Source organism: Marinobacterium maritimum, from assembly GCF_039523155.1.
Classification (GTDB): Bacteria; Pseudomonadota; Gammaproteobacteria; order Pseudomonadales; family Balneatricaceae; genus Marinobacterium; species Marinobacterium maritimum.
The window spans coordinates 237937-699309 of sequence record NZ_BAAAET010000002.1 but is presented as its reverse complement, the minus strand read 5'-3'; the positions used below and the strand labels follow the sequence as shown (position 1 = coordinate 699309).

413 protein-coding genes, 9 tRNA genes, 1 other RNA gene, 1 pseudogene and 3 riboswitches (2 of these 427 cut by a window edge) are annotated in these 461373 nt (G+C 57.7%); of the genes and pseudogenes, 165 read left to right on the top strand and 259 right to left on the bottom strand.

Going from position 1 to position 461373, the window contains the following annotated elements:
• Nucleotides 1-669: the 3' portion of a SphA family protein gene (locus ABD013_RS09590; protein ID WP_343805246.1), read on the top strand. Its footprint begins 144 nt before the window's first position; only the last 669 of its 813 coding nucleotides appear in the window; its start codon lies off the left edge, out of view; it ends in the stop codon at nucleotides 667-669.
• Nucleotides 670-735: 66 nt separating this feature from the next.
• Here ABD013_RS09590 and ABD013_RS09585 read toward each other — a convergent pair whose 3' ends face one another.
• The 4 genes from ABD013_RS09585 to ABD013_RS09570 are packed head-to-tail and all read right to left on the bottom strand — an operon-like array spanning nucleotide 736 to nucleotide 7271.
• Complete coding sequence (locus tag ABD013_RS09585; RefSeq protein ID WP_343805243.1) at nucleotides 736-2052, bottom strand: DUF1329 domain-containing protein; 1317 nt, start codon at nucleotides 2050-2052, stop codon at nucleotides 736-738.
• Between the two features lie 30 nt (nucleotides 2053-2082).
• Entirely contained in the window at nucleotides 2083-3735 is a 1653-nt protein-coding gene (locus tag ABD013_RS09580; RefSeq protein ID WP_343805241.1) for a DUF1302 family protein, read from the bottom strand.
• Between the two features lie 20 nt (nucleotides 3736-3755).
• On the bottom strand, nucleotides 3756-6230 hold the full coding sequence (locus ABD013_RS09575; protein ID WP_343805239.1) for an efflux RND transporter permease subunit: 2475 nt from the start codon (nucleotides 6228-6230) through the stop codon (nucleotides 3756-3758).
• 21 nt (nucleotides 6231-6251) lie between these two features.
• A complete protein-coding gene (locus tag ABD013_RS09570; protein ID WP_343805237.1) occupies nucleotides 6252-7271 on the bottom strand; it encodes a WD40/YVTN/BNR-like repeat-containing protein in 1020 nt (339 codons plus the stop codon).
• 516 nt (nucleotides 7272-7787) lie between these two features.
• Here ABD013_RS09570 and ABD013_RS09565 point away from each other — a divergent pair.
• Together ABD013_RS09565 and ABD013_RS09560 are read left to right on the top strand one after the other, a co-directional pair.
• Nucleotides 7788-9041, top strand: a complete 1254-nt coding sequence (locus ABD013_RS09565; protein ID WP_343805235.1) for a YeeE/YedE family protein — start codon at nucleotides 7788-7790, stop codon at nucleotides 9039-9041.
• A gap of 87 nt (nucleotides 9042-9128) precedes the next feature.
• Nucleotides 9129-10181 carry an alkene reductase gene (locus ABD013_RS09560; RefSeq protein WP_343805233.1) on the top strand — a complete coding sequence of 351 codons (1053 nt, stop codon included), beginning with the start codon at nucleotides 9129-9131 and terminating at the stop codon, nucleotides 10179-10181.
• Nucleotides 10182-10351: 170 nt separating this feature from the next.
• Here ABD013_RS09560 and ABD013_RS09555 read toward each other — a convergent pair whose 3' ends face one another.
• From ABD013_RS09555 to ABD013_RS09520, 8 genes are all read right to left on the bottom strand, one after another.
• A complete protein-coding gene (locus ABD013_RS09555) occupies nucleotides 10352-11275 on the bottom strand; it encodes a catechol 2,3-dioxygenase (protein ID WP_343805231.1) in 924 nt (307 codons plus the stop codon).
• A 23-nt stretch (nucleotides 11276-11298) separates the two neighbouring features.
• A complete protein-coding gene (locus tag ABD013_RS09550; protein WP_343805229.1) occupies nucleotides 11299-11664 on the bottom strand; it encodes a 2Fe-2S iron-sulfur cluster-binding protein in 366 nt (121 codons plus the stop codon).
• 169 nt (nucleotides 11665-11833) lie between these two features.
• Nucleotides 11834-12895 carry an NADH:ubiquinone reductase (Na(+)-transporting) subunit F gene (locus ABD013_RS09545; RefSeq protein ID WP_343805227.1) on the bottom strand — a complete coding sequence of 354 codons (1062 nt, stop codon included), beginning with the start codon at nucleotides 12893-12895 and terminating at the stop codon, nucleotides 11834-11836.
• 11 nt (nucleotides 12896-12906) lie between these two features.
• Entirely contained in the window at nucleotides 12907-13269 is a 363-nt protein-coding gene (locus ABD013_RS09540; protein ID WP_343805225.1) for a phenol hydroxylase subunit P4, read from the bottom strand.
• A gap of 82 nt (nucleotides 13270-13351) precedes the next feature.
• Nucleotides 13352-14854 carry an aromatic/alkene/methane monooxygenase hydroxylase/oxygenase subunit alpha gene (locus ABD013_RS09535; RefSeq protein WP_343805223.1) on the bottom strand — a complete coding sequence of 501 codons (1503 nt, stop codon included), beginning with the start codon at nucleotides 14852-14854 and terminating at the stop codon, nucleotides 13352-13354.
• A 16-nt stretch (nucleotides 14855-14870) separates the two neighbouring features.
• Nucleotides 14871-15140: an MmoB/DmpM family protein gene (locus tag ABD013_RS09530; RefSeq protein ID WP_343805221.1), complete on the bottom strand. Its 270-nt coding sequence runs from the start codon at nucleotides 15138-15140 to the stop codon at nucleotides 14871-14873.
• Nucleotides 15141-15176: 36 nt separating this feature from the next.
• Nucleotides 15177-16160 carry an aromatic/alkene monooxygenase hydroxylase subunit beta gene (locus ABD013_RS09525; RefSeq protein ID WP_343805219.1) on the bottom strand — a complete coding sequence of 328 codons (984 nt, stop codon included), beginning with the start codon at nucleotides 16158-16160 and terminating at the stop codon, nucleotides 15177-15179.
• 27 nt (nucleotides 16161-16187) lie between these two features.
• Nucleotides 16188-16499: a phenol hydroxylase subunit gene (locus tag ABD013_RS09520; protein ID WP_343805217.1), complete on the bottom strand. Its 312-nt coding sequence runs from the start codon at nucleotides 16497-16499 to the stop codon at nucleotides 16188-16190.
• Between the two features lie 395 nt (nucleotides 16500-16894).
• On the opposite strand from ABD013_RS09520, the gene ABD013_RS09515 reads away from it, so the two are divergent.
• The 4 genes from ABD013_RS09515 (at nucleotide 16895) to ABD013_RS09500 (ending at nucleotide 22372) form a co-directional block, all read left to right on the top strand.
• Complete coding sequence (locus ABD013_RS09515; protein WP_343805215.1) at nucleotides 16895-18610, top strand: sigma 54-interacting transcriptional regulator; 1716 nt, start codon at nucleotides 16895-16897, stop codon at nucleotides 18608-18610.
• A gap of 59 nt (nucleotides 18611-18669) precedes the next feature.
• The gene (locus ABD013_RS09510; RefSeq protein ID WP_343805213.1) at nucleotides 18670-19389 is read left to right on the top strand and encodes a 16S rRNA (uracil(1498)-N(3))-methyltransferase; all 720 of its coding nucleotides are present in this window, start codon (nucleotides 18670-18672) and stop codon (nucleotides 19387-19389) included.
• Nucleotides 19390-19576: 187 nt separating this feature from the next.
• A complete protein-coding gene (locus ABD013_RS09505; RefSeq protein WP_343805211.1) occupies nucleotides 19577-20602 on the top strand; it encodes a Fe(3+) ABC transporter substrate-binding protein in 1026 nt (341 codons plus the stop codon).
• Nucleotides 20603-20680: 78 nt separating this feature from the next.
• The gene (locus ABD013_RS09500) at nucleotides 20681-22372 is read left to right on the top strand and encodes an ABC transporter permease (RefSeq protein ID WP_343805209.1); all 1692 of its coding nucleotides are present in this window, start codon (nucleotides 20681-20683) and stop codon (nucleotides 22370-22372) included.
• A 27-nt stretch (nucleotides 22373-22399) separates the two neighbouring features.
• Here the strand turns inward: ABD013_RS09500 and ABD013_RS09495 are convergent, their stop codons facing one another.
• Nucleotides 22400-23962, bottom strand: coding sequence for an HD domain-containing phosphohydrolase (locus ABD013_RS09495; RefSeq protein WP_343805207.1), 1563 nt, complete (start codon nucleotides 23960-23962; stop codon nucleotides 22400-22402).
• Between the two features lie 255 nt (nucleotides 23963-24217).
• Between ABD013_RS09495 and ABD013_RS09490 the strand changes: the two genes are divergently transcribed.
• Nucleotides 24218-24364 carry a hypothetical protein gene (locus ABD013_RS09490; protein WP_343805205.1) on the top strand — a complete coding sequence of 49 codons (147 nt, stop codon included), beginning with the start codon at nucleotides 24218-24220 and terminating at the stop codon, nucleotides 24362-24364.
• Between the two features lie 181 nt (nucleotides 24365-24545).
• Here the strand turns inward: ABD013_RS09490 and ABD013_RS09485 are convergent, their stop codons facing one another.
• The 5 genes from ABD013_RS09485 to ABD013_RS09465 all read right to left on the bottom strand — a co-directional run bounded on the left by ABD013_RS09485 (nucleotide 24546) and on the right by ABD013_RS09465 (nucleotide 28245).
• Nucleotides 24546-24995 carry a YiiD C-terminal domain-containing protein gene (locus ABD013_RS09485; protein ID WP_343805203.1) on the bottom strand — a complete coding sequence of 150 codons (450 nt, stop codon included), beginning with the start codon at nucleotides 24993-24995 and terminating at the stop codon, nucleotides 24546-24548.
• Nucleotides 24996-25146: 151 nt separating this feature from the next.
• On the bottom strand, nucleotides 25147-25704 hold the full coding sequence (locus tag ABD013_RS09480) for a nitroreductase family protein (RefSeq protein ID WP_343805202.1): 558 nt from the start codon (nucleotides 25702-25704) through the stop codon (nucleotides 25147-25149).
• Between the two features lie 17 nt (nucleotides 25705-25721).
• Nucleotides 25722-26546, bottom strand: a complete 825-nt coding sequence (gene queF / locus ABD013_RS09475; protein ID WP_343805200.1) for an NADPH-dependent 7-cyano-7-deazaguanine reductase QueF — start codon at nucleotides 26544-26546, stop codon at nucleotides 25722-25724.
• A complete protein-coding gene (locus ABD013_RS09470; protein ID WP_343805198.1) occupies nucleotides 26543-27316 on the bottom strand; it encodes an ABC transporter permease in 774 nt (257 codons plus the stop codon). Before ABD013_RS09470 ends, queF begins: the two co-directional genes overlap by 4 nt.
• Nucleotides 27313-28245, bottom strand: a complete 933-nt coding sequence (locus ABD013_RS09465; RefSeq protein ID WP_343805196.1) for an ABC transporter ATP-binding protein — start codon at nucleotides 28243-28245, stop codon at nucleotides 27313-27315. Before ABD013_RS09465 ends, ABD013_RS09470 begins: the two co-directional genes overlap by 4 nt.
• Nucleotides 28246-28319: 74 nt before the next feature.
• On the opposite strand from ABD013_RS09465, the gene ABD013_RS09460 reads away from it, so the two are divergent.
• Nucleotides 28320-28826, top strand: a complete 507-nt coding sequence (locus tag ABD013_RS09460; protein ID WP_343805194.1) for a PA2817 family protein — start codon at nucleotides 28320-28322, stop codon at nucleotides 28824-28826.
• Between the two features lie 654 nt (nucleotides 28827-29480).
• Here ABD013_RS09460 and ABD013_RS09455 read toward each other — a convergent pair.
• The 8 genes from ABD013_RS09455 to ABD013_RS09420 all read right to left on the bottom strand — a co-directional run bounded on the left by ABD013_RS09455 (nucleotide 29481) and on the right by ABD013_RS09420 (nucleotide 33041).
• A tRNA-Gly gene (locus tag ABD013_RS09455) sits at nucleotides 29481-29556 on the bottom strand.
• A gap of 2 nt (nucleotides 29557-29558) precedes the next feature.
• Nucleotides 29559-29634 (bottom strand) — tRNA-Glu (locus tag ABD013_RS09450).
• Nucleotides 29635-29656: 22 nt separating this feature from the next.
• Nucleotides 29657-29732 (bottom strand) — tRNA-Gly (locus tag ABD013_RS09445).
• 2 nt (nucleotides 29733-29734) lie between these two features.
• Nucleotides 29735-29810: transfer RNA gene (locus ABD013_RS09440), tRNA-Glu, on the bottom strand.
• Between the two features lie 22 nt (nucleotides 29811-29832).
• Nucleotides 29833-29908, bottom strand: a tRNA-Gly gene (locus ABD013_RS09435).
• A 2-nt stretch (nucleotides 29909-29910) separates the two neighbouring features.
• Nucleotides 29911-29986 (bottom strand) — tRNA-Glu (locus ABD013_RS09430).
• A gap of 81 nt (nucleotides 29987-30067) precedes the next feature.
• A complete protein-coding gene (locus tag ABD013_RS09425; RefSeq protein ID WP_343805192.1) occupies nucleotides 30068-32161 on the bottom strand; it encodes an EAL domain-containing protein in 2094 nt (697 codons plus the stop codon).
• A gap of 106 nt (nucleotides 32162-32267) precedes the next feature.
• Nucleotides 32268-33041, bottom strand: coding sequence for a hypothetical protein (locus ABD013_RS09420; protein ID WP_343805190.1), 774 nt, complete (start codon nucleotides 33039-33041; stop codon nucleotides 32268-32270).
• A gap of 132 nt (nucleotides 33042-33173) precedes the next feature.
• Between ABD013_RS09420 and ABD013_RS09415 the strand changes: the two genes are divergently transcribed.
• Together ABD013_RS09415 and ABD013_RS09410 are read left to right on the top strand one after the other, a co-directional pair.
• Nucleotides 33174-33249: transfer RNA gene (locus ABD013_RS09415), tRNA-Glu, on the top strand.
• A 2-nt stretch (nucleotides 33250-33251) separates the two neighbouring features.
• Nucleotides 33252-33327 (top strand) — tRNA-Gly (locus tag ABD013_RS09410).
• A 118-nt stretch (nucleotides 33328-33445) separates the two neighbouring features.
• Here ABD013_RS09410 and ABD013_RS09405 read toward each other — a convergent pair.
• Nucleotides 33446-35365 (bottom strand): putative bifunctional diguanylate cyclase/phosphodiesterase, encoded by a 1920-nt coding sequence (locus ABD013_RS09405; protein WP_343805188.1) that lies wholly within the window; start codon nucleotides 35363-35365, stop codon nucleotides 33446-33448.
• A gap of 142 nt (nucleotides 35366-35507) precedes the next feature.
• On the opposite strand from ABD013_RS09405, the gene ABD013_RS09400 reads away from it, so the two are divergent.
• From ABD013_RS09400 to galU, 4 genes are read left to right on the top strand one after another with little or no spacing between them, the layout of a single operon-like run.
• Nucleotides 35508-36407, top strand: coding sequence for a LysR family transcriptional regulator (locus ABD013_RS09400; protein ID WP_343805186.1), 900 nt, complete (start codon nucleotides 35508-35510; stop codon nucleotides 36405-36407).
• 29 nt (nucleotides 36408-36436) lie between these two features.
• Nucleotides 36437-36610, top strand: a complete 174-nt coding sequence (locus ABD013_RS09395) for an oxidoreductase-like domain-containing protein (RefSeq protein ID WP_343805184.1) — start codon at nucleotides 36437-36439, stop codon at nucleotides 36608-36610.
• Between the two features lie 51 nt (nucleotides 36611-36661).
• Nucleotides 36662-37723, top strand: coding sequence for an LPS O-antigen chain length determinant protein WzzB (locus ABD013_RS09390; protein ID WP_343805182.1), 1062 nt, complete (start codon nucleotides 36662-36664; stop codon nucleotides 37721-37723).
• Nucleotides 37720-38610: a UTP--glucose-1-phosphate uridylyltransferase GalU gene (gene galU / locus ABD013_RS09385; RefSeq protein ID WP_343805180.1), complete on the top strand. Its 891-nt coding sequence runs from the start codon at nucleotides 37720-37722 to the stop codon at nucleotides 38608-38610. Before ABD013_RS09390 ends, galU begins: the two co-directional genes overlap by 4 nt.
• Before the next feature lie 107 nt (nucleotides 38611-38717).
• Here galU and ABD013_RS09380 read toward each other — a convergent pair whose 3' ends face one another.
• The 6 genes from ABD013_RS09380 to ABD013_RS09355 form a co-directional block, all read right to left on the bottom strand.
• Entirely contained in the window at nucleotides 38718-39425 is a 708-nt protein-coding gene (locus ABD013_RS09380; RefSeq protein ID WP_343805178.1) for a hypothetical protein, read from the bottom strand.
• Nucleotides 39422-40153 carry a tyrosine-protein phosphatase gene (locus ABD013_RS09375; protein ID WP_343805176.1) on the bottom strand — a complete coding sequence of 244 codons (732 nt, stop codon included), beginning with the start codon at nucleotides 40151-40153 and terminating at the stop codon, nucleotides 39422-39424. The genes ABD013_RS09380 and ABD013_RS09375 overlap by 4 nt, the downstream gene beginning before the upstream one ends.
• Nucleotides 40154-40157: 4 nt before the next feature.
• Nucleotides 40158-42395 (bottom strand): GumC family protein, encoded by a 2238-nt coding sequence (locus tag ABD013_RS09370; RefSeq protein ID WP_343805174.1) that lies wholly within the window; start codon nucleotides 42393-42395, stop codon nucleotides 40158-40160.
• A gap of 2 nt (nucleotides 42396-42397) precedes the next feature.
• Entirely contained in the window at nucleotides 42398-42940 is a 543-nt protein-coding gene (locus tag ABD013_RS09365) for a polysaccharide biosynthesis/export family protein (RefSeq protein WP_343805172.1), read from the bottom strand.
• A 75-nt stretch (nucleotides 42941-43015) separates the two neighbouring features.
• On the bottom strand, nucleotides 43016-44185 hold the full coding sequence (locus tag ABD013_RS09360; RefSeq protein WP_343805170.1) for an outer membrane beta-barrel protein: 1170 nt from the start codon (nucleotides 44183-44185) through the stop codon (nucleotides 43016-43018).
• Between the two features lie 78 nt (nucleotides 44186-44263).
• The gene (locus ABD013_RS09355; protein ID WP_343805168.1) at nucleotides 44264-44767 is read right to left on the bottom strand and encodes a hypothetical protein; all 504 of its coding nucleotides are present in this window, start codon (nucleotides 44765-44767) and stop codon (nucleotides 44264-44266) included.
• Between the two features lie 268 nt (nucleotides 44768-45035).
• On the opposite strand from ABD013_RS09355, the gene ABD013_RS09350 reads away from it, so the two are divergent.
• Nucleotides 45036-46562 carry an O-antigen ligase family protein gene (locus ABD013_RS09350; RefSeq protein WP_343805166.1) on the top strand — a complete coding sequence of 509 codons (1527 nt, stop codon included), beginning with the start codon at nucleotides 45036-45038 and terminating at the stop codon, nucleotides 46560-46562.
• 86 nt (nucleotides 46563-46648) lie between these two features.
• On the opposite strand, the gene ABD013_RS09345 is transcribed toward ABD013_RS09350, so the two are convergent.
• The 26 genes from ABD013_RS09345 to ABD013_RS09220 form a co-directional block, all read right to left on the bottom strand.
• Complete coding sequence (locus ABD013_RS09345) at nucleotides 46649-48595, bottom strand: polysaccharide biosynthesis protein (protein ID WP_343805164.1); 1947 nt, start codon at nucleotides 48593-48595, stop codon at nucleotides 46649-46651.
• Between the two features lie 123 nt (nucleotides 48596-48718).
• The gene (locus tag ABD013_RS09340; RefSeq protein WP_343805162.1) at nucleotides 48719-49993 is read right to left on the bottom strand and encodes a nucleotide sugar dehydrogenase; all 1275 of its coding nucleotides are present in this window, start codon (nucleotides 49991-49993) and stop codon (nucleotides 48719-48721) included.
• A complete protein-coding gene (gene pgi, locus ABD013_RS09335) occupies nucleotides 49990-51630 on the bottom strand; it encodes a glucose-6-phosphate isomerase (protein ID WP_425543400.1) in 1641 nt (546 codons plus the stop codon). Before pgi ends, ABD013_RS09340 begins: the two co-directional genes overlap by 4 nt.
• A gap of 142 nt (nucleotides 51631-51772) precedes the next feature.
• A complete protein-coding gene (locus ABD013_RS09330) occupies nucleotides 51773-52789 on the bottom strand; it encodes a DUF2235 domain-containing protein (protein ID WP_343805158.1) in 1017 nt (338 codons plus the stop codon).
• Nucleotides 52790-52852: 63 nt separating this feature from the next.
• The gene (locus ABD013_RS09325; RefSeq protein WP_343805156.1) at nucleotides 52853-54040 is read right to left on the bottom strand and encodes a DegT/DnrJ/EryC1/StrS family aminotransferase; all 1188 of its coding nucleotides are present in this window, start codon (nucleotides 54038-54040) and stop codon (nucleotides 52853-52855) included.
• A 65-nt stretch (nucleotides 54041-54105) separates the two neighbouring features.
• Nucleotides 54106-54540 (bottom strand): MaoC family dehydratase, encoded by a 435-nt coding sequence (locus ABD013_RS09320; protein ID WP_343805154.1) that lies wholly within the window; start codon nucleotides 54538-54540, stop codon nucleotides 54106-54108.
• 1 nt (nucleotide 54541) lies between these two features.
• Complete coding sequence (locus ABD013_RS09315; RefSeq protein WP_343805152.1) at nucleotides 54542-55204, bottom strand: NeuD/PglB/VioB family sugar acetyltransferase; 663 nt, start codon at nucleotides 55202-55204, stop codon at nucleotides 54542-54544.
• A complete protein-coding gene (locus ABD013_RS09310; protein ID WP_343805150.1) occupies nucleotides 55204-55812 on the bottom strand; it encodes a sugar transferase in 609 nt (202 codons plus the stop codon). Before ABD013_RS09310 ends, ABD013_RS09315 begins: the two co-directional genes overlap by 1 nt.
• Before the next feature lie 43 nt (nucleotides 55813-55855).
• A complete protein-coding gene (locus tag ABD013_RS09305; RefSeq protein WP_343805148.1) occupies nucleotides 55856-57019 on the bottom strand; it encodes a glycosyltransferase in 1164 nt (387 codons plus the stop codon).
• The gene (wecB, locus tag ABD013_RS09300; protein ID WP_343805146.1) at nucleotides 57019-58149 is read right to left on the bottom strand and encodes a non-hydrolyzing UDP-N-acetylglucosamine 2-epimerase; all 1131 of its coding nucleotides are present in this window, start codon (nucleotides 58147-58149) and stop codon (nucleotides 57019-57021) included. Before wecB (ABD013_RS09300) ends, ABD013_RS09305 begins: the two co-directional genes overlap by 1 nt.
• 59 nt (nucleotides 58150-58208) lie before the next feature.
• The gene (gene wbjC / locus ABD013_RS09295) at nucleotides 58209-59333 is read right to left on the bottom strand and encodes a UDP-2-acetamido-2,6-beta-L-arabino-hexul-4-ose reductase (protein ID WP_343805144.1); all 1125 of its coding nucleotides are present in this window, start codon (nucleotides 59331-59333) and stop codon (nucleotides 58209-58211) included.
• A 3-nt stretch (nucleotides 59334-59336) separates the two neighbouring features.
• Nucleotides 59337-60371 carry a polysaccharide biosynthesis protein gene (locus tag ABD013_RS09290; protein ID WP_343805142.1) on the bottom strand — a complete coding sequence of 345 codons (1035 nt, stop codon included), beginning with the start codon at nucleotides 60369-60371 and terminating at the stop codon, nucleotides 59337-59339.
• 21 nt (nucleotides 60372-60392) lie between these two features.
• Nucleotides 60393-61409, bottom strand: a complete 1017-nt coding sequence (locus ABD013_RS09285; RefSeq protein ID WP_343805140.1) for a glycosyltransferase family protein — start codon at nucleotides 61407-61409, stop codon at nucleotides 60393-60395.
• 17 nt (nucleotides 61410-61426) lie between these two features.
• Nucleotides 61427-62455 carry an EpsG family protein gene (locus ABD013_RS09280; RefSeq protein ID WP_343805138.1) on the bottom strand — a complete coding sequence of 343 codons (1029 nt, stop codon included), beginning with the start codon at nucleotides 62453-62455 and terminating at the stop codon, nucleotides 61427-61429.
• A 129-nt stretch (nucleotides 62456-62584) separates the two neighbouring features.
• The gene (locus ABD013_RS09275) at nucleotides 62585-63832 is read right to left on the bottom strand and encodes a glycosyltransferase family protein (RefSeq protein WP_343805136.1); all 1248 of its coding nucleotides are present in this window, start codon (nucleotides 63830-63832) and stop codon (nucleotides 62585-62587) included.
• Between the two features lie 24 nt (nucleotides 63833-63856).
• Nucleotides 63857-65104, bottom strand: a complete 1248-nt coding sequence (locus ABD013_RS09270) for an O-antigen translocase (protein ID WP_343805135.1) — start codon at nucleotides 65102-65104, stop codon at nucleotides 63857-63859.
• Nucleotides 65105-65107: 3 nt separating this feature from the next.
• A complete protein-coding gene (locus ABD013_RS09265; protein ID WP_343805133.1) occupies nucleotides 65108-66229 on the bottom strand; it encodes a DegT/DnrJ/EryC1/StrS family aminotransferase in 1122 nt (373 codons plus the stop codon).
• Nucleotides 66229-66465 (bottom strand): acyl carrier protein, encoded by a 237-nt coding sequence (locus ABD013_RS09260; protein WP_343805131.1) that lies wholly within the window; start codon nucleotides 66463-66465, stop codon nucleotides 66229-66231. Before ABD013_RS09260 ends, ABD013_RS09265 begins: the two co-directional genes overlap by 1 nt.
• Before the next feature lie 23 nt (nucleotides 66466-66488).
• Nucleotides 66489-67412 carry a ketoacyl-ACP synthase III gene (locus tag ABD013_RS09255; protein WP_343805129.1) on the bottom strand — a complete coding sequence of 308 codons (924 nt, stop codon included), beginning with the start codon at nucleotides 67410-67412 and terminating at the stop codon, nucleotides 66489-66491.
• Nucleotides 67413-67415: 3 nt separating this feature from the next.
• Entirely contained in the window at nucleotides 67416-67991 is a 576-nt protein-coding gene (locus ABD013_RS09250; protein ID WP_343805127.1) for a hypothetical protein, read from the bottom strand.
• Nucleotides 67988-68869 carry an LbetaH domain-containing protein gene (locus tag ABD013_RS09245; RefSeq protein WP_343805125.1) on the bottom strand — a complete coding sequence of 294 codons (882 nt, stop codon included), beginning with the start codon at nucleotides 68867-68869 and terminating at the stop codon, nucleotides 67988-67990. Before ABD013_RS09245 ends, ABD013_RS09250 begins: the two co-directional genes overlap by 4 nt.
• Complete coding sequence (locus ABD013_RS09240; RefSeq protein WP_343805123.1) at nucleotides 68856-69257, bottom strand: sugar 3,4-ketoisomerase; 402 nt, start codon at nucleotides 69255-69257, stop codon at nucleotides 68856-68858. The genes ABD013_RS09245 and ABD013_RS09240 overlap by 14 nt, the downstream gene beginning before the upstream one ends.
• Nucleotides 69254-70126, bottom strand: coding sequence for a glucose-1-phosphate thymidylyltransferase RfbA (rfbA, locus tag ABD013_RS09235; RefSeq protein WP_343805121.1), 873 nt, complete (start codon nucleotides 70124-70126; stop codon nucleotides 69254-69256). The genes ABD013_RS09240 and rfbA overlap by 4 nt, the downstream gene beginning before the upstream one ends.
• 30 nt (nucleotides 70127-70156) lie before the next feature.
• Entirely contained in the window at nucleotides 70157-71227 is a 1071-nt protein-coding gene (gene rfbB / locus ABD013_RS09230; RefSeq protein ID WP_343805119.1) for a dTDP-glucose 4,6-dehydratase, read from the bottom strand.
• Nucleotides 71224-72354 (bottom strand): non-hydrolyzing UDP-N-acetylglucosamine 2-epimerase, encoded by a 1131-nt coding sequence (gene wecB / locus ABD013_RS09225; RefSeq protein ID WP_343805117.1) that lies wholly within the window; start codon nucleotides 72352-72354, stop codon nucleotides 71224-71226. The genes rfbB and wecB (ABD013_RS09225) overlap by 4 nt, the downstream gene beginning before the upstream one ends.
• A gap of 33 nt (nucleotides 72355-72387) precedes the next feature.
• A complete protein-coding gene (locus tag ABD013_RS09220; protein WP_343805108.1) occupies nucleotides 72388-73815 on the bottom strand; it encodes an MBL fold metallo-hydrolase RNA specificity domain-containing protein in 1428 nt (475 codons plus the stop codon).
• Nucleotides 73816-74368: 553 nt separating this feature from the next.
• Here ABD013_RS09220 and pyrC point away from each other — a divergent pair.
• On the top strand, nucleotides 74369-75406 hold the full coding sequence (gene pyrC / locus ABD013_RS09215) for a dihydroorotase (protein WP_343805104.1): 1038 nt from the start codon (nucleotides 74369-74371) through the stop codon (nucleotides 75404-75406).
• A 118-nt stretch (nucleotides 75407-75524) separates the two neighbouring features.
• On the opposite strand, the gene ABD013_RS09210 is transcribed toward pyrC, so the two are convergent.
• A complete protein-coding gene (locus ABD013_RS09210; protein WP_343805102.1) occupies nucleotides 75525-75995 on the bottom strand; it encodes a Dps family protein in 471 nt (156 codons plus the stop codon).
• A 248-nt stretch (nucleotides 75996-76243) separates the two neighbouring features.
• On the opposite strand from ABD013_RS09210, the gene ahpC reads away from it, so the two are divergent.
• A complete protein-coding gene (gene ahpC / locus ABD013_RS09205) occupies nucleotides 76244-76801 on the top strand; it encodes an alkyl hydroperoxide reductase subunit C (protein WP_425543406.1) in 558 nt (185 codons plus the stop codon).
• Between the two features lie 120 nt (nucleotides 76802-76921).
• Here the strand turns inward: ahpC and ABD013_RS09200 are convergent, their stop codons facing one another.
• The 5 genes from ABD013_RS09200 to ABD013_RS09180 form a co-directional block, all read right to left on the bottom strand.
• On the bottom strand, nucleotides 76922-77473 hold the full coding sequence (locus ABD013_RS09200) for a PH domain-containing protein (RefSeq protein WP_343805098.1): 552 nt from the start codon (nucleotides 77471-77473) through the stop codon (nucleotides 76922-76924).
• 80 nt (nucleotides 77474-77553) lie between these two features.
• A complete protein-coding gene (locus tag ABD013_RS09195; RefSeq protein ID WP_343805096.1) occupies nucleotides 77554-78582 on the bottom strand; it encodes an AI-2E family transporter in 1029 nt (342 codons plus the stop codon).
• 43 nt (nucleotides 78583-78625) lie between these two features.
• Entirely contained in the window at nucleotides 78626-79024 is a 399-nt protein-coding gene (locus ABD013_RS09190) for an acyl-CoA thioesterase (RefSeq protein WP_343805094.1), read from the bottom strand.
• Nucleotides 79025-79105: 81 nt separating this feature from the next.
• Nucleotides 79106-79786, bottom strand: a complete 681-nt coding sequence (locus ABD013_RS09185; RefSeq protein WP_343805092.1) for a general secretion pathway protein GspB — start codon at nucleotides 79784-79786, stop codon at nucleotides 79106-79108.
• A gap of 9 nt (nucleotides 79787-79795) precedes the next feature.
• Nucleotides 79796-81628, bottom strand: a complete 1833-nt coding sequence (locus tag ABD013_RS09180) for an AAA family ATPase (RefSeq protein WP_343805090.1) — start codon at nucleotides 81626-81628, stop codon at nucleotides 79796-79798.
• A 219-nt stretch (nucleotides 81629-81847) separates the two neighbouring features.
• Here ABD013_RS09180 and ABD013_RS09175 point away from each other — a divergent pair, with 219 nt between their 5' ends.
• Both ABD013_RS09175 and ABD013_RS09170 read left to right on the top strand, forming a co-directional pair.
• On the top strand, nucleotides 81848-83260 hold the full coding sequence (locus ABD013_RS09175; RefSeq protein ID WP_343805088.1) for a sigma-54 dependent transcriptional regulator: 1413 nt from the start codon (nucleotides 81848-81850) through the stop codon (nucleotides 83258-83260).
• Between the two features lie 826 nt (nucleotides 83261-84086).
• Nucleotides 84087-84161: riboswitch (cyclic di-GMP riboswitch) on the top strand.
• Nucleotides 84162-84234: 73 nt separating this feature from the next.
• Nucleotides 84235-85584: an Ig-like domain-containing protein gene (locus ABD013_RS09170; protein ID WP_343805086.1), complete on the top strand. Its 1350-nt coding sequence runs from the start codon at nucleotides 84235-84237 to the stop codon at nucleotides 85582-85584.
• A 62-nt stretch (nucleotides 85585-85646) separates the two neighbouring features.
• Here ABD013_RS09170 and ABD013_RS09165 read toward each other — a convergent pair whose 3' ends face one another.
• Both ABD013_RS09165 and ABD013_RS09160 read right to left on the bottom strand, forming a co-directional pair.
• Nucleotides 85647-88535 carry an MSCRAMM family protein gene (locus ABD013_RS09165; protein WP_343805084.1) on the bottom strand — a complete coding sequence of 963 codons (2889 nt, stop codon included), beginning with the start codon at nucleotides 88533-88535 and terminating at the stop codon, nucleotides 85647-85649.
• Between the two features lie 77 nt (nucleotides 88536-88612).
• The gene (locus ABD013_RS09160; RefSeq protein ID WP_343805082.1) at nucleotides 88613-89971 is read right to left on the bottom strand and encodes a hypothetical protein; all 1359 of its coding nucleotides are present in this window, start codon (nucleotides 89969-89971) and stop codon (nucleotides 88613-88615) included.
• A gap of 722 nt (nucleotides 89972-90693) precedes the next feature.
• On the opposite strand from ABD013_RS09160, the gene ABD013_RS09155 reads away from it, so the two are divergent.
• Both ABD013_RS09155 and ABD013_RS09150 read left to right on the top strand, forming a co-directional pair.
• Nucleotides 90694-91666, top strand: a protein-coding gene (locus tag ABD013_RS09155) for an IS5 family transposase (RefSeq protein WP_343805080.1) whose coding sequence is annotated in 2 segments (ribosomal slippage) — nucleotides 90694-91428 and nucleotides 91430-91666 — 972 coding nt in all. Because the reading frame shifts where the segments join, the coding sequence is not laid out codon by codon here.
• 655 nt (nucleotides 91667-92321) lie between these two features.
• Nucleotides 92322-92423, top strand: a riboswitch (cyclic di-GMP riboswitch).
• Nucleotides 92424-92486: 63 nt separating this feature from the next.
• The gene (locus ABD013_RS09150) at nucleotides 92487-95117 is read left to right on the top strand and encodes an Ig-like domain-containing protein (RefSeq protein ID WP_343805078.1); all 2631 of its coding nucleotides are present in this window, start codon (nucleotides 92487-92489) and stop codon (nucleotides 95115-95117) included.
• Between the two features lie 68 nt (nucleotides 95118-95185).
• Here ABD013_RS09150 and ABD013_RS09145 read toward each other — a convergent pair whose 3' ends face one another.
• From ABD013_RS09145 to ABD013_RS09135, 3 genes are all read right to left on the bottom strand, one after another.
• Nucleotides 95186-96019 carry a thioredoxin domain-containing protein gene (locus tag ABD013_RS09145; RefSeq protein WP_343805076.1) on the bottom strand — a complete coding sequence of 278 codons (834 nt, stop codon included), beginning with the start codon at nucleotides 96017-96019 and terminating at the stop codon, nucleotides 95186-95188.
• 161 nt (nucleotides 96020-96180) lie between these two features.
• Nucleotides 96181-98370, bottom strand: coding sequence for a prealbumin-like fold domain-containing protein (locus ABD013_RS09140; protein ID WP_343805074.1), 2190 nt, complete (start codon nucleotides 98368-98370; stop codon nucleotides 96181-96183).
• Nucleotides 98371-99009: 639 nt separating this feature from the next.
• Complete coding sequence (locus ABD013_RS09135) at nucleotides 99010-99894, bottom strand: DsbA family protein (RefSeq protein ID WP_343805071.1); 885 nt, start codon at nucleotides 99892-99894, stop codon at nucleotides 99010-99012.
• 664 nt (nucleotides 99895-100558) lie between these two features.
• Nucleotides 100559-100657, top strand: a riboswitch (cyclic di-GMP riboswitch).
• A gap of 64 nt (nucleotides 100658-100721) precedes the next feature.
• On the opposite strand from ABD013_RS09135, the gene ABD013_RS09130 reads away from it, so the two are divergent.
• Complete coding sequence (locus tag ABD013_RS09130) at nucleotides 100722-103430, top strand: Ig-like domain-containing protein (RefSeq protein WP_343805069.1); 2709 nt, start codon at nucleotides 100722-100724, stop codon at nucleotides 103428-103430.
• A gap of 177 nt (nucleotides 103431-103607) precedes the next feature.
• Here the strand turns inward: ABD013_RS09130 and ABD013_RS09125 are convergent, their stop codons facing one another.
• The 12 genes from ABD013_RS09125 to gspE all read right to left on the bottom strand — a co-directional run bounded on the left by ABD013_RS09125 (nucleotide 103608) and on the right by gspE (nucleotide 117947).
• The gene (locus tag ABD013_RS09125; RefSeq protein ID WP_343805067.1) at nucleotides 103608-106958 is read right to left on the bottom strand and encodes a DUF7507 domain-containing protein; all 3351 of its coding nucleotides are present in this window, start codon (nucleotides 106956-106958) and stop codon (nucleotides 103608-103610) included.
• Nucleotides 106959-107513: 555 nt separating this feature from the next.
• Nucleotides 107514-109718 (bottom strand): type II secretion system secretin GspD, encoded by a 2205-nt coding sequence (gspD, locus tag ABD013_RS09120; protein ID WP_343805065.1) that lies wholly within the window; start codon nucleotides 109716-109718, stop codon nucleotides 107514-107516.
• On the bottom strand, nucleotides 109711-110346 hold the full coding sequence (locus ABD013_RS09115) for a hypothetical protein (protein ID WP_343805063.1): 636 nt from the start codon (nucleotides 110344-110346) through the stop codon (nucleotides 109711-109713). The genes gspD and ABD013_RS09115 overlap by 8 nt, the downstream gene beginning before the upstream one ends.
• Nucleotides 110346-110942 (bottom strand): type II secretion system protein GspM, encoded by a 597-nt coding sequence (gspM, locus tag ABD013_RS09110; RefSeq protein WP_343805061.1) that lies wholly within the window; start codon nucleotides 110940-110942, stop codon nucleotides 110346-110348. The genes ABD013_RS09115 and gspM overlap by 1 nt, the downstream gene beginning before the upstream one ends.
• A complete protein-coding gene (locus ABD013_RS09105; RefSeq protein ID WP_343805059.1) occupies nucleotides 110939-112024 on the bottom strand; it encodes a PilN domain-containing protein in 1086 nt (361 codons plus the stop codon). Before ABD013_RS09105 ends, gspM begins: the two co-directional genes overlap by 4 nt.
• Nucleotides 112024-112977 (bottom strand): type II secretion system minor pseudopilin, encoded by a 954-nt coding sequence (locus tag ABD013_RS09100; RefSeq protein WP_343805057.1) that lies wholly within the window; start codon nucleotides 112975-112977, stop codon nucleotides 112024-112026. The genes ABD013_RS09105 and ABD013_RS09100 overlap by 1 nt, the downstream gene beginning before the upstream one ends.
• Nucleotides 112952-113680, bottom strand: a complete 729-nt coding sequence (locus ABD013_RS09095) for a prepilin-type N-terminal cleavage/methylation domain-containing protein (protein WP_343805054.1) — start codon at nucleotides 113678-113680, stop codon at nucleotides 112952-112954. Before ABD013_RS09095 ends, ABD013_RS09100 begins: the two co-directional genes overlap by 26 nt.
• Nucleotides 113677-114081 (bottom strand): type IV pilus modification PilV family protein, encoded by a 405-nt coding sequence (locus ABD013_RS09090; protein ID WP_343805052.1) that lies wholly within the window; start codon nucleotides 114079-114081, stop codon nucleotides 113677-113679. Before ABD013_RS09090 ends, ABD013_RS09095 begins: the two co-directional genes overlap by 4 nt.
• On the bottom strand, nucleotides 114074-114556 hold the full coding sequence (locus ABD013_RS09085; protein WP_343805050.1) for a GspH/FimT family pseudopilin: 483 nt from the start codon (nucleotides 114554-114556) through the stop codon (nucleotides 114074-114076). The genes ABD013_RS09090 and ABD013_RS09085 overlap by 8 nt, the downstream gene beginning before the upstream one ends.
• Nucleotides 114537-114974, bottom strand: coding sequence for a type II secretion system major pseudopilin GspG (gspG, locus tag ABD013_RS09080; protein ID WP_343805048.1), 438 nt, complete (start codon nucleotides 114972-114974; stop codon nucleotides 114537-114539). Before gspG ends, ABD013_RS09085 begins: the two co-directional genes overlap by 20 nt.
• A gap of 30 nt (nucleotides 114975-115004) precedes the next feature.
• Nucleotides 115005-116222, bottom strand: a complete 1218-nt coding sequence (locus tag ABD013_RS09075; protein ID WP_343805046.1) for a type II secretion system F family protein — start codon at nucleotides 116220-116222, stop codon at nucleotides 115005-115007.
• Between the two features lie 6 nt (nucleotides 116223-116228).
• A complete protein-coding gene (gene gspE, locus ABD013_RS09070) occupies nucleotides 116229-117947 on the bottom strand; it encodes a type II secretion system ATPase GspE (RefSeq protein WP_343805044.1) in 1719 nt (572 codons plus the stop codon).
• A 345-nt stretch (nucleotides 117948-118292) separates the two neighbouring features.
• Here gspE and ABD013_RS09065 point away from each other — a divergent pair, with 345 nt between their 5' ends.
• On the top strand, nucleotides 118293-119282 hold the full coding sequence (locus ABD013_RS09065) for a porin (protein ID WP_343805042.1): 990 nt from the start codon (nucleotides 118293-118295) through the stop codon (nucleotides 119280-119282).
• A 444-nt stretch (nucleotides 119283-119726) separates the two neighbouring features.
• Nucleotides 119727-120587: an alpha/beta fold hydrolase gene (locus ABD013_RS09060; protein WP_343805040.1), complete on the top strand. Its 861-nt coding sequence runs from the start codon at nucleotides 119727-119729 to the stop codon at nucleotides 120585-120587.
• A 187-nt stretch (nucleotides 120588-120774) separates the two neighbouring features.
• On the opposite strand, the gene ABD013_RS09055 is transcribed toward ABD013_RS09060, so the two are convergent.
• The 13 genes from ABD013_RS09055 to ABD013_RS08995 form a co-directional block, all read right to left on the bottom strand.
• Nucleotides 120775-122523, bottom strand: coding sequence for a SulP family inorganic anion transporter (locus tag ABD013_RS09055; protein WP_343805038.1), 1749 nt, complete (start codon nucleotides 122521-122523; stop codon nucleotides 120775-120777).
• 101 nt (nucleotides 122524-122624) lie between these two features.
• Nucleotides 122625-123659, bottom strand: coding sequence for a TAXI family TRAP transporter solute-binding subunit (locus ABD013_RS09050; RefSeq protein WP_343805036.1), 1035 nt, complete (start codon nucleotides 123657-123659; stop codon nucleotides 122625-122627).
• 19 nt (nucleotides 123660-123678) lie between these two features.
• Nucleotides 123679-125568 carry a TRAP transporter permease gene (locus ABD013_RS09045; protein ID WP_343805034.1) on the bottom strand — a complete coding sequence of 630 codons (1890 nt, stop codon included), beginning with the start codon at nucleotides 125566-125568 and terminating at the stop codon, nucleotides 123679-123681.
• Nucleotides 125569-125606: 38 nt separating this feature from the next.
• On the bottom strand, nucleotides 125607-127181 hold the full coding sequence (locus ABD013_RS09040) for an alkaline phosphatase family protein (RefSeq protein ID WP_343805031.1): 1575 nt from the start codon (nucleotides 127179-127181) through the stop codon (nucleotides 125607-125609).
• Between the two features lie 133 nt (nucleotides 127182-127314).
• Nucleotides 127315-128109 (bottom strand): IclR family transcriptional regulator domain-containing protein, encoded by a 795-nt coding sequence (locus ABD013_RS09035; RefSeq protein WP_343805029.1) that lies wholly within the window; start codon nucleotides 128107-128109, stop codon nucleotides 127315-127317.
• A 93-nt stretch (nucleotides 128110-128202) separates the two neighbouring features.
• Nucleotides 128203-128697, bottom strand: coding sequence for a universal stress protein (locus ABD013_RS09030; RefSeq protein WP_343805027.1), 495 nt, complete (start codon nucleotides 128695-128697; stop codon nucleotides 128203-128205).
• A gap of 44 nt (nucleotides 128698-128741) precedes the next feature.
• Nucleotides 128742-130070, bottom strand: coding sequence for a TRAP transporter large permease (locus ABD013_RS09025; protein WP_343805025.1), 1329 nt, complete (start codon nucleotides 130068-130070; stop codon nucleotides 128742-128744).
• Nucleotides 130071-130097: 27 nt separating this feature from the next.
• On the bottom strand, nucleotides 130098-130613 hold the full coding sequence (locus tag ABD013_RS09020) for a TRAP transporter small permease (RefSeq protein ID WP_343805023.1): 516 nt from the start codon (nucleotides 130611-130613) through the stop codon (nucleotides 130098-130100).
• Between the two features lie 3 nt (nucleotides 130614-130616).
• Entirely contained in the window at nucleotides 130617-131660 is a 1044-nt protein-coding gene (locus ABD013_RS09015) for a TRAP transporter substrate-binding protein (RefSeq protein WP_343805021.1), read from the bottom strand.
• A 205-nt stretch (nucleotides 131661-131865) separates the two neighbouring features.
• Nucleotides 131866-133194: a TRAP transporter large permease gene (locus ABD013_RS09010; protein ID WP_343805019.1), complete on the bottom strand. Its 1329-nt coding sequence runs from the start codon at nucleotides 133192-133194 to the stop codon at nucleotides 131866-131868.
• A 25-nt stretch (nucleotides 133195-133219) separates the two neighbouring features.
• Complete coding sequence (locus tag ABD013_RS09005) at nucleotides 133220-133738, bottom strand: TRAP transporter small permease (protein WP_343805017.1); 519 nt, start codon at nucleotides 133736-133738, stop codon at nucleotides 133220-133222.
• Nucleotides 133739-133741: 3 nt separating this feature from the next.
• Nucleotides 133742-134761, bottom strand: coding sequence for a TRAP transporter substrate-binding protein (locus tag ABD013_RS09000; protein ID WP_343805789.1), 1020 nt, complete (start codon nucleotides 134759-134761; stop codon nucleotides 133742-133744).
• Between the two features lie 147 nt (nucleotides 134762-134908).
• The gene (locus ABD013_RS08995; RefSeq protein ID WP_343805015.1) at nucleotides 134909-135298 is read right to left on the bottom strand and encodes a 5-carboxymethyl-2-hydroxymuconate Delta-isomerase; all 390 of its coding nucleotides are present in this window, start codon (nucleotides 135296-135298) and stop codon (nucleotides 134909-134911) included.
• A gap of 319 nt (nucleotides 135299-135617) precedes the next feature.
• Between ABD013_RS08995 and hpaH the strand changes: the two genes are divergently transcribed.
• From hpaH to ABD013_RS08900, 19 genes are all read left to right on the top strand, one after another.
• On the top strand, nucleotides 135618-136421 hold the full coding sequence (gene hpaH / locus ABD013_RS08990; protein ID WP_343805013.1) for a 2-oxo-hept-4-ene-1,7-dioate hydratase: 804 nt from the start codon (nucleotides 135618-135620) through the stop codon (nucleotides 136419-136421).
• A 62-nt stretch (nucleotides 136422-136483) separates the two neighbouring features.
• Nucleotides 136484-137290: a 4-hydroxy-2-oxoheptanedioate aldolase gene (hpaI, locus tag ABD013_RS08985; protein WP_343805011.1), complete on the top strand. Its 807-nt coding sequence runs from the start codon at nucleotides 136484-136486 to the stop codon at nucleotides 137288-137290.
• Nucleotides 137291-137319: 29 nt separating this feature from the next.
• The gene (locus ABD013_RS08980; protein WP_343805009.1) at nucleotides 137320-137988 is read left to right on the top strand and encodes a fumarylacetoacetate hydrolase family protein; all 669 of its coding nucleotides are present in this window, start codon (nucleotides 137320-137322) and stop codon (nucleotides 137986-137988) included.
• 3 nt (nucleotides 137989-137991) lie between these two features.
• The gene (locus ABD013_RS08975; RefSeq protein ID WP_343805007.1) at nucleotides 137992-138774 is read left to right on the top strand and encodes a fumarylacetoacetate hydrolase family protein; all 783 of its coding nucleotides are present in this window, start codon (nucleotides 137992-137994) and stop codon (nucleotides 138772-138774) included.
• A gap of 19 nt (nucleotides 138775-138793) precedes the next feature.
• Nucleotides 138794-140329: a 5-carboxymethyl-2-hydroxymuconate semialdehyde dehydrogenase gene (hpaE, locus tag ABD013_RS08970; protein ID WP_343805005.1), complete on the top strand. Its 1536-nt coding sequence runs from the start codon at nucleotides 138794-138796 to the stop codon at nucleotides 140327-140329.
• Nucleotides 140330-140425: 96 nt separating this feature from the next.
• Nucleotides 140426-141352: a 4-hydroxyphenylacetate catabolism regulatory protein HpaA gene (gene hpaA / locus ABD013_RS08965; RefSeq protein WP_343805003.1), complete on the top strand. Its 927-nt coding sequence runs from the start codon at nucleotides 140426-140428 to the stop codon at nucleotides 141350-141352.
• 20 nt (nucleotides 141353-141372) lie between these two features.
• Nucleotides 141373-142698: a hypothetical protein gene (locus ABD013_RS08960; RefSeq protein WP_343805001.1), complete on the top strand. Its 1326-nt coding sequence runs from the start codon at nucleotides 141373-141375 to the stop codon at nucleotides 142696-142698.
• A gap of 41 nt (nucleotides 142699-142739) precedes the next feature.
• Complete coding sequence (hpaR, locus tag ABD013_RS08955) at nucleotides 142740-143162, top strand: homoprotocatechuate degradation operon regulator HpaR (protein ID WP_343804999.1); 423 nt, start codon at nucleotides 142740-142742, stop codon at nucleotides 143160-143162.
• A gap of 196 nt (nucleotides 143163-143358) precedes the next feature.
• On the top strand, nucleotides 143359-144210 hold the full coding sequence (gene hpaD / locus ABD013_RS08950; RefSeq protein WP_343804997.1) for a 3,4-dihydroxyphenylacetate 2,3-dioxygenase: 852 nt from the start codon (nucleotides 143359-143361) through the stop codon (nucleotides 144208-144210).
• A gap of 92 nt (nucleotides 144211-144302) precedes the next feature.
• Entirely contained in the window at nucleotides 144303-145733 is a 1431-nt protein-coding gene (locus ABD013_RS08945) for an aldehyde dehydrogenase family protein (protein WP_343804995.1), read from the top strand.
• A 53-nt stretch (nucleotides 145734-145786) separates the two neighbouring features.
• The gene (locus ABD013_RS08940; RefSeq protein WP_343804993.1) at nucleotides 145787-146992 is read left to right on the top strand and encodes a multidrug effflux MFS transporter; all 1206 of its coding nucleotides are present in this window, start codon (nucleotides 145787-145789) and stop codon (nucleotides 146990-146992) included.
• A 53-nt stretch (nucleotides 146993-147045) separates the two neighbouring features.
• On the top strand, nucleotides 147046-147972 hold the full coding sequence (gene hpaD / locus ABD013_RS08935; protein ID WP_343804991.1) for a 3,4-dihydroxyphenylacetate 2,3-dioxygenase: 927 nt from the start codon (nucleotides 147046-147048) through the stop codon (nucleotides 147970-147972).
• Between the two features lie 189 nt (nucleotides 147973-148161).
• On the top strand, nucleotides 148162-149343 hold the full coding sequence (locus ABD013_RS08930; RefSeq protein WP_343804989.1) for a Bcr/CflA family multidrug efflux MFS transporter: 1182 nt from the start codon (nucleotides 148162-148164) through the stop codon (nucleotides 149341-149343).
• Nucleotides 149344-149572: 229 nt separating this feature from the next.
• Nucleotides 149573-150742 (top strand): p-hydroxyphenylacetate 3-hydroxylase oxygenase component, encoded by a 1170-nt coding sequence (locus ABD013_RS08925; RefSeq protein WP_343804987.1) that lies wholly within the window; start codon nucleotides 149573-149575, stop codon nucleotides 150740-150742.
• 164 nt (nucleotides 150743-150906) lie between these two features.
• The gene (locus ABD013_RS08920; protein WP_343804985.1) at nucleotides 150907-151845 is read left to right on the top strand and encodes a p-hydroxyphenylacetate 3-hydroxylase reductase component; all 939 of its coding nucleotides are present in this window, start codon (nucleotides 150907-150909) and stop codon (nucleotides 151843-151845) included.
• Between the two features lie 185 nt (nucleotides 151846-152030).
• Nucleotides 152031-152798, top strand: coding sequence for a LuxR C-terminal-related transcriptional regulator (locus tag ABD013_RS08915; RefSeq protein WP_343804983.1), 768 nt, complete (start codon nucleotides 152031-152033; stop codon nucleotides 152796-152798).
• A gap of 207 nt (nucleotides 152799-153005) precedes the next feature.
• Nucleotides 153006-155312: a putative bifunctional diguanylate cyclase/phosphodiesterase gene (locus ABD013_RS08910; RefSeq protein ID WP_343804981.1), complete on the top strand. Its 2307-nt coding sequence runs from the start codon at nucleotides 153006-153008 to the stop codon at nucleotides 155310-155312.
• A gap of 141 nt (nucleotides 155313-155453) precedes the next feature.
• Nucleotides 155454-156335 carry a DMT family transporter gene (locus ABD013_RS08905; protein ID WP_343804979.1) on the top strand — a complete coding sequence of 294 codons (882 nt, stop codon included), beginning with the start codon at nucleotides 155454-155456 and terminating at the stop codon, nucleotides 156333-156335.
• A gap of 51 nt (nucleotides 156336-156386) precedes the next feature.
• Nucleotides 156387-157154, top strand: coding sequence for a DUF4197 domain-containing protein (locus tag ABD013_RS08900; RefSeq protein ID WP_343804977.1), 768 nt, complete (start codon nucleotides 156387-156389; stop codon nucleotides 157152-157154).
• A 48-nt stretch (nucleotides 157155-157202) separates the two neighbouring features.
• Here ABD013_RS08900 and ABD013_RS08895 read toward each other — a convergent pair whose 3' ends face one another.
• Nucleotides 157203-158123, bottom strand: coding sequence for a sensor domain-containing diguanylate cyclase (locus ABD013_RS08895; RefSeq protein WP_343804975.1), 921 nt, complete (start codon nucleotides 158121-158123; stop codon nucleotides 157203-157205).
• A 49-nt stretch (nucleotides 158124-158172) separates the two neighbouring features.
• Nucleotides 158173-158976 carry a 3'(2'),5'-bisphosphate nucleotidase CysQ gene (gene cysQ / locus ABD013_RS08890; protein WP_343804973.1) on the bottom strand — a complete coding sequence of 268 codons (804 nt, stop codon included), beginning with the start codon at nucleotides 158974-158976 and terminating at the stop codon, nucleotides 158173-158175.
• A 366-nt stretch (nucleotides 158977-159342) separates the two neighbouring features.
• On the opposite strand from cysQ, the gene ABD013_RS08885 reads away from it, so the two are divergent.
• From ABD013_RS08885 to ABD013_RS08870, 4 genes are all read left to right on the top strand, one after another.
• Nucleotides 159343-160191 (top strand): formate/nitrite transporter family protein, encoded by an 849-nt coding sequence (locus ABD013_RS08885; RefSeq protein WP_343804971.1) that lies wholly within the window; start codon nucleotides 159343-159345, stop codon nucleotides 160189-160191.
• 71 nt (nucleotides 160192-160262) lie between these two features.
• Entirely contained in the window at nucleotides 160263-161990 is a 1728-nt protein-coding gene (locus tag ABD013_RS08880; protein ID WP_343804969.1) for a bifunctional protein-serine/threonine kinase/phosphatase, read from the top strand.
• A gap of 26 nt (nucleotides 161991-162016) precedes the next feature.
• On the top strand, nucleotides 162017-162460 hold the full coding sequence (cynS, locus tag ABD013_RS08875; protein ID WP_343804967.1) for a cyanase: 444 nt from the start codon (nucleotides 162017-162019) through the stop codon (nucleotides 162458-162460).
• A 128-nt stretch (nucleotides 162461-162588) separates the two neighbouring features.
• Nucleotides 162589-163776, top strand: a complete 1188-nt coding sequence (locus ABD013_RS08870) for an acetyl-CoA C-acyltransferase family protein (protein WP_343804965.1) — start codon at nucleotides 162589-162591, stop codon at nucleotides 163774-163776.
• 124 nt (nucleotides 163777-163900) lie between these two features.
• On the opposite strand, the gene ABD013_RS08865 is transcribed toward ABD013_RS08870, so the two are convergent.
• The 4 genes from ABD013_RS08865 to ABD013_RS08850 are packed head-to-tail and all read right to left on the bottom strand — an operon-like array spanning nucleotide 163901 to nucleotide 168497.
• Nucleotides 163901-165418, bottom strand: coding sequence for a thymidine phosphorylase family protein (locus ABD013_RS08865; RefSeq protein WP_343804963.1), 1518 nt, complete (start codon nucleotides 165416-165418; stop codon nucleotides 163901-163903).
• Between the two features lie 38 nt (nucleotides 165419-165456).
• Complete coding sequence (locus tag ABD013_RS08860) at nucleotides 165457-165810, bottom strand: cation transporter (protein ID WP_343804962.1); 354 nt, start codon at nucleotides 165808-165810, stop codon at nucleotides 165457-165459.
• 14 nt (nucleotides 165811-165824) lie between these two features.
• Complete coding sequence (locus ABD013_RS08855; protein WP_343804960.1) at nucleotides 165825-166178, bottom strand: cupredoxin domain-containing protein; 354 nt, start codon at nucleotides 166176-166178, stop codon at nucleotides 165825-165827.
• Nucleotides 166179-166193: 15 nt separating this feature from the next.
• Nucleotides 166194-168497 carry a heavy metal translocating P-type ATPase gene (locus ABD013_RS08850; RefSeq protein ID WP_425543399.1) on the bottom strand — a complete coding sequence of 768 codons (2304 nt, stop codon included), beginning with the start codon at nucleotides 168495-168497 and terminating at the stop codon, nucleotides 166194-166196.
• A 190-nt stretch (nucleotides 168498-168687) separates the two neighbouring features.
• On the opposite strand from ABD013_RS08850, the gene ABD013_RS08845 reads away from it, so the two are divergent.
• Together ABD013_RS08845 and ABD013_RS08840 are read left to right on the top strand one after the other, a co-directional pair.
• Nucleotides 168688-170100 carry a heavy metal sensor histidine kinase gene (locus tag ABD013_RS08845; protein WP_343804958.1) on the top strand — a complete coding sequence of 471 codons (1413 nt, stop codon included), beginning with the start codon at nucleotides 168688-168690 and terminating at the stop codon, nucleotides 170098-170100.
• Nucleotides 170101-170117: 17 nt separating this feature from the next.
• Nucleotides 170118-170795 (top strand): heavy metal response regulator transcription factor, encoded by a 678-nt coding sequence (locus ABD013_RS08840; RefSeq protein ID WP_343804957.1) that lies wholly within the window; start codon nucleotides 170118-170120, stop codon nucleotides 170793-170795.
• Between the two features lie 3 nt (nucleotides 170796-170798).
• On the opposite strand, the gene ABD013_RS08835 is transcribed toward ABD013_RS08840, so the two are convergent.
• From ABD013_RS08835 to ABD013_RS08795, 9 genes are all read right to left on the bottom strand, one after another.
• The gene (locus ABD013_RS08835) at nucleotides 170799-171680 is read right to left on the bottom strand and encodes a copper resistance D family protein (RefSeq protein WP_343804955.1); all 882 of its coding nucleotides are present in this window, start codon (nucleotides 171678-171680) and stop codon (nucleotides 170799-170801) included.
• 98 nt (nucleotides 171681-171778) lie between these two features.
• The gene (locus ABD013_RS08830; protein WP_343804954.1) at nucleotides 171779-172021 is read right to left on the bottom strand and encodes an SHOCT domain-containing protein; all 243 of its coding nucleotides are present in this window, start codon (nucleotides 172019-172021) and stop codon (nucleotides 171779-171781) included.
• 67 nt (nucleotides 172022-172088) lie between these two features.
• Nucleotides 172089-172436 (bottom strand): copper resistance CopC family protein, encoded by a 348-nt coding sequence (locus ABD013_RS08825; RefSeq protein ID WP_343804952.1) that lies wholly within the window; start codon nucleotides 172434-172436, stop codon nucleotides 172089-172091.
• Nucleotides 172436-175630 (bottom strand): efflux RND transporter permease subunit, encoded by a 3195-nt coding sequence (locus tag ABD013_RS08820; RefSeq protein ID WP_343804950.1) that lies wholly within the window; start codon nucleotides 175628-175630, stop codon nucleotides 172436-172438. The genes ABD013_RS08825 and ABD013_RS08820 overlap by 1 nt, the downstream gene beginning before the upstream one ends.
• Nucleotides 175627-177516, bottom strand: a complete 1890-nt coding sequence (locus ABD013_RS08815; protein WP_343804949.1) for an efflux RND transporter periplasmic adaptor subunit — start codon at nucleotides 177514-177516, stop codon at nucleotides 175627-175629. Before ABD013_RS08815 ends, ABD013_RS08820 begins: the two co-directional genes overlap by 4 nt.
• Before the next feature lie 2 nt (nucleotides 177517-177518).
• Entirely contained in the window at nucleotides 177519-178847 is a 1329-nt protein-coding gene (locus tag ABD013_RS08810) for a TolC family protein (RefSeq protein ID WP_343804947.1), read from the bottom strand.
• Between the two features lie 100 nt (nucleotides 178848-178947).
• A complete protein-coding gene (locus tag ABD013_RS08805; protein WP_343804945.1) occupies nucleotides 178948-179355 on the bottom strand; it encodes a hypothetical protein in 408 nt (135 codons plus the stop codon).
• 211 nt (nucleotides 179356-179566) lie between these two features.
• Nucleotides 179567-181192, bottom strand: a complete 1626-nt coding sequence (locus tag ABD013_RS08800) for an acyl-CoA synthetase (protein ID WP_343804943.1) — start codon at nucleotides 181190-181192, stop codon at nucleotides 179567-179569.
• 57 nt (nucleotides 181193-181249) lie between these two features.
• Nucleotides 181250-182671 (bottom strand): NAD-dependent succinate-semialdehyde dehydrogenase, encoded by a 1422-nt coding sequence (locus ABD013_RS08795; RefSeq protein ID WP_343804942.1) that lies wholly within the window; start codon nucleotides 182669-182671, stop codon nucleotides 181250-181252.
• A gap of 61 nt (nucleotides 182672-182732) precedes the next feature.
• Between ABD013_RS08795 and ABD013_RS08790 the strand changes: the two genes are divergently transcribed.
• Nucleotides 182733-182807: non-coding RNA, sX9 sRNA (locus ABD013_RS08790), on the top strand.
• A gap of 13 nt (nucleotides 182808-182820) precedes the next feature.
• Here the strand turns inward: ABD013_RS08790 and ABD013_RS08785 are convergent.
• From ABD013_RS08785 to ABD013_RS08775, 3 genes are read right to left on the bottom strand one after another with little or no spacing between them, the layout of a single operon-like run.
• Nucleotides 182821-184593 carry an acyl-CoA dehydrogenase gene (locus ABD013_RS08785; protein WP_343804940.1) on the bottom strand — a complete coding sequence of 591 codons (1773 nt, stop codon included), beginning with the start codon at nucleotides 184591-184593 and terminating at the stop codon, nucleotides 182821-182823.
• Between the two features lie 14 nt (nucleotides 184594-184607).
• A complete protein-coding gene (gene phbB, locus ABD013_RS08780; RefSeq protein WP_343804938.1) occupies nucleotides 184608-185357 on the bottom strand; it encodes an acetoacetyl-CoA reductase in 750 nt (249 codons plus the stop codon).
• A gap of 27 nt (nucleotides 185358-185384) precedes the next feature.
• A complete protein-coding gene (locus ABD013_RS08775; protein ID WP_343804937.1) occupies nucleotides 185385-186755 on the bottom strand; it encodes a malonyl-CoA decarboxylase in 1371 nt (456 codons plus the stop codon).
• A 172-nt stretch (nucleotides 186756-186927) separates the two neighbouring features.
• On the opposite strand from ABD013_RS08775, the gene ABD013_RS08770 reads away from it, so the two are divergent.
• From ABD013_RS08770 to ABD013_RS08755, 4 genes are all read left to right on the top strand, one after another.
• Nucleotides 186928-187359, top strand: coding sequence for a MaoC family dehydratase (locus ABD013_RS08770; protein WP_343805785.1), 432 nt, complete (start codon nucleotides 186928-186930; stop codon nucleotides 187357-187359).
• Nucleotides 187360-187389: 30 nt separating this feature from the next.
• Nucleotides 187390-187935 carry a hydrolase gene (locus ABD013_RS08765; protein WP_343804935.1) on the top strand — a complete coding sequence of 182 codons (546 nt, stop codon included), beginning with the start codon at nucleotides 187390-187392 and terminating at the stop codon, nucleotides 187933-187935.
• A 107-nt stretch (nucleotides 187936-188042) separates the two neighbouring features.
• Nucleotides 188043-189563, top strand: coding sequence for an ATP-binding protein (locus tag ABD013_RS08760; protein ID WP_343804933.1), 1521 nt, complete (start codon nucleotides 188043-188045; stop codon nucleotides 189561-189563).
• Between the two features lie 6 nt (nucleotides 189564-189569).
• Nucleotides 189570-190205 (top strand): response regulator transcription factor, encoded by a 636-nt coding sequence (locus tag ABD013_RS08755; RefSeq protein ID WP_343804931.1) that lies wholly within the window; start codon nucleotides 189570-189572, stop codon nucleotides 190203-190205.
• Nucleotides 190206-190267: 62 nt separating this feature from the next.
• Here ABD013_RS08755 and ABD013_RS08750 read toward each other — a convergent pair whose 3' ends face one another.
• The 3 genes from ABD013_RS08750 to ABD013_RS08740 are packed head-to-tail and all read right to left on the bottom strand — an operon-like array spanning nucleotide 190268 to nucleotide 192362.
• Nucleotides 190268-191035, bottom strand: coding sequence for an SDR family NAD(P)-dependent oxidoreductase (locus ABD013_RS08750; RefSeq protein ID WP_343804929.1), 768 nt, complete (start codon nucleotides 191033-191035; stop codon nucleotides 190268-190270).
• Between the two features lie 27 nt (nucleotides 191036-191062).
• Nucleotides 191063-191854 carry an SDR family NAD(P)-dependent oxidoreductase gene (locus ABD013_RS08745; RefSeq protein WP_343804927.1) on the bottom strand — a complete coding sequence of 264 codons (792 nt, stop codon included), beginning with the start codon at nucleotides 191852-191854 and terminating at the stop codon, nucleotides 191063-191065.
• Nucleotides 191844-192362 carry a 2,4'-dihydroxyacetophenone dioxygenase family protein gene (locus ABD013_RS08740; RefSeq protein WP_343804925.1) on the bottom strand — a complete coding sequence of 173 codons (519 nt, stop codon included), beginning with the start codon at nucleotides 192360-192362 and terminating at the stop codon, nucleotides 191844-191846. Before ABD013_RS08740 ends, ABD013_RS08745 begins: the two co-directional genes overlap by 11 nt.
• A gap of 132 nt (nucleotides 192363-192494) precedes the next feature.
• Between ABD013_RS08740 and ABD013_RS08735 the strand changes: the two genes are divergently transcribed.
• On the top strand, nucleotides 192495-193493 hold the full coding sequence (locus ABD013_RS08735; protein ID WP_343804923.1) for a helix-turn-helix domain-containing protein: 999 nt from the start codon (nucleotides 192495-192497) through the stop codon (nucleotides 193491-193493).
• Nucleotides 193494-193569: 76 nt separating this feature from the next.
• Here ABD013_RS08735 and ABD013_RS08730 read toward each other — a convergent pair whose 3' ends face one another.
• The 8 genes from ABD013_RS08730 to ABD013_RS08695 form a co-directional block, all read right to left on the bottom strand.
• Entirely contained in the window at nucleotides 193570-193740 is a 171-nt protein-coding gene (locus ABD013_RS08730; RefSeq protein WP_343804922.1) for a hypothetical protein, read from the bottom strand.
• Between the two features lie 27 nt (nucleotides 193741-193767).
• The gene (locus ABD013_RS08725; protein ID WP_343804921.1) at nucleotides 193768-196212 is read right to left on the bottom strand and encodes an efflux RND transporter permease subunit; all 2445 of its coding nucleotides are present in this window, start codon (nucleotides 196210-196212) and stop codon (nucleotides 193768-193770) included.
• 2 nt (nucleotides 196213-196214) lie between these two features.
• The gene (locus tag ABD013_RS08720) at nucleotides 196215-197399 is read right to left on the bottom strand and encodes a WD40/YVTN/BNR-like repeat-containing protein (protein ID WP_343804919.1); all 1185 of its coding nucleotides are present in this window, start codon (nucleotides 197397-197399) and stop codon (nucleotides 196215-196217) included.
• A gap of 223 nt (nucleotides 197400-197622) precedes the next feature.
• On the bottom strand, nucleotides 197623-198975 hold the full coding sequence (locus ABD013_RS08715; protein ID WP_343804917.1) for a DUF1329 domain-containing protein: 1353 nt from the start codon (nucleotides 198973-198975) through the stop codon (nucleotides 197623-197625).
• A 37-nt stretch (nucleotides 198976-199012) separates the two neighbouring features.
• Nucleotides 199013-200560, bottom strand: a complete 1548-nt coding sequence (locus ABD013_RS08710) for a DUF1302 domain-containing protein (RefSeq protein WP_343804915.1) — start codon at nucleotides 200558-200560, stop codon at nucleotides 199013-199015.
• A gap of 555 nt (nucleotides 200561-201115) precedes the next feature.
• Entirely contained in the window at nucleotides 201116-202264 is a 1149-nt protein-coding gene (locus tag ABD013_RS08705) for an alpha-hydroxy acid oxidase (RefSeq protein ID WP_343804913.1), read from the bottom strand.
• 235 nt (nucleotides 202265-202499) lie between these two features.
• Entirely contained in the window at nucleotides 202500-203276 is a 777-nt protein-coding gene (locus ABD013_RS08700; RefSeq protein WP_343804912.1) for an enoyl-CoA hydratase-related protein, read from the bottom strand.
• A gap of 64 nt (nucleotides 203277-203340) precedes the next feature.
• Nucleotides 203341-204558: a CaiB/BaiF CoA transferase family protein gene (locus ABD013_RS08695; protein ID WP_343804910.1), complete on the bottom strand. Its 1218-nt coding sequence runs from the start codon at nucleotides 204556-204558 to the stop codon at nucleotides 203341-203343.
• 321 nt (nucleotides 204559-204879) lie between these two features.
• Here ABD013_RS08695 and ABD013_RS08690 point away from each other — a divergent pair, with 321 nt between their 5' ends.
• Nucleotides 204880-206034 carry a hypothetical protein gene (locus ABD013_RS08690; RefSeq protein WP_343804909.1) on the top strand — a complete coding sequence of 385 codons (1155 nt, stop codon included), beginning with the start codon at nucleotides 204880-204882 and terminating at the stop codon, nucleotides 206032-206034.
• A gap of 111 nt (nucleotides 206035-206145) precedes the next feature.
• Nucleotides 206146-206601, top strand: a complete 456-nt coding sequence (locus tag ABD013_RS08685) for a MaoC family dehydratase (protein ID WP_343804907.1) — start codon at nucleotides 206146-206148, stop codon at nucleotides 206599-206601.
• 470 nt (nucleotides 206602-207071) lie between these two features.
• Here ABD013_RS08685 and ABD013_RS08680 read toward each other — a convergent pair whose 3' ends face one another.
• Nucleotides 207072-208088 carry an AraC family transcriptional regulator gene (locus tag ABD013_RS08680; RefSeq protein WP_343804905.1) on the bottom strand — a complete coding sequence of 339 codons (1017 nt, stop codon included), beginning with the start codon at nucleotides 208086-208088 and terminating at the stop codon, nucleotides 207072-207074.
• A gap of 151 nt (nucleotides 208089-208239) precedes the next feature.
• Here ABD013_RS08680 and ABD013_RS08675 point away from each other — a divergent pair, with 151 nt between their 5' ends.
• Together ABD013_RS08675 and ABD013_RS08670 are read left to right on the top strand one after the other, a co-directional pair.
• On the top strand, nucleotides 208240-209616 hold the full coding sequence (locus ABD013_RS08675) for a GntP family permease (protein WP_343804904.1): 1377 nt from the start codon (nucleotides 208240-208242) through the stop codon (nucleotides 209614-209616).
• 96 nt (nucleotides 209617-209712) lie between these two features.
• The gene (locus ABD013_RS08670; RefSeq protein WP_343804902.1) at nucleotides 209713-210468 is read left to right on the top strand and encodes an enoyl-CoA hydratase/isomerase family protein; all 756 of its coding nucleotides are present in this window, start codon (nucleotides 209713-209715) and stop codon (nucleotides 210466-210468) included.
• Between the two features lie 263 nt (nucleotides 210469-210731).
• Here ABD013_RS08670 and ABD013_RS08665 read toward each other — a convergent pair whose 3' ends face one another.
• From ABD013_RS08665 to ABD013_RS08650, 4 genes are all read right to left on the bottom strand, one after another.
• Nucleotides 210732-211883: an NAD(P)/FAD-dependent oxidoreductase gene (locus tag ABD013_RS08665; protein ID WP_343804900.1), complete on the bottom strand. Its 1152-nt coding sequence runs from the start codon at nucleotides 211881-211883 to the stop codon at nucleotides 210732-210734.
• 44 nt (nucleotides 211884-211927) lie between these two features.
• Entirely contained in the window at nucleotides 211928-212782 is an 855-nt protein-coding gene (locus ABD013_RS08660) for an ABC transporter ATP-binding protein (protein WP_343804898.1), read from the bottom strand.
• Between the two features lie 145 nt (nucleotides 212783-212927).
• The gene (locus ABD013_RS08655) at nucleotides 212928-213932 is read right to left on the bottom strand and encodes an ABC transporter permease (protein WP_425543398.1); all 1005 of its coding nucleotides are present in this window, start codon (nucleotides 213930-213932) and stop codon (nucleotides 212928-212930) included.
• Between the two features lie 53 nt (nucleotides 213933-213985).
• Nucleotides 213986-215368, bottom strand: a complete 1383-nt coding sequence (locus tag ABD013_RS08650) for a CmpA/NrtA family ABC transporter substrate-binding protein (RefSeq protein ID WP_343804896.1) — start codon at nucleotides 215366-215368, stop codon at nucleotides 213986-213988.
• 488 nt (nucleotides 215369-215856) lie between these two features.
• On the opposite strand from ABD013_RS08650, the gene ABD013_RS08645 reads away from it, so the two are divergent.
• Nucleotides 215857-218499, top strand: a complete 2643-nt coding sequence (locus ABD013_RS08645; RefSeq protein ID WP_425543397.1) for a nitrate reductase — start codon at nucleotides 215857-215859, stop codon at nucleotides 218497-218499.
• On the top strand, nucleotides 218496-219035 hold the full coding sequence (locus ABD013_RS08640; protein WP_343804892.1) for a molybdenum cofactor guanylyltransferase: 540 nt from the start codon (nucleotides 218496-218498) through the stop codon (nucleotides 219033-219035). Before ABD013_RS08645 ends, ABD013_RS08640 begins: the two co-directional genes overlap by 4 nt.
• Nucleotides 219036-219111: 76 nt before the next feature.
• On the opposite strand, the gene ABD013_RS08635 is transcribed toward ABD013_RS08640, so the two are convergent.
• The gene (locus ABD013_RS08635) at nucleotides 219112-220410 is read right to left on the bottom strand and encodes a DUF2254 domain-containing protein (protein WP_343804891.1); all 1299 of its coding nucleotides are present in this window, start codon (nucleotides 220408-220410) and stop codon (nucleotides 219112-219114) included.
• Between the two features lie 558 nt (nucleotides 220411-220968).
• On the opposite strand from ABD013_RS08635, the gene ABD013_RS08630 reads away from it, so the two are divergent.
• The 5 genes from ABD013_RS08630 to hflC all read left to right on the top strand — a co-directional run bounded on the left by ABD013_RS08630 (nucleotide 220969) and on the right by hflC (nucleotide 224381).
• On the top strand, nucleotides 220969-221280 hold the full coding sequence (locus ABD013_RS08630; RefSeq protein ID WP_343804890.1) for a BON domain-containing protein: 312 nt from the start codon (nucleotides 220969-220971) through the stop codon (nucleotides 221278-221280).
• 22 nt (nucleotides 221281-221302) lie between these two features.
• Nucleotides 221303-221467, top strand: a complete 165-nt coding sequence (locus tag ABD013_RS08625) for a DUF1328 domain-containing protein (protein WP_343804889.1) — start codon at nucleotides 221303-221305, stop codon at nucleotides 221465-221467.
• A gap of 279 nt (nucleotides 221468-221746) precedes the next feature.
• Nucleotides 221747-221989: a hypothetical protein gene (locus ABD013_RS08620; RefSeq protein ID WP_343804887.1), complete on the top strand. Its 243-nt coding sequence runs from the start codon at nucleotides 221747-221749 to the stop codon at nucleotides 221987-221989.
• 371 nt (nucleotides 221990-222360) lie between these two features.
• On the top strand, nucleotides 222361-223401 hold the full coding sequence (gene hflK, locus ABD013_RS08615; protein ID WP_343804885.1) for an FtsH protease activity modulator HflK: 1041 nt from the start codon (nucleotides 222361-222363) through the stop codon (nucleotides 223399-223401).
• The gene (hflC, locus tag ABD013_RS08610) at nucleotides 223398-224381 is read left to right on the top strand and encodes a protease modulator HflC (protein WP_343804883.1); all 984 of its coding nucleotides are present in this window, start codon (nucleotides 223398-223400) and stop codon (nucleotides 224379-224381) included. The genes hflK and hflC overlap by 4 nt, the downstream gene beginning before the upstream one ends.
• A 155-nt stretch (nucleotides 224382-224536) precedes the next feature.
• On the opposite strand, the gene ABD013_RS08605 is transcribed toward hflC, so the two are convergent.
• Nucleotides 224537-224953: a GFA family protein gene (locus tag ABD013_RS08605; protein ID WP_343804881.1), complete on the bottom strand. Its 417-nt coding sequence runs from the start codon at nucleotides 224951-224953 to the stop codon at nucleotides 224537-224539.
• Between the two features lie 43 nt (nucleotides 224954-224996).
• Entirely contained in the window at nucleotides 224997-225620 is a 624-nt protein-coding gene (locus tag ABD013_RS08600; protein ID WP_343804879.1) for a helix-turn-helix domain-containing protein, read from the bottom strand.
• 150 nt (nucleotides 225621-225770) lie between these two features.
• Here ABD013_RS08600 and ABD013_RS08595 point away from each other — a divergent pair, with 150 nt between their 5' ends.
• From ABD013_RS08595 to ABD013_RS08585, 3 genes and pseudogenes are all read left to right on the top strand, one after another.
• Entirely contained in the window at nucleotides 225771-227012 is a 1242-nt protein-coding gene (locus tag ABD013_RS08595; RefSeq protein ID WP_343804877.1) for an NAD(P)/FAD-dependent oxidoreductase, read from the top strand.
• Between the two features lie 89 nt (nucleotides 227013-227101).
• Nucleotides 227102-227277, top strand: a pseudogene (locus tag ABD013_RS08590) (IS5/IS1182 family transposase); the annotation flags it as partial.
• A gap of 251 nt (nucleotides 227278-227528) precedes the next feature.
• Nucleotides 227529-228392, top strand: a complete 864-nt coding sequence (locus ABD013_RS08585; RefSeq protein ID WP_343804875.1) for a LysR family transcriptional regulator — start codon at nucleotides 227529-227531, stop codon at nucleotides 228390-228392.
• 617 nt (nucleotides 228393-229009) lie between these two features.
• Here ABD013_RS08585 and ABD013_RS08580 read toward each other — a convergent pair.
• From ABD013_RS08580 to ABD013_RS08520, 13 genes are all read right to left on the bottom strand, one after another.
• A complete protein-coding gene (locus tag ABD013_RS08580) occupies nucleotides 229010-229909 on the bottom strand; it encodes a porin (RefSeq protein ID WP_343804873.1) in 900 nt (299 codons plus the stop codon).
• 47 nt (nucleotides 229910-229956) lie between these two features.
• The gene (locus tag ABD013_RS08575; protein WP_343804871.1) at nucleotides 229957-231561 is read right to left on the bottom strand and encodes a BCCT family transporter; all 1605 of its coding nucleotides are present in this window, start codon (nucleotides 231559-231561) and stop codon (nucleotides 229957-229959) included.
• Between the two features lie 163 nt (nucleotides 231562-231724).
• Nucleotides 231725-232504, bottom strand: coding sequence for an enoyl-CoA hydratase-related protein (locus ABD013_RS08570; protein ID WP_343804869.1), 780 nt, complete (start codon nucleotides 232502-232504; stop codon nucleotides 231725-231727).
• Nucleotides 232505-232555: 51 nt separating this feature from the next.
• Complete coding sequence (locus ABD013_RS08565; protein ID WP_343804867.1) at nucleotides 232556-234190, bottom strand: acetate--CoA ligase; 1635 nt, start codon at nucleotides 234188-234190, stop codon at nucleotides 232556-232558.
• A 907-nt stretch (nucleotides 234191-235097) separates the two neighbouring features.
• Nucleotides 235098-236315, bottom strand: a complete 1218-nt coding sequence (locus tag ABD013_RS08560) for a molybdopterin molybdotransferase MoeA (RefSeq protein WP_343804865.1) — start codon at nucleotides 236313-236315, stop codon at nucleotides 235098-235100.
• On the bottom strand, nucleotides 236312-236848 hold the full coding sequence (moaB, locus tag ABD013_RS08555; protein WP_343804863.1) for a molybdenum cofactor biosynthesis protein B: 537 nt from the start codon (nucleotides 236846-236848) through the stop codon (nucleotides 236312-236314). Before moaB ends, ABD013_RS08560 begins: the two co-directional genes overlap by 4 nt.
• Nucleotides 236849-236876: 28 nt before the next feature.
• Nucleotides 236877-237869: a GTP 3',8-cyclase MoaA gene (gene moaA / locus ABD013_RS08550; protein ID WP_343805781.1), complete on the bottom strand. Its 993-nt coding sequence runs from the start codon at nucleotides 237867-237869 to the stop codon at nucleotides 236877-236879.
• A gap of 40 nt (nucleotides 237870-237909) precedes the next feature.
• Complete coding sequence (gene nirD, locus ABD013_RS08545) at nucleotides 237910-238251, bottom strand: nitrite reductase small subunit NirD (RefSeq protein ID WP_343804861.1); 342 nt, start codon at nucleotides 238249-238251, stop codon at nucleotides 237910-237912.
• The gene (gene nirB / locus ABD013_RS08540; RefSeq protein WP_343804859.1) at nucleotides 238251-240767 is read right to left on the bottom strand and encodes a nitrite reductase large subunit NirB; all 2517 of its coding nucleotides are present in this window, start codon (nucleotides 240765-240767) and stop codon (nucleotides 238251-238253) included. Before nirB ends, nirD begins: the two co-directional genes overlap by 1 nt.
• Before the next feature lie 267 nt (nucleotides 240768-241034).
• Nucleotides 241035-242570, bottom strand: coding sequence for an MFS transporter (locus ABD013_RS08535; protein ID WP_343804857.1), 1536 nt, complete (start codon nucleotides 242568-242570; stop codon nucleotides 241035-241037).
• Nucleotides 242570-243079, bottom strand: coding sequence for a DUF934 domain-containing protein (locus ABD013_RS08530; protein ID WP_343804855.1), 510 nt, complete (start codon nucleotides 243077-243079; stop codon nucleotides 242570-242572). The genes ABD013_RS08535 and ABD013_RS08530 overlap by 1 nt, the downstream gene beginning before the upstream one ends.
• Entirely contained in the window at nucleotides 243076-244755 is a 1680-nt protein-coding gene (locus ABD013_RS08525) for a nitrite/sulfite reductase (RefSeq protein ID WP_343804853.1), read from the bottom strand. Before ABD013_RS08525 ends, ABD013_RS08530 begins: the two co-directional genes overlap by 4 nt.
• Before the next feature lie 94 nt (nucleotides 244756-244849).
• The gene (locus tag ABD013_RS08520) at nucleotides 244850-246256 is read right to left on the bottom strand and encodes an aminotransferase-like domain-containing protein (protein ID WP_343804851.1); all 1407 of its coding nucleotides are present in this window, start codon (nucleotides 246254-246256) and stop codon (nucleotides 244850-244852) included.
• 200 nt (nucleotides 246257-246456) lie between these two features.
• Here ABD013_RS08520 and ABD013_RS08515 point away from each other — a divergent pair, with 200 nt between their 5' ends.
• Nucleotides 246457-247839, top strand: coding sequence for a cytochrome ubiquinol oxidase subunit I (locus ABD013_RS08515; protein ID WP_343804849.1), 1383 nt, complete (start codon nucleotides 246457-246459; stop codon nucleotides 247837-247839).
• 2 nt (nucleotides 247840-247841) lie between these two features.
• The gene (cydB, locus tag ABD013_RS08510; RefSeq protein WP_343804847.1) at nucleotides 247842-248846 is read left to right on the top strand and encodes a cytochrome d ubiquinol oxidase subunit II; all 1005 of its coding nucleotides are present in this window, start codon (nucleotides 247842-247844) and stop codon (nucleotides 248844-248846) included.
• A gap of 21 nt (nucleotides 248847-248867) precedes the next feature.
• Here the strand turns inward: cydB and ABD013_RS08505 are convergent, their stop codons facing one another.
• Complete coding sequence (locus tag ABD013_RS08505; protein WP_343804845.1) at nucleotides 248868-250157, bottom strand: nitrate- and nitrite sensing domain-containing protein; 1290 nt, start codon at nucleotides 250155-250157, stop codon at nucleotides 248868-248870.
• 217 nt (nucleotides 250158-250374) lie between these two features.
• Between ABD013_RS08505 and cobA the strand changes: the two genes are divergently transcribed.
• The 3 genes from cobA (at nucleotide 250375) to ABD013_RS08490 (ending at nucleotide 252594) form a co-directional block, all read left to right on the top strand.
• Nucleotides 250375-251226: a uroporphyrinogen-III C-methyltransferase gene (gene cobA / locus ABD013_RS08500; protein ID WP_343804843.1), complete on the top strand. Its 852-nt coding sequence runs from the start codon at nucleotides 250375-250377 to the stop codon at nucleotides 251224-251226.
• A gap of 111 nt (nucleotides 251227-251337) precedes the next feature.
• Nucleotides 251338-252036: a HupE/UreJ family protein gene (locus tag ABD013_RS08495; protein WP_343804841.1), complete on the top strand. Its 699-nt coding sequence runs from the start codon at nucleotides 251338-251340 to the stop codon at nucleotides 252034-252036.
• A 12-nt stretch (nucleotides 252037-252048) separates the two neighbouring features.
• Complete coding sequence (locus tag ABD013_RS08490) at nucleotides 252049-252594, top strand: hypothetical protein (protein ID WP_343804839.1); 546 nt, start codon at nucleotides 252049-252051, stop codon at nucleotides 252592-252594.
• Here the strand turns inward: ABD013_RS08490 and ABD013_RS08485 are convergent, their stop codons facing one another.
• The 4 genes from ABD013_RS08485 to ABD013_RS08470 form a co-directional block, all read right to left on the bottom strand.
• Entirely contained in the window at nucleotides 252595-253140 is a 546-nt protein-coding gene (locus ABD013_RS08485) for a DUF411 domain-containing protein (RefSeq protein WP_343804837.1), read from the bottom strand.
• A gap of 82 nt (nucleotides 253141-253222) precedes the next feature.
• The gene (locus tag ABD013_RS08480) at nucleotides 253223-253606 is read right to left on the bottom strand and encodes a hypothetical protein (RefSeq protein ID WP_343804835.1); all 384 of its coding nucleotides are present in this window, start codon (nucleotides 253604-253606) and stop codon (nucleotides 253223-253225) included.
• A gap of 145 nt (nucleotides 253607-253751) precedes the next feature.
• The gene (locus tag ABD013_RS08475; RefSeq protein WP_343804833.1) at nucleotides 253752-254084 is read right to left on the bottom strand and encodes a DMT family transporter; all 333 of its coding nucleotides are present in this window, start codon (nucleotides 254082-254084) and stop codon (nucleotides 253752-253754) included.
• 116 nt (nucleotides 254085-254200) lie between these two features.
• Nucleotides 254201-255115 carry a porin gene (locus ABD013_RS08470; RefSeq protein ID WP_343804831.1) on the bottom strand — a complete coding sequence of 305 codons (915 nt, stop codon included), beginning with the start codon at nucleotides 255113-255115 and terminating at the stop codon, nucleotides 254201-254203.
• A gap of 573 nt (nucleotides 255116-255688) precedes the next feature.
• Here ABD013_RS08470 and ABD013_RS08465 point away from each other — a divergent pair.
• The 6 genes from ABD013_RS08465 (at nucleotide 255689) to ABD013_RS08440 (ending at nucleotide 263270) form a co-directional block, all read left to right on the top strand.
• Nucleotides 255689-256945, top strand: coding sequence for an alkaline phosphatase family protein (locus ABD013_RS08465; RefSeq protein WP_343804829.1), 1257 nt, complete (start codon nucleotides 255689-255691; stop codon nucleotides 256943-256945).
• A gap of 60 nt (nucleotides 256946-257005) precedes the next feature.
• Nucleotides 257006-258481: an ABC transporter substrate-binding protein gene (locus tag ABD013_RS08460; protein ID WP_343804827.1), complete on the top strand. Its 1476-nt coding sequence runs from the start codon at nucleotides 257006-257008 to the stop codon at nucleotides 258479-258481.
• Nucleotides 258482-258623: 142 nt separating this feature from the next.
• Nucleotides 258624-259571, top strand: coding sequence for an ABC transporter permease (locus tag ABD013_RS08455; protein WP_343804825.1), 948 nt, complete (start codon nucleotides 258624-258626; stop codon nucleotides 259569-259571).
• 10 nt (nucleotides 259572-259581) lie between these two features.
• The gene (locus ABD013_RS08450; protein ID WP_343804823.1) at nucleotides 259582-260475 is read left to right on the top strand and encodes an ABC transporter permease; all 894 of its coding nucleotides are present in this window, start codon (nucleotides 259582-259584) and stop codon (nucleotides 260473-260475) included.
• A 35-nt stretch (nucleotides 260476-260510) separates the two neighbouring features.
• The gene (locus tag ABD013_RS08445; RefSeq protein WP_343804821.1) at nucleotides 260511-262532 is read left to right on the top strand and encodes a dipeptide ABC transporter ATP-binding protein; all 2022 of its coding nucleotides are present in this window, start codon (nucleotides 260511-260513) and stop codon (nucleotides 262530-262532) included.
• Nucleotides 262533-262622: 90 nt separating this feature from the next.
• Nucleotides 262623-263270 carry an HAD family hydrolase gene (locus tag ABD013_RS08440; RefSeq protein ID WP_343804820.1) on the top strand — a complete coding sequence of 216 codons (648 nt, stop codon included), beginning with the start codon at nucleotides 262623-262625 and terminating at the stop codon, nucleotides 263268-263270.
• A gap of 8 nt (nucleotides 263271-263278) precedes the next feature.
• On the opposite strand, the gene ABD013_RS08435 is transcribed toward ABD013_RS08440, so the two are convergent.
• Nucleotides 263279-264193 (bottom strand): LysR substrate-binding domain-containing protein, encoded by a 915-nt coding sequence (locus ABD013_RS08435; RefSeq protein ID WP_343804818.1) that lies wholly within the window; start codon nucleotides 264191-264193, stop codon nucleotides 263279-263281.
• A gap of 351 nt (nucleotides 264194-264544) precedes the next feature.
• The gene (locus tag ABD013_RS08430; RefSeq protein WP_343804816.1) at nucleotides 264545-265477 is read right to left on the bottom strand and encodes a DMT family transporter; all 933 of its coding nucleotides are present in this window, start codon (nucleotides 265475-265477) and stop codon (nucleotides 264545-264547) included.
• Nucleotides 265478-265608: 131 nt separating this feature from the next.
• On the opposite strand from ABD013_RS08430, the gene ABD013_RS08425 reads away from it, so the two are divergent.
• From ABD013_RS08425 to ABD013_RS08400, 6 genes are all read left to right on the top strand, one after another.
• Nucleotides 265609-266490: a LysR family transcriptional regulator gene (locus ABD013_RS08425; protein WP_343804814.1), complete on the top strand. Its 882-nt coding sequence runs from the start codon at nucleotides 265609-265611 to the stop codon at nucleotides 266488-266490.
• A gap of 257 nt (nucleotides 266491-266747) precedes the next feature.
• Nucleotides 266748-267821: a TRAP transporter substrate-binding protein gene (locus tag ABD013_RS08420; RefSeq protein ID WP_343804812.1), complete on the top strand. Its 1074-nt coding sequence runs from the start codon at nucleotides 266748-266750 to the stop codon at nucleotides 267819-267821.
• A 128-nt stretch (nucleotides 267822-267949) separates the two neighbouring features.
• Nucleotides 267950-268561 (top strand): TRAP transporter small permease subunit, encoded by a 612-nt coding sequence (locus ABD013_RS08415; protein WP_343804810.1) that lies wholly within the window; start codon nucleotides 267950-267952, stop codon nucleotides 268559-268561.
• A 9-nt stretch (nucleotides 268562-268570) separates the two neighbouring features.
• A complete protein-coding gene (locus ABD013_RS08410; RefSeq protein WP_343804808.1) occupies nucleotides 268571-269926 on the top strand; it encodes a TRAP transporter large permease in 1356 nt (451 codons plus the stop codon).
• A gap of 79 nt (nucleotides 269927-270005) precedes the next feature.
• Nucleotides 270006-271169 (top strand): iron-containing alcohol dehydrogenase, encoded by a 1164-nt coding sequence (locus ABD013_RS08405; RefSeq protein WP_343804806.1) that lies wholly within the window; start codon nucleotides 270006-270008, stop codon nucleotides 271167-271169.
• A 10-nt stretch (nucleotides 271170-271179) separates the two neighbouring features.
• A complete protein-coding gene (locus ABD013_RS08400) occupies nucleotides 271180-272676 on the top strand; it encodes a CoA-acylating methylmalonate-semialdehyde dehydrogenase (protein WP_343804804.1) in 1497 nt (498 codons plus the stop codon).
• Nucleotides 272677-272769: 93 nt separating this feature from the next.
• On the opposite strand, the gene ABD013_RS08395 is transcribed toward ABD013_RS08400, so the two are convergent.
• Both ABD013_RS08395 and ABD013_RS08390 read right to left on the bottom strand, forming a co-directional pair.
• Nucleotides 272770-273555, bottom strand: a complete 786-nt coding sequence (locus ABD013_RS08395; protein WP_343804802.1) for an IclR family transcriptional regulator — start codon at nucleotides 273553-273555, stop codon at nucleotides 272770-272772.
• Nucleotides 273556-273719: 164 nt separating this feature from the next.
• Nucleotides 273720-274436 (bottom strand): Crp/Fnr family transcriptional regulator, encoded by a 717-nt coding sequence (locus tag ABD013_RS08390; protein WP_343804800.1) that lies wholly within the window; start codon nucleotides 274434-274436, stop codon nucleotides 273720-273722.
• 196 nt (nucleotides 274437-274632) lie between these two features.
• On the opposite strand from ABD013_RS08390, the gene ABD013_RS08385 reads away from it, so the two are divergent.
• From ABD013_RS08385 to phnP, 11 genes are all read left to right on the top strand, one after another.
• Nucleotides 274633-275424: an HpcH/HpaI aldolase family protein gene (locus ABD013_RS08385; RefSeq protein ID WP_343804799.1), complete on the top strand. Its 792-nt coding sequence runs from the start codon at nucleotides 274633-274635 to the stop codon at nucleotides 275422-275424.
• An 81-nt stretch (nucleotides 275425-275505) separates the two neighbouring features.
• Complete coding sequence (locus tag ABD013_RS08380; RefSeq protein ID WP_343804798.1) at nucleotides 275506-277233, top strand: IlvD/Edd family dehydratase; 1728 nt, start codon at nucleotides 275506-275508, stop codon at nucleotides 277231-277233.
• A gap of 349 nt (nucleotides 277234-277582) precedes the next feature.
• Nucleotides 277583-278053 carry a phosphonate C-P lyase system protein PhnG gene (gene phnG, locus ABD013_RS08375; RefSeq protein ID WP_343804796.1) on the top strand — a complete coding sequence of 157 codons (471 nt, stop codon included), beginning with the start codon at nucleotides 277583-277585 and terminating at the stop codon, nucleotides 278051-278053.
• Nucleotides 278053-278679, top strand: a complete 627-nt coding sequence (gene phnH, locus ABD013_RS08370; protein ID WP_343804795.1) for a phosphonate C-P lyase system protein PhnH — start codon at nucleotides 278053-278055, stop codon at nucleotides 278677-278679. Before phnG ends, phnH begins: the two co-directional genes overlap by 1 nt.
• The gene (locus tag ABD013_RS08365) at nucleotides 278679-279803 is read left to right on the top strand and encodes a carbon-phosphorus lyase complex subunit (RefSeq protein WP_343804794.1); all 1125 of its coding nucleotides are present in this window, start codon (nucleotides 278679-278681) and stop codon (nucleotides 279801-279803) included. The genes phnH and ABD013_RS08365 overlap by 1 nt, the downstream gene beginning before the upstream one ends.
• Nucleotides 279800-280711, top strand: coding sequence for an alpha-D-ribose 1-methylphosphonate 5-phosphate C-P-lyase PhnJ (locus ABD013_RS08360; protein WP_343804793.1), 912 nt, complete (start codon nucleotides 279800-279802; stop codon nucleotides 280709-280711). Before ABD013_RS08365 ends, ABD013_RS08360 begins: the two co-directional genes overlap by 4 nt.
• Complete coding sequence (phnK, locus tag ABD013_RS08355; protein WP_343804792.1) at nucleotides 280708-281592, top strand: phosphonate C-P lyase system protein PhnK; 885 nt, start codon at nucleotides 280708-280710, stop codon at nucleotides 281590-281592. The genes ABD013_RS08360 and phnK overlap by 4 nt, the downstream gene beginning before the upstream one ends.
• 9 nt (nucleotides 281593-281601) lie before the next feature.
• Nucleotides 281602-282297, top strand: a complete 696-nt coding sequence (gene phnL, locus ABD013_RS08350) for a phosphonate C-P lyase system protein PhnL (RefSeq protein ID WP_343804791.1) — start codon at nucleotides 281602-281604, stop codon at nucleotides 282295-282297.
• Between the two features lie 37 nt (nucleotides 282298-282334).
• Nucleotides 282335-283486, top strand: coding sequence for an alpha-D-ribose 1-methylphosphonate 5-triphosphate diphosphatase (gene phnM, locus ABD013_RS08345; protein WP_343804790.1), 1152 nt, complete (start codon nucleotides 282335-282337; stop codon nucleotides 283484-283486).
• The gene (phnN, locus tag ABD013_RS08340; protein ID WP_343804789.1) at nucleotides 283486-284058 is read left to right on the top strand and encodes a phosphonate metabolism protein/1,5-bisphosphokinase (PRPP-forming) PhnN; all 573 of its coding nucleotides are present in this window, start codon (nucleotides 283486-283488) and stop codon (nucleotides 284056-284058) included. Before phnM ends, phnN begins: the two co-directional genes overlap by 1 nt.
• 21 nt (nucleotides 284059-284079) lie before the next feature.
• The gene (gene phnP / locus ABD013_RS08335; protein ID WP_343804788.1) at nucleotides 284080-284826 is read left to right on the top strand and encodes a phosphonate metabolism protein PhnP; all 747 of its coding nucleotides are present in this window, start codon (nucleotides 284080-284082) and stop codon (nucleotides 284824-284826) included.
• A gap of 418 nt (nucleotides 284827-285244) precedes the next feature.
• Here the strand turns inward: phnP and panP are convergent, their stop codons facing one another.
• From panP to ABD013_RS08315, 4 genes are all read right to left on the bottom strand, one after another.
• Nucleotides 285245-286873, bottom strand: coding sequence for a pyridoxal-dependent aspartate 1-decarboxylase PanP (gene panP, locus ABD013_RS08330; RefSeq protein ID WP_343804786.1), 1629 nt, complete (start codon nucleotides 286871-286873; stop codon nucleotides 285245-285247).
• 451 nt (nucleotides 286874-287324) lie between these two features.
• Nucleotides 287325-287690 (bottom strand): hypothetical protein, encoded by a 366-nt coding sequence (locus ABD013_RS08325; protein ID WP_343804785.1) that lies wholly within the window; start codon nucleotides 287688-287690, stop codon nucleotides 287325-287327.
• Nucleotides 287691-287934: 244 nt separating this feature from the next.
• The gene (locus tag ABD013_RS08320; protein ID WP_343804783.1) at nucleotides 287935-289227 is read right to left on the bottom strand and encodes an amidase; all 1293 of its coding nucleotides are present in this window, start codon (nucleotides 289225-289227) and stop codon (nucleotides 287935-287937) included.
• Between the two features lie 510 nt (nucleotides 289228-289737).
• Nucleotides 289738-289986 (bottom strand): hypothetical protein, encoded by a 249-nt coding sequence (locus ABD013_RS08315; RefSeq protein WP_343804781.1) that lies wholly within the window; start codon nucleotides 289984-289986, stop codon nucleotides 289738-289740.
• Between the two features lie 144 nt (nucleotides 289987-290130).
• On the opposite strand from ABD013_RS08315, the gene ABD013_RS08310 reads away from it, so the two are divergent.
• The 3 genes from ABD013_RS08310 to ABD013_RS08300 all read left to right on the top strand — a co-directional run bounded on the left by ABD013_RS08310 (nucleotide 290131) and on the right by ABD013_RS08300 (nucleotide 291417).
• On the top strand, nucleotides 290131-290628 hold the full coding sequence (locus ABD013_RS08310; protein WP_343804779.1) for an FKBP-type peptidyl-prolyl cis-trans isomerase: 498 nt from the start codon (nucleotides 290131-290133) through the stop codon (nucleotides 290626-290628).
• 39 nt (nucleotides 290629-290667) lie between these two features.
• Entirely contained in the window at nucleotides 290668-290988 is a 321-nt protein-coding gene (locus ABD013_RS08305; RefSeq protein ID WP_486336248.1) for a peptidylprolyl isomerase, read from the top strand.
• Between the two features lie 81 nt (nucleotides 290989-291069).
• Nucleotides 291070-291417, top strand: coding sequence for an FKBP-type peptidyl-prolyl cis-trans isomerase (locus ABD013_RS08300; RefSeq protein WP_343804775.1), 348 nt, complete (start codon nucleotides 291070-291072; stop codon nucleotides 291415-291417).
• A 107-nt stretch (nucleotides 291418-291524) separates the two neighbouring features.
• Here the strand turns inward: ABD013_RS08300 and ABD013_RS08295 are convergent.
• From ABD013_RS08295 to ABD013_RS08250, 10 genes are all read right to left on the bottom strand, one after another.
• A tRNA-Pro gene (locus ABD013_RS08295) sits at nucleotides 291525-291601 on the bottom strand.
• 146 nt (nucleotides 291602-291747) lie between these two features.
• Entirely contained in the window at nucleotides 291748-292107 is a 360-nt protein-coding gene (locus ABD013_RS08290) for a MerR family transcriptional regulator (RefSeq protein ID WP_343804773.1), read from the bottom strand.
• Nucleotides 292079-292390: an integration host factor subunit alpha gene (ihfA, locus tag ABD013_RS08285; protein ID WP_343804771.1), complete on the bottom strand. Its 312-nt coding sequence runs from the start codon at nucleotides 292388-292390 to the stop codon at nucleotides 292079-292081. Before ihfA ends, ABD013_RS08290 begins: the two co-directional genes overlap by 29 nt.
• A 21-nt stretch (nucleotides 292391-292411) precedes the next feature.
• Complete coding sequence (gene pheT, locus ABD013_RS08280; protein ID WP_343804769.1) at nucleotides 292412-294787, bottom strand: phenylalanine--tRNA ligase subunit beta; 2376 nt, start codon at nucleotides 294785-294787, stop codon at nucleotides 292412-292414.
• 39 nt (nucleotides 294788-294826) lie between these two features.
• Nucleotides 294827-295810 carry a phenylalanine--tRNA ligase subunit alpha gene (pheS, locus tag ABD013_RS08275; protein WP_343804767.1) on the bottom strand — a complete coding sequence of 328 codons (984 nt, stop codon included), beginning with the start codon at nucleotides 295808-295810 and terminating at the stop codon, nucleotides 294827-294829.
• Nucleotides 295811-295937: 127 nt separating this feature from the next.
• Complete coding sequence (gene rplT / locus ABD013_RS08270) at nucleotides 295938-296294, bottom strand: 50S ribosomal protein L20 (RefSeq protein WP_181740365.1); 357 nt, start codon at nucleotides 296292-296294, stop codon at nucleotides 295938-295940.
• A gap of 43 nt (nucleotides 296295-296337) precedes the next feature.
• Nucleotides 296338-296532 (bottom strand): 50S ribosomal protein L35, encoded by a 195-nt coding sequence (rpmI, locus tag ABD013_RS08265; RefSeq protein WP_091821403.1) that lies wholly within the window; start codon nucleotides 296530-296532, stop codon nucleotides 296338-296340.
• Between the two features lie 104 nt (nucleotides 296533-296636).
• Nucleotides 296637-297128, bottom strand: coding sequence for a translation initiation factor IF-3 (gene infC, locus ABD013_RS08260; protein ID WP_425543405.1), 492 nt, complete (start codon nucleotides 297126-297128; stop codon nucleotides 296637-296639).
• Nucleotides 297129-297196: 68 nt separating this feature from the next.
• Nucleotides 297197-299113, bottom strand: a complete 1917-nt coding sequence (gene thrS / locus ABD013_RS08255; protein ID WP_343804760.1) for a threonine--tRNA ligase — start codon at nucleotides 299111-299113, stop codon at nucleotides 297197-297199.
• Between the two features lie 157 nt (nucleotides 299114-299270).
• On the bottom strand, nucleotides 299271-299945 hold the full coding sequence (locus tag ABD013_RS08250; RefSeq protein ID WP_343804758.1) for a FadR/GntR family transcriptional regulator: 675 nt from the start codon (nucleotides 299943-299945) through the stop codon (nucleotides 299271-299273).
• Nucleotides 299946-300064: 119 nt separating this feature from the next.
• On the opposite strand from ABD013_RS08250, the gene ABD013_RS08245 reads away from it, so the two are divergent.
• From ABD013_RS08245 to ABD013_RS08235, 3 genes are read left to right on the top strand one after another with little or no spacing between them, the layout of a single operon-like run.
• Nucleotides 300065-300856, top strand: a complete 792-nt coding sequence (locus tag ABD013_RS08245) for a (Fe-S)-binding protein (protein ID WP_343804756.1) — start codon at nucleotides 300065-300067, stop codon at nucleotides 300854-300856.
• Nucleotides 300857-300865: 9 nt separating this feature from the next.
• Complete coding sequence (locus ABD013_RS08240) at nucleotides 300866-302284, top strand: LutB/LldF family L-lactate oxidation iron-sulfur protein (RefSeq protein WP_343804755.1); 1419 nt, start codon at nucleotides 300866-300868, stop codon at nucleotides 302282-302284.
• A complete protein-coding gene (locus ABD013_RS08235; RefSeq protein WP_343804753.1) occupies nucleotides 302281-302952 on the top strand; it encodes a LutC/YkgG family protein in 672 nt (223 codons plus the stop codon). The genes ABD013_RS08240 and ABD013_RS08235 overlap by 4 nt, the downstream gene beginning before the upstream one ends.
• A gap of 68 nt (nucleotides 302953-303020) precedes the next feature.
• Here ABD013_RS08235 and astB read toward each other — a convergent pair whose 3' ends face one another.
• From astB to ABD013_RS08205, 6 genes are all read right to left on the bottom strand, one after another.
• Nucleotides 303021-304346, bottom strand: coding sequence for an N-succinylarginine dihydrolase (astB, locus tag ABD013_RS08230; protein WP_343804752.1), 1326 nt, complete (start codon nucleotides 304344-304346; stop codon nucleotides 303021-303023).
• A gap of 21 nt (nucleotides 304347-304367) precedes the next feature.
• Nucleotides 304368-305834 carry a succinylglutamate-semialdehyde dehydrogenase gene (gene astD / locus ABD013_RS08225; protein WP_343804751.1) on the bottom strand — a complete coding sequence of 489 codons (1467 nt, stop codon included), beginning with the start codon at nucleotides 305832-305834 and terminating at the stop codon, nucleotides 304368-304370.
• Between the two features lies 1 nt (nucleotide 305835).
• Nucleotides 305836-306864 (bottom strand): arginine N-succinyltransferase, encoded by a 1029-nt coding sequence (gene astA, locus ABD013_RS08220; protein ID WP_343804749.1) that lies wholly within the window; start codon nucleotides 306862-306864, stop codon nucleotides 305836-305838.
• 123 nt (nucleotides 306865-306987) lie between these two features.
• On the bottom strand, nucleotides 306988-308001 hold the full coding sequence (gene astA, locus ABD013_RS08215) for an arginine N-succinyltransferase (RefSeq protein ID WP_343804747.1): 1014 nt from the start codon (nucleotides 307999-308001) through the stop codon (nucleotides 306988-306990).
• Nucleotides 308001-309230: a hydrolase gene (locus ABD013_RS08210; RefSeq protein ID WP_343804745.1), complete on the bottom strand. Its 1230-nt coding sequence runs from the start codon at nucleotides 309228-309230 to the stop codon at nucleotides 308001-308003. The genes astA (ABD013_RS08215) and ABD013_RS08210 overlap by 1 nt, the downstream gene beginning before the upstream one ends.
• A 139-nt stretch (nucleotides 309231-309369) precedes the next feature.
• On the bottom strand, nucleotides 309370-310584 hold the full coding sequence (locus ABD013_RS08205; protein ID WP_343804743.1) for an aspartate aminotransferase family protein: 1215 nt from the start codon (nucleotides 310582-310584) through the stop codon (nucleotides 309370-309372).
• A gap of 273 nt (nucleotides 310585-310857) precedes the next feature.
• Here ABD013_RS08205 and ABD013_RS08200 point away from each other — a divergent pair, with 273 nt between their 5' ends.
• Nucleotides 310858-311895, top strand: a complete 1038-nt coding sequence (locus ABD013_RS08200) for a GlxA family transcriptional regulator (RefSeq protein ID WP_343804741.1) — start codon at nucleotides 310858-310860, stop codon at nucleotides 311893-311895.
• Nucleotides 311896-311904: 9 nt separating this feature from the next.
• Here the strand turns inward: ABD013_RS08200 and ABD013_RS08195 are convergent, their stop codons facing one another.
• Nucleotides 311905-312978, bottom strand: a complete 1074-nt coding sequence (locus ABD013_RS08195) for an alanine/ornithine racemase family PLP-dependent enzyme (protein WP_343804740.1) — start codon at nucleotides 312976-312978, stop codon at nucleotides 311905-311907.
• Between the two features lie 92 nt (nucleotides 312979-313070).
• A complete protein-coding gene (gene nhaC / locus ABD013_RS08190; protein WP_343805777.1) occupies nucleotides 313071-314495 on the bottom strand; it encodes a Na+/H+ antiporter NhaC in 1425 nt (474 codons plus the stop codon).
• 422 nt (nucleotides 314496-314917) lie between these two features.
• On the opposite strand from nhaC, the gene ABD013_RS08185 reads away from it, so the two are divergent.
• Both ABD013_RS08185 and ABD013_RS08180 read left to right on the top strand, forming a co-directional pair.
• The gene (locus tag ABD013_RS08185) at nucleotides 314918-319717 is read left to right on the top strand and encodes an NAD-glutamate dehydrogenase (RefSeq protein WP_343804738.1); all 4800 of its coding nucleotides are present in this window, start codon (nucleotides 314918-314920) and stop codon (nucleotides 319715-319717) included.
• A gap of 81 nt (nucleotides 319718-319798) precedes the next feature.
• Complete coding sequence (locus ABD013_RS08180; RefSeq protein WP_343804736.1) at nucleotides 319799-320011, top strand: hypothetical protein; 213 nt, start codon at nucleotides 319799-319801, stop codon at nucleotides 320009-320011.
• A 178-nt stretch (nucleotides 320012-320189) separates the two neighbouring features.
• On the opposite strand, the gene ABD013_RS08175 is transcribed toward ABD013_RS08180, so the two are convergent.
• The 12 genes from ABD013_RS08175 to ABD013_RS08120 all read right to left on the bottom strand — a co-directional run bounded on the left by ABD013_RS08175 (nucleotide 320190) and on the right by ABD013_RS08120 (nucleotide 334865).
• On the bottom strand, nucleotides 320190-320717 hold the full coding sequence (locus ABD013_RS08175; protein WP_343804735.1) for a retropepsin-like aspartic protease family protein: 528 nt from the start codon (nucleotides 320715-320717) through the stop codon (nucleotides 320190-320192).
• An 86-nt stretch (nucleotides 320718-320803) separates the two neighbouring features.
• Nucleotides 320804-323161, bottom strand: a complete 2358-nt coding sequence (locus ABD013_RS08170) for a DNA polymerase II (protein ID WP_343804733.1) — start codon at nucleotides 323159-323161, stop codon at nucleotides 320804-320806.
• Nucleotides 323162-323173: 12 nt separating this feature from the next.
• A complete protein-coding gene (gene mvaD / locus ABD013_RS08165) occupies nucleotides 323174-324166 on the bottom strand; it encodes a diphosphomevalonate decarboxylase (RefSeq protein ID WP_343804731.1) in 993 nt (330 codons plus the stop codon).
• Nucleotides 324153-325094, bottom strand: coding sequence for a mevalonate kinase (gene mvk / locus ABD013_RS08160; protein ID WP_343804729.1), 942 nt, complete (start codon nucleotides 325092-325094; stop codon nucleotides 324153-324155). The genes mvaD and mvk overlap by 14 nt, the downstream gene beginning before the upstream one ends.
• The gene (locus tag ABD013_RS08155) at nucleotides 325072-326079 is read right to left on the bottom strand and encodes a mevalonate kinase family protein (protein WP_343804727.1); all 1008 of its coding nucleotides are present in this window, start codon (nucleotides 326077-326079) and stop codon (nucleotides 325072-325074) included. Before ABD013_RS08155 ends, mvk begins: the two co-directional genes overlap by 23 nt.
• Complete coding sequence (locus ABD013_RS08150) at nucleotides 326079-327245, bottom strand: hydroxymethylglutaryl-CoA synthase (protein WP_343804725.1); 1167 nt, start codon at nucleotides 327243-327245, stop codon at nucleotides 326079-326081. The genes ABD013_RS08155 and ABD013_RS08150 overlap by 1 nt, the downstream gene beginning before the upstream one ends.
• Before the next feature lie 15 nt (nucleotides 327246-327260).
• Nucleotides 327261-328289 (bottom strand): type 2 isopentenyl-diphosphate Delta-isomerase, encoded by a 1029-nt coding sequence (fni, locus tag ABD013_RS08145; RefSeq protein ID WP_343804723.1) that lies wholly within the window; start codon nucleotides 328287-328289, stop codon nucleotides 327261-327263.
• Nucleotides 328289-329326, bottom strand: a complete 1038-nt coding sequence (locus ABD013_RS08140) for a hydroxymethylglutaryl-CoA reductase (RefSeq protein WP_343804721.1) — start codon at nucleotides 329324-329326, stop codon at nucleotides 328289-328291. Before ABD013_RS08140 ends, fni begins: the two co-directional genes overlap by 1 nt.
• Nucleotides 329327-329429: 103 nt before the next feature.
• Entirely contained in the window at nucleotides 329430-330770 is a 1341-nt protein-coding gene (locus ABD013_RS08135) for a TolC family outer membrane protein (RefSeq protein ID WP_343804719.1), read from the bottom strand.
• A complete protein-coding gene (locus ABD013_RS08130) occupies nucleotides 330760-331398 on the bottom strand; it encodes a response regulator transcription factor (RefSeq protein WP_343804717.1) in 639 nt (212 codons plus the stop codon). Before ABD013_RS08130 ends, ABD013_RS08135 begins: the two co-directional genes overlap by 11 nt.
• 2 nt (nucleotides 331399-331400) lie before the next feature.
• Nucleotides 331401-332735, bottom strand: a complete 1335-nt coding sequence (locus ABD013_RS08125) for an HlyD family type I secretion periplasmic adaptor subunit (RefSeq protein WP_343804715.1) — start codon at nucleotides 332733-332735, stop codon at nucleotides 331401-331403.
• Nucleotides 332736-332744: 9 nt separating this feature from the next.
• Complete coding sequence (locus ABD013_RS08120) at nucleotides 332745-334865, bottom strand: type I secretion system permease/ATPase (protein WP_343804713.1); 2121 nt, start codon at nucleotides 334863-334865, stop codon at nucleotides 332745-332747.
• 138 nt (nucleotides 334866-335003) lie between these two features.
• On the opposite strand from ABD013_RS08120, the gene ABD013_RS08115 reads away from it, so the two are divergent.
• Nucleotides 335004-335375, top strand: a complete 372-nt coding sequence (locus tag ABD013_RS08115; protein ID WP_343804711.1) for a hypothetical protein — start codon at nucleotides 335004-335006, stop codon at nucleotides 335373-335375.
• Here ABD013_RS08115 and ABD013_RS08110 read toward each other — a convergent pair.
• The 3 genes from ABD013_RS08110 to ABD013_RS08100 form a co-directional block, all read right to left on the bottom strand.
• Entirely contained in the window at nucleotides 335367-336968 is a 1602-nt protein-coding gene (locus ABD013_RS08110; protein ID WP_343804709.1) for a tetratricopeptide repeat protein, read from the bottom strand. The genes ABD013_RS08115 and ABD013_RS08110 overlap by 9 nt on opposite strands.
• A gap of 133 nt (nucleotides 336969-337101) precedes the next feature.
• Nucleotides 337102-338328, bottom strand: a complete 1227-nt coding sequence (locus ABD013_RS08105; protein WP_343804708.1) for an argininosuccinate synthase — start codon at nucleotides 338326-338328, stop codon at nucleotides 337102-337104.
• A 119-nt stretch (nucleotides 338329-338447) separates the two neighbouring features.
• Entirely contained in the window at nucleotides 338448-339302 is an 855-nt protein-coding gene (locus tag ABD013_RS08100) for a flagellar protein MotY (protein ID WP_343804706.1), read from the bottom strand.
• A 161-nt stretch (nucleotides 339303-339463) separates the two neighbouring features.
• Between ABD013_RS08100 and rnt the strand changes: the two genes are divergently transcribed.
• Nucleotides 339464-340084 carry a ribonuclease T gene (gene rnt / locus ABD013_RS08095; RefSeq protein ID WP_343805775.1) on the top strand — a complete coding sequence of 207 codons (621 nt, stop codon included), beginning with the start codon at nucleotides 339464-339466 and terminating at the stop codon, nucleotides 340082-340084.
• 65 nt (nucleotides 340085-340149) lie between these two features.
• Here the strand turns inward: rnt and ABD013_RS08090 are convergent, their stop codons facing one another.
• Together ABD013_RS08090 and grxD are read right to left on the bottom strand one after the other, a co-directional pair.
• On the bottom strand, nucleotides 340150-340752 hold the full coding sequence (locus ABD013_RS08090) for a peroxiredoxin (protein ID WP_343804704.1): 603 nt from the start codon (nucleotides 340750-340752) through the stop codon (nucleotides 340150-340152).
• An 84-nt stretch (nucleotides 340753-340836) separates the two neighbouring features.
• Nucleotides 340837-341172, bottom strand: coding sequence for a Grx4 family monothiol glutaredoxin (gene grxD, locus ABD013_RS08085; protein WP_343804702.1), 336 nt, complete (start codon nucleotides 341170-341172; stop codon nucleotides 340837-340839).
• 289 nt (nucleotides 341173-341461) lie between these two features.
• Between grxD and ABD013_RS08080 the strand changes: the two genes are divergently transcribed.
• From ABD013_RS08080 to ABD013_RS08055, 6 genes are all read left to right on the top strand, one after another.
• Nucleotides 341462-342661 (top strand): aspartate aminotransferase family protein, encoded by a 1200-nt coding sequence (locus tag ABD013_RS08080; RefSeq protein ID WP_343804700.1) that lies wholly within the window; start codon nucleotides 341462-341464, stop codon nucleotides 342659-342661.
• Between the two features lie 60 nt (nucleotides 342662-342721).
• Nucleotides 342722-343630 (top strand): ornithine carbamoyltransferase, encoded by a 909-nt coding sequence (argF, locus tag ABD013_RS08075; protein WP_343804698.1) that lies wholly within the window; start codon nucleotides 342722-342724, stop codon nucleotides 343628-343630.
• Between the two features lie 111 nt (nucleotides 343631-343741).
• The gene (locus tag ABD013_RS08070; protein ID WP_343804696.1) at nucleotides 343742-344656 is read left to right on the top strand and encodes a LysR family transcriptional regulator; all 915 of its coding nucleotides are present in this window, start codon (nucleotides 343742-343744) and stop codon (nucleotides 344654-344656) included.
• A gap of 155 nt (nucleotides 344657-344811) precedes the next feature.
• The gene (locus ABD013_RS08065; RefSeq protein WP_343804694.1) at nucleotides 344812-346170 is read left to right on the top strand and encodes a class II 3-deoxy-7-phosphoheptulonate synthase; all 1359 of its coding nucleotides are present in this window, start codon (nucleotides 344812-344814) and stop codon (nucleotides 346168-346170) included.
• Complete coding sequence (locus ABD013_RS08060) at nucleotides 346167-346493, top strand: YqcC family protein (protein ID WP_343804693.1); 327 nt, start codon at nucleotides 346167-346169, stop codon at nucleotides 346491-346493. The genes ABD013_RS08065 and ABD013_RS08060 overlap by 4 nt, the downstream gene beginning before the upstream one ends.
• Before the next feature lie 24 nt (nucleotides 346494-346517).
• Nucleotides 346518-347423: a potassium channel family protein gene (locus ABD013_RS08055; protein ID WP_343804691.1), complete on the top strand. Its 906-nt coding sequence runs from the start codon at nucleotides 346518-346520 to the stop codon at nucleotides 347421-347423.
• On the opposite strand, the gene ABD013_RS08050 is transcribed toward ABD013_RS08055, so the two are convergent.
• Together ABD013_RS08050 and ABD013_RS08045 are read right to left on the bottom strand one after the other, a co-directional pair.
• Complete coding sequence (locus ABD013_RS08050) at nucleotides 347424-348986, bottom strand: cation:proton antiporter domain-containing protein (RefSeq protein ID WP_343804689.1); 1563 nt, start codon at nucleotides 348984-348986, stop codon at nucleotides 347424-347426.
• Nucleotides 348987-349059: 73 nt separating this feature from the next.
• Nucleotides 349060-350763, bottom strand: a complete 1704-nt coding sequence (locus tag ABD013_RS08045; protein WP_343804687.1) for a potassium/proton antiporter — start codon at nucleotides 350761-350763, stop codon at nucleotides 349060-349062.
• A 144-nt stretch (nucleotides 350764-350907) separates the two neighbouring features.
• On the opposite strand from ABD013_RS08045, the gene ABD013_RS08040 reads away from it, so the two are divergent.
• Nucleotides 350908-351972 carry a DUF3549 family protein gene (locus ABD013_RS08040; protein ID WP_343804684.1) on the top strand — a complete coding sequence of 355 codons (1065 nt, stop codon included), beginning with the start codon at nucleotides 350908-350910 and terminating at the stop codon, nucleotides 351970-351972.
• 11 nt (nucleotides 351973-351983) lie between these two features.
• Here ABD013_RS08040 and ABD013_RS08035 read toward each other — a convergent pair whose 3' ends face one another.
• From ABD013_RS08035 to purU, 4 genes are all read right to left on the bottom strand, one after another.
• Complete coding sequence (locus tag ABD013_RS08035; protein WP_343804682.1) at nucleotides 351984-352643, bottom strand: replication protein P; 660 nt, start codon at nucleotides 352641-352643, stop codon at nucleotides 351984-351986.
• Between the two features lie 58 nt (nucleotides 352644-352701).
• Nucleotides 352702-353574, bottom strand: a complete 873-nt coding sequence (locus ABD013_RS08030; protein ID WP_343804680.1) for a DnaT-like ssDNA-binding domain-containing protein — start codon at nucleotides 353572-353574, stop codon at nucleotides 352702-352704.
• Nucleotides 353575-353594: 20 nt separating this feature from the next.
• Nucleotides 353595-354008 (bottom strand): CBS domain-containing protein, encoded by a 414-nt coding sequence (locus ABD013_RS08025; protein WP_343804678.1) that lies wholly within the window; start codon nucleotides 354006-354008, stop codon nucleotides 353595-353597.
• A gap of 84 nt (nucleotides 354009-354092) precedes the next feature.
• Nucleotides 354093-354947: a formyltetrahydrofolate deformylase gene (gene purU / locus ABD013_RS08020; protein WP_343805773.1), complete on the bottom strand. Its 855-nt coding sequence runs from the start codon at nucleotides 354945-354947 to the stop codon at nucleotides 354093-354095.
• Nucleotides 354948-355107: 160 nt separating this feature from the next.
• Here purU and ABD013_RS08015 point away from each other — a divergent pair, with 160 nt between their 5' ends.
• The 6 genes from ABD013_RS08015 (at nucleotide 355108) to ABD013_RS07990 (ending at nucleotide 360393) form a co-directional block, all read left to right on the top strand.
• Nucleotides 355108-356652 carry a thymidine phosphorylase family protein gene (locus ABD013_RS08015; protein ID WP_343805771.1) on the top strand — a complete coding sequence of 515 codons (1545 nt, stop codon included), beginning with the start codon at nucleotides 355108-355110 and terminating at the stop codon, nucleotides 356650-356652.
• The gene (locus ABD013_RS08010) at nucleotides 356649-357539 is read left to right on the top strand and encodes a ribose-phosphate pyrophosphokinase (protein ID WP_343804676.1); all 891 of its coding nucleotides are present in this window, start codon (nucleotides 356649-356651) and stop codon (nucleotides 357537-357539) included. The genes ABD013_RS08015 and ABD013_RS08010 overlap by 4 nt, the downstream gene beginning before the upstream one ends.
• Nucleotides 357526-358110 (top strand): alpha-ketoglutarate-dependent dioxygenase AlkB family protein, encoded by a 585-nt coding sequence (locus ABD013_RS08005; RefSeq protein WP_343804674.1) that lies wholly within the window; start codon nucleotides 357526-357528, stop codon nucleotides 358108-358110. The genes ABD013_RS08010 and ABD013_RS08005 overlap by 14 nt, the downstream gene beginning before the upstream one ends.
• 31 nt (nucleotides 358111-358141) lie before the next feature.
• Nucleotides 358142-358879, top strand: a complete 738-nt coding sequence (nfsA, locus tag ABD013_RS08000; protein WP_343804672.1) for an oxygen-insensitive NADPH nitroreductase — start codon at nucleotides 358142-358144, stop codon at nucleotides 358877-358879.
• Between the two features lie 111 nt (nucleotides 358880-358990).
• Nucleotides 358991-359314, top strand: a complete 324-nt coding sequence (locus tag ABD013_RS07995; RefSeq protein WP_343804670.1) for a hypothetical protein — start codon at nucleotides 358991-358993, stop codon at nucleotides 359312-359314.
• Nucleotides 359315-359376: 62 nt separating this feature from the next.
• On the top strand, nucleotides 359377-360393 hold the full coding sequence (locus ABD013_RS07990; protein WP_343804668.1) for a CobW family GTP-binding protein: 1017 nt from the start codon (nucleotides 359377-359379) through the stop codon (nucleotides 360391-360393).
• Nucleotides 360394-360424: 31 nt separating this feature from the next.
• On the opposite strand, the gene ABD013_RS07985 is transcribed toward ABD013_RS07990, so the two are convergent.
• A complete protein-coding gene (locus ABD013_RS07985) occupies nucleotides 360425-361273 on the bottom strand; it encodes a sulfurtransferase (protein ID WP_343804666.1) in 849 nt (282 codons plus the stop codon).
• A gap of 141 nt (nucleotides 361274-361414) precedes the next feature.
• Here ABD013_RS07985 and ABD013_RS07980 point away from each other — a divergent pair, with 141 nt between their 5' ends.
• Together ABD013_RS07980 and ABD013_RS07975 are read left to right on the top strand one after the other, a co-directional pair.
• Entirely contained in the window at nucleotides 361415-362899 is a 1485-nt protein-coding gene (locus ABD013_RS07980; RefSeq protein WP_343804664.1) for a glutamate-cysteine ligase family protein, read from the top strand.
• Complete coding sequence (locus tag ABD013_RS07975; protein ID WP_343804662.1) at nucleotides 362896-363936, top strand: M14 family metallopeptidase; 1041 nt, start codon at nucleotides 362896-362898, stop codon at nucleotides 363934-363936. Before ABD013_RS07980 ends, ABD013_RS07975 begins: the two co-directional genes overlap by 4 nt.
• A gap of 109 nt (nucleotides 363937-364045) precedes the next feature.
• Here the strand turns inward: ABD013_RS07975 and ABD013_RS07970 are convergent, their stop codons facing one another.
• The 5 genes from ABD013_RS07970 to ABD013_RS07950 all read right to left on the bottom strand — a co-directional run bounded on the left by ABD013_RS07970 (nucleotide 364046) and on the right by ABD013_RS07950 (nucleotide 367612).
• On the bottom strand, nucleotides 364046-364411 hold the full coding sequence (locus tag ABD013_RS07970) for a hypothetical protein (protein ID WP_343804660.1): 366 nt from the start codon (nucleotides 364409-364411) through the stop codon (nucleotides 364046-364048).
• 66 nt (nucleotides 364412-364477) lie between these two features.
• Nucleotides 364478-365431: a phage exclusion protein Lit family protein gene (locus ABD013_RS07965; protein ID WP_343804658.1), complete on the bottom strand. Its 954-nt coding sequence runs from the start codon at nucleotides 365429-365431 to the stop codon at nucleotides 364478-364480.
• Nucleotides 365432-365519: 88 nt separating this feature from the next.
• Nucleotides 365520-365879, bottom strand: coding sequence for a hypothetical protein (locus ABD013_RS07960; protein WP_343804656.1), 360 nt, complete (start codon nucleotides 365877-365879; stop codon nucleotides 365520-365522).
• Between the two features lie 95 nt (nucleotides 365880-365974).
• Nucleotides 365975-366775, bottom strand: coding sequence for a restriction endonuclease (locus ABD013_RS07955; protein ID WP_343804654.1), 801 nt, complete (start codon nucleotides 366773-366775; stop codon nucleotides 365975-365977).
• Nucleotides 366776-366832: 57 nt separating this feature from the next.
• Complete coding sequence (locus ABD013_RS07950) at nucleotides 366833-367612, bottom strand: hypothetical protein (protein WP_343804652.1); 780 nt, start codon at nucleotides 367610-367612, stop codon at nucleotides 366833-366835.
• 360 nt (nucleotides 367613-367972) lie between these two features.
• Here ABD013_RS07950 and ABD013_RS07945 point away from each other — a divergent pair, with 360 nt between their 5' ends.
• Both ABD013_RS07945 and ABD013_RS07940 read left to right on the top strand, forming a co-directional pair.
• On the top strand, nucleotides 367973-368536 hold the full coding sequence (locus ABD013_RS07945) for a phage integrase N-terminal SAM-like domain-containing protein (protein WP_343804650.1): 564 nt from the start codon (nucleotides 367973-367975) through the stop codon (nucleotides 368534-368536).
• 206 nt (nucleotides 368537-368742) lie between these two features.
• Nucleotides 368743-369327 carry an HAD family hydrolase gene (locus tag ABD013_RS07940; RefSeq protein WP_343804648.1) on the top strand — a complete coding sequence of 195 codons (585 nt, stop codon included), beginning with the start codon at nucleotides 368743-368745 and terminating at the stop codon, nucleotides 369325-369327.
• 55 nt (nucleotides 369328-369382) lie between these two features.
• Here ABD013_RS07940 and ABD013_RS07935 read toward each other — a convergent pair whose 3' ends face one another.
• The 4 genes from ABD013_RS07935 to ABD013_RS07920 form a co-directional block, all read right to left on the bottom strand.
• A complete protein-coding gene (locus ABD013_RS07935) occupies nucleotides 369383-370741 on the bottom strand; it encodes a TRAP transporter large permease (RefSeq protein WP_343804646.1) in 1359 nt (452 codons plus the stop codon).
• Nucleotides 370731-371372, bottom strand: coding sequence for a TRAP transporter small permease subunit (locus ABD013_RS07930; RefSeq protein ID WP_343804644.1), 642 nt, complete (start codon nucleotides 371370-371372; stop codon nucleotides 370731-370733). The genes ABD013_RS07935 and ABD013_RS07930 overlap by 11 nt, the downstream gene beginning before the upstream one ends.
• Before the next feature lie 589 nt (nucleotides 371373-371961).
• A complete protein-coding gene (locus tag ABD013_RS07925) occupies nucleotides 371962-373011 on the bottom strand; it encodes a TRAP transporter substrate-binding protein (RefSeq protein WP_343804642.1) in 1050 nt (349 codons plus the stop codon).
• An 81-nt stretch (nucleotides 373012-373092) separates the two neighbouring features.
• Nucleotides 373093-374592, bottom strand: coding sequence for a CoA-acylating methylmalonate-semialdehyde dehydrogenase (locus tag ABD013_RS07920; RefSeq protein ID WP_343804640.1), 1500 nt, complete (start codon nucleotides 374590-374592; stop codon nucleotides 373093-373095).
• Nucleotides 374593-374735: 143 nt separating this feature from the next.
• Between ABD013_RS07920 and ABD013_RS07915 the strand changes: the two genes are divergently transcribed.
• Nucleotides 374736-375683, top strand: a complete 948-nt coding sequence (locus ABD013_RS07915) for a LysR family transcriptional regulator (RefSeq protein WP_343804638.1) — start codon at nucleotides 374736-374738, stop codon at nucleotides 375681-375683.
• A gap of 74 nt (nucleotides 375684-375757) precedes the next feature.
• Here ABD013_RS07915 and ABD013_RS07910 read toward each other — a convergent pair whose 3' ends face one another.
• Together ABD013_RS07910 and ABD013_RS07905 are read right to left on the bottom strand one after the other, a co-directional pair.
• Complete coding sequence (locus ABD013_RS07910; protein ID WP_181740479.1) at nucleotides 375758-375970, bottom strand: cold-shock protein; 213 nt, start codon at nucleotides 375968-375970, stop codon at nucleotides 375758-375760.
• Nucleotides 375971-376198: 228 nt separating this feature from the next.
• The gene (locus tag ABD013_RS07905) at nucleotides 376199-376531 is read right to left on the bottom strand and encodes a hypothetical protein (RefSeq protein WP_343804636.1); all 333 of its coding nucleotides are present in this window, start codon (nucleotides 376529-376531) and stop codon (nucleotides 376199-376201) included.
• A gap of 193 nt (nucleotides 376532-376724) precedes the next feature.
• On the opposite strand from ABD013_RS07905, the gene ABD013_RS07900 reads away from it, so the two are divergent.
• Together ABD013_RS07900 and cfa are read left to right on the top strand one after the other, a co-directional pair.
• Nucleotides 376725-378701, top strand: coding sequence for a methyl-accepting chemotaxis protein (locus tag ABD013_RS07900; protein WP_343804634.1), 1977 nt, complete (start codon nucleotides 376725-376727; stop codon nucleotides 378699-378701).
• Between the two features lie 172 nt (nucleotides 378702-378873).
• Entirely contained in the window at nucleotides 378874-380031 is a 1158-nt protein-coding gene (cfa, locus tag ABD013_RS07895; RefSeq protein ID WP_343804632.1) for a cyclopropane fatty acyl phospholipid synthase, read from the top strand.
• An 11-nt stretch (nucleotides 380032-380042) separates the two neighbouring features.
• Here cfa and ABD013_RS07890 read toward each other — a convergent pair whose 3' ends face one another.
• From ABD013_RS07890 to mtgA, 3 genes are all read right to left on the bottom strand, one after another.
• Nucleotides 380043-382283, bottom strand: coding sequence for a YgiQ family radical SAM protein (locus ABD013_RS07890; RefSeq protein WP_343804630.1), 2241 nt, complete (start codon nucleotides 382281-382283; stop codon nucleotides 380043-380045).
• A 171-nt stretch (nucleotides 382284-382454) separates the two neighbouring features.
• Nucleotides 382455-383774 carry a Na+/H+ antiporter NhaC family protein gene (locus ABD013_RS07885; RefSeq protein ID WP_343804628.1) on the bottom strand — a complete coding sequence of 440 codons (1320 nt, stop codon included), beginning with the start codon at nucleotides 383772-383774 and terminating at the stop codon, nucleotides 382455-382457.
• A gap of 206 nt (nucleotides 383775-383980) precedes the next feature.
• A complete protein-coding gene (gene mtgA, locus ABD013_RS07880) occupies nucleotides 383981-384742 on the bottom strand; it encodes a monofunctional biosynthetic peptidoglycan transglycosylase (RefSeq protein ID WP_343804626.1) in 762 nt (253 codons plus the stop codon).
• A gap of 68 nt (nucleotides 384743-384810) precedes the next feature.
• Here mtgA and ABD013_RS07875 point away from each other — a divergent pair, with 68 nt between their 5' ends.
• The 4 genes from ABD013_RS07875 (at nucleotide 384811) to ABD013_RS07860 (ending at nucleotide 388081) form a co-directional block, all read left to right on the top strand.
• Complete coding sequence (locus ABD013_RS07875) at nucleotides 384811-385143, top strand: hypothetical protein (protein WP_343804624.1); 333 nt, start codon at nucleotides 384811-384813, stop codon at nucleotides 385141-385143.
• A 65-nt stretch (nucleotides 385144-385208) separates the two neighbouring features.
• The gene (locus ABD013_RS07870; protein ID WP_343804622.1) at nucleotides 385209-387176 is read left to right on the top strand and encodes a copper resistance system multicopper oxidase; all 1968 of its coding nucleotides are present in this window, start codon (nucleotides 385209-385211) and stop codon (nucleotides 387174-387176) included.
• An 11-nt stretch (nucleotides 387177-387187) separates the two neighbouring features.
• Nucleotides 387188-387901: a copper resistance protein B gene (locus ABD013_RS07865; protein ID WP_343804620.1), complete on the top strand. Its 714-nt coding sequence runs from the start codon at nucleotides 387188-387190 to the stop codon at nucleotides 387899-387901.
• Between the two features lie 9 nt (nucleotides 387902-387910).
• Nucleotides 387911-388081 (top strand): hypothetical protein, encoded by a 171-nt coding sequence (locus ABD013_RS07860; protein WP_343804619.1) that lies wholly within the window; start codon nucleotides 387911-387913, stop codon nucleotides 388079-388081.
• A gap of 48 nt (nucleotides 388082-388129) precedes the next feature.
• Here ABD013_RS07860 and ABD013_RS07855 read toward each other — a convergent pair whose 3' ends face one another.
• Genes ABD013_RS07855 through ABD013_RS07835 form a run of 5 tightly spaced genes read right to left on the bottom strand, consistent with a single transcriptional unit; the run spans nucleotide 388130 to nucleotide 391603 of the window.
• On the bottom strand, nucleotides 388130-388924 hold the full coding sequence (locus ABD013_RS07855; RefSeq protein WP_343804618.1) for an EAL domain-containing protein: 795 nt from the start codon (nucleotides 388922-388924) through the stop codon (nucleotides 388130-388132).
• Between the two features lie 46 nt (nucleotides 388925-388970).
• The gene (locus tag ABD013_RS07850) at nucleotides 388971-389579 is read right to left on the bottom strand and encodes a flavodoxin domain-containing protein (protein ID WP_343804617.1); all 609 of its coding nucleotides are present in this window, start codon (nucleotides 389577-389579) and stop codon (nucleotides 388971-388973) included.
• Nucleotides 389576-390385: a DUF4198 domain-containing protein gene (locus ABD013_RS07845; RefSeq protein ID WP_343804616.1), complete on the bottom strand. Its 810-nt coding sequence runs from the start codon at nucleotides 390383-390385 to the stop codon at nucleotides 389576-389578. Before ABD013_RS07845 ends, ABD013_RS07850 begins: the two co-directional genes overlap by 4 nt.
• Nucleotides 390386-390412: 27 nt before the next feature.
• A complete protein-coding gene (locus ABD013_RS07840) occupies nucleotides 390413-390931 on the bottom strand; it encodes a DUF2271 domain-containing protein (RefSeq protein WP_343804614.1) in 519 nt (172 codons plus the stop codon).
• A 9-nt stretch (nucleotides 390932-390940) separates the two neighbouring features.
• Entirely contained in the window at nucleotides 390941-391603 is a 663-nt protein-coding gene (locus ABD013_RS07835; protein WP_343804612.1) for a PepSY-associated TM helix domain-containing protein, read from the bottom strand.
• Nucleotides 391604-391790: 187 nt separating this feature from the next.
• On the opposite strand from ABD013_RS07835, the gene ABD013_RS07830 reads away from it, so the two are divergent.
• The gene (locus ABD013_RS07830; protein WP_343804610.1) at nucleotides 391791-394073 is read left to right on the top strand and encodes a TonB-dependent receptor domain-containing protein; all 2283 of its coding nucleotides are present in this window, start codon (nucleotides 391791-391793) and stop codon (nucleotides 394071-394073) included.
• A 106-nt stretch (nucleotides 394074-394179) separates the two neighbouring features.
• On the opposite strand, the gene ABD013_RS07825 is transcribed toward ABD013_RS07830, so the two are convergent.
• The 16 genes from ABD013_RS07825 to ABD013_RS07750 all read right to left on the bottom strand — a co-directional run bounded on the left by ABD013_RS07825 (nucleotide 394180) and on the right by ABD013_RS07750 (nucleotide 410004).
• The gene (locus ABD013_RS07825) at nucleotides 394180-395559 is read right to left on the bottom strand and encodes a sodium-dependent transporter (protein WP_343804608.1); all 1380 of its coding nucleotides are present in this window, start codon (nucleotides 395557-395559) and stop codon (nucleotides 394180-394182) included.
• A 60-nt stretch (nucleotides 395560-395619) separates the two neighbouring features.
• Nucleotides 395620-396867 carry a tetratricopeptide repeat protein gene (locus tag ABD013_RS07820; RefSeq protein WP_343804606.1) on the bottom strand — a complete coding sequence of 416 codons (1248 nt, stop codon included), beginning with the start codon at nucleotides 396865-396867 and terminating at the stop codon, nucleotides 395620-395622.
• Between the two features lie 3 nt (nucleotides 396868-396870).
• Nucleotides 396871-397533, bottom strand: coding sequence for an energy transducer TonB (locus ABD013_RS07815; protein WP_343804604.1), 663 nt, complete (start codon nucleotides 397531-397533; stop codon nucleotides 396871-396873).
• Complete coding sequence (locus tag ABD013_RS07810; RefSeq protein ID WP_343804602.1) at nucleotides 397533-397946, bottom strand: ExbD/TolR family protein; 414 nt, start codon at nucleotides 397944-397946, stop codon at nucleotides 397533-397535. Before ABD013_RS07810 ends, ABD013_RS07815 begins: the two co-directional genes overlap by 1 nt.
• Complete coding sequence (locus ABD013_RS07805; RefSeq protein WP_343804600.1) at nucleotides 397943-398440, bottom strand: MotA/TolQ/ExbB proton channel family protein; 498 nt, start codon at nucleotides 398438-398440, stop codon at nucleotides 397943-397945. Before ABD013_RS07805 ends, ABD013_RS07810 begins: the two co-directional genes overlap by 4 nt.
• Nucleotides 398430-399776 (bottom strand): MotA/TolQ/ExbB proton channel family protein, encoded by a 1347-nt coding sequence (locus tag ABD013_RS07800; protein WP_343804598.1) that lies wholly within the window; start codon nucleotides 399774-399776, stop codon nucleotides 398430-398432. The genes ABD013_RS07805 and ABD013_RS07800 overlap by 11 nt, the downstream gene beginning before the upstream one ends.
• Nucleotides 399773-400555: a DUF3450 domain-containing protein gene (locus ABD013_RS07795; protein WP_343804596.1), complete on the bottom strand. Its 783-nt coding sequence runs from the start codon at nucleotides 400553-400555 to the stop codon at nucleotides 399773-399775. The genes ABD013_RS07800 and ABD013_RS07795 overlap by 4 nt, the downstream gene beginning before the upstream one ends.
• A gap of 198 nt (nucleotides 400556-400753) precedes the next feature.
• Nucleotides 400754-402262 carry a fumarate hydratase gene (locus ABD013_RS07790; RefSeq protein WP_343804594.1) on the bottom strand — a complete coding sequence of 503 codons (1509 nt, stop codon included), beginning with the start codon at nucleotides 402260-402262 and terminating at the stop codon, nucleotides 400754-400756.
• Between the two features lie 163 nt (nucleotides 402263-402425).
• Nucleotides 402426-403328 carry a prenyltransferase gene (locus ABD013_RS07785; protein WP_343804592.1) on the bottom strand — a complete coding sequence of 301 codons (903 nt, stop codon included), beginning with the start codon at nucleotides 403326-403328 and terminating at the stop codon, nucleotides 402426-402428.
• Between the two features lie 197 nt (nucleotides 403329-403525).
• A complete protein-coding gene (gene trhP / locus ABD013_RS07780) occupies nucleotides 403526-404899 on the bottom strand; it encodes a prephenate-dependent tRNA uridine(34) hydroxylase TrhP (RefSeq protein WP_343804590.1) in 1374 nt (457 codons plus the stop codon).
• Nucleotides 404900-404946: 47 nt separating this feature from the next.
• Nucleotides 404947-405504, bottom strand: a complete 558-nt coding sequence (gene thpR / locus ABD013_RS07775) for an RNA 2',3'-cyclic phosphodiesterase (protein WP_343804588.1) — start codon at nucleotides 405502-405504, stop codon at nucleotides 404947-404949.
• Nucleotides 405505-405538: 34 nt separating this feature from the next.
• Nucleotides 405539-406153, bottom strand: a complete 615-nt coding sequence (locus ABD013_RS07770; protein ID WP_343804586.1) for a glutathione S-transferase family protein — start codon at nucleotides 406151-406153, stop codon at nucleotides 405539-405541.
• 20 nt (nucleotides 406154-406173) lie between these two features.
• The gene (locus tag ABD013_RS07765; RefSeq protein ID WP_343804584.1) at nucleotides 406174-407031 is read right to left on the bottom strand and encodes a hypothetical protein; all 858 of its coding nucleotides are present in this window, start codon (nucleotides 407029-407031) and stop codon (nucleotides 406174-406176) included.
• Between the two features lie 111 nt (nucleotides 407032-407142).
• Entirely contained in the window at nucleotides 407143-408792 is a 1650-nt protein-coding gene (gene groL, locus ABD013_RS07760; RefSeq protein ID WP_343804581.1) for a chaperonin GroEL, read from the bottom strand.
• A gap of 78 nt (nucleotides 408793-408870) precedes the next feature.
• Nucleotides 408871-409164 (bottom strand): co-chaperone GroES, encoded by a 294-nt coding sequence (locus tag ABD013_RS07755; RefSeq protein ID WP_343804579.1) that lies wholly within the window; start codon nucleotides 409162-409164, stop codon nucleotides 408871-408873.
• 351 nt (nucleotides 409165-409515) lie between these two features.
• Nucleotides 409516-410004: an FxsA family protein gene (locus ABD013_RS07750; protein ID WP_343804577.1), complete on the bottom strand. Its 489-nt coding sequence runs from the start codon at nucleotides 410002-410004 to the stop codon at nucleotides 409516-409518.
• Nucleotides 410005-410303: 299 nt separating this feature from the next.
• On the opposite strand from ABD013_RS07750, the gene ABD013_RS07745 reads away from it, so the two are divergent.
• The 3 genes from ABD013_RS07745 to ABD013_RS07735 all read left to right on the top strand — a co-directional run bounded on the left by ABD013_RS07745 (nucleotide 410304) and on the right by ABD013_RS07735 (nucleotide 412817).
• Nucleotides 410304-411065, top strand: coding sequence for an SDR family oxidoreductase (locus ABD013_RS07745; protein ID WP_343804575.1), 762 nt, complete (start codon nucleotides 410304-410306; stop codon nucleotides 411063-411065).
• Nucleotides 411066-411184: 119 nt separating this feature from the next.
• The gene (locus ABD013_RS07740) at nucleotides 411185-412525 is read left to right on the top strand and encodes an AmpG family muropeptide MFS transporter (RefSeq protein ID WP_343804573.1); all 1341 of its coding nucleotides are present in this window, start codon (nucleotides 411185-411187) and stop codon (nucleotides 412523-412525) included.
• A 76-nt stretch (nucleotides 412526-412601) separates the two neighbouring features.
• The gene (locus tag ABD013_RS07735; RefSeq protein ID WP_343804571.1) at nucleotides 412602-412817 is read left to right on the top strand and encodes a hypothetical protein; all 216 of its coding nucleotides are present in this window, start codon (nucleotides 412602-412604) and stop codon (nucleotides 412815-412817) included.
• 43 nt (nucleotides 412818-412860) lie between these two features.
• On the opposite strand, the gene ABD013_RS07730 is transcribed toward ABD013_RS07735, so the two are convergent.
• A complete protein-coding gene (locus ABD013_RS07730) occupies nucleotides 412861-413343 on the bottom strand; it encodes a YajQ family cyclic di-GMP-binding protein (protein WP_343804569.1) in 483 nt (160 codons plus the stop codon).
• Between the two features lie 92 nt (nucleotides 413344-413435).
• On the opposite strand from ABD013_RS07730, the gene ABD013_RS07725 reads away from it, so the two are divergent.
• The 3 genes from ABD013_RS07725 to ABD013_RS07715 are packed head-to-tail and all read left to right on the top strand — an operon-like array spanning nucleotide 413436 to nucleotide 415733.
• Entirely contained in the window at nucleotides 413436-414344 is a 909-nt protein-coding gene (locus ABD013_RS07725) for a ketopantoate reductase family protein (RefSeq protein ID WP_343804567.1), read from the top strand.
• Nucleotides 414345-415154: a polyphosphate kinase 2 gene (gene ppk2, locus ABD013_RS07720; RefSeq protein WP_343804565.1), complete on the top strand. Its 810-nt coding sequence runs from the start codon at nucleotides 414345-414347 to the stop codon at nucleotides 415152-415154.
• Between the two features lie 18 nt (nucleotides 415155-415172).
• Nucleotides 415173-415733: a cob(I)yrinic acid a,c-diamide adenosyltransferase gene (locus ABD013_RS07715; RefSeq protein ID WP_343804563.1), complete on the top strand. Its 561-nt coding sequence runs from the start codon at nucleotides 415173-415175 to the stop codon at nucleotides 415731-415733.
• 26 nt (nucleotides 415734-415759) lie between these two features.
• On the opposite strand, the gene ABD013_RS07710 is transcribed toward ABD013_RS07715, so the two are convergent.
• A complete protein-coding gene (locus ABD013_RS07710) occupies nucleotides 415760-417292 on the bottom strand; it encodes an HDOD domain-containing protein (protein WP_343804561.1) in 1533 nt (510 codons plus the stop codon).
• 308 nt (nucleotides 417293-417600) lie between these two features.
• On the opposite strand from ABD013_RS07710, the gene ABD013_RS07705 reads away from it, so the two are divergent.
• Nucleotides 417601-418143 (top strand): Z-ring associated ZapG family protein, encoded by a 543-nt coding sequence (locus ABD013_RS07705; protein ID WP_343804559.1) that lies wholly within the window; start codon nucleotides 417601-417603, stop codon nucleotides 418141-418143.
• Nucleotides 418144-418190: 47 nt separating this feature from the next.
• On the opposite strand, the gene ABD013_RS07700 is transcribed toward ABD013_RS07705, so the two are convergent.
• Nucleotides 418191-418952: a Nif3-like dinuclear metal center hexameric protein gene (locus ABD013_RS07700; RefSeq protein WP_343804557.1), complete on the bottom strand. Its 762-nt coding sequence runs from the start codon at nucleotides 418950-418952 to the stop codon at nucleotides 418191-418193.
• An 81-nt stretch (nucleotides 418953-419033) separates the two neighbouring features.
• Here ABD013_RS07700 and ABD013_RS07695 point away from each other — a divergent pair, with 81 nt between their 5' ends.
• The gene (locus tag ABD013_RS07695) at nucleotides 419034-420182 is read left to right on the top strand and encodes a Do family serine endopeptidase (RefSeq protein WP_343804555.1); all 1149 of its coding nucleotides are present in this window, start codon (nucleotides 419034-419036) and stop codon (nucleotides 420180-420182) included.
• A gap of 75 nt (nucleotides 420183-420257) precedes the next feature.
• Here the strand turns inward: ABD013_RS07695 and hisD are convergent, their stop codons facing one another.
• The 9 genes from hisD to ABD013_RS07650 form a co-directional block, all read right to left on the bottom strand.
• Nucleotides 420258-421562 (bottom strand): histidinol dehydrogenase, encoded by a 1305-nt coding sequence (gene hisD / locus ABD013_RS07690; protein WP_343804553.1) that lies wholly within the window; start codon nucleotides 421560-421562, stop codon nucleotides 420258-420260.
• Nucleotides 421559-422209, bottom strand: a complete 651-nt coding sequence (gene hisG / locus ABD013_RS07685; protein ID WP_343804551.1) for an ATP phosphoribosyltransferase — start codon at nucleotides 422207-422209, stop codon at nucleotides 421559-421561. Before hisG ends, hisD begins: the two co-directional genes overlap by 4 nt.
• A 26-nt stretch (nucleotides 422210-422235) precedes the next feature.
• A complete protein-coding gene (murA, locus tag ABD013_RS07680) occupies nucleotides 422236-423498 on the bottom strand; it encodes a UDP-N-acetylglucosamine 1-carboxyvinyltransferase (RefSeq protein WP_343804549.1) in 1263 nt (420 codons plus the stop codon).
• Nucleotides 423499-423517: 19 nt separating this feature from the next.
• The gene (locus ABD013_RS07675) at nucleotides 423518-423757 is read right to left on the bottom strand and encodes a BolA family protein (RefSeq protein WP_343804547.1); all 240 of its coding nucleotides are present in this window, start codon (nucleotides 423755-423757) and stop codon (nucleotides 423518-423520) included.
• Between the two features lie 79 nt (nucleotides 423758-423836).
• Nucleotides 423837-424142: an STAS domain-containing protein gene (locus ABD013_RS07670; RefSeq protein ID WP_343804546.1), complete on the bottom strand. Its 306-nt coding sequence runs from the start codon at nucleotides 424140-424142 to the stop codon at nucleotides 423837-423839.
• The gene (locus tag ABD013_RS07665) at nucleotides 424123-424782 is read right to left on the bottom strand and encodes an MlaC/ttg2D family ABC transporter substrate-binding protein (RefSeq protein WP_343804544.1); all 660 of its coding nucleotides are present in this window, start codon (nucleotides 424780-424782) and stop codon (nucleotides 424123-424125) included. The genes ABD013_RS07670 and ABD013_RS07665 overlap by 20 nt, the downstream gene beginning before the upstream one ends.
• 1 nt (nucleotide 424783) lies before the next feature.
• Nucleotides 424784-425242 (bottom strand): outer membrane lipid asymmetry maintenance protein MlaD, encoded by a 459-nt coding sequence (mlaD, locus tag ABD013_RS07660; RefSeq protein WP_343804542.1) that lies wholly within the window; start codon nucleotides 425240-425242, stop codon nucleotides 424784-424786.
• A 2-nt stretch (nucleotides 425243-425244) separates the two neighbouring features.
• Nucleotides 425245-426027 (bottom strand): lipid asymmetry maintenance ABC transporter permease subunit MlaE, encoded by a 783-nt coding sequence (gene mlaE, locus ABD013_RS07655; protein ID WP_343804540.1) that lies wholly within the window; start codon nucleotides 426025-426027, stop codon nucleotides 425245-425247.
• 2 nt (nucleotides 426028-426029) lie between these two features.
• Nucleotides 426030-426839, bottom strand: a complete 810-nt coding sequence (locus tag ABD013_RS07650; RefSeq protein ID WP_343804538.1) for an ATP-binding cassette domain-containing protein — start codon at nucleotides 426837-426839, stop codon at nucleotides 426030-426032.
• Between the two features lie 184 nt (nucleotides 426840-427023).
• Between ABD013_RS07650 and ABD013_RS07645 the strand changes: the two genes are divergently transcribed.
• From ABD013_RS07645 to yjgA, 12 genes are all read left to right on the top strand, one after another.
• On the top strand, nucleotides 427024-427995 hold the full coding sequence (locus tag ABD013_RS07645) for a KpsF/GutQ family sugar-phosphate isomerase (RefSeq protein WP_343804536.1): 972 nt from the start codon (nucleotides 427024-427026) through the stop codon (nucleotides 427993-427995).
• Nucleotides 427995-428540, top strand: a complete 546-nt coding sequence (locus ABD013_RS07640; RefSeq protein WP_343804534.1) for a KdsC family phosphatase — start codon at nucleotides 427995-427997, stop codon at nucleotides 428538-428540. The genes ABD013_RS07645 and ABD013_RS07640 overlap by 1 nt, the downstream gene beginning before the upstream one ends.
• Nucleotides 428534-429097 (top strand): LPS export ABC transporter periplasmic protein LptC, encoded by a 564-nt coding sequence (gene lptC / locus ABD013_RS07635; RefSeq protein WP_343804532.1) that lies wholly within the window; start codon nucleotides 428534-428536, stop codon nucleotides 429095-429097. The genes ABD013_RS07640 and lptC overlap by 7 nt, the downstream gene beginning before the upstream one ends.
• Complete coding sequence (gene lptA / locus ABD013_RS07630) at nucleotides 429087-429593, top strand: lipopolysaccharide transport periplasmic protein LptA (RefSeq protein WP_343804530.1); 507 nt, start codon at nucleotides 429087-429089, stop codon at nucleotides 429591-429593. The genes lptC and lptA overlap by 11 nt, the downstream gene beginning before the upstream one ends.
• Nucleotides 429593-430330, top strand: coding sequence for an LPS export ABC transporter ATP-binding protein (gene lptB, locus ABD013_RS07625; RefSeq protein WP_343804528.1), 738 nt, complete (start codon nucleotides 429593-429595; stop codon nucleotides 430328-430330). The genes lptA and lptB overlap by 1 nt, the downstream gene beginning before the upstream one ends.
• Nucleotides 430331-430378: 48 nt before the next feature.
• Nucleotides 430379-431887, top strand: coding sequence for an RNA polymerase factor sigma-54 (locus ABD013_RS07620; protein WP_343804526.1), 1509 nt, complete (start codon nucleotides 430379-430381; stop codon nucleotides 431885-431887).
• Nucleotides 431888-431940: 53 nt separating this feature from the next.
• Nucleotides 431941-432231, top strand: a complete 291-nt coding sequence (gene hpf, locus ABD013_RS07615) for a ribosome hibernation-promoting factor, HPF/YfiA family (RefSeq protein WP_343804524.1) — start codon at nucleotides 431941-431943, stop codon at nucleotides 432229-432231.
• Nucleotides 432232-432252: 21 nt separating this feature from the next.
• Nucleotides 432253-432714 (top strand): PTS sugar transporter subunit IIA, encoded by a 462-nt coding sequence (locus ABD013_RS07610; protein WP_343804522.1) that lies wholly within the window; start codon nucleotides 432253-432255, stop codon nucleotides 432712-432714.
• 1 nt (nucleotide 432715) lies between these two features.
• Nucleotides 432716-433600, top strand: a complete 885-nt coding sequence (gene rapZ, locus ABD013_RS07605; protein WP_343804520.1) for an RNase adapter RapZ — start codon at nucleotides 432716-432718, stop codon at nucleotides 433598-433600.
• A complete protein-coding gene (locus tag ABD013_RS07600; RefSeq protein ID WP_343804518.1) occupies nucleotides 433593-433862 on the top strand; it encodes an HPr family phosphocarrier protein in 270 nt (89 codons plus the stop codon). The genes rapZ and ABD013_RS07600 overlap by 8 nt, the downstream gene beginning before the upstream one ends.
• A gap of 68 nt (nucleotides 433863-433930) precedes the next feature.
• On the top strand, nucleotides 433931-435280 hold the full coding sequence (gene mgtE, locus ABD013_RS07595) for a magnesium transporter (protein WP_343804516.1): 1350 nt from the start codon (nucleotides 433931-433933) through the stop codon (nucleotides 435278-435280).
• A gap of 11 nt (nucleotides 435281-435291) precedes the next feature.
• Nucleotides 435292-435810, top strand: a complete 519-nt coding sequence (yjgA, locus tag ABD013_RS07590; RefSeq protein ID WP_343804514.1) for a ribosome biogenesis factor YjgA — start codon at nucleotides 435292-435294, stop codon at nucleotides 435808-435810.
• 2 nt (nucleotides 435811-435812) lie between these two features.
• On the opposite strand, the gene ABD013_RS07585 is transcribed toward yjgA, so the two are convergent.
• The 6 genes from ABD013_RS07585 to ABD013_RS07560 form a co-directional block, all read right to left on the bottom strand.
• On the bottom strand, nucleotides 435813-439379 hold the full coding sequence (locus tag ABD013_RS07585; protein WP_343804512.1) for a YhdP family phospholipid transporter: 3567 nt from the start codon (nucleotides 439377-439379) through the stop codon (nucleotides 435813-435815).
• 12 nt (nucleotides 439380-439391) lie between these two features.
• Nucleotides 439392-440861 (bottom strand): ribonuclease G, encoded by a 1470-nt coding sequence (gene rng, locus ABD013_RS07580; RefSeq protein ID WP_343804510.1) that lies wholly within the window; start codon nucleotides 440859-440861, stop codon nucleotides 439392-439394.
• Nucleotides 440862-440898: 37 nt separating this feature from the next.
• Nucleotides 440899-441477 carry a Maf family protein gene (locus ABD013_RS07575; RefSeq protein ID WP_343804508.1) on the bottom strand — a complete coding sequence of 193 codons (579 nt, stop codon included), beginning with the start codon at nucleotides 441475-441477 and terminating at the stop codon, nucleotides 440899-440901.
• Nucleotides 441478-441482: 5 nt separating this feature from the next.
• Nucleotides 441483-441971: a rod shape-determining protein MreD gene (gene mreD, locus ABD013_RS07570; protein WP_343804506.1), complete on the bottom strand. Its 489-nt coding sequence runs from the start codon at nucleotides 441969-441971 to the stop codon at nucleotides 441483-441485.
• Nucleotides 441964-442770 (bottom strand): rod shape-determining protein MreC, encoded by an 807-nt coding sequence (mreC, locus tag ABD013_RS07565; RefSeq protein ID WP_343805769.1) that lies wholly within the window; start codon nucleotides 442768-442770, stop codon nucleotides 441964-441966. The genes mreD and mreC overlap by 8 nt, the downstream gene beginning before the upstream one ends.
• A gap of 123 nt (nucleotides 442771-442893) precedes the next feature.
• Nucleotides 442894-443931: a rod shape-determining protein gene (locus ABD013_RS07560; protein ID WP_343804504.1), complete on the bottom strand. Its 1038-nt coding sequence runs from the start codon at nucleotides 443929-443931 to the stop codon at nucleotides 442894-442896.
• Nucleotides 443932-444130: 199 nt separating this feature from the next.
• On the opposite strand from ABD013_RS07560, the gene gatC reads away from it, so the two are divergent.
• Genes gatC through gatB form a run of 3 tightly spaced genes read left to right on the top strand, consistent with a single transcriptional unit; the run spans nucleotide 444131 to nucleotide 447360 of the window.
• Nucleotides 444131-444418: an Asp-tRNA(Asn)/Glu-tRNA(Gln) amidotransferase subunit GatC gene (gatC, locus tag ABD013_RS07555; protein WP_343804502.1), complete on the top strand. Its 288-nt coding sequence runs from the start codon at nucleotides 444131-444133 to the stop codon at nucleotides 444416-444418.
• A gap of 27 nt (nucleotides 444419-444445) precedes the next feature.
• Nucleotides 444446-445903: an Asp-tRNA(Asn)/Glu-tRNA(Gln) amidotransferase subunit GatA gene (gene gatA / locus ABD013_RS07550; protein WP_343804500.1), complete on the top strand. Its 1458-nt coding sequence runs from the start codon at nucleotides 444446-444448 to the stop codon at nucleotides 445901-445903.
• Between the two features lie 2 nt (nucleotides 445904-445905).
• Nucleotides 445906-447360, top strand: coding sequence for an Asp-tRNA(Asn)/Glu-tRNA(Gln) amidotransferase subunit GatB (gatB, locus tag ABD013_RS07545; RefSeq protein ID WP_343804498.1), 1455 nt, complete (start codon nucleotides 445906-445908; stop codon nucleotides 447358-447360).
• A 105-nt stretch (nucleotides 447361-447465) separates the two neighbouring features.
• Here the strand turns inward: gatB and ABD013_RS07540 are convergent, their stop codons facing one another.
• Nucleotides 447466-448176 carry a phosphoglycolate phosphatase gene (locus ABD013_RS07540; protein ID WP_343804496.1) on the bottom strand — a complete coding sequence of 237 codons (711 nt, stop codon included), beginning with the start codon at nucleotides 448174-448176 and terminating at the stop codon, nucleotides 447466-447468.
• Nucleotides 448176-448850 (bottom strand): ribulose-phosphate 3-epimerase, encoded by a 675-nt coding sequence (gene rpe / locus ABD013_RS07535; protein ID WP_343804494.1) that lies wholly within the window; start codon nucleotides 448848-448850, stop codon nucleotides 448176-448178. Before rpe ends, ABD013_RS07540 begins: the two co-directional genes overlap by 1 nt.
• Before the next feature lie 136 nt (nucleotides 448851-448986).
• On the opposite strand from rpe, the gene ABD013_RS07530 reads away from it, so the two are divergent.
• The gene (locus ABD013_RS07530; protein WP_343804492.1) at nucleotides 448987-450015 is read left to right on the top strand and encodes a DUF3530 family protein; all 1029 of its coding nucleotides are present in this window, start codon (nucleotides 448987-448989) and stop codon (nucleotides 450013-450015) included.
• 1 nt (nucleotide 450016) lies between these two features.
• Here the strand turns inward: ABD013_RS07530 and djlA are convergent, their stop codons facing one another.
• The 3 genes from djlA to ABD013_RS07515 are packed head-to-tail and all read right to left on the bottom strand — an operon-like array spanning nucleotide 450017 to nucleotide 452565.
• Nucleotides 450017-450835, bottom strand: a complete 819-nt coding sequence (gene djlA / locus ABD013_RS07525) for a co-chaperone DjlA (protein WP_343804490.1) — start codon at nucleotides 450833-450835, stop codon at nucleotides 450017-450019.
• Nucleotides 450836-450844: 9 nt separating this feature from the next.
• Entirely contained in the window at nucleotides 450845-451531 is a 687-nt protein-coding gene (murU, locus tag ABD013_RS07520; RefSeq protein WP_343804488.1) for an N-acetylmuramate alpha-1-phosphate uridylyltransferase MurU, read from the bottom strand.
• Entirely contained in the window at nucleotides 451531-452565 is a 1035-nt protein-coding gene (locus ABD013_RS07515) for an aminoglycoside phosphotransferase family protein (protein ID WP_343804486.1), read from the bottom strand. The genes murU and ABD013_RS07515 overlap by 1 nt, the downstream gene beginning before the upstream one ends.
• Nucleotides 452566-452683: 118 nt before the next feature.
• Between ABD013_RS07515 and ABD013_RS07510 the strand changes: the two genes are divergently transcribed.
• Genes ABD013_RS07510 through apaG form a run of 5 tightly spaced genes read left to right on the top strand, consistent with a single transcriptional unit; the run spans nucleotide 452684 to nucleotide 459181 of the window.
• A complete protein-coding gene (locus ABD013_RS07510) occupies nucleotides 452684-455668 on the top strand; it encodes an LPS-assembly protein LptD (protein WP_343804484.1) in 2985 nt (994 codons plus the stop codon).
• The gene (locus ABD013_RS07505; protein ID WP_343804482.1) at nucleotides 455655-456944 is read left to right on the top strand and encodes a peptidylprolyl isomerase; all 1290 of its coding nucleotides are present in this window, start codon (nucleotides 455655-455657) and stop codon (nucleotides 456942-456944) included. The genes ABD013_RS07510 and ABD013_RS07505 overlap by 14 nt, the downstream gene beginning before the upstream one ends.
• A gap of 1 nt (nucleotide 456945) precedes the next feature.
• Nucleotides 456946-457938: a 4-hydroxythreonine-4-phosphate dehydrogenase PdxA gene (pdxA, locus tag ABD013_RS07500; protein WP_343804480.1), complete on the top strand. Its 993-nt coding sequence runs from the start codon at nucleotides 456946-456948 to the stop codon at nucleotides 457936-457938.
• Nucleotides 457939-457942: 4 nt separating this feature from the next.
• The gene (gene rsmA, locus ABD013_RS07495) at nucleotides 457943-458770 is read left to right on the top strand and encodes a 16S rRNA (adenine(1518)-N(6)/adenine(1519)-N(6))-dimethyltransferase RsmA (protein WP_343804479.1); all 828 of its coding nucleotides are present in this window, start codon (nucleotides 457943-457945) and stop codon (nucleotides 458768-458770) included.
• Nucleotides 458771-458794: 24 nt separating this feature from the next.
• Nucleotides 458795-459181, top strand: coding sequence for a Co2+/Mg2+ efflux protein ApaG (gene apaG, locus ABD013_RS07490; protein WP_343804477.1), 387 nt, complete (start codon nucleotides 458795-458797; stop codon nucleotides 459179-459181).
• 14 nt (nucleotides 459182-459195) lie between these two features.
• Here the strand turns inward: apaG and ABD013_RS07485 are convergent, their stop codons facing one another.
• Nucleotides 459196-460131 carry a DUF72 domain-containing protein gene (locus ABD013_RS07485; RefSeq protein ID WP_343804475.1) on the bottom strand — a complete coding sequence of 312 codons (936 nt, stop codon included), beginning with the start codon at nucleotides 460129-460131 and terminating at the stop codon, nucleotides 459196-459198.
• 4 nt (nucleotides 460132-460135) lie between these two features.
• On the opposite strand from ABD013_RS07485, the gene ABD013_RS07480 reads away from it, so the two are divergent.
• The gene (locus ABD013_RS07480) at nucleotides 460136-460969 is read left to right on the top strand and encodes a motility protein A (RefSeq protein ID WP_343804473.1); all 834 of its coding nucleotides are present in this window, start codon (nucleotides 460136-460138) and stop codon (nucleotides 460967-460969) included.
• Nucleotides 460966-461373: the 5' portion of a flagellar motor protein MotB gene (locus tag ABD013_RS07475; RefSeq protein WP_343804471.1), read on the top strand. Its footprint extends 393 nt past the window's final position; 408 of the gene's 801 nt are visible here — the first part of the coding sequence; it begins with the start codon at nucleotides 460966-460968; the stop codon falls past the right edge of the window. Before ABD013_RS07480 ends, ABD013_RS07475 begins: the two co-directional genes overlap by 4 nt.

Sequence of the window (461373 nt, the reverse complement as noted above, 5' to 3'; positions counted from 1 at the left end):
TACAGTGCTGATGAACTGAGCGGCGTGCCCGGTAACAATGAAGTACAGGTGAATGCCCTCGCCAACCGCCTGATCTGGGTCACCAATAACAAGGTTCTGGGCGGCGACCTGACCTTCGAAACCATCATTCCGGTGGTGCACACCGACCTGGAGATCCCGGCCGCGGGCGTAGACAGCGACGAATGGGGTATCGGTGATATCTTCTTCGGCACCGTTCTGGGCTGGCACGGCGAGCGCTGGGATGCCGTCGGTGGCGTGGGTGTCTGGACCGAAACCGGTGAAGACGACGAACCGGCTGACCCGGGCCTGGGCTACACCGAAACCATGTTTACCCTGGGCGGAAACGTTTATCTGAACGACGCCAAGAATATTGCCTTCAGCGCCCTGTCACGCTACTCCATCGCGGATGACGACAGCATCGAAGACGAACTCCTGATCGAATGGGGCCTGAGCAAACAGCTGCCCAGTGGCCTGGAGCTGGGCCTGGTCGGCTATGACCGCTGGCAGGTTGAAGGCGGCGATAAGCAGAAACACGGCATCGGTGCGTCCTTGGGCTATTTCTGGCCGCAGATCATGACCGGTCTGAACGTAGCCACGTACAACGAGTACGACGCCGATGAAGACTTCGAAGGCTACCAGCTGCGCGCCACACTGACCAAGGTCTTCTGATTATCCATAACCGAAAAAGCCCGGGACAATGCCCGGGCAAAAAGAGCTGATGAGGGGAGTTACGGATCAGCGGCCAGAAGCTCGCATGTTCTGCACGCTGAACTTGTCCACCGGGCTTAATTCAGGATCGACGATCCCCTTGAACTGCCCCGTGGTGCAATGGTTGGCCTGGATATCGATCATGGTGAAGGAGTCATCGATCGATACACCAGTACCCTTGTTCACCGGCAGGTGGTGATCCGGATGGGTCTGACCGATAGTCCAGCTCTTCCACATGTCTCCCTTGCGGTCATAGGTGATGTTGCGCGGGATGATGAAGGTCTGGGCATCCATGTAGTGCTGGCGCTTGCTGATCGGATGGTTCGGATCGACCGGCTCTGACTCAACCACATACACCTTACGCAGCTGCCAGGTAATTTCCGGGAAACAGCCGCCCTTGCCACCAAAGGCAATCACCTGATAACCATCGTCATCTTGGTGGGTTTCGGTATCCAGCACCATGTCGTTGTGGTTGTACATCGGCATCAGCAGGTTCTTGGTGCCCTTGTAGGTCCACTTCATGTCACTGATACGACCGTTATAACCCTCGAAGTCCTCGATCATCACATCGGTGCCGAGGAAGGCGTCGGTGGTCTGACCGGTAGACAGTCGGCGCACGCGGCGCTGGAAGCCCAGATACAGGTAAGCGTTATCCAGCTTGGTATCATCTTCGAAACGGTGAATCAGCAGCTGGGTATTTTTCACGTCGAACGGCTCCAGCACCTGCACATAGATACCACGGAACAGTTCAGACGGGTTTGGCGTGATCTCAGGATAGGGCTCCTGAGAGGTGCGATGGGTGAAGTTCAGGAAGTGGAAGTTCATCTTGATGGTACGTTCCTTGTTCCCGGACTCCATGTCACGCATGGTCCAGTAGAACGGCGTGATCGCTGCGGAATCGCCCCAGTTGTAGCCATACTTGTAGTTCCAGGCCAGTTTCTCCCCGGCACGCGGATCGTCCAGTGACGGCTCGGCCGGGAACGGACGGCCCGCAACTGTGTCGGACAGCTCACCATGCCCTTCACCCAGCTGCACATCGGCGGAGTACTTACGAGTCGCCTCGATATAGCTTGGGTGCAGCGCAAAGTCAGTGGTCTCACCGACTTTAACCTCGGTATCACCGTTCTTGACGAACATGTACATCGCCGGATCGAGCACATCCTTGAACTGCTCGACGTTGCTCTGGTTGATGACCATACCCGCCTTCAGTCCCTCAAAGCTGGGCGCTCCATCGGCATAGGGGAAGAAGGATTCCTGGATAATCTCTTCGGAAACCTCGGCCGCCTGAGCACCGGAAGCCAACGTCAGAGCGATGGCGGCGGACAGCAGTGTTTTCTTCAGCATAATTGTGTTCCTTATTATCGAGTCCGGTTATCAGAAGCTGTAACGCACGGTCAGCTGGAGTTCGTCTTCGTCGTTGGCGACACCGATAGGTCCGTTGGTGAAGCGGGCCAGCGGTTCATACTGGGCCGAGGGATCGCCGAAAGCGGAAGCCACGCTCCACGGGAAACGCTCGTCACCACCGGTCTTGATATTCAGCCCCAGGTTAAACATCCAGTGGTTGTCCGGTGACCAGGAGATACTGGGTGCATAGACAGTCGACTGGGCGGCAAAGTCATGGGCCATGATGATCTGCGGGCTCAGACGGTTGTTCATGTACCAACCCTTGAACAACAGAGTGGCGATCCAGTTGTCCTCGTCATTAGGCATATCGGCTTCATGGTCGAGGATGTGCTCACCAAACAGCTGAGCAGACAGCAGGAAGGCGCTGCGGGTACCCAGCTCGGGAATAATGATGTTTTTGTCGAAGCCGACTACATAACGCAGCATGTCGGTTTCCTTGTGCCCGTTGAGGTCACGCGGCAGCTCTTCACCCTCGGTGTACGCCAGCTCCAGACGCCAGATCGCATCCATGTTCATGGAGTAGTAGTCGATGGAGCCGCCCAGCAGGTTCACCCGCGGGAACTTGATGTCGAACACGCCATCGGCAGCCGGTACCGGAGCACCCGGTGCCAGAGGGCGGAAGTGCAGCGACGGCAACTGCTGGCGGTACGTCAAGGCATTAACCGAGAAGGTCGCATCACCGTAGACCCCTTCCCACTTCATGCCCAACTGGGTATTGGCCAGGCTCCAGCTGGGTTCTTCTACATCATGAATAATCGGTACCGGCTGGCTGTAGGGGCCACCGGGGATCAGCTGCAGGTTGGCCGATGAAGAGAAGAAGCAGCCCGCATCCAGGATGCGATAGGACTGACCACAGGTACCCAGATTATTGGGACGGAACTTGTCGAAGTTCCACACCATAGACAGGTTGGAATCATCGAAAACGCTGTTTGGCCCCATGCGCCATTCGGCGGTCAGCATCCACTGCGGGATACGGATATCCTCCAGCTCGTCATAGATGTTGTGGCGGGAATAGTCCACCGGGTTGATCACGTCCAGTACACGGAACAGGTCGGTCTTGCCCCAGATTACCTGCTGCTTGCCCAGTCGGACTGACAGGATATCGCCGTTATTCAGCTCCTTGTCGGCGCTGATATAGAGTTCACGGATAAAGTCCAGCTGATCATTGAACTCGGGGAATTTGGCATCGTTTTCGTCGTGATCCATGTACCCATCGAGGTTGCCACAGAGGGTCGGATCGTTTTCACAGGGGAAGGAGACGCCGGGAGTCAGAATAGCGGTTGAGAGATCCTGTCCGTGCCAGTTTTCGCCCAGATAGGCGTGGCGAGAATCCTTGCCAAATTCGTCATCATTGAGGTCGTAGACACCATCATAGGTACCGCGCAGCACACCGTTGAGCTGTACTGAGCGGAAGGTGTCGGACTGGAACTTGGTTTCAAACTCCGCCTGTGCCGTGTTGCGGAACTTGGAAATTCCGACGCCATCACGGTAGTAGGTGGCGTTCTCGACGAATCCGGCCCAGGTGGTTTCAGCCGCCGCGGCCGGCAGGGCAAGTCCCGTGCCCAATGCCGCTGCTACGCCGAGAGCGAGATGGGAGAATGTCGTTGTTATTGTTTTCGACATGTGTGTTGGCCTCTTGTGGTTTAAGCCTTGGTTGTCATGACAAGGGAAGCCTCGACTTCCTTTTCCTGATTACTCTGTTTTTCCGGTACGGCGTCCGCCTCGGTATCGGCGTGGATCACACCGTCCTCGTCGGCATAGGCCTTGCAAATGAACTGGGGTTTGAATACCAGCACCCAGCTGGGCACCAGCAGCATGGCGGCCGCGCCATTGAGCACCACCATCACGATCAGCAACAGCGCCGCTTCCGCCTGGAAGCGCAGGTCGGACAGCACCACCCACATGACGATGCCAGCGATCAGGGTGATGGCGGTAAAACTGACCGCCAGTCCGGTGGTGCGAATGGCACGACGCACGGCGGCATGCAGATCACCCAGCACCACCATCTCGGAGCGGATGCGGTCCATCATGTAGATCGAGTAGTCGATACCGATACCCACGCCCACGGCGATAATCGGCACAGTATTGGAATTGATGCCCATGCCGCTCAGCCCCATGTAGGCGTAGGTCAGCGTGGTGGCAAACAGCATGGCGCCGAACATCATCGTGCCGGCCATGATTGAGGTGTAGAAGAAGGTAACCATGGCGAAGATCAGCAGGAACACCAGCGGCAGCACCCAGAGGTTGGTCTCGAACGCCGCTTCATTCTGGGATGCAATCACGCCAATGGTGCCGCCGGCCAGACGGATGGTGAGTCCTTCCACCTTGCCCTCGTTGTCGGCGATCCACTGTTTGGCGGTGTGGATGGCGCGACGCAGGGTCTCCCCTTTGTGGTCCTTGTAATAGAACACCAGGTTGGCCACACGTTCGTCACTGTCGACGAACTCCTTCAATGCCCCCGGAATCGGATTGGACATCATGTAGGTAAACATCAGGCCACCCGCATAAAGGGGGTCATCCGGGATCTGCGCCCAGCGCGGATCGTTGTTATGCAGCAGGCGGTTAACCTGCTTGACCAGATCCGGAATGCCCTTGGCACCACCGACACCCGGATCGAGCAGCATATGGCGTTCCAGATCCGCCAGCGCCTTGAGCACTTCGGGACGCTTGATACCGCCTTTTTCATCCGTTTCGGCGACGATATACATCTCCTCGGAGCCCGGGAAACTATCGTTGATCGCCTTGGAGGAGCGGTTGTAGTCGTGATCCTGATACAGGATCGGCGAGCCCGGCTCGGATTCACCAATGACCACGTGTGAAGAGAAATAGAAGCCACCACAGAGCAGTACCGCCGCGATGGCCAGCGCTCTCTTCGCCGCCTTTTCACCACTGATCAGATCAGCACAGAAGTAGCCCACATTGCGGAACAGGTTATGCTTGATGCCGGTATTTTTCGGCTTGGGCAATACCGACAGCAGCAGTGGCACCGCCAGGAGTACGGTAATGATGATGCTCAGCGCCCAGATCGAGGCGTAGTGCGCCAGCTTGGTGTTGAGCGGAATGGAACCGATGGCGATCAGCAGGAGACCGATGGCGTCGGATACGACCCCCAGGCTGCCAGGACGGAACAGGCTCTCGAAGGTCAGTCGCGCGGCCTGGTGGTGATTATCATGGGTATTCAGCTCCAGATAGTAGCGCTCTACCAGCTGGATACCGTGCGACATGGCGCGAGCCGAGATCAGGAAGGGAATCACCAGGCTCAGCGGGTCCAGGTTGTAGCCGAACATCGAGATGATGCCGATGCCCCAGATCGAGGAGACGATCACCCCCGCCAGCGGGATAAAGATGCCGTAAGCCTTGCGGAAGTAGAACACCAGCAGCGCCAGCATGATCAGTGCGGTGAACAGGAAGATCTCGATGATCTGATCCAGATACTGGTAGGCCCAGCCCACCAGCATTGGCTGACCTGTGACGTGGATCTTCACGCCATTGGCCGCTTCCTGCTCACGCATCTGCTGGATGTGTTCGTAGGTCGCGGCGTAGTCGAGCTTGCCTTCAATCAGCTGAGCCTTGACCAGCGCCATGTGCAGGTCCGGGCTCACCAGCGGCCCCAGCACACGTGGGTCGGCGCCCACATCCTTGCGCAGCTGGTCCAGCTGGGCCGCATCCAGATCGGTGTGCTCCGGGTTGTAATAGGGTTCGGAGTTGACGTTACCCTCCGGGGTCAGCCACACCTTGCGCGAGTTGCGGTGGGTGACGCTGGTCACCAGGTTGTGATCGACGCCGGGCAGGGAGTCCACCGACTGGGTGATCCGGTGAATGCGCGCCAAGGCTTCGTTGTCGAAGATATCGTGTTCGGTGAACTCAACGCCGACAATGATAACGTTGGCCCCGCCGAACGATTCCTTGATGTCGTTATGCAGTTCGATGTAGGGATGCGTCTGCGGCAGCAGATCAGCAAAGTCCGAATACATCTTCACGCCGGGGATCTGGAAAGCAAACCAGATCGTCGCCAGCAGAATCAGTGACAGGATGGTTTTGGGATAGTTGAACAGCTTCTGATCGAGGCTGTGCAACCAGTGAGTTGCCTTGTGGGCACTGGCAGATCGTTTATCCATGATAGAACCGTCGCGTTGTTATTATTGTATGGGCAGTGACATCAGCGTGCCGGCCCCGCCGGCGACAAGCAGTTCACCATTGGCCTGCCCGACCGCTGAACGCAGCCAGACCGGCATGGCCGGGGTCTCGACCTGACTCCAGTGGTTGTCGCTTCGAGTCAGTAAAGTGCCGTTCTCGCCCAGCGCGAACAGACCAGCATCGGTCTCGGCAATGCCGTAGAGCGGCGCCACCACTGGTGTGCTCTCAGCCTGCCAGCTCAGACCCGCATCACGGGTATGCAGCACCATGCCATCCAGGCCCACTACCCAGCCGCTTTCACGGGAGCTGAAATGGGCAGCCTGGGGATAGAAGTCGTTGGGGATGTAGTCGAGGGTCTCCCAGTTCCGGCCGCCATCATCCGTGCGCGCTACCAGACCGAATTCGCCGGTAGCATAGGCGGTCTGATCATTAAGGAACTGGATTGAGGTGATCATGGCATCTTCATTGAGACTGGTCTCGGACCAGCTCTCACCGCCATCTCTGCTGACCACCAACGTGGAGAAGCTGCCCACCGCCCAGTAGCTGCCATCGGAAGCGCACTCGGCATCAAGCAAATTTTCCGGCGTCGGCAGATCCGATTTGTGCCACTGCTGGCCTCGGGCATCAGCCATCCAGAGCTGGCGCTCGAAACTCAGGGCAATCAGTGAGCCATCAGGACAGGCTTCCACATCAATCAGGTTGGGCGCACCCTCCAGTATCTGTCGCTGCCAGGATGCTCCCGAGCCCTGGCGGGTCAAGACGAGACCATCATTTCCGACAGCAATCTGGAGCTTTTCCGTCGCAGCCAGCGCCTGAATTTGATCGGTTCGGCGAATGGATTTATTGAGCTCCTGATCGACACCGGTCAGGTTCAGCGGTGCTTCGCACGCGGTCAGGAGAAATGCACAACCGCCCAGAGCCACCGCCTGCAACAGACGGTTGGTTTCCCGAGCGAGATTCTGTTGAGACAGGCGTGCGACTACACGGCTGCCAACATGGGTTTCTGCTTCTGGTTTCATCATTTGTTGTTCTTCTGGATGAATGGGCACGAATGTTCGGCTTCATCCAGATAGAGCAACAGCTGTGCCAGAATTAATAAACACCCCTGAAAAATGCGTGATTTATTTACAAAACAATGGGTTAACCAAAGACACAACAGGCAGCAAGCATACAGATTCCGTGAACACCTGCGCAGTTCATCAAATCAGGTTAATCAAATAATCAAAGACTCCATAGGGAATTGCGCAAATCGTTAATAGCTCCGCACGGCGATATGCTTTTTTTATAAAATGGCCGGCAGTTGACCGACCAGGACCGGCAGCGCTGGCTTCTTTGTACCCCTCCCGGAGAACGGCCACGTGGCCGGCAACTTTCTCCAATATGTATTCATCTATGCCGCACCCTGGTTATTTGCTTATTACATATTAGTCTTTACACAATATTGATCCATATCTGAAAAGAATTAGCATTGCCATCCTCCATTGGGCTTGATCTCCTCCTGATACCAGCCCGGTTGTTTTACCCTAGCGGAACACCCCATGAACAAAGTTGAAAATCTGAGCGGATTTCTGCTCCTTACCCTTATTCTGAGCGTCGGTGGTCTGGCACTGCAGCCCGATATTTTTTTCCGCCTGCTGATCGGCCTCGGCCTGGGCTACGCCCTGACTCGCGCCGCGCTGGGCTTTGCCGGCAGCGTTAACCGGGCCTACCGTGCCGGTTCCACCAAGCTGATGCGTGGTCTGATGCTGATGTTCACGGCTACTGCCGTCGCCAGCACTGCGTTTCTGTACAACCAGAACCCCAGGGACCTGGATCTCTGGGTCAACCCGATCAACGCTGGCCTGATCCTGGGTGGCTTGCTGTTTGGGTTCGGCATGTCCTTCGCCAGCTGCTGCGCGTCTGGCGTACTGACCTATTTCTCCAGTAACCTGACCCGCCCGGCGCTAATCCTGACCTGCTTTGGCGCGGGTGTGTTCCTCGGCTTCCCACTGCAGGCTACCCAGCCGTGGATCACCGATACCCTGGTCTCCACCCAGACCTACGCCAACCAGGGTGTTTACCTGCCGGACCTGTTCCCGAATGACCCGATGAAGGGATATTTCGGCGCTATTCTACTGACCGCGTTCCTGGCCGCCATCGTCAGCTGGCTGGCACACCGCTATGAGCAGCGCCGCCGTCGTAACGACACCTATATCGGAGTCGCCGCCGAGAAGGCACAGGAAGAACAACCCTCATACAACCTGGGCCAGCATCCCTTCTTCAGCCGCCAGACCTATGAAGCCCTGTTTGTATCCCGCTGGTCGATGACCACTGGCATCGCCGTGATCGTAGTGCTGTTTACTCTGCTGATGGGGGTGACCGGTGCCGGCTGGGGCGCGTCTTCCCCATTCGGCTTCTGGTTTGGCCGCCTGCTGATCGCCTTCGGTGCCGATCCGGCTGCCATCGCCGAGTTCACTCACCGCCCGGTACAGGTATTCACCATGCCGTTCTTCAGCCATCCAGTGAACGTACAGAACCTCGGCATCATGCTGGGCTCAGTGGTGTCTCTGCTGCTGGCCGGCCGTTTCTTCAGTGGCATGTCGAAAATGCGTTTGGGCCTGAAGGAAGCGGTACTGCTGATCATTGCAGGTCTGGCGATGGGGCTGGGAACCCGCTTTGCCAACGGCTGCAATGTGGGTGCCCTGTTCACCCCGATCGCCAACTTCTCGCTGTCCGGCTGGATCTTCCTGGTGTTCATGGTGGCCGGTGGCATCATCGGCAACCTCTCCGGCAAGCGCCTGCAGCAGGCGTAACCGCACGATTGCAAAATCGGCGCTTGAAAAACGGGCGCCGCACCCACATGATCTGTAATACCTATTACAGATCATGTGGAGTGACCGATGCCAACCCTGTTTGATCCCCTGCAGGCAGGTGCCCTGCCGCTGCGCAACCGTATCGTCATGGCCCCGCTGACCCGCTGCCGCGCCGAGGCCGAGCGTGTCCCCGGCGACTTGATGGTGGAGTATTACCGCCAGCGCGCGAACGCCGGCCTGATCATCTCCGAAGCCACCTCGATCACCCCCATGGCCGTCGGTTACCCCGACACGCCGGGTATCTGGTCGGATGCTCAGGTTGAAGGCTGGAAGCAAGTCACCGATGCGGTGCATGCCGAAGGCGGCCTGATCGTGCTGCAGCTCTGGCATGTGGGTCGCATCTCCCACCCCAGTTACCTGAACGGTGAGACTCCGGTTGCCCCCAGCGCCATCAAGCCTGATGGCCATGTCAGCCTGATCCGTCCGAAGACTGAATACGTTACGCCACGCGCACTGGAAACCGATGAAATTCCGGGCATCATTGAGGCCTACCGTAAGGGCGCCGAAAACGCCAAGCGCGCGGGCTTCGACGGCGTCGAGATCCACGGCGCCAACGGCTACCTGCTGGAGCAGTTCCTGCTTGACGGCACCAACCAGCGTACTGACCAGTACGGCGGTTCACTGGAAAACCGTGCCCGCCTGATGCTGCAAGTCACCGATGCCGTAGTATCAGTCTGGGGCGCCGACCGGGTCGGCATGCACCTGTCCCCACGCGCCGATGCCCACTATGTCAGCTGTAGCAACCGCGAAGAGACCTATGGTTATGTGGCCGAAGAGCTGGGCAAACGCGGCCTGGCCTTCATCTGTACCCGCGAGCATGTTGCTGAGGACAGTATCAGCCCAATGCTGAAAGCACGCTTTGGTGGGGTGTATATCGCTAACGAAGCCTTTACCGGGGAATCAGCTCAATCTTATGTGACCGAGGGACATGCGGATGCCGTAGCCTTCGGCAAACCCTACATCGCCAATCCAGACTTGGCCGCGCGCATTTCCAAGGGCGCCGAGTGGAACGAGCAGGATCCTTCCACCTTTTATGCTTCGACCCCTGAAGGATATATCGACTACCCAACTATGGACTGATCCAGACACTGAAACGCCCCTCAAATGAGGGGCGTTTACTTAAAAGTGGAGGGTTTGTTTGCGCACAGACTGCGCGCCCACATGAGCTCCCCCACTGCAGAAGACCTGCGCAACACAGCCAAGGAATGGAAGCTTGCTCTGCGAGCGAAGCCTCCACCAGGGCGGACTGATCAGGTCAGCGCCGTCAGGAAGCGCTCATTGAGCTGGCGGTCATGGTAGAAGATCGCCTTACCCAGCTCATCAGCATCCCAGGTAACCGGCTCGTGGTCCGGGTAATGGTAGTCACCACCGCAGAACACCTCGGTACGGTTGCCGGACGGATCGAAGAAGTAGATGGTCTTGCCATGGGTCAGGCCATGACGGGTCGGCCCAATATCGATCGAGGTATCGGTCATCGAGATCAGGTCGGCCGCGCGCAGCACATCTTCCCAGGTTTCCAGGAAGAAGGACGCGTGGTGGAACTTGCCCGGTTCCGGATGATCGATGAACGCCACATCGTGAGCCTTCATGCTGGCTGTCAGGAACTGCGCCACGCGCGTGCCATCCGGCGTGACGACCTGCTCTGCCAGGTCAAAGCCGAGCACATCGCGGAACAGTTCAAGAGTTTTATCCAGGTTGGTGCCATACAGCAGGCAGTGGTCGAAGCGCGTCGCTTTCATACCCTGCAGACCGCGCGGCCAGGCTTCCGGGTTGCGGTCAGACAGGCCCCATTTACCGGTCTGCTGTTTGGTCGCATACAGTTCGAAATCATGCCCGCTGGGAGCCGTGAAGCGCAGACGGCGACCACAGTCCTTGAGCTCACCCTCGGGAATAACATCCACGGCGCAGCCGAAAGCGACCAGTTCCTCGTGCAGGCGGTCCAGCGTGTCTTCATCCAGGCACTTGAACCCCATGAAGTCCATCCCTGGCTGGTCGGCTTCACGCAGCACCACCGAGAACTTGTCGACCTCGGTCCAGCCTTTCAGGTAGACACGTCCCTGGTCGTCACGGTCCATCTCGATCAGGCCCAGCAGGTCCACATAGTGCTTCAGGGCTTCATCCATATCCAGCACACGAATCTGTACATGGCCAGGACGCATTACACCTTTTTTCATGCTCTTCACCTTTTATTGTTCTATTAGCCGTCGGTTCGATCCGCCGTGTGGCAGCTGGTGCCGATTTCGGGCGGGTCTGGTTCAATCACAAGATCACTGCGGGCGAATACCCGGCAGGCCAGCACCGTGCCTTCAGCCTCCTGTTGCGGCGAAATCCAGGCACGGCTCATCCGTTTACTGAAGTAATTCCCCTGCAAAACGCGAATTCGGCACTTGCCGCAACCGCCGCCGCGGCAGCCAACCGGTATCAGCTGCTGCCCGGCCCGCTCCATCGCTACCAGCACGCTGACATCCGGACTGGCTCGAAAACCTGAATCGTTCTCGTCGAGCGCGATGTGATGAACTGTCGGCACCTCCGCATCGGGGTGCGTTTGATTATTGTTATTCATGACGCGACCTCTTTTTCTGCCCGGGTCCCGGGCATCGGCTCTACCCGATCATCAGACATTCAGGCGGGGCCTGCCAGCGGCTGCGGTGGGAACATGTAATCCCGAATGCGGACGTTGCCACCGCCGCCGTCGCTGGTTCAGATCCGTTTAAACTCAGATCCTCTTAACCTTAAATTCGCTTAAACAATGCCGACCGGGTCTGCTCCTCGGCGCCGTCAGCGGCGGTCAGGAAGCGTTCCATATGGATGTCGCGTTCGAAAAGACGCCCCTGCATCAGGGCTGTGATCGCGGCGTCGATCATCGGTGGCGGCCCGCACAGGTAGGCCTTGTGGCCACTGAAACGATTATCGAAGTACTTGATCGCGGCTTCATGAACGAAGCCCTTGAAACCGTCCCACTGCTCCTCTTCCAGCGGCTCGTTCAATGCCGGAATGTAGTGAAAGTTGTCATGCTCACGATCCAGCGCTTCGAACAGTTCGCGGTTGTACAGTTCGGCCACATTGCGCGCACCCTGGAACAGGTAGATCTCGCGCTTGTCCCCTTCCTCCAGCATATCGAGGATCATCGACTGAGGGCTGGACAGCCCCGAGCCGCCAGCGATAAAGATCGCGCCTTGTTCGTCGGACTTGCGTACAAAGAACTGACCGTAGGGACCGGATACATCCAGGGTATCGCCCACCTGCAGGGTTTCATGCAGCCAGGTGGTACCGGCGCCGTTCGGTACCAGGCGCACATGCAGTTCCAGCGTGCGGCTGTCGGACGGCTTGTTGGCAATGGAGAAGGCTCGGGTGCCTTCAACACCGGGAATACGCAGGTTGATGTACTGGCCGGCCTGGAACTCCATGTCGTCGTCCAGTTCGAAGGTGATTCCCTTGATGGTCGGCGACAGCTCGACGATATCGGTCACGGTGCCGACGAAGTCGCGTACCGGATAGCCGGCAAAGTCGGGATCCACGTCGATATCGGCCTCGATTACCATGTCGGACTCCGGCATGGCGCAGCAGGCCAGCACCTTGCCCTCGTCACGCTCCATGTCCATCAGCGCGAAGGGAGAGGCGTTGCCCACGTCGGCATCGCCCTCCAGCACCTGCACCTTGCAGGTGGCACAGGTGCCATGACCACAGGCGAAGGGCAACCAGACACCCTGGCGCAAGGCGGCATCCAGAATGGTCTGCCCTTCATCCACTTCGATCACATCACCGGTCGGTTCTACGGTCACTTCGTAACTCATGACTACTCTCCTCAGACTCCGGCGCTCTTGTAACCCTTGAGATCCGGGGTCTGGAAGCGCAACAGGGATTTGTGGCCGATACCCTGATCCTTGAGCGACACATCCAGCTGCGGTTCGAACGGTTCGCCGTCCAGCAGCCAGGTGGTGTTCGACCAATCGATCTGGTCCCACTCGGGATGCAGTGAGAAACCTTCCGGCATCACATTTTCAATCAAGGCACGGAAAGGCGTTTCCGGCGGCAGCGGGTAGGCAAAAGCGGCACAGAACATCAGGTGATGGTCCCAGCCCACATATACGACCTGGTTGCCGTGGAAGTTTTCCAAACGGTCTTTGATGTCGCCGGTGTAATCCGGCGTAATGGCTTGTACTGGCATTATTCTTATCCTCAGATCCGGGGCCGACCAGCGGTCAGCCCCTCTCTTGAATTGTTCCGGGTGTCAGGTGAAAAACGGGGGCTTAAGCTACCCCTTTCCACTTCTTCCACCGCTCTTCGTCCGGCGAACCCTTGATGTCCATGTTGTCCACACCGACATTCATCTGGTAGTAGTCGCGCAGGATGTCCTCGACACCCGGACCACCGCAGTTGCCCTGGAAAATCTGGTGCACCGGCAGCCAGGACTGAACGAACTTCTCCGGCTCGTCGTCGAAGATGTCCTTGCAGCCATCGGAACAGAAGTGATAGCGATCACCCTTGTAGATAGAGTCGCGGTAACTGATCTGAGTCGGGTTATCCATTTCGGTGAACAGCATAGGGATCTGGCAGGTAGTGCACAGCTGCGGCAGTGCCTTGGTGTAGAAACGCTCACCCTTGGCTTCCATCTCCTTGGCCAGTTCCCAGCGCGGACGGTAGTACTTGTCGAAGGTTTCCGGGTACTTCTCGCTCAGCCAATCCAGCTCTTCGTCAGTCGGGATCCAGGTGTGGAAACCGGCCGCATGACCATGGGTGTAGAAGGTCCACCAGGCCTGATGCGAAACGTGCTCTTTTTCCTTTTCGATGATATCGGCATACTTCGGCATGCGGATGCCGTAGCGCGCCAGGTCCTTGAACAGGGCGCCGCCGGCCTCCTCGAAGTAGACCTCCCAGGCCTCTTTCCAGCTCATCACCTTGTTGGGCAGCATGTAGTCCATCATCATCGAAACGATGGTGAGCAGACGGGTGCCGCGCCAGAACCACTTGTCGATCCACTTCTGCACGATCGGCACATTGTCTTCATGCTGCTCGAGGAGGAACTTGATCACTTCCAGACCCAGGGTCATGTGACGCGCTTCGTCGGACTGGGCGGAGAAACCGAAGGTTACCGTCGCCATGTCGCCGTTGTAGGCGGCACCGGACATGAAGGGTACAAACAGCAGGTTGGTCAGCACATATTCGAAGCTGAAGCCGATCGCCACCATGAATTCGAACGGGCCGGCGGCACGGGCATCGTTGAAGAACGACTTGGGCACGGACAGGTACCAGACGCGGTCGTGCATGTGCGACCAGTCCTGCAGGCCGTCGAAGAACTTGTTGTAGTGGCTCATGGCGTGAACCTGCGTCTGCACGTGACGCAGCTCATCGATCGACTGCATCTGGCAGGCGACGCGGGCACCGACGCCGCCGAACTGACGGCCGGTGTGGGCAAAGCCCTGGAACGCCTGGTATTCCAGCGGCGAAACGCCGGTCAGAAAGATCTTCAACGCGTTGACATAACGCGGATCGGAGATGTTCAGCTGACCATTGTTCTGAGCAAAGGCATCGAAAATCGCGTAGAGCTTGCGCTCCTTCTCGGCCTGGTACTTCCAGTAGGCGTCCATGGTCAGGCGGAAGGGGTCTTCCCACTTGGACCAGTCGGTAATCTTGATCCCTTCGAACTCCTCGAACGGGAACGCCTTGTTGCGATCCTGATAGGAGAACTCCCAGTCCAGATCACGGGTCAACAGGCGGTATTTATCTTTGATGTTGAGTTTCTTGGCTGCCATCGGGTTCACCTTATTGTTATTCGTTCCAGGTCAGCGTCAGCTGATCGTCGTCTTCGTCCACGTTGCCACCGAGGGTGATCAGGTTGACGTGCAGCTCCTGCACGTCCCAGTCGCGGCCCATCTTCTCTTCCACGGTTTCACGCTTCACCGCCAGGAAATTCTCGGCTTCGATGCGGATCATGGCGGGCATGTGGATCACGGTTGACTCGGGGTTGTCTTCCTCGATTGCTTCGACGATGTAGCGGGATTCATCGTTATCCTGCAGTGCGATATAAACTTTGGACATGGCTCGGATTCCTTGTTGTTATGTGATGCCGGATGGTTATTTGATGCCTGCTTTGGCGACCCGCTTGTCCAGCTGTGCCAGCGCCTCGTTGAGGGCCTCAGCACCGAGCATCGCCTCGGCCAGCGGCGCCAGCGCTTCAGCAGCCTTGCCACGCCATTTCTCGATCCACTGTTTCAGCAGCGCCTGGTTTTCATCCGACTCGGCAGCCGCGGTCTTCAGCACAGAATCCATCCAGCGGATGGCGTCCTTATTCCACAACTGCATGAACTCGGTCAGCATGGCGATATCCTGGGCACCCGCTTCACTCAACTTCTGGTCGAACTGGCGATAGACCAGATCCGTCACCAGGGCATCCATCACCAGGTTTTGCGCCAGCATCACTTCGAACCAGTCCTCGGTCACCAGCGTTTCCTCGCACAGGGCACGAAGTCCCTGCCAGATATCCGCTTCCAGCCACTGCTGCTTGGCTTCGGCCAGGGCATCGCCTGAATTTCCATCAAGGATCAAACCGATACGCGACAGATACTGAGCCATGCCCAGACGGTCCATGCCATTGAACAGCAGCGCCTGTGTAATCGCGGTACCAAAACCGTAGGCCGTGCCATACATGTTGTTCAGGTTGGCGGTGTGCTCGACATGGCGCAGCGGCACCAGGAAGCGGATCACCTGAGCACGCACCTCGTCACTGAGGAAACGGGCCAGATCCCGCTTCTCGAAGAAGGCATAGTTGCTTTCGGCCACTTCCTGCATCTTGGCGCGCTGTTGCACGTAGGCACCGTAGTAGAACTGGCGCGGATCCTTGAACGCGTACCAGTCGCTCATCACGATGGAGGTACGGCGCGGATCGTTCAGCTCCAGCTCCGGCTGCCACAGCGGGCGGTAATGAAAATTGGTTTCGGACTGGAGGTCATAGGTTGCCTCCTGATAGCGGGTCGCCGGCTTGTCGCCGAAGCGACGCTCTACGTTGGCGTAGGTATTGCGGACCGGTTCCAGCGTGGCGGTTTTGATCTCAATGGTCATGGAACTCTTCCCAGGCTGCAGTTGTTGTTATTCGGAAGCTCGGTTGTGGTTGTGCGACATCAGCGTCTCCTCGCCGTAGCGCCACTTTTCCATCTCGGCGTCGACAGCACGGATCTGTTCTTCAGTCATGGGCACAACGTCGTTGGCATTGCAGAAGGCCTCAAAAGCCCCCTTGGGCATCACCAGCTCGACGAACAGGGAGGGATCACCAATGGCAAAATCGAATTCGACAAAGCGGGCATCCGGCTCGCTGCGTACCCGGATATATTTCGTCAAGCGATCAAAGCTCTGCCGCTTGGGCAGGTCATCGTTGCTTTTGTGCTGTGAGAGTTTTGTCATTGTTATCCTCTGCTCATCAACGCATGTTCACCCAGTACAACAGCAACAGGCATGCCAAATCGTGACTCAACAGGGGACTGTGATTTGAAATAAAACCCTAAGGCGTTGATTTTCAAAGAATAAAAAAACAAAAACCACGGATCAAAATGCGCAACAAAGAGTTGCATTTGGTCGATCGGGATTTTTTATCACCTGATCAAATGGTAAAAAAACCGGATATTTTTTTGATCAAATGATCAGAGCGGCTATTTTTTAACCGCTGGAGTGTCATAAGACTTTGGGTGTATGCTGAATGCTTTCCCTTCCAAACCAAGGCGAAATGTTTCAACAATAAAAGGCGGACCTGCCGTCCACTCAATGAACAAACACCGCCAACAGCCGGTATAAAAAAAACTATGGCTAACACGCAATCACTCGAGTTTCCGGGCAGCAGTGATCTGCTGTCCCAGATCCGCTTTGAGAGCGACCAGGGAAAGGTCTGGCTCAATGAGCAACGTATGCTGCTAATCCATTCAAGTGTGATGGGACTGTTGCGCAAGGAGCTGGTTCAGACACTGGGAGTCGAGAGAGCCAAGGGCTTCCTGATGCGCTTTGGTTATCACTCAGGCTGGAAAGATGCCGAACTGGTCGACAAGATCCGTCCGGACATGTCGAAGAAAGATGCCTTCTTTGTCGGGCCGCAGCTGCACTGCATCAAGGGAATGGTTAACGTAAAGCCTGTTTCCCTGGATTTGGATATAGATAGCGGCCATTTCCATGCAGAGTTTGACTGGTTCGACTCCTACGAAGCAGACGTTCATCTGCAGGATTTCGGCCCTGCCGACGAGCCGATCTGCTGGACGCTGATCGGCTATGCCAGCGGCTATACCACCTACTTTATGGGCCGAAACATCATCTTCAAGGAGACCCAGTGTGCCGGTATGGGACACGACCACTGCCATATTGTCGGCCGCCCTGCCGATGAGTGGGAAGACCAGGCCGAGCTGGAACGTTACCTGCTGCCCGACCCCATTGCCGACGAGCTGTTCAGCCTGCAAAGCGAGCTCAGTGAGCTGAAGAACAACTTCCGCAACAGCGATCATAGCGAAGACCTGCTGTTCAACTCCGTTGGCCAGTCCGGCGCTTTCAAGAATGTCTGTCAGATGATCAGGCGCGCCTCCACCAGCCGGGTCACCGTTCTGCTTCAGGGCGAAACCGGTGTCGGCAAGGAAGTCGTCGCCAAGGGACTCCACCAAAGCTCTGACCGGGCCGACAAGCCGTTCGTGGCCGTCAACTGCGCCTGCATTCCACCCGACCTGATTGAGGCCGAACTGTTCGGTGTTGAAAAGGGTGCCTTTACCGGCGCAACCCAGTCACGGGAGGGCAAGTTCGAGCGCGCCAACGGCGGTACCATTTTCCTCGATGAGGTGGTCGAACTGTCCCCCCGTGCCCAGGCAAGCCTGCTGCGGGTACTGCAGGAAAGCGAGATGGAGCGTGTCGGGGATACCCGCACCCGGCGCATTGATGTCCGCGTCGTCGCAGCTGCCAACGAGGACCTGGAACAGGCAGTCAGCGATGGCAAGTTCCGTGCTGACCTCTTCTTCCGGCTCAATGTCTACCCGGTACACATTCCGCCCTTGCGTGACCGAACGGAAGATATTCCCCTGCTGGTTAGCCACTTCCTGAAGAAGTACCACACGCTCTACAACAAACGCACCCTGGGCGTATCGGACAAGGCAACTCAGGCGCTGATGCACTACAAGTGGCCCGGCAATATCCGCGAACTGGAAAATATGATCGAGCGTGGAGTAATTCTCACCGATAACAACCACACCATCGACCTTGATGCATTTTTCCCGTCACTGTCTGAGCCGACCCATCCGCTCAATAGCATCAACCGTCAAGGGGTGCTGGCACAGCAAATCGCCAATAGCCAGCCGCAGGACGGCCTGTCCCAGTCGGAGCTGTGCGAACAGCTGCTCAACGATGAGTTCAGCCTTGAGCAGATGGAGGAGCAGCTGATCCGCAGTGCCATGGAGCGCGCTGACGGTAATGTGTCCCAAGCCGCCCGACTGCTTGGCATGACGCGCCCGCAGCTGGCCTACCGACTGAAAAAACTGGAGATCGCCTGACCCCTGCGCCGATCATGCAGTGATGCTATGATCGGCGCTTTTCCTGCCCGGTAATGCCCGTGAACCTGATCCTGCTGTACGTTTCTGACTTCATCGACCCTCACCGTGTACGCATCCACGACCGGCGCTTCCAGCACATGCGCAGCGTGCATCAGGCTCAGGTCGGTGAACGCTTTCGCGTTGGTGTTCTCAACGGCATGACTGGCGAGGGTGAAGTCGTCGCAATATCTGAACGGCAGGTGGAGTTGAATGTCCGCCTCAATCAGGCGCCACCCAAACCACTCCCTCTGCAGCTGATCATGGCCCTGCCACGCCCCAAGATGCTCAAGCGCACGCTGGAAACTGTGGCGACGCTCGGCGTCAAGGACCTCTGGCTGATCAACTCCTACCGCGTCGACAAGAGCTACTGGTCAACACCGATCCTGCGCCCGGAGAAAGCTCGCGAACATCTGCTGCTGGGACTGGAGCAGGCCGGCGATACCCGCTTGCCACGCATTCACCTGCGCAAGCGCTTCAAGCCCTTTGTCGAGGATGAACTGCCTGCATTGGCGCGCAACACCCGCGCCCTGGTCGCTCACCCCTATGATGCCCAGCCCTGCCCGGCTCCAACCAGCGAGCCGACGACGCTGGCAATCGGCCCCGAAGGGGGCTTCATCGCCTACGAAGTCGAGAAACTGCGCGAGGCAGGCCTGGAAGCCATTCATCTCGGCCCTCGTATTCTCAGGGTTGAAACAGCGGTACCGGTACTGCTGTCCCGGCTCTTCCCACTGGAGCTCTGATTCAACAGGACGTGATCCAGCGCAAGGTATAACCAGGACAAAGCTCTTTATAATCCATTGCCATAGATCGAAAACAAGAATCATACGCAATACCATTGACATAAGAATCAAAACTGATAACAATTCGCATTAAGTTTTTAACACCTCGATTCCGGGCCTCCCCCACCCGGTTGTAATGGAGACACCGATGATCGCGAAAAAAGTACTACTGGCAGGTTTGGCTCTCTCAACTCTGGGCAGCGTTGCTCAGGCAGCTGACGAGGTGAACATCTACTCCTATCGTCAGGAGTTCCTGATCAAGCCGCTGCTGGAAGCCTTCACCGCCGAAACCGGCATCAAGGCCAACGTCATCTTTTCCAAAAAGGGCCTGCTGGAACGCCTGGAACATGAAGGCGCCAACTCCCCGGCTGACGTCATCCTGACTTCTGATATCGGCCCGCTGCATGATGCCGTTGAACGCGACCTGGTGGCTCCGATCGACAGCGATCTGATCGATGCCAACGTACCGGCTCACTATCGCTCCAAGGAAGACAAGTGGGTCGGCCTGACTGCCCGCTCGCGCATCATCTATGCCTCCAAGGATCGTGTTGAGCCGGGCGAGATCACAAGCTACGAAGAGCTGGCCGATCCGAAATGGAAGGGGCGTATCTGTACCCGCAGCGGCAAACACTCTTACAACCTGTCTCTGATCGGTTCCATCGTCGAGCACGACGGTGCCGAGCAGGCCGAGCAGTGGCTGGCCGCCGTCAAGGAAAACCTGGCTCGTCGCCCACAGGGTAATGACCGTGCTCAGGTAAAAGCGGTCAAGGAAGGCCAGTGTGACCTCGCGCTGGGTAACACCTACTACTACGGCAAGATGCTGACCAATGAGAAAGAGCCGGAACAGGTCGAGTGGGCCAAGTCCGTTAACCTGGTGTTCCCGAACCAGGACGACCGCGGTGCGCACATGAGCATCTCCGGTGCGGCTCTGGCCAAGCATGCGCCGCACCCGGAAGCTGCCGTCAAACTGATCGAATTCCTGACCAGTGAAAAGGCCCAGAAGATGTACGCCGAAGTCAACTTCGAGTTCCCTGTTCGTCCGGGCATCGAGTGGTCCGATCTGCTGAAAGAGCACATGGGCGAATTCAAGGCTGATGAAGTCAACCTGGGCGACGTGGTCAAACACCGTGCCGAGGCTTCCCGTCTGGTGGACAAGGTCGGCTTCGACAACTGATTTGTTGCTGAATAATCGACAGTTACACGCTGAAACGGTAGTCTTCCCGGCTACCGTTTTTGTGCGCCTGACCGAATCATGACCGATATCACCGCTACCGCTGCCGCACCACTCGTCGATACCCGCAAGCCTCGCCGCTTTATGCCGGGCTGGTATTCGGTTGCCTGGGGCAGCGCCATTCTGGTGATGTTGCCGGTGCTCGCCGTGTTCTGGCTGGCCCTGTTTCCCAGTGAAAACATCTGGCCGCACCTGGTCGACACCATTCTGCCGGTCTATATCAAGACCACCCTGTTGTTGCTGGCCGGTGTCGGCGGCCTGTCGGTGATGATCGGCGTCGGCAGTGCATGGCTGGTTACCATGTGCAACTTTCCCGGCAGGCGCCTGTTCGAATGGGCTCTGTTGCTGCCCTTCGCCATGCCGGCCTACCTGATCGCCTACCTGTATACCGACCTGCTGGAGTACGCCGGCCCGGTGCAGACCTTTCTGCGCGAGCTGTTCGGCTGGCAAACCGCCCGGGATTACTGGTTCCCGGAGATTCGCAGTCTGGGTGGCGCCATCAGCATGCTGACGCTGGTGCTCTATCCTTATGTCTACCTGCTCTCTCGCGCCAGCTTTCTCGAGCAGTCGATGAGCATCCGCGACGCTAGCCGCATCTTCGGCTGTACGCCGTGGCAGAGCTTCTACCGTGTCTCCTTGCCGATTGCTCGCCCCGCCGTGGCAGTGGGGCTGTCACTGGTCTCGATGGAGACCCTGAACGATTTTGGCACCGTGGATTACTTTGCGGTGAAAAGCCTGTCGGCCGGGATCTATGACGCCTGGCTCAACATGGGCAACCTGGGGGCTGCTGCACAGATCGCCACGCTGATGATGGTGTTCGTAATCATGCTGATCAGTCTGGAGCGAATCGCACGCTCGCGTCAGAAACAGTTCAACGCCAGCGACCGCTTCCGCAGCATCGACCGCTATACGCTGTCACCACTCAACTCCTGGCTGGCAACACTGACCTGCGCCCTGCCGGTGCTGCTGGGCTTTCTGATCCCCTTCCTGGTGTTGGGCAGCTATGCGCTGCCGCGCCTTGACCAGTTTACCGAATCAGACTTTCTGGCCCACGCCAGCCACAGCTTCATCCTGTCAGCTCTGGCCGCCCTGCTCACGGTCGGCGTTGCTGTAATTCTGGCCTACAGCAAACGTCTCTACCCGAGCTTCAGGTCACTGGCACTGGCCACACGTCTAAGCAGCCTCGGCTATGCCCTGCCCGGCGCAGTACTGGCAATCGGCGTGATCATCCCACTGGCCGCCTTCGACAACAGCATCGACGCCTTCATGCGCGAGCACTTTGGTTTCGGCACCGGCCTGCTGCTCAGCGGCACCCCCTTCGCGATCGTCTTTGCCTATTGCGTCCGCTTCCTTGCCGTCTCGTCCGGCAGTGTTGAATCGTCGCTGGCCAAGGTAACACCGAGCATGGACATGGCCTCGCGCTCCCTGGGCCTGAATCCGCTGCAAACCCTGCGTCGGGTACACCTGCCACTGATTCGAGGCGGCCTGCTGACCGCCCTGCTGGTGGTATTCGTGGATGGCATGAAGGAGTTGCCGGCAACGCTGATTCTGCGCCCATTCAACTACGATACGCTGGCCACCTACGTGTACCAGTATGCGTCGGATGAGATGCTGGAAACCAGCGCACTGGCGGCGCTGCTGATTGTGCTGGTCGGCATAGTGCCGGTGATCCTGCTCAGCCGAACCATTACCTCGACTCGCCAGGGAGAATAAGTCCGCAGGCCAAGGCCTGGCATCAGCTTACTGACAGGGCAGCTGATAGCCTGTCTCCCGGAACAGCCGTAGACAGGCATCCACGACGGCAGGATCATAATGCGTGCCCCGGTGACTTTCAATTTCCTGCAGTGCCGTTTCAAGGCCAATGGCAGGGCGATATGGGCGGTGTGCATTGATCGCTTCGACCACATCCGCCACTGCCAGAATGCGCGCTTCCAGAATGATCTCATCGCCCTTGAGACCCTGCGGATAACCTGAACCATCCATACGTTCATGATGCTGCAGAATCATTTTTGCCACAGGCCATGGGAAGCGAATATCACTGACAATGTCGAAGCCAATCTGGGAGTGAGACTTGATAATTTCAAACTCTGCGGGCGTGAGTTTTCCGGGACGGTTCAGAATTTCGGAAGGAACGGATATTTTACCAATATCATGGATGGTCGCGCCCAGCTGAATGCCTTCAATACGGTCTTCAGATAATCCCATCTCTTCTGCAATCGCGGCTGCCAGTTCGGCCACCCGGTTCTGGTGGCCTGCCGTATAGGGATCACGCTTCTCCAGCGCAAGGGAAAACGCCTTGATCGTACCGATCAAAGACTCCTTCAGATTTTCGACTGTGCTCAGATGCTGCTGCTGATAGTGGTCACGCTCTTCCCGGGTCTGCAGGTTATTCAAACCAAAGGAGAGGTCGTTGGACAACTCTTCCAGCAAACTGATTTCGTCGGCCGAAAAAGCATCCGGGCGCTCAGTCAGAATGGTCAATACACCGAAGGTGCCCCCCGCCGGCAACTTGAGCGGCAGGGCAATAATGCTCCTGATATCAAGCTCATGCAGCAGTTTAAGCCAGGGAGACAATAGGGGGTCCTGTTGGGCATCCGCGACATGCTGGATTTTTCCCGTGCGGGCCGCACGCCCCGACACCCCCTGCCCCAGCGATGAGTCATCCCAGTAAACCGGTGTATGATAAAGGCTGTCCGCGCCGGGACCACTGACCGCAACCGGCTTGATCACCTTTTCAGGCTCAGACTCCAGCACACCGATCCAGGCCAGTTCATAAGACCCAAGCTGAGTGATAGTCTGGCACATATCGTTTAATAGCCCAGTCCTGTCCCTGGCCTGAATCAACGTCTGATTGCAGCGACTGAGCATCCGGTATCCACGCAATGCGATACTCAGATCACACGCACTCTTTTTCCGCTCGCTGATATCTCGTGCGATGCCGACACTGTACCAGTTTCCTTGGTGACGAAACCCGGACACCGAAAGCTCGATCGGCACCCCGTGACCAGACTTGTGAACCGCTTCAAGTTCCACCACCTGACCAACGATCGGCCCCTGACCAGTCACTCGGAAATGCTCCAGCGCGGGCCGGCTGATTGCCGCCTGCTCCGGCGCGGCAAGCAATGCATGCAGATCATGGCCCACCATCTCCTGCTCGGTGTAACCAAAAATGGCCTCCGCAGCAGGGTTCCAGAACTGCACCGTCCCTCGACCATCCAGTACGACAATCGCATCCTGTGCAGCATTATTGATTGCCTGTAACCGACCTTCCTGCTCCATAAGCTGCTGCCGGGCAGTATCCATGTCACTCAGGTCAAAATAGGAACAGATAAAACCGAGAGACTGCTCATTCGGCCCGGTTATCAGGCTGACCATCAGCCGCAGGTGCTGGCGTTGCCCGTCGGGGTACTGAAAGCTGATCTCCTCCTGCCAGTCAAAACACGCCCTGCCGGCAAGCAACAGCCCAGGAAGTTGTGGAAGGGGTCTGGCGATGCGCCTGGAGAAGGCCTGATTAATAAGAAAAGGTTGCCCACAGGCGTCATGGATGGAGATGGGAGTATGAATGGCATCAATTACCCCTTGCCATCGGCACATCCAGTGCTGCCGCTGCTTATTTTCGACGCCATCCCGCTGAAACAGAGCATCAAGCTCCTGCGCCACCTCCTCGGTGAGCGCAACCTGCCCGGGGTTCTCTCCATTCCATGACACAGGCCTACCCTCAGCCGAGGCAGCATCCCCGACCGGTTCTGCAAGCATCTCCCAAGCCTTCATCCAACATCCCCTGTTCTCACATTATCTGTCGGCCTCAGGATACACCTTCGGCATGAAAAATAGGAAATGTTCAGGCCAATTACTGGCAAAAAGCGTAGCGCCGAATACCACCACTTCAACGCTCGATAGCAACGTAAATGCCATCCAGACGCATGCAGACCTGATCGTGGCAGACGACCTCGACTACCAGCTCCAGCTTGCCCTTGCCGCGCTCAGCCACCCGTTCCGCCAGGGTATCCGCATCGGCAATATCAGAGAGCGAGACTCGGGTGGTAAAGTCTGCCGTAACCGGCTTGAGGTACTTCAGATGGCTGTCGGCAATGACTACATCACAGTCCAGTCCACGCTCCTTCAGGCACAACGTAGTCAGACACCAGCCGGCCACTGTGGCTATGGCCGCCTGAGAGCCGCCAAACCCGGTACCCTTGTCATTGACGTTGGGCGCCAGTGGTGTAGGCACCTGCAGTGACTGGCCATCCCAGTCCAGGCGATCGATCCCCAGGTGTGCCAGCAGGGGAATCTGGGTCTTGAGCCAGCCGAGAAAGTCAGTAGTGTCAGTCGTCATGCTTGCATCCTTGTTGTAGGAGCTTGCCTCGCAAGCGATTGTCAGGGCCTGAAATCATCAGGGTTTATCTCTATCAAGGCAAGCTCCTACACCAATGGTTATCACCTTGCACAAGCTCATGTACAGGCCCCGCTCACAAGGGAAAGCTGCGTCACCCTTCCCAGTGGGTGACGAACTCATCAAGCCCAAGGCGCGGCGCTTCACGGTCACGGCAACGTTGGCCCAGATAGATGTAACCGACAATGGTCTCACCTTCAGCCAGCCCCAACCCCTGCTCAACCTGTGGGTGGTAAGCCATCTCACCGGTACGCCACATGGCCCCCAGACCCAGTGCATGGGCGGTCTGCGTAATCGAATGGGCAGCACAACCGGCGGAAATCAGCTGCTCGCTGACCGGCACCTTGGGGTGCTCGCGCGTTACCGCCACAACGGTAATCACCATCGGTGCACGCAGCGGCATATTGCAGTACTTTTCGTAGCGCGCCGGTGCCAGATCAGGGTCATCCGCCTTAGCCGCTGTGGCATAGAGCTTGCCCAGCTGTACCAACCCCTCGCCCTGGGTGACGATAAAGCGCCAGGGGCGCAGAGCGCCATGGTCCGGTGCCCGCACTGCAGCCTTGAGCATCAGCTCCAGCTGCTCAGCCGTCGGAGCCGGCCCTTCCAGGCGCGGGCAGGATACGCGATTGATCAAAGCATCAAGTGCTTCCATTGTTGTCCTCGTATTCATTACTGGCGCGACAGACGCAGGTTCTGCGGCACATCGTTGATGCTGGAACGATAGGGGTTGATGTCCAGACCGCCACGGCGCACGTAGCGTGCGTAGACGCTCAGCTTCTGCGGACGGCAACGCTGCCAGATATCCATGAAGATGTTTTCGACGCACTGCTCATGAAAATCGCCATGCTCACGATAGGAGATCAGGTAGGCCAGCAGCCCCTTATGGTCGATCTGCGCCCCCTTGTAACGGATCTGCACACTGGCCCAGTCCGGCTGACCGGTCACCGGGCAGTTGGACTTGAGCAGATGGCTGACCAGCGTTTCCTCCAACACTGGTCCAGACGCACTGAGTAACTCGGGAGCCGGTGTGTAGTGCTCTACCTGCAACGGCAGCTCATCCAGGCAGCGTCCCTTCAGCTGACTGACTTCGGCAGGCGCATTCAGCGATGTCAGAATCACCTCCACCGGAGCTCCTGCCGCGGCTGACAGGTCCTGCTGCATCCGCGACTTCACCTCTGCCTCATTGGCAAAACGGCTCAGGTTGAAAGAGTTCAGATAGAGCTTGAACGACTTGGACTCGATGATGTTGGCCGAGTTGGCCGGAATGCGAAACTCGGCGATCCGCACCACCGGCTTGCCGCCCTGATCCAGCCAGGACACCTCATAGGCGTTCCATATATCCAGACCACGGAAGGGCAAAGATGCCCGCTTGACCCCTTTCGCCTCCCAGTTCAGGTCACGGGCGATGGGGTACAGCAGTGAGGGGTCGTACTGGTTGGCATAGACGGTCTCCTGCCCCAACGGAGAGGCCTTAACCTGATGATGTTCGCTCATTCACGAATCCCCTTGCCGGTGTTGAGAAGATGCAGGGCATAGCCGCCCAGCAGCACAATAAAGCCGATGATCATGGCGAAGGCAAACCCGATATCGATATCACTGACACCCAGGATGCCATAGCGGAAGCTGTTCACCATATACAGTATAGGATTGAGCTGGGACACGCCCTGCCAGAATTCCGGCAGCAGCTGAATGCTGTAGAACACTCCGCCCAGGTAGGTCAATGGCGTCAGGATGAATGTCGGCACGATGGCAATATCATCGAAGGTCTTGGCATAGACCGCATTGATAAAGCCGGCCAATGCAAACAGAATCGCCGTCAGCAGGACCACCGTGATGGTGATGAGCAGGTGGTGGATCTGCAGGTTGGTGAAGAACAGCGACAGCAGCGTCACGATGAAGCCGACCCCCAGGCCACGGGCAGCACCGCCGATCACGTAGCCGGACAAAATCACCCAGTTGGGCACCGGCGACACCAGCAGCTCCTCGATATTGCGCTGAAACTTGGTACCAAAAAAGGACGACACCACGTTGCCATAGGAGTTGGTGATCACCGACATCATGATCAGGCCCGGCACGATGTACTCCATGTAATTGAACCCACCCATCTCGCCGATACGGGAGCCGATCAGGTTGCCGAAGATAATGAAATAGAGCGTCATAGTGATCGCCGGCGGCAGCAGGGTCTGCACCCAGATGCGGGTAAAACGGCGGATCTCCTTGACGACGATGGTGGCAAAGGCGGTCCAGAGCAACCGGGTATTCATGCACTCTCCTGTTTCAGGTTCTTGTCGACCAGCGACACAAACAATTCTTCCAGACGGTTGGCCTTGTTGCGCATGCTGGTCACTTCCAGGCCTTCTGCGGCCAGGTGCTGGAACAGCCTGTTGAGACCTGCCGACTTGGGTACATCCACCTCCAACGTATGCGCATCGCGGCAGCGGATTACGTAACCCTCCAGACCGGGCGCTTCATTCAGGTCTTCTTTCAGGTCAAGAATGAAGGTTTCCGTATCCAGCTGCTGCAACAACGCCTTGATGCTGGTGTTCTGGATGATAGTGCCGTGATCGATGATGGCGATATTGCGGCACAGGCTTTCCGCCTCTTCCAGGTAGTGCGTCGTCAGGATGATGGTGGTGCCGGCTGCATTGATCTCAGTGAGAAAGTCCCACATGGACCTGCGCAGTTCGATATCCACCCCGGCAGTCGGCTCATCGAGTATCAGCAGTTTGGGCTCGTGGATCAGCGCGCGGGCGATCATCAGTCGGCGCTTCATGCCACCGGAGAGCATGCGGGCACGTTCATTGCGCTTGTCCCAGAGGCCCAGCTTGCGCAGATAGTGCTCGGCACGCTCGGTCGCCTGCTTGCGGCCGATACCGTAGTAGCCCGCCTGAGTGACAACGATATCCAGCACCTTCTCAAAGGGGTTGAAGTTGAACTCCTGAGGCACCACACCCAGACACTGCTTGGCCTGCGTCAGGTGGGTATCGATATCATGGCCAAAAACGCTGACCTTGCCTGAACTCTTGTTGACCAGTGAGGAGACAATCCCGAGCGTGGTCGACTTGCCGGCGCCGTTGGGACCGAGCAACGCAAAGAAGTCTCCCCGCTGTACCTCAAGCGAGATCCCCTTGAGGGCCTCAAAGCCGTTGCCATAGACCTTACGCAGGTCCTGGATCGATAAAGCTGTCGTCATGTCCTGCCTTTATGCTGTATTGGAAGAAGCGGCTGGTTTCTATATTAGAAGGGACTACTAGATGCGGCCGAAACTTGAAAATTCAAGCCAAGCGCCCCATTGTACCTGTTCTGCTGCCCGGCTTCCTGCCTGGGCGGCCTGATTCCATCTGGCACACTCTGGAGCACCGCGTGACCGATTCCCATGCCTTTCATCTCAACTTGCTGAAGATCGCCTACAACAACCTGTTGCAACAGGATGCCTTCAAGGGCGAGGATGCCGACCCGGTCAACCTTGAATTTCTGGACCAGTTCAGCGAGCTGGTGGAAGGATACGAGACACACCAGCCCGACGCTTTCGATGCCGGCCAGGATCTGATGGTTCGCTTGGTACGTACATACCCGCAGTATGTTCACCTGGTCGCCCGTGATCTGTTCTGGCTGTTTGGCGGCGAATGCCTGCATTTCATGAGCGATGAGGAGATCAATCAGTTCCAGCAGCTGGACGAAGCTCTGGCTGAAGCCGAAGCCCAGCAGAGCGAAATCGACTACCTGCAACTGCGCCAAGCGGTTTTTGAGCCGGGTTCAGACACAAAGCACTAAAGGCCCGACCTGTAGGAGCTCGCTCCGCGAGCAATAAGCCGCGCAAATACCCCATCGCTTGCAAAGCAAGCTCCTACAACAAACGCCCTGCTCATAACACGATACAAAGTGACGTTCGCGACAAGCTTGCTGAAAAGGCATCCGAAGCAGAAAACGAGCCACGCTCTGGGCGGACCGGTGCTCAGGCGACCAGCGCACCAAGATGCGATACTGCAAACAGGGGTACATTCATGCGTAGAAGCTTGCCTTGCAAGCGATCCACCAGCAGATAAAACATGTTGTGCTTGAAGCAAAACAAGACCGGATCGGAGCGGCGTTCCGTCGATTGGGGTATCAGGCGCGATTTACAATCATATAAAAGAGGGATAGCCCGGACTTAGGGCAAACAACAGAAACCACATGAAGATAAATTTTGGAGCGGGAAACAAGACTCATCCGGCAGGCGTTCCTGCGGCTGGCGTTCCGGTTGCGACCTATGACGAATGAAAAGCAGGTTCGCCCAGATGAGCGGCCGCATACAAAAACACGTGAGGAGTAAGACTGGAGCGGGAAACGAGACTCAACCGGTCGGCGTTCCGATCGCGATCCCCGACATATAAAAGCGGGTTCGCCAATTTAAAATCTGAGAGCTTGGAGGAGCTTTAGAATAAATTTTGGAGCGGGAAACGAGACTCGAACTCGCGACCCCGACCTTGGCAAGGTCGTGCTCTACCAACTGAGCTATTCCCGCAATGGCATCCCGTAGGGGGTTCGAACCCCTGTTACCGCCGTGAAAGGGCGGTGTCCTAGACCACTAGACGAACGGGACACACTAAAGTGTCACAGGCATTTGGAGCGGGAAACGAGACTCGAACTCGCGACCCCGACCTTGGCAAGGTCGTGCTCTACCAACTGAGCTATTCCCGCATTGGCATCCCGTAGGGGGTTCGAACCCCTGTTACCGCCGTGAAAGGGCGGTGTCCTAGACCACTAGACGAACGGGACGCAGCCTGTTTGCAAAAACGCTTGGAGCGGGAAACGAGACTCGAACTCGCGACCCCGACCTTGGCAAGGTCGTGCTCTACCAACTGAGCTATTCCCGCAATGGCATCCCGTAGGGGGTTCGAACCCCTGTTACCGCCGTGAAAGGGCGGTGTCCTAGACCACTAGACGAACGGGACACAATCTTTAGCGCTTTCGCTTTCCTCGTTGAGGAGGCGCATATATTACGTATCCCCCTTGCCGGGATCAACCCCTGACTTTCATTTTTTTTCACTTTTTTTCCGACGCAGGCTTAACAGCCATTCATCGGCAGCTTCCGGACAGTGCAACAGGTACCCTTGCAGCAGATCACAGCCATGCTCGGCCAGGAACCTTGCCTGCTCAGGGGTCTCCACACCTTCAGCCACGACTCGCAGTTTCATCTGGCGCGCAATGGACAGGATGGAACGCACAATCGTCCTGTTATCGTCGTCATCGGGCAGGTTATCAACGAAACGCTTGTCTATCTTCAGTTCACTCAGGTGCATGCGCTTGAGGTAAGCGAGGTTGGAATAGCCTGTTCCGAAGTCATCCAGTGAAAAACGCAGCCCTCTCGCCGACAGTCGCGCCATGTTGGCCTGCACCCAAGGCTGGGTATCGATCAGCAGGCTCTCCGTGATCTCCAGCATGACGCGGTCGGCAGCAACACCGGAATCATCCAGCAGCTCCAGCACACCGTTAATCAGGGCCTCATCACGAAAAAGCTCAGTGCTGAAGTTAATCGACAAGGGAACATCAAGCCCCATCGCCTGCAGTTCGGCGGCCGCCTCCAGCGCCTTGTTGAAGACCAGCAGCGTCAACGGCTTGATCAGGCCAGATGACTCAGCCACCGGAATAAACTCTGCCGGCGAGACTGGCACACCATCAGGGCCCTTCAGCCAGCGCACCAGCACCTCTCCCGCTTTCAACTGCCTCTCAGGCGTCCATTGCGCCTGAACTGCAACACTAAGCTCGTCGCGCAGAATCGCCAGGCGCAGCCCCTCTTCAAGCACCACGCGGCGACGAGCTGCCTCATCCAGCTCGGGTTCGAAGAAGGCATAGCTGCCGGGACCATCCTGTTTGGCCCGGTTCAGCGCCAAGTCCGCCCTCCGCTGAACGGAAGTGACAGTTTCAGCCGTGCTGTCAATCCATACAACCCCCATACAAGCGGTCATCGAGATGGTTTGCCAGTCCAGCTTGAATGGCCGGGACAGCAGCTGCTGCAGCCCATCCAGCCGACGCCTCAACTCTTCCTCCTCGGCCTGATTTTCGAGCTGCCACAGCAGGCAGAACTCACTGGAGCCCAGATGCACAACCAGTTCAGCCGGATGGCACAAGGATTTCAGTAACAACCGCCCGACTGCATGGAGCAGCCTGTCGCCATGAATGTGGCCATACGCATCATTGATTCGTTTAAAGCCATCCAGGTCCATCATAATCAGAACAGTACGCCCGCCACTGGTTGCCTGAGCCATGACGGAGCTCAGCTGGCTGACCAGCTTTCTGCGATTAGGCAGTTCGGTGACCGGGTCATGGAAGGCCAAAAACTCAAGCTGCTCCTGAGCCCGTTTCTCGGCCGACACATCCTGCTCAACCGACAGAAAATGCGTAATTTCGCCGTTTGGGGCCTGCACCGGCGAGACCATTGCCCGCTTAACCTTTCGGTGCCCGTCCTTGTGACGGTTAACAAACTCCCCTCGCCAGGCATGCCCTTCGAGCAGACATGCCCAAAAAGCCCGCTTTGATTCCTCGCTACGGGGCTGCCAAGCCCGAAAACCTGGTTTGAGGCCTAGCGCTTCCTCTCTGGTGTACCCCGAGTTCGCCTCGAACCCTGAATTGACATAGGTAATGTGTCCCAGGCGATTGGTGATGATGACACTGGAAGGACTTTGATCGATTGCCTGCCGGAACAGCAACAACTCACGCTCGGTCTGCTTACGTTCGGTTACGTCCGACTGGGTACTGACAAAATGAGTAACAACCCCGGCCTCATCTCGCACCGGTGTAATATGCAGGTCCACCCAGTAGGGCCGTCCATCACGGGTATAGTTGACCAGCTCTACACGAACGGGCTCACGCCGGTGAATCGCCGCCCTCATACAAGCAATGGCCTCGGGACAGGAGTCGATACCCTGAAAGATGCGGGGGTTTTGTCCGATCAGCTCCTGCCGTGAGAAGCCGGTACGCTCAACAACGGCTTGATTGACATAGGTGATGGTGGGATCAGGGGCGGCATCGGTTACAACAACCAGGTCGGTCAGGTGATCCAGGCTGACTTGCATGAAGCGCAGCCGCTCAAGCGGATCACTCGAGATGGCACTTAATTCAGGGGGCACGGGGGCGTTCTCAGCTATACAACGGGCGACTCACGATGGAGCCCCATATTTACATACAATGGGCACGGTTATTGTAGAGACAAAGCCCTTGCGGATGAAGCTGTATTTAGCGCGGCGGTATATAGCCACCCGGCCGGAACCGGTCCTGCTTGGCAGCTTCCTCCTGTTGGCGTTTTCTTTCCTCGGCCTCACGGGCCTTGCGCTCTTCATCGACCTTCGTTTGAAGTTGATCCATGTGTGTACCCAACTCATACAGCTGGCGGTCCAACTGCTGGGTCTGATTCAGGCTCTGCAGCTTGGCACCCGCTGTACGATAACGTGGCAAAGCGGCGGCTGCTCCGCGGCCTGCTTCCACCTCCATGGCATCCATCAACTCTACATCGATACGGGTACGGGTATAGGCTTCCTTGACCTGATAGATCACCTCTGATGCCTGGATACCGGACAGCATCCCACCTGCTTTCAACTCCGAGAGAAACTGAAACAGCTCCCTCAGTAAAGCCGCTGTCCGTTCGGCATGGTTGCGGTCCGTATGTAACGTCATCGATCCGGCAGGATGCTCGACGACTGGCAGCGGCTGGCTGGCAAACTCATCCAGCTCACTGAACTTTTGCCGGTTGTCCGGGCTGTTTTCCAATTCCAGAACCCCCTTCCAGCGCTGCTGCAGATACTTCACCAACAGATCGCGAATCTCCCGGGTAATATAATGATCCGGCAAGGTATGCAGCAGATGGGTCGCCCGGCGCACCTGATCCTTAAGCAACAACAACCGCATTCGACGCTCTCGCCGCTGGTTTTCGACCGTCTGTATGACGAAGGCGATCATCGCCATCACCACCACCACCGCCACGATGATCAACCCGGTTTGCGTCGGACTCATGCCCACTCACCCATTCAGCTCATACACCAAAGACCTTGATTCTATAACAAAAAAACCACAAAAAACGCTTGACGCCATACGAAGGCGCCATTAATATTCGCACCGCTGTCGGCAAGCGACGGCAGTTGATGTGTCCCGTTCGTCTAGTGGTCTAGGACACCGCCCTTTCACGGCGGTAACAGGGGTTCGAACCCCCTACGGGATGCCATTGCGGGAATAGCTCAGTTGGTAGAGCACGACCTTGCCAAGGTCGGGGTCGCGAGTTCGAGTCTCGTTTCCCGCTCCAATCTTACTCCTCATGTGATTTCTTTTTTGCTGCCCTGATCTGGGCGAACCTGCATTATATTCATCGTGGGTCGAGACATGACTACCAGTCGGATCGAGTCTCAGGCGCAAATTCCCAATTAACCGCCCGCTCTCACCTGCCCATCCCGGTCCATCCGAGCAATGGTCAACAGAACATCCGGTGCCACCATCGGCTTTGCAATATAGAACCCTTGTGCACTGTCGGCACCGGATTGCACTAACATTTCAAGCTGGGCTTCACATTCGACACCTTCCGCAACCACATCCAGCTGCAACCCTCGCGCCATCCAGACAATTGCCTGACAAAGCGTCGCCGCATTCACGCTTTCATGGATGTCGCACACGAATTCCCTGTCGATCTTGAGTGTATCGACCGGAAAACGCTTCAGATAACCCAATGCCGAAAAGCCCGTTCCAAAATCATCGATAGCCAGGCGCACCCCAAGCTGTCGCAATTGCGACATCAAGCTGACGACCTCACTTTCCGAGTCCACATCCAGAAAAATCGACTCGGTGATTTCCAGCTCCAGCGCTCCCTCCGCCAGGCCCGAATCACTCAGCAGCTCGGCCACCTCATCGACAAACCCATGATGTCGCAATTGGCGCGGCGAGATGTTGACCGCCACCCCCAAGGGGCGCCCCAACACCTGCTGCCAACCCGCCACCTGCATCACCGCAGTCTTCAACACCCAGCGACCCAGCTCGATAATCTGGCCGCTTTCCTCGGCATGAGCGATAAACTGGTCAGGCGGCACCAATTCCCCGGAAGGCTGACGCCAACGCACCAGCGCTTCCACGGCACGAACCTGATTTGTCTGCAGATCCAGCAACGGCTGAAACCAGAGCTCAAACTGCTGCTCAATCAACGCCCGGTGTAGCGCACGCTCCATCTCCAGCGCCTGCCGTGCCTGCAGGTTCATTTCGTCCCTGAAGAAACAGCAACCGCCCCTCCTGTCGCGTGATACCTGTTGCAGCGCAGCGTCGGCGTTCCGCAGCAGCACCTCAGCACTGTCACCATCCCCAGGGTACAAACAGATACCGATAGCGGCCCCCTGACGAAGCTCCAGCCCATTCTGATGGAAAGGCTCTTCCATCTGACGCAACAGACAACGCCCCAGGTATTCAACCGCCTGCAGCCGATTCACCTCTGGCATGACAACCAGAAACTCATCAGCACCAACACGCCCCAGACTTTCCATCGGTGACAGCACCTGCTCCAGCCGACTGGCGGCCTGGCACAACAACTGGTCCCCCACGTCATGCCCGTGCGCCTGATTTACGCGGCGAAACTGGCGCAGGTTGACCAGGAATACCGCCACCCGGTGGTGATGACGCTGCGCCATGTCCAACGCCTGCTCCAGGCGGTCAAGCATGAGTTGCCGATTGGGCAGGTCAGTCAGCAGGTCGTAGTTGGAACGGTAAAAAAGCTGCGCTTCGTACTGCTTGCGCAGCGATATATCATCCTGAATTGAAAGATAGCGATCCGGCCGTCCCGACTCGTCACGCAGTACTGATATCGACGCCGCTACCCAGTAATGCTGACCACTCTTGCGCCGATTAAGCAACTCGCCATGCCACTCACCTTTCTCCTGCAGATCCCGCCAAAGTTGACCGAAGGTATCGGCATGCGTGCGCGTCGATTTGAGCATGCTGACAGGCTGCCCACGCACCTCATCCTCGGTGTAGCCTGTGACACGACAAAAGCCAGGATTGACGTAAAGGATGCGGCCTTCAAGGCTGGTAATGATGATACAGGCGGGACTCTGCTCCAGCACTGCAGACAACTGCTGCAAAGCCTGACGGTTCTGCCGCAGGGAGCATTCCTGCTCATCGGTATGTGCTATGAGGTGTTGCAGGTGATTAGCCAAAGTGCGGTAACGGCGCGGAAACTGAGCTTCATCAAGGGCTTCGGCCGAAACCGATTTTGCAGCGGCCTCCAAACGTGCCAGCGGCGCACGCCCCTGGCCGAACAACCGCCACCAGAGGGGCCGCCAATACGTATCCGGATGCTCCACCATGCTCATCCTTAAGTTGTTATTATTTTTCTACAGACTGCCACAACCGAAGGCATCGTCAAAGTGCTAACATCATTCCTTTCACCACAGCATTAGCCCCTCCAAGTAACGGGGGCAGCAACAACCCTCAAGCGGAGATCCCTGCATGCAGGTAACGCTGGAACAATGGCAGGCTTTGGTTGGCGTCGTGGAAGCGGGCGGCTACGCCAGGGCGGCTGAGCAGCTGGGCAAAAGCCAGTCCGCTATCAGCTATGCCATCCAGAAACTGGAAAGCAGTCTGTCGGTGCGTGTCTTCAAGCTGACCGGACGGCGCGCCACCCTCACCGAGGCAGGCCAGGCCCTGTACCGCCATGCGCAAAGGCTACTGGCGCAGGCAGAACAGACCGAAGAACTGGCACAACAGTTCAGTCAGGGTTACGAAGCCCAGATCAGCATCGCAATGGATGTTATCTTCCCCCGAGAGATGATGCTGGATGTGCTGGCCGAATTTGCCGAGCACCACCCCCATACCCGTATCGAGCTGCTGGAAACAGTCCTGAGCGGCAGCGATGAGGCCGTGCTCAAGCGCCAGGTTGACCTCTCCCTCAGCGGCCGTGTGCCGCCGGGGTTCCTCGGCGAAAAGCTGATGGATGTCGGCTTCATCGCCTGCGCCCATCCCGACCACCCGCTGCACCAACTGAACCGCTCACTGACACTGGAAGACCTGCGCCAGCACCGTCAGCTGGTGGTACGCGACTCAGGCAGCCGCAGCGTCGACTCCGGCTGGCTCGGTGCCGAACAGCGCTGGACGTTAAGTGACCTCGACGCTTCCGTACTGGCCGCCAGCAAAGGGATAGGCTTTGCCTGGTATCCTGAAACCCGAATCCAGCCTCAGCTCGAACAGGGAAGCCTCAAGCCATTACGACTGGGCAGCAGCACCCAGCGCAGCGTAGAGCTCTACCTGATTCTTACCGATGGAGAGCTGGCCCGCCCCGGCGTACGCAAGCTGGCCGCGATGATCCAGACAAAGTTGCATGGCCTCTCCTCGGCCCTGCCGGTAGAATAGAGTAAATTTTGTAACACCCCGACAGGATAATGATGGAAAAACCGATTCCCCCCGCCGATGGTGAATGCTGCGAAAGCGCTTGCGAACCTTGCGTATGGGACAGCTATTACGAAGAGATGCGACTCTGGCAGGAAGAGCAGAAGCGGTTGAAAGAACAGGAAAAAAACGGCCGCCAGCAGGACGATTCAGAGCCAGTTAAGTAGAATTAACTCATTCTGGAACTTTTTACATCTTGCCAACAAGGATCTTGATAGATGTCGCAGGACACCCCCACCCAATCAACCTATATTCAGAATGACGAAATTGACCTGTTCGAGCTGATTGAGAACATCTGGCAGCAGAAATGGCTGGTTGTAATCACTGCCGTTATTGCCCTGGTGCTCGGTTGCGCTTTTGCGTTTTTGACTACGCCGACGTATGAAAGCAAGGCATTCCTGCTGCCTCCTACAGAAAAAGATATTGTTGAGCTGCGACAACCTGCTGCAGGCAACACCAGCACAGCGAATACGGCGCAAGCCGTGTACGAAGCCTTTCTTCAGAACATTGACTCCAACACCGTTAAGAAATCTTTTCTGGCGCAACCGGAGGTCAGTGCTTTTTTTGATGGCGTAAGTCCGACACCCCAGGGACAGTGGCGAGCCTTCAAAGACGCGCTTAACATCACCCTGCCGTCCAAAAACAGTCCGGTTTTGAGCACTGTCGGCTTTCAGCTGAACGACCCTGAACTGGCCGCCAAGTGGACTAACGAATATATCGCGCTGGCCGCCCAGCAGACACGTGCGCAGCTGGCGACTGACTTTCAATCCGAGATCCGCGCCAATCTGAATGACCTGGAACTGCAGATCAATAACCGTCGCGCCCTGTTCAAGTCACAGCTGAATGCAGAGATACATAAGCTCGAAGAGGCACTACAGGTTGCGCGAGCCATTGGCCTGACCGATCCGCTAAAAACAGATGTCATCATAGATGACAGCGGACGCACAATGGTTGACGAAGTGAGAAAACTTTACCGCCTGGGCTCCAAAGCACTTGAAGCAGAGATCAAGGCAGTATCAGCACGCCGGGATAATGAAATTTTTATCCCGGGCCTGCTGCAACTGGAACAGCAAAAAAGCCTGTTAGAATCGGTACGTATCGACAGTCAAAAAATCCAGCCGGCCACCATCGACCTTGAAGCTCAGGCCCCGGATGCACCGATCAAACCCAAGAAAGCCCTGATTCTCGCCCTGTCCGTGGTACTGGGTGGCATGCTGGGCGTGATGATCGCCCTGGTTCGCTCCGCCATCCGTAACCGCAAGGCCAAAGCGACCGAATGAAAGGACCCCAAATGCTGAATACCGTCATTATCCCGGTGGCTGGACTTGGCACCCGTCTTCTGCCCGCCAGCAAGGCCATCCCCAAGGAGATGCTGACCGTTGTAGACAAGCCGGTTATTCAGCATGTCATTGAAGAAGCGATCGAGGCGGGATTTACCCGCCTGGTGCTGGTCACCCGCAGTGGCAAATCGGCGATCGAGGATCATTTCGATCGCAACGCCGAACTGGAACAAGTACTTGCCGGCAAAGGCAAGGATAGCCTGCTAGCGGCCGTGCGCGACATTTTGCCCCGCGGTGTACAGGTCATTTCGGTACGTCAGGATGAGGCCAAGGGCCTGGGACATGCGGTGCTCTGCGCTGCAGCACTGACCGGCGACGAGGATTTTGCGGTGATGCTGCCGGACATGCTGATCGACAATGACGCTGATCGTTCAGATTTTATGCAGATGGTCGAAGCCTACCGCAACAGTGGCAAGGGCCAGATCATGGTGGAAACGGTGCCGGAAGATCAGGTCGAACGCTACGGTATCGTTGACTGTGGCGGCGAGCGCCCGACCAGTGGCCAGAGTGCCGCGATGACGGATGTGGTGGAAAAGCCGGCACTGGCAGAAGCCCCGTCCAACCTGGCGATTGTGGGTCGTTATATCCTGCCGGCACGGATCATGGAACTGCTGAAAAGTACGCCGCGAGGCGCCGGTGACGAGATCCAGCTGACTGATGCCATCAAAACCCTGCTGCATGAAGGCGGCAAACTGGACGCCTTCACCATGGCGGGTGATCTTTATGATTGCGGCAACAAGGCGGGATTATTGATGGCCAATGTGGCACTGGGACTGAAGCACCCCGAAACCGCAGCCGACCTCAAGGCGTTCCTTAAAGCGCTGTAACCCTGTCCATCGATTCCGGTGGAAAACCTGTTGTGGGGGCCCGCTCCGCGGGCGATAAGCCTCAAACCACCTTCATCACGCACAGAGTGCGCTCCCACAACAGCCTGCTAGCGCGTACAGAGTTTGCGTTCAGCCAACAGGCGCTCATCCAGCGTCAGACACATCTGTCGATACAGACCTGCATCCCGGGCCAGCTGCACTAAAGGCCGGGTCCGGGCGGCGTCATACATCAGCGTTTTTTGCAGCGACATCCATACGGAGCGGCGCTGCTGCTGATCCAGCTGAGGCCAGGCGATCATGCCGATCTCGGCCAATTGCGCCTGCACGCTCATGCGCCAGGGGCCCAGGCGGTCGGCTTGCAGCAGGGCCTGATCAAATTCCTTATCGAACTCCAGCAAGCGCAGCTTGATATAGGCCAGCTGAGCCCAGGTATGGGGCCAGAGCGGACGTAACTGCGCAGCCTGCCGATAAGCTGTCAGTGCATCACGGCGACTCTCAATCGACTCGACATCGCCAAACGGCTTGAACACGCCCTGCCATTCGTTGACACGCCCCAGACGATCCAGATACTCGCCGTTATCAATGGGCAGCAGACTATTCGACCGGTTAGCCGCCTCGAATGCCACCTGCCAGGCCCGCTCAGAGGGCGCTGTACGCTTCTGCTCCCAGTCTTGCAGGAACATTTCCCCCTGCACGGACGCAATGCCCGCCAACAGTTGCCCCCCCGCCAGATAAAGTAACGGCAACGCCAGCAGCAGCAACGCAATACAAAACGGCCTGCGCCAGACCAGATCCTCGGTGGTATACCGGCTCAACCGAAATGCCCTCCTGCAATCGCCCAGGGACGTGAGGTCACCAACGCCGCGGCCTCCCTGTCACCGATAAGCTGCGCGGCCACCTGAACCGCCTCACGCAGCTGAGGGGGGCGGTGGCTGCTGTTGTGTGCATCCGACGCCAAAATAGTGACCTTGCCTTCCTGCAGCAGCTCATGTGCCACCGATCGAGCCTGCTCGCCAAAGCGGCCCGCGACCGAACCAGCAGTCACCTGCAGCAGACATCCCTGATCCAGGAACGGTTTCAACTTCACCCGGGACTTCATGATCGCCTTGTTCCGCTCCGGGTGGGCGATCATCGGCCGAACCTTGCGGTCGATCATCCAGCGGGTCAGCTTCTCGGCGCCGAACGGCACTTCCCCGTGTGGAAACTCCAGCAGCAGCACCCTGTCGCCCTGCCACTCGCCCAGGAAAGGCACCGTCCCCAGGGCGATGCCCTCCATCAATTCCAGCCCAAAGCGCACTTCAGCCGCCGAGGACACGCTCAGCGCAATCCCCTTGTCGTCCAGCGCCTGACGAAAGGCCGCCAGTGCCGGCGCAATCGTATCCGGGGTGTTATCAAAGCGACCCGGATGGATATGCGGAGTGCAGACGAGATGCGAGATCCCGTCCGCCACCGCCATCCGCGCCAGCTCGACCGACGTATCCACATCCTCGGCGCCATCATCAATACCGGGCAACAGATGGTTGTGAAGATCAATCATGCCCATGGCATCATGCCTCCTGCGAACCACTGTAACCGTAGTAGTCGTAGTAGCCACCGTAGCTGTAGCCGTGCTTCTTCGCCTTCTTGATATCAACCTGGTTCAGCACCACACCGGTCACCGGCGCGTTATTCTGCAGCAACTGCCCCACACCACGCTTGGCCAACGGAGTAGCGGTCGATTCCGACTTGATCACATAAATCAGCGCGTTGGCGTGGGTCGACAGTACCAGCGCATCGCTTACCGCCTGGGTCGGCGGAGAATCGATCACGATACGGTCAAACATGCTCTGCAGCACTTGCAGGGCCTTGGCAAAACGAGGAGAGGACAGCAGCTCCAGCGGGTTGGGCGGCACCGTACCGGCAGTTATCACGCTGATGCCGTCATCCAGCTCCTGGATCACATCTTCAAGCCGCGCAGTACCGGCCACCAGATTCGCCAGCCCCGGAGTTCCGACCGGGAAGCCAAAGCTCTTGGCCACGGTAGGACGACGCATGTCCGCATCGATCAGCAGCACCTTCTCCATCTGCCCCAGTGCATACGCCAGGTTCATCGATACCGAGCTCTTGCCCTCTCCCGGTACAGACGAGGTCACAACAATGGTCTTGTGCGGGTTATCCAGCCCCGACAGCACCACACCGGTACGGATGGTACGAATCGATTCGGTGAAGGCCTTGTTGTCGTTGTCGACAAACATGCGCGCCATATCCGAGCGCTCCTTGCCCTTGAGCAACGGCAGAATGCCTAGCACCGGCAGACTCAGCTTGTTCTCGACATCTTCAGTGCTCTTGAAGGTGTTGTTGAGGAACTCAAGCAGCAGCACCATGGCAACCCCGGCCATCATCGACAGAATGCCGGCCAGCACCACGATCAGACTCTTCTTGGGCTTAACCGGAGTATCCGGCACCACCGCAGGGTCGACGATCCGGGCATTCACGGCCTCGAAGTCAGATGTGGCCGACGTCTCTTTCAAGCGGGTCATGAAGGTGTCATACAGCGAGCGGTTGGTATCAACCTCACGCTGCAGCTCGCGCAGCTTGAACTCCTTGCGCTTGATATCCTGAATCTGTTCCTTGTTTTGATTGAACGAGGTTTGCAGCGAGCGCTCATTGGCGGTCGCCAGCTGGTATTCACGCTCGATGGACGCCACCACTTGCTCGACCTGCGAACGCAGGTTGGCAGTCGCCGCATTCAGCTCGGACTGGGCGGCAATCATTTTCGGATGCTTGGGGCCGTAACGGCGGGACAGCTCCTGCACCTTGGCACGGGCACGCCCCTCTTCCGCCTTGAACTGCTGTACCAGCTGATTGCTCAACACCGCCGGCACCGATGCCAGCCGCTGCCAGCCACTGCTGCGCATGGCTGCTACCTGGCGGTACTGGCTTTCAGCCTCGGCTCGGCTGCGGCGAGCATCGATCAGACGATCACCGGTCTGCGACAGTTCCCCGCCGGCCACCGTAGTCACACCCGCAAGGTCCACCAGGTTTTCAGCCTCACGGAACTCCTGCAAACGACGCTCGGACTCCTTCAGCTTTTCCTTCAGCCCGCTCAGGCGCTCGTTCATCCAGTTGGTCGCCGTCTGCGTCATGTTCAACTTGGCTTCCAGCTGGCTTTCGATATAGGCGTTCGCCAGCGCATTCGCCGCACGGGCCGCCAGCCGGGGATCCGCCATTTCGACCTGAACCTTAACCAGCTGGGTTTTCATCACCGGAGAGATGGTGGTGCGCTGCATGAACGCCTTGACCACATGATCGAAAATGCGCGCTTCGCTCAGCGCCTCACTTTCCTCAAGATCATCCGGTGTGGTGATCGGCAGCCAGTCACGAATGTTAAAGCTGCCCAACAGGGCGCTCAGATTGATCAGCGGCTCGGGCTGCTGGCGCGGGTCCAGTTCAGGGTGCACGGTCAGGTTCAGCTCGCGCACTACACGCTCGGCCAGTTCGCGAGACTTGAGCAGTTCGAACTGGGTCTGCAGATATTCGCTGCTGCCGCCTTCAAGGCCATACATATCCTCGATGGAGACCACCTTGGCACTTTTCTGCTCGATCAGCATGGTCGAGGCCGCACGGTAGATCGGCGTCAGGCTCAGCACCACCAGTGTCGTCAGCATCATCACCACAAGGGTCAGCGTGATGATGCTCCATTTGCGTCGCCAGATGGTATGCCACAACTGCAACAGATCAATTTCATCGTCAGCCAGACGCTGCGCCAGAGATGCCCCTTCCGGCCGGGTATTGGTTGTGTCCATAATCAGAAGAAGCTCTGCTCAATAGTGATGATGTCGCCCGGCATGACCGGTGTATCCAGAGAGGCACCAAAGGTGCGCTTGTCCGCTCCGGTTTCGCGGATGATCGACATCTTGCTGGAAGAAGCGCGCTCGGTGAAACCGCCTGCTAACGCCACTGCCTTGCGCAGGGTCAAGCCGGGCTTGAACGGATAGCCACCGGGGTTTTTCACCTCACCGTTAACGAAGAAATCACGGTATTCCAGGATCGATACCGATACCTTGGGGTCGATCAGGTAATCGCCTTTCAGGCCTCTGATAATGATCGCTTCAATCTCGGCAACGGTCTTGCCCAGAGCTCGCACTTCGCCCAGAAACGGATAGGAAAACGTCCCTGCATCGGTCATCCGCAACTGTTCAAAACTCAGGTCCTCTTCGCCAAACACGTTAATACTGATGACGTCACCCGAGCCAAGCTTATACTGGCTGTCCCCTGCCGCCTGGGCGGCTGACATTCCAAGCACCATACCCATCAACAGCAGTACGACCGCTAGTGTTCGCTGTAGCATCTCTCTTCTGCCTCGTTATAAAACTGTCACAAAAAAGGGGAGACTCCGCTCCCCTTTTTACACAGCGGGGCCGGTTTACAGCCCCATAGTCAGCTTGACCTGGTAGACGTTGTTGTCATAGCGCTCGCTGGCAACATTTGAATCAACGTCCTTGTACTTGTAGCCCACACCAACGGTGGCCCAACGACGCAGGTCGTAGTTAAGGCCGATGGCGAACTCGCTGGTTTCGTCTTCACGATCGGTCTCGTACTGCTCGTCAGTGAAGGCATAGTTGACATCACTGGAGAGGTAGGAGCTCCACTCGTGATTCCAGTTCAGGCTGGTGCGTGTGGTTTCGATGTAATCTTCACCATCGGCACCGTCAGAGCCTTCATCCAGACCGCGACGGGTATTGAGCGTAAAGGCGGAGTAGCTGCGCGGCTTCCAGGTCACGCCCACTTCCCACATGCTGTTGTCGGCATCTTCACGAGCCGCGCTGTCGAAGTCTTTTTTCTCGTAACCGACTTTGGCGGTACCGCTGGTCTTGGCCGTGGCATCCCAGGTCACACCCAACAGATACGCCATCGCATCGCTGTTCAGAGTGGAAGAGGCCAGCTTGTAGTCGTAATCGTTATAGCGGATCTCGGCCAGCGCGCGGGTCTTGGGCGCCAGACGATAGTATGCGGTGGCGCCCAGGCTCAGGGTGTCACGCTCCATATCAGCGTTGATGCCACCCTTGTTGTCGTAGCGCTTCCATTCCTGGTTGGCACCCAGCTCAAACTGCATGGTGGCCGACTCGGCACCGTAGCCGTAAACACCACCAATATTGTAGGTGTGGTACTTGTCGTTGGTGCCTTCAACTTCAGTGTCAGCCACATCTTCCATCTTGTCGTAACCGACATTCAGGTCCAGGCGGCTACGGGCCGAAAACTCCATGTGCGCATCCGCATCCAGGTGATGATCGGTGTTGTTGTCATCCTGGCTGGAATGGAAAATTTCGCTGTTGAAGGAATAGGTCAGCTTGTAGATGTTCAGACGGTCCTGCGCCGCCAGCTCGAACGTCGGCTTGATCGTTGTGATCCAGCTGGATTCCTCGTTACCCCCGGTCTCACGGAAGTTGTCGTCGTAACGCTCGGACAGCTCCAGTGTCGGGGTGAAATTCATGGCGCCGAGCTTCATGGAGGCCGCATCGATCGCCAGGGCCGAGCCACTGCCGGCCAGCATCACGGCAGCCGCCAAGGTATTCAGGGTAAATGTTTTACGCATGCAAAAAAGCCTGTTGCAAAATGGGGGTCTACCCATGCCAGCACTGTTGGTATGGGGCCACTCAGTAATCGTCAACACTTATTCGCTGACACCACCACCGCTACCGCCAGAAGAAGACGGAATGCTACCGGTCGCTACCGTGGTTGTCTCTTTGGTAGTCGTGTTGGTGTTAGTGTTGGTCGTAGTGGTCTGAGTCGCTGCCGCAACCGCTGTGGCTACGCTGCTCTCGATCTGGGCTGACTGAGCCGGAGCCGCGGTCATGGCCGCTGTCTTGATGGATTCTGCCTGGGCCGGAGCTGCCTTAACCGCTGCCGCCGCAATAGCTGCAGCCTGAGCCGGAGCTGCCTGTGCGGCTGCCTGGACGGTCGCCTGTACCGCTGCGGCGTCATCGCCCAAAGCGCTAACAACCGCAGCAATGGCTTCAGCCAGGTCTTCACCTTCTGCCGCCTTGACCTTGTCTGCCAGCTCGGTGCTCAGCTTAATGCCGGCATTCTGCAGCGCCTGCAGGGTTGCATCGTCGGCCATTGCCTGGCCGGACATCAGAGCCGCCGCCAGAGAGATTGAAACCAGTGTCTTGCGCATGATTACGTCCTCAATATTGTTGTATTCCAGAGCGCGCGGGAGTGCCCAGGCTCAGTCAAAAAAAATGTACCGTGCCTTAACGGCACTATCACCGACCGAGCATTCTATTGCCTAAATTTTTCGATTGCCACCATTAGACGACAGTAGAACTGCTCAGGCGCATAAAAGCGCCAAAAAAATACCACCCTCGACTGTCTTTCACCGATGCAATATGGATAATTGCTGCGCATTCATCCATTTACATGTCGCCCAAGGAACCGAGCCAAGCATGTCCCAGCACCGATCCCCCCTGGAATCTGCCCTGATTGTTATGACTCTGGGCCTGCTGGTCTGGCTCCCCCTGCCCAAAGGCAGCTATGCCCACTGGTCAGGTTCCCTGTTCAGTCTCATTACAGCAACACTCACTCTGCTCTGGGCCTGGCAGCAGCTGAACAAAAACAGCAGCCATAACCGTGCGCTGGGCGTCGCCCGTACGCCCTTTCTGCTGCTGTTGGGCGCCCAGCTTTGGGTGCTGCTGCAGTTACTGTTTGGCATCACGACCGACCAGGGTGAAACGCTCTACTACCTTACGCTCGGTCTGGGCTACAGCTTTCTGTTCATTCTGGTGATTGGTCTGTTCTATACCCGCAGCCGACTGACCCTGCTGCTCAGTACACTGGTAGTCAGCGCCACTTTCCAGGCTTTCTATGGCACCTTCATGACACTGTCGGGAGTTGAGTGGCTGCTGTTTGAACCCAAAGCTGGTGGACAAGGGGTGGTGTCCGGCACCTACTTCAACCGCAACCATCTGGCGGGCTACCTGGTGATGAGCCTCGGCTGCGGCATTGGCCTGCTGATGGCCCTGCGTGACGGTGCTCCCTTCCGCTGGCACAGCCTGCTGGAGATGATGATGGGGCCCAAGGCTCGCTTGCGCCTGGCACTGGTGATCATGGTGATTGCGCTGGTGATGACCCGCTCACGCATGGGCAATACCGCCTTCTTTGCCTCCCTGCTGATCATTGGCGGCCTGTTCGTGCTGCTGAACCGGGAACACCGACTGCGCAACAGCCTGATTCTGGCCAGCCTGATCCTGATCGACGTGCTGGTGATCAGTCAGTTCTTCGGCCTGGACAAGCTCAAGGACCGACTGGTTGGCACCCGCTTCCAGGATGAAGTAGTCGTCACGGAGCTGACCGAGTCGGCAAGAGAGGAAATTCAGCGCGAGGAGCCGTCGTCACAGACAACGGAGACGGCCAAGAACAGCACGGTTGCCGACAGCGGATCGACGCAATCCGCGGTAGTGGAAGAAACTCCAGTGGTGATCGAACGGCTGACACTGAGCCAGGAAGCCGAAGCGCGCTATCAGGTAGAGGTGGTTGAACGTAAAAACGTTATCCGTACCGATGTTTTTGGTTACGTGTGGCAGCAATTCACCGATCGCCCCCTGGTTGGCTTCGGGGCCGGCAGCTTCGGCGCCAGCTTCCAGCCATACGCCGGTGAGGATATCCGCGGCTTCTTCAATAACGCCCATAACGACTACCTGCAGTTTGCCGTTGAATATGGGTTGATAGGCTTCACCGCCCTTGGCGCCTTTGTCCTGATCTGCCTCTACCACGCGCTGAAGGCACTCTGGCACCGCCAGTCCTGGTATCGCAGCGGAGTCGGCTTCGGCGCCGCCATGGGGATTCTGGGCATCCTGATCCACTCGGCCACCGACTTCAACCTGCAGATACCGGCCAATGCGGCGACCTTCGTGACGCTATGTGCCATCGGGATTCTGGCCAACCAGCATCGTAAAACTCGCCGACGCAATTAGCACTCGGCTGTCAGTAGTGTATTCGGCCGCGGAGCGGCCTCCCACACGCAGAACGGACGCCCCTATGCATCTGTAGAAAAGCCCTATCAGTGCACCAGGTTGCCAGCGGGCACTTCCGCTTTCAGCAACAGGTCCATATTGGGCGAAGAGGGTGTAAAGCCTGACACGGCCTGCTGCAATAGCTTGCGGGCCTGGTGGCTGTCATCCTGCGCCATTGCATCGCTCATCTGGACCAGCAGCGCCTGCAGCTGATCGGCCGGAAGAAGCTCTTCATGGGCACGCATGATCTTGGGATGTTCCGTACCGATCACGTCGGCCCCGATCAACAGCTCCTCGTACAGCTTTTCGCCGGGGCGCAGCCCCGAGAACTCGATCGCGATATCGCCATCCGGGTGCTGCTCGGTACGTACCTCATAGCCCATCAACTGAATCATGCGGCGGGCCAGGTCGACAATCTTGACCGGCTCTCCCATATCGAGCACGAAAACATCACCGCCCTTGGCCATGGAACCGGCCTGGATCACCAGTGACGCGGCCTCCGGGATCGTCATGAAGAAACGGGTAATATCGGGGTGGGTCACCGTTACCGGACCACCGGCTTCGATCTGGCGACGGAACAGCGGTACCACAGAGCCGGACGAGCCCAGTACGTTACCGAAACGCACCATGGAAAATACGGTCTTGCTGTCGCGCTCAGCCAGTCCCTGCAGCACCAGCTCCGCCAGCCGCTTGGTCGCCCCCATCACATTGGTGGGACGAACCGCCTTGTCGGTGGAGATCAGCACAAACCGCTCCACCCCGGCCGCCAGCGCCGCTTCCGCCATGACCCGCGTGCCCAGTGCATTGTTGCGCACGCCTTCAAACACATTGTGCTCCACCATCGGCACATGCTTGTAGGCGGCCGCATGGTAGATGGTCTGCACCCCGAAGCGATCGATGATACGGGCGACCCGCTCTGCATCCAGTACCGACCCCAGCAGCGCATAGACGGGCACGTTGAGACCTTCCGCCTTAGCAGCCTTGCTCAGTTCCTGCTCAATGGAATACAGCGCGAACTCGCTCAGCTCGTAAAGAACCAGCGCTTTGGGCTGGTTGCGCAGCACCTGACGGCAGATCTCGGAGCCGATGGAGCCACCCGCACCGCTGACCAGTACCACCTTGTCTTCAATGCTGGATGCCAGCAACGACTCGACCGGCGGCACCGGCTCACGCCCCAACAGGTCTTCCGGGTCGACCTCGCGCAGGGTTGCCAGCGCTTCGCCCGATACCAGTTCGGGCATGGACGGTATCGTCTTCACATGCACCGAATGATCAGCCAGCCGCTCAAGAATGCGACGACGTTCTGATCGCGAAGCCGATGGCAGCGCCAACAGCACGTGCGTCACTCCCAGGGACTGGATCAGCTGCCCGATTGAGGTTGGATCGTACACCGGCATGCCGGAAACCGTTGTTTTCCACAAGGCTGGATCGTCATCCAGAAAACCGACGGCGACATACTCGCCCCCCCCTGCCAGGGCCGTGGACAGCTGCACACCGGAGCCACCCGCCCCGTAGATTAGCACCGGCTCCTTCTTTACATAATGGCCGATCAGCCAGTGGTAATAATTGCGCACCAGCAAGCGACTGCCGCCCACATACACCAGAGCCGCCAGCGCAAAATTGACCGGCACCGAGCGCGGAAATTTGTCGATATTGAAGAAGAAGGCCGATGCCCACATCAGCACCGCCAGAATAACCACCCCTTTGAATACCGCCAGGATCGCCTGGGCGCCCATAAAGCGCACCACGGCTCGATACAGCCCGAGCTTCATGAACACCAGCAGCCCGACTACTGGCGTGGCGATAAACAGCCACCAGGCCTCAACCATATACGCCGACGGCCACCACTCAGACAGCCGCAGGGCATAACCCGACCAGAGCGCTACCGGCAAGGCGATAAAATCCGCCAGTACCATCAAGGCTTTTTTGTAGTTACGCCCCAGGGTCAGAATGCGATAGTGAAGCGAGCGCGAAGATACGCCGGTTGAGTCCATATCAAACAAGTCCATTCAATCGTTACAGCAATAAAGCGATTATATCCTGATTCGCGCTCGGAGAGCGCTCCCACAGAATCATCACGCCCCTGTGGGAGCGCGCTCTACGCACGATAATACCGCCTAAATCGAAACCCCGCGCCCGATGCCGGAGTACACCCAGCCAAGCTCGGCCATCAGCCCGGGATCGAACACATTGCGCCCGTCCAGCAGCAGGGGGGTTTGCATGCTCGATTGGATCGCTGCCATATCCCGGTTCCAGAATTCTTTCCACTCCGTCACCAGCATCAGCGCATCAGCACCCTCGGCCGCGGCCGCGGCACTGTCTACACAGACCAGTCCGGGCCGGTTGCCCAAACGGCGCTTCAGCGCCGGCAGTGCCATGGGGTCGTACACGTGCACCTCTACATTGTGCGCCAGCAATGCTTCAATCAGCACCAGCGCCGGGCTGCCTTCAACGACAGAGGTACTGGGCTTGAACGAGCAGCCCCAGAGCGCCACCCTGCGGCCACTGATTTCGGCTTTGAAATAGCGCCAGAACTTCTGGAACAGCAGGTCTTTCTGCTGCTCGTTGATCGCAAACACACTGCTAAGCAGACCAGGCTCATTAAGGTCGCCGAGTTCACGGTTAAGCTGTTCCAGGGTTCCTAAAAAGGCTTCACCACCAAAACCGCAGCCGGGATACAGATACTGAAAGCCGATACGGGAATCGGTACCCATGCCCTGGCGCACCTGCTCGATATCGATCCCTTTATCCGACGCCAACCGGGCCAGCTCATTCATGTAACTGACCCGGGTCGCCAGCATGCCGTTGATTGCCAGCTTGCTCAGCTCCGCTTCCAAAGGTGGCATCACCATGAGGGTATCGCGGCTACGATTGAACGGGCTCAAAACGCGGCGCATGGTGCTCACGACTTGCTTATCCCGGGTACCCAGCAAAATACGCTCGGGACGGGTCACACTCTCCAGAGCTCGGCCAGACTGTATAAACGCGGGCCAGAACAGTACGCGTACATGGCCTGCCCCCTGCTCATTAAGCCATGCCTGCAACCCATCCGTCGTTCCCAGCGCGACCGATTGCACCAATGCGATGAGCGGCCTGGATTCCGGTTGCTTTTTTACTTTAGCCACAAACCCCTGAATGGCCGCTTGCAACTCATCCATGGATGGCAAACGACGAGTCACCAGCAACAGGTCGGCCGCTTCTTCTCCAGCCCCAAGCTGAAGTCGCCCTGCAAGATGCTGCTGCTCCAGCAGCTGCAGCAGATCCGGCTCGGCAATATCAGAATCCGCCTCTGGCAGAGTCGGTTGCTCCATTGATACAGCACAACCAGTAAAGGCCAGTGCGCCCGCCAGCGTCCAGGCCTCAAGATTATCGCCCAGTACACGTACGTTCATGCCGCACCTCCTTCGCTGCCGGATTGTTGCTGTTGAATACTCAACGCCAGTTCACGGGTGGATGCATCAAGCCCCGCCACTGCAGCCGCGTCCGGGTCCTGCAGCAAGGGCTGCAGCTGCAAGGCTACCTGCTTGCCAAGCTCCACGCCCCACTGGTCGAAGGGGTTGATATTCCAGATCACGGCCTGGGTAAACACCTTGTGTTCATAGGCAGCGATCAGTGCGCCCAGCGATTCCGGGCCCAGTTGCTCCAGCAGCAACGTGGACGACGGCTGGTTGCCAGGGTAGCGCCGCCAGGGGTTGTCATCCGGCGCAACCGCCGCATCGCCGAAGGCCAACACCCGCGACTGCGCCAGGCAGTTGGCGATGTTCAATTGATGCTGGGCCAGCAACTGCTCCTGATGGGCATAGTGATCGAGGGCCTCGTAACGACGGGCCGCCACAATAAAATCCGACGCGACCGACTGGGTACCCTGGTGCAGCAGCTGATAGAACGCATGCTGGGCATTGGCACCGATCTCGCCCCAGAGCACCGGACAGGTAGAGTAGTCCAGCAGTTCACCGTCCTGCCCCACCGATTTGCCGTTGCTCTCCATCTCCAGCTGCTCCAGATAGGAGGGGAAGTACTTCAAGCGACCGTCATAGGGCAGAATCGCATGGGCACGGATATCGAGAAAGTTGACGTTCCAGATACCCAGCAGCGCCAACATCACCGGCAGATTCTGCAGAACCGGCGCCGTGCGGAAGTGCTCATCCATCGCATGAGCACCGGCCAACAGCCGGCGGAACACCGACATCCCCAGCGCCAGTGCAATCGGCAGCCCGATGGCTGACCAGAGCGAAAAGCGCCCGCCGACCCACTGCCAGAAGTGCAACTGGTTATCGGACGGCAAGCCCCAGTCGCTCATCTTCTGCTGCGCAGCCGAGACACCGATAAAATGACAGCGCAACATCAGCGCCTCATCCACGCAATGACTGCCCAGCCAAGATCGCACCGTATCGGCGTTGGACAGGGTATCGATGGTGGTGAACGACTTTGACGAGATGATGAACAGCGAGGTTTCGGGGTTAAGATGGTCCAGCAGATCAAACAGCTGGCTGCCGTCGATGGTGGAGGCAAAGTGCACCTTGAGCCCCCGCACCGCCGGCTCGGAATACTCACGCAGGCCGTGGGTCACCATCAACGGCCCCAAGTCACTGCCGCCCACGCCCAGATTGACAACATCGGTAATGCGCTTGCCGGAAAAGCCGCGCCACACACCGGACTGAATCCTGTCCACCAGCAACGTCATCCGCTGCAGCTGCTCTTCCACACACTGCTGTTCGGTTGTCTGTAGAGCCGTCGGAGTACGTAGCGCCGTATGCCAGGCCGCGCGGTTTTCGGTACGGTTGACCACCTCGCCGGCAAACAATCGCTCGCGCTCTTCACTAAGCCCGGCCTGCTCAGCCAACTGCGCCAGTGCCTGGAGCACACCGGTGTCCACGCGCTGTTTGCTGTAATCCAGCGTGATACCAGCGCCCGTCGCCCGCAGCTCATGCCCCCGTGCGGGGTCGCTGTCAAAGAGGTCGCGAAGGTGGGGGATACGGGCCGCACTCCTCTGCAGCACAGGCACGGCCGGGCAGTCTTTCATCGCCATTGAATCCTTGTCGGGACGGTTAAGCTTTCATTAGGAGAGTTTAACGGAATCAAGTGACAGGGTCTTGGGGTATGAATACAGCAAAGGCATCGCTGCCAGCCAGTAGCCAGCCTCCTCAGCGTCTTATAAAACAACCGTACTATCAATTAACCACTCTCACCCGGCTCCAGTCACCGTTCAGCCGAGCCATCAGTGCGCTGAGTGCCGGGCTGGGGTAACGTACAGACTGATCCAGCCAACGCTCCCGCACGCTTATGTGTACGACCGGCTCAATCTCACGCACTACACGGCGGCGCAGTGCGCGGTAGAAACCCTTGTACTCGTTATGCTGGGGGCCGGCGTAGTCAGGGGAAAGATCGTCGACGAAATGCGGCTCGAATGCCAGTCCACAGGCCAGAGCCTCTCGGGCGAGCCACTGGCCGGCGTGATCACCCAGCGTGCGGTCGGCATAGGCACCACCGATATCGGAATGCACCCCGGCAAACCAGACCTGCTGCAGATCGACACCGCCACGGGGCGTCCAGAGAGTCGGCTCAAAATCCTGGCGATTTTCATCAATGGAGACCGCATGGCGGGCATGGGTGATCACCTGCCCGGGGTCGGTATCGTGGAAGAGATAGCGCGAAGAGCCCAGCGTGCCCAGAAACGGAGCGGGGATGCCCAGGGCTCCGACAGTGTCGAGCACACCGACGAAATGCACCCGGCTTAAATCGGCCACTGCGAAGCGGCTTCGAAAGGTGGCAGACAGATCGCTGCCCGGCGCTGAAGCTGAGCTGCGGCGGCGGTAGAGTGAGTAAGCACTGGCTATCTTATCGGCATGCTCGCGGCGCAAAATGCCGCAGTTAGCGACCAGCCCCGCCAGAGAACGGACTGTATAGGCACCACGGCTAAAACCGAACAGATAGAGCTTGTCGCCCTCATCATAGTTGTGCACCAGAAAGCGGTAAGCATCGAGAATATTACGGTCGATACCCTTGCCCGTGATGCCACCGGACAGAGCATTGCCGTCAGAGCCAACACCCCAGTCGTAAAACACCACCTGCTTGTGGCCGATATCGTCTTCCGGGGCAATACCACGGGCAATACGCAGAATATGGGTGGCACAGTCAGACTCAGGCGACTGCCAAGTGCCATCAGCACAGATCACGATCTTTTTCATGTGGACTCCTTCCTTGGAGTAGTGTGAGTATCCTTCTCACCTGTTTACGGTATAGGCATAAGATTACCGCTGAGACATCATTACCTCAGTCAGGACCGCACAGGTCTTGTCAATTTCGGCCTGAGTCAATGTCGGGTGTACCAGGAACATCAGGCTGGTTTCGCCCAGCTTATGCGCAACCGGCAGCGGTTGTTCAGGGCGCCAGCCTGTACCATCGAATGCCTTTTCCAGATACACCTCAGAGCAGGAGCCCGAGAAACAGGGCACACCACGGTCATTGATCTTCTTCATGATCTCATCACGAGACAACGCCGGAGACGATGTGGGAGCGCACTCCGTGCGTGAATCCACAAATACATAGCACTTGTACACCCCGTGCTCGATATCCTCTGGCAGCTCGGGCACACGCAACCCGGGCAGCTTTTTCGCCGTGTCCCAGATCTGCTGTGCATAACGCAAGCGGGCATCGTGCCACTGCGGCATACGCTTGAGCTGAATACGGCCAATTACGGCCTGCATCTCGGTCATGCGCCAGTTGGTACCGAACGATTCATGCAACCAGCGAAAGCCCGGCGGATGTTCACGTTCGTAAACCGCTTCCCAGCTTTTACCATGATCCTTGAATGACCACATCTTTGACCAGAGTTCACGGTCATTTGTTGTGACCATGCCACCCTCACCACCAGTGGTCATGATCTTGTCCTGACAAAACGACCAGCAGCCCACATGACCGATTGAGCCGACCGGCTGCCTTTTATACAAGGCACCATGCGCCTGGGCACAATCTTCAATCACGTACAGTTCATGCTGCTCAGCCAGCGCCATAATTGGGTCCATATCGCAGGGCCAACCAGCCAAATGGACGCAGACAATGGCTCGGGTACGGAGCGTGATTACCGCCGCGATGGAATCAGCCGTAACGTTCTGGCTGTCAGGGTCTACATCGGCAAACACCGGCACCGCCCCTGCATTGACGATGCTGGACACCGAGGCCAGGAAGGTACGCGAGGTGACAATCACCTCATCTCCTGCACCAACACCCAATGCATTCAGCGCCAGATCAAGGGCTACGGTACCATTGGCCAGTGCAATGGCGTGCTCAGCGCCAACATACTCGGCAAACTCACGTTCAAATTGACGCCCTTCTTGTCCGGTCCAGTAGTTGACCTTATTGGAGAGCAGAACATCACGTACAGCATTGGCCTCTTCTTCAGTAAAAGAGGGCCAGGGAGAAAAAGGTCCGTTTAGCATTTTTTGGTCCGATGGGTGATTACGGAATCTAGAGTACTAAATCGCTACAATTTTTTGCAGGTTAACTAGCCTTGAGGAGGAATGTATATTTCTGCCTCTCCTGTTATTACTTTTTTAACACCCACCTTACATTCTGTTTTGAAGAAAACACGGCGTTTCTCACGATCAACCTTAGTAACCTCAACAGCAGCAACAACCGTATCATTAATATAAACTGGCCGTTTAAACTGTAAACTTTGCGAAACGTAAAGACAGCCAGGCCCAGGCAATCGCATACCAAAAAGAGCTGAGAAAAAGCCCGCAGACATCAACCCATGTGCTATACGCTTTCCAAAGCGGGACTGTTCTGCATAAGTCTCACTCACATGAACGGGGTTATGATCACCCGAAATACCTGCAAAAGCCTTAATATCAGCATCTGTAATAGTTTGTGAATAACTTACAGTCATTCCTGGGTAGATCTCTTCCAAGGGAATAGAGCCCAATGCTACCTCAGTCATATCAGCCTCCTAGTCGCTTATGGCCCAGTGGTTTGGCAGGATTTCCTACCACTACCGCACCTGCTGGTACGTTTTTCGTTACTACTGCCCCCATTCCAACAACTGCACCTTCGCCAATAATAAGAGGCTTACCCGGTTTGCCTTGTTTGATGATTGCACCGGTGCCTATATAAGCGTTATTTTCAATTTTCACATTTCCATTACATTTAACAGCAGGTGCAAAAGTGACATAATCACCGATAACACAGTCATGTGCTACATAACTGTAGATATTGGCATGAAAAGACTTACCAATCTTTATATTTGATGTCAGTGTTACAAAAGGACATATTACAGCACCGTCACCTATCTTGACCTGATCCATTTTGAGTGATTTTTCAGAAACGACCGTACATAATTTAATATCATCATTAGCACAGCGTGCTTCAATATTCCGGCGTATTCCCGCATCAGCAATTGCTACAATTATACTTTTCACGTCCGCATTGACATCAACAAATTCTTGATAGGTCAAAACCTTATAACCATTAATCTCAGCGGCCGGCGGGTTGTCGTCTACAAATACAAAATCAAATCCCTCTAGGTCATCCATTCCTCGAGCTACAGGCATTACTTCACGACCAAAACCACTGGCGCCAAATACACCAAACACCTTGCATGTCATTATTTATCTTTCCCTTCCTCTGAACCTTTAAACTTAGACATGGTTGCCTCGCCTTCTGCAGAGATCCCATCCCTGACTAACACCTTCTTAACCGTCAGGTAAATGATCCGTAGATCCAGCCAGAGTGAACGGTTATCCACATACCAAACATCCAGTTTGAACTTGTCTTCCCAGCTGATTGCATTACGTCCATTCACCTGCGCCCAGCCGGTTACGCCGGGGCGAGTCTCATGGCGGCGATACTGCTCTTTGGAGTACAGAGGCAAATATTCCATCAACAAAGGGCGCGGCCCCACCAGGCTCATATCACCCTTGAGTACATTCCACAGCTCCGGCAATTCATCCAAACTGGTTGAGCGTAAAAAAGAACCGAAGGGGGTCATGCGTTCAGAGTCAGGCAGTGGGTTACCGTCTTTATCGATAGCATCACGCATGGTTCTGAACTTGATCATCTCGAATGGTTTGCCATCCGTGCCAGGCCGGATTTGCCGAAAAAGGACAGGAGATCCGAGTTTACGGCGGATTTGGAAGGCTACCACGGCGAGAACCGGAGCAAGCAACAGCAGGCCGAAGGCAGAGGCAATGATATCGAAAAAGCGTTTAATCATAGTGATAGAAGACCTAGAATGGCGTCAAATAGGGGCTACAGTGTTACGGCACGGCTTTTTGGCTTAGGGCAATATCACTCAACCTCTGCGCAAAATACGGGATCTGTAGCCGGTGTCGCATTTCATCACTAATTAAAAACTTACCATCAGTGTTTTGTTCAAGCGAGAAGAAACAACGAACCAATGCTTCGTGATCAGCCACACATACAACGCCGACATTATGCTGCTCTACCCAACGTGCCACACTGGTATCTTCACCGCAGACGGCCAGTACGCCTGAGCCTGACAGGGCATAACCGGAGGACTTGCTCGGGAAGGCATATTTGGTGACTTCATCATCAATGGGCAGCAAAGCCCAGCGGTGTTGGTTCACCAACTCTGCGGCATCAGCAGCCGGGATGATGCCCAAATAGCCGACCTGATCATAGGCGTCAGCCAGTGCCTTCACATCGGGTGCATGCACCCCCCCACCGGCAAAAGTGAAGTTCAATTTTCCACCCTGTTGCAGATAGTCACGAATGGCGGTCATCAACAGAGGGATGCGTTGTAAGCGGCCGGCATTGCCACAGAACACAACGTCTTTGGTACGCTGATCTATTGGCACCGGCACGATATCAAACGACGGATTATCCAGCAGGAGTATTGGGCTTTTGGTATCGCTTCGCTGTTGGATATGGGCCTTCATATCATCAGAAAGGGTAATAATCACCGCTGCATGGCGCAGGGTGTAGTTGTCTATGGCCTTTAGCAATTTGAACACCAACCCGTTCAGCGGTACCACTATATTGACAGCTTCAGGGTGAATGTCCTGTAGATGATAGACATAGCGCGCGCCAAACAACCGGCAATAGACCGCAACGATAAACGGCACCACGACCGGTGGATTGGTCGACACATACACATTGGCTGGCTTTGCCCGCACCAGGCTGAGGAATGTCCACAACATAAAGAACACCGCCTCAACCATGCGTTTAATCAAGCCGCTAACAGAGGTGGTATAAGACTTACACGCACGGATCTGTACGCCTTTACCCCGGCCTTCGACCTCCAGCAGCGCAGCCAGATCACCATCGGTCTGGGTAATTACGCATACACTGTGCGTTTCAGCCGCTGTCTCTGCAAACTGCAGCAATCCCTCGCCAATCACCTGGCTCTGCGGCCAAAAGCTGCGATTAACGATGGCAAGATCCGTCTTTTTCTTCGCCATCAATACTGCTTCCAAACCGTCCGCATGACGTAATCACGATAGCTGTGCACAATGCGTACAACCTTGTCCGCCACATTCGGCATGCTATAATCGGCGACCAGTCTCAGGCTGCGTTCTTCACCACGACCTTGCGATTCCAGAATCGCAAGGCCCTGCAAGACTCGCTCCACTTCCAGCCCCACCATCATGGCAGCAGCCTCTTCCATGCCTTCGGGGCGCTCATGTGCTTCACGCAGGTTCAGTGCTGGGAAGTTGAGGATTGATGATTCCTCATTGATGGTGCCGCTGTCCGACAACACCGCTCGGGCGCAGAACTGGAGTTTGTTATAGTCCCTGAAACCCAAGGGTTTCAGCAGCTGCACGTTGCCGTGGAACTTAATCCCCATAGCGTTGACACGCTTTTGTGTGCGCGGGTGGGTCGAAACAATAACCGGCAGGTCGTACTGCTCGGCCACAGTGTTCAGCACTTCGACCAGCTTGAAGAAGTTCTTGTCAGAATCGACGTTTTCTTCACGATGGGCGCTGACGACAAAAAACTGATGATGCACTAGGCCCAAACGTTCCAACACATCCGAGGCCTCAATACCGACGCGGTAATGGTTCAACACCTCAAACATGGGGCTGCCGGTTTTGATCACCCGGTCAGGCGGTAGGCCTTCGGACAGCAGGTAGTCACGCGCAATAGCGCTGTAGGTCAGGTTGATATCGGCTGTGTGGTCGACGATGCGGCGGTTAATCTCTTCCGGTACGCGCATATCGAAGCAGCGGTTGCCGGCCTCCATATGGAAGGTCGGGATCTTGCGGCGCTTGGCCGGCAGCACGGCCATACAACTATTGGTGTCGCCCAGTACCAGTACCGCTTCCGGCTGCACCTCGGCCAGCACACGATCAACAGCGATGATCACATTACCGATGGTTTCGGCACCACTGGCACCGGCAGCACTAAGGAAGTGGTCGGGCTTGCGAATGCCCAGGTCATTAAAGAATATTTCATTCAGTTCGTAATCGTAATTCTGGCCGGTATGGACCAGCACATGCTCGCAGTGCTCATCCAGTTTGGCCATCACCCGTGACAGGCGAATAATTTCGGGCCGAGTCCCGACCACGGTCATAACCTTCAGTTTTTTCATAACAATCCTTCAGTACGGGCGTTTGCGTACAGATATTCAGGCTTCAGTGTCCGGTCATTTCAACCAAGCGGACGGGCAAAGGTATCCGGCTTGTCCCGATCGAAAATCTCATTGGCCCAGAGCATACAGATCAACTCGTCATCACCCACATTGGTCACATCATGGGTCCAGCCCGGCACGGTTTCGACAATTTCAGAGTGTTCACCCGAGGTGTGCAGTTCGTAATGCTCGCCGGTCAGCATATGACGGAAACGGAAACGGGCCTTGCCCTTGATCACCAGAAACTTTTCCGTTTTGGAGTGGTGATAATGCCCGCCACGTGTAATACCAGGGTGTGCGGTGAAAAACGAAAACTGCCCGGCATCAGGGGTTTTCAGCATCTCGACAAACACACCACGGGCATCGCCATGCTGCTGCACCGGGTAGGTGAAGCGCTCCGGAGGCAAGTAGCTGACATAGGTGGAATACAAAGCGCGTACCAGCCCCGTGCCCACCGGCTCGGTGATCAGGTTATGCCGCGTGGCCTTGAAGCGGTTCAGCTGATCGGCCAGCTCGCCAACGCTGATTCGGTATTCGGGGGCGACTTCAACATAGGCGTTATCAATACGAGTGTTGATTGATTCAACACCAGCCAGCAGTGACATGAAGTTATCAACCACATCATCCACATACACCAAGGGAATAACCGCAGATGGGTCGTTGATCCGGAGCGGCAGATCGCGTGCAACGTTATGGCAGAAAGTCGCCACCGCCGAGTTGTAATTGGGCCGCGCCCATTTGCCGAACACATTGGGCAAACGGTAGATAAACACCGGGTTGCCGGTATCATGCTGCAGTGCGAGTAAAGCGTCTTCGGCGGCACGTTTGCTGCGGCCGTAGTCGTTATCGCGTTCGGCCTGAATGGACGATGTATACACCACCGGAATCTGTTTACCACTGTCCTTGATTGCCGCGCAGAGCTGCTCAGTCAGGCCGGTGTTGCCGGTGACAAACTCCTCCGGGTGTTGCGGGCGGTTGATGCCTGCCAGATGAAACACCCAATCGATACCTTCCAGCAATGCAGGCAGATCATCGACGCTATGCTCGCGGGTGAAGGGCACCACGTCGATGCCACCCTTTTCCTGAAAGTGCAGCAGCAGGTTTTTGCCAATAAACCCTTTGGCACCGGTTACCAGTATACGCACAGATTAGTCCTCCGGGTTGATGTACTCACCCCGTTCCAGGGCACGAATGAAATCCAGCTTGCGCAGCAGTGCTTGCATGCCTGCCACATCCAGCCGCTCGGTGTTGTGGGAATTGTAATCTTCGGTGTGGGAGATCTTCTCTTCGCCCTGCTCGACAAACTTGCCGTAGTTCAGGTCACGCAGATCCGGTGGTACACGATAATAGCCGCCCAAGTCTTCGGCACAAGCCATCTCTTCACGACTAAGCAGCGCTTCAAACAGCTTTTCACCGTGGCGGGTACCAATCACATTGATCGGGTGGTCCGGCTTGCCCATCAAGTCCGTCAGGGCTTTCGCCAGCGTTTCAACCGTTGCCGCCGGGGCTTTCTGCACAAACATATCGCCGTTGCTGCCATGCTCGAAGGCATACAACACCAGATCTACCGCATCGGCCAGGGTCATCATGAAGCGAGTCATGTTGGGGTCTGTTATGGTCAAGGCCTTGCCGGCACGAACCTGATCCACAAACAGCGGAATTACGGAACCACGTGAGGCCATCACGTTGCCGTAGCGAGTGCCGCAGATCACGGTTTTCTCGGGATCGACGTTGCGCGACTTGGCCACCATCACCTTTTCCATCATCGCCTTGGAGATACCCATGGCATTAATGGGATACACCGCTTTGTCGGTACTCAGGCAAACAACGCGCTTCACCTCGTTCTGAATGGCGGCTTCCAGCACGTTTTCGGTGCCGAGTACGTTGGTTTTCACCGCCTCCATGGGGTGAAATTCACAGGACGGCACCTGCTTGAGCGCCGCAGCATGGTAGATGTAATCCACCCCACGGGTCGCGTTCAGCATGCTATTGTAATCACGCACATCGCCAATGTAGAACTTGAGCTTGGGATTAGCGTAACGCTTACGCATGTCGTCCTGCTTCTTCTCGTCACGGCTGAAAATGCGAATTTCAGCGATGTCTGTGTCCAAGAAGCGGTTGAGAACGGCATTGCCGAAGGAACCGGTGCCGCCGGTGATGAGGAGAGTTTTATTTGAAAACATTCAAGACCCAACAAAAATAATTTAATTGAAAAAACCTGAGTAATTTACTTTGAATTCTTCTTGCTCTCTTTCAACATCAGCCAAAAATCTTTCAGTATCAGACTCAAACTTTACTATAGAAAAAGTATCAAAATATTTTTTTATTGAAGAAGAAAAATCATCACCTTTTTCCAGGCACACCCCCAAGCTATATCTTTCCACATATTCAGCCAGTAAAGTCCCGTGGTAACATAAAATAGGCCTTTTATATTGTGCAGAATTATAAAGTCTATTTGGTAAGGCCACACGATCATTATAGCCATCTGAAAAGCGCAAAAGGTTAATTAATGAAGCACTCTTATATAGATTACATTCTTCATTTTTATCATAATAGCCAGTAAAATATACGTTTTCGGCACCAATATCATCCGAAAATTCTTTTAAATCAACCTCAGCCACACCTCTACCATGAAAGAACAGCTTATACTCATCACGGTTACAAAGCTCCTTAATAATTTCCGAGTTTGGACCAAAATCTCTTATTGCACCAATACAAGATATTGAGTAAGGATTAACTGGTATACCATAATCCTGCTTGGGTATAATTCTTTTGTAATTATGGCTAAGGACGACATTAGAGCGACATGGAAAGAGTGTACGATATGCAGGTGACGATATTGCTATAAATGATGCCTTGCGCAAAGAAAAAGAGGGTATGAGTTTTGTCAAAAAGTGATAATCACGATAGTCCAGCGCATAGTTTCCTTTAATAACCAAAAATGGCCAAATAAAGAAAAACAACTGTGGTGTAAATATTATAACTCTATCATCTTTATTAACATTCTTAACAATAAACCCAATCACAAAAATAGCAAAAAAAACATAGTTTATTATATTACGCCTATGCCCTTTCCTGCCATCCCTATATATTAAATTATTTTTCGATTCTTTTTCTTCGCCAAAGCGATCCCATACCAAGAAAACCTTATCGGTTACATCTTCATAGAGATCGACATATGGCATGAATGACTTATTTGTCGGGCAAACAAATATATTCACTTAACCACCTCTTAAATCTAAAAAATAAAGCGATAGGGTATGTAAGTATCTTCACCAACCTTGACTGTGTAAAAAAAGAAAAATATCAATATAGCATGAAGACTAAAAAACAAAATCCGGTTAATATAAAGAGGCCTTAACACTTCCAAAAATCGCGGTAGTAAAATAACAAGAAGAACAGTCGAATACAGCGTTGCCCTATGTGCTAAAGTTCCATAATTGGCAAATATCATGTAAATAAAAACACCAAACAAATAAGAATCTAAAAAAAACGACATTGCTTTGTCATTTTTAGTTATCTTGTCACTAAAAATGACAAATAAAACAGCAAACCCAGCTAAGAAAAATATTGCTTTTGTACCCTCCTGTGCCATTGTTTTTTTCAGATATACTTGGTAATAGGGAAAATAAATTTCCACAAGGTATCCAATAAAAGCCTCTATATAAGAACCTGCTAAAAAACCAAAAACAATAACAAAAGCCCATAGCTTTTTATTAAAATCAACCAGTAAAAAAATAGGCAAGAAAAGAGCAATAAAGGCAGACTTATGAAAGAGACTGGCCAAAAAAATCAAAGCCAAATATACAATATATCTTTTATTCAACAAGAAACATAAAGCTAGCAGCGATACACTAATAGCTGTAAAGGTTCTAACTACACTAAGCGAATTCAAGAAAAAAAGCGGAAACCCTATAAATATAAACAAACTCAACCATGGATTAACACTGTATTTTTTTACAAAAAAGTAAAAAATAGAGAAAAAAATAGCTGCGTTTATAAAAAAATAAATAAAAGGCGACTCATATATCCTTGCAAGATCAATCAGAAAAACTGTTAGATATTCTTCCCTTAGCGTTATGTTATTATCAGCATGATAAACTATAGCATTATAATAATGTTCGTAATCCCACCCCACCATATACCTAAGTGAAACAAAAGCTACAACAAGTAATATTGCAGATATATAGAAAAAATTTGATTTAACTCTAAAAGCAAGCAGCTGGAGAACAAACAAAGTCATGTAAAACAAGAAATATGTAGTCACAAACCATCCTTATAGCGCACTATTTATAACCATTAGAGACAATGAAAAACATCACCATTATTTAAATATGAAAAAATTAGAACCCTATAAGTATAATTAGTTTCAAAATTCTATTTCAACATTAGAGAATCATCTAATTTTCATTACAAATTTCTTTAGACCATATGTCATTACTGACATGAAACCTATGAACCCCTTACTATCATACTTAAATGATCGGTAGTCATAACTTATATTGTACAGTCTCTCAACAAAATTCAAAAATTGAACATTTGTGCTGTGATTTTCATAAACATGGTCTCTCGATACATTAGATGCATAATCATAGTCTTCATCCAACCTTTCAATTATTTCAGCAAAACTGTAAAGTTTTTTTTCATATATATTATGATCAAGTGATACATCATAGTTCATCAGCGAATTAACAGGTAAATATATACCATTATTGCCTAAATTTCGCATATACCTACCATCCAAAACTGCTGTAGGTACGCCACGGGCAGCAAACTCAAATGCAGAGGTTCCAACAGCAAAACCAAAATCTATGTTTTCCAAGCAAATTCTATCAATATCTTTATCATCGACTTTTCCCAAAAAGACAATTCTAAAATTACATGGTTCCATCACATTCGAAGACGAATCGCCATCACCAATAACAAAAAAAACTATTTTTTTTGAACTGTATTTTGCGTAATCATCAACATCTCTTAAAAGATTGTTCAGCATATTAATTTTGTCATTATCTAACCTCCCAAGCCACCCTATATTGAGCCCTTCCGCATCAACCCTAACCTTTTTAAATAATCTTTTATTTTCACTTTCAAAGAACGGTATAGTAATAGGCAAAAAATCAGGATCAAAACTAAATTTGAAAAAGTTATTATTATAATTAAAATTGCTACCGCACATAAAAAACAATGAGTTAGCATGACTAGCATTAGTACATATTTTCTTTAAATGCTCAACTCGGAAAAAATCAAAAATGCGGAGCACTCTTTTTAGAAATAAGTCTGGGTTTCGCTTATAAAATAAAGAAAAAATTGTATTTTCAATGAGATTAAAAGGATGTAGATCCCAAAAGCAAATTTTTGTTGATTGACAAGGAGAGACATATTTTTCAAAAAATGTTATTAGCGATAGAGGGCACAGTAGTATATCTTCATGTCCCAATTTAACTTTAGATTTTTCGTATATGAGTTCGTCGAAAACATATTTATCATTTTTTAATTCTTGAATTAAAAAACCATTTTTATAATCAACAACGGCCACTTTAACTCCTTTATTAATTAGCTTTTTAGCAAGCCTATAAAAAAGAAGCTCAACACCACCAACTTTTAAAGATGGGTATAAAAAAACAACCCTTATATTTCCCAACATATTTAAAAACCTTATGCAAAAGCACTAAAAATTAGAATATCGCCATATACACAAATACAAAAAAAACCAGTAAAATAGCGCATTAATCGTATATGCGATCGCACTGCCATCGATACCGAAATATGAAACAAAATATATAACTAAAATATAATGGAAAAAAGAAAAGAATAGTTCGGATAAAATGAATAACCAAGTAATTGCACGCCCAAGCATAACAAAAGCCAATATCCACCCTCCTATTTTCAGGATATCACCAATCATTTTCCAGGCGAACAGAACCTCCATCTCATGGAAATCTTCAGTAAATAAAAGTAAAATTATAAAATCACGAAGTATATAAATAATAAAGCTAAATAATATCGAAACAGGAAGAATTATTTTATACCCTTGTACTATTTCCTTCTTAATATCCGAAAAATCACTTAACTCAGACAATCGCGGAAGATAATAAACACTGAGGGTTGTAGTGATGAGCATTAGATAAGCGGTACTAAGTCGCCACATTGCTTCCCAGTAGCCTGCAGCTTCCCAGCCAAGGGTTTCACCCAGGTGGTTACGAATTAGAATATGGCTGACCGGTACGCAGGCCGCGCTGGTGAGGGCCATTGCAGTGTATTTAGCCAAGTTCTTGGCAGATTGCTTATCAATACCACCAAGTAAGTAGCGCAATTTGAACCAGCTGGCTTTGTAAGTGAGTGTCAGTGTAACGAAGAAGGTCAGTGACTGGTAAATTGCCAAGGCAACCAATGCACCGTAAAGGCCAAGTTTAACCGCTAGGACCGTGGTTACAGCAAGAGCAAAGAGACTACCGGCGATATTGGCAGTTACATAGCGCTGTATCTCTTTTTTACCATTGAGGATGGCAAGCAAGAGAGTGTTGAACACAAACAACACCAGTGTTGCTGCAAACCAAATAAAAACGCTGCCAAGGCTTTCATCCTTGAGAAACCAGCCCGCCAATGGTTTGTTGAACGCAATCACTGCTATTGCAACCAACACCGAGCCAACTAACGAGATGGTGCCCGCTGTTCGCCATATGGCATGCTGTTTGGCTTCGTCTTCGTGGTATTCAGCCGTATATTTTGTAACGCCTGTATTGATTGCGCCGCTGGCCAGCGTTGTGATCATCTGCACTGCATTTTGGAACTGCCCCAACGCAGCGTAACCCGACGGGCCAACATAGATAGCCAGTATCTTGTTAAGGCCCAGTAAGGTCAGCATCTTGATAACAACCGCTATGCCATTGAGCAGGCTGGTTTTAATCAGTGTCATGCGTTACGGCATCTCAAAGCTGTTACAGGCGGCAATAACAGCGTCTACCTTATCATCGGTCATCACCGGGCTAATCGGCAGGCTCAGCACTTGCTGATGAATGACTTCTGTCAGCGGGTAAGTCTTCTCGTTCCACTGTGCATAGGCCTGTTGCTGATGTGGCGGAGTCGGGTAGTGGATCAGAGTTTGGACGCCGGTGTTAGCCAAGTGTGCCTGCAAAGCTTCACGCTCTGCTGTGCGGACCACGTATAGATGAAATACGTGATTTTCCAATGATGTCAGTGTGCTGTGCGCTGTTATTGGCTGTGACAGTTCGGGATGCGTGATACCTTTGGCATAAGCCAGTGCAATCTCTTTGCGCCGCTGGGTTTCTGTATCAAGGTGCTGTAGCTTCACACGCAGCATGGCCGCTTGCATCTCATCCAGGCGACTATTGACGCCCTGATAGAGGTTTTCATATTTTTTGTGGCTGCCGTAATTACCCAAGGCGCGAATAGTTGTTGCCAGTTCATCATCATTGGTAGTGACAGCACCCGCATCGCCCAATGCACCGAGGTTTTTACCGGGGTAGAAACTAAAACCAGAAGCATGCCCCCAATTGCCCGCCTTTTTACCATTGATCGCTGCACCATGTGCCTGAGCGGAGTCTTCCAACACCAATAGATCATGTTGATCAGCCAACGCCATCAGTTCAGGCATGGGAGCCAGTTGACCATACAAGTGAACCGCAAGTACGGCTTTTGTATTAGCGGTAATTGCAGCGGATGTTTTAGTAGGGCAAAGGTTGTATGTCTGTTCATCTGGCTCAACCAAAACCGGCTTAAGCCGGTTTTCGGTTATGGCAAGAATGCTTGCGATGTAAGTATTGGCCGGTACAATGACCTCATCACCTTCTTTCAGTTTGCCAAGTTCTTTCCATGCCCTCAGTACAAGCGTTAAAGCGTCCAAACCATTAGCAACACCGATGCAGTGCTTAGTCCCGCAGTACGCCGCAAACTCTTTTTCAAATTCAGCCAGCTGGGAACCCTGTATGTACCAACCTGAGTCAATGACATCCGTTACCACCTGAATCAATTCTTCCCTGTATTGCTGATTCAATGCTTTTAAATCTAAAAAACCAATCATTAGATTTTTCCGTTAACATACTCAAGAATGTCATTGATCGTTAGCAGAGCATCAATATCTTCATCAGGAATTTCGATTCCAAAAGCATCTTCCATACCAAGAAGCATATTTGACAAATCAAGTGAATCAATACCCTGTTCACTCAGCTCCACATCATGTTTCAAGCTTTCAACATCTTCAATTACTTTTGTTGCTTTAATTGCATCTAGAATTTGCTCAATTTCTACTTTTTTCATTCTATATCTCCTGATTATTGGCCTTACTTGAATTCAAATATTCCTGTTGCCCAAGACAACCCTACACCGAAACCACTGAGGCAGTATTTTTCACCTGATTTCATCTTTATCAGATCTTCTTTTAGAAGCATCGGTATAGATGATGAGACAGTATTACCATAATCATACATACCAAACACAACTCGGGCAGGATCAAGCTCAGCACGCTGCGCTATTGTATCAACAATGTACTTACTCCCTTGATGTAAGTACCATTTTACAATGTTTGATTTTTTTAAGCCCGCCTTTCCTAGTGCGGCATCTATGGATTTAGGAACAGTTGTAGCTGAAAAGTTAAAAACCATTCGTCCATTCATGTGCAAAGAACCATTATTAATAAGATTCTTATACCCTTTACCCTTCGAACCAAAGTCGAAGCATATTGGTGATAGACCTGGTTTACCATTTTCTAAAAGGGAAACTGTTGCACCATCACCAAAAATTAAAGCCGTATTTTTATCCGACTCGTCAAGTATTGAAGAATATGCGTCCGCCGTAAAAAGAAGACCTTTGCGAAACCCCTGCACCTCCATAAATGCATTCAATACTGCAAGTGCATACACATACCCGGAACACCCCAGTGAAATATCAAAGCAAGCACAACTTTCAGGCAGATCCAACAGGCCATGTACGATGGCCGATGTATGCGGTAAATTGTAGTCTGGGTTCTGAGTTACAACGACGCAGCAGTCTATATCATCAAGATTTATGTCAGTCTGACTTTTCAAATCTTGAAAAGCTTCAACACATAGATCAGAAGCTTTCTGTTCTTGACTTTTTATTCTTCGGTTAAGTACACCGATTTTTTCACTTATGAAATTCTCATCAACACTAAATTCTGCTGTACGCTCTAAATTATTAATTTTTTTTTGCGGTAAATATGTACCTATATGAGTAATTGCGACCATATTTTATTTCACCATAGAGAAGTAAATATTACCGACCTTTTGATCACCGACATGAATTTCTGATTTTGTTAGTCTGAAGCCTAGATTTTTCACAAGACGAATATGGAACAACTCTTCATCACTGATAACTTTATCAAGTTCCAGTCGTGTGAAATACCATTTCCCATTTTCTTCAGGAAAAAGTGACTGCAAGAGAAACTTGTTCATTGCAACAAGATTCTCACAAAATGTGTAGGGCGTTCTTTCTATCAACCGAGCAGTTTTATTATTTAAATCCAAAGATACCCTATCTACAACAGCCTGTTCGTCATACTCATATCTTTCCTCAACAGGATCTGCACTTTCAATGAGTTTATACTGAGATTCTTTACCATTCTCATCCCAGCTTATGTGTACTTTAACATCACCCTGCGCATCTTTCGGGAGGAGCAGCAGGTTAGACGTAACCACTCCATTAAACCTTACATCAATATTTTCAAGCTTGGTGTTCATGTGAGCTTGAAGAAGTGCATTAAATATATCTGGACCCTGCACGTAGTTTCGGCTCCCTTTAAACCTAAACCTCAGCATTGTATTCATTTTGACTCCTTCGTATATTTTCGCAGATTTTTACGGTGGCTCATTGCAAAATTGCCAGATACCTTCGTGGCTTCAGCAATATCATTGATAACGACACTTCCTACCAAGAGTTCAGCTTTGTCACCAACCGTAATACCATGGGCAGTCGTTACTGCAGGGCCAATCCATACATTATTACCAACTGATGTATACCCAGCCAACTGAGCATGACCCGCTATCATGGTTTTCTGACCAATTTTACACCCATGCCCTATATTGCAATGAACACTCACAATAGAAGCCTTACCGATTATTGTAGGCTCATAAAAATAAGACTTTTGTATGGTCGCATGGGCTAATACTTGCACACCGCTTTCTATAATCACACCACCGGCGTCTTTTACCCAAATGCACTCACCGTTTATAAAAGTGTTGTGCATCCCCCTTGCACCGATGACAGCGTGAGGCCCAACATAAACACCTTTTTTTAGGTGTGTATTACTTTCAATCACAGCATAATCTTCAATTACTACACCATCTTCGATAATAACATTATCTTTTATGACTGCAGTTTTAGAAATTATTGCTTCTTTTGATATTGACCCATTTTCTATTAAATTAAAAAACCCATTATTGAACATATAGTTGTGCAGTTCAAAAAATGACTTTTTCGGTGCTTCGCTTATCACCAACGTCTTTTTCGTTTCAACCAACCCCATCAGGCTTTCATTTGTTATTACTACTTCAACATTGGGATTAGCTAGCGCTTGATTTAAATAATACTCATTTTCTGCAAATGTTGCTGTCAATGGATGAGAGCTGTCTGCATAATGTGTGACTTTTACTTGCACATCAGCATTAATTATTTTTTGATTAGAAAAGAAATTACTGATTTGCATTTTTAGTCTCTTTCAAAAAGTCTTCGTAATCACGAATATAATCAGCTTCATCATAGTGCTCGCTGGCCAGTACCAGCAACACGCAGTCGGGGGTGAAGTCGTGCATTGAGCCCCATATCAAGGCATCCTGAAGCAAACCGATATTGGGCTGGTTCAGGTCATAGGTGACTTTCTGCTTGCCATCATCCAGCGTGACTTTACAGGAACCATTCACCGCAATTAGATACTGTCTAGTTTGGTGATGAGAGTGCTGGCCACGTGGTACATCTGGCTGCGTACCGTAGATGTAAAAAACTCGCTTCACCTCAAAAGGAACATCTTGTTGGCCTTCAATTGCAACCAGTTGCCCACGGTGATCACCCAGAATACGGTGCGTGGTAATGCTCATGCTTGTTCCCCAACCAATCGAAGCAGGTACTGACCATAGCCATTTTTACTTAATGCCTGCGCCTGCTGTTTTAACACTTCCTTACTGACCCAACCATTGTTGAAGGCAATCTCTTCCAAACAAGCCACTTTTAAGCCTTGGCGATGCTCAATGGTCTGCACAAAACCGCCCGCTTCCAGCAGGCTTTCATGGGTGCCGGTATCCAGCCAGGCAAAACCACGGCCCAGTAGCTCTACGTTCAAAGCGCCACGCTCAAGGTAGGTCTGATTCACGCTGGTAATTTCCAGCTCGCCACGGTGCGAGGGTTTCACCTGCTTGGCGATTTCCACCACGTCGTTGTCGTAGAAGTAGAGGCCGGTCACGGCGTAGTTGGACTTGGGCTGTTCGGGCTTCTCTTCAATGGAGATCGCTTTGTTATTTTCATCGAAAGCGACCACGCCAAAACGTTCAGGATCTTTAACCTGATAGCCGAATACGGTCGCGCCGGAGGTGCGGGCAGCGGCCTGTTTCAGCTTGGGCGAGAAGCCCTGACCGTAGAAGATATTGTCGCCCAGCACCAGGCACACGCTGTCATCGCCGATAAATTCTTCACCGATGATAAAGGCCTGCGCCAGACCATCCGGGCTGGGCTGTTCGGCGTAGCTGAGTTGAATGCCGAAGTTGCTGCCATCCCCCAACAGTTTTTCAAAGTTTGGCAGGTCTTCGGGAGTGGAGATGATCAGGATGTCACGGATACCCGCCAGCATTAGTACCGAGAGCGGGTAATAGATCATCGGTTTGTCGTAGATGGGCAGCAGCTGCTTGGACACGCCTTTGGTGATCGGATACAAACGGGTGCCGGAACCACCGGCGAGGATAATGCCTTTCATGGTCTGTCCTTGTGACTGAACGAGTTACTATCAGAGCTGCCCAAGGCGCTCACGCTGGTAGGTGCCATCCTGCACGCGGCGGCACCATTCCAGGTTGTCGAGATACCAGTGCACGGTTTTACGGATGCCGGACTCGAAGGTTTCTGCCGGTTGCCAACCCAGTTCACGCTGAGTTTTGCTTGCGTCAATCGCGTAGCGGCGGTCGTGGCCGGGGCGGTCTTGGACGTTCGTGATCAGGTCATGGTAGCGGGTTGCAGCCGGGGCCAGTTCCTGCAGAATATCGCAAATGGTGTGGACCACTTCGATATTCTGCTTTTCGTTATGGCCGCCAATATTGTAGGTTTCGCCCACCTTGCCTTCGGTAACGACCTTATACAGTGCGCGGGCGTGGTCTTCTACATAGAGCCAGTCGCGGATCTGGTCGCCCTTGCCGTAGACCGGCAGCGGTTTGCTTTCCAGAGCGTTGAGGATCATCAACGGCACCAGCTTTTCGGGGAAGTGGTACGGCCCGTAGTTGTTGGAGCAGTTAGTCACCAGTACCGGGAAGCCGTAGGTGCGCATCCAGGCGCGTACCAGGTGGTCTGAGCTGGCTTTGCTGGCGCTGTAAGGAGAACTTGGGGCATACGATGTGGTTTCGGTGAACAGGTGCTGGTGCGCATCGTCCGCTTCTGCCGGGTGCGGCAAGTCGCCGTAGACTTCATCGGTGCTGATATGGTGGAAGCGAAACGCCTGTTTGCGGGTGTCGTCCAGCCCCTGCCAATAGCTGCGTGCGACTTCCAGCAAGGTGTAAGTGCCGACGATGTTGGTTTCGATAAACGCAGCCGGGCCATCGATGGAGCGGTCTACATGGCTTTCAGCGGCCAAATGCATGATGGCATTGGGCTGATGCGCGGCAAATACTCGCTCAAGTTCAGTACGGTTACAGATATCCACTTGCTCGAAGGCATAGCGATCTGAACTGTCGACTTCACGCAGGTTTTCCAAGTTGCCTGCATAGGTGAGTTTGTCGACGTTTACGACGCTATCCTGAGTATTCTGGATGATGTGGCGGATAACCGCCGAGCCGATAAAGCCGGCACCGCCGGTGACGAGGAGTTTCATATTCCACCCTCTGATAATACACCGATAATTCTTTCACAAGCACTTCCATCCCCATATGGGTTATGCGCTTGACTCATGTGCTGGTAAGCAGCCGTATCAGTCAGCAGGCGGTTTACTTCCTTGAAGATCCTGTCCACGTCTGTACCGACCAGTTTGACAGTACCAGCTTGAACCGCTTCCGGGCGTTCGGTGGTTTCGCGCATGACCAGTACCGGCTTGCCCAAAGAGGGAGCTTCTTCCTGAATACCGCCGGAGTCAGTGAGAATCAGGGTCGCTTGTGTCATCAGGTAAACAAACGGCAGGTAATCCTGAGGGGCTATCAAGTGAATATTATCCACACCCTTGAGCAGGCGGTTAACCGGTTCCTGAACATTGGGGTTCAGGTGTACGGGATAGATGATTTGGCAGTCAGGATGCTCTACCGCAATACGGCGCAAGGCTTCGCAAATACGCTCAAACCCACCACCAAAGCTTTCACGACGATGGCCGGTCACCAGAACCATCTGTTTGGATGAATCCAGCATGGAGTAATGGCTGGCCAGCTCACGGTTGAGCGCTGTGTTGCTGTTGATTTTGTCACGTACCCAAAACAACGCATCAATGACGGTGTTGCCGGTGACGCTGATCTGGTCAGCTGCCACATTTTCCGCCAGCAGGTTGGTTTTGGAGGTATCCGTGGGTGCAAAGTGATAACGGGTGATGGCCCCTGTCAGCTTGCGGTTGGCTTCTTCCGGCCAGGGGGAGTAGATATTGCCAGTACGCAAACCCGCTTCTACATGGCCTACTGGAATCTGCTGATAATAAGCAGCCAGGGCCGTCGCAAACGTTGTGGCTGTATCACCGTGTACCAGAACCACATCTGGCTTGAACTCATCCAGAACAGGTTTCATACCGGTCAGGATCGCGGTTGTAACATCATTCAGGCTCTGGCCCGGTTTCATGATGTTCAGGTCATAGTCTGGCGAAATCTCAAAAAGGCCCAGCACCTGGTCCAACATTTCTCGATGCTGTGCAGTCACGCAAGCTTTGGCATCAAACCGCTCATCCGTCGCCAAGGCGTGAACCAGTGGTGCCATTTTGATCGCTTCAGGGCGAGTGCCGAATACAGTGAGTACTTTTTTAGTCATTGGATTACGTCCTGCGCAGGTGTGGCGCTTTCCTTAATTCGTATCAGAAATGTTTTCTGGTGGTGTATTTGCAGCAAGACCAGGCTTCACAGTATCTGTGCTAAGGACACAAGCCTCTTTCAGCGCTGCTTTTAGAGCCACCTTCGCCCCCTCATCCCCATGCACCAACCTTATCTCTCTCGGCCTATGCTTCATCCCCTTGACGAAGTTCACCAGCCCCTGCTGATCGGCATGTGCTGAATAGCCACCGATGGTCTCAACCCGGGCGCGGATGGTGTAGCGCTCTCCATCCAACTCTACATAGCCATTCTGCGGGCCATATTGCTGTATATCCCGTCCTGGTGTGCCTTCAGCCTGGTAGCCTACGAAAAGTACATCGTGGCGCTCGTCACCCAGCATCGCCTTGAGGTAGTTGACGATGCGGCCGGCGTTGCACATGCCGCTGCCGGCGATGACGATGGCCGGGCGACCGGAGCGGGCCAGGTGGTGCACCATTTTCAGGTGTTCATCGTGGCTATCGACGGTGAGCAGGGTATCGAACGCCAGGGGTTTGCGGCCCTGTTTAAGCCGGGCGTGGGCTTCTTCATCCCAAAAGGCTTGCAGCTCGCGGTAGGCGGCTGTGAATTTTGAAGCCAGCGGTGAATCAAGTATCACCGGCAATTCCCCGTTGAGTAGTTCTTCCAGTTCGTACAACAGTTCCTGGGTGCGGCCGATGCTGAAGGCCGGGATCAGGACGGTGCCGTTATTGTGGAGTGCCCGGTCGATGGCCGCCTTGAGTCGGTGTTTTCGTGTGGCGCGGCTTTCATGGTTGCGATCACCGTAGGTGCTTTCAAGCACCAGGATATCGGCCCTGTAGGGCGGCCTGGGTGCCGGCAGCAGCGGTGTATGGCTGGCACCCAGGTCGCCCGAGAAGACGATGCGGGTGCTGTCTTTTGCACTTGCTTTTGTACTCGGCTGGCTGATATCCACTTCCACATAGGCGGAACCCAGTATATGCCCGGCGCGCTGCAGCCTTATCTGTACTCTGTGTTCAGGTGTGTCGACCAGGGTGAACCACTGTTTGTACGGCAACGCGACGATGCGCGACTCGATCTGTTCCAGGTAGCGTTCAACCAACTTTCGATCACGGCTGATGCCCAGTTTGAAAGCGTCTTCCAGCACCAGCGGCAGCAGCCTGGCCGATGGCTGAGAGCAGATGATCGGCCCGTCAAAGCCTGCGGCCAGCAACCAGGGGATACGGCCCACGTGGTCGATATGGACGTGGGTGGCGATCAGTGCCCTGACGCTGCTGATGTCAAAGCCGATTGTGTGACGGTCGCGGCTGTTACCGTTTCCGGCTTCGTTGCCCTGAAACAGGCCGCAGTCGATCAGCAGGCTGGTATTGTCGTCGATGTGAAGCTGGTGACATGAGCCGGTAACGCCATCGCGTGCGCCATGGTGGTCTATCTTTATCCGAGGCATATCCTTTTGCCTTTCGCTTGTTAAGCAGTCTTGTGAAGCGTCGGCGGGAACTTTGCGCGTTAGGCTTGCTCTCACAGCCATGCTCATGGCTCAACACTGGGTACGAGAAGCTTTCAGACACGCTACCGCCCGAAGGTTACATTTCGGGCAATCCTCAACACCCCTGTCGCCTGCTTGTCTGTGGCATCTTGCCGGCCTTTTGAGCCGGCGGTCGCAAAACCGCGCTATGATACCAGCTATCCCTGAACCTCGCGTTACTTCGCGAACCGGGTAATGATACGGATCATGTGGGTGTTTGCAATAAAGGACAGCTTTGTACTTATACGGCTTTGTTAGATGGCTATTCACGCCCAGCACGGTTGCGCATGGGGTTCTGAATTGATTCAGTGCTAATTCGATCGCGCACGGAGTGCGCTCGCACAGAGCACTCTGGCTGAGCTTCCGCCAGTCCACCGGTGGTCCGTCTGTCATCGCCCCATTCGGCTGCAGCGCGTTATCCGGTATACTGTGCAAATCTAAACGCCCTATTTAACCGTATAACCGGGACACTTTGATGACTGACCGCCTGACGATTACCCGCCCCGACGACTGGCACCTGCATCTGCGTGATGGCGAGGTGTTGCAGCACGTCGTACCCGCCACTGCCCGCCAGATGCATCGCGCCATCGTGATGCCGAATCTAAGGCCGCCGGTAACAGACGCCGAGCAGGCGCTGGCCTACCGCGAGCGTATTCTGGCGGCGGCGCCGGAAGGCAGCAATTTTGACCCGCTGATGACGCTCTACCTGACCGACAACACCACGCCAGAGATGATTGCGGCAGCGAAGGCCACGGGCAAAGTGGCGGCGGTGAAGCTCTACCCGGCCGGTGCGACCACCAATTCCGATTCCGGCGTGACCGATCTGGGCAAGCTGGATGCGATCTGCTCGGCGCTGGCCGAGGCGGGCATGCCGCTGCTGGTGCATGGCGAGGTAACCCACAACCACGTGGACATCTTCGATCGTGAGAAGCAATTTCTGGACGAGATCCTGACACCGCTGGCGGGCCGTCACCCTGACATGAAACTGGTCGTCGAGCACATTACCACCCAGGATGCCGCCGAGTTCGTCAACGCCCACGGCGACAATGTCGGTGCCACCATCACCGTTCAGCACCTGGCCTACAACCGTAACCACATGCTGGTGGGCGGTATTCGTCCACACCTGTTCTGCCTGCCGATCCTGAAGCGCAACGTGCACCAGCAGGCGCTGCAGGATGCAGTGGTCAGCGGCAGCAAGAAGTTCTTCCTGGGGACCGACTCCGCGCCTCACGCCAAGGGCGCCAAGGAGAACGCCTGCGGTTGTGCCGGCTGTTACAGCGCCTATGCAGCGATCGAGCTCTATGCCGAGATCTTTGAAGACCTGGGGGTACTGGACAAGCTGGAAGCTTTCGCCAGCCACCATGGTGCCGATTTCTACGGCCTGCCGCGCAACAGCGATACCATTACTCTGGTGAAGGAAGACTGGCAGGTACCGGCGGAGATGCCGTTCGGCAATGACATCATCGTGCCGCTACGTGCCGGTGAAACCCTGAGGTGGAAGCTGGAAGGCTGATTGTCAGCCGCAGGACTGTTTCCCATACGGGGCTTGTACCCCCTCAGGGAACAACGCAATAAAAAGGCGCCACTCGGCGCCTTTTGTGTTTCCTTCATCCTTGATCTCTCACTGTGGATCAGCCCATCCAGGCACTGAACATCCAAACGGTCTTTTCCTGCTGGGTGATGTAGTCACTCATCAGGGTGGCGGTACCCTCGTCCTGGGCGTCGCTGGCCAGCTCCATGACTTCTCGCTGCATGCCGATCAGCGTCTTGTAGCCTTCGAGCAGGCCCTGTACACAGGCCTTGCCCTCATGCACATCCTTGGCTTCCCGGATCGAGCTGTGTTCAAGGTAGTCGCTGAATGCATGGATCGGCTGCTGGCTCAGGGTCAGAACACGTTCGGCGATCTCGTCCACTTTCAACAGCAGATCGTTGTACTGCTCTTCAAACTTGACGTGCAACTCGAAGAACTCGGGACCTCGCACGTTCCAGTGATAGCCACGCACGTTCATATAGAAGATCTGGTAGTTGGCGAGCAGCTCATTGAGGCGTTTCGCCAGTTGAGTGGACTTTTCCGTATCCAAACCGATGCGATTGGTCTGCATGTGTTGCCTCCTGATTGCTGGCTGTCAAATCTGACTCCAGCTTAGTCCAGGCTGGCGTCAAAACGCCAAGTGGTTGACCCTATCGCCGTCATAAAGCCCGTCTATTATTGATGAGATGGCAATACCATTAATAAAACCTATCGTCCCTTTAGGTTTAATTAATTTCCAGCGTTCCATCTCCAGGCCTACTATGGACCTGTTTCCAAGCGATCCACTCACTCGAGTCAAGGAGAACTACACCTATGGGTATCGTTAACACCGAGATCAAGCCGTTCCAGGCAACTGCGTTCAAAAACGGTGAATTCGTTGAAATCACCGAAGCGGACGTGAAAGGCAAGTGGGCCGTATTCTTCTTCTACCCGGCTGACTTCACCTTCGTCTGCCCGACCGAGCTGGAAGACCTGGCTGGCAAGTACGAAGAACTGCAGGGCATGGGCGTTGAAGTCTTCTCCGTGTCTACCGACACGCACTTCAGCCACAAGGCATGGCACGACACCTCTGAAGCCATCGGCAAGATCAAGTACTACATGGTAGGCGACCAGACCGGCACCATCACCAACAACTTCGGTGTAATGCGTGAAGGCCAGGGCCTGGCAGACCGCGCCACCTTCCTGATCGATCCGCAGGGCGTGATCCAGGCGGTTGAGATCACTGCTGAAGGTATCGGTCGTGACGCTGACGACCTGCTGCGCAAGGTGAAGGCTGCTCAGTACGTAGCTTCTCACCCGGGTGAAGTGTGCCCGGCGAAGTGGAAAGAAGGCGAAGCGACTCTGGCACCGTCTCTGGACCTGGTTGGCAAGATCTAAATCCGATCGCTTCTCGCCGGTTGGCACTGACCGGCGAGATCGTCCGGCAAGGCGCGTCTGCTAAGCGCCTTGCTCATGCGCCGCCCTTCGGGGCGGTTTTTTTACCAGAAAGCAGCAACGTCAGGCTTGCGTCTTGCTGCGTCGCGCCAGCACGCAGCGGTCGATCTTGTCCCGAACCTCATCAGGACGACGAACGAAGTCGAATCTCAGCTGATTATTGCCCCGCCCCGCAACAATCAGACTGGCATGACCACAAAGACGCCCATAGAGACTCTGTTCCAGTGACACCCCATCGATGCTGAGCAGGTACAACTGATCGACCTTACGCCCCCACACACCGGTATGTGCCAACACGCGCTGTCCGGTCAGGCGATAGCGACGGCTCAGCTCCGTCACCAGATGACGCAAGGCGCTCAACGCTATCCAAAGCGCAACCAGCCCCAATGCACCGGCGATCCAGCTTGCCGGGATGCCGGCTCCTTCCCACAGGAAACGAGTGGCCAGCTTGCGATACTCGCACACCAGCCACCAACTGTCCCAGAACGGCACCTGCACCAACGCCCGCCAGCTCAACCACCCCAGCACCAGCGCGATGCTCAGGTCTCTGAGGCCACTGCCCAAAGCCAAGGGAGAGCGTTTGATTTCCAGCAATACTTTTTCAGTCGGCAACATGGGTGAATCCTTCACGACATCCCTTTTCAGTGAGGTAGGGGTTGATCAGCACCATACCGCTCGTACCCTACCGGCTATTCCTAATTACCCAGCATAATGGCCACCCAACGGGTCGACGGGTTCTGTTCCAGTGCAATCTTGGCAATCATGGTCAGTGGAATCGACAGAAACATCCCCGCAGGGCCGAACATCCAGCCCCAGACTATCAACGACAGGAATACCACCAGCGGTGACAATCCCAGCCCCGACCCCATGTAACGTGGCTCCAGCACATTCCCCATCAGGACATTAACCGCGATATAGCCCAATGCCACCAAAGCTGCATCCGGCAATCCCAGCTGCACGATCGACAACAGGACTGCGGGCACCGCCGCGATGATCGAACCCACATTGGGAATAAAATTCATCAATGCTGCGACCAGCCCCCACAGCGGTGCGAAATCCACCCCCAAGATCCACAACCACAGGGTGATCAGGCTCCCGGTGCCCAGGCTGACCGTGGTTTTGATCACCAGGTATTTATTCACCTTACGCACGAAGTCACCGGCCTGCTCCATCGAATGCTCGGCATTGGGCAGCGCCTTGTGCAGCTTGTCGCCGAGCAGAGTCGCCTCCAGCAGTAGAAAGATCACCACAAACACGATCAGCATCAGATCGGTCAGCAGGCCGCCAAGGTTGGTCAGCGCATTGCCGGCCAGACGCATGACCGAACCGGGGTTAAAGTGATTGAGGAACTGGTCACGCGTGACCGGCAATCCAAGCCGTTCCAGAAACGGCAGCAGCTTGACCGCTTCATCCTGCAACCGTGCCTGATAGGTCGGCAGCCTGAGCGTGAAGGTATCGATGGCGGAACCGACAAAGAGCACCAGTACCCAGCTGAAAATCATCAACACGAACACCAGCAGCATGATCGCCAACCAGGGAGGCACCCGGTGGGACGTCATCCAGGCCAGTGGGGGTGCACAGATGATCGCGATGAATATCGCTAGTAACATGGGTACCACGACCGCCTCGGCGATCTTGAGGGCACCCAGTATGACCATCAGCGAAGCCAGTCCTATAAGCCATTTGAAACCGGCAGAAAAGGTTAACGAATTGGACTCGGACATGGACGCTCCTTGTGGTCCAGATGTTATCGGGAAAAGTGGCCGCTCAGTCAGCCGCCTTGAAGTGCACGTCTAGCATAGCCTTCTGCTCGTCAGTCAAACTCAAGGCTCGACCGTTGGCAAAGTCGTAGCGTACCATGAACGCCTTGCCACGAGCCGCCAGCTTATCGTCCTGCCAAGCTTCCTGCAGCACAGTGAAGGAACTGTTACCGATCTTGCAGACAAAGGTGCGCACCTCGACATCCCGGCCGTAAAACAGCTCACCGAGGTAGTCCACCTCGATACGGGCCATGATCAGCTGCCACTTTTTCAAGTCCAGGTCAGGTGTAAAAATGCGGAAAAGTTCGTTCCGGGCTGCCTCGAACCACTGAGGCACACGGGTGTTGTTGATATGCCCCAGGCCATCGGTATCGTAGAACGCTGGGGTAAGGTTGAGCGAGTACATCGGATGTTTCCTGTCACTGAAATCAGTGCGCGGAGTATATCAGCCAAAGCCGATATTGGATCCAGTGTTCCCCCATAGGCTTTAAAGTGCCGGCACCTTGAAACGGGTATCGCGATACTGCAGCACCACCGCCCGTGGGATGATCTCCACTATGCGCACGCCTGGCCGGACAAAATCTCCCTCACGCAATACCCGATCCTCAAACTTGACCAGTCGCGAGCGAGGCTCATCCGAATAGATATGCACATTGAAGCGAATCCCCTGCAACTCCCGTTGCTGCTCAACCGGTAACTGGCGCAAATAAGGCAGACCGGCATAGGGATCCTGCTCGACCGCCTCCTGCTGAACAGTCTCGACCGGCTCGGGCGCCCCAGGCGGCTCAACGCTAGCGGGAGGGGCTACGCTCCGAGATTCAGCCACTTCGGGGCGCGCCGGTGTGGGCAGCCTGGCAGGCTCCTTGCGGATGGCGATTTTGACCCCGCTAAGGTCAGGCTCCTCGGCTTCAGGTGTCTGGGGTTTCAGGGTTACAGCTTCGGGTTCATCGGTCACAACAGGCGCCACTGCCGACTGCTGGTCCGGAAAACGCCAGAACCAGTACAGCAGCAGCCCAAGCAGCAGGATCAGCAGAATACGTCCCAGCGACCAGCCCGTTTTGGCCGGCTTCGCCGCTGACGTTGGTACAGCCGTAGCGGCCCCGTTTTCTACCTGAGCGGCCTTGCGCTGCTCGGAGGAAGCCTTGAGTGCATCATGAATATAGGACATGACCGCCTCCTAGCCGCGCAGGCGTGGCAGGTCTGCCAACACCAGGCTGTTGAGCCGGATCAGTGTCAGCGGCCCCGCAACTCCGTCCACCTCCAGACCCTGCTGCTGCTGAAACGCCTTTACCCTGAGGTACAGATCGGCATCATAGCGCGACTTCAGCGGCGCATCCTTACGCCCGCCCAGCTGCTGGTTGAGCTGGCGGTTAAGCCAAACCACCTCATCGCCCTGTGCGCCGGGCCAGAGCGGCTGACGATACCCCGGCGGATGTTGCCACAGCAGCGTAAACTGCCCGCCCCACAGTTGTTGCAACAGCTCACGCGACACAGTGCGGCTTTCAGTATTAACCCTGAGCTGAGCGCCATCAGGCGTCAGCGCTGTCAGCAAAGCCATATAAGCCTGCTGACGATGCTTCAGCGTAATCACGGCGGGACGGTCAAGCCGTTCCAGCAGCTGCAGGTCCCCGTCCAGTGTCAGGCAGCCCAGCCCCTGGCGCTCGGCAAATTCACACACTACCGGTTCAGCACGCGGGTCATATTCCAGCTGCCAGTATTGAAACAAGCCTCTAAAGGCCTGCACCTGAGCCAGATCAAGGTCCGCAGGCGGCAACCAGCGATCGGTATCCTCCCAGCTTTGCGCCGCCACAGAGGCTGCTGGATCTGTATCCGGCTCAGCCCCTGCGTCGATCGTTTCCGCGTATACCGGCATCAGTGCTGGCAGGCCAACGGCTACCCGAGTTTCCGGCTCCTCTTCGGGCACGCCCTCCGGCGGTACCGGCTCGGTCGGCTCTTCGATTACAACCTTCTCCCAGGGGAACAGCTGGGCTCGCATCGCCAACCGCTCGGCATCGGTCATCTCCTGAGCCTGCTCATCCTGATGCCAGAGCTGCTGCAAGGACTGCCACTGACCGGTGAACAGCAGCGAAGCCGCCAAACCGGCGCCCCAGCCCAGCAACCCTACCAGCAAGGCCATCACCAGCCAGAAGTACAGTGGCCGGCGGCCACTAACGGCTGCCGGCCCAGTCTCGACCTGGCCCAATACTTCGCGCGCAGCCTTCTCCAGCGTTTCCACACTGACTTCGTTGCGGGTCTGGGCATAGGTACCCAACAGTGCACGGTCACAGATCTGATTGATCACCCTCGGCAAACCCGCCGACAGCCGGTACAGATATTTCAATGTCGCCGGCGGAAACACGGGACGATTCAGGCCCGCGACCTGTAGGCGATGGTGGATATAATGCGGCAGGTCCGCTTCAGCCAGAGGACCCAGATGAAAACGGGCGCTGATGCGCTGGGACAGTTGGCGCAGATCATCCTGTGCCAGCCGCTCAAGCAGTTCCGGTTGGCCCAGCAGGACCACCTTGAGCAGCTTGGCATCGCTGGTCTCCAGATTGGTCAGCAAACGCAGCTGCTCCAGAGACTCAAACGGCAGTTGCTGCGCCTCATCGATGATCAACAGGGTATTTCGCCCCTGGGCGTGCTGCTGCAACAGGTAACGGTAGATGCAATCGCACAACGATTTCATCGACAACGGCCGCTCGGGGTCCGGCGTCAGGCGCAGCTCATCGCAAATGGCCTGCAGCAAATCCTGAGGCTGAAGGTGAGGGTTAAGGATTAGGGCAAAATCCGTCGTATCGGGCAGCTGTTCAATCAAACGCCGTGACAACGTCGTTTTGCCGGTGCCCACCTCCCCCGTCAACAGGATGAAGCCACCATCGGCATCAATGCCATACAGCAGATGAGACAAGGCTTCCTCATGCTGCTCACTCATGTAGAGATAGCGCGGATTGGGCGCGATCGAAAAGGGCGGCTCGCGCAAACCAAAGTATTCACAGTACATATACATGTCCGCCTCTTGGCTGCCAACCTGGGTTAACTATAGTGGCTTTTGACCCGATTCGTGGCCCCTTTCAGCTGTAATAACCGTGAATCAACATGAATATGCTGCAGGCATTCAAACGTTTGATTGACAATAAATACAGCCGCTTTTCATACAGTGTGACTACAATTGCAGTAGTGTAGTCCAAGCTCTGAATCAGGTTGTAAACCAACCGAGGTGACACACATGAATATTCACGATACCAAGGAGCGTAAATATCCAGAGACGGAACGGCCCCTGATACTGATCGACCTGTCAAGTCGCCCCCACCCTGAGCTATCGCCTGCCAGCTTTCAGGGCTGGCGCCTGTATCGCACCGATAGCCTGACAGAAGCGGAAGGCCTGTTGCAGGCCGAGCCCTTCATCGTCGGACTGGCCTGCTTTGACTGGAATAATGAAAGCAGTAACGAAGCACTGATCCACTTTTTCCAGAAGCACCATCAGGTCGCGTGGATCGCAGCCATCTGGCCAGAACAGCTGCAGGACATTGGCCTGCGCCGAATGTTGTTCGAAAACTTCTATGATTACTGTTCGCTGCCACTGGGTGACAACCTTGACCACCTGTCAATCGTCCTCGGCCATGCGTACGGGCTCTATCACCTGCAACATCTGGAAAGCCGTAAGCTGGAAAGTGACAATCCGTTCGAGATGGTCGGCTCCAGCCCCCAGATGCTGGATATCTTCGAGCAAATTCGCAAGGTCGCCCAAACCGATGCTACTGTCCTGATTACTGGTGAGAGTGGTACCGGCAAGGAACTGATCGCTCGTGCCATCCACCAGCGTTCAAGCCGACAGGGCCACCCATTCATTGCCGTCAATTGCGGCGCACTGCCGGAAAGCCTGATCCAGTCCGAGCTTTTCGGCTATGAAAAAGGTGCCTTCACTGGCGCCAGCCAGCGCCGGCTCGGCCGGATCGAAGCGGCTCACCAGGGCTCGCTGTTTCTGGATGAAGTGGGCGACCTGGCTTCCAACCTGCAAGCGCACCTGCTGCGTTTTCTGCAGGAAGGCACCATCGAAAGGCTGGGCGCCAACCAGCCACTTGAGATCGATGCCCGCGTTGTTGCCGCCACCAATATCGACCTGGAAAAGGCGGTCAAGGAAGGGCGCTTTCGAGAGGATCTCTTCTACCGCCTCAGTGTTCTCAACATCAAGGTACCGCCGCTGCGCGAGCGCGGCGAGGACAAGGAACTGCTGGCCCGCTTTTTCTTCAACAAGTTTGCCGGTGACCATAAAGGACAGCTTAAAGGTTTCACTCAGGAAGCGATTGACGCCATCAACCGGCATACCTGGCCAGGTAATGTGCGCGAAATGATCAACCGGGTACGGCGCGGCATGATCATGAGCGACAATCACATGATCACCCCGCAGGACCTGAACCTGGAAAGCAGCCTGGTGACATCGCAGGTTTCTCAGGAAGAGCTCAAAACACTGGAAGAAGCCCGAGCCGAAGCCGAACGCGTCGTTATCGAGCACACCCTGTCCCAATGCAAGAATAACGTCTCCAAGGCAGCCAAAGTACTGGAGGTCTCCCGCGTTACCCTCTACCGGATGATGGAGAAGCACCACCTGCACCATCACAAGGGCTCTCCGCAGCACTGAGACTGAGCCGCCCCCGCTCAGTCAGCTGTTGCCTTCAGCTTACAGCTTTACTCTTCCCTTTACTCTTCCATCTTGGTTAAAGCAAGCTAAGGCACTGAAATAAAAGCAGTCATCGTATTCTGGTCCGAAACCTGCTGAAAGCTAAAGACTAAGGCGAGGCTGCAGTCATGAAGCATTTGCGCAAGGCATTTTCAAACCACCGTCTCATCCGGAGCAGTCCGGAAGGTCCCCTGGATAGCCTGTCGGACCAGCCTGCCGAACAGGGTACCGATATGTCAGCGCCCCCCAGCCACAAAAGCCCTGCCACTTGGCAGCGACGCAAGCCATCCTTCCCCACCGAACCAACAGAGACCGTTCCCGGGCTTATAACGCTTTGGGATGAAATTGACGGAAAAAACGAAAACAAATTATAAGATTTTTTTTCATCCTGATTTAGCCACTCCTGCAAACCCAGCGATACACTTCAATAACAGGTGTCATTTTTAGAATACACATGCGCGACAAAAAACTCCTTTCTTATCAAAAATTTTACACTCAATTTTCCATTTCAGTGTTTGTAAATTTTTTGATACATAAAGTGTATTAATAAATTTAAAGTTGCCTGAAACCGCTCAAAGAAGTCCCATTAAGTTAACGCATTCTCCCTGATATTATTCACTTCAACTTTTTAATCACATAGATGAAACATAACCGGCCAGTAGAGGCAGATTGAAGCGCTCGGCTCGTAAGAAATTGTCTCTTATCTATACAAGATGATGCATTTTCGATTGCTGCTGCCTCCCTTGTGTAACACCGACTGTGCTGGTCGACTGATTTTCAAGATCCTCTCCCGAAAAGGCACGGCTCCTGTGAGCCACGCAAAGCCATGGGCAGGTTGATTCCTGCTTGCCAGGCTACCGAAGGAGAATACTCTGCTGCCAAGTGCTTGCTCGCATGAGGATCTGACTGAATTTACATCTTTCAGGAGAGACTTCATGCAGAAGGTTTCAAGCCCTCTACCCCGTGCAACGTTTGGTTTACACACAGCACGTAAAGCGCTCCCGGCCATCGCCATAGCCGCCCTGCTGGCCTCATCACCGGCTATGGCCGCCAAGCCGGCCGGCAAGGGCAAGGACTCCACCACTACCGACAACAGCAGTACTGCCAGCAGCCCCATGACACTGAAAGTCGAGAACTACAACTTTCGTAACCTGTCTGGCGACAACAGTTGTCTGGGTGAAGATGATCACCTGATCTGGGAAGCACTCGGCAGCCTCCAACCCGGTGAAAGCTTTTCCTTCACACCAAAATATCCGGCCTGCATTTACCATCCGGCTGCTATCAGCGTACAGCTTTCCTGGAGCGGCTCCGAACTTGAGCTGTCCAGTAACGTCCCCTATCGCGACTATGCCAGTTCAGATATCGAGCAAACGGGCAAAGCAGTCGTTGCCCCCGTTATTGGGAATACGGCACAACTGTGCATGTTCCCAAGCTACAAGCAGGAAAACATCTACTACACCATTACGATTACCAACGTTGGTGATACCGTGGCAGAAAACATCAAGGCAGACGGTCGTAGTGAGAACGATTGGGAAAGCTATTACTACAGCCGGTGCGTGAATGCGGATGCTGACCAGGATGGCTGGAATGATGCGCTTGAGCATACGATGGGTAGCCTGACACGCTATATCAGCTCCATCGACGGCGAGTCCCAAATGGATAAACTATGGGGCCCCAACTACCTGCGTGCCCAAGCTTCATCAATGACAGCACATGACGAAGTGGATAGCTATCCAGCTGACTTCAATGATGACGGGGTGATTGACGAGACGGACCTGGGCCTGATCTTGCTGCACCTCGGAGAAGGAAACGGCATACCGCTTGAACATATCAGTCCCAACCCGGGCGATGAGGAATACTTTTACAAAAACGTATTCGTGTGGCGCCGCTTCGATCTAAATGCAGACGGCCATGTTTCCCAAACCGATGCTGATATCGTAGAAGAACTGCTCGGCCAGACAGTACCGCTGGAGCGAGACCTTATTGCACCGACAGCGAAAATCACATCGCCAGCTGATGGCAGCCTGATCGCCAAGGGAGGGTATACGTTGATCAAGGGACATGTCTGGGACAACTCCAACATTACCCAGGTTGACTATCTGATTGACGGTAAGGTCGAGTGCAGTGCAAACCGCCCGTCGCCCAATTGGGGAACAGTCTCTCCATATTATCAATGTGGATGGCGCGTTCCCAAGCGTCAGGGCATCTATGATCTGGAAGTTCGTGCCTTTGATGCAGCAGGTAATGTCAGCACCAGCGAAACTGTTCAGGTAACCGCGCGGTAATATGCATAAAACGAAGGGCGGGAAATCCCGCCCTTCCATCAGTTGTAACTGATTAGTGCTGCTCAGGGGTCTACATAGATTGTGCAGGTGTAATACCCCGGTAGCAGATCGTTTGCAGTAGCGCTACCGTCGCCGTTTGCGGCTGTTGCGCCGGAAGCCACAACATCACCAGCTGCCGGATCGGTGCCTTTAACACATTTGATAGTTGAAGCTGTACCGCCATCAACCTGGGAGTCGACTGAAACGGTGATGTCAGTCAGCGGTGTATTACTGAAGCTCACAGTGGCTTCATTGCCATCATCACAGCTCGATACCAGGGTAACCGAGACGTCCTTGCTTTCATCCCCATCAGCCACATACCCTCCAGGCACTGTCTCTGTGACCGAGTAGTTACCCACAAGGCTGCTCACCAAAAGTCCGTCGTAGCAAGCTTCACCTGAGGCATTGGTAACAACATCAACACCGCCTGCCGCGAGCTCTCCGCCCTCGATGGTGAATGTAATACCTTCGTGAGGATGGTCACCTGCACCATCGGCCGCATGCTTGCGGGTTTTGGTAATCAGAATCGCGCCCTTCAGTCTTGGATTAACAAACGTCAGACTCAGTTCACCACCCAGGGTCACATCCTTACCGCATTGCGGATCGGCGTCACCGTACTTGGTCGGTTCCGGATTGGTGGTTTCAACCACACAATAGGTGCCCGGCGGCAGGATATTTTCGATGGTACATTCACCTGCCGTTGTGGTGCAGGAGAATGCGGTGGCCGCACCCGGCGTGCCTCCGTTATCTTCATGGAGAGTGAAGACCCATCCATTATCCAACAAGGCACCGGTTTCATCTTTCTTGTCGATGTTGATCTTGCCCGGTTTGCGCGGGTTAACGAACACCAGGCTCAGCTCTCCACCCAGGGTCACATCCTTGCCACATTGCGGATCGGCATCACCGTACTTGGTCGGTTCCGGATTGGTGGTTTCAACCACACAATAGGTGCCCGGCGGCAGGATATTTTCGATGGTACATTCACCTGCTGTTGTGGTGCAGGAGAATGCAGTGGCCGCACCCGGCGTGCCTCCGTTATCTTCATGGAGAGTGAAGACCCATCCATTACCCAACAAGGCACCGGTTTCATCTTTCTTGTCGATGTTGATCTTGCCCGGTTTGCGCGGGTTAACGAACACCAGACTCAGCTCTCCACCCAGGGTCACATCCTTGCCACATTGCGGATCGGCATCACCGTACTTGGTCGGTTCCGGATTGGTGGTTTCAACCACACAATAGGTGCCCGGCGGCAGGATATTTTCGATGGTACATTCACCGGCCGTTGTGGTGCAGGAGAATGCGGTGGCCGCACCCGGCGTGCCTCCGTTATCTTCATGGAGAGTGAAGACCCATCCATTACCCAACAAGGCACCGGTTTCATCTTTCTTGTCGATGTTGATCTTGCCCGGTTTGCGCGGGTTAACGAACACCAGACTCAGCTCTCCACCCAGGGTCACATCCTTGCCACATTGCGGATCGGCATCACCGTACTTGGTCGGTTCCGGATTGGTGGTTTCAACCACACAATAGGTGCCCGGTGGCAGGATATTTTGGATGGTACATTCACCGGCCGTTGTGGTGCAGGAGAATGCAGTGGCCGCACCTGGCGTGCCTCCGTTATCTTCATGGAGGGTGAAGACCCATCCATTACCCAACAAGACACCGGTTTCATCGGTCTTATCGATGTTGATCTTGCCCGGAATCCGAGGGTTAACAAACTCGTGATACTGGCTCTGATCAGCGGTCAATTCAAAGCACCACCAATCTGGATCGGCTTTGCTATAACCAGTTGGCGCCTTGGTCTCGACAACGCAATAGAATCCTGCAAATACATCTTTCCACTCGGCAAAACCTTCTACATCCGTTTCAACGGGATTGGTGATTACTGATGAAGGCACCATTGTATCCGTGCCAGGCTCATACTCACCCTGAACGCCAAGGTCGTAATAAAGCGTAAACTCCGCTTTATCCAATGCCCTAGCCGGATCAGAGTCATCTATTTTCTTGACCGTAATATTTGCACAGTTAGAAATATTTACCTGCTTGGACTCTATATAGTCCTTCATCTGTGAACTGAAACTATCAGATGATCGACTTTTCAAAGATGCATAACCAAAGGATGCACACTCACCGACTGTAAAAATCCCGCTGGCATAGAGGTCGATGCTGGCTTCACCGAACGTATAAGGATCAAGAGTACCTAATGAGTTTCCATTCGTATCCAGCACTCCGTCACTGTCTGCTGAAGAGCTGTTAATCGAGCCTATCGCATTACCGGCAAGGCTTGTCCGATTCCCCCAGCAGGGATAGCTATTACTGGCTTCGCATGCACCGTCGGCAGCCTCTACAAGCCATTCATACAAGAACAACTCCGGCATAACACCACCTTGCGCCAGCTTGTATTCGATCAGCAAGTCACCTGCCATACGAACTGGGAACCGATCACCGTTAGATGTTTCCGGGTAAAGTCCTTCCTCGCCTTTATTGAGCTCAAAATCCATCAAAGTCGTACCTGATGGATCTTGTACACGCGTCCACATCAGGTGAAGGTAAGCATGGGTCTCATCAATATTTTCCTGAAAATAACCAAAATGCTTCAAGTCACTTTTATTGTTTGGAATGCTGCCGGTTGTCGTATTGGGGTCAACGGTGTCCTCCTTGGTCCCCCCCTTAAATGAATTGTCACCACTGCCCGTCGGCTCATCTGCAAACACGGTGACTCCCGCTCCAACTCCGGACTCCCAGTCGATTGATGGCGAAGAGTGATCAACAAGAAAGTTGGCATCATCGTCGATTTCAAAATTACTTATTCCCAGCGTTTGGGAATTGGATGCCAACGCTATTGATGGAACAAGAATCATGGCCCCCATAAGAGACCAACCGATCGTGCTCCTCAATCTATTTGCTTTCATCTTTAGCCCCTCCATTGATAAGGCTATTCACTTATCCCGCATTAAATGACGCCGGGACCTTTCAAGCCTCCTGCATACTACCTGTCCCCTTTACGCTCCAATTGAATAAGTGTTTGATAGGCTCTATTCAATTCTTCACGTCCTATATCGCTTTCAACTTTCGTTCTCAAAACATCAACAAGATCCAGGCGAAGGCGTATTTGCTCTGAACTCAATGTCGATGAGCCGGTTCTAATTCCGTAAACAATCTGTCCTCCTCCTGGGGTCTTTGCTGTATATTTTGTAGAAGACGTAATGTAATAACTGGTATTACTTCTTATTGCGCTTATAAGCCCCTCATCTGGTGGCTCAAATTGAAAATGATATTTACCTTCAATTAACTGAGAAATTTGAGCCCACTTTGAATCCGGTATCAGGCCATCCGAAACACTATCAACCAGAATTTCCTGCGCGACCGGATACTCGGAAGACTGTGCCAATACCAGAAGTGAGAACTCGGAACTCACATTACCCTTAGGTTCCTGATAAACCCACCTTCCCAACACGGGAAGCCCCGTTCCATCAGGCAAGTTAGACAGGGTTAGAGCACCATATTTACCCCATCTAAGTTGCGAAATATCCTCCAGATCATCGGCCATCCTGGCATCACCATACTGACTAAACACTTGGAAAAGAGGCCCCAAATCAACGTCAGAATTTCCGTTCTTCTTCGTATAGTCAAAACTTTCACGCGCAGACCTTAGAATCTCTGAGGCATATAAACCAGGAGAATAATCCTCTAAAAATCGGCCAATTACTTCGATCTCATGCGGCTTTTGCGTTACCTTTAGCTCTCGATACAAGATGTTTTCTACCTGGTTTCCACCAAGATCATGCAGCACGGAAAAAAGCGCCAGACGCAGGGTTGGATAACCAAAACGCGATGCCAGCCCCATCGAGTTAAAGTCCACATCACTGCTGTCCATTAAATAGGCACTGATGGCAGGTAAAGCAGACACTCCCAACGCCCTCAAACGATCCAGATCATCCTGAAAGCGACTAACCTCCAGATCCGAGATACCCCAAAGTGACAACCCCTGATAGGACGCCAGTCGATTGAGCAGTTGCTCAGGAGACTCGCCAATTTTTTGATTTTGCAGGCGGGTAATCTGTTGATAAGCCTGTTGATCCAAACCCTCTGAAGCGGGCTGAGAACCGGGGCCAGATGCTGAACCAGGCAAGGCTTGTAATCCCTTCCGGTCCTCAATCAACTCGGTCTTGTCAGGCTTTTCGAACGTACCGCTCAACCCCAGGTGCAACGCAAGCAAGTAGCCAGCCAAAATACAGGCTAGAGCACATCCAATGAGATCCCACAATGAAACATTGAAGAACCTTGCCAGTAGCGAATGCCTCTTGCTGTGTCCGATTCCCACACTCGGTTGATGATCGATATGCATTTGGCGTTGCTCCCTCGCTATCCACTCTGCAAAGAGTTACCTGCTGCGAACAGCTGCCATATCCATGTGTCTCATGTCCATGCTTTTGGATCCTGCTATACGCAGCTGTAATCTGATCTAGGCAATAGACGTGCCACCCTCATATCCAATTGATTTATATAGAACTTAATTGAGTCGAAGCGACTTTGAAGGTGTATTTTTGTTAACCGTCTGAAACGAGAGGCGGGATCAGTGTTCAGATCATGTCTAATCATTCGCTGAAATTGGATCAGGAATACCCTGAGCTACCCTGTGTACAGCAATGATACAAAAGGAAAACAGGCGAAACGCAGTTCACGCTTTGCCCTGCTGGAGTTTGTCCAGATTCTGAAACGTGTTGGAGTGGAGCGAACGATCAGGAAGTCTTACCGAAAGCACGAGATCACATCGCTACTCGGTACACCCTGAAGATCAAATACAGGGTTATGAAATAGATCATCTGGTCTATCAAAAGGCCGTTAGCAAGTTCATTCAGACAGGCGCCCCTTGAAGAAATATTGCATTGCCAGCGCAAACCAGGAACGCCACCAGAATCGTTCGCTATTGAGTATCAGGACGATTTCAGGATGCGTAACAGCCAGAAAACCCTGTTACTGCCGATAGGAAAAGAGAGATCTAGGGAACATGTGAACAAGTCCCCCGCATGAGACAATCCCCTGCTCAGGCACATTGAGGATAGTTGGATGGATCAGCAGCTCACCTTTGCTGACAGCGAGTTCAGCAACAAACGCCGTCAGACTCGTAAGGAGAAGTTTCTGGGGCGGATGGATAAGCTAATCCCATGGGCCCGTCTCGAAGCGGTTATCGAACCTCATTACCCCAAAGCAGGCAACGGTCGCCGACCGTACCCGTTGTCCACGATGCTTCGGATTCACTGTATGCAGCAGTGGTACAACCTGAGTGATCCAGCCATGGAAGATGCACTGTACGAGATCGCATCCATGCGACTCTTTGCGGGCCTGTCACTGGACAAGGCGATACCTGATCACTCCACCATTCTGAAGTTTCGGCACCTGCTGGAACAGCACGGTTTAGCTCGCCAGATTTTTGAAGAGGTGAACCAGTTGCTATCGGAAGCCGGTGTCCTGCTCAAAGAAGGTTCGCTGATTGACGCCACCATTATTGAGGCTCCGAGTTCGACCAAAAACAAAGCCGGCGAGCGTGATCCGGAGATGCATCAGACCAAGAAAAGCAATGAATGGCACTTTGGAATGAAGGCGCATATCGGTGTTGATGCGCGAACCGGAGTCACTCACAGTTTCACGACGACAGCGGCTCATGAGCACGATCTTAATCAGGCCGGTCATGTACTGCATGGTGATGAGGCCTTCATCTTCGCGGACGCGGGATACCGTGGCGCGGAGAAACGGGATGAGTTGAAGCATGTTCGAGCTGATTGGCACATCGCAGAAAGACCGGGGGACACTCCAAGCTCTGAAAAAGCATCCCCGCATCAACAAAGTCAGAATCCGTACCGAATATCTCAAGGCGAGTGTGCGGGCAAAAGTGGAGCATCCCTTCCGGATCATCAAGTGCCAGTTTGGTTTTGTGAAAGCACGTTATCGCGGACTGATGAAAAACGACGGCAAGTTGGCGATGCTATTTGCATTGGCGAATGTCGTGCGTGTAGATCAGATGTTGCGAGCGCAGGGTTAATCCGTCTGAAGTGCCTGAAAAGGCTGCTCGTCGATGGACAAGTACAGGATAGTAACGCCTAAATTAGGCTCAGTTGCGGTGATTGCTGGTAGTCACGGAAATTGGAACTTAATCACAGGTTCCCTAGGTACCTCTTTGGCTGGGCAATGCCCCCTTCAGCCACTCTGGACTAACAATCTATAACAAAAAATTCTAAAAAAATCAGAGACAGCTTTGAAGAATTTTGTAAATTCATCGATACACTTTTATTTCTTAACTGTTACCAAAAACCAACCAAAAACCAACCAGCCTCCAAATAAACAGTAATTTATGTTTCAATAATTTAACAAATAACATCATAGGAAGTTTTACTGTAACTTAAATGAACCATTTTATATGAGTGTAAGAATAATTAACAAAAACCATCCCCCTTAACGCAGAGTATTCAGCTTGTTATTATTACCTTCGACGAGAAATGCTCCAGGCCTTATACATATTCTCTGCCACCAAGTTGAGTATTTCACAGAAATAACACTTATCTCACCATGGCTGTAAAGATAGCCATACAGTGTTGTTCTGAATGAAGCCTTAATCCCAATACTGCAGGGTTTTCAAGGCATATTAAAAGCGGTCATGACGCGTCGCCATGACTGTAAAAACATGAATTCCTGATCCTCTACCGAAAAGGCAAAGCCCGTATAAACGGGTGGCGCAAAGTTACGGGGCCGGATGGTTACAAAGCATCGCTTGTACCGGAAAGGCTAGCCGAACTACCGAAGTAGAGACGCGCCCTTGTCGCCGCTGGAGGATCACTCCGACTATCAATATTCAGGAGAGATCCATGCGCCTTGATCGGCACACTTTTGCTCGCTCATTGATGACCGCTGGTATCGCCACGGCACTAAGCTTCACCTCCCTGCCCGCCTCCGCAGCAGCAGACCTTGCACATCAGCACGCACAGGCTGTTACTTCTGCAGTGTCAACCACTGCTGCCGAAGCCCGTCAGAAAGCCTACGACCACACCCAGGCACTGATGGCTCTGCAGAAGCAGTGGGCCAATGCAAAGGGAGCCGATAAGTCACGCGCATTGGAACAGCTGAAAGCCAAGGCGGAAGAACGCCGTGCTTTCTTACTCGATCTTGCCAAATCACATCCTGAAGAAGTTCTGCGAGTCGCCATCCCCGATACCAATCAGCTGGGGATGCCGCAAGAGATTGCTGAGCGTCTGGAACAAAGAATCGAAATTACCGGCGAGTCGGAAGTATTCTTCGAAGACTACGCGGATGGTTCGCACCAGCTGCGCCGTTTTGTGAAAACTCCCTTCGGCGAACGTTTCGAGCTGCGTACAGCGGGTAAGCAGACCGAATTACATAGCGGTGAAACTGTATCAATCGATGGCATTTTGCTTGCCGCCGCTGGTGACGGCTCAGATGGTGCTTTGGTTGCTGCTGATGAATCCGTTGTTACTGCCGAATGCTGTACAGCGGACAGTACCAGCAGCACACCTCCTCCTGCAGGCGCCTATACATATGGCGAGCAGAAGGTTCTGGTAATGATGGTCAATTTCCAGGATAAAGCCGAGCAACCCTGGACCAAGGAGCAGGTTCGGGATGTGGTCTTTGGCACCACCAATGAGTTTTACCTCGAAAACTCCAAGGGTAAAACCTGGCTAAATGGCGACGTCGCCGGCTGGTTCACTCTGCCGATCAGCAGCACAACCTGTGACCAGTGGGCACTGGCAACTGCTGCAAACGAGGCCGCTACTGCGGCCGGTATTGATACGTCGGCCTACCGCCGACTGGTCTACGCCTTCCCCAAAAATGCCTGTGGCTGGACCGGCCTTGGAACCGTGGGCGGCTACAACTCCTGGGCATGGCTGAACGGTTCAGCGACACCCTATGTTGCGGGACATGAACTGGGCCATAACCTGGGCCTGGGGCACTCTGGTGGCCTGGAGTGTGGCAACGATGTGATCGAGGGTAGCTGTTACAACGCAGGTTATGCCAACCGCCTGGACATTATGGGCAGCCCCTATACAGGCCACTTCAATGCCTTCCAAAAAGAGCGCCTGGGCTGGAATGACCAGGAACTGCTGACCATCAGCAGCAGCGGTGACTACAGCATCGCGCCTTATGCCGACAGCACTAGCGGTATCAAGGCACTCAAGGTTCTGCAAGGCACCGATGCTGCGACAGGACAGCAAAACTGGTACTACATCGAGTTTCGTCAGCCGGTTGGCTTTGATAGCTACATTTCAGCCGGAAGCGAGTTGGTTGATGCCGCAAATGTTATGAATGGTGTATTGGTCAACCGTGGCAACCTGTCAGTTTGGGACAGCAGTCGTCTGTTGGATATGACACCTGAGAGCATTGCCGGGAGCTATTACGACTTCATTGACCCCGCGCTTGAGGCTGGTCGCTCCTTCGTAGACGCAAACGCCGGCATTGAAATCACTACCAACTGGGTGGATAGCACCCAGGCCAATGTATCCGTGACCGTAGGGCCTCAGGAATGCCTGGAGGCATCACCGACAATCAGTCTGACGCCCAATAGCAGCGACTGGGTCGCGCCAGGCACGGCTGTCGATTACTTAGTCACTGTATCAAACAATAACAGTCAGGCTTGTTCCGCGACAACCTATAGCCTGAACAGTGCAGTACCGACCGGCTGGGGACTGTCCTGGGCAAGCCAGTCTCTTAGCCTGGCGCCAGGTGAGACCGCCAGCACCAGCTTCACGGTCACCTCGGCATCAACCGCGGCGGACGGTTTTTACGATATCCCCGTGAACGTCGCAGGCGGCAACAACGAAGCGACTGGAACTGTTACCTATGTGGTTGCATCTCAGCCAGCCAACAGTGCTCCGGTAGCCCAGAATGACAGCGCTCAAACGACACAGGGTACTACCGTTGTGATCAGTGTGCTTGCGAATGACTCTGACCCGGATGGAGACAGCCTGACTGTACAGTCATTGAGTGGTGTAAACGGAACCGCAAACATCAATCTGGACGGCTCGATCAGCTTTACACCAGCCAGCGGGTTCAGCGGTACTGAAACCTTTGTCTACACCATTACCGATGGTCAGGGCGCGAGTGCCAGCGCCAGCGTGAGCGTCACGGTCAATGCTTCAGTGGCAAATGAAGCACCTGTTGCCAACGACGACAGTGCGCTTGTGGCAAAGGGAACACCTGTCACCATCGCGGTACTGAGCAATGACAGCGATCCCAATGGCGACGAACTGAGTGTTGCCACAGTATCTGGGGCGTCCAAAGGCAGTGTCAGCATTAATGCGAACGGTACACTAACCTACACACCAGCCAAAAGCTTCAAGTCTGATGATTCCTTCAGTTACACCGTGACAGATGGCAAACTGAATTCGACAGCAACGGTGACCATCTCGCTGGATTCCGTTTCCGATAATACCGGCAGCACAGGTAACTCGAGCAACGGCAACGGTAAAGGCAAGAAGTCCTGACCCACCAGCATAGGCGCGGGATCAGCCTCCGGGCTGCTCCCGCGTTTACCTGTTTTGACGCTGGCTAGTTAACGGTTCAAAAAGAACTGTATTTCTCTCGCAAAGGCATCAAATGGTTGAGCACCGTAAAGGTAGCGTTCGACCCTGACAGTCCCGGGGTTTGCAGGATCCAGTGCCCCGATAAAAAAGAAAGGCGTCCCGCGCACGCCGGCTGACACCCCAAGGTCAAAGTCGGACCGAATCCGGGATGCCGCTCTCCCCTCTTCCATGCATGTTACAAAACGAGCCGTATCGATACCGACTGAGGCCGCAAACGCTTTTAGATCACCCATCGAAACACGGGTCTGGTTTTGAAACAGCAGATCATGCATCGGCCAATATTTTTGCTGTTCGTCTGCGCACTGTGCTGCCATCGATACTCTAGGCGCCAAAGGATGCAGCTTCTGTATCGGAAACTCTTTCATGACGATCCTGAGTTTTCCGGTATCAACAAGCTCTGTTATCAGGCGCGGGTGAGTCTGCTCGAAATGCCGCCGGCAGAATGGGCATTGATAGTCTGTGAATTCGATCAGAACCACTGGCGCATCCTTACTGCCCAGGTATGGAGAGCCACTAATCATCATCTCCATCGGCAATGAAGGGGTCACCGGCGGTGTTACTGATTTTGCCTGGCTACTGTCAGTCTTTTGCAACTCCATCAACATCTTCTTGAGCTGAACCAGCTCCTCCCTAACAGCATTTTGCTCCTCCCGTAATGCCTTCAACTCTGCGTGAACGGCTTGCAGCTCGCTTTCATTTTCAGGCTCAGCTGAAGCCAGAGGGCTATACATCAACATCAGTACCAGCCATGTAGCCCCCAAAAGCAAAGGGGCTCCTGTGATCGAACCTCCCGGTATGCTCATAAGTTCCCCCTGTTTATCTGTCAGGAACAAAGCCAGCCACCACTCCCACTAAAGACTAGGCCGCCATTTCAAATATGACGAATATTTTCTGGCGACAAAAAAGCGGCGGCCTTATGGCCGCCGCAGTTTCAGTACTGTTGATTGCCCATAGCAACCACTTCTTAACTACCCGGAGTACAGGCAGCTGCAGCAACAGGGATGTTAGTAACCGTACAGGTTACATGTTCACCTGGTAACAGTGATGGGATTGTCACGCTGGTGCCTGAACCTTGAGTTGCACCGGTATCGTCGCAGCTCCAGTAGGACTGGAACCCACTGATTGGGCCAATGGCGGTGTTTCCCGGACCATTAGCGACAGTCTCACCAACCAGTACCGGCCCGTAAGTGGTAGTTGCACCAGAGCCCGAAAGCACGGTTGTGATATTCACAGCACCTGTGGTGCCGCCATCTCCCTGGGCCTCGGTCTCATAATCCACCCCGTCATTACCGTCATCGATAAGCAGGTCAAAGGTTGCCAGGCTGCCACCGGTAACTTCCTTGTTGACCGTAACAGTCGGCCTGCGTACGTTGATGATTGTACAAGACTTGCTCTCACCCGTACCCACATCGACGGTGCTGGAGGTACCAGCCGCATCGACACAATCCCCGGTAACACTGCTGGTATAGTCAGCCAAGTCAGTAGCTGTTCCGGCAATCTCATCAATGGTGTAGGTTCCCGGTGTTACCTGCAAAGGTCCGAACCCTCCGCCATCACCGACATTTTCAGCCTTGGCAACGCCATCAAGTCTCAGGGTAAACAGGCCTCCATCGGGATCAGCGCAAGCGTTGACGATATCCTTGACAGCAGCAACCTCACCCAGCGCCTGGTTGGTGAACCGACAGGTAATATTCTCGCCAATATCCAGATCAATATTGAAGGTACCTGGGTTACCAGCCGTTATCGGGCTAGCTGGTGATACGACCGGATAGGTCGAACCACCATCGGTATCCCCACTACAGGTCATACCGATCAGTTCCCAGCCTGCCGGGACAGTTTCGGTAGCGTCATAATCACCGGCCACCACATCAGTAAAGGATTTACTGGCGGGGGTATTTACGGCGGTAGTGGTCAAATCAAAGTTGCCACCCTGAAGGGTAGTCGTCTCAATGGTAAAGGTACCGGTATCACCCAGTGTTACCTTCTCGATAGTCACACTACCGCAGATATCCACATCAAAGATCGCATAGTCATGCAATGATGCAGACAGCGAAGTAGATGAACGAGTTTCGACAAGCACCTTGGCGAAGCACTCACCAGAACCGGCAGCGATGATCTGCGCCACGTTTTCAGACCACTGGTTCGTCGGCAGCTCACCAATCAGCGGCTTACCACCCTTGCCCGTAGCATTGGAGTCACTGGTTTCCGGTTGCCAGGCAGGAAAGATGCTAAAGCCCTCGTTGTTCTCACCGCAGGCTGCACTGGTAGCGTGCGCGCCTGAGCAGTTGGCCCCGCTAAAGATTAACGGCAAGGTTTCATCACCACTTTCGGGGATACCGTCGCCACCGTCAGTCCAACGGAATACGTTTACGGTTGCGACTACACCACCCTGGCTGAACTCAGATACCACCAGCAAGTCACCGTCAAGGTGCGTACCGGTAAAGGCCGTTGCCGATCCGCTTGAAACACAACCGACATTATCATCTTTCAGATACCAAACCCCGAGGTTCGCTTCACCATCATTACTGTCGCGGGAACCTGCAGCATGCGCATGGATATTGCCAATAGCATCAGTGTAGAAGGCAACAACACCTTCCTTAAGGTCCAGTTTGTTGGTGACGTTCGACTTTCGAACACACTCCCAGGTGTTGGAGTCGCCACCAACGCCCATACCCAGGCCCGGTGCACCACCGATTGGCCGCTCATCCTTGTTGTCGGTTTTATGGTGAGTCCAGTCAGCCTCCATGCTATCGCTGTAAAATACCTGTTCGAATGCGTTAGTTGCTGAGTCGGAATTGGGGTCATAATCTGTATTGAATAACCCACCGGCCCAACCAGCGCCACATTCTGTTATGTACTTGGAGGTTGCAGGCTCGTTGAGTGGCAGCCTGATATCCCCCGCTGCCTTCGCACATTCCTGCAGGAAAACGGTATCGGCATCCTCACCAGAAGGCGGTGACATGACGTAAATACCATCACCATAGTCACCCGGCGAGCCCGGCCCTGCTCCAGGACCAGGTGCAGTACTGTCTGCACTGTCACCATCAACCTCGTAAGGGAATTCATCCGCGGCTATCGCATTTAACGATGCCGCACCAAGAACAGCTCCCAACAACAATGCCGGGAGCTTTTTACACAGCTCGAACGTTTGCATGTTCCACCTCCGAAGCCACCCCAACCTTATGCTGTGGTAGCTAGAAACGAAATCAGGCCTCATGTATTGCTTTGCGGATCAAGTACCTTGATTTCAGGTGGTTAGTTTCCTCTCCCTGAATCCGGCGGCTTCAATCTGTCCCAATGCCCATTTCGCTGATTGCCGTATAACGATTTTCCCGACAATACGGTGACCAGAGCAGAAGCTGCCTTCGACGGGAACACACAAAGTGCGGTATGGCAGTCCGGCGCTCCCCTTCAGTTTCAGACGCGGCAAAAGCCGTACCCAATCCTGCTGCCTACCTAGAGGCAAGGGTTGTGCCAAAATAATAAGCCATTGAAAGTATTGAGATAATCAGAAAAGGGGCGATTTGGTTACGAAAGGACTCGTTAACAAGGCCGTACAATAACGCCTCATGGCATGGTAACCCTATGAAAATACAATGTTTTCATTGTGTCACCCTACGGCAGCGCGGTGAAACATACACCCAGATCTACGCATCAGGTTCAGAAACCCTAGTGTTTCTGAACCTGAATTTGCCAGCGTACGGCTTCATGTTTCAGGTGTGCTCAGGCGTTTACTCATTCCGTGCGTTCAACACACACTGTTAATAAGCACAATTTATCGAAGAAGCAGACCTTACTGGGTGGACTCTGAGACTGTGTCTGTTGATTCAGATAGCATTTTCTTTATTTCACCTTCAAATACCCTCACCGGCAGAGCCCCTACTTTGAGAACAGCCTGTCCGGTTACATTGTTCACCAGAACACTGCCAGGGGTACCGGTAATCCCCAGCTTTTTACCTTCCATCAACTCTTCCTGAACCCGCTCGGCATATTTGCCACTGTCGAGACACTGCTGGAATGATGCTCCATCCAGCCCAAGCTCCTCGGCAAGTGGAACCAACTGATTCAGAGGAAAGCCCCGCCCACCGGAACGAGTGCGCTGATAAATGGTGTCTGTAAACCTCCAAAAGGCTTCATCACCACCCAGCTCAGAGATGCACTCTGAGGCTTCCGCCTGCTTCTGTGCTCCGGGGTTATGAAAGCTAAGCGGGAAGTGCCGATAGACCCAGTTGAGCTGGCCATCGAACTGCTCTACCAGCTTCTTGGGGGTAGCGTGAAAGCGCTTGCAGTAGGGGCATTCAAAATCCGAGTATTCAATCAGGGTAATTGCGGCTTTCGGGTCACCATAGAGGTGATCTCGTCCCTCCGTATAACGCCGCACATTCTGTAAATTTTCGGCCGCAAGCCTTTCCTGTTCAAGACGGGCTTGCTGTTGAGCTCTCGCACGGGCTTCTCTTTCACGGGCAACATATGCCTCAATTCCAGCATCGACCTCCTTCTGCAGAAAGTCGCTGTCCTTCAATTCCTGCATGACGGCCGCTTTGACCTGCTCGACCAGTGCCGGGTCCGGTTCTGATACTTCATCTGCTTGAGCAGGCGGCATAAACATCAGCACTCCAGCAGCCAAGCACCCAAGGGCTCTCAGGAAGATACGTGAAGTCAAAGCTGGCAGATTCATCTTTCCACTCCCTACATATCACTTTGTAAACAGAGCTTGGCCAGGGCAGATCCGGTAAGGTTTTCCAAGAGACTGTTAGTGGTTCGAAACACCCATTATCGCCTGCTATACCCAGCCAGCCGGGTCTACCTAAGGATAGTCCAGCAAGTGTACGAATGCTGTGAGGAACACCATGAAAAGACATATAACAAAATAATCTAAGCCATTTTCAGCCTCGATTTTTCATGCGATGTGTTCATAAAATGAAACAAAATAGTTAAAGACACGTCTTTCACAAAAGACAAAAACAGTGATTTTTTGATAGTTTCAATAATATTTGTTTCACCAAATTAACAAAAATTCACTTTTCAAATATGTTTATGTAACGCCAGCGTTTCAACTTTTATTTATGTATGAAACCTTAACATAAAATCCCCCCTTAACTCGACAGTTACGCCTTGTTATTATCCCCTCGAACAAAAGCTGACAACTGCCCTATACAAACAGTCAAGCTTTAAACCGCGTTATCTCATTGAAATAACACCATTCCAGTTCATGGAAGTAACACTGAAGAAGAATTGTTTTATTAATGAAACATTAACGCATTATCCGCTGACTGACCCGGGCAGAGAAAAAAGCCGCCGCCCAACTGCAGTGGCTGTTGAACAAAAGAATTACTGATCCTCTACCGAAAAGGCAAAGCTCGCATAAGCGGGTGGCGCAAAGTCACGGAGCCTGGGTGCAAAACCTTGCTTGTACCAATAAGGCCGGCCGGACTACCGAAGTAGAGACGCGCCCCTTGCCGCCGCTGGAGGATCACTCCGATTATCACTATTCAGGAGAGATCCATGAGCCTAGCTCCCCGCACTTTTGCTCGCTCACTGATAACCGCCGGTATCACCGCGGCACTTGGCTTCACCACCCTGCCCGCCCTTGCAGCGGCAGATCATGCCCACCAGCATGGCAATGCAGCTGTTACCGCGCCCAACGCCAAGGCAGCAGAAGCTCGCCAGAAAGCCTTCGATCACACCCAGGCCCTGATGGCTTTGCAGAAGCAGTGGGCCAAATCAAAAGGTGCTGACAAGTCACGTGCATTGGAACAGTTGGTTGCCAAGGCAGAAGAGCGCCGTACATTCCTGCTTGAGCTGATGGAAAGCAATCCTGCTGCTGTACTGGGTGCGGCCATTCCGGAAGAGAAACAAATAGGCATGCCGGCGGAAGTACTGGAGAAACTAGAGCAGAAGCTTGAGCTGGAAGGTGAACTGGAATCGACCTACCTGGACAATTTCGAAAAGCCTGAAATGTCACGCCTGAAGCATGAACTGAAAACGCCGTTTGGCGAGCGTTTCGAACTTCATTTCGCAGGCAAAGCCCCGTCATTTCCGTTTGGAAGCGAAATATCTGCATACGGGCTGCTGATCCCAAAGGGTAACGTCCCCGCCATCAATGGTTCGGTCGTCGTCGGTGGTGAAAATGATGACGAGTACCCGGTTGCCTACGCAGGTGCCGATGGCAGCGTCAACAACACACTCAGCAGCATCGCTAACGACTCCCTCGGTGAAGTGAAGACTCTGGTCATGCTGGTGAACTTTCAGGACAGGAAAGAAGAGCCTTACACACGTGCGTTCGCTCAGGACCTGGTGTTCAACCAGGTCAGTGACTACTACAAGGAAAACTCCTACGGGCAAAGCTGGCTGGCTGGCGATGTCACGTCCTGGATGACCATGCCAATCAGCTCCACCGACTCCTCGGTCTGTTACGGCACTTATCTTTGGGATGCCGCGGATGCCGTTGCTCAAAAAGCAGGCTATGACATCAGCACATACGACCGCCTGGTTTACGTCTTCCCGGCCGTAAATTGCGGTTTCAGCGGCGCGGCCCAGGTGGGTGGTACGCGTACTTCCATCAATGGTAGCCTGAAGCTGAAGACCACTGCGCACGAACTAGGCCACAACTTCGGCCTGACCCACGCGCACTCGCTGTACTGCAGCGACGGTAGCAGCATCGGCTCCGGCAGCCCCAGTACAGCCTGGGGCAACGAGAAATGGACAAACTGCAACCAAGCAGAATATGGCAATACGGTCGATGTGATGGGCGACTCCCCTTCCGCTCACTTCAATGCGGGCAAAAAAGAGGTACTGGGATGGCTAGAGTACGGAAGCTCACCCGATATTACCGAGATTACGTCAAGTGGCCGCTACGAAATCGATGTCATGTCGAGCCAATCCTCCAGCAGCCGACCGAAGGCACTGAAGGTGCTGAAAAGCACCAACCCGGACACCGGTATAAGTACTTGGTACTACATAGAATTTCGCCAGCCCATTGGTTATGACAGCATTCTGGGTAAGAGCTATACCAGTAGCCTTGTTTATCCTGAAAATGTTACTAATGGTGTCGTGATCCACGCAGTCTATGGCTCGGGCACAGACTGGCTGCTGGATATGACTCCAGACACCACAATGCTCTACCCGAGAGACCCCGCACTGGTGGTTGGTGAGACATTTAATGGCCCGGATGGTGGCTTCAGCATCACAACCGTATCCACCGATAGTACCAAGGCTGTTGTCGATATCAGTCTCGATGGTGAAGCACCAACCGTACCGACCTGCACACGCACCAACCCGAGCATAGCTTTCAGCCCGGCACAAAGTAACTGGGTCACCTCAGGTACCACTGTGAACTACGGCGTCACCGTCACCAATAATGACAGCACCGGCTGCAGCAGCAGCAGCTTCAACCTGAGCAAGAGTGGACCTTCCGGCTGGAACCTGAGCCTGGCCAATTCCAGCCTCTCTGCTGCTCCTGGCGAAAGCGTCAGTACAACACTGAGCGTGACATCTGCAGCAGGCAGCAGCAACGGCTTCTACACCATCAACGCAGCCGCAGCTAACGGCACCTATAGCACCAGCGGATCAGTGACCTACGTAGTTGATAACCCGGAAGCCGTTAATACAGCCCCCGTGGCAACGAATGATACTGCGAGCACCACAGAGAATACGGCTGTGACCATTGATGTGCTGTCCAACGACAGCGATGCCGACGGTGACAGCCTCTCGATCAGCTCCATCAGCGGCGTAAACGGCAGCGCGACCATCACCAGCACCGGAGCGATCCGCTTTACACCAGCTAATGGCTTTACCGGTACCGAGACCTTCAACTATTCCGTATCAGACGGTAAGGGCGGCAGCGATACCGCGACTGTCAGCGTCAATGTCACTGCCGCCAGTACCAACAGCGCGCCTGTAGCACTCGACGACAATGCAACCAGCGATGGAAGCAGCTCTGTGACCATCACCGTACTCGGTAACGATTACGATCCCGATGGTGACAGGATCCAAATCACCTCTGTATCACAGCCGGCAAAAGGTGCCGTCAGGATCAACGCCGATGGCACCCTGACATTTACGCCAGCGAAGAACTTCAGAAAGGGCGACAGCTTCGGCTACCGCATTAGTGACGGTAACCTGAGTGCGACCGCCACGGTCATTATCACCGAAGCACCGCAGGATAGCAGCAACGGGAGTGGAGGTAACAAAGGCAAAGGGCCAAACAAGTAATTCCACTGCCACACTCATGGATCGGGCCAGAGAGATTAGGAAGCCGAGACAGGGATGACCTCGTGATAACGGCACTTAACGACGCGTACAGGAACATGAGTTGAAAAAGGGCGGTGCCTTTCGGCATCGCCCTTTTTTTCTTCCGCTCAGGTGTCATCCTTGAACGCCTTCAACAGATCAGAACAGGTACTCCGCACGAGACAGCGGGCAGTCGCGTTCATTCGCTTCAGCCAACTTGTAGTGCAGAGCCTGGCGGTCATCTTCACTACCGTTCCAGGCATCTTCTACCCACTGGAGTATCTGAGCTTCAGTATAAGCGTAGTCAACGTCACCCACAGAGTTCAGCAAGGCCGCCACACTGTGTCGGAGCAGAGCTTCACTGTTGGTATTGCCACCGCTTTCCAAGGCTTCGAGCAAGGTGATGTGTGGACCGGCACCAAATACTTCATCGTAGTACTGGTACGGGTTATACACGAGCCAATTGCCGAAGTGATGGGTTTGCTTCCAGTACCCCGGTGTACAGCCTTCCAGCGCCTTCTGAACCTTCACAGGTTCGCAGCGGCTATCAGAAGAAGCCGCGTACACACCATCGCCACCGTAGCTGGCCATGAAGGAGAACTCATCGCCAGAGATAGTCACGATCGACAAAGGCGGCTCGGCATCCAGGGTTTCCGCGATAGCTTTCGCATCATTAGTAGCATCCGCCCTAAGGGCCGCAGACACTGTCTTAACAGGCTCACCCTCACAGGCAAGGCCCATGTAGAGTTCGAAAGTAACAGTACCTGTTGGATCGTACGGAGCCAGGCCCAGACCTGTCACTTCCGCCCAGTCATGAATCACTGTACCCACAGGGATCTCGATACCACCATTGGTGTCGTAGCTGACGATGTTGTGCAGATCGTCATGCACCTCGGTGGTAATTGCTGACGGGTTCAGCTCGATATCAAGCAGCTCACAGGCGCTGGTGGACGAGTTAAAGTTCTCATCTGCCGGCACGTAAACCGCCTGGTAAGCAAGTTCACCGCTGCCAATATCGGTGATTTCATGGGCTGAAGACTCAGCATAGCCATTCACGAGCGCAGCGTTTTCACTGCTGGCAATAACCTGAACTGCGCTTTCGCAGGCAGCGTGGCTTTCGAAGAACAGGAAGTCCACTGAGCCTGTCGGTACGAGGCTATCGATCGGGTTCAACTGGCTAACCAACGCCGAGTCATGGACCACAGTACCGACCTGAACACTGGTGTTCTGGATATCGATACTGACCGGATCAGAACTGTGCGACGCATTCGGCTGGCCTTCGTGGATGTAGGTCACCGTTTGCGTATCACGTTGCAGGCCGGTAATCGGCTCACATGCGTGGCTTACACTGTTGAACACACCATCACCGTCATAACTGACCAGCCAGCCCAGTGTGCCAACCGGCAGAGCGAAGGTGTTGGTTTCAGCCTCGCCCCCTGCAAGCGACAGTGTCAACGGGTAGACATGGCCATCCGGGCCTGCGCCAATGATCTCGTTCTGCAGGCATGCACCGTCTGCAAACAGTCGAATAGTCAGATCACCGGTCGGGGTGATCGGAGCAATCGAACCACCGCTGGCAGCAGCCGTTGCGTCAGAGACATAGGCATGATCATGGATAGGCGTGGTTGACGGTACCTGACCAAAGGTCACGTCTACATGAGGCCCTGCATCCGGATTATCTTCCAGAAGGTCAGCATGAACCTCTGTCAGGATATCTGCGTCACGCTTGATGACCGGACATTGATCCGTAGAAGCATCCTGCTCCAGCTCATTCGGGAAGCCATCCGGCTGATACATAGTGGCAAAGGAGTTGACCACATAACCGGTTGCCGCATCTGCAGCTGTCGGTGTATACGGAACCGTAAATGTCACTGTAGCATCATCCCAAGCCAGTTCACCGGCACCGGCAGCTACAGCAGCCGCTTTCACGACAGCGTCACCCAAGAGTGCATCGGTCAGTGTTTGCAGGAACAGGTTCGGAGAATCATCACTGCTGGTGTTGTCGATAGAGAAGCGGAATTCTTTCTCAACACCTACGATCCACGGGTTGCTTGCATCCACGCCTTCCGGGCAGTACTTGGCAAGCACATAGGAAGGCTGGAACAGGTTGACCTCATGATCATCTTCAGCTGTGAACTCCAGTGAAGCAGGATCAGCAAACTCCGTATAGACAACCGTTACCGTATTCGGAAGCGGGTCGGGATCGCTGGCCTGTACAGTGCGAGTCAGTTCGATCGTACAGGTTTCTTTCGAAGCCAGGCTGTCGCCACAATCACTGCTGTCGATGTATGCGTTGGTTCCGTCAGTGAGATCACCCAATACCGTATCGGTAATTGACTGCTTGTAAAGAGTCGCTCTACCGGTGTTTTCCACAGTGATGGTGTAACTTACTGGGTCACCCACCTTACTGAGCAGATCGCCCGTTTTATCCACGGCGATGCTACAGAGCGGGAAATTACCAAAGGCAAAATCCTTCAGCTGTGCCGTTTCGGACTGAGAGGAGCGTGTTTCAGCAAGAAACGTCGTGAAACAGCCAATCGGACGTCCGAAAACTTCATCATAATCCAGGCCAAATTCCACAAAGGCAGCCGATTCATACATGTAGCTTGTGGGATCAGTTGGATTGTTTGCGACCAGAGTATTGGCATAGTCGAAGATCGGATCTTCACCAAAGGTCTCGCCAGGCAGGAGTTTATTGATCACACCACAGACGCCATCAGCCGGACCCACTTCAGCACAATCCAAGCCCGAAAACATCAGTACTAATGAGCCTGTGGCATCGTCTCCCTGCCACTCATAAACATCAATGTCACCAACTCTGCCCCCCTGGGTGTAGGCAACAGCGACAAAGATATCACCATTACTATGTTCACCGCTGAAAGTACCGGTATCATCCACTGGCGGATTGAGTCCTACAGGCTGCCGAAAGAACCAGAAGCCCGCATTGGAATCACCGTTAACCGAGAAGGTGTCCAGACCAAAATACAAGAGGGTATGCCCATCACTGGGATCCTCATACGCTGCAGCAAAGGCATTCACAATATCGTTTTTGTCTGGCACCTGATCCTTCACAACCTTGTACTTCCAGGGGCCATCCTGAATACCGTTGGTATCCTTTGAACCACCACCGGTAAAGAAGCTTACTTCAGGGGTTCTCAAGGGCACGAACACTTCGACACCTGCGGCATCGATTGGATTGTTGGCAAATGTGTCTTCGACAAATGACCGCGCAAATGACGAGTCATTTTCGAGATAAACGTTTTCCCAATCCTCCCCATCTTGGGCATCATCCTTAGTGTTACCGTCACCCACAAAAAGTGGTGGCGGGTCATTTTTTTTATCTTGGTCACCTTCAACCCCTGGACGGGTATCCAGTTCGAAGACATCTGCATCATGAACGGCATATACCAGAACTGGCGCAGCTACCAATGACATAGCCGCCGCCAGTACCAAGGGCGACATGAGCGTTCGTCCCAGCTGTCGCAACTTCCAAGAAAAAGACATTTTCATGTCTCACCTCCCTTGGCCGTACCCCGCTCACTCTTTGGGGATGGCCAATTGCGTTTTGCCGCCGCTTGCGGCCCGGAGACTGATCGAGCGGCTTTGGCTCGAAGATTTTCCGTTTTCTTGTGATTAGCTCCAGACAGAAACAGGCCGAATCAATAAAGGCAGGGCCTCCTATTGCATTTCCCCGGTCTGTCCCGCTACACAAACGGTCAGCAAGATCACAGGCAGAATATTCCACCATGCGTTTGCCAAAGCCGTAGGTGCCCTGATAAACGCAAGGTTCAGGCCAAGTTTTCAACTCATTGATTTATAAGAATTAAGAGTGAAGAGTGGGGGGCTTACGACGCGTGATTGTACAACCTATGATTTACGGTTTTTAGCGCAGGGAGGGTAACTAACTGATTTCAAATGACTTACAACATTACACCTTTGTAACGCAGGGTTATCTGGAAACTTACAAACCCCGGTGTTACACCAAATAGCGTCACTAACGTAAGGGACTATTAAAGCGCTTGTGCAATGATCAAGGCGAAGGCCATAGACCCCCGCCACCATGGATTAATTGTGCTTCTGCGGCTCATCCAATGACCGATTCGGCAGATCCAGCCCACGCAGCTTGTTCTGGTATTCCCGGGTCACTTCGCGGGCATCTGCAGTGTCGGTTACCGCTGTAGGCGTGATCATCACCACCAATTCAGTGCGGTTGATACTCTTGCCTCGGCTGCCAAAAGCCCAGCCAACCACCGGCATATGGCGCAGGTAAGGGACACCTTCGCTGCCGTTGCTGCGGTTCTCCCGAATAAGCCCCCCCAGCACCAGGGTTTCGCCGCTCTGCACCGCCACGCTGGTGTTGATGCGACGCTGGGTGATGGTCGGCGAGTCGATGGAGGAGCTGGTGGTTTCCTCGGCCACGTCGTTTACTTCCTGAGTGATATCCAGTACCACCATGCCGCCGGCATTGACTCGGGGTGTCACCTCCAGCAGCACACCGGTATCCCGGTACTGGATGGTGCTGGTGGTGTTGAGGTTATCGCTGGCGGTATTGGTGGTAGAGGACGTCCGGATCGGTACCTGGTCACCCACCCGGATCTCGGCGGTACGGTTGTCCAGCACCATCAGCGAGGGCGAGGAGACCACGTTGATACGTGAATCCGAAGCCAGCAGGTTAAGCAATGCCCGGGTCTGACCAGCCTTGAACACCTCGAAGGTGGCGGTGTTCAGCGCATCGGCTGCCGCCTGCGAGAAGCTGCCGATGGTACCCACTCCCTTACTGGTATTGCCGAAATGGCTTTTGAAGAACCAGTTGAGGCCGTAACGCAGTTCATCTTCCAGAGACACTTCCACAATGGTGGCTTCCACCAGTACCTGTAGCGGCAGCACGTCCAGCTTCTGGATCGCCCGGTAAACCTTGTCGTAATCCGTGGGCGACGCCATGATCAGCAGGGCATTGTTCTCGTTGTCGGCGATGATCTCCACATCACCCACATCCAGGCTGGCAGGGGCCGAGCTGCTCGCTTCCGCACGGGTAATGGTTTCACCTTCGGCAGCGCCCTCATCAGATGTTGCAGTGGCTCTGCTGGCCCGAGGCGATTCACTGTCACGCTGGGCCTGGCTACGTCTTTGCCCTGCAAATAGCTCACTCAGCATCTCGGCCAGGTTTTCCGCCCGGCCGTTCTGCACATAGTAAACGTACATGCCCAGCCCCTGAGCACCCTCGGTACGGTCCAGACGACGTATCCAGGCTCCGGCATCACGCAGGTATTTTTTCTGCGGCGTGATCACCAACAGCGCATTCAGCCGCTCGATAGGCAGGAAGCGGACCACACCCGCCAAAGGCCCTTCGGCAGAGTCGCCAAAAATCACCTCCAGCTCGGTCATCAGCAAATCGGGTTCGACCGCCTGCAGGCGGAACAGGCCAACCGACATGCCCTGCAGCTGGTCCACGTCAAAAATTTTGATGGTCTCTTTTAGGTTAATCAACTCGGCCTGAGTACCGGCCAGGGTAATCATGTTGCGTCGTGCATCGGCCTCCATGAGGCCCTGTCGCGGTTTCATTGGCTCCAGAATCTTGACCATCTCCTGAGCACTGATATAGCGCAGAGGTACAACCAGCAGCTGGTAGCCACGATCGGCACTGAGGCTGGCTTTGAGACTGACAGTCCCCCCATTAATGCTATCGATCGGCAGGACTTCGTAATAGTCACCTTGATCCACCAGTGCTGCACCGTTTACCTGCAGCAGCTTCTCCAGCGTGGGTATTAACGCATCCCGATTGACCGGTCGCACCGTCTGCATGTTGGCCACGCCACGCACGTTATCATCAAGGATGTAATTGACCTGCATGATGTCGCCCAGAATGGTTTTGACGATCTCGCCGATCTCGGCGCCCTGGAAGTTGAAGGTGATGTCACCATCGACCGGAACCTCCGGCGCGCCCTCGGTCAGATCAATGAAAACCCCGTTACCGCTGTAAACTTCCATTCTTGGTCCAGTGCTGGTCACCTGCTGCCCTTCTTCAGTGGCAAAACGCCCGCTTTCCATGCTGGTTTGTGTCCTGCGGCTACGCCGTGCCAGTGCGTCCGGCCCGGCAGGGGTATCCGGCTGATACTCACTGGAGCGACCCCAGGGGCTATCCAGCGCATTGGGGTTCTGGCTGTCCTGCAGCGCACAGGCACTGAGCCCCAGTGCACAGAGGCCAAACCACAGGTATCGATGAAAACGTGCAAGACCCGATACGGCAGGGTGTTCCAGGAACTTACTCATCACTGACCTCCGTACTCTGGCGTAAGCGACGCGGCTCTGATTCCCGCGTATCCGGCTGTCTACTCTGTTCATCCGTATTCCCTTGTTCGCTGCGCTCGGTCACGCCCTTCTCGGCGGTGAGCACTGGCTTAGTATCCCGTGGGGTCATCAACTCAAGGCGGATCTGCTCTTCGCCGCTCCCCATAATCACACTGTCAGGATTGATCTCTTCCAGCATCCAGGTAGCATCCAGTGGCATCCCCGGAATCATCGTCAGATGCCGGTCACCGTCACGATGCTGTAACATCGCACGCACCTCATCACCCACCATCACAATCCCTGTCAGTTTCCACTGTTCCCTCAACTCCGTGGCCGATGTCAGTGCCTGATCATCACCTGCATCGACCGCAGGCCGCCGGTCAGCATTGAACAGCGGTCGCTCAAGGATTCCCGAGAAGGCTTCACGAGGAGGCAGTGTCGGCAATCCTGAGGGCATATTTAGCGCTGGGGTATCCAACACCTGGGCCTCTTGCTGTGGCGGTGACGGCTCTGTCTCCGGCAGCTCCGTTTCCTGCGCCAGAACGGGTGCTCCGACCCAAAGCATGGAGCACAGCGCTATCGGGGCCAGCCCTTCTCTGAAGTGCATCATCAGGAGCTCTCCCTTGCAGTGTAGCCGGTAAGATCGAAACGAATATCCAGCGCCGGAATGCTCTGCCGTTGCGTGCGCCGCTGTGCTCGAGCCGATACCTGACGCCGGGGATTGGCCAGTACGGTCAGGTTATCGATAAACAATACGGGCTTGCTCGATTCCAGCGTATAGAGCAGGTCAACAAGCTCATCCAGTTCACCACGAATATGTACCTGAATGGAGATCGCCGGTAGAGGAGTGTCCCCGTTGGTATTGATAATCTGGGTACTGATCAACTGACCGCCGGCTCGGTTGACCTGGCTCAGCAGCAACTGCTGCAGACTGGCCGCAGCCAACGCAGGCGTAGCTTCGCTAAGGTACCAGTCCGTAGTGGGCAGACTGGACTGGAGTTCAGCCAGACGCTGGCGGTCGGCATCCACACCAGCGATCAGGCGTTGATAAACTTCAATCCGATTTTCCAGCGAATCGATCCGCTCACCGTAATCGCTCAAGCTCAACCACAGTGGCCAGAGCAGCACTCGGACCAGCAACAGCAGAACCACCACTAGCAACAGAACCGCCAGGGCTCTGCTTTGAGAAGGCTTCAGTGGTTTCATGGCAGTATCTCCTCACCCGCCCTCGGGCTAAGCTGTGCCCTCAGGCTGAAGCGTTCCTTGCGTGAGCGTGGGTTGATGGTTACTGGCGAAGTAAAGCTGGCGGCCTGCAGTAACGGGGACTCTTCCAGCAGGCCGATCAATGACGAAGCATTGGCGGACTCACCCTGAATCCTCAACTCACCCCGCTGCAGCTCAAATCGGGACAACCAGGTATGATCGGGCAGCAGGCGGGTCAGTTCATCCAGTAAAACCAGTGTTGCAGGTGTCGCATTACGCCGTTCGAGAATGAACCGCCCCCCCTCTTCCAGGGTATCAACTTCATTACGAATCGCCCGGGCCTCTTCAGCCGCCTGTTCCAACGGGCCAACAGCCAGCTCCAGTTCCTGCAGACGCTGCTCCCGCTTGAAAAACAGGATGCCGGTCAACAGCGCCAGAACCAGTACCACCAGTACCGGCCGGCTGCGCAGCGTTCGGCGCATAGGCGGACGTACCTGCTCGGGCATCAGGCTCAGGGTGCTGCGCTGCTGGGCATTACGTTCGGCGCCCTCTGGCAGTATCCACTCCGGGCTTAGCCCTGCCTGCGCCAGCCCCTCGATAATCTGCTGGCGCCTGGTGTTTGGCAGAGTGAACAGCTCCACATCAATGCGCTGCGCGGTTCTATCCCGCTTGATCACCCTAAAGCCGAAGCTGGCCTGATCGGTACTGAACGGGGTGTGTCGGTCCAGTTCAAAGCCGAGCACACTTTGCAGGCGAGGCTCAGTCGCGGCTGGCAACGAAATTACCTTGTGCAACAGATCTTCCCTGGGCATCAACACCAGCAGACGACTGGAAGCACTTTTCTGTCCGCGCCAGTTTGCCAGCACCGGGTCACTGGCACAGGCATCCAGCGGGATACGACGCTGGCTGCCGTTTTCAGGCACTTCAAAGGCGCCAGATACATAGCGGATTGTTCGCTCTCCTCCTTCAAAACGTCGCCGCCAGCGGTCCGGAATCAGTGCCGACAGCTCTCCGGTCCACCAGTACCAGAAACGGGTAATAGAGCCACTCAACTGTTGAGCCAGTTGTTGAAATCCCGTATTCATCAGCTCTCTCCCTCCGTCTCCTCGGGCGCCTGTTTATCGGGCAGTAATATCTGCTCACGCAGCAAGCGTGTCGTGTTGCCCCGCCTCTGGATGCGCGCGCCCTGACGTATTTGAGTATAGGGGCCAATGTTCGCTTCGGTGACCACCAGATAGAACTGCCCTGCTCGCCGAGCGTCCACATAGGGGGTAGCGTCAAACGGCAGCTCCGGCAGCGGAAGCCCGCTCTCCCAGGCGCTGCGGCGCTCTTCAATATAACGCTGTACAACGCCCTCACTGGCATTGGGCAGCGTCATCAACACCTCGAAAGACGCTACCTGCGGGTTCAATGTCCGGGCACGGGTCGCTACCGTCAGGTGTGGCTGAATATGGCGGTAAATCCGTTCGGTCATGCCCAACACCTCCGCCAGTTCGTTCAGCTCACGGAAGGGTCGGTTGGCCGGCCCCTCAGTCCGCCCTGCCTTAAGATATTCGTCTTCTTCGGCTCCATTGAGGCGCACCAGATCGTCTGTATCACGCCAATCCTCTATCGCGGCGACCAGCTCCGCGCGTGCACTGCTTTCCTCCACAACCGGCTCCAGCAGCGCATCCAGCAGCTCGGTAGGGACCGCGTTGATATCAAGCTTGCCGCTTTCATCGTACAACGCCACGCTAACCTCGGCCTCACCGACCTGCATCTGGTGCATCACTCCGTCCGCAAGCCAGTAGCCCTGCCCCTCTCCTGTTGGGGAAGGCTGCAGCAGACTCCACTGTGCCCAGGTGATACCAGCCTGTGCAGCCAGTGCGCCCTTTACCCCCTGCTCGGTATTCAGCGTCTGCCGCGCAAAGCTGCGTCCGCCGAACGACAGGTTGGTGGCGATCAAGCTAAGCAGCACCAGCACCCAGAGCACCGTGACCAGCACCACTCCCAGCTCAACCGGCCGGCCTGACTCAGAAGCCATCACTGCGTATGTCATAACTGTATTCCTGCATGGCAATGATCAGAGCCTCCCAACTGGATAGTAAATCTGCTCTCCTTGTCGGCACCTCATCGCTTTCCGGCTGCTGCTCCAGGGACAGTTCGACCGTCAACGGCAGCGTTCCCTGATCGAGCCACTCATCCAGCGTCTGACCCGGGTTGTCAGAATCGAAGTAGCGGTAGCTGAAACTCAATTCCGCATCACCCGTTAGTCTCAGCACATGCTCTTCAGGCTCCGGAAGCAATTCACCTTCGTCATCGACACCAGGGTCCGGATCGAACAGGCGGTCCCAGTCCACCGTGCGTTCGTTCTCGAACGCCAAGGTCTGCAGTACCAATGCCTGCGGCCGTTCAGGCGTGGCCTCGCTCAACTTCAGCCGGTACCAGAGCAGCCCGCTGCCACTGCTTGAGGCATAACGCGGAGCCACAAAAACCACCTCATCGCGACGCCCCCTAAAAGCAACCTGGACCCCGCCATCCACTACGCGGATACGTTCTCCCTGAGCATTGCCTACCAGTCGCCGTAGAAGCTGCTGTAACTGGTACTGTTCAGCGACCTCCTGTTGCCGACGGTCAGCACTGTCCCAGGCACGCGAACTGATCCGCAGGCTGGCAAACAGCAACGACATGATCAGGCCGGTCAACACCAGTGCGATCAGCAGTTCCACCAGCGTAAAGCCGCATTGTCGGATTCTGTTCATTGCGTCTGTACCAGCCTTAGCGTCCGCAGGGTTAGGCTCTGGTTCCTGTCCCAATTGACACTGATCAGAATTTCGTAGGGTTCAGGAGCACCGCTGTCCAGCCCAGGGTCAGAGTCCGGAAACTCAAAGCGGTTTATCTCCAACTCCCACTCGAATCGCTCATCTTCGAAACGGCCCCGCCGTGTTCCCTGTTGCAGTTCCCGTTCTGCCAGCGTCCGGTCCAGTTCGGACTGGGCCAGCATCAGCGCCAGCTGGCGGTCACTGGCACGGGCGGTGGTATCCAGCGCCCTGGAGTTCAGGTTCAGGATGACACCCAGCATCATCGCCAGCAGCACAAAGGCCACCAGTACTTCCAGCAGGGTAAAACCCGCTTGCTTCCTGCCGAGCCGAGCACTATCCATCGATCCAGACCTTTCCGTTCAATGCTTCGACGCGGATCATGTAGTGCCCGGCAGACTCGGAACTCAGGCTAAGGGCGCCCCCATTGCTGCTGCCATCCGGGAAAAACACCAGCGCCTTGTCATCTTCAAAGGGCGTTTTGAGGAAGTCGGGAACCTCACCCTGTTCCAGCTGTACCTCGACACCTTCCGGCCAGAGAGCCAGCGCTTCCTTACCGGAACGAAACCGCCGTTCTTCCTGATCCAGCGACAGACGCCGATTGCGACTCTGGCTGACCGCTTCACTCCTCAATTCACGCAACATGGCGGCGCTCTGGCGGGCAAAGCTCTTCAGTTCACTGCCCGGTAATACATTGCCGATGTTCGGCGCCACCAGCGCCAACATCAGCGAAGCGATCACCAGCACCACCAGCAGTTCCAGCAGGGTCATGCCGTCAGTGCGAACACCGGGCCTGGCACTACTCCCAGCTGCGTACATCCTGGTTCTCCCCATCACCGCCCTCGCGGTCGTCGGCACCCAGCGAGTAAAGGTCATACTCACCGTGATCACCCGGGAACTGATAGTGGTAGTCGTTACCCCAGGGATCCTTGCGCACCACCTTCTTCTTCAGGTAAGGACCATTCCAGTTTTTCGCACCGCTGGGTTGGCTGACCAGTGCCTCCAGTCCCTGCTGGGTGCTGGGGTAAGCCCCCACTTCCAGCCGGTAAAGATCCAGCGCCGCGCTCAGCTCCTCGATCTGCAGCGCCGCGGTCTGGGTTTTGGACGTGCCCACATGGCGCAGCACCTGAGGGCCGACCAGACTGGCCAGCAGGCCCAGAATGACCAGCACCACCAGCAGTTCCAGCAGGGTGAAGCCGGCATTGGGCAAGGGCAGGTATCGATCACGCTGTTTCATAGGTTCACCTCTTTTGCTCCCTGTGTTCATTCAGAGTGGCAGTTCATTGATCGACATGATGGCCACCAGGATCGACATGATGATGCCGGCAATCATCAGCCCAAGGCCGACGATCATCAGTGGCTCCAGTATTGTCAGCATGCGCTGGATGCTGACGCCCACTTCGCGGTCATACAGGTCGGCGACCTTCAGCAACATGGCGTCCAGCTGGCCGGTTTCTTCACCAACCCGGATCATCTGGATCGCCAGCAGCGGAAATCGGCCGCTCGCCTGCAAGGGATCGGCCAGACGGCGACCGGCGCGGACCTCTTCCGTAGCCTGACGCACCACCTCGGCCAACTGCTGATTGCTCAGGGTGTCTCGTGCAATCTGCAGCGCACTGACCATGGGAACGCCGCCGCGCAACAGCGTGCCCAGACTGCGGCTGAAACGAGCGGTTTCCAACCGTTGATTCAACCCACCGATTAAAGGCAGCTCCAGTTTAAGCCGGTCCCAGCGCAACCGGGCTTCGGGATCGCGCAGGTGGCGCTTGAACCAGAGTCCCGCCAGCACCAGTCCTATCAGCACCCAGGGGCCAAATACCTGAATGAAGTCGGCAATCGCCATCACCACGCGGGTCGGCAACGGCAGTGCTTGGCCCATATCAGCGAAAAGCTGTTCGAACTGGGGAATCACGTAAGTCAGAATGATGATCAGCGAGAGGATGGCAACGATCAGCAGGATCATCGGGTAGAGCAGTGCCGACATCACCTGCTCGCGCAGCGCCTTGCTGCGCTCCATATATGCGGCCATGTCGGTCAGTCCGGTGTCCAGACTGCCGGCGGTCTCGGCGGCATGGACCATGCTGACATAAAAGGGCGAAAACTGGCCGTCCTGCTCCTGCAGCGCTTTCGACAGCGAGCGACCTTTCTGTACCCCATCCTGTACACGCTTCAGCAACGCCTGGTGCTCGGGATCGGGACTGACCTGCAGCATGATTGCCAGCGCCCGGTCGAGAGAAAGCCCGGCGTGCATCAGCTCCGCCAACTCCTGTGTAAACTGATGTACCCGCTGCAGCTGCTTGTGACGACCGCTTTCCAGCTTCAGCCAACGCCCCAGATCCGTGCTTTGACCAGCCGGCTCAATCAGCAGTGGAATCAACCCCTTGCCCTGCAGCTGACGCACCACGCTATCGCTGTCCCGCGCTTCCAGTTCGCCCTTGAACTCTTCGCCTTCCTGAGTCACCGCTCGATAGAGAAACTGGGGCATGCTCGATCACTCCTGTGTCACCCGGATCACTTCTTCCAGGTTGGTGAGCCCCTGCAGGGCCTTGGCACAGCCATCCTCATACATGGTGCGCATCCCGGCGGCACGTGCCGCCGCCTGTATCCGGCCGGCATCAGCATGATCCAGCGCCAGGCGGCGGATATCGTCATTCATCTGCAGCAGTTCATGGATCACCAGGCGCCCGAAATAGCCGGTCCCCTGGCAGTGCGAACATCCGGAAGCCCGCCAGAGCTGCAGCGGACCATCGCCGGTTGCAAAGCGGGCCAGGCCCATCTCACGCTCCAGCTCCGGCAAAACATCGTATGGCTCGCGGCAGTGCGGACAGAGCACACGCACCAGCCGCTGAGCCAACACCGCGTTGAGCGTTGAGGTCAGCAGGTAGTCCTCAACTCCCATTTCCAGCAATCGGGTGATACTGGAAACAGCATCGTTGGTATGCAGCGTCGACAGCACCAGGTGACCGGTCAACGCCGACTGCACACAGATACGTGCCGTTTCCAGGTCACGCATCTCGCCCACCATGATCACGTCCGGGTCCTGGCGCACGATGGAGCGAAGCGCGTTGGCGAACGTAAGCCCGATGGATGACTGCACCTGAATCTGGTTGATACCCGCCAACTGGTACTCGACCGGGTCTTCAACCGTAATCAGCTTGCGCTCAAGGGTGTTGAGTTGATGCAACGCGGTATACAGGGTGGTGGTCTTACCGCTGCCGGTCGGACCGGTCACCAGGATCATGCCGTTGGGAATCTTCAGCAGCTCGTCCATCTGCTTGCGGCAGTCATCGGTAAAACCAAGGGATTCGAAATCGAAGGAGATGCTCTCGCGGTTGAGCAGGCGCAAGACCACGCTCTCGCCGTGCATGGTCGGCACGGTAGAAACACGCATGTCGAGATCCTTGCCCTGCACGCGCATCTCGATACGGCCATCCTGCGGCAGGCGGCGCTCGGCGATATTGAGCCGCGCCATGATTTTGACGCGGGAGATCACCGCCGGTGACAACTGCACCGGCGGCGCTTCACCCTCCTGCAGCACGCCATCGATGCGGTAGCGCACCTTGAGCTGGTTCTCGAACGGCTCGATGTGGATATCCGAGGCACGGGCATCAACCGCTCGCTGAATGATCAGGTTGACCAGACGGATCACCGGCGCGCCGCTGGCCATGTCCATCAGCTCTTCGACGCTCTCTTCCTGCTCTTCAGAAGGTGTTACATCGGCAAGGATGTCCCCCATCTGGCTCTGGCCTTCGCCAAACACCTGATCCAGCACCTGTACAATCTCGGAGCCAACCGCCACACGAGGCTGCACCTGCAGGCTCCGCGCCATGGCAACGGCATTGATCAGAAACAGGTTGAAGGGGTCGGCCATCGCCAGCGACAACTGGCCGTCGTCGACCTGCAACGGCAGCACCTGATTTTCGCGCATAAAGCGCTCGGAAAGACCGGGCTCGGGGTCACAGTCGGCGCTCAACTCGGCAGCGGACAGCAAGGGTTCCTGCAGATAGCGAGCCAAGGCGTTGGCCATGTCCCGCTCGGAAACCAGCCCCAGTCGCACCAGCAATGTTGGCCAGGAAGCCGGTTCGGCCTGCGACTGGCGCATCTGGCTAACGCGCTCCAGATCACTGCTGCTGATCAGGCCTGCGCTGACCAGTTCATTGACAAATGCCTCCTCTGGCTCCTGCGGCTGGGAGGTTGCTAATCCACTCATTTCATTCCTCCTCACCTGCACACGCAGCTTCAGAGCATGAAAACGGTACCAACCTGCCTGTTCAGTACCCCCGGGACGCACGACCTTTAACGGCCAGGACAGAACGTCTAATCACAACTATAGACACTAATCGAACGGCTGTTGGGCAAGTCACCTGTATATTTTATGAAACGTCCTCTCTTCCCGGATATTGCGTTCAGGATGCTTAACACCCTTGCATAAAGGCTCAGGTTCCCTGTCAGCATGTGCTCCCGGACATGCGTTTCACTGAAAGAAACGCAATGATCCAACCGGGCGCCGCCGCCTTACCCTGAGGCCTCGATCAAACCTCAGAAAGGCATAATAATGACAAAGACAACACCTATGGCTGTAGTGGTCTCTACCCTGACTCTGGCTCTGGCCGGCAACCTCCAGGCCGCCCCTGCCATCGACGCACCCATGCCCGATTTCACCCTGTTTGCCAGCATGGGCGTGCTGGATGTCGAAGACAGGGACTTCGATCCCGAAGCCTTCGAACTGGAGTTTGGCGTCAATGGCCTGATCAAGGCCGACAGTTTCAAGATGCGCTACCAGTTTGTGGCCGAAGTGGCCGACGCGGTTAACAGCCGCGACACCGGAGGCACCGAAGGAGAAGATGATATCCACGTCAAGGAAGCCAAGCTGATCTTCCCGACCGCCTACGGCGCTTTCGTATTGGGCCCACGCTCCAGCAGCGGGGTTTATGGCGACATGTACAAGAACATCGACCTGTTCGAGTACAACGAAACCCACAATGGCAAGGTTGCAGTGAGCGGCAGTCCACTGTTTGGCCAGGCAGCTGAAGGCCAGGATGTACTGGCCTATAAAACCCCCACATGGAACAACCTGTACGCTGTTGTCTCGACGCTGTCACTCAGTGAGAGCAACGACGAAGACCTCGATGTCAAAACTGCTCGTCTGATCTATGACGACAAGACTTTCCGCTTTGGCATCAGCCGGGTACTGGTGGAACAGAAAGTCGCCAACAAGGAGGAGGACTACGTCCGTACCGCACTTACTGCCGGTTACAACGCCGGCGCTCTGCATCTGGGTGCCACCTACGAAATCAACGAAGACACCTTTAACGGCAACGATTTCGATAGCTACGGCGTGGCTGCCCGTTATGCGTTCGGCAAGGGCCTGTCCACTTCTATCGCGTATTTTGACAAGGACGCCGATATCGATACGGCCGACGACAGCGGTGTGGTGTTCCAGATCAAGAAACAGGTTCACCCCAACGTCGCGCTCTGGGCGGAGACTGGACAGTTTGATACCCAGGCCGACAACATCGCGCTGGGCGTCAATTTGAAGTTTTAACAGAGCTTAGGGTGCTGCCTGCCCCTTCGGGTAGCACCCTTGCGTTTGTCGAGTCAGCGGTACAACTGGAACCGCTACTCAAACAACAGATACAACGACCGCAATACGCCTTATGTTCCGTCCCCCTTCTGCAAATGTTCCGAGTCGCCTGCGGCTGCAACCGGGCTCTTTTCGCTGACTAGCCATGACCGAAACTTCAGGGTGAAACAGACGTCGAGGATAGCGCTTGAGATACACTACTGTACGTCAGCTTGAAAAAGCCCCGGTCAATGTCTTCCTTATACAGCCCGCAGTACAGTGCTGCGCATATGTATGTGTGCCGGAAATGTGATGAAGCCCTGCTTTATCTGAACGGAGGCTGCCGGCAGATACCACAGCAAGCAATGACACCAAATACCATACCCCGGCACTCGCCGGGGTTAGCTGTTTTAGCAGGAGCACAAGATGAGCATGAACCTGACCGAAGCGGACAGCAGCCGCTTTATCGACATCACTCTGGACGGCCAGCCGGTCAAACTGCATTACAACGACTGCGGCGAAGGCAGCGAAACCCTGGTCATGCTGCACGGCTCCGGCCCTGGCGCCAGCGGTTGGGCCAATTTCAACCGCAATATCGAGCCGCTGGTCGCAGCCGGTTACCGCGTCATCCTGCTCGACTGCCCGGGCTGGAGCAAAAGCGACTCCATCGTCTGCACCGGCTCACGCTCGGATCTGAATGCCCGCGCCCTGAAAGCCGTGGTCGATGCGCTGGACCTTCAGCAGATCCATATTCTGGGCAACTCCATGGGTGGCCACAGCGCCGTCGCCTTTACGCTGGAAAACCCGGAACGTGTCGGCAAGCTGGTACTGATGGGTGGCGGCACCGGTGGTGCCAGCCTGTTCACGCCGATGCCGGCAGAAGGGATCAAGCTGCTACAGGGCCTATACCGTGAACCGACCATCGAGAACCTGAAGAAGATGATGTCGGTCTTCGTGTTCGACACCAGCGACCTGACCGAAGAGCTGTTCCAGGCGCGCCTGGACAACATGCTCAAGCGTCGCGACCATCTGGAAAACTTCGTCAAGAGCCTGGAAGCCAACCCTAAGCAGTTCCCGGACTTCAGCCCGCGCTTGCCTGAGATCAAGCAGGACACGCTTGTAATATGGGGCCGTCAGGACCGTTTCGTACCAATGGATACCGGCCTGCGCCTGGTGGCCGGTATCCCCAATTCCCAACTGCACATTTTCAACCAGTGCGGCCACTGGGCACAGTGGGAACATGCGGATCGGTTTAATCGCATGGTGCTGGACTTCCTGCAGCACTGAGAACCTATCTACGTTGCCGAATGCGTCGTTAAAAACAGGCTCAAAATGCTCATTTAGTCTACTAAACTCCGCTTTTTCGCCTGTTTTTGCCCGGGCGGCGATCCGCTCGCCTCGGCGGCCTCGATAACGGTTCTCAACACTCTGCTCATATCACCCTGGCCACCGCCCTCAGGTGGTGGCCGGCTTTTTACTCTTCCCTCGGTGGCGGACAGTCGCCGAAGATTCGCTTGGTACAGGTCGCACAGCGGTCTTGGTCCAGCTGCGGGATCAGCGTTTCTATCGCCGTACGCGGGGTTTCATGGAAACGCTGCTCACCGAGCAGCTTGAGTGCCCCAGTGCGTTTCAGCTCATCCATGACGGTCCCTTTCAACGAGCTGAACAGAATATCACCACTCATCATATACAGGCGGTTGATCTCCTGATGCAGCATCTCCACACCAGCCGCATCGATGAAGTTGATCCCCTTGCCGATCAACAGGATATGATTCACCCCGCTGCCGGGAGCGGTCAATCGGCGGATTTCCTGCTGCACATGATCGACCGCACCAAAGAACAGCGAACCATCAACACGGATGATCTTGAGTTGCGGGCATTCTTCCAGCTGGTAACGGCTGATATTACGAATATGGCGACGCTCACTCTGCTGCAAGGGCGCCACTTGGGTCACGCGCGGCTGGGAGGTCCGGCGCAGATAGAGCGCCAGTGACAGCATCACGCCGATATAGATGGCAAACTCCAGCTCCACGAACAGCGTCGAAAACAGGGTCACCAGCAGGATCGCGGCTTCCGATCGGCTGTTGGACAGAATATGACGGATGCTGCCGAAGTCGATCAGGTTCCAGGCGATCAGTAGAATGGAGCCGCCCATCACCGCCAGCGGCAGTCGAGCCGTCAGCTGCGGCAGGGTGACCACGACCAGCGCCAGCAGCACAGCGGCAAACACGGCCGCCAGCGGCGTACGCGCACCAGCATCATAGTTGGCGCCCGAGCGAGTAAAAGAGCCGGTGCTGGCATAGCAGGCAAAAAAACTGCCCACCACGTTGGACAAGCCCTGGCCGATAAACTCCTGGTTGCCATCGATCTGCTGGTTAGAGCGGACAGCGATGGCACGGGCAATGGATACTGCCTCAATCAACCCCAGCAGCGCCACGGCCAGTGCGCCCGATGCCAGCGATTGCAACGTAGCGAAGGAGAATTCCGGCAGCACCGGAGTCGGCAGCTGGCCGGGTAAGGCACCAACGTAAGCCACTGTGTCACCGGCAGGGTCAAGCAGGTAGCAGGTCAGGCTGCCGGCGGCCATGCCGATCAGCAGATGCGGCAGTTTACGGTTCAGCTTGCGCACCAGTACGGCTACCACTAGGGTGGCCAAACCGGCCTCCAGCGCGACCATATTGAGCCCTTCGGCATGCGCTACCAGATGTTCCAGTGTCGATACCATCGACAGGCCACCCGGTACTTCGATACCCAGCACATGCTTGAGCTGGCTGACCGCTATCAGGATAGCCGCCCCGCCGGTAAAACCAATGACCACTGTATGCGAAATGAAATTGACCAGGCTGCCCATGCGAAACAGCCCCAGCGCCAGCTGAATCAAGCCGGTCAGCAGGGTCAGACTGATCACCAGCCCCACATACTGCTCGGTGGAAAAGTCCCCCAACCCGCTCACCACACTCAACACCACGATCGACAGCGCCGCCGTAGGACCCGAGATCAGGTGCCAGGAGGAGCCGAACAGTGAGGCGATGACCGCCGACACCATCGCGGTATAAAGACCATACTCCGGAGGCAGCCCGGCAATAAATGCATAGGCCACTGCCTGGGGCAGCACCAGCACCATGCCGGTCAGTCCCGCCATGAAATCAGCTTTCAGGTTGTCCGACGTGACCCGGTCACGCCAGCGCAGAAAAGGTAACAGCTTGTTGATCCAGACAGACATCAAACGGAATCCGAACAAATAATCAGGATGGGCGCTATATTGGCAGCTTAGCGTGCAAGAAACAAAAAGGGGGCGTGAGCCCCCTTTTTACCCGCCGGATCTTACTTGACCTCGGGTACTTCAAGACCGATCTCTCGGAAATAGCGTGCGGCTCCCGGGTGCATCGGCATGTTCATGTCTGCAAAGACACCATCCAGACTCAGGTTACGCAGCCAGGGGGTACTGGCCTTCTGCGCTTCCAGATCATCCCAGTAGGCCTTGGTCATCTTGTAGACAGTTTCTTCGTCCAGATCCTTGTTGGTCGCGATACCAATATTGATACCGATGGTATACACCGGCTCGGTATTGACCTGATTCTCGCCATAAACACCGGGTTCAAGCGGTTTGATGCTGTATCCCGGCGTGCTCAGCAGTTTCTGCAGATCCGGGTTGGACTTGAAGGTATCCAGGTCCACGCCGATAAAGCGAACCTTGTTGGTCAGGGCAACCTGGCTGATCACTGGGCTTGGTGCGACTGTCGCATTGAACAGGACATCAATATTGTGATCCTGGAACGCCTGCGAGGCCGATTCATGGCCCAGCTTGACCGAGGTGTAGTCCTCGCCCGGCTCATAACCGGTAGCCGCCCGAATCATGGTTTCGACTGTGCGACGCGCCACACCACCCGGAGGGCCGGCAAACACACGCTTGCCCTTGATATCCATCAGGCTCTGAATGTTGTCCTCGGCATAGGTAACCCCCTGGTAGAGTCCCATCGGGAACATGAACACGGCTCTCAGATTCTGCGCCAGCTCCGGCGCATCCTTGATCTTGCCGAACATGCCTCCACCGGTCTTCATGTAGTTATGGATCGACGGTGACATCATGAAGAATTCGCCCCGCCCTTTGGCAGTATCCAGCGCATGCTTGGGTGCCACACCGGTGGCGTTGACGATAATGGAATATTCAGGCAACTCCTTGTTGATGGTGTTGGCGAAGTGGGTCATCACCATATAGGGACTGCTGCCCGGCCCCAGCGTGGACATGCGGAAGGTTTCGGCAGCCTGAGCCTGAGAAGCGCTGGCAGCGAGTATGGCACCGGCACACAGAGAGGCGGCCAGGGTCTTGAACGAGCGTGCATTGAACTTGAACATCATGATTACCTTTCGTTGTTTCTTATAGTTGTTTGCAGAAAAAACGGCGGCCCACCGCGCCACCACGGCGGACACGCTCGAAAAACAGTACCGGCAACAGCGCCAGTGCCAGCAGCTGCACCCACCAGAGCGGTGAGATCACGGCGAAACCGGCCACCAGGTAGAGCACTCGCTTGATGCCCTGAGCCGAGAAGGCGCCAGCGACCAGCAGGATCGCTGCCGTCGTAGTGACCAGTGCCGTCAGCAGGCCAAACCAGCTGAAGCTGTCATTGATCAGCAGCATTGACGGCTGATAGACGAAGGCAAAGGGGATCAGGAAACCGATGACCGCCAGGCGCAGCGAAGTGACACTGACTTTCAGCGGGTTGGCCTGAGCGATCGGTGCCGCTGCAAAGGCTGCCAGCGCCACCGGCGGCGTTACCGCCGACAGAACCGCGTAGTAGACCACGAACAGATGCGCCGCAATCAGCTCCACACCCAGCGCCTGCACCGCCGGTCCCATCACCAGGATAATCACCAGATACGCCGGAACCGTCGGCATGCCCATGCCCAGCACCAGACAACCACCGGCCATCAGCAGCAGGGAGACGAACAGGCTGTCACCCGCGACCATCTGGATCGCTTCGGAGAAACGCAGACCAAGACCGGTCGCATTCATTACGGCGATGATGATGCCCACGGCGGCTACCGCTACCATGATGGTGGAGGCCGACTTGGCGCCATTGACCACCATCTGCCACAACTGTGCCGGCTTTTTCAGCAATCCAGGATCGACCAGCACACCCAGCACAGCGGCTGTAATCAAGGCCCAGAAGCCGGCCTGTGCCGGGCTGCTGCCCTGTACCATCAGCACGATGATCAGACCAAGCGGGACAACAAACGCCAGCCCCTTGAGCTTTTCCATCCGGGTCAGCGACTCAACCGCTTCCTTGCCCTGAGCCTTCATGCCCAGGCGTTTGGCTTCGGTGGAGATGAAGGTAAACAGACTGGCATAGTAGAAAATCGCCGGGATCAGTGCCGCCAGGGTGATATTCAGATAGCTGATACCGGTGACATCCGCCATGATGAAGGCGACAGCCCCCATGATCGGCGGCATTAACTGACCGCCACTGGAGGCAGCCGCCTCGACCGCGCCGGCGAAACGCCCGGAGAAGCCACTCTTCTTGATCATTGGAATGGTGATCACCCCGGTACCGACCACGTTGGCCACCGAGCTGCCGGAGATGGTGCCGAACAGTCCACTGGCCAGTACCGCGGCATGGGCATCCCCCCCCGGCAGGTGACGCGTCAGACGGAAAGACAGCTTGAGCAGTACCACACCGACACCCAGTGCATCGAGCAAGGCACCGAACAGGATGAAGATCAGGATGGTGGAAGTCACCACGCCGAGGGTGCTGCCGAAGACGCCATCAAAGCTGTACCAGACGGTGGTCAGCATCTGGCCCAGATCCATGCCCGCGTGAGCCAGACCTCCCGGCAGCTCGCGCCCAAACAGGGCGTAGCAGGCGGCCAGTGAACAGACGATCAGCAGTGTCAGACCGATCATGCGGCGCATAAGCTCACCCAGCACCACCAGCCCGGCCAGCGCCATCAGGATGTCAGGGGTTTCCAGTTCGTAGAGCCCGGTCTCCAGCTCTTCATAGACCCAGAAGTAGCGATAGGCGGCTGCCAGAACGGCAACCACCAGCCCCAAATCAACCAGCCGTGCCCACCAGTGGCGTCCCTTGCGGGTCATGCTGGCATACAGCAGGATGACGCAGGACAGCGTAAAGGTCCCCACCCGGAGGATGGTGTCGTCAAAGATTCCCCAGCCGGCGGTGTAGAAGATCGACACCACCATCACCAGAAACAGCGGTGCTCCCAATATCTGTGCCGGGTGGGCCTTGGCCCAGGCAATCAGGTTATTCAGCATAGTCTGTAGCCTTTCTTATAGTATGTTCTGTTCGACCCTTACCAAAGGCCGAACAGGTAACCGCGCGCATGGGCCTTTCCGGTCATGTTGGCCACGGTTTCGTTACTGATGGTGGTGCGTGTCTTGCGCAACCGGTACCAGTCATAGAGGGCTTGCTCAAGCCGTTCACGCTGATCAGCATGAGCCGGGGCCTGCCCCAGATCCCGCTGTTCATACGGGTCGAGTTCCAGATCGAACAGTTGCGGGCGGAAGTGCTCGTAGTGCACGTACTTCCAGCGCCCGTCGGTAATCATGATGGCGCGGGTCTGGTCCGGCGCCAGGTCCAGGGCAAAGCGGGCCTTGCGCCAGGCATAGTCAGCCTCGCTGATGGCGAACTCGCGCCACTGCTCAACCACCCCACTCTGGAGCAGCGGCAACAGAGAACGTCCTTCCAGAATATGGTCGGGGACTTTGCCACCGGCAAGTTCCACAAAGGTGGGCACCAGATCGATCGCTTCCACCAGACGACTGTCTTCGCGCCCCCGGGTATCGTTCGCCTGAGCACGTGGGTCGTGGACGATCATCGGAATGCGTGCGCTGGCCTCATGGAAGAGTTCCTTCTCGCCCAGCCAGTGGTCACCCAGGTAATCACCGTGGTCGGCAGTCAATACGATCACCGTATTGTCGTACTCACCGATCTCCTTGAGGAAAGTGAACAGTCGTGCCAGATGGTCGTCCAGCTGGGTAATCAGCCCCATGTAGGCTGGAATAACGCGCTGACGCACATCTTCTCGAGAGAAGTTCACCGACTCGTCATGCCCCATAAAGGCCTGAATCACCGGATGCAGGTTTTCCAGCTCCTGCTCCGTGGCGTTGACCGCAACTACGTCATCAGCCGTGTACATATCGTGATAGGGCGCCGGCGCAATATAGGGCCAGTGCGGCTTGATGTAGCTCAGGTGCAGGCACCAAGGCTGATCAGAGGACTCACGAATGAACGAGATCGCCCGATCAGTGGTGTAGGCGGTTTCCGAGTGTTCCTCTTTCACACGGGCCGGCAAATTGCAATTGCGCATGTACCAGCCGGACAGGACTTCACCGTCCTCACCCTCACCCGAGTTGGCCCACTCATGCCAGGGGTTCTGGCCTGCGTAGCCCAGCTCGCGCAGGTAGTTGTTATAAGCCAGGTCCGGCGACACGCTCTGGTCCGGATGCAGGCCGTCATCGCGCTCGTAGGGTTCAAAACCGCACTCACTCAGCAGCACACCACGGGAGGACTCAGGGTCGACTCCCAGACGCTGCATCCCTTCAACATCCTTTTTCATGTGCGTCTTGCCGACCAGGCCCACGCGGTATCCCAGCGGACGCAGGTAGTCACCCATGGTCTGCTCGGAGATCTTGAGCGGTACATTGTTATAGGTCGCACCATGGGAGAAAGCATAGCGGCCGGTATAGAAAGACATGCGCGAAGGGCCACAGACCGGCGCCTGAGTATACGCCTTGGTAAAGTTGACACCTGCCGCAGCCAGGGCATCGATGGTCGGTGTCTTGATAGTCGGGTGGCCATTGCAGCCCAGGTAATCAGCACGCAGCTGATCCGCCATGATGAACAGAATGTTGGGTTGTTTTGCCATGAGACAGCCTTGTGTTCAGGTTTCGGTTGCCGGGAGAACAGCCGAAAACAGCGGTTTCTCTTATTAATCTGGAGTCAGCTTAATCAAGAAATACCGGTCGCTAACAAAGCGTTTCACTGTGTGAAATTCAACATCAGATACTTATATTCTGGATTTTTAATTGCTCAGCCAAACGGTCAGCCGCACTTCGTAACAGGGGAAAGTAGTGCTGATTAACTTCAGGCTTACTGATCGCGCCCTGAGGCCAGGACAAGGCCAGAGTGGCTTTCACTTTGCCCTCATGGAGCACGGGAACGGCAATTGCCTCAATCTGCTCTCCCTCTGTGGTGCCGACACCAAAAAAGGAAGACTCACGCACGCCGTATCCCTGCTGACGGGTCTCATCCAGCAGTTGTTGCAGCCAGACGGAATCACAGGCCAGGCGCCCTTCCTTGCCGCCGGCGGCCTTCAGCGCCGCAATAATGCTGCGTCGCTCCTCTTCCGGACAAAAAGCGAGATAGGCACGGCCATTGCCGGACATCAGGAAAGGAGGCCGATAGCCCATCACCTGACGGTTAAGAATGAACACTGAATGCAGGCGTGTTGTTTCGACAATTTTCATCGCCAGGCCATCACGCATGGCGATATCGACTGGCCAGCGCAACCGGCTCTGCAACTCCTGAATGATCGGCGCGGCCAGCTCAGCCAGCTGCTCACCCGGATCGTTGTTCGGCATCTGACGACTCACCGTAAACGACAGCCGGTAGCAGGAGTCGCCCAGCGCACGATAGACCCAGCCAGCTTCCTGCAGCGTTTTCAGGATGCGCAGCAGGGTCGCCTTGCTGATACCGGTTTGCCGGTGCAGCTCAGCCAGTGATGCAGGGGACTGCTGGCGGATGGCCTCAACGACCTGAAGGCCACGGGCGAGAGAATCTATTGATTTAACCATGGGAAAGTTCGGCTATTGGAGAAAAGCGCAGCACTTCCATGGCTGAAACGAAGAAATCCGGCAGCACTAAGCTGCCGGACGTGGGTACCGGTATCAGGCAGAAGGCAGCGGTACGATCAGAACCGGACGCTTGGAGTGGGTCAAGGTTTTGGTCGCAGTAGACCCCACCAGCATTTGCTCCAGAGCACTATGCTTGCGGGTACCCATAACGATCACATCAGCCTTGATCTCATCGGCTACTTCAAGGATCTTGCGCCAGGGCGTCCCCTCTTCCACACGCGCATTAATGTTCTTGAGACTGAGCACTTCATGCTCTTCCAGCTCGTCCTCACAAAAACGTTCGATACGCTCACGGATCTTTTTGCTAAGCGCTTCGACGCCCTTATGCAGCATCTCGTCGATCTCTTCCTGCTCCATCATATTGCTCAGCACGCTGCGGGTGGTACTCGACAGCGATTCGATTACATGCAGGTAAGTGATCTCCGACTCGGCATAGTGACCGCAGAGGCTGACCGCGGCGCGGAAGGCAGGACGCGAACCCTTTTCCAGGTCAGAAACATACAGGATTTTTTTCACATCATGGAACATACGACTACTCCTCTATCCATGCAGGACAGGACAGGCTGTACCGCTTAGCGGTACAGCAGCTCCGGCAGGAACAATGCGATCTGAGCGACGAACACGATCAGCGCCAGACGCACAATATCCGCACACCAGAACGGGGTCACGCCCTTGAAGATTGTGCCCGTTTTCACATCCCTCAATACTGCACTGAGTACAAAGACATTCATACCCACCGGCGGCGTAATCAGACTGATCTCGGTCACGACTACGACGACTATGCCGAACCACACCAGGTCGTAGCCCAGACTGGCGACCAGCGGGTAGAACACCGGCACGGTCAACAGCATCATCGACAGGCTCTCGAACACCATGCCCAGCACAATGTAGATGCCCAGGATCGCCAGAATCACCACGATCGGCGCCACGTCCATGGAGGTCACCAGATCCAGCAGCATGTCCGGCAGACCGGCACGGTTGATGAAGTCGGAGAAGATCAGTGCACCGATCACCACCGCAAACAGCATTGCCGAGGTGCGCGCCGTATCGGTCAGGGTTTCGAACAGGTTGCGCAGCGTCATGCGACCGCGGAACAGAGTGATCAGGAAGGCACCACCGGCACCGATACCCGCTGCTTCCGTCGGCGTGAAGATACCCAGGTAGATGCCGCCCATCACCACGGTGAACAGCACCAGCACGCCCCAGACGCCCTTCATCGCCTGCAGACGTTCCGGCCACTCGGTCTTTTCACCGGCCGGACCGGCACTGGGATCACGCCAGACCACGTAGCGCACCGCCACCAGGTAGAGCAGGATACCCAGGATACCCGGGATGAAACCGGCCGCGAACAGCTCACGGATGGATGACTCGGTCAGCAGACCGTAGATCACCAGGATCACGCTGGGCGGGATCAGGATACCCAGAGTACCGCCCGCCGCGATGGACGCGGTTGCCAGGGAGTCGGCATAGCCGTACTTGCGCATCGGCGGCATCGCCACCTTGGACATGGTCGCGGAGGTCGCCAGGCTGGAGCCACAGATGGCGGAGAAGCCACCACAGGCCACTACCGTTGCCATCGACAGGCCGCCCTTGCGGTGGCCAAGGAAGGCATTGGAAACGGAGTAGAGTTCATGGGACAGACCTGAGCGCGTCACCAGGTTACCCATCAGAATGAACAGCGGGATCACCGACAGGCTGTACTCCTGCACGGTATCGATCACACGGTTGGACGCCATCGACAGCGCCCCGGTCCAACGGAAGTTGGCAATATTGCTCAGCTCCAGGCCCTGCAGGAATGCAAAACCGAAGAAGCCAACGATCCCCATGGCGAATGCGATCGGCATCCGCACCACGATGATCAGGAACAGGAGAACGGCAAAGCCGATCAAGACAACGGACATAATCGAGATACCTGTATCCGGTTCGGGTTAGTCTTTATCCTGGAACAGGATACGGTAGACACCATAGGTAATCATGCCGAACGCTGTCGCCCAGCTCATGATCGCGATGTACTGAACGATATAGCCGGTCGGCATCGCCAGAAACTCGGTCACAACGCCACGACGGATGGAACGTTCGCCCAACTCGAAGATACGCAGTGCCAGAAAATAGAGTGACGAGGACATCACCAGTGCAGCAAACAGTGACAGCACCTTGACGATCTTCGAACCCAGGAAGCGGTCCAGCAGGTCGACCACGATATGGCCACCACGCCAGGTGATCACCGGCATTGCCGCGAACACCATTACCGCCAGACCGATCTCGGTCATCTCGGTCCCGCCATGCAGCGGGCTGTTGAACAGATAGCGACCCACGACATCAACGCAGGTCAGTGCCATCAGGAAAAATAGTACAGCTGCGGACACCATTTCGAGGAAGAAGGCCAGCCAACGGACCGGCCCCTTCTCGTCATAGTGCGCTTTGATCCAGGCACTAAACGACATGGATTACTCCTGCTTCTGAGCTTCATACTCGCGAGCAATAGTACGCAGCTCTTTCAGAGCAGCCGCTGCATCTACACCGCGATCGGCAACGCTGTCGATCCAGGCCTGATCCATGCCTTCAGCCAGCTGGTTGAATGTCTGTACGAAAACAGAAGAAGCATCATGCTCAACTACATTCACACCTTTTTCACGTGCGAAAGCGAGGCCATCGATATCGCCCTGCTCCCATGCCTGACCAGCCAGTGCGGACAGCTTCTCACCAGACACGCGACGGATCGCTTCAGCATCCTTCGGGTCCAGATCTGCCATGAAGTCCGGGTTGATAAACATGGAGAAGGTACCCAGATACATGCCACCCGGGATCATGTTCAGATCCTTGGTTACTTCAGCCAGACGCAGTGATTTTTGCTCACCAACCGGCAAGAAGGCACCATCGATCACGTTCTGCTGCATCATTTCGTATACTTTGGTCGCTGGAGCAGCCACCGGAGTGATTTCCATGCGCTCACCGATAGCGGCCTGAACGCCACCACCGATACGGATCTTCTTGCCCTTGAGGTCATCCAGGCTGTTAACCGGGAAGGTGGTCATGATCTGACCCGGGCCATGAGTAAACAGACCCAGTACTTCCAGGCCGTCATACTCACCCGCCTGGGCGAAATATTTTTCATGTACGCGCCAGAGAGCAACGGATGCCGCTTCGGCATTTACGCCCATACCCGGCTGTTCTGCGGCGATCGGCAACTTGAAACGGCCCGGCACGTAGCCGTGGTAGCTGAAACCGGCATCGATTACGCCGTCTTCAACCAGCTGGAAGTAGGTTTTCGGATGGCCTGCATCGTACTCGATCTTGACTTCAACGCGCCCTTCAGTGGCTTCTTCCACCCATTTGGCCCAGGTCGGCCAAACAACAGCGTTCTGCGCAGCCGTCGGCGGCAGCCAGGTGCCAACGATCAGCGTGGTATCTGCTGCCAGAGCAGAGGCGGATGCAGACAGGCCCACGGCCAGAGCAGCTGTCTTGGTGGCGAACTTTATTTTTTTAATCATGGTGTTGCTCCTGCATTGGTATAGTTATAGGTATTGCGATACTAAAAAGACAACAAATCCATTAAATAATGTAACACTTCGCTACGTCAAGCAAGTCGCGAAACGGGCACACCTCTACTAATGTCTACCCTTTCACACGATTCAGTCTTCCTCCCTGTTCCCCTTCAAATATCTGTAAAACCTGTTACAAAAAATGCTGTACCGCTTAGCGGTACAGCAGCTCCGGCAGAAAGAGTGCGATCTGGGCGACGAATACGATCAGCGCCAGGCGCACGATGTCGGCACACCAAAACGGTGTCACTCCCTTGAAGATAGTGCCCGTTTTAACATCTCTCAACACCGCACTGAGTACAAATACGTTCATACCCACCGGCGGCGTGATCAAACTGATCTCGGTCACAACTACGACGACTATGCCGAACCAGACCAGGTCGAAGCCCATGCTGGCCACCAGCGGATAGAATACCGGTACGGTCAGCAGCATCATGGACAGACTTTCGAATACCATTCCCAGCACGATATAGATACCCAAAATTGCCAGGATTACTACGATCGGTGCCACATCCAGTGCCGTGACGAACTCCAGCAGCATGTCCGGCAGGCCGGCACGGTTGATGAAGTCGGAGAAGATCAGCGCACCGATCACCACCGCAAACAGCATCGCCGAGGTCCGTGCCGTGTCGGTCAGCGTCTCGAACAGGTTGCGCAGCGTCATGCGACCACGGAACAGGGTGATCAGGAAAGCACCACCCGCACCGATACCGGCTGCTTCGGTCGGGGTGAAGATACCCAGGTAGATACCGCCCATCACGACGGTGAACAGCACCAGTACGCCCCAGACGCCCTTCATCGCCTGCAGGCGATCCGGCCAGGGGGTTTTTTCACCAGCCGGGCCGGCACTGGGATCACGCCAGACCACGTAGCGAACGGCCACCAGATAGAGCAGGATACCCAGGATGCCCGGAATAAAGCCGGCAGCGAACAGTTCACGGATGGAGGACTCGGTCAGCAGGCCGTAGATCACCAGGATCACGCTCGGCGGAATCAGGATACCCAGGGTACCACCGGCAGCAATGGAGGCGGTCGCCAGTGCATCTGAATAACCGTACTTGCGCATCGGCGGCATCGCTACCTTGGACATGGTCGCAGAGGTCGCCAGGCTGGAGCCACAGATGGCAGAGAAACCACCACAGGCCACGACAGTCGCCATCGACAGACCGCCCTTGCGGTGGCCGAGGAAGGCATTGGAAACGGAGTAGAGCTCATGGGACAGGCCTGAGCGCGTCACCAGGTTACCCATCAGGATGAACAGCGGAATCACCGACAGGCTATATTCCTGCACAGTGTCGATCACGCGGTTGGAGGCCATCGACAGCGGGCCGGTCCAGCGGAAGTTGGCAATATTGCTCAGTTCCAGTCCATTGAGAAATGCAAAACCAAAGAAACCGACCAGACCCATGGCGAATGCGATCGGCATCCGCACCACGATGATCAGAAACAGGAGAACGGCAAAGCCGATCAGTACAACTGACATAACAAGATACCTGTGTCCGGGGAGTTTAGGCTTTATGTTCCTGGAACAGAATGCGGTAGACACCATAGGTGATCATACCGAATGCTGTTGCCCAGCTCATGATAGCGATGTACTGCACGATATAGCCGGTGGGCATCGCCAGAAACTCGGTTACCACACCTCGACGAATCGAGCGCTCACCCAGCTCGAAGATGCGCAGCGCCAGGAAGTACAGCGACGAAGACATCACCAGTGCGGCAAACAGCGACAGCACCTTGACGATCTTCGAACCCAGGAAGCGGTCCAGCAGGTCGACCACGATATGGCCACCGCGCCAGGTGATCACCGGCATCGCCGCAAACACCATCACCGCCAGACCGATCTCGGTCATTTCGGTCCCGCCATGCAGCGGGCTGTTGAACAGATAGCGACCCAGTACATCGACACAGGTCAGAGCCATCAGGAAAAAGAGAACACTTGCCGACACCACTTCGAGGAAGAAGGCCAGCCAACGGACCGGCCCCTTCTCGTCATAGTGCGTTTTCAACCAGGCACCAAATGACATGGATTACTCCTGAGTCTGAGCTTCGTACGCGCGTGCAATGCTGCGCAACTCTTCCAGAGCGGCACGAGCATCGACACCACGGTCGGAAACACTTTCAATCCAGGCGTCATCCATACCCTTGATCAGTTCACGAAACTCCAGTGTCATCGGATCGTTCGGACCCAGCTCCTTCACGTTTACACCGGCAGCACGAGCGGCTTCGAAGCCTTCAACGTCCGCCTGGTCCCAGGCACGACCGGCCAGCGCCGACAGCTTTTCACCAGACACACTCATGATCGCCTCAGCGTCTTTCGGGTCCAGATCTTCCAGGAAGTAGGGGTCGATAAACATGGAGAAGCTACCCAGGTACATGCCACCCGGGAAAACGGTCAGGTTCGGAGCTACTTCGTGCAGGCGCAGGGACTTCTGCTCGGTCACCGGCATGAACACGCCGTCGATCACGCCCTGCTGCATCATTTCATACACCTTGGAACCCGGAGCCGCGACACCGGTGATATCCATACGCTCGGCCAGTTCGGTCTGAACACCGCCACCGATACGGATCTTCTTGCCCTTCAGGTCTTCCAGATCTTCGATCGGATCGATGGTGTGCAGCTGACCCGGACCATGGGTGAACATGCCCAGCAGGGTCAGACCTTCGAATTCACCGGCATCAGCGAAGTATTTCTGCTGAGTGCGCCAGAGTGCGACAGATGCGGCTTCACCACTGACATTCAGGCCCGGCAGTTCAACCGCCACCGGCAGCTTGAAGCGGCCAGGACCATAACCGTGATAGCTCCAGCCAGCGTTGATCACGCCATCTTCTACCAGCTGGAAGTAGGTTTTCGGGTGGCCCACGTCCTGTTCAATCTTGACCTTGACGCGACCTTCAGTCGCCTCTTCAACCCACTCGGCCCAGGTCGGCCAGACAACCGAGTTCATCGGGTTGCCCGGCGGCTGCCAGGTGCCGACGATCAGAGTGGTCTCGGCTGATACAGCAGCGGATGCGGTCAGTCCAAGTGTCAGCGCTGCGGCGCCGGCCATGGATTTTAAAAATGTCTTCACGGTGTGTCTCCCGGTTTTCTACGTCTGTTGCTACGGTCGTTATAGTTGCCGTTTAGTCGGCTTATAGTCGTGTCCGACTGCGCCCAGGGGGCAGGCACAGCCGGTTTTGGGTCTGCGCGTACAGGTTTACTGCTTGTTGGCGAAGAGGGGGTGGATGTTGTTCTTGTTGAACTTGAGTACCGGGTCCAGCTCTGTCATCTCGAACGAGATCTGTACATAACTGTCATCGGTGATCGGTTTCATCCAGTCACAGAGGATCTTGAACACCTGCTCCGCCACCTCTTTTTTCAGCTCCATATCGCGCCCGTGCCCGATCTTCAGGTTCAGGTTCAGGAAAGAAAAGTCCTCCCGGCCATCGGCCACGCGGAAATCATTGCAGCGGATTGCCCGGCTGCGAACACCACCAATCGGGAAGGCACCGGTGGAAACCACGTACTCGTGCAACTCTTTAAAAAGCGCTTGAAAATCAAGACGATCATGCAGATTGCCCGAATATTCGACAATGAAATGCGGCATCTCGGAACTCTCCCTAAACGGTTGAATTGGGCCCTTTCCCCCCCGAATTGAGGCTCGAGAGCGGCAAGGTAAACGTGCGAAATCTAATTAACATATTAACTGTTGTCAATAAGGTGGAAGTTGCAACATTTTCCTGACCGGGAGGACAGAATCTGTCTATAACTGTAGTTGCAGATGTCATATTGAGGTATTGACTTAGTTAAGATGTTAACTAAAATGCTGAGCAGATGATCGGCACCCCTTCCTGTCGGGCCATAGCCAGATTGACAGGCTCCCGGGCGCCACGAACAATCACAGACAACAAGAAGGTACGTCTCGCATGTTGACCAAAGAGCAGATCAAGGCCGCCGCGGATCGCCTGTACGAAGCTGAAGTAAACCGCAAGCAGATCCCGGCACTGACTCTGGAACACCAGGACATGACCATGGCAGATGCCTACGCCGTGCAGAAGGCCTGGGTCGATCGCAAGATCGAAGACGGCCGCAAGGTGATCGGCTACAAAATCGGCCTGACCTCTCGCGCCATGCAGATGTCCTCCAACATCGATGAGCCGGACTACGGCGTACTGCTGGACGACATGCTGTTTGAAGACGGTGCCACCATCAAGGCGTCCGACTTCCTCGATCCGCGTATCGAAGTAGAACTGGCATTCGTACTGAAAAAGCCGCTGTTCGGTGAAAACGTCACCATCTTCGACGTCATCGACGCTACCGACTACGTGATCCCGTCACTGGAACTGATCGCGGCACGCTGCCTGCGTACCGACCCGGAAACCGGCTACACCCGCAAGGTGTACGACACCATCTCCGACAACGCGGCCAACGCCGGTATCGTGATGGGTGGTCGTCCGATCAAGCCGATGGACATCGACCTGCGCTGGGCCGGCTGCATGCTGTACCTGAACGGCCAGATCGAAGAGACCGGCCTGGCCGGCGGCGTCCTGGGTAACCCGCTGAAAGGCATCACCTGGGTATGCAAGCGGTTCGCCCCGCACGGCATCGGCCTGGAACCGGGCCAGGTGATTCTGTCCGGCTCCTTCACCCGTCCGGTACCGGTCAAGGCAGGCGACACCGTACACGCCGACTTCGGCACCCTGGGTGGCGTCACTCTGAACTTCGAATAAGCCCAGCCCTTAGCGAACCCGGGTGAGGCCTGCAACCCCACCCCATTGAACAGGAGACGAGCATGGAACTGCCGAAAAACCGCTTCAAGCAGGGACTGGCCACCGGTGAAACCCAGTACGGTCTCTGGCTGGGCCTGCCGGACAACAGCGCAGCCGAGATCGCCGCTGTCGCCGGCTTCGACTGGCTGCTGATCGATGGCGAGCACGCACCTTTCGATCTGCGCACCATCATGTCGCACCTGCAGGCAATCGCCCCCTACGACACCGCACCGATCGTGCGCTGCGTTGAAGGCGATACTGCCCTGATCAAGCAGCTGCTCGACATCGGCGTACAGACACTGCTGGTACCGATGGTGGAAACCGCCGAGCAGGCAGCCCAGCTGGTGCAGGCGGTACGTTATCCGCCGCAGGGCATTCGCGGCCTGGGCACCTCCCTGGCGCGTGCCGCTCGCTGGAACCAGGTGCCGGGTTACCTGAAAAAGGCCAACGACGAAATCTGCCTGATCGTTCAGGTTGAAACCGCCAGCGCCATGGAGAACCTGGACGCTATCCTGGAAGTGGAAGGCGTTGACGGCGTATTCATCGGCCCGTCCGACCTGTCTGCTTCCATGGGGTATATCGGCGATGCCGGCAACCCGGTGGTGGTCGAGACCATCAACAAGGGTCTGAACAAGATTCGCGATGCCGGCAAGTATGCCGGCCTGCTCTGCCTGGACCCGTCCCTGGCAGACACCTACGTCCAGCAGGGTGCCAACTTCGTGGGTGTCGGCGTAGACACCATGATCCTGGCAAACGAAACCCGCAAGCTGGCGCAGCGCTTCAAACAGGGCGCTCCGGTTGAAGACGAAAAACCTCAGGCTGGCTATTAATTGCCGGTCATAACACGAGAAGGTTAATCATGACTGCAAACACTCTGGTCAACAGCAAGCTGGTCTGCGTCGCGCTGAACGACAAGGCGCAGCTGGCTGCTCTGGATGGGACATTCAACGACGCTCCCTACAAAAAACCGCCGACTCAGCCGGTGCTGTACTACAAGCCGCGCAACACCTGGAGTGTTGACGGCGCTGAAGTCGAGTGGGCCAAGGACTTCGACGGCAACGACGTTGCTGAAATGGTCGTAGGCGCCAGCCTGGGCGTGGTTATCGGCAAGGAAACCTGCCGTGTTTCCGCCGAAGACGCACTGAGCTACGTCGGTGGCTACACCATCGTGGGCGACTTCTCCCTGCCGGAGCAGAGCTACTACCGCCCGGATATCAAGGGTAAGTGCCTGGATACCTCTGCACCTGTAGGTCCTGAGATCGTTGCAGCTGACAAGATCGCCAACCCTGATGCCCTGACCGTTACTGTCAGCGTCAACGGCGAGCAGAAAAGCGTCTTCGAACTGGCCAACATGGAGCGCAGCGTTGCCGAGCTGATCAGCATCATTTCTCGCATCATGACCCTGCAGGCCGGTGAAATCATCGCGGTCGGCTTCGCCGGTGATCGCGTTGCCGTTGCCAAGGGTGACAAGGTTGTAGCAAGCATTGAGGGTGTTGGCACCCTGAACAACACGCTGGGAGGTGCCTGAGCCATGAGACACGCACGTATCGTATTTGACGGCCGCGAGCTGGACATCGACATCGACGCCAATGACCGCATCACCACATCCGAAGGTGAAGTGCTGGACGTAGCGCTGGATTCTGACCAGATCACTTGGCTGCCGCCGGTCAAAGAACCGGGCACCATTTTCGCGCTGGGCATCAACTATGCCGATCACGCCACCGAGCTGGCGTTCGAGCCGCCGAAAGAGCCGCTGATCTTCATCAAGCACGCCAACACGCTGACCGGCCACAAGCAGGTGAGCTACCGTCCCGACGGTATCGAATACCAGCACTACGAGTGCGAACTGGTTGCGGTGATCGGCAAGACCGGCAAGAACATCAAGCGTGAAGACGCACTGGATTACGTTGCCGGCTACACCGTCTGCAACGACTTCGCCATCCGCGACTATCTGGAAAACTACTATCGCCCGAACCTGCGCGTGAAGAGCCGCGACTCGCTGCTGCCGATGGGTCCCTGGATCGTTGATACCGCGGATATCCCGAACGCCAACGCGCTGAAACTGACCACCACGGTCAACGGCAAGCTGACTCAGGACGGTTCCACCAAGGACATGATCTTTGATGTACCGTTCGTGATCGAATACCTGAGCAAGGTCATGACCCTGAACCCGGGCGACATGATCTGCACCGGTACACCGCACGGCATCGTGGATTGCCAGCCGGGCGACACCATCGTGTGCTCTATCGAAGATGTCTGCTCACTCGAGACCCGCATGGTCAGCGAGCAGGAATACTACGGCGACAAATACTAAGAAGCCTCAGGAGATAACCATGAGCGATACACTGGATACCAACCTGGAACGCGCACAGCAGTACCTGGAGCGCTTCAAGAACAACACCACCGGCCACTACATCAACGGTGAGTTCACCCTGGGCAACGGCGGCAACGAATACGACAACGTTACCCCGACCGACAACAGCTCCATCGGCAAAATCATGGCCGGCTCCGTCGCCGACATGGACGCTGCCTGTGAAGCGGCCGAGAACGCCTTCGAAGAGTGGGCTTCCATGCCGGGCGCAGAACGCAAGCGTCTGCTGAACAAATTCGCTGACCGTCTGGTTGAGCGTGCCGACGAAATCGCACTGGTCGAGTCCATGGACTGCGGTCAGGCGATCCGTTTCATGAAGCAGGCCGCCATCCGTGGCGCGGCCAACTTCCGCTTCTTCGCCGACAAGGCGCCGGAAGCGCAGAACGGCCTGGCTCTGCACCAGGACGAGCACACCAACTACACCGTACGCAAGGCGATCGGTCCGGTCGGCATCATCACGCCGTGGAACACGCCGTTCATGCTGTCCACCTGGAAGATCGCACCGGCACTGGCGGCAGGTTGTACTGTTGTACACAAGCCAGCTGAACTGACCCCGCTGAGCGCTTACATCCTGGCTGAAATCGCGGACGAAGTACTGCCCAAGGGCGTCTGGAACATGGTCAACGGTTTCGGCGAGAGCGTTGGCAAGCGCATGACCGAGCACCCGGCAATCAAGGCCGTTGCTCTGGTCGGCGAATCCGCCACCGGCTCTCACGTCATGCGTCAGGGTGCTGACACGCTGAAGCGCATGCACTTCGAGCTGGGCGGCAAGAACCCGGTTATCGTATTCGACGATGCCGACTTCGAACGTGCCCTGGACGCTGTTGTCTTCATGATCTACAGCCTGAACGGCCAGCGTTGCACCTCCTCCAGCCGTCTGCTGATCCAGAGCGGTATCCGTGACAAGTTCATGGCAGCCCTGGAGCAGCGTGTACGCAACCTGAAGGTCGGTCACTCGCTGGACCCGAACACCGAAGTAGGTCCGCTGGTACACGTTGAGCACTACAACAAGGTACTGAGCTACTTCGATATCGCTAAGGAAGACGGCGCCAACATCGCGGTCGGCGGCAAGCGCATCGACGAAGCACGCGGCAACATCGACCCGGCCGGCAACTACCTGGAGCCGACCCTGTTCACCGGTGCCAACAACAAGATGCGCATCGCCCAGGAAGAGATCTTCGGCCCGGTACTGACCGCTATCTCCTTCGATACCGAAGAGGAAGCGATCGCCATCGCCAACGATACCGAATACGGTCTGTCCGGTTACATCTGGACCGAGAACACCGGCCGCGCCATGCGCATGGCCAAGCACGTCGAAGCCGGCATGCTGTGGGTGAATTCCGAGAACAACCGTAACCTGCCGTCTCCGTTCGGTGGCATCAAGATGTCCGGCATCGGTCGCGACGGTGGCGACTGGAGCTTCGACTTCTACATGGAAACCAAGAACGTCTGCATCGCCCACGGTACTCATCGCGTACCTCAGCTGGGCAAAGGCTGATCACCCAGCCTTGGCAGAACCCGCCGGGCCCCGCGTATCTGACGCGGGGCTCCGGCTCCTTCCTTCTTCTGCAGCCGCTTCTGCTATAGTCCCTGCATGAGCACACCCGACCACAACGAATGGATCCCCAACATCATCCTGGGGCAGGACTACGACCGGCGCTATCTGGATGCCCCCATCCACTACGATGTGCTGGAAAATCTGGCTGCCTTCTACGGACGGGACATGCCGGTACACCGGCACGCTCAATACCTGCAGATCCACTATATCGACCGTGGCGAGATCCGCTTCCATATCGACGACCGTATCTACCATGCTCGCGGCCCGGCTTTGGTGCTGACGCCGGCATCGGTGCCCCACTCCTTCCTGACCGAAGGCGAGGCCTGTGGCCATGTGCTGACGATCCATCAGTCGATCGCCTGGCAACTGCTCAAGGACGGCCTGCAACGGGAGATGGAGACCGAATTCAATCGCGGCCTCTGTATCGTCCGTGACGAACTGGACCCCGAGCAGCGCCTGCAATGGCCGCTGATCACCCAGACCTTCCGTAACCTCAAGGTAGAATGGTATCGCGAACGCCCCGCCAAGCGCCTGACGCTGCATACGCTGGTACGCCTGCTGCTGATCCAGATTTCGCGGCTGTCGCCCAAGGAGGCGGAAAGCACCACGGTCAACAACGATGACCTGCGCATCTTTCACCGCTTCGCCGACCTGGTCGAAGAGCACTTTCGTGAGCATCTGCATCTGCCCGACTACACCAGTCGCCTGGGGATTTCGGAAAGCCGCCTGCACCAGATCTGCCAGCGGGTCTCCAACCGTTCACCGAAAAAGCTGATCCACGACCGCATCGTGCAGGAAACCAAGCGTCTGCTGGTGTTCACCGACCTGTCCAGCAGTGACATCTGCTACCAGCTCGGTTTCAGCGATCCAGCCTACTTCTCACGCTTCTTCAAGCGCCACACCGGCATGACCGCCCAGCGCTTTCGTAACGAACACAAGCACGACAACTGGACTACTACTTAACATATTAATAAAATGGCGGTATGACTGTTTCTACAACCGCCAAACCCACACTCACCGGTACCCGTGATGCGCTCTCGGGACTGATGATTTTTCTGACGCTGCTGTTGGCGTTGCTGGATACCTTCAAGCTGGCTGCCCTTCATGATATTGCCACCCTCTGTGCCTGGAGCTTTGTCGCACTGGAGTTCAGCCGCCTGACTGCGAAGCAGCGCCTGCCCATCTACCTGTTACTCGGTTCCGGGTGCGGCTTCATCGCCTGGGCCTGGGCCAGCGGTGCCGAAATCCACCCGTTGGCAATACTGGGCGAGCACCTGAAACTGGCGATGCTACTGGCCGCCGTGAACTTTATCCGCCTGAGTACCCGGCTGGAGCAGGTCGACAGCACGCCCGGCCCTCGCAGTTTCGTCACCACGCTGGGCGGTATGCATGTGTTGTCATCGGTGGCCAACTTTTCATCGATGTTGCTGGTGGGCGAACAGCTTAAGCGCAAGGATACCCTTTCAGCCCTGTCGCAAATCATCTTGGCCCGTGGTTTCAGCCTGGCCATTCTCTGGTCGCCCTTTCTCAGCATTTTGCCGCTGGTACTGGAGCAGGTACCGGGGACAGAACTCTACGCCATCTACCCCTACACACTGGGACTGGCCCTGTTTGGCCTGGGTTATACACTGATTGAAGCCCGCTACCGATATCCCCGGAATCTCGAACACTATCAGGGCTATCCGATGACCGGTGCGACTCTGGTGATGCCGGCCTGCCTGATCATCGCCATCCTGCTGGTTAGCGGCCTCAGGCCAGAACTGCCCACTGTCGGGGTGGTTGCCCTGCTGGCGATACTGACGCCGCTGCTACTGCTGACCCTGCAGCAAGGCCCCATTAATGCCGCCAGACGCTTCTCCACCCATGTGGTGCAACGCCTGGCGGATACCCGTGGCGAGATTACGCTGTTCCTCAGCGCCGGCTTTCTGGCCGCCGGCGTCAAGGCCTGTATCGCCACCGGCCTGTTCAGCCTGCCCTTTGCCCAGACCGATGCCGCCGTGGCGATCTTCGTGATGTGGAGCATCGTCGGTTTCGCCTTCCTGGGGATTCACCAGTTCGCGCTGGTGGCTACCTATGCTGGCCTGCTGGCCGATATCACCACGGCACCGATACTGATGGCGATCGCCTATATCATCGCCACCTCGGTGTCGATGTCCGGCAGCCTGTTCAGTGGTGTAAACTTCATCCTGCAGGCCCGCTTCAACTGTTCTGGCCGCACGATTCTAAGAAACAATCTGGCCTACTCGGTGCTGATGCTGACCGCAGCTTCGGCTCTGATCTACACGCTGCCGCTTATAGGGATACAGTGATGCCACCGAGCCAGAGCCAAACGACGGGTAACTTTTCACTCATGCGTAAATACGAAGACTCCATACCGCTCAAACTGCTCAAGGCCCGCGAGGTCACCATGGGCTTCTTTCGTCCTGTACTTCAGGAAATCCCGCTGACCGAACAGCAGTGGCGTATCATCCGAGCACTGGACGAACACGGCGAGCTGGAGTCCAAGCAACTGGCCGAACTGTGCTGCATTCTCAGCCCCAGCCTGACCGGCATTATCAGCCGCCTTGAACAGCAAGACTACATCCAGCGTCGCCGCTCGCCGGAAGACCAGCGCCGCGTGCTGATCAGCCTGACCGACAAGGCCAAGGAGATGTTTGACAAGGTGAGCCCAAGCCTGGAAGCCCGCTACAAGGAGATCACCGATCAGTTCACCCGCGAGAACATGGAACAGCTCGATAAACTGCTCAACCTTCTCTGCCAGATTAAACCCTGACCCCTGTCAATAATCCTTTCTGTTGTTGAACGGCGCCCCTTTCGGGGAGCCGTTGACATTAGATAACATGTTAACTAGCATTAGTTAACATGTTAACAAAGTGCAGACGTTATTCGGATTGATCTGTTGACCCCCAGGCAGGCTTCATTGCCTTCCAGACCAGATCCGCCAACCCTCAAAACAAGAAGGTGTCACCATGGGCGAAATCGTATTAGCTGCAAAAATTACTCATGTCCCGACCATGCTGCTGTCCGAGCAGCCGGGTAAACTGCAGGGCTGCCGCCAGCAGGCAATCGACGGCCAGCGCGAGATCATGCGCCGAGCACGTGAAGCCGGTGCTGACACAGTCATCGTTCTGGACACTCACTGGCTGGTCAACGCCGGTTACCACATCAACAGCAATGCGCGTTTCAAGGGCTGCTTCACCAGCCACGAGTTCCCGCACTTCATCCAGAACCTGGAATATGACTACCGCGGCAACCCGGCGCTGGGCGACGCCATCGCAGCCAAGGCGACTGAAAAAGGCGTTTTCACCCTGTCCCACCAGGTTGAAACTCTGGATCTGGAATACGGCACCCTGGTCCCCATGCACTTCATGGAACCGGGCGATATGCCGATCGTCTCCATCGCGGCCTGGTGCACTGTGCACAGTCTGGAAGCCTCGCGCAAACTGGGCGAAGCGATCACCGAAGCGGTGAAGGAAAGCGACTGCAAGGTCCTGCTGCTGGCATCCGGCTCCCTGTCGCACAAGATCTGGGAAAACGATCTGTACGAAGCCAACAACGGCACCTTCACCATCTCCCGCGAATTCAACCGTCAGGTTGACCTGCGCGTGCTGGAACTGTGGCAGAACGGCGAGATCGACACCTTCCTGAAAATGCTGCCGGAATACGCTCAGTACTGCTGCGGCGAAGGCGGCATGCACGATACGGCGATGCTGTTCGGTGCCCTGGGCTGGGACAAGTACACCGGCAAGGGTGAGCTGATCGGTGAATACTTCCCGAGCTCCGGCACCGGCCAGGCCAACGTGATCTTCCCGGTCGACTAAGTTAACAACAGGTTCCTGTCTCCGGCTGCGGCCGGAGACCGATAACAATTACGTACTAACCCAACATTAATAAGCAGACGGAGACCCATCCCATGCTGCAAGCATCCTACCCTTACTACCTGGCCAACGAAGCTCAGGCGCCGAACCAGGACCTGGCGGTGACCGACAAGTTCAGCGGCGAAGTCGCTACGCGCGTGGCCATGGCTGACGCCGCCGCCATCGATCAGGCGATCGCCGCTGCCGATGCGGCTGCCGAGCCGATGCGCAAGCTGCCGGCGTACAAGCGTCAGGAGATCCTGAACTACTGCGTCAAGCGTTTCGAAGAGCGCGCTGAAGAGCTGGCTGTTGCCCTGTGCATCGAAGCCGGCAAACCGATCAAGGATGCTCGCGGTGAAGTCACCCGTCTGATCGATACCTTCCGTATCGCCGCCGAAGAAGCCGTACGTATCGGCGGTGAAGTGGTGCCGATGGATATCACACCGCGTGCCGAAGGCTACACCGGCATGTGGAAGCGTGTGCCGATCGGCCCCTGCTCTTTCATTTCTCCGTTCAACTTCCCGCTGAACCTGGCTGCGCATAAAGTGGCTCCGGCCATTGCGGCGGGCTGCCCGTTCATCCTGAAGCCGGCAAGCCTGACGCCGATCGGTGCGATCATCATCGGTGAGATCCTGGCCGAAACCGACCTGCCCAAGGGTGCCTTCTCCGTGCTGCCGTGTCACCGTGACGGCGCCGACCTGTTCACCACCGACGACCGCCTGAAGCTGCTGAGCTTCACCGGTTCTCCGGACGTGGGCTGGCAGCTGAAAGCCAAGGCCGGCAAGAAGCCGGTGGTACTGGAACTGGGTGGCAACGCGGCCTGTATCGTTGATGAAGGTACCGACATCGATGATGCTGTTGCACGTATCGTGTTCGGCGCTTACTACCAGTCCGGCCAGAGCTGCATCAGCGTGCAGCGCATCATGGTGCACGAAAAGCACTACGATGAAGTCCGCGACAAGCTGTCTGCAGCGGTCAACGCCCTGGTATCCGGCGACCCGAAAGACGAGAACACCTTCATCGGTCCGATGATCTCCGAGAAGGAAGCAACCCGTCTGCACAACTGGGTACTGGAAGCGAAAGAAGCCGGCGCAACCGTACTGGCGGGTGGCGAGCGTGATGGCGCCATGCTGCAGGCGACCCTGCTGGCGGACGTTGCACCGGATCTGAACGTGAACACCCAGGAAGCCTTCGGTCCGGTAGCAATCCTGTCCAAGTTCAGCGATTTCGATGCGGCACTGAAAGAGGTCAACAACTCCGACTTCGGTCTGCAGGCCGGTATCTTCACTCGCGACATCTACAAGATCCAGAAAGCCTGGGACGAACTGGAAGTCGGCGGTGTTGTCATCGGTGACGTACCGTCCTGGCGTGTCGACCACATGCCGTACGGCGGCGTGAAGGACAGCGGCCTGGGTCGTGAAGGCGTTCGCTACGCGATCGAAGACATGACCGAACTGCGCATGCTGGTCGTTCGCAACCCGAACTAAGGATCTCTGCAGGGGCTCTCAGGCCCCTGCAGCCTTGCTGAACAGGTCGACCGTTGAAACAACAGCCCTCCCTGATCCTGCTGATCTTCATCGCCATGGCCAGTCCATTGGCGCTGAACGCCTTCGTACCGGCGATGCCGGATGCGGCGAAGGCGCTGCACACGGATATCGGCACCATCCAGATCACCTTTACCGCCTACCTGCTGACGCTTGCCTTCGGCCAGCTGATTTCGGGCCCCCTGGCCGATTTTTTCGGCCGCCGCCCGGTACTGCTGACAGGTCTGGGACTGCATGTAGCCGGCAGCCTGCTGGCGGCTCAGGCCACGGGGGTGGAATGGCTGATCGCCGGGCGTGTACTCCAGGCACTGGGGGGCAGTACCGCCATGGTACTGGCGCGCACCATCATCCTGGATGTGCATGGTCGCGCGGGTGCGGCCGGGCGCATGGGCTATGTGGTAATGGCGATCGCCATCGCGCAGTCAATCGCACCGACACTGGGTGGCTATCTGAACCTGTGGAGCGGCTGGCAATCAGTGTTTTATGTATCCATCGTGATGGGTGCGCTGGTCTGGCTGTTTGCGCTGACCCTGCTGCCGGAAACATGCTCCGAACGCAGTGACAGCCTGCGTCTGGGCAGCCTTTTGGGCCGCTATGGCGAAGTGCTTAAATCAGGTCAATACTTGGGCTACGCAGTATCCACCACCGCGATCGCCTCGGCTTTTTACCTGTTTGTCGGCAGCAGTCCCTACCTGGTGGTCGACCAGCTGCAGGGCGACTCCGCCGATTTCGGTCTCTGGTTTCTGGCCGTATCGCTGGCGTTCATGCTGGGCAGCTTCAGCTCCACGCAACTGGCGCGTCGTTTCAGCATCGACCAGATGGTCCTGCTGGGCAACAGCCTGTCGCTGGTCGGCGCAGCTATCCTGCTGCTGTCCGCGCTGTTCGAGACGCTGAGTTTCGCCAGCCTGTTCCTGCCGATGGCGCTGGTGACCTTCGGTCGCGGACTGAGTCAGCCCAACGCCCAGTCCGCCGCCATCAGCTGCGCGACCGGCTCGGCCGGTACTGCATCGGGGCTGATGGGCTTCATCCAGCTGCTCACCGGCGCGGCCATCGCCCAGCTGGTGCCTTGGCTGCTGGAGGTGGGCATCACCACCCTGTTCAGCTGTATTTTGCTGGCGCCCTGCATCGCCCTGCTGGCTCACTGGCAAGCCTGGCGTGCAGGACACCAAACGACAGATCCGGCATCGGTGCAACAGCCCTGATGCCCAATGCTTGACCGGGTATACGCCCGCGATAATTAGAAGAGGATAGCCTCATGGGTAAACTCGCATTAGCTGCAAAAATCACACACGTTCCGTCCATGTACCTGTCGGAGCTGGACGGTCCGCAGAAGGGCTTCCGCCAGGCCGCCATCGACGGCCACAAGGAAATCAGCCGCCGCTGCCGCGAGCTGGGCGTCGACACCATCATCGTGTTCGATACACACTGGCTGGTGAACGCCAACTACCACATCAACTGCGCGGCGCACTGGGCCGGTGAATACACCAGTAACGAGCTGCCGCACTTCATCTCCAACATGAAGTTCGAGTATGACGGTAACCCCGAGCTGGGCCGTTTGCTGGCGGAAGAGTGCAACGCTCAGGGCGTTGAGACCCTGGCCCACGATTCCACTACGCTGGACCCGGAATACGGCACCCTGGTACCGATGCGCTACATGAACGAAGACCGCCACTTCAAGGTGATCTCCGTTTCAGCCATGTGCACCGTGCACTACCTGAACGACAGTGCGCGCCTGGGCTGGGCGATGCGCAAGGTAATCGAAGAGAAATACGACGGCACCGTGGCTATCCTGGCATCCGGCTCCCTGTCACACCGCTTCGCCCAGAACGGTCAGGCGCCGGATTTTGCTACCAAGACCTGGTCGCCGTTCCTGGAGCGCCTGGACCACGAAGTGGTACGCATGTGGGAAAACGCGGAATGGGAAGATTTCTGCGAAATGCTGCCCGAGTATGCGGTGAAGGGTCACGGGGAAGGCTTCATGCATGACACCGCCATGCTGCTGGGCGCACTGGGCTGGTCCGAATACGACCAGAAAGTGGAAGTACTGACGCCATACTTCGGCAGCTCCGGTACTGGCCAGATCAACGCTGTCTTCCCGGTATCACCGGTCAGCGGCGATCAGGTTCCGGGCCCTCAGGCATCCGTGACCAAGTCCTTCGCACCGGGCTCCAGCCGCGTCTGATTAAAATTGATTTCACCCTGCACTCAACGGCCTGCTTCTGCAGGCCGTTTTCGTTACCGGGTCTAGACTGATGAGGATGTCCGGCAAGTGAAAAATCAGCCAGCCGGCAATCTAGTTAATATATTAAATAGATTGCCGTCAGTGGTAATATTTCAGGGATAACAATTCACAAGAACACTGGAGCCCTTGATGTCATCGGTAGCCAACCCCCAACGCCTGATCGTGCTGCTGGCCGCGCTCGTCGCTTTCGGCCCGCTATCGATCGATATGTACCTGCCCAGCCTGCCCCTTATCGCCGAGGACCTGCAGGCACCCGAGTCCAGCATCCAGCTGACCATCAGCGCCTTTCTGGTCGGCCTGTTTATCGGCATGCTGTTTTACGGCCCGCTGTCAGACAAGTTCGGCCGTCGCGGCCTGTTGTTGGGCGGCATCGGCCTCTATCTGATCGCCAGCATCGGCTGTATCCTCGCCAACAGTGCCGAATGGCTGATCGCGGCTCGCTTCGTGCAGGCTCTGGGCGGGGCAGCTGCATCCGTTCTGGCCCGCGCCATCGTGCGCGATCTTTTTCCCCTCAACGAAGCCGCCCGGGTGCTGTCGCTGATGCACCTGGTCACCATGATCGCCACCCTGATCGCACCGCTGCTGGGCGGCTACCTGATCCTGATCTCCGGCTGGCGCTCACTGTTCATGGTACTTTTCGCGTTCGCCGCCATCATGTTGCTGTTCAGCGCCTGGAAGATCCCCGAGACTCATCACGGCGATTCGCGCAAGGCCAGTATTCTGGCGGTATTCAAGGCCTACCTGCATATCGGCGTTCAGCCGGTCGCGCTGGGCTATATCCTTTGCATGGCACTCTCCTTTGCCGGCATGTTCGCCTATATCACCGCCTCGCCGTTCGTCTACATCGATTACTTTGGCGTTGCACCCCAGCACTTCGCCTGGCTGTTCAGCCTCAACATCGGCGGCATCATCGTGCTGGTCAGCCTCAACGCCCGTTATGTCGGCAAACTGGGCACCCAGAAACTGCTGATTGCCGGGGCTGCTCTGGCGGCGATCTCGGGACTGGTATTGATTCTGGCCGGCGTCAGTGGCCTCGGCGGTCTGCCCCTGATTGTCGCCGGATTGCTTGGCTATGTCAGCGTCACCGGCGTCATGGGTGCCAACTGCATGGCCAGCCTGCTGTCACGCTATCCGGAACAGGCTGGTGCTGCCGCTGGCCTGGCCGTCGCCTGTCAGTTTGGACTCGGCGCCCTGGCCAGCTCGGTCACCAGTGCGCTGCATGACGGCTCGCCACTGCCGATGACCCTGATCATCGGCCTCACCGGTGTCGGCTCCCTGCTGGCACTGAGCCTGACCCGCAGCCACGACTGAATTGTCCTGGTGCTTCCTTGTCTATATTGAAGTAATCCCCCCGCTCCAGGCGGGGGAAGAAAATACAGAAAAATACAATAACGAACCAGATTTTTACATTTCCTGTATCGGATTTACTCCGCATAATCGGTGAATCCTAGCGGATCAGTATTTCGTTGCTCAGCCGGTTCCTCAATACCCAACCCGGCTCCAGCAGCAGTTTCAGACTATTAGAAGAGAGACGATCCAGATGACTATGCACAATCCGATGCTCGAGAAACTCAAAGAGATCCTGCCTGCCATTCGCGCCAACGCCAGCAAGGCGGAAGAGCTGCGCCAGGTGCCGCAGGAAAACATTGATATGCTGCACGGCATCGGCCTGAACCGTGCCTTCCTGCCGAAAGCTTACGGCGGTCTGGAAATGAGCCTGCCCGAGTTTACCGATTGCATCGCAGCGCTGGCAGGTGCCTGCTGCTCCACCGCCTGGGCCTACAGCCTGCTGTGCACACACAACCACCAGATGGCGATGTTCTCCAAGGAAGCTCAGGAAGAGTTCTGGGGCGAAAACCCGGATACTGTTGCCTCCAGTTCCATCGCACCGTTCGGCAAGCACGAAGAAGTCGAAGGCGGCATCATCTTCACCGGCGACATGAAGTGGAGCTCCGGTGTCGACCACGCCCAGTGGATCATCGTTGGCTTCAACCGCTTCAACGACGCCGGCGAAAAGATCTACAGCTTCGCCGTAATTCCGAAAAAAGAATTCACCATCATCGATGACTGGTATTCTGCCGGCATGCAGGGCAGTGGCACCAAGACCGCCCGTATCGAAGGCGTCTTCGTACCGGAGCACCGCATCCAGGCAGCCGGCGACATGATGGAAGGCCGTCACGTGGGCCGCTCCCTGTATCCGGACAGCAAGATCTACCACACTCCGTACCGTCCATACTTCGCCTGTGGCTTCGCGGCCATGAGCCTGGGTGTTGCCGAGCGCATGATCGATGTATACAAGGAAATGACCAAGAACCGTGTACGTGCCTACACCGGCGCTCAGGTGAAAGAGTCCATCCCGCCGATCCTGCGTATCGCCGAGTCCTACCAGCAGGTGTGCGCCGCTCGCGCCTACCTGGAAAAAACCTGGAACGAGCACAAGGAATACGGCGAACGTCACGAATACCCGGACCGCTACACCCTGGCGCACTGGCGCACCAACCAGGCTTACGCCATCAAGATGTGTGTCGAAGCCGTCAACCGTCTGTGGGCTGTAATGGGCGCCTCCAACTGGCTGGCAGACCGTGAAGGTCAGCGCCTGTGGCGCGAGTCCAACATGACCGCTGCGCATGCCTACACTGACTACGATGTCTGCGCCCAGATCATCGGTCGTGAAATCCTGGGTCTGGAGCCGGATCCCTCCCTGCTCTAATCCCTGCCGGATACACCCCTCGGGCGCACACCCTAAGGTGTGCGCCCTGTCCCTTGTTCTGAGGGATAACCTGCAGAGCCGACAGGTCTATAGTTAAACCTGATTGACACCGCATGTATTCGGTTTTGCCATCTTCACATAAGAACCCAACATCAGGTGCCCTTATGAGTACTCAAGTCACTGAATTCGATTCCAAAGCTTTCCGCCGCGCACTGGGCAACTTCGCCACCGGCATCACCGTTATCACGGCGACCACCCCTTCCGGCGAAAAGACCGGCGTTACCGCCAACAGCTTCAACTCTGTTTCTCTGGATCCGGCACTGATCCTGTGGAGCATCGACAAGCGCTCCGGCAGCTGCAAGATCTTCGAAGAAGCCACCCACTTCGCGGTCAACATTCTGGCGGCGGATCAGATCGATGTATCCAACCACTTTGCGCGTCCCAGCGATGACAAGTTCGCGGGTGTCGAATACACCGAAGGTTTTGGTGGCGCACCGGTACTGCCGCACACCTCTGCCTGCTTCCAGTGCGAAAGCTACGAAACCGTTGACGGTGGCGACCACTGGATCCTGATCGGCAAGGTTGTCGCATTCGAAGACGCGGGTCGTGCTCCCCTGCTGTACCATCAGGGCAGCTACTCCGTGGTTATGCCGCACTCCCGCTTCCCGACCAAGACCGATGAGCAGCCGGAAGCCGTGCAGAAACTGGAAGGCCGCCTGAGCAACAACCTGTACTACCTGATGACCCAGGCCGTACGCAGCTACCAGGCTGACTACTCGCCGCTGCAGCTGTCCACCGGTCTGCGTACCAGCGAAGCGCGCATGCTGATGGTGCTGCAGCAGACCCCAAGCCTGACTCAGAAAGAGCTGCTGACCGAAATCAACATGCCGGATATCGAGGTACAGGAAGCCGCCGCTATCCTGCAGCGCAAGGGCCTGATCAGCTGTGCTGACGAAAACTACAGCATTACTGAACAGGGTGTAGAGCAGGCTGAAGCCCTGTGGCGCATCTCCGAAGAAGAGCAGGAGAAGATGTTCAGCCAGTTCAGTGAAGAGGAACTGGCCACCTTCAAGAAGGTGCTGAGCACACTCGCTGCCCACTGAATGCCAGACCGAACACATTCCAACTAGACCGGCCTTCGGGCCGGTCACCCGGGATACCTCCTGTGCCGAAAGAGACGGCGGCACAGGGCTCAAGGTATCCCGGCCCCTCCTCGAACACTTTCTGCTATCATCTCCGCCTGCATTTCTGCACTAAGCTGGATATAAACCTGCAACGGAGATCCTCGATGCCGCGAACGCGCCCGTACGCCAATGCGACTCAGGGCATATCCTCTGGCTGGACGCCATCCCCCCAGGTACTCCTTGTCCTGGAACAGCTGGGCACCGCAGCTTTCTATGACGCTTTCCTCGACTGGCTGCAACGTGAATTCGGTACTGAACAGTGCATGGTTTTTTACTGCCCGGACGGCCAGCAGGTGTCCACACTTATCTACAAGGACTACGCCCGAGAAGCCTCCGGCAAGCGTCTGGCTGAAACCTATGTTGGTGAACGCCACTACCTGCAGGACCCCAACTTTCTGACCCTCAAGACCATAACGCCGGGCAATCTCGAAATTGTGCGCTTCAACTCGGTCAGCGGCGACATGGGGCTTCATTACCGCAAGGAATTTTTCGAAGCGCCAGGCTTTACCGATAAGATCTCGATCATCCGCGGTACCGATCAGGGCAACTACTACATCAACCTTTACCGACGCGAACCCGGTTTCGACGAGCGTTTTAACGACGAGTCCTTCACCCATAGCGCCTGCGCCCTGATCAGCATCCTGGTCAGCAAGCATTTCGAACTGAACGAAAGCCTGCGCCAGGAAGGTCCACTGGCCTTCCTGTCTGAACGGGAGCAACAGGTCTGCCGTGCAGTGCTGCGTGGCAAGAAAAATGAAGCGATTGCCGCTGAGCTTGATGTGGCCGTCAGCAGCGTGATCACTTACCGCAAGCGGGCCTACGAAAAACTGGGCATCTCCAGCCGTGCCCAGCTGTTTGCACTCTGCCGCTGACAGGCACAACAGATTCTGCTCACACCACTCCTGGCATTTATAGCGACATGAGTCGGGGTTGAATTGATCTGACACAAAAAAATTTCGGACAATAGTTTACAGTTTGGGTCAGGTAAGTGATCCTGCATCTGCTGTATGGGCAACAATGTCCATGAATGGCTTGGAAGCCTTGCCCGGCTTAAGCCTCCTGCAACCGGGAAACCATTGATGGCCGCATTGAAACGCAACCTCTGGACTCTGTTCTGGCTGATATTGCTGGGGGGGATCGCTTTACTGGCGGTGATCCTGCATGCACGCTGGCAGTCCATCTACGACCATTCGGAAACCTACCACCGTAACCGAGCAGTGCTGGTTTCCCAGGCCGTTGATAACATATTGCGTACCCAGGAGCTGGTCCTTGATGTGGTAGGCCGAGAGCTGATCCACAATGAGCAGATGTTCGATTCAAGTCTTCAGTTGCCCCTGCTGGATCATGTACTGAGTGTGGACAAAAGTGCTGTCGGTTTCGGCCTGGCCCGGCCCGACGGCACTCTGGTTCGGGTCAGCTCCAATCTGGACCTTGCCAAGCTTCCCAACCTCAGCACTCACCCCAGTACGGCCGCCGCCTTTGCTCAGGCCCTGGAATCAAAAGCGATGGTGCTGGGCAGAACCTACTTCATGCCGGCACTGGATTCCTGGGTTATCCCCATTCGCAAGGCACTGAGAAACGAAGCGGGCGAAGCTATCGCCGTCATGACGGCCGGACTGCGTATGGACTCCAGTGATACCGTATTTGCCCAGGCACTGCATGATGGCCCGGATGACAGCGTAGTCCTTTACCGGGAGGTCGACGGTTATCTGCAGTTCATTTCAAGTGATCATGCCGTTCCAGAAGCCTATAACGACGCCCAAAACAGTCTTGAACAGCGCGAGGTCAATCGAGGCACATTAGAGGCCGAGCTGGGTATATCAATTGAGGAGCTCAAGGCCACGGGCAAGGTCTTCAGCTTCTCCCGCGAATATGACGGTATCCCTCACCTGACAGCCACGGTTTTCAACGATCGCTATCAGCTCTGGGTCATATCAGATACTCATCTGGCTCCGATGCAGAAGGCATTCTGGCACGCAGTGCTGCCCTATCTGCTGACGTTCGTGGTCGTTACCGGCGTACTCTTCGCCTGCTTCCGTATCATCGATCGCGCCGAACGGGCACGCCGAGCGGAACTGCTCTACCACTCGACCCATGACAGCCTGACCGGCTTTTTTAACCGCGCGGGGCTGCTGGACTGTCTGAGTAACGCCATAGAACAGCAGAAAAAATTCAGCCTGGTGATCATCAACATCGACCACTTCAGGGGCGTCAATGACCGTTTCGGCCAGGAGGTTGGCGATCAGACCCTGGTCGAGTTCAGCCGTCGCCTGAAAGCGCTGCTGGATAGCGAACACTGCCTGGCTCGGCTGGGCGGTGACGAGTTCGTCGTCTCCTCCCCCAATACCGACCTCACTACCCTGAAACAGGCCTGCCACACGCTGGTTGAGCAGCTGTCCCAGAGCATTCAGGTCGGCCGGCACGAACTGCAGCTGACCGCCAGCATCGGCATGGCCACCTATCCGGCGCACGGTGACTCGGCCAGCAAGCTGCTGCGCAGTGCCCACCTGGCGCTCTACAAGGCCAAGCATAACCGCAATGCCGTAAGCCTCTACAAGACCGAGATGGAAATGGACTACCTGCGCCAGCTCGTCGTCGAACAACGCTTGCGCCAGGCACTGTCTGAAAATGGTTTACACATGATGTATCAGCCGCAAATGGACGAAAATGGCCACATTGTCGGGCTGGAGGCTCTGGTGCGCTGGGAGGATGAGGAGCTGGGGTTCGTGTCGCCGGCGGAGTTTGTCCAAGTGGCGGAACAAAGTGGCCTGATGCTGCCGCTGGGGCATTTCGTTATGGATACAAGCCTTCGGGAATACAGCAAGCTGAGAGAGCAACTCGGTCATGGTCTGGACCTGGCGATCAACATTTCGGTTATCCAGTTCGAACATCCGAGTTTCGTGGAGGACGTGCTTTGCCTGCTGCGCAACTACCATATCCCGCCGCAGGAGCTGGTACTGGAGATCACCGAAAGCCTGGTCATGACCAACTTTGATCAGGTGTTGCTGACCATCAAGCGCCTGCAGCGGCAGGGCATCCGCCTGTCCATGGATGATTTTGGCACCGGCTATTCCTCCCTCAGCCTGCTGCGTGATCTGCCTATCGATGAGCTCAAGATCGATAAGAGCTTCGTCGATAACATGCTTGACGACCCGCGCGCCGCCAACATGATACAGAGCATTCTCTACATCGCCAGAGGTCATAACATGGACGTCGTCGTGGAAGGCGTGGAACTGGAAGCCCAGGCTTCCGAGCTGGCTCTGATGGGCTGCCGCCGCTTCCAGGGCTACTACTTCAGCCGCCCCGAGCGCCTGGAGCGAATTCAGGAAATGTGCCTCGTCCACAGCAAACACTCCCGGACTGCTGAACCTCTGCCCATCATCTGATACGGTCATCCGCTAACAAGACCTCGATGCATGCTCCAAGGCGGCCCTCATAGCCGCCTTTTTGTGTCAAGCGTACGCCTGCGACTTTCTGCTAAGATGCGGCCCTTGCCATTCGGCTCTCACCATTCGACAAAGCAAAGGATGCTCAACTTGTCCACACACCACAAAGCCGACCTGCTGCTGTTGCTGACCACGCTGCTGGCGGCGGCCGGCTGGATTTTCTCGCGTGAAGCGGTACAGGGCCTGGCACCACTGCTGTTCATGGCACTGCGTTTTCTCAGCGCCGGTGTTGTGCTGGCCGTGCTCGGCTGGTCCGCCATGAAGGTATTTTCCCGGACGCAGTGGAAATCGGCCTGCCTGGTCGGTGCCGTGTTTGGCAGCGCTCTGACCTTCTGGATACTCGCACTGGAGATGACCACCCATGTGGGCATCGGCGCCTTTCTGACCGGACTTGGTGTAGTACTGGTCCCCTTGATCAGCCTGCTCTTTGGCGACCGATCCGGCCCCTATGTGTACCTGTCGATCCCTTTTGTGATCGCCGGCATGGCCTGCCTGTCGCTGGACAGCGAGTTCCATCTCGGGCTGGCCGAGGTGTTTTTCCTGCTTGCGGCGCTGCTGTTTTCCTTTTGCTTTATCCTCAACAGCCGCGCCGCTACGCGCCTGCCAGCCCTGCCACTGACCGCCGTGCAGCTACTGGTCACCGGACTGATTACCGGTGTTATTTCGCTGCTGATTGAGCAGTGGAACTTCAACCAGCCGCCGGCCATCTGGGGTTGGCTGATCGCCAGCGCTCTGATCGCCACCAGCCTGCGCTTTCTTATTCAGACCCGTGGCCAAAGCCTGGCGCCACCCAGCCATACGGCCATTATCATGACGCTTGAGCCGGTCTGGACCGCCCTGCTGGCCGCCCTCTGGCTGGGCGAAACGATGACGGCGCTGCAGTTCAGCGGCTGCGCCCTGATCTTCTTTGCCATGCTGGTCAACCGCTGGCCTGCCGTGAGAGCATGGCTGCAACACCGCTGAATCGCTTGCGCACTATACTGAACCTATTTCAGCCTCCAAGAGGATGCCAACATGAACACCCGCCTGATCCCTGTCGCCGTAAGCGGCCTGATTCTGTCACTGACGCTGTCGCAACCGGCACAGGCCGGCTGGGATGACCTGCTGAAACAGGGCGAGAAAATACTGCAGGAGCAAACCTCATCCGGCAGCAGCTCAACGCCGGCACCTGCAGGGGTGGATACGGCCACGCTGGCCAAGGGCCTCAAGGAAGCATTGAAAGTCGGCGGTGAACGCGCCATTGAGCGCCTGGCAGCCAACGGCGGCTATGCCAACTACGCCGATGTCCGCATCCCCATGCCGGGCATGCTCGAGTCCGTCGGCGGCCTGATGCGCAACTATGGCTTCGGCTCACAGGTGGATGCCTTCGAAGCGAGCATGAACAGCGCGGCCGAACAGGCAATCAGCGAAGCCACACCGATCTTCATGGATACCCTGGAGAACATGACGCTGGACGATGCCCGTCGCATCTACTCCGGGGGGGATACCGCCGCCACCGACTACTTCCGAGAGAAAACCAGTGGCCCGCTGACCACCCGGTTGAAGCCGCTGATTGAGGATGCCATGGCCGATACCGGCGTGATGCAGGCCTACCAGCTGCTGGTCAGCCAGGCCGAAAGCCAGGTGCCGATGCTGCAGGGCATGAGCCCGAACCTTGGTAATCATGTGACCGAAGCCGCCCTGGACGGTCTCTTCCTGCGCCTGGCACAGGAAGAGAAGAAGATCCGTGAGAACCCGGTGGCGCGCACCACTGACCTGCTGAAGGAAGTGTTTGGACAGTAAAGCAGGCTGGTCGCTGAGTCGAGGTCGGGCCGCAACGCCCGCCCTGGATCACTCCGCCAGGGAATAGCGCACCACTCGGTTCCGCCCTGCCTGCTTGGCACTGTACATCGCCTCATCCACTCGCTGGATCACCTGTTCATGGCTGGTATCACTGTCCAGCAACTCACTTACGCCGAGGCTCACCGTTACCTGCATCGCCTCTCCCATCTCGCGAGCGATACCGGTTGTAATGCTGTTGCGAATACGTTCAGCCGTCTGAACAGCCTGTTCCGCAGTGGTACTGGGCAGCACGATAATGAACTCCTCGCCACCGAAGCGGGCCAGGAGATCATTCTCACGCAGCTCCTGGCGGCAGATGTCAGACAGGCAACGCAGTACCTTGTCCCCAGTCAGGTGGCCGAAGCGATCATTCAGGTGCTTGAAATGGTCAATATCGAACATGATCATCGCCACCGGGTGACGATAGCGCCGAAAGGCGCCAAAATGGACTTGCATCACCTCCAACAGACGCCGGCGGTTGGCCGCATGGGTAAGCGGGTCGGTCTGGCTGGCTTCGAGCAACTGCTCTTCCAGCAGCTTGCGTGGTGTGACGTTACGGGCCACCCAGATCACCGCACGTTCACCATTGATCAACTGGGGAAAGGGCTGAATATGGCCCTCAAACCAGATCATGCCGTCCGGCCCGGCCTGGTTTTCCAGCCCCTTCACCTGCTGGGCAGACAGAGGATACTCCACCTTGATCAGGCCGTTCTGGTTAAGCGCTTCCTGAATATGCTCCATGATCCAGTCAACCACCTCAGCCGGCAGTATGGTCTGAATGGAGCATCCCACCAGATCATGTCCATCATGATAGTAATTGAGATCGGCATGACCGAACAGCCCGGCATAGAGGCCACTTTCAGTCAGTACAAATACAGGGTCTGGCAATGCATTAAGTACCACCAGCATCTGGTCTCGGTCGAGATACACGTTCCTGATTCTCCACAGGCAATCCCTTTCACCCGATAATAGCAGCCACTTACTCCGGCTTCGAACCGCCATAGACAATAAAGTGGGGATTCAGTGTTTCGGAGGTATCAGCATAGCTCAACACCTCCCCTTCCGGCGTCAGCAGCTGACCGCCTGCGGCATTGATCACCGCATGGGCAGCGGCGGTGTCCCAGAGACAGGTGGGGCCCAGACGCGGATAGAGATGCCCGGCCCCTTCGGCCACCAGGCAGAGCTTGATCGAGCTGCCTATACGGATCAACGCATACTCGCCCAGCGCCTCCATCCAGGCCAGGGTATGCGGCCCCAGATGGGAGCGGCTGCCATAGACTTTCCAGGGAGTACCGGGCAGGTGAGTGCTTACATGAATCGAATGACGCTCACCACCAGTGTCCACGCGGAAAGCCCCCAGCCCTTCGGCAGCCAGCCAGGTCGTATCCAGCACCGGCGCGTGAACCACACCCAGCAGCGGGCGGCCCTGCTCGATCAGCGCAATATTGACGGTGAATTCGCCATTGCGCTTGATGAACTCCTTGGTGCCATCCAGCGGGTCGACCAGCCAGTAACGGCCGTCGGCATCGGGGCCGGTAAAGTCCTCCACTGCTTCCTCTGTCAGGATCGGAAAGCGTGGGGCCAGCTTATTAAGTCCATCCACGATCACCGCATTCGCCGCCAAGTCTGCACGGGTCAGCGGCGAATCGTCGGCCTTGTGCTCAACACCAAAGTCATCCTTCCCATACACCTGCAGAATCGCCGTACCGGCATCACGGGCGATACATTCCACCTGTTGCAGCAGTAATTCCAGTGAAAAAAGGTGCTCCGAATGGGAAGGCATGGCGGCTCCTGTAGATCAATAAGTCATCAGGGCCGATTCTACCATTTCCCTAACACCATAAGCTGCTCTATTGCAGCGCACAATTCAGTCCCCACGCACCATTGGGGCGCAGCTATACAAGCAGGCACCTACAGTTCAAAAAACGAAATAGCCATTAATAAACAGACAGTTACATAGACAACAACCATTCTGGCACAGCCCGTGCACTATCCAGAACAGATGAAGCCACTGCCGGCTTCAGCGACTTTGAGTGTCATTGGACAACGGCGTCCAGACCCCACCCGCTTCCGCCGGTGGTGTCTGAGCGCCGTTTTTTTATGGCTCTTGCGCAACTTCGAACGACTGTCTCCAAAAGAGGTGATCACTATGGCCTATCTGATGCCGACCGAGTTTGTGACCAAGATGGTGGATGCTGGCGAAGCCAAGATTCACATGTCGACCCGCGATACCCTGATCCGCGCCTACATGGCCGGGGCAATACTGGCACTGGCGGCAGTATTTGCCATCACCGTCGCCGTAAAAACCGGTGTATTTCTGATCGGGGCGATTCTGTTCCCGGTCGGATTCTGCATGCTCTACCTGATGGGCTTTGACCTGCTGACAGGTGTGTTCATGCTCACGCCACTGGCCTGGCTCGACAAGCGACCGGGCGTGACACCTTCACAGATCCTGCGCAACTGGGGACTGGTCTTCGTCGGCAACTTCGCCGGTGCCTTCACCGTGGCCGTGATGATGGCTTATATCTTCACCATGGGATTCAACACCGACGGTGGCGCCATCGCCGAGAAGGTTGCCGGTATCGGTGAGTCCCGTACCGTTGGCTATGCCGCCTATGGCGCAGACGGCTGGCTCACCATCTTCATTCGCGGCATGCTGTGCAACTGGATGGTGTCCATGGGCGTGGTCGGCGCGATGATCTCCACCCACGTCAGCGGCAAGGTGCTGGCGATGTGGATGCCGATCATGCTGTTCTTCTTCATGGGCTTCGAGCACTCCGTGGTCAACATGTTTCTGTTCCCCTTCTCCATGATCATGGGCGGCAACTTCTCCATCGCCGACTATCTGATCTGGAACGAGATTCCGACCGCACTGGGCAACCTGGTCGGTGGTCTGGCCTTTACCGGTCTGACCCTCTACACCACCCACGTACGCACAGGTGCCAAGCGCAAACTCGCTGCAACCGCGCCTGGTGCCACCCCGGCCAAAGCAGCCTGATCCCTGCCAACCTGAGTTTGCAGCGTCCCGACCGGGGCGCTGCCCTCCTCCGCCGAACGGGAGCACACGCCATGAAATCGGGACTCCAGCTCAGCCTCGGCCAGTACAGCGACAAGGGACGCAAGGCCACCAATCAGGATTTCCACGGTGCCCTGATTCCCGCCGAACCCCAGCTCAGCCGCAAGGGGGCAGCCCTGGCACTGGCCGACGGCATCAGCTCCAGCGATGTCAGTCAGATAGCCAGCGCAGCAGCGGTAAAGTCCTTCCTTGATGACTACTTCTGCACCTCCGATACCTGGTCAGTGAAAACCGCCGCCGAGAAGGTGCTTTCTGCCACCAACTCCTGGCTCCATGCCCAGACCCGCAGCAGCGAATACCGCCAAGACCACAACCGCGGTTATGTCTGCACCTTCAGCGCCCTGATCCTCAAGGCCCAGAGCGCACACCTCTTCCATGTGGGGGATACCCGAATCTACCGCATCCGCGACCGGGCGCTGGAACAGCTGACCAAGGACCACCGCCTGTGGCTATCCCGTGACGAAAGCTACCTCAGCCGTGCACTTGGTATCGACGATGCATTGGAACTGGACTATCAATGCCTGCCGCTGCACACCGGTGATCTCTACCTGCTCGCCAGCGACGGCGTTTACGAGCATGTGGACAATGCCTGCATCCTCGATCTGCTCGACCGCCACGTCGGCGACCTGAACAGCGCCGCCCGGACGATTGTCGAAACTGCCCTGGAACAGGGTAGTCCCGACAACCTGACCCTGCAGGTTCTGCGCGTCGACAACCTTCCCGCTTATGAACATCAGGTAGTGCAACAACAGGTGGAACAGCTGCCGCTGCCACCACAGCTTGAGCCTCGTATGGTGTTCGAGGGCTACCTGATCCAGCGAGAGCTCCACGCCACCAGCCGCAGTCACGTGTTTCTGGCGGAAGATCTGGAATCCGGGCAACAGGTGGTGATCAAGACGCCTTCGATCGACCTGGGCGAAGACCCGGCCTATCTGGAACGCTTCATGATGGAGGAGTGGATCGCCCGGCGCATCGACAGTCCCCATGTGCTCAAGGCCGTGCCGCCGAACCGGCCCCGCCACTACCTCTACACCGTGACCGAATATATCGAGGGACAGACACTGGCCCAGTGGATCAACGATCACCCCTGGCCAAACCTGGAAAGCGTGCGTGACATCATCGAACAGCTTGCCCGCGGGCTGCAGGCGTTCCACCGCCGCGAGATGGTGCATCAGGACCTCAAGCCCGACAACGTAATGATCGACAGTGCCGGCACGGTACGCATCATCGATTTCGGCGCCACCCGTGTCGCCGGTATCGTCGAGTCCGCCCATGCGCTGGAACAACCCCACCTGATGGGCACGGCGCTCTACTCGGCACCGGAGTACTTCATTGGCGAGTACGGCGACTGGCGTGCCGATCTCTACTCACTGGCCGTGATCACCTACCAGATGCTGTCCGGGCGCTTCCCCTACGGTAATAGGGTCGCCCGAACCCGCACTCTGGCGGCCCAAAAGCGGCTCGTTTATGACTCGGTGCTGGACGAAGATCGCGAGATTCCCGCCTGGATCGATGACACTCTGAAACAGGCCCTGCATCCGGAGCCGACCAAACGCTACGACAGTCTGTCTGAATTTCTGTACGACCTGCGCCACCCCAGCCAGCGCTTCCTCAACCGCACCAAACCGCCGTTAATGGAACGCCACCCGGTGCGGTTCTGGCAGGGCATCTCGCTGGGGCTGGCACTGGCCGTCGTTTACCTGCTTACGCACACCCCCTAACCATGCGCTATCGCAAGGAGTTATCCATGATCAGCAGTCGAGAAGACGTTACCCTCATGATCCTCTCCGCCAAAGTCAGCAAAGGCCTGCGCTGGGAAACCGTTGCCGCCGAACTCGGCCTGTCCAAGGAATGGACCACGGCTGCCTGCCTGGGGCAGATGACTTTCAACAAGGAACAGGCCGAAACCGTTGGCCGCCTGTTCGACCTCAGCGACGAAGCCATTGCCTGGCTCCAGATCGTGCCGCACAAGGGCGATGGCGGCATCCCCACCGATCCCCTGCTTTACCGCCTGTATGAGATCGTCAGTGTTTACGGCGGCGCCATCAAGGAACTGATCCACGAGGAGTTCGGCGACGGCATCATGAGCGCCATCGATTTCTCGCTGGATATTCAGCGCGAGGAAAATCCGAACGGAGATCGCGTCAACATGGTTATGTCTGGCAAGTTTTTGCCGTATAAGAGTTACTGAGATATCCCAGGAACTAGCTCGAATCGGCTACTTGGTGGGACTTTGATCTAGTCCCTTCAGACCTTGTGCTGCCCCAGCAAAGGATCGAATATCTGTTGCTACTTATCCACTGAATGACGGAGACACACATGCAAAACAATAACGAAGTTGTTGTACTCAGCGCCGCCCGCTCCCCTATCGGATCATTTGGTGGTGGCCTCAGCCAGCTGGAACCGGCAGAACTGGCCGGTCAGGTAATGAAAGCCTCCATAGAACGCTCCGGGGTAGATCCCAAACTGATCAACTACGTCAGCTCCGGCCACTGCATCCCCACCGACTCCCGTTTTGCCTATGTCGCTCGTGTCGCTTCCATTCAGGCTGGCCTGCCGATGGACTCGGTGGCCATGGCGGTCAACCGCCTGTGCAGCTCGGGCCTGCAGGCCGTCGTTTCAACTGCCCAGACGATCATGCTCGGCGATTACGAGTATGGTATCGGCGGTGGTGTCGAGGTGATGTCCCGTTCCGGCTATCTGTCGACGGCGATGCGCAGCGGTGCCCGCATGGGCGACACCAGCATGATCGATATGATGGTCGCCACTCTGAGCGACCCCTTCGGTGCCGGCCACATGGGCATTACGGCGGAGAACCTGGCCGAGAAATGGGGCATTTCCCGTGAAGAACAGGATGCCTTCGCCGCCGAATCTCACCGCCGTGCCGCTGCCGCTATTGAAGCTGGCCGCTTCAAGGACCAGATCGTGCCGGTCAGCATCAAGACCCGCAAGGGCGAGACCATCATCGATACTGATGAGCATGTAAAACCAGGCACGACGGCAGAATCGCTGGCCGGCATGCGCCCCGCCTTCAAAAAGGATGGCACCGTCACCGCCGGTAACGCTTCCGGCATCAATGATGGCGCCGCTTACCTGGTGCTGGCATCCGCCGATGCGGCTGCTCGTGACGGCCACAAGCCAATCGCACGACTGGTGTCCTACGCCCTGGCAGGGGTTTCCAACGAGATCATGGGTGAAGGCCCGATCCCGGCCTCACGCCTGGCACTGCAGAAAGCCGGCCTGAGCCTGGCGCAGATGGATGTGATCGAGTCCAACGAAGCCTTTGCCGCTCAGGCACTGACCGTAGCCAAGGGGCTGGAACTGGATCTCGACAAGACCAACCCGAACGGCGGCGCAATCGCCCTTGGTCACCCCGTCGGTTGCTCTGGCGCCTATATCGCCACCAAGGCGATCTACGAGCTGCAGCGTATTGAAGGCCGTTATGCACTGGTCACCATGTGTATCGGCGGCGGTCAGGGGATCGCGGTTATTTTCGAGCGGATGTAAAACGCATTAGAAGGGGGCCCCGATAGCGGGCGCCCCCTTTGTTAAATATCGGATTATGTGCTCGCATTATCCACATGCACTGTCCGACACAGGCATCTTCTCTTCAAGAGCCAATCGCCATTCATCATTGCAGCTGAATCATGTCCGGCACCTGTTTCAAATAGGACTCGGCGTAGCGCAGCTCTCCCTTTGTTTCGGCACAAAGCTCCAGCAGGGCATTACCCTTGGCAACCTTGTCCCCCACCTTGACCAAAAGGCGGACCCCGGCCGCCTTGGCATTCGGTGCTCCGGCCAGCTTGGCCAGACTGGCCAATTTGCGGTTGTCGATTGCCTTAACCGATCCGCTGACGGGGGCCTCAAGCCGACGCCTGTACCGAACCCGTGGCAACTTTCTTAGCCCACCCTGCGCTTCACAGATCGCCTTGAACTTGTGCCAGGCTGCACCCGATGTCAGCAGTTCCCGGGCCAACGACTGCCCATGACCAACTTCAGACCTGCCAGCCATCTCCAGGATCAGACCAGCCAGCATCACGCCTCGATCACGCAGATCGGCCGGGGCATCATCCTGGTTCTGCAACACCGCCAACACATCTTCTGCTTCGAACAGAGGACCTATACCCCGGCCGATAGGCTGACTTCCATCAGTGATCACAGGGCACACCACAACGCCCAGACATTGACCCACCTGCTCGAAGACCTTTTTCAACGCCTCAGCCGATGACCGGGTACGAACCTTTGCCGTCGGCCCCACGGGTATATCGATGAGAATATGGGTAGATCCGGCCGCTATCTTCTTCGACATTACCGAGGCGACCAGTTGCCCCTCGCTGTCCAGGTCCATCGCCTTTTCAACCCGGATCAGGATATCGTCAACGGGGCTCAGGCTGGCGTTGCCGCCCCAGGCCAGACAGGCCCCCTCCTGCTGCACGACACTGCGAATCCTGTCCATATCCAGGTCAACCCGGGTAAGAACCTCCATGGTATCGGCGGTTCCCGCAGGCGAGGTGATCGACCGTGAGGACGTTTTCGGCATCGTCAGACCTGCGGCGGCCGCTATCGACACCAGAATTGGCGTGGTTCTGTTGCCGGGCAAGCCACCAATACAGTGCTTGTCCACCACCACACCACTATCCGGCCACGTCAGACAGGTGCCAACATCAACCATGGCACGGGTCAAATGTGCCACTTCATCGACATCCAGACGGTTGGCACAAGCCGTAAGAAAGCTGGCGATATGTACGTCGGTATACCGCCCCGCCTGTATATCCAGCACGATGGCACCGAATTGCTCCCGAGTCAGAGGCTGATCGAAGATTTTTCGCCGGACATAACTCAGCGAGTTAACCCAGGCGGGATGACTGACATTGACCTCCCGCCCATCGGTCAGCGCCAGCCGCTCCCAGGCGACCTTGGAAAGACCTATATGCCCTGGCGACAGCATCCCCGCATCGGACTCGACCACGTTAAGCCGGGCAATGATGCTCCGCTCTCCGGACCGAATTTCGACTCGGGTCTGGACACCAAAGCCCTCTGCACGGCAGATAAGACAGTCATCACGCATATAGGCCACCGACTCCTGATAGGTGTCGATCCCAACCCGGGTGGCACTGAGACGGTTCTGTTGGTTGTTGGCTTCCTCCATCCGGTCCTCCGATTCAGTCGACATCATATAAATCGTGACTACTTGCGCGGGGCCTTGTTACAACAGTGAGGCTCGTGGGCCTCGTTATCCTTCATGTTCTGATCGACAAAGCGGTAGTAGCTGCACTTGAGCCTGTTCCACCAGCCATCATCGAGCCTGGCCCCCTGCTGCCGGATGACCTCTTCAACTTTGTCCAGACTGCAGTGCGTCGCATCGTAGGCAAAAAACAGGCAGGAGGTCGGTGCATCAAAGGCCACTCTGTCCATGCCGAACAGCTGGTCAACCTCGTCTACCAGGGTCGTCGCGGCCTGTTCACTGACATCGGCCAGTTTGAGCCGGTGGCTGACCAGATTCACTTCCTTCACCCCGGGCTTGTGGTCAAGATCACTCATTCGTCCTACCTCCGTTACTCCACAATCACTTCACCTCTGTACATCTGCATCTGGCAGGTAAAGGGGTAATGGCCCGGCTTCATCGGCGGCAACTCCACCTGACGGGTTTTGTTCAACGGCAACTCTTCGCTGATGTCGAAATCCTTGAACACGACCACACTGGCACAGGGCGAAGGATCCTTGCGCAGGAAATTCAGCTTGGCGGGCTGCCCCGCCGGTATGCGGATATGCGCCGGCGCATAGATACCGTCCTGTACCTCGATCGTAATCTCGCCGACATCCATTTCCGCGGCTGATTCTCGGTAAAGCCAGAACCACCAGACGATCAGCGCAATCAACAGCAGTCCCAACAGATTAATTACCATCATACTACTGTCTCCCTGTCAGTGTTCCTGCGGCTTGAACAGGCGCAGACGATTGGCGTTGGTCACCACCGTCAGTGACGAGAACGCCATCGCAGCCCCCGCAATCACGGGGCTCAACAAGATGCCGAAGAAGGGATACAGCAGACCCGCCGCCACCGGCACCCCGGCCGCGTTGTAGATGAATGCCCCGAACAGGTTCTGGCGGATGTTTTTCAGGGTGGCTCGGCTCACGGCAATGGCATCGGCAAGCCCGTGCAGCGACCCTCTCATCAGAGTGACATCGGCACTCTCGATCGCCACATCCGTCCCTGTGCCGATGGCGAACCCCACATCGGCCAAAGCCAGCGCAGGCGCATCATTGATCCCGTCACCGGTCATCCCTACGATCTCGCCCTGCTGCTGCAGCTCGGCAACCTTGCCGGACTTGTCTTCCGGCAACACCTCGGCAAAGAACTCATCGATACCGACCTGCTCGGCAACAGCCTTCGCGGTATCGCGGTTGTCGCCGGTGAGCATGACCACACGGATTCCATCCTTCTGCAATCGCCTGATGGCAGCCACCGAGTCTTCCTTGATCGGGTCAGCCACGGCGATCAACGCCAGCAAGCGGCCATCTGCCGCCAGATACATCGGTGTCCGAGCCTGTGCCGCCATCTTCTGCGCCTGCTCAAGGTGCTCATCAAGTGCGATCTCCCGGTCACGCATCAGTTTCTCATTGCCGAACAGCAGTGAGCGGCCCTCGACACGCCCTTCCACACCGTGGCCAGCAATGGCATTGAAGTCATCAACATAACCGGGCTTGATGTCACGCTCCCTGGCCGACTCGACAATCGCCTGAGCCAGCGGGTGTTCTGAGCCTTGCTCCAGTGTTGCCGCCAGCTTCATGACCTCGGCCTCATCCATATCCTCAAAGGGAATCACTTCGGTCACTTTCGGCGTCCCTTCGGTGATGGTCCCGGTCTTGTCCAGAATCATCGCGGTAATTTTGGACGCCGTCTGCAGGGCCTGACCGTTACGAATCAACACTCCCGCCTCGGCGGCCTTGCCCACGCCGACCATCACCGACATGGGTGTCGCAAGGCCAAGTGCACAGGGACAGGCGATGATCAGCACAGTGGTAGCCGATACCACCGCAAAGGCGATTGTGGGCTCAGGCCCGAAGTTCAGCCAGATAAGGGCACTGGCCACAGCGATGATCATAATGGCGGGCACGAAGTAGCCGGAAATGACATCCGCCAGCCGGCCGATAGGCGGTTTGGAGTTCTGTGCTCGCTTGACCATCGAGATAATACGGGCCAGCGCAGTATCCTTGCCGACCCGGGTAGCCTTGAACAGCAGGGAGCCCGACTTGTTAAGGGTCCCGCCAACGATCTCATCGTCGACGCTCTTTTCCACCGGCATGGGCTCACCGGTCAGCATGGACTCGTCCACCAATGAGTGCCCATCCGACACCACACCATCGACCGGAATCTTTTCACCAGGCCTTACCCTGACTTGATCACCTTGCTGCACCTGTTCAATGGGAATATCGACTTCCTGCCCATCTCGCAGCACTCTGGCGGTCCTGGCCTGCAGCCCGATCAGGCGCTTGATCGCTTCCGAGGTACGGCCTCGGGCACGGACCTCCAGCGCCAATCCCAGGTTGATCAGACCGATGATCATGGCCGTGGCCTCGAAATAGACATGGCGGGCCATCAGTGGCACTACATCCGGTACCATCACCACTACCATCGAGTAGAGCCAGGCCGTTCCCGTGCCCAGCGCAATCAGGGTATCCATGTTGGCGCTGTGGTTACGGAGCGATTTCCAGGCGCCGACATAAAAATGCCGCCCGGCCAGCAACATGACCGCCAGGGTCGCCAGACCGACCAGCGCCCACACCACACGCTCCGTCGTGGTGGTCACGGTCATTTCGCCGATGGCGAGGCCGTAAATCATCAACGGAATCCCCAGCCCCAGCGCAATACTCATCTCGCGCAGCAAGCGCTTATAGTACTGCCGGTCCGCTTCTTCCTTTTCATCCAGCAGCTCGGCGCTGCTTTCCTGCGCGGCAGCCCGTGCACCGTACCCGGCCTGCTCAACCGCTCGAACCAGGTCATCGCTGGACACTTCACCGCTCACCGTCACGGTGCGTTCGGCAAAGTTCATGCTCGCCTCCTGAACTCCCGGCACCCGGTTCAGAGCCGATTCGATCTTGCCGACACAGCTGGCACAGCCGGCGCCCTCAATCATCAGTACCTGTTGCGGCACTACAGTCGGCGGCTCAGTGCTGTCACCATGATGACAGGGTGCGCCTTGGGCATGCTGATGTTCTGCAGTCATCGGGTACTCCTTGTCTAATCTTCATCTGACAGTATGGCTGACCGTCCCGACAGAGTGCTGACCTGAAGATTACTTTTTCGTCATAATTCGGCATTGTCGATGCCGGGATGGCACACTTGTATCGCCCTGATGGTTTTGACCAGAGGGCCAGCCAATGATTCGAGCGGGTTCAGTCCCCGGGTTAATGTTTATGATGTCACTGACACTCCGCCTGACACTCCTGTTTTCACTGGTCTCGGTCTGCATTCTGGCCGGTCTCGGACTCCTCATTCAGCGCTCGGTTGAAAATCACTTTGCCACCGAGGATTTCGCCGAAATTGAAGACAAATTGAACCAGGTGATCAGTATCCTGAACCAGGGCCCGCCCCCGGTCGACAAGGATGCAATGGCGGCGGTGTTAAACGAACTCGTATTGAGCCACAGCTATCTGGAGCTGCATATCAAGTCTAGTTCAGGCCAAACCCTTTTCGCCTCCGGCCCCCTGTCATTTCCGCTTCCAGCCGGAGAATCCCTGCAACCCGGCAAGCGCTACCGGGCAGAATGGTCATCGCAGGACACCGGTTACCGTGGCATCACCCTGCTTCTGAGCGAAGCGACTTCTGCAGGGCAGGGGGTGATCATCACCGGAGGCATTGAAACCACCCGACATACCCTTTTCATGCAGACCTTTGCTGCCCAACTGCTCACCTTCATGCTGCTGGCGACACTGCTAAGCACCCTGCTCGGCTGGCTGGCGGTTCGCAAGGGGCTTGCCCCGCTGCGACTGATCAAGGCTCGGGCACGTGCTGTCACTGCCGAACGACTTGACCAGCGCCTGCCTCTGGAGTCGGTACCGACAGAAATTTCCGACCTGGGGCTTGAGCTGAACCGGATGCTGGACCGGCTGGAAGAGTCCTTCAACCGGCTTGCCCACTTCTCGTCAGACATTGCCCATGAATTGCGCACCCCACTCAGCAACCTGATGACACAAACTCAGGTATCGCTGTCCCAGTCGCGCACCTGCGAGGAGTACTCCGACATTCTTGCCTCGAACCTGGAAGAGTTCGAGCGTCTGTCGCGCATGATTTCCGACATGCTCTTTCTGGCCAAGGCGGACAACGGCCTGCAACTGCCTTCAACCGACAGAGTGGACCTGGCGCAAGAGGTCGGCAAACTGTTCGATTTCTATGAAGCCCTGGCCGAAGATCGTCAGGTCACCCTGACGCAGCAGGGACAGGGCTCAACCTGCGGCGACCGCCTGATGATCGATCGTGCGCTCGGCAACCTGATTTCCAACGCCGTGCGCCACACTCTGCCCGGCGGGCTGATTCGAGTCGAGATTCAAACCGATGAGGACCAGGTCAGGGTCAATGTATGCAATCAGGGGTCGCCCATTTCAGAGCATGATCTGCGCTATATATTCGATCGTTTCTATCGCTGCGACCCGGCCCGCTCCCACGGACTGACTGAGAGTACCGGGCTTGGCCTGCCCATTACCCGAGCCATCGCCCGCGCTCATGGCGGAGACGTGTCGGTTTGCTCCGGAAACGCGGAAACCTGTTTCACCCTGATACTGCCGATACACCGCCAGGGCATGCCGAATGAAGAAACGGCCATTCGCTGAACCTTTAGGAGATCACGTTGAAACTGCTGATTGTGGAAGATGAAATCAAGACCGGGAATTACCTCCGCCAGGGGCTTGGCGAAGCCGGTTTTAATGTCGACCTTGCCCGCACCGGGCGTGACGGTCTGTCCCTGGTGACGGATGAGCACTACGACCTGGTCATACTCGATGTGCTGCTGCCCGAGATGGATGGATGGCAGATTCTGCAGGCGATCCGCAAGCGCGACAATGCTACCCCGGTCATGTTTCTGACAGCGCTTGACGACGTGGATGATCGCGTCAAGGGGCTGGAACTGGGCGCGGATGACTACCTGATCAAGCCGTTTGCCTTTTCCGAACTCCTGGCCCGGGTGCGCACCCTGCTGCGCCGCGGCCGAGGTCCTGCCGAACCGACCCTGTTGACTGTTGCCGACCTGGAGCTGGATCTGATCAAGCGCAAGGTCAGCCGTCAGCAACAGCGCATCGACCTGACCGCCAAGGAGTTCTCGTTGCTGGAACTGCTGATGCGCCGCCAGGGCGAGATCCTGCCACGGTCACTGATCGCCTCCCAGGTCTGGGACATGAATTTCGACAGCGACACCAACGTGATCGAAGTCGCCGTCAGGCGACTGCGCAGCAAGGTGGACGACCCCTTCGACAAGAAGCTGATTCATACGGTCAGAGGCATGGGCTATGTGCTGGAGGAACGCTCCTGAGGTTTAATGCCCCGGCCCCACCAGCACTGCCAGCACCGTAGTAACGCCCAGAATTGCCATGCCCACAGCCTTTTCCAGCAGCAACGAGCGCTTCATCGAGCGAGCGTCTCCAGCCCGCTTGAGCGCCGGAACCAGGTAAAGTTTGTGGAAAGCGGCCAATGCCAGAATGACTACAACCAGCGCCACCTTGAGCATCAGCCAGAAGCCGTAACGGCTTTCTATCAGTTCCGCTGACCAGCCGGTCAGACGGTAGCTCAGCACCATGCCGGCTATAAGCACCAACAGAACCGCAGGCAGCGCCAGCCGACCGAACAACTCCAGTACTTCATGGCTTTGATCTGAGTCGAGATGGTGCGTGACGAGCCAGAGCGGAAACAGCGATCCCATCCACCAGGAGATCAACAGCACATGCGTTATCAGGGTGAACGCGCTGAGCAGACCAGCGCTCTGCACATGTCCGCTGAGGGTGTAGGAAAACGCCAGGGTGATCATGCCGGCCACGGCCGTGACCAGTTGCAGCCAATGCATGGGGCCGGTATCACCCGAGCGCACGTTGAGATAGTGGGATACCCCCAGCAACAACATGCCTGATCCTGCCCAGACCAGAGCATCGCCCACCGTGGACTGCCACATGAACTGCAGCATGACCGGATCGAACATGCCGCCGATGCCGGCTTCAGCCAGCGAACCGGCACGGATCAGGAAGTGGGCGACCAATGCCAGAGGCGCCAGCAGAATACCTGTCAGGGTGTAGCGCTTCAGAGCAGGGCTAAGCGCCCGGTAACGGTGTAACAGCCATTCGCCGGCAATGCCACCCACCGCGATCGCCATTCCCAGATAGAGCACCCAGCGTGAAGCCAGTGTCAGCCATTCCCAATCACCCACAGTACCTCCTCCAACCCGTTCAACTCATAGGTCTTTGAAATATACCCCGGGCAACAGGGGCCTGCTCATTGCGATCACCCGAAGCCTGGTCTCCACTGCTAGCGTTGCAGCAGCTCCTGTTTCATCTTGCGGTAGGTTTCCATATCGATCTCCCCGCGTGCCAGTCGCTGATCAAGGATATCGAGCGCATCCTGCGAGCCCCGCTCCTCTGTGTTACTCGGTCCTTTCAGCCATTTGACCAGAGCCACAATCAGCAACACCATCAGCAGCCAGAACAGAATCATATGGACGCCTCCGAACAGCATCCAGCCCCAGCCATGGACCTGATAGTCACCCCACATGGTGATACCTCCTCATTTGCCTGATCGGGTCAGGCCTGCAAGCTCCGCTGCAGGCCGCCCGGTTCGTTTAGTGCTGCATGAACCCGAAGGAACCTTTCATCTTGTGACCATCATCACCCATGGTGGTCCAGTGCACGGTGTAGTTGTCCGGTTTCAGCATCGGCACAGGTACGCTGAACTGCTTGCCCGGCTCCATGACCGGCTTGAAGTCGATAGAAACCGGACGATTATCGGAACTGATCAGCTTGACGTTGACCAGGCGAACCGGCTTGCCGAAGTTTAGCTTCAGCTCACTGACCTGCTCCATCATCATCGCCCCGTCCATCGGATGGCTTTCCATCATATCGGTGTGTGCCAGGGCCGGTGCGGAAAGTGCAATCAGGCCGGCAGCCAACAGGGATTTGAACATACGCATCAGGGTGTTTCCTTTTCTTTAGTGTTATCGGATTGGGTCACCGGGAACGCTTCCGCCAGTGACTCGGGGGTCAGGGTGTGCAATGAACGCAAGCGCCATAAATAATAGACAGCAGGCAGCACCAGAAGGGTCAACACCACGGCGCTGACCATACCGCCCACCATCGGTGCGGCAATACGACTCATCACTTCCGAGCCGGTCCCGCTGCCGTATAGAATCGGCAGCAAACCGACGATGATCGCAGCAGCCGTCATCATGACCGGGCGTACCCTCAGACCGGCGCCGTGCAGCACCGCATGGCGCAGGGTTTCCTCCCGTGGCACTACCTGGTGCGTGGCACAGCGCTGCAGCATCTCTCGCCAGGCCTGATTCAGGTACACCAGCATGATCACGCCGATCTCGACGGCCACACCTGCCAGAGCAATAAAGCCCACGCCCACCGCGATCGAGAAATTGAAGCCCTGCAAGTACATCAGCCAGACACTGCCGACCATCGCCAGCGGCAGGGTGCCCATGATGATGGCCACTTCCGTCACATTGCGGAAGTTGAGGTAAAGCAGTACCACGATGATCGCCAGCGTCAGCGGGATTACGTAGGTCAGTTTTTCCTTGGCCCTGAGCATGTACTCATACTGCCCTGACCAATTGATCGAGTAACCCGCCGGCAGATCCAGCTCCTCGGCCACCACGTCCTGTGCTCTGGCCACATAGGTGCCCAGGTCGACGCCATCGATGTCGATGAAGGTCCAGCCGTTCAGGCGTGCGTTTTCACTCTTGATTCCGGGAGGACCATCCTCTATGTAAATGCGGGCTACATCACCCAGGGCGATACGCTGGCCTGCCGGGGTCACGATAGGCAACAGCGCCAACTGTTCCGGCGAGTCTCGGTACTCCTGTGGATAACGTACATTGACCGGGTAGCGCTCCAGCCCTTCAACAGTCTGGGAGACATTCATCCCGCCCACGGCGCTGGCTACGATCTGCTGTATATCGGCGATGTTAAGGCCGTAACGAGCCGCATCACCACGCTGAATATCAACCTTGATGTAGCGACCGCCGGCCACGCGTTCGGAATAGACCGACGCCGTGCCGGGAACATCCTTGAGGATGGTTTCCAGCTGCTGCCCGATCGCCTGAATCTGCGACAGTTCCGGCCCGGCAATCTTGATGCCCACCGGGGTCTTGATACCGGTCGCCAGCATGTCGATACGGGTCTTGATCGGCATGACCCAGGCGTTGGTAACCCCCGGCAGTTTGACCAGTGCATCCAGCTCCTGCTTGAGGCTTTCGGTGGTCACCCCTTCGCGCCACTGGTCACGCGGCTTGAGCTGAATAAAGGTCTCGATCATGGTCAGCGGTGCCGGATCAGTGGCCGACTCGGCACGCCCCACCTTGCCGAACACATTCTCCACCTCCGGCAGCGTTGCGATCAGCTTGTCAGTCTGCTGCAACACCTGCCGCGCCTGACCGATGGAGATGCCGGGATAGGTGGTGGGCATGTACATCAGGTCGCCTTCATCCAGGTTCGGGATGAACTCACTGCCGATCTTGTCCACCGGCCAGAAACCCAGCGCCAGCACCGCCAATGCCCCCAGGAGGGTGATTTTCGGATAGTGCAGCACGGCTTTCAGCGTTGGCATGTACACCGCCGTCAGCAGGCGGTTGATCGGGTTCTTGTGCTCCGGCAGCACCTTGCCGCGGATGAAGTAGCCCATCAGCACAGGGACCAAAGTAATCGCCAGCGCCGCAGCGGCGGCCATCGCATAGGTCTTGGTGAATGCCAGCGGCGAGAACATCCGTCCTTCCTGGGACTCCAGTGTAAAAACCGGTACGAAGCTGACGGTGATGATCAACAGGCTGAAGAACAGAGCCGGCCCCACCTCACTGGCGGATTCCGCCACCACCTTCCAGCGATTTTCAGGTGTCAGTGGCGTGCGCTCCATATGCTTGTGCATGTTCTCGATCATCACGATGGCGCCGTCGATCATCGCCCCGATGGCGATGGCGATCCCGCCCAGCGACATGATGTTGGCGTTGATGCCCTGCAGGTGCATGACCCCGAAGGCCGCCAGAATGCCGACCGGCAGGCTGACAATCGCCACCAGCGACGAGCGAATATGGAACAGGAACAGCATGCAGACCAGCGCCACCACCACGAACTCCTCCAGCAGCTTGTGCCAGAGGTTCTCGACAGCACGGCCAATCAGGCCGGAGCGGTCATACACGGTGACGATCTCCACCCCTTCCGGCAGGCCGGCTTTGAGCGATTGCAGCTTTTCCTTCACCCCTTCGATAGTTTGCTGGGCGTTTTCACCGAAGCGCATGACAACCACACCGCCGACCACTTCACCGTTACCGTTCAGCTCGGCGACGCCTCGACGCATCTGCGGCCCGATTCCGATCTCAGCTACATCCTTCAGCAACAATGGTGTGCCCTTGACGTTGACTCCGAGGGGGATGCTCTCAAGGTCTGCCACACCCTGGATGTAGCCGCTGGCGCGGACCATGTACTCCGCCTCGGCCAGTTCCACTACCGACGCCCCTACTTCCTGGTTGCCTCTGCGGATCGCATTCTGCACCTGGGCCAGCGGAATGTTCAGTGCTCTCAGCTTTTCAGGATTGACCTGAACCTGGTACTGCTTGACCATGCCGCCGATCGCCGCAACTTCGGAAACACCGGGTACGGTCTGCAGCTCATACTTGAGGAACCAGTCCTGCAACGAACGCAGCTCGCCAATATCATGCTGGCCGCTGGTGTCCTGCAGTGCATAGAGATACACCCAGCCGACACCGGTCGCATCTGGCCCCAGTTGGGGGCGGGCATTATCCGGCAACGAGGGCGCCACCTGCGACAGGTATTCCAGCACCCGGCTGCGTGCCCAGTAGATATCGGTATCCTCGTCGAAAATTACGTAGACGTAGGAATCACCGAAAAATGAGAAACCGCGGACAGTTTCGGCACCGGGGACCGACATCATAGCGGTAGTCAGCGGATAGGTGACCTGGTCCTCGACTACCTGCGGCGCCTGGCCGGGGTAGCTGGTCTTGATGATCACCTGGACATCGGACAGATCCGGTATCGCATCGACCGGGGTATTTTTCAGCGACCAGCCGCCCCATCCCAGCAGCAGCAGGGTCGCCAGCAGTACGAAGAAGCGATTGCCGACCGACCAGCGAATGACAGATTCGATCATTGTGTGCCCTCGCTGCTGCCGGAAGCGTTCTGGTCCATGGTGTGCATGCTGTGGTCCATGCCTTCCATCGCAGGCGAGTCCGCACTCCCTTCGCCCGGCTCGGTGATAAAGACATCAACAACCTCATAACCGCCGCCCTCGAGCTTGCTGACCTCTATCTGGCCTTTGGCACCAGGCGCCAGCTCCGCCATATCGACAAACTCTGAGACAGTGAAGTCCATGCGCATTTCAGGCCAGCCCCAGTCGAGAATGGCAGCATGACTGACGTTGATCTTGCCCTGCTCGGGCATCACCGCATTGACGGTAGCATCGACCCAGACACGGGTCGGCTTGGCCTTGGGCGTGTTGTCCCCCGCCTGACTGTCAGCCTCCGCGTCCGCCATGAACACGTCACTGATCTCATACCCGCCTGCATCGAGTTTATGCACCTCTATCTGTCCCTTGGCACCAGGCGCCAGCTCGGTCATATCGACAAACTCGGAGACAGAGAAGTCCATGCGCATCTCGGGCCAGCCCCAGTCGGGTATGGCGCCATGGTTGACGTTGACCTTGCCCTGCTCGGGCATGACCTCATTGACGGTGGCATCAACCCAGACGCGGGTCGGCCTGGCCTTGGGCGCGCTGCTGTCCGCCTGAGCGGTAGCGTTGCCGGCCTCGGCATCACCGTAGTACATGCGCTTGAAATCGGAGGTTTTGCTGGACTCCGAATCCAGCAGGAACTGGGCCGAGGTGACCACCTTCTCGCCTTCGCGCACGCCTTCGAGCACTTCGACCCTGTCCCCGTCACTGCGTCCGGTCCTGACATTCACGGACTTGAAACGGCCCTCGCCCAGCGCCAGCACCACCCGGTTGTCGCCACCACCTCGGATCACCGCCTCACGGGGTACACTGAGAATATTGCTCTCGGTATCGTTGTGGATCCGTACCTGCGCGAACATGTTGGGCTTGAGCAGGTGATCGCTATTGTCGAAGCGCATGCGCACCCTCAGGGTACGGGTGTCCGAATCCAGGGTCGGGTAGATGTAATCCACGCTGCCCTGCCACTCACGCCCCGGCAGATAGTCCAGCTCCATGCTCACCGGCAAACCGGGCTGGACCAGGCTGGCCTGACGCTCGAACACCTCCGCCTCGACCCAGACCTCATCAAGGCTGCCGATGGACATCAGCGTCATGCCCGGCTGTACAAACAGCCCCTCACGCAGGGTAAAGTCATCAACCACCCCGGTGATCGGGGCGTAAAAAGTGACGGTTTGCGAGACCTTGCGATCGCGCCGTAGCGTCTTGATCACCTCATCAGACACGTTCAGCGAACGCAGACGGGATTCCGCCGCCTGCGCCAGCCTGCTGTCACCACGGCTCAGCGCAAACAGCATTTCCTCCTGGGCGTTGACCAGCGCTGGCGAGTAGAGTTCGTACAGTGGCTGCCCCTGTTCGACCGGTTCACCCGCCGCCTGCACATGAATCCGCTCAACCCAGCCCTCCACCCGAGGATGCAGGTGCACGATTCGGTCCTGATCGTACTGTACATAGCCTACGGTGCTGACTTCGAAACTCAGAGCACTGTGCGCAACACTGGCGGTCCGGACACCCAGGTTATTGACCACTTCGGGTGATATCCGGATGGTCCCGGGACCCTCGTCAGGCCCCGCTGCGGCATCTTCCTCGTAGACCGGAATCAGGTCCATCCCCATCGGCGACTTGCCGGGCTTGTCACGGCGGTAATTGGGATCCATGGGCGCAACCCAGTACAGCGGTTCGGGCTCACCCGAGGCGGTCGAGCCGCTGCCAACAGCGGAGTTCGCCCCCGGATTCAGGACGTAAACAGCCCCACCGCCGATCACACCACCCAGGACAAGAACGCCCAGAAATTTAACAGCTCCATTCATGTTCACATCTCCTCCTGGCGTACCTGGGTCATCAGGTAATTAAGCTGGGCGACCTGCTTCTGCTGCTCGGCCATAATTTCGATTTCCGCCAGACGAGCATTCAATTCAGCGATTCGGGCTCTGACAACCTCGGCAAAATCTCCCACATCCCGGGTGTAGGCATTCAATGCTGCCTCGGCCGCCTGCGCGGTCTGCGGCAACAACTGTTTTCGATAGAGAGAAAGGCGTTCATTCAGCCGCTGCCAGGCCGCCATCGAGGTGTCGTGGGCAGCCAACAGTTGGCGCAGTTTGAGCAAACGCTCGGTGCGTACGACCTCTGCCCGAGAAGCGGCCGACGCCACTTCACCGTCCTGCCGGCGGGTGGAAAACAGTGGCAACTCCATGCTCACACCAAGACTGAACAGGTCCGCCCTGCCCTGCCCCATGGGATCATCGCCTCGAAAGCCGTAGCTGGCGCTGACGCCCCAGGCCGGCTTGTAGCTCTGCTCTGCAAGGCGAATATCGGTTTGGGCCACTTCGATCTGCTGATCGAACAGCACCACTGACGGATGTTGCAAGAATAAACGTGCACGACTGTCCTCACCATCCTCAGTTGGCAACTGCCGCTCCAACTTTAAAACCGGAGGCTGTGCAGCGATATCGACTGCGGCGACATCAACCAGTCCGGTAGAACGTTCACGGGTGGCGGCAAGCCATTCGGAAAGACGACCACGAAGGGTGTCGTACTGCAGATCAAGACGACTGATCTTGTCATCCAGTTGAGTCAGCTCGAGCTGGGCACGCACCACATCCTGCTGCTGTGTCTTACCCAGCCCGACCATGTAGCTGGAGGTCGCCACATCCTCGAGCTGCTTGAACAGCCGCCGGTTGCGGCGGATAAGCGCCAGACTTTCCTGCGCCCGCCAGGCCTCTATCCACAACTGGCTGACCTGCATTCGCACCTGGGCACGGCGTTCCTGGCGCATCAGGGGCTGCAGATGGGCTTCCTGACTGAAGCGCTGCTCCTTGAGCTCAAGCGTGTCGCCCCGTGGCAGCATCTGGGAGATTCCGAGCGCAAATTGCGTCATCCCTTCCTGACCGAAGTCAAAGCTGTCGGTCGGCATATTGGCCAGGGCAAGGCTGACTTTCGGGTCAGGCAACGCTCCCGCCGCATCGGCCATGGCGCGTTTGGCCGTTTCATTATGGTGGCTGGAACTCAGCCAGATATCGTTGGCCAGCGCCTGATCGACGGCCTGTTCCAGAGTAAGCTCGGCGGCATGGATGGCGCTGCTCAGCAACAGGCTGGCAGCCAGTCCCCAGCTCCGCAGGCGGGCCTTGTAATCTGTTGTCATAACATCCTCGTCTGAACGCATTCATGGGGCTGCCCGCAGGGGACAGAGACCATGGTCAATCGGTGAAACCGGCCTTGTCAGGCCGAGTATTCAGGATGGTTCAGACGTGACGGGGAGGTCGACCAGGGGGAATCAATACAATAGAAAGAAGGTGGTAGCCGCCGGAACTGAAGTGTTCGCGGGCGGTATAAGGCATGACGCCCAAGGGTTGGCTGACCAGTCCCTGTGAGGAGAAGCAGTGATCAGGCGAGCAGTCCGGCGTATTCTGGCAGGCGTTACCAGCAGGCGGGTCATCACCGGATAATCGTTCATGAACAGAACAGCCCGATGAGCTGACCGGCATGAGGTGCTCAGCATGCTCAGCCATCACCATAGGCTGACTGAAACCGGAATGGGATTCATCCATCGGCATGACCACCATTGGCATCACCTGATCCGCACGCGCCACCGCCGACAATAAAAATGCCGACAGATATAAAAACAGGGCTATGTAGGTACGAATGCGCACGAATCTTTCACCTGAAAGAGATTTTAGCCAATAAGCCCTTTTAATCTAAAACGTTGGGCGAGGTGACTCAAGTAAAAAACGGCTGGATTACACAGATGTAATTTTGCGGACAGTCGACTGCAGGCCGGCCTGAGAAGACGCCAAGCCAGATTAGTGTAGAAAATTCAGAGGCGGTAGAGGCATTCCCTCTGCCGCCTCCATGCATCAAAGCTTAGGCACTCAACTGCGCCCTCAGCACATGCTTCTGTAGTTTACCCGTCGAGGTTTTCGGCAATGCCGGGGTAAAAATCACCCGCTTCGGAATCTTGAACCCGGCCAGATGTTCACGACAATGCGCGATCACATCGTCCTCTGACAGGGCATCGACACCATTCTTGATGGTGATGAAAGCACAGGGAATTTCACCCCAGTACTCATCGGGAGCAGCCACGACAGCCGCTTCCAGTATTGCTGGATGGTTGTAGAGGGCACTTTCCACTTCCAGCGTGGAGATATTCTCCCCCCCGGAGATGATGATGTCCTTGGAACGATCCTTGATCTCGATATAGCCATCGGAATGCCAGACCCCCAGATCGCCGGTATGGAACCAGCCGCCGGCGAACGCCTTTTGGGTTTCGTCCGGGTTGTTCAGATAACCCTTCATCACCGAGTTGCCGCGCAGGAAGACTTCGCCGATGGTCTCGCCATCCTGTCGGACCGGCTGCAGCGTATGCGGGTCGGCCACCATCATGTCGGACATGGTCAACGAAGGGATACCCTGACGGGCCATCTTTTGCGCCTTCTCTTTCGGCTCCAGCTGGTGCCATTCATCCTGGAAGTCGCAGACCACACTGGGACCGTAGGTCTCGGTCAGGCCATAGAGGTGAACCACTTTGATGCCCATCTCTTCCATCGCCTCGATGGTCGCCGCCGGAGGCGCAGCACCACCGGTGGCGGCGGTCACCTGCTGCTCGAACGGCAGCTTCTGCTCTTCAGGCGCGTTGATCAGCATGTTCAGCACGATGGGCGCGGCACAGAAGTGGGTCACGCCATGCCGGGACAGAGCCTCGAAGATCGGCTTGGGATGCGGTTGACGCAGGCACACATGGGTACCGGCCACAGCCGTCACCGCCCAGGGGTAGCACCAGCCGTTGCAGTGGAACATCGGCAACGTCCACAGATAAACGGCACCATCCGGCAGGCCGAAGCCGATCACGTTACTCAGAGCACTGAGGAAGGCACCACGATGGTGATAGACCACACCCTTGGGATTGCCGGTGGTGCCGGAGGTGTAGTTCAGCGCGATCGATTGCCACTCCTGTCCCGGCAGTTCCCACTCAAAGTCGTCATCCCCGGTCGCCAGCAACGCATCGAAGGTCATGTCCCCGATCAGTTCGCCGCCGTCGAACAGCGGATCATCCACATCGATCACCTTAGGCTTGGCATCACAGCCGGCCAGCGCTTCTCGGGCACGGTCGCTGTATTCGCGGTCGGTGAAGAAGACGCTGGCCTTGCCGTGGTTGAGCATGAAGGTCATCGTTTTGGCATCGAGGCGAGTGTTCTGCGCATTCAGCACCGCGCCCAGCATGGGCACGGCGAAGTGCAGTTCCAGCATCTCGGGGATGTTGGGCAGCAGTGCCGCGACCGTATCGCCCTTTTTCACGCCCAGCTTGCGCAGCGCCGAAGCCAGCTTCAGGCAGCGCTGGTAGGTTTCCTGCCAGGTACGCTTGATATCGCCGTGGATCACCGCCGTCCGATTGGGGTGAGCGAGCGCAGCCCGCTTGATGAAAATCGTCGGAGTCAGCGCCGGGCTGTTGGCCTCGACAGGGTCCAGATCAAGCTCAAACATGTTTTCCATTTTCTTATCCTTATTATCAAGATCACGGTGTTTGCGAATGTGATGACGCGCCAGGTATCAGAGGGCGAAACCTCCCAGTTTGGTTTCCAGATACTCCTCGATGCCCTCTTCCGCGCCTTCACGCCCCAGCCCGCTGTTCTTCATGCCGCCAAAGGGCGCCGCTGCGCTGGTGGGGTTGATATCGTTGATGCCGATAATGCCGAACTCCAGGCCCTCGAACGCCTTGAACGCGGTGGACAGGTCGTTGCTGTAGACATAGGCCGCCAGCCCGTACTCGGTGTCGTTGGCCATGGCGAGCACATCGTCGTCATCGCCGTAGATCACCACCGGTGCTACCGGGCCGAAGGTCTCTTCGCGGTAGATCTTCATCTCCGGCGTCACACCGGCCAGCACCGTGGGGGCATAGAAGCAGCCGTCAGCCAGTTCACCGTCTGTCAGACGCTGACCACCGGTGTACAGGGTGGCGCCCTTGGCCAGCGCATCCTGCACTTGGGCTTCGACCTTCTGCAGCGCCGCCTCGTTGATCAGTGGCCCGATGCTGTTGCCCGCCTCAAAGCCGCTGCCGGCCTTCAGACGACAAACCCGTGCGGTCAGCTCGGCCAGGAAGGCTTCGGCATGATCCCTGTGGACGAAGATGCGGTTCGGGCTGATGCAGGCCTGACCGGTGTTGAGGAACTTGACCAGCGACAGCCCCTTGGCCGCATGGACCGGGTCGGCATCCGGGAAAACAATCGCCGGCGCATGACCACCCAGCTCCATCGACACCCGCTTCATATGGGCCGCCGCCTGAGCATTGAGTTTTTTGCCGACGGCGGTGGAGCCGGTGAAAGTCAGCTTCCTGATGCGCGGATCGGTACAGAAGGCCTCACCGACCGGCGCGGGATCACGGCTGGTGATCACGTTGATCACACCGGCCGGGAAACCGGCTTCCTCGAACACTTCCGCCATCGCTTTGGCGCACAGCGGTGTGTGCTCCGCCGGCTTGAGCACCAGTGTGCAACCGGCGGCCAGTGCCGGCGCCAGCTTGCGGGTGATCATCGAGATAGGGTAGTTCCACGGGGTGATCGCGCCGACTACGCCAACCGGCACCTTCTGGGTGATGAAGCGCTGGTTGTCGCGCGCCGACGGGATCGTCTGGCCATTGATGCGCTTGGCCTCCTCGGCGAACCAGAGCAGGAAATCGGCGCCGTACTGCACCTCGTTCAGTGACGCCTTGAGCGGCTTGCCCTGCTCCCGCGTCATCAGCTCGGCCAGTTCCTGCTTGCGGCTGAGCATGATCTCCCAGGCGCGATACAGCAGACCTGAGCGTTCATAGGCAGTGGTCTGTTTCCAGCTCTTCAGCGCTTCGCTGGCGGCCGCGATGGCGGCCTCGATATCCTCGGCCGTGCAATCGGGTACTTCGCCGATCACTTCGCCGCTGGCGGGGTTGGTGACCGGGAAATGGCTCCGCTCGGTCAGCCAGTGTCCATTGATATACATAGTGTCTCCGAAAAACTACTGCGCAACTCACAGGCTGCGTTGCGCGGTGCTCGGAATCCTCATGTATCACAAATACACTGCGGTTCCTGCGCGCCGTGCGCCTTGCCTCTGAGCTGCTCGTTACGTTTTTATAGGCCGTTATGACTTCTTCAAAGCGCCGTTTCCGGCAGCGCCATAATGGAATCATCTCCGGCCTGAACCGAGGCCAGATAACCGGCACAGCGCGGCAGGATATGGTCGACAAAGAACTGGGCGCTGACCTGCTTGCCCTGCAGGAACTCCCCTTCATTTTCACTGGCAGCCAGCAGGACCGATTTCACCATCAACCAGGCAGCCGTGACGGTGGAGGTCAGCATCAGGAAATTGAACGCCACCGAGCCGACAAAATGCTCGTTGGCGCTGCTGTCCAGCACCAGCTGCAGTGCCTCTTCCAGCTGCTGTAGCGATTGCCCGAAAGCCTCGATACGGCATCCATCCAGTGCCGCAGCAGTGCGTGCCTCCTCAGCCGTAGCGCGCATCTCGGCCAGCAGTTCCTGCAGCGCCAGCCCGCGATCACGAATGGTCTTGCGACCGATCAGATCCAGCGCCTGGATGCCGTTGGTGCCTTCGTAGATCGGCAGGATGCGGGCATCACGGTAGAGCTGGGCAACGCCGGTTTCTTCGATAAAGCCCATGCCGCCATGACACTGCACCGCCAGCGAGGTGACCTCCTGGGCGATCTCCGTGCACCAGCCTTTCACCAGCGGTGTCAGCAGGTCGGCACGACGCTTGAAGTAGGCCCGGCGTTCAGCATCGAGCTGCGCATGCTTGGCATAATCGACCGCCACGCAGCCAGAATAGGCCAGACCACGGCCCGCCTCGGTCAACGCCTTCATGGTCATCATCATGCGGCGCACATCGGGATGGCGCACAATCGGGGACGGCTCACGCTCGCCCGGTGCGGTGCCCTGAATGCGTTCGGCAACATAGCTGCGAGCCATCTGCAGCGCACGTTCGGAGACCGCCACCCCCTGCAGGCCAACGGTCAGGCGGGCGTTGTTCATCATGGTGAACATGCAGGCCAGCCCCTGGTTCTCCTGGCCCACCAGGTAACCGAGGGCGCCGCCGTTCTCGCCATAGCTCATCACGCAGGTCGGGCTGGCGTGGATCCCCATCTTGTGTTCCAGCGACAGGGCATAACAGTCGTTGCGCTCGCCGGGACTGCCATCGGCATCGGGGATGAACTTGGGCACGGCAAACAGGGAGATCCCCTTGACGCCCGCCGGGGCGTCCGGCAGTCGGGCCAGTACGAGATGGACGATGTTCTCGGCCATATCGTGCTCACCCCAGGTAATAAAGATCTTCTGGCCGGTGATGCGGTAGTGGTCGCCGTCAGGACGTGCCTGAGTACGGATGGTCGCCAGATCCGAGCCGGACTGGGGCTCGGTCAAATTCATGGTGCCGGTCCACTCGCCGCTGATCATCTTCGGCAGCAGCAACTGTTTCAGTGTTTCGTCGGCATTTTCACTGAGCGCCTCGGTGGCGCCCTGAGACAGCAGCGGACAGAGCCCCCAGGCCATATTGGCGGCGTGGATCATCTCCTGCACCGGAATGGCCAACGAGAATGGCAGCGCCTGCCCCCCCAGCTCGGCTTCAAACTGCAGGCCGGCCCAGCCCCCTTCAATGTACTGCCGGTAGGCCTGTTTGAAGCCGTCCGGGGTCTGGACGCAACGGTCCTCGCCCAGACGCACACCGGTTTCGTCACCGCTTCGGTTCAGCGGTGCGATCTCGTTGCCGGCGAACTTGGCCGCTTCCTCGAGGATCGCTGCCACCACATCGGGGGAAGCATCCTCGTAGTTGCAGGCCTTGGCCATCTCGTCGAACCCGGCCAGGTTGCGCAGGGCGAATTCCATCTCGCGGGTGGGTGCTCTGTACTCGCTCATGCTGTCTTGTCCCCTTAATCCATGTACTGGCCGCCGTTCACCGACAGGTTGGTGCCGGTGACGAAGCCCGCATCATCGGCGGTCAGGAAGGCCACGGCACGGGCAATCTCTTCCGGCTGCCCCAGACGCCCCACCGGGATACCGGCCACGATGCTTTCCAGCACCTTCTCCGGTACCTGGCGCACCATCTTGGTGTCGATGTAACCCGGGGAGACCGCATTGACGGTCACGCCCTTGCGCGCGCCTTCCAGTGCGATCGACTTGGTGAAACCGTAGATACCGGCCTTGGTGGCGGCATAGTTGCACTGGCCAAACTGACCCTTTTCACCGTTCAGCGAGGAGATGTTGACGATGCGACCGAAACCGCGCTCGCACATGCCCTCGAACACCTGGCGGCTCATGTTGAACATGGAGTTCAGGTTCACCTCGATCACCCGGTTCCACTGTCCGACTTCCATCTTCTTCAGCGGCGCATCGCTGGTGATACCGGCGTTGTTGACCAGAATATCGATGGGGCCATGCTCGGCTTCAACCTGCTGCACGAACGCTTGGCAACCGTCGTAATCCGCCACGTCCAGCGGGTACAGCTCGACCGGATAGCCCAGGCTCTGCATCGTCTGCTGCCAGTCCTGCGCCTCTGCCGTCGCCTGCGCGTTGGGCAGATGGGTACCGATCACCTTGCGGCCTTGATCCACCAGCGCCTGGCACATGGACGTTCCCAAACCACCCGAGGCACCGGTTACCACTGCGATACGATTGGTCATGATGTTCTCCTTCTTATTGTTAATGGCTTACTTCTGTAATTTCTTGATGGCGGAGGACTGCGAAACCACGCCCTCCGAGGTGTACTGTTCACTGCGCTGCTCGATCTTCGGCAGTTCATAGAGGTAGTTCACCATCAGGCCGGCGGACTGTTTCAACCCCTTCTGAGACACATCCCCCATCCAGTTCAACCGCGCCACCTGGGCACCGTTGCTCAGGTGGAAGTGGGCCACGGGATCCAGCGCACGCTTGCCCTTCTTGCTCTGACAGAGATAGGCCGCGGCCAGCTTGGTCAGCGCCTCCTGACGGGTTTCCATCGCTTCGTTTGCCTCAATCACCGACACCACTCGCGGCGCCGGCAGACTCAGCCACTGCTCGCCGCCAGGCAGTTCACACAGCGTGGCCGGCGGGCAGTTCTCCAGCCACTTGGCAAACCCAGGGATTGGTGACAGGGTGGCAAACTGCTTCAGCTGCGGGAATTCGCCACTCAGCTTCTTAACCACCTCCTTGATCAGGAAGTTGCCGAAGCTGATGCCGGCCAGGCCGGGCTGGGCGTTGGAGATGGAGTAAAAGATCGCGGTATCGGCGCTATCGATATCCTGCGTCGGCGCCTGCTCATCCAGCAGCTTCTGGACGCTGCCTGCCAGGCCGTTGACCAGCGCCACTTCGACGAAGATCAGCGGTTCTTCCGGCATGTTCGGGTGGATGAAAGCGAAGCAGCGGCGGTCGGAATCGAGCCGGTTCTTCAGATCGCTCCAGCTCTGGATCTCATGGACCGCCTCATAGGCGATCAGCTTTTCCAGCAACGCCGCACTGGAGTTCCAGCTGAGTTCCTCCAGCTGCAGCAGGCCCACATCAAACCAGGTCGCCAGCAACTCCTTCAGGTCCGCTTCCAGTGATTCCAGCGTGCTGTACTCCTTCTTCAGGCTCAGCAGCTCCTCGCGCATATCGACCAGGAACTTCACCCCGGACGGCACGCCGGTGAACTGTTTCAGCAGCCGGTTATGGGCTGGTTCCAGTGCTTTGCGCAAATGATGCGCCTTGCGCGCCCGGTCGCCATTCTGCGCGTTCTGCCAGCCATTGATCGCCTGTTCCACGCCGGCGTCATCAATGCCGTATTCCTCGGCCAGCATGCCCAGAAAACGGACCTTGCCGGTGTGCGACAGCTTCAGGTACATCCGCCCCAGCATCGCCGCCCGGTTACGCGCTTCCACCTGCCCGGCATGGGCATCCAGGCAGTTGTCGACCCACTCCCGTACGCGGGCCAGATCGGTCTCCGGCAGCTCGGCATCCAGGTTCATGATGTCAGGCGCTGCCCGGCGGCCTGCGACCGCTTCAAACCCGTAGGGAACGAGTTTCTTGAAGGCTCTTTCGAACAAGTTGGCTGTCTGAGTCGGCATAACGGAGTCCTCTCCCGAAGCGTGCTTGTTGTCATTGTTTGAACCGAGGCTAGCAGAGCATCTTTCAAAAACCAAGTAAAAACCCTTGGCTATTTGAATAAATACCACTAACCTTAAGATCCAAAGTATCGAATCACGAAATAAAAACAGGAATAAAAACATGCAGGATTCTATGCAGGCACTACACGGCTACTACCTGGAAGATCTGGAAGTCGGCATGCAGGCGAGCTACGCCAAGACCATCACCGATGCGGACGTCGTCCTCTTTGCCGGCATCAGCGGCGACGACAACCCGGTGCACATCAACGCCGAATACGCCAAGACCACCATGTTCGAACAGCGCATCGTGCACGGCATGTTCAGCGCCGCACTGATCTCGGCCGTACTGGGCACACGCCTGCCGGGGCCGGGCGCCATCTATGTCGACCAGCAGCTCAAGTTCAAGGCACCTGTGCATATCGGTGATACAGTGGTCGCCACCGCGACCGTGGTGGAAATCAACACAGAACGCCGTCGCGTCAAGCTTGAAACCATCTGCCGCGTGGGCGACAAGGTGGTAGCCGAAGGCGTAGCCACCAACATGGTTGACCGCCGCCCGGCCTGATCCCTCTACAAGCGCAAGGAGTGAATGAACATGCTGTTGGATAAGAACAAGTCCGTACTGGTCGTGATCGATGTGCAGGCCAAGCTGCTGCCGGGCGTCCACGAACAGGAGCGGCTCGTGGACAACTGCAAGTGGCTGACCCGACTGGCCCAGCTGATGGAAGTGCCGGTGATCGGCTCCGAACAGTACCCACAGGGCCTGGGGCACACCGAAGAGAGCCTGCGGGAACTGGTCGGTGCCGACAAACTGTTCGGCAAGGCCCACTTCGCCTGCATCGACGACCCCGAATTTGGTAACGCCTTCCGCGAGCTGGACCGCAAGCAGGCAATCCTCTGCGGCATGGAATCCCAGGCCTGTGTGATGCAGTCCGCCCTGCGTCTGCTGGAAGAGGGCTACGAGGTGTTCGTCGTCGCCGACTCCATCTCGGCCCGCAACCCGTTCGACACCGAAATCGCCCTGCGCCGCATGGAGAAGGAAGGGGTCAAACTGATTACCCGTGAAATGGTCGGCTTCGAGTGGATGCGCCGCTCCGATGTGGCCCAGTTCAAGGCCTTCAGCATGGAGTTCCTGCGCTGATCGATGACGCCAAACGCCCCGGTCTTCTGCCGCCGGGGCAAAGCCCCCTCCCCATGCCGCTGGCCTGTGTTGTATCCTGCCTGACACACCCAGAGCCCGGAACGCCGATGAAACCCCTGACGCCCGAACAAGGCCGCTCCGCGCTGAGCGACGATGCCGAGCGCAACCGCCTGCTGGCCGAGATGGCCGAGCAGTCCACCGACATGATCTCGCGCCATACCCCCGATGACTGGCGCTTCATCTACGCCTCCCCCGCCGTGACCCACCTGTTGGGCTTCACCGTGGAGGAGATCGTCGGCATGTCGGCGTACGACCTTTACCACCCGGACGACGTTCAGGATTTTCAGGACCGCGCTCCCAGTGTCACTTATGACCGCGGCCTGTATACCCACACCTACCGCTTCCGTTGCAAGGATGGCCACTACACCTGGCTGGAGAGCACCAGCCGCACCATACGCGATCCAGAGACCCACGAGATCAAGGAGATCCTGGTGGTGTCCCGCGATGCCTCGCATCGGATCAAGGCCGATCGAGCCAACCGGAGACTAGCACGGGTGCTGGAAAGCACCCAGGATCTGGTGATCTTCGCCGACCTGGACCTGCAGATCGCCCACCTTAACGAAGCCGCGCGCCACTGCCTGCAGTTGGAACACACCGACTACACTCGACTGTCGCTGCAACAGGTGATGGCTCAGAAAGGCTTCCAAATCCTGCTGGCCGATGGCCTGCCCACCGCCAAGGCAAAAGGCAGCTGGCGCGGCGAGCTTAACCTGCAAACCCGGGACGGCGGCCTGATCCCGGTGATGCTGGAGCTGCTGGTACACCGCTCGCTGCATGGCGATATCGAATACCTGTCGCTGGTGGCCCGCAACCTGAGCGAGAAAAAAGCCGCCGAGGCGCAGATGAAGCAGTACCAGGCCGAGATCGACCACGCCAGCCGCCTGATCACCATGGGCGAACTGGCTTCCAGCCTCGCCCACGAACTCAACCAGCCGCTGCTGGCGATGGTCAGCTTCCTGCGCGGCATTGAGCGCCGCTTCGCCAGCACCGAATCGCTGACCTGGCAGGATATCGAAACACCCATCACCCGCAGCATCAGCACCGCGCTGCGTGCCGGCGAGATTGTCCACCGGATGATGGACTTCACTCGCAAACAGGAACCCCGCGTCACCGAACTGGATATCGCCAGCCTGGTCAACGGCATCTGCGAATTCTGCGAGTCCACTGCCGAGCGGCATAACGTCAGAATTATCTGCCAACTGGCGGATAACCTGCCCGCCGTCCGCGGCGACCAGATCCAGCTTGAACAGGTGTTGCTGAATCTGCTGGTCAACGCGCTGGAAGCCTCGGATACCGGCCCCGAACATGAGCTCAAGACCGTCCACGTCCGGGTGCAGCCTCAGGCCGGCAACCAACTGCTGATCACCGTGGAAGATGAAGGCCCCGGCATCCGCGAGCAGGACCTGCCGCACATTTTCGAGCGCTTCTACTCCACCAAGGGCACCGGCCTGGGCATGGGACTGGCCATCAGCCGCTCTTTGGTGGAGAATCTGGGCGGCGAGTTATGGGCGGAAAACCTGCCACAATCGGGCAGCCGCTTCTCATTCACCGTGAACACAGTTAACTGAAGACGCATGACCTCCGATCAAGACGCTCAAAAGGTATTCGTCATCGACGATGACGCCGATGTCCGTGACTCCCTGAAATGGCTGCTGGAGTCCGTCGGACTGACCGTGGACACCTTCGAGAATGCGCTGGACTTCATCGACCGTTACCCGGGCGACGCCAGCGGCTGCATCGTGATGGACGTGCGCATGCCAGGTCTGAGCGGCATCAACGCGCAGAAGAAACTCGCCGAGCTGGCGATCGACCTGCCGGTGATCATGATCTCCGCCCACGGCAATGTGGACATGGCCGTTACTGCCCTGACTCAAGGCGCGCTCACCTTCATCGAGAAGCCATTCGACGACCAGGTACTGATCGATCATGTGCACAATGCGATGGAAAAGGACCGCATACGCATGGCGCGCAAAAGCGCCCAGTCCCGCATGCAAGGCTGCTATGACAGCCTGACCCGCCGCGAGAAACAGGTGATGGGCCTGATCGTCAAAGGCCTGTCCAATCAGGAAGCGGCCGACGAGCTGGGCATCAACCGCAAGACCGTGGAAGGCCACCGCGCCCACATGATGACCAAGATGAAGGTCGACTCACTGGCCGAACTGGTCCAGATCGCCATTGCGCTGGGTCTGGTGGAGACGGTGGAAGAGTAAAACGAATACCCAAAAGGGGCAGCGCTTTCACTGCCCCTTTTGCTGGACTTCCTGCCTGCGGATCAGCGCGCCGTAAAACCACCATCCACAGTGACTTCCGAACCGGTCATGAAACGCGAAGCGTCTGATGCCAGGAAGGCAATTACATCACCCAGCTCATCCGGCTGGCCGAACCGCCCCATGGGGGTCTGCCCCACTGTTCTCGCCACATAGGGCTCGATGATTTCGGCCGGTGTCACGGCAGCCGCGCCCATCACCATCGGCGTTTCAATGAACCCCGGATGGATGGAGTTGACGCGCACGCCGCTGTTGCGGCTCGCACAGTCCAGCGCAACCGCCTTGGTCATGGTCCGTACCGCGCCCTTGGAAGCCGAGTAGGCCACCGTGAGCTGGTCGGCGACGATGCCGAAGATGGAACTCACGTTGATGACCGAACCGCCACCGCTGCGCTCCATCAGCGGAATGGCGTATTTGCACCCCAGGAAGACGCCGTTAACGTTAATCGCCATCACCCGGTTGAAGGTCTCAAGAGAGGTCGATTCCAGCGTCCCCCCCTCGCCAATGCCCGCGTTGTTGACCAGCACATCCAGGCGGCCCTGCTCACGCTCAACCGTCTCGATGGCCGAGCGCCAGGTCTCTTCACTGCTCACATCCAGCTGCACCGCGGATGCTGACAACTGCTGCGAGCGAAACGTTTCCACCGCTGCATTAGCGGCCTCGGCCTGAATATCGGCCAGTACCACATGATGCCCGGCCCGGGCCAGGGCATCTGCGGCGGCCAGACCAATCCCCGACGCGCCGCCGGTGATCAAGGCTACTTTCTGACTCATCTGAATCTCCTCGTTATCTGCTCGGTGTCATCCCAGGGCCATGCCGCCATCGACGCTCAGGCCGACACCGGTAATAAACGCGGCCTCATCGGAGCACAGGTAGGCTGCGGCCTTGGCCACGTCGGCCGGAGTACCCGTGCGCTTGAGCGGGGTGCGGCCGATCACATATTCCTGCAGCGCCTGCGCATCGGGGAACACGCCCATCTCCAGCAGATCCTGTCCCAGCTTGTCCTGCATGCCCGTGGCGATGATGCCCGGATACAGGCAGTTGACGCGCACCTCGGCACCCAGGGCGCCCGCCTCCACGGCTGCCACCTTGGTCAGCTTGTCGACCGCCGACTTGGTTGCACCATAGGGGCCAAAGCCAGGACTGGAGATCACATGCGACATGGACGACAGGTTGAGGATCGCCCCGCCCTTGCCGCCATTGGCCACACTCATCCACTTCAGACCATGCTTGATGCCGAGAAACACGCCCGCCACATTCACGTCCATCAGTTTGCGGAAATCGTCCAGCTCACATTCGGTGATAAAGGAGGTGACCTCGATCCCCGCGTTGTTGATCAGAATATCGGCCTTGCCGAACGTCGCCTCGCACTGGTCGAACACCGCCGGCCAGCCGGCTTCATCACTCACGTCGTGGCGCATGAAGGCTGCGTTGGCACCGATCTCGGCCGCGGTTGCCTCACCGGCTTCAGCGGCCACATCGGTCAGGAAAACCCTGGCACCGCGGCGCTCGAAGTCCCGCGCCATCTCGGCACCGATGCCGTTGGCGGCACCGGTGATGATGGCAATCTTGCCGTCCAGATTAATCGACATCGCTGAAACCCGCCTTGGCCTTGGGCTTGATGTAGCGCGGTACCGGACGCCCCTGCGCCTTGCAGCACTCGATGATCACTTCCTCGATCCAGCCCGCATCCATCACGTTGACGAACTCGCCTTCCTCGGTGAAGTTAACGTTGGAGCCCTGTACCACCATGAAACCATCGGCCGGTTCGGTCGCATCATCCGGCACCATGAAGGTATGGATGGAGCCGCCCGGCTCGTACAGGTAGCTGTTCGCTTTCAGTACATCATCGGGATATTCCACGTAGTTCCAGACACCACTGAGCTGATAGAAATGTACGGTGCCGGTGTGGAAATGCATCGGCAGGCGAGTACCCGGCTGGAACTGAACACGCAGAATCCAGTAGCCCTGTTCAGAGTCGAGGAACAGCGGCCATACCTTCAGGCCCGGGAGAGCGGCACTGACATCAACCGGTTCGATGTCATCGGTATGGACGCAGAGCAGACGGTGCTGTTTGTTGATCGCAGTTGGCAGAGTCATGGTAGTACCTCGTTATTTTTATGGTTGGTGACTGACTGTGTTTGATCACTCTACGACCACTACCGGCTCAATTCTTGATCTTTCACGAATCAAATTTTATAAATTACGAAAAATAAAAAGATCAGGACTGCCATGTATCTGGCCAAAAGCTACAGCATCATCGGCTACCAGCGGCTGGTAACCGAGCTGGGACAAAACCCCGTCAGCCTGATGCGCTCGGTGGGATTTGTGCCCGCCCAGTTCAACGGCGCCGACCTCTTCGTCTCCTACAGCAAGCTGGCGGAACTGCTCGAACGCACCGCCCTGCAATGCCAACAGCCCCTGTTCGGCCTGCTGCTGGCGCAGCACCAGCCGCTGGAATCCCTTGGCCCCCTGCCCCTGTTTGCCGCCCAGTCACACACCATCGGCGATGCCCTGAGCAAGGTCAGCAGTGCGCTCTATCTGCAGGCCTCCGGCGTTCATGTCCGACAGATATCCACAGGTGACACCACCCAGGTGGTGTTTGATTTTGATATCTCCACGCCCCTCGGCATCACCCAACTGAAGCTGCTCAGCCTGGGCCACCTGTGCAACTTTGTCGCCGAGATTACGGGGCTATCCCGCTATGACTTCGAGATCTCGGTCTCGGCCCCCGCGCCCTATCAGCAGGACTGCCGCCCGAGTGACTACAAACAGATCCGCTTCGATCAGCCCTTCTGCGGTATCACCCTGAGCACGCGGCTGCTGACCCAGCAAAACCGCCAGTACCCGTCAGCCATTTCAAGCTCGATCAAACGCCACGTCGAATTCCTGCGCGAGCAGTTCCCCACCAGCCTGGAAGAACAGGTACGCCAGGTCGCCAGCGCCCTGCTCGCCAGCGGCGACTGCAGCCTGGAACTGGTCGCCGCCTCACTGGACCTGCACCCACGCATGCTGCAACTCAAGCTCAAGGAACAGGGCGTCAGTTACACACAGATCATGCGCGAGATCCGCCAGACAATTGCGGAAGACCATCTGCGCCGAAAAAGCATGAGCGTCACAGACCTGGCCCTGAACCTCGGCTACGCCGATGCCTCGGTCTTCAGCACCAAGTTCAAACAATGGACGGGGTTGTCGCCGAAGCAGTGGCAGAAGAAAGTTGGAAAAACCTGACCCGATGGAGAACACGGGTGATGGGCATGATCGTCAAAGGACTATACAAGCTGGATAGCCACCGAAGAACGGGGCATCAATCGCAAGCCCGTGGCAGGACGAACGCACACATGATGACCAAATTGAAGATCGACTTCCAGGCCAAACGGTTCCAGCTCGCCACTGCGCTGGAACCGTTGGAACCGTTGGAACCGTTGGAACCGTTGGAACCGTTGGAAGAGTAAGCCGGTGTTATGACGGTATTCACCACTCTTCCACTTAGGATTAACCAGAATCAGGTCATCGGTTCAGTCAGTCTCTCTTTCAGAGGCATCTCTGCACCAGTAGCCATTGGTTCAAGTTGAGCCCCATTTGAAGCCCTCTTAATCTGCGGAGACTTCCTCGCTGAAGGCTTGAACAGGAAAAAGGCCAAAGCGGGTAGCACTAACAGGGCGCCTACCATGTTCCAGACAAACATGAAGGTCAGCAATAGCCCCATATCGGCCTGAAACTTTATCGGTGAAAATGTCCAAGTGGCAACACCAACACCGAGTGTCACACCGGTAAAAGCGACAGCTCTGCCGGTCGTTTTAAGTGTTTCAATATAGGCTCGATGAACATCGTAGCCCCTATCAAGCCACTCTTTCATCTTGCTATAGATATAGATGCCATAATCGATACCAATACCAACGCCGACCGCGATAACCGGCAGTGTGGCGACTTTTATGCCAATTCCCATTTTTGTCATGAGGGCTTCGCACAATACGGACGTAATATACAACGGCACAACGATGCATATGGCAGCACGGATACTGCGAAATGTTGCGATACATACGAATATGACCGTGATGTAAACAACCCAAGTCGTCAGCAAATGAGCACGCTCAACCTCATGGTTGGTGGCGGCTTCAATACCTGCGTTACCTGCCGCTAACAGGAACTTGACGCCCTCGAGCTCAACGCTCTGATTAAACGTATTGACCACCTCGACCACTCGCTCCAACGTCTCCGCTTTATGGTCAGTCAAGTACACTTTGATCGGGCTGAAGTTGCATTCGATGGTAGTCCATTCGGGCTGTGCTCTCGTTGCGGTATAACCGAGGAACTGGTCACTACGTGACAGTGCCTTCCATTTCAGAGCCCCTTCACTCATGCCGGCATGAAAGTTTTTGGTGAAATCCGCGATCGATTGCGTCGACTGAACCCCTGGAGTGTTTTTCAACCGCCATTGCAACCGGTCAATCTCTACCAGCGTACGGTAATCAGTGCACTTGTCATTCGCACTTTCAACCATGACCACAAACAGGTCGCTACTGGTTGAATAGTGCTCAATGATATAGGCGTTATCGGTGTTGTAACGCGAGTCCGATCGTAACTCGGGAGCACCCGGGTCCAGGTCACCGATCTTGAGATCCATCCTCACGTAAGAGGCACCGGCAAACAGGATGGCTGTCGCCGCCAATACAGCACTTGCATAAGGGCGCTTGGTCACCAGAGCAACTCTCGACCAGAGTGCGCTCGTTTCTTCCTTTTCAATTCGTTCCAGCTTTTTGACGGCTTTGCGACTGACCCCGGTATAGCTCATCAGCACCGGGAGCAAACACAGGTCACACAGGGCCACAACCGCCACACCGATGGTTGCACCAACTGCTATATCCTGGATCACCCCGATGGCGATAATAAATAGCAGGGCAAATCCCACACCGTCGGTAAACAATGCCGACAGGCCGGGGAGATAAACCTCACGATAGGCCTGCCGAACGGCCGTGACCTTGTCATGCCCCGCCATTAATTTGTGCACGACTGTATTGAACATCTGGATACCGTGACTGACACCAAGGGCGAACATCAAAAACGGTACCAGCATTGAGTAGGGGTTAAGCCCAAAGCCCAGCGCATGCAAGATGCCCATCTGCAAAATTACCGCGATGATCGACGATACTGCACGTGACAGGGTACTGCGCCAGCAACGTGAGTTGACCCACAGCAGCCCCAGCAGAATAGTAAACGCAATGAGGAAAAACAGGCCGACACGTGTAGCACCGTCAATCAGGTCGCCGACGAGTTTGGCAAACCCGGTGATATGTATCTTGATATGATCGTTTTGAAATTTATCACGAATCTGCTCTTCGAGCTCTTGGCTAAACTCGTGATAATCAAGCGGCTTTTTAGCCTCAGTGTCGTACTCTATCAATGGCACCACTAGCGTAGTGGACTTGAAGTCATTGGCGACCATCGATCCGACAAGGCCTGCGGTTTCAATATTCTTCCTGAGTTGCTGCAATGATTCGGCAGTACCATCGAAGTCACTCGGCATCACCGTATCACCTGCAAACCCCTCTTCTGTGACCTCCTTGTAACGTACAGCTGACGCCCAGAGAGAGAGCATATTCTGGCGATCGACACCGTGCATAAAGAAGGTGGCATCGTGAATTTTGCGTAAGGTTTCTATGTATTCCTTGTTAAAAATATCGTCATCTGTGGTTTCGACGACAATACGGACCGTATTACTCAGTCCTTTGAGCTTATCACTATGCTTTAAATAGGCTTGAACATATTCGTGATAGACCGGAATCATTCGCTCGAAGCTAGCCACCGGGCGCAACTGCATCACGTGGTAGCCAAAATAAACGGTTAATAGGGTAAATATGAGCAGTACGAGTGGTCGATTGCCAAATACCATGCGTTCGACCAACGGTGCTTTATTCTCAGGAGGTGTCAGGCTTTGATTCTGGTTCATTGTTATCTCACCTCGAAAGAAAGGTTCTGGTCGCCATGGGCCATTACACCTCTAGTACCGACGGTGATAATGGAACCCTGGGGGGCTATCAAAAAGGAGGAAATAGCGCCTTCGACAAACCGGGGAAGCGCACTAAAGCCCGTACTTGTCTCATTCGAGAGCAGTAATTGCGGTGCATATTGCGAAACGACAAAGCGGCCGTCATCAAGGACGACTCCTTTCGACAGGTTTGCGGTTGTTGAGGTATCGACTGTGGACCAGGAGTCACCGTTATCGTCAGAGATAAATGCATTGCCACGCAGCCCCAACAGCAACACACGGCTCCCCTGAATAACAACATCGAAATAGGAGCCTTCATAGGGAGACTCAACTGTCCCCCAGGTGTGTCCGCCATCGACGGAACGCTGAATATGCCCCGACTCACCGACGATAAAGACAGTATTCCCACTGGCATCAATGGCGTTGTAGTGGCGCGCCTCAGCGTTGCTGAGTGACGCCGCCGGGCTATACCAGCTCTGGCCACCATCATCGGTGCGCACAATCAGGCCGAATGCCCCCACCGCAATACCCTCCAAGGCATTACGAAACCACACATCGATAAAGGGACGAACCGGGCCTTCTTCCACAAACGATATGGAGTCATCGAGCATGAACTCGAAGTTTTCCAGCTCCTCCTGCAGTCGCCCAGAGTCAGCTTCAGCCGCAGACTCAAGCTCGGCAGCCTTTTCATCCACTGCCGTCGAAAACGCATCGACCATAAGCTGATGTGCTTGATGCCCATCAAGCTGTTTGCTCCAGGACAAGCCGCCATCTCGACTCACGAGGATGACACCCTGATGCCCGACGGCCCACCCCGTGGCACCTTCTCCCGGGAAAGTGACTGCGGTGAGCATAACGCGCACTGGGACATCCGACTGCTGCCAGGTCTTTCCGTTATCTTCAGAGTACACAATATGCCCCCGCTCCCCCACTGCAACGATTCTGCTTTTGGAGAGTGCTACATCCAGCAATAGCGATTGCGAAGCTAAAGGCACTTGGATCGCCGGAAAACTTAGCGGGTCTTCAAAAGCACTGGCTTCCATACTGCAAAGAAGAGCAAGCAAAACTACCTTTTTAAGTCTATAAAGAATTTTTAATTTCCGAATATATTTCTTATTTATTGGAGACACTAACTCTTGGAACAACATAGGAACCTCTGACTAACAATTTCTTTTTATTATCGACCAATGGAACAGATGTTATTTTCAATAACTCCACTGGGATTGCATCAATATAATTAGAGGATATTTGCAGTTGCATTAGTATTGAAACATGGATGAAAAATTATGAATAAGTATCAGTGCGCTTATAGGTTGGGGGATGAGCAAACAGTTGGGTTGACCATCTGCCCATCCGTTTAGTCTTTACAGGTTAGCGTTTAGCCTGCTTACGTAAACTCTGAGGCGTGTAGAAACTCTTATCCTGCGGCTCTATCCCTGCGAGCGGGTGAGTATCAATGTAATTCCAAACGAATTGACCTGATTCAACATCAAAAGCCATATTTGGTCTGGCGAACGAGCCTTGAAGGCTGGGGTCAAACGCCTGGTAAACATTAGCCCAGGTATAGCGCCAAAGCTCACCTTTGCCGTCATACTTTTCAGTTAGCGAAATATTCCAGGTATCTTCATCGATATAGAAGGTACGCTTGGCATAGATGTGGCGCGTTCCTTCTTTAAGCGTCGCTTCAACAACCCATACCCTATGAAGCTCCCAACGCCACAAATCCTTGGGATCAGACGCGATGGCATCTTCCTTTGTTAGCTTGCCTGTTCCATAAGCGCTCACCAGGTCGTAGCCGTTGTAAGGAATGTACATCTCTTTTTTCCCAACGAGCTTCCAGTCATAACGATCAGGCGCGCCGTTGTAGAGGTAAGCATCGTCATAGGTGAAGATACTGCTATCCGGCGTATCGTAAGCAACTGTAGGCGCGCGACGTACGCGACGCTGCCCCGGAATGTATTGCCAAGCCTGACGCGGAGTAGCGGCGGCATCCATGGCATCATTTATCAGGATTATTTCTCCTTTGCGCCGGGCCGGGTAGTTGTAAGTGACGAAGAAAGAGAATAACTGACCATCAGAGCAGGCAGCATCCTGATCGTAGTAATGCCATTGCCACAACGTATTGGCCTCATTAGATATTATGGGGCTGGGGTCATGCATATAAGATTGTAAACTGGTGTATTGCATGTGCAGCGCTTTACCTTTCCAGCGCAACAGATGGTTCTGAATCACTTCACTACCGTTTTTTGGAATCGGGAAAGGAATCCCCGCGCACGCACCATTCACGCCCGTTCCTGACTCATTAAGCTGAGCATTCAAAGCATTATTGTACGTATTTTCCACAACCCATTTCGGTGCAGCCGCAGTACGATGGGTCGGATAGACATTCATCTTTATTTGATCCGGGTAACGCTTGAACGCATCGATCTGGCTGGGGCTTAGCTTGTCAGCATATTGTGCATAGTTCTCGGCAGTAATGGTAAACAACGGTTTTTCGTCGGCGAAAGGATCGGGCATCCAATCGCCTGCCTTATAACCTGCCGGAGCTGCAGACAAACCGCCTGTCCACTCGGGGATAGTCCCTTCCGCATTGCCTGCACGCTCGGCCCCAAATGGAGTCAGAGTCGATTTCAATTTCTCAGCTTCATCCACCGGAACCGCAGCCTGGGCTGAACTTAACCCCATCAGCACCGCACCACCAATAATCATCAACTTATTGCGCATGATGTTATCCCACTATTTTTTAGAATTTTCAGGTGTTTCAGAACGCATACTTCAGGGCTAAGCTGATGTAATCGCGGTCATTTTTGGAATTGCTGCTGGCACCGCCGAAATAATTAACGTACCCCAGTTGAGCCTGGTACTTCTGCTGATATAGCAAATCAAGCGTAACTCCAACCTTGTTACTACCTTCAACAAAAGACCCACCCATCGCGGAATCACCGTTCACCCCTTGAGAAAGACTGATAGGCAGATTGACATCAAGACCGGGAAGCGCTTCAAACCAGGTCGGCTTGAGCGTTAGCGCGTAACCGTAGGCGAATTTATCCTTGGACAGCTCCTCATTACTCTTATCGAGCACATGATCGGCCCCCAGTTCGGCGGTAATGCTGAGGTTATCCATCAGCGAGTTGGCGCCAAAGATATGAATGGCGGATAGCGAGTAGTGCATCAGCTCCGCGCGATCCCAGGCAAAGGGGTTGGCCACGTCTTTAACGCCAACAGGCGCGTTTTCCCGATAGCTGATCTCACCTGAAACATTGGTGCTTCCGATGACCGTCCCAAAGCTTGCCGCCCACAGATGCACATCTTCCGCGTAATCCAGGAAATATTGGCCGTTGGCCATATCCAGCGTCACTTGTGGAAGCTGGTCGTGATAGTTGATGTAATACAGGCCAAACTCCGTGCCCGCCAACTCTTCTACCAGGAATCGGACCGCGACACCCCATTGGCCACTGTCTTTCGCGCTCTGGTCATCACCGCGCCCGAAGGCAACCCCCGGGGCCAATATCAGGCTTTCGCCGCCAGCATCAATGATGTCTGCGGTGGAGAAATAACTACCAGCAGCATCCAGACGATGCTTCTCCCACTCCCATTGGTAGTACGCCTCAACAGAAATGCTATCGGTCAGCGAGGTTTGGAAAGCCACCTGCTCAACCGGCATAAAAAGCTCTTTGAGCTCTGACCCCGGCTGGTTGAAGCCAGTGGCATCGACCGGCCCCTGAGAAGTTGCAACGCCGCCGAGCAGGAACAATGTTTCCCCCCAGTTCAGCGCCTGGCTACCGACCCGCAAGGTAGTGTCATGCCCTGCCAGATCGGCACCTGCATAGACAAAGTAATCCAGCATCTCTACATCATCACCATGCTGCTTCCGGGTCGCCTCGGTAAACTCATTAAAAGGAACCGATACGTTGTTACTGGTAGCAGGCGAATCATGGTCATTCGACCTGTTATAAACTCCGTCGTACCAGGCACGGGCACGAGCGAAAGCCCCTAGATCGTAAAACGGACCGACTTCACCAAAGTTCAAATCGGCTTCGGTAATCACATCAAATCTGTTTTTGATCAAGCTATAACGATCAAATGCGCGATTACCGTCGTCACCGTTAACGTTAGAGAGCAACCTGTCGTCTTGATCAGCAATTCGCTGAGCTGCGGTGTAACGTACTGTCGTATCCCAGTTCAACGAAGCCTGCTCTCCCAAAGCAAAGTTCAGAGCATGAACACTGGAAGACGCGGCCAGACACAAAGGAATAGCCATTACCACCATTACTTTTTTATTTTTCTTTATTTTTATATTTTTCTTCATTGGTACTACCTTCTACGGATATCCATAGGTGGAATCTATGTTGTTATTTTTCTTACCGTAGACGTGACTATTGATTGAGCCATGCCACGGAGGAACGGTTCATTAACAGACGATAGCGAGCCTCTATGTACTCACCCAGTGGTATTCCGTGACCAAGTAAGCGCCTCCGAAACCAATGTAATAATCCCCCCCAAAGGGTCTGCCGATTAGATTTACATTCATAAACTTTCTCAACACATGGAGAACGAATGATTATTAATGGTGTTCGATTAAGTAGAAGCTTACAGTTATCCAGACTTGTCCAGATCTTCAACTTCTCCACAAATAGGCCACGGAAATAGAGGGACCTCCACTATTTGGTTTTTTAATCCCCCGGAACCAGTTCTAATATTGTCGATTAACAGAATTTTTGCTTGCTATGAATGGACAGCGTTTAAACCGAGATTTTTGATTTACACTTAGCGGAAAATCTGCGCATGCAGCGTGGAAGCAGTCACTATAATGCATGGTCGATCAACCCATAGATGAACTGCAGGTCAAGACCGGTATCAACTGTCAATTAAATCCAGCGCGGCGCAGCAAATTCGCATTAATATCAGTTATACCGCTACAACCTGCCAGGACCATGTTGCGCTCTAGCTCGCTGCGTAGCAGCGCAAGCGCCCGCTCGATGCCAGCCTGCCCGCCAGCGGCCAAACCATAGAGATAGGGCCGACCGACACTGCAGGCCGTCGCCCCCATTGCCAGCGCCTTAAGCACGTGGGTACCGCGTCGTATACCACCATCGACAATTACATCAATATCCGGCCCAACCGCCTCTCTTACTTCACGCACAAGCTCGATCGGTGCTGGCGTTGCATCCAATTGTCTGCCGCCGTGATTGGAAATAATCACGGCTGTGGCGCCGATCTCAACGGCTCGCTTTGCATCCTCACCGCTCATTATTCCCTTTATCGCAAACGGGCCTTGCCATTGCTCAATCATGTGTTGGGCGTGCTCCCAACTCTGCCTGGGCTCCAGCAGGCCATAGTGTGCGCCAGCCGGTGATTTTGCATTTACGAAGTTTGCCAACTGCCACTTATCCCCCCTCAGATAATTCGACACCCAAGCCGGTTTACAGGCAAACTGAAACGCAGATTTCAGTGTCAGCTTAAGTGGAATCGACATTCCACTACGAATCACCTCTTCACGGTTACCGCCGACGATACTATCTACGGTTAAGCACATGGCCGGATAGCCTGCAGCCTTGGCGCGATCAATGATTTCCTGACTGAGTACCGGATCTGCCAGCACATAGGTCTGAAACATCTTTGGCCCACTTGTCTCGGCCGCGATCTGCTCCATGCTCACGGAAGAAAAAGTAGAAGCCGTATATAGAGTACCGGCATTGGCTGCCGCTCTTGCTGCGGCCAGCTCCCCATCGGGATGAAACATACGCGTCATACCCACCGGAGATAGGAACACCGGCCAGTCCAGCTCTTGGCCCAACACGGCTGTACGCAGATCGACACAGCTGGTATCCCTTAGTGAACGTGCCTTGATCTGCAACTGATCAAAGGCAGCACAGTTATGTCTGGAGCTGTACTGGTCATCTGCTCCACACTCCAGAAAGTTATAAATTGGTACCGGCAAACGCCGCTTTGCGCGCCGATTTAAATCGGCGATATTTAAGCAGCGATTCATATCATCGTTATTACTAGCCATTTGATTGCACTCATTCTCAACTGACGACCAGCACTATCCGGGCAGTCTCGGTGACCGCACTTCAGGCCACTCAGTCATTGCTGCCAGATATGCGTTCGAGAAGATTTTTATTCAGTAACCAGGTCATGATAGCGAGCTGCAGCTACCCTGGGCGCCAGCCTCCAGGTACAGCAAATTAAGTTTCAACACCCGCTTCAATCAGTCTGCACACAGACATCAGGCATGAAATACCCAATCAATACTGATTAAAGTTCGGCTTGCGTCGTTCAGTGAAAGCCGCCATCCCTTCCTTCTGATCCGGGGTACCGAAGAGTCCGTGAAACAGCCGGCGTTCTACCCGCAAGCCTTCAGCCAGTGGCATCTCGGCCACCTGGTTTACGGTTTCTTTGCCGGCCAATACGGCGAGTCGAGGATTATCGGCAATCGCCGTGGCCAGCGTCAGTGCCTCGTCCATCAATCGATCGTCGGAGAAAACCTGCGTTATCAGGCCGATTCTTTCGGCCTCAACGGCCGGCATAGGCCGCCCACTCAGGATGTAATACATTGCCTTGGCCTTGCCGATCCGGTCCGACAGGCGCTGCGTGCCACCTGCGCCAGGAATAACCCCCAACGTCACTTCGGGCAAACTGAATTGCGCACTTTCTGCCGCAAGAATAACGTCACACATCAGTGCCAGCTCTGTGCCAGCGCCAAAGGCAATTCCCGAAACGGCAGCAATAATTGGCTTACGTATTGACACAACGCCGTCAATCGACGCTGCAAAATCATTTCGATAGGCATCGGCGAATTCGAGACTTGCGATGTGTTTCAGATCGGCACCAGCAGCAAAGCATTTCTCATTACCGGTCACGATGATGCAGCCAATACTGTCGTCTTGATCAAAAAATTTGAGCGCATCAACCAGCTCGTGCGTGAGAATCTCGTTGATTGCATTCATCTGCCTGGGGCGATTCATGGTCACGATACCGACCTTAGCCACTCGCTCGGTCAGGATAAATTGATAGTCAGACATATAGAGTGCTCCATGTTACACATCACTGACAGCTACGCTCTTAAACCGACAGTGGCAATTGCTATCAGCTTAAACCGGCTACACCAATCACTTGTGCCGCCGCCAGCCGCTGGATCTCTTCGTCGCTGTATCCAATCAATTTGAGTTCTGCAGCAGTGTCGCTGCCAACCAGCTCGGGCGCAGGCCTGGGCTTTACTTTCTCCGCCCCACTCACATTGATCGGACTGTTAACGGTGCGCACGCCTGCCATGCCTTCAACCTCCGGCCAGAGGCCGATAGCATTCGCCTGAGGGTCATTCGGCAATTCCCGAGTTTGTTTGACGATCGAGAAGGTAACACGCACTGACGTAAGCGCTTCGACTACCTCATCAAGGTTCATTTTGATGATGGCGGCCTGAATATCATTGAACAACGCTTTATGATTTTTATACCGGTTTACGTGATCCTTGAAGCGCTCATCCCCGATCAGGTGATTTGCACCAATCACCTCATACATGTCATTCAATACACGATCATTCAACTGGATGATAATAATGTGTCGACCATCTTTTGTTTTATAGATCGCATTTACTGTCGGCTGCGGCCAATCTTCTCGTGCAAATTTCGGTAACGAGCCAGCGCCAATCAGCTCCGACTGGATAGATATCGCGTTTGACCACACGCCATTTTCTATCAGTGACGTAGTAACTTTACTGCCTTCACCAGTCGTTTCACGGCGGTAGAGCCCTGCCATAATAGAAGCAAAAAGCGCGGTAGCGGTGGACATGTCACCCATTCCAAGTGGGATCGGGACCGGGTCGCCATCTTTTGCTCTAAGTGTTTCCATCAAACCTGATCGCGCATACCAGCCGGTGCCATCGTAACCCGGCGCATTATCCTCATCGCCTCCTTCGCCATAACCATTAATTTGCGCATAGATGATACGAGGATTGATTGCTTTGATCTTTTCATATTGTACGTTCAAGTCTTCAGCGACACTGGGGAGGCAGTTGGACAACAAAACATCAGCTGATTCAACCAATTTATAGAACACTTGTTGCGCTTCAGCTTTTTTCATATCAAGCGCAACAGACTTTTTGTTTCGATTCTGGATCAGATTGCAATAAGCAATATCACTGGATGGCAAGGGAGGTATTAAGTGACCGTAACGCCATGGGTCCCCGGTAAGTGGCTCAATTTTAATAACATCAGCACCAAAGTCCGAGAGGATCACCCCTGCCGATGGGCCTGCGGCATAAGAGGCGAGTTCGACTACTTTAATTCCTTCCAGAAGGCTAGGCATATCCAACTCCTTAGCTGTTGGCAGTCTGGGCTACTCGTTAAGCAACGATGCACCAAGCTGAATAATGACAGAAACAAACAATGTTTCGCCGACCACCTATAGTTATCGCTGCTCAAAAGAGCACTATTGGCAAGGTTTATGCCTTATTGTTACTTCACTGGAGAAGGCCTCGCTTGTTCTAAATGGACAACTTAAATATGAAAAAGCATTAATGCACCTAAACATATCCCTTTTACAGTCTGTCCATTTACAACAAGCAAGAGTTTCACGAGTGGCGTAATTCTAAAACGGCAAACTTCAAACCCTAGCCTGGAGGAATTTATGGCCGATCGAGCACAAGCGCTAGACTTGCTGTGTCAGCGTGTATTGAGCACCCGTGAACAAATAGGTGATGCCTGGGCGCATAATGCAGACCCTGAAACAGGCAAGTGGAATACCGTTGCCACTGGCGACTGGGTCGAAGGCCACTGGATAGACATGCTGCGCATGACCGGAGAACTGCTTGATCGTCCAGAGCTAATCGAAGAGGCGCTTCGCCGCACCGAGACCGTTCGCTACAAACTGGAGCTGGATGACATGTTCCGTGGTCACCGTTTTGCCTATTCAGCGGCACGGCTTTATGGCGCAACCGGTGACGAAAACATGCGCACGCTAGCCCTTGCCGCGGCTTGGGCAATGCGCTCCAGCGCCAACAAAGGCAACGGCGCAATGCCTGTAGGCAGTCAGTGCCAGGTTCTGGGTGCCGTTGAATTTGCCGACGAGGTGGTCAAAGGCGCCCTGTCCCGCAATACCGTCTGCGTGGACAACGTCCATCCAGCGCTCATCCTGGATTGGTGGGCCTGGAAGGAAACCGGCGACGAAACTTTCCTGGTGGGTGCCGAGAGGATGCACAAGGTTCTGGAAAACCACTTCATTCGTGACGATGGCTCTACGATCGAGAACATCATGTTCAATTGGGAAACCGGTGAACTGATCGGTGAAATCCCAACCCTGCTTGGATATGCCGATGATTCTTGCTGGTCACGTGGTCAATCTTGGGCCATCGCCGGCAGCTTGTGGGCCTACGAGCATACTCACAATACTCACTACCTGCGAACTGCGAAAAAGCTGTTTGACTACTGGTGGAATAAAGTGGGTGCCGATGTGCCGCCTTGGGACTTCGACGATCCCAGCCCCGACGCACCTCTAGATACCTCGGCTTCCGCCATCGTTTGCTCTGCGCTGGCTCGCCTCGCAGTATTGGATCCATTGCCGGAAGAAGCCAAACCCTTTACCGATTGCCTTGAGCCTATGCTTGAGAACCTATGCAAACACCTGACACCTATCGACAAGCACGATGATCGCCCTGTAGGCATGCTGCTTGACGGTTGCATGAACGGCAGGAAAAAAGTTGCGCACAAGAATGAGCTCATCTGGGGCGATTTTTATTTGATGGAAGCACTCTACTGCCTGGAGAAAAAAGGTTTGCTTTCCTGATTATAGGGAGTCAGACCTGTTATTGACGTCCCACAGGAAACCCTGACAAGAGCAAAGGGGTGACCCTTTCCTCTTGTTCGATCATCCAAGCTCTTCCGGAAGGAAATCAACATGAATACACCAGAGTTTTTTGAAGATTTCGAGATCGGCTCATCCCGTCTCACTCCAGCCAGAACCATCACTGAAGCCGATATCGTTTTTCACGCCGGGCATTCAGGTGACTTCATGCCCCATCACACCAATGCCGAATTTTGCAAGACACAACCGTTCGAAAAAATAATTGCACATGGCACCATGACCTTCGCGATCGCCATAGGCCTTTCCGTTTCCTCTCAGGTACAAAGTCCCCACGGGATGTCCTACGGCTATAACAAGATTCGTTACCCGAGACCCGTTTTTGCGGGGGATACTATAAAGGTCAAAATCACTGTTATGTCGAAAGAAGACCACCCCAGCCAAAAGGGGCATGGAATGGTAGTCGAGGCGAAAGAGGTAACCAACCAACATGACGAAGTCGTCATGTATGCTGAACATGTCATTATCGTTGAAAAACGAAGCGGCGAGTGAATCCCACTGGCAGCAACGTACATACAAACGGTGCGCGAGATACAGAAGAGCACAGAACGTACGGGCCCGGCTCTGGCGGACCCGATATTCGAGTACGGCTAAAGCTTTCCCAAGATTAACGATGTCCCAGTCAATGTACCAGCGGTGAAGAATAGGAAGGCTGAACGCCGATATCTATTTGGTCTTCCAGTTTGGCGCTCTCATGCAGGCCGAGGGCTCTCCCCTTCGAGGCCTCTGCCTGCATGCGCCATTTAAAACATTCTTGCTGGGGCAGTTGCCTTGGCGGGATTATCTGAACAAAAACTAAAATGGACTGCTGTGCCAGTGCCTTGCGAAAGGTACAGGTCTAGTCATGAAGGTGCCGGTCAGGCGGTGAAGCAATTAATTCAGAGGCTGCGTAAATGCCTGAGCTTCAGACAGCCTGTGAAAACCTCCAGCTGGATGGGCAAGTATCGTTGTTCGGCCTTGAATTAGTGTTTTACTTTTTCTCGCCAAACCGCCGGTGAAACATGGTGACGGTTTTTGAATGCATGAGAAAAGCTGCTTAATTCACTAAAACCCAATATATACGCTATGGTTGTCAGTGGTATTGCCGAGTCTTTTAAGTAATGCTCCGCTATATCCAGTCGTACCTCAGCCTTCAACTCTCGAAAGGTTACGCCGTGGCACTTCAGCTCTCTTTGCAACGCCTTGGGATGCATGGACAACACCGCAGCGATAGCCGTTTGAGTACAATCTATCGTATGTATACGTTGTTCAATCAGCAGCTTCACTTTTGCACAAAAGCCCTCCTGGCGTTCGTATTCATCCTCTAGCGCCTGAATTTGCTTACTAAGCTGGCTATAAAGGTTTTTGTTGTGATGGAGAATCTCACGTCTCAGATCAGAGGCGGGAAAAACAATCCGATTGAACTCACGACCAAACGCAACTTTGACACCAAAGAACTGATCGTAAGGTTGGCTATCAACAGGAGACGGGTTAATAAAGCTGACTGACGAGGGCTGCCAATCTTTACCACAGAGTACTTTCATTCCGCTCAACATGGCGCAAGTGCTGTACACTGCCCACTGGAAGGTAGACACCTCGCTGGAAACTCGATCCGCACGTGTAAGAAAGGCGCTATCACCTTCTGTGTCCACTTGCCACAGAGTTCCCCGGTTGTGTAAATGAAGGTGCTTCATGATCGCTTCTAACGCCTGACCTACGCTGGGACAATGTGCAACCAGCGGCCATAACAGACCAATCTGAAACACCTTCCTTCTGTAGCCAAGCATCAGACCTATGTCATCTCGCCCCAACTCCTTTGCCGCAATATTCAGCAAAGCACATATACTGGTAACAGGCACCATATAGTCTGGGTTATCCATTAGCTCGGCACTCAGGCCGGCACGGCGATAGAAGTGTACAGGGTCAGCGCCTAGCTCTTGAACCAGGTCATCGAAGCCCAGTAGGACTTCACTTCGAACCAGATAAATCTCTCTGCTCATAACCCTCTCCTTTCACCTGCTGACTACAGGCTACTTGATATCGAGTATTCAGTAGTAGCAGCTCAAATTTATTTGTCCATTCAGGACAAGCCAGACCACAAGCAAAGCAGACATTATAAAAATCATAATTCAAATAAAATAAAGAAAAACTATGGAATACATCGGTCTTATTGCAAGCGTCTGCCTGCTTATCTGGTTTGCCCTGAAAGGGGTCGACATCATTTTTTCAGCCGTTTTCTGCTCCTTGCTGGTCATCCTCACCAATGGACTGCCATTGGCTACAGGATTGACCGAGTACTTTTCCTTTGGCCCGCTAGGTGCCTTTACCTTTGCCGGCAAATTCTTTCTTCTGCTGGCCAGTGGTGCAATTTTCGGCCGTGTGATGGGCGAAAGCCATGCGGCAGCTTCGCTCGCACAAGCACTGGTAAGAAAACTGGGAGCATATCGCGCCCTCTGGATCACGACGCTGGCCTGTGCATTATTGACCTACGGCGGGGTGGTCGTTTTCGTCGTTATTTTTGCCATGTACCCAGTGGGCCTGAAGCTGCTGCAGGAGGCAGACATACCCAAGCGACTGTTCTGTGCGGCACTGGCTTTGGGGGGAGGGACATTTACCTTAACGGCACTCCCCGGCACCCCCTCTGTTCAAAATGTCATATCCTCTGCAGCACTTAGTACCGACCTGTTCGCCGGTGGCTGGCTGGGCCTTATCGGCGGGCTAATCATGTTTGGCGGTGGCATGTGGTATTTGGAGAGGCAACGCATTCAAGCTCGAGCCAACGGGGAGCATTTCGTGCCAGGCCCTAATGACCAAATCTCCAATATCGAACAAGAAGGCGGCCGCTACCCCCACTGGGCGCTTGCTTGTCTGCCCTTGGCTCTTGTACTGAGCACCATCATTTTACCTCGTGTCATTAAACTCTCTCTCAGCGAAGCCAGCCTTGCAGACGGAGGCCTGGCTATTGATCTGGTGGTTTTTGCCAATAGCCAACCCATCGTATGGCCTAGTATTGCACTGCTCAGCGGGACTCTGCTTGCGCTGGCGATTTTTCCTGTCATTCGCCAACAGTCAGTACAGGTTTTGGGCAGGGGCACCCATGACTCGATCATGCCACTGATAAATACCGCCGCCGTCATCGGCTTTGGTGGCGTGGTCAGCCACACCGTGGGCTTTGAGCGTTTTATCAACGTGATGCTGGAATCAGGACTGCCCCCTCTCTTATCCATGGTTACGTCGGTCAGTTTGGTCTCGGCCATCACTGGATCGTCATCAGGCGGAGTACAGATATTCATGCAAACCATGTCGCCGGCCTATTTGGAAATGGGAATCGAACCGGAAGTCCTACACCGAATTGCAACCATGGCAAGTGGTGGTTTTGATTCACTGCCACACTGCGGTGCGATTGTGGCGATGCTGAGTATTACCGGGCTTACCCACAAGGAAGCATACAAGGATATCGGTGTCATCACCGTGGTCATTCCGGTGGTTGCAACGCTTTGTATGATGGGGGTAGCCGCGCTCATATAGCGCTCGCCACACTCGTGCAGCCCCTGATTCAATTGCGGCCCGTAGCCCCCCTTACACGAAATACTGAACGCACATTTGCTGAGTAAAGGAAAAGTAATGACAAAAGTTATCGTTGAAAAATCAGGTGGCATCGTCCACGTTCGGATCAACCGCCCGGACGTTATGAATGCCTGCGATGGTGAAACATATAACGCGATCGCTGATGCATGGGATGATCTTGAAAACGACCCCAATTTGAGGGTGGGAATCCTCAGTGGAGAGGGTCGCGCATTTTGTGTCGGCACCGATATCAAATGGGTCAAATCACCAGCCGCAGAAGGCTTCAAGGATCGCATGTATCCACGCATGCTGACCCTGACCAAGCCAGTGATTGCAGCCATTCATGGGCATTGCAATGGTGGCGGCCTGGAACAGGCATTAGGCGCCGATATTCGAATTTCTACTAACGACGCCCATTATGGCTTTGGTGAAGTCCGGCTCGGCTGGATTCCTGGCGGCCACGGGACCCAGCGATTACCCCGCCTGATTCCGTTAGGCAACGCACTTGAGTTGCTGTACACCGGTGGCCGTATCGATGCAAACGAAGCCTATCGTCTAGGTCTGGTCAACCATGTAGTTCCAGCGGACCAACTGATGTCAAAGTGCCAGCAGATTGCTGTCGAAATCATCAAGAGCGCTCCGCTCGCAGTACAAAAGATGAAAGTCGCTGTTATGCAGGGGCTTGATATGCCACTGCCTCAAGGAGTCCGACTTGAACGCGAATGCTTCGAATGGCTCCTGCAAACAGAAGATTCGAAAGAAGGCGCCCTTGCTTTTGCGGAAAAACGTTCTCCGAACTGGAAGGCTAAATAGCTCACATTCACTGACAGGGTGTTCAGCAACAACCAGCGTTAGCCCCGCAAGGAGGGTCTAATGGACAAGCTGGTTCCTGTGAAACCACAGGCAAGGTGTTTCTAGCGGAGCGGGTTAAGTCCATTGAGGCCAGCATTGAGTCCGTTCAAGGCAGGGAAACCAGACGTCGCCCCCTCGGATCCGGCCCAGAAGCGGTTAACACTGTTAGAAGCGGCCCCAAAGAAAACAATTGGGATACTTGAGCAGCTCACCTATAGCTCTGCTCACTCCGCCAGCAACTGCTCAAAGTATCCATTCCCCTGGCGGGTATCTCCATACAGCACCGCTCCCACCAGCTTTTCATCCCTTAGCCACAGCTTGCGATAATCCCCCACCTCCGGGTCGTGGTACTCCACCACGCTGGCGTTCTGTGCATCGATCTCGCCACAGGAGAAGAGCGAGATCCCGCTGACCTTGAGCTGGGTCGCCACCGGCTGTTCGGCATACTGATCGCTTTCGCCTCGCACTATTTGAGCGAGCACCTTGGCCTGCCTCCATATAGGCGCGACCAGACCGTAGGTGTTGTCTTCGAATTGGCAACACTCACCGATGGCAAAGATATCCACAGCGCTGGTACGCAGCTCGGCATCCACGTTGATGGCACGGTCGCAGCCGAGGCCCGCGGCGCGAGCCAATGAGGTTTCGGGGGTGACGCCGGCGGCGACTACCACCAGATCGGCGGGCAGGGTTCGGCCATCCTTGAGGATTACTTCAGTCACCTCTCCCGCTTCATTGCCCTGCAGACACTCGACGCCGGCGTTGGTGATGATCTCCAACCCCCGCCCTTCCAGGGTTTGTTGCAGCATGCCAGCTGCGTTGCGGTCGAGCTGGCGGTTGAGCAGGTAGTCACTGCGCTGGAGCACGCGGGTGGTCATGCCCAGTTTGCGCAAGCCCTCCGCTGCTTCCAGCCCGAGCAGGCCACCGCCAATCACGACGGCACTGCCACCCTTGGCAGCGGCTTCGCGCATGATCTCCACGTCCTGCCAGGTACGAAAACCCATGACGCCGCTCAGGTCGATACCCGGCAGCGGCGGCAGGCTGGAATTGGAGCCGGTGGCCAGCACCAGCTGGTCGTATTGAATCTGCTTGCCGCTGCCCGTTCTCAGGCGGTGGCGTTCCGGTTCCAGCACCACCACCGGGTCTTTGCAGAGCAGTTCTATGCCCTGCTCTGCGTACCAGTCCGTGCTGTGCAGCTCCAGCGCCTGGTCTTCGATCTCGCCGGCCAGCAGCGGCGACAGCAACACCCGGTTGTAGGCCGGTCGGGGTTCACGGCCGATCATCAGGATGCGGCCTTCAAAACCGCTGCCCTGCTTGAGTTCCTGCACCAGTCGGGCAGCGGCCATACCGTTGCCGACGATCACCAGTTCCGCGTGCATAGCCATTCCTCCGCCTATTCCTCTGATGCCTGTGCTTCTGATGCTTAAGCCTGTTTGCGGGCTTCTTTGCTGGCCTTATCCGCGTTGCCCTTGAGGCGGCGGCTATCCAGCGGCTCCACCTTGCGCTGCTTCTCGTACAGGAAGCGCAGTACCTGATGGCGGCAGTGGTTGTACTCCGGGTCGTCGGCCAGCGCGATGCGGTCGCGGGGACGCGGCAGCTCCACCTTGAGGATCTCGCCCACGGTGGCGGCCGGGCCGTTGGTCATCATCACGATGCGGTCGGACAGCAGCACTGCTTCATCCACGTCGTGGGTGATCATGATCACGGTGTTGTTGAGTTCGTTCTGGATCTCCATCAGCGAGTCCTGCAGATGGGCACGGGTCAGCGCATCCAGCGCACCGAAGGGCTCGTCCATCAGCAGTACGGTGGGCTCCATCGCCAGCGCACGGGCGATGCCGACACGCTGCTTCATGCCGCCGGAGATCTCGTCCGGGCGCTTGTGGATGGCGTGGGTCATGTGCACCAGTTCCAGGTTGTGCTCGATCCACTCCTTCATCTCAGCCTTGCTCTTCCTGCCCTTGAACACCTGGCGCACGGCCAGTTCCACGTTCTCGTAGGCGGTCAGCCAGGGCAGCAGCGAGTGGTTCTGGAACACCACGGCACGTTCGGGGCCGGGCTCGTTCACTTCACGACCGTCCAGCACCACACCGCCGGTGGTGGCCTGATGCAGGCCGGCGACGATGTTCAGCACGGTGGACTTGCCGCAGCCGGAGTGGCCGATCAGGGAGACAAACTCGCCCCTCTGGATCTTCAGATTGACCCCGTCCAGTGCCTTGAAGGCCCCTTTCGGCGTCGGGAACTCGATGGAAACGTCTGTCAGTTCGAGATGTGCAGCCATGATAGTCATACCTCTTCAGGCTTTTGAAAAGCGTTATCGAGGCCGCTAGCGCAAGGAAACAATCGGCGAGATGAGGGAGTTTATGGTCTATAAATGACCGATTCGAGCCGATTTTTGACGCTGCGCTAGCAACGCAGATAGCTTTTCAACGTGTAATTGCGTTTTTGTCCCAGGAAACCGCACGCTGAATCAGCAGCATGATGCGGTCCAGCAGAAAGCCGATCAGGCCGATCACCAGTACGGCGACCATGATGCGGCCAAGGGAGTCAGAGCTGCCGTTCTGGAACTCGTCCCAGACGAACTTGCCCAGCCCCGGGTTCTGCGCCAGCATCTCGGCGGCAATCAGCACCATCCAGGCGATGCCCAGTGACAGACGCAGGCCGGTGAAGATCATCGGTACCGACGATGGCAACACGATGCGCACCACATGCGTCAGCCAGTTCAGGCGCAGCACCTTGCTCACGTTCTGCAGGTCCGGGCTGATGGCAGACACGCCCACGGCGGTGTTGATCAGCGTCGGCCAGAGGCAGCACAGCGACACGGTGAACAGCGAGGTCAGGAAGGACTTGGCGAACAGCGGGTCATCACTGACGTAGGCGGCACTGACCACCATGGTCACCAGCGGCAGCCAGGCCAGCGGCGAGACCGGCTTGAACAGCTGGATGATCGGGTTCAGCGCAGAATAGAGTGCGCCGTTGAGACCGATGCAGATGCCCAGCGGGATGGCGATCAGCGCGGCGATACCGAAGCCGGCCAGCACGGTTACCAGGCTGGTACCGATCTGGTCAAAGAAGGTCGACTTGCCGGTGTATTCACGGATTTTCGGCACGTAGTCCGGATCTTTCGCCACATGATCGGCGTTACGCTGTTCCTGACGCTCGTAAAAGGCGCTCTCCCGCACGCGTTCGTTGAAGTGTTCACTGATCAGGGCGTTGGCCTGTTCATAGACCTGGGTCGGCCCCGGGAACTGGCCCAGCGAGGTGTCGACCTGTTTGGCGCCCACCTGCCAGATGAACAGGAACACCAGCAGGCCGATCAGCGGCAGGCCGAGGGTTTGAGTCATACGCTTCAGCCAGCTGGCGAAGGTGTCGTTGGCTTTGACCCCGGCGATGCCGGACATGCCGGCGAGGGTCATGCGGATACTGCTCATGGTATGTCCTCCTCCTTCGGAGGGGCTCCGACGACAGCCGGAGCCCACAGCCATCAGATTTTGTCAGCGCCTTTCAGGCCGATACTGAACTTCTGCAGATACTCGTTCGGCTTGTGACCGTCATAAGTGATGCCGTCGATAAACTGGGTCTGCGGCGCCTTGAAGCCATCCTCGGAGGCAAAGTCCGGGAAATCGGCGGCGTCCATCTTGCCCTCGGCGATCAGCTCCTCGGCCGCGATGCGGTAGATATCCGGGCGGTACACCTTTTTGGCGATATCCATGTACCAGCTGTCCGGCTTCTGTTCCTCGATCTGGCCCCAGCGGCGCATCTGGGTCAGGTACCAGATGGCATCGGAGTAGTAGGGATAGGTGGCGTTGTGACGGAAGAAGACGTTGAAGTCGGGCACATCGCGCTTGTCACCCTTTTCGTACTCGAAGGTGCCGGTCATGGAGTTGGCGATCACTTCGGCGTCAGCCCCTACGTAGGCTGGACGCGACAGGATATCAACCGCTTCCGGACGGTTGGCGTTGTTGTTCTCGTCCAGCCACTTGGCGGCACGGATCATCGCCTTGACCACACGGATATGGGTATTGGGATACTTGTCGGCCCACTCCTTGGAAACACCGAACACCTTCTCCGGGTTGTCCTTCCAGATCTCGTAGTCGGTGATCACCGGCACGCCGATGCCCTTGAACACCGCCTGCTGGTTCCAGGGCTCACCCACGCAGTAGCCGTAGATGGTGCCTGCTTCCAGCGTGGCCGGCATCTGCGGCGGCGGAGTTACCGACAGCAGCGCATCAGCCTGCTGCTGGCCGCTGGTATCGCCCTTGTGCGGCGCGTAGTAGCCCGGGTGGATGCCACCGGCCGCCAGCCAGTAGCGCAGCTCGTAGTTGTGGGTGGAGACCGGGAACACCATGCCCATGTTGAACGGTTTGCCCTCGGCGCGGTACTTGTCCACCACCGGCTTGAGGTAGTCTGCCTTGATCGGGTGCACCGGCTTGCCATCCTCGCCCATGGGGATGTGTTCCTTCATCTGCTGCCAGATGTCGTTGGAGACGGTGATGCCGTTGCCGTTCAGGTCCATGCTGAACGCGGTGACGATGTGCGCCTGAGTGCCGTAGCCAATGGTGGCGCCCAGCGGCTGGCCGGCCAGCATGTGCGCACCGTCCAGCTGACCGTCGATGACGCGGTCGAGCAGAACCTTCCAGTTGGCCTGGGCTTCCAGCTGCACGTACAGGCCCTCATCCTCGAAGTACTGCTTCTCGTAGGCGATCGCCAGCGGTGCCATGTCGGTGAGCTTGATGAAGCCGAATTTCAGCTCCTCCTTCTCCGGATAGCCCACTTCGGCCTGCGCCGATGTCTGGGCCGTCAGGGTGGTGATGGCGATGGACGCCGCCAGTAACAGTCGCTTGAATGATCCCGGTTGTTTCAGCATGGTCTCGCTCTCCAGATACAAGAAGCAAAATGCAAAAAGGGCGCCGTTCCATGTCCCGGAGATCAATTCTCCGTTGATGGAACGGCGCCCTTGCCGTCAGTGTCGAAACTGAAATGTGGTGGCGATGCCTGAGCAGCGCCGGTCTGACTCGAGTGAAGCAGAAGCCGTGCCAAGATCATAAAAGCCACGCAAATCAGGACCCTTTACCGATTTTGGCGGTTTTTATGCGCCACTCCGCCCACTCGGTGCTGCACTGCAAAAAGGCAGCGCGCCCCAGAACCGGGCATTTTTCGTGCACTCGTTTCCCGTCCTGTGCCCTTATAACAGCGATTTAACCTCTCTTCCGCCGCTGGCACCCCTTTTGCAGCTACTTCTTCAATGACTACAAACAGCATTGGCAACGACGCCCACCACAATCGACACCCAAGTGCCGGTTGCTGTGGGCGTTCTTGTTTGGGCGTTTTGAATTGGAGTACGCCATGGGAAGCATGAGCAATCGGACCACCTGCCCCTATTGCGGCGTCGGCTGTGGCGTCAGTGCCACTACGGATAGCCAGCGGGTCATCGCCGTCAGTGGCGACAGCGAACACCCGGCCAACCGGGGGCGTCTCTGCGTCAAGGGCAGCGCCCTGCACGAGACCACCGGCCCCGAGGAGCGGCTGCTGGCACCGCGGGTGGATGGCCGCGAATACGGCTGGAACATAGCACTGGATACGCTGGCCACCCGGCTGGAAGCGATCATCCACCGCCATGGCCCCGAGTCGGTGGCCATGTACCTGTCCGGACAGCTGTTGACCGAGGACTACTATGTGGCCAATAAACTGATGAAGGGGTTCATCGGCTCGGCCCATGTGGATACCAACTCGCGGCTGTGCATGTCGTCCACCGTAGTCGGCTACAAGCGCGCCTTTGGCGGCGACCTGCAGCCGTGCAGCTACGAGGATATCGATCAGGCTGAACTGATGGTGCTGGTCGGCTCCAATGCCGCCTGGAACCACCCGATCCTGTACCAGCGTATGGTCGCCGCCAAGGCCGCCAATCCTGATCGCAGGGTGGTACTGATCGACCCGCGTCGCACCGCCACCGCCGATCTGGCCGACCTGCATCTGGCGCTGAAACCGGGCAGCGACGCACTGATTTTCAATGCCATCCTCGCCGCACTGGCACAACGGGGCGCGCTGGATGAGGCCTTTATCAATGCCCATACCGAGGGGTTTGATGCGGCACTGGAATCGGCACAAGCCACTGCCGGTGATCTGGCCGAGGTGGCACGACAGGCCGACGTGCCGCTGGCCGATCTTGAACAACTGGTGGACTGGTTCTGTACCACCGAGCGAGCGCTTACTTTCTTCTCCCAGGGCGTAAACCAGTCCAGCAGCGGCAGCGACAAGGTCAACAGCATCATCAACTGTCATCTGGCTACCGGCCGTCTGGGCCGCCCCGGCATGGGCCCCTTCTCGCTGACCGGACAGCCCAACGCCATGGGCGGTCGCGAGGTAGGCGGACTGGCCAACCAGCTGGCCGCACACATGGACTTCAGCCAGCCCGAGTTCATCGACCGGGTCGGCCGCTTCTGGCAGGCGCCCAACATGGCCCAGCAGGAAGGCTACAAGGCGGTACAGCTGTTCGAGGCGATCGAACGCGGCGAGATCAAGGCGCTGTGGATCATGGCCACCAACCCGCTGGTCAGCCTGCCTGATACGAACCGGGTACGCCGCGCACTGGAGAAGTGCGAGCTGGTGATCGTCTCCGAATGCATGGCCCACACCGATACACTGGAGCTGGCCGATATCGTGCTGCCTGCCAGCGGCTGGAGCGAAAAGAACGGCACCGTGACCAACTCGGAACGGCGCATCTCGCGCCAGCGAGGGCTGGTACCACCACCGGGAGAAGCCAAACACGACTGGTGGATCATCTGCGAGCTGGCCAAGCGGATGGGCTACCGGGAGGCGTTCGATTACACCTCCCCCGCCGATATCTTCCGCGAGCATGCCCGGCTTTCGGGGTTCGAGAACAACCGGAGCCGCGGCTTCGACATCAGTGCGCTGGCCGAGCTCAGTGACGAGGGTTACGACGCCCTCAAGCCGATTCAGTGGCCGGTTAACGAGCAGGCTCCCGAGGGCACGCCACGGCTGTTTGCCGATGGCCATTTTTTCACTCCGAGCGGCAGGGCGCGACTGCTGCCGGTCACGCCGCAGGCACCGAAACAGCAACCTGATAGTGAGTACCCGCTATTGGTAAACTCGGGGAGAATCCGGGACCAGTGGCACACCATGACCAGGACCGGCCGCGCCGCTCGCCTGCTGCAACACCATGCCGAACCCTTCATCGAGATCCATCCGACGGATGCCGAACGCTTCGGTGTCGAGCACCTGCAACTGGCCGAACTGCACAACGATCTTGGCCACTACCGAGGACGCATCCGCATCAGCGACCAGCAACGTCCTGGCGAGGTGTTCATCCCCATGCACTGGACCCGCCAGTTCACTCAGCAAGGCTGCAGCGGCAGCCTGTTCGCCCCGGTGGTAGACCCCTTCTCCGGCCAGCCGGAATCCAAGCAGGGTCGTGCCGCCCTGCGCCCGCTGCAGATGCGCTGGGAAGCTCGACTACTGGTGCGTAAACCGCTGGCCATAGAAGGTCACTGGTGGACCCGTGTCCCCCTGAGTCACTGCACCAGCTACCGGCTGGCTGACAGCACACCTGTGGCTAACTGGCGTGACTGGTGCGAAGCCCTGACCGGCACACCGAGCCTCTGGCTGGAAGACCTGAGTAACGGCCGCTACCGTGCCGCCGGCATCAGCAACCAACGGCTGGAATGGATACTGCTGGTAGAACCGAACCAGGAATTGCCCGACCTGGACTGGCTGGATGAGCAGTTCAGCCGCGAGATCGATCTGGACACCCGGCGCCAGCTGCTTGCAGCCAAAGCCCCGGGCGATCAGGCCACCGGGGCGATGATCTGCAGCTGCTTCCAGGTCCGCGAGCCGGCGATCCTCGCCGCCATCGCCGAGGGCGCGGACTCGGCACAGGCACTGGGTGAACAGCTCAAGTGCGGTACCAATTGCGGCTCCTGCCTGCCGGAACTGAAAGAGCTGATCAAGGTGCATGCCATCACGGATAAAAGCGCATGACCACCGGCCTGATCCTCTCCGGCGGCAGTGGCCGGCGCGTTGGCGGCGCCGACAAGGGGTTGCTGCCCTATCAGGGGCGCCCCCGCGTGGAGTATTCCATCGATGCCCTGCGCCCCCATTGCGATCGGCTCTACCTCAACTGCAACCGCAACCCGGGGCTGTACTCCATGTTTGGCCTGCCGCTGCTCAGCGACCCACAGCATGATTTCCCCGGGCCGCTGGTCGCTCTTGCCCAGCTGTTGCCTGAGCTGCCCGGCAACCGTTTCCTGATCCTGCCCTGCGATACCCCCGGCATCCGGCCCGAGCATATTGCCTTGCTGCTGGATGCGGCCAACGTGTACCCGGGGCACTGGATCTATCTAAGCGCCTACGGACGTGAGCACCCGCTTCATGCACTGATACCGGCAACGCTGGTACCCGAACTGGTACGACTGGTCGAGACGGGGGAAGCGCGGATGATGAGGGTGCTGCGAGACATGCCGTCAGTCGGGGTGGAGCTGAAGGAAGATGTGCTGCTGAATATGAATGGGGCCTAGCCTCCAGGCAAAACCGAGGATAGTCCATGCGGGAGACTTGTTCACAGGTTTTCAAGGCCCGCATAGGTGCTCTGCCTTAAGGACTGATCACCCCCTCCTTTACCTCCCCCGGCTGAACTGAAAGCGCAAATGTCGCCAACCGGCGTATTTCCTCCAAATCATCAGGAAGTGCCAGCGCCAATTCCGAACGGGCAAGTGCACGACGAGCATGCAGCGTCACAGCGTCTCGCATTGCGGCATCATCCAGGCTGGACAGAGAAGCAAACGCCTTTTGCAGTCTGCTAGCCACTTCAATGGTACCCGCTCCCTCACGCGCGATGGCGGTAAAGGCATCGTCGAACATGTCCTGCACGGATATCTCGGGTACTACCACGCGATCACATTCGGAATCGTCCCTGTCGTCATCATCCACCGGCTCGACCCAAAGCGCAAAAAGTCTCACGAAGGATCCGATAATGCCAATCGCCGTGCCCGGATCATTGACTGCCGGTGATAATGCCCGGCTGGCGATTTCAGACAACACTACGAGACCGAAACGAGGATCCTCATCGAATTCTCGGTGTGCTCCAATTACAAATGCCTGTGCGACCGGGGCCGGATCGAAATCCACCTGCGCTCCCTGATCACCGACAACATAAGCCAGTACACGGCCCGGCGCAGCAAACGTCCCAGGCAATGCCGCCACCTGAATTCGTAACCCCGCGCTCTCGGCATGGGTCTGCAATGCCGAAATCTCGATGCGCTGCACATAACCGATCGACTCACCGTAGACCGCTTGTCCCCGGTGCTGCAGACCTTCCGCAGGTATGCCCCGCAAGTTAGGCATCCGGCGACGCCGCCGCAAGGCCTTGATTGTAACCGCTTCCACTTTTTCGACTGTGTTCGTGATCCGCCCCAGCCGGGCAATACAATCAACCCAGCGCACAAATGTCACAATCACCATTGCAAGTATCAACACGGTGATGACAAATAAGGTAAAACGGCTGACTTTATCGTAGTAACCGTTTTTCAGGCCAATCAGCGCCACAATGCTGAAGATAAAGGCACCGATGTAGGTCGACAGTGCGTTCTGAGAAAGGTCGTCGGAGATAATCAGGGAAAAAGAACGCGGGGTTGCCGTGCGGCTTGCGGAGGCATAGGCAGCGACCATTGACCCGACAGCAAAGGTGGCGATCACCAGCATACTGGACGAAATAATGGTAAGCAGTTTTTCAACTGAGTCGTGGGTGATCAACACTACGTAACGGCCGATGTCCTGCCTGTCAGCCAGTTTCGCAAGAAAAACAATAACGACGGACAGCACACACGTGGCGAGCGGCCTGACCCACAGACGCTCCCGGATGCGCCGAATATAGAAGCTTAATCGATCCCCCATCGCGCCACCCTCCATACGTTCGAAAACGCTGCCTGGTTAACCGGTTGCTTGTTGGAGTCTAGACTTTGACTGTGTATCGCGCCTCGCATCGTCTTTTTGGAGGGAGCCCCAGGATAGATAGCGTTCGCCAGGCTGAACAGCATGACTGCTGCCACGGCCCCCGTGTTAAACGCTTCACGTTTTTCATGGTGTCACCTCTTTTTTATACTTATCACTCCGTCAGGGGTGCTCAGTAACGCTCCATAACGCCATTGCTGACTCTGACCCGGCCTCCCCCCGGAAGCCGGGGGTGTTGTTACTCGACAGCAGGAGTTGAGTTGTCCTGTTTATTCTCCCTTGATTCTAGGCAGGCTTCTGTACGCTAACGCTCACAAGAGCATGCCGAACCAATGGAGCATCAGTGCCGTCTTCACATGGCCATGCGCATGTCATCGCAGACACGGAGTTGAACTATCATTAGCAATGATGACGGGACCCATGCATCTGTACGTGCTGCTCGTCAGAACAGTCTGAAACCACCAGGCTGACAGTCTTCCTGACTATTCGGAGTACCGGTTCATGTTATTACTTAAAAAATCCCCCGCATTTTTCATGGTGTTATTACTGGCTCTGCTCGTAGGCTGCGCATCCACGTCCCAGCAGGAAGGAACCGGCGAGTATTTCGATGACACGGTCATAACGGTCAAAGTCAAGGCAGCAATTTTCCAGGAACCCACTCTGAAATCTGCTGAAATCAACGTCGAAACTTTCAAAGGCGTGGTGCAACTAAGCGGCTTCGTCAACTCGCAAGCCGATATCAACAGGGTCGTCGAGGTAGCACGAAGCGTTGAGGGCGTTAAAGCGGTCCGAAACGACATGAGGGTCAAGTAACGGCCCCGTAAGGAGAAACAATATGCTGTATTACGCGGCTGTATTTTTCTTAATCGCGCTGGTTGCAGGATTACTGGGGTTTACCGGTATCGCAGCAGGTGCCGTCGAAATCGCCAAGATTTTGTTCCTGGTTTTTATTGTGCTGTTTATCGTCACGCTGGTTATGGGATTGAAGCGCCGAAAGTGACACGGACGTTCCAGCGTCCGGGGATGGTGCCCCATCCGATAGCAATGAGGGCACAGGAGTGTTGTTTCGACACACCTGTGCAGGAGATCAACCGTGTATCCCGCTGATGACCCGCGACAAAACCACCTGCTCGCAGCCTTGCCTGCAGATGAATATGCACGCCTCCTTCCACATCTGGAAAAGTTCTCGCTGCCACTCGGCCATACGCTCTAAGAGTCCGGTTGCGTATTACGCCATGCCTATTTCCCGATAGACTCCATCGTCTCCCTGGTCTACGTCATGCTTGATGGCTCCCCTGCCGAAATCGCCATGGTCGGTAATGAAGGGATCCTGGGTGTTGCCTTGTTTATGGGCGGCGAAACCATGCTCAATCACGCAGTGGTAAAGAGTGCCGGCCTCATCCACTATCATCGAGGTCACATCACAATCACCAACCGGGCAGGACTGGAGGCCAGAGCTTGCGAATGCTATGCAGTAGTCAAACGCGAGTATGACCGGCTGCTGCCCACCCAGAGTCACTGATCGGTTATTATTTTTTGAGGCGAGAGCTCAACCCTGTAGTGCGACAGCCGCCTACGGAAATGTTGTCCAAAGCTGAACCCTGATTCGCATTCCACTTCTAGATGCATCTCTTGGCTGCCCTGTGCAGGCTTCCTTCCCAGATACACACTGATATCAACCGCGCACCTTCAGGAGACTGCTAAACTCAAACAGACCCTGTCTGCTTTGTGATGCACTGTGGACGGCAGCACAAGGCTGAGAGGTGCCATCCGATGGGGCCAGATCAGGATCCGAAGCACTACAGCGGTGGATTGAATACCGCTGATGTAGTTTCAGTTCGCGGCCCTGGGGCGTGACAAATTCGGCTGAAACAGCCGGGTGAGGGTATGGCAATGGCAGCACAGAGTGGCAATGACCGGGGCAGCCCCGGTGCCCAGCTTAATGAGCTGCTTCATGCAGTTTGGGGAGGCATTAAACAGTCAAAACCGGAAGGTGGTCGCAAAGGCCCACTAGTACTGCTGGTACTGGTGATCCTTGGGCTGGCAGGCTGGAGTGCCTATTACACCGTGCCGAGCGATTCGGTGGCCGTGGTGCAACGGTTTGGCCGCTACATTGGTGAAGTGCCGCCGGGGCTTCATTTCAAGTTCCCTTTCGGCATCGACAACGTAACCATCGTGCCCGTTAAGCGCCAGCTCAAACAGGAGTTCGGCTTCACCACGCCGGGTGCGACCGACCGTTATCAAAGCCCGCGCCCGCAAGACCAAAAGCGGGAGACGCAAATGGTCACCGGTGATCTCAATGCCGCGCTGGTGGAATGGGTGGTGCAATACCGCATTTCGGACCCTTTCAATTTTCTTTTCGAGGTACGCGAGCCCGGCGCAACCCTGCGTGCAGTGTCCGAGTCCGTGATGCGCGAGGTGGTAGGTGATCGTACGGTCGACGAAGTGATCACCATTGGTCGCCAGGAGATCGAGACAGAGTCACTGGCCAAAATGCAGCGGCTGGCCAGCAAATATGCCATGGGGATCAGTATTGACCAGGTGCAGCTGAAAAACATTAATCCACCCGAGCCGGTGCAGGATTCGTTCAACGAGGTAAACCAGGCCCAGCAGGAAAAAGAGCGGCTCATCAATGAAGCTCGGCGCGAATACAACCGCGTCATCCCTCTGGCCCAAGGGGAGAAGGACCAGCGTATTCGCGAAGCCGACGGTTACCGGCTCAAGCGCATCAACGAGGCCGAGGGTGATGTCGCCCGCTTCAATGCCCTGTTGACGGAGTACAGCAAGGCACCAGAGGTAACTCTGCGGCGCATTTATATCGAGACCCTGCAGGAGGTGATGCCCGGCATCCGCACCAAGATTATTGTTGATGAGCAGGTCGGCGGCATTCTGCCCCTGCTCAACCTCGACAACCAGGCAGGAGAGCGGCCATGAGCATGAGTAAACCGGTCACTCTGCTGGCGCTAGCGGGGGCACTGGGATATCTGATCTTCAGTTCGGCCTATACCGTCAGCGAACGTGAGCAGGTGGTCATCACCCAGTTCGGCAAGCCGGTCGGCGAGCCCGTGACCGAGGCCGGGCTGAAGTTCAAGTTGCCCTTCATCCAGAACGTCAACTCGATCGACAAACGCATCCTCGAGTGGGATGGCAACCCTTCGGATATGCCCACCAAGGACAAGCTCTACATCTCGGTCGACCTCTTTGCCCGCTGGCGTATCACCGACCCTTTGCAATATTTTTTACGCTTGCGTGATGAGCGCAGTGCGCAGTCTCGCCTTGACGATATTCTGGGCAGCGAGACCCGCAATGCGGTTGCCAAGCATGAGCTTATCGAAATTATCCGCACCACCAAGGGGCGGGCCCCTCTGCGCGATGCCCTGCTGACCTCGGCCGAACGGGAGATGGATATAGGCGCGCTGGTGCCAATTCACAAGGGGCGTGAACAGGTGGAAAAAGAGATCTTCACAGCCGCCGCCAATAAGGTCCGTATCTTCGGTATCGAGCTACTCGATATCCGCTTCAAGCGGATCAATTACAACGCCAGCGTGCGGCCGAAGATCTATGACCGAATGATCAGCGAACGACGCCAGATCGCTGAGCGTTTTCTGTCAGAGGGGAATGGTGAAGCCGCCCGAATCCGGGGCAACCGGGAGCGCGACCTGAACAAGATCCAGTCCGAGGCCTATCGTGAGGTTGAGGAGATTCGAGGCGAGGCCGATGCCAAAGCGACCGAAATCTACGCCAGTGCCTACAATCAAAGCCCGGAAGCCGTCGCCCTGTATGAATTCACCCGTACCCTGCAAGCCTATCCGGCGATCATCGGTCAGAACACTATGCTGGTGCTGTCGACTGACAGCGATCTGTTCAAGTACCTCAAGGGGGTCGCACCGGAGCCGCCTGCTGATCGTGAATAGCCTGATAACGCTGGACGTGGCGTCAAGGAAAACGCCCTGCTGAACCGGAAAGAAGCCGAGTAAGGCGCCGCTTGGAAGGAGCGTGCAAAGCCGTCAAAAGGACGAATATTTTGACGGCTCTGCGGTATTCCTGCGTCAATGCACCGCTACCCGTTTTACGGCTGCTTGTCGAACACCTTTACCCCTGCCGGAATCTCGAACCAGTCCTGCTTTTCACTGACCCAGACATGCGCCACAGGCTTGATCACCCGAGTGTCTTCCAGGTTGCTCGGCTTGAGTTTGATCTTGTCCGGCTCGTCCGGGTTGTAGTGATAGATGCGGTTGCCGCAGGTCGGGCAGAACTTGGCGGCGCTGGTGTTGCCGCTGTCCGCCGGGCGCTGCCAGTGTTTCATTTCACCGCTGAACACAACGCTTTTGGCATCCACCATGGCGGTAATGCTGAACGCGCTGGTGGACAGTTTCTGGCACTCCTTGCAGTGGCAGGCCACCACCATTTGAGGCGGCTCGAGCAGCTCGTAGCTGACCTGACCACACTGACAAGCCCCCTTGATCGGATATTCGATAGCGTCCATTTCACTCACCTTTCTGTGCAGGGTTGATTGCGGTCTTCCTTCCTCAGGAAGACACCTGGTCCCAGGGTTCCGACGTCACGGCGATGATTTCGGCATCCTTATCACCTTCCACCAGATATACATGACCGACAGCGCTGTTGAAATAGGCCGTCTCCCGCTCACGCAAGCAGATCTCTTCTCCGGTTTCGAAGTGGATACAGATGCAACCGGACAGCACCATGACGAACTCCTGCCCCGGGTGGCGGATAAAATCCTCGAACTCCTTGAGCGCTCGCGCCTGGATGCGGGCATAGATCGGCATCATGTTGCGGCCGGGGAAGTCACCGGCAAGCGGGTGGTATTCGTAATGACCAGTGGCATAGCCGGCCGCTTCGGAGATTTTGCTGCTGACTACGGTGACAGGTTCCGAGCTACCGGAAGACTCATCCGAGCTGAACAGCTGTGGCAGACCAATATTCAGCGCACGTGCCGCAGCCGCCAGCTTGTCGTAACTGACCGTCGCCTGTCCCAGCTCCATTTTCGACAGGGTCGAAAGCGCCACACCACTTTGTTCAGAGACCTGCTTCAGCGTGAGCTTCAGCTGCTTGCGGTGGGCTCGAAGGCGAGCCCCCACCAGCACTCGGTCGATTAGCGTTTGGGGCTGCAGGGGTTGAGACTCGGTTGTCATGGAGACTGCGTGGCTCGGACTGGCTGTAGATGTGGCGCTAGTGTATCCCGATTACTGCTTGACTTTAAAATTCTCATATTCGATATTTCGGAAAAATTCTCATTTGCGAGAAATTTTATTCTGGTGGCTCTGCAAGGAGAAAGGTAGTCGATGTCACGTGAGATTCTGGTTCTGGGTGCCGGTATGGTCGGTGTTTCAGTAGCCTGGCACTTGCAACAGCGGGGGCATCAGGTGACCCTCGTCGACCGGCGCGAACCGGGACGCGAGGCCTCCTTCGGCAACGCCGGGCTGATTCAGCGCGAAGCGGTATTCCCCTATGGTTTCCCGCGTGATCTGGCGACCCTGCTGCGTGTGCTGCCCAACCGCGAGACCGATATCCGCTACCAGATAAGCGGCATGCTGAAGGCGGCAGGCCCGCTGTTCAGCTACTGGCGCCACTCGGCCCCGGCACGTTACCAGCAGATCGTACCGAGCTACGCCGCCCTGATCAGCCGGTCGCTGGAGTCTCATGCCGAGATGATCCAGGCCGCCGGTGCCGAACAGCTGATCCGCAAGACCGGTTATATCGACGCCTTCCGCACCGCCAAGGCTTTCGAAACCGAAAGCCGTCGTGCCGAACGCTATATCCGGGAGTTCGGCATCGAACTGCAGATTCTGGATGGCGACGCCCTCTCCCGTCTTGAACCCGATATGGCGCCGGGCATGGTCGGTGCCATTCACTGGACCCAGCCCTGGGGCGCTGTCTCTCCCGGTGGACTGGTGGCCGCCTATGCCGATGCCTTCAAGGCCAGTGGCGGTCAATTCGTGCAGAGTGAACTCAAGTCGCTGTCGCGGCAGGGCCAGGGCTGGCAGGCTCAGCTGGCAGACCAAACCCTTGAGGCTGAACAGGTCGTGCTGGCGATGGGTCCCTGGTCGGCCCGGTGGCTGGCAACCCAGGGTAGCTCAGCGCCCCTGTTCATCAAGCGTGGCTACCATATGCATTACAGCGCCGGTGAAGGTGCCACGCTGAACAACTGGCTGATCGACGCCGAAAAAGGCTATCTGCTGGCCCCGATGCAGGCCGGCATCCGCCTGACCAGCGGCGCCGAGCTGGCCCGCTACGACTCCCCACCCTGCTACAAGCAGCTGGAAGCCGCCGAAGCCCTGGCCCGCAAGTTTTTCCCGTTGGGCGAGCGGCTGAACGCCAAGCCCTGGATGGGTGGCCGCCCCTGCATGCCGGACATGAAACCGGTTATCGGCCCCGTGCCCAAACAGGCAGGGCTCTGGGCCGCCTTTGGCCACGGCCATCAGGGTTTCACTCTCGGCCCAGTCACCGGCAAGCTGCTGAGTCAGATGATGGATGGCGAAATGCCGGAAGTGGATATGACGCCTTATCGTGTTGATCGGTTTTGAACACTGAGCCAGCTTTGGGTTCCTGGAGATACCCACTTCACAAATCTGACTAGCCATATGATAGGGCAGCCCCCCGGCCAATCAGTACCATGAAGATGCGTAGTGCGATCAAAAGCGTCCTCTTTACCAGAGGCATCACCGCGAGAAGAATGACCCGACCGGCAATCCTTTAGCCAAGACGGAGCAACACATTAGCTTCTCCGCGCTAGCAGCGGAAGCGGATCGTATGGCCGAAAGTGCTCAAGGTAGGCCGTACCCTATTCAACATAAACCATCTTGCACCTCCTCGTCAGGGGTAAACCTAACTATAGAAGGTGTCTACTGTTCGTGGGTAACTCGGGGATTTAACGCCGGATTTAATAAGAATTCAACACCTCAATCATACATTTCATAACAGAATTATATATTGTTAAGCTATTAGATCAGATAAATTTCCACAGAAATTTGGTATAAAGAATCAATATATTTCCATATCATCTATCGAATAAATCGATAACGTTAGAAGTAGGACTAGACGTGCAAATTTCTCAAATACGAACGTTTCTAGAGGTCGCTGAAACAGGGTCAATTCTTAAATCGGCAACTCACTTACACATCACTCAGTCAACAGCGAGTAGTCGGATTCAGCAACTTGAACAAGAACTCAACCAAAAACTTTTTATAAGGTCACACTCTGGCGTCAAACTTTCCCCAGCCGGCCAGCGCTTTCATCCCTATGCAATCCGTCTTCTGCAAACTTGGCAGCAGGCTCATCAAGAAGTCGGCCTACCAGATGGCTTCAAAGGACTATTCAGTCTCGCTATTCAAGCAACCGTCTGGAATAGTTTTAGTCGACCTTGGATCAGGTGGATGAAAAAAAACGCACCTGATTATGTCTTGAGAGTAGAAGCTGATTGGTCGCAGAGTATGCTCCATAACCTTTTAGATGGCTATCTGGACATTGCCCTGACTTCGGTACCACAGACACTGCCAGGTATTAAGGTTGAAAATTTAATAGAAGACAATCTTATTTTGGTATCCTCGACACCTTCTAGCCTGACAGAAAGTTTAGGCCAGAATTATATCTATGTTGACTGGGGCCCATATTTTAATCAGCAACACAGCCTAAATTTTAATAACATCAGCACACCTACTTTAACGGTAGGTTTGAGCGATCTTGCTTTGCAAATAATTACACACGAAGGGGGATCCGCATATTTGCCTGTCAGAAGTGTAGAAGGACTTATTGAAAGCAAATCTCTTTATCGAGTGGAAGGAGCACCAAGTTTTAAAATACCACTATACCTAATGTATCCCGAAAAACATTACAACCTAGAATTACTAGAATTAGGACTAAAAGGAATAAGAGAAATATCAAACAATATCAAAACCACTTCGTAGTAGAGAATTCATCTGAAATTATTTAAATATATCAAGTCATATAAATATGAAACTCTTATAAAAAACGACTATTCATTATATTAAACCGGTGGCAATTAAAGCCTATAAAAGTCAATCATAAATTTCGAGACCATTGATACTTTTTCGAAAACCATTGCTGCCGGAAGAATAAAATCCCTGAATTTAGATCCTAATTTCGAACTACCTCATACATTTTGAAATGAATCAGCGTATCATGCTTTCCAGCATTCTCTGGTCACCCATTTCCTCATAAAGCATACCATTGAGAAAATATAACTTTGTTTTTAGCTTTTACGCTATTGCTTTGAGTTCGACGAGTTAGCTAACGTTGTGGACCTACTCAGATACTGGTGTCACACCCTGCCCAAACCTAGGCTCGCTCGAAGAGCTTTCGGCTGACTCTACCGAGATACGAATAGCATCATACCTGGCTGTAGAAGACCTTGATGTTATTAAACACATCTCTTTTTGAGCTACGCCAGCGGGAACATACTACTTCTCATTCACAAAGCGCTCACGTATCCACATACCTAGCACCACAGCCCCACCGTAAGGATGAGGTAGGGCTGGGGTATTGAACGATATACTCCTCCTGCTTAGAAATCGTAATTCATCCCAAGCGCAATCAAGTTGGAATCCTCAATTCCATACAACACACCATCCCAGGCTTTGGCTTCCACCCAGAGCTTCACCTTCGGGTGCAGGTTGTACTGGTAAGCCAGAATCAGGACGTCAAAGTCGTTATCGCTGCCAGAGCGGTCCTCGAAGGTGGAGACGCCGGCGGTGAAGAGGTGCTTGTCGGCGGAGATGCCGCCGATCAGGTCGATACCACGACCTTGGTTGTCCTTGTCCATCAGCATGGCGTTGAGGTAGTAGCTGCTGCCGGTGTAGTAAGCAGCGAGGCCCACGGAATCGTTGTTGTCGGCGTCATCGATATAACCGGCGGCAAGTTTCAGGCTGTCGGTGGCCTGCCAGGTAGCGGCCAGTTGGCCCTGTTCACGCTCATCACTGTACAGCGCTGATACTTGTACACTATTCATGTCTGGGGTGGTGTACATCACCGACTTGCCGATGCGGTAGTCCCAGTCCAGGGTGTAATACACCGGTGCGGAATGGATCCAAAGCGTGTCCGAGGCATAACCGATGGCATTATAAAAGCTGGACCAGTAGCGGCCCAGCATCAGACTGCCGTAATCACCGGACAGGCCGACATAGGCCTGGCGCGCATCCTTGCCGGTATCAGAGCCCAGTTCACCTTCGGCCACATCTACGCTCAGTTCATATTTGGCGAAGGCCTGCAATCCTTTACCCAGATCATGGGAGCCGCTCACACCAATACGGCTCACCGCGTCCTTGAAGTTGTCGCCATTGTCATGCTTGGCCTCTTCGACCATTACCCTCAGGCTGCCGTAAAAGTTGTAATCGAATTCAGATGCCTGGGTAAAAGAGGGAGCTAGTAGTACAAAAAAGGCAAGATAAGTAGATTTAAATTTCATTTGTGAAACTCTAGTACAGTAATATTTATTTTTTATATGCAGGGCTATCAACCTAAGGCTCTTTCCTGCTTCTCGCTTACTGCTGTTATCTCATGCTCTTTGAGTACATGATGTATCGGCTCAAGGCGAAGACCATGGTCTTCTTTCAACATCTGCATGAAAGACCTTACCAATACAGCCATTAGAAATAACATGGGCAAAGCAAGTACAATACTTGCCGATTGAACGGCTTTTAAACCTCCCATTAGCAGCATCGCTACGGCCGCGGCACCTAGGACAAGCGCCCAAGCAATGCGATTAAATCGAGTCGGCTCTTCATTTCCTGCCAAATTTTTCGAACTTACAGAAGCCAGAACATAAGCAGCCGAATCCATAGTTGTTGCTGTGAAAATGAGAAAAAGCACGATAAAAGACAGTATAAAAAAATAACTAAAAGGCTGTGATTTAACGATAGAAACGATGGTTGTAGGAAGCCCACTTTCGGATAGGATACTAGACAACTGCAATACACCGCTTGTTTCAGTATGTACAGAGTACCCACCCCACACAGCAAAGAAAATCCAGGAGCCAAGGCTACCATAGGCAAAGCCATTCAAGATTAATTCTCTAACAGTGCGGCCTTTTGAAATTCTAGCAACAAATAGACCAACCATAGGAGCATACGCCAGCCACCATGCCCAGTAGAAGGTTGTCCATGCTTGAGGATAACCACCTTTCTCGATTGGATCCGTCGACAAACTAATTTGCAGGAAGTTATTAGCCAGTAGTCCAAGACTATTAGTAGTCAAGTCCAAAATAAACAACGTAGGTCCGGTGACAAATACAACTGCGATCAATACAAGAGCAAGAACGGTATTTATCTGACTAAGGATCTGAATACCCTTAGACAGTCCACGGTATACACTCCAAGTAAATATTGCAGTCCAAAGTACTAGCGCGACAACCTGCAGAGCAAAGGAGTCAGCCACTCCAAATGCTTCACTAAAAAGTGCTGACAAAACAGGCACCGATAAGCCTAGTGTAGTTGCAGTACCGCCCAATATACTAAAAATCACTAATATATCGATAATTTTACCGATCGGGCCATAAGCCTTATTACCCAGAAAACCAACACAGGCTTCGCTGATTCTAAATAAATTACAGCGTTTTACATAAACCATATAAGCAATTGGTAATGCTGGCATTAGATATATAGCATATGGAATTAATCCCCAATGGAAAAATGAATACATTACTGCCCACTCAGCTGCTTTGCTACTACCAGCCTCGATTCCAAGCGCAGGGCCTTGCATGAAGTAAAGTGGTTCTATAAAAGCCCAATTCATGATGGACGAACCCATCCCGGCACAAAACATCATCGCCAACCAACTAAACTTCGAATAATCGGGCGTATCACTCTCACGACCGAGACGGACCATCCCATACCGTCCGAAAGCCAGCCATAGCATAAGCGCGAATAACATGAATGCGCCCATTAAATACAACCAACCCAATTGTTTTGTGATGATCCCTATCAGATTACCTGCGATTTCCCCTGCACTTTCTGGACTTATGCTGATCGGCACCATTAGCCCTATGATTACGATCATGGCAGGCAGAAAGATTTGCAAGTCAATATTTTTCGACACAGCTATTTTTTTTATTATAGTCATATTTATAACCCCACTACTGATTTGGCAAATACATTTTCTTGTATTTATTTAGTAACGCCAAAATTACGATCAAAACATGGATTATCTCATAACTTAAATCTTTATATAATACTGCTCCATCACCTGTTAACATTCATATAAAAAGAGAGCCATCTGGTTTTCTCTACTTCCCACCCCAAACAGGATCTCGCTTCTCAACGAAGGCTTTTGCTCCCTCCTTTGCATCTGAAGAAACCATTACTGAATTAAAAAAATCAAACAGACTATCATCTTCTAACTTTAATAATTGTGAGCATTGCATGGACTCGACAGTAATCGAAGCTCGCTTACAGGCCGAGACAGATAAAGGCGCCGCTGCTACTATTTCTTGCGCCAACCGATAAGCCGCCTCGAGGAGCTCATCCTTCGGGACTACGGAATTAATTAAACCAAACGCAGCCAACTCATCGGCTGTCATACGACGCCCTGTATAGAGCATTTCCATAGCTATATTTCTTGGCAAACGCTTCAGAATACGCTGGATGCTTACTAGATATGGCACATTACCGATTTTTGTTTCCGACAGGAAGTAATGTGCCTCTTTACTGGATACCACTAAGTCACATGCCAGTAATAATTCGAACCCTCCGCCAACACATAATCCGTTCACTGCAGCAATAACCGGCTTGTCCAGGTCAGGGAAATGTGTCAAACCAGCAAAACCATTCTCTCCATAGCAAATGTCACCGCGCTTCTCATCTAATTCTTTCAAATCTCCTCCGGTACAGAAATACTTATCACCAGCACCGGTTAGGATGGCTACCCGATAACGAGGATCGTTATTAAACTCCGTAAATAGCTGGTTTAGTTCCAAACTGATCACTGAGTCAATGGCATTCGCTTTGGGGTTATCCAAAACGATCTCAAGTATCTGACCATGACTCGAAACTTTAATTCCAGACATTTTCTACTCTCCTTGCACTCCCCGACTTATGACACCACTCGTTTTTTTCATTCATGCCAAAACCTGTGACGGCTGGATAAACGAGTTTCGAACCTCTCCACGTCTAACTTTCCCAGTTGAGGTTACAGGAATAGTTTCCACGAACACTATGCGTTTGGGATAGCAATGCGCAGCTAAATTTCTCTTTACTAGGCCCTTAAGTTCCTCGGCCAGTAGGTCACCGCCTTCGATACCTTCTTGCAGTTTCACCGCTGCGACAATAGCAGCACCACTGCTGTCATCCGGTACACCAATTACTGCAGCTTCGGCCACTGCAGGGTGCATGAGAAGTTCTGCTTCAACTTCTTCAGGCCCCACTCGCAGGCCATTTACCAAAATCAGGTCATCCATTCGGCCGAAATAGTAAAGATAGCCATGTTCATCGAGAGCTCCTTGGTCACCACTTCGCATCCACCCACCGACAAATTTCTGGGCGCTCTGTTCAGGGCGATTCCAGTATCCAAGCATATTACTTGGCGAATCATGCCAAATAGCAATCTCACCATGTACCCCAGGTGCTAGTTCGATACCTTCGTCATCGATGATGGCAACCCTTTTTCCAGGTGCTATTCGCCCTACCGAACTGCTAGGTGTGCTGTATAGGCTGGTACAACCCACAGCGGTCTGGTTGGATTCGGTTAGTCCAAATTCATCATTTACCGGAGCATCAAAGGCTTTCCTCGCCCACTTCAGGACTTCCGGCGGCATCGCCTCGCCACCAGTCATTATCGCGCGCACCTGGAACCTCGCCTCTGAGAGAGGGGGTTCCTTACTCATTTTCCGTAACACAGCGGTAGCCAAGAACGGGCAACTAATCCGATGCCTTTGCATCACATCGTATGCGCGCTGCACCGAAAACCGTCCTGGTGTCACCACCACCGGGTGACCCAAAAAGAGTGCCGGAAAAACCAAATCCCCCAAGGAGCCTAGCCAAGACCAGTCAGAAGCGGTCCAGAACACATCACCAATTTGCGGCGCCATCTCAAACCCCAGTTGCACGCATGGCAAATGGGCACGTGCCATTCTATGTGCATGCAACACACCTTTGGGTGAGCCAGTGGTGCCCGAGGTATAGAAGATAAACGCTGGTTCGTCTGCCATGGTGTCAACTGGCATGAATTCAGCATCCCGCCCCACTAGCAAACTATCAAAATCCACCTCAGACCCAACAGCTTTTTGCTGGATAACAACCGTATGACGCAAAGAAGGTAGATTTAAACCGGACAGCTTATCGGCTCCGACACGGTTTGTGATAAACAGACAGGCTTCACAATCATTAATCCGAAATGCCAATCCGTCCCCGGAATATAGTCCTGCGACAGGAACGGAAATCGCTCCCACTTTAAAACAGGCTAGATGGGCAAGCAGAGCTTCCACATCCTGCCCAAGAGATACAACAACCCGGTCGCCGCGACATACACCTAATTCGATAAAAGCATGAGCTAAACTGTCAGATAGGCGTTTAATATCAGCAAACGTATACTTGCGAACGACACCATCTATATCCTCAATGATCGCGGCCGCCAATGGCGTCGAACTTGCGTGCCGATCACAGATCTCAGTTGCTAGATTCAGCCTCTCGGGTATGGACCACTTAAACTCTTCAATCAGTTGCTCATAGGAACTGATATCCGTTCGAATCAGCACAGCGTGCACCCCCAAATTGATCGTTCTTATTAATTCAGCAATAGACTTCTTTACGAGTCGCGTTCAAAACCTATTTATTTACCGCTCCCGAAGTCTCGCGCAAACCTTGGTATCGGAGAAGCGACATATTTCTGTAACAGATATCGATTATTTCGATGACCACTCATGCGTAATCTGCACCTTGGTAAACCAAAGCACATACCTTCTCAGAAGGTCGGCTGTAATGAAGTTTGACGGTGTCACACCTTAAGCACCTTGTACTTGGCCTCGACGATAATCGACAGCTTGTACCCCAAATGGACTTTCCGTGTTTTTTGATCCAGCTGGCGTCGACCATCTTTCAGCCTTCATTTGCCATGTTCCAGTCAGCCAGAGTCCCTGATCGCTGATTAACTCCCTCACGCTGTGACGGTTGTGCAGTCTGGGAGCTGGTACCATGGTGGAATCAATGATATGGCTATTACGGGCTATGAAGCACTTCTTGAATAGCTACGCTGAAACACCATCGAACTGGGCCTGGGTACCGACTTCGCCGATGCTCTTTTCAAAGTGCCAAATTGTTGTGCGATCAGAAATGTTATAGCTTGGATAAGACTGTAGAACTTCTGGTCGTTCATGCAATCGACCAACAGGGACTCCGTCAGCCCACCAGGCAGGTTTTAGAAGCACTGAAACACCAGAATACGCACCATGGTTTTAGTTGGGTATGGAGGACGACCAGCCTAAGCTCTTTCAACACGTGGTACATACGATCAACTTCCGCTGCCAGCGCGGAAAAGTTGATCTGCTGCTCAATCTCGGCAAGAAAATCGCCGCTCTAGTCAATCTTTTCTCACTTATGGTCGCAGGAGACTGGTCGTTTGGGATTGCGCTATGCATGGGAAGCTCGAAAAATGGGCCTTCCGACTTACCTCACCAACCCATCCAGCGGATAGAAGTCCAGCGCCTGCCCCAGCTCCACCGGCTGGTTGGCAGGCAGGCGGGCAAAGCCGTTGGCATGCAACATGGGCGACAGGGCACCTGAGCTTTGCTGGCTGGCCAGCTGCAGGGTACCGTCCGCTTCACAATACACGCGCACGTACTCTTCGCGCTTAATGCGGCGCTCGCGGCTGAAGCCTGCGGTGGCCGTGACCGAGAACGGCTTGATCGCAGTGTCGCCCTGCAGCCGATTCAGGCAGGGCCGCGCCAGCAAGGCAAAGGTGAGCAGTGCCGAACCGGGGTTGCCGGGGAGGCCGAAGATTGGCGTGCCTTCGACGACGCCTGCCGCAAAGGGCTTGCCCGGCTTGAGATTGATCTTCCACAGGGTCAGCTCACCGAGGCGCTCGATGGCCGGGCGCAGGTGGTCTTCTTCACCGACGGAAACACCACCGGTGGTCAGAATGGCATCGGCCTGTTCAGCAGCCCGCAGCAGCACCTGTTCCAGGCTGGCCGGGTCATCGGCGACCTGTCCCAGATCCACTACTTCCATGCCCAGTGTTTCGATCAGCCCGTGCAGCAGGTAGCGGTTGGAGTTGTAAATCTGCCCATGTGCCAGCGGCTGGCCCGGCGGCACCAGCTCGTCACCGGTGCAGAGCAGGGCCACCTTCAGCGGACAATAGACGCTGACCCGTTCGATACCGGCCGAGGCCAGCACGGCGATTGCCATGGCATCCAGCCGGCGCCCGGCGGGCAGCAGCAGGCCGCCGCTGTGGATATCCTGGCCCCGGCGACGGATATTCTGCCCCGGTACGGCACCCAGCGGCAGGCGCACCCGCTCGCCCTTCACTTCAGCCAGCTCCTGCATCACCACAATATCGGCACCCGGCGGCACCTCGGCACCGGTAAGGATCCGCGCCACCGTGCCCGGTTGCAGGGGACCGGGCGCCTGACCGGCCGGTACGCGCTGTGACACCGGCAGCCAGTCTTCACCGGCGGCGATCAGGTCCAGCATGCGCACTGCATAGCCGTCCATGGCGCTGTTGTCGGCCGGTGGTACATCCACTCGGCTGTGTATCGCTTCGGCCAGAACACGGTTACGGGCCTGCAGCAGGTCGACGCTTTCGGTAACAGCTACAGGCTCAAGGTCCGACAGCAGCGCCTCAATGGCCGTTGCCAACGGCAGCAGCCCCTGTTGATCACAACTCATGGCAAAGCCCTCCTCTGCTCCTGCGCACGCATCAGGGTGCCGACGAAGTTGCAGGGCCGATAGCGGCTGTCCAACTGGCTGCTGATCAGCTCCCAGCCCGTCCGGCAGGCGCCGGTAGAACCGGGGAGACAAACGATCAGGGTACCGTTGGACAGCCCGGCCAGTGCCCGGGATTGAACGGTAGAGGTGCCAATCTCCTGCCAGGAGACATGGCGGAACAGCTCGCCAAAACCATCGATTTCCTTGTCCAGCAGAGGCAGGATCGCCTCGGGCGTCGAGTCCCGGTGCGAGAAACCGGTACCGCCGGTCATCAGCACCACCTGTACTTCAGGGTCAGCGATCCACTGGGAAACCTGCGCCCGCAGACGGTAGATATCGTCGGCGACCAGCGCCCGATCCACCAGCCGATGGCCGGCACCTTGCAGACTCTCAACCAGCAGGTCGCCGGAGGTATCGTTCTCCGCCGTGCGGGTATCGGAGGCAGTCAGCACGGCGGCCGCCAGTGGCTGGAATGGGGTTTCGGTCGCTGACATGGCTGTTCTCCTCGACGCGGCCTTTGAATCAGCCGCCGGTCATGTTCATGAATCGCAAAATCTGTGGCTCGTCATCGAGCCGGAATTCGTGTCGTTCGGGTTTCAGCGCCATCGCCTGGACGATGTGGTGCTGCAGATCGGCGGGCACACGTGCGGGATCACGCAGCACTTGTCGCAAGTCGACGCTGTGTTCATGTCCCAGGCAGAGCAGCAAACGCCCTTCGGCGGTCACTCGGACCCGATTGCAGTCGCCACAGAAGTTGCGACTGTGCGGCGAAATGAAGCCGATGCGGCTGTCACTGTCGGCCATGCGGAAGTAACGCGAAGGCCCGCCGGTTCGTTCGGTGGAGGGCAGCAGCGCAAAGCGCGTCTCAATGCGCGCGCGCAACTGCTCGCTGGAGCAGAACTGTTCGGCACGGTCGTGCTCGCTGATCTGGCCCAGCGGCATCTCCTCGATAAAGCTGATATCCAGCCCACGCTCACGGGCGAACTCGACCAGCGCCAGCACTTCGTCGTCATTGCGACCGCGGAGAATGACGCTGTTGAGCTTGATGCGCCGGATACCGGCTTCGCGGGCCGCATCGATACCGCGCAGCACCTGATTCAGGTCACCGGTACGGGTCAATCGCTGGAAACGGTCGGCCTGCAGACTGTCGAGGCTGATGTTGATGCGATCCACACCCGCATCGGCCAGCGGGCCAGCCAGTTTCGCCAGCTGGGAACCATTGGTGGTCAGGGACAGCTCCACCGGCAGGCGACCGAGCTGCTGCACCAATGCCAGCAGCCCGCGCCGAACCAGCGGCTCGCCGCCGGTCAGACGGATACGGCGCACGCCCAGTTCGACGAAGCTGCGCCCGACCTCGTAGAGCTCCTCAATGGACAGCACCTGCTCCCGTGGCAGGAAGGTCATCTTTTCAGCCATGCAGTAGACACAACGGAAATCACAGCGGTCGGTCACCGACAGGCGCAGATAGTCGATGCGGCGCCCGAAGCGATCGATCAGGCCTGATTCTGGTGTCATCTGCATGCTGGCCTCCCCTCTCTACCCTGTTCGGCCCGGTTCAGCCGAGACCGACTTCAACCCGGTCGCCGTTGAGGCGTACCAGCCAGGTGGACAGGACAACATCCGGCTGTTCCAGGCAGACACCATCACTGAGGCGGAAATGCTGCTTGTAGAGCGGTGCGGCCACCGACCAGTCGCCTTCCTTCTCGCACAGCAGCCCCCAGGCCAGCACTTCGGCCTGAGAGAAGGGGTCACGATGGGCCAGCGCATACAAATGCTCCTTGCCGGGCTCGGGCCAGTAGAGCGCCGCCGCCTGATCACCGATCTTCACGGCCACGCCGGAGCCGGGCACCAGATCATCACGACCACAGAGGTCCTGCCAGTTCACGTTGCTGCTCATCACGCTTCCTCCTCGACCAGTTCACGGGCCGGTATCAACTGTCCACGTTCAACCACCTGCACAATGCGTGCCCGGCCGGGCTCGTCGGAGTTGACGAAGCTGCGGAAACGCTTGCGCTTGTTCGGATCTTCCACCGCCTCTTTCCATTCGCAGCGATAGCTGTCGACCACATGCTGCATTCGTGCTTCCAGTTCCGCCGCCATTCCAAGGCTGTCGTCGATCACCACCTGACGCAGGTAGTTCAGGCCGCCATCCAGGTTTTCCATCCACACCGAGGTACGCTGCAGGCGGTCAGCGGTGTAGATGTAGAACATCAGGATACGGTCGATGTAGCGCACCAGGGTTTCGTCATCGAGGTCGGTGGCGAAGAGATCGGCATGGCGCGGCTTCATGCCGCCGTTACCGCAGACGTAGAGGTTCCAGCCGTTCTCGGTGGCGATGACGCCAATATCCTTGCTCTGCGCCTCGGCACATTCACGAGTACAGCCGGAGACAGCCATCTTCACCTTGTGCGGTGTGCGCAGGCCCTTGTAGCGATTCTCGATATCGATCGCCATGCCGACGCTGTCCTTCACTCCGAAGCGACACCAGGTACTGCCGACACAGGATTTCACCGTACGCAGTGACTTGCCGTAGGCGTGTCCGGTCTCGAAGCCGGCGGCGATCAGCTCCTCCCAGATCAGCGGCAACTCATCCAGCGTGGCGCCGAACAGGTCGATGCGCTGACCACCGGTAATCTTGGTATAGAGCTTATATTTGTCTCCCACCTCGCCCAGCGTGATCAGCATTTTCGGCGTGATCTCGCCACCGGGGATACGTGGTACCACTGAGTAGGTGCCATCTTTCTGCATGTTGGCCATGAAGGTGTCGTTGGTATCCTGCAACGGTACCAGCTCGGGCGCTTGCACATGTTCATTCCAGCAGCTGGCCAGCATCGAGGCCACCGCCGGCTTGCAGATTTCGCAACCACCGCCGCTGCCGTGCTTGCTGAGCAGCTCTTCGAAGGTCTTGATCTGGCCAACGCGGATCAGGTGAAACAGCTCCTGACGGGTGTGACTGAAATGGGCGCAGAGGGAGTGATCCACCTGCACGCCACGTTTTTCCAGCTCCCCATCCAGCACTGTTTTCAGCATGGCGGCACAGCCACCGCAGCCGGTGGCCGCCCTGGTGCTGGCCTTGAGATCGGCAACGCTGACCGCGCCATCGTTCATCGCTTCGCAGATGTCGCCCTTGCTGACGTTGTGGCAGGAGCAGATGGTGGCCGTCATCGGCAGCTCGGCACTGCCGGCCGCCGGCAACCCGCCCTCGGAGGCCGGCAGAATCAGCCCTTCCGGCTGCTCCGGCAACGGCATGTCGTTAAGCGCCAGCTGCAGCAGGGGATCGTAGTAGCTGTTGTCACCGATCAGGATAGCGCCGAGCAGACGTTTGCCATCTCCGGAGACTACCAGCCGGCGGTAGGCGCCACTGCGTTCATCGGTGTAACGGTAGCTCTGGCATCCCGGCGTATGGCCATGGGCATCGCCGATGGAACCCACATCAACACCGAGCAGCTTGAGCTTGGTGGACATGTCCGCACCCTGGAAATGCGTTTTGCCATCACCGGACAGGTGGGACACGGCGGCACGGGCCATGGTGTAGCCCGGTGCAACCAGGCCGAAGTGACGTCCGTTCCAGACTGCACACTCACCGATGGCGTAGATGTCCGGGTCACTGGTGCGGCAGTGCTGATCCACATCGATACCGCCGCGCTCGCCCAGTGTCAGACCGGCTTCGCGCCCCAATGCATCCTGCGGCCGGATACCGGCGGAGAACACGATCAGGTCGGTTTCCAGCTCGGTTTCGTCGGCAAAGCACATCTTCATCCGCGCCGAATCACCCGCGATGATCTGCTTTGTCGCCGTATCGGTATGCACCGCAACGCCCAAGGCTTCTATCTTGCGGCGTAACATGGCACCCGCGTCCTCATCGAGCTGTACCGGCATCAACCGGGGTGCGAACTCGACCACGTGTACGTCCAGCCCCAGGCTCTTCAGCGCGTTGGCCGCTTCCAGGCCCAGCAGGCCACCGCCAATCACCACGCCGGTTTTCACGCCATCAGCACTGGCACGAATTGCATCCAGATCATCCAGGGTGCGATACACCAGACAGTGCGACTGGTCGCCACCGGGGATGGGCGGTACGAACGGATAGGAACCGGTCGCCAGCACCAGCTTGTCATAGCCATAACGGCCCTGCTCGGTGACCACCTGCTTGCTGGCAGGATCAATCGAGATCACCGCCTCGCCGAGGTGCAGATCGATACCGGGCTGGCTGTAAAAATCCGGCTCGCCGAGCAGCAGATGATCAGCACTCTGCTGCTCAAAGTATTCGGACAGGTGGACACGGTCATAGGCGGGATGACGCTCGGCCCCGAATACGGTCAGCTCGTAGTCCGATGCGGCCTCGTTGGCCAACCACTGCTCCACAAAGTGATGACCGACCATTCCGTTGCCAATCACGATCAAGCGCTGTTTCATGGTCACCTCCGCGGTGAATTCGACGCAAAAAAAAAGCGCCCACTTTCTCGCTCGCCGCGGCCTCGGCGATGGAAAGTGGACGCCATTGTCCAGTTGACTAACAGGCACCCTGAGCGGTGCCTTGTTGTTATTGTTAATTTCTACAAAGCATTAGCCGTGCCAACTTTGCAGTTCGCCGCTATCACGTCACTTTACCAACCAGTGCCAGCCAACAGTGCCCGCAAGTGCCGCACCATGGCTGTGCAAAATTGACCCACCTGCCACTTTTCAGGTCACCCTTTCAGCTTGCGGCTGCTGCACCGGCTTCACTCTTTCACGCTGACACCCCATCAGCAGGAATACGGCACCCGCTGCGACCAGGGCGATAACCGCAGCCGTATTAAAAAGGGTCATGAAACCAGACTGGTAACTCAGCAGCGCAACCTGTTGGCTCAGCGAGCGGCCCTCGAACTCGGCCTGTACCAGGTCGCCAGTCGCCACGGCGGTCACCAGCTCCGGGGCCAACCAGCATCCCTGCTCCGGACAGAGGCTCGTCTGCAGCTGCTCACGCACGCCACTGAGCATCACCGACGACAACCCGGCGTACCCCATCAACATGGCAAGAAAGCGCGCCGTGGTGCTGATGCCCGAGGCCATCCCGACCTGGGATGCCGTCACCGTTCCCAGTATCGCCTTCTGGGTTTCTCCGTTGATCAGCCCACCGCCGGCCCCCAGACAGGCCATGCTGAGGAAAAAAGTGATCGGGTGTGCCGATTGCACGGATGCCGCCAACCCCCAATTGCCCAGTGCGATGATGACCAGCCCCATGCCCAGCAGCTGCCAGGATTGCAGCCAGGCAGACAGGCGGCGTCCAATCAAAGGGAAGATCAGCATGGCCAAGGCAAACGGCAACAGCGCAATGCCCGTCCACTCCACGGCTACGCCCCGCCCTTGTTGCAGGTAGACAGGCAAAAACGCAGCCATCACCTGTGCGGCCGCCGCATAACCCAACATCGCCCCTACCGCTCCGACGAAAGCGGGCGCGCGAAAAAGTCGCAGTTGCAGCATCGGGCTGGAAACCTTGAGTTCCCACAGAATGAAGCTGCACAGCACCATACTTCCCCAAAAAAGCGGCCAGAGTACCTCCGGGCTGTACCAGCCCACTTCTGGCCCCCGAATCAGGCTCCAGCTCCCGGCCAGCATGGTCAGGCTGAACAGGAGGGCACCCAGCCAATCGAAACAGTGTTGACGCGGTGAGCGGGATTCCTCAATCCAGCGAATCACTTGCCAGACCAGCAGCCCGCAGAGCGGCGCCATCATGCCCAGTGCCCAGCGCCACCCCAGCCAGGCCCCTACCAGACTGCTTAATAAGGGAGCCACCACCATGGTCAGCCCCATGATACTGCCCCAGGCGGCCCAGGCCTTGACCGCCTCTCCCGGTTCACGAAACGACTGGCCGATAATGGCCAGTGCGGGAGCCAACAGAAATGCGGCACCAATGCCCTGCACGACCCGCGCGACAATCAGCAGTTCAACACTGGAAGCCAGACCGCAGGCCAGCGCGCTGCCGCCATAGACGCTCAGCCCCAGCACCAGTATGCGCTTGCGGCCATAGTGATCAGCCAACGATCCGGCTACCAGCAGTAAAGATGCAAAGCTGAGCAGAAAACTACTCAGCACCCAGGCCATATGGGCAAAATCGACATTCAGATCCGCCACCAGCATCGGGGTGATGACGCCTATCAGGTTGGTATCGAAAATCGTGAGCGCACAGGCGGCCGAGGCTGTCAGCAGTATCCCTCGCCGGTTCTCGCCAGCGCTCATTACACGCGTTCCCGACGCCGATAGAGGGGCTCAGGGCTGGCGACCGAGCGGGCATAGATCTGGTCGAATTCGGACAGCCCCTTGATCGCGTCTGACGCCCGCTTGTCGGCCCGCACGCAGAACGAGGTAAACCCGCAGTGCCGCATCAGCAACAACTGGTCACGCAACACATCCCCCATCGCTCTCAGGTCGCCCGTATAGCCCAGGCGCGTCCGCAACAGACTGGCCTGACTGTAGGCCCGGCCATCCATGAAGCGGGGAAACTGCAGTGCGATCAGTGGCAGCCGGTCGATCCAGGGCGCCAGTACGTCGGGGTCCACATCCGGCCCCAGCAGGACAGCCGAAGTCTCAGGACGCAGGCGCCCCGCTTCAAGCTGCTCCTGCCAGCCAGGCCACGCCAATACCTTTGAGTCCAGGTTATCCACCGCCGTATCCGCGTTCACCAGTTCCCAGGCATCATCGGTCAGAATGCAGGCCTTGCCCTGCCGATATCCAATGGTGTTGTTCATGCTGATGCCTCCACTGACGGCTGTTGTGGGTAGACACCTTCCTTGAAAGGCGCCAGCCCCAGGCGCTGAATACAGTGCACAAAGTGCTCGTCGGCCTCACGGTATTCCAGATACGTTGTGAGCAGGCGTTCGATCGCATCCGGCACCTCCTCCGCCTGAAATGCCCGTCCAATTACACGCCCCAGGGCACTGTCCTTGCCCTGAGCACCACCAATCGTGATCTGGAAATATTCTTCGCCGTTCTTGTCCAGCCCGAGAATGCCGATGTTACCAATATGGTGATGTCCGCAGGCGTTGACGCAACCGGAAATATTGAGACTGATCGGCCCCAGATCATGCAGGAAATCCAGATTATCGAAGCGCTCCTGTATCGCCCTGGCAACCGGCAATGAGCGGGTACTGGCCAGATTGCAGTAATCGCCGCCGGGGCAGGCGATCAGGTCGGTCAGCAGGCCGATATTGGGGGTCGCCAACCCGACATCCTGCAGCGATTGCCAGAGGACATAGAGGTCATGCTTGCGGATATCCGGCAGCACCAGATTCTGCTCATGAGCGACCCGGATTTCAGCAAAACCATAGAGATCGGCCAGATCGGCCAGGGTTTGCATTTGCTGCGCGGTCATATCTCCCGGCGGAGAAACCGCCCCCGGTTTGGTCGACACCGCCACCGAGGCGTAGCCCGGTACCTTGTGGGGGCGAGTGTTATTCTGCACCCAGGTGGCAAACGCCGGGTCACGCGCCAGCCAGGCACCGTATTCTGGGTCAATCGCACTCAGGCCCTCGTATGCGGGAGGCTGAAAACCCTTGGCAACACGATGATACTCGGCCATTGTCAGTTCGGCGGCACCGTCGCGGATCTGTTCCCACTCCTGCTCGACCTCGCGGGCGAAGGCCTCAATGCCCAGTGCCTTCACCAGAATCTTGATGCGCGCCTTGTACTTGTTGTCGCGACGCCCGTGGCGGTTATAGACCCTCAACACGGCTTCGACATAGGTCAGCAAATGTTGCCAGGGCAGGTCTTCGCGCAACGTCTGGTTGAGAATCGGAGTACGCCCCAGGCCACCGCCGACCATCACTCTGAGCCGTTTTTCACCGCCGTCTCCCGGGTAGAGATAGAGCCCGATATCGTGCGAACGCACCGCTGCCCGGTCCTGCTCCGACGAGGAGATGGCGATCTTGAACTTGCGTGGCAGAAACAGGAACTCGGGGTTAACCGTAGACCATTGGCGCAGAATCTCCGCCAACGGGCGCGGGTCGATCAGCTCATCAGCGGCAACACCGGCATACGCCTCGGTGGTGATATTGCGCACGCAGTTGCCCGATGTCTGGATCGCATGCATTTCGTTGTCGGCCAGCAACTGGAGGATATCCGGCACCTGCTCCAGCTCAATCCAGTTGAACTGGATGTTCTGGCGGGTACTGAAGTGGCCATAGCCTCGGTCAAACTGCTCGGCAATGCGGGCCAGCGTCCGCAGCTGCTGCGATGAAAGCGTGCCATAGGGAATGGCAACCCTCAGCATATAGGCATGTTTCTGCAGATACAGCCCGTTCTGCAGACGCAGTGGCAGGAACTCCTCTTCGCTCAACTCCCCGGACAGACGTCGGGCTACCTGATCGCGGAACTGGGCCACCCGTGCCTGTACCAGGGCATGGTCATATTCATCGTATTTGTACACGCATCAGCCTCATCGCTTGCAAGTAAAGCAAGAGGGTAGCGGCCGCCGCCCCGACCGGGGCAGGCTCAATTTCATGAATATGAATGGGGACAGATCAACGGCGCAGCAACAGTTCGGGCAGAAGATTCAAGGCACGGGTGCGACGCTCATCCCAGGGATGGGCAAAGCTGAGACGCAGGCAGTTGCGGAACTGACCCGATACGGAAAACAGCGGTCCTGGGGTAATCACCACGCCCTGTTCCAGCGCTTGGGGGTAACTGGCCAGCGTATCCACCTCGGCGGGCAATTCCACCCACACCGCCAGACCACCCGCCGGCACACTGACCCTCAGCTCGGTTGACCAGGCCTGCAGAAAGGCGATCAGCCGATCCCGTCGATCGCGCAGGTCATGACGCTGACGGCGCAGATGAGTGGCAAAGCTGCCATCCTGAATGAATTCCGCCACCCCCTGCTGCAGATAGCGGCTGCTGGCCAGTTGCGATACCAGTTTCAGGTGCAGAATACGCGCATGCCAGCGTGCGCCTGCGACCCAGCCCAGACGCAAATCACGGGACAGACTCTTGGAAAAGGAGCTGCACAGGATGACGCGTTCTTCCCGGTCCAGCGCCTTCAGCGAATCGGGAATGGCACCCAATGCGGTATCGGCATAGATATCGTCCTCGATGATGGCCAGATCATGCTGCTCGGCCAACGCCAGCAGCTGCTGCCGGGCCTGCAGCGGCATCAACGCGCCGCTCGGCGTGGCAAAAGCGGGCGATACGATGCAGGCGCGTACTGGCCAGCGCGCCAGCACCTCTTCCAGTGCGGCCATATCCATGCCGCTCTCCGGCGAGGTTGGCACCTCCACCACCTGCAGCTCCAGTTGCTCAAGCAGCTGCAGCACGCCATAGAAACCCGGTGACTCAACCGCCACCACATCACCCCGCTTGCAGCAGGCCTGCAGCGCCAGAAACAGGGCGTGCTGACAGCCCGACGTCACACACAGCTGCTCCGGCGAGGCCGCCCAGCCGCGTCGCGCCAGATGCAGCGACAGCTGCTCACGCAGACCCGCATCCCCTGCCGGTTCATCGTAGTAGAGGTAGTCCTCGCCACGCTGGCGTCTCAAGGCCCGACCGATGGAACGATTCAACGACAGAATACCCGCGGGCAGATCACCGGCACGGAAATCCGGAATCAGATCAAAGGCGGCACTGCGGCGCATGATATCCAGCAGCAGCTCGCTGACATTGACCGGTCGTGGTGCTTCAATGCTCACCCGGCTTTCGGGCTGACGCACGGTACGCGGCTGCAGCGATACGAAGTAACCCGCCTTGGGGCGCGCTTCCAACAGCCCCTGAGCCTCCAGTCGTTGCAGAGCATGCTGCACCGTTGCCTTCGACAGGTCATGCTCCTGGCACAAGGCCCTGATGGAGGGCAGGCGCTCACCCAACCTCCAGCGTTGCTCCTGAATGCCTTTCAGCAACCAGTGCTCTAGCTGTTGATAACGATATTCCGAACTCACCCGATGCCCCAACCAATCTGTACCTATTACTTATTACTTTTTTATACCTGAACCTATCGTTTGTACAGGCGTAATCTGACGCCATCGAAAATCAGGGAACCCACAATCTGGCGATAACAGCCGGCGCATCCGCCAAGCTCCCGTTTGCCTTCCTCTGAATACGATGCTCTGAACAAACTGACTTCACCCCGAGGTGTCCCATGTACGACACGGCCCTGATGCTGGCCCGGATACAGTTTGGCTTTACTGTCTCCTTCCACATCATTTTTCCCGCCATCACCATCGGCCTGGCAAGCTACCTGGCTGTTCTGGAGGGTTGCTGGCTACGTAGCCAAAACCCGGTGTTCAAGCAGCTGTACCAGTTCTGGAGTCGCATTTTTGCGCTCAATTTCGGTATGGGCGTCGTCTCCGGCGTCGTCATGGCCTACGAGTTCGGTACCAACTGGCCCGAATTTTCTCGCTTCGCCGGCAGTATTACCGGTCCCCTGCTGACCTATGAAGTGCTGACAGCGTTCTTTCTCGAAGCCGGCTTTCTCGGTGTCATGCTGTTCGGCTGGAACCGGGTAGGCGGTCGGCTGCATTTCTTTGCCACGGTAATGGTGGCACTCGGCACGCTGGTATCGGCGACCTGGATTCTGGCGTCCAACAGCTGGATGCAAACACCCGCTGGCTACCAAGTCGTGGATAACCAGGTCATCCCCACCGACTGGATGGCGATTATTTTCAATCCCTCCTTTCCCTACCGGCTGGTCCACATGGTGCTGGCAGCCTTTCTCAGTACCGCACTGATGGTCGCGGCCAGCGCCGCCTGGCATCTGCTCAAGGGGAACGACACACCTGCCATTCGCAAGATGCTGACCATGGCCATCGGCATGCTGGTGGTCACCGCTCCGCTGCAGATGCTGGCGGGGGACTTTCACGGCCTGAATACGCTGGAGCACCAGCCGGCCAAGGTCGCCGCCATGGAGGGACACTGGCGTAACGATGAACCGGGCGCGGGCGTGCCTCTGCTGCTGTTCGGCTGGCCGGACAACGAGGCTGAAACGACCCATTTTGCCGTTGGCATTCCCCGTTTGGGCAGTCTGATCCTGACCCACAGCTGGGACGGCACCTTCCCCGGCCTGTCTGAGTTTCCGGCCGACGAACGCCCCAATGCCGCTGCCGTTTTCTGGTCATTCAGGGTCATGGTCGGCCTGGGTCTGCTGATGTTCCTGTTGGGTATCTGGGGTATCTGGGCCTGGCTCAGAGGGCAGCTGTTTCACAGCCGCACACTGCTCCGCTTTGCTCTGCTGATGGGGCCGTCCGGGCTGATTGCACTGCTGGCCGGCTGGTTCACGACCGAGCTGGGCCGCCAGCCCTGGGTGATTTACGGCCTGATGAAAACCGCTGATGCCGGCAGCAATCACAGCACATCAACCATGGTGTTTTCCCTGGTACTGCTGGTGGTCGTATACGGCCTGATCTTCGGTACAGGCATCCGCTACCTGCTGCGCCTGATCAGCAGGGGACCCGATCAGGAAATTGATACAACGCTTTCCACTATCCGCCCGACATCCCCGTCGGATACGCATCAGGGAGACTGACCATGGGTATTGATATTGCATTGATCTGGGCCGTCATCATCCTGTTTGGCGTGCTGCTGTACGTGATTGCCGATGGCTTCGATCTGGGTGTCGGGCTGCTGTTTCCACTGGTGCCCGGCAGGGAGGATCGCGACCGGATGATGGCCAGCATCGCGCCGATCTGGGATGGCAACGAGACCTGGCTGATCCTCGGAGGGGCCGGGCTGATGGCCGCGTTCCCGCTGGCCTATGCCGTCATCCTGAGTGCGCTGTATATTCCGGTGCTGATGATGCTGATCGGTCTGATTCTGCGTGGCGTGGCGTTCGAAGCCCGCGCCAAGGCCAGTACCCGCAGCCGACACCTGTGGGACAAGGCCTTTTTCGCCGGTTCTCTGCTCGCCACCTTCTTCCAGGGGGTCATACTCGGTGCCTACATGTCCGGGCTGCCGGTGGAGGACAATGCCTACAGTGGCCATGCCCTGAGCTGGGTCAGCCCCTTCGCACTGTTCTGCGGCGTATCACTGATCGCCGCCTATGCGCTGCTGGGCGGTACCTGGCTGATCATGAAAACCGAAGGCAAGCTGCAGCAACAGATGCGCCGCCTGAGCAAGCCGCTGGTCTGGCTGTTGATGGGGTTTATCGTGCTGGTATCCATCTGGACACCCTTGGCCCATGAGGCCATTGCCGAACGCTGGTTCAGCCGGCCCAACCTGTACTGGCTGGCTCCTTTACCGGTTTTAACCGCACTGGCTTGTCTGTGGCTGCTGAGAATTGTTGATCGAGGGGAAACGGGACCATTCGTAATGAGCCTGATCGTCATGGCACTGGGCTTCCTGGGACTCGGCATCAGCCTCTGGCCCAATGTCATCCCACCCTCGATCAGCATTTGGGATGCCTCGGCCCCCGTCGCCAGCCAGGGCTTTGCACTGGTCGGAGCGTTGCTGATCATCCCGGTGATACTGACCTACTCGGCCTGGTCCTACTATGTTTTCCGGGGCAAGGTGCGAGCCGAGGATAGCTACCATTAGGACTGGACGTCCTGAACGGACTCAATGACTGCCGGGAGATGCTCGTCCCGGCACGGATCCTTCAACCGCACCCAGCACCTTCTCGGCAACGGCAACCAGGCGGCAGTTGGCCTGCATTGCCGATTCCCGCAGGCGGCGATAGGCCTGCTCTTCGGTCAATCCCTGGTATTGCATCAATATGCCCTTGGCACGCTCGATCAGCTTGCGCTCGGTCAACGCCGAGCGAGCCTCCTCCAGCTGGTCGCTCATTTGCTGCAGGTGTTCGGCCTGCTCCTGTAGCAGGTCATAGAGGGCGCGCACTGAACCACTGGGCGACAACGAAGCCGACTTGCCCTCCGAGCTTTCCAACAGCAGTGACAGGGGGGAAACCGGCTCGGACTCCGCATCGGGCTCTGCCTGCAAACGGGAACGGTTCTCTTGCAGCGCCTTGCGGGCCTGTTCCAGCCGGGATTGAGCCATCGCCAGCAGCGACGCCGACAGCTGCTGTTCCACATCCCGCATGCGATCGATCCGTTCAGTGGCTACGGCGAACCAGATTTCACTGATGCCGGCTGGAATCGGGCTGGCCGGGTCGAAACCATCCACTATCCAGCGCAGGCGAACCAGTTCCGCCGTTCCCGACGAGGCTTCAATTTCCGACCACTTCGCGCGCTCAGACTCGCCACCGAAACGAATGAACACATCCAGGCAGCGCTGCTGAGAGTCACGCAGGTGCTGCAATCGTGCCTGCAGCTCGGGATCAAAGCGACCGGTGGCAAAACCCACCGAGCCCCAGGCCCGCTCTTGGCCGGTGTGTTCCTTGGCTTGCAGGAAATGGAACAGGGCCACCAATGCCTGGGAAATTTCGGAATCGGTGGCGATGTCCGCCGCCTCGAATATGATGGCCAGCAACCCTGCGATCAGCCCTGACCAGGCCTCGGTCGAGGTCGCGGTATCCAATGTCTGGTCACCGATGCCTTTGCGCAGCTCAGGCAGATCTTCCAGTTGCAGCAACACCCTGGCGATACGGTGAAACAGGCTGGCGCTGCCCCAGAGCCGACTGTCTCCTTCCTGCACATGGCGCAGATAGTCATGAAAGTGTCGCTCCGCCGTATCACTGCGTTTACGCTGCTGTTCCCGCTCAGTGCCAAAGCGCTTGCCCCCCGAGGCCAGGTAGATGTTGGAGATGCCGCGCTCCCGCTGCAGCTCATGGATCAGCTCACAGGCGGACGTAACCAGCTGACAACTTTGGGCCAACTGGTCCAGGGTACGGATTTCGCTGCTGCGGGCGGCCAGCAGGAAATGCTCGATCAGGGGTGCGTGGGCAGGCATGAAAGGCTCCGGTCGTATCGCTTGATCAGCGGGGGCACTGTGAAAGATGCAAACCCTGTTCCAACAAAGGGAAAATTTAGGCATCAATATTGCTAGGTACTGTTGGACAGTCTTCTCAGAGCGAAGATTGTCTGCATAGCTCTTACATGAGGCATTGGCGCCTGCTCTCTCAATCACAAGGTTGAGGGACAGGCGCCTTTTTTATGAGGTATCGACAATGATGACACTGGACTACCTGCGTTCGGCCCTGCCCTCACTTGGCAACTTCAGCCTCTGGCAGCGCCCGACCCTGCTTACTCGGGAAGGCTCCCGTCAGGGCCGTGTTGATCTGGTCGGCGCCGGCCCGGGCGCCCCCGATCTGATCACCCGCAAGGGCTGGAAGGCCCTGCTGGCAGCCGATGTCATCGTCTACGACGCCCTGGTAAGTGACGAGCTGATGCAAGAGATTCCCGCCACGATCCGCCGCATCTACGTGGGCAAGCTGAAGGGACAGCACTCGGTCAGCCAGCCGCAGATCTGCCGCATGCTGGTACAGCTGGCGCGAGAAGGCCTGCAGATAGTGCGTCTCAAGGGCGGTGACCCACTGGTGTTCGGTCGCTTGACCGAGGAAATGGATGCCCTGCGGGCGGCTGACATCCCGTTCAGCATCGTACCCGGCATCACGGCTGCCGCCGGCTGTGCCGCCAGCTGCAATCTGCCGCTGACCGAACGGGTGACCGCACCGCGCCTGCGCCTGATCACCGCGCACAGCTGTGACGACCGTCCCATCGACTGGTCCGACCTGGCACGCCGCGACGAGACGCTGGTGTTCTACATGGGGTTGTCGATGGCCGAAACCATCTCGAACGAGCTGCAGCAGCACGGCCTGCCGAATGACTGGCCGGTACTGCTGGTGGAGCGTGGCACCCATGCCGACCAGCGTGCATTGCGCACGGATCTGGCCGAAATGAGCACCACAATCGAGCAGCATGCACTGAAATCACCCACGCTTATCCTGGTTGGCAAGGTGGTTGAGCAGTACCGGGAAGCATCCGAAACGATTGAACAGATGCTGGCAGAAACCTGCTGAGTCCCCTCGAAAGTCGGTATTTGGCTGAGCATAAAGGTACCAAAGCAGGAGTCACCGCAGGCCTCTCGGTTGATAGTCTGACATTTTGATAAATCCAGACTGCCGCCGCCCATGAACCTCGTGAAGCCTGATCTGTTACTGACGGGACTGTTTTGTCTGCTTGGACTGCTCTCGGTCGATGTCATGGCCCACGGCGTCGACGGCGCCGATGCCGCCTTTATGCAAACCTCCGGCGCAGGAGCACTACCGACCTGGATCTATCTGGGTGCCAAGCATATGGTGACCGGATACGATCACCTGCTGTTCCTGTTCGGGGTGATCTTTTTTCTCTACCGCCTGGCCGATGTGGCCCTCTATGTCAGCCTTTTCGCACTGGGGCACAGCCTGACACTGCTGGCAGGCGTGCTCGGTGACATCCGCATCAACCCCTTTCTGATCGATGCCATCATTGGGCTATCGATCGTCTACAAGGCACTGGATAACCTCGGCGCCTTCCAGCGCTGGTTTGGCATACGACCTGATACACGGGCAGCAGTGCTGATCTTCGGCCTCTGCCACGGTTTCGGTCTGGCCACCAAACTGCAGGATTTCTCGCTATCACCCGACGGCCTGATCGGCAAGATGCTGGCATTCAACCTGGGGGTCGAGCTGGGACAGCTCTGTGCACTCGGACTGATGCTGGTGCTGCTCAATGCCTGGCGTGCCCATGGATTCACCCCGACACAGGCGGTTTCGGCCAACGCCCTGCTGATGATGTTTGGCTTTCTGCTCACCGGCTATCAGTTGTCAGGCTTCATTCTGCAGCCCTGACCAGGAGGACACATGCATACCCCACCCGACTCGGCACACCTCTCCAGCCAAGGGCTGCTGAAAACAACACTGCTCAGCCTGCTGGTGGCACTGCTACTACTGTTCACTCTGGTGCTGCCGGCGGAATACGGTGTCGACCCTCTGGGTACCGGTCGCCTGCTGGGCGTGGATCAGTTACAGGTGCAAAGCCAGGAAGTAGACAGCCCCACCCGACTCTGGCGTGGCGAAGGCATCTTCAAGTCCGATACTCTGACCCTGACATTGCTGCCGGGACAGGGAGCCGAACTCAAGGCGGTGATGGAGGCTGATGCGCCGATCAGCTTTCACTGGACCAGCGATGGCGGCCCCGTCCATGTGGATATGCATGGCGAGGCCGAGAATGCGGCACCGGGCGAGTACACCAGTTACTGGCTGGACGATGCCCGGACGGCCGCCAGCGGCAATCTGAGAGCCCCGTTCAAAGGGACTCATGGCTGGTACTGGGAAAACCGCGGCGACCGGGCGGTGACCATTACCCTGAGCACCGCCGGTTTCTATCGCAGGCTTTACATGCCCTGATCAGTACTGCTGGGCCTGCTGATCAATGGTCGCGTAGACTTCGTAACCACCATTTTTCTTCATCAGCAAGACCTGGTAGGCCTGAAAACGATCGCCCATCTCCATGCCCGGACTGCCCATCGGCATGCCCGGCGCAGTCAGCCCCAGCGCGCCTTCAGGCGGGCTGGCCAGGAACTGCTTCACCAGTTTCGCAGGCACATGGCCTTCAAACAGGTAACCTGACTCGGACACGGCGGTATGGCAGGAATGGAAGCGCCCCTGAATGCCCATATCCAGCTTCATCTGAGTCAGGTTCTGCGGATGGAAGGTTTTGGTCTCGAAGCCGTTTTCTTCGGCGTGCTCAACCCATTCAACACAGCAACCACAGGTCGGGCTCTTGTAGACGTTCAGGTGCTCGTTCTTGGCGGCCTGCAGCATAACGCTCACAGGCGCCTTTTCAGCAGCGGCAACGACGGCAGCAGCCTGTTCGGCCTGAGCCGCACCGGCGCCCAGCAGCATCAGACCGGACAGAGTAGAAACGATGAAGTTCTTGCGCATTGCAGACATGGTGTATCTCCCAAACAGCGGCACCACAAGATCATTTCAGGGCGGTACCGTTTAATCACAACGTATAAAAAGGGTGTTTCGATCAGGCAACCGGCAACCGCCTTGGCGGCTGGTAGGGAGGCTCGGGAGGCTGATCGGTCAAACGTTGTTCTGCGGGAGGCGGCATGGCGCGGATCTGTGCCAGCGACAGTTGCATCGGCAGCGTCCCCATCCAGGCGGAACCCTGGGCACACTTGATAACGCAGTCGTTGAGCGTTTCGTTGCAGCAGTCACTCTGTACCATCGCATGGCAGTCATCCGCGACATCAGACTGACAATGCACCATGGGTACCGATGCGTTCGCTGACAGCGGTCGTGCATGGCTCAGGCTCGACAGCTGGCCCACCAGCAGCAACAGGCCCAGCAGCATCAGCGGCAAGGCCTTGTACACATTCAGTGATCTGAACTGAGGATGCTGTCTCGACACGGGCTCTCTCCAGGGCTCTAGCCTGGGCTATCAACAAGGCTTGGTGAAACGCGACAACCTGGCCGCGCCGCGATTATACCATCGCGCTCACGACCATTATGAACCCGAAAGCCCTGAATTGTTCCTGACCGAACGCAACCAATGATCAGTGACCACTGCTGGTGGAGAACAGATTGATCACCAGGATCCCGGCCATGATCATCGCCATCCCCGACAGGGTGGCCAGGTCCAGCCTTTGCCCGTACAGCCACCAGCCCACCAGCGCGATGAGAACCAGCCCGACACCGGACCAGACCGCATAGGCCACGCCGACCGGGATCGACCTCAGCGTCAGCGACAGAAAATAGAAGGCGATCAGGTAACCCACGACGACGACCACCGAAGGCAGCAGACGAGAGAACCCTTCGCTGGATTTCAGCGCCGAAGTCGCAATCACTTCCGCAACGATCGCGATAGAGAGAAACAGCCAGTGTTGCATATCCTTGCCCTGCTCACCTGGTTATAGGGTTCAGCCCTTAAGAAACGGCGCTATTGCCACCGGCCAAACAGAAAAAGGAGGCTCGGCAGCCTCCTTATGGGTATCCCTAATCGAACTTAGAAATTGAAGTTCATGCCCACGTTGATCACGTTGGAATCCTCAACTCCGTACAGGGTGCCGTCCCAGGCCATGGCTTCAACCCAGACCAGAACGTCCTTGTGCAGGCTGCGCTGGAACGCCAGGATCACGGCATCGAAATCGTTGCTGCCGGCATCATCGTCCAGGCTGGACAGCCCCAGGGTGTAGAGGTTCTTGCCGGACGGCACGCCGATCAGCGCGTCAATACCGGAACCCGTGTCTTCGCGGTCCATCCAGGCGCCGTTGATATAAAAGCCATCACCGGAATAGGACGCGGACAGGCCGTAGATGTCATTGTTGTTGGCCGCATCGGTATAGGCGGCACCCAGGGTCAGGTTGCCGATGCTGTAGTTGGCGCCCAGCTGGTGCTGGCCCTCTTCACCGTTGTCCGCATCATCGATCTGTACCAGCGCTTTCAGCTTCAGGCCTGCCAGATCAGGACTTTCGTACAGGGCCGACTGGCCGATGCGGGAACCGCCATCCAGGGTGTAGTACACCGGTGCGGAATCCCACCACATGTAATCTCCGTAGTAACCTACTGCATCATAAAACGGGGAAGACACCTTGCCACCGGAGAAGGATCCCCAGTCGCCGCTCAGGCCCAGGTAGCCGTAGCGCATGTCGCCGATGCTGTCGCCTTCGTTGTCCAGGTTGACCGCTACTTCGTACTTGGCAAATGCCTTCAGGCCTTCGCCCAGATCACGCTCTCCCTTGAGGCCGATACGGGAAGAAGCATCCTTGTACTCGGTGTCGTCGGCGTATTCGGCATGTTCCAGCATAATGCGCAGGCTGCCGTAAAAATCGATACCGGTATTGGCGACTTCAACCGCCTGGGCTGTCATCGGGGCCATTACAGTGCCGGCCAGTGCCAGGCAGATCAGTTGTTTTTTCATCGTTTCCATCAGCTCGGTTAGTGAACAGGTCTTTCGGAAGTCCATGCGATACCTACTTTCGTGCGCAGGCATTCGTCAGGTTGTCGAGCCTGAAAAAGGCGGCCACAGGGCCGCCGAATAATGAAGAGGAGGTCTCGCTTCAGGCCTGACTCGGAGCGCATTCTTGAGCAGCCCCGGCCAACTTGAAAACGGAGAAAAACGAAACTGGACCCTAGAAAAACTCGGCCTTTTCTGCAGCGGCCGAAAAACCTGAAGTCAGGAGATAAAAGCAGGACTGCCGGTTCAAAAATAAATATTTCCGAAACCGGACTGAAATATTTTTTAAACAAACAGCTTATAAAGGCCGATTTAGCAACGAGCCAAAACCAGGACAACGTACAGAGGATGGTGGGGGCGAAATGGCCTGTACCGCTTGGGACATCGCGGTCTGCAAAAGATCCCGACAAGCCAGTATTAGTTTTTCTAATCACCGACTTGGAAAAACTCCCGCATATTACCGTTTTTTATCATCTTTTTGACACAGCCCATTTCTAACCTTGCCGCATCGATTTTTTAGCACCCGGAAGCAGCATTATGGGCAAACTGATCATGATCATGATCGACGGTATCAGCGCCGATCATTTCGAACTCTACCGCCGGCATCTGCCGAACCTGGACCGCCTGGCTCATACAGGCACTCAGTTGGCCGCACTGCGCCCCGAGATGTGCGGTACCTCCTGCCCCGGGCGCACCTCGATGATTGCCGGCGTATCCCCAGCCGAGCACGGCATCTATGGCAACCATATCTGGCGCGAAGACGGCTTCCGCTGGGCCAGCCCCTATGACGTGAAGGTCGACACCCTGCCCGCTCTGGCGTGTCAGCAGGGCCTGGATGTGGCCAACCTGGGCTACGGCATGGTGCGCCCCGAAGACTGCAGCCTTTATGTCGGTCCCTGGTGGGCGGACGAGATGCTGATGCGCGGCAAGGACGCGACGCCTGAACCGGCCGATGAAGGCTGGCTGCGTGCCGCCGACCCCCATGACCCTGAAGGTCGCCTGGCGGCACTTAGCGCCGAAGCGGTGGTGGCACCGAATCATTCAGAAGCACACAAGCTGCAGCTGGGCATGCTGGCGGATCAACAACTGCTGGATCTGGCCGCCGGACTGGCCACTTCCGAGCAGGCACCGGACTTAATCCTGCTGGAGATCGCCATCACCGACTACTTCCTGCACAAATACGGTGCCGATCACGACCTGACCCGCTGGTCGCTGCGCACCGCCGACGCCCAGATCGGTACTTTGCTGACGCGACTGGAACAGGCCGGTGTACTGCAGCAGTACAACTTCGCCATCTGCAGCGACCACGGTCATGCTTCCATGCCGAAAGGGCTGTACGTGGACCGCCTGCTCGGCGACGAGGTGGTCTGGTCCAGCGAAGGCGGCGTGCTGTTGGTCAATCCCAGAAATGAAGCCGAAGCCAAACATGTCATCGACAGGCTGGTTGGCGAAGGCATCGAGCCCTGGCCCACCGACTTCATGCCGGCCGCACTGCGCGACCAGCTGCTCGCCTTTGTCGTGCCGGAAGGCTCCGAGATCAGCTTCGAGGCTGCCGTGCCCGGCACCGAGGGGCTCTACGGCCCCTCCAAGTATGTCTCCAACCATGGCATGCGCCCGGGCACCGAGGCCGACCACCGCTTCTGCATTTTCAGCGGCCCCGATATCCCTCAGCAGACACTGGGCGTTGCGGACTGCATCCGTTTCGCGCCAACCCTCGCCGACATCCTCGGCATCGAAACACCCTGGGCCGCACGCTCGCTGTTGAGCGTTGCGGCGGACCTGAGCGCGGCCTGATCCGCGCTCACAGCCAACCCTGATCTTCAATAACCCGATTCACACAAGCAGGACACCCTGATGAAACAGCTGATGACCTCCCTGGTAATGGCCTCCGCTCTGGCCAGCACTGTCGCGACCGCCGGCACCATCCGTCTCGGTCATGATGTCGGCTACGCCGGCGCCGAGTCACTGGACCCGATCTCGCCGAGCCGCTTCTTCGAAGCCAACCAGATGCTGTACTCCCGTCTGATCCGTCAGGGTCAGGACGGTCAGCCGAGCCCTGAACTGGCCACCGAGTGGTCCGCCTCAGCCGATGCCAGGACCTGGACCCTCACCCTGCGCAAGGGCGTCAAGTTCCATGACGGATCTGACCTGACCGCCGCCGACGTCAAGTACACCCTGGAGCGCATCAACGATCCCAAGATCGACTCACCGGTAGCCGCCGTACTCGGCATCATCGAGCAGGTTAATGTGCTGGACGAGCAGCGTTTCGAAATCAAGCTGTCCGCGCCCCACGCCGACTTGCCGCTGCTGCTGATGGACTACCGCGTGCGCATCATCCCGGAAGGCAGCGGTGACAACATCGCCAAGACCGGTATCGGTTCAGGCCCCTTCATGCTGGAAGAGCTGGATCCTGAAGGCACCACCGTACTGGTGGCCAACCCGAACTACTGGGAAGGCAAGCCGGCCGCCGACGGCGCCGAGCTGATCGGTATTCCTGACTCCCAGGCACGTGTGCAAGCACTGATGGCCGGCCAGGTCGACCTGGAACAGAGCGTCACTGCGCAGCAGAAGCGCCTGTTCGAGAACAACCCGCAGTTCAAGCTGCAGACCATCGCTACCGGTGAATGGAGAGGCCTGGCCTTCCGTACCGACCAGGCACCGCTGGACAACCCCAAGGTGCGCAAGGCGCTGCGCATGGTGGTCGACCGCGAAGAGATGATGACGCTGGTATCCGGCGCCGATGCAGGCATCGTAACCTGTGACCACCCGGTCTGGTCCGGCGACCAGTACCGTACCGAGATCGACTGCTCCCAGGATATCGAAGGCGCCAAAAAGCTGCTGGCCGAGGCCGGTTTCCCGAACGGCATCGAAGTGACCATCAGTGCGGCGGACAACGAGCCGGAATGGATCCACATGATCGAGGTGTACCAGCAGCAGGCCGCCAAGGCCGGCATCAAGGTCAACCTGAACATGGTGCCGTCCGACGGTTACTGGAGCGATGTATGGATGAAGCACCCGGCCTCCGCCTCGCGCTGGTCACAGCGTCCGGCCGACCAGATCCTGAACGAAGCCTTCCGCTCCGGCTCTGCCTGGAACGAAACCTTCTTCAACAACCCGGCGTTCGACAAGGCACTGGATGACGCCCGCTCCGAACTGGACTTCGCCAAGCGCAAGGCGCTGTACGCCAAGCTGCAGACCCTGCTGTGGCAAGAAGGCGGCGAGCTGATCCCCTACCACCTGAACCAGACCCGTGCACTGCGCAGCAACGTGACCGGTCTGGACCCGGTGGAGCAGTTCTCCATCCGCTGGAACAAGGTGGACGTGGAATAAGCCACCACTGACATGCCTGCGGGCCTGGCTCGACACGAGCGGCCTGCAGGCTTTTCTGTCGGGCCCTCTGCAAACCGGCTCCCGCCACGGCCGCTTTGCAGAGGGTTTCCGACGTACCGGACAACCAAGCGACACAAGACATATGCTGAAACTGATCCTGCAGCGGCTTGCCATGGCCCTGTTTACCCTGTTGACCGTCTGCGTACTGGTCTTTTCCATCACCGAGGCACTGCCCGGCGATGTCTGTACCGCCTACCTGGGCCGCGATGCCCAGGGCACCCGATTGGAAAACTGCCGTCAGGCACGCAACCTCGATCAACCGGCGCTGCAGCGCTTTGCCGACTGGGGCACGGGCGTAATGCAGGGCAGTCTCGGTACCTCGCTCAAGCGTGACAAGCCGATCAATGACCTGGTCGCCACCCGCATGCGCAACACCGCCGTGCTGGCACTGGGCGCCGCGCTGATCGGTATTCCGCTGGCGATCTTCCTCGGCGTCATCGCCGCGTTGCGGCGTGACCGCCCCGCCGATGTGCTGATCTCCGGCGGTTCCATCTTCGCCATGACCATCCCCGAATTCGTCACCGCCACGGTACTGGTGCTGATCTTCTCGATCCAGCTGCAGTGGTTTCCGGCCGTCACCACGGTGCGCCATAACGCGCCGGTGAGCGAACTGCTGCCCAATATCGTACTGCCGATGATCACCCTGGCGCTGGTGATGATGGCGCACATCCTGCGCATGGTGCGCTCGGCGATGATCGATGTGATGGCCAGCGACTTCGTGCAGATGGCCCGACTCAAGGGCGTGCCCTTCTGGCGCATCGTCTGCCTGCATGCGCTGCCCTCGGCGATGCTGCCGACGATCAACATCATCGCGCTGACCGTGGCCTGGCTGCTCGGCGGCGCGGTGATCATCGAGCAGGTGTTCAACTACCCCGGCATCGGCACCCTGATGATCCGCGCCATCTACGACCGCGACCTGCCGCTGGTACAGGCGATTGCGCTGATCCTGGCCACGGTCTACGTGCTGTGCAACCTGCTCGCCGACCTGTCGTCGCTGGCGCTGAACCCGCGCCTTAGAACCGCCCGCTAGGAGAAACCTGATGACTGCAATCACGATGGACATGAACACGCCCGCAGCCAAGCCGGCTTCCCGCTGGCGTCAGGTCTGGAGCAACCTGCGCCGCTCGCCCTCCGGCATGATCGGGCTGAGCGTACTGGTGTTGCACCTGTTGCTGGCCCTGCTGGCGCCCTGGCTGGCCCCACATGACTGGACGCTGCAGAACGGCTACCAGATCCTGCAGCCACCCAGCGAGGCGTTCTGGTTCGGCACCGACCATATGGGCCGGGACCTGCTCAGCCGCACCCTGATGGGCGGCCGTGAAGCCATTACCGTCACCCTGCTCGGCACCTTGCTGGCAGTGGGCTGGGGCGGTCTGGTCGGCATGACACTGGGTTTTGTCGGCGGTCGCGTCGATGCCTGGCTGATGCGTGTCATCGATGCGCTGCTGGCCATTCCCTGGCTGCTGTTCCTGCTGCTGGTGATCGCGCTGGTGGGCCAGCAGACCTGGACCCTGGTGCTGACCCTCGGCTTCTTCTTCGGCATCGCCGTGGTGCGTGTAGTGCGCGGCGCCACGCTGGAATATGTACCGCGAGACTTCGTACTCGCCGCCCGCACCCGGGGCGAGTCGCGCCTGACCATCGTGGTACGGGAGCTGCTGCCCAACGTGCTCGATGCGCTGCTGGTGGAAGCCGCCATGCGCTGGGCCTGGATGCTGCTGGCGTTCAGCTCGCTTTCCTTCCTCGGTTTCGGCGTGGTACCGCCCACCCCGGACTGGGGCCTGATGATCGCCGACAGCCGCGGCATGATCTCCATCGCCCCCTGGGCGGTGATCTTCCCGGCACTGGCCCTGTCCACGCTGATTATCAGCATCAATCTGACCGCCGACGCACTGGCCAAGGCGATCGGTCTCGACCGCGCCAAGGCCCCCGTATGAGTGAACCGCAGACCATGAACACGACGATGACTTCGATGCTGGACGTAGAAAACTTCACTCTCGGATACACCAACGCCGAGGGGAGCCTGGTCAGCGTGCTGCGTAATGTCAGCCTGCAGATCGCGCCCGGCGAGGCGCTGGGGCTGGTCGGCGAGTCCGGCTGTGGCAAAAGCACTCTGGCGCTGGCGATGATGGCCTTCCTGCGTTCCGGCTCTCGGGTTCAGAACGGCACCATCCGCTTTCACGATCAGGAGCTGTTCGCGCTCAAGCCGAAGATGCTGCAATCCCTGCGCGGCGGCCGCATCGGCCTGATTCCGCAAAACGCGGGCCAGTCGCTGACGCCGACGCTGAAGATCGATGCCCAGCTCTATGAAGCGCTGAAATTGCACTCCAATCTGCCGCGCAGCCAGTGGCGCCAGCGCGCCATCGAACTGCTGCAGCAGGTACGCCTGCCCGCCCCCGAGGCGATGCTGGGGCGCTACCCGCACCAGCTCTCCGGTGGCCAGCAGCAACGCGTGGCCGTGGCCATGGCACTGGCGGGTCAGCCGGAGCTACTGATTCTGGATGAGCCCACCACCGGCCTCGACGTGACCACCCAGGCGCATATCCTGGAGCTGCTGCGCACCCTGCGTCAGGAACTGGGCATGGCGATGGTGTTCGTCAGCCACGACCTGGGTGCCGTGGCCCGCATCAGCGACCGCATCGCGGTGATGTACGCCGGCGAGGTGATCGAGCTGGGCAGCAGCCGCGAGGTGTTGCTGCAACCGACTCACCCCTACACCCGGGCACTTCTCAACGCCATTCCGCGTCTCGATGCCGAGGGCCTGCCACCTTCGCTGCCGGGCTACCCACCCAAGGTGGGCTCAGTCACGCAGGGCTGCGCCTTTGCCCGCCGCTGCCCTCATGCGCAGCCAATCTGCGGTGAGCAGGACGCACCACTGGCGGCGCTATCCGGTCACCAGGTGCGCTGTCATCTGGCCGGTGAGCTGAAACGCCCGGCCAGCGACTCCAAGGTCGTGCACCTGCCGGTGCAGAGCAGCGAGGAGTCATTGCTGATGCTGGAACAGGTGCAGATCAGCTATCACCGCCCGGGCCTGATGGATACGCTGCTGCAGCGTCCAGCCCCCGTGGCCACGGTAGACGGCATCGACCTGCAACTGAAGAAAGGCGAGACCCTGGCACTGGTGGGCGAATCCGGCAGCGGCAAATCCACCATCATGCGTGCCATCAGCGGTATCCAGCCGGCCCGCGACGGCCAGATCCGGCTCAAACAGGATGACCTCAACCTGCCGGTTGAGCAGCGCAGCAAGGCGCTCAAACGCCGGGTGCAGATGATCTTCCAGAACCCCGACGCCTCGCTGAACCCGCGCCACACGGTGTTCGAGATTCTGCAGCAGCCGTTGAAGCTCTATTTCGGCCTCAACCATGACGCCTGCCGCGACAAGGCCGCCGAGCTGCTGGCGCTGGTACGACTGGCGCCGCACTATCTGGACCGCCTGCCGGGCCAGCTGTCCGGCGGCGAAAAACAGCGCGTGGCCATCGCTCGCTGCTTCGCGGGTGATCCGGACCTGATCCTGTGCGACGAAGTGACCTCGGCGCTGGATGTCTCGGTACAAGCCGCGGTGCTGAAACTGCTCAAGGAACTGCAGCAGCAGCGCGGCGTGACCTACCTGTTCATCGCCCACGATCTGGCGGTGGTGAAGGCGATTGCGGATCAAGTGGCGGTGCTCTATCAGGGGCGGATCTGTCAGGTGGGATCGGTGAACGAGGTGTTCTCCGGTCATCACCACCCCTACACCCGCACCCTGCTCAACGCGGTGCTGGAACCGGACCCGGATCATCAGCCCATCATTCAGGGCGAGGACAGCCCCGAACAGCACCCGCCGGCTCGCGGCTGCGCCTACCAGCGCCGCTGCCCGCTGGCGGAACCGCGCTGCAAGGAACAGCTGCCGCCGTGGAAGACGGACGGCGGTAACCGCATCCGCTGCCACCTGGAGCTGGATGCGCTGGCCACGCTGATCGACCGCCCGCAGATGATCAAGGCGGTCAACGCCTGATCCTGTCCAGCCTGCACAGGCCCGGTCGGTACACAGCCGCCGGGCCAATCCCGATACTCGACGCCCCTGCACACGACAAAGGAAAACACCATGCCCCTGGCGATCTTCGACCTGGATGAAACCCTGATCAACGCCGACTGCTCGCTGCTCTGGCTGCAGTTCCTGATCGACCGTGGTCTGACTGACCCGGCGATCATGGACGATGCCAGGGAACTCGACCGCCGCTACCATCAGGGCCAGCTGGACATGCACGATTACGTGGCGCTGCAGCTGCGCCCACATATTGGTCAAACCCCAGCCGAAGCGACCCAGGAGGTGGAGCTTTTCATCCAAGACTATGTGCAGCCGTGCATTCGGCCCTCGGCAGTGGAGAGCATCCGTCGCCACAAGGCTCGCGGCGACCGCTGCCTGGTGATCTCTGCTTCGATCGATTTTCTGGTGGAACCGATCGCCGCGCATCTGGGCATCGAGGATGCCATCGGCGTGCGCATCGAACTGGACAGTGGCCGCATCACCGGCCGGGCCGATGGCCCGATCTGCTACCAGGAAGGCAAGGTGTTACACCTGAATCGCTGGCTGGAGCAGCAGGCCGAGCACACCGAAGGCAGCTGGTTCTACTCCGACTCGCACAACGACCTGCCGCTGCTGGAGCAAGTCGACAACCCGGTCGGCGTCAGTCCGGACCCGCGCCTGGCCGAGGTGTGCCAAGAGCGCGGCTGGGCACGGGTCGACTGGTAAGCCGGCGCCTAGCGCCGTATATACTGTTCTTCCCGCTCCAGTGTGGCCTGCAGCCAGTCGCGGAAGGCGATCACCTTGGGGGATGGCGGTTTGTTGGGCAGCACCAGATAGTGCGCCCCCGACGCCTTGAGGGTGAAGGGGTGCGCCTGCAGCAGTTTACCCTCGTCCATCAGCGGCTTGAGATTGAAGCTGCGCGCCAGCAGCAGACCGATGCCGTTGCAAGCCGCATCGAAGGCGGCGGTGCTGGTATCGCATTCCAGTACCGGCATCGGCATCAGGTTGGCCAGCCCCTGCTGGCGGAACCACTGCTGCCAGCTCTCCTTCTCACCGATGATGGTGATCAGCGGCACCTGCAGGATTTTCATCGCATCCTCATCCACCGGGTAGCGCTCCAGAAAGCCGGGGCTGCCCACCACCACCAGATGCTCCCGCGTCATCCGCTCCACCTGCATGCCGCTCCAGTTGCCGTAGCCGTTGGAGATCTCGATATCGGCCTCCTCGACTTCGTCCTGTGACGGCCAGACCGCCGACATCAGGCGCAGACGAATACCTGGATGCTGCGCATAGAAACTGGTCAGGCGGGGCATCAACCAGCGCTGCAGGAAACTGCTGCCGCACTTCACCGTCAGCAGCGCCCGGTGGTCAGAGCCGAACAGCTCGTTGGTGCCGGACTGGAGAATATTGAACGCCTCGGTCAGTACCGGCAGGTAGGCCCGGGCCGCATCGGTCAGTTCCAGCTTGCGCGGCTTGCGAATGAAAAGCTGGGTATCCAGGTACTCCTCCAGCAGCTTGACCTGCTGACTGATGGCACCCTGGGTGACATAGAGCTCTTCGGCGGCGCGGGTCAGACTGCGCAGGCGGGCAGCGGCCTCGAAACTTTTCAGGGCCTTCAACGGGGGCAGGGGTTTGTGGTTGTGCTTCATTAATCAACTCACGACAGGGATGGGCACGCAGAGCCCCAGAAAAACTAGGGGCAGCTGTATTACGGGTGAAACAAATAGCAGAGAGTCATGGCACTAATATTTCAGCCCTGCCATGACATAAACCTTTCCAGTGCCAGCCAACCCTGAACCTGAGCGCAAAGCCACCACCAATCATACCCCAGCGTCCGGCATTAGTATTTCTCGGTCACTGGCAGAGAACCCGGTCATTTTTCTTAAAACGGGAACCGGCCTGAGCGAGCGCTTCCGTAGCCACCGGTTCCGAAATTGCCAGTACTTCCTGCTGGGCACGATGCTTTCGGGTACTGGAGCTGGCCCCTGGCTCAGTGACCGCTATGAAATGCCTCCGCGCTTTTGCATTACGACCAACGCGACCCCCAGCACTGATAACCCCCCTCCCATCATGGCCAGCATGCCCAAACGTTCGTCAAAAAGGATGTAGGCCTCCAGTGCCGTAACCGGTGGCACCAGATAGAACAGACTGGCCACTTTTGAGGCCGCGCCCATTCGTATCAGCTGCATCAGTAACAGGATGGCACCGACAGACAGCCCCAGCACCAGCCAGCCGATTGCCAAAACCAGTTGCAGATTCCAGTCCACTTCCGAAGATTCGAACCACCAGCCCCCCATTGCAAACAGGCAACCGGTGGCGCAATACTGGATGATGGCACCCGGTATCAATGCCACCTGCTGGCAATGGCGTTTCTGATAAACGGTACCCAGCGAAATACCCAGCAACGCAATAAGAGCCCAGACCAGCGTCCAGGGCGAAAAAGTCTCCACAGGACCCAGCCCCATTTTTTCCAGCAACACCAGCCCAACACCGACCAACCCCAACAGAAGACCCGCCCACTGGCGCAACCTGACCCCTTCCCCCAGCACCAGCACGGCAGCCAGTGCAGTCACCAGAGGCTGCAACCCTACAATCAGTGAAACCAGACCGGCCGGCATACCATCTTGAATGGCATAAAATACTCCCCCCAGATAACAGCCATGCACCAGTAATCCGGTGATCGCCACATGCCCAGACTCTCGGGCCGAAGGCCACTGGGGTTTCATCCACCAGGCCATCAGCCCCAGCAGCATCAGTGTGACAAGCGTGCGATAGAGCAGCAGTGTAAAGGGCTCCGCATAGGGCAGTCCGTATTTTGCACCGATGAAACCCGTGCTCCAGAGCCAGACAAACACCGCGGGCATGAACGGTGTCAGCAGCCGGCCTGGAGCATAGCCGTTCCCCACACGAGACGTAGACGCCTGAACTGTCATGAAGCACCTCCTGTAGCGGCCAATCCTCCAAGGAAACCCGCCTTTGCATTTTTGTTGACTCAGACAAGTCTATTTGTAAAGAATGGCTGCCAGATACAGATAAACAGGCAATTCGGCTTTTCAAAAATGCAATGAATTGGAATGACCTGAAATACTATCTGGCTGTTGCCCGCTCCGGAAATCTGAGCGAAGCCGCCCGCTTGCTCGACGTCAGCCCGTCCACCGTGTCGCGCCGCATCGATGCACTGGAGCAGACCTTGGGTGTCCCGCTTTTTGCCCGCCGTCCAGACGGTTATCTGCTGAACGAAGCCGGGCACAATCTGCTGCCGGCAGCCGAGCAGGCCGAAGCGCAGCTGCTGCTGTTGCAACGCGGAGCGACCAGCAGTGAGCTGGATACCCGCGGCGTGGTTCGGGTTGCCGTTCCCGAATTGCTGGGACAGTACCTGATCATTCCGCAGCTGCACCCACTGCAGGCGTCCTACCCGGAAATACGCCTGGAACTGATCACCGATGTGCGCCCCATGCCGTTAAGCACGCGTGAAGCCGATATCGTCATCCGCCTGAACCGCCCCACCCAGGGCGACTACACCCTCCGTCAGATCGGCCAGTTGTCTCAGGCTCTCTACGCTTCCAGCGACTATCTTCAGCTCAGGGGAACACCAAGTACGTCGGCTGACCTGGCCGAGCACCAGTTGATCGGCTGGGACAAGGAGCTGAGCTACCTGCCTTTAGCCCGCTGGCTGGAAGAACAGCTCGACCAACCTGATCTGTACCTGAGAACCAGCAGCTACCACGCGCAACTGATGGCGGTTCGCAGCGGAATCGGTATCGCCGCGCTGCCCAGGTTTGCGGCCGAAATGTTCGAACTGCAACCGGTCGTTCTCAATCATCCACCGCTCATGTCCGACATCTGGCTCATCAAGCAGGCGGAATCCGCTCGCCTCAAGCGAGTACAAATAGTGGCCGAGCAGCTGACCAGCATCATCTCCTCATCACGTGATCAACTGCTTTAACTCTGCTCCCAAGACCTAGCCTCTCTCCATCACCTCCCGCTTCCAGCCACTCCCTCTGCCTGGGCGAGTAAGCGCCCCCCATAAAAACCCCAATTTGAAACTCCTGGTTCCAAAAAGCGTTGACATAAACAAATATCGATTTTATGGTACCCACAGTTCCACAATGTGAACTTGAAACCTTTAGATCCAATAAAAACAACCAAGCTTTCCCTCGAAAAGCCTGCTTTTCCGGGGTTAGAAAGCCAGAGGATTCAACCATGCAGAATGCCAAGCCCCGCCTTTGTCGCTCACTCGCAACCTGGAGCCTTGCAGCAGGACTGGTTGCAACCACTATCAGTGCCCCGGCTATCGCTGACGATAAAGTGCGCTGGAAGGTACAAGCTGTCTTCGGCACCCACCTGCCCGGACTCGGCGACCCGATCATCAGGGTCGCGGAGCAGCTGAAATCTGCCAGCGGCGGCAACATACAGTTCAAGGTTTATGAGCCAGGCAAGATTGTTCCACCTTTCGCCATCACCGAGGCGGTGAAGAACAAACAGGTTCCGGCGGGGCTGATGTTACTGGGCTACGATCAGGGCAAGATTCCGGCTTCGGGGTTATTCAGTAATGTTCCGTTCGGCATGGAACCCTGGGAATATGCCACCTGGTGGTATGAGGGTGAGGGCAAGCAACTGGCGGAGTCGATCTACGCCAAACATAATATTCAGCCAATTCTTTGCGGCGTGATCGGCCCTGAAACCGCTGGCTGGTTCCGCCAGGAAATCAACTCCATCGAAGACTTCCAGGGGCTCAAGATTCGCTTTGCAGGCCTGGGTGGGCAGGTCCTGCAGAAGGCCGGCGCCTCAGTAACCTCCATTCCAAGCAGTGAAATTTTCCCGGCCCTGGAAAAGGGGGCAATTGATGCCACCGAGTTCTCCATGCCCGCCATTGACCAGATGCTGGGCTTCGACAAGGTTGCCAAAAACAACTACTTCCCGGGTTGGCACCAGACCTTTACCGCCAACCACCTGATCGTCAACAAAGAGATCTGGAACGAGCTGAGCCCAACCAATCAATCCATGATCGAGATGGCCTGCACAGCAGGTACCCTGCGCGCCCTGACCCGCGGGGAATCCCTTCAGGGCGAAGTCGTCAGTGGTTTTGGTGACAAGGGGGTCAGTGCACGCAAGCTGCAGCCCGAACTGCTGAGCAGCCTGCGTGAACTCACCCGCGAGGTGATGCAGGAACAAGCTACCAAGGATGCGGATTTCAAACGCGTCTACGAATCCCAGCAAGCCTTCATGAAAACCTATCAGCCCTGGAAGCGTCTGGCTTACCTGCCCAGGGACTAAATCCCGGAAGCCGACTCTCGCTTCTACCTATCAACCGCCCCACCGGTGTTCTCCGAACACCGGGTTCGGGCCCTGATTCATTGCATCGGCTACATCCTCATGGGAAGCCGTTCTCTTGAGAGGGATTTATGCAATCACATACGAGCCTTTCGGGTTTCGAACCCGCCCATATGGATCTGGACCAGTTGAACCAGCACACTCAACTGCCAACCACTTCAGTTTCGCGCAAGCTGGATGCACTGCTGCAGTTCACTGGACAGGCGGTTTCCTGGATCTGGGTTCTGCTGATGGCCGTCATCATTCTGAATGTATTCATGCGCTACGCACTCGGTGAGGGCAGGATCGAATTTGAAGAACTGCAGTGGCACCTGTATGCCATCGGCTGGCTGCTTGGATTGTCCTACTGTTTCGCCGCCGATGATCATGTGCGCGTGGACCTGCTTCATCACCGCTTTGCCCTGCGCACCCAGGCCTGGATAGAGCTGTTCGGGATACTGTTCCTGCTGGCACCCTTCATCGGCATCGTGCTCTGGTACGCCATCCCGTTCATCAGTTACTCCTGGCAGACCAGCGAGGTGTCCGGCGACCCCGGCGGCCTGCCCTACCGCTGGCTGATCAAGTCAGTACTCTTTGTTGGTTTCTTCCTGTTGGCGCTGGCCACAGTGTCACGACTCAGCCGCGTAATCGCCCTTCTGCTCCCGACACGGGCTCTTGCCACCAACGCTCAAGCCACTGCCTAGGAGACTGTCATGGAGATCAATGAAATCCTGGCGTATGCCATGTTCGCCACCTTCATCGGACTGCTGTTCAGCGGCTTTCCTGTCGCCTGGGTCATGGGTGGTGTCGCCATCCTGTTTGGCGCGCTGGCGATGGCCGCTGATCACTGGCTGGACGCCTTCATCGGCATCGACTGGAACTATGTATCCATTATCGTGCCCCGGATGTGGGACGTCATGACCAACTGGGTACTGGTAGCCCTGCCCATGTTCGTCTTTATGGGGCTGATGCTGGACCGATCCGGAGTAGCCGAAGACCTGATGACCAATCTGGCTCGCCTGTTCGGTAAGGTGAGGGGGGGCCTCGCGGTCACGGTCACGTTTGTCGGGCTGCTGCTGGCCGCTTCCACCGGTATTATTGGTGCTTCAGTGGTGCTACTGGCGGTACTGGGGGTTCCCCTGATGCTGCGTGAAGGCTACAGCAAGGAGCTGGCCTGCGGCACGGTCTGTTCTACCGGAACTCTGGGCATTCTGATCCCTCCCAGCATCATGCTGGTCATGATGGGGGATCGCATCGGCCTCTCCGTAGGTGATCTTTTTCTGGGCGCACTCTTTCCGGGCCTGTTGCTGGCCGCGCTCTATGTAATCTATATCCTGGCGTTCGGCTTTCTGCGCCCCTCAGCAGCGCCCGTCCCCGAACATGCCGAACGGGTATCGCCCCGCATCCTGCTCAATGTACTTCTGGCCGTGCTGCCCACTGCAGGCCTGATTCTGGCGGTATTGGGGTCTATTTTCTTCGGCATCGCCACACCCACCGAAGCCTCAGGCGTGGGTGCCCTCGGTGCCACCCTGCTGGCCATGAGCAAGAAACGCCTGTCGCTGCAGGTGCTGAAGGAGGTGGGCCGGGAAACCACCAAAACCACCGCCTTCATCTTTGCCCTGCTGCTGGGCGCAACCGGCTTTTCCCTGGTGTTACGCGGTCTTGGAGGTGACGAACTGATTGAAAGCGCCCTGACCGGACTGCCCTTCGAGCCCACCGGCATCCTGATCTGCATTCTGGCAGTGACCTTTATTCTGGGCTTCTTCCTCGACTGGATCGAACTCACCCTGATCATTCTGCCTCTGGTCGCACCGGTGGTGGCCAATCTGGGCTTCGATCTGGTGTGGTTCACCGTGCTCTTTGCCGTGTGCCTGCAGACTTCGTTCCTGACCCCGCCGGTAGGCTTTGCCCTTTTCTATCTCAAGGGAGTGGCACCCGAGGGAATCCAGCTGGGCAACATCTACCGCGGCGTCATGCCATTTATCCTGATCCAGCTGCTGGGATTGAGCATTGTTTTCTACTGGCAGGGCATCGTGACCTGGCTGCCATCAGCCGCCTATGCACCCTGAACAAACATCGATCAACGCCGGACAAGCCAGGGACCACCACCCCAGCCTGCCCGTACTCACAATAAGAACAGGAGCAATCATGTCCGCAAACATCATACTGCCCCGTATCATGCAAATTGGAGAAGGCGCCAGCCAGGCCATTCCCGAGGTTCTGCACAGCCTGGACTGCGCCCGCCCCCTGATCATCACCGACCGGATGATGATGGAACTGGGATATGTAAACCGTATCCAGCAGCGCCTGAAGGAACACCAGATTGATGCTGATGTCTTCGCCGACACGGTACCCGAGCCGACCATCAGCTCCATCATGGCCGGTGTGGATCAGGTCCGTGAAGGCGACTATGACAGCATCATCGCACTGGGTGGTGGCAGCCCCATCGACAGTGCCAAGGCCATTGCCATTCTCGGCCGATACGGCGGCTCCATGCGTGACTACAAATTCCCCCGCGTGATCGACGAACAGGGCCTGCCCCTGATTGCGATTCCGACAACGGCAGGCACCGGCAGTGAAGCGACCAAATTCACCATCATTACCGACGAGAGCAGCGACGAGAAGATGCTCTGCGTGGGACTCGGTTTCATGCCGGTTGCGGCACTGGTCGATTACAGCCTGACTCTGAGCCTGCCGGCACGCATCACCGCCGATACCGGTATCGATGCACTGACCCACGCCATGGAGGCCTATGTCAGCCGCAAGGCCAATGCCTACAGCGATTCCCAGGCTCTGGCTGCCATGCGCCTGCTGGGTCCCAACCTGAGGCGCGCATACCACAACGGCCAGGACCAACAGGCCCGAGAAGCGATGATGCTGGGCTCAACCCTGGCCGGCATCGCCTTTTCCAACGCTTCGGTTGCCCTGGTACACGGCATGAGCCGACCGATCGGGGCCTTTTTCCACGTCCCTCACGGACTCTCCAACGCCATGCTGCTGCCAAGCGTCACCGCCTTTTCGATCCCGGCCGCACCTGAACGTTACGCCGATTGCGCCCGTGCTATCGGTGTCGCCGAACAGGAGGACAACACCGAGACTGCCACTGGCAAACTGCTGGCGGAACTCGTTGCCCTGAACGACGAACTGCAGGTTCCGACCCCGGCACAGTTCGGTATCGAAGAAGAACATTTCATGTCAGTTACTGAAGAGATGGCCTCCCAGGCTCTCAGTTCTGGCTCTCCCAACAACAATCCCCGCATCCCAACCCGGGACGAGATCGTTGAAATTTACCAAGCCCTTTGGAAAAAATAAGAGGTTAACCATGAACACTATCGGACATCTGATCAACAACCGCCCTTCCCGCCTGGACACCAACGACCGCGTTGCCCCGGTGTATAACCCGGCCACCGGCGCCATCAGCAAGTATGTCGCCATGGCCAGCCGGGAAACCGTCGAAGAGGCAATCAGTGCCGCTGAAGCTGCCTACCCTGCCTGGCGCAACACCCCGCCTCAGAAGCGCGCCGCCATCATGTTCCGCTTCAAGGAACTGCTGGAGCAGAATGCCGACCGTCTGGCCGAGCTGGTCGGTGAAGAGCATGGCAAGATCGGCCACGATGCCAAGGGGGAGCTGCAGCGCGGTATCGAGTGTGTTGAATACGCCTGCTACGCCCCCGAATTGCTGAAGGGCGAACACAGCAAGAACGTCGGTCCTGCCATCGACTGCTGGAGCGAGTTCCAGCCCCTGGGCGTGGTTGCTGGCATCACACCGTTCAACTTCCCGGCCATGGTGCCCCTGTGGATGTACCCGATGGCGATCGTCTGCGGCAACACCTTCGTGCTCAAGCCCTCAGAGCGCAACCCGTCATCAGCCATGCTCGTTGCCGAACTACTATATGAAGCCGGCTTGCCGGAAGGCGTACTGAACGTAGTCAATGGCGACAAGGAAGCTGTGGATGTGCTGCTGTCGGAGCCGCGCATTCAGGCTGTCAGCTTCGTGGGCTCCACCCCGATAGCCGAGTATATCTATACAACCGCCAGCGCCCACGGCAAACGTTGCCAGGCACTGGGCGGCGCCAAGAACCACGCCATCGTGATGCCGGATGCGGACATGGACAACGCCGTCAACGTTCTCACCGGCGCAGCTTTCGGCTCATCCGGTGAACGCTGCATGGCGATTTCGGTCGCGGTAACCGTCGGTGACAGTGCAGCGGACCAGCTGGTCGCCAAGATGAAGGAGCGGATGCAGAGCCTTAAGGTGGGGGCCTATACCGATGACAGCAATGATTTCGGGCCGCTGATCACCCGCGAGCATATGGAGAAGGTGAAAGGCTATATCGGCAGCGCCGCCGAGCAGGGCGCCACCATCGTAGTGGACGGTCGCGATGTGCAGGTCCCGGGACACGAGGACGGCTTCTTCGTCGGAGGCACGCTGATTGACCAGGTCACCACCGCCATGACCTGCTACAAGGAAGAGATCTTCGGCCCGGTACTGGTCGTGGTACGCGTCAATTCCATGGAAGAGGCCATGCAGATGATCGATGACCATGAATATGGTAACGGTACCTGCATCTTCACCCGTGATGGCGAAGCCGCTCGCTACTTCAGCGACAATATCAAGGTCGGCATGGTCGGCATCAACGTACCGCTACCGGTGCCCGTGGCCTACCATAGCTTTGGCGGCTGGAAGCGTTCGTTGTTCGGTGACCTGCATGCCTACGGCCCCGATGCGGTCCGCTTCTACACCAAGCGCAAAACCATTACCCAGCGCTGGCCATCCAGCGGCGTTCGCGAAGGGGCTGACTTCTCCTTCCCGGCCTGATGGCCCTATGCCAGCCTCCCGGTCCCTGACCGGCAGGCTGGCCTGCACTCAAACCGGCTCCCGTTCAGCGCGCCGCTGGCCGGGAACCGACTTTCACTCGCCGGTATCGGTATCCGGCGAGTTCACCAGATTGCTGATTTCCGCTGCGGCCTGGCGCAACTGGGGTTCAAAGGCCTTGAGTTCATTCAGGCTTTTCCTGACCACTGGAACATGCGTATACAGGCTGGCAATAAACTGCCCTTCGGCATTCTTTATCGGAACGGCACAGCCAACCATACCGTCGATGTACTCCTCGTTGTCGATTCCCATCTCCTGCTCCCGTATCGACAGCAGTGATTCCTCCAGAGACTCGGGATCGGTCAGCGTATGCCGGGAATATTTCTCCAGCGGCAGGTTGTGGATAACCCGGTGGCGCATGCTCTTGGGAAGAGAGCTCAGATACAGCTTGCCACTGGAAGTACACCACAGCGGCACGCGACTCCCGGTCTTGAGGTTGAACTGGAGCGGCCAGCTGGACTCGACGCGGTCGTAGTACACCATTTCGGTGCCATCCGGGATGGCGATCCCGCACGCCTCATCCAGTTGCCTGCCCAGACGCTGCAGAATTGCCTGGCGCTGCAACTGATAACGACTGCTGTGCAGAACTCCCAAAGCCATTCTGTACATTCGCTGACCGGGGACGACTTTACCGCGCATGTTGGTCTGCACATACCCGTCTTCCTCCAGCTGCAGCAGCAGACGATGCAGGCTTGCCTTGGGAATATCCAGGTAAAACGCCAAATCAGCGGGTGACATGGGCTGCTCAAGCGATGATACGGCCTCGACAATATCCATTACTCGAGTAACGGATGGGCCTCGTCCAGCACGTTTGGATGTCATATTAAGAAGGGCCTTTTTCGGAACACAGTGTGCCATTATGTGGTGATAAGACTTTTTTCTCAAACAGTTGAAAGTCCCGGCCTGTAGCCAGATATTACGCGGCCATTACCCTGTCATGGCGTGTAGCGGCAGGAATAGCCAGCCACTGGTCTGTCACCACAGGCCTATTGCCTTCCATACGACGGGGAAACCTGTTCGATACCTGCCTCGGCTTCATACCGGTCACCAAAGGCCTTGAGGTCAGAGATCAGGATCCTGCCGTACTGCAGCCGTATGCTGCCTTCACGTTCGAAGGACTTCAGCTCTGTACTGACCGTCTGGCGTGAGGCCCCGACCATTTTGCTCAGCGCCTCATGGGAGATTTTGATGCAGGTTCGGCCCTGTTCGTCCGGGTGGCCATGACTGTAGGCCAGACGGTGCAATACGCGGGCCAGGCGTTCACGGAGCCGGAGCCCGAAGTTGTCTTCGTTCAGCGTAAAGGAAACGCGCAGGCGCCGGCACAGCATCACGTTCAGCTGCTGGCTGATCACCGGGTGCCGGTTATAGAGGTCATCGAAATTGCGCTTGCTCAGCACGCTGATACGTGAGTCCCGGGAAGCCACGGCGTTAGTGCCGCGCGGCAAGCCATCCATCAATCCCATTTCGCCCAGACAGTCACCCGGCAACAGCTCTCCGACCACATGCTCCCGACCATCGCGGGAGTAGATGCACAGTTTTATCGCACCTTCGATCACTCGGTAGAGCTCGATGGAGGGGTCACCCTTGCAGTAGAGCGTTTCACCCTTGCGCAGGTTGCGTTCAACACTCAGCTGCCGAATCTCGTCCTGGATGGCATCCGGCAGCAGGTGGACAAAATCATGCAGATTCGGAATCGTTCTCATGCTGTAGGGCCGCCATCGTTTTGGTCCGTCGGCAGGGCGAATTCTCTCAATTGTCAGCTTTCTGACATTTTTCCTGCCATGCATGAGCTAGGTTACACCAAAAGGCGGTGAGCCCCCATCTCCAAGGGCCTGTCCCCGGGACTGCCGAAGGCTGAAGACTCGCCTTGTCATAACAACAAGACAGAGAAATCACTCCATGCTTAACCTCGCATTGCAAAAATGGCGCGCCAAGGAATCCAGCCTTGGCATCTGGTCCAACCTGCCCGATATCCACATGGCCGAAATGTTGTGTCGGATGGAGGTGGACTGGATCTGTTTTGACCTGCAGCACGGTCTGATGGACTACAGCGATCTGACCCGCCTGCTGCCCGCGGTCACCGGTGTGCCCGTCACGCCGCTGGTACGCGTGGCCGCCAATCAGCCGGACCAGATCGGCAAGGCGCTGGATGCCGGCGCCCAGGGTGTCATCGTGCCGATGGTGAACACGGCAGAAGATGCCCGCCGTGCAATTTCGGCCTGCCGCTACCCGCCGATGGGCAGCCGTTCCTGCGGCCCCATGCGCGACGCCATGCTGGAAGGCCCCGGTTACCTGGCCACCGCAAATGAGCAGGTCGCCTGCCTGATGATGATCGAAACCGAGGAAGGGCTGCGCAACCTGGAAGAGATCGCCGCCGTGGAAGGTGTGGATGGCCTCTTTGTCGGCCCCATGGACCTTTGCTACGGCCTCGGCCTGGCACCGGGCAACTTCGCCGACCCGGCCTTCGGCACGGCCATCGCCAATATTCTCAAGGCGTGCGAAACCCACGACCTGGCCAGCGGCATCTTCGGCTACAACGCCGAGATGGCGGCCGATTCCATGAAGAAAGGCTTCACCTTCGCGTCTATCGGCACCGATATCAGCTTTATTCGTGCAGGGGCGTTGCAGGCACTAACCACGGCACGTGGTGAGGATGCTGCGGATGCACCCAAGGCACGCGGTGGCTACTGAGTCGTACTCGGCGGCTGAAGACATTCCCTAGACTGCCGGATGCCTGGTGTCCGGCAGCCCTCCCCTCAAAGGTCTGCACTCATGACAAAAAAAACAATTGAGCAGCTGCGCAGCCGACGCTGGTTTGGCGGCACGCCCCAGTCTACTGAACATACCGGCCATGCACTGCAGGCGGGTTACGGCCGTGAAGAGTTCGAAGGCAAGCCGGTCATCGGCATCATCAACACCTGGAGCGACATGAACCCCTGCCACGCCCATTTGAAAGAGCGTGCCGAAGCGGTCAAGCGTGGCGTCTGGCAAGCCGGAGGCTTCCCGGTCGAACTGCCCGCCATGTCGCTGGGGGAAGGGTACGTTAAGCCCTCCTCCATGCTGTATCGCAACTTCCTGGCGATGGAAACCGAGGAGCTGCTGCGCTGCCACCCGATCGATGGCGCGATTCTGCTCGGCGGCTGTGACAAGACCACTCCAGGCTTGCTGCTGGGCGCAATCAGCATGAACCTGCCCACCATCTACTGCCCGGCCGGTTTCACCATGGGGGCGACCTTCCGCGGGGAACGTTTCGGCAGTGGTACCGGTGCCTTCCGCTGGGCGCCGGAACTGATCGCCGGCAAGCTTTCCCCGCAGGAGTGGCAAACCGTAGAGCAGAAGATCTGGAGTTCACCCGGCACCTGTAATGTCATGGGCACCGCCTCCACCATGACCGCGCTTGCCGAGGTGCTGGGCCTGTCCCTTCCGGGCGCCTCGTCGGTACCGGCCATGGATTCCCGTGGCCATCAGCTGGCGGCTGCCGCCGGGCGTCGCGTGGTCGAGATGGTGTGGGATGACCTCAAGCCCAGCGATATCCTGACCAACCAGTCGTTCACCAATGCGGCCAAGACCTGTGTCGCACTGGGCGGGTCCACCAATGCCACCATTCACCTCATCGCCCTGGCACGCCGTGCCGGCGCCAGCTTCACGCTGGAGGACTTTGACGCCATCGGCAAGCAAGTACCGGTACTGGCCAACGTGCAGCCTTCCGGTGAATACATCATGCCGGAGTTTGCCGATGCCGGGGGCTTGCCTGCCATGCTCAGCAACATGACGGCACTGCTGGATCTGGACTGCCTGACGGTTACCGGTCAGACACTGGGCGAGAACATTGAGGGTGCCCGGGTGGAAAACGACGATATCATCCGCTCACTCGACAACCCTGTGGCCACCGAGGCATTGGCCGTGCTGAAAGGCAACCTGGCGCCCAATGGGTGTGTGATTAAACCCAGTGCTTCAGACCCGGCTCTACAGAAACATCGCGGCAAGGCCGTGGTATTTGAGAATGCCAATGATCTGGCTGCACGTATTCATTCGCCTGATCTGGAGGTGGATCCCTCCAGCGTGCTGATCCTGCGTAATGTCGGCCCCAAGGGCGGGCCGGGCATGGCCGAGAACGGCATGCTGCCGATTCCGAAAAAGATGGTTGAGCAGGGCGTACGTGACATGGTACGTATCAGTGACGCGCGGATGAGCGGAACCAGTTTTGGCACCTGTGTACTGCATGTGAGCCCTGAGGCTTATATCGGCGGCCCCCTGGCGCTGGTGCAGAACGGTGACGAGATCGAGATCAATATCCCCGAGCGCAGCATCACCCTGCATGTGGATGAAGCGGAACTGGATCAGCGCCGTCAGGCCTGGGCCCCCCCTGCACCGCACTTCAAGCGTGGCTGGGGGCTGCTGTTCAACGATAACGTCAGCCAGGCCCATGAAGGCTGCGACTTCGAGATCCTGTCCAGTCGCGAGCCCAACCCTGAACCGGCGATTCACGGCAAGATCTAAGGTACCCGGGTTTTCTAACGCCCGGACTCAACGCTCGCTAAAGCGGCACTGCCATCAGTGCCGCTAATCCACAGTCACCCTTTTCCTTCGACTGTTGCCCGCCCGTGGCCCGGCTTATCGCCGCTCTAACAGAGCCATGTGGCAGGAATATGTCAGCCCAGCCGCAATAAAAATCTTTCCAGCTCCTGCCAGCACAGGCCCTGAGCGCCAGACAGCATCTGCTCAGGCTCGACAGGTCGACATTAGTATTTCTCGGTCATCGATACAGAAACCCTCCATTTTTTCCGCCCCCTTCCCTCAGCAGAATAGCGCCATCGAAACGATTCAACACCACCAAATGGATAGCACCATGTCTGTTGAGCAACAGCAGGAATCCCCTGAAACCCGTGCCCGCCAGCACTGGATGGGCATACTGGCCAAATCGACCGTCGAGGCGTTGCAGCAGCGCTGGCAGACGCTGTCGCTGGAACCCGAATACCAGTTTATCCGCAAGCCGGAAACCGGTCTGACCATGCTGCGCGGCCGTGTCGGCGGCAGTGGCCAGCCGTTCAACCTGGGCGAGATGACCCTGACTCGCTGTGCCGTACGCCTGGCCAGCGGCACTCTTGGCGTCAGCTATGTCACCGGCCGCAACAGCCAGCATGCGATCACCGCCGCCCTGGCCGATGCCCTGCTGCAGGAAGAGCGCACTCAGTCGCTGCTGCAGCGTGAGCTGATCGCGCCCCTGCAGGCTGAGCTGGATGCCGAGCGCCAGCAGCGTGCGGCCCGGGCCAACAGCACCCGTGTGGATTTCTTTACCCTGGTACGAGGAGAAGACTGATGGCTGTCAGCAGCAACGAACTGATCGCCGGCTTCGCCGATCCGGTACAGGCATCCCAGCAGGTGTTCCGCGCCGCGCTCAAGGCGATGAGCGAACCGGGCACGCTGATGCAGATTGATTATGTAGAGCAGGCGCCCAAGGGGCTGGATCTGTCCACCTGGCAGCTGGCCCTGAGCCTGCTCGACCCCGACACCCCGGTCTGGCTCAGCCCTGCGCTGGCCAGCAGCGATGCGGTGATCAGCAATTTGCGTTTCCACTGTCAGTGTCCACTGGTGGATAACCCCTCTGATGCTGACTTTGCCATCGCCCTGCACAGTGAATTGCCGCTGCTGGCCGAACTGAACTGGGGCACGGCGGAATACCCGGACCGTTCCACCACGCTGATGGTACAGGTGCCGGCGTTAAGCGAGGAGGCACACTGGACCCTGAGCGGCCCTGGTATCGAGCACACCCGCACACTGCGCATTGCCGGCCTGAGCGAGCCCTTCCGCAGTGATCTGATCCGCAGCCGCCAGCGCTTCCCGCTGGGTATCGACACCTTCTGGTGCTGCGACAACCGACTGACCGCGCTGCCACGCACCACTTCTATACAGCCCTGCGCCAACCAACAACAGGAGACCTGCTGATGTATGTAGCCGTAAAGGGCGGTGAGAAGGCGATCGATAACGCCCATGCCCTGATGCGCACTCAGCGCCGTGGCGACAGCGCCATTGCCGAACTGAGTATTGACCAGATTCGTCAGCAGCTGCCGCTGGCCGTAGACCGGGTGATGAACGAAGGCTCGGTCTACGATCCCGAACTGGCGGCACTGGCGCTGAAACAGGCCAGCGGCGATGCGGTAGAAGCGATCTTCCTGCTGCGCGCCTACCGCACCACCCTGCCCCGCTTCGGTTACAGCGAGCCGCTGGATACCGAACAGATGCAGATCGAACGCCGCATCTCCGGCACCTTCAAGGACCTGCCGGGCGGCCAGATCCTGGGCTCTACCTATGACTACACCCACCGCCTGCTGGATTTCAGTCTGCTGGCGGCGGGCGAAGCGGAAGTCGCTCCGGAAGAAGCCAATGCCCTGTCTGAAGCACTGGCCGCCGGCAACAGCTGCCCGCGCGTGCTGGAGCTGCTCAACAAGGAAGGCCTGATCGAACAGAGCCGTGAAGCAGGCCAGGACGACCAGACGCCCCGCGACCTGACCCGCGAACCGGTCAACTACCCGGCCGAGCGCGCCGTGCGCCTGCAGAACCTGATCCGCGGTGACGAGGGCTTCCTGCTGTCCCTGAGCTACGCCTCCATGCGCGGCTACGGTGACAGCCACCCCTTCTCCGGTGAGATGCGCACCGGTCACGTCAGCGTCGAGCTGGTGCCCGAGGAACTGGGCTTCCCGATCGAGGTGGGCGAAGTGCTGCTGACCGAGAGCGAAATGGTCAACCAGTTCCACGGCTCCAAGGACCTGCCGCCGCAGTTCACCCGCGGCTACGGTATCGCCTTTGGCCGTGCCGAACGCAAGGCGATGTCGGTAGCGCTGGTGGAACGCGCCCTGCGCGCCGAGGAGCTGGGCGAGGAAGTGCTCTACCCGACCCAGGATCAGGAGTTCGTGCTGTCGCACACCGACTGTGTCTCCGCCAACGGCTTCGTATCGCACCTGAAGCTGCCGCACTACGTCGACTTCCAGTCCGAGCTGGAGATGATCCGCCGCCTGCGCAAGGGGCAGGGGCAAGGCACGCAAACCAACGCACAGGAGGCCGACGCATGAGCACCGCTACCGGCTACAACTTTGCCTATCTGGACGAGCAGTCCAAGCGCATGATCCGTCGCGCCATCCTCAAGGGCGTGGCCATTCCCGGCTACCAGGTGCCGTTCGGTGGCCGCGAGATGCCGCTGCCCCACGGCTGGGGCACCGGCGGCATGCAGGTGACCGCCAGCGTGATCGGTGAGGCCGACAAGCTGAAGGTAATCGATCAGGGCGCCGACGACACCACCAACGCGGTCAGCATCCGTCGTTTCTTCGCTCACACCGCAGGCGTGGAGACCACCGAGCAGACCGCCGAAGCGACGCTGATCCAGACCCGCCACCGCATCCCGGAACGCCCGCTGCAGGCGGATCAGATCCTGATCTACCAGGTGCCTATCCCCGAGCCGCTGCGCTTTATCGAGCCGCGCGAGAGCGAAACCCGCAAGATGCATGCGCTCAGTGAGTACGGTGCCATGCAGGTGAAACTGTACGAGGACGTGGCCCGGTTCGGCCATATCGCCACCAGTTACGACTACCCGGTGATGGTGAATAGCCGCTACATGATGGACCCGTCGCCGATCCCGAAATTCGACAACCCGAAGATGAGCATGATGCCGGCGCTGCAGCTGTTCGGTGCCGGTTTCGAGAAGCGCATCTACGCCGTGCCGCCGTTTACGCAGGTGGAAAGCCTGGACTTCGACGATCATCCGTTCGAGGTACAAAGCTGGGAGGAAGCCTGCTCCATCTGCGGCTGTGACCACAGCTTCCTGGATGAAGTGATCATCGATGATGCCGGCAGCAAGATGTTTGTCTGCTCCGATACCGACTACTGCCGCGAGCGTGTAGCCGAAGGCTTTGTGGGTGAAGCACCTGCAGCCCTGAACCAGACCGCACCTGATCAGAAAGGGCAACTGGAGACCGAACAATGAACAAGGTGATCGACGCGGTGCAGTCTGACGCCGGCGTACAGCAGGCACTGGAAACCGCATTGCAGCAAGAGTTTAAGGACCAGCCAGAATTTCAAAATGGGTGGCAGGATATCGCGCCACTGCTGAGCGTGCGCGAGCTGAACAAGTTCTACGCCCCGGGCAAGGGCTGTGGCGACATCAGCTTCGACCTCTACCCGGGTGAAGTGCTTGGCATCGTCGGCGAGTCCGGCTCCGGCAAGTCGACCCTGCTCAGCTGCCTGTCGGCGCGACTGACGCCGGACTCCGGCCAGGTGCTGTATAACAGCGAGCAGTTCGACGAGATCGATCTGTACGCCTGCGAGGAGTCCAGGCGTCGGGTACTGATGCGTTCCGAGTGGGGCATCGTACACCAGCACGCCCGTGACGGCCTGCGCATGAATGTCAGCGCGGGTGCCAATATCGGCGAGCGGCTGATGGCGGTGGGTGAGCGTCACTACGGCGACATCCGCTCCAAGGCCGAAGAATGGCTGACCGCAGTGGAGATCGATACCGGCCGTATCGACGACCGCCCCAGTCAGTTCTCCGGCGGCATGCAGCAGCGCTTGCAGATTGCGCGCAATCTGGTCACCCATCCCAAGTTGATCTTCATGGATGAGCCCACTGGCGGGCTGGATGTATCCGTGCAGGCAAAGCTGCTCGACCTGCTGCGCAACCTGGTGTCCCGTCTGGGACTGTCGGTAATCATCGTCACCCACGATCTGGCCGTAGCCCGCCTGCTGGCGCACCGACTGATGGTGATGCGCCGTGGCCAGGTGGTCGAGACCGGTCTGACCGATCAGGTTCTGGACGATCCCCAGCACCCGTACACCCAGTTGCTGGTGTCATCCATTCTGCAGAATTAAGAGGCTCCCATGACTGCAAGCCAACTGATGATCGATGTGTCCGGGGTAGAGAAAAGCTTCACCCTGCACAACCAGGGCGGCGCCAGCTTCGGCGTGCTCGACAATGCCAGCCTGCAGGTACAGGCCGGTGAATGCGTGGTGCTGCACGGCCAGTCCGGTGCCGGCAAAAGTACCTTTTTGAAAGCGCTGTACGCCAACTATTCCGTGGATGACGGCGAGATCCGTCTGCGTGACGGTGAACAGATGGTGGAGATCACCTCGGCGCTGCCGCGCCGCATTATCGCCCTGCGCCGCCAGACGCTGGGCTATGTGTCCCAGTTCCTGCGCGTGATTCCGCGTGTACCCACACTGGAGGTGGTGATGCAGCCGCTGCTGGATCTGGGCGTGGATGCCGCCCTCTGCGAAGCCAAGGCGAAACACCTGCTGCAGCGGCTTAACGTGCCGGAGCGGCTCTGGTCGCTGGCGCCGGGCACCTTCTCCGGCGGTGAGCAGCAGCGCGTCAATATTGCCCGCGGCTTCATCGTCGACTACCCGATCCTGCTACTGGACGAGCCCACCGCTTCACTGGATGCCACCAATCGCCAGGTGGTAGTGGAACTGATCCGTGAAGCCAAGGCCCGAGGGGCTGCCGTCGTCGGCATCTTCCATGACGAAGACGTACGTGAAGCGGTCGCCGACCGCCTCGTTGATATCAAAGCGATCTGAACTAATAGACAGCCCTGCGCAAGCAAGAGACATAGAGATGAAAGAACAGATTCTGACCAATGCCCGCCTGATCCTGCGCGACGAAGTGGTCACCGGCACCCTGGTGATCCGCGACGGCGAGATCGCCGAGATCAACCAGGAGATCAGCCAGCTGCCCCAGGCCGATAACCTGGACGGCGAACACCTGATGCCCGGCCTGGTGGAGCTGCACACCGACAACCAGGAAAAGTACTTCACCCCGCGCCCCAAGGTAGACTGGCCGGCGCACATGGCGATGGCGACCCATGATGCCCAGCTGATCGCGGCGGGTATCACCACCTCCTTCGACTCGGTGGCACTGGGCGACATCATCGGCGAAAGCACCCGTGTCGAGAAGCTGGATGCGATGATCAAGGCGATCATCGAATCCGAGCGCGTCGGCCTCAACCGCGCCAACCATCTGCTGCACCTGCGCTGCGAAGTCAGCTATCCGGGCCTGATGGAGCTGTTCGAGCGTTACGTCGGCGAAGATCTGGTCAAGCTGGTGTCGGTGATGGACCACGCTCCCGGTCAGCGCCAGTTCCCGCCGGAGAACATTCCCAAGTACCGCGAGTACTACATGATCAAGTACGGCCTGACCGACGCGCAGATGGATGACTTTATCGCGCTGCAGCAGGCCAACAGCGCCCAATACGCCGATCCGTTCCGTCGCCGCATCTGCGAGGTGTGCCACGATCGCGGTATCGCCATCGCCAGTCACGACGATGCTACTCTGGCCCATGCACAGGAGTCTGCTGATCTGGGCATGCAGGTGGCCGAATTCCCGACTACGCTGGAAGCTGCACGGGCGTCTCACGAACTGGGCCTGAAAGTGCTGATGGGCGCGCCCAATATCGTCCGTGGCGGTTCCCACTCGGGCAACATTGCAGCGAAAGACCTGGCCAAGGCCGGTGTGCTGGATATCCTCAGCTCCGACTACTACCCCTCGGCCCTGGTGCAGGCGGCGTTCATGGTGGCCAACATGGAGGACAACGATTACGATCTGGCACAGGCGATCAGGCTGGTCACCGCCAATCCGGCAGAAGCGGCCAACCTGCATGATCGTGGCGTACTGGAAATCGGCCGGCGTGCCGACCTGGTACAGGTCAACAGCCACTCGGTGATGCCGCTGGTGGAACGGGTCTGGTGCAAGGGCAAGCGGGTGTTCTGATGGTCAGAGGCACACTTTTCTATCTGGTCGGAGCCTCGGGCTCCGGCAAGGACTCTCTTCTCGAGGGCTGTCGCCGGCAACTGCCGGCGCAGCTGCGCTGCTGCATCGCCCACCGTTACATCACCCGGGCGGCGAATGCCGGTGGCGAAAACCATATCCACCTCAGCGAAGCCGAATTTCATCTGCGCGAGGAGCTGGGGCTGTTTGCCATGCACTGGTACTCCCACGGCTATCACTACGGTATCGGCAACGAGATTGACGCCTGGCTCGACTCCGGTGCCAACGTGCTGATCAATGGCTCACGCGAGTACCTGCCCAGGGCGATGGCGATGTACGACGAGCTGGTGCCGGTACTGGTCGATGTGGATGTGAACAAGCTGCGCCAGCGCCTGACCAAGCGCGGCCGGGAAACGCCCGAGGAGATCGAGTGCCGCCTGGCGCGCCATGCGCAGATGGTGGCACAGATGCCGGAGTGTACCCTGCATGTCAGCAACAACGGCAGCCTGCAGGACGGTATCGATGCCCTGCTCGCCGTGGTCACCGCCAACAGCCTGCAAGCCGCGGATGCCTGACTCAACCACACGAGGAACAGCATGAAACTGACCTTTCTCGGCACCGGCGATGTACGTCAGGTACCGGTTTACGGCTGCGACTGCCCGGCCTGCTCAGCTGCACGCCAGAACGGAAGCCTGCGCCGCAAGCCCTGCAGTGCACTGTTTGAACTGGGTGATCAGCGCATGCTGATCGACGGAGGCCTGACCGATCTGGCCGAACGTTTCGCGCCCGGCGACCTGCACGCCATCCTGCTGACCCATTACCATGTGGATCATGTGCAGGGGCTGTTCCATCTGCGCTGGGGACTCAACGACAGCATTCCAGTGTATGGCCCGGACGATCGAGATGGTTGTGCCGACCTGCTCAAGCACCCCGGCATTCTCGACTTTCGCCCGCCGCTGCAGCCATTCAAACCTTTCATGCTGGGCGAGGTGCAGGTCACCCCGCTGCCGCTGCAGCACTCCAAACCCACCTTCGGCTACCTGTTTGAGCATGGCGGACGGCGTATCGCCTACCTGACCGATACCGTTGGCCTGCCGGAAGACACTGCACGTTTTTTGGAAGACTTCGATGAGCTGGAGATGGTTATCGACTGCAGCCAGCCGCCACGCCCCGAACCGCCTCGCAACCACAACGACCTGAACCTGGTCGTGGCAGTTCATCAACGCCTGCAGCCAAAAAGCACCTGGCTGACCCACATTGGTCATGAGATGGATGCCTGGATAATGGATCATGAGCTGCCGGCGGGCCTGTCAGTGGCGCGAGATGGCGAGACCATCCGCTGAACGCCCCATCAATAGAGTCCAGAGCCATGTCAACGCCTAAGGCCGCACACCCGCTACTCACCCCCAGGCTTCAGGCAAAATAGGAAAAACTCCTATATCTCTATTCGGGCTGCTGTTTCTATAATGCTTCACAAGTTCAGGGCTGCAAGGGATTGGCAGCGGAACTCGGCACAAGTGGCAACAGGGACAGCAGGATGCATTGCCACATGGAAAAGGATTGCTGAAGAGAGGGCGTACTCAGGACGATACGCCCTTTTGTTTTTTCTGACGTACCACTCCCCCAGTTATACCCCTCCTGTTCAACACTCATATCCGACTCACTGGCGGTTGATCCGGGCCACAGGCAAGCTATTGGTGTAGCACATGCATACTGCGGCCCCAGGGAAAATCCATTTTCCCGGGACCGTTCATGGCTGCATCAGGCCGGCAGTGCCACCAGCCCCATCAGCTCCTGCATATTGGCACTGTCCTTCATGCCGGCAGCAATCTCCCGCTGCTCCTCGAGAACCTCGCGCAGCACTTCATCGGTGGTCAAAGGGTTAGCCAGCACCACCCTGAACACCGTGATCGCCTGCTGACCATAGCATTCAGGCTTCAGCCGGGTACGCGACACGAAGGCCTTGCCCCGTTCACGCTGCTCCTTCTGGATCGCCTGAGTGATGCGGCTCAGCACCTCGTTGATGCGCTGACGCTGGCCTTCATCCGCATCACGCAGCCGTGCCTGCACTTCAGCGGGCACCCAACGGTAGGTAAAGATATTGAGTTCCGGCTCGGACACCAGCTCGAAGTCTTCCAGTGAGGCAATACGGTCAGCGAAGCGTCGTGCCAGCTCGATGCCTTTTTCGATCAGCATGGCGTAACCGCGACGACTGATGATTTTCAGGCCGGCATGTACCAGCATTGCCATTCCGGGTCTCGAGCCCTCAAGCGTGGTACTGCCGAGATCCTTTGAGCCCTGGCGGATAATGTACTGAGCATGATGCTCAATGCTTTCCAGCATCGACGGATCACGGAACAGAACCAAACCGACGCCCATGGGCACATAGAGCTGTTTGTGCGCATCAATGGTCACCGAGTCAGCACGCTCGATCCCTTTCAGCAGCGGGCGATAGCGATCGGAAAACAGCGTAGGCCCGCCCCAGGCGGCATCGACATGGAAATGCAAATCGTGCGCTTCGGCGATGTCGGCCAGCTTGTCCAGCGGGTCGATGTTGCCGGTCTCAGTGGTACCCGCGATACCGACCAGCGCAAAAGGACGTATCCGCTGCTGCTTCAACTCCTCGATCTTGCGTTCGAGTGCATCAAGACAGATACGGTTGTGACTGTCCGTTTCGACGGAAACCAGGTTTTCACGCCCGATACCCAGCACATCGGCCGCCTTGGACAGCGAATAGTGACCGCGCTCCGACACCAGCACGGCAGCACCTTCACAGCCGTAATGGCGCATGGCACCGAAAATACCACTGTGATTAATGCCGGGGAAATTACCGTCCGGACCGAACGCCCGGTTCCGGGCTGTCCACAACGCCGTGATGTTGGCGACGGTACCACCCGAACAGAAGGCACCGAGTCGCTTGCGGCCATGATGCAACCAGGTATCGTAAAACTCCGAGGACTGCCCGTAGGTCAGTCGATGCAGCATGCCCAGTACCTGGCGCTCGAGCGGTGTGAACGCCTTGGATGTTTCGGTCTTCACCAGGTTCTGGTTCAGAGCGATCATGATCTTCGACAGCGGGATCATGAAATAGGGCAACGCCGAGGTCATGTGACCGACGAAGCTCGGCGACGAGGTATGAACAGACTGCGCCACCACCTTATCAAGCAGAAATTCGGCATGTTCGGATACAAAGATAGGATCTTCCGGTATCCGAGTATCGTTGAAGTCTTGCTCAATTTTTACCAGATCGGCTTCTTCTGCAACGATATGCTCCTGCAGGAAGCCGGCGAGATTCGCTGAAATATCATTGTCCAGACGGTTCAGCGTAGACCCCGGCGCTTCTGGAACGGTGAAAATCCGCAATAGGTTTTCCATGCTGATTTCAGCCATGCTGGTTTTCTTTAGCACTTCTACCATGAATCTGTAGTAAGCCCTCAGAACCGGGAAGGCATAGCACCGGCCCTGCCTCTGAGAGGCTCAACATCCTCTTTCATCACTTCACAAAGCGGCTAATCGATGTAAATAAACCCGCCACCTGAACATTGGCTATCATCTCGCCAATCCGACCATTCTACGTTATGCCACCCGGAGCCCGCATCATGATTTATCACGCGGCCCGTCAATATGCGACCAATGACAGCCGCCATTGAGACAAAGGAAGTCTTGTACTCGGCAAACGTTGCAGGCTCGCAGCTTACCCCGCTCCGGCAGGCAGGGCTAGTCCATGGCAAGACTTGCGCCATACGAGACAACACTCCTGGAAGCCGTTTCAGGAGGATAACAGGTTTGACAATAGAGGGCTTTACGGGGCGCCATGACCGGTGCCCCGGGAGCGCACCGACTAGCGCTGATGCAAGTGCGAAGAGTCGAAACTGCGGGTCACGATTCGTTTCAACAGACGGATTTTTTCCTTCGCCAGGTCCTGATCAACCCGAACCGGCTGATCGCTGACTCTGCGACCGCGGTGTGCCACCGAGGCAGGATAGAGCCACTTGGCCACACGACGGCGCTTGTCATGATTGCTGCGCCGATCAAGGATAGACTGGCGCCGCTCCCAGCCGACAAATTGCGAAAACAGGTACTGCTTCCACCAATCCTCTGCTTCCTGCAGAGTCGCCATGGTCGGGCTCACCTGCTGGCCATCATAATCGGACCAGTAAAAACAGATTCTGCCGTCGACAAAATCCTTGAACAGTTTGATGGGCATGGGGCGCCCCCGATATTAGCGTCGCGCCGTCAGCAATATCCTTCCCAAACACGGCTCCTTGTCGCCCCCACAACCTTGGCTACCGATCCAGCACCAGCGGCAACCCGAGGCAATCCCCTGTTACAGATCCAATCTGCCTTCATTAAGCAATATTTAGTCCAAAAAGCCGATTTGGGCAAACACCCGGTAGACCGTCGCATCCCTGCGAACCTTATGGCTTGCCCTTGAACCGGCGTCGATCGGCTTACGACGACAGACATGACTCCAGCCAGCGGGCCATGCTCAGCAAGCGATCATCGTCCCGCGCCTGCCCCACCAGCTGGATACCCAGTGGTAACTGATTGTCATCCATAAGCCCCGGCAGCGTAACGACCGGCAACCCCATCACCTGCCAGGGACGGCTCATATGTGGCGCGCCTGTCTTGTCACGCCCTTCGGGCGCAGCACCGGGCGCCGCAGGTGCCAGAATGGCATCCACACCGGCAAACTCGGAGAACAGGCGCTGGCGGATCTCTTCCGCCGCGTGCAGCGACTTAAGATAATCGTCCCGTGAAGTCGCCAGTCCCGTTTCGATCAGCGCGTGCAACGGCTCGCTGAGCTGCTCGGGAAAGCGCGATTCATAGGCCAGATTACGGCTCGCTTCATACGCCATAATACAGCCATGGTGAACCACCAGATCCCCCAGCCAGGTGCCCAGATCCGGCGCGATCACTTCGACACCCTGCTCGACCAGTATCGCTTCCACTTGGCGAATCGCCGCGATCATCTCAGGACTGGTTTCACCAATCGCGGGTCCGCTGCACAGGAGGACCTTTGACGGCTTCAATGCACTGGCGCTATTCAGGGGGTCACGCTGGCGCAGCAGGACGGCACGCAGCAGCTCTATATCCTCGACTCGGCGGCTGAACAGGCCCAGAGAGTCCAGCGACTGCCCCAGCGGCTGAATGCCACGCAGGGAAAACTCCCCCCGGGAACCGACATAACCCACCGTACCGCAATAGGCCGCCGGCCGGATCACTGACGCGGCCGTCTGAGAGCCCAGCGCGACAGGTACCATCTCATCGGCGACCGCGGCTGCAGAGCCACTGGAAGAGCCACCCGGGGTGCGCTCAAGATCATGCGGGTTGGCTGTTTTGCCGGGACGGAAATAGGCGAACTCGGTCGTGACTGTTTTACCCAGCACGATTGCGCCAGCCTCGCGCAACAGGGTGACACAGCTGGCATCATCCACCGGGCGGCGCCCTTGATGAATGGGCGACCCCATCTCGGTCGGCATATCCGCTGTATCGATAATGTCCTTGATCCCTACCGGCATTCCTTTCAGCAGACTCTGCTCATAGAATTCGCGGTTGCAGCGGTACTGATCCAGGCATTCCTCCCGAGTCAACCGGTGCTGCCAGGCTCCTACATCCGCTTCGCGAGCTTCGATCCGATCAAAGCAGTCCGCAATGATCTCTTCGGCGCTGCACAGCCCTTGCTGCACCGCTGCAAGTGCCTGTTTCAGGCCCATTTTGTTCTTGTTTTCGTGACCACTCATACTGTCTCACACCCGTATTTACTGGCATTTATAATCCAAAACAGGCTGATATATTAGTTGAATATTCAACTAAATCACAGAGCCGATATCAGAGCCTGGCCCTGGTATCCATCCGATTAGCCGCAACGTCGAGGCAGGTGCGATTCTTTCAGCCATGAACACAAATCAACCGCTTACACCCCATAAAATAAAGCTATTAACCATAAATTTTTCATGGACTTAGAGTCCAAACTTTAGGAATTTTTCCCATATCCAATGGTGTGAACTCTTTGAGAGACTGGGGGACAGGGTTTCTCCAGCGAGACCCCTTGAGCGCTCTGTGCAACCCTGTGCAGAGCGCTCACTCTTACCTCCAAAAAACAGGAATCGGAGTGCTTGCCAACCTTGCCAGTTCACATGAATAGAGCTGGCGACCGGATCGCCCGCCTGACCCTATCGTTAGCTGTGCTGACATGGTTTGTTTAACATTTTTTTGGCATGGCCTTCTGGCTAATCAAGGGTGTCGAGCGGTCAGGACTCTTCCGCATCCGGATCCTTTTCAAACAAGGCAAACCCGCCCTCGACTACCAGCGCCACCAGGGGAGTGAGGATGAGGACCATCGGCAGCAGGAACGGCCAAGCATAGGCTATAAAACCCAAAACCACCTCGGCATCCATCAATGCAGCCCAGCCACTGCCATTCACAATGACAGCCGCAATGATGCAGATGTTTACGGCCATCGCGATACTGACGCTCTTGATGGATAGCATATTCAACATAACCTTTAATCCTCGCCCAATTCATCCTGGTGAACCCGCGATATATTGTCAAAGAGAGCCGGTAGCTCCCTTAGGGTTTCTTGCCAAGCCGCGTATAGAACCGGATACTTCACGATTTCGCAATTGCTGCACGAGGTGCTTGCGGTGACACAGATTACCGATAATACAGTGGTTCAGTTCTTCTACACGCTGACCGATGCTGACGATACCCAGATCGAAACCAACCACGGCGCCGATCCCATCGCTTACCTTCACGGTCACGACGGCATGATCCCGGCCATCGAAGAAGCCCTGGCAGGCAAATCCGCTGGCGATACCCTGCACCTGACACTGACGCCGGAACAGGCTTACGGCGAGCGCCAGGAAGGCCAGCAGCAGCGCGTGCCGATCAAGCACCTGCAGGGTCTGCCCAAAGGTGTTCGCAACTGGAAACCCGGCATGGTCGCCGTGGTACAGACCGATCAGGGCATGCGCCAGGTTACCGTGATCAAACCGGGCCTGAAGATGGTGCTGGTCGATACCAACCACCCGCTGGCCGGCAAGACGCTGACTTACGATATTGAAGTGGTCGATGTTCGCGCCGCAACCGATGAAGAGATCGCCCATGGTCACGCCCATGGCGTTGGCGGTCATCAGCACTGATCGAGTGATCAAGTTCGCCGATCGATAAAAGCCAGGACTATGCTTAAGTTCATAACCCAATTGTTACGGAGAAAACCCATGGCACGCGCAAGCGCACGTCACATCCTTGTCAGTACTGAAGCCGAATGCCAGGCTCTGAAAGATCAAATCGCGGGCGGCGCCGATTTTGCCGCTTTGGCCAAAGAGCACTCCCAGTGCCCTTCAGGTCAGCAGGGCGGTGAGCTGGGCAGCTTCGGCCCCGGCCAGATGGTTCCAGCATTCGACAAAGTCGTCTTCAGCGCACCGATCAATGAAGTCCAGGGCCCGGTGAAAACCCAGTTCGGTTACCACCTGCTGGAAGTGACCAGCCGCGAAGACTGATTTTCGCCTGCTTACCGGCCCTGACCTGGCACCCTGCCGCCGGGTCAGGGCCGTACTTTTTTGATACTCACGGGAAAAACCATGGCTGAATTCGAACAACTGGTTATTGAAGAGCTGATCGAAGGCACAGGAACTGAAGTAAAAAAAGGCGGTGCCCTGATCACTGCTCACTATCGCGGCTTTCTGGAAGACGGTACCGAGTTTGATTCCTCCTACGACAAGGGCCATCCGTTTCAGACGGTGCTGAGCCGTAAGAAGGTAATCGCCGCCTGGGTCGAAGGCCTTAAAGGGATGAAGGTGGGTGGTAAGCGCAAACTGCTGGTGCCTGCGGAGATGGGATATGGCGAGCGCGGCTTCGGTGACAAGATTCCGCCAAATGCGAATCTGATTTTTGAGATTGAGCTGCTGGAAGCGTTGAATCGGGAATGACGGACTTTCAAGAAGGTTTTGTTGGGCTTGGTGACTTAGCTTGTAAGCGCTGAGCCTATAGACGAAAAAATCGCCGAAAGGCGATTCATATAACTTCTTTATTTAAATGGTCGGGACGGCAGGATTTGAACCTGCGACCCCTTGCACCCCATGCAAGTGCGCTACCAGACTGCGCTACGCCCCGACTAGGCGGGAACTGAAAGATCAGTTCCGAAGAGGCTGCAAATACTACCCCAAGCTTTTGATAAATGGAAGCTTTCAGTGGAGAGTTTTTTCGTGAAAGGCTCACTGACGGGGATGACAGCATCAATCCGCTTGCTACCGCCGAATTCAAACCGACTTCAGCAGCGCCTGGATCTCTTCCAGCTCGCTGATGGTCTGGCGCAGCAGTTGGCGATAGCGTGCGGCATCATCGCCGGCAGTATCACCTGACAGCCATTGGCGGGCACCGGCAATGGTGTAACCCTGTTCATGCAGCAGGCTTCGAATCTGGCGCAGCAGCAACAGATCCTTGTGCTGATAGTAACGACGGTTGTTGCGCTTCACCGGTTGGATCTGGGCAAACTCCTGCTCCCAGTACCGCAGCACATGAGGCTTGAGCCGGCACAGCTCGGCGGCTTCGCCTATGGTGAAATAGCGTTTGGAGGGGATGGGACCCAGTTCAGACGCCGTCTGGCTGGTTTCCGGCATGGATCTCCACTCGCTCCTTGAGTTTCTGCCCCGGCCGGAAGGTCACGACACGGCGAGCGGAGATGGGGACCTCCTCCCCGGTTTTGGGGTTTCGACCCGGGCGTTCACGCTTGTCGCGCAGGTCGAAGTTGCCGAAACCGGAGAGTTTCACTTGCTCGTTGTGGGCCAGACTTGCACGAATTTCCTCGAAGAAGGAATCCACCATATCTTTGGCTTCACGCTTGTTCAGGCCCAGCTCATCATAGAGGCGTTCGGCCATATCGGCTTTGGTCAACGAGCTCATGTCGGTCACCCTGTCCTGTCATTACTCTCGTAACGTTGCACCACAACGCTCGCGGAGTGCTGATACAACGGCACTCACGGCACTGTTGATCTCTTCTTCATTAAGAGTGCGCGATGGGTGCTGCCAGGTCAAGCCCAGAGCCAGACTTTTTCGTCCCGGTTCAATACCTTGGCCTTGATAAACGTCAAACAGAGTGACCTGTTTGAGGAACTCGCCGGCTTCGGCTTCCACCACCTGGCGAATGTCGTCAAAGGCCGTTGCCTGGTCAGCGACCACCGCCAGATCGCGGCGGGATTCAGGGAACTTGGACAGGGAGCTGAAGCGTGGCAGCTTGCCACCAGTCACGGCTTCCAGGCTGACCTCGAACAGGTAAACCGGGCCATTCAGATCCAGCTTCTTCACCAGTGATGGGTGCAGCGCACCGATGAAGCCAACGGTTTCACCATTGCGCTCGACACGGGCGGTCTGACCCGGGTGCAGCGCGACGTGACGATCGGCCACGAAGCTGAACTGACCGGCGCAGCCACTCAGTGCCAGCAGGGATTCCAGGTCGCCCTTGGCGTCGAAGAAATCCAGTTTATCCTTACCCGCAGTCCAGCCTTCGGCATCACGGTTACCGGCCAGAATGCCGGCAACCACGTTTTCCTGTACCAGCTCATCAGCATTGGGCAAGAAACGCTGGCCGGTTTCGAACAGGCGCACGCGGCTCTGCTGACGGTGCTGGTTGTACTGCAGCGCTTTCGCCAGACCCGGCCACAGGGTAGTACGCATCACCGCCATCTCGGCAGAGATCGGGTTGGCCAGTGCAATAGCGTCGTGTTGGTCGTCGAACGACTTCTGCAGCTCGGACTCGATGAAGCTATAGGTGATCGCTTCCTGGTAGCCACGTGCCACCAGGTGACGGCGCAGAGACTGCAGCGTCAGGCGCGCCTCGGCGATCGGCGGGATCGGCAGCTTGGCGGTCGGCGTGTGCACCGGCAGGTTGTTGTAGCCGTAGACACGGGCGATCTCTTCGATCAGGTCGACTTCGATGCTGATATCGAAACGGTAGCTCGGCACGGTGACCTGCCAGCCATCTTCGACCGCTTCCAGCTGCATGCCCAAACGGGTCAGGATCTCTTCAATCTCGGCAGCCGGGATCTCCAGCGCCAATACCGCGGTGACCTTGGAGTGACGCAGACGCACCTGCTGCACTTCAGGCAGCTCGGTTTTGGCCACGGATTCGATCACCGGGCCGGCTTCACCACCGACGATCTCCAGCAGCAGAGCCGTGGCGCGCTCGATCGCCTTGCGCTGCAGCTGCCAGTCCACGCCACGTTCGAAGCGGTGCGATGAATCGGTGTGCAGGCCATAGCTGCGCGCACGACCGGCAATCGCCAGCGGTGCAAAGAAGGCGCTTTCGAGGAAGATATCGCGGGTAGCGTCAGTCACAGAAGTCGGCTCGCCACCCATGATACCGGCCATGGCCACCGGACCCTTGGCATCGGCGATCACCAGGGTATCGATGCTCAGCTCTACTTCCTGGCCATCCAGCAGGGTCAGCTTCTCGCCCTCTTCCGCCAGACGCACCTTGATACCGCTGTCGAGCTTGCTCAGGTCGAATGCGTGCATCGGCTGACCCAGCTCGAGCAGCACGTAGTTGGTCACGTCGACGACCGGATCGATGCTGCGCACACCGGAACGGCGCAATTTTTCCTGCATCCACAGCGGCGTGGCGACACCCGGGTTGATGTTGCGGATCACGCGGCCCAGGTAACGCGGGCAGGCATGACCATCGACCAGTTCAACATCGAAACGATCATCGATCACCGGCGCCACGGCCGGAGCCGCCACTTCGGTCACCGCCGCCTTGTTCAGCACACCCACTTCACGGGCCATGCCGGCGATGCTCAGGCAGTCGCCGCGGTTCGGCGTCAGATCGACGTCGATGATCTTGTCGTTCAGGTTGAGGAATTCGCGGATATCCTGGCCCACCGGCGCATCAGCCGCCAGTTCCATGATGCCGCCGTGGTCCTCGGACAGGCCCAGCTCGTCTTCGGCGCAGAGCATGCCGAAAGACTCGACCTGACGCAGTTTCGCTTTCTTGATCTTGAAGTTGCCCGGCAGTACTGCACCGACACGAGCAAAAGCGGTCTTCAGACCGGCACGGGCGTTGGGCGCACCGCAGACCACCTGTACCGTCTGTTCACCATCGCTAACCTGACAAACCTGCAGTTTATCAGCGTTGGGGTGCTGCTCGGCCGTCAGGATTTCGCCCACGACCACACCGGTAAAATCACCGGCAACACCTTCAACATCATCCACTTCGAGGCCGGACAGGCTAAGCTGATCCGCCAGTTCCTGAGTTCCGATCTGCGGCTGAACCAGCTCGCGCAACCACTGTTCACTGAATTTCATGCTGCTTTCCTGAAAAATCTGTTTGTGTGCGTTGTCGTCTTACTTGAACTGGCCGAGGAAGCGCAGATCGTTCTCGAAGAACAGACGCAGATCGTCCACGCCGTAGCGGAGCATCGCCAGACGCTCAACGCCCATGCCGAACGCAAAACCGGTGTACTCCTCCGGGTCGATACCGGAGTACTCGAAGACTTTCGGGTGCACCATGCCACAGCCCAGCACCTCCAGCCATTTGCCATCGCCACGGTCGATGTCGACTTCGATGGAAGGCTCGGTGAACGGGAAGTAGGACGGGCGGAAACGGACCTTCACGTCTTCCTCGAAGAACTCGCGCAGGAACTGCTCCAGCGTGCCCTTGAGGTCGGCGAAGGTGATGTTGCGGTCAACCAGCAGACCTTCCACCTGGTGGAACATCGGCGAGTGAGTCTGGTCGTAATCGCAACGGTAAACGCGACCCGGGCAGATGATACGGATCGGCGGTTCTTGAGACTCCATGGTACGCACCTGCACCGGCGAGGTGTGGGTACGCAGCAGGCGGTGGGCATCAAAGTAGAAGGTATCATGCATCGCCCGCGCCGGATGGTGAGCCGGAATATTCAGCGCTTCGAAGTTATGATAGTCGTCTTCAATCTCGGGACCTTCGGCAACGCTGTAGCCAATGCTGCCAAAAAAGGCTTCGATACGTTCCAGGGTACGGGTCACCGGGTGCAAACCACCGACCGACTGACCACGGCCCGGCAGGCTCACATCAACGGTTTCAGCCGCCAGCTTGGCTTCCAGCGCCGCGGATTCCAGCGCCTCGCGGCGGGCAGTGATATCCGCCTGCAGCGCTTCTTTGGCTTCGTTGATACGGGCACCGGCTGCGGGACGCTCCTCGGCAGACAGCTTACCCAGACCTTTCAGCAGCGAGGTCAGCTCGCCCTTTTTACCCAGATACTGCACTCGGATCTCGTCCAGCGCAGCCAGTGTATCGCTTTCAGCAACCGCCTGTTTGCCTTGTGCCAACAGGGTCTCAAGATTTTCCATTTCCGGCTCCAAACAAAAACAGGGGAAGAGCTCGCACCCTTCCCCTGTTTGATTCGATCATATGTGGACGACAACGCCCGTACATGCGTACTTCATCGATGTCGTCCATCCCTACCAATCGGTGGGGTTACGCCAGTGCAGCTTTAGCCTTTTCGACAACCGCAGCAAAGGCAGCCTGCTCGTATACAGCCAGGTCAGCCAGGACTTTACGGTCGATTTCGATCTGAGCTTTTTTCAGGCCAGCAATGAAGCGGCTGTAGGACAGACCGTTGATGCGTGCAGCAGCGTTGATACGTGCGATCCACAGTGCGCGGAACTGACGCTTACGCTGACGACGGTCACGGTAAGCATACTGACCAGCTTTGATGACAGCCTGTTTGGCAACTCGGAATACACGGCTACGAGCACCGTAGTAACCTTTGGCCTGTTTCAGGATTTTCTTGTGACGGGCGCGAGCCTGTACACCACGTTTTACGCGAGGCATGGCAATTCCTTCCTATAAAAACTAAATAATGACCGAGAGAGACTTACAGATACGGCAGCATGCGCTTGACCAGAGCCTGGTCAGCAGCATGAACCTGCAGCATCGGGCGCAGCTGACGCTTACGCTTGGTGCTTTTCTTGGTCAGAATGTGGCTTTTGAAGGCCTGCTTGTGCTTCACGCCGTTAGCGGTTTTCTTGAAACGCTTTGCCGCACCGCGGACAGTTTTGATCTTAGGCATTAACTTTCTCCACGCATTCGTTTGTTAGTCAGTCACGCGTAACAAACAACAAAACCCGGCGCCTGCTTCAGTGAAGAGCGGCGTCGGGTTGTGCAGTCGAGTGACTATTTCTTTTTCGGGGCCAGTACCATGACCATTTGACGACCTTCCATTTTCGGACGCTGTTCTACAGTACTGATTTCAACCAGATCTTTTTCGATCCGCTGCATCAGCTGCATGCCCAGCTCCTGGTGAGCCATCTCACGACCACGGAAGCGCAAGGTAACCTTGCCCTTGTCCCCGGCTTCAAGGAAACGTATCAGGTTGCGCAGTTTTACCTGATAATCCCCTTCTTCCGTACCCGGACGGAATTTCACTTCTTTGACCTGCATCTGAGACTGTTTTTTCTTAGCCTCATTTGCTTTCTTCTTCATCTCGTACTGATGCTTACCATAGTCCATGATTTTGCAGACAATGGGATCAGAATCCGAGATCTGAACCAGGTCAAGTTCGGCTTCCTGAGCGTGCTCAAGAGCCTCTGAAATCGAAACAACACCGACCTGATTACCATCCGCACCGATCAGACGGCATTCGGTGGCACGGATATTTTCATTGATCGGCGGCAGTGGCGCACGGCCACCGCGTCTGTTATCACGCCTGATAGCTTTATCTCCTGACGATTTTATTATGCTTGGCGGCCTTTGCGGTTCACTTCCTGAACCAGCTTCTCCACCAGCGCGTCGACCGGCATAGTGCCCAAGTCCTCACCGGAGCGCGTACGCACTGCAACAGTTCCGGACTCGACTTCTTTATCACCTACCACAAGCAGGTAAGGCACTTTCTGCAGAGTACGCTCGCGAATTTTAAAGCCGATCTTCTCGTTTCTCAAGTCCGCATTGGCTCGAAGACCCACTTTTTCGAGTTTTTCCGCCAGTTCACGACAGTATTCTGCCTGATTGTCGGTAATATTCATCACCACCGCCTGCAGCGGCGACAGCCAAACCGGCAGCGCACCGGCATAGTGCTCGATCAGAATACCGATGAAACGCTCGAAGGAACCGAGGATCGCACGGTGCAGCATCACCGGTGTTTCGCGCTCACCCTGCTCGTTGACGAACTGGGCACTGAGGCGACCCGGCATGGAGAAGTCCACCTGAATGGTACCGCACTGCCAAACACGGTCGAGGCAGTCGCGCAGCGAGAATTCGATCTTAGGCCCGTAGAAAGCACCTTCGCCCGGCAGCTCTTCCCAGTCCAGACCAGCGGTATCCAGCGCATCGGCCAGCGCCTTCTCGGCCTTGTCCCAGCTTTCGTCGGAACCGACGCGCTCTTCCGGACGGGTCGACAGCTTGTAGATGATGTCGGTGAAACCGAAGTCGGCATAGACTTCGTGCAGGAAGTCGATGAACGCCGCCACTTCGGACTGGATGGAATTCTCGGCACAGAAGATGTGCGCATCATCCTGAACAAAGCCGCGCACACGCATGATGCCGTGCAGGGAACCGGACGGCTCGTTGCGGTGGCAGGAACCGAATTCAGCCAGACGCAGCGGCAGGTCACGGTAGGAGCGCAGCCCCTGGTTGAACACCTGCACGTGGCACGGGCAGTTCATCGGTTTGATGGCAAAGTCGCGGCTTTCGGAGTGGGTGGTGAACATCTGCTCCTGGAACTTGCCCCAGTGACCGGATTTTTCCCACAGGGTACGCTCCACCACCTGCGGCGTCTTGATCTCCTGGTAGCCGTGCTGACGCTGTTTGGTGCGCATGTACTGTTCGATCTGCTGATACAGAGTCCAGCCATGCGGGTGCCAGAACACCATACCCGGCGCTTCTTCCTGCATGTGGAACAGGTTCAGCTGCTTGCCCAGTTTGCGGTGGTCACGCTTCTCGGCCTCTTCCAGACGGTGCAGGTGCGCCTTGAGCGCCTTCTTGTCACCCCAGGCGGTACCGTAGATACGCTGCAGCATCTCGTTCTTGGAGTCGCCGCGCCAGTAGGCACCGGCCACGCTCATCAGCTTGAACGCCTTGATGTGGCCGGTAGACGGCACGTGCGGGCCACGGCAGAGGTCAATGAAGTCGCCCTGCTTGTAGAAGGACAGCGGCTCTTCGCCCGGAATGGAGTCGATGATCTCCACCTTGTACTTTTCGCCCATGCCTTCGAACAGCTTGATGGCGTCAGCACGTTCCATGATGGAACGGGATACTTCCAGATTGTCCTTGACCAGCTGGTTCATGCGCGCTTCGATCTTTTCCAGATCTTCCGGCGTAAACGCACGTTCGTAGGCGAAGTCGTAATAGAAGCCGTCATTGATCACCGGACCGATGGTCACCTGAGCACCCGGGAACAGTTCCTGAACGGCCATCGCCATCAGGTGGGCACAGGAGTGACGGATCACTTCCAGGCCATCTTCATCTCGCGCCGTGACGATCGCCAGATCCACGTCTTCTTCGATCAGGTAACTGGTGTCGACCAGCTCGCCATTGACCTTGCCGGCCAGCGCGGCCTTGGCCAGACCGGTGCCGATATCGGCCGCCACGTCGTGTACGGTAACAGGATGATTAAAGGTGCGAGTGCTCGCATCCGGAAGTGTAATGACAGGCATGGAGTAATCCTTGGTTGTCAGGCGTGGCCCCTACGACAGGTCAGCGCCTCTGAAGATTGATTCGTGAGCTTGGGGCTGCGACAGATACCAGGAGTCGGCCCGCTCGGCTGGCGATTATAACGTCCAGTATGTGAAAGCGCGATGTCTGACGCTCAATTCAGCGACACTGTTTGAGCAGGTCATAGGTATAGAGAATATGCGCCCGTGCACGCTCTCGGGCCGCCTGGGCGTCGCGCGCCTGCAGCGCCCGGTGAATGGCCCCATGCTGCCGGGCAATGCCGTCAGGGTAACGGCCAAAACGGCTCAGGGTCCGTGACAGAACACTGTAGATCGCATTGAAGTAGCGGTTGTAGAACAGCTGACTGAATGAACACACCAGCAGATGGTGGCTGGACTGGGCGATCAGCATATGGAACTGCAGATCCGCCTTGGCTTTCTCCAGCGTGCTCTCACCCCGGTTACGTTCGCACATCTGCTGATACTCCTGTCCCAGGCGCTCCAGCTCCTCGTCACTGGCCCGCTTCGCCGCGAACCAGGCGGCCTCGCCTTCAAGAATGGCCCTCGCCTCCAGCACCTGTAGCTGGAAGTCGATATCATCCCCCCGCCCATCCAGGGGCAGTTCCAGCAGCTGCTCCAGCAAGTTGCTGCAGCGACTGCGCCCACCCTGGCGGGTCTCGATCACGCCGGTGGTGCGCAGCCCGGCCAGCGCCTCGCGCACGGCCCCTCGTGATGCACCATAGTCCTGCATCAGCGCGCGCTCCGAGGGTACCGGTTGCCCGGGCACCCAGTCGCCATCCAACAGCCGGCGTTCAAGTTCATATTGCAGCTTCACGGCAGACTCCAGGCAGAAATGCCCTTTGGTAAGACCAGTTGGCAGTATAGCATTCACGCCCTCCGCCTCATCACCTATCTTGAATCTACGCATGATAATAAACAGAGGTTGCTGTCCCCATGTCCGAGTCCCATACCCCGCCGATCAAGGTCGGCCTGTTCGTGACCTGTCTGGCCGACATGTTCCGCCCTGAAGTGGCCTTTGCCACCGTCAAACTGCTGGAACAGGCGGGCTGCGAAGTGGAAGTGCCCAGAGCCCAGACCTGCTGCGGCCAGCCGGCCTTCAATTCCGGCGATAACCACAGCAGCCGCAAGATCGCCCGCCAGACCATCGAAGCGTTCGAAGGTTACCACTACGTGGTCGGCCCTTCCGGCTCTTGCATCGGCATGCTGCACCATTACCCGGAACTGTTCGACGACAATGATCCCTGGAAAGCCCGCGCCGAGGATCTTAAAGCACGCGCCTTCGAGATCACCTCATTCCTCGTCGACAAGCTCAGCTTCAGCGGCATCCACAGCAACTTCAAGGGCAAGATCACCTATCACGACTCCTGCTCCGGCCTGCGCGAACTGGGCATCAAGCAGCAGCCGCGCCAGCTGCTCGGCGAAATTGACGGCGTAGAGCTGAACGAGATGCAGGAAGCGGAAACCTGCTGCGGCTTCGGCGGCACCTTCTGCGTCAAGTACCCGGACATCTCCAACCGCATGGTCAGCAACAAGACCGGCTTCGCCGCTGACAGTGGCGCCGATACGCTGGTGGGTGGCGACCTGGGCTGCCTGCTCAATATGGCCGGCAAGCTCAAACGAGAAGGCCGCGAGATGCAGGTGCGCCATGTGGTGGAACTGCTGGCCGACATGGCCAATACCCCGGCGATCGGCGATGCCGATTATGACCTTGGCCAGGAACTCTGACGGAGCACGATGATGGAAATCAAAAGCCAAGAATTCAAACAAAGTGCCCGTATCGCCCTGCAGGATGCCAACCTGCAGAAAGCCCTGGGCAACCTCAAGGCCGGCTTCCCCGGCAAGCGCGCCGCAGCTGTCGCCCGCATGCCGGAGTTCGAAGCGCTGCGTGATCAGGCACGCGACCTGAAGAACCATATCCTCGAACACCTCGACCTGTACCTTGAGGAGTTCGAAGCCCGTGTAGTGGAAAACGGTGGCCAGGTGCACTGGTGTCGCAGCGCCGACGATGCCCGCAAGACGATCCTGCAGATCTGCCGCGAACAGAACGCCAAGACCGTCACCAAGGGCAAGTCGATGGTGACCGAGGAGATCAACCTCAACGAGTATCTGGAAGAGAACGGCATCCAGCCGGTGGAAACCGATCTGGGCGAGTACATCCTGCAGCTGCGCGGCGATCATCCCAGCCATATCATCGCCCCGGCAATCCACCTCAACCTGGAAGATGTCTCCGAGGCCTTCCACGAGCACCACCACCGCCCCAAGTCGGATGATCCGGCGGTACTGATGGCCGAGGCGCGCGAGATGCTGCGCAAGCAGTTCGTCGCGGCCGATGTGGGCATTACCGGCGCCAACTTCCTGGTCGCGGAAACCGGTTCCACCATCATCGTTACCAACGAGGGCAACGGCGACCTGACCCAGACGCTGCCGAAGACACACATCGTGGTATCGTCGATCGAGAAGGTAGTACCGACGCTGGAAGACATGAGCCTCTTCCTGCGCCTGCTGGCCCGGTCCGCTACCGGTCAGGAATTCACCGTCTACAACACCCTGTCCTCCGGCAATCGCCGTCCGGACGATCAGGACGGCCCGGAAAACTTCCACGTGGTACTGGTCGACAATGGCCGCAGTGACATGGTCGGCACTCAGCTGCAGGATATGCTGCGCTGTATCCGCTGCTCGGCATGCATGAACCACTGCCCGGTCTACGGTGCCGTTGGCGGTCACAGCTACGGCTGGGTCTACCCCGGCCCCATGGGTTCGGTGCTGACGCCGCAGATGATCGGTATCGAGAAGGCCGGCCTGCTGCCCAACGCATCCACCTTCTGTGGCAAGTGCGAGGAGGTGTGCCCGGTGCGCATCCCGCTGCCGAAGCTGATGCGCCACTGGCGCGAGAAGGAATTCGAGAAGCACCTGAGCCCGAAAGCGGTGCGCTGGGGGCTTGGTGGCTGGGCGTTCTTCGCCACCCGGCCGGGCCTCTACCGACTGTTTTCGGCCAGCGCGTCCAGGTTCATGCGCCTGCTCGGCGGCAGGAAAGGCAAGATCCGCAAGCTGCCATTGGCGGCCGGCTGGACCGATCACCGCGACATGCCGACGCCGACCGGCAAGACCTTCATGCAGCAGTGGCAAGCACGCCAGAAACAGGAGACCAAATGATGAGCAGTCGCGCCGAAATCTTTGCCAACATCCGCCGCGGACTACGTCGCACTGAAGCCAGTGAAGCCCAGCGCGAAGCGGTGCACCAGCGCCTGCAGCAGCACCCCCGCAACCTGGTCCCCGCACGCAGCCTGCACGATCACGAAGCTCAGGTCGAACTGTTCATTCGCATGGCCCAGGAAGCGGCCGCCGAAGTGATTGAACTGGACAGTCTGGAGCAGCTGCCAACCGCCATCGCGGATAATCTGGAGCAGAAGGGACAAAACGAGCTGGTGCTGGCCAGCGACGAAACCTTGACCAGCCTGGGCTGGGCCGCTGTACATGAACGGATCGAGTGCCACCAGCGCATCGGCCAGGTCGGCGATCAGGCCAGCCTGACGAGGGCGCTTGTCGGCATCGCCGAAACCGGCACCCTGATGCTCTACTCACGCCCGGAGAGCCCGACCACACTGAACTTCCTGCCCGACACCCATATGGTAGTGCTGCGCAAGCAGGATATCGTCGGCCCCTACGAGGATGCCTGGGACCGCCTGCGCGAAGTGTCGCCCGGCCGCCTGCCGCGCACGGTCAACATGATCACCGGCCCTTCCCGCAGTGCCGATATCGAGCAGAAATTGCAGATGGGCGCCCACGGCCCGCGCCAGCTGGTGATCTTCCTGATCGACTGAGCCCGCTGCCCCTCATACAAAAAAAAGGCGCCTTTAAGGCGCCCAAGTGAGGTTTAACATGATAATGCTCAGCGCTGGAAGGGATAGACCGAACCCAGCTGCAGAATGCGGCTCAACTCGTCCAGCGCGGTAAAGGATTCGTCCATCAATAGCGGATCGGCCAGATCGGTCGGCAGCAACCGGTCACGGTAGTGACGCTCCACCCAGTCCACCAGTCGCGTATACAGCGCATCACTCATCCGCGTAGCCTGATTGAATGCAGACTGCTCGGTTTCATTCAGCACCACGCGCAAGCGCAGGCAGGCTGGCCCGCCACCGTTGTGCATGCTTTGGCGCAGATCGAACACCTTCACCTCATCGATGACCGAGGAAGTAGCCTGCAACGACTGCAGGTATTGCCATACTGGCGCCACCTGTTCGCACTCAGCCGGCACAACCAGCAGGGTGCGGCCGTCCGGCAGCCTCAGCAACTGACTGTTGAACAGGTAGCTGCGTACCGCATCGGTTAACGCGACCTCGCTTTCGGCCACCTGGATCAGTTTCAAGCCGCCATCCAGTCGGGCATCCAGTTCAGCCAGTACCTGAGACTGGTTGTAGAAGGCACGCTCGTGGCAGAACAGGGTATCCAGATTGCCCACCGCGATCACATCATTGTGAAACACACCCTGGTCAATCGCATCGGGGTGCTGCTGGGCAAAGACCACCCGATCCGGGTCCAGCCGGTGCTGGCGAGCAACGGCGCGGGAGGCCTCCAGTGTCTGCCGGCCGGGGTAGCGACTCGGCTCAGGCCCGGGACCGCCACTGCCGTAGGCAAAGAAGGCCACGCCCGGTTCGCCGTAGCTGTGCCCCAGCCGGGTGTGGTTGGCGGCGCCTTCATCACCCAGTGCCGCAACGGTTGGCAGCGCCGAATGGTGCACAAAGTGACGGCTGTCGTTAAAGGTTGCCTGCAGAATACGGGCGGTATGCTCGGTTTCCAGCGAGCGATGCAGCTGGCTGGCCAGGTTGGCCGGGGTGAAGTGGATCCGCTGATCCGCCGCATCGGCGCTGGGCGTCACCGTGGCCGCATTGGCCACCCACATGCTGGAAGCCGAGCAGCAGGCTGCCAGCAGGCGCGGCGAAGCCTTGGCCGCTGTTGCCAGCACCTCGGCGTCGCTGCCGGCAAAGCCCAGGCGGCGCAGGGTTTTCAGGTCCGGCCGTGCCAGCGGTGCCAGCACACCCTGGACCATGCCAAGGTCATGCAGCGCCTTCATTTTGGCCAGGCCCTGCAGCGCCGCTTCGCGCGGATTGGAGGCCTGAGCCTGGTGGCTTTGCGAGGCAAGATTGCCGACCGCCAGCCCCGCATAGTTATGCGTCGGGCCAACCAGACCATCAAAGTTCGCTTCAGTTGCCAGCATCAGAACCTCCTGGGTTGATGATTAGAGTTTCAGGCCCGGGGACAGGGTCTGCGGCAGCGCCAGCTGATCGGCTTCAATACCGGCAACCGGGTAAGAGCAGTAATCCGCCGCGTAGTAGGCGCTGGCACGATGGTTGCCACTGGCACCGATGCCACCGAAAGGCGCCGCACTGGACGCACCCGTCAGCTGCTTGTTCCAGTTTACGATACCGGCACGAATGCGATCGTAGAAGTAGTTGAACTGCTCCTCGGAATCGCTGAACAGACCAGCGGACAGGCCAAACTGGGTGTTGTTGGCCTCGGCGATGGCGGCATCAAAGTCGGCCACGCGGATCACCTGCAGCAGCGGGCCAAAGATCTCTTCATCTTCGCGCCCGGCTACGGCGGTCACATCGATCAGTCCCGGAGAGATCAGGCCGGTACCGGCCTTCAGCTTCTCGCTGCGTACCAGCGAGGTCGCACCCTGCGCCAGCAATGCTTCCTGAGCCGCCAGCACACCATCGGCAGCGACTTCAGAGATCAGGCTGCCCATGAAGGGAGCCGGTTCAGCGAAGGCATCACCAACCTGAATGTCACGCACAGCTTCGGCCAGCGCATCCAGGAAACGATCCCCCCAGTCGCCGGTCGGCACGATCAGACGGCGCGCACAGGTGCAGCGCTGGCCAGCCGTGATATAGGCAGACTGGATGGTTTCATGTACAGCCGCCTTGATGTCGGCCACGCCATCGACGATCAGCGGGTTGTTGCCACCCATCTCCAGCGCCAGAATCTTGCCCGGATGACCGGCGAACTGCTGATGCAGGATATGGCCGGTGTTGGAGCTGCCGGTGAAGAACAGGCCGTCGATATCGGCATGGGAGGCCAGCGCAATACCGGTGTCCTTCTCACCCTGTACCAGGTTAAGAACGCCAGCCGGCAGGCCCGCTTCCAGCCACAGCTTGACCATCTCACCAGCCACCGCCGGAGTCAGCTCGCTGGGCTTGAGCACAACGGTGTTACCGGCGATCAGCGCCGGCACGATATGACCATTGGGCAGGTGGCCCGGGAAGTTGTAGGGACCGAATACCGCCACTACACCGTGCGGCTTGTGACGCAGTACTGCCCTGGCACCAGCCATGTCGCTTTCACGCTCGCCAGTACGCTCGTTGTAGGCCTTGACCGAAATCTCGACCTTGCCGACCATCGCGCCCACTTCGGTACGCGCTTCCCACAACGGCTTGCCGGTTTCAGTCGCGATGGCGATCGCCAGTGCTTCCTTGTTCTCACCCAACAGCTCGGCATAACGGCGTGCGATGGCGACACGCGCCTCGAAACCGGCCAGCGCCCAGTCAGTGGCCGCCGCACGGGCTGCCTTGACCGCCGCATCCACCTGCTCGGCTGAAGCCGCCTGGCCCTGCCAGTACACATCGCCCTTGGCCGGATTCAGCGAGCTGAACGCGCTCCCCTGTCCGTCCAGCCATTCGCCATTGATCATTACGGATGCAGTCATGTCAGATTCTCCTGCCTGATGAGAGAGGCACCACACGTACGGTGTTGCCTTCGGTGATTTTGAGTGCATCGGCCACGTCCTGCGGCAGGCCGACCACATGCTTGCCGACACCGTTCAACGGCGTCATGCAGCAGCGGAATTCGTCAAAGCTGGTCGTGCTGACCAGATACAGCTCGCCTTCGGGCTGCTCATTGGTGATATGTGCACGGGCGTAGCAGCTTTCGTTGATCGCACGGATATCTTCCATCCGCGCCACCAGAGTCGGGCCACCGTCGAAGATATCGATGTAACCGGTGAAGCGCAGACCTTCGGCTTCCAGTAGCTTGCGTGCCGGAGTCGTCGCCGGATGGGTCTTGCCGATCGCCGCTTGGGCATCTTCCGGCAGCAGGTTGATGTAGATCGGGTTCTTCGGCATCAGCTCGGCGATGAACACCTTGTCCATGGAGGACAGCTTGTCCGCCTCGCCAAAGTCGAGCGAGAAGAAGTGGCGACCCACGCCTTCCCAGAACGGCGGCACGCCGTTTTCGTCGGAATAACCGCGCATCTCGGCCAGCATGTATTCGTTGAAGCGCTGCGGGAACTCGGCCATGAACATGAAGCGCGACTTGGACAGCAGTGAACCGTTCTTGCTGTGGCGAGCGTCCGGCGACAGGAACAGCGTACACAGCTCGGAATAGCCGGTGTGGTCGTTGCTAAGGGTCAGCGTATTGATCAGGTTGCGCACGCCCAGTTCACGGGAGGCATGCAGCAGGGTGCCCATGTGGTAGTTGTACCAGGGCTCGCTCAGGCCAACTGCGGCTTCGATACCGCTGATGCCCACGACCTCGCCAGTGGTGGTATCTTCCATGACGAACAGGTACAGCGCCTCTTCCGGAACGCCGTCAGCATTCCAGGCGGCCAGCGCTGTTTCCATCTTGCGCGCTACCTGTTCGTCGTTGTCCTGCAGGGAAGTAAACCCCTGGCCGGTTTTGCGGGCCAGTTCCCGCAGTGCTTCATGGTCGGCGGCCGTAATCGGGCGAACTACCATCATGATCGGTACCCCAGTCGTGATCGTCACTGAACCACCCAGCGCCACTTGAGGCACCGGGCTTAACGTTGAAAATTAGAAAATGCGACCGCCCTTCCGGCGGTGCTATTGGATTTGCCTGCTGGACTAGAGCCAGGCCAGCTGTACGCTGTCGCCGCTGCTGATATTGAGCGCCTCGGCCTGTGCCGGTGTCAGCTCCGGACGTTCGGGGTCCAACTCGGCCAGCAGGCAGCGGAAGCCCTGCAGCTGTCCGTTGGACACCAGCGCCAGCGCCTTGTCGCCGTCTTCATCGTCCGCATTCACGGTGACAGCAACCGACTGACATCCGAGCAGTGTGCGCAGACGGTCGGTCTGGGCTTCCAGCGTCGGACCGGCATCGAAGATGTCGACATAGCCCCGGTAGTCAAAGCCTTCCTCTTCCAGCAGGGTCTTGACCCGGGCTGCATCGGCACGTGGCTGACCCAGGGCCGCCCGCGCCGCTTCACTGAGCAGTGGCAGATACACCGGGTGGTGTGGCAGCAGCTCGGCGATAAAGCCCTTGGAGTCGATGCCCGTGAGATAGTTGGCCTTGGCAAAGTCCATGTTGAAGAAATGACGGCCCAGGCTCTCCCAGAAGGGAGACTGGCCATTCTCGTCCTGAACGCCCTGCAGCTCAGCAATGATTCGGCTGTCAAAGCGCTCCCGATGCGCGGCAATGAACAGCAACCGAGCACGGGACAACAGGTGCAGATTGCTGCGCTGGCGGTGGTCCGCATCCAGGAACAGGGTGTACAGTCGCGAAGCACCGGTAAAATCCTGGCACAGGTTCAATGCCGGAATACGATTGTGGATCTGCAGCTCGCTGGAGGCGTGGATCACCTCGTTGATACGATAGCTGTAGAACGGCGACTCTATGCCCACCGCCGCCTCAATACCGGAAATGCCCACGATCTCACCGCTGGCACTGTCCTCGAGCACAAAATGGTAACTTTCCTGCTCGGGACGGCTGACCGATTTGCGCAGCGACTGCTGAGTACGATCGATCAATTCACTGAGATGATCGCGGTTGGCCGGCAGGGTTGTCAGGCTACCGCCGGACACCACAGCGAGGCGCTCCAGCCCCTGTAGGTCATGAAATTCAACCGGTCGCAGTAACAGCATCAGCTCTCTCCAAGCCAGCCCCGATCGGTGCTGGTCGCCAGTTTCATCAGGATAAGCGCGCTCAGTTTGGCCCGCTCAGTCAGACTGCTGACAAACATGTATTCATCCGCCGAGTGGATCTTGCCGCCGCGCACGCCGAGGGTATCGATGTTGGGAATGCCGGCAGCCGCCAGGTTGTTGCCATCACAACAGCCACCCGTCGGCAACCAGGCGATGCTCATGCCCAGCTCGGCACCGCAATCGCGTGCCAGTTCGAACAGTTTCTGGTTGGCCCCGCTGAGCTTCTTCGGCTTGCGGCCAAAACCGCCATGCAGCTCAATGCTGATGCCGTCGCGGTCGTTGATCTCGGCCAGCAGGCGATCCAGGTGCTGCTGGCACCAGGCTTCATCTTCGACCCGCTCGAGGCGGATATTGAAGCGGGAGATGCACAGATCCGGCACGATATTGACGGCACCACCCCCTTCGATAAAGCCCGGATTGATGGTCACGCCCTCGCGCTGGCCGTTGAGATCATCCAGCGCCGCGATGAAGTCGGCCATGGCGCGAATCGCGTTGCGCCCCAGATGGTGCTCACGCCCGGCATGGGCGGCCTTGCCACGCACGACCACACTGAAGTTGCCGCTGCCCTTGCGCTCACCGGCCAGATTGCCATCCGGGAAGCTGGGCTCGTAGATCATGCCCAGGTGGACACGTTCAGCCGCGTCGGCAATCAGCGCAGCCGAGGAAGGTGAGCCGATCTCTTCATCCGGGTTGAACAGGATTTCCCAGCCGATCTGGTCAGCCCAGGGACTGCGTTCCAGCGCCATCAGGGCATTGATCATCACCATCAGGCCACCCTTGAGGTCGGCAACGCCGGGGCCGTTCAGCGTATCCTCGTCGAGCCAGCGCACCTGCTGGAACGGATGATCAACGGCAAACACCGTATCCATATGGCCGCACAGGAAGACCTGCAGCGGGGCTTCGGGGCGCTTGCGGATACGTACGGCATCTCCCAGCGGGAACTGATCCAGCTCCCCCTGTGAATTGAGGTGCTGGTAGGGTGCGACAGGAATGATCTCCACCTCACCGCCCAGCGGCTGGCACAGGCGGGCAAGGGCTTCACCCACTCGGTTAACGCCGACGTGGTTCAGCGTACCGGAATTGATCTCGGCCAGCTCCAGGGTACCGTCGAGCATCTGCTGATGCTGTTCGTCCAACCATGCCAGCCAGGGGGTAAAGTCGTGAGTCATGCCTGCGTCCTGATAGTGGATGTCATACCATTATGTCGCCTGCAGGCAAGCAGGTCTGTTGAAAATGCGACCCCTTTTTTAATTAAGGGGTCGCCAAGAGAGGCCAGAACAGGCCATCGGAGAAAAAGAGAGGGGGGGCTTAAGCGTTCAGCAGCTGAGCGATCGCCTGCTCAAGCTTGGCCATACCTTCACGGATATCTTCATCCGAAATGATCAGCGAAGGCGCAAAACGCAGCACGTTCGGGCCCGCCATCAGGATCATCAGGCCCTGCTCACGGGCAGCCGCCAGGAACTGGCCCGCCTGGCCCTGCCAGTCTTCAACCAGCTCGGCACCGATCAGCAGACCCTTGCCACGAATTTCCTTGAAGATATTGTGCTTGGCATTGATCGCTTCCAGCTCAGCCTTGAACAGTGCGTTCTTCTGCAGCACGCCTTCCAGCACTTCAGGACGATTGACCTGACGCAGCACTTCGCCGGCAACAGCACAAGCCAGCGGGTTGCCGCCATAGGTCGTGCCGTGAGTGCCGACATTGAAGCTCGGCGCAACCTTATCGGTAGTCAGCATGGCACCCACCGGGAAACCACCGCCCAGCCCCTTGGCAGAGGTCAGGATGTCCGGAGTAACATCGGTGTCCATGTAGGCGTACAGGCTACCGGTACGGCCCATACCGGTCTGTACTTCGTCGAAGATCAGCAGCGCATTGAACTGGTCGCACAGCTCGCGTACGCCACGGACAAATTCAGGATCAGCCGGAATGATGCCGCCTTCGCCCTGTACCGGCTCCATCACGATGGCGCAGGTATTGTCGGACACCAGCTCTTTCAGCGCTGCCAGATCGTTGAACGGCGCATGGTGGATACCGCCCGGTACCGGCTTGAAGCCCTGGCAATACTTGGGCTGGCCACCCACGGTTACGGTGAACAGGGTACGACCGTGGAAAGACTGTACGAAGGAGATGATCTCGTTCTTCTCTTCACCGAAGTGATCGCTGGCATACTTGCGCGCCAGTTTGAAGGCCGCTTCGTTGGCCTCGGCACCAGAGTTGCAGAAGAACACCTTGTCAGCGAAGGTTTCGCGGGTCAGATCCTGCGCCAGACGCAGCGCCGGCTCATTGGTGTACACGTTGCTCAGGTGCCAGACCTTGTCAGCCTGCTCCTTGAGCACCTTGACCAGTGCCGGATGGCAGTGCCCCAGACTGGTTACCGCAATACCGCTGGTCAGGTCGATATACTCGTTGTCGTCCTGATCCCAGACACGACTCCCCTGGCCGCGTACCGGCACCATCTGCTGGGGGTTGTAGTTCGGTACCATGACCTCATCGAAAAGCGCACGGGTAACCTGTGTAGTGCTCATGTTGCTGCCTTACCTCTTGTCGTCGCTCGACCGCGGTCAAGCAAACTGGCTGTCTCTATCCAACACTGCCCGGCACCCTGTCAACGACATCGATGCCGGAACCCTATAACCATTATCAGGAAAAGCTTCACTAGATAACAGTCTTCAAGTTTACCTGGCGCGACCTGCAGTTGCGCTATATTGACATTATTCTCAGCCAGGACTGAACAGAGGCCGGCAAAACGATTACTCTTCTGCCGTCCATCATGTTTCAAGACCAACCGAGCGATATCTGTGTTGTCCGAACCCCATACTTCAACCCCCGTGCGCATCGGCTTTTTGTTAATGCCCAACTTTTCCTTGATTGCGTTTTCATCCGCAATCGAGCCTCTGCGCATGGCCAACTGGGTATCGGGCCAGTCACATTACGAAACCCTGCTGATCAGCCAGGACGGCCAGGCAGTCCCCAGCAGTGCCGGCGTATTGACTCAGGTCGAATACAGCATCGAGGACATTCCCGAACTGGACACGCTGTTTGTCTGCGGCGCCAGCCCCATCGCCCGCACCGGCAACGAGGAGATCATCGCCTGGCTGCGCCGGCTGCGTGGTTGCCAGATGGCGCTGGGCGGCATCGGCACCGGCTCCTACCTGCTGGCGTGCGCCGGGCTGCTCAACGATTGCCGCGCCACCATCCACTGGTGGGACCTGGAAAGTCTGCGCGAGGAGTTTCCTCAAACCCGGATGACCAACAACCTGTTTGAACTGGACAACAAGCGCTACACCTGCAGCGGAGGCACAGCCGCCATGGATATGATGCTGTCGCTGATCGGCCAGCTTCATGGCATGGAACTGGCCGCGTCCATTTCGGAGCAGTTTGTGCATGAACGTATCCGCTCCAGTGAAGACCCGCAGCGGGTCCCGCTGCGCACCCGGCTGGGCATCAGCCAGCCCAAACTGGTCGAGGCGGTACAGCTGATCGAAGCCAATATCGAGGAGCCGCTCAGCACCGACGACCTGGCTCACCATGTGGGCATTTCACGCCGCCACCTGGAGCGGCTGTTCAAGCGCCACCTGAACACCATGCCCTCCAAGTACTACCTCGAAATCCGCCTGGAGAAAGCGCGCCAGCTGCTGCGCCGCAGCGACAAGCCAATTCTGCAGGTCGGTCTCGACTGTGGCTTTACCAGCGCCTCCTATTTCAGCACGGCCTACCGCAACCATTACGGCCTGACACCGCGCGAAGAGCGCAAGAAACTGGCGGAACAGAAGCAGGACCTTCCCGCCAGCAGCGGCCTGAGCCGGTCGGTCCTGATGCCCGGCAGTGGCGAATAAATTCAACCGCTACCGAGTGCGCACCTTGGCCACATAGGGTGAGGTCATCGCCTGCAGCAGTACCGGATAGTTGACCCGAAACGTAATCACATCCCCGATCTGGACAGCACTGGAGCCCACATCCAGAATCATGTGATCACTGCTGCCGCCCAGAATTCTGATGCCTTCATTCACCGGCTCCAGCTCATCGATCGGTACATCCTGCTTGCCGATAGCCAGAATCGCACGGGTGTGGTCACCCACATCCTCGAACTCGGGTGTATTACCAAAGGCATCCATACCGCGCTCACCTTCGGGTACCGACCCCTTGACCTGCACCTCGATCACCTCGGCCTCCAGCGTGAAGATATCGCCGTGCATGCTCTCAATGAGCTTGCCTTTCGCCGTCTCACGCCCCAGCAACAGAGATTCACCCAGGCGCAGGTGGCTGATTCCGGCGGGCATCTCCCCTCTCAGCAACAACGGCAATGAGCTAGAGTTGCCACCCGAGACTACGCTCACCTCATGCCCCAGTTCACGGGCAATACTGTCCTTGATATCGAGCAGCTGCTCCATCTTCTCCCGGGTCGGCAGTATGCCGCCGTAACAGGTGAGGTTGGTGCCGATACCACACCAGTCGATATTCTTCTGCTGCAGAATAAAACGCCCCAGCTCCAGCACATGTTGCGGCAGCAACCCCTCGCGCAGATCGCCCAGCTCCACCATCAGGATGATGCGATGAAACACACCCGCAGCCCCGGCCGCCTCGGACAGCTTCGCTATGGTCACTTTTTCGGATACCAGACTGGTATCGGCGTACCCGACCACCTCGTCGACCTCATGCAGGCCTGGCAGCCGCAGCAACAAGGTTCTGCAGTTACCTGACAGGGACTTGATCCGCTTGAGGTTATCGAGGCGGGAGTCGGCAATTTCCACCGCTCCCTCTGCGAGCAACACCTGGACGATCTCTTCATGGGCACAGACGGCCTTGCTGACCGGCGTCCAGCCGATGGGGGAAACACTGGCAGCAAACAACTGATTCAGAAACCGGGTATTGTCTCTGAGCTTCGACTCACTCCAGAGCAATCGGGGGTATTTGGCCACAATCGAATTCCAGCAAATGGGTGTTTGACAAGGGAATAAAAAAGCCCGCCCCTGGCAAAGGCCAGAAGCAGGCTTTAACAATCAAGCTCGGATCAGAACGGTGACTGGGGCTTCAGCTCCGCATTTTCATCAGCCACGAAGGCTTCAGCCTCTTCACCCGGCTTGAGCTTCACGATCGAGAACCCGGTGATGGCATAGATGATAGAAATGATCGGCACGACAAAGTTCAGCACCGCGTAAGGCGCATATTCCAGGGCACTCACACCCAGAGTAGCCAGAATGAACACACCACAGGTATTCCACGGAATGAAGACTGATGTCAGCGTACCGCCATCTTCCAGTGCCCGTGACAGGTTCTTGGAATGCAGTCCACGTTCACGATATACCCGGGAGAACATCCGCGCCGGCACAACCACGGAGATGTACTGCTCGGAGCAGGTCGCGTTGGTAAGGAAGCAGGAACCGATAGTGGTCGGCACCAGCGCACGGGCGGACTTGGTCAGGCCTTTCATCTTATCGACGATCGCCTGCAGCATGCCGGTGTTTTCCAGCACACCACCAAAGGTCATCGCCACGATCGTCATCGAAACCGTGTACATCATGGAATCGATACCACCACGATTGAACAGGGAGTCGATCACCTCATTGCCTGACTCGATCACATAACCTTTCTGCAGCGCACTCATTGCAGTGGCAACATCATCACCCTGCATGAAGATCTGGCACAGGAAGCCGAGCACAACACCCACCATCAGCGCAGGCAGAGCCGGCACCTTTTTGGCCACCAGGACAATAACGGTCAGCGGCACCAGCAGCAGCCAGGGCGAAATGACAAAGCTCTGCTGCAACACTTCCAGCGTGGTGCTGATACGCGCCAGCTCGGTATCACCAGCCGCAAAACCGGTGCTGATATACCAGTAGACACCCAGCGCGATCAGCAGGCCCGGGATAGTGGTATAGAGCATGTGCTGAATATGCACGAAGAGATCGGTACCGGTCAGACCTGACGCCAGGTTGGTGGTATCAGACAGCGGAGACATCTTGTCACCGAAGTAGGAGCCGGTAATAACAGCACCTGCCACCATCGGCGCGGGAATACCCATGCTGATACCAATGCCCATACCGGCAATACCGATCGTACCCATAGTCGACCATGAGCTGCCAATGGCGATGGAGACTACTGCACACATCAGCGCAATAGAGACCAGGAAGAATTCCGGGCTCATCAGCTGCAGACCATAATAAATCATGGTGGCCACAATACCGCCGCCCATCCATGAGCCGATCGCCAGTCCTACAAGAATAATGATCACCACCGCAGGCAGCGCCAGACGAATGCCCTTATAGATACTTTCTTCAATGTCTTCCCAGCTGAATCCCTGCTTGGCAGCCACCAGCGCGGCGACTACGGTACCGAATGCCAAAGGAATATGAGGAGCCCCTTCCAGCACAACGATGGTAATCAGCATTGCGATCACCATCAGAACAATCGGCGTGATTGCCAACAAAAATGGCATTGGTCGGTTGTTTTGAATCATAGGAGTTCAACCTGTTTCTTTTGATATTTTTCCGAAAATTCGCATATACATGTTCATTACAGAAGCTTGACAGACTCCTTTTGTCGCAACTACGAAAAAGCATGTCGCATACGAGAAACCAATTCGGCGGAGAATTTTATATCAGACTTTAGTAAAATGCCTGCCCGGCGATGCAACACCGGCTGAAATGCCACCGACGCCAGCCGCCAGGCAACCGCCCCGCTCACTCCTGCTTGCAACCGTTTCTCCCTTCCCGGCACCGGTTCGGCAGAGCGGTGCTTTTTCAAAAAACCACGTCGTATACAGGCAATACTTTTTTGCCAGCCTCCCCTAGAGTAGTCCGATGCCCAGAATCGTTCGGGGCTTTCCATATCGTTGCCTAACGGGAGTCGCGTACCACCATGAACGCCGGTCTGAAAACAGGTATCCATCAGGCTCTGTCGCCGCTGGCCGAGCAGATCACCAGCACCTTCCCTGCTGCTGAAGCCGAGTCAATTCAGCTTTTCGCGCAGCATTTTTTCCAGGTGGCCTCAGCCGAGGATCTGGACGAGCAAAGCCCGGAAAGCCTCCGGGGGCCGTTGCTCTCCAGCTGGGAATTTGTGCAACAGTATGACCGCAAAGCTCCCAAGGTAAGGCTGTTCAATCCCGACCTGGAACAGCACGGCTGGCACAGCAGCCACACGGTGATCCAGCTGCTGTTCCCGGACATGCCCTTTCTGGTGGATTCGGTGCGCATGGCCCTCAACCAGGCCCAGATCGGCATCCACTCCATCTATAACACCGTCCTGCCAAGTAAACGTCAGGGCGATCAACTGACCGGCCTGGGCCAGGATGGGGATGCCGAATCATTTATCTATCTGGAAGTGGACCTGCAAAGTGATGCCGACTGCCTGCAGCAGTTGCGCCAGCGACTGAGTAAACTGCATACGCTGGTAGCTGCGGCGGTGGGTGACTATGCAGCCATGCGTGCCCGTGCCGCTGAACTCAGCGAGCAGCTGCGCAGCCGTGATAACAGTGATGCCATTGAAGCCGCCGACTTCCTCGATTGGCTGCAGGATGACAACTTCACGTTCATCGCCTGCGACCAGCTTGCCTTCACCGAAGAGCAAGGCAATTTTGTCGCCACCCGACTGGATGGCCAGGAACTTGGCACCCAGCGCCTGGCCAGCAAGGCCGAGCGCAGCCGCCGCTTCACCGAATTGAGCACCAGTGAGCGCTCGGCCATGCAGGAGCAGGCGCCGCTGCAACTGGCCAAGTACAGCCGCCGCTCGCGTATCCACCGCCCAGCCTACATGGATCTGGTGGTGGTCAAAACCTTCGACAGCGAAGGCCGGGTGAACGGAGAGCATCGCTTCTACGGTCTCTATACCCTGCCGGTCTACAGCGAACGCCTCGACCGTATTCCGCTGCTGCGACGCAAGCTGAACCGCGTAATCGAAGCCAGTGGCTTCAGTCGCTTTGGCCACAGCGGCAAGGCACTGGTGCAGATTCTGCACGAACTGCCCCGCGACGAGGTTGGCCTGTCATCCGATGACGAACTGCTGCAAACCGCACTGGGCGTTTTCAGCCTCCAGGAACGCCGCCGCGCCCGCCTGATGATGCGCCCCGATCGCTGTGGCAAGTTCGTCACTTTCCTGTATTACGTACCCCGCGACAGCTTCAATACCGAACTGAGACAGCAGGTACAGAAGATTCTGGCCAAGGCACTGAATACTCAGGAAATCGATTTCACCACCTACTACAGCGAATCCATCCTGGCCCGCGTGCATTTTGTCGCCCGCATCGACCCTGAAGCCATTGAAGCCTTCGATTTCGCGGCGGTAGAAACCGAGGTGGTGGCGATTTCACGCTCCTGGAACGACGATCTGCATCAGGCTCTGACCGATGAGTGCGGCGAAGCCCAGGGCAGTCAGCTGTCCAACCGCTTCCGATTCGCCTGCCCGCCCGCCTATCGTCAGCATTTCAGCCCGGCCAAGGCGGTCTTCGACCTGCGCCACCTGAATGCGCTGACCGCGGAACAGCCGATCGACATGAGCTTCTACCGCGTACTGGAACAAAGCTCCGATCTACTGCGCTTTAAACTGTTCCAGCGTGACCAGCCGCTGGTTCTGTCCGATGTGATCCCGGTTCTGGAGAACCTGGGCATGCGGGTACTGGGCGAGCACCCGTATCGACTGGATGCCGCCGATGGACAGACCTTCTGGATTCACGACTTCACGCTCAGCTATCAGCACGCCGACAGCGTGGAGCTGGAAGAAGTCCGCACCATTTTCCAGGACGCCTTTGCCGCGATCTGGTCAGGCCAGGCCGAAAATGACGCCTTCAACCAGCTGGTCATTGGTGCCGGTCTGAACTGGCGCGAAGTCGCCATGCTGCGCGCCTATGCGCGCTACAACCAGCAGCTGCGCTTCGGCTTCAGCCAGAGCTACATCGCAGCCACCCTGTCCCGCCATCTGCAGGTCAGCCGCCTGCTGGTCGCCCTGTTCCGGGCGCGCTTCGAGCCGGCTCGCCAGGCCCATGATCGCAACACGGCGGTCAGCGAGCGTCTTGAGAGCAGCATCCTCGACGCCCTGGATCAGATCGACAACCTGAACGATGACCAGATTCTGCGCCGCTACCTGGAACTGATGCAGGCAACCCTGCGCACCAACTATTTCCAGCCCGGCGAAGATGGCGGCCTGAAGAACTGCCTGTCGTTCAAGATCAACCCGCGTGCCATTGCCGACATTCCGCTGCCACGCCCCATGTTCGAGATCTTCGTTTACTCGCCACGCGTCGAGGGTGTCCACTTGCGCGGTGGCAAGGTGGCCCGTGGCGGCCTGCGCTGGTCTGACCGTCTGGAAGACTACCGCACCGAAGTGCTGGGACTGGTCAAGGCGCAGCAGGTGAAAAATGCCGTGATTGTGCCGGTGGGCGCCAAGGGCGGCTTTGTCGCCAAGCAGCTGGCCGAGAAAAACAGCCGCGAGGAGTTCCAGGCCGAAGGCGTTGCCTGCTACCGCCTGTTCATCAGTGCCCTGCTGGATGTCACCGACAACCTCCAGGGCGGCGAAGTAGTCCCGCCTGAGGCGGTGGTGCGCCACGACGAAGACGACCCCTACTTCGTGGTCGCCGCGGACAAGGGTACCGCCACCTTCTCTGACATCGCCAACGGCATCGCGGCCGAACGCGGCTTCTGGCTGGGTGACGCCTTCGCCTCTGGCGGCTCTGTCGGCTACGACCACAAGGGCATGGGCATCACCGCTCGCGGTGCCTGGGAATCGGTCAAGCTGCACTTCCGTGAGCTGGGACTCGACACCCAAAGCGAAGCGTTCACGGTTGTCGGCATCGGCGATATGGGCGGTGATGTGTTCGGTAACGGCATGCTGCTGTCTGAACATATTCGACTGGTCGCGGCCTTCAACCACCAGCATATCTTTATCGATCCCAACCCGGATGCGGCCGCCAGCTATGCCGAGCGCAAGCGCCTGTTCAACCTGCCCCGTTCCAGCTGGGAGGATTACAGCGCTGAACTGATCTCGGCCGGCGGCGGCGTGTTCTCGCGCAATGCCAAGTCGATCACGCTCAGCGACGAAATTCGCGCGCGCTTCGACATCACAGCCGAACGCCTGTCGCCCAACGAGCTGATCCGCGCCCTGCTCAAGTCACCGGTTGACCTGATCTGGAACGGCGGTATCGGCACCTACGTCAAGGCCAGCCAGGAAACCCATGCCGATGCCGGCGACAAGGCCAACGACCTGTTGCGCATCAATGGCAGCGAGCTGCGTTGCCGTGTGCTCGGCGAAGGCGGCAACCTGGGCTTCACCCAGCTGGGTCGTATCGAATTCTGCGAGAAGGGTGGCAAGGCCAATACCGACTTCATCGATAACGCCGGTGGTGTGGATTGCTCCGACCACGAGGTCAATATCAAGATCCTGCTCAACGAAGTCGTGGCCGAGGGCGACCTGACGCCCAAGCAGCGCAACGAGCTGCTGCGCGACATGACCGATGGCGTCGCCGAACTGGTATTGCAGAACAACTATGACCAGGCACTGGCAATCAGCAACGCCGAACGTCATGCCCGCCAGGCACCGGACGAGTACATCCGCCTGATCCGCACGCTTGAGCAGAGCGGTCGCCTCGACCGTGCACTGGAGTTCATCCGCGACGACGAGCGACTGGAAGAGCTCAAGGCTCGAGGACAGGGCCTGACCCGTCCTGAGCTGTCGGTATTGATCTCCTACAGCAAGGCGGCCCTCAAGGAGCAGCTGATCGACTCCCCGCTGATCGAAGACGACCACCTCGGCCGCGAGCTGCTGACCGCCTTCCCCGGTCAGTTGCTGCAGCGCTACCCCGAGCAGTTGATGCAGCACCGTCTGCGTCGCGAGATTCTGGCGACCCAGTTGGCCAACGAGCTGGTCAACCACGTTGGCATCACTTTTGTCGACCAGCTTGGCCAGAGCACCGGTGCATCAGCGGCCGACATCGTACGTGCCTGGGTGATCGCACGTGATGTCTTCGATACCCGCTCGATCTGGCAGCAGATCCACGCACTGGATAACCAGGTCAGCAGCGAACTGCAACAGCAGATGCTCACCAGCCTGAGCGGGCTGATGCGTCGTGCCACCCGCTGGTTCCTGCGTCAGGCGGAATTCAACCGTCCCACGGCCGAGCTCGTTGCACAGTATGGCAAGGGCATCCGCACGCTGATCGACCAGTTGCCACAACTGCTGTGCGACACCCCTGAAGCCAGCTGCAGCGCACCGCTCGAATCACTGGTTAAGGCCGGGGTCGATCAAACGCTGGCGGCCCGCCTGGCCGTTGTGGATAACCTCGACCAGCTGCTGGGCATCGCCGTCGTCGCCGACCAGACCGGACAGGAGATCGACCAGGTAGCCGGACTCTATTTCAGCCTGGGGCAGCAGCTGAAGTTGCACAACTTTGCTGCAGCGTTGGCCGATATGCCGGTTGAAACCCAGTGGCAGGCACTGGCTATCGAAGGCTTGAAGGATGTGCTGACCAGCAGCCAGCTCAGCATCAGCTGCACGCTGATGCAGGCACAGGTTGACCCCGGAGCCGATGCACTGGAAGCCTGGAAAACACGCAACCGTCCGCAACTGGAACGCTGGCTGCAGCTGTGCCAGGAAGCCAAAGGCCCCTCCCGGGATGTTGCGCTGTTTACCGTTGCTGCCAGCGAGCTCAAGGAACTGGCCAGCCGCCACTGACGCTCATGCGCCGAAGCCATTTGGCTTCGGCGTTTCTTATTGAACAGACCGATTGAATAAAACAGATACGAGATTGCCAAGATGACCGCCTACCAGACAATTCCTGTTGCCGATCATATTTTCACCATCAAACGTGCCAAAGCCGACAGCTGGTGGGTGACGCGTTCTGACATTACCGCCTACGGACGCCGTAGCGGCATGCCGCGTGTGGTTTTTTTCGCGACCAGCGAAGCCGAAGTAAATGCCTGGCTGGACTCACGCGAAAAGCCGTTTTTTGTCCGTTCCGAATACTGATTCGGTGAACAAACTGCCGGCCGCTCGCACCGAGCCGCACTACCTGCAGTACTAAAAGCGCCAAAACGGTTCCGATCCACAGGGGACAATGCCCGCCAGCCGTGCTTATCCGGCCAGCGGGCGCTCCAGCCTGGCTAACTGAATCTGTCCCGCCTGCATCACTCCGCTCAAACCGCCTTCAACGCGGCACCCTCAGCGTCAGTTGCCCATCCCGCTGTACCAGCTCGAGATGCTGCATGAAGCTCATCCCCAGCAGTACGGTGTCATCCGGCATAAAGGGGTTGATACTGGCCGGCACGTCACGCAGCTCTATACCGCCCAACTGCACCCGATCCAGCTCGGTGGCGTAGACGCTGATCACGCCGTTGGCGGTTATCGTCTTCTGCTCGGCACCGCGTCTCAGGCCCAGTTGCGGGGCCAGGGTTTCAGGCACGCTGACCCGGGTGGCACCGGTATCCAGCAGAAAGGTGACAGGTTGGCCGTTGATCCGACCCGGTGCCACGTAGTGACCGGCCCGGTTGCGATTGAGCACCACCTCACCACTGCCCGCTTCCACCAGTGTCAGGTGCTGATTGGGATTGCGCTGCTCACCAACAAAATCGTTGAAATAGACCGTCAACAGGGTCAGCAACACGATCCAGGTCATGTAGTGCATCCCTTTGGCCAGCCCACGGCGGGTTGAATCCGGGTCCTGATATTCCGACATCTGCGTTACCTTGCTCTTTTTCCCTGAGACCTCAAGAACAGCCGCTTTACTCCCCTGAATCCGTCCAGGAAGTCAGTCAACTGCACTCAAAACAGATCGATCTGCGGCGCCACCAGCTGGGCGAAGGACTCACCAATGAACGGCAGGATGGTATCGGCCACCGGCAACAGCTGCTTGTCGACATAATGCTGGTAGTCGATCGGTGAACGCAACAGCTCCACCGGCTCGGGACCGTTTACGGTAATGACGTAGGCGATGCTGTCACCGACGCGGTAGGCCGGTGGCAGCCCTTGGCGGCGTCGCTCATCTTCGAGCTGCTGGGCGGCCCGTACGTGAGGTGGCCGGTTGCGGGTATAGGCGTCCAGCGGCTGACGGATACGGCGGCGGTAGACCAGATCCTCGTCACAGTCACCGGCAAACACCGCCCGTACCCGCTGCTGCAGCATGAACCGCCAGGGGCGATCATGAAAGATACAGTCGTAGAGCGCCTGCTGGAACTCGCGCGCCAGCGGCGTCCAGTCGGTACGTACCGACTCCAGGCCGCGGAACACCATGGCCTCGTTGCCATCGCTCTGGCGCTTGAGCCCGGCGTAGCGCTTCTTGCTGCCCTTTTCCGAATGGCGCATGCGTGGCATCAGGAAGCGGCTGTAATGGGCCTCGTACTGCAGCTCCAGCGCGCTGTCGATATCGAAACGCTGGCGCAGCTGCTCACGCCACCAGTGGTTAAGCTCGGCTGCCAGCCGCTCACCATAGGCATCCGTGTCCCGGTCAGGCCAGTCATCGCCAAGCCAGACAAATACCGAATCGGTATCACCGTAGATCACGGTATGGCCATAAGTAGCTTCGATATGCTCGGCGGTCTGCTGCAGGATCTGGTGGCCGCGCAGGGTGATGGAGCCGGACAGGCGCTGATCGAAGAAACGACACACCCGCGAACCAAGCACGCCGTAGCAGGCGTTCATCTGGATCTTGATCGCCTGTGACAGCGCCGAGTTGCCCTCGCGCTTGGCAGCATCACGGGCGCCCCAGAGGCGCTCGATAATACCGGGCAGCAGCGCATGGCGGCGATCGAAAATAGCGTGATGGAACCCCGGCACCAGCGCCTCGGGTGGAGCATCGCCGCGGGTACCCAGCGCCAGCCCCAGCGGGTCGATCTGGAAACTGCGAATGATGCTCGGGTACAGGCTCTTGAAGTCGAGCACCAGCACATGACGGTAGAGCCCCGGGCGCGACTCCATGACGAAGCCGCCTGGCACCTCCAGGTCGCCCTGTCCCGATGCGTATTCCGGTGCAACGAAACCGGCACGATGCAGCCTGGGCAGGTAGAGGTTGTCGAACGCCTGCGACGAGCCACCGACCTTATCCAGCGCCAGCCCGGTCAGTCGCGCCCGCTCCAGCAGATAGGGCACCAGCTCCGCTTTCTCGAAGATCTCGGTGACCAGACGACAGTCTTCCAGGTTGTAGCGTGCCAGCGCCTCGGGCTCTTCGCGGTATAGCCGCTGAATTTCCTCGCCGCGATCATCGGGGTCGTGGATCAATTTTCCGCGGCCGAGCAGCTCGCGGGCAACGAACTCCAGGCTGTAACGCTCGAATTGCCAGGTGGCGCCCTTGAGGGTATCGATGCCATCCAGCACCACGCGGCCGTTGAGGCGGGCAAACCAGCGTCCGGTCTGCGACTGCTCCACCCGCAACGGCTGGTCATCACGCCCCAGGCAAAGACGAATGCCCAATGCCCTGGCCCGCTGCTCCAGCACACGCAGGTCGAAGCCGATCACGTTCCAGCCGATCAGCAGGTCCGGGTTCATGCGCCGCATCTGGTCCATCAGCGCCACCAGCAAGGCGCGCTCACCGGCACAGGGAATGATGCCCGCTGCCGGCGGGATCTCGCCGTTGAACAGCACTACCTCCTCCTCGCCGCACTGCAGTGCGATGGACAGGATACGGTCGGCCCTGAGCGTGGTCTCGATATCCAGCGACAGCAGCCGGAGGCTGGGGATAAAGGGATCACGGGCCAGTGCAGGTTTGCCATCCCTGTGGGTAAGACGTGCCCCGGCAAAGATGCCACGTTCGATCAGGTAGCGGTCGACCGGGCGGATATCCTCCTCCATCAGGCCGATACCGGCCTGCTGCAGGCGGCTCAGCGCCTCGTGCCAGTCCGCAAGACTGTCAGCATACAAGCCGCACACGGGTTCATGAGACAGAGAGTTCAGCGCCAGCGGCCGCAGGGTGCAGCCGCGCAGATCGGCCACCAGGGAGGCGGCCCGTTCACGGTCGGACTCACGCAGGAAGGCAACCGCCGACTCACCGTCGATCAGCACCTCTTCGGCACCGGAGGCGGTACGCAACCAGTAGCTCAACTGCAAGCGCCCCCGATGGTCGCGCTGGCGGCGGGTCAGCGGCAGGCCGACCAGGCTATCCGCTTCAGGCGACATAAGGGGCGGCATCGCGGGCCGTCATCAGTGTCCGAAGGGCTCCACGGTTTCCAGGTTGGGGAAGTGCTGCAACAGGGTGTCGCGGTCCTCGTGCTGAAACAGCAGCTTGAGGTTGGGGCCGGCATCCATGGTGAAATAGACCTGGAGGCCCTGCTCACGCAGCTGCCAGACCTTCTGCATCGCCGCCACCGATTCCGGCTGCCAGTACAGCAGAGGCGGCCAGGAGGCGATCATGGTAGCGTGCATCGACAGGGCATTCTGCTCGGCGGTCTGGCCCAGCAGAGCGAAATCGCGCTCGGTGATCGCCTGCTGCAACTTGCTCAGGTCGGCGGCCGCCTGCAGCGGCCAGCTCTGGTACAGGTGGGCCGTTTCCACCGTGCGCTGCATGCCGGAACGGGAATCGGTGGCCTTCTCTCCGGCGTCGACCTCGACCAGGCCGATACAGAACCCGGGCCAGGCCTGATCCAGCTGAACACCGTGACTGTCCAGGCCATCTTCCCGCTGGCCCATCTCCCATTCGACAAAGCCGGTGAACAGCGAGCGGCAGGCACTGCCGCTGCCCATCCTTGCCAGGATCGAGAGATGCTCGGGCGGAAGATCCAGCGCCAGGGCGTCATTGAGCGCCAGTGTCAGCGCGGCAAAGCCCGAAGCCGACGAGGCCAGCCCCGCCGCGGTGGGGATGTTGTTGCGGGTTTCCACCCGGAAGTAAAGATCCTGGTCACGACGGAACAGATCGATGAATTCGCTGACCTTCTGGCTGAATTTCGCCCCCGGCTGCAGCTGCTGGCCGTTCAGCCAGACCTCGTCGACCTGAGCCTCGACCGGGATCAGTCGGGTGTGGGAGCCGAGGTAATCCAGCGACACTGACAGGGAGGCGTTGATCGGCAGATTGAGCTCGCGATCACGCTTGCCCCAGTACTTGCACAGGGCGATGTTGCTGGGCGCAAAATGCTCTGCCGAAGCCGAGGCCTTGACCACTTTCGGCAGCAGTCGCTCAACCACTTCAGTTCGTTTCATAAGAGATCTCCACTCCTGTTGCCGCCACCGATACCGGAATCGCTTCCCAGGGCAGTTCGGATTCAACCAGGCCCAGTGCCAACACGCAGTCCCCCAGCCCCGAGCCGGAGATCTTCGCGCCCTGCACACCAGGCTCGGCACGCAGGCGATGGATCATCTCGGCCAGGGTCGCATCGCAGACACCCAGTGCATCCATCAACCCCTGGTAGATGTTCATCAGTTCGCCCAGTGCCGACCAGTCCTGATCTCGCACCGCCTGCTCGGCGGCTCGGCTGGTCTGCCCCATCATCCGGTAGAGACCGGCGTAGAGTTCGGGCTGACGGGTCGCCTTCTGCTCCACCAGCGCCAGCACATCCGGGGTCTTCATCTTATAACCACTATAGTAGAGCGCAATCGGCGGCAGGCCGCACAGCGGACGCACTTCAGCGGGTGCCATGTCATAACCGATCACGCCGCCGTAGATACTGGCCGCCAGGTCGGTACCCGAGCCACGGCCGTTCTGCACCTGATGCACGGCCGCCAGAGCAACGGGAAAGAGGCTCTCGGGGTCGGTACTCTGTCCGGCATAGGCCGCCACTGCGGCCGTGGTCGCCGCCGTGACCGCGGCCGAGGAGCCCAGGCCGACGGTATGGGAAAAACCGGAGCGAATGGTCAGCTCGAAACCCTGCTGCAGCTTTGGCTGATAGCGTTCAATTACGGCCAGCACGAAGGCCAGTTCCGGCATGGGCTCAAGCTGATCCAGCGAGCCCCGGTATTGCCCCAGTGCACTGTCGACCAACACCTGCCGGTCGGGGCGCGGCACCAATTTTACAGCCAGTCTCGCATCCACCGCGCACGCCAGCGCCGGTTCACCGAACAGCACGGCATGTTCGCCCATCAGCATGATGCTGCCCGGGGCACTGACCTCAATCTTCGAGTATGCGGACACCTTCAGGATCCTCCTTTAATACGCCCCAATGCCATTCCGCTTGCAACGGCAGCTGTGCCGGCGTCATCCCTTCCGGCAACAGCAGCAACATGAGCCCGCCCTGATCACCCGAGACAGCGCCGGCACCACAGACCTTGGCCGCGCCACCGGCCTGCTCCACCTGTTCGGCCAAGCGCTGTAACGGCGCCGGCACCACACCGATGCGGGTCAGCAAGCGGTGGTTGCGCCGGATCGGTTCGATCAGGCTGTCGCCGGCCAGCAGGGTGGTCTCGAAGGCACGGGTGGTGTCGGCAAATTCGTCCCAGATGGCGGCGCCGGCAAAATTGCGCCTCACCTGATCGACACAGGCACCGGTGCTGCAGGCCGGCGTGCCGGTAAACAGCCAGAAAAAGCCCTTACCCAACCCCTGTGCCGGCAGCGGCAGGCGCTCGACCTGCTCGCCCTGCACTTTGACCAGACCGCCTGAACAGACTGCTGCGGCGTCGATGATGCTGCCGCGGCCATGCTGCAGGCGCTCGCAGTGGCGTACCTGGCGGATCAGTTCGTCGAGGTTATCAAAGTGCCCAAACAGTTTGAGCAGCGCAGCGATCAGTGCCGCCGAGGACCCCATGCCGGCCCCAATGGGAATGTCGGAATCGATACGTAGACTACCCTGCGGGCGGATATCCAGCCCGGACAGGACGCGCGCCATGTCAACGGCATAAAAGGCCAGCTCGGCCGGTTTCTGCAGAATGCGGGTGATCGGCAGTTCGCCGCGAAGGTAGCGTTCGAAATGGCTGTCGAGACGGCGGCGCAGGCTGGCCAGTTTGTCCAGCCCGAGTACATGGGTGCGTTCCTGCGCGTGCCAGCTCAGCCGCGGCAGCTTGTCAGGCTGGTAGTGAATTCGCATGTGGCGGTCCACCGCCAGCGCCAGTGCCGGTGAACCGTAGACGACCGCATGTTCACCGCTGAGGATAATTTTCCCCGGCGCGCAGGCGGTCGGCATCAGCAGGGAACGTATTCGCGTTTGTGGTGGTAGATTCCGGCGAGGCGGAAACGACCTGTGGTGCCTTCGGCAAAGCTGTGCTCTTCGCCGTCAACAGGTACCTGATTGCGATACAGCTGCAGGTATTCATCGTGGCCGATCTCCTGACGTGCAGCCAGCAGCTCGCGGTGATGCTGAATATGCAGTGCATCGCGATAACCTTCGGTCACGGTGCCGGAGAAAAACTCGCCGACGCAGCCGGAGCCGTAGCTGAAGAAACCGATCCGCTTGCCGGACAGGTCTTCCTCGGTATTTTCCAGCAGCGAGGTCAGACCGATGTACATGGAGGCGGTGTAGCTGTTGCCGATAATACGGTTGTACAACAGGGTATCGCTGATCTGTGCTTCCTGCTCGTCGGGTGACAGACCGGCCTTGTTGTGGCGTACCAGCTGCTGATGCGCCTTCTGTGCCATGCGGCTGAACGGCAGGTGGTAGCAGAAACGGCTGAAGTCACCGAATTCCAGGTCGCTGACCTCACGGAAATTGTCCCAGGCCTTTTTCAGTGCCTTGAGGTAGATCTTGGTGGAATACTTGCCATCCACCAGCGCCGTCGAGCGGTAGTTGGGACGCCAGAAGTCCATGACATCTTCGGTGTAGTTGCCCACTTCGGGGGCGATGCTGACCAGGCGAGGATTGCTGCTGACCAGCATGGCCACGGCACCACAGCCCTGGGTTGCTTCCCCGGGAGTGTCCAGATCATAACGGGCGATGTCGGAGGCGATCACCAGCACCTTGGTGTCGGGCTTGCGTGCCACCAGTGCACAGGCCATCTGCAGTGCCGCGGTGGCGCTGTAGCAGGCCTGTTTCATCTCAACGACACGGCAATTGCTGTTGAGGCCCAGCAGGCGGTGCGCATAGATACCCGCCGCCTTTGACTGGTCGATGCCGGTCTCGGTGGCGAACATCAGCGTACTGATCGCGTCGGGTCCGACACGCTCGACCAGCGGCAACGCGGCATTGGCCGCCATGGTGACGATGTCTTCGTCAGGCGCCGCCATACCCATCTTCTCCTGACCGATGCCGGTGTAGTACTTTTCCGGGTCCGTCCCCTGTACTTCAGCCAGCGTTTTCAGGTCGAGATAGTAGTTGGAGGTGTAAAAGCTGATTTCGTCAATACCAACGGACATACTAGGCCAGGGTCCTCAACGCTCTTGGACAATAAGCGCCCTGTTTCGGAACAGCGCCGGCATATCCGGCGTACCGAGCAGAAACATCGCAGTGATAAATTCCCGCCGCAGCCGCTCTATCACGGCCACCACGGCTTCGGCAGATTCCATCGCCGGCTGCAGCAGAGGTGCTGCCATGCCGCACAGCGAGGCGCCGAGTATAACAGATTTGGCCATATCAATCCCATCTCTGAGACCACCACTGGCGATCAGTGTCGCCCGGTCCAGAAAGGGCGCCGCCTGCTGCAGTGCCACCGGGGTTGGCAGCCCCCAGTCCTGAAAACGGATACCGATATCATTGCCATCGTGACGGCGGTGATGCTCGATCCGGCTCCAGGAAGTGCCGCCGCTGCCAGCCAGGTCGAAATGGCTTACGCCGTTGGCCAGGCCCAGGGCAATATCGGCTGCCGACAGACCTGCCCCCACCTCCTTCAGCAGCACCGGCACACTGAGCTGCCGGTTGATCGCGCCGATCTTGTCGGCCACGCCACGGAAGTCAGTGTCACCCTCGGGCTGGACCGCTTCCTGCAGCGGGTTGAGATGGAAATAGAGCGCATCAGCTTCAAGGATATCGACGGCGCGCTGGCACTTGTCGAGATCGAAGCCGTAGTTGAGCTGCACCCCGCCCACATTGCCGATCAGCACCGTCGTCGGGGCATGTTCGCGCAGGGCAAAGCTGGCCTCGGCGGCCGGATGAGTGAACATCACCCGCTGAGAACCTACCGCCATCGCTACCTGGCAGCGCTCGGCCGCAATTGCCAGGTTGGTGTTGATGGTCCGCACCAGCTCATGGTCGCCACCGGTCATCGACGAGATCAACAGCGGAAAGCTCAGTCGCTTGCCAAGAAACTCGGTACTCGGATCGATCTCATCCAGCGCCAGCTCGGGCAACGCCCGGTTGGTCAACAGAATGCGATCGAACCAGTGACCGTTGCGATCCGTCTCGGGATCGCGCTCAATGGCGCGGATATGTTCGATCTTGCGCTCGTTGGTGGGGTCGGTCATTACCGCTCCAGTTTGATATGGGCTTCCATCAGCTCGCCCGGGTTGGTCTGGGCTGCCAGCAATGACAACTCACCGCACAGCACAGTCGCGGCACAGATCGCCGCCAGACGGCGGGCGTTGGCCCCAGGTTCGCGTTCTTCCTTGCAGCCAAGCTGGCGCAGGTTGTCTTCCACGAAGTCGATGCCCTTGCCATTGCCCACCGAGCCCACGATCAGGTTGGGCAACGTGCAGGAGAAGTAGAGATCGCCGTTGCGCACTTCGGCATGGACCACGCCCTGAGAGCCTTCGATGATGTTGGCCGCATCTTGACCGGTCGCCAGGTAGAACGCCAGCAACATGTTGGCATAGTGGGCGTTGGCACTGCGCAGGCCGCCGGCCATCAGAGTGCCGATCAGGTTTTTCTTGATGTTCAGATCAACCACTTTTTCCGGTGTGGTCTTGAGGCGGCGCTCGCAGATGTCGCGCGGAATCAGAATTTCGCTGATCACATACTTGCCACGACCGAGGATACCGTTGACCGCAGTGGCCTTCTTGTCGGAACAGTAGTTGGCTGAAATCGAGGAATAGCGCAGCTGCGGGTACTCAGCCAGGATCCAGGGGATCAGCTTGTCGGCCGCGTTGGTCACCATGTTGTGACCGGACGCATCGCCGGTGGTGAATTCCAGACGCAGATAGATCAGATTACCAACGATCTGGCTGTGCATGTCGATCAGCTTGGCGAAGCGACTGCTGGTGGCAACCACGGCATTGAGATCGTCCTGGCGTGCCTTGATCGACTGCAGCGCCTGATGCGCCGCCAGGGCATCATCAGCCTCGAGCAGAATGGAGCGGGTCATGCGCTCGTCCACCACGGTGGTGACGATGCCCTTCTCGGTCAGGGCCGATACCCGCGCACCGCGGCCAACAGAAGGCCAGAGCGGGGTTTCATAGGTGGCCAGGGGCACGCTGAGCTTCTCGTCGACCACATTACCGCTGATCTTGATCGGCCCGACCCAACGCATCGGGATCGGTGCTTCCAGAATTTTGTGTGACTTCATGCTCGGTGCATCCTTTAAATGAAAAAGGGTTGCCCAGCCGGACAACCCTTCAGAAAGACCTCAGGCTGCGCGAATTTTAAGCCACCCGCGCAGAGGGATGCAATTATTGACCGCTGGAGGCGACCTGCTCGGCTGCCGGAGCGGTCTCTTGTACCGGCGGCAGCTCGACATTGAGTGCTTCCAGCAGCTCACCGGTACCGGTCAGGATACGCAGTTTGGCGATCTCACTGTCGACACGGGCTTCGGCCAGCTGGTTCTTAGCCGAGAACACCTCGTTCTCGGTATCCAGAAGGTCAAGCAGCGAGCGCTGACCAATATCGAACTGCTTTTTGTAGGAGTTGCGGGTGTCCTCGCTCGAGCGCACATGCTTCTCCAGATGCTCCAGCTGACGCTGCAGTATCTCGTAAGCGTTCCAGGACAACTCTACGCTTTCGCGGATCTGGCGCTGGGCATCACGCTGAATCGCCTGGGCCTCGCCAATCTGGTGCTCGGTCTGACGGATACGTGCCTTGTCCGCACCGCCGTTATAGAGGTTGTAGCGCAGGCGCAGCATGGCGGTCAGGTCTTCATCATCACCCTCCACACCGTCGATATTCTCGTCCCAGCGGCGCTCTATCTCCAGATCCAGGCGCGGGAACATACGGCTCTTGGCGGCATCACGCTGAGCCACGGCCGCTTCAACATCGGCCTGCGCCAGGCCGGCTATCGGCTGGTTGGCCAGCCCTTTTTCGACTGCGGCTTCCAGTGTTTCAGGCAGCATCAGCGTCGAGCTGTCGAACGGATCCAGGGACTCCGGCACCGGCTGTCCCACCACCCGGCGGTAGTTGGCCTGGGCATCACGCAGGTTATTTTCAGCGGCCAGCATGTTCACTTCGGCCAGCGCCAGGCGGCCTTCTGCCTGCTGCAGTGAAGCCAGGGTGCCCATACCGGACTCGGAACGGCGACGGATCTGATCATAGAGCTTGACATGGTTGTACAGGCTCTCCTTGGCCAGCTGCAGCAGCTGCTCGCGACGCTGCACTTCCAGATAGGCCCGGGATGAGGCCAATACATAACGCTGAGCGGTATCCTTGAAGTTGCTGGCGCGAGAAGCGGCACGCGCCTGTTGACGCTGCACTTCGCTGCGGGTCGCAAAGCCATCGAAGATCATCTGGTTCAGGTTCAGCCGGGCTTCCTGGCGATTCAGTTCGATATCCTCGCCATTAAAGCTTTCCTTCTCGGTCCACTCGTAGCCATAGCCAACAGTGGCATCCAGTGTCGGGTAATAGCCGGCCCTGGCCTGACGGATCTCCTGAATCACCGCTGCATAGTTCTGCAGCGCCTGCTGTACCTCGGGGTTCTGCCCGATGTTGTCCACTACAACTTCCTGCAACGTGGCTGCGGATGCCCAACCTGAAACGCCCACGCTCAGGGCCAATGCCAGCACTGAGTGATTAAATTTCATATCCCTGCTCCTGCTTGTTGATCTCCGAGGACCCCTGGCCACTCAGTCTTAAAATTAGCTCAATTCGGTCACGTACACCTGATTTCTCAAGGATGGCGCTGACATGTGCCTTGACAGTTCTTTCCGTAATGTCCAACTGACGTGCGATCTGCTTGTTGCTTTGCCCCTGTGCCAGCAAGTCGAGCACCTGCTGTTCCCGTGTACTCAGGTGCCACTCCTTTTCCGGATCCGTTACCGGCCCCTGCCTGGCCAGTAGCCGCTTGAGCAGCCCTTGCATCAGTTCGTGCCCGGTCCAGATTTCCCCTTGCGAAACCGCCCTCACGACTTCGGGCAACAGATCCGACTGGATATAGGTGTTGGCATACCCCTCCACACCACGACTGATCAGCCACTCCCCTTCCGCCAGCGTCGGGTGGTCAACCAGCAGCACCCGAGGGCCATTGCCGGAGTCCTGCAGAACCTGCTGCTGCTCGGCCTTGTCCAGAGCATTCCAGTACACCAGTAGCACAGAGCCCGAATCGCGCTGCAATGCACTGGCAAGGCTGCCGCAACATTGCGCATCGGAATGCAGTGCCGCCTGCCAGCGCGCCATCAGCTCCGGCTTGGATGCATAAAGGTATATCTGCATGTCTATCGCTCCGTCAGTGCGCGCTCGGTAGCACGGTTGATCGGTTTAAGAAGATAGTGCATCACGGTTTTCTTGCCCGTCAGGATATCGACGCCTACCGTCATCCCCGCCATCAGTGGCAAGGGACTGGACTCGATGCCCAGATAGGGTGCCTCGGTTTCCAGCCTGACCAGGTAATAGGGCAACTTGGCTTCAGGGTCCATGATAGTACCGGGTGAAATAAAGACCACCTTGGCTCCCAGACCACCATAGATGGCGAAGTCATAGGCACTGACCTTGACCACGGCATCCTGCCCCTGGCGGATGTTGGCGATATCGGACGGCTTGATACGCGCTTCAACCAGCAACTTGTCCTCGAAGGGCACAATGCTGAGCAGCGGATCGCCCGGCTTGACCACGCCATCAATGGTGTTGATCATCAGCTGCTTGACCGTACCTCGAATCGGCGCCCGCACCTCAGTACGGCTGATCCGGTCCTGCATCCCCGACAGCGCCTGCTGCAGACGCACCTGTTCGGCAACCAGTTCGTTCAGTTCGGCGCGCGCCTGATTACGGAACTGCAGCTCCACATCCTGCTGACGCTGCTCGATCTCGCTGATGGCCGCCTCGATACGCGGCACACTCAATTCGATGCTGGAAATCTCACCGCGCAGATCATTGACCTGGCGACGCAGACGCAGGTGCTCCACTTCGGAGATCACACCTTCCTTGACCAGCGGCTCGCTGATACGCAACTCTCGCAACAGCAGACCATAGCTGCGCCTGAGCTGCTCGGTACGCGAACTGGCCTCAACCAGCTCCTGCTCCCGCTGCTGCCGCTGCTTGGCCAGCACTTCCAGATTACTGGTCAGCTCCCGCTGGCGGGACTCATACAGCTGCAGTTCCTGCTCGATCAGGTTACGGTATTCTTGGCTGAAATCTTTGGGCATGCTGAACGGCTCGTCACTGGCCTCAGCTTTCAGCCTGGCCGCACGCGCTTCCAGCTCCAGTTCCCGCACCTGATTCTCCCGGAAGGAACTGGCAAAGCGCTTGTCTTCGATTTTCAGCAATACTTCGCCACGTTCGACCAGCTGGCCTTCGCGTACCAGTATTTCAGAAACGATACCGCCTTCCAGATTCTGCACGACCTGTAACTGGTGTGACGGAATGATTTCACCATCCCCCCGGGCGATCTCGTCCAGTTCGGCCCAGTTGGCCCAGGCCAGCGCCAGCACGATGAACAGCGTGCCCGACCAGAGCAGCAGACTGGCGCCCTTGGGCGCCTGCTCCAGCATCGCTTCACTGATGCTGTTGGTAAACTGGATATCCCCTCGGTGGGGGGTATGATTACGTGCCATAACGCCCCCTTAGCGTCTCACCTGCAAACGCCCCTGTTTCAGCGCTTCAAGTACACTGTCCTTGGGGCCATCCGCCACCACCCGGCCACCGTCGATCACGATCAAGCGGTCCACCAGATCCAGCAGCGACATCTTGTGCGTCACCATCAACAGGGTTTTCTGCTTGGCAAAGTCCTTGAGTTGACGGCGCAGATAATCTTCGGAGGCGTTATCCATCGAATTGCTCGGCTCATCCAGTACCAGAATCGACGGATCATGCAACATCGCCCGTGCCAGGGCGACGGCCTGCCGCTGCCCCCCAGACAAGGCACCACCGCGCTCGCCCACCGGCATATCAAAACCCAGCGGGTGCTGGTTGACGAACGTCTCGACACCCGCCAAGCGCGCCGCCTGCAGGATCTGGGCATCGCTGGCCTTGGGCAGGCCGATGGTAATGTTGTCCCGCACGCTGCCGGCAAAGAGCATCACATCCTGAGGCACATAGCCGACGCTGCGACGCAGATCAGACGGGTCGATCTGGTTCAGGTCGATACCGTCGACCGAAATGGCCCCCTCACTGGGTTTGTACAGTCCCAGCAGCAACTTCTGAATACTGCTTTTACCGGAACCAATACGGCCAATCAAGGCGACCTTCTCACCGGGCTGAATACGAAAGCTGATCCCCTTGAGCGCACCATACTCGGTATTCGGATAGGTAAAGTCGACCGCCTGAAAATCGATTCCGCCCTTCAGCTCCGGACGGTGCAGGTAGCGGCGCTCGGCCTCATGTTCGTCGGGCAGCGCCATGATCTCATCGAGGGTTTTCAGCGCCTTGAGCGACTGTTCATAGTTCGCCACCAGGCTGGCCACCTGTCCCAGGGGCGCAATGGCACGCCCACTGAGAATGACACAGGCGATCAGCCCGCCCATGGACAGATCCTGCTCCATGATCATATAAACGCCACCGATCACCAACAGTACCGACGCCAGTTGCTGCACCAGACCGGCAAAGCTGACCACCGAAGACGACAACATTCTTGATCTCAGTCCCCAGCGGGCAATGTAACCAACCGCTTCCTCCCAACGGGCCTGCATGGGGCTGGCCGCACGCTGGGTTTTCAAGGTTTCCATCGCAGTCAGCGACTCGATCAGGGTACCGTTCTTCTGTGCTGTTGAACTGAAGGTGCGTTCAATCGCCCGGCGCAGGCTCGGTCTGACAGCCAGGGCATAGATCAGGATCGCCGGTATGGCCAGCGCCGGCACCACGACCAGCGGGCCACCAATCAGGCTGATAACAACCAGGAACAGCAGCATGAAAGGGATATCGATGAGGACGGTGTTGGTGGTTGAACTGAGGAAGTTACGAATACTTTCGAATTCGCGCAGGTTGCTGGCAAACGCCCCGACCGAACTGGGCATGGCGTCATATCTCAGCCCCATCACCTTCTCGAACAGCCGAGCCGACAGCAATACATCAGATTTTTTGCCCGCCACTTCGATGAAGTAGGCCCGCAACATCTTCAACCCGAAATCGAACAGGTAGACCACCAGCACCCCGATTGCCAGCACCCAGAGCGTCTCCACCGCATGGTTGGGCACTACGCGGTCATAGACATTCATCACGAACAGGGGGTTGGCCAGCACGAACAGATTGATCAGCACCGAGGCCAGCAGAACATCCCGGTATATTCGCGCCGAGCGCCAGAGCGTACCCCAGAACCAGTGGCCATCACGGTCATTGAGTGCCCGGCTATTGCTGTCACCAAACTGGTACTCGGGACGCAGAAACAGGATATGGCCAGTGTAGGCCTGCTCCAGTTGTTCGATACTGAGCCGTGCGACGCCACCGCTTTCGGGCTGGAGAACCTCGGCTTCCCCCTTGTCGACATCCAGTCGCTGCAGAATGCAGGCCTTCTCGTTTTCAAGCAGCAAAACCGCCGGCAGTAGCAGGTTGGAGATTTCATCCAGGCGTCGCTGGGCAAGCTTGGCTGCAAAGCCGCCACGGGCGGCGGCCCGCAAAAAAAGCTTCGGGGTCAGGCGACCGTCGTCCAGCGGCAAGCCTTCCGTCAAAACTTGCGCGGATCGGGGGCGGTTATTCTGTTCTGTCAGCAGTACCAGACACTGCAGGAGAGGGTCCTTCTCAACATCCATGCATACGGCATCCCAAGGCAGGAAAAGTAGAACTCAATCTAACAAGTGTTTTAATTCAATTAAAGTATCCGTCGCGTTACAGTTGTACATTCAGCATCTAAACTGCACCCGTTATCAGATTAGTTCAGGATATATGAAATGCTTTATGCGTTGCGAGACCAGGATGGCAAAATCACCGCGCTGACCGACCGGCCGATCCCCGATGCCCAACCGGCCAACCCCTCCGACCCTGAAGTGATGGCATTCCTGTCACTGGATGGTGACAACTTCGCTGCCAGCGACTTTCTGGACGAGTCTGATCTCGGTACCATCCGTATTCTTGAGGATCTGATTGATACCCTGATCGACCAGCAGGTCATCCGTTTCACCGACCTGCCCCAGGCTGCACAGCACAAGCTGCTCAGTCGTAAAGTGGCACGTTCTCTGGCCTCGCCAGACAGCATGGATGCGGGAGAAAGTGATTATGTACGGGACAACATGTTCATCCAGGACGATGAACAGTTATTCTGAGCCTGTCGAAGGCTGGGGAGCGCACGCCCTGATTCTGGTGGCAAGGCGTTCGGCCAGTGCCTGATAGCGGTGTTGCTGACGGGGTGTCAGAGATGCATACAGCAGCCCGTTCAACAGGTCATCACAACGGCGTATCACGGCCGCCGGCTCCTCGACCGGCTGTCGCCGCAACAACTCGGCCTCTGTCTGCAGTAGATTCAGACTGACACTGGGGTTGTCCGGCTGCAACTGATAAGCCATGACGAACGCGTCCCGGGCTTCGTGCAACGCCTCCTTGCGAAAGTGCATCATCCCCTTCAGGTTGGCCCGTGCCCACTCGATCGACAGGGTTTTCGGCGTCAGGTCCTGACGGATCGCCTGCGCCTGAGAACAGGACTCACTGTGCTCCAGACCATCAACCAGCAGCTCCAGCCATTGCGCCTGCAGCTCCAGCGGAAGATCGGAGAACAGCTCCAGCGCTGCCCGCCCCGCCTGCTCCGCGCGGCCCTTGTCACCACTATGCCGCAGCAGATCCGACAGCATAAGGCGCGACCGGAATATCGCGACCGGGTCATGATCGAAGTCGACCACAACCTGCTCCAGCACCTGCACGGCTTCAGCTTTGGCTGCATCCGCCTGTTCTCCGTGCAACTCTCCCAGGCGTCCGCGCAGGGATTGCACCAGCGCAAAGTAGTACTCCGGCTGCTGAAACGCTGAGTAGCGACCAAATTGTACCGCGGCACGAAAGGAGTCCACCGCCAGCCGCCAGTCCTGTATCCTGACGGCCGCATCCCCCTGCCTCGCCTGCAGCAGCGCCACAGTCGGCTGCAGCAGTACCGACTTGCGCAGTAAATTCACCGACTGCTGCAATTCCCCTTTCAGACGGTGCAAGCGCGCCAACCAGTCAAACGCTTCAAGACAAACCTGCCGTTGGCGTATGACCTGATCCAGAGCCGCTTCGGCCTGGGCCAAGTCCCCCATACGATAGGCCGATACCCCCAGACCGACTCGCATCCAATGCTGCTCACGCTCGTCCAGCAATGCCTCAAACTGGTGGTAGGCATCCTGGTAGCGTTCCAGCTTGAGCAGGATAATGCCCCGCAATCGCTGCAGCAGTACTTTCAGTGCCGGAAACTGCGCCTGCTTCTCTTCACAGAACAGCAGCGCTTCGCCCCAGCGGCCCTGATCCATACAACTAGCCAGGGGTAACAGAGCCTGTTTCATTCGCATCAGCCGCTCCAGCGACTGGCGCAGCTGGCCACTCTGGTAAGGCTTGTCAATACACAGGTCCGGCGAGAACTCCAGCGACCCGAACATCAGCGCCGAAGTCTCGGCATCCGCTACCAGTACATAGGCCGTGCCTTGCCGATGGATCCCTTCAGCCTGAGCTTCATGCAGCAGTTGCAGGCCACTTTTTTCGCCCTTGCCAAGATCATGCACCATGAAACAGAAGTCGACCGGCTCTTCACGCAGAATCGACAGTGCCATGTTGACCGAGGAAGCCACGAACACCTGCCCCAGCCCCAAATTGAGCAGCACCGATCGCAACGACTGAAGGTCATCCAGTCGCTTGTCGACGATAAGAGCTTTTTGTGAGGCGAAAAGAGTATCCATAAACCTACGCTATCAGGAACTTATGGAAAAATAGCATGGGCTCCGCAGGCGGGCAAAAGCCACGGGTGCCAGATATGAAAAGGGCCACGCCGGCAATGCCGGCATGGCCCTGAAAGTCGCATCAAGGAAGCGATCAATCTTCAAGCAGGTTGCGGCCCTTGCTGGCAGCAATGCGCATGCGCAAAGCATTCAGCTTGATGAAGCCTTCCGCATCTTTCTGATCGTAAGAACCGGCATCATCTTCGAAGGTCGCAATGCTCTCGTCGAACAGGCTGTCTTCAGAACGACGGCCTACTGCAGAGACGCTGCCCTTGTACAGCTTGACGCGCACGTCACCGTTCACGTTGCGCTGGCTGAAGTCGATCATCTGCTGAAGCATCTTGCGCTCTTCAGACCACCAGAAGCCGTTGTAGATCACTTTGGCGTAACGCGGCATCAGTTCGTCTTTCAGGTGTGCCGCTTCACGGTCCAGAGTGATGGATTCAATGGCACGGTGCGCCTTCAGCATGATGGTGCCCCCCGGAGTCTCGTAGCAACCACGGGACTTCATGCCCACAAAGCGGTTTTCCACGATATCCAGACGACCCACGCCGTTGGCACCGCCGACCTTGTTCAGGTATTCCAGCACGGTCGCCGGAGACATTTCCTGACCGTCGATGGCGACGATGTCACCCTTGCGGTAGGTCAGGGTCAGGTAGGTCGCTTCGTCCGGCGCCTCTTCCGGGCTTACGCTCCAGCGCCACATGTCGGCTTCGGCTTCAGCCCAGGGGTCTTCAAGAATGCCGCCTTCGTAGGAGATGTGCAGCAGGTTGGCATCCATGGAGTACGGAGACTTCTTCTTACTGGAGCTGAAGTCGACCGGAATGTTGCGGTCTTCACAGTACTTCATCAGCGTTTCACGGGACGTCAGATCCCATTCACGCCAGGGCGCGATCACTTTAACACCCGGCTTCAGCGCGTAGGCGCCCAGCTCGAAACGCACCTGATCGTTACCCTTGCCGGTCGCACCGTGAGAGATGGCATCAGCACCGGTTTCGTTGGCAATTTCAATGAGACGCTTGGCGATCAGCGGGCGCGCGATGGAAGTACCGAGCAGGTATTCACCTTCATAGATGGTGTTGGCACGGAACATCGGGAAGACGAAGTCACGCACGAACTCTTCGCGCAGATCTTCGATGTAGATTTCTTTGACGCCCAGGGCCTCAGCCTTGGCACGCGCAGGTTCAACTTCTTCACCCTGACCCAGGTCGGCAGTAAAGGTCACGACCTCACAGTTATAGGTGTCCTGCAACCAGCGTACGATTACAGAAGTATCCAGACCGCCTGAATACGCCAGGACGACCTTTTTAATATCGGACATGTTGCTGCTCCAGAAACAATTACCGGTCGATCACCGTGATCGACCGGCCGCTAAGATTCACTCGGCACAAGTGTAGATAATATATCAGAAAGCCGGTTGCCACTGAACTGCCATGCGCACTAGTCGCGCTCCAGGCGGATGGCGACACGGCGGTTGCGGGCGCGGTTATCGGCACTGGTATTGGGCACGACCGGATAGCGCTCACCGTGGTAACGGGTGGTGATCATCTCTTCCGGCACTCCTTGGCTGACCAGGTAGCGCGTAACCTCTTCGGCACGTTTTTTCGACAGGTCACGGTTAAGCAGGCGACGGCCGTAATTATCGGAATGACCATCCACATAGATCGACTTCACGCTGTCATCGGTTTTAACGTAGAGCGCGATCAGATCAAGGCGGTCACGGGTCGCATCAGACAAGCGCCAGGTTGCCGACGGAAAGAGCACGGCGGTACGCGCTACCTGGCGATAGTTCACCGGCAACAGTGTCGTCAGGCAGTTGAGGTAGTCATCATAAGCTGACTGGAAATTGGCGGCCGAGATACCGACCTCGACCGGCTCAGCGCTCTGGAACCAGTGTTCACTTGAAAAGGTCGGCGTCATGCCTCGATGCAGCGCCACCAGCATCTGGTTGGCGGCTTCACTGTTCAAAGCGATGCCGCCCTCAGGATCAATTTTGACGCGGGCGATACTGAATGGCGCCTCACCTGGCTGCCAGGGCGAAGCACGCGCCACCAGCAACACCTCGCCTTCCAGCTGATCCTTCTGTGTCGGCTGCAACTGGAAACGCAAGGATTCACCGGCTTCATGCTCGAACAGAGCGCGACCAAACGCTGGCACCTGCTGACTGAGGCGACAGAAAAAGCGCGAGTTTTCCATCTCCCACACCGATTCATCAATGGATGCCCGGAACACCACGGCCTGCGCCCACCCTGGCAATAACAGCAGCAGTAACAAGGCCAAACAGCGGGTGTTCAATATTGCATCTCCCATGATCAGTTGCAGATCCTTTAGCGGCTGGTCGAGCCTTGACTTGAGGCCGTTTTGACGCTGCTAACCAGACTGTTAGAATGCCTGCGGCCATTTACCACTTGCAAGTAAGGATTTTCGTGACTCACCGCCATAACGCCCCTCACCCGATGGCAGACCGCTTCCGCGGCTTTCTGCCCGTTGTCGTCGACGTCGAAACAGCCGGCTTCAATCCGCGAACTGATGCCCTGCTGGAGATCGCGGCTGTCACGCTCACCATGGATGAGAATGGCTACCTGATGGTTGACCAGAGTTACGATGCCAATGTCATCCCCTTCCCCGGCGCCAACCTGGAGCAATCCGCGCTCGATTTTACCGGCATCAACCCTGATGACCCGGCGCGCAATGCGGTCGCGGAGCAAGAAGCACTGGAAAAGATTTTCAAGCCAATCCGAAAATCAATCAAGTCCCATGGCTGCAAACGGGCCGTGCTCGTTGGCCATAACGCCGCGTTCGACCACAGTTTCGTCACCAATGCATCCGACCGCTGCAATATCAAGCGCAATCCTTTTCACCCGTTTTCAACATTCGACACCGTCTCCCTGGCTGGACTGGCCTATGGACAGACCGTGCTGGCCAAGGCCTGCGATCTGGCCGGTATCGAGTTTGACGGCAAACAGGCCCATTCAGCCCTTTATGACACCGTCAAGACGGCTGAACTCTTCTGCACCATCGTGAATCAGTGGAAAGATATGGGCGGCTGGGACATGCTGCTGGCAACACGTGACTGACGTTTGAATACGCATAAAAAAAACCGCGCCGGATAGCGCGGTTTTTTTTATGCCTGCAAACTGAGTTACAGCTTGTCGGACTCTTCAGCCAGGTACTTGGCAACACCTGTCGGAGATGCGTCCATACCTTTATCGCCCTTGTTCCAGCCAGCCGGGCACACTTCACCGTGCTCTTCATGGAACTGCAGAGCATCAACCAGGCGGATCAGCTCATCCATGTTACGGCCCAGCGGCAGGTCGTTAACGATCTGGGAACGAACAACACCGTCCTTATCGATCAGGAAAGCACCACGGAAAGCAACGCCACCTTCAGCTTCAACGTCGTAAGCCTGGCAGATTTCGTGTTTAACGTCGGCAACCAGGGTGTACTTGACCTGGCCGATACCGCCTTCGTTGACCGGAGTGTTACGCCATGCGTTATGAGTGAACTGAGAATCGATGGAAACACCGATCACCTCAACACCACGCTCCTGGAACGCATCCATACGATGATCCAGTGCGATCAGCTCGGACGGGCACACAAAGGTGAAGTCCAGCGGGTAGAAGAAGACCAGGCCGTACTTGCCCTTGATCGCTTCTTTCAGGTTGTAGTTGTCAACGATCTGGCCATCGCCCAGAACAGCTGCTGCATTGAAATCAGGAGCCTGTTTACCTACCAGTACGCCCATGCTCTATCTCCATCATTATGGGGTTATAGTGTCGCAAAAATGCCCACGCCGGGCTCAGCCCGGCAGCAGGTATAAAATCTTGAATCAGGCGTCAGCTTCGCCGTTTGCCTCAGCAGCGGCAGCGATCATCTCTTTCAGCTCGCCCGAAGTCGCCATTTCGCAGATGATGTCACAGCCACCGACCAGCTCACCGTTGATCCACAGCTGGGGGAAGGTCGGCCAATTGGCGTATTTCGGCAGCTCGGCACGGATATCCGGGTTCTCGAGGATATTAACGAACGCAAAGCGCTCGCCGCAAGACATGACCGCTTCCACCGCGCGTGATGAAAAACCGCACTGCGGGAAACGCGGCGTGCCTTTCATGTACAACAGGATTGCGTTGTTTTCGATCTGCTCTTTGATCGTGTCGACTACACTCATTTATACACCTTCATTACGTCTAATCGTGAGGACCATCTTGAGGGCCGGGCCAGAACCACAGCTTAACATATAACCAAGTGTTCCACTCAAGTTAGACCGAACAACATTCCCCCTGTTTGTGAATCGATATGGGGGCCGATAGCCCTGAATTCAACCCCTGCAACCGCTTTTTAAGCCCTGCACATGCCCTGTACAACCAAGTATAGAATTGCCAAACCACCCTAGTGCCCATAGAATGGTTATTTTATCGGCAGCCATGGCTGCCTTTTTGCGTTGTAGGGAGACTCCCATGGCTACGCAGCCTTTGATGAACGTTTTCAATCGGCTGTCGGTCGCTTTCGAGCATGGCGAAGGCGCCTGGCTGTATGATACCGCTGGCAATAAATACCTGGATGCACTCTGCGGCATCGCCGTTACTGGACTGGGTCACGCCCACCCGGCCGTGACCCGCGCCATCAGCGAACAGGCCGCCAAACTGATCCACTGCTCCAACATCTACACCATCCCATTGCAGGAACAGCTGGCCGAGAAACTGACCCGCATTTCCGGTATGGACAATGCCTTCTTCGCCAACTCCGGCGCCGAAGCCAATGAAGCTGCCATCAAGCTGGCCCGCCGCTATGGCCACAACCGCAAGATTGAGAATCCGACCATCATCGTCATGGAACAGTCATTCCATGGCCGCACACTCGCCACGCTGAGTGCCACCGGCAACCGCGCCACCCAGCAGGGCTTCGAGCCGCTGGTCGGCGGCTTTGTCCGTGTACCCTTCGACGATGTCGAAGCCGTGCGCCAGGTCGCCCGGAACAACCCCAACGTGGTTGCCATCCTGGTGGAGCCGATTCAGGGTGAAGGCGGGATTCACATTCCGGCAGCGGACTACCTGAACCAGCTGCGCCAGATCTGCGATGAGCAGCAGTGGCTGCTGATGCTGGACGAAGTCCAGACCGGCAACGGCCGCACCGGCCGCTACTTCGCCTATCAACATAATGACATCCTGCCGGACGTCGTCACCACGGCCAAAGGACTGGGTAACGGCTTCCCGATCGGCGCCTGCCTGGCGCGCGGCATCGCGGCCGAGACCCTGACACCGGGCAGCCACGGCACCACCTATGGTGGCAACCCGCTGGCCTGCGCTACCGCACTGGCCGTGGTGGACACCATCGAGCAGGACAACCTGTGCCAGCGCGCCGAAGTGCTGGGCAACCGCATCGCCGACGGCTTCCGTGCCCAACTGGGTGATGCGCCTTATGTACAAGAGATTCGCAACAAGGGCCTGATGATCGGCATCGAGCTCACCGAAGCCGGCAGCGAGCTGGCGGTCCTCGCCAAGGTCAAGGGCATTCTGCTCAATGTGACCGGCGGTGGCCGTGTTGTTCGTATGCTGCCGCCCCTGATCATGTCCGATCAGGAAGCCGATCTGCTGGTCAACACCGTAGTTCAATTGATCCGAGTTTATGCTGGTGAAGAGCGTGACAGCGCCAACTGAGCATTCCTAATTCAACCGACACCGGGAGCCGGCGGCCATGGCCGCCGACCGATAACATTTATGAGTACACGACATTTTCTGACCCTGCTGGACATGACGCCGGAAGAGCTGCAACAGATCGTGCAGCGCGCCATTATCCTCAAGCAGATGCGCAATGCGGGCGAAACCTATGAACCGCTGAAAAACAAGGTGATGGCCATGATCTTCGAGAAGGCCTCCACCCGCACCCGCGTTTCCTTCGAAGCCGGCATGGCCCAGTTTGGCGGCCACGCCATGTTCCTGTCACCCCGTGACACCCAGCTGGGCCGTGGCGAACCGGTCGAAGACAGCGCTCGCGTCATCTCCAGCATGGTCGATGTGGTGATGATCCGCACCTTCAGCCACGAGCTGGTGGAAACCTTCGCCCGCTACTCCAGGGTTCCCGTCATCAACGCCCTGACCGATGACTACCACCCCTGCCAGCTGCTGGCCGACATGCAGACCTTCATCGAGCAGCGCGGCTCCATCAAGGGCAAGACCGTTGCCTGGGTCGGCGATGGCAACAACATGTGCCACTCCTACATCAACGCCGCTCGCCAGTTCGACTTCAAGCTGAACGTGGCCTGCCCGGAAGGTTTTGCCCCCAACGCCGACCTGGTGGCACGCAACAGCGACCGGGTGAGCGTGTTTGAAAGCCCGGAAGAGGCTGTCAAAGGCGCTCATCTGGTGGTCACCGACGTCTGGGCCTCCATGGGCCAGGAAGACGAGCAGCGTGAGCGTATCCGTGAATTCCGTGGCTACCAGGTATCACCAGCGCTGATGGATCTGGCCGAAGACGATGCCATCTTCATGCATTGCCTGCCCGCCCACCGTGGCGAAGAGGTCAGCGAAGAGATGATGGAAGACCCGCGCTCAGTGGTCTTCGAAGAAGCCGAAAACCGCCTGCATGCCCAGAAGGCACTGCTGGAATTCCTGCTGGTCAAATCCTGATCCCGCGCTCAGGGCGGCAGTCAGAGCTTCCTGACTGCCGCATTCGCCAGATTTTAACATTCGGTACTATACTGGCTGTTATCCGCACTCCGAGGGACCTGATTAGTGGGTATGATCGAGATTCGTCATCTGAAAACGCTAGCCGCGTTGCGCGATGCAGGCAGCCTGGTCGAGGCTGCTGAGCGCATTCATTTGACCCAGTCCGCCCTGTCTCACCAGATCAAGGACCTGGAAGAGCGGCTCAACTGCTCGCTGTTCATTCGCAAGACCCGCCCCATCTGCTTTACCAGTGCCGGACAGCGCCTGCTCAATCTTGCCGATGAGTTATTGCCGATGGTGCGCAGTGCCGAACGCGACATCATGCGCCTGGCCGGCGGCGAGACCGGCCGCCTCAATATCTGCATCGAATGCCACAGCTGCTTCGACTGGTTGATGCCCACCATCGACCACTTCCGCCAGCACTGGCCCGAGGTGGAGCTGGACCTGTCTACCGGCTTCAGTTTCCTGCCCTTGCCGGCTTTGGCCCGTGGTGACCTGGACCTGGTGATCACCTCCGACCCGGAAGAACGTACCGGCATCCATTACGTGCCCCTGTTCAGCTATGAATCGATTCTGGTGATGGGACGCCAGCACCGTCTGGTGGCCAAGCGTCATATCCAGCCTCAGGACCTGGCTCAGGAAACCCTGATCACCTACCCGGTGGAGCAGGATCGACTCGATGTGTTCACCCGCTTCCTTGACCCGGCGGGCGTTGAACCCGGCGAGATTCGCACCTCCGAGCTGACCGTCATGGTCATGCAACTGGTGGCCAGCGGACGTGGCGTATCGGCCCTGCCCAACTGGGCGGCGCACGAATACCTGCAGCGGGAATACATCGCCGCCCGCCCCCTGGGTGAAAAAGGGCTATGGTGCACCCTCTACGCCGCCATGCGCGAAGACCAGAAGGATGCCGACTTCATGGTCGACTTCCTCAACACCGCCCGTGAAGTGACCTTCCAGAACCTCAACGGCATCCGCTCGGCCTGACAGGGCCTGCCTCGTCCGTCTGACCTGCCGCTGGCCTAAAACAATTCTTCGTTGCCGAATGCTGCCCGAGGCCTGCCGGAAAGGCTGCTGCCGCCATCGCTTATTTGCGGTAAGATCATGACATTGTTAATCCATTAAGCAGTGAGAGAGAGAGCATGGAACCCTGGACTCCAGACAGCTGGCGCAGCAAGCCGATCAAGCAGCATCCGACCTACCCCGATCAGGACTCCCTGTATCAGGTCGAGAAGATGCTCGGCGAGTATCCGCCACTGGTCTTTGCCGGCGAGATCCGCTCTCTAACCGACGAACTGGCTCAGGTGGCTGAAGGCAAGGCCTTCCTGCTGCAGGGCGGTGACTGCGCCGAGAGCTTCGCCGAATTCAACGCCAACAAGATCCGCGACACCTTCAAAGTGCTGCTGCAGATGGCCGTGGTGATGACTTTCGCCGGCAGCTGCCCGGTGGTGAAGATCGGCCGCATGGCCGGCCAGTTCGCCAAGCCGCGCTCGGCCGATACCGAAACCATCAACGGCATCGAGCTGCCCAGCTACCGTGGCGACATCATCAATGACATCGCCTTCACCAGCGAAGCCCGCACGCCCGATCCCCATCGCCTGCTGTCGGCCTACCATCAGTCCTCGGCCACGCTGAACCTGCTGCGCGCCTTCGCCACCGGTGGATTTGCCGACCTGCACAAGGTGCACCAGTGGACCCAGGGCTTCGTCCAGCAGAGTCCGCAGAGCGAAAAATTCCAGCACCTGGCCGACCAGATCGACCAGACCATGGCGTTCATCGAAGCCTGCGGCATCAGCTCGGCCAATACCCCGCAGCTGAAGGAAACCAACCTGTACACCTCCCATGAGGCGCTGCTGCTGGGCTACGAGCAGGCCCTGACGCGTCAGGACAGCCTGACCGGCGACTGGTACGACTGCTCCGCCCATATGCTGTGGATCGGCGACCGCACCCGCCAGCCGGATCACGCTCATGTGGAATTCCTGCGCGGTGTACGCAACCCGATCGGCATCAAGGTCGGCCCGAGCACTCAGCCAGACGACCTGCTGCGCCTGCTCGACATCCTTAACCCGGCCCAGATTCCGGGTCGCATCACTCTGATTGCGCGCATGGGCGCCGACAAGATCACCGAACTGCTGCCGCCGCTGGTGCGGGCCGTCAAGGCCAGCGGCCACCACGTGGTATGGAGCTCAGACCCGATGCACGGCAACACTATCAAGGCCTCCAGCGGTTACAAGACCCGCAGCGTCGATGCAATCCTGACCGAGATGAAAGGTTTCTTCGAAGTCCACAACGCCGAAGGTACCCATGCCGGTGGCGTCCACTTCGAGATGACCGGCAACGACGTGACCGAGTGCATCGGCGGTGCCTACCAGATCACGGAAGAGGGCCTGGCCGATCGCTACCACACCCAGTGCGACCCGCGCCTCAACGCCGACCAGTCACTGGAGCTGGCCTTCCTGATCGCCGATACCCTGAAGGCAGCGCGCAAGGAGCAAGGATGAGTCGAGTACAGCACGTCAGCCTGCTGCTGATCGAAATCCGCGCCGAAATGGAAAATATCGGCCTCTGGAAAGAGGACGCGCCGGCAGCGGAAGCACTGGCCAGCGTTCAGCCGTTCTGTGTCGATACGCTCGCCTTCAATGAGTGGATACAGTGGCTGCTGTTGCCCCGCCTGGAGATGATGATCAAGCAGCAGCTGCCGCTGCCGCAAAACAGCGAGATTCACCCCATGGCCGAAGAGGTATTCAAGCAGCTTGAGGAAGACACCGACCGACTGCTCGACCTGATCGGCCAGCTGGACCAGGCCCTGAGAGTGCATCACTAACCCGGTTCGAGGGCAACGTCGCCTATGAGCTTCGACAAACACCACTCGCTGATGTTTCGCCTGGGCTTCGGCGGCGTTTCCAGCGCCGAAAACAGCCGGGCTCGCCGCTGGGGCAGGCACCTGGAATGGCCGATGCTGCTCCTGGCCCTGTGGATACTGGTGGACTGGTATCTGCGCGCCGACGGAATCGTCAACGGCTTCGCTCACCAGATCACCGACTGGGTGATCTGGCTCGGCTTCGTCACCGAGATGGCCCTGATGATGTACGTGGTCGATGACAGGCGACGCCACCTCAAAAACAACTGGATGAGCCTGGTGATCATCATCGCCGGGCTCCCCGCCCTCTGGGGCGACTACTCCTTCTACGCCGGCGCCATCCGGAGCCTGCGTTTGCTGGTGATGGTCGGCATACTGTTCAAGGTCTCCAAGGACTTGAGGAGCATCCTCTCCCGCCACAACCTGGGCACCACACTGATGGTCTGCCTGCTGTTTCTGGTGATATCGGGCTTCCTTATCGCCGCTCTGGACCCGGCCTTCCAGGGCCCGCTGGACGGAATCTGGTGGGCCTGGGTGACCATGACCACCGTGGGCTACGGCGACCTCGTGCCCAGCACCAACGAGGGCCGCCTGTTCGGCTCGCTGCTGATTCTGGTGGGTATCTGCATGTTCTCGCTGCTGACCGCGAGCTTCTCGGTATTCTTCATCGAAAAGGACGAAGGCGAGATCGCCGAGCGCGAGCGCCAGAACCTTAACCGTATCACCCGGCTGGAAAACCGGCTGGAGAATATCGAGAAACAGCTGGAATACATGTTGGTACTGCTGCAGACCTCCAGCAGCCCGGGCAGCAAGCCTCCGACCAAACAGGAAAACGAGAAAAGCGAGGAACAGGAGAGCGGCCAGGACGACCGCTCTCCATCAAAGCCTGGCTGATCAGAGCCAGGCTTCTTCCTTGAGCTTGGCCGCGCTGAAGATATGCTCGGCCAGACCCACCCCGGTTTCCGCCATGGTCTGGTAGGTATGATCGGCCCCCGCCCGGGTGATGGCGTCAGCATGGTCGGCAAACATGCTGTGCGCCACGATCACCCCTTCGAAGCCCGCCTCGCGCAACTGCCTGGCCGCCGTCACCTTGGCTTCCACATCGTTGGCCGCCAGGATCACGTACTTGAGTGCCGGCGCCTTCAGATTGCGCCACAACTGCACATCTTCGGCATCGGCGAAGACCACGTTACGGCCACATTTGACATGGCTCTCCACCTTGGCCGGGTCGGAGTCCAGCGCCATCATCGGAATATTGCGCGGCTTCAGATGATCATAGGCCGCCGTGCCAGTTCGTCCCATACCGATGATGAGAATCTGGGCATCACCCACCGACAGCGGCTGTTCGTCCGGATGGAAGCCCTTGCGCTCGAAACGGCTCAGCCAGCTGCCGAAGCGATCATAGAGCGGATGTGCCAGGCGATACAGGGGTGCTGATACCAGGAAGGAGATCGATACTGCGATCGCCAGCGGAATCAGCCACTGCGGCAGCACGATACTGGCCACGATCAGACCGAACTCACTGTAGTTGGTCAGGCTGAGGCCTGACAGAAACGCACTGCGCGCACGCAGCTTGAACATCAGCAGCAGGAAGAAGAACAGAACACCTTTCAGCGGCAGCACCAGTCCCATGACGAGCGCAAACACCAGCGCATCGGTGTCAGGCAAACCGCCCATGCCGATCTGCAGGAAGAAACCGACGAGGAACACCTCCTTGATGCTCCACAGTGACTGAGACAGCTCACCGGCACGACGGTGATTGGCCAGCAGCGCACCGAACGCCAGCGCCCCCAGCTCTGAACTCAGCCCCACCAGCTCGAAGCCCTTGCCACCGATGACCAGCGCCAGCAGCAGGCCCAGCAGTACCAACAACTCTTCATGGCCGCTGATGTCGAGCAGCTTGTAGATCAACGGTCGCAGCAGCGGCACGGCAAACACCAGCAACGCCCAGGCCGACGGCGTCTTACCACTGGCCAGCGCCATCACCAGCAGCGCCAGCAGGTCCTGCACGATCAGGATACCGATGGCCACACGGCCGTGGAAGGCACGCAGTTCACGCTTGGATTCGAGCACCTTGGCCGCCAGCACCGTACTGGAGAAGGAGAGCGCCACCGCCAGCATCAGTGCGGTATACCATTCCAGCCCCATGATCAGATGCAATGCAGGCGTAAACAGGGCGATGGAGATACCGAAGTGCAGTACTCCGCCACCAATCACTTCCGGCCGCACCAGATTACGCACCTTGAGCTTCAGACCGACGGTAAACAGCAGCAGCAACACCCCTAGATGTGCCAGATGGCTCAGCGCTTCGGTGCCCTGAATCGGAATCCCGGCATAATCACCGACCGCCACGATGGCAAAGCCGGCCGCCAGATATCCGATCAGCGGCGGCAACCCTATCAATTTCACCCCCATCCCCAGCCCGAAAGCGAAGATGATCCAGACCGCTTCTATCACGAACGACTCCCTATACTCCTTGCGAATGCGCGCGCATTAAACCATGCCCACCGAATACTGTCAGCGACCGGGATCAGAACTTTAGACCTACTCGGCTGACCTGCCCCGCTTCCAGTGCCTTGACGACCAGCTGGATCGAACCCAGTGCCACCCGGTCCCCCACCACTGGCGGCGCCTGTAAACAGGAGACGATGTAATCCGCCAGGCTTGTCGCCTGCAGCTCGGCCGGAACCTCAATACCAAAGTTCTGCGCCAGCGCTTCCAGCGGTACACTGCCGTTGAGTTCGAACGCCCCGAAGAAGGTGCTCTCCTTCAGTGCCGGTATCGATGCAACCGAACTGAACAGGCGCGCCAGTGGCAGCTCAGCCGCCTCCTCGCCAATCACCGCCAGCTGATCGCCGCTCTGCAGCTTGAGTTCCGCCTCGTAGGGCAGCATCACGCCATCACGCATGACCGCCGTGATGGCGATATCCGGGGGCAAACGCACCCCCTTCAGCGTGCGTGGTGGCGTCCAGTGCTCGCCATCCAGCTCGAATACCATCAGCCGGTGATTGCGTGACGATGCCCACTCGATATTTAGCCGTCTCAGTGCCGAAGGTTCCGCCGGCAATTCCAGCTTGAGCCAGCGCGCCGCCCGCGCCAGCGTCGTGCCCTGCAACAGCAGCGACAGCGTGACGATAATGAAGGCGATAATCGGGAACAACGCAGCATGTTCGATGTCGGCCATCAACGGAAACAACGCCAGCACGATCGGCACGGCACCCCTAAGCCCTACCCAGGCGATAAACAGCAGCTCACGCCAGCGGAAACCAAACGGCCAGAGGCTGAGAAACACCGCCAGCGGTCGGGCTACCAGGATCAGCACGGCTGCCAGCGCCAGTCCTTCGGGGATGTAATCCATCTTGTCGTGCGGTGACAGCAGCAAGCCAAGCATCAGGAACAGACTCAACTGCGCCAGCCATGCCAGGCCGTCATGCACCTGCAGGATATCGTCCAGCTTGCGCAGCCCCCGGTTGCCGATCAGGATGCCCATCAGATAGATTGCCAGAAAACCACTGCCGTCCAGCAGCGCCACCAGTGCAAATACACTGAGCCCGGCGGCCGTCACCAGCAACGGATAAAATGCCGCCTGCAATTCAAGCTTCGGCAGTAACCGCGCCAGCAGCCAGCCACCGGCCAGGCCGCCCAGCGCTCCCAACCCCATCTGCTTGACCAGCATCATCGCGGCTTCGCCCACGCCCGGTGGTGTGGTGCGGGTAATCAGTTCAAGCAGAATAATGGTCAGAAAGATCGCCATCGGATCGTTGCTGCCCGATTCTATCTCCAGAGTGGCGCTGACTCGCTGATTCAGACGCAAACCATGGTTCTGCAGCAGCGCAAACACCGCGGCGGCATCAGTGGAAGAGATAATGGTGCCGATCAGCAGGGACGGCAGCAGCGGCAGCCCCAGGATCCAGTGCGCGGCGGCCCCCGTGATCGCCGCCGTTATCACCACGCCGAAGGTCGCCAGCGACAGCGCTGGCCTCAGGCCGACGCGAAAGGTTTCGAAACGGGTACGCATACCGCCGTCGAGCAGGATCACGGCCAGCGCAAGGTGGCCAACCAGAAAGGTGCTTTCCACATCGGCTGATATCAGTTGCCCTATTTCCGACTGTCCCGCCAGCAACCCGACCCCCAGGAACAGCAGTAATACCGGCATGCCGATACGGTTGGAGAGCGGGCTGAGCAGGATGCTGATCAGCAGCATGGCACTGGCAAAGAGAAGGGTCAGGATCATGGTTACAGCGGTCCTATCGCGTGTTCGATTTCTAATCTACCACAGCCACCCCTGAACTCGCGACGCGACCCCAAAGTGCAAGGGCATGGCAGGCGGCGAGATGTTAAGATAACGGCCGATTTCAATATTACTTCGTGAGCGTGTATGTCTGCTGAAAACACCCTGCCCGATTCCCTCACCGAGCTGTTGCGTTCCACCGGTGCCGCCCTGCGCGTCTTCGACATGGGCCGGCGGATCAGCAAGCTGCCACTGGAACGCTTCCGCCGCATCGAGGACTCCCAGCTGCCCTACCCCACGCCATTCCAGCACCAGGCCTGGCTGGCACTGCTGATCTGGAACCCGAAAAAGCGTGACGAGAACGCGGTCTGGTTCCTGCGCCTGCCACTGGACGAGCAGGGCCTGATCGCGCCAGCAGCCCGTGACGACCTGCTCAAGCGCCTGATACAGAACGTGATCAACAGCCAGAATGGCCAGCTGGACGAGGACGCGCTCAAGGACAACCCCTACTCGTTCACCCCGGAGCAGAGCCGCATGGCAGCTTTCCACGCGCTGGCCGCCCGCGAAATGAAATCCCCGGCCTCTGCGCACTACGAGCGCGCCCAAGCCTGGTTCAAGGGCCAACTGCCGCTGGAACAGTGGCAATCACTGGCCTACCAGGGACTGGCGGACTTCATTGTGCGGCTGGATCAGGAAAACAATGCCGCCGCCCTCTGCCAGCGCCTGCCGGAGATGCCGGCCGCGGTACTGGAAACCCTCTGCCCGCTGCTGGAGAACACGCAGCCCGCCGGAGCCTTGCAGCAGGCCCTACTGGACCTGCTGCAGCCGGCGCTGGACGCTGACAACAGCAACCGGGTGGCCGCGCTCTGTCGGGCCCTGTCCAACATCGCCGATGAAAGCGCCAAGCAGCGCTGGGTACTGTCGGTACTGGAGAGCCCACACGCCCGCCAGCCGGAGGTGATTACGGTGATCGCCACCCGTTGCGAAAGTGCGCTGCTGGAGCCCAAAGTGCTGTCGGCCTTTCTGGAACAGCTGGCGCATGGCGAGGCCGGCCAGACCGGGTTCAGCCGCATTCTGGCCGAGCTGATGTTCATGCCGGTACACCGTGCGCTGATTCTGCAGGCATTCCGCAACCCGGAACGCAGCTCAGCACTGAGCCAGGCCATTGGTGAGATGTTCGGACAGACCTTCGAGGCGCCGCCCCGTCACTGACGGGCCAGCGTTCAGTTCGCCTCGTCCGGCAGCTTGATCGCCAAACCACGCTGCTCCAGCTTCTGTTGCGACTGGGCCTGCATGCGTTTGCGGATACGACTGCCTCGGGGCAGCGTCAGGTAGTACAACAGGGTCGCGCCCTCTTCGGGCGCCAGCTCATGCTCGGCAGTAAAACGCTGGATGAAATCAGCCACCGTATTGGCCTGCTTGTCTTCCAGTGCTGGCGGTACCGGCTGCTCCAGGTCTTCGCCTTCGCGTACCCGGCGACAGATCACTTCGTAGTGGTAACGGAACGCAGGCAGCGCCTTGCTTTCCTCTTCGCTGCGCAGCAGAAACCAGCCGGTTTCACGGCCAGCCTGATACACCGCTGGGTGTGACCAGTGATGACGCGTCGGATGCTCGGCATGAAAACAGGCTTCGGCATAGGCGTCGCGCACGCCAGGCAGGCCGAAGTCACCATTGATATCACGCAGAATATCGATGAACTCGGCGATACTGGGCATCCAGGCGGTGGTTTCCTTGCACCGGTTGACTGCCGCGACCAGCTCCGCTTCGCCATAGCCTTCCAGGCTCAGCGCCCACTCTCGCTTGGCCAGACGCAGCTCGTTTTCGGTCTCGAAACAGCTTTTGAACTTGTGCCCATAGATCGCCATGAAACGGGCAAAGATCATGTTGACCAGTGTCTTGGTCTGGGGACTGATCGTTTTCGGTGCCGCCTCGGTAGCCGCGTTACCAGTCGGTGTCCTTGATGTCCATGATGGCTGCGGTAATCCGTTTGCGTTTTTCCCGAGAATCGTGGCGGGTGTTTTCATGGTTGCCCCCGGTTACTGTCTGACGTTCCTGCTCGTAGCGTTGCTCGCGCGCGTCCCGCGTCTGTTTCTTCACCCATTCGCGCTTCACCCAGGCGAGAAACTTTTGGTCCCAGTTGCTCTCCTTGCGGTCCTTGTCGAGCCAGTAGAGCACGAACTCGTCCAGACATTCGCTGGCGAATTCGGGTGGAATGGCATGCCGCGGCAGCATGGCATGGAACATGTCCGACGGCTGCCAGCCCAGCTGCATCGACTGCAGTTGCTGGTTGCGCTCCTCGGCCTGCTTGAAGATCGCCTGGAGCTCGTCCTCGTGCCGGCGCCAGCCGATGCTGCCACCGAAGGTCGGCGCCGGGCCGCGACGCTGGATCATGGAATCGCGGCGCGCCGGGCGCGGTGGCGGAGCATCGTAGACCGGCAGCTGCTGTACCGGCTGGGGCACGGGAGCCGCAGCAGTTTCTGGCTGTCGCGTCTCCGGTGCTGCCTCTGCCGGAGCCTGAGCGCGCGGCAGCAGTCGCAGGCGCACGCTGCCGCCCTGATTCAGGCTGGCCTGCAGGCAGCCCTGACTCGCCAGACTCTCGGTGGCGGTGCGCAGGCGCTCCTCACTCCAGAAATCGGCCAGCTGCAGCCAGCGGCTGTGCGGCAGGATGCATTCGACACTGCCGTCATCGCCGTGCATGCCGGCATGGCGGGCATAGTCGGCATAGATGGTCAACAGCAAGGCCTCGTCGCTACCCAGCTCGCGGGCTAGCGACGGATAGAACAGCACCGGCGCTTCGGGCAACCAGTCACGCATGATCAGTCTCGATTCTCGTATCAACCATCTTTGGCAAACTCCTCCACGGCACGCAGCACATCACGGCGGCTGATCTGACCAACCAGTTTGCCCTGATGCACCACCGGCAAGCGACGTCGGCCCAGCTCCATGAAACGACGCGACACTTCGGTCAGGTCCGAGCCGTAGAGAACTGTATCGACCTGGGGCGTCATGTAGTCCGCCACATGGCCACCACTGCCCATCTCCTCTTCATGGTAGGTCAGGGTCAGAATCGCTCTGAGGCAGTCGAGTTCCGACAGCATGCCCAGCAGCTGCCCATCGCTGTCCACCACCGGGGCGCCCGAGATGCCGTACTCCTGCAGCGCCCGAATCGCATCGAACAGCCGGGTTTCCGGGCTGAACGAAATCAGATTGGTTGCCATGTAATCCTGTACTTTTACAGATCTAAGCATCCCGTTAGTCTCCTGCTTCCGAATGGGTCCGGCCGAACAGACAACGGCCTGACTTTATACTAGCTCAGTCCCCGGTCACTGCCATCAGGCAAAAACGACGGTCTTGTTACCGTGCACCAGTACCCGGTCTTCCAGATGCCATCGCAGGCCTCGAGCCAGCACGGTCTTCTCCACATCACGCCCCAGGCGCACCATGTCTTCGGGTGCATCACGGTGGCTGATGCGGGTCACATCCTGGTCGATGATCGGGCCAGCATCCAGATCCTGGGTCACGAAGTGACAGGTCGCACCGATCAGTTTGACGCCACGCTCGTGAGCCTGGTGATAGGGCTTGGCACCGGCAAAGGACGGCAGGAAGCTGTGGTGAATATTGATGATCCGGTGCGGATAGCGGTCGCACAGGTCGGGCGGCAGGATTTGCATGTAGCGCGCCAGTACCACGGCGTCGGCCTCATGCTCCTCAATCAGGCGGTTTACTTCGGCGAAATGCGGCTCCTTGTTGCTCGGGTCCACCGGCACATGGTGGTAGGGAATGCCATGCCACTCCACCATGGAACGCAGATCATCGTGGTTGGAGATCACGCAGGGAATCTCGCAGAACAGCTCGTTGCTGTGGAAACGGTACAGCAGATCCGCCAGGCAGTGCGACTCGCGGCTGGCCATCAGCACCACGCGCTTGGGGCGCGCCGAGTCATGAATTTCCCATTCCATCTGGAATGAAGCCGCGATCGGTTCAAAGGCCTTTTTCAGCTCATCCAGCGAGAACGGCAAGGTGCTGGCAGCAATCTCGACCCGCATGAAAAAGCAGCCGGTACTGGCATCGGAATGCTGGTTTGCGTCTGTGATCGAGCCGCCATGGCTGGAGATGAAGTTGCTGACCATCGATACAATGCCCACGCGGTCCGGGCAGGAAAGAACCAAACGGTAACGGCGTTCCATATACTGTGCTCGCATCCAGTCTCTAGATCAAAAGTCGAATCAGCCATTCTAACAGCAGCCGCTCACTCTCGACAGCATTCATCCCGGCATCATCATTATCCGCCTGAACAACAGTTGCGTTACACTGAACGCTTGGCTGTTTAAAGGAGAGCTGTAGATGATGATGCTGACCCCCGAACGGATGGCGCCGCTGAAGGCACGCCGCCTGGGCATCGACACACACCATGAACCCACCCTGTATCTGCCGGCACACAGCCATGTCTGCCGCTCGGAAGGCTTCGAGAGCCTGTCACGGGTGCTGATCACCACGCATCAGAGCCTGCATCTGATCGCCTCTCTCAACATCGTTACCGGCGAACTGCTCGCCGATGACGAAGTCGGCTTCTCCGACTCGGCCTGGCAGCGACTGCAGCTTAACCCGGAAGACCCGGTCTGGCTGTCTCACCCCAAGCCGGTCCAGTCGCTGTCCCATGTCCGCGCCAAGGTGTATGGCCATGAGCTGGACGACCTGCAGTTCCAGAGCATCATTAACGATATCGTTGACGGCCGTTACGCCGACGTACACCTGGCGGCGTTCATCACCGCCTGCGGTGACGACAGCCTTAACGACCGCGAAATCACCTCACTGACCCAGGCCATGGTCAAATCCGGCAGCACCATCGACTGGCAGCTGCCACTGGTGGTGGACAAGCACTGTGTCGGCGGCCTGCCCGGCAACCGTACCACGCCGATTGTGGTCTCCATCCTGACGGCCTGCGGCCTGACTGTGCCCAAGACCTCATCGCGCGCCATCACCTCACCGGCCGGCACCGCCGACACCATGGAGACGCTGACTGAAGTCAGCCTGAGCCTGGAGCAGATGCGCCAGGTGGTCAGTACCGAAGGCGGCTGTCTGGCCTGGGGCGGCGCCATGCGCCTGAGCCCCGCCGACGACCTGCTGATTCAGGTGGAACGTGCACTGGATATCGACAGCGAGGGCCAGCTGATCGCCTCGGTACTGTCGAAAAAGATCGCCGCCGGCGCCACCCATGTGCTGATCGACATCCCGGTTGGCCCGACAGCCAAGGTCCGCAGTCAGCAAGCCGCTGACCGTCTGGCCGACAGCTTCCGCGTGGTGGCGGATAACCTGGGGCTCAAGCTGCAGATCCTGTTGACCGACGGCAGCCAGCCGGTGGGCCGCGGTATTGGCCCGGCACTTGAAGCCCATGATTTGCTGGCTGTACTGCAGAACCTGCCGACGGCGCCTCAGGATCTGCGCCAGCGCGCCGAGCAGGTCGCCGGCGCCATGCTGGCGATGGTCCGTGAGATCAGTGTAGAGGAAGGCCAGGCACTGGCGGAAGAGACTTTGCGCAGCGGCGCCGCCTGGGCCAAGTTCCGCGCCATTTGTGAGGCTCAGGGCGGACTGCGCCACCCGCCGGTAGCCCCTTACCGCTATGCGCTGGTGGCCGAGCACAAGGGCCAGGTTAGCGGGATCGACAACCGCATTCTGGCCAAGATTGCCAAGCTGGCCGGCGCACCGGCCGACTCGGCCGCTGGCGTCGAGATCTACGTCAAGCTGGGCGACGAAGTGGAGTGCCAGGATATCCTGCTGATGATCCACGCCGAAAATGCCGGGGAACTGAATTACGCCGTGGAATATCTCAATGATCACACCCAGGTGATTGAACTGAACAGTGCCCCGCAAGGAGAACAGGTAACCGCATGATGATTTTCAACCCCGATTCCGATCCGGCACTGGCATCACAACTGACTCGCCTGCTCGATGCTCAGGCCGGCGTACTGGAGCAGCGCCGCTTCCCCGATGGTGAAAGCTACCTGCGCATCCACTCCGACTGCACCGATCAGGACTGCGTCATCCTGTGCAACCTGTTCCACCCGGACGAGCGTACTCTGCGCCTGCTGTTTCTTGCCGACACCCTGCGCGAGTGCGGCGCCCGCAGCGTCGGCCTGGTGACGCCCTACCTGGCCTACATGCGTCAGGACAAGCGTTTCCAGCCCGGCGAATGCGTCAGCTCCCGCCCCTTTGCCAAGCTGCTGTCCAGCACCTTTGACTATCTGGTCACCATGGATCCACACCTGCACCGCTACGATTCACTGGATGAGATCTACACCATCCCCTCTCGCGTGGTTCAAGCCGCGCCGCTGATCGCCCAGTGGATTCAGCAGCGAGTCGACCAGCCTCTGCTGATCGGCCCCGACAGCGAGAGCGAACAGTGGGTTGCCCACGTTGCCAAGCTGGCCGGTGCTCCCTTCCAGGTACTGCAAAAGGAACGCCGCGGCGACTACGACGTCAGCGTATCCCTGCCCGACCTGGACAGCGCCGCTGAACGCACCCCGGTACTGGTGGACGATATTATCTCCAGCGGGCGCACCATGCTGGAAACAATCAAGCACCTGCAGGCGGCCGGCCTGCCCCGAGCGGTCGCCATCGGTGTGCACGGCATCTTTGCCGGCGACGCCTATGCCCAGCTGACCGAAGTGGCGGATGTGGTCACCACCGCCTGCATCCCGCATCTGAGTAACCAGATCGATATCGCCGCGCCACTGGCCGAAGCGGTACGCGAACTACTGACGGACCGTGACAGTCACTGAGCTGGCACTACCCGATGCCGAGATCCGCTACTGGCCCGGCTTTCTCACCACCGAGGAAGCCGATGCCCTGCTGGCACGACTGCTCAACAACATCCCCTGGCAACAGGATCGCATCCGCCTGTTCGGGCGCGAGCACCTGGTCCCGCGTCTGCAGGCGTTCATGTCCGACCCGGGCATTCACTACACCTACTCGGGCCTCCGGCTGGCCGGTGAGCCCTGGCTGCCGGCCCTGCTGCCGCTAAAGCAGCAACTGGAAGCCCTGTGCGGCCAGCCGTTCAATGCCCTGCTGCTCAACCTCTACCGTGACGGTCAGGACTGCATGGGCTGGCATGCCGACAACGAGCCCGAGCTGGGCCCCAACCCGACCATCGCGTCGATCAGTCTGGGCGCACCACGACGCTTTCGCCTGCGTCACAATACCAGCCGAGACACCGAGGCACTGACGCTGGAACACGGATCACTGCTGCTTATGGCCGGATCGACCCAGCATCACTGGCAACACAGCCTGCCGCGCACCCGACGCTGTCAGGATCCGCGCATCAACCTGACCTTCAGATTGATCCATGTATAATCGCGCCACGCATACTATTTTGGAGAACCCAATGAACCCGACGATCGAACTGCTGAACGCACACCGCTCCATCCGCAAATTCACCTCAGCGCCGATCGATCAGGCCACTGTGGACACCCTGATCAAGGCGGGTCAGGCCGCGGCCACCTCCAGCTTCATCCAGGCCTGCACCGTGATTCAGGTCAGCGCTGGCGAGCGCCGCGAGGCCCTGGCCGAGATGGCCGGCAACCAGCAATACGTTGCCTCCGCACCGGTTTTCCTGGTGTTCTGCGCCGACATGAAGCGTCACCAGCTGGCCTGCGGCATGCACGATGCCGAGATGCAGTCCGGCTTTACCGAGCAGTTCCTGACCGCATCCCTCGACTGCGCGCTTTTTGCTCAAAATGTGATGATCGCAGCTGAATCACTGGGACTGGGTGGTGTCTACATCGGCGGCCTGCGCAACAAGATCGAAGCGGTCGCCGAGCTGCTGGAGCTGCCGGAACTGGTTTACCCGGTCTTCGGCCTCTGCCTGGGCTACCCGGACCAGAACCCGGAGACCAAACCACGCCTGCCGCTGGAGGTCGTACTCAAGCAGGATCGTTACGACGACAGTCAGGATGCCGAGCGTATCGCCGCCTATGATGAAGACGTACGCGAGTACTACCGTACCCGTACCGGCGGCAACAAGGAGATGAGCTGGAGCGAACAGATCTCCGGCATGCTGGTGAAGGAAGCCCGCCCGCACATGCTGCCGTTTTTGAACAAGAAGGGCTTTATCAAGCGCTGATTGGCTATCTATAAGGCTGTGCAGGGCCGCGTGCCCTCTACTATGCTGAACTGGAGTACCCCCTTGGCAGGCCACAAGGGGGCGACCTGTTCCAGTGAGAGGATGCACACCATGCCCGACAGCCATATTGCCGCCCTGCTCCAGCGGCTGGAGCAACACTCGCAACGGCATGCCCACCAACAGACCGTCACCCTGCCGATCGACCGCGAGGACATGGTCCGCCTGCAGGCCCTGGCCGAGGTGTACGGTATGGATATCGTGGAGCTGACCCCGATTCTGCTGCATACCATCCTCACCGACATCGAAGCACACATGCCCTACAAGCAGGGCAACCGGGTCATTCGGGTCGAGGATGGCGATCCGGTCTATGAAGACGTCGGTCCCATGCCGCGCTATCTGGAAGCCAAGCGCAAACACGAAAAGGTCTGCGCCTGACTTGCCTGTGAAGTCCGCCTGGCTCACAATCGTTACCCTGTAACATCAAGAGTATTCTGAGTGTGAGTCAGGCGCCTATCCAATCCGTTCCCACCAACATCATCACCGGCTTTCTCGGCAGCGGCAAAACCACCGCCATCAACCAGCTGCTCAAACACAAGCCCGACAGCGAACGCTGGGCGGTGCTGGTCAACGAGTTCGGTCAGGTCGGCATCGACGGCAGCCTGATCGAGCAGCAAGACGGGATCGAAGTGAAGGAACTGGCCGGCGGCTGTCTCTGCTGCACACTGGGCCCCAGCCTGCCGATCACCCTGGCCACGCTGCTGCGCCGCTTTCGCCCTGATCGCCTGCTGATCGAGCCCACCGGGCTCGGTCACCCCGCACGCATCATCGATACCCTGCAGAACGACCAGTTCCGCCAGGTGCTGGAACTGCGCAGCATCATCTGCCTGCTGGATCCCATGGTGCTGCACCAGCCCGAAGTGCTGCGCCAGCCCGGCTTCCTCGACCAGCTCAACCTGGCCGACCTGGTCGTACTGAACCGCATCGACCTTGCCGGTGAAGCCGAAATCGCTGAAGCCAAAAGCCTGTCGGCCAACCTGTTCCCGCCCAAGCTGGCGATCCATGCCACCACCCAGGGACAACTGGAGCCCGGCTGGCTCGACCTGGAGCATTTGAGCCAGCGCCAGGCCAGTTATCCACAGGCCCATGCATCAAACCCGGTTCGTCAGACCACACTGGCGCCTGTGGACAGACCCAAGCTGGCCGAGCCCGGCAAGCCGGTGCTGCAGACCGGCAGCCAGGACGGCTATTACAGTTATGGCTGGATCTTCGCCGCCGAGGATCGCTTCGATTGGCAGGCAGTACAGGAGTATCTGGATGGTCTGAACGAGATCGTCCGGCTTAAGGCCGTGTTGAGGATCGGTCATGCCTGGGTCGGCTACAACCGCAACAACGGCCAGCCGGCCGACATCAGTGAATCCGCCTGGCGACGCGACTCACGGCTGGAAATCCTGAGCCGCCAGCCACTGGAGCAGGCGGTCATTGAAGGTGAACTGCTGGGCTGTTTGGCAGGGTAAAGATAAGCCTTATGCCGGTTAGCTTTTGGCGCTACGCCACCGGCAACGACTCGTTACTGCCCCAGTCGGCCCATGAACCGTCGTACAGCGCCAACTTGCTATATCCTGCCAGCTCCGCTGCCAGTAGCAGGATGCAGGCGGTGATACCGGAACCACAGGAAAACACCAGTTGCTGTTCGCGGTCGGGCTTAAGAGCAGGTGCCAGGTGAGCAAAGGTTGCCGCCAGCTCGCTGACAGGCTTGAACCGATAACCCTCAAGCACCTCCAGAAACGGAAGGTTGAGAGAATTGGGGATATGACCACCACGCACACCCGGCCGGGGTTCAGGCGCCTTGGCCAGAAAACGCGCCTGTGATCGCGCATCAATCAGCGTCACACGCTCGTCTTCCAGCGTTTGGAAAACGTAGGCTGAATCCCTGACCAGACTGCAGTCGAGATGGCCCACCAGGGTACCCGGCGTGCCCGCCTCTGCAACCGGAGCAGCCGAGACCTCCCGCCCTTCGGCTAACCACTGCGGAAGGCCGCCATCCAGAACAAACACCTGGTTGAGACCCATAGCCCGAAAAATCCACCAAGCCCTGGGGGCCGAATAGATACCCTGGTTATCGTACAGCACCACCAGGCTTTCAGACGTAATACCCAGCCTGCTGGCTTCCTCCGTGAACTGCTGTTCCCTGGGGAAGGCATGAATTTGTGAAGCCTGGGTATCGCAGAGCGCCCCTTCCAGGTCGATCTGGTAGCTACCCGGGATAAACACCGGGCGGTCATACACGATCGGCTCCTTGCCAACGACATTGGCCATGCTGGCATCGATCAATACCAGATGTTCGTTATCCAGGTTGTCCTGCAGCCAGTCGGTCGTCACAAGGGGGGAATTCATAGTGTTCTCCGTTCAGGGTCAATGGACCACATTATCCGGATTTGGGCGGGCTTGCTACCGCCATGGTGAGTCACCCTGGACTGGTGACGGGCGCATCTTCAGCTACTATCAAAGTGAGTGAGCCTTGGAGACAGCGTTAGCGTGGGACTGTCGATCGAAAAATCGGAATTTACTGCGGAAGAGTTTGAACGTTTTGCTGCCAAGGTCCGGACGGACCTTTCAGCACTCTCTTGCCTTCTGCAACGACCGGACTTTGGTGAGGGAGAGAGCTCCATTGGAGCCGAAGTCGAGTTCTACATCGTCACCCCTGACCTGCGTGTTCAGCCCATCAACACAGAAATCGCCGCCCGCGTTCAGGACCCTCAACTGACGCTGGAACTCAACCGCTTCAATCTCGAATACAACCTCAGCCCCCAGGCGTTTAAAGGTGATCCGTTTGCCAGAACCGAGCAAGAGCTGCTCGCTGCCATCGGACGCATCAACCAGCACGCCGCATCACTGGATGGGGAACTGGTACCGATCGGCATTCTGCCCACACTTCGCCAGTCAGACATGGACGCGAAGGTAATGACAGACGTGCCCCGCTACCATGCTCTGTCCAACGCGCTGCTCAAGCAACGAGGCGAGCCTTTCAGCATCCATATCGGTGGCAAGGATGTCATCAATCTGGAGGCCAACGACGTCTACATGGAAGGAGCCAATACCTCGTTCCAGTTGCACTGGCGTGTGCCCGCGCACCGTTTTGCCGATTATTTCAACGCGATCCAGCTGGTCACGCCGATCGCCCTGGCGCTGGCCAGCAATTCGCCCAGCCTGTTTGGCCACCACCTGTGGGACGAAACCCGGATCGCCCTGTTCAAGCAATCCATTGACAGCCGCTCCCCCAACCATAAAACCTGGCGCCATCCGCCAAGGGTCTATTACGGCAACGGCTGGGTACGCAACGCCTGGGAACTGTTTGCGGCCTCGGCATCGCTGTATCCCCCCATCATTCCGTTGCTGTCGGATGAAGATCCTATGGCCGTGGTTGATCGTGGCGAGGTGCCTGAACTGGCCGAGCTGCGCCTGCACCAGGGAACCACATGGCCCTGGAACCGGGCCATCTTCGATCATACCGACGGCGGTCACCTGCGCATCGAGATTCGCTCCATGCCAGCAGGCCCGACGGCCGTTGATATGTGTGCGAACGGACTCTTTGTAATCGGGGCGGCGTTGGCCGTGCTTGATGACATCCATCATCTGACGTCGATACTCCCCTTCCATTACACCGAACACAATTTCTACCGGGCAGCCAAATATGGCATCGGTGCAGAGATCATCTGGCCGCACAAGGATCAGGTTCAGCTACAGGATATGCCCCTGTTAACCCTGGCCAAAGAGTTGCTGCCACGTGCCCGTGAAGCCTTGCAACAAACCGCGGTGGACGAGACGGAAATCCACCGCCTGTTGGAAATCATCGAAGGCCGCATTGAGACTGCCATGTCCGGCGCCCGCTGGCAGCGCCACATCACCGAGTCTTTGTTCCGGTCCCTGAGCCCCGATGAGGCGTTCCGGAGTATGTTGGCGCTGTACATGGCCAACCAGAAGAAAAACATTCCGCTCCATGAATGGACACTGTCACCATGAGCCACTCGAAAGTGCTTGATTATCTGAATGACCCGTCGCCCCGGACGCTGGGCCGCTCACCCATTGAGTGGCTGGACCGACTGCACAAGCCCACGGTGGTTCGGGTGGCCGGTCGCGATCGCTCCCGAACCCGAGCCATGGCAACACTTCTTCACGGCAACGAGCCTTCAGGTCTGTTTGCGCTGCACCGATGGCTACTTGAGCAGCACACGCCCGCGGTCAACATGCTGTTTCTCGTGGGAGGCGTCTACCCGGCTAAGATTCCGCCCAGGTTTTCAATGCGCCAGCTGCCTGAAGGACGTGACCTCAATCGATGCTTTAAGGAACCTTTCGAGGGGGAAGAAGGTGCGATTGCCGAGGCCATGCTGGCCGAGCTTCATAGCGCGAAGCCCGAATGCCTGCTGGACGTGCACAATACCTCAGGCACAGGCCCTTCCTTCGCTGTCACCATCAGCAATGACGCAGCCCATCAGGCGTTGACCTCGCTCTTTACCGACCGTCTCATCATGACGGACCTTCGTCTGGGCGCGCTGATGGAGTTTTCGGAACAGGAGGTGCCCACGGTGACCATTGAGTGTGGTGGATCCCAGGACGACCATGCTCATCAACTGGCGTACGAAGGACTCGTTCGCTATGTCTCAAGGCCGGACGTGTTGTCACTGGAACAAGCGGAGTGGGACATCAATGTACTGCGCAATCCGATTCGGGTGGAGCTGGCCCCTGAGGCGACCATCGAATACCGCCTTGAGCCCACCGGCCATGCTGACCTCACGCTGCCGCCAGACATCGAGCACCGCAATTTCGGCATTGTTTCCCCGGATGAGCCTCTAGGATGGATTGGCAACAAAGGCCTCAGCATACTCACAGCGATCAGCCACAATCGGACCGAGAACATGGAGCAGGTGCTTATAGTCAAGGAAGGGCAGATCTATCCCGCCCAGGCCATAAAAGCCTTTATGATTACCACCAACCCGGTGATTGCGAAGAGTGATTGCCTGTTCTATGCAGTCAAGGCAACAGGCGAACCCATTTTTTAAAGCCGGAGAGTCCGTCGGCTGAAACTGCTGGCCATTTCTCACCTCGTCTGGATTAGATCGAGGTGTCCACTGAACCGGGGGAACTACAGCGTCGGATTGCCTTTACTTGTTATGGGTAGCGTTCAACGACTTCGCCATTCAAATAAACCACCTTTCTTTGGTTGGCTCTATCACTATATTCAAAAAAGTCATCACTACGACCGGATTTTGGAAACCAGAACTCACCATGCATCCTCCCATCTTTATAATGGCCGACGTAATGAACAGGCCAGCTGCCTAATAATGACTCATTACACTCTTCACATACCGCCATATAGGCGCGTCCAGTAAAAAGGACTTCGCTATTTTTAAGGTAAACAAGGCCATCACCCCCTCGGTATAGGTCTCTTTCGTAATTAACACCTTCAGGAGAATCACAAGCTGAAAGCAAAAAAATCAACATAAAAACCGAAGAAACTTTTGTGACTATGCTCACTGATCATCGACCCCATAACGCCTAAAATACCGGCGCAAATTTTCTGCGTCCGCGTGCTTTTACTTGTTAAATGCTGCCTTCAAACTTAATGCTATCCAGCTGATTGAGATACGCAAAGAAACACTCCTCTGCAGTATCATATGTGTGCTGATCACGCGTAATACCATGTTTTAGCAAATAGAAGTTAACTGCCAAACAGCAGAGATACCAACAATAAAACTGCGACTGTTCTGATTTTAGGTCAAGTCTTGCAAGTGCTGTGTGGATGCGGGTGTCCAAGTCAGGATGGCTTCTCTGCTTTACCCCCTGCAGAGAGCGGGTAAGCAGTAAAGACGAGCACTTTACAAACAAGATGGAAAGCCCGTTAACCCAGCGGTTTTTTTCGTCTTCATGAGAACCAACAATCATGTTGAATGCAAACTCATCAGCTTCGTTCTCTAATTGGATTCTGTCAGCATAATCAGCTTCAGTTAGGTTGCACAGTTGAAAACCGAGGTAGTATGATTCATGGCCTTGCGTGAGGTGACAAAACTCATGAAAAAGAACATAGGAGACCGACTTCTGAAATATCCCATTCACTTTCTCCGCGTAGAATTTTTCACGGTCGTTGGAATGAGACTGAGGGTTCGGCAGGTTACGATCCCACTCGGTCTTCTTTTCGGCCAAAGAAATAGACCAGTCGTATAGCTGTTTAGCTCGCCGCAGTATCTCGGTATTAAACTCTACCACTCCAGTGAAAGCGTTGTTAATTATCGGCTTTTGAACGCCTTCTTCGTATATAACAAAAACCGAGTATATAAACGCCCAGAGATGTTCTAGATATGCTTCTTGAAGATAGATTTTCTTCGTAGTTAGGTCTGCGTGTGGTCCCTTCGCAGGCTCGCCCCCATTGTCGTAGTCAATTTCTCTATTAAGCAATCCGGATTCTACAGCTTTGAGATGCATAGCTAAACTCGATTCATTTGCCTGCTCGAAGGAATTGACAATATTTCCCCATAGAACATTTATCGGTGATGACACTTCGGTCTCCAGTAGTGTTTAACGCCGCCAGCACAGGCGAGCTTTAGCGAGTCAAGCGCAACTTGTTGCGCGCTTGTGCTTGGCCTTGTTATGCGCCAAAAAACTTTGGCTTCCAACCAACGACTTCTTTAAACATTTCAGAGGTATTATTTTCTTTCTCAAGGAAAACCGAGTCTGATTGGTTATCTGTAATTTTAAGAGCACCATTGGCGTTTATATAAACCTTATGTCCTATTAGGGGTATATACAATCCCCCTACACCGTACTCCTGAACGAATTTCTCATTCCCCTCAGAAATAGTCATGACCTCCTCTCCGTTCTGAACATTTTCATGCTCAATACGCTTTAAAGTACTTTCCAATAATTCTAATGCGGATTTCGCACAAGAAGCTCCGACCTCAACTGTTAAAGCGTCTCTAAATAACAAAAGCCTAGCGTTTTTATCCATATTTCCTCTAAAGCTTCCAAGGTGCTTAACGCTGCGTTAAAGGGCCGAGCGTAGCGAGGTCCCAGTGAGCGTAGCGAACGTTTTTGAACGTTTTGTTAGTCATCATTTTCAAGTGCCTGAAATAGGCCGTCTGCCAGATATTCAGTTACGTGTTTTTCTCCAAGAGGTGTCCTACCAACTCTAGGTTTGAAGTCGCCGTTCTGGTACATTGCCCATTCGGCTTCAAGTAGTTTTTCGTCGAAGTGATTCAAATTCAAATTAAGCCAATTTATTAATTGCTGAAAGTTATGGGCGATGGCTTCACCTTTATGCTTCGTTAAATGCATCTGTAAATCAATTGGATATTTTCGAACTCCAGCTAGCATAATTGCTGAACGAGCTGTTGCAAGAAGTTCTTGCCCAGTAAAGTGACCTGAGAAATCCATAAAGTCATGTCTAAGTCCGTACTCTATCCGAACTCTTTTTGCATGTGACCAATATCTATCCTCGATTATACCTAAGCGTTCTTTATAAGCCTTTAGTATTTCGCTTTCTACTACTTCCTTTGTGTGTGCCTTTAGTTGCTCGAAGGTTTTCAGCGTTACATTTGTGTTTTTTGACGCATCCATGGCGCCGCTTTGAAACCCCGCGAGCGACACAATAAAACCTCTATCAGCGCCAACGTCATCGACTATTGATCGCAAAGTGAGTACTTGAGCTTTTGTTACCTTCGATTTCCAATGCTTAGCTTCAACTATCCAAGTTAGGTCTTCGCCTAGATATTTTGTACGCACCAATACATCGATATCATGTACCGTACGTACGCCCTGAATCCTCACATTTGTTTCAGCATCCGCACCGATGGAAACGAAGTGATCCTTTATCCTCTCTTGAAAAGTGAACCAATCTTTAGCCACGCTTTCTCCCGTCTTGATGACTAACGCTCGCGTAATAGGCGCGAGCTTGCGAGCGTCCTAATTGACGCGTTTTTTAGTTTTTTTGGTGGCACGTTTGTAGCTTTCAATAGCTATTTCACGTAACTTCTCTTTCCCAATACTAAACTCCCCAATTTCTTCCGCCGCATCACCCAGCTTATCCAGAAATTTCGCACTGCTACGCCTTGTATCCCAAATTAGCCAAGCAATAAATAGTGCTAAAAGCGGTATAAATATAGAAAATATTTGAATTATTTCGTTTCGTTCCCTTCGAGCCTTATCGTATTCGTAGATAGAAATTACTTTGTTATCCGTGTAATCGGATTGAACTCGTACTTTAGGCGACGTTTCGCCCAAGAAGACAAACGAAGCGATAAAATCTGTATCATAGTCATCAGCCACTGGCATGCTCGACACCTCATATCTCACGTGACTTCTATCTGTTTGCACCACTTCGCTTACAGAGTCTTTTGGGAATGTTTCTGGTACTTTTAGCTGCTTACCCAAAAGCTCTGGTAATGGTGAGTTCCCATCACTGTAAAACTCAAAAGTAAGGGGGATTTTCTTTATATCTTTATAAGACCTATTGAAAAGATAAACATCCATTACCGACAGGTTTTGCTGAGGCTTGCCATCTACAGATATTTCCACTCGACCATCAAGTAAATTTGGAATATTGATAAACTTTTCTTTGTAGAAAGGGGCGAATTCGAGCTCAATATTATCCGCTTTTAATAAACTAGGTATGTAAAAGGAGGCTAAGGCTCCAAGTATTGCAGATACAGCCGCTATCCATATTTCTTTTGGGATACTATTCACCAACTACTTTCTCCTTAGCTTGTGATGGCTAAAACTAACATTTTAATACTGCGCATGCGTGTTTTTGCTCAAGCAACGGGCGCAGAGAGAAAGGCTAACTTACTTTATTTATTTGATAAACGATGAATCACAGCCATTCTCCTCCGTTGAAAACGTGCATGCGCATTTGTGCGAGAGTTTCTGCGCAGTATTCTGCGACAGAATGTCCATAATCATCTGATACTGAACCATTTTGAGCGCTGATTCCAGTAGCAAATGAACACACTCTTGCATCGATTCGTGCACGGGATCTCGACATAGACAAATATGCTGCATATAAATACAGTGCTATAGGATCAGTTATGCACAGGAGGTGCTGACATGGGACAGAGCCCGTTTCTGAACCACATTCGTCAAGAACTCAGGTTACGCGGGTATAGCTTGCGCACGGAGAAGACCTATCTTCATTGGATCAAGCGCTTTATCTACTTCCACCGCCTCAACCATCCGGCACAGATGGGCGCACAAGAAGTCCGCGCTTTTCTGACATCCTTGGCCAACGACAATAATGTAGCAATCAACACGCAGAAAACCGCTTTGAATGCTCTGGCGTTTCTTTACCACAAAGTGCTCAACATCGAACTCGGCGACTTGGATTTTCAGCACGCCAAACGATACCGGCGCTTGCCTGTTGTTCTGACACCTTCCGAAGTAGCTCTGATACTGGATCAGCTTGATCCTCGCAACCGGCTGATTTTTTCCTTGTTGTACGGCAGTGGGCTTCGTATTACCGAGTGCCTGCGCCTCCGCGTTCAGGATATCGGTTTCTCTGATAACTCCATCACGGTAAGGAGCGGTAAGGGCAACAAGGATCGAAAAACAGTGCTGGGGAAATGCCTGCATGCCCCCTTGCAGGAGCAGGCACTCAGGGTCCATACACTGTAAGCGAACGTCAGCGGCAGGGTGGTATGCTGAGTTCGCCGGCTTGATGCGAGAAGTCTCGATACCACTGATATTCACCGATCCCGGGTCCGCCCAATGAACCAATCGCATAGCCGCTTGCGTATGCCTTGGGATAAATTCAGGCTCCGTCCTGTCGAACAGGGCTGATAAAGTAACCAGTTCAACCCGGATTCTTCAGAGGCGGCAGAGTGAAACAACTACGAGGCGTGATTTTCGACCTGGACGGCACTCTGGTGTCATCCTCTCTAGATTTTGCCGCCATCAAGCGGGAAATCGGCTGTCCATCTGGGGCCGATGTACTGACGTTTCTGGAGTCTTTGCCAGCCGAACAGCAGCAAGAGGCCATGGCCATCATTCACCGCCATGAACTGCAGGATGCACAACGCTGTGAATGGATCCCGGGCGCCCGTGCCTTCGTTGATACCTGCCTTGAGCACGGGATGCCGATGGCGATCGTGACGCGCAACTCCTGCCAGTCTTCAAGACTGAAAATCGAGCGCAACGCCATCCCTATTGAGCGTGTGATTACACGAGAGAATTCCAGGCCCAAACCCGATCCGTCGGCGCTGCTGGTGATCGCGCGTGATTTCGCACTGCCGACGCAGGCGATATTGATGGTGGGTGATTATCGGTATGATCTGGAGGCCGGTCGCAATGCCAACATGCAAGCCTGCCTGGTGAACTACACCCGGCTGCCTGACTATTCTCACTTGGCTGATTATGCCTTTCCGGACTTTCAATCGCTGCATGAGGCCATGTTTGGCTTTCAGTAAGTGCTTTGTCCTGTTTCATCAGGCCTTCCCTGGCCTCTAACACTCGCTGGAAAACCTAGCCGTTCAGCCCCGGCAGCCAGAGCACGATGGACGGGAACAGGATGCAGAGCACCAGCCCGGCCAGCTGCAGCAGCACAAAGGGGATGATCGACTTGTAGATAGTGCCGATGCTGACATTACCCTGAGTGATCCCCTTCAGGTAAAAGAGCGCATAACCGAAGGGCGGTGTCAGGAAGCTGGTTTGCAGGTTGATCGCCACCAGAATGGCGAACCAGACCAGCACCGCATCTCCTTGCAGCACGCCGCCGAAATCAAGGTCACTGACCACCGGCAACAGCAGCGGCAGAATGACGAAACTGATTTCGATCCACTCAAGGAAGAAACCGAGCAGGAAGATCAGCCCCATCAGCAATAGCAGCAGGCCATAGGGCCCCAAACCGGTACCGGTGATCATCTCTTCGATCATGTCGGCCCCGCCCAGACGCTTGAACACCACGCTGAAACAGGTCGCCCCCACCACCACGAACAGGATCATGGCCGAGGTTTTGGAGGTCGAACGACAAACCTCGCGCAGTGCCTTCACATTGAGCTGCTTCAGGAAGAGCGCCAGCAACATGGCACCCGCCGCCCCGATCGCCGCGGCTTCCGTCGGCGTGGCAATACCGGCCATGATCGAGCCCAGTACAGCGACAATCAGCACCACCGGCCCGAGCAGGTCACGCAGCAGTGCAACCGCCAAAGGTGCCTGATTCTCGGCCTCCTCGGCCGCTCCGCCTTCGCTCGCCAGTGGCGCCCAGTCCGGTCGCAGCCAGGCCGCGATCAGCAGGTAGAGGGTATAAAGTCCCCCCAGCATCAAGCCAGGAATCAGCGCCGCCTTGAACAGGTCGCCCACGGAGATCTGCATGATCGAGCCCATCAGTACCAGCATGATCGAGGGCGGAATCAGAATCCCCAGGGTGCCGGACGCAGCGACGACCCCATAGGCCATTTCCGGCTTGTAGCCCTGCTTGAGCATTACCGGCAACGCCAGCAGCCCCAGCATTACCACCGAGGCACCGATGATGCCGGTACTGGCCGCCATTACCACGCCCAGCAATGCCACCGATACCGCCAGGCCACCACGGACATTACCGAACAGGCGCTGCAGGGTGAGCAGCAGGTTTTTGGCGACGCCGGATCGCTCCAGCATCAGGCCCATGAACACGAACAGCGGAATGGCGATCAACAGCCAGTTCTCAATCACCCCACCGAAAATACGCGATGCCACCGTGCCCAGAAACGGCAGCGGGATATCGCCGATAAACGCAAATACGATGCCCAGTCCACCGAGCAGAAACGCCACCGGATAGCCACTGAAAATGCCTACCAATAGCGCAACGACCATCGCAATGGCCAGTCCATATTCATCCAGCATCCGAGCTCTCCTCTACATCACGTGCCGGATCCAGAATGCGCGACAGGCGATCAAATACCTGCCCCAGCGCACCCAACGCCAGCAGCAGCAACCCCGCCGGCAATGCTCCCTTGATCAGAAAACGGTCGGTCAAACCGCCATAGTTGGACTGTTCGCCCGAGACATAGGACATCTGCACCATGTGCTTCGACAGCCAGGCGATCAGTACGCAGAACGGAATCAGCAGCAGCAGGTGGCCAATGATTTCGACCCAGTGCCGGGTCGCCGGCGACATGCGATGATGCAACATATCGACCCGTACATGCGTGTTGGCATGCATGGCATAGCTGGCCCCGATCAGGGTCAACAGGCCGAACAGGTGCCACTGTAGCTCGGTCACCGTATTGATGGTAATCGCCTTGCCCAGCAGCAGGACCTTGTCGTCCCAGCGCATCAGTTCGTTAATGCCCAGCGCATTCATCAGCACCGTGGCCAGTACCGCCAGCATTACGCCCAGCACCAGCCAACTGCTGACCTTGCCCAGCCAGCGGCCCAGCCCGATCAACGGGCAGGCCAGGCAGGCGCACCAGCGAGCGCCGTTCTGGCGCCAGCCGGGCAGATTTGGATTAGTTGGATATCTGTTGGAGTTCATACCATTCATCTACCAGAGCAGAGTGCTTCAACAGCGACTCGTAGGCTTCCTTGAATTCCGGATTGTTTTGCATCTTCTCTTCCCGCACTTCATCCCACCCCTTGCGCAACTCGGCAATGACCGGCTCCGGGAAGCGTTTAACACTGACACTTTTCTCCTTCAGTTCCTGTAGCGCCTGTATCTGGACTGGCAGTACTTCATCAAATTCTTTTTGAATATACCTTGAGTGTTTGCCCGCTCAACTGGCTAATCTGGCCGGCGATATACTCAGCACAGGCACCAAAGCTGTTTCTCGTGGAATAGGCAGTTGCGTTTGGCGTGAGCATTGAGCGCAAAGGCCCCAGGAGCCATCAGGGGAACACACAGGGTTAACAGCTTGATCTTCTTATTGGTGGTCATCCATGCCTCGGGCAGCAGGTGAAAGGATCAAGCGATTACATTGACCCGCCGCTCAAAATCCGGCGGCTGTAATAGCTGTCCCTCACCTGTAAACGGGGAAAGATTCTTTTGCCCTGGGGCAAACGTCTTCCCCCCACCCAAGATATCAACAACACACGTATCTCAGATCAGTGCAAACAATCCTGCCTTATCAGCGCGGAGTTGCCTGCAGCTCATACCACTCATCCACCAGTTTGCTGTGCTTCATCAGCGACTCGTAGGCCTTGGCGAACAGAGGATTGTTTTTCATCTCCTCTTCACGCACTTCGTCCCAACCCTTGCGCAGTTCGGCCAGCACAGGCTCAGGGAAGCGCTTCACTTCTACGCCTTTCTCTTCCAGCTTGCGGATGGTGCGGATCTGCTCGGCCGGAGCTTCAGCCATGGCCCACTGCAGGGTGGCACGGCAGGCGGTCTCGAACTTGGCCTTGGTGGCATCGTCATACTCGTTCCAGACATCCTTGTTGATGATGAACGAGAACCAGCTGGCAGACTGGTGCCAGCCCGGGAAGTAGTAGTACTTGGTGACGTCTTCGAAGCCCATGATCTGGTCGACCTGAGGCACCGAGAACTCGGTGGCATCGATTCGGCCTCGTTCCAGCGCCAGGTATATTTCGCCGCCCGGAATCAGCTGGGTAGACGCGCCAAACTTGTTCAGCACCTTGGCTCCCAGACCGGAGATACGCATGCGCAGGCCATCAAAGTCCTTGATGTCCTTGATCTCCTTGTTGTACCAGCCACCGGTTTCCTGCGGAGAGATGAAGCACGGCAGTACCTTCACGTTGTACTGGTCATAGGCGCTCTGCAGGATTTCGGTACCCTCGCCTGCCCACATCCAGGACATGAAGGCTTCCGGCGTCGGGCCAAACGGCAGCGCACCATAGAGGTTGGTCACCGGTACGGTACCGGCCCAGTAGCCGATCCAGTCCCAGCCGGCCGGTATGGCACCGGAAGAAACCGCGTTGAACACTTCAAACGCCGGGACCAGGTCACCGGGGTTATGCACCTTAAGTTTCACCTTGCCATCAGTCACGGTTTCCAGCTCCTGTGCAAAACGCACAGCGCCTTCACCGATGAACAGGTTGGTGTTGAAAGTGTTGGCTACGTCCAGCTTGGACGGTCCTGCGGCCTGCAGGGAGGTGGACAGTGCCAGTGCAGCGGCACCCGCTCCCAGAGCGGTGGTGATACGGGAGAACTGACTCATGATTTCACATCCTTTTGTTGTTATTGCAGGTGAAAACAGAATGCAGCAGCACGGCCCACGTGGGCCGTGCTGAACTCTTCTTTATTTCATGCTGATGGTGGTATTGACGCCTTCCGACTCGTTGTCGGGCTCGAACCAGCGCGACGTAACGGTCTTGGTCTGGGTCCAGAACTGGATCGCCTGCTTGCCGTTCGGGCCGAGGTCACCCAGTTTGGAACCGCGTGAGCCGGTGAAGCTGAAGAAGGCCACCGGTACCGGGATGGGTACGTTGATGCCGACCTGCCCCACATCGATATCGGCCTCGTAGCGGCGTGCCGCCCAGCCGGAGTTGGTGAAGATGGAAGTGCCGTTGCCATTGGGGTTGGCGTTGATGAATTCGATCGCCTCATCCAGAGTATCAGCGGTCACGATGCACATTACCGGGCCGAAGATCTCTTCGTCATAGATACGCATGCCCGGCTTCACGTCAGTGAAGATGGTCGGGCCGACAAAGTTGCCGTTGGGGTAACCTTCAACGCTGATGCCACGACCATCCAGCGCCAGGGTAGCACCCTCGGCGACACCGGCATCAATCAGGCTGACCACGCGGTCACGTGCCTGCGGTGATACCAGCGGCCCAAGATCTGCATCACGCTGCGTACCCGGACCCACTTTCATGGTTTTGGAGCTTTCGATAATCTCCGGCAGCCATTCTTTCGCCTGGCCGACCAGCACCACTACGGAGTTGGCCATGCAGCGCTGGCCCGCCGCACCGAAGCAGGAACCGATGACGTTGTGGATCGCCTGACTGCGGTTGGCATCCGGCATGATCACACAGTGGTTCTTGGCGCCCATCATCGACTGCACACGTTTGCCGGCGGCACCGGCACGGTCGTAGATATGGGTGCCCACATGGGTGGAGCCGATGAAGGAAAGCGCCTTGATATCCGGGTGGTCACAGATCTGGTTGGCCACGTCCGGTCCACCGTGCACCACGTTAAGCACACCCTTGGGAATACCTGCTTCATGGGCCAGCTCGACCAGACGCATGGTGGATGTCGGGTCCTGTTCGGACGGCTTGAGCACAAAGGTGTTACCGGTCGCGATCGCCAGCGGGAACATGAAGCAGGGCAGCATCACCGGGAAGTTGAACGCGGTGATACCGGCACCGACGCCCAGCGGCTGCTGCAGGGAGTAGACATTGACGTTACCGGCCGCATTCTCGGCTATCTCGCCCAGCTGCAGCGAGGTGATGGAGCAGGCGTGTTCGATCACTTCCAGGCCACGGCCGACTTCGCCTTCGGCATCCGGCAGTGTCTTGCCATGTTCTTCGGTGATCAGCGCAGCCAGTTCGGCCGTGTGCTCGCGCACCAGTGCCTGGAAACGCAGCATGATACGCATGCGCTGGGCCAGCGACACCTTGCGCCAGGACTTGAACGCTTCCTTGGCTGTGGCAACAGCCTGATTGACTTCATCCTCGGTGGCAAAAGGTACACGTGCTACCACTTCCTGCGTAGCCGGATTGACCACATCGCGCCAGTCAGTGCTGACCGAGCGTACCGCTTCACCGTTGATGAACAGAGGAATTTCTCGAACCGACATACACCTGATCTCCTTATATTTTTTGTGTATTCAGGCAAAACAAAACCCTGTTTGAGGCTGTATTCGAGTCTAGCGGCGCATCCTGTTGACAGACAACGCTCACCCGAGCACATTGGCTGTGCAAAAACGCACAAGGAATTCGAATGTTTAACTGGCAGGATATCCAGATCTTTCTTGAAGTCGCTCGTGCTGACCGGCTGACCGATGCTGCGCGCCGATTAACCATAGACCACTCAACGGTATCGCGCCGCATCCGCCGCTTCGAGACCGAGCTCAATACACAGCTGTTCGAACGCAGCACCCATGGCTACAAACTGACCGCCGCCGGCGAGCAGCTGCTCCTGTTTGCCGAGGAGATGGCTCGGCAGGCCACCGGCGCCACCGAGAGCATCAGCAATCAGAACCTGCAGGTCAGCGGTCAGATCCGCGTCGGTGTGACTGAAGGTTTTGGCACCTATGTAATCACCCCGCTGCTGAGCGCCTTTCAGCGCCGCTACCCGGATGTCACCGTAGAGCTGCTGGCCGTACCCCGAGCCGTCAACCTGGCCCGGCACGAAGCAGACCTGGCGATCACCATCGACCGGCCCAAGAACGCTGAAATGGTGGTATCCCGGCTGTGCGATTATCGACTCAGGCTTTACGGTGAGACCGGCTATCTGGCGCGCAGAGGAAAACCCTCCAGTATCGGCGAGCTGTCCCGGTTTGAGTTGATCGGCTATGTCGATGACCAGGTATTCAGCGATCAGCTGTGCTACCTGGATCCCCTGTTACGGGAGCTGCCAACCCCTCCCCATTTTGCCCAACGCAGCACCAGCGTGATCACCCAGCTGCACGCAGTGCGCGCGGGTGCCGGGATCGCCATTCTGCCCTGCTTCATGGCCGATCAGGCACCAGACCTGCATAGCCTGCTGCAGTCGGAGATCGATATCTGTCGAGAATTCTGGATTGCGGCACGGGCGGAACAGCGTCAGCTACTGCGAGTACGCCTGCTGTGGCAATTTCTGAAGGAGGCGATCGAGCTCAATCAGCCCTGGTTGCTGGGAGAAAGTGACACAGGTCTGCAGCTGCCCCTGGCGGTCCCACGGGCTTGATTGGGTAGACGTGAAGGGTAAAAACAGAACAGCGGGCAGAACGCCCGCTGTTGCGAAATACGAACTGTCAGCGATTAGGCGACAACAGTTACGTTTTCAGCCTGAGGACCTTTCTGGCCCTGAGTAACTTCGAAAGTTACAGTCTGGTTTTCGTGCAGAGTGCGACGACCAGTACCGTTGATAGCGCGGAAGTGAACGAATACGTCCGGGCCATTTTCCTGCTGGATAAAGCCGAAGCCTTTTTCATCGTTGAACCATTTAACGGTACCGGTAACGAGCTGTGACATTTTTTGCCTCTTTCTTTTGCATGTACACCAGCGATGCGCTGGTTTTTCTTATGTATGGACGCACCCAGGTGCCATCCGATCTTGGCGAACCGGCCTCATGCCGATCCGGTTGCCAGCAGCCTCCTGGCTACCGACCCATCCTGTTCCCGACCACTTCGGGAACGGAAATCTTCCTTGGTACAGACACTCATCGCACCAGTACCGCCGAAAACCTCGAGCCTCTCCAGTCTAGATCCGCTTCATTGCGATCCCGTGACTGCACACGCAAGCAGGCCGCATGGCATTGCTGCTGGAGTCAAACGGAAAGGCGTGGAAGACATGAGAAAAGAGCGGGAAAGAAAACGAGCGGGTGACCATCTGCTGTAGGAATAATGCCGGGCAGATGGAAATACGCGTCTTGCCACAGCCTTGGCTGTAGCTGGCGAGGTCTTGCGGGCGGCCATCGAACCGCTGAAATACAGTCGTATCAAGTAAATCTAACTCCGTACCGGATATTTCCGGTCGCCCGGCTGCCTGCTTAAAGGCCGCTGTAATGCCGATTTCACGCGGTATTGACAGCACCGGATAAAATATCTTTATCGCATCATACCCCAGTCAAGACCAATTACAATGCTCCCCCATGCATTTTTTTCAGCGGCTCCAACCCCCTGATAACCTCATTAAAGAGCTGGAAAATCGACCTGCTCTGCTCTAGTCTCTAGTCCATGTACCAATGGTGCCATCTTGCGACAGCACTGCCTCAAGGAAGTCGACCATGAATATTCGCTTCATTCACAAGATCCTGCTCCTGATCCTCCTGCCCGTGTTCGCCTTGATCATTTTGCTGGGACGCTCGGTTCTGACCGAATACCAGCATGCCGCTCAGCTGCAGGTGCTTGAGGCGGAAGTCGAACTGACCACGTTCAACAGCGCGCTGGTTCATGAATTGCAAAAAGAGCGTGGCGCCACCAGCGGCTGGCTCGGCTCCGGCACCCAGGCCTTTGCTGACAAGCTGAACCGACAGCGTCAGCTCACCGACCAGGCACAGCAAAGCTGGCACAACTATCTGCAACAGAATCCGATCAGCACCCCTGCCATCAAACGCACGCTGGACCGGATACAGCAGCAGCTGAATCAGCTTGGCAGCATCCGTAACAGTGCAGACCAGCAGAATATCCCGCTGGGCAAGGCACTGGGCTACTACACCAGCCTCAATGCCGACCTGCTCAGCATCGCCGCCACCACCTCAGGCATCAGCAATGATGCCCGAATCGCACGCAGTGCCGGTGCCTTCTACGCCTTCCTGCAGGCCAAGGAACGGGCCGGCATCGAGCGCGCGGTACTGAGCAATGTGTTCGCCAGCAACCAGTTTGCGGCCGGACTATATCCCCGCTTCATCAACCTGGTCTCCGAACAGAACACCTATCTGAACATGTTCAAGGCACTGGCCGCCAACGATCAGGTCCAGGCATTGGCAGCACTGGAAAACTCCAAAGAGTTTTCCGCCGTCGCACAACTGCGCCAGACCGCCAGCGACAAGGCCACCGAAGGCAACTTTGGCGTAGAAGGCACCTTCTGGTTCGATCGCGCGACGGATCGTATCAACGCCATGAAGAGTTTCGAGGACAACCTGGCCGGCAAGTTGCTCGGCAGCGCCCGCTCGGCTCACGAAACCGCACTGCAACAGATCTGGGTGGCCACATCGATCCTGCTGGGTATTCTGCTGCTGGTGGGGCTGGTATCTTTCTGGATCATCCGTGGCTTGCATCGCCAGGTCGACAGCCTGGCTTCAACCATGCGCATGGTTCGTAACGAGCATGACCTGACCGTACGCGCCAGCGTTCTTTCACGTGATGAGCTGGGCGTGGTGGCCGAGCAACTGAACCATACTTTGGACAACTTCGCTGCCGCCATTCAGGAAGTTGCCGCTTCCAGCCAGCAACTCAATGCGGAAGCGGATAACACCAGCAAGATCGTGCTGGAAGCAGAACAAAGTCTGAAACTGCAAAGCGATGAAACCATGCAGGTAGCGGCCGCTGTCGAGGAAGTTTCCACTGCGGTACAGGATGTTGCCAACAGTACGGTCAGCGCGTCTGACGCCGCCCACCAGGCCGACAGTCTGGCCCAAAGCGGACACAAAAAAGTCCAGGCGGCCGTTAACGCCGTCTCCAACCTGGCCAGTGACAGCCGCCGCCTGGCGGAAATGACCGCCCGCCTCAACGAAAGCAGTCATCGCATTTCCGACGTCACCAGTGTTATCAACAATGTATCCGAGCAGACCAACCTGCTGGCGCTGAATGCGGCGATCGAAGCGGCCCGGGCCGGCGAGCACGGCCGCGGCTTTGCCGTGGTAGCCGATGAAGTCCGCACTCTGGCACAACGCACCCAGGCTTCGACCTCCGAGATCGACGAGATCATCCGCAAGCTGCAGCAGGAAACCCATGAAGCCAGCGAGCTGGTAGAGAGCAATCAGCGGGATATGGAAGTGGCAACCGAGCGTGCGCGGGAAGTAGAAGGGGCACTGGATGCCATCGTCGATGCGATCGGCAATATCACCAACATGTCCACCCAGATAGCGGCCGCGGCGGAGGAAGAATCCACCGCCATCAGTGATATCGGCCGCAATATTACCGGTATCGACAACAGTGCCGAGGCGATCAGCGACAGTGCTCGTGTGCTGTCAGAACATGCCCAGCAGCAGCTGCAGATGGCGCAGCAGCTTAGCCAGATGATCCAGCGGTTCAGGACCTGAATCCCCGGGGCAAGGGAATCCTCTATTGCCCACACCCTCTTTCCTTGCGTGTTTTGGCCGACTGAAGGGATTTTGTCGGCCAAAACACTCCGTTCGAACCATGCCACTGCCACTTCCGTCGTTTGCGTCTACCCTTGTGGTAATACGCCAAAAAGACGGAGGGTAAAGCACCATGGGCAGAGAAGCCTGGAACCTCGATTCCGCGACCAGCCAGCGCCAGTCCAAATCTGTGGAGGTCATTGCCGAGCTGCTGGCAACCGCCGACATCCAGGTCAACGGTTCCCGCCCCTGGGATATGCAACTGCATAGCGCCAAGGTGGCTGACCGGATTCTGGCCCAGAGTAACCTCGGTATGGGCGAAGCCTACATGGAGGGGCTCTGGGACTGCGAGCGACTGGATCAGTTCTTCGAGCGGGTGCTCAACGCCCATCTGGACAAGCAGATCAGACCGACGAAACTGATCTGGTATCACCTGCGGGCGCGACTGCTCAATCTGCAATCGGTCGCCCGCGCCTGGCAGGTCGGCGAACAGCACTATGATCTTGGCAACGACTTTTACGAAGCCATGCTCGATCCACGTATGACCTATACCTGCGGCTACTGGAATGATGCCCACTCCCTGCAGGAGGCCCAGGAGGCCAAGCTCGAACTGATCTGTCGCAAGCTGCAACTGGAACCGGGCATGCGGGTACTGGATATCGGCTGCGGCTGGGGCAGCTTCATGGGCTATGCCGCCGAACGCTATGGGGTCAAGTGTGTCGGCGCAACCATCTCCAGGGAGCAGGCTCGCTGGGCACAGCAGCGTTATGCCCACCTGGACCTGGAGTTCCGCTTACAGGACTACCGTGAACTCGACGAACGCTTTGATCGGATCGTCAGTATCGGCATGTTCGAGCATGTCGGGCGCCGTAACCACTGCGTCTTTATGGAGGTAGCCGAACGCTGCCTGGAGGATCACGGGCTCTTCCTGCTGCATACCATCGGCAAGAACCAGCGCCACTCCGTCACCGACCCCTGGATAGACCGCTACATTTTCCCCAACGGGGACCTGCCCTGCATCGGCCAGATCGGCGATGCCGCCGCAGACCTGTTCATCACCGAAGATCTGCACAATTTCGGCGCCGACTATGACCACACGCTGATGGCCTGGCACGCCAATTTCGAAGCGGCCTGGCCGCGCTTCCGCGAGCGCCTGGGCGAGCGGTTTTACCGCATGTGGCGTTACTATCTGCTGTCCTGCGCAGGGGCTTTCAGAGCCCGGGATGTGCAGCTCTGGCAGTGGGTATTTTCACGCCACGGCGTTGCCGGCGGTTACCCAAGAATCAGCTGAGCCATCCGGCTTCAGACCCGCCGCTTGCGTCCGGCCGCCGGCTTCTTGCGCCCGCTTTTTCCGGCCTTGTTGCCCGGCTTGTTACCCGCCCTTGGCGGCAGGCCGGTGTGCTGGGTCAGCAGCTTGCCCTTGCCTGCCCGGTTCGATTTGGGTGAATTCTTGCGACGCGGATTCACATGTTGGGCATCCTCGGGCTGGGTTGCCGGGATCAGCTGTTTGTCCCCATCCCCGATCAGGTCGGCACGGCCCATAGCCGTCAGAGCTTCACGCAGCAGCGGCCAGTTGTCCGGATCGTGATAGCGCAGAAACGCCTTGTGCAGACGACGCTGACGCTCCCCTTTTACGGTTTCCACTTTCTCGCCGCTCTTCTTGTAGGTCAGCTTGCGCAGCGGGTTGCGGCCGGAGTGATACATCGCCGTGGCAGTCGCCATCGGTGACGGATAGAACGCCTGCACCTGGTCCGCCTTGAAACCGTTGCGCTTGAGCCAGAGCGCCAGGTTCATCATGTCTTCGTCGGAAGTACCCGGGTGGGCCGCGATAAAGTACGGAATCAGGTACTGATCCTTGCCCGCCTCCCTGGAGAACTTCTCGAACATCTTCTTGAAGGCATCATAGGTGCCGATACCCGGCTTCATCATCTTGTCGAGTACGCCGCGCTCGGTGTGCTCGGGCGCGATTTTCAGGTAGCCGCCGACATGGTGGGTCACCAGCTCGCGCACATACTCCGGATCTTCCACCGCCAGGTCGTAGCGCAGGCCCGAGGCGATCAGGATCTTGTTCACACCCTTGAGATCGCGCGCCTTGCGGTACAGGCCGGTCAACGAACTGTGGTCGGTATTCAGGTTCTGGCAGATGCCGGGGAAGACGCAGGACGGCTTGCGACAGGCGGCCTCGATCTCGCGGCTCTTGCACGCCAGGCGGTACATGTTGGCGGTGGGGCCACCCAGGTCGGAAATGACACCAGTGAAACCGGGCACCTTGTCGCGGATCTCTTCGATCTCGTTGAGGATCGATTCGTGGGAGCGGTTCTGGATGATGCGCCCCTCGTGCTCGGTGATCGAGCAGAAGGTGCAACCGCCAAAGCAACCTCGCATGATGTTGACCGAGAAACGGATCATCTTGTACGCCGGAATCTCCGCCTTGCCATAAGCCGGATGGGGCACACGCTGGTAGGGCAAGCCGAAGACGTGGTCCATCTCCTCGGTACTCAGCGGAATCGGCGGCGGGTTGAGCCAGACCTCCTGATCACCGTGCAACTGCACCAGCGCACGGGCGTTACCGGGGTTGGTCTCCAGATGCAGTACCCGGTTGGCGTGGGCATAGAGTACCGGGTCCTTGCTGACCTTCTCGAACGACGGCAGGCGAATCACGGTCTGGCTGCGGTCCAGCTTCACCCGCGGTTCGATGTGCAGGATCTGCACCTCATCCTCGGCGTCCATCTCGGCGGTTTCGCCACCGTCACGGCCGTTCTCCAGCTGGCAGGCGTCCAGGTCCCGGGTGTTGACGTAGGGATTGATGATCTTGTCGATCTTGCCCGGACGGTCGATACGGGTAGAGTCGATCTCCATCCAGCCTTCGGGGGTGTCCTTGCGCACGAAGGCGGTACCGCGCACATCGGTGATTTCGCTGACCGGCTCGCCACGAGCGATGCGCTGCGCCACTTCAACGATGGCCCGTTCGGCGTTGCCGTACAGCAGCAGGTCGGCACGGGCATCGAGCAGAATGGAGCGGCGCACCTTGTCCTGCCAATAGTCGTAATGCGCGATACGGCGCAATGAGCCCTCAATGCCGCCAAGGACGATCGGCACATCCTTGTAGGCCTCACGGCAGCGCTGGCTGTACACCAGGCTGGCGCGGTCCGGGCGCTTGCCCGCCTGGCCACCCGGGGTATAGGCGTCATCGGAGCGGATCTTGCGATCAGCCGTATAGCGGTTGATCATCGAGTCCATGTTGCCGGCAGCGACACCGAAGAACAGGTTGGGCTTGCCCAGCGCCTTGAACGGCTCGGCGGAGTTCCAGTCCGGCTGAGCAATGATGCCAACTCTGAAGCCCTGGGCTTCCAGCAGACGACCGATGATCGCCATACCGAATGACGGGTGATCCACATAGGCATCGCCGGTGACGATAATGATGTCGCAGCTGTCCCAGCCGAGCTGGTCCATCTCCTCCCGGGACATGGGCAGGAAAGGTGCCGGACCGAAACACTCGGCCCAGTATTTGGGGTATTCAAAGATCGGCGTTACTGCGTGCATCTGTAAACCTGACATCAACGGTCGGAATTGGGGCGCGATTATAGCGCATTTTTTGAGCAGTTCCGACCTGAGCCCTTGTCGAAACTGGAAATGCCCACTCGAATACCCGCAACCAAAAACGGCCACTGTTTTTGCAGTGGCCGTACTGGATTCAAAGGGTCAAACCCTGATTCAAGCACGTGCCCTGGGTTGTGGATAACCCGCCACAATGGACAACAGTGCGATTGCGGCCAGCACCCAGCAATAGTGAATATTGCCGATGATCTCCAGCGGCGACAGCTTGGCGATGGAGCCGGCCAGCAGCACCTGGGCACCATAGGGCAGCATGCCCTGTACCACACAGGAGAAGATATCCATCAGGCTGGCGCTGCGACGCGGGTCCACGCCATAACGCTGGGCGATATCCCTGGCCAGGCCACCAGAAATGATGATCGCCACGGTGTTATTGGCGGTGCATACGTTGGTCAGCGCCACCGCCGCGCTGATGCTGAGTTCGCCGGAGCGACGGTGCTTTTTCGGGTCAGCACTCTGACGCGATAGCTTGTCGATCATGCCGGCCAGCCAGACCAGGCCGCCCTGGGATTTCATCAGCGCTCCCAGACCACCTATCAGCAGTGACAGGATCAGGATCTCCTGCATGCCGGTATAACCGGCGTAGATATCCTTGGACCACTGCGCCAGCGTATAGGCTTCCTCAAGGTAGAAGCCGACACCGCCGGCCATCAGGATGCCCACGAACAGCACCAGCATCACGTTCAATCCGGACAACGCCAGCAGCAGTACCGCCAGATAGGGCAGCACGCGAATCAGGTCATAATCACCCGGCGCTTCCACATGGGCACTGCTGCCCTGAATGAACAGCCACACCAGCGTCAGCAGGGCTGCCGGCAGAGCGATCTTGAAGTTGAGGCGGAACTTGTCACGCATCTCGCAGCCCTGGGTACGGGTCGCGGCGATGGTGGTATCAGAGATGATCGACAGGTTGTCACCGAACATGGCGCCACCGATCACGGTACCGATGGTCAGTAACAGCGACAGGTCGGTGGCTTCAGCCACACCCACGGCGATCGGTGCAATGGCCGCGATGGTGCCCATGGAGGTCCCCATCGACGTCGCCACAAACGCCGTGATGACGAACAGCCCCGGCAACACCAGTTCCGGTGGAATGATACTGAGGCCGAAGTTGACCGTGGCGTCCACGCCGCCCACGGCCTTGGCCACGCTGGCAAAGGCGCCCGCCAGCAGGTAGATCAGCGCCATGGTGATGATGGTGTTGTCACCCACACCATTGATAAAGGTTTCAATGCGCTCGTTCAGGCGCCCTTTCTGCAGCATCAGCGCTAGCACGATCGCCGGCAGAATCGCCACGGGGGCAGAGATCTGGTAGAACGCGAATTCAGTGCCCGCTGCGTGATAGTAGAGACCACTGCCGATGAACAGTGCCAGAAATAGCCCTAACGGCAGTAGAGCCAACGGAGAGTTTTTCGTCATGTTGGTATCCGAATCATGCCTGACCGATCAGGTCAAATATTAACCACCGCCCTGCCGGATAGGCAAAGCAGCTAACGGAATCAAGGAGTTGCGCGCTTAATCGAGCCACTCGACAAGCGTCCATGCAGAGAGAAGGCGTCACCATGCGCCAAGAAGGGCCCTTTTATACAGCAAATGCCATAAAAGCTGAACCTTTTATAACCAGCCTAGTCCAGCTGTTCGATCCAGCCCGGTCCCAACTGGCGCATTTGCTCGCGGATCCAGTCGGCCTTCTGACGAACATAGGAGCTGGGCGGCTGCGCCTGGTACAGCCAGGGGTTAGGCAGTATCGCCGCCAGTCGGGCGGCCTGATCAGTGGTCACCTGGCCAAGCGGGCGCTGATACCAGTACTCGCTGGCAGCTCCCACACCATAGACACCGGGCGCGAACTCGGCGATATTCAGGTACAGCTCCAGGATACGCCGCTTGCCCAATATCCCCTCCAGCATCAGTGCCAGCGGCGCTTCCAGCCCCTTGCGCACCCAGTCACGTCCAGGCCAGAGAAACAGGTTTTTGGCCGTCTGCTGGGTCAGCGTACTGGCGCCCCGGAGCCCCTTGCCATCAAGGGCATCCTCCAGCGCCCGACGCACCGCCTGCAGGTCGATGCCCGCATGCAGTGGAAAACGCTGGTCTTCGGCCGCGACCACGGCCAGCTGAACGCTGACCGGGATCTGCTCCAGATCGACCCACTGATGGCGGTATTCGTCAGGATAGCCTGCGGGATTGCTCAGCTCACGCCAGATCAGCCATGACCAGACCGGCGGGTCAACCGCACGCAGGCTGAACACCAGCAGTGTCAGCAACAAACCAGCCATGACCAGTGTGCGCCAAAGCAGACGCAAGAGTGGACGCAACAGGTAACGGGACAGCTTTGAGCGACGGCGACTGGCCAAGGTGCCTCTGATGAAATTGCCAATGGAATCGTGCAACAGGCGGAACTCTTGCTCTGAGTCCCGGTCTGCATTCTATACTATGCCAAACTCCGAATGAGACTGTCATGTTTGCTACGCCCGCCCACCGACTGACCGGCCTGCTGAGCGCAGTAGCACTGTTGCTGCTGTTGCTGGCTCCTGTGCTGGCGTCGGCAGCGCCCATGCCCGCCGGGCAGATGGCCAATGGCATGATGGCTCACGGACATGACAGCAGCTACAGCGAGGCGAACGAGCACTCCTGCTGGCAACAGTGCCTGAACAGCTGCACCAGTCACTGCGCTCCCGTGCTGGCTGCCCTGCCATTGGCCAGTGTCACCAGTACCAGCCATGGCCCCATGCGGCCGGACCTCTATCAGCACCTCTTCCCTTCGGGCCTGCACCGTCCTCCAAAAGCCTGAATAGCCTCTGACTCGGCTGTCCACAACGGACGGCACCGACCTTTTTGCTATTCAGGAGTACATTCATGAGCAAGGACAATATTCTACGTGCGCCTGCAAGGCGTCGCTTCGTCCAGGGACTGGCCCTGGGCAGCCTGGCCGCCGGGCTCGGCCTCAATGCACGCCCGCTGCTGGCCGCCAGCACACCGGTCGCCCAGACTCAGCACCTGCTGACCGGCACCGACTTCGATCTGGAGATCGGCCACCAGATCGTTAACTTCACCGGCAAGGAAAAGCTGGCCACCACCGTTAACGGCTCCCTGCCCGCCCCGATACTGCGCTGGCGTGAGGGCGAGCGGGTTCGTCTCAACGTTCGCAACAGGCTCGATACCGATTCCTCTATCCACTGGCACGGCATCATCCTGCCGACCGAGATGGACGGTGTGCCAGGACTGAGCTTCGATGGCATCGCGCCGGGTGAGGAGTTCAGCTACGAATTCGACGTCGCACAGAGCGGCACCTACTGGTACCACAGCCATTCCGGATTCCAGGAACAAACCGGCCTCTATGGCGCCATCATCATCGACCCGAAAGAGCCCGAGCCGTTCAGCTATGACCGGGATTACATACTGATGTTGTCGGACTGGAGCGATACGCCGCCGGAGCGGATCTACTCCAACCTAAAGAAGATGAGCCACTACTACAACCGGCGCGAACGTACGCTGGCGGACGATTTTATCCCCGAGGCACAGCGGGACGGGCTGAGCACTGTGCTGTCACGTCGCCAGATGTGGGAAAAGATGCGCATGAGCGACCGCGACATCTCCGACGTCACCGGCTACACCTACACCTTCCTGATGAACGGCCAGCCCCCGGCTGCAGGCTGGACAGGGCTGTTCACACCCGGCGAGAAAGTACGCTTGAGGGTGATCAACGCCGCCGCCATGACCTTTTTCGACCTGCGCATTCCCGGCCTGAAAATGACCGTCGTCGCCTGCGACGGCCAGTACGTCAAACCGGTCAGCGTTGACGAGTTCCGTATCGGTATAGCCGAAACCATTGATGTAATCGTCGAACCTGAGGCGCATCAAGCCTACAGCCTCTTTGCCCAGGCGATTGACCGCTCCGGCTACGCCCACGGCCAGTTGACCCCGGACCCGGCATTGAAAGCCTCCCCTCCCGCGATGGACCCCGCCCCGGAGCTGACCCATATGGATATGGGCATGGATATGGCAAAGATGGGCAATGGTCATAGCGGCCATTCAATGCCCGCCATGCCTATGCAAGGCGATCACACCGGGCACGACATGCCCATGCAGAACGCCCATGCTGGACACGACATGCCTGCAGCCCACCAGGCCGCCATGCCACAGAATGAGCATCAGCACATGTCAGCATCGATGTCTCAGCATGCCATGGTGGCACCGAGCATGGTGGCACAGGGCATGAACCACCCGGTCGGGACTCACGGCTCCCATGGCCAAGGTATGAGACACGGCGCGGAAAAACCCTATCAGGGCCACCCGCTCTCCGCCGGCATGACCGTCCATGCCGACAGCGAGTTTGGCCCCCACGTGGATATGCGTGCCGAAGCGCCCCAATACCGCCTCGATGACCCCGGCGTAGGCCTGCGTAACAACGGCCGCAAGGTGCTCACCTATGCGGACCTGCGCAGCCTGTATCCGACTCCGGACAGCCGCGAGCCGGGCCGGGAGATCGAACTGCATCTGACCGGCAACATGAGCCGCTACATGTGGTCGATCAACGGCATCCGTTATGCCGACGCCGATCCCATCCACCTGACCTATGGCGAGCGCGTACGCATCACCCTGGTCAACGACACCATGATGCCGCACCCGGTGCATCTGCACGGCATGTGGAGCGATCTGGAAACCGGCGATGCCACCCACCTGCCGCGCAAGCACACCCTGGTGGTGCAGCCTGGAGCCCGACTGAGCTATCTGGTCACCGCCGATGCCCGTGGCGAGTGGGCGTTCCACTGCCATCTGCTCTATCACATGATGGGCATGTTCCGAAAAGTCGTGGTCAGCTGAGGAGACACACAATGAAACTGCACTTGAACTGGCCCCCCGTCGCTCTGCTGGCTAGCACACTGACACCGGTGCTGGCACAGGCCGGCATGAATGACGACCCAATACTGAGCATGCTCAACGTCAAGCAGCTCGAAGCGGCCTACAGCGAGGGCGATACCCGCCTGAAGTGGAATATCGAGGGCTGGCTGGGTACTGACCTGCACAAGCTGGTGCTGACCAGCGAAGGGACACGTCTGGAAGGCAGTACTGAGGACAATGAGCTGCGCCTGCTCTATCGCCGAGCCATCAGCCCCTACTGGGACCTGCAGCTGGGCTGGCAGCATGAGCCTCAGGCCGAACGTCGCGATGACCGTGCCCTGCTGGGGTTCAGTGGCACCGCGCCCTGGTTTATCGAGACCGAGCTGAACCTGCTCGCCGGCCCGGGCAGCGACCTGACCGCCGAATTGAACGTCGAGCGCGAGATACGCCTGACCCGAAAATGGGTGCTGAACCCCGAGGTGGGCCTGACCGCGCACAACTTCAGTGACCCGGACGAACATCAGGGCAGCGGTCTGGCCGATCTGGACCTGGAACTGCGCCTTCTGTGGGAGGTACGTCCCGACTTTGCCCCCTACGTGGGCGTCACTTGGGAGCGCAAACTGGGCGATTCCGCCGACCTGGCGCGTGCCAGCGGGCATGATGTTGATGAAACCCAGTGGCGACTGGGTCTGAGTTTCTGGTTTTAAGGAGACAACATGAAGCAAACAGTAATAACCCTGCTGACCACCAGCCTGCTGGCGCTGCCAATGGCCGCCGCCGCTGCCGAACAGGCCCGGGATGCGGATGCTGCAACCGAACTGGTCGGTCGTATCGGCCTGCACAGCAAGCAGAGCCATGAGTCGCTGCGCAAGGACTGCGACGACTGACCTGGCCTCTCCCTGCCGCCGGTCCCGGACTGAGCGGCAGGGCTTCATTCACAGCATGAAATGCTGTCCATCCAGCCGGTCATTGGCCCCCACGCCTGGTTGCCATACCTCGACAAAGCGATCCCAAAACAGAAACCCCTGCACCGCATCGACCCCAAGCGCACGGGCTCGCTCGAACTGTGCCTCGGTTTCCACGCCCTCCAGAATCACGGTTTTGCCACTGGCCTTGGCGAATCCGATCAGCGCAGCGAAGAGCGCATCAACATCCGGCCCGGACAGCCGGTACAGCCAGTCCCGAGCCAGCTTGACGTAGTCGACACCGGCCAGCAGGTCGAAAGAGACCAGGCTGTCCAGGGCACCCACATCATCCAGTGCCAGCGAAATGCCCGCCCGGCTGAACGCCTGCTGCATGGCAATGCTGACCTGAGCATCGGAGACCGAGCTGTTCTCAATGATTTCCACCACCGTCCCCGGGCGGTGCTGCAACAACGCCACCATGGGATGGCGCGGCTCATGCAGGAATACCTCGAAGGCATCCTGGTCGATATTGAGAAACAGTCGAGGGGTTTCCGGCGCCGCCTCGACCTGTAGCTGCTTGACCCGGTATTCCATCTGGAACAGGCTCAACGGACTGTCATGCAAGGCTCGAAACACCCGGTCGGGGCCCAGACGCCTCGCGGATGACAGGCGAAACCGGGCCAGGGCTTCATGGCTGAGCAGGCCGCCATCCGCTGTCGCGATGATCGGCTGATACTCGACCCCCAGGCCTTTGCCATTCAGCAGGTCCAGCAGGTCCAGCAGGTCCAGCAGGTCCAGCAGGATTGTGGGAGATATATCGTTCATCTGCGGCTCACTTCAACCATCAATACCGACCGAGGGTACAACTGCATCAATCACCTTTCGGCAACAACTGCCGAAACCAGGCATCGATCATCCTGGGATCAGCCTGGCTGACCTGAACCGGGGCAAACAGGGGCTTCGCGCCTGCCGCCTGCAAGCGCTGCTCGACGTCCAGACCGAAGGCGCAGAAACGGGGATAATTGCGGTCCCCCAGCGCCAGGACGGCAAAGGGGCAGCCGGCATAACGCATCGAGACCTCCCCGTCATCCCAGCCGATGCCCGTTTTGGGCGCATCGCCATTCCCCGTGGTACTCACCACCAGCAGCAGAGCCCTTTCGGGCACCGGTACCGTTGAAAGTTGATTCAGTGCCACTGGCGCGGCCGTGAGACCAGCTTTGCGCAGGCGTTTACAGGTTTCCTGGGCCAGCTGACGGGCCGTTCCGGTCTCGGTGGCATAGGCGACGCGGTAATCAAGGCGGACCTCCATATTCGACCCATCAGGCCGGGCACGCCGCAAGGCAGCAGCCAGCACACCGGCGTACAACACCAGTGTAATGGACGCCACCCAGCGCCGCTCAGGCGCCAGGCCGTCCAGCTGCCAGGTCAGCAGCAACACCAGCCCCAGCAGTAACCACAGGCTTTTCAGGCCAACCCTCAAAGCGGCAACACCTCAAGCGTGGCACTGTAGCTCAGACGCCGCCTGGCCCCATCGATGTGCTGGCTCGGCTGCTCTCGCTCCACCTCCAGCCAGTACATGCCCGGCTCATCGAACACCAGCTCCACCTTGCCCTCTGCGTTGGTAGTCAATTCAATTTCCCCGACCTGATCGCGGTAACGGATACCGTCACGAATGAGTACCAGTGACAATCCCTCGGCGGGCTTGCCATCCACCAGGAACTGGAAGCTCACCGGCTCTTCGGTGACCAGGTCGTTGGGATGGGTCAAGGGGACCAGCTCAATACCCTGGCCTGTCGGTTTGAAGTTGGCATCGCTCGGCGCGCCCCTGGTGACAAATACCTGCATACGACTGTCGATCTCACTGACCTGCAGATCGGTCGCACTGGCCGGAATCTCGTCGATTCTGTTCACCGGACCGGACCAGCGTTTGGGCTCGCCATCCAGCTTGTAGCGTGCAAAAGCGCCCTGGCGGTGAATCTGCAGGGTATAAGTACCCTCTTCGGTCAGCTCGACATCAAACATGGAGCGGTAGCGTCCCTCAGCCCTGTTCTGGGCTTCAACCTGGGCGCCGGTGGGAGACAGAATTTCCAGACGCTCCAGGCGCAGCGGGTGGTGCTCGAAGTAGAACAGGCTGTTGGAGACAGCACCATCCACGGTGACCCAGGCATTGTCGCCGGACAAAACAGTCGCTGAGGGCAGCATCCAGGCACGGTGTGCCTGTGCGGTTGCTGCCGTTCCCATTCCCAGCGCCAGCAGGGCACAGGCACTCAAGCGTTTGATACTCATAAGCATTCCTTCTCTTGCAAAATCTGTTCAGGGCGTTAACTTCAGTGCGACATGACCCAGCTCATGCTCGCCCTGCTGCTGTTGCTGCTGCGTATGTGTGACGGGCCAGAGGAACGGCAGACGGATCATTTCGCGCCCGCCCACTTCACGGGCAGCCTCCACCACCAGGCGATACGCCCCTTCAGGCAGATTGGCCAGCTGCGGCGAATCCGCTACAAAGACCAGTTCATGAGTGCCGACCGGACGCGTAGCCCCCGACAGGCCATCCACCGGAAACTCCAGCTGGCGCCCACTACGCCGCCACCAGAGACGCAGATCCTTGAGCCACTTCGTCCCCTCGTTATCCTTCATCTCCAGGTCGTACCAAACAGCCAGATCCTGCTGATGACGCACCTTGTCTGTTTCGATCCAGAGCGCCACATAGGGACGGTGATATTCGGCCACCTGCAGCGACGGAATTTCTACCTGCACCCTGAGCTCGGCCGCCGGCACCTGGCCCGTTGCCGAAGACAGCAGCAGCGCCGCCGTCAGTTTTTTCCATTGCATACCCACTCCTTAATGCACCAGCAAAACCGCCAGCAGCAGAGGTACCACCACCCCCAGCCCGGTGACCGGCCAGACCGCCGCCCGCTCACGGGCATGCAGCCAGAGCACGGCCAGCCCGGTCAGGCTGAACACCACGCACACCAACGCAAAAAAATCGATAAACAGGCTCCAGGCCTGACCCGCATTCCGCCCCTTGTGCAGATCGTTCAGGTAGGCGACCCAGCCGCGGTCGGTGGACTCATAGAGCAACTCACCGCTCTCCAGGTCCACGCTGAGCCAGGCATCGCCTCCCGGACGGGGTAAGGACAGGTAAACTTCGAATTCGGACCATTCCGGCTGGCCTGTCGGCAGGCTTAACTCATACTGGCTCGATAACCAGTCCAGCAGCTCTGCCGGCAACAGGGCTTCGGACAGCTGCGCCTCACGCAAAGGCTGCAGCAGCTCATCAGCCAGCCGCTCATTGATCGTCACCACCTGTTTCGAGGCGGGAATCTGACCGGCATGGTTGAGCGTGAAACCGGTCAGGGCGAACAGCAGCATGCCGAACAGTGCGAATGCTGAGCTGATCCAGTGCCAGGTGAGCAGTCGGCGCAGCCAGGTGGACCGGCGCTGGCCCGACACCACAGCCTGATTGCCGCCGCTCTCTCCGGTTGTGACCTCTATGTCCTTCATTTGCCAACCTGTCCTGACCACGATAAGAGCGCAGAGAATATATCAATTATCATTTGCATACAACGAATGATAATGATTCTTACTATTGATTTAGCCTTGGCAAAACTTTAACCTCCTTCACCGCTCAGAGATGCCGTGCCGCCCAACGCAGCAACAGGCCGATAACAATCAGCAAAGGAGTTGAACCTTGAGGATTTCCCCCCAACGCGCTGCCGCCGTGGCTCTGACCACTGCCATCGCCGCCGCCAACGCTCAGGCCAACAGCACCATCAATCAGGACACTGTTGTCGTCAGTGCGGCCGGGATCGAACAGAAACTGATCGATGCCCCTGCTTCCATCACCGTGATCAGTCAGGAAGAGCTCAAACAGAAACCCTACCTCACCCTGCTGGATGCAGTGCGTGAAGTGGAAGGGGTGGATGTGGGTGAGACCACGGACAAGACCGGTCAGGGCGGGATCAGCATCCGTGGCATGGGGGCCGATTACAGCCTGATCCTGATCGACGGCAAACGCCAGAACAACATCGGTGACATCTATCCGAACAACTTCGGCGGCAACCAGTTCAACCATATTCCGCCCAAGGAGATGATTCAACGCATCGAGATCATCCGCGGCCCGGCTTCAACTCTCTATGGCGCCGATGCCTTGGGGGGCGTCATCAACATCATCACCAAGAAGGTTGGCAACGAGTGGCATGGCTCCGTGTCCCACAGCCAGACCATTGAGTCCAACGATGACTTTGGCAACGACCGCACCACCGACTTTTCCGTCAGCGGCCCGATGATTGACGGCGTGCTGGGCCTTAACGTGCGAGGCAGTCTGTACCAGCGGGATGCGTCCACACCGAGCTTTGACGATATCACCGATCCCAACGGGGACCTGGTACCGCGCGAACTGGGTTACGGTGCCGGCGGCAAGACAGTCGACAACGAAAACCGCAACCTGGGCCTGAGGTTCGATTTCAAGCCGACCGATAATCAGTTGCTGATGCTCGACCTTGAGACCTCGCGTCAGGAATACGACAACGTGCCGGTGGACGGCGCCAACCCGCTGGGCACCACCGATAGCATCGACCGCCTGCCCCGTGCCGGTTATGCCCTGGAGCAGGAGTTCAGCCGTGACCAGGTATCTCTGACCCACGAAGGTGACTGGTCCTTCGGACACAGCACGGTCAGCCTGCATCACATCGCCACCAGCAATGATGGCCGCACCCTGCCACTGACCGCCGATGAACGCCTGCTGTACGCGCAGATGGTCGCCAACGGTGCCACCGATGCCGAGATCGAAGCCGCGTTCCTGCCACGGCAGAAACGGACACTGGAAACGCGCCAGACGACTCTGGACGTGAAATTCGACAGCCAGATCGGCAACCACTGGCTGGTCTACGGTGGGCAGTACGTGGATGCGGAGATGGAAGACGGCACATTCGGCATGAACGGCAGCGGTTTCGCATCCGGTAACGTACAGGAACACAAGCAGTGGTCCCTGTTTGCTGAAGACAACTGGAGCATCACCCACGACCTGACCCTGACCGGTGGTGTCCGCTACGATCACCACAACATCTTCGGTGGCCACGTCAGCCCGCGCGCCTACGCCAACTGGGCGATTTCGCCGGAGTGGACACTGAAAGGCGGTGTCAGCACCGGCTACAAGGCGCCCCAGGCGAGCGACCTCTACGACGGTATCACCGGCTTCGGCGGCCAGGGCACGCGCCCCTTCCATGGCACCCCGGACCTTGAACCGGAAACCAGCGTCAACAGCGAGCTGGCGGTGTATTACTCCCACCCGGATGGCCACAACTTCAACGCCACCCTGTTCTCCAACAGGTTCAAGGACAAGATCGAGCGTGGCGCGGGCATTTATCATTGCGACGATCCGGCCGCCAATGCCGGCAACTGTGCCGACCTGGCGTCGGAATGGAATCAGGTGCTCGGTAACGGCTACACCTTCAGTCAGCTGGTCAATATCGACAGCGCCCAGATCGACGGTGTAGAGCTGGCCGGTAAACTGCAGCTGACACCGACACTGTACCTGCGTGCCAACTACACCTTCACTGATGCCCGCATCACCAGCGGCGACAACAAGGGTGAGCCGCTGAGCGGCACCGCCAAACACATGGCCAATGCCACGCTGAGCTGGCAGGCAACGCCAACCTTCAATACCTACCTGACCGCCGAGATGCGCTCCAAGCGCTTCACCAGCACGCCGCGCGGCTGGGATGACAGTGTCGACTACCCGGAATACTACAAGGACTACACCATCTATCACCTGGGCGCGAGCTATGAGGTGACGCGAAACCTGACCCTCAACGCCCGCATCAACAACCTGCTGGACGAGGACTTCACCACCTATCAGACGGTCTTTACCACCGAAGATGGCGGTGTTACCTGGGAGCCGAACTACATCGACGATTACAACGTCAAGGCCAAGTCACGCAACTACTGGCTGTCCGCGACCTACAGTTTCTGAGTTTCCCTTCCCTGCACACACAAAAAAGCGCCCTTCCAGGCGCTTTTTTATTTTCTGCCGAGACCAGCTGCCCCTGCCCCCGAAGACCGGGAGCTGAGCCTGGGCATTACAGCCCGATCAGGCCGATCGCCTGCAGGAAGATCACCAGAATCACTACCGGCACCAGGAAACGGATCAACAGCAGCCAGAGGCGGTAACCCGCGCTGTTTCCGCCCAGCTCAAGCGCCGTGGTTTCCGGTTTCATCACCCAGGCAGTGAACAGCGCCATCAGCAGACCGCCCAGCGGCAGCATCCAGCCAGAGATCAGGTAGTCCAGCGTCTCAAAGAAGGTCTTGCCGGCCAGGGTCCAGTCGGCCCCGATGTTGAACGAGAACACTGTACCCAGACTGAGCAGCCAGATGCCACTGCCGCCCAGCACGCTGGCCTGCAGCCGTGACATGCCGCGCTTCTCGGTCAGCCAGGCAATGGCCGGTTCGATCAGCGAGAAAGCCGAGGTCAGTGCCGCCACCGACAGCATGAGGAAGAACAGGGTGCCAAACAGAGTACCAAAGGGCATCTGACCGAAGGCGATCGGCAGGGTCACGAAGATCAGACCGGGACCACCACCCGGTTCCAGGCCGTAGGCAAACACGATCGGGAAGATCGCCAGCCCCGCCAGCAGCGCGGCCGCTGTATCCAGCACCGCCACCAGAATCGAGGTGCGGGCGATGGAGATCTGCGGCGACAGGTAGGAGCCGTAGATCATCATGGCGCCGCCACCGATGCTGAGCGTAAAGAAGGCATGCCCCAGCGCAATCAGCACGCCGGAGGCGCTGAGCTTGTCGAAGTCGGGCCTGAACATGAAATCGACCGCATCACCGAAGTGGCCCGTGGTCGCGGCATAGCCCACCAGGATCAGCAGAAAGAGGAACAGCAGCGGCATCAACAGGTTGGCCGCTTTCTCAAGGCCCTGACGCACGCCTCGGCCGACAATACCGAGGGTCAGCAGCAGCACCAGCGTACTCCAGCCGATCAACGGCAGCGGTTGCTGCAGGTGGCCATCGAACAGCTGACCGATCTGCGGCGGCTGCATCGAGGTGAAGGTACCGGTGGCGGTCAGCGGGATGTAGGCCAGCGCCCAGCCCGCCACCACGACGTAGAAGCTGAGCAGCAGAAAGCCGGTCACAACCCCCAGCCGACCGACATTTTTCCATGCGGGGCTGGCGCCAGCCTCCTGCGCCAGCGACGCCATGGAGTTAACCGGGTTCTGCTGACCGCGACGACCGATCAACACCTCGGCCATCAGCATGGGCACGCCAAGCAGCGCGATGCAGGCCAGATAGACGAGGATAAAGGCGCCGCCACCGTTTTCACCGGCGACGTAAGGGAACTTCCAGATGTTGCCCAGGCCAACGGCTGCCCCTGCAGCAGCCAGTACAAAGGAGACTCGGGTCGACCACTGCTGTTGCGGGGCACGGCCGGACAGGGATTCTGATGAATTGCGCATGATCTACACCTGGTTGAACAAGTGCGTATCCTGCCATATCCGGCGCCGTTTTTCTGCCCGTTAGCTGCGCCCCGTCTCCCGGCGCGGCCCTGCAACCTGGTCCAGATAGTTGAGCCAGCTTTGTGCCTGGACCCGGGTGGCATCATGCTTGTGGGCACGGATAAAACTGGCCCGGGCCTCGTCATAGTTCGATCGATTGACGTCGGCAATGCCACCAAGCAGAAAGAGATCAGCCGCATCGGGCCTGAGTACCACCGCCTGATCAATGCTGCGTTTCATCGCATCCCAGTGCTTGAGCTGCATATCCAGATAGGCGAGCTGCCGCCAGGTTTGGTAGTCCGGCTTGCGTTGGGCGATACGGTGCAGCGTCGCACGACCGTCCGCATAGAGTTTCGCCTGCAACTGGGTTTGCGCCAGCAGCCGCTCATGCTTGAGCGTACGCTTTACCTGTTGTTTGGCCATCGCCTCATCCAGCAGCTCGGCCGCCCGTTGCGGCACCCCCTGTTGCAACATCATCTGCGCCAGCCAGATGTACTGGCGCTCCTGACTGAACTGTCCCGCCAGCCAGGCGGCCCTGAGGGTGCTCAACGCATCGGCATGGCGGTCACGGATCTGGTAGACGCTGGCCAGCTGTTCCCAGTACTGGACCTTTTGTGGATAAAGGTTAACCAGCAACTCCAGCACCGCGGTCGCGCCCTTCCATTGCTTGAGCTGAAAGTGCGCGGCCAGTTGCAAGCGATACCAGTCCTCGGGCGCTCGCCCTTTCATCTGGATCGCGGTCCTGACCGGCTGGATCACCCGCGACCAGCGCTCCAGCCGGGAATAGCCCTGTGCCAGCATCAGGTAATCCTCGGCGCGAATGCTTTCGTTCTGACCGCCCCGCTCACGTACCTGCTGCATCCACTGTTCCAGCGAGGCGATCCCTTGGCGCCACTGCTCCTGCCCCATCTTCAGCTGGGCCACCATATGCAGCAGGCGCCGCTGATCGGCCTGCGGCAAGGCGTCTAGTGCATAGGCCGCGGCGAAATGCTGGAGTGCGGCTTTTGACTGCTGCCGCACCAGCGCCAGGTTGCCCCGGAACTGCAGCGTATAAGCCCTGGCAGGCTTGCTCAGCTGCTGCGCCGCCAGGGCTTTCAAGACTTTCTCGGCCTGTGGATAATTTTCCTCGGCCATTGCCTGCTGCGCCTGGTTCAGTTGCTGCAGCACACCCGGCGAAAGCTGCACCGTCTCGGCCATCGCACCAGCGCTGAATATCAGCCAGACCGGCAGCCCGACTGACAGACACAGAGATCGCATCATCCGTTTCATGATTTACTCCAGTTTGAATTCCAGTCGCTGACGGGTGCGGAAGGGAACCGCCGCGCCGTTTTCGGTCAGTGGGTTGAAGCGCCAGCGCAGCAACGCGCGCTCAACGGCCCGATCGAACATGCCCGGCGGTTCGGCTTCGATAATCTTGAACGAGTCCGGCACCACTCGTCCCTTGCTGTCGACGCTAAACTCGGCGACCACATGGCCCTGGATACGGCGGGTCAGCGCCCGCCGTGGATACTGCGGGTTCATCCGTGATACCGGTGTCGCATTCAGATTCATCGCCATGCCGGGCGACGGAGCAGGCGTGGCCATGCTGATCGCCTGAGCGGCCGATAGGTCGACAGCCGCATTGATCTTCATGCCGATTGCCACCTTGGGTGTCGACATATTGAGCGCGACCGAAGGCGTATTCATCGCCACCGGCTGAGACATGTCCGGTGTCGATGGCATCGGCGGCTGCTCCGGCAGCAACTCAGGTGGCGGCAGGGACTCCCGCTCGCGCACCTGGATGTCCGAGTCCAGCTTCAACCGGTGCAGATTGATCGCGGTGTGCACCGAGGGCTCGGGTTCCGCCGTGCGTCCGATACCGGCCAGGTGCGCCATCAGCAAAAACAGCAACAGACTGACCAGCAGCGCCGGCGGCAGGAACAACAGCACTCGCATCAGTTGGCCCCTTCACGCGTCGCCACGGCGACCTGCTCCACACCGGACAGCTTGACCTGGTCCATCACCTGCACCAGCAGCCCGGTCCTGGCGTCCTTGTCCGCCTGAATCATCACACCCAGGTCGGGCTGCTCCACCTTCAGACGCTCCAGCGTCGGCCGGATCATGCGCACGTCCACCGGCTGGCGGTCCAGCCAGACCTCGCCCTGAGCGGTGAGCGCCAGCATCACGCCCTGGTTCTCCTTCACCTCGGCGGTATCCGATACCGGGCGTTCAATCTCGACCCCGGCTTCACGCACGAAACTGGTCGATACGATAAAAAAGATCAGCATGATGAACACGATATCGAGCATCGGTGTCATGTCGATCTCGGCGTCGTTGTCCATCATCTCCAGATTAAGTCGTTGCCTCATCCTCTGGCTCCCGTCACATCCAGTCGAGTTCGTTGCAGTTGGCTCCAGCGCGCCAGGCGGTTCCAGATCAGCAGGCCACTGACCGCCACCACCATACCGGCCAGGGTCGGCAGGGTGGCGCGCGCCACGCCCGCCGCCATCAACCGGGGGTTGCCGGTGCCATTCAGCGCCAGGGTGTCGAACAGGTGAATCATGCCGGTCACCGTGCCCAACAGACCGATCAACGGACAGAGCGCCACGAGCGTACGGATCAAGGGCAAGGCGCCCTGCAGGTCCAGCAACAGATCGGCACGTTCCAGCCGACGCCGACCACCAATCGGCAGCAGGCGGTAGCGGCGAATACGACGCGGGAAATCAAACCAGCGAAACCAGAGCCGTTCCAGCAGCAGTGTCCAGAGCACCAGACTGACCAGTAACAGCGACCAGAGCACCGGTCCACCGGCATTGAAGAAGCCCGCCAGGGCCGCTTCGAACTGGGCCAGATCAGGCAGCATGGCGTGCCTCTTCAGCATCGCTGAGTTGTTCACGCTGGGTCGCCAGCAGCGCCAGGCCCTTCTGCTGCAGCAGCTGCAGCAAGCGACGGCTGCGCGCCGCCAGCAGGCTATGGCAGAACAGCAACGGAATGGCCACGCACAGCCCCAGCACCGTGGTCATCAGCGCCTGGGAGATGCCACCGGCCATCAGTTTGGGATCGCCGGTACCGAACAGGGTGATGCTTTGGAAGGTGCCGATCATGCCGGTCACCGTACCGAGCAGCCCCAGCAGCGGTGCCACCGCCGCGACCAGCTTGAGCAGCGTCAGGCCGCGCTCCAGCAACGGTGCTTCCTTGAGCAGCGCCTCATCCACGCGCAGTTCGGTTTCGTCAGTGGTACGGCCCGTCTGACCTGCAGCCAGCACACGCCCCAGCGGGTTGTGCTCGCAGGCCTGATCGCCATTGCGCAGCTGAGCGCGGACACTAACCTCGACCTTCAGCGTGACCAGCAACTTCCACAGCGCCACCAGCAGGCCGATACCGCCCAAAGCCAGAATGATGTAACCCACCAGGCCACCCTGAGCGATGCGCTCTTTAAGGTTGGGGGTTTGCGACAGCAATGCCAGCAGGTTACCGCGGCTGGGATCCACCACCAGAGTTTCACCCTGCCCCTGTACAAAGGCCCGCGCCTGATCAACCATTTTGCCCGCCGGCTGTACCGACAGCACCTGCAACTGGCCGCCAACAAAGTTCAGATATTGCCCCTGCTGCGTTAGCGCCGTGAAGGGACCAACCCGCAATACCTCCGTATCGCCACGTACACCGTTCGCCTGAATCACCGGCGCGGTAAAGCGGGTGACTTCACCGGTGGCGGTCATCTCCTGCTGCAGCAGGAACCAGAGCCCTTCCAGCTCGCTCAACGTCGGGATACGTTTCAGGTCCGCAAAGGCCAGAAGTTCGGCCCGCTCGGGGTATTGCGCGGAGATCATGGAGTCATCCACCAGCCCTTTCAGCTCCTGCGCCTGCTGCTTAACGACGCCGAAGACTTCACCCAACTGGCCACTGCGCACCCGCAAGGCCTCGCCCTGCTCGGTCAGTGCATCTTCATTGCTTTGGAACTGCTCCTTAAGCCGGGTCTGCTCGGCTTCGGCCGCAGCCAGGCGTGCCTTGGCCTGTTCCAGCAACGCCTGCTGACGAGCATCACCGGAACGGAACTCCGCCAGACGCGCGGTATCGGCCTGATGATCACTGGCCACCTGGGAACGTACCTGCTGCAACAACTGCTGCAGCTCATTGGCCTGGACCGGCAGACAGAACATCAGCACCAACAGGGTCAGAGTACGGGTCAGGGCCTTCATGACGCACCTCCGTTCTGTTCAATAGCAGTCAGCCCCACGGGCAGCTCGAGCAGTTCGGGCACCGACTGCTGCCGGGCCATGCTGATGCCCTTGCGAATCGGCCAGTCGAAGTCGGCATCAAGGCGCTCCCAGCCCCCCTTCTGGCGATTCCAGCGACCGCTCTCTTCGCCATCCAGTGTCTGGTAATACAAGGCAACACGCCCCAGACGCAGGAAGGTGACTTCACGAGATTGATCGCCCTGCTCCAGACTGCCACTCCAGGCTTCCAGGGTACGGCCGTATTCCGCCTCGATCTGGTAGGCCTCCAGAATCTGGCGATACTTCTCCGCCAGGCTGATGTCGGCACGGTCCAGCAGGCGCGCCAGGCGCTCGACTCGCTGTGCACGCTCTTGCGGCAGGAACGGCAGATCACGAGCGACGAACTGCTCCAGCATCGACTGCATCCGCACCAGCAACGGCAGTGTCGCCTGCTCGGTCTGCGCCAGTGATACCAGCTGGGCTTCAATGTCCATCAGCTCGCGCGACTGATCTTCGATCATGCGCGACAGCTGGCGGTTGTAAGCCTCTACCAGCTCCGCCTGGCGCAGCGTGGCGCTGTAGAGGTCGTAGTTTTCGCGGGTTTGCTGATCCAGCTGGTCGATACTGCGCTGTACCTGAGCACTCTGCTTGTGGGCCTGTTCCAGCGTCTGCTGGTTTTGCTCCAGCGTACCGGCCAAGGCAGCCGAAGACATGAGCAGCGGAGCAGACAGCATCGCCGCCTTGAGTGTTATCCGATCCATGAACAATCCGTTCTATTAAGGCAAATGAAAACGATTTGCATTATTCACTATATAAGGAATACATTCAATGCCGGCCAGACTCTCCTGCTATCAGCTAATCAAAGAGTTGTGGATAACCGGAATCCCGCAAACGACAGGCAATAAAAAACCCCGCCGAAGCGGGGTTTCATCGATCAGGATCCAATCAGAGAGTCAGGATCACACCGCCTTGTGCGCGATGATGTCCTTCCACTTGGCCGGACCAGTGGTGTGTACGGATTCGCCTGAAGTATCCACGGCCACGGTGACCGGCATGTCCTTCACTTCGAATTCGTAGATCGCTTCCATACCCATTTCCGGGAAGGCCAGCACCTTGGCATCAGTGATCGCCTTGGACACCAGGTACGCGGCGCCGCCGACGGCCATCAGATACACCGCCTGGCTGTCCTTGATCGCTTCGATGGCAACCGGACCACGCTCGGACTTGCCGATCATGCCCAGCAGGCCTGTGCTTTCCAGGATCTGACGGGTGAACTTGTCCATACGGGTAGAGGTCGTCGGGCCAGCCGGGCCAACCACTTCGTCACGGACCGGGTCGACCGGGCCTACGTAGTAGATGAAGCGGCCTTTCAGATCAACCGGCAGCTCTTCACCGTTGTTCAGCATTTCCACCATCTTCTTGTGGGCAGCGTCACGACCGGTCAACATCTTGCCGTTAAGCAGGATGGTTTCGCCAACTTTCCACTCTTTCACCGCTTCCGGAGTGATCTCGTCCAGATTGACACGACGGGTGTTGGCACCCACTTCGAAGGTCACTTCCGGCCAGTCATCCAGGCTCGGCGGCGTCAGTACGGCCGGGCCGTTGCCGTTCAGAGTGAAGTGAGTGTGACGGGTAGCGGCACAGTTCGGGATCATGCACACCGGCAGAGAAGCCGCGTGGGTCGGGTAATCCATGATCTTCACATCCAGGATGGTGGTCAGACCGCCCAGACCCTGGGCACCGATACCCAGCGCGTTGACCGCATCCATGATCTCCAGACGCAGCTCTTCGACACGGTTCTGCGGGCCGCGCTCACGCAGCTCGTGGATGTCGATCGGGTCCATCAGGGACTCTTTCGCCATCACGGCCGCCTTCTCGGCGGTACCGCCGATACCGATACCCAGCATACCCGGCGGACACCAGCCAGCACCCATGGTCGGTACGGTCTTGACGACCCAGTCCACAATGCTGTCGGACGGGTTGAGCATCGCCATCTTGGACTTGTTCTCGGAACCACCGCCTTTCGCCGCAACGTGGACTTCCACTTCGTCGCCTTCGACGATCTCGTAGTGGATTACCGCCGGAGTGTTGTCCTTGGTGTTCTGACGCTTGCCAGCCGGATCCGCCAGGATGGAGGCACGCAGCACGTTGTCCGGGTTCATATAGGCGCGACGCACACCTTCGTTGACCATGTCGGTCACGGACATCTTGGCATCCCACTGCACGTTCATGCCGACTTTCAGGAATACGGTGACGATACCGGTATCCTGACAGATCGGACGGTGGCCTTCGGCACACATGCGGGAGTTGATCAGGATCTGCGCCATGGCGTCTTTTGCCGCCGGGTTTTCCTCTTTCAGATAGGCTTCATGCACACCCTGCACGAAGTCAATCGGGTGGTAGTAGGAAATGAACTGCAGCGCATCGGCGATGCTGCTGATGAAATCATCCTGGCGAATAACGCTCATTGACGACTCTCCACTTGGCTTGGGTTGGTGTTCATCGGGTCAGACATTGTGTGTCAGACCGGGTTGCGGTCGGATATGCCCCTGTCGGGCAGACCCGAGCACTGACAGAATCTGGCGCCACATTATACATCAATTTGGCAGCACGACTTCTCGGGTATTGGTATTAGAACGGCAGCGACCAGGGGTTGACCAGTGCGACACAAAAGAGCACACCAAAGACCAACAGCACGCGGGCCGTAGCCGGTGTCAGCGGCGTTCGCTGATCAGCCGGCGCTCGCAGCAGGCGTACCGGCCTAAGAACCAGCGGCAGACTGAGCAGCAGCCAGAAAGCCCCCGGTAGCAAGCCCAGAGACAGCAGCATGGCCGACATCAGATAGGTACCGGCCAGCAGGCCAAAATAGAACCGCACGGCCGCGGCATAACCGATACGCACAGTCAGCGTGTGCAGGCCATCACGCAGGTCACTTTCATAATCACGCAGCTCATTGCTCAGCAGCAGCAGCGACACAAGCAGGCTAACCGGCACCGTTTGCAGCAAAAGTGCCAGCGTCATCGGTGCGCCCAGCGCTACCGCACTGCCGACAATCATCAGCACGCCCATCAGCCAGAACACCAGCACCACGCCCAGACCACGGCTCTTGTAATTGATCGGGCTGACCGTATAGCCCAGGGCACCCACCAGCCCCAGTACGCAGAGCAGCAGGAACCCCAGGCCCTGCTGAATCACGAAATGAAAACCAACCGCGGCTGCCAACAGGAAACAGAGCAGGCCAGAGCGGAAGTTTTGGCGGATCGCCTCAATCAGATGCTCGCGTCCCGGTTGCCGACGCAGCAACCGGATATCGGCGTGGTCATTGATCAGGTTGACGCCGGCCTGCAGCAATACCCCTCCGACCAGTACCATCAGCGCCTCGAAGAGGTTAACAGGCCGCTGCATTGCGGCCAGTAGTATGCCAATCAGACAGGTGACCAGCGCCACCGGGAATGAGAAAGGACGCAGCGCGCGCAGAAACGCGTATTTCCCCAAATCCTGATCAGTCTTGTACGATATTTTTACGGCATCCATTCAACTTCACTCTCTCAACTCATGCAGCTTATGCAACGACAGCAGACGAACCTCTTGTTCCAACTTGTGCAGGGTACAGCCTGCACATGACGCTTGTGCACCGGCCTTCACGGACAGGCTTCAGGCCATGTACTGTACATAAACGGGATGTGCATAAAAAAGGGAGCCAGTGGCTCCCTCGGATGCGGTTTCTGCCTTCAGCCCCTGTCGGGCGCGTTAGGCAGGTCACGCATCAGCAGTGCGTAGGTCATATCGGTATCGAAATCCACCGGGATGCTGACCCGGTGGCCGGAGCCCGGCGCCACTTCAGTATGCTGGCCCTTCTTGTTCAGCATCTCCTGCAGCTTGAAGCGCTTGTTGCCAGCCGGGGTCATCAGCTCCAGCGTATCGCCCAGTTCGAAGCGGTTCTTCACGTCGATCTCGATGAAGCCTTTTGCGGCATCATGCCCAGTAATCTCACCAACGAACTGCTGATGTACACCGACGGAACTGCCGGTCTCGTAGTTCTGGTACTCGTCATGCACGTGACGACGGTAGAAGCCTTCGGTGTAACCACGATTGGCCAGGTTCTCCAGTGTGTCCATCAGGTTCATGTCGAACGGCTTGCCGGCGACAGCATCGTCGATCGCCTGACGATAGGCCTGAGCAGTACGCGCCACGTAGTAGTGCGACTTGGTACGGCCCTCGATCTTCAGCGAATCCACGCCCATCTCGGCCAGCTTGTGCACGTGCTGGATGGCGCGCAGGTCCTTGGAGTTCATGATGTAAGTGCCATGTTCGTCCTCGAACGCAGGCATGTACTCGCCCGGACGGGTCTCTTCCTGCAGCAGGAAGATCTTGTCGCTCGGCTGACCTTCGCCCAGGGCAGGCTGTTCGCCAGCCGCCGCTTCGGCAGGATCGAACGACTGCACCGGCGCTTGTACCGGTACGACATCACCGGATTCATCTTCCTTGCCCTCGTGGGCGTCGTACTTCCAGCGGCAGGCGTTGGTGCAGGTACCCTGGTTGGGATCACGGTGGTTGATGTAACCGGACAGCAGGCAGCGGCCGGAATAGGCGATGCACAAAGAGCCGTGAACGAACACTTCCAGCTCGATCTCCGGGCACTGCTGACGGATCTCGGCGACCTCGTCCAGCGACAACTCACGGGACAGAATGATGCGCTCGATACCGGCACGGTGCCAGAACTTCACTGATGCCCAGTTCATGGTGTTGGACTGCACCGACAGGTGGATCGGCAGATCCGGGTACTTGTCCTTGACCATCATGATCAGGCCTGGATCCGACATGATCAGCGCATCCGGCCCCATGGCGATCACCGGGTCCAGATCCTTCATGTAGGTTTTGAGCTTGGAGTTGTGCGGCAGGATGTTGCTCGCCACGAAGAACTTCTTGCCCAGCTCATGGGCGATGCGAATGCCTTCGGCCAGGTTGTCGTGGGTGAAGTCGTTGTTGCGTACCCGCAGGCTGTAACGTGGCTGACCCGCATAGACCGCATCCGCCCCATAGGCGAAAGCATACTTCATGTTCTTCAGCGTCCCGGCCGGGGACAGCAGTTCTGGTGTTCGCATAGGACCTGTAATTACTTGAGGTTAACGGGCCCGAATCCGGAACGAACTCAGGCAGACAGGTGGACTTCAAACAGTGGCGTATAGATGGAGCCACGCTCGCCGGGGCGACTCTGGAACAGCACAACCGAATCGGCCGGCGTGAGCAGATTAGGCTGAGGCCAGCTGTCAGGCACTTCGAAGCGGTTCTTCGCCGGCAGGCGGGCCAGGGTCACATGGGGCATGAAGTCGCGCTCATCATAGCGGATTCCGGCTTTCTTGGCGATATTAACCATACGATCATGGAGGGCATAGAGCTGCTCATGATCACTGATCAACGCCGCCAGCACACCCAGTCGCGGGTTGGCCTTGTAATAGCCCAGCTGATCCAGCGGCACCATGAAGCTGGACTGGTCAGCCAGCGCCTCGCGCGTCAGCTGTTCCAGTTCCGTGACCTGGTCCAGGGAGACATTGCCGAGAAAGCACAGGGTCAGGTGGTAATTGGATGAGTCCACCCAGTGAGCATCCAGCCCCCGGTCATACTCGCAGAGGGTATCGGCACAATCCGATAACGGGCGCGCGACCCGCTCCGGAATCGGCAGGGCAAAAAAGGTTCTGATCTTTTTCATAACAGGGGCCTGCCGCTGCACGGCAGGCACAGCTTCATCCTTTTGCCCGGGCCATCAGGCGCTTCTGTGCCGGGTGTGACAGTACCGACTTGATCCAGCGATGTACCTCAGGATAAGCACTGTAGTCGAAACCAGCCAGTTTGGGCCAGCTCAGCACCATGGCACCATGAATATCCGCGATGGTGAAGTGGTCACCACTGATCCATTCCCGTCCGCTCAGCTGCTGCTCCAGCAGCGGCAGGAAGCGACTCAGTTCAGCACTAGCGCGCTCAAGCACCGCCTGATCCGGATTGCCCTGAGTGAACTTGAACTGGATCAGCATATCCAGCGCCGGCACTTCCATCTGGTTGCTGATATACAGCGACCAGCGCAGGATATCAGCCTCTGCCGCCGGGGTATCAGCCCAGAGACGTCCCTTGCCGTACTGACGTGCCAGGTAGAACAGAATCGCCTGGGTTTCGAACAGTACCAGATCGCCATCGACCAGGGTCGGAACCTTGCCGGTGGGATTCAGCGCCCGGTACTCTGCCGACTGGGTCTGTTCGCTGCGCGGCAGCATATCCACCGATTCGTATTCCAGCCCCAGTTCTTCCAGCGCCAGCATCACCATGCCGGCACGGGAGAACACACTGCCATATACCTTGATCATTGTTTGCTCTCCATAAGGACTCAACCCTGCTCCAAACGCAGCTGCAGGTTGTTCAGTTGCTGACGAATGCGCAGCAGGTCCTGACTCAACTGTCGACGGGTGCCGTCGATCGCCTTGATCGCCTGTTCATTCTGGCGGATACGCTGTGCCAGCTGAGCGGTGACATCAGAACCACCGGACAGGCCAGCCAGCTGCTCAGTCAGCTGCTTCTGTACCTTGAGACGCCCTTCACTTTCCAGCCTCAATCCCTGCTCCAGGGTATCAAGCTGCTTCTCAGCCGCCGCCAGGCGTGCCTGCAACGCCTTTTTCTGCGCCGCCAGTTCTGTTTTCAGCGCGCCGGCCTGCGCCAGGGCATCCGCCGCCTTGCCGGCATCCTTGCGCACAGCAACCAGCGCTGTTTCCGCTTCAGCCACTTGTGCCTGCAGCTTTTTCAGCTGTTCCGCCTGCTGCTCAAGCTGGGGCTTGTTGCGCTGATAGGCCACCGTCCACAGCTTGGCGACTTCCGAATCATAATGTGTAAAACGCTCCTTCATCCGGGCATCCACATCCTGCAGCCGTTGCTGCAGCGTTTGCCCGGACTGCGCAGCACTGTCAGAAGCCACCTCCAGCAGCGCTTCCAGTGATGCGACACGCCCCTGGGCCTGCCCCAGTTCGGCCTGCAGCTGCACCAGCTGCTCCTGCTGTTGCATCAGGTTGTAGCCCAGATAGCCTCCACCCGCCACCAGCAGCAGTAAAATAACCGTGATCAGCAGGCTGCCACCGCTGCCGCCTTTACCCTGATTACCCGGCGGTGTGCGACCGGCCTGAGGCGATGCTGATTCAACCACCAGGGACTCCAGTCCCTCCGAGCTCAAGCCCGGTTCCTTACGCTCACTCATCGATGCTCAATCTTTACTGACCAACAGGCGCTCAACCCTAGCAGGTTTGCCAAAAACGAAAAAGCCCCGCTACTGCGGGGCTTGGTATCGATCAAGGGATCGGGGGGATGATTACATCATGCCGCCCATACCACCCATACCACCCATGCCGCCCATATCCGGCATGCCAGCACCGGCATTCTCTTCCGGATGGTCAGCAATCATGGCTTCGGTGGTGATCATCAGGCCAGCGATGGAAGCCGCCGCCTGCAGTGCAGAACGGGTTACCTTGGCCGGGTCGATGATACCCATTTCCATCATGTCGCCGTACTCTTCGGTACCGGCGTTGAAACCGAATGCACCTTCACCGGCACGGACCTTGTTCACAACCACGGAACCTTCGCCACCGGCGTTGGCTACGATCTGACGCATCGGAGCTTCCATGGCACGCAGGGCCAGCTGGATACCGATGGTCTGATCGTGGTTGTCACCTTCCAGTCCTTCGATCTTGCTCAGGGCACGGATCAGGGCAACACCACCGCCCGGTACCACGCCTTCTTCAACCGCAGCACGGGTCGCATGCAGCGCATCGTCAACGCGGGCCTTCTTCTCTTTCATTTCGACTTCGGTCGCTGCGCCGATCTTGATCACGGCAACGCCGCCTGCCAGCTTGGCAACACGTTCCTGCAGCTTCTCGCGGTCGTAGTCGGAAGAGGTTTCTTCGATCTGGGCACGGATCTGCTGAACGCGACCATCGATGTCAGCCTTGGCACCAGCACCGTCAACGATCACGGTGTTTTCCTTGGTGATGTTGACGCGCTTGGCCGTACCCAGCTGTTCCAGAGTGACGGTATCCAGGCTCAGGCCGATCTCTTCGGAGATCACCTGACCACCGCTGATGATGGCGATATCCTGCAGCATCGCCTTGCGACGGTCACCGAAGCCCGGCGCCTTAACAGCCGATACCTTGACGATACCGCGCATGTTGTTCACGACCAGAGTCGCCAGGGCTTCGCCTTCAACGTCTTCAGCAATGATCAGCAGCGGACGGGATGCCTTGGCTACCTGCTCCAGTGCCGGCAGCAGCTCACGGATGTTGGAGATTTTCTTGTCGACCAGCAGGATGAACGGATCTTCCAGCTCACAGGTCATGGTGTCCTGGTTGTTGATGAAGTACGGAGACAGGTAGCCGCGATCGAACTGCATGCCTTCTACTACGTCCAGCTCGTTGTCGAAACCGGAACCTTCTTCAACAGTGATGACACCGTCCTTGCCAACCTTTTCCATCGCTTCAGCGATGATGTTGCCGACAGCCGCATCAGAGTTGGCAGAGATGGTACCAACCTGAGCGATCGCCTTGGCGTCTTCGCAAGGTACGGACATTTCAGCCAGCTGCTCAACAACAGCCGCAGCAGCCTTGTCGATGCCACGCTTCAGGTCCATCGGGTTCATGCCAGCGGCAACGGATTTCAGGCCTTCGTTCACGATCGCCTGAGCCAGTACGGTTGCAGTGGTAGTACCGTCACCAGCCACGTCGTTGGCCTTGGAAGCAACTTCCTTGACCATCTGCGCGCCCATGTTCTCGAACTTGTCTTTCAGTTCGATCTCTTTGGCAACGGACACACCGTCCTTGGTTACGGTCGGCGCACCGAAGGATTTGTCCAGTACCACGTTGCGACCTTTCGGGCCCAGGGTGGTTTTAACAGCATCAGCCAGGATGTTTACACCTGCCAGCATGCGCTGACGAGCATCATCACCAAAACGTACGTCTTTAGCAGCCATTGTTTGCTAGTCCTGTATCAGTATCGAATTGAATCGAGTTAAAGAGTTAACGATTTAAAGCGACGCGAAGCTGATTGCTCAGTCTTCCAGGACGCCGTAGATCTCACTTTCCTGCATGATCAGCAGTTCGTCGCCGTCGATCTTGACGGTGTTGGAACCGGCATACTGGCCGAAGAGGACCTTATCACCCACTTTTACAGACGGTGCCTGAACTTCACCGTTGTTCAGTGTACGACCCGGGCCAACTGCAACGACTTCGCCACGGTTGGGTTTTTCAGCGGCAGAGCCCGGCAGGACGATACCGCCAGCCGTAGTGGTCTCTTCTTCGCTGCGACGAACTACAACACGGTCGTGAAGTGGACGAATATTCATCTGGTTGTTCTCCTGGTATCTAGGATCCAATGCGATGTTGTTGTTAAGGCGGGCGCGAATACGCCCGGAATCCGATTGCTACATAGGTGGGGGTAGCCAAGCACTTTTCAAGCCTTCAACCGCATTTTTTTTGCTGGTCGGCCCGACCCCACTCTGCTGTCAGGAGAAATAGGGGCGCCAGAAAGAATTTCAAGCGCCGTACAGTGGTTTTATAGCGGATTGTTGAATAACCGATACCGAGGCACCAACAGCAAAGCCAAGGCAAGCGAAAAAGGCAAAGCCCAAAGGAGCGGCACGATCAGTTTGAGCCTGTTTTCACGCAATGCAGGCAGGCTAGCTCTGATCACCGGTTTAATCGCGGCGGGTGTATTCCCCGTCAATCACATCACCATCCCGCGGCGGAATATCACGTGGGCGCGGTCCCGATTGGAAGTCCTGATCCTGAAAGCCCTGATGAAACTGGGCATGCGTGCTCTGACTGGCCGCAATCACCGTGAAGCGACTGAGCAACGCCTTGACCAGACCCTTGCGGATGCCTGGAATCAAACAACTGAAGCCGATCACATCGGTTACAAACCCCGGCGTCACCAGCAAGGCTCCACCCACCGCCAAAACGATGCCTTCCACCATTTCCTGCCCCGGTACCTCACCCTGGTTCATCCTTTGCTGGGCACGCGCGAGCGTCGAAAGCCCTTGATGACGCAGCATGTTGACGCCGATAAAGGCCGACAGCAGCACCAGCCCCACGGTGTACCAGGCGCCTATCGCCTGCCCCACCTGAATCAGGACGGTGATTTCGATGATCGGGATGATGATGAAAAGCAGAAACAGGAAGCGCATAAGGTCTCTCGGGTGTGATGTACATGGGTTCTAACCTTGGATTCTTCCATTTTTGTTGAGTTCAACCAAGTCAGAACGAATGAGAGGACAATGATGAGTATAGGTAAAAACCCTTACCAAACAATCAATTAGGACAATCAACCGCTTCCGCACCACAAACAAATTTTCAGATTATCAGTCTTTTTAATGACTTTTTTGTGACATATATAGACTTTTTGGACGATGACAACTAAGTTGTTGCAGTGCAATATATTGCAACGCACAATAAGAAAGTATCCATATAGCAGAGGTATTCCCCGATGGAACTCAAAGATAAAGTTGTAGTGGTAACCGGTGGTGGCCGCGGTCTGGGTCGCTCCATGGCACTGGAATTGGCTGGCAAGGGCGCCAAACTGGCACTGGTAGACCTGAACCAGGCCGATCTGGATGAAACCGCAGGTCTGTGTATGGAACTGGGCGTTGAAGCACGCACTTATATTGCCAACGTTGCTGATGAGCCTCAGGTCGAACAGCTGTTCACTGACATCGTCCGTGATTTCAGCGCCATCAACGGCCTGGTCAATAACGCCGGTATCACCCGTGACGGCCTGTTCCTGAAAGTCAAAGATGGCCAGGTGGTTGGCAAAATGTCGATGGATCAGTGGAACCTGGTGATCGATGTTAACCTGACCGGTACCTTCCTCTGCGCGCGCGAAGCCGCCGCCAAGATGATCGAAACCGGCTCCGAAGGCTGCATCATCAATATCTCGTCCATTTCGCGTGCCGGCAACATGGGCCAGACCAACTACACCGCGACCAAAGCCGGTGTCGAAGCCATGGCCGTTACCTGGGCCAAGGAGCTGGTTCGTTACGGTATCCGCGCCGCCTCCATCGCACCGGGCTTCATCGGCACCGAGATGGTGATGAGCATGAAACCGGAAGCGCTGGCAAAAATCGAAGCCATGATCCCGGCCAAGCGTCTGGGCATGCCGGAAGAGATCGCCAAGACCGTCAGCTTTATCTTCGAAAACGATTACATCAACGGTCGTTGCATCGAGGTCGATGGCGCTCTGCGCATCTGACCCTCTCTCCACGCTGCGGCCGTTGCCCTGTACGGCCGCAGCGCGTGTAAACCGATTCAGCCGCCGCTCGGTGTGCTTTGGTATACTGACCGCCTTTCACCTGCAGGGACTCGCCGACAATGCTCCACGCCTGGAAAGACACCTTCGCCCGCTACCGGGATATCCGCCTGTTGTGGATCTTCCTCATGGGCTGTTCCAGCGGCTTTCCGTTTCTGCTCACCGGCAGCGTACTCAGTGGCTGGCTGACTGACGCCGGCATCGCCCGCGCCGAGATTGGCCTGCTGGGCAGTGTGGCTACCGTCTATGCGATCAACTTCCTCTGGGCGCCACTGGTCGACCGTGTCCATCTGCCACTGCTGGGCCGCCTGGGCCAGAGACGCAGCTGGATCCTGGCCACCCAATCGATGATGCTGGTCTTTACGCTGTTGCTGGCTACCGTGAATCCGGCCTCACACCTGTTGATGGCAGGGCTTTTTGCCTTTGGGATCGCGGCCAGCTCGGCGACCCAGGATATCGCCGTCGATGCCTTCCGTATCGACCAGTTTGCGCCACACGAAAAGGCCTCTCTACCCCCTGCCGCGGCCATCGCGATCATCGGCTGGTGGACCGGCTATTCCTGGCCCGGCTACCTGGCCTTTACCCAGGCCGATCAGTTGGGCTGGAACAACATTTACCTGCTGATGGCAGGCGTCATCATTCTGTTGATGCTGTTTACCCTGTTGGTACGTGAACCGGTCACGGCCCGAGATCAGCTTCAGGCCCAGGCCGAACGCCAATACCAGCAGGAGCTGAACAACGGCCGCTGGCTGACCTGGTTTGCCGTGACCGTGATCGAGCCCTTTGCCGAATTCTTCCGCAAGAACGGCATCAAAGTGGCGCTGATGCTGATGCTGTTCATCTTCCTGTTCAAGATCGGTGAAGCCTTTCTGGGCCGCATGTCGGTGGTGTTCTACAAGGAGATCGGCTTCAGCAACGAGCAGATCGGCGAATACACCAAGCTGTTTGGCTGGTTCATCACCGTCAGTTTTACCCTGCTCGGCAGCGCCTTCAACACCCGCTTCGGCGTGGTCAAGGGACTGCTGCTGGGCGGCAGTGCCATGGCCGCCAGCAACCTGATGTTCGCCATCATTGCCGCCGCCGGCCCGGTCGAATGGCTTCTGCTGCTGACCCTGGTCGTCGACAATTTCACCACCGCCTTTTCCACCGTGGCGTTCGTGTCCTTTCTGACCCTGCTGACCGGGCGTGCTTTCAGCGCCACCCAATATGCCCTGCTGGCCTCGCTGGGCAACCTGAGCCGGACCACTCTCGCTGGACTGAGTGGCTACACCGTGGACTGGCTGGGCAGCTGGGAACGCTTCTTCATCGTCACGGCACTGATGGTGCTGCCGTCACTGTGCATGCTCTGGCTACTGCGTGACCGCTTCAACGGTATCAGCCAGGCGAACAACCAAGATGGTTAATAATAATTATTATCATTTACAGGATTAAAGAAGCCCGCTATAGTCAGGTGCATTCACCATGACCGGAGGGACTCTGATGACCTTTCAAATCAATGCCTGGCTGGAACACCCCACGCCCAAACTGAGCATCAGTGACAAAAGCAGTGGCATGACGTTGCTGGAATGGCAGGGCGCACAGTTGCACCGCCTGTTGAGCAAAGGAGGGCTGGTCGCGGAGGACTTTCGCCGTAACAGCGAAAGTGAACAGCAGGCGCTGGCACGAGAGCTGTTTCTGCTCTGCTGCCAGGAGTGAGCGAACCACAGGACGCTGCCTCCGGGGCAGCGTCCGTCATGAATCAGTCGCGGAAGTTGTTGAACTGCAGCGGCAGTTCGATATCCGCTTCACGCAGCAGCGCAATCGCCTCCTGCAGGTCATCACGCTTCTTGCCGGTGACACGCACCTTGTCGCCCTGAATCTGGGTCTGCACCTTCAACTTGGCATCCTTGACCACCTTGCCGATCTTTTTACACATCGGCTGATCCAGACCCTGGCGCAGCACCACTTCCTGCTTCGCCTTGACACCGCTGACATCGGGGTCCTTGACCTCCATGCACTTGATGTCGATCTTGCGGCTGGTCAGCTTGGCCTTGAGCATCTCCAGCATCTGCTGCAGCTGGAAATCCACTTCTGCTTCCAGCGTTACGGTTTCACCGCTCTGCTCAAATGCGGCCTTGACCCCCTTGAAGTCGTACCGGCTCTGCAGTTCGCGGTTCGCCTGATCCACGGCATTGGTCACTTCATGCATATCCAGCTCGGATACGACGTCGAATGAAGGCATAGCACCTCTCCTGTTAAAATGAGTCCTGTTAATATCGGTTTCAAACCCTATCGAAACAGGGCTAAGATCAGATTATTTGCTACGGAGTTTCCATGCACTGGCATATCCTTGGTGCAGGCGCCATCGGCTGCCTCTGGGCCGATTTCCTAACCCAGGCGGGTCAGAAGGTCAGCCTGATTCTGCGCGACCAGGCCAGCCTCGCTCAATGGCCGGCAGGCGGTCGGCTTGAGATTACAGAAGCGGAACAACCACATCATATCCACTGCCAGCTGGAAACACCTGACGCAGAGGTGCCCATTCGGCACCTGCTGGTCGCAACCAAGGCCTATGATACCCTGAGTGCCGTGGAAGCCATACAGCCACGGCTGCACGACGACACCGAAATCGTCCTGTTACAGAACGGCATGGGTCAACAGGAACAGCTGCTTGAGCGGCTGGGGAACGTCCGCCTGTGGGCCGCTACCACCACGGCCGGCGCCTGGCTGGAAACACGAAACAAGCTGCACTGTGTCAGCCGCGGCGACACCCATATAGGCCCACTGACTGACAACACCAGCGCCCTCCCCTCGGGCTGGGACCGGCTGGATATTCCGCTGCACCCGGGAAGTGATATACAAACACACCTGTGGCGCAAGCTGGCGATTAATTGTGCGATCAACCCGCTGACGGCGCTGTTCGACTGTCGCAACGGCGCATTGCTGGAAGACTCCGGGCGGATCGAGCTGATGCGCAATGCATGCCGGGAAGTGGAACACGTCGCCACCGCCGCCGGCATCGAGCTCTTCCCGGAGCCGCTGGAGGTCCGCGCCGCTGCCGTCGCCCGGGCAACGGGCGAAAACTTCTCGTCTATGCTACAGGATATCCGTCATGGACGTCGCAGCGAGATCGAACAGATCACCGGTTATCTGTGCCAGCAGGCCGACAGGCTGAACATCGAGGTACCGGTCAATCACTCCCTTTTGCAAGGAATACGGGCCCTGAGCCCCACAGGACAGCGTTAAATGAGCAAGACCGACATCGCCGTACAGGACAAGACCTACCCCTATGCCAAAAAAATGAAGCGTGACGCCTACGAGGCCGAAAAGCGCCTGCTGCAGATCGAACTGCTCAAGGTGCAGCGCTGGGCTCGCGACACCGGACAGAAGATTCTGATCATCTTCGAAGGCCGGGACGCTGCCGGCAAGGGCGGTAGCATCAAACGTTTCATGGAACACCTGAATCCGCGCGGAGCCCGCGTGATTGCACTGGAAAAGCCCACCGAACAGGAAAAGGCCCAGTGGTATTTCCAGCGTTACATCAAACATCTGCCCACCGCCGGCGAAATCATTCTATTCGACCGTTCCTGGTACAACCGGGCCGGTGTCGAGCGGGTGATGGATTTCTGTACGCCTTCGGAGTATCTCGAATTCATGCGCGAAGCACCCGAGCTGGAGCGGATGTTCGTGCGCAGCGGCATTCGTCTGTTCAAGCTCTGGTTCGAAGTGGGTCGAGAGGAGCAATTCCAGCGCTTCCAGTCACGCCGCACCGACCCGTTGAAGCACTGGAAGCTGTCCCCGGTCGACCTCGCCTCGCTGGACAAATGGGATGCCTACACCGAAGCCAAGGATGCCATGTTCTTTCATACCGATACCGCCGATGCGCCTTGGGCAATCATCAAGTCGGACGACAAGAAGCGGGCACGCCTCAATGCCATGCGTTATATCCTCAGCCAGCTGCCCTACCCGGATGCCAATGAGGAGATAGACCTGGAACCTGACCCGCTGATCGTGCAGCCGGCCCATGTCAGTCTGCAGCAGAAACGCCAATCCTAACCGTTACAGGGAATTCGTATGAGCAACCGCCTGACCCGTATCTACACCCGCAGCGGTGACAAGGGCACCACCGGCCTGGCCAACGGCAGCCGGATTGCCAAATACCATCCGCGCATTGAGGCCCTGGGCGATGTCGATGAGTTGAATTGCCTGCTGGGCTGCCTGCTGGCCGCCCTGCCCTCCAATGACACCCTGAAGCCTCTGCTGCTGCAGGTCCAGAACGACCTGTTTGATCTTGGAGGTGAACTCGCGGTCGCCGATCCGAACTATACGGTGATCACGATTGAGGTAGTGGAGTCACTGGAGGCCGAACTGGAAGCGTTGAACGAAGCCTTGCCGCCGCTGCAGGAGTTCATTCTGCCGGGCGGCAACGCGGCCGCAGCCCAGGCCCACCTGGCTCGCAGTGTCTGTCGCCGGGCCGAGCGGCGTACAGTGGCACTGGCCGAGACTGAAACCGTCAATCCCCAAGGGGTGGCTTACCTGAATCGCCTGTCGGATCTGCTCTTTGTCTGTGCGCGAGTGCTGAGCCGTCGTGACGGCGGTGAAGAAGTGCTCTGGCGACCCCGCCGCCCTCAATAAGGCCTGTAGCAGATCTGCAGTGCCGGCTAGTGCCGGCTCTGCAGCATTTCCAGCCCCAGACGCGCCTGCATCAGGAACTGATTGAATACCTTGAATTCCTGGTCTTCGACCACCTCCCCCTTGTCGGCATACATCAGCCCCAGCACGCGATCCTTGACCACCAGCGGCGCGACGATAAAGCCCTTGGGCTCTACACCCTGCAGGAAAGGTTCCGGCAGGCGCTCCTGCCAACCAGGCTCCTCGCTGTCCGGCACCAGCAGGGTCATCCTTTTTTCCAGAATACGGAAAAAAAGCAGTGCTCCAGGCATCTGCCGATGCAGCTGAAAGAACGCCTTGAGTACTTCCTGACCGTCACCAGCCGTTATGCGCGCTTTCAGCTCCTGCCCATTGACACCCAACTGGCAAAAGGCCACCCGTTCCAGCGCGCTGGCCTCGGCGATCGCGCTGACCGCCGCTTCCAGAATGCTGCCAGCACTAGTCGGTGCCGCGATCATCTCGTTCATCCGCTGCAGATGATGCAGTTGACGTTCCATCAACCGGGTCTGGTTGACGGACGGTTTCTCTTCGACCGGTTCCTCCGGCAGGGGTGCCGGGTTGCGCGCCTCGCGGGAGCGCACATAGTAGGCCAGCTTGCGGGTCATCTCATCGCGGGCCGGGTCATCTGACAGGCTGAGCTGCGGGCTGACCAGACGGTGCTGAAGACCATACTCATCGGCCAGGTCACACACCTGACGGAAGGCTTCACTGATATGACGATCCAGAGCTTCTACCGGCTGCCGAGCCGCATCGGCCAGGTCACCCATCAGGTTGCCATACTCCAGCTCTCCGGCGGTATCCCGGCAATACAACAACTCCAGCAAGTCATGACAACCGGCCGCCAGGCGATGATTGAGGCGACCACTGCCGCGCAACTGGTCAGCTGTCAACGGATCCATCGCTTGCACCACACTCTTCGGGAAGCCCCAGCTTTGCGCCAGATCCTGGCCTATATCGCTGAAATGACCACCCAACTGCTGCAACTGAATGCGTGGCCAGCTATCTTTGGCCCGCTCACGCAGGCGCAGCATTTCACTGTAGGTATCAGGCAGCGTGAACGCCACGATGATCTCTCCCAGACCATACAGCAGACCACAAATATAGGTTTCCTCGATATCCAGCGCCCCGGCGGCGGCTGCCAGCTCCCTCGCCAGTGAAGCGTTGAGGAAAGCGCTGATCAGCAACTGCTCGACCCCGGTACCTGGCTGCTCATCGCGGAAACTTTCGATCAGTTTCAGGGTGACACAAAGGTTATGGATACGTTCAAACCCGATCAATACAACCGCACGAGACACGGCACTGATCTGCCCGCCACTGCGGTTATAGCTGGACGTATTGGCGATTTTAAGCAGCTTGATCGACAGGTTGGCATCCTTCATGACAGCCATGGCCAGTGCCATCGCATCGCTTTGACGCGAGCTGCTTACCTGACGGATACGGTTGACCGTTGCACTGAAAACCGGCAGGTCGCCCAACCGGTCCAATTGCGCATAGATCGCATTCAAGGTGTCCTGGTACTTCAATTTCGACCTGTCCTACAACGGGGTGACCGACGGTTATGGTCACCCGAAATACGCACACACGCCCACAGGCATGAACCAACTTTAATGTTGCCTTCCAGCGGCAGTATAACAAAGTCATACCGCCACCATGGCATGTACGACCGTAAAACCTGCCCGGCAGCAACTTTTGCGGCTGCTGGCCTTGCCACTCGACCAACCGACAATGGACGCACGCAGCGGGTCGACGATAATGACCGACCGCATGGGTTTCAGGGGCACTTTGCTTTAATATGCCTGTGTGAACAGATTATGTGATCGAGGATAGATGCGTGGAACAAACGAATATCTGGATTGTGACCCTGGTAGCCCTTGGCATTGGCGCCCTGATCGGCTTTCTGCTTGGACGTGCCGGCGGCAGCTCCAGCCGGGAACAGGAGCTGGTCGATGAGCTGGACACAGCCCGCTCCGAGCTGGACGGCTACAAGCGCCAGGTCAGCGAACATTTCGAACAGACCGCCGAGCTGGTCAACGGCCTGACCGACCAGTACCGCAAGGTGCACCAGCACCTTGCGAGCAGTGCCGAAAACCTCTGTCCAGGCCTCCCGGCGACGGCCGCCCTGCAGCAGGAACTGCGCCCGGCACTGGACTCGGCCATCCCCACCGTAACCGATGCCCTGGACAACAGCGAGCAGGAAGAGCTGCCCGAGCCGCCGCGCGACTATGCACCGAAAAAACCGGATGAAGCCGGTACTCTGTCCGAGGAATACGGTTTCGATCACAAGAAGCAGGAAGAAGCCGCTCAGCCGGCGGCCGGCGACCCCACCGCCTATGGCGATGACGCCCCGGAAGAGGTACGCCGCGAGAAGGCCTGATTCCCAGCGCCGCAACTGGACCGGGCAATAACTGCCCGGTCCGGATATCACACCGGGTTGTCGATATCAATAAACCGGTGCTCCAGACCAAACTGTTCGGCCAGATGCTCCCCCAGCGCCTGCACACCGTAACGCTCGGTCGCATGATGACCCGCACCACAGTAGTGAATACCCGCTTCCCGCGCCGTATGCACCACCGGCTCTGATATTTCGCCACTGAGATAAAGATCTGCACCCTGTTCCAGCGCCAGATCGATCATCCGCTCGGCCGCACCGGTACAGAGTGCGACCCGCTGAACGCGGTGGTCACCACCGGCCACCATCTGCGGCACCCGGCCCAGCACCTGCTCGATGCGCTTACCAAACTCAGTCAGCGTCATCGACTCAGGCAGCCGCCCGATATTACCGATCGCCGGATCCTGCCCGGGCTCCAGTGGCCCCTCCAGGCTGATACCCAATCGCTTCGCCAACTGAGCGTTGTTACCCAGCTCGGCATGGGCATCCAGCGGCAGGTGGTAGGCCATCAGGTTCAGGTCCGCTGTCAGCAGTGTCTGCAACCGCTTGCGCTTGATCCCGGTGATCGGTGCCGGCTCCCCTTTCCAGAAGTAGCCATGATGAACCAGCACCAGGTCAGCCTCACAGGCCAAGGCTTCATCCAGTAACGCCTGACAGGCGGTCACCCCGGTCACCACACGCTTTACCTGCCGGCGCCCCTCTACCTGCAGCCCGTTCGGGCAGTAGTCCCGAAAGCGCCCGGCTTCCAGCAGCTGATCGCAGTAGTGCACCAGTTGATCGATCGAAACGGCCATGAAATCTCCCGCGTTTTTCAATGTAAGTCGGTAAACGTATAATGGGGCATACTGAAATGATTTACAGGTGCAAGCAAGTCGATGCGTAAAGTCTCCTACCTGATCTGGCCTGTTGTCACCGGCGTCCTGGCCGCGTTGCTGATCCTTCAGTTTTACCCCCAGCTGGTCGCGCCGCCGGTCACTACCGTTGAGATCCGTGAGGCCGCCTCAGTAGAGGCACCTGCAACCGGGCTTGGCAGCGGGGTAGTATCCTATGCCGATGCCGTCGACCGTGCAGCCCCGGCCGTGGTCAATATCTATACCCGCACCCTGGTGCGCCAGCCGGTCAACCCGCTGCTCAACGACCCCTTCTTCCGCAAGTTTTTCAATTCGGAACAGTTGCCACAGCGGGAGCGTATCGAGTCCAGTCTCGGTTCCGGGGTAATTCTCAATGAACAGGGCTACGTGGTCACCAACAACCACGTCATCAGTGGTGCTGACAGCATCATTGTCGCGCTGCGTGACGGCCGTGAAGCCCAGGCTGAAGTGGTGGGACTGGACCCTGAAACCGATCTCGCCGTGCTCAAGGTCGAACTGGACGACCTGCCCAGCATAACGCTGGCCAGTGACGAGCTGCGTATCGGTGACGTCGCCCTGGCGATCGGCAACCCCTTCGGCGTTGGCCAGACCGTTACCATGGGCATCATCAGTGCCACCGGTCGCAACCGTCTGGGACTGAGCACCTATGAAGACTTCATCCAGACCGATGCCGCTATCAACCCGGGCAACTCCGGCGGCGCGCTGATCGATGCCCGCGGCAACCTGGTCGGTATCAATACCGCCATCTTCTCCAAGTCCGGCGGCTCTCAGGGTATCGGCTTTGCCATCCCGTCAACGCTGGCGCGCCAGGTGATGCAGGACCTGATCAGCCACGGCCGCGTCATCCGCGGCTGGCTGGGCATCGAGATTCAGGAATTGACGCCTCGACTGGCCGAATCCTTTGGTGTGGGTGATCGCAGTGGCCTGATCATCGCCGGCATTTTCCGCAACGGCCCCGCCCACCAGGCAGGCCTGCAACCGGGTGATGTACTGCTGCAGATCGCCGGTGAGCCGGTAACCAGCAGTCGCAAGGCGATGAACCGGATCGCGCGCTTCAAGCCCGGTGACAAGGTCGAGCTGGGGATTTTGCGTAACGGTCATGAAATGAGCCTGGAAGCCCGCATCGACGAACGGCCGCAGACCCGTAACTGATACGCTGTCGGCCTGAAGTACAGATACAAAAAAAGCTCCCTCGGGAGCTTTTTTTCATGCCGATCATTTACTTGATCAGTCCTTGATACGGTACTCGGCGGAACGGGCGTGAGCCGTCAGGCTTTCACCGCGGGCCAGTACCGACGCCACCTTGCCCATTTCCGACGCGCCATCGGCCGAGAACATGATCAGCGAGGAGCGCTTCTGGAAGTCGTAGACTCCCAGCGGTGACGAGAAGCGGGCCGTGCCGGATGTCGGCAGCACGTGGTTCGGACCGGCGCAGTAGTCACCCAGCGCTTCAGCGGTAAAACGTCCCATGAAGATGGCACCGGCATGACGGATCTGCGGCAGCAGCGCTTCCGGATCGGCCACGGACAGTTCCAGATGCTCAGGCGCAATACGGTTGCTGACCTCGACAGCCTGAGCCATATCAGCCACCTTGATCAGCGCAGCACGATTTTCCAGAGAAATCTGAATGATCTCGCGACGCTCCATGGTCGGCAGAAGCTTATTGATGCTGGCTTCGACCTGGTCGATGTAATCCGCATCCGGACACACCAGGATCGACTGGGCATCTTCATCGTGTTCAGCCTGGGAGAACAGGTCCATGGCCACCCAGTCCGGATCGGTCTGGCCGTCACAGACCACCAGGATCTCGGACGGACCGGCGATCATGTCGATGCCGACGGTGCCGAATACAGCACGCTTGGCGGTCGCCACAAAGATGTTGCCGGGACCGACGATCTTGTCCACCTTGGGCACGGTTTCGGTACCGTACGCCAGTGCTGCAACGGCCTGAGCACCACCCAAAGTGAAGACCCGGTCCACGCCAGCCAGTGCAGCCGCAGCCAGCACCAGCTCGTTGACCACGCCCTCAGGGGTCGGCACCACCATGATAATCTCTTTCACCCCGGCAACATGCGCCGGCAGGGCATTCATCAGTACCGATGAGGGATAGGCGGCCTTGCCACCGGGCACATAGATGCCGACACGATCCATCGGCGTAATCTGCTGGCCCAGCATGGTGCCGTCCGCTTCAGTGTACTGCCAGGACTCACCCTTCTGACGCTCGTGATAGGCACGCACACGCTCGGCCGCCTTTTCCAGCGCAGCACGCTGCTCGGCCGGCAGGCTGTCGAGGGCTTGCTGCAGGCGTTCCTGACCCAGCTCCAGATCCTGAATGCTGGTTGCAGAGGTACGGTCGAAACGGTTGGTGAACTCCACCAGTGCCGCATCGCCTTCGGCGCGAACCCTGGCGATCACCTCGTTGACGATGCCGTTGACCTTATCGTCCGAAACGCTTTCCCAGGCCAGCAGCTGGTCCAGCTGCTGTTCGAAGTCGCCCTGAGCGGCATCGAGACGCTTGATGGAAATACTCATGCGGCCTCCTCCCGGCGTGCATCGATCGCCTGCTGCAGCTGATCCAGAATCGGCTGGATCAGCGCGTGTTTCATTTTCATCGACGGCTGGCCCACCACCAGACGTGAGCTGATCTCGGCGATATGCTGCATCGGCTCCAGACCATTGGCTCTCAGCGTGTTGCCGGTATCGACAATATCGACGATGCGGTCGGCCAGTCCCATGATCGGTGCCAACTCCATCGCCCCGTACAGCTTGATGATGTCGACCTGCTGCCCCTGACGCGCAAAGTACTCCTTGGTCAGGTTGACGAACTTGGTCGCAACCTTCATGCGGCCCTCGACTGGCGCAGCATCCTTCATGCCGGCGACCATCAGCTTGCACTTGGCGATTTCCAGATCCAGCGGTTCATACAGACCGGCACCGCCATGCTCCATCAGCACATCCTTGCCCGCGATACCCATATCGGCACCACCGTACTCCACGTAGGTCGGCACGTCGGTGGCACGGATCACCACCAGCTTGATATGGTCATGATTGGTATCGAAGATCAGTTTGCGGCTGCTGAAGATATCTTCGGCAGGCACGATATCGGCCGCTGCCAGCAACGGCAGCGTTTCCTTCAGGATGCGTCCCTTGGACAGGGCGATGGTCAGCTGTTGTTTCATGGCCTCTTCGCTCATTTGGCAGGCTGTTAGCCAGGTACACGACGGATACGTGCACCCAGCAGCTGTAGTTTCTCTTCGATACATTCGTAACCGCGATCGATGTGGTAGATACGATCGATACACGTCTCACCTTCAGCTACCAGCGCCGCAATGACCAGGCTCGCCGACGCACGCAGGTCAGTTGCCATGACCGGCGCCCCCTGCAGCTGGCGTACACCTTCGATGATCGCGGTGTTACCTTCAATGGAGACGTTTGCGCCCATGCGGATCATCTCCTGCATGTGCATGAAGCGGTTCTCGAACACCGTTTCGCGAATCTTGCCAACACCGATGGCGACCGCATCCAGCGCCGCAAACTGGGCCTGCATGTCCGTCGGGAACGCGGGATAGGGTGCGGTGGTCACGCTCACGGCCCTGGGGCGCTGACCGTGCATGTCCAGGCTGATCCAGTCTTCACCGGTCTCGATCTCGGCACCGGCTTCGGTCAGTTTCTGCAGCACGGCATCGAGGATATCGGGGCGGGTGTTCTTGCATTTGACCCGACCACCGGTCGCTGCGGCCGCCACCAGGAAGGTGCCTGTCTCGATCCGGTCCGGCAGCACCGAGTAACGGCAGCCCTTCAGTGACTCAACACCGTGCACGGTGATGGTGTCAGTACCGGCGCCACGAACATCAGCGCCCATGGCGTTGAGGCAGTTGGCCAGGTCGACCACCTCCGGCTCGCGCGCAGCGTTTTCGATGATGGTCTCGCCTTCGGCCAAAGCCGCGGCCATCAGGATGTTCTCGGTGCCGGTCACGGTCACAACATCGAAGAACACTCGTGCACCTTTCAGGCGGCCGTCTACACTGGCACGGATATAACCGCCTTCCACCTTGATATCGGCACCCATCGCCTCCAGGCCACGGATATGCAGATCCACCGGGCGACTGCCGATGGCACAGCCACCGGGCAGGGAAACTTCAGCACGGCCGAAGTGGGCCAGCAGCGGGCCCAGCACCAGGATGGACGCACGCATGGTCTTGACCAGCTCGTAGGGCGCACACAGGTCTGTGATGGTGGTGGCGTTGAGCTCGACGCTCAGTTTCTCGTCAATCACCAGATCGACCCCCATGCGGCGCAGCAGCTCCAGCATGGTGGTGATATCGTGCAGGTGGGGCAGGTTGCAGATCGTGACCGGTTCATCCGCCAGGAGCGTCGCTGCCAGGATCGGCAGCGCCGAGTTCTTGGCGCCGGAGATGCGAACTTCACCGTTCAGGCAAGCGCCGCCTTCAATAATCAGTTTATCCATCAGGGTTTCCTGTGTGACTTCAGCTCAGCGCAGCCCACTGTTCCGGGGTGTAGGTTTTGATCGTCACAGCATGGATGGCACCGCTGGCAATTTGATCACTCAGACAGGCATAGACCAACTGCTGCTTTTTAACGGGGGTCAGGCCCGCAAATACGTCACCGACTACCGTGACCTTGAAGTCACAGCCTTCGCCGTCGGTATATGCGGTGCAGCCTTCGAGCTGCTGTTCCAGGATCTGTTTGACTTCTTCAGCCTGCATGCGGGACTCCCCTGCCTAACGTGTACTCAGAAATAATGGGCGAAATCATACCGAAACAAGGGACAAAAGGCGATCAGGCTCAGGCCGACGCCGCCAACTCGGCATCCAGTCCCACAAGGCCGGCGATGGCATCAAAGTCGGCTGGTACCCCGATCAACGTCAATTCCTGTTGCAACTGGCGCGCCTGGCGCAAGCAAACCAGCCACAGCGACAGGGCCGAACTATCCACACGGTCGACACCGGAGAGGTCCAGGGTGCAGCGAGCACCGCACGCCTGCAGCTGATCGAGCAGGCCCTTGCGCACCTGCAGCACCGTAGCGAAGGTCAGATCACCGCTCACCTTCACCACGCCGGCGCTCGGAGTTTCAACCTTCGCTGCTGTCATCGCCTTCGCCTGTTTTTTCCAGCTTCACGTCCTGCATTTTGGTCGCCCAGGCCTCAATGGTCGCGGCGACGGTGCGGTTCTGCTGGAACAGATCAGCAAACTGGTTGCGGAAGGTAATACGCAGGTTGATACCATCGACCATTACGTTTACCAGCGCCCAGCGCTGCTCCTGCTTGAGCATGTAGTACACCAGCGTATATACCTCTCCATTACCGGAGCTGACATCCACGCTGACCACCTGTTTTTCCGGCTCAGGGCTTTCGCCGGATGGGGTCTGGATGCTGTAGTGCTTCAGTTCAAAACCGGCGATCGACTTGGCATAGGTACGCAGCAGGGTGGTTTTGAACACCTCGGCAAAACGTTCACGCTCGGCATCAGAGGCGCGTCGGTAGTACTTGCCCATCACGCTCTTGGCAATATAGGGAAAATCCACCACCGGGGAGATGATCGTTTCGATCTCCTGCATCAGCAGTTCGGTATTCTCTTCACGGGTCAGCTCTTCGCGCTCCATCAGCGCCAGCATGTCCCGTGTGGCGGCATCAACTACCTCACTGGCTTCCTGCCAGGAAGCCTCGGCCACGGCCGGGTTGACCCACATGGTTGCGACCAGCAGCAGGGCTGTCATCCACTGTTTCATCATCTTACTCACTTACCTTGTTGAACAGGAACTTGCCGATCAGTTCTTCCAGCACCAGAGCCGACTGAGTATCCTGAATGAAGTCACCCTCGCTCAGCAGATCGTCCTCGGCACCCGGGACCACGCCGATGTACTGCTCACCCAGCAGCCCCGCAGTTAGAATACTGGCAGAAGTGTCGGCGGTCAGATAGTCCACATCATTGAAGATTTCCATCTCGACCTCAGCCATCAGCATCTCCTTGTCGATCCGGATGGCCGTTACCTGGCCGATCTGAACGCCGGACATCGCCACCTTGGCCCGCGGTGTCAGACCACCAATATTGTCAAAGCGAGCATACACCTTGTAGCTGCCGGTCTGTTCGGCCGGATTAAGCCCACTTACGTTCAGCGCCAACACGACCAGCGCCAGAATGCCCGCCAGCATGAACGCCCCAACGCCGATTTCGACGGTTCGCATACGCATGTTTACAGTTCTCCAAACATCAGTGCTGTCAGGATGAAGTCCAGACCCAGCACTGCCAGCGATGAGTACACCACAGTCCGGGTTGTCGCCTGACTGATTCCTTCAGAGGTCGGGATACAATCGTACCCCTCGAATACGGCTATCCAGGTCACCACTATCCCGAAGCAGACAGCCTTGATGATGCCATTGAGGACATCGTCATAAAAATCCACCGACTGCTGCATGTTGGCCCAGAAGGAGCCTTCATAGATGCCCAGCCAGTCCACTGCGACCAGTGAGCCCCCCCAGATGCCGACCACGGCAAAAATGACTGCCAGAATCGGCATGCAGATAAAGCCGGCCCAGAGGCGTGGTGCCACAATGCGGCGCAAGGGATCCACGCCGATCATTTCCAGACTGGCCAGCTGTTCGGTCGCCTTCATCAGGCCGATTTCGGCGGTCAATGCAGACCCGGCGCGACCGGCAAACAGCAATGCTGCTACTACCGGTGCCAGCTCACGCACCAGACTCAGCGCCACCATCTGGCCTACCGCCTGTTCCGAGCCGTAATCCACCAGGATGGTATAGCCCTGCAGCCCCAGCACCATGCCGATGAAGCCACCGGACACCACAATAATCACCAGCGAGAGCACACCCACGAAGTAGATCTGCTTCAGTACCAGCGGCAGCATGGTCAAGGGCTGGGGCGCAGCCACCAGCGATTGCAGCAGAATCTGCCCGGCGCGCCCGATGGCCGCCAGGCGAGACAGGGCCTTGTGCCCCAGTCTCTGCAAGAGATCCAGCATGATCAGTGTTCCTGTAACAGATCCTGAACGTAATCAGGTGCTTTGAAATGGAAAGGCACTGGGCCGTCGGGCAGTCCCTGCATGAACTGACGCACCTGCTCGGAATCGATATTGGCCAGCTCCTCGGGCGTACCCTTGGCAATCACCCGACCATCGGACAGCAGATAGATGTAATCGGCAATACCCAGCGTCTCTTTGATGTCGTGCGACACGATGATACTGGTATGACCCAGCGCCTGGTTCAGGCGTCGGATCAGGTTGACCAACACCCCCATGGCGATCGGGTCCTGACCGGTAAAGGGCTCATCATACATGACGATATCCGGATCCAGTGCGATCGCCCGCGCCAGCGCAACACGACGCGCCATGCCTCCGGACAGTTCACTCGGCATCAGGTCGCACGCACCGCGCAATCCCACGGCCTGCAGTTTCATCAACACCACATCACGGATCATGTCATCGGGCAGTTCGGTATGCACCCGCAGCGGAAAGGCCACGTTCTCGAACACGCTCATGTCGGTAAACAGGGCACCGCTCTGGAACAGCATGCCCATGCGCTCGCGCACTTCAAACAGCTCGCGGCGGCCCAGCCGGGGAATATCAGTACCCTCAAGCAGAATCTTGCCACTGTCCGGGCGCAACTGGCCGCCGATCAGTTTCAACAGGGTGGTCTTACCGGTGCCGGAAGGCCCCATGATCGCGGTCACCTTGCCGCGTGGAATACTGATATCTACGGAATCAAAGATCGCCCGTTCGCCACGGAAGAAGCTCAACCCGCGAATATCGATAATGCTATCGCTCTCAGGCTTCATGTACCTGAAACTCCCGCTTCCTTTCATATCGCCGGCACATACGGACCGGCCCAAAATTGACAGCGAAATATACCACTCTCACATGCAAACGTGAATCTAAACAGCGGTTCCGGGATTCGTGCTTATCCCGGGTCTGGGTTAGAATGGCATTTTGCAATTCCGTTTACAGGCAGATACCAGACCCATGACAGCTACCGACTATCTGAAATCAGGCCGCCAGACCATCCGGCTTGAGCTGGAAGCCGTTCAGGAACTTCTGAACCATCTGGACCAGAACTTCAGCCAGGCATGTGAACTGATGTTCAACTGCAAGGGGCGCGTCATCGTCACCGGCATGGGCAAGTCGGGTCACATCGGCAACAAGATCGCCGCCACCCTGGCCAGTACCGGCACCCCCGCCTTTTTCGTTCACCCGGGCGAAGCCAGCCACGGTGATCTGGGCATGTTCACCGGCGACGATGTAGTGCTGGCCCTGTCCAACTCCGGTGAAACCGCCGAAGTGGTCACCATCCTGCCACTGATCAAGCGCATGGGCGCACCCTTGATCAGCATGACGGCCAACGCCGGTTCCACCCTGGCACGCAGTGCCGATATCAGCCTGCACATTCCGGTCGACCGCGAAGCCTGCCCGCTGGGCCTGGCGCCGACCTCCAGCACCACGGCACAACTGGTCCTCGGTGATGCGCTGGCGATCGCACTGCTGGAAGCCCGCGGCTTCAGCAGCGAAGACTTCGCCTTCTCGCACCCGGGCGGCAGCCTGGGTCGCCGCCTGCTGCTCAAGGTGGATGACATCATGCACACCGGTGATCAAATCCCGCTGGTGCAGGTTGATACCCCGGTGCGGGAAGCCCTGCTCGAAGTCACCCGCAAGCACTTGGGCATGACCGCCGTCACCGATACTGAAGGCAGCCTGCTGGGCATCTTCACCGACGGCGACCTGCGCCGCACCCTGGATCAGGGCGTCGACCTGGCCACAACCCGCATCAAGGATGTGATGACCGCCGGCGGCACCAGCGTGCGCCCGGGAATTCTGGCCGCCGAGGCACTGAGCCTGATGCAGGAACGCAAAATCAATGCCCTGCTGGTGGTAGACGAACAGAACCGCCCAGTCGGTGCCCTTAACATGCACGACATGCTAAAAGCAGGAGTCATCTGATGCACCTGGATAGCCTTTCTCCGCAGTTGCGCGAAGCCTTGGCCGGCATCCGTCTGGCCGTATTTGACGTCGACGGTATTCTTACCGACGGCCGCCTGAACTTCCTCGCCGACGGACGTGAAGTCAAAAGCTTTCATACCCTGGACGGACTGGGCATCAAGCTGCTGCAGCGCTGCGGCATTGAAACCGCCATCATCACCGGCCGCCGCTCGCCTCAGGTCGAGCAGCGCGCCGAAGCACTGGGCATCACCTACCTGCGTCAGGGCCGGGAAGACAAGCTGGTCGCGCTGGACGAACTCTGGTCCCAGAGCGGCCACTGCGCTGCCGACACCGCCTACATCGGTGACGACCTGCCTGACCTGGCCGCCATCCGTGCCAGCGCCTTTGGTGCCTGCGTGCCCAACGGCCATCCACTGGTGCGCAAGGAAGCCGACTGGGTAACCAGCGCCGCCGGCGGCAAGGGCGCCGCGCGTGAGTTCTGCGAACTGATCCTGGCCGCTCAAGGCAAGCTGGATGCCATTTATGCCGAGTACCGCGGATGCTGAGCCAGCGTCAGCGCCTGCTGATCACCGCGACCCTGGTTGCCGCACCCCTGCTGTGGTGGGGATTGATCACACCGGAAGAAAACGCACCATTGACAGGTGACACGCCGGTTGAACAAGTCGACTTTTTCATTCGCAATGCGGAGATTACCCGCTGGCAGGATGATGGCACTGTCGCACAGCTACTGACGACGCCACTGATGCAACATTACCCCGAGCAGGCCGCCATGCGGCTTGAAACTCCCGTCACGCGAGTGCCGGGCAAAGCTGGCGGGCACTACCTGCTGAGTGCCGACCAGGGCACCCTGCCGGACTCCCGACAACAGATCCTGCTTGCAGGCAATGTTCAGCTTCACGATAATCCGGCTGCCGGCCAGCCCAGCCTGATGACAACCGATCAACTGACTCTGTATCCTCCCCGTGACTATGCACACACTGACCACCCGGTTCGGATGCAGCGCGGTTCGGATACCACGTCAGCGGTCGGCATGGACCTGTTTTTCGATCAACAACGGATAGATCTGCTCTCGGACGTGAAGGGTGAATACCATGTGCAATAAACTTCGTTCCCTGTTTCTGGCCACCCTTCTGACCCTGCCGGCACTGGCCCAGGCCCTGCCGGAAGACCAGCAGAAGCCCATTCATATCAGTGCCGATCATGCCAGCATGAACGAGCGCACCGGCATCACCGTGTATACCGGTAATGTAGAGATCGTGCAGGGCACCATGGTGATCCGCGGCGCCCGCGTCGAACTGCATCGCAATGACAGGGGGGTGCAACGCATCATCTCCACCGGTAAACCGGCCCAGTTCCAGCAGCAGCCAAGCCAGGATCAACCGTTGACCAAGGCCTATGGCGAGCGCATGGACTACCGCGTCAACAAGCAGGAAGTAACCATTACCAATTCCGCCCGGGTGGATCAGGGCCGTGATACCTTTACCGGTGAACGCATCGTCTACAACATGGAAAAAGCCGTGGTAAACGCGTATGGCAGCGATAAGGATTCAGGCCAGCGCGTACAGATGGTGATTCAGCCGAAGACCGAGGGGAACTGATGTCCGCACAGGTAAAACAGCTGCAGGCGCTGCACCTGGCCAAGAGCTACAAGGGTCGTCAGGTGGTTCGTGACGTTTCGCTGGAGATGAACAGCGGCCAGATCATCGGCCTGCTCGGCCCCAACGGCGCTGGCAAGACCACCTGTTTCTACATGATTGTCGGCCTGATCAACGCCGATCATGGCCAAATTCGCATCGACCAGGATGATGTCACCCGGCTGCCGATGCATGAGCGTGCTCGCCGCGGCATCGGCTACCTGCCTCAGGAAGCCTCGGTATTTCGCAAGCTCAGTGTGCGCGATAACCTGATGGCGATTCTGGAAACCCGCAAGGAGCTGTCAGCCAGTCAGCGCGATACGCTACTGGAAGAGCTGCTGGAAGAGTTCCATATCACCCATCTGCGCGACAGCCTCGGCATGGCACTGTCCGGCGGTGAGCGCCGTCGCGTTGAGATCGCTCGCGCGCTGGCCACCGAGCCTGACTTCATTCTGTTGGACGAACCGTTCGCCGGCGTCGATCCCATCTCGGTCAGTGACATCAAGCAGACGATCCGGCACTTGCAGTCCCGCAATATCGGCATTCTGATCACCGATCACAATGTGCGAGAGACCCTTGATATCTGCGAGCGAGCCTATATCGTCAGTGAAGGGGGCATCCTGGCCCAAGGCAGCCCGCAGGACATCCTCAACAACGAGCAGGTCCGCCGCGCGTATCTGGGCGAGCAGTTCGCCCTCTAAGCGCCGCAGCATGTCTACTCCCAACTCGGTCAACCCGGCAGTTTGCATATGAAGCAGTCGTTACAACTCAAGATCGGCCAGCAGCTGACAATGACGCCGCAGCTGCAGCAGGCGATTCGCCTGCTGCAGCTCTCCACTCTGGATCTGCAGCAGGAAATTCAGGAAGCGCTGGACAGCAACCCCCTGTTGGAAGTGGATGAGGAACAGGAAACGGCGGAGGCCGAAGCCGAAAAGCAGGACACCAGTGCCGAACAGGACAGCTCCCGCGATAGCGAGCAGCCGGCCGCGACCGAGGACCAGGATAGCTGGGAAGACAGCGGCGAGGATGGCTGGAACGAGCAGATTCCCACCGAACTGGCGACCGACAGCCAGTGGGACGACACTTTCCAGCATCAGAGCTCGCCCGGCCCCGAACGCGACAGTGACTGGGATCCAGGTGACAACGACAGCACCGAGGATGATCTTCAGGATCACCTGCTGTGGCAGCTGAACCTGACCCCGATGAGTGACAACGACCGCATGGTGGCCCTCGCCCTGATCGATGCGGTCGATGCCGACGGCTACCTGCGCACCAGTGTCGACGAGGTACTGGAGCATTTCCAGCAGAGCGAGCCCGAACGTTTCTCTGACTGCGACACTGACGAGATCGAAGCGGTGCTGCACCGAGTGCAGCAGTTCGACCCAGCCGGCGTCTGCGCCCGCGACCTCAGCGAATGCCTGCAGTTGCAGCTGCGCCAACTGCCCGAGGACACCCCACTGCTCAACGATGCCGTACGCCTGGTACGCGACCATCTGAACCTGCTTGGCAGCCACGATTATCGCACCCTGATGCGCCGCTTGCGTCTCAAGGAAGACAGCCTGCAGCAGGTGATCAGTCTGATCCAGAGCCTGAACCCCAAGCCCGGCACCCTGATCAGCTCGGAGCCACCCGAATACGTCATCCCCGACGTGATCGTGCGCAAGATCCAGGGGCAGTGGAACGTCAGTCTCAACACCGACGCCTCGCCGCGTCTGAAGATCAACACCCAGTATGCCGACCTGATTCGACGGGCCGACAACAGCGCCGACAACACCTACCTGAAGAACCACCTGCAGGAAGCTCGCTGGTTCCTCAAAAGCCTGCTCAGCCGCAATGAAACGCTGCTCAAGGTGTCCACCGAGATCGTCGCGCGCCAGATCGACTTTTTCGAGGAGGGTGAAGAAGGCATGAAACCGATGGTACTGCACGACATCGCCGAAGCGGTCGACATGCACGAATCCACCATTTCGCGCGTGACCACACAGAAGTACATGCATACGCCACGCGGCATCTTTGAACTCAAGTACTTCTTCTCCAGTCACGTCAGCACGTCCGATGGCGGCGCCGCCTCTTCCACGGCGATTCGGGCGCTGATCAAGAAACTGGTCAACAATGAAAATACGGCCAAGCCACTCAGTGACAACAAGATCGCTCAGCTGTTAAAAGAACAGGGAATCAATGTCGCCAGACGCACCGTTGCAAAATATCGTGAAGCGATGAACATTCCGCCTTCTAATGAGCGCAAGCGTCTGGTTTAATGGGAATGGAAAGGCACGCTGTAAGAACGTGTCCATGACGAGGAGAAAAACCTATGCAGATCAACATCACTGGCCACCACGTCGAACTGACAGGCGCTCTGGACGAGTACGTACGTACCAAGTTTGACCGCCTGGAACGTCACTTCGATAACATCACTAATGCACAGGTCACACTCAGTGTTGAGAAGCAGCGCCAGACAGCTGAAGCCAACATCCACCTGGCTGGCGGTGAAGTCTTTGCGGCACACCAGCATGACGACATGTATGCTGCAATTGATGGTATGGTCGACAAGCTGGATCGCCAGATCATCAAGCACAAAGAAAAAATCAAATCCCACAAATAACCGGTAGCAGCACGTCACGACATGCAACTATCAGAACTGCTGACCCCCTCTCTCACGCTCTGCCATGTGGATGTGGTCAGCAAGAAGCGTGTTCTCGAACTCGCCAGTCAAACGATTGCTGAGCAATTGAATGGCCCGGCCGCTGAAGATATCTTCAGCGGCCTTATCAATCGCGAGCGCCTTGGCAGTACCGGTATCGGTGAAGGCGTCGCTATTCCACACTGTCGCATGGCCGGTGTTGACCGAGCGGTCGGCATGCTGATGACCCTGGCCTCCCCGATCGACTTCGATGCCATCGACAACCGCCCGGTTGACCTGGTCTGCCTGTTGCTGGTCCCCGAACAGGGTGCCGAGGAACACCTGCAGACACTGGCAGGCCTGGCGGAACTGTTCAATCACTCGGAAACACGTGAAGCTCTGCGCGCCTGCGAAGACTCCGAGAGTCTGCTCAAACGCGTTCAGGGCCTGTGTCAGGGGCAATAGAATGCGTCTGGTGGTCCTCAGCGGCCGTTCCGGATCCGGCAAGAGTACCGCCCTGCAGGCACTTGAGGATGTCGGTTTCTACTGCATCGACAACCTGCCGGCACTGCTGCTGCCGGAGCTGATCCGCCTGATGCTGGCCGAATCCCGGCCCGCCCAGGCGATCGCCGTCAGCATTGATGCCCGCAACCTGCCCAGCAATCTGGTACGCTTCCCTGAAGTGATGCAGCAACTGCGCCAGCTGCCGGGACTGACCGCGGAAACGCTTTTTCTTGATGCCGGCGAAGCGACCCTGTTGCGCCGTTACAACGCCACCCGTCGCCGCCATCCGCTGACCGACAACGACCAGAGCCTGCAGCAGGCAATCCGTACCGAGCGCGAGCTGCTGGAGCCGATTGCCAACCTGGCCGACCTGCGTATCGACACCACCCGTCTCTCTCTGTATGAACTCCGGGACGAGGTAAAACTGCGTGTCGCCGGGCGTAGCGAACAGAGCCTGTCATTGCAGCTCGAATCCTTTGGCTTCAAACACGGTGTACCGCTTGATGTCGACTTTACCTTCGATGTCCGCTCGCTGCCCAATCCCTACTGGGTACCGGACCTGCGCCGTTTCAACGGACGCGATCAGCCGGTAATCGACTTCCTGTCTCAGTCGGACGAAGTTGCCGAGATGGTCGCGGATATCCGCAGCTTTGTGCACAAGTGGCTGCCCCGCTTCAAGGCCAACAACCGCAGCTATATCACCATCGGCATCGGCTGCACCGGGGGCCAACACCGTTCAGTTTATGTTGCCGAGCAACTGGCTGGTTATTTCCGCGCGCATATGGATAATGTTCAGGTGCTGCACCGTGAACTGAGTCAGCCTGCCGCGGGACCCCAACATGATTGAAAAGCGACTGACCATTATCAACAAGCTGGGGCTGCATGCCCGGGCCGCCGCCAAGCTGGTCACCACCGCCAGTCAATTCCAGTCAGACATCCGTATCACCCGTGACAGCCGTGAAATCGACGGCAAAAGCATCATGTCCGTAATGATGCTGGCCGCCAGCAAGGGCACCGAGCTGCAATTGAGCGCGCATGGCGAGGATGAACAGGCTGCCCTGGAGGCCCTCGAAGCCCTGATCAACAATCGCTTTGACGAGCCGGAATAAAAGATTCCTCTGTACAGTTTGCTGTACCTTGCCGCACCACCCGTACTGTTCCTGAGTGAGACCTGCCGATGAGTCAGCCGGAAACGCCCTCCAATCTGGAAACCCTCAGCGCCGCCCTGGAAGTCGGTGAGCTGCAGCAACTCAGGTTCATGCTCAACAAGGGCCTGCGACCCGCCGAAGTTGCTCACCTGCTTGAGAAGACGCCGCCGCGTGAACGCCAGATTCTGTGGAATCTGCTCAACCAGGAACTGGAAGGCGAGGTGCTGCAATACCTGGGGGACGACGCCCAGGCCGAAATCCTGAGCCGCATGGAAGCGTCCGAGGTACTGGCGATCACTGAATCGCTGGAAACGGACGATATGGCCGACATCCTGCAGCAGCTGCCCGAACGGGTGATGAAAGAGCTGCTGAAAATCATGGACCGGGAGAACCGTGAGCGGGTTGAGCAGGTTCTGTCATTCCCGGAGGACACTGCGGGCGGCCTGATGAACACCGACACGGTGACCATCCGCCCCGACATCACTGCCGAGACCGTGCTGCGCTATCTGCGCCGGCACAAGGAGATCCCGGAAACCACCGACACCCTGTTCGTTGTCAGCCGCAAGGGTTCCTATATCGGCGTACTGCCGCTGACCCGACTGCTGACCACCGACCCGGATGTACTGGTCCGCGAAATCATGAATACGGACGTCGACGCCATTACCGCCGACACGCCGGACGAGGAAGTCGCTCGCCTGTTCGAACAGCTGGACCTGATCTCCGCCCCCGTGACCGATGAATCCGGCCAGCTGCTGGGCCGTATCACCATCGATGACGTGGTGGACGTGATCCGCGAGGATGCCGACCACTCATTGATGAGCATGGCCGGCCTCGACGAGGACGAGGATACTTTCGCACCGATCATGAAGACCACCCGGCGGCGTGCCGTCTGGCTCGGCATCAACCTGATCACCGCCTTCATCGCTTCCGCCGTGATCGGCCTGTTCGAGGATACCATCGACAAGGTGGTCGCCCTGGCCGTTCTGATGCCAATCGTCGCCTCCATGGGCGGCATCGCCGGCAGCCAGACCCTGACACTGGTCATCCGCGGCCAGGCACTGGGCCATGTGGAACGCTCCAACATTGGCTGGCTGTTTAACCGCGAACTGGTTGTCGGCGCACTCAACGGCCTGCTCTGGGCGCTGGTGGTCGCACTGGTTGCAGTCCTCTGGTTCCAGGACATGACCGTCGGCATCGTCATCGCCCTGGCGATCGTGATCAACCTGGTTGCCGGCGCCATGGCCGGCACTTTGCTGCCGATGATACTAAAATCAGTGGGAATCGACCCGGCTCTGGCCGGCAGCGTCCTGCTGACCACCATTACCGACGTTGTTGGCTTTTTCGCCTTTCTGGGCCTGGCAACGCTGTTTTTTGCTTGATGGACACTGATATGACCGACTTTGACTCGCAACATAATGATGACATCGATGACCTGCCACCCAGCCGGTCCCAGCTCAAGCGCGATGCCGAAGAGCTGCAGCAACTGGGCAAGCGGATGACCGAGCTGCGCCCGGACCAGCAGGAAAAGCTGCCGATCGGCGACCAGCTGCGTGCCGCGATCGAGGAGTACGCCCGCATCAAGGCCAACGGCGCCAAACGCCGCCACCTGCAGTATATCGGCAAGCTGATGCGCACCGCCGATGCCGACGCCATTCGCGAGGCTGTTGATCGTTTCGACTCCGCCAGCGCGGCACACAACCAGCTGTTCCACGAGATGGAGCGCTGGCGCGAGCGCCTGATCGACGGTGACAACGCCGACCTCCAGGGTTTCATTGAGCAGCACCCGAATGCCGACATCCAGCATTTGCGCCAGCTGGTCCGCAATGCCCAACGCGAACGTCAGCGTGAACAGGCTCCCGCGCAGGCACGCAAGCTGTTCCGCTACATCCGCGAACTCTACGAGGCCTGAGGCTAGCCTTCCGAACCGCCGGCCTGCAGCTCCATCTGCGGGTCGTCCCAGTGGCCGGTCAGCCGATATTTGAGGGTACTGAAACGCTCCAGCTTGTCACCGATAAGCTTGTCAATGACGAACACCGCTCCGGCCACCTGAGGCGCCCCCAACAGAATCGCCGCCAGTGGCGCATTACTGGTAATCGGCAGCGTCACCTCTACGGTGTTGTCGAGCTGCTCGGCCGCCAGATCTACTCGCCCAGTCAGGGTCATGTTGGCCGAAGGCCCTTCCATCCGCAGCGGCTCCAGTGTTGTCGCCACTCCGTTTTCGATACGGTAATGGCCACTGATGCTGTCAAAGCTGACCCCCTTCTTGAGCAGATCACTGAAATCCAGACGCAAACGGCGAGCGATGGAGTTGAAATTCAGAATGCCGAATATTCGCAGGATATTGGTGCTGTCTGCCGTTTCGATCAGCCGCGTCTCTGCCGTACTGAACTGGAATTCACCGTCGAGCTGCGCCAGATCAAACTGCCAGGGGGCATCGGGCCATTGCAACTGCAGCATGGCTTCAACCTGTTTGGTTTCCATCACCCGCCCATGCCCCCAGCTTTTCAGCAAGCGCCCCAGGTCTTCACCAGCCAGTTTCAGGGTCACCGCGGTATTACTCTCTTCCCCCTGCACCCAGTCCGCCTCACCACGTACCACCATCTGCTCAGGGTAAGCCTCCAGTTCACGAATCCGCAGGCGCCCCGGTTCAGGCTGCAGGGCAAACTTCCATTCACCCAGCGGTTTCTGGGCAAACCATAGATCCTTGATCCGCACCCGAGTTGCCGGCAACTGCCCGCTGAAGTGATCGGCGACAGAAGGCCTGGCCGGTGCTGCACTGTCGGCTGCTTTCTGTGCAGGCATCAGGGCATCCAGTTGCAGGTGAGTCAGATTCAGCAGCAACGGCTGCTCCGACGTTGCCGACACCACCTCCCCGCTCAGCTGCGGGTGTTCCAGTTTGAAGCGCAAGGGAGCCTCGGCAGCAGCACTCGCCGTCACGTTCAGTGGCGCTATGCCATCAGCCGGCAGTTGCAGCGCCAGTGACTCTACCGCCACCTCGGGGGCAAGCTTCAACGCCAGCGTCAGCGGCGCACGCTGATCGGCAGATTTGGCCAGAATCCCCGGCAGCTCCAGCGCGACGCCCTCAAGACCGGAACGAATCTCAAGCCGGGGACAGCTAGCCTCGGCACAGACTTCCAGCTGAGCCTGCCAAGGCGCTGTCCCTTCAGTCAGGGCCAGCGCCGGCATCTGCAGCCATTGCTGCAGCCGCGCCATGTCTGAGCGCCCCTGAAGCTCGATACGGTAACGATTTTGCCCGGTGGTAATGCTGGCACTGACCGGCTGATCGAGAAAACGCCCCTGCAACTCGTCAGCACTCAACCCTGTACGGCTATTGTAACGCAGCGTCCCCTTGATCCCGGTAACACTCAGATTGCCGCCCTGCCCCTCAAGCCGGGTATCCTGAAGCCTCACCGTCAGATCAACACCAGGAGGTGATCGATCCTGCAGCGGTACGCTCAAACCCAGCCGGCTCTGTGCCTTGCCGGCGCCCAGCGACCAGTCCTGAACCGAAGGCCCCAGCACGTCGGCCAGCGGCGTTTCTTTCAACACCTGATCCAGGTCCCCCACCGGCCCCACGAGTTCGGCCTCGACCTGCAACTGACGCTCGCCAGGGGGCAGATAGGCCCAGCCAGAGGGGATATCACTGTTGAGCAACCGCGCCCGGTTGATATTGATCGCCACCCCGGCATCGCGCACCAGCACGAACAGGTCGGCATCCTCGACCGCCGGCCAGCCCGGCTGATAGGCCAGCTGCCCCTCGGCCACATCGAAAAACAGCTGCACCACCGGCGCACGCGGGGTGTCGTTATTGCGTGTCCCGGTACGCAGCAGCAGCCCACCCTGGCGCAACCTTCCCCCCTGCAGGGACTGTTCCAGCCAGCGGTGTAACCCCGGACCAACCTCCTTGGCGGGGGTATAGATGGACGCCTGAGAACCGTCGCTGTCGGTCATCCCGATCAACAGCACCAGCTCACTCTGGCGACTGCGATCAAATGGCAGATCGATACTGAAACGCCCTGATGCCTGTACATGCTGATCCTTGAGCTGCAAACGCTCGCTGGCGACGTGGACACCCCGCTCATCCAACGCCCAACTGATCCGGCCTTGCGCCTCGGGGTAACGCCAGAGGTCCGGAAACAGCTCGGGGAACTGCATGCCGAAGGCATCGCTGACCAGATCGATCCGGCCCTGCTTCAACCCGGCCTCCAGCCGACCGCTGACACCTTGCAGCGCCGGTGCGCCATGCCAGGCGGCGACCCCTGCCTGCTCCACGTCTGCGGTTAGCTGCAGATCCAGCCAGCCACTCCCTTCCGGTTTCTGGAGGCTGACCTGCTGCAACATGCCCTCAGGCTGCAGGGCCGCCAGCAGCTGGGCGGCCTTTTCAGGCATGCCCGGTGCCTGTTGCAACCAGCTGGACAACGCCTGCAGATCCAGTTCGGCGATTCCCGCCTGCAAGTGTTCAGGCTGAAGTGACAGGGGCGCCTGCACCATTGCCAGCGGCAGTTCAAACTGACCCTCTTCATGTACCAACTGCAACTGACTCAGCTGCAGTTGATAGTCATCCCCTCTCGGCTGCAAGCTGGCATTGAGACGGCCCGAACGCGGATAGGGGATGCCGGCCTGCACCAGCGACAATTGCCCCAATTCCACTTGCGCCTGCGCCCCCTGCAACCGGCGCTGATCGAACTCGCTCCAGATTCGGGTGCTCAGGTTCAGCTGTTCGACCCCCAGTTCCTGTCCAAACAACTGAAACAGCTCGGGTCCCAGGTGGTTCAGTTCCAGGTAGAGCCGATAGCGGGCATCCAATGCTCTCAACTGAACCGACTCGGCCTCGACGATGAACTTCATCTCGGCCGTATCGCCCAGCAATGGCATGCGAAAAAGGCCACTCAGACGGTGTTCACGGCGGGCATTTTCCAGCTCCAGGTCGGCCGGTGTAATTACCAGGCTCTGTCCCTGCTCCGGTACCAGGGTCAGCTCCACATCGCGTATAACGGCATAGGGCTGTTGCAGCAGCACCGCAACCAGCCGCTCCCAGACCGGTAACTTAACCCCCTCAGTAGCGGCGCCCGGTGCGGCCCCGGGGCGGTGCAGCCAGGCACCACCGCGCTGGTTCCAGCGGATGGCGGCACCACGGGCTTCGAAACGATGAAAGATGGGCACACGGGAGAGCAACGAGGCAAAGGGGTCCAGCTCCAGCGTCAGCTGCTGCAGTGCCAGATGCCCTTCGATGCCTTCGGTAGAGCGGGTATGGATACGGATATTCTCTGCCGTGAGTACCGGCAGGGCATAGTTCCACTGGCCCTGCAGCCGGCCGATCTCAACCGGCACACCCAGGGAGTCACTGAGCAGCGCCTGAATCTCCGGCCGCCAGCGGTCGATAGACTGCAGCCCAAGACGCGCCGCCGTCAGCAGCAACGCCAGTAACAGCAGCAGAACGACAGCGAGCCACCAGGCTCGGCTCAGATGGCGGCGCATGCCCCTGCCCGATCAGCGCAGCACAACATCGTACTGTTCCGGGGTGTACAGCGGCTCAACCTGGAAACGCACGGTCTTTCCAATGAATGCCTCCAGCTCAGCCACATGGTCCGAGACCTCATCGAGCAGGTGATCGACCACCGACTGTGCCGCCAGCACCAGGTAGGTTTCGGTATCATAGGCGCGGTGCTGACGCAGGATTTCACGGAAGATCTCATAGCAGACCGTTTCCGGCGTTTTCAGCGAACCACGCCCCTGACAGTGACTGCAGGGTTCGCAGAGCACCTGTTCCAGGCTTTCACGGGTCCGCTTGCGGGTCATCTCCACCAGCCCCAACTCCGACACGCCAGTGACCTTGCACTTGGCGTGATCCTTCTCCAGCACCCGCTCCAGGGTACGCAGCACCTGGCGCTGATGATCGGGGTCTTCCATGTCGATGAAATCGATGATGATGATGCCGCCCAGGTTGCGCAGGCGCAGCTGGCGACCAATCGCCGTGGCGGCTTCCAGGTTGGTCTTGAAGATGGTTTCTTCCAGGTTACGATGGCCCACAAAAGCACCGGTGTTTACATCCACCGTAGTCATCGCTTCGGTCTGGTCGAAGATCAGGTAACCACCGGACTTCAGCTCCACCTTGCGGCCCAGCGCCTTCTGCATCTCCTCTTCGACATTGAACATGTCGAAGATCGGCCGCTCGCCGGGATAGTATTCCAGCTTGCTCTCGATCTCCGGCACCAGCGCCTTGACGAACTCGCTGGCGCGCTGGAAGGTCTCGCGGGAATCGATGCGGATACGCTCGACACCAGCATGTGCCATGTCACGCAGCGCACGCATGTTCAGCGGCAGGTCTTCATAGACGATTGCCGGCGCCTTGACCTGTTTGATCTTGTTGCGAATGGACTCCCAGAGGCGGCGCAGGAACTGGAGGTCACTGGCGAGTTCGACCTCTGAGATGCCTTCGGCCACTGTCCTCAGGATAACCCCCCATTCCGGTGAGTTCGAATCGTCCTGCATCAGATCCAGCATCTGTCCACGCAGGCGGTCGCGCTCCTGTGGGTCCTCGATCCGCTGGGAAACACCGATGTGAGTACTGCCCGGCATCAGCACCAGGTAGCGCGACGGGATAGAGATGTGAGTGGTCAGGCGTGCGCCCTTGGTCCCGATCGGGTCCTTGGTCACCTGCACCAGCAGCGACTGGCCTTCGCGCAGCACCTGAGCGATGGAGGTAGCGTTGCGCTGGTCGGTCGGCATGCTCTGATCAACCACCTCATCCACATGGATAAAAGCGGCCCGTTCCAGCCCGATATCGACAAACGCGGCCTGCATGCCGGGCAGCACACGGACGACCTTGCCCTGGTAGATGTTGCCGACAATACCACGGCGCTTGGCGCGCTCCACGTAGATTTCCTGGGGCATGCCGTTTTCGATCACTGCCACGCGCGTTTCCATCGGCGTGAAGTTGATCAGGATCTCCTCACCCATCCTCTGTGTCCTCGATCAGCTATTCGTTATTATTGATTCAGTTTTGCTGCCAGACCGGGATATCGAACTGCTGCAGCAGCGCGGCCGTTTGCATCAGTGGCAACCCCACGACGGCGGAATAGCTGCCCTCGATGCCGCGTACCAGCACTGCTCCTAACCCCTGTATGCCATAAGCCCCGGCCTTGTCGCAAGGCTCTCCGGTCCGCCAGTAGGCACGGCAGCGTGCCTCATCCAGCTCGATGAAGGCCACATCGGTGGTCACGGTTTCAACCCGCTGCCGCTGCTCATCTACAACGGCCACCGCCGTCATTACCTGGTGCCGCCGCCCGGACAGCATCATCAGCATGCGCACGGCATCTGCTTCATCCACCGGCTTGCCCAGAATCCGGCCATCGACCACCACACTGGTATCCGAGCCCAGTACCACCGCTGCCGGGTTCAGTTGCCGACAGGCTACAGCCTTTTCCAGCGCCAGCCGCTCGACATACGCCTGAGCCGGCTCTTCCGGCTGCGGGGTCTCATCAATATCGACCGGGCAGCAACGAAAAGGCACACCGATCTGGGACAACAGTTCACGGCGGCGCGGCGAAGCGGAAGCAAGAATCAGTTCAGGCATGGCACTCATTGAATATAGAAGGTATGGCGCACGGCGCGCAGCAACAGGTACAGCCAGGGCCAGACCAACGCGCTGACCAGCGACGGCAGCAGGAACAGCAGGGAATCCCCGGTGGTACCGGTAATGCTCTGCATCCAGTGGAACAGCAGCTGATTGATGCCCACCAGTACCAGCACCATCAATGACTGCTGCCAAAGCGGAAACATGCGCAGGCGCTTGTACAGAATCAGGACAAAGAAGGCGATCAGGGTCAGTGACAGGGCACTCAGACCGAGCACACTGCCGCGCACCACGTCGAGCAATACCCCCAGCAGAAAGGCGCTGCCCAGTCCTACCCGGTGCGGCAGCGCCATCACCCAGTAGATCATGATCAACACCACCCATTCGGGCCGTGCCCATACCAGCATCTCTGGCAGTGGCATCTGGCTCAACACCATACCGACCAGAAAGGTCGCGAAGATGATCAGCCCACCGCCGCTGCGCTGCTCAGCCATCCACGTCCCCTTGCGCGACCTCTATCGGTTCAGGATGGTAATCCACCAGCAACAGGTGACGGCTGCGATCCAGGCGGGCGGCCGGCTCGGCCTTGACCAGGGTAAAGGGACGGCCGGGGTCACGGACCACCTCCTTCACTCTTGCCACCGGATAGCCGCGCGGGAAGCGCCCTCCCAGCCCGGAGGTTACCAGCAGGTCACCCTCGCGGATATCGGCCGTATCGGGCACATGCTCCAGCTCCAGTTCATCCAGCACCCCCTTGCCAAGCGCAATGGCACGGAAGCCGTTACGATTGACCTCCACCGGAATGGCGGAGCGGGCATCGGTGATCAGCATGGTACGGTTGGTGTAATGCGCCAGCGAAATTACCTGGCCCATGACGCCGCCGGCATCCAGCACTGGCTGGCCGGCAAAGACCCCATCCTCGGAGCCCTGGTTCAGGATCACTTCATGCTGGAAAGGGTCCGGGTTTACGCCGATGAGTTCAACCAGGCGGGTTTCGGGCTCGAGGCGTTCACCGGCGCCCAGCAGCTCACGCAGACGGATATTTTCCGCTGCCAGTGCTGCCATTTGCTGCACCTTACGCTCCAGCACCAGCGCCTCGGACTTGAGCGCCTCGTTTTCGCGCACCAGGCTGGCTCGATCCACCACCACGCCGGACAGGCTATCCGCCACCCGGGTCGGGATATCCACCACCCACTGCAGTGGCGTGACCAGCAGCGAGAGCCAGGCACGGCCCTCTTTCATTTTTGGCCAGTTGAGGTCGGTCACCATCAGTAAGCCGGCCAGAATCACCAGCAGCAGAAACAGGCGGCGCGGCGAGCTGCCCCGGAAGATCGGATTAATAATTCACCTCCCGAATGACGTCCCAGTAGCCGCCGGGATGCTGCTCGCCCCCCGACTGTCCGCGCACCGCCACCCTCACTCGGCGGTCAGAATTTCAAAGGTGTGCTTGTCCAGCATCTCCAGCGCCTTGCCCCCGCCACGGGCGACACAGGTCAGCGGATCTTCGGCCACGATCACCGGCAGACCGGTTTCCTCGCTCACCAGACGATCGATATTACGCAGCAGGGCACCACCACCGGTCAGCACGATACCGTGTTCGGCGATATCGGCCGCCAGTTCGGGCGGGCACTGCTCCAGCGCACTCTTGACCGACTGCACGATCGCCGACAGCGGCTCCTGCAGGGCTTCGAGAATCTCGTTGCTGTTCAGCGTAAAGCTGCGCGGAATCCCCTCGGCCAGGTTGCGGCCACGCACGTCGATCTCGAGGATTTCGCTGGACGGGTAAGCCGTGCCGATCTCCTGCTTGATGCGCTCGGCGGTGGAATCACCGATCAGGCTACCGTAGTTACGGCGCACATAGGTCACGATCGCTTCATCGAAGCGGTCGCCACCGACACGCACGGATTCGGCATAGACGATGCCGTTAAGCGAGATCACGGCGATCTCGGTAGTACCACCACCGATGTCGACCACCATGGAACCACTGGCCTCTTCGACCGGAAGGCCGGCACCGATCGCCGCTGCCATCGGCTCGTCGATCAGGTAAACCTCACGGGCACCGGCACCGATGGCCGATTCCTTGATCGCACGGCGTTCAACCTGAGTGGACTTGCAAGGCACGCAGACCAGCACACGCGGACTCGGCGTCATGAAGCTGTTGTCATGCACCTTGCTGATGAAGTACTGCAGCATTTTCTCGGTGACATGGAAGTCGGCGATAACACCATCCTTCATCGGACGGATTGCGGTAATGTTGCCCGGCGTACGTCCGAGCATGCGCTTGGCGTCGGCACCTACAGCGGCAACCGACTTCTGGTTACCGTTCACACGGATGGCGACAACAGACGGCTCATCCAGCACGATATCCTTGTCACGGACGTAAATCAGTGTATTGGCGGTGCCCAGATCAATGGACAGGTCACTGGAAAACAGGCCTCGAAATTTCTTGAACATGTTACTGTGGGTACCCTGAGATTAGCCGGAGCGGCCGCTAGTCTGAAAGGCAACAACTCTAACAACGGCAGGGATTTTGGGCAAGGTTCAAACATGCTATCTTATGCGCCATTCACCCTTTCCAAATTCAATCGCGGCGGGGCTTCCGGCGTTCAGCCACCCTTAAGCGAACAGACCGATCAGAGCGAGAAGCGGACCTATGTCACTGGACCGATCCGATGTGGAACAGATAGCCCATCTGGCACGATTGCAGATCGATGCGGCCGATATCGACAGCTACAGCGATTCACTGAACAGCATCCTGAGCCTGGTGGATCAGATGCAGGCCACCAACACAGAAGGCGTCGAGCCTCTGGCTCACCCGCTGGATGCCGTCCAGCGCCTGCGTGCCGACGAAGTGACCGAAACCAACCAGCGTGAAGCCCTTCAGGCCGTTGCACCGGCCACCGAGGAAGGTCTCTTTCTGGTGCCCAAGGTCATCGAATAATCCGCCTTCAGGTTCAAGGACATCGACATGTTTGACAAGACACTTGCCGAGCTGGCCCAAGGGCTGGAACGCGGCGATTACAGCAGTACCGAGCTGACCCAGGCCTACCTGCAGCGCATCAACATGCTGGACAGCCAGTACAACAGCTTCATCACTGTTACCGAAGAACAGGCACTCGCCCAGGCCAAGGCGGCGGATGAAGCCCGTGCAGCCGGTAACAGCGGCGCGCTCTGTGGCCTGCCGATCGCACACAAGGATCTGTTCTGTACTCAGGGCGTGCGCACCTCCAGCGCCTCGAAGATGCTGGACAACTTCATTTCTCCGTACGACGCCACCATCGTCAGCCGTTTGAAGAACGCCGGCACCGTGACACTGGGCAAGCTGAACATGGACGAATTCGCCATGGGCTCCTCCAACGAGAGCAGCTTCTACGGCCCTGCCCGCAACCCCTGGAACACCGACTGCGTACCGGGTGGTTCTTCCGGCGGTTCTGCTGCTGCGGTTGCAGCACGCCTGACCCCGGCCGCGACTGGCTCCGACACCGGCGGCTCCATCCGCCAGCCGGCAGCCTTGTGCGGCATCACCGGTCTCAAGCCGACCTACGGCCGCGTGTCCCGTTACGGCATGATCGCCTTCGCCTCCTCACTGGATCAGGCCGGCCCCATGGCCCAGACCGCTGAAGACTGCGGCATGATCCTGAACGCCATGGCCGGTTTCGACCCGATGGATTCCACCAGCGCCGAACGCGACATGGAAGACTACACCGCCGAGCTGAACAAGCCGCTGGCCGGCCTGAAAATCGGCCTGCCCAAGGAGTACTTCTCCGCCGCGCTGGATGCAGGCGTCGCCGAGCAGGTGCGTAACGCCGTGGCAGAGTTCGAGAAACTGGGCGCAACCGTGAAAGAGGTCAGCCTGCCCAACACCGAGCTGTCCATCCCGGCCTACTACATCATCGCACCGGCAGAAGCCTCCTCCAACCTGTCCCGTTTCGACGGCGTGCGCTACGGCTACCGCTGCGACAACCCGGTGGATCTGGAAGACCTGTACAAGCGCAGCCGTGGCGAAGGCTTCGGCACCGAGGTCAAGCGCCGCATCATGGTCGGCGCCTATGCCCTGTCCGCCGGTTACTACGACGCCTACTACAACAAGGCACAGCAGATCCGTCGCATGATCCAGCAGGATTTCGTCGCTGTGCTGAACGATGTCGACGTCATCATGGGTCCGACCACGCCACACCCGGCATTCAAGCTGGGCGAAAAGAGCAGCGACCCTGTCTCCATGTACATGGAAGATATCTTTACCCTGTCGCTGAACCTGGCCGGCCTGCCGGGCATCTCAGTGCCCTGCGGCCAGACCAACGGCCTGCCGGTCGGCCTGCAGATCATCGGCAGCTATTTCGCCGAGTCCAAGCTGCTCAACATCGCGCACCAGTTCCAGCAGGCAACTGACTGGCATAAACAGATCCCGGCCGGAGTGGAGGTGTAATCATGGAATGGGAAGTTGTTATCGGCCTGGAGATCCACGTCCAGCTGTCAACCAAGACCAAGATCTTCTCCGGCGCCAGCACCGCTTTCGGTGCCGAGCCCAACACCCAGGCCTGCGCCGTTGACCTGGCGCTGCCGGGTACTCTGCCGGTGTTCAACGAGAACGCCCTGCGCATGGCGGTAATGTTCGGCCTGGCGGTGAATGCCGAGATCGGCAAGCGCTCCGTGTTTGAGCGTAAGAATTACTTCTACCCGGACCTGCCCAAAGGCTACCAGACCACTCAGCTGGCTGAGCCCATCGTTGGCCCGGGCTTCGTCGACATCGAGACCGATGACGGCGTACAGCGCCGCGTGCGCCTGCACCACGCGCACCTGGAAGAGGATGCGGGCAAGTCCCTGCACGAAGACTTCCACGGCATGTCCGGCATCGACCTGAACCGTGCCGGCACCCCGCTGGTGGAAATCGTATCCGAGCCGGATATGCGCTCCTCCAAGGAAGCCGCCGCCTACGCGCGCAAGATCCACGCCATCGTCACTACGCTGGGCATCTGCGACGGCAACATGGCCGAAGGCTCCATGCGCTGTGACTGCAACGTCTCCGTGCGCCCGAAGGGCCAGGAAGAGCTGGGCACCCGCACCGAGCTGAAGAACATCAACTCCTTCCGCTTCATCGAACGTGCCATCGACACTGAAGTGGCGCGTCAGATCGACCTGATCGAAGATGGCGGCAAGGTGGTGCAGGAAACGCGCCTGTACGATCCGGACAAAAACGAAACCCGCAGCATGCGCTCCAAGGAAGAAGCCAACGACTACCGTTACTTCCCCTGCCCGGACCTGCTGCCGGTGATCATCGACGACAGCTACATTGAAGCAATCCGCGAAACTCTGCCGGAACTGCCGGATGCCCGTCGCGAGCGCTTCATCAGCGAGTACAGCCTGTCCGAATACGATGCCGGCGTCCTGTCCGCCTACCGCCCGCAAGCCGACTACTACGAGCTGGTAGCCAAGCAGTCCGGTGACGCCAAGCTGGCGGCCAACTGGGTCATGGGGGAACTGGCCAAGTTCCTCAACCAGAACGACACCGACATCAAGGACAGCCCGGTTTCCGCCGAGCAGCTCGGCGGCTTGCTGGTACGCATCAAGGACAACACCATCTCCGGCAACATCGCCAAGAAAGTGTTCGAGCTGATGTGGAACAAGGGCGGCAGCGCTGACGAAATCATCGAAGCCGAAGGCCTGAAACAGGTCACCGACACCGGCGCCATCGAGAAGATCGTCGACGAAGTGATCGCCAATGCCGACAAGCAGGTCGAGCAGTACAAGGCGGCCGAACCGGAGAAACGCGGTAAGATGCTCGGCTTCTTCATGGGCCAGGTGATGAAGGCCACCGGCGGCAAGGCCAACCCGGGCGCCGTTACCGGCATCCTGAAGCAGAAGCTGGACGCACTCTGCGACTGAGCCAGTCAGGCCTGAACGTCAAAAAGCCGGTCTCCGTATGGAGCCGGCTTTTTTGGTTTGACTGTCCCGTCCTGAATAAGGGAGAGCAGAGGGTCGCACTGTGCTTTACGATCCGCCTGCCTGGCTGCCAGAACGTTCAATCAACTCGGCAAAACTATCCACAACCCGATCCGGCGAGCAGCTTGCCACCGGTTCGCCATGGTTATAGCCGTAGCTGACACAAACCACCGGACAACCGGCGGCTCGGGCGGCATCGACATCATTGCGCGAGTCACCCAGCATCAGCGCCTGTTCAGGCGCACAGCCAGACGCTTCCAATACGCTCAGCAAAGGCAGTGGGTCAGGCTTCTTCACCGGCAGGCTGTCGCCGCCCAGCACCTGGTCGAAGTAATGATCGATCTTCAGCGCCTGCAACAGCGGCGTGGTAAACGCCATCGGCTTGTTGGTCACGACGGCCATAGGCACGCCAACCTGCTGCAAATGGGCCAGCAACTCGTCCACACCTGGGTAAAGCTTGCTGTAACGACCGTTGCTTTGAGTATAGGCGGCCAGAAAAACGTCGAATGCCACCTCGAACAGCTCCGGCTCCACTGCATCCTCGGTCGGATGCATCTCGCCACTGAGCGCCCGCTTGACCAGCACCTGTGCGCCGTTGCCGACCCACTGGCGCACCCTGGACTCGCCCGCCGGCTCACGCCCCAGCGCCTGCAGCATGTTATCCACAGCCGCGGTCAGATCCAGAGCGCTGTCCACCAGCGTACCATCCAGGTCGAACATCACCCGTCGGGGCAGTTCACCGTTGAACAGAGTGCGCATCAGCCAGCAACCTTGGCCAGCTCGGTGCGCATCTGGGCGATCGTGGCAGCGTAGTCGTCGGTATTGAAAATCGCAGAACCAGCCACGAAGGTATCGGCGCCGGCAGCAGCGATCTCGGCGATATTACCGATGCCGACACCACCATCCACTTCCAGGCGGATATCGAAGCCACTGGCGTCAATGCGCTGACGCACTTCGCGCAGTTTGGTCAACGTGGACGGGATGAATTTCTGACCGCCGAAGCCCGGGTTCACCGACATCAGCAGAATCATGTCGACCTTATCCAGGACATGATCCAGATAGTGCAACGGGGTTGCCGGGTTGAATACCAGGCCGGACTTGCAGCCGCCATCACGGATCATCTGCAGGGAGCGATCGATGTGCTCGGATGCTTCCGGATGGAAAGTGATAAAGCTGGCACCGGCCTTGATGAATTCGCCAATCATGTGATCCACCGGCTTAACCATCAGGTGGACGTCGATCGGTGCTTCAATGCCGTAATCACGCAGCGCCTTGCACACCATCGGGCCGATGGTCAGGTTAGGCACGTAGTGATTGTCCATCACGTCGAAGTGGACAATGTCGGCACCGGCGGCCAGCACGTTTTCGACTTCCTCACCCAGGCGGGCGAAGTCGGCGGACAGGATGGAAGGAGCAATCTTGAAATCGGCCATGGGAACTCATCGACTGGTTAATAATCGCGCCATTGTACCCCAAGGCGGGCCGGGGATTCAGCCTCGACAAACAACCGCCGGCATCTGCCTCAACGACGGGCTTGCGAGCCAGGAACGAAGACTCGATAATCGCTGCATGTTGAAATTTGCCCCGCTCCTTCTCTGCATCCTGAGCAGCCACAGTCTGGCGGCCGAACCTGCACGCCACAGCGCGGGCGTCGACAGTGTCGAGCAGCAGATACTGCAGCAGATCGATCACAGCCATGAACTGCTCGACATCCAGGCCGATGCCGACCGGTTCAGCCTTCTCTACCGACCAGCCATGACGCCCACACCCCACGGCGCCCTGCTGATTGTCCCTGACCCCGGCGTTGCCGAGGGCTGGCTGGAGCAAGTACATGCCCTGGCAAACTACCTGCCGGAACACGGCTGGGCGGTCCTTGCGCTGGAGCCGCCGGCCGTTCCGACGGCCAAACTGCCCAAGCGAACCCTGCCGGTGATGACCGGTATCAAGCCTCGCCCAGCAACGCCGGCAGCCGAAACGGAAGCCGAGGTTCCCGCCGCTTTGCCCGTTAGCGCGACCGCCCCCGCTGAGACTACAGACACGGCAACCTCCGCTGCCGAAACACCGGCTTACAGGGAACAGCTGCAACAGCGCCTGAAGCTGGCCTGGCAGGAACTGGAACAGCGTAATGAAGGTAAGCAAAAAGTGGTGGTCGGCATCGGCCAGGGCGCCGTCTGGAGTACGGCTCTGGCGATCGCCAGTGGAGAGGAAACCAGTCTGGTACTGGTCGATCCGCGCCCCGACGTCGAAGCAGAGGACTCGCTGAACGACCTGTTGAAAGCACTTGAGGCGCACAGCGTGATCGATCTCTACCACTCACCGCTGCCGGGCTACCCCGATGCCGAGCCAGATGCGCGTCAGCGACGCCTGCAGGCCGCCCGGCTGGGGCTGACCCGCTACCACCAGAGTCGCCTGCCCGGGGTGTTCCGGGGCTGGCGCAGCGACATGCCCTGGCTGGTACGGCATACCCGCGGATTACTGGAGCGCATCCTGCTTGACGCGCAACCGGAAGAAGAGAGCGACGCAACACCCGCACCCTTGATGCAGGCGCCCCCCGGCCTGCCGGCGCTGCCGCAAAACGGCACAGCGGGGCGCGGCTGACTCAGCGCATGCCCCGGGCCGCCTTGATACGATCGTAGGCCGCCTGAATTTCCTGGGTTTTCTCCTTGGCCAGCTGCACCATATCTTCCGGCACCCCCTTGGCGATCAGCTTGTCGGGGTGGTGCTGACTCATCAACTTACGCCAGGCCTTCTTCACCTCGGCATCGCTGGCTTCAGGCGACACGCCGATAACGCCGTAGGCATCGGCCAGCAGACCCGCTTCGTTGCCCCCTGCCTGCTGGTGAGACTCCCAGGAATGGCGCCGGAAGGCGTCTTCCGCCCGCATCCGCGACATCAGCAACTCCACTTCCTGAGGCGTGAACTGCAGCTGGGCAAACACCTGCTGCAGTACCGCCTGCTCCGCCGCACTGATCTCGCCATCGGCCATGGCGGCCTGCAGCTGAATCTCGACAAACATCAGCTTTACCGCCGCCCGGTGGCGCAACAGGATCGCCAACGGTCGCAGCACCTCAGCGATATCGAAGGTTTCATCCTTGCCTTCGGTAAAGCAGTCGATCGCCTCGCGCCGGCGCTCTTCACTGAGCCCCATGCGGGTCATCACTTCACGGGCAAAGGCGATCTCGGACTCGCTTACCCGACCATCTGCCTTGGCCAGCTTGCCCATGACCGTAAAGGTGGCACGGAAAAACAGTTGCTGCGGATTGTAGGCCTGCAGCTTGCGGCTCAATGAACGCTGCAGCAGGAAACCCACGGCACCACCGAGCAGCAGACCAACAGGGCCGCCGCTCAGCAGACCGATCAGAGCACCGATGACCAGGCCGGTGCGGTATTGCTTCAACTGCGTGATCAGGTCCTGCATAGTGTCTCCTCAGAGCTTGCCAGCTCGCAGGCGCTGATCCAGTGCCTGCAGCCGGTCCGGCGTGCCTACATCTTCCCAGTAGCCCTGCAGGCGACTGCCCGTCACACGCCCGGCCGCCATCGCCCGGCGCAGCAACGGCGCCAGCGCGAACGCCTGGTCGTCGATACCATCAAACAGCTCGGGCGTCAGTACACTGATGCCACTGAAGGTCAGTTTCATCTCACCATCCGAGGACACCTTGCCATCTGATGCCAGTACAAAATCACCCTGTGGATGCCATTGCGGATTATCCGTCAGCACCAGGTGAGCGCCACCGGGCTCGGGGCGGACTTCAAGCAGCGGCACCAGCGGCTGGGTGCTGAACAGATCACCGTTCAGCACCAGAAAGGCCGATTCGCCCTGATCACAGAGCAGCGGCAGCGCCTTGCGGATACCGCCCCCAGTCTCCAGCGGCTCGGTTTCTGCTGAATAGCGGATACGGGCTCCATAGCGGTCACCATCACCCAGATACGCTTCGATCTGCTCACCTAGCCAGGCGTGGTTGATGACAATATCCGTCACACCTGCCATTACCAGGCGCTCGATATGGTATTCGATCAGGCACTTGCCACCGACCTGCAGCAGCGGCTTGGGTGTCGTCAGCGTCAGCGGCCGCATCCGGGTACCCAGGCCGGCCGCCAGGATCATCGCTTTCATCAGCGCCACCAGTGTTCAAGCGACTGGTCACGGAAACGCGGATGGGCTTCGAATGCCGGAATTACCCGCTTCTCCAGCCAACGGGTAAAGGTATCCAGCTCCTCGTAGCGTGCCGAGGCACGGTACAGATACGCCAGGGTGCGCGGCAGATCATCCAGATAGCCTTCCTTGCCATCGCGCAGCCAGAGTCGGCTGAAGATACCCAGCACCTTCAGATGGCGCTGCATCCCCATCAGGTCGAACTGCTGCTGGAACAGGCCGGACTCGGCCACTTCGACGCCATCCTTGAGCAGGCGCTGACGGAAGGCCTCGACCCAGAAACGCACCTGCTCATCCGGCCAGTCGATATAGCAGTCACGCAGCAATGACACCAAGTCGTAGGTCACAGGCCCCTTCACCGCATCCTGGAAATCGATCACGCCCAGCCCCTGATCGTCGCGCAGCATCAGATTGCGCGAGTGGTAATCGCGATGGACACTGACCTGCGGCTGAGCCAGCGCCGACTCGATCAGCAGCTTGGCCACCAGGCCGATCAGGGTGTACTCCTCTTCGGACAACTCCAGACCCAGCAGGCGGGTCAGGAACCACTCCGGAAACAGTGCCATCTCCCGCGCCAGCATTACGCGGTCATAGGGTGGCAACTGGGGGTTACTGGTACGCTGGATCTGGCGCAGCACTTCCAGCGCCTGTGTATAGTGAGCCTCAACATTGCCTGCGTCCAGCGCCGGCAACAGCAGCTGATCACCGAAGTCGTCCAGCAGCATAAAGCCCTGCTCCAGATCACTGGCGATCACCCGCGGCACCGGCACCCCTTGAGCCAGCCAGCCCTGGGCAATGGCGATGAACGGTTCGCAGTCTTCATGTTCCGGCGGTGCATCGACCGCGATCCAGCTGCCGGCGTCACCCCGGGCACGGAAATAGCGGCGAAAACTGGCATCGCCGGAAACCGGCTCCAGCTCGGCGGCGACCTGCATTTCCTGGTCTTTCGCCTGCTGCTGTACCCACTGTGAAAGCTGCTTCAGCCTCTGCCCCATTCGCTCCTGTCCTCTAGCACTTGAAGTTGTGAATGCTTTATCATGCATGGTTCGATATGGTACTCGACTTAAGAGCTGGCGTGAAACCAGCCTTCGACCGCAACTGGATAGCGATCTGATGCCCTTTGACACCCGTGCTGCATTCAAACTGACACTGGCGGTAGCTGCTGCAATCAGTGCCCAGACACTGCATGCCCAGGAAAACCCCGAACGCCTGTGGAGCTGCAACCTGACGCCCAGCGGCGAATGGGACTGCGAAGTCAATGAAAGCTTGGTACAGCAGGCCGAGCAGCCGTCCCGGGCCCCTGTCGACCAGGCACCCGATAGCGGGCAGCGCCCGACCCGGCAAGAAGCCATCACCGCCGACAAAGACGAGCGGATGAAGGAAGCCGACCAGCGCGTCGCGGTCACACCGGCGCCAGCCGCTCCGCCCGTCGAAACGGCGACCACGGAAGTCATTACAACAGACGTCATTACAACAACAGGCGCCCCGGCCCCGATCAACTGGCCGCAGCCGGCGACTGCTCAGCCGCAGCGGGCTACCCCTCAGCAGCAGGCGCTTCGAACTGCTACAACAGACGCCACTTCAGCCACTCCGTCAGACTCGCCCTGGAGCTGTGTCGCCGAAGGCGACAGCTGGGACTGCAGCCAGCAGCCGGCACCGGCACGCACCCAGGTCGCCAGCAGTCGCGAAGCCATGCGTGAACAGCAGGTCACCGCGGTCGGCAAGCCGGAATGGAGCTGCAGTGCCAGCGGTGAAGACTGGGACTGCCAGGAAATCCCCGGCGCGGCACCGGTTGCCACCCGCCGCTCAATTGCCGGGCCTCTGGTTCCGGCCACGGCAGCGGCACTGGACTGGTACCCCTATGCACCAGGCGAAGCCACGGGGGCCTGCCGAGGTCGCTACGTGGAGCCTGAGTTCGCCTTCCTCGAAGACGACCGCCCGTTCGACCAGCAGCCGATCTATGTCAACGCACTGAACTCGACCACCGAGATCGGGGGGATTACCCAGCTCGAAGGCGGCATCCAGTTGCAGCGCGGCGGTCGCCTGATCACCAGTACCCGCGGCGAGTTCGACCAGCAGGCTCGCAACGCCCGCCTGTTTGGCGAAGTACGCTACCGCGAGAAAGGCTTCCTGCTGACCAGTGAGCAGGCCGAGGCCAACATGCTCAGCGGCGACACCAGTTTCTACAATGCCCAGTATGTGATGCATCAGGAGCACATGCGCGGCCAGGCGGAGCTGATCACCCGTTATGGCGACCGCCGTGTTGAACTGTCCGAAGGTGCGATCACCTATTGCGAGCCCGGCAGCAACGCCTGGCAGATCGCAGCTAACAATATCGAGCTCAACCCGGAGACCGGTCGTGGCGTAGCCCGCCACGCCACGCTGGATATCGCCGGCGTACCGGTGCTGTACACGCCCTACCTGTCGTTCCCGATCGATGATCGCCGCCAGTCCGGTTTCCTCTACCCGAGCTTTGGCTACTCCAAAAGCGACGGTCTCGACATCGCCATTCCCTACTATTTCAATCTGGCGGAGAACTTCGACGATACTCTGACCCCGCGTTACATCGGCGAGCGCGGCCTGCTGCTGGAAAACGAATTCCGCTACATGAACCGCTGGTCTCATAACACGCTCAGCACGTCCTGGCTGGGCGGTGACGACCAGTACGGTGACGACCGCTGGCTGTTCGGAGTCAAACATGCCGGCACGCCGATGGACAACCTGTACAGCCTGGTCGACTACACCCGGGTCAGCGATGATGATTACTTCCAGGATCTGGGTACCAGCCTGGAGGTGCAGCGTGATGACCACCTCGACCAGCGCTTCGAACTGCGCTACCTGCAGCCAAGCTGGAGTCTGGCCTTGCACACGCAGAGCTACCAGACCATCGATGGCGTCACGCCCTACGAAAAAGTGCCCCAGCTGCTGCTGACCGGCCAACGGAACAACCTCGCCGGCCCGCTCCACCTCGGCTATACGGCGGAGTACACCCGCTTCGAGCGTGATCTGGACAGCACCTATGCCCCTGCCAGCAAGGCCGCGGCAACCGTTGGCGACCGCGTTCACCTGCGCCCTCGGCTGAGCGCCACCTTTGAGCGCCCCTGGGGCTACCTGCGCCCGTCCGCGACCCTTTGGCATTCGGAATACGACCTTGAAAACGAGCGGGACAACACTCGCAACGGTTCACACTCGGTCAGTGCCGGTATTGTCAGCCTTGATTCCGGCCTGATCTTCGAGCGCAGCTTCGAACTGGCCGACGGCCAGTACACCCAGACGCTGGAGCCGCGTCTGTTCCTGCTGCACGCGGACGTCAATGCCGACGAGCAGAGCGAAATCCCGCTGTTCGATACCTCCCAACTCGGCTTCACATACTACAACCTGTTCCACGAGACCGGCTGGAGCGGCAACGACCGTGTCGCCGACACCCAGCAGGCCACCTTGGGCCTGTCCAGCGCCGTCTACTCGGAACAGGGCATCGAGAAGCTGCGTGTCGGTATCGCCCAGGCACACTACTTTGCCGACCGCGAATATGCCGGGCGGCCCGGCGATGCGCGTAACGGAGGCACGGACAGCAGCTCCAACCTGGCCACCCTGGCCAACTGGAACTTCACCCGCAACCTGCGCTTGACCCACAATGGCGAGATCGATCGCAACGGCTACGGGGTGCTGGAGCACAACTACAAGCTCAGCTACCTGCCGGGTGACAAGCGGCTGTTCTACCTGAACTACCGTGACAACCTGGAAAAATACAGCGACAACCCCACCAGCAGCGCTGCCCACCAGCAGCTGGATATTGCTTTCCGCTGGCCGCTCAGCAACGCCTGGACCGGCTACGGCCGCTGGCAGCAGGACCTGGACAACAGCGAGAACCTGGAAACCCTGCTGGGTGTCGAATATGCCAGTTGCTGCTGGAAGGTGCGCCTGACCGGACGCAGCTGGGTGATCGACCCGGACGGCAACGTGGAAGAATTTGAAACTGACAAAGGCATCTTCCTGCAGTTCGTGCTGCGTGGCCTGGGCACCTTCGGCCAAGGCCAGGGACGCGAATTCCTGGAAGAGATCACCGGATATGACGAGGATAACAATGGTGCTTTCTAAACTCAGACAGCCCCTGCTGGCCCTGGCGCTGCTGACAGCTCCCCTGGCCTCGCTGCAGGCCGAAGTACTGGACCGCATCGCCGCGGTCGTCAACGAGGATATCGTGCTGGAAAGCGAGCTCGACCAGCGTCTGGCACTGGTGCGCCAGCAGATCAAAGCGCGTGAGGAAACCCGGCTGCCGCCGGAAGATGTGCTGCGCCAGCAGGTGCTGGATCGGCTGATCCTGGAAAATATTCAGCTGCAGATGGCCGAGCGCCAGGGCATCCGTGTGTCAGAACGGCAGCTGAACGAGGCTTTGAACCGTATCGCCGCACAGAACAACATGACACTCGCCCAGTTCCGTAACGCTCTGGTTGCCGAAGGCCAGGACTACGCGCTGGCCCGCGAACAGATCCGCCGCGAGATCCTGCTGACCCAGGTACAGCAAAGCAGTGTCAACCGCCGCATCAACGTATCCGAACAGGAAATTCAGAGCTTCCTTGATTCGGAACTGGGCCAGCAACAGGTGCAGGCCGAGTTCCAGCTGCGCAACATCCTCTTTGCCCTGCCGGAAAATGCTACGCCCGAGATGATCCAGCGGGCCGAGCAGAAAGCTCAGGAAGCGCGCCGCCAGCTGGCAGAAGGCACCCCCTTTGCCGAACTGGCGATTGCGGTATCCAACGCCCCCAACGCCCTGCAGGGCGGCGAACTGGGCTGGCGCCGCGAGTCGGAACTGCCGGAGGCCCTGGCCAATGCAATCCGCCGGTTGTCTCCGGGTGATATCAGCCAGCCGGTCAAAACACCCGGCGGCTTTCACCTGCTGCTGGTGGAGGACAAGCGCGGTGGCAAGGTACAGCTGGTGGAACAAACCAAGGTCCGTCATATCCTGCTGACCCCGAACGAGATCCGCAGTGCCGAGCAGACCCGCCGCCTGATCAATGACCTCTACCAGCGCCTGCGTGAAGGCCAGCCGTTCGACGACCTGGCCCGCCGCTACAGCGATGACGCGGCCAGCGGCTCCCAGGGCGGCGATCTGGGCTGGACCCAAAACGGGCAGATGGTGCCGGAGTTCGAGCAGGTGATGAACAGCACTGCCAAGGGCGAGATCAGCGAACCGTTCGAGTCACGCTTCGGCTGGCACATCCTGCAGGTACAGGACTACCGCACTCAGGACCTGGGTGAGGAGATGCTGGAATCCCAGGCTCGCAGCAGCATCCGCCAGCGCAAGTTCAACGAGGAGTTGCTGAACTGGCTGCGCGAGATCCGTTCCCAGGCCTATGTTGAGCGCAAGATCTAACGTGAGCTGTCCTCGAATTGCCATCACCCCGGGAGAACCGGCCGGGATCGGTCCTGAACTCTGCGTCCAGCTGGCCCAGCAGGCACACGCCTGCCAGCTGGTCGTCGTGGCCGATGCGGAACTGCTGCAGGCACGCGCCGAGCTGCTCGGCCTGCCACTGCAGATCCTGCCCTTTCATGCCGCGGACCCGGCCCAGCCGGCACCACCCGGCAGCCTGTACTGCCAACCGGTCACGCTGACGGCACCGAGCCAGGTCGGACAGCTTGACCCGGCCAACGCTGCCTATGTGCTGAGCACGCTGAAAGAGGCTACGCTGGGCTGCCTGTCCGGCACCTTCGATGCACTGGTCACGGCTCCCGTACACAAGGGTGTGATCAACGATGCCGGCATCCCTTTCAGCGGCCATACCGAATTTCTCGAAGAGATGACCGGTAGCCGCAAGGTGGTGATGATGCTGGCCACCGAAGGGCTCAAGGTTGCCCTGGCGACCACCCACCTGCCACTGGCCGAGGTCCCGGGCGCGATCACCCGACCGCTGCTGCAGGAAGTGATCGAGGTATTGCTGCAGGATTTGACCCGATCCTTTGGCATCAGCAATCCGCGCGTACTGGTCGCCGGTCTCAACCCTCACGCCGGTGAAGGCGGCCACATGGGCCGGGAAGAGATCGACACCATCACACCGGTGCTTGATGACTTTCGTGCACGTGGTGCCAACCTGATCGGCCCCCTGCCGGCCGACACCCTGTTTACCGAACACCATTTGAAAGACGCCGACGCGGTGCTGGCGATGTATCATGACCAGGGATTGCCGGTGCTGAAGTACAAGGGCTTTGGCCGCGCGGCCAATATCACCCTGGGCCTGCCGATCATCCGCACGTCAGTTGATCACGGCACCGCGCTGGATCTGGCCGGCACCGGCCGGGCCGACGTGGGCAGCCTGCTGACAGCTGTACAGTTTGCGCTCGATATGGCGCGCCACCAATCAGGTAACTGACCCGATGAGTAAAAAACCCGTAGGGCACAAGGCGCGCAAGCGTTTTGGCCAGAACTTTCTGCACGACCAGGGCGTGATCGGTCGCATCATCCGCGCCATCAACCCGCAACATGGCCAGCACTTGGTCGAGATCGGTCCGGGTCTCGGCGCATTGACCGAAGAACTGCTCGATGCCTGCCAGGGCGAGCTGGATGTGGTCGAGCTGGACCGTGACCTGATCCCGGTGCTGCGCACCCAGTTCTTCCGCTATGCCGACACCTTCACCATCCATGAAGCGGATGCGCTGAAGTTCGACTTCGCCGGCCTGAAGCAGGATGAACGTCCGCTGCGCATCGTGGGCAACCTGCCCTACAATATTTCGACACCACTGATCTTCCATCTGCTCAGCTTTAATGGCCTGATTGAAGACATGCACTTCATGTTGCAGAAGGAAGTGGTCGACCGTCTGGCCGCCGGCCCTGGCGACAATCACTACGGTCGCCTGGGCATCATGGCGCAGTACTACTGCCGCGTGGAGCCCTTGTTCATCGTACCGCCTGGCGCCTTCTCGCCGGCCCCGAAAGTGGACTCCGCCATCGTACGGCTGGTGCCCTACGCCGAGCCGCCGATCCCGGCCAGGGACGTCAAGCAGTTGCAGAACGTAGTGCGCACTGCCTTTGGCCAGCGCCGCAAGACACTGCGCAATAACCTCAAGCAGCTGATCAGCGCCGAGCAACTGGAAGCCCTGGGGATCGATCCGGGCCTGCGCCCGGAACGCCTGGCGCTGGCCGAATTTGTGGCGATCAGCGACGCTCTGACCGATGCGGCCGACGCGCCGTCTTCAAGCGAATAACACCGAGAGGATAGTTCCGAACTGATGGATGCCACCGATTACAGCCGTAATGTCGAGATCAACGTTGTCACCACCTACCTGCCGGATCAATCCGAGCCGGACGCACACCGCTTCGTGTTCTCCTACCAGATCAGCATCACCAACCACAACACTGACAGCGTGCAGTTGCTGCGCCGCAAGTGGCGCATTACTGATGGCAATGAACACGTACAGGAAGTGGAAGGTGAAGGCGTCGTTGGCGAAAAGCCTGTGATCGAGCCCGGACAAACCTACGAGTATACCAGCGGTACAGTGCTCGCCACCGAGGTCGGCAGCATGCAGGGCCACTACAGCATGGAAACCGCAGACGGTATCAGCTTCAACGCACTGATCCCCGCTTTCACTCTGGCGCAGCCCAACGCGCTGCACTGAGCCGGAACACCGAGTCAGAACAGGCCCGGCTGGCGACGCACCAATTTGCGTGCGTTCCAGTCGTGGAACCCCGCCGCCAGCTTCGGCTGGCGCTGCTGCAGTTGCTGAGCGAACCAGCGTGCCAACTCCGGCGCTTCGCCATTGCTCGGCGTATGCATGAAGATGAAGGGCGTTTTGCCCTCCCCGATCCACTGCAACATCTGATTGATCCAGGGCTGCAACCAGCGTTGCCCCTGCTGCAGATCAAGTGGCGAAATGAACCTCAGCATCGGTGCATCCCCGGTGGCCAGAACCCGCAACGGCAGTCGCGGCTTCTGCTCGAGAGCCTCACGGGTGATCGGATCTGACTGGGGATTGGCAAACAGCGCCCGGGTATCGAAGTTGACCCGGTTGACCCCGAACGCCTGCAGGGCGTCATTGAAGCGTTTTTCCGCGTCCCCGCGCTGAAAGAAGGCCAGATGCCGTACTTCCACGGCATAACGCAACCCCGCCGGCAACTCGCCGAGGAAACGAATCAGGTCCGGCAGATGATCGGGGCCAAAGCGGGAGGGCAACTGCAGGCACAACATCCCCAGCTTGGGCGCCAGCGGCTGCAGACGATCAAGAAAAGCACCCAGCTCTGCATCCACATGACGCAACGCGCCCTGGTGGCTGATACTTTGTGGAAACTTGAAGCAGAAGCGGAACCCGGCAGGCGTCCCGTCCATCCAGCGCCGTACGCTGGCCTCTCCCGGCAGGCCGTAGAAGGTCGTATTCCCCTCCACAGAGTTGAAACTGGCCGCATACTGTTCAAGGTCCCCCTGATCAGGGTCTTGCAGCAAGCTGCGGTTCCACTCCGGGTGCTTCCATTGCGGTAGGCCAATAAAGTAGTCTGACTTCATCGTCTTGCTGTTGTTATACTCGGCTTTCGTTTCCAGCAGTCCGTTTTTTGACTGATACAGGGTACTCAAGCACATGGATTTCGCATCGCTTCTCGGCATTATCTCAGGTCTGGCCCTGATCATCAGCGCTATTTTTCTGGGCGGCAACGCCGACGTCTTTCTCAACGTGCCAGGCCTGATGATCGTGGCCGGTGGCACCATCGCCGCAACGCTGCTGACCGTACAGTTCAAGGATGTGCTCAACGCCTTCAAGGCCGCCTGGATCGTCTTCACCCGGGACAACACTAACCCCCAGGAAATGATCGACACCATGCTGGAACTAAGCCGGGTGTCTCACCGCCACGGCCTGCTCAAGCTTGGCGACGTTGAGAGTGACTCCCATGTTCTCAAACGTGCCTGCAACCTGCTGTCGGAAGCCGCCTCCGAGCAGGTGATCCGCAACACCCTGCAGAACGAGATCGACTCTCTGATCGCCCGCCATCATTCGGTACAGGACGTGTTCCGCAAGATGGCGGCCTATGCCCCGGCCTTTGGCATGCTGGGCACCCTGATCGGACTGATCCAGATGCTGAGCCAGCTATCCAATCCGGAAACCATTGGCCCGGCCATGGCGGTCGCACTGCTGACGACCTTCTACGGCTCGTTGCTGGCCACCATGATGTTCCTGCCCATTGCCGGCAAGCTCCATGCCCGTACTCTGACCGAAGTAACCAATCTCGAGATCATCCGCGAAGGCTGCATCAGCATCCTGACCAACGATCACTACATGCACGTGTATGAACAGTTGGCGTCCTACCTGCCGGAAGCACAACGCAAGCCGATCAAGATCGGCCGCAAGCAACAGCAGCCGCCTGCGGCCAAACCCGCCGCTAAAGCCGCCGCCAACCCCGTCAAGGAACGTGCATGAGCAGCCGGCGACGTGAGCTGACCGAGGAATCCGGCGCGCCCGGCTGGCTGATGACCTATGCCGACCTGATGACGCTGCTGCTGGTGTTTTTCGTGCTGCTGTTTTCCATGTCCAACGTTGAGCGTGAGCGTTTTGCCGAAGCGGTCCGCTCGTTCCAGACTGCGTTTCAGCGCGCGGTATCCGGCGCCCCCAACAATCTGGTTCCGCTGGAACACAATGCCCCTGCCAGCCTGCCTGACGATATCAACGACACCATTATCCAATCGTCCCAACAATCGAGCAGCCAGGATAAGCAAGAGGAGTCCGAAGATGAACGCCGTGCCCGGGCACTGCAACTGGACTGGGAACGTCTGAATCGCGACCTGGACGATGCTTTCGAACAGATGCAGATGCAGGAAGCCGTT

What these genes read in the sequence shown, in the direction of transcription:
- ABD013_RS09585 (WP_343805243.1), bottom strand. Translation starts at nt 2,052, where the DNA reads ATGCTGAAGAAAACACTGCTGTCCGCCGCCATCGCTCTGACGTTGGCT.
- ABD013_RS09580 (WP_343805241.1), bottom strand. Translation starts at nt 3,735, where the DNA reads ATGTCGAAAACAATAACAACGACATTCTCCCATCTCGCTCTCGGCGTA.
- ABD013_RS09575 (WP_343805239.1), bottom strand. Translation starts at nt 6,230, where the DNA reads ATGGATAAACGATCTGCCAGTGCCCACAAGGCAACTCACTGGTTGCAC.
- ABD013_RS09570 (WP_343805237.1), bottom strand. Translation starts at nt 7,271, where the DNA reads ATGATGAAACCAGAAGCAGAAACCCATGTTGGCAGCCGTGTAGTCGCA.
- ABD013_RS09565 (WP_343805235.1), top strand. Translation starts at nt 7,788, where the DNA reads ATGAACAAAGTTGAAAATCTGAGCGGATTTCTGCTCCTTACCCTTATT.
- ABD013_RS09560 (WP_343805233.1), top strand. Translation starts at nt 9,129, where the DNA reads ATGCCAACCCTGTTTGATCCCCTGCAGGCAGGTGCCCTGCCGCTGCGC.
- ABD013_RS09555 (WP_343805231.1), bottom strand. Translation starts at nt 11,275, where the DNA reads ATGAAAAAAGGTGTAATGCGTCCTGGCCATGTACAGATTCGTGTGCTG.
- ABD013_RS09550 (WP_343805229.1), bottom strand. Translation starts at nt 11,664, where the DNA reads ATGAATAACAATAATCAAACGCACCCCGATGCGGAGGTGCCGACAGTT.
- ABD013_RS09545 (WP_343805227.1), bottom strand. Translation starts at nt 12,895, where the DNA reads ATGAGTTACGAAGTGACCGTAGAACCGACCGGTGATGTGATCGAAGTG.
- ABD013_RS09540 (WP_343805225.1), bottom strand. Translation starts at nt 13,269, where the DNA reads ATGCCAGTACAAGCCATTACGCCGGATTACACCGGCGACATCAAAGAC.
- ABD013_RS09535 (WP_343805223.1), bottom strand. Translation starts at nt 14,854, where the DNA reads ATGGCAGCCAAGAAACTCAACATCAAAGATAAATACCGCCTGTTGACC.
- ABD013_RS09530 (WP_343805221.1), bottom strand. Translation starts at nt 15,140, where the DNA reads ATGTCCAAAGTTTATATCGCACTGCAGGATAACGATGAATCCCGCTAC.
- ABD013_RS09525 (WP_343805219.1), bottom strand. Translation starts at nt 16,160, where the DNA reads ATGACCATTGAGATCAAAACCGCCACGCTGGAACCGGTCCGCAATACC.
- ABD013_RS09520 (WP_343805217.1), bottom strand. Translation starts at nt 16,499, where the DNA reads ATGACAAAACTCTCACAGCACAAAAGCAACGATGACCTGCCCAAGCGG.
- ABD013_RS09515 (WP_343805215.1), top strand. Translation starts at nt 16,895, where the DNA reads ATGGCTAACACGCAATCACTCGAGTTTCCGGGCAGCAGTGATCTGCTG.
- ABD013_RS09505 (WP_343805211.1), top strand. Translation starts at nt 19,577, where the DNA reads ATGATCGCGAAAAAAGTACTACTGGCAGGTTTGGCTCTCTCAACTCTG.
- ABD013_RS09500 (WP_343805209.1), top strand. Translation starts at nt 20,681, where the DNA reads ATGACCGATATCACCGCTACCGCTGCCGCACCACTCGTCGATACCCGC.
- ABD013_RS09495 (WP_343805207.1), bottom strand. Translation starts at nt 23,962, where the DNA reads ATGGATACTGCCCGGCAGCAGCTTATGGAGCAGGAAGGTCGGTTACAG.
- ABD013_RS09490 (WP_343805205.1), top strand. Translation starts at nt 24,218, where the DNA reads ATGAATGGCATCAATTACCCCTTGCCATCGGCACATCCAGTGCTGCCG.
- ABD013_RS09485 (WP_343805203.1), bottom strand. Translation starts at nt 24,995, where the DNA reads ATGACGACTGACACTACTGACTTTCTCGGCTGGCTCAAGACCCAGATT.
- ABD013_RS09480 (WP_343805202.1), bottom strand. Translation starts at nt 25,704, where the DNA reads ATGGAAGCACTTGATGCTTTGATCAATCGCGTATCCTGCCCGCGCCTG.
- queF (WP_343805200.1), bottom strand. Translation starts at nt 26,546, where the DNA reads ATGAGCGAACATCATCAGGTTAAGGCCTCTCCGTTGGGGCAGGAGACC.
- ABD013_RS09470 (WP_343805198.1), bottom strand. Translation starts at nt 27,316, where the DNA reads ATGAATACCCGGTTGCTCTGGACCGCCTTTGCCACCATCGTCGTCAAG.
- ABD013_RS09465 (WP_343805196.1), bottom strand. Translation starts at nt 28,245, where the DNA reads ATGACGACAGCTTTATCGATCCAGGACCTGCGTAAGGTCTATGGCAAC.
- ABD013_RS09420 (WP_343805190.1), bottom strand. Translation starts at nt 33,041, where the DNA reads ATGAGTCCGACGCAAACCGGGTTGATCATCGTGGCGGTGGTGGTGGTG.
- ABD013_RS09405 (WP_343805188.1), bottom strand. Translation starts at nt 35,365, where the DNA reads ATGGTGGAGCATCCGGATACGTATTGGCGGCCCCTCTGGTGGCGGTTG.
- ABD013_RS09400 (WP_343805186.1), top strand. Translation starts at nt 35,508, where the DNA reads ATGCAGGTAACGCTGGAACAATGGCAGGCTTTGGTTGGCGTCGTGGAA.
- ABD013_RS09395 (WP_343805184.1), top strand. Translation starts at nt 36,437, where the DNA reads ATGATGGAAAAACCGATTCCCCCCGCCGATGGTGAATGCTGCGAAAGC.
- ABD013_RS09390 (WP_343805182.1), top strand. Translation starts at nt 36,662, where the DNA reads ATGTCGCAGGACACCCCCACCCAATCAACCTATATTCAGAATGACGAA.
- galU (WP_343805180.1), top strand. Translation starts at nt 37,720, where the DNA reads ATGAAAGGACCCCAAATGCTGAATACCGTCATTATCCCGGTGGCTGGA.
- ABD013_RS09375 (WP_343805176.1), bottom strand. Translation starts at nt 40,153, where the DNA reads ATGGGCATGATTGATCTTCACAACCATCTGTTGCCCGGTATTGATGAT.
- ABD013_RS09370 (WP_343805174.1), bottom strand. Translation starts at nt 42,395, where the DNA reads ATGGACACAACCAATACCCGGCCGGAAGGGGCATCTCTGGCGCAGCGT.
- ABD013_RS09365 (WP_343805172.1), bottom strand. Translation starts at nt 42,940, where the DNA reads ATGCTACAGCGAACACTAGCGGTCGTACTGCTGTTGATGGGTATGGTG.
- ABD013_RS09360 (WP_343805170.1), bottom strand. Translation starts at nt 44,185, where the DNA reads ATGCGTAAAACATTTACCCTGAATACCTTGGCGGCTGCCGTGATGCTG.
- ABD013_RS09355 (WP_343805168.1), bottom strand. Translation starts at nt 44,767, where the DNA reads ATGCGCAAGACACTGGTTTCAATCTCTCTGGCGGCGGCTCTGATGTCC.
- ABD013_RS09350 (WP_343805166.1), top strand. Translation starts at nt 45,036, where the DNA reads ATGTCCCAGCACCGATCCCCCCTGGAATCTGCCCTGATTGTTATGACT.
- ABD013_RS09345 (WP_343805164.1), bottom strand. Translation starts at nt 48,595, where the DNA reads ATGGACTCAACCGGCGTATCTTCGCGCTCGCTTCACTATCGCATTCTG.
- ABD013_RS09340 (WP_343805162.1), bottom strand. Translation starts at nt 49,993, where the DNA reads ATGAACGTACGTGTACTGGGCGATAATCTTGAGGCCTGGACGCTGGCG.
- pgi (WP_425543400.1), bottom strand. Translation starts at nt 51,630, where the DNA reads ATGGCGATGAAAGACTGCCCGGCCGTGCCTGTGCTGCAGAGGAGTGCG.
- ABD013_RS09330 (WP_343805158.1), bottom strand. Translation starts at nt 52,789, where the DNA reads ATGAAAAAGATCGTGATCTGTGCTGATGGCACTTGGCAGTCGCCTGAG.
- ABD013_RS09325 (WP_343805156.1), bottom strand. Translation starts at nt 54,040, where the DNA reads ATGCTAAACGGACCTTTTTCTCCCTGGCCCTCTTTTACTGAAGAAGAG.
- ABD013_RS09320 (WP_343805154.1), bottom strand. Translation starts at nt 54,540, where the DNA reads ATGACTGAGGTAGCATTGGGCTCTATTCCCTTGGAAGAGATCTACCCA.
- ABD013_RS09315 (WP_343805152.1), bottom strand. Translation starts at nt 55,204, where the DNA reads ATGACATGCAAGGTGTTTGGTGTATTTGGCGCCAGTGGTTTTGGTCGT.
- ABD013_RS09310 (WP_343805150.1), bottom strand. Translation starts at nt 55,812, where the DNA reads ATGATTAAACGCTTTTTCGATATCATTGCCTCTGCCTTCGGCCTGCTG.
- ABD013_RS09305 (WP_343805148.1), bottom strand. Translation starts at nt 57,019, where the DNA reads ATGGCGAAGAAAAAGACGGATCTTGCCATCGTTAATCGCAGCTTTTGG.
- wecB (WP_343805146.1), bottom strand. Translation starts at nt 58,149, where the DNA reads ATGAAAAAACTGAAGGTTATGACCGTGGTCGGGACTCGGCCCGAAATT.
- ABD013_RS09290 (WP_343805142.1), bottom strand. Translation starts at nt 60,371, where the DNA reads ATGTTTTCAAATAAAACTCTCCTCATCACCGGCGGCACCGGTTCCTTC.
- ABD013_RS09275 (WP_343805136.1), bottom strand. Translation starts at nt 63,832, where the DNA reads ATGTTGGGAAATATAAGGGTTGTTTTTTTATACCCATCTTTAAAAGTT.
- ABD013_RS09270 (WP_343805135.1), bottom strand. Translation starts at nt 65,104, where the DNA reads ATGACACTGATTAAAACCAGCCTGCTCAATGGCATAGCGGTTGTTATC.
- ABD013_RS09265 (WP_343805133.1), bottom strand. Translation starts at nt 66,229, where the DNA reads ATGATTGGTTTTTTAGATTTAAAAGCATTGAATCAGCAATACAGGGAA.
- ABD013_RS09260 (WP_343805131.1), bottom strand. Translation starts at nt 66,465, where the DNA reads ATGAAAAAAGTAGAAATTGAGCAAATTCTAGATGCAATTAAAGCAACA.
- ABD013_RS09255 (WP_343805129.1), bottom strand. Translation starts at nt 67,412, where the DNA reads ATGGTCGCAATTACTCATATAGGTACATATTTACCGCAAAAAAAAATT.
- ABD013_RS09250 (WP_343805127.1), bottom strand. Translation starts at nt 67,991, where the DNA reads ATGAATACAATGCTGAGGTTTAGGTTTAAAGGGAGCCGAAACTACGTG.
- ABD013_RS09245 (WP_343805125.1), bottom strand. Translation starts at nt 68,869, where the DNA reads ATGCAAATCAGTAATTTCTTTTCTAATCAAAAAATAATTAATGCTGAT.
- ABD013_RS09240 (WP_343805123.1), bottom strand. Translation starts at nt 69,257, where the DNA reads ATGAGCATTACCACGCACCGTATTCTGGGTGATCACCGTGGGCAACTG.
- rfbA (WP_343805121.1), bottom strand. Translation starts at nt 70,126, where the DNA reads ATGAAAGGCATTATCCTCGCCGGTGGTTCCGGCACCCGTTTGTATCCG.
- rfbB (WP_343805119.1), bottom strand. Translation starts at nt 71,227, where the DNA reads ATGAAACTCCTCGTCACCGGCGGTGCCGGCTTTATCGGCTCGGCGGTT.
- wecB (WP_343805117.1), bottom strand. Translation starts at nt 72,354, where the DNA reads ATGACTAAAAAAGTACTCACTGTATTCGGCACTCGCCCTGAAGCGATC.
- ABD013_RS09220 (WP_343805108.1), bottom strand. Translation starts at nt 73,815, where the DNA reads ATGCCTCGGATAAAGATAGACCACCATGGCGCACGCGATGGCGTTACC.
- pyrC (WP_343805104.1), top strand. Translation starts at nt 74,369, where the DNA reads ATGACTGACCGCCTGACGATTACCCGCCCCGACGACTGGCACCTGCAT.
- ABD013_RS09210 (WP_343805102.1), bottom strand. Translation starts at nt 75,995, where the DNA reads ATGCAGACCAATCGCATCGGTTTGGATACGGAAAAGTCCACTCAACTG.
- ABD013_RS09200 (WP_343805098.1), bottom strand. Translation starts at nt 77,473, where the DNA reads ATGTTGCCGACTGAAAAAGTATTGCTGGAAATCAAACGCTCTCCCTTG.
- ABD013_RS09195 (WP_343805096.1), bottom strand. Translation starts at nt 78,582, where the DNA reads ATGTCCGAGTCCAATTCGTTAACCTTTTCTGCCGGTTTCAAATGGCTT.
- ABD013_RS09190 (WP_343805094.1), bottom strand. Translation starts at nt 79,024, where the DNA reads ATGTACTCGCTCAACCTTACCCCAGCGTTCTACGATACCGATGGCCTG.
- ABD013_RS09185 (WP_343805092.1), bottom strand. Translation starts at nt 79,786, where the DNA reads ATGTCCTATATTCATGATGCACTCAAGGCTTCCTCCGAGCAGCGCAAG.
- ABD013_RS09180 (WP_343805090.1), bottom strand. Translation starts at nt 81,628, where the DNA reads ATGTATATGTACTGTGAATACTTTGGTTTGCGCGAGCCGCCCTTTTCG.
- ABD013_RS09175 (WP_343805088.1), top strand. Translation starts at nt 81,848, where the DNA reads ATGAATATTCACGATACCAAGGAGCGTAAATATCCAGAGACGGAACGG.
- ABD013_RS09170 (WP_343805086.1), top strand. Translation starts at nt 84,235, where the DNA reads ATGCAGAAGGTTTCAAGCCCTCTACCCCGTGCAACGTTTGGTTTACAC.
- ABD013_RS09165 (WP_343805084.1), bottom strand. Translation starts at nt 88,535, where the DNA reads ATGAAAGCAAATAGATTGAGGAGCACGATCGGTTGGTCTCTTATGGGG.
- ABD013_RS09160 (WP_343805082.1), bottom strand. Translation starts at nt 89,971, where the DNA reads ATGCATATCGATCATCAACCGAGTGTGGGAATCGGACACAGCAAGAGG.
- ABD013_RS09150 (WP_343805078.1), top strand. Translation starts at nt 92,487, where the DNA reads ATGCGCCTTGATCGGCACACTTTTGCTCGCTCATTGATGACCGCTGGT.
- ABD013_RS09145 (WP_343805076.1), bottom strand. Translation starts at nt 96,019, where the DNA reads ATGAGCATACCGGGAGGTTCGATCACAGGAGCCCCTTTGCTTTTGGGG.
- ABD013_RS09140 (WP_343805074.1), bottom strand. Translation starts at nt 98,370, where the DNA reads ATGCAAACGTTCGAGCTGTGTAAAAAGCTCCCGGCATTGTTGTTGGGA.
- ABD013_RS09135 (WP_343805071.1), bottom strand. Translation starts at nt 99,894, where the DNA reads ATGAATCTGCCAGCTTTGACTTCACGTATCTTCCTGAGAGCCCTTGGG.
- ABD013_RS09130 (WP_343805069.1), top strand. Translation starts at nt 100,722, where the DNA reads ATGAGCCTAGCTCCCCGCACTTTTGCTCGCTCACTGATAACCGCCGGT.
- ABD013_RS09125 (WP_343805067.1), bottom strand. Translation starts at nt 106,958, where the DNA reads ATGAAAATGTCTTTTTCTTGGAAGTTGCGACAGCTGGGACGAACGCTC.
- gspD (WP_343805065.1), bottom strand. Translation starts at nt 109,718, where the DNA reads ATGAGTAAGTTCCTGGAACACCCTGCCGTATCGGGTCTTGCACGTTTT.
- ABD013_RS09115 (WP_343805063.1), bottom strand. Translation starts at nt 110,346, where the DNA reads ATGATGCACTTCAGAGAAGGGCTGGCCCCGATAGCGCTGTGCTCCATG.
- gspM (WP_343805061.1), bottom strand. Translation starts at nt 110,942, where the DNA reads ATGAAACCACTGAAGCCTTCTCAAAGCAGAGCCCTGGCGGTTCTGTTG.
- ABD013_RS09105 (WP_343805059.1), bottom strand. Translation starts at nt 112,024, where the DNA reads ATGAATACGGGATTTCAACAACTGGCTCAACAGTTGAGTGGCTCTATT.
- ABD013_RS09100 (WP_343805057.1), bottom strand. Translation starts at nt 112,977, where the DNA reads ATGACATACGCAGTGATGGCTTCTGAGTCAGGCCGGCCGGTTGAGCTG.
- ABD013_RS09095 (WP_343805054.1), bottom strand. Translation starts at nt 113,680, where the DNA reads ATGAACAGAATCCGACAATGCGGCTTTACGCTGGTGGAACTGCTGATC.
- ABD013_RS09090 (WP_343805052.1), bottom strand. Translation starts at nt 114,081, where the DNA reads ATGGATAGTGCTCGGCTCGGCAGGAAGCAAGCGGGTTTTACCCTGCTG.
- ABD013_RS09085 (WP_343805050.1), bottom strand. Translation starts at nt 114,556, where the DNA reads ATGTACGCAGCTGGGAGTAGTGCCAGGCCCGGTGTTCGCACTGACGGC.
- gspG (WP_343805048.1), bottom strand. Translation starts at nt 114,974, where the DNA reads ATGAAACAGCGTGATCGATACCTGCCCTTGCCCAATGCCGGCTTCACC.
- ABD013_RS09075 (WP_343805046.1), bottom strand. Translation starts at nt 116,222, where the DNA reads ATGCCCCAGTTTCTCTATCGAGCGGTGACTCAGGAAGGCGAAGAGTTC.
- gspE (WP_343805044.1), bottom strand. Translation starts at nt 117,947, where the DNA reads ATGAGTGGATTAGCAACCTCCCAGCCGCAGGAGCCAGAGGAGGCATTT.
- ABD013_RS09065 (WP_343805042.1), top strand. Translation starts at nt 118,293, where the DNA reads ATGACAAAGACAACACCTATGGCTGTAGTGGTCTCTACCCTGACTCTG.
- ABD013_RS09060 (WP_343805040.1), top strand. Translation starts at nt 119,727, where the DNA reads ATGAGCATGAACCTGACCGAAGCGGACAGCAGCCGCTTTATCGACATC.
- ABD013_RS09055 (WP_343805038.1), bottom strand. Translation starts at nt 122,523, where the DNA reads ATGTCTGTCTGGATCAACAAGCTGTTACCTTTTCTGCGCTGGCGTGAC.
- ABD013_RS09050 (WP_343805036.1), bottom strand. Translation starts at nt 123,659, where the DNA reads ATGATGTTCAAGTTCAATGCACGCTCGTTCAAGACCCTGGCCGCCTCT.
- ABD013_RS09045 (WP_343805034.1), bottom strand. Translation starts at nt 125,568, where the DNA reads ATGCTGAATAACCTGATTGCCTGGGCCAAGGCCCACCCGGCACAGATA.
- ABD013_RS09040 (WP_343805031.1), bottom strand. Translation starts at nt 127,181, where the DNA reads ATGGCAAAACAACCCAACATTCTGTTCATCATGGCGGATCAGCTGCGT.
- ABD013_RS09035 (WP_343805029.1), bottom strand. Translation starts at nt 128,109, where the DNA reads ATGGTTAAATCAATAGATTCTCTCGCCCGTGGCCTTCAGGTCGTTGAG.
- ABD013_RS09030 (WP_343805027.1), bottom strand. Translation starts at nt 128,697, where the DNA reads ATGTTCCATGATGTGAAAAAAATCCTGTATGTTTCTGACCTGGAAAAG.
- ABD013_RS09025 (WP_343805025.1), bottom strand. Translation starts at nt 130,070, where the DNA reads ATGTCCGTTGTCTTGATCGGCTTTGCCGTTCTCCTGTTCCTGATCATC.
- ABD013_RS09020 (WP_343805023.1), bottom strand. Translation starts at nt 130,613, where the DNA reads ATGTCGTTTAGTGCCTGGATCAAAGCGCACTATGACGAGAAGGGGCCG.
- ABD013_RS09015 (WP_343805021.1), bottom strand. Translation starts at nt 131,660, where the DNA reads ATGATTAAAAAAATAAAGTTCGCCACCAAGACAGCTGCTCTGGCCGTG.
- ABD013_RS09010 (WP_343805019.1), bottom strand. Translation starts at nt 133,194, where the DNA reads ATGTCAGTTGTACTGATCGGCTTTGCCGTTCTCCTGTTTCTGATCATC.
- ABD013_RS09005 (WP_343805017.1), bottom strand. Translation starts at nt 133,738, where the DNA reads ATGTCATTTGGTGCCTGGTTGAAAACGCACTATGACGAGAAGGGGCCG.
- ABD013_RS09000 (WP_343805789.1), bottom strand. Translation starts at nt 134,761, where the DNA reads ATGGCCGGCGCCGCAGCGCTGACACTTGGACTGACCGCATCCGCTGCT.
- ABD013_RS08995 (WP_343805015.1), bottom strand. Translation starts at nt 135,298, where the DNA reads ATGCCGCATTTCATTGTCGAATATTCGGGCAATCTGCATGATCGTCTT.
- hpaH (WP_343805013.1), top strand. Translation starts at nt 135,618, where the DNA reads ATGTTGACCAAAGAGCAGATCAAGGCCGCCGCGGATCGCCTGTACGAA.
- hpaI (WP_343805011.1), top strand. Translation starts at nt 136,484, where the DNA reads ATGGAACTGCCGAAAAACCGCTTCAAGCAGGGACTGGCCACCGGTGAA.
- ABD013_RS08980 (WP_343805009.1), top strand. Translation starts at nt 137,320, where the DNA reads ATGACTGCAAACACTCTGGTCAACAGCAAGCTGGTCTGCGTCGCGCTG.
- ABD013_RS08975 (WP_343805007.1), top strand. Translation starts at nt 137,992, where the DNA reads ATGAGACACGCACGTATCGTATTTGACGGCCGCGAGCTGGACATCGAC.
- hpaE (WP_343805005.1), top strand. Translation starts at nt 138,794, where the DNA reads ATGAGCGATACACTGGATACCAACCTGGAACGCGCACAGCAGTACCTG.
- hpaA (WP_343805003.1), top strand. Translation starts at nt 140,426, where the DNA reads ATGAGCACACCCGACCACAACGAATGGATCCCCAACATCATCCTGGGG.
- ABD013_RS08960 (WP_343805001.1), top strand. Translation starts at nt 141,373, where the DNA reads ATGACTGTTTCTACAACCGCCAAACCCACACTCACCGGTACCCGTGAT.
- hpaR (WP_343804999.1), top strand. Translation starts at nt 142,740, where the DNA reads ATGCGTAAATACGAAGACTCCATACCGCTCAAACTGCTCAAGGCCCGC.
- hpaD (WP_343804997.1), top strand. Translation starts at nt 143,359, where the DNA reads ATGGGCGAAATCGTATTAGCTGCAAAAATTACTCATGTCCCGACCATG.
- ABD013_RS08945 (WP_343804995.1), top strand. Translation starts at nt 144,303, where the DNA reads ATGCTGCAAGCATCCTACCCTTACTACCTGGCCAACGAAGCTCAGGCG.
- hpaD (WP_343804991.1), top strand. Translation starts at nt 147,046, where the DNA reads ATGGGTAAACTCGCATTAGCTGCAAAAATCACACACGTTCCGTCCATG.
- ABD013_RS08930 (WP_343804989.1), top strand. Translation starts at nt 148,162, where the DNA reads ATGTCATCGGTAGCCAACCCCCAACGCCTGATCGTGCTGCTGGCCGCG.
- ABD013_RS08925 (WP_343804987.1), top strand. Translation starts at nt 149,573, where the DNA reads ATGACTATGCACAATCCGATGCTCGAGAAACTCAAAGAGATCCTGCCT.
- ABD013_RS08920 (WP_343804985.1), top strand. Translation starts at nt 150,907, where the DNA reads ATGAGTACTCAAGTCACTGAATTCGATTCCAAAGCTTTCCGCCGCGCA.
- ABD013_RS08915 (WP_343804983.1), top strand. Translation starts at nt 152,031, where the DNA reads ATGCCGCGAACGCGCCCGTACGCCAATGCGACTCAGGGCATATCCTCT.
- ABD013_RS08910 (WP_343804981.1), top strand. Translation starts at nt 153,006, where the DNA reads ATGGCCGCATTGAAACGCAACCTCTGGACTCTGTTCTGGCTGATATTG.
- ABD013_RS08905 (WP_343804979.1), top strand. Translation starts at nt 155,454, where the DNA reads ATGCTCAACTTGTCCACACACCACAAAGCCGACCTGCTGCTGTTGCTG.
- ABD013_RS08900 (WP_343804977.1), top strand. Translation starts at nt 156,387, where the DNA reads ATGAACACCCGCCTGATCCCTGTCGCCGTAAGCGGCCTGATTCTGTCA.
- cysQ (WP_343804973.1), bottom strand. Translation starts at nt 158,976, where the DNA reads ATGCCTTCCCATTCGGAGCACCTTTTTTCACTGGAATTACTGCTGCAA.
- ABD013_RS08885 (WP_343804971.1), top strand. Translation starts at nt 159,343, where the DNA reads ATGGCCTATCTGATGCCGACCGAGTTTGTGACCAAGATGGTGGATGCT.
- ABD013_RS08880 (WP_343804969.1), top strand. Translation starts at nt 160,263, where the DNA reads ATGAAATCGGGACTCCAGCTCAGCCTCGGCCAGTACAGCGACAAGGGA.
- cynS (WP_343804967.1), top strand. Translation starts at nt 162,017, where the DNA reads ATGATCAGCAGTCGAGAAGACGTTACCCTCATGATCCTCTCCGCCAAA.
- ABD013_RS08870 (WP_343804965.1), top strand. Translation starts at nt 162,589, where the DNA reads ATGCAAAACAATAACGAAGTTGTTGTACTCAGCGCCGCCCGCTCCCCT.
- ABD013_RS08865 (WP_343804963.1), bottom strand. Translation starts at nt 165,418, where the DNA reads ATGGAGGAAGCCAACAACCAACAGAACCGTCTCAGTGCCACCCGGGTT.
- ABD013_RS08860 (WP_343804962.1), bottom strand. Translation starts at nt 165,810, where the DNA reads ATGAGTGATCTTGACCACAAGCCCGGGGTGAAGGAAGTGAATCTGGTC.
- ABD013_RS08855 (WP_343804960.1), bottom strand. Translation starts at nt 166,178, where the DNA reads ATGATGGTAATTAATCTGTTGGGACTGCTGTTGATTGCGCTGATCGTC.
- ABD013_RS08850 (WP_425543399.1), bottom strand. Translation starts at nt 168,497, where the DNA reads ATGACTGCAGAACATCAGCATGCCCAAGGCGCACCCTGTCATCATGGT.
- ABD013_RS08845 (WP_343804958.1), top strand. Translation starts at nt 168,688, where the DNA reads ATGATGTCACTGACACTCCGCCTGACACTCCTGTTTTCACTGGTCTCG.
- ABD013_RS08830 (WP_343804954.1), bottom strand. Translation starts at nt 172,021, where the DNA reads ATGTGGGGTGACTATCAGGTCCATGGCTGGGGCTGGATGCTGTTCGGA.
- ABD013_RS08825 (WP_343804952.1), bottom strand. Translation starts at nt 172,436, where the DNA reads ATGCGTATGTTCAAATCCCTGTTGGCTGCCGGCCTGATTGCACTTTCC.
- ABD013_RS08820 (WP_343804950.1), bottom strand. Translation starts at nt 175,630, where the DNA reads ATGATCGAATCTGTCATTCGCTGGTCGGTCGGCAATCGCTTCTTCGTA.
- ABD013_RS08815 (WP_343804949.1), bottom strand. Translation starts at nt 177,516, where the DNA reads ATGAATGGAGCTGTTAAATTTCTGGGCGTTCTTGTCCTGGGTGGTGTG.
- ABD013_RS08810 (WP_343804947.1), bottom strand. Translation starts at nt 178,847, where the DNA reads ATGACAACAGATTACAAGGCCCGCCTGCGGAGCTGGGGACTGGCTGCC.
- ABD013_RS08800 (WP_343804943.1), bottom strand. Translation starts at nt 181,192, where the DNA reads ATGGAAAACATGTTTGAGCTTGATCTGGACCCTGTCGAGGCCAACAGC.
- ABD013_RS08795 (WP_343804942.1), bottom strand. Translation starts at nt 182,671, where the DNA reads ATGTATATCAATGGACACTGGCTGACCGAGCGGAGCCATTTCCCGGTC.
- ABD013_RS08785 (WP_343804940.1), bottom strand. Translation starts at nt 184,593, where the DNA reads ATGAGCGAGTACAGAGCACCCACCCGCGAGATGGAATTCGCCCTGCGC.
- phbB (WP_343804938.1), bottom strand. Translation starts at nt 185,357, where the DNA reads ATGACCAATCGTATCGCAGTGGTAACCGGTGCCTCGGGTGGTTTGGGA.
- ABD013_RS08775 (WP_343804937.1), bottom strand. Translation starts at nt 186,755, where the DNA reads ATGCCGACTCAGACAGCCAACTTGTTCGAAAGAGCCTTCAAGAAACTC.
- ABD013_RS08770 (WP_343805785.1), top strand. Translation starts at nt 186,928, where the DNA reads ATGCAGGCACTACACGGCTACTACCTGGAAGATCTGGAAGTCGGCATG.
- ABD013_RS08765 (WP_343804935.1), top strand. Translation starts at nt 187,390, where the DNA reads ATGCTGTTGGATAAGAACAAGTCCGTACTGGTCGTGATCGATGTGCAG.
- ABD013_RS08760 (WP_343804933.1), top strand. Translation starts at nt 188,043, where the DNA reads ATGAAACCCCTGACGCCCGAACAAGGCCGCTCCGCGCTGAGCGACGAT.
- ABD013_RS08755 (WP_343804931.1), top strand. Translation starts at nt 189,570, where the DNA reads ATGACCTCCGATCAAGACGCTCAAAAGGTATTCGTCATCGACGATGAC.
- ABD013_RS08750 (WP_343804929.1), bottom strand. Translation starts at nt 191,035, where the DNA reads ATGAGTCAGAAAGTAGCCTTGATCACCGGCGGCGCGTCGGGGATTGGT.
- ABD013_RS08745 (WP_343804927.1), bottom strand. Translation starts at nt 191,854, where the DNA reads ATGTCGATTAATCTGGACGGCAAGATTGCCATCATCACCGGTGCCGCC.
- ABD013_RS08740 (WP_343804925.1), bottom strand. Translation starts at nt 192,362, where the DNA reads ATGACTCTGCCAACTGCGATCAACAAACAGCACCGTCTGCTCTGCGTC.
- ABD013_RS08735 (WP_343804923.1), top strand. Translation starts at nt 192,495, where the DNA reads ATGTATCTGGCCAAAAGCTACAGCATCATCGGCTACCAGCGGCTGGTA.
- ABD013_RS08725 (WP_343804921.1), bottom strand. Translation starts at nt 196,212, where the DNA reads ATGAACCAGAATCAAAGCCTGACACCTCCTGAGAATAAAGCACCGTTG.
- ABD013_RS08720 (WP_343804919.1), bottom strand. Translation starts at nt 197,399, where the DNA reads ATGTTGTTCCAAGAGTTAGTGTCTCCAATAAATAAGAAATATATTCGG.
- ABD013_RS08715 (WP_343804917.1), bottom strand. Translation starts at nt 198,975, where the DNA reads ATGCGCAATAAGTTGATGATTATTGGTGGTGCGGTGCTGATGGGGTTA.
- ABD013_RS08710 (WP_343804915.1), bottom strand. Translation starts at nt 200,560, where the DNA reads ATGAAGAAAAATATAAAAATAAAGAAAAATAAAAAAGTAATGGTGGTA.
- ABD013_RS08705 (WP_343804913.1), bottom strand. Translation starts at nt 202,264, where the DNA reads ATGGCTAGTAATAACGATGATATGAATCGCTGCTTAAATATCGCCGAT.
- ABD013_RS08700 (WP_343804912.1), bottom strand. Translation starts at nt 203,276, where the DNA reads ATGTCTGACTATCAATTTATCCTGACCGAGCGAGTGGCTAAGGTCGGT.
- ABD013_RS08695 (WP_343804910.1), bottom strand. Translation starts at nt 204,558, where the DNA reads ATGCCTAGCCTTCTGGAAGGAATTAAAGTAGTCGAACTCGCCTCTTAT.
- ABD013_RS08690 (WP_343804909.1), top strand. Translation starts at nt 204,880, where the DNA reads ATGGCCGATCGAGCACAAGCGCTAGACTTGCTGTGTCAGCGTGTATTG.
- ABD013_RS08685 (WP_343804907.1), top strand. Translation starts at nt 206,146, where the DNA reads ATGAATACACCAGAGTTTTTTGAAGATTTCGAGATCGGCTCATCCCGT.
- ABD013_RS08680 (WP_343804905.1), bottom strand. Translation starts at nt 208,088, where the DNA reads ATGAGCAGAGAGATTTATCTGGTTCGAAGTGAAGTCCTACTGGGCTTC.
- ABD013_RS08675 (WP_343804904.1), top strand. Translation starts at nt 208,240, where the DNA reads ATGGAATACATCGGTCTTATTGCAAGCGTCTGCCTGCTTATCTGGTTT.
- ABD013_RS08670 (WP_343804902.1), top strand. Translation starts at nt 209,713, where the DNA reads ATGACAAAAGTTATCGTTGAAAAATCAGGTGGCATCGTCCACGTTCGG.
- ABD013_RS08665 (WP_343804900.1), bottom strand. Translation starts at nt 211,883, where the DNA reads ATGCACGCGGAACTGGTGATCGTCGGCAACGGTATGGCCGCTGCCCGA.
- ABD013_RS08660 (WP_343804898.1), bottom strand. Translation starts at nt 212,782, where the DNA reads ATGGCTGCACATCTCGAACTGACAGACGTTTCCATCGAGTTCCCGACG.
- ABD013_RS08655 (WP_425543398.1), bottom strand. Translation starts at nt 213,932, where the DNA reads ATGAGCAGTATCCGCATGACCCTCGCCGGCATGTCCGGCATCGCCGGG.
- ABD013_RS08650 (WP_343804896.1), bottom strand. Translation starts at nt 215,368, where the DNA reads ATGCTGAAACAACCGGGATCATTCAAGCGACTGTTACTGGCGGCGTCC.
- ABD013_RS08645 (WP_425543397.1), top strand. Translation starts at nt 215,857, where the DNA reads ATGAGCAATCGGACCACCTGCCCCTATTGCGGCGTCGGCTGTGGCGTC.
- ABD013_RS08640 (WP_343804892.1), top strand. Translation starts at nt 218,496, where the DNA reads ATGACCACCGGCCTGATCCTCTCCGGCGGCAGTGGCCGGCGCGTTGGC.
- ABD013_RS08635 (WP_343804891.1), bottom strand. Translation starts at nt 220,410, where the DNA reads ATGGGGGATCGATTAAGCTTCTATATTCGGCGCATCCGGGAGCGTCTG.
- ABD013_RS08630 (WP_343804890.1), top strand. Translation starts at nt 220,969, where the DNA reads ATGTTATTACTTAAAAAATCCCCCGCATTTTTCATGGTGTTATTACTG.
- ABD013_RS08625 (WP_343804889.1), top strand. Translation starts at nt 221,303, where the DNA reads ATGCTGTATTACGCGGCTGTATTTTTCTTAATCGCGCTGGTTGCAGGA.
- ABD013_RS08620 (WP_343804887.1), top strand. Translation starts at nt 221,747, where the DNA reads ATGCTTGATGGCTCCCCTGCCGAAATCGCCATGGTCGGTAATGAAGGG.
- hflK (WP_343804885.1), top strand. Translation starts at nt 222,361, where the DNA reads ATGGCAGCACAGAGTGGCAATGACCGGGGCAGCCCCGGTGCCCAGCTT.
- hflC (WP_343804883.1), top strand. Translation starts at nt 223,398, where the DNA reads ATGAGCATGAGTAAACCGGTCACTCTGCTGGCGCTAGCGGGGGCACTG.
- ABD013_RS08605 (WP_343804881.1), bottom strand. Translation starts at nt 224,953, where the DNA reads ATGGACGCTATCGAATATCCGATCAAGGGGGCTTGTCAGTGTGGTCAG.
- ABD013_RS08600 (WP_343804879.1), bottom strand. Translation starts at nt 225,620, where the DNA reads ATGACAACCGAGTCTCAACCCCTGCAGCCCCAAACGCTAATCGACCGA.
- ABD013_RS08595 (WP_343804877.1), top strand. Translation starts at nt 225,771, where the DNA reads ATGTCACGTGAGATTCTGGTTCTGGGTGCCGGTATGGTCGGTGTTTCA.
- ABD013_RS08580 (WP_343804873.1), bottom strand. Translation starts at nt 229,909, where the DNA reads ATGAAATTTAAATCTACTTATCTTGCCTTTTTTGTACTACTAGCTCCC.
- ABD013_RS08575 (WP_343804871.1), bottom strand. Translation starts at nt 231,561, where the DNA reads ATGACTATAATAAAAAAAATAGCTGTGTCGAAAAATATTGACTTGCAA.
- ABD013_RS08570 (WP_343804869.1), bottom strand. Translation starts at nt 232,504, where the DNA reads ATGTCTGGAATTAAAGTTTCGAGTCATGGTCAGATACTTGAGATCGTT.
- ABD013_RS08560 (WP_343804865.1), bottom strand. Translation starts at nt 236,315, where the DNA reads ATGAGTTGTGATCAACAGGGGCTGCTGCCGTTGGCAACGGCCATTGAG.
- moaB (WP_343804863.1), bottom strand. Translation starts at nt 236,848, where the DNA reads ATGTCAGCGACCGAAACCCCATTCCAGCCACTGGCGGCCGCCGTGCTG.
- moaA (WP_343805781.1), bottom strand. Translation starts at nt 237,869, where the DNA reads ATGACACCAGAATCAGGCCTGATCGATCGCTTCGGGCGCCGCATCGAC.
- nirD (WP_343804861.1), bottom strand. Translation starts at nt 238,251, where the DNA reads ATGAGCAGCAACGTGAACTGGCAGGACCTCTGTGGTCGTGATGATCTG.
- nirB (WP_343804859.1), bottom strand. Translation starts at nt 240,767, where the DNA reads ATGAAACAGCGCTTGATCGTGATTGGCAACGGAATGGTCGGTCATCAC.
- ABD013_RS08535 (WP_343804857.1), bottom strand. Translation starts at nt 242,570, where the DNA reads ATGAGCGCTGGCGAGAACCGGCGAGGGATACTGCTGACAGCCTCGGCC.
- ABD013_RS08530 (WP_343804855.1), bottom strand. Translation starts at nt 243,079, where the DNA reads ATGAACAACACCATTGGATATCGGCAGGGCAAGGCCTGCATTCTGACC.
- ABD013_RS08515 (WP_343804849.1), top strand. Translation starts at nt 246,457, where the DNA reads ATGTACGACACGGCCCTGATGCTGGCCCGGATACAGTTTGGCTTTACT.
- cydB (WP_343804847.1), top strand. Translation starts at nt 247,842, where the DNA reads ATGGGTATTGATATTGCATTGATCTGGGCCGTCATCATCCTGTTTGGC.
- ABD013_RS08505 (WP_343804845.1), bottom strand. Translation starts at nt 250,157, where the DNA reads ATGCCTGCCCACGCACCCCTGATCGAGCATTTCCTGCTGGCCGCCCGC.
- cobA (WP_343804843.1), top strand. Translation starts at nt 250,375, where the DNA reads ATGATGACACTGGACTACCTGCGTTCGGCCCTGCCCTCACTTGGCAAC.
- ABD013_RS08495 (WP_343804841.1), top strand. Translation starts at nt 251,338, where the DNA reads ATGAACCTCGTGAAGCCTGATCTGTTACTGACGGGACTGTTTTGTCTG.
- ABD013_RS08490 (WP_343804839.1), top strand. Translation starts at nt 252,049, where the DNA reads ATGCATACCCCACCCGACTCGGCACACCTCTCCAGCCAAGGGCTGCTG.
- ABD013_RS08485 (WP_343804837.1), bottom strand. Translation starts at nt 253,140, where the DNA reads ATGTCTGCAATGCGCAAGAACTTCATCGTTTCTACTCTGTCCGGTCTG.
- ABD013_RS08475 (WP_343804833.1), bottom strand. Translation starts at nt 254,084, where the DNA reads ATGCAACACTGGCTGTTTCTCTCTATCGCGATCGTTGCGGAAGTGATT.
- ABD013_RS08470 (WP_343804831.1), bottom strand. Translation starts at nt 255,115, where the DNA reads ATGAAAAAACAACTGATCTGCCTGGCACTGGCCGGCACTGTAATGGCC.
- ABD013_RS08465 (WP_343804829.1), top strand. Translation starts at nt 255,689, where the DNA reads ATGGGCAAACTGATCATGATCATGATCGACGGTATCAGCGCCGATCAT.
- ABD013_RS08460 (WP_343804827.1), top strand. Translation starts at nt 257,006, where the DNA reads ATGAAACAGCTGATGACCTCCCTGGTAATGGCCTCCGCTCTGGCCAGC.
- ABD013_RS08455 (WP_343804825.1), top strand. Translation starts at nt 258,624, where the DNA reads ATGCTGAAACTGATCCTGCAGCGGCTTGCCATGGCCCTGTTTACCCTG.
- ABD013_RS08450 (WP_343804823.1), top strand. Translation starts at nt 259,582, where the DNA reads ATGACTGCAATCACGATGGACATGAACACGCCCGCAGCCAAGCCGGCT.
- ABD013_RS08445 (WP_343804821.1), top strand. Translation starts at nt 260,511, where the DNA reads ATGCTGGACGTAGAAAACTTCACTCTCGGATACACCAACGCCGAGGGG.
- ABD013_RS08440 (WP_343804820.1), top strand. Translation starts at nt 262,623, where the DNA reads ATGCCCCTGGCGATCTTCGACCTGGATGAAACCCTGATCAACGCCGAC.
- ABD013_RS08435 (WP_343804818.1), bottom strand. Translation starts at nt 264,193, where the DNA reads ATGAAGCACAACCACAAACCCCTGCCCCCGTTGAAGGCCCTGAAAAGT.
- ABD013_RS08430 (WP_343804816.1), bottom strand. Translation starts at nt 265,477, where the DNA reads ATGACAGTTCAGGCGTCTACGTCTCGTGTGGGGAACGGCTATGCTCCA.
- ABD013_RS08425 (WP_343804814.1), top strand. Translation starts at nt 265,609, where the DNA reads ATGAATTGGAATGACCTGAAATACTATCTGGCTGTTGCCCGCTCCGGA.
- ABD013_RS08420 (WP_343804812.1), top strand. Translation starts at nt 266,748, where the DNA reads ATGCAGAATGCCAAGCCCCGCCTTTGTCGCTCACTCGCAACCTGGAGC.
- ABD013_RS08415 (WP_343804810.1), top strand. Translation starts at nt 267,950, where the DNA reads ATGCAATCACATACGAGCCTTTCGGGTTTCGAACCCGCCCATATGGAT.
- ABD013_RS08410 (WP_343804808.1), top strand. Translation starts at nt 268,571, where the DNA reads ATGGAGATCAATGAAATCCTGGCGTATGCCATGTTCGCCACCTTCATC.
- ABD013_RS08405 (WP_343804806.1), top strand. Translation starts at nt 270,006, where the DNA reads ATGTCCGCAAACATCATACTGCCCCGTATCATGCAAATTGGAGAAGGC.
- ABD013_RS08400 (WP_343804804.1), top strand. Translation starts at nt 271,180, where the DNA reads ATGAACACTATCGGACATCTGATCAACAACCGCCCTTCCCGCCTGGAC.
- ABD013_RS08395 (WP_343804802.1), bottom strand. Translation starts at nt 273,555, where the DNA reads ATGACATCCAAACGTGCTGGACGAGGCCCATCCGTTACTCGAGTAATG.
- ABD013_RS08390 (WP_343804800.1), bottom strand. Translation starts at nt 274,436, where the DNA reads ATGAGAACGATTCCGAATCTGCATGATTTTGTCCACCTGCTGCCGGAT.
- ABD013_RS08385 (WP_343804799.1), top strand. Translation starts at nt 274,633, where the DNA reads ATGCTTAACCTCGCATTGCAAAAATGGCGCGCCAAGGAATCCAGCCTT.
- ABD013_RS08380 (WP_343804798.1), top strand. Translation starts at nt 275,506, where the DNA reads ATGACAAAAAAAACAATTGAGCAGCTGCGCAGCCGACGCTGGTTTGGC.
- phnG (WP_343804796.1), top strand. Translation starts at nt 277,583, where the DNA reads ATGTCTGTTGAGCAACAGCAGGAATCCCCTGAAACCCGTGCCCGCCAG.
- phnH (WP_343804795.1), top strand. Translation starts at nt 278,053, where the DNA reads ATGGCTGTCAGCAGCAACGAACTGATCGCCGGCTTCGCCGATCCGGTA.
- ABD013_RS08365 (WP_343804794.1), top strand. Translation starts at nt 278,679, where the DNA reads ATGTATGTAGCCGTAAAGGGCGGTGAGAAGGCGATCGATAACGCCCAT.
- ABD013_RS08360 (WP_343804793.1), top strand. Translation starts at nt 279,800, where the DNA reads ATGAGCACCGCTACCGGCTACAACTTTGCCTATCTGGACGAGCAGTCC.
- phnK (WP_343804792.1), top strand. Translation starts at nt 280,708, where the DNA reads ATGAACAAGGTGATCGACGCGGTGCAGTCTGACGCCGGCGTACAGCAG.
- phnL (WP_343804791.1), top strand. Translation starts at nt 281,602, where the DNA reads ATGACTGCAAGCCAACTGATGATCGATGTGTCCGGGGTAGAGAAAAGC.
- phnM (WP_343804790.1), top strand. Translation starts at nt 282,335, where the DNA reads ATGAAAGAACAGATTCTGACCAATGCCCGCCTGATCCTGCGCGACGAA.
- phnN (WP_343804789.1), top strand. Translation starts at nt 283,486, where the DNA reads ATGGTCAGAGGCACACTTTTCTATCTGGTCGGAGCCTCGGGCTCCGGC.
- phnP (WP_343804788.1), top strand. Translation starts at nt 284,080, where the DNA reads ATGAAACTGACCTTTCTCGGCACCGGCGATGTACGTCAGGTACCGGTT.
- panP (WP_343804786.1), bottom strand. Translation starts at nt 286,873, where the DNA reads ATGGCTGAAATCAGCATGGAAAACCTATTGCGGATTTTCACCGTTCCA.
- ABD013_RS08325 (WP_343804785.1), bottom strand. Translation starts at nt 287,690, where the DNA reads ATGCCCATCAAACTGTTCAAGGATTTTGTCGACGGCAGAATCTGTTTT.
- ABD013_RS08320 (WP_343804783.1), bottom strand. Translation starts at nt 289,227, where the DNA reads ATGAGTGGTCACGAAAACAAGAACAAAATGGGCCTGAAACAGGCACTT.
- ABD013_RS08315 (WP_343804781.1), bottom strand. Translation starts at nt 289,986, where the DNA reads ATGTTGAATATGCTATCCATCAAGAGCGTCAGTATCGCGATGGCCGTA.
- ABD013_RS08305 (WP_486336248.1), top strand. Translation starts at nt 290,668, where the DNA reads ATGCTTAAGTTCATAACCCAATTGTTACGGAGAAAACCCATGGCACGC.
- ABD013_RS08300 (WP_343804775.1), top strand. Translation starts at nt 291,070, where the DNA reads ATGGCTGAATTCGAACAACTGGTTATTGAAGAGCTGATCGAAGGCACA.
- ABD013_RS08290 (WP_343804773.1), bottom strand. Translation starts at nt 292,107, where the DNA reads ATGCCGGAAACCAGCCAGACGGCGTCTGAACTGGGTCCCATCCCCTCC.
- ihfA (WP_343804771.1), bottom strand. Translation starts at nt 292,390, where the DNA reads ATGAGCTCGTTGACCAAAGCCGATATGGCCGAACGCCTCTATGATGAG.
- pheT (WP_343804769.1), bottom strand. Translation starts at nt 294,787, where the DNA reads ATGAAATTCAGTGAACAGTGGTTGCGCGAGCTGGTTCAGCCGCAGATC.
- pheS (WP_343804767.1), bottom strand. Translation starts at nt 295,810, where the DNA reads ATGGAAAATCTTGAGACCCTGTTGGCACAAGGCAAACAGGCGGTTGCT.
- rplT (WP_181740365.1), bottom strand. Translation starts at nt 296,294, where the DNA reads ATGCCTCGCGTAAAACGTGGTGTACAGGCTCGCGCCCGTCACAAGAAA.
- rpmI (WP_091821403.1), bottom strand. Translation starts at nt 296,532, where the DNA reads ATGCCTAAGATCAAAACTGTCCGCGGTGCGGCAAAGCGTTTCAAGAAA.
- thrS (WP_343804760.1), bottom strand. Translation starts at nt 299,113, where the DNA reads ATGCCTGTCATTACACTTCCGGATGCGAGCACTCGCACCTTTAATCAT.
- ABD013_RS08245 (WP_343804756.1), top strand. Translation starts at nt 300,065, where the DNA reads ATGTCCGAGTCCCATACCCCGCCGATCAAGGTCGGCCTGTTCGTGACC.
- ABD013_RS08240 (WP_343804755.1), top strand. Translation starts at nt 300,866, where the DNA reads ATGATGGAAATCAAAAGCCAAGAATTCAAACAAAGTGCCCGTATCGCC.
- ABD013_RS08235 (WP_343804753.1), top strand. Translation starts at nt 302,281, where the DNA reads ATGATGAGCAGTCGCGCCGAAATCTTTGCCAACATCCGCCGCGGACTA.
- astB (WP_343804752.1), bottom strand. Translation starts at nt 304,346, where the DNA reads ATGCTGGCAACTGAAGCGAACTTTGATGGTCTGGTTGGCCCGACGCAT.
- astD (WP_343804751.1), bottom strand. Translation starts at nt 305,834, where the DNA reads ATGACTGCATCCGTAATGATCAATGGCGAATGGCTGGACGGACAGGGG.
- astA (WP_343804749.1), bottom strand. Translation starts at nt 306,864, where the DNA reads ATGATGGTAGTTCGCCCGATTACGGCCGCCGACCATGAAGCACTGCGG.
- astA (WP_343804747.1), bottom strand. Translation starts at nt 308,001, where the DNA reads ATGCTGTTACTGCGACCGGTTGAATTTCATGACCTACAGGGGCTGGAG.
- ABD013_RS08210 (WP_343804745.1), bottom strand. Translation starts at nt 309,230, where the DNA reads ATGACTCACGACTTTACCCCCTGGCTGGCATGGTTGGACGAACAGCAT.
- ABD013_RS08205 (WP_343804743.1), bottom strand. Translation starts at nt 310,584, where the DNA reads ATGAGCACTACACAGGTTACCCGTGCGCTTTTCGATGAGGTCATGGTA.
- nhaC (WP_343805777.1), bottom strand. Translation starts at nt 314,495, where the DNA reads ATGCCATTTTTGTTGGCAATCACGCCGATTGTTCTGATGGTGATCGCA.
- ABD013_RS08185 (WP_343804738.1), top strand. Translation starts at nt 314,918, where the DNA reads ATGAACGCCGGTCTGAAAACAGGTATCCATCAGGCTCTGTCGCCGCTG.
- ABD013_RS08180 (WP_343804736.1), top strand. Translation starts at nt 319,799, where the DNA reads ATGACCGCCTACCAGACAATTCCTGTTGCCGATCATATTTTCACCATC.
- ABD013_RS08175 (WP_343804735.1), bottom strand. Translation starts at nt 320,717, where the DNA reads ATGTCGGAATATCAGGACCCGGATTCAACCCGCCGTGGGCTGGCCAAA.
- ABD013_RS08170 (WP_343804733.1), bottom strand. Translation starts at nt 323,161, where the DNA reads ATGCCGCCCCTTATGTCGCCTGAAGCGGATAGCCTGGTCGGCCTGCCG.
- mvaD (WP_343804731.1), bottom strand. Translation starts at nt 324,166, where the DNA reads ATGAAACGAACTGAAGTGGTTGAGCGACTGCTGCCGAAAGTGGTCAAG.
- ABD013_RS08155 (WP_343804727.1), bottom strand. Translation starts at nt 326,079, where the DNA reads ATGCCGACCGCCTGCGCGCCGGGGAAAATTATCCTCAGCGGTGAACAT.
- ABD013_RS08150 (WP_343804725.1), bottom strand. Translation starts at nt 327,245, where the DNA reads ATGTCCGTTGGTATTGACGAAATCAGCTTTTACACCTCCAACTACTAT.
- fni (WP_343804723.1), bottom strand. Translation starts at nt 328,289, where the DNA reads ATGACCGACCCCACCAACGAGCGCAAGATCGAACATATCCGCGCCATT.
- ABD013_RS08140 (WP_343804721.1), bottom strand. Translation starts at nt 329,326, where the DNA reads ATGAAGTCACACAAAATTCTGGAAGCACCGATCCCGATGCGTTGGGTC.
- ABD013_RS08135 (WP_343804719.1), bottom strand. Translation starts at nt 330,770, where the DNA reads ATGAAATTTAATCACTCAGTGCTGGCATTGGCCCTGAGCGTGGGCGTT.
- ABD013_RS08130 (WP_343804717.1), bottom strand. Translation starts at nt 331,398, where the DNA reads ATGCAGATATACCTTTATGCATCCAAGCCGGAGCTGATGGCGCGCTGG.
- ABD013_RS08125 (WP_343804715.1), bottom strand. Translation starts at nt 332,735, where the DNA reads ATGGCACGTAATCATACCCCCCACCGAGGGGATATCCAGTTTACCAAC.
- ABD013_RS08120 (WP_343804713.1), bottom strand. Translation starts at nt 334,865, where the DNA reads ATGGATGTTGAGAAGGACCCTCTCCTGCAGTGTCTGGTACTGCTGACA.
- ABD013_RS08115 (WP_343804711.1), top strand. Translation starts at nt 335,004, where the DNA reads ATGCTTTATGCGTTGCGAGACCAGGATGGCAAAATCACCGCGCTGACC.
- ABD013_RS08110 (WP_343804709.1), bottom strand. Translation starts at nt 336,968, where the DNA reads ATGGATACTCTTTTCGCCTCACAAAAAGCTCTTATCGTCGACAAGCGA.
- ABD013_RS08105 (WP_343804708.1), bottom strand. Translation starts at nt 338,328, where the DNA reads ATGTCCGATATTAAAAAGGTCGTCCTGGCGTATTCAGGCGGTCTGGAT.
- rnt (WP_343805775.1), top strand. Translation starts at nt 339,464, where the DNA reads ATGGCAGACCGCTTCCGCGGCTTTCTGCCCGTTGTCGTCGACGTCGAA.
- ABD013_RS08090 (WP_343804704.1), bottom strand. Translation starts at nt 340,752, where the DNA reads ATGGGCGTACTGGTAGGTAAACAGGCTCCTGATTTCAATGCAGCAGCT.
- grxD (WP_343804702.1), bottom strand. Translation starts at nt 341,172, where the DNA reads ATGAGTGTAGTCGACACGATCAAAGAGCAGATCGAAAACAACGCAATC.
- ABD013_RS08080 (WP_343804700.1), top strand. Translation starts at nt 341,462, where the DNA reads ATGGCTACGCAGCCTTTGATGAACGTTTTCAATCGGCTGTCGGTCGCT.
- argF (WP_343804698.1), top strand. Translation starts at nt 342,722, where the DNA reads ATGAGTACACGACATTTTCTGACCCTGCTGGACATGACGCCGGAAGAG.
- ABD013_RS08070 (WP_343804696.1), top strand. Translation starts at nt 343,742, where the DNA reads ATGATCGAGATTCGTCATCTGAAAACGCTAGCCGCGTTGCGCGATGCA.
- ABD013_RS08065 (WP_343804694.1), top strand. Translation starts at nt 344,812, where the DNA reads ATGGAACCCTGGACTCCAGACAGCTGGCGCAGCAAGCCGATCAAGCAG.
- ABD013_RS08060 (WP_343804693.1), top strand. Translation starts at nt 346,167, where the DNA reads ATGAGTCGAGTACAGCACGTCAGCCTGCTGCTGATCGAAATCCGCGCC.
- ABD013_RS08055 (WP_343804691.1), top strand. Translation starts at nt 346,518, where the DNA reads ATGAGCTTCGACAAACACCACTCGCTGATGTTTCGCCTGGGCTTCGGC.
- ABD013_RS08045 (WP_343804687.1), bottom strand. Translation starts at nt 350,763, where the DNA reads ATGATCCTGACCCTTCTCTTTGCCAGTGCCATGCTGCTGATCAGCATC.
- ABD013_RS08040 (WP_343804684.1), top strand. Translation starts at nt 350,908, where the DNA reads ATGTCTGCTGAAAACACCCTGCCCGATTCCCTCACCGAGCTGTTGCGT.
- ABD013_RS08035 (WP_343804682.1), bottom strand. Translation starts at nt 352,643, where the DNA reads ATGATCTTTGCCCGTTTCATGGCGATCTATGGGCACAAGTTCAAAAGC.
- ABD013_RS08030 (WP_343804680.1), bottom strand. Translation starts at nt 353,574, where the DNA reads ATGCGTGACTGGTTGCCCGAAGCGCCGGTGCTGTTCTATCCGTCGCTA.
- ABD013_RS08025 (WP_343804678.1), bottom strand. Translation starts at nt 354,008, where the DNA reads ATGCTTAGATCTGTAAAAGTACAGGATTACATGGCAACCAATCTGATT.
- purU (WP_343805773.1), bottom strand. Translation starts at nt 354,947, where the DNA reads ATGGAACGCCGTTACCGTTTGGTTCTTTCCTGCCCGGACCGCGTGGGC.
- ABD013_RS08015 (WP_343805771.1), top strand. Translation starts at nt 355,108, where the DNA reads ATGATGCTGACCCCCGAACGGATGGCGCCGCTGAAGGCACGCCGCCTG.
- ABD013_RS08010 (WP_343804676.1), top strand. Translation starts at nt 356,649, where the DNA reads ATGATGATTTTCAACCCCGATTCCGATCCGGCACTGGCATCACAACTG.
- nfsA (WP_343804672.1), top strand. Translation starts at nt 358,142, where the DNA reads ATGAACCCGACGATCGAACTGCTGAACGCACACCGCTCCATCCGCAAA.
- ABD013_RS07995 (WP_343804670.1), top strand. Translation starts at nt 358,991, where the DNA reads ATGCCCGACAGCCATATTGCCGCCCTGCTCCAGCGGCTGGAGCAACAC.
- ABD013_RS07985 (WP_343804666.1), bottom strand. Translation starts at nt 361,273, where the DNA reads ATGAATTCCCCCCTTGTGACGACCGACTGGCTGCAGGACAACCTGGAT.
- ABD013_RS07975 (WP_343804662.1), top strand. Translation starts at nt 362,896, where the DNA reads ATGAGCCACTCGAAAGTGCTTGATTATCTGAATGACCCGTCGCCCCGG.
- ABD013_RS07960 (WP_343804656.1), bottom strand. Translation starts at nt 365,879, where the DNA reads ATGGATAAAAACGCTAGGCTTTTGTTATTTAGAGACGCTTTAACAGTT.
- ABD013_RS07945 (WP_343804650.1), top strand. Translation starts at nt 367,973, where the DNA reads ATGGGACAGAGCCCGTTTCTGAACCACATTCGTCAAGAACTCAGGTTA.
- ABD013_RS07935 (WP_343804646.1), bottom strand. Translation starts at nt 370,741, where the DNA reads ATGCTGGATGAATATGGACTGGCCATTGCGATGGTCGTTGCGCTATTG.
- ABD013_RS07930 (WP_343804644.1), bottom strand. Translation starts at nt 371,372, where the DNA reads ATGAACTCCAACAGATATCCAACTAATCCAAATCTGCCCGGCTGGCGC.
- ABD013_RS07925 (WP_343804642.1), bottom strand. Translation starts at nt 373,011, where the DNA reads ATGAGTCAGTTCTCCCGTATCACCACCGCTCTGGGAGCGGGTGCCGCT.
- ABD013_RS07920 (WP_343804640.1), bottom strand. Translation starts at nt 374,592, where the DNA reads ATGTCGGTTCGAGAAATTCCTCTGTTCATCAACGGTGAAGCGGTACGC.
- ABD013_RS07915 (WP_343804638.1), top strand. Translation starts at nt 374,736, where the DNA reads ATGTTTAACTGGCAGGATATCCAGATCTTTCTTGAAGTCGCTCGTGCT.
- ABD013_RS07910 (WP_181740479.1), bottom strand. Translation starts at nt 375,970, where the DNA reads ATGTCACAGCTCGTTACCGGTACCGTTAAATGGTTCAACGATGAAAAA.
- ABD013_RS07900 (WP_343804634.1), top strand. Translation starts at nt 376,725, where the DNA reads ATGAATATTCGCTTCATTCACAAGATCCTGCTCCTGATCCTCCTGCCC.
- cfa (WP_343804632.1), top strand. Translation starts at nt 378,874, where the DNA reads ATGGGCAGAGAAGCCTGGAACCTCGATTCCGCGACCAGCCAGCGCCAG.
- ABD013_RS07890 (WP_343804630.1), bottom strand. Translation starts at nt 382,283, where the DNA reads ATGCACGCAGTAACGCCGATCTTTGAATACCCCAAATACTGGGCCGAG.
- ABD013_RS07885 (WP_343804628.1), bottom strand. Translation starts at nt 383,774, where the DNA reads ATGACGAAAAACTCTCCGTTGGCTCTACTGCCGTTAGGGCTATTTCTG.
- ABD013_RS07875 (WP_343804624.1), top strand. Translation starts at nt 384,811, where the DNA reads ATGTTTGCTACGCCCGCCCACCGACTGACCGGCCTGCTGAGCGCAGTA.
- ABD013_RS07870 (WP_343804622.1), top strand. Translation starts at nt 385,209, where the DNA reads ATGAGCAAGGACAATATTCTACGTGCGCCTGCAAGGCGTCGCTTCGTC.
- ABD013_RS07865 (WP_343804620.1), top strand. Translation starts at nt 387,188, where the DNA reads ATGAAACTGCACTTGAACTGGCCCCCCGTCGCTCTGCTGGCTAGCACA.
- ABD013_RS07860 (WP_343804619.1), top strand. Translation starts at nt 387,911, where the DNA reads ATGAAGCAAACAGTAATAACCCTGCTGACCACCAGCCTGCTGGCGCTG.
- ABD013_RS07855 (WP_343804618.1), bottom strand. Translation starts at nt 388,924, where the DNA reads ATGAACGATATATCTCCCACAATCCTGCTGGACCTGCTGGACCTGCTG.
- ABD013_RS07845 (WP_343804616.1), bottom strand. Translation starts at nt 390,385, where the DNA reads ATGAGTATCAAACGCTTGAGTGCCTGTGCCCTGCTGGCGCTGGGAATG.
- ABD013_RS07840 (WP_343804614.1), bottom strand. Translation starts at nt 390,931, where the DNA reads ATGCAATGGAAAAAACTGACGGCGGCGCTGCTGCTGTCTTCGGCAACG.
- ABD013_RS07835 (WP_343804612.1), bottom strand. Translation starts at nt 391,603, where the DNA reads ATGAAGGACATAGAGGTCACAACCGGAGAGAGCGGCGGCAATCAGGCT.
- ABD013_RS07825 (WP_343804608.1), bottom strand. Translation starts at nt 395,559, where the DNA reads ATGCGCAATTCATCAGAATCCCTGTCCGGCCGTGCCCCGCAACAGCAG.
- ABD013_RS07820 (WP_343804606.1), bottom strand. Translation starts at nt 396,867, where the DNA reads ATGAAACGGATGATGCGATCTCTGTGTCTGTCAGTCGGGCTGCCGGTC.
- ABD013_RS07815 (WP_343804604.1), bottom strand. Translation starts at nt 397,533, where the DNA reads ATGCGAGTGCTGTTGTTCCTGCCGCCGGCGCTGCTGGTCAGTCTGTTG.
- ABD013_RS07810 (WP_343804602.1), bottom strand. Translation starts at nt 397,946, where the DNA reads ATGAGGCAACGACTTAATCTGGAGATGATGGACAACGACGCCGAGATC.
- ABD013_RS07805 (WP_343804600.1), bottom strand. Translation starts at nt 398,440, where the DNA reads ATGCTGCCTGATCTGGCCCAGTTCGAAGCGGCCCTGGCGGGCTTCTTC.
- ABD013_RS07800 (WP_343804598.1), bottom strand. Translation starts at nt 399,776, where the DNA reads ATGAAGGCCCTGACCCGTACTCTGACCCTGTTGGTGCTGATGTTCTGT.
- ABD013_RS07795 (WP_343804596.1), bottom strand. Translation starts at nt 400,555, where the DNA reads ATGGATCGGATAACACTCAAGGCGGCGATGCTGTCTGCTCCGCTGCTC.
- ABD013_RS07790 (WP_343804594.1), bottom strand. Translation starts at nt 402,262, where the DNA reads ATGAGCGTTATTCGCCAGGATGATTTCATCAGCAGCATCGCCGATGCG.
- ABD013_RS07785 (WP_343804592.1), bottom strand. Translation starts at nt 403,328, where the DNA reads ATGGATGCCGTAAAAATATCGTACAAGACTGATCAGGATTTGGGGAAA.
- trhP (WP_343804590.1), bottom strand. Translation starts at nt 404,899, where the DNA reads ATGCGAACACCAGAACTGCTGTCCCCGGCCGGGACGCTGAAGAACATG.
- thpR (WP_343804588.1), bottom strand. Translation starts at nt 405,504, where the DNA reads ATGAAAAAGATCAGAACCTTTTTTGCCCTGCCGATTCCGGAGCGGGTC.
- ABD013_RS07770 (WP_343804586.1), bottom strand. Translation starts at nt 406,153, where the DNA reads ATGATCAAGGTATATGGCAGTGTGTTCTCCCGTGCCGGCATGGTGATG.
- ABD013_RS07765 (WP_343804584.1), bottom strand. Translation starts at nt 407,031, where the DNA reads ATGAGTGAGCGTAAGGAACCGGGCTTGAGCTCGGAGGGACTGGAGTCC.
- groL (WP_343804581.1), bottom strand. Translation starts at nt 408,792, where the DNA reads ATGGCTGCTAAAGACGTACGTTTTGGTGATGATGCTCGTCAGCGCATG.
- ABD013_RS07755 (WP_343804579.1), bottom strand. Translation starts at nt 409,164, where the DNA reads ATGAATATTCGTCCACTTCACGACCGTGTTGTAGTTCGTCGCAGCGAA.
- ABD013_RS07750 (WP_343804577.1), bottom strand. Translation starts at nt 410,004, where the DNA reads ATGCGCTTCCTGTTTCTGCTTTTCATCATCATCCCGATCATCGAAATC.
- ABD013_RS07745 (WP_343804575.1), top strand. Translation starts at nt 410,304, where the DNA reads ATGGAACTCAAAGATAAAGTTGTAGTGGTAACCGGTGGTGGCCGCGGT.
- ABD013_RS07740 (WP_343804573.1), top strand. Translation starts at nt 411,185, where the DNA reads ATGCTCCACGCCTGGAAAGACACCTTCGCCCGCTACCGGGATATCCGC.
- ABD013_RS07735 (WP_343804571.1), top strand. Translation starts at nt 412,602, where the DNA reads ATGACCTTTCAAATCAATGCCTGGCTGGAACACCCCACGCCCAAACTG.
- ABD013_RS07730 (WP_343804569.1), bottom strand. Translation starts at nt 413,343, where the DNA reads ATGCCTTCATTCGACGTCGTATCCGAGCTGGATATGCATGAAGTGACC.
- ABD013_RS07725 (WP_343804567.1), top strand. Translation starts at nt 413,436, where the DNA reads ATGCACTGGCATATCCTTGGTGCAGGCGCCATCGGCTGCCTCTGGGCC.
- ppk2 (WP_343804565.1), top strand. Translation starts at nt 414,345, where the DNA reads ATGAGCAAGACCGACATCGCCGTACAGGACAAGACCTACCCCTATGCC.
- ABD013_RS07715 (WP_343804563.1), top strand. Translation starts at nt 415,173, where the DNA reads ATGAGCAACCGCCTGACCCGTATCTACACCCGCAGCGGTGACAAGGGC.
- ABD013_RS07700 (WP_343804557.1), bottom strand. Translation starts at nt 418,952, where the DNA reads ATGGCCGTTTCGATCGATCAACTGGTGCACTACTGCGATCAGCTGCTG.
- ABD013_RS07695 (WP_343804555.1), top strand. Translation starts at nt 419,034, where the DNA reads ATGCGTAAAGTCTCCTACCTGATCTGGCCTGTTGTCACCGGCGTCCTG.
- hisD (WP_343804553.1), bottom strand. Translation starts at nt 421,562, where the DNA reads ATGAGTATTTCCATCAAGCGTCTCGATGCCGCTCAGGGCGACTTCGAA.
- hisG (WP_343804551.1), bottom strand. Translation starts at nt 422,209, where the DNA reads ATGAAACAACAGCTGACCATCGCCCTGTCCAAGGGACGCATCCTGAAG.
- murA (WP_343804549.1), bottom strand. Translation starts at nt 423,498, where the DNA reads ATGGATAAACTGATTATTGAAGGCGGCGCTTGCCTGAACGGTGAAGTT.
- ABD013_RS07675 (WP_343804547.1), bottom strand. Translation starts at nt 423,757, where the DNA reads ATGCAGGCTGAAGAAGTCAAACAGATCCTGGAACAGCAGCTCGAAGGC.
- ABD013_RS07670 (WP_343804546.1), bottom strand. Translation starts at nt 424,142, where the DNA reads ATGACAGCAGCGAAGGTTGAAACTCCGAGCGCCGGCGTGGTGAAGGTG.
- ABD013_RS07665 (WP_343804544.1), bottom strand. Translation starts at nt 424,782, where the DNA reads ATGATGAAACAGTGGATGACAGCCCTGCTGCTGGTCGCAACCATGTGG.
- mlaD (WP_343804542.1), bottom strand. Translation starts at nt 425,242, where the DNA reads ATGCGTATGCGAACCGTCGAAATCGGCGTTGGGGCGTTCATGCTGGCG.
- mlaE (WP_343804540.1), bottom strand. Translation starts at nt 426,027, where the DNA reads ATGCTGGATCTCTTGCAGAGACTGGGGCACAAGGCCCTGTCTCGCCTG.
- ABD013_RS07650 (WP_343804538.1), bottom strand. Translation starts at nt 426,839, where the DNA reads ATGAAGCCTGAGAGCGATAGCATTATCGATATTCGCGGGTTGAGCTTC.
- ABD013_RS07645 (WP_343804536.1), top strand. Translation starts at nt 427,024, where the DNA reads ATGACAGCTACCGACTATCTGAAATCAGGCCGCCAGACCATCCGGCTT.
- ABD013_RS07640 (WP_343804534.1), top strand. Translation starts at nt 427,995, where the DNA reads ATGCACCTGGATAGCCTTTCTCCGCAGTTGCGCGAAGCCTTGGCCGGC.
- lptC (WP_343804532.1), top strand. Translation starts at nt 428,534, where the DNA reads ATGCTGAGCCAGCGTCAGCGCCTGCTGATCACCGCGACCCTGGTTGCC.
- lptA (WP_343804530.1), top strand. Translation starts at nt 429,087, where the DNA reads ATGTGCAATAAACTTCGTTCCCTGTTTCTGGCCACCCTTCTGACCCTG.
- lptB (WP_343804528.1), top strand. Translation starts at nt 429,593, where the DNA reads ATGTCCGCACAGGTAAAACAGCTGCAGGCGCTGCACCTGGCCAAGAGC.
- ABD013_RS07620 (WP_343804526.1), top strand. Translation starts at nt 430,379, where the DNA reads ATGAAGCAGTCGTTACAACTCAAGATCGGCCAGCAGCTGACAATGACG.
- hpf (WP_343804524.1), top strand. Translation starts at nt 431,941, where the DNA reads ATGCAGATCAACATCACTGGCCACCACGTCGAACTGACAGGCGCTCTG.
- ABD013_RS07610 (WP_343804522.1), top strand. Translation starts at nt 432,253, where the DNA reads ATGCAACTATCAGAACTGCTGACCCCCTCTCTCACGCTCTGCCATGTG.
- rapZ (WP_343804520.1), top strand. Translation starts at nt 432,716, where the DNA reads ATGCGTCTGGTGGTCCTCAGCGGCCGTTCCGGATCCGGCAAGAGTACC.
- ABD013_RS07600 (WP_343804518.1), top strand. Translation starts at nt 433,593, where the DNA reads ATGATTGAAAAGCGACTGACCATTATCAACAAGCTGGGGCTGCATGCC.
- mgtE (WP_343804516.1), top strand. Translation starts at nt 433,931, where the DNA reads ATGAGTCAGCCGGAAACGCCCTCCAATCTGGAAACCCTCAGCGCCGCC.
- yjgA (WP_343804514.1), top strand. Translation starts at nt 435,292, where the DNA reads ATGACCGACTTTGACTCGCAACATAATGATGACATCGATGACCTGCCA.
- ABD013_RS07585 (WP_343804512.1), bottom strand. Translation starts at nt 439,379, where the DNA reads ATGCGCCGCCATCTGAGCCGAGCCTGGTGGCTCGCTGTCGTTCTGCTG.
- rng (WP_343804510.1), bottom strand. Translation starts at nt 440,861, where the DNA reads ATGGGTGAGGAGATCCTGATCAACTTCACGCCGATGGAAACGCGCGTG.
- ABD013_RS07575 (WP_343804508.1), bottom strand. Translation starts at nt 441,477, where the DNA reads ATGCCTGAACTGATTCTTGCTTCCGCTTCGCCGCGCCGCCGTGAACTG.
- mreD (WP_343804506.1), bottom strand. Translation starts at nt 441,971, where the DNA reads ATGGCTGAGCAGCGCAGCGGCGGTGGGCTGATCATCTTCGCGACCTTT.
- ABD013_RS07560 (WP_343804504.1), bottom strand. Translation starts at nt 443,931, where the DNA reads ATGTTCAAGAAATTTCGAGGCCTGTTTTCCAGTGACCTGTCCATTGAT.
- gatC (WP_343804502.1), top strand. Translation starts at nt 444,131, where the DNA reads ATGTCACTGGACCGATCCGATGTGGAACAGATAGCCCATCTGGCACGA.
- gatA (WP_343804500.1), top strand. Translation starts at nt 444,446, where the DNA reads ATGTTTGACAAGACACTTGCCGAGCTGGCCCAAGGGCTGGAACGCGGC.
- gatB (WP_343804498.1), top strand. Translation starts at nt 445,906, where the DNA reads ATGGAATGGGAAGTTGTTATCGGCCTGGAGATCCACGTCCAGCTGTCA.
- ABD013_RS07540 (WP_343804496.1), bottom strand. Translation starts at nt 448,176, where the DNA reads ATGCGCACTCTGTTCAACGGTGAACTGCCCCGACGGGTGATGTTCGAC.
- rpe (WP_343804494.1), bottom strand. Translation starts at nt 448,850, where the DNA reads ATGGCCGATTTCAAGATTGCTCCTTCCATCCTGTCCGCCGACTTCGCC.
- ABD013_RS07530 (WP_343804492.1), top strand. Translation starts at nt 448,987, where the DNA reads ATGTTGAAATTTGCCCCGCTCCTTCTCTGCATCCTGAGCAGCCACAGT.
- djlA (WP_343804490.1), bottom strand. Translation starts at nt 450,835, where the DNA reads ATGCAGGACCTGATCACGCAGTTGAAGCAATACCGCACCGGCCTGGTC.
- murU (WP_343804488.1), bottom strand. Translation starts at nt 451,531, where the DNA reads ATGAAAGCGATGATCCTGGCGGCCGGCCTGGGTACCCGGATGCGGCCG.
- ABD013_RS07515 (WP_343804486.1), bottom strand. Translation starts at nt 452,565, where the DNA reads ATGGGGCAGAGGCTGAAGCAGCTTTCACAGTGGGTACAGCAGCAGGCG.
- ABD013_RS07510 (WP_343804484.1), top strand. Translation starts at nt 452,684, where the DNA reads ATGCCCTTTGACACCCGTGCTGCATTCAAACTGACACTGGCGGTAGCT.
- ABD013_RS07505 (WP_343804482.1), top strand. Translation starts at nt 455,655, where the DNA reads ATGGTGCTTTCTAAACTCAGACAGCCCCTGCTGGCCCTGGCGCTGCTG.
- rsmA (WP_343804479.1), top strand. Translation starts at nt 457,943, where the DNA reads ATGAGTAAAAAACCCGTAGGGCACAAGGCGCGCAAGCGTTTTGGCCAG.
- apaG (WP_343804477.1), top strand. Translation starts at nt 458,795, where the DNA reads ATGGATGCCACCGATTACAGCCGTAATGTCGAGATCAACGTTGTCACC.
- ABD013_RS07480 (WP_343804473.1), top strand. Translation starts at nt 460,136, where the DNA reads ATGGATTTCGCATCGCTTCTCGGCATTATCTCAGGTCTGGCCCTGATC.